At 38.8% G+C, this 461,373-nt stretch carries 425 protein-coding genes, 8 tRNA genes, 2 pseudogenes, 1 CRISPR repeat array and 1 riboswitch (1 of these 437 only partly in view); of the genes and pseudogenes, 192 read left to right on the plus strand and 243 right to left on the minus strand.

The window, feature by feature from the left end; all coding sequences use genetic code 11:
* Positions 1–174 precede the first annotated feature (174 nt).
* The 3 genes from F960_RS17910 to F960_RS17920 are packed head-to-tail and all read right to left on the minus strand — an operon-like array spanning position 175 to position 3,021.
* Positions 175–1,245 carry a DUF6670 family protein gene (locus F960_RS17910; RefSeq protein WP_004869357.1) on the minus strand — a complete coding sequence of 357 codons (1,071 nt, stop codon included), beginning with the start codon at positions 1,243–1,245 and terminating at the stop codon, positions 175–177.
* A gap of 51 nt (positions 1,246–1,296) precedes the next feature.
* Positions 1,297–2,121, minus strand: coding sequence for a CDP-diacylglycerol--serine O-phosphatidyltransferase (gene pssA, locus F960_RS17915; protein ID WP_004869360.1), 825 nt, complete (start codon positions 2,119–2,121; stop codon positions 1,297–1,299).
* 42 nt (positions 2,122–2,163) lie between these two features.
* Entirely contained in the window at positions 2,164–3,021 is an 858-nt protein-coding gene (locus F960_RS17920) for a 23S rRNA (adenine(2030)-N(6))-methyltransferase RlmJ (RefSeq protein WP_004869363.1), read from the minus strand.
* A 171-nt stretch (positions 3,022–3,192) separates the two neighbouring features.
* Here F960_RS17920 and F960_RS17925 point away from each other — a divergent pair, with 171 nt between their 5' ends.
* Together F960_RS17925 and F960_RS17930 are read left to right on the plus strand one after the other, a co-directional pair.
* Entirely contained in the window at positions 3,193–3,795 is a 603-nt protein-coding gene (locus F960_RS17925; RefSeq protein WP_004869366.1) for a 2OG-Fe(II) oxygenase, read from the plus strand.
* A gap of 362 nt (positions 3,796–4,157) precedes the next feature.
* Positions 4,158–4,685: a hypothetical protein gene (locus F960_RS17930; RefSeq protein ID WP_004869368.1), complete on the plus strand. Its 528-nt coding sequence runs from the start codon at positions 4,158–4,160 to the stop codon at positions 4,683–4,685.
* Positions 4,686–4,809: 124 nt separating this feature from the next.
* Here the strand turns inward: F960_RS17930 and F960_RS17935 are convergent, their stop codons facing one another.
* The 5 genes from F960_RS17935 to F960_RS17955 all read right to left on the minus strand — a co-directional run bounded on the left by F960_RS17935 (position 4,810) and on the right by F960_RS17955 (position 9,668).
* Complete coding sequence (locus tag F960_RS17935) at positions 4,810–5,067, minus strand: DUF2789 family protein (RefSeq protein ID WP_004869371.1); 258 nt, start codon at positions 5,065–5,067, stop codon at positions 4,810–4,812.
* A 189-nt stretch (positions 5,068–5,256) separates the two neighbouring features.
* Entirely contained in the window at positions 5,257–5,511 is a 255-nt protein-coding gene (locus F960_RS17940) for a DUF2789 family protein (protein ID WP_004869374.1), read from the minus strand.
* Positions 5,512–5,738: 227 nt separating this feature from the next.
* Positions 5,739–6,725, minus strand: coding sequence for a malate dehydrogenase (locus F960_RS17945; protein ID WP_004869377.1), 987 nt, complete (start codon positions 6,723–6,725; stop codon positions 5,739–5,741).
* Positions 6,726–6,994: 269 nt separating this feature from the next.
* Positions 6,995–7,654 (minus strand): ribonuclease T2 family protein, encoded by a 660-nt coding sequence (locus F960_RS17950; RefSeq protein WP_004869380.1) that lies wholly within the window; start codon positions 7,652–7,654, stop codon positions 6,995–6,997.
* A 34-nt stretch (positions 7,655–7,688) separates the two neighbouring features.
* The gene (locus tag F960_RS17955; protein ID WP_004869383.1) at positions 7,689–9,668 is read right to left on the minus strand and encodes a lytic transglycosylase domain-containing protein; all 1,980 of its coding nucleotides are present in this window, start codon (positions 9,666–9,668) and stop codon (positions 7,689–7,691) included.
* A gap of 254 nt (positions 9,669–9,922) precedes the next feature.
* Here F960_RS17955 and miaB point away from each other — a divergent pair, with 254 nt between their 5' ends.
* The 4 genes from miaB (at position 9,923) to F960_RS17975 (ending at position 13,423) form a co-directional block, all read left to right on the plus strand.
* The gene (gene miaB / locus F960_RS17960; RefSeq protein WP_004869385.1) at positions 9,923–11,377 is read left to right on the plus strand and encodes a tRNA (N6-isopentenyl adenosine(37)-C2)-methylthiotransferase MiaB; all 1,455 of its coding nucleotides are present in this window, start codon (positions 9,923–9,925) and stop codon (positions 11,375–11,377) included.
* Positions 11,378–11,450: 73 nt separating this feature from the next.
* Entirely contained in the window at positions 11,451–12,548 is a 1,098-nt protein-coding gene (locus F960_RS17965) for a PhoH family protein (protein ID WP_004869388.1), read from the plus strand.
* Between the two features lie 9 nt (positions 12,549–12,557).
* The gene (ybeY, locus tag F960_RS17970) at positions 12,558–13,043 is read left to right on the plus strand and encodes an rRNA maturation RNase YbeY (RefSeq protein WP_004869391.1); all 486 of its coding nucleotides are present in this window, start codon (positions 12,558–12,560) and stop codon (positions 13,041–13,043) included.
* Between the two features lie 80 nt (positions 13,044–13,123).
* Positions 13,124–13,423, plus strand: coding sequence for an antibiotic biosynthesis monooxygenase family protein (locus tag F960_RS17975; RefSeq protein WP_004869394.1), 300 nt, complete (start codon positions 13,124–13,126; stop codon positions 13,421–13,423).
* A 26-nt stretch (positions 13,424–13,449) separates the two neighbouring features.
* Here F960_RS17975 and F960_RS17980 read toward each other — a convergent pair whose 3' ends face one another.
* Complete coding sequence (locus F960_RS17980; protein ID WP_004869396.1) at positions 13,450–14,331, minus strand: energy transducer TonB; 882 nt, start codon at positions 14,329–14,331, stop codon at positions 13,450–13,452.
* Between the two features lie 227 nt (positions 14,332–14,558).
* Between F960_RS17980 and F960_RS17985 the strand changes: the two genes are divergently transcribed.
* The 3 genes from F960_RS17985 (at position 14,559) to F960_RS17995 (ending at position 16,778) form a co-directional block, all read left to right on the plus strand.
* Positions 14,559–15,233, plus strand: coding sequence for a hypothetical protein (locus tag F960_RS17985; RefSeq protein WP_004869401.1), 675 nt, complete (start codon positions 14,559–14,561; stop codon positions 15,231–15,233).
* Positions 15,234–15,374: 141 nt separating this feature from the next.
* Positions 15,375–16,082, plus strand: coding sequence for a DUF3108 domain-containing protein (locus F960_RS17990; RefSeq protein WP_004869404.1), 708 nt, complete (start codon positions 15,375–15,377; stop codon positions 16,080–16,082).
* 120 nt (positions 16,083–16,202) lie between these two features.
* Positions 16,203–16,778, plus strand: a complete 576-nt coding sequence (locus F960_RS17995; protein ID WP_004869408.1) for a xanthine phosphoribosyltransferase — start codon at positions 16,203–16,205, stop codon at positions 16,776–16,778.
* A gap of 125 nt (positions 16,779–16,903) precedes the next feature.
* Here the strand turns inward: F960_RS17995 and F960_RS18000 are convergent, their stop codons facing one another.
* Complete coding sequence (locus F960_RS18000) at positions 16,904–17,866, minus strand: aliphatic sulfonate ABC transporter substrate-binding protein (RefSeq protein ID WP_004869412.1); 963 nt, start codon at positions 17,864–17,866, stop codon at positions 16,904–16,906.
* A 174-nt stretch (positions 17,867–18,040) separates the two neighbouring features.
* On the opposite strand from F960_RS18000, the gene F960_RS18005 reads away from it, so the two are divergent.
* On the plus strand, positions 18,041–18,451 hold the full coding sequence (locus tag F960_RS18005) for an NUDIX hydrolase (protein WP_020846970.1): 411 nt from the start codon (positions 18,041–18,043) through the stop codon (positions 18,449–18,451).
* A gap of 197 nt (positions 18,452–18,648) precedes the next feature.
* Positions 18,649–18,999, plus strand: coding sequence for a hypothetical protein (locus F960_RS18010; protein ID WP_004869417.1), 351 nt, complete (start codon positions 18,649–18,651; stop codon positions 18,997–18,999).
* A 112-nt stretch (positions 19,000–19,111) separates the two neighbouring features.
* Here F960_RS18010 and wrbA read toward each other — a convergent pair whose 3' ends face one another.
* Positions 19,112–19,705, minus strand: a complete 594-nt coding sequence (gene wrbA / locus F960_RS18015) for an NAD(P)H:quinone oxidoreductase (RefSeq protein ID WP_004869420.1) — start codon at positions 19,703–19,705, stop codon at positions 19,112–19,114.
* Positions 19,706–19,818: 113 nt separating this feature from the next.
* On the opposite strand from wrbA, the gene F960_RS18020 reads away from it, so the two are divergent.
* Positions 19,819–21,066, plus strand: a complete 1,248-nt coding sequence (locus tag F960_RS18020; RefSeq protein ID WP_004869423.1) for a YihY family inner membrane protein — start codon at positions 19,819–19,821, stop codon at positions 21,064–21,066.
* 537 nt (positions 21,067–21,603) lie between these two features.
* Here the strand turns inward: F960_RS18020 and yddG are convergent.
* Together yddG and F960_RS18030 are read right to left on the minus strand one after the other, a co-directional pair.
* A complete protein-coding gene (gene yddG, locus F960_RS18025; protein ID WP_004869424.1) occupies positions 21,604–22,491 on the minus strand; it encodes an aromatic amino acid DMT transporter YddG in 888 nt (295 codons plus the stop codon).
* A complete protein-coding gene (locus tag F960_RS18030; RefSeq protein ID WP_004869427.1) occupies positions 22,472–23,404 on the minus strand; it encodes a DMT family transporter in 933 nt (310 codons plus the stop codon). The genes yddG and F960_RS18030 overlap by 20 nt, the downstream gene beginning before the upstream one ends.
* 124 nt (positions 23,405–23,528) lie before the next feature.
* Between F960_RS18030 and F960_RS18035 the strand changes: the two genes are divergently transcribed.
* The gene (locus F960_RS18035; RefSeq protein WP_004869428.1) at positions 23,529–24,326 is read left to right on the plus strand and encodes an AraC family transcriptional regulator; all 798 of its coding nucleotides are present in this window, start codon (positions 23,529–23,531) and stop codon (positions 24,324–24,326) included.
* A gap of 55 nt (positions 24,327–24,381) precedes the next feature.
* Here the strand turns inward: F960_RS18035 and F960_RS18040 are convergent, their stop codons facing one another.
* The 3 genes from F960_RS18040 to F960_RS18050 form a co-directional block, all read right to left on the minus strand.
* Positions 24,382–25,743 carry a trimethylamine monooxygenase gene (locus tag F960_RS18040; RefSeq protein WP_004869431.1) on the minus strand — a complete coding sequence of 454 codons (1,362 nt, stop codon included), beginning with the start codon at positions 25,741–25,743 and terminating at the stop codon, positions 24,382–24,384.
* Between the two features lie 430 nt (positions 25,744–26,173).
* On the minus strand, positions 26,174–26,836 hold the full coding sequence (locus F960_RS18045) for a fumarylacetoacetate hydrolase family protein (protein ID WP_154650782.1): 663 nt from the start codon (positions 26,834–26,836) through the stop codon (positions 26,174–26,176).
* A 69-nt stretch (positions 26,837–26,905) separates the two neighbouring features.
* The gene (locus F960_RS18050; protein ID WP_004869441.1) at positions 26,906–27,406 is read right to left on the minus strand and encodes a YcxB family protein; all 501 of its coding nucleotides are present in this window, start codon (positions 27,404–27,406) and stop codon (positions 26,906–26,908) included.
* 178 nt (positions 27,407–27,584) lie between these two features.
* Between F960_RS18050 and F960_RS18055 the strand changes: the two genes are divergently transcribed.
* The gene (locus tag F960_RS18055) at positions 27,585–28,886 is read left to right on the plus strand and encodes a hypothetical protein (protein WP_004869443.1); all 1,302 of its coding nucleotides are present in this window, start codon (positions 27,585–27,587) and stop codon (positions 28,884–28,886) included.
* A gap of 23 nt (positions 28,887–28,909) precedes the next feature.
* On the opposite strand, the gene F960_RS18060 is transcribed toward F960_RS18055, so the two are convergent.
* Positions 28,910–29,680, minus strand: a complete 771-nt coding sequence (locus tag F960_RS18060) for a YidX family protein (protein ID WP_004869445.1) — start codon at positions 29,678–29,680, stop codon at positions 28,910–28,912.
* Positions 29,681–29,817: 137 nt separating this feature from the next.
* Positions 29,818–29,894 (minus strand) — tRNA-Arg (locus F960_RS18065).
* Between the two features lie 366 nt (positions 29,895–30,260).
* Between F960_RS18065 and F960_RS18070 the strand changes: the two genes are divergently transcribed.
* On the plus strand, positions 30,261–31,193 hold the full coding sequence (locus tag F960_RS18070) for an IS5-like element ISAha3 family transposase (protein WP_004812228.1): 933 nt from the start codon (positions 30,261–30,263) through the stop codon (positions 31,191–31,193).
* Between the two features lie 262 nt (positions 31,194–31,455).
* Here F960_RS18070 and F960_RS18075 read toward each other — a convergent pair whose 3' ends face one another.
* From F960_RS18075 to F960_RS18095, 5 genes are all read right to left on the minus strand, one after another.
* Positions 31,456–32,112, minus strand: coding sequence for a hypothetical protein (locus tag F960_RS18075; protein ID WP_004869446.1), 657 nt, complete (start codon positions 32,110–32,112; stop codon positions 31,456–31,458).
* Positions 32,109–33,149, minus strand: coding sequence for a PAAR domain-containing protein (locus F960_RS22770; protein ID WP_004869448.1), 1,041 nt, complete (start codon positions 33,147–33,149; stop codon positions 32,109–32,111). Before F960_RS22770 ends, F960_RS18075 begins: the two co-directional genes overlap by 4 nt.
* A 260-nt stretch (positions 33,150–33,409) precedes the next feature.
* Positions 33,410–33,486 (minus strand) — tRNA-Arg (locus tag F960_RS18085).
* A 52-nt stretch (positions 33,487–33,538) separates the two neighbouring features.
* Positions 33,539–33,615, minus strand: a tRNA-Arg gene (locus F960_RS18090).
* 15 nt (positions 33,616–33,630) lie between these two features.
* Positions 33,631–33,720, minus strand: a tRNA-Ser gene (locus F960_RS18095).
* A 267-nt stretch (positions 33,721–33,987) separates the two neighbouring features.
* On the opposite strand from F960_RS18095, the gene rnr reads away from it, so the two are divergent.
* From rnr to F960_RS18120, 5 genes are all read left to right on the plus strand, one after another.
* Positions 33,988–36,411 carry a ribonuclease R gene (gene rnr / locus F960_RS18100; protein WP_004869449.1) on the plus strand — a complete coding sequence of 808 codons (2,424 nt, stop codon included), beginning with the start codon at positions 33,988–33,990 and terminating at the stop codon, positions 36,409–36,411.
* Positions 36,412–36,732: 321 nt separating this feature from the next.
* A complete protein-coding gene (locus F960_RS18105) occupies positions 36,733–38,772 on the plus strand; it encodes a M3 family metallopeptidase (protein ID WP_004869451.1) in 2,040 nt (679 codons plus the stop codon).
* A gap of 43 nt (positions 38,773–38,815) precedes the next feature.
* Positions 38,816–39,022, plus strand: coding sequence for a YheV family putative zinc ribbon protein (locus F960_RS18110; protein ID WP_171066278.1), 207 nt, complete (start codon positions 38,816–38,818; stop codon positions 39,020–39,022).
* 13 nt (positions 39,023–39,035) lie between these two features.
* Positions 39,036–39,491 (plus strand): hypothetical protein, encoded by a 456-nt coding sequence (locus F960_RS18115; RefSeq protein WP_004869460.1) that lies wholly within the window; start codon positions 39,036–39,038, stop codon positions 39,489–39,491.
* A 96-nt stretch (positions 39,492–39,587) separates the two neighbouring features.
* Complete coding sequence (locus F960_RS18120) at positions 39,588–40,463, plus strand: DMT family transporter (RefSeq protein ID WP_004869463.1); 876 nt, start codon at positions 39,588–39,590, stop codon at positions 40,461–40,463.
* A 106-nt stretch (positions 40,464–40,569) separates the two neighbouring features.
* On the opposite strand, the gene F960_RS18125 is transcribed toward F960_RS18120, so the two are convergent.
* The 5 genes from F960_RS18125 to F960_RS18145 all read right to left on the minus strand — a co-directional run bounded on the left by F960_RS18125 (position 40,570) and on the right by F960_RS18145 (position 45,937).
* Positions 40,570–42,765, minus strand: coding sequence for a TRAP transporter large permease subunit (locus tag F960_RS18125; RefSeq protein WP_004869467.1), 2,196 nt, complete (start codon positions 42,763–42,765; stop codon positions 40,570–40,572).
* Between the two features lie 174 nt (positions 42,766–42,939).
* Complete coding sequence (gene rrtA / locus F960_RS18130) at positions 42,940–43,521, minus strand: rhombosortase (protein WP_004869470.1); 582 nt, start codon at positions 43,519–43,521, stop codon at positions 42,940–42,942.
* Positions 43,522–43,594: 73 nt separating this feature from the next.
* Entirely contained in the window at positions 43,595–44,716 is a 1,122-nt protein-coding gene (locus F960_RS18135; RefSeq protein ID WP_004869472.1) for a hypothetical protein, read from the minus strand.
* 563 nt (positions 44,717–45,279) lie between these two features.
* Positions 45,280–45,687: a hypothetical protein gene (locus F960_RS18140; RefSeq protein WP_004869478.1), complete on the minus strand. Its 408-nt coding sequence runs from the start codon at positions 45,685–45,687 to the stop codon at positions 45,280–45,282.
* Positions 45,680–45,937 carry an FAD assembly factor SdhE gene (locus tag F960_RS18145; protein ID WP_004869482.1) on the minus strand — a complete coding sequence of 86 codons (258 nt, stop codon included), beginning with the start codon at positions 45,935–45,937 and terminating at the stop codon, positions 45,680–45,682. The genes F960_RS18140 and F960_RS18145 overlap by 8 nt, the downstream gene beginning before the upstream one ends.
* Positions 45,938–46,116: 179 nt before the next feature.
* Between F960_RS18145 and F960_RS18150 the strand changes: the two genes are divergently transcribed.
* Positions 46,117–47,289: an acyl-CoA dehydrogenase family protein gene (locus F960_RS18150; RefSeq protein ID WP_004869484.1), complete on the plus strand. Its 1,173-nt coding sequence runs from the start codon at positions 46,117–46,119 to the stop codon at positions 47,287–47,289.
* Positions 47,290–47,386: 97 nt separating this feature from the next.
* Here F960_RS18150 and F960_RS18155 read toward each other — a convergent pair whose 3' ends face one another.
* The 32 genes and pseudogenes from F960_RS18155 to F960_RS18310 all read right to left on the minus strand — a co-directional run bounded on the left by F960_RS18155 (position 47,387) and on the right by F960_RS18310 (position 65,557).
* Positions 47,387–48,133: an IS5 family transposase gene (locus F960_RS18155; RefSeq protein ID WP_004855273.1), complete on the minus strand. Its 747-nt coding sequence runs from the start codon at positions 48,131–48,133 to the stop codon at positions 47,387–47,389.
* A gap of 181 nt (positions 48,134–48,314) precedes the next feature.
* Positions 48,315–49,115: an alpha/beta fold hydrolase gene (locus F960_RS18160; protein ID WP_004869488.1), complete on the minus strand. Its 801-nt coding sequence runs from the start codon at positions 49,113–49,115 to the stop codon at positions 48,315–48,317.
* Between the two features lie 158 nt (positions 49,116–49,273).
* Positions 49,274–50,764 (minus strand): flavin-containing monooxygenase, encoded by a 1,491-nt coding sequence (locus tag F960_RS18165; protein ID WP_004869491.1) that lies wholly within the window; start codon positions 50,762–50,764, stop codon positions 49,274–49,276.
* A 217-nt stretch (positions 50,765–50,981) separates the two neighbouring features.
* A complete protein-coding gene (rplQ, locus tag F960_RS18170) occupies positions 50,982–51,359 on the minus strand; it encodes a 50S ribosomal protein L17 (protein ID WP_004869494.1) in 378 nt (125 codons plus the stop codon).
* An 18-nt stretch (positions 51,360–51,377) separates the two neighbouring features.
* Complete coding sequence (locus F960_RS18175; RefSeq protein WP_004869497.1) at positions 51,378–52,385, minus strand: DNA-directed RNA polymerase subunit alpha; 1,008 nt, start codon at positions 52,383–52,385, stop codon at positions 51,378–51,380.
* A 17-nt stretch (positions 52,386–52,402) separates the two neighbouring features.
* A complete protein-coding gene (rpsD, locus tag F960_RS18180) occupies positions 52,403–53,026 on the minus strand; it encodes a 30S ribosomal protein S4 (protein ID WP_004869499.1) in 624 nt (207 codons plus the stop codon).
* Positions 53,027–53,038: 12 nt separating this feature from the next.
* A complete protein-coding gene (gene rpsK / locus F960_RS18185; protein WP_004281491.1) occupies positions 53,039–53,425 on the minus strand; it encodes a 30S ribosomal protein S11 in 387 nt (128 codons plus the stop codon).
* Between the two features lie 19 nt (positions 53,426–53,444).
* Positions 53,445–53,801, minus strand: a complete 357-nt coding sequence (rpsM, locus tag F960_RS18190; protein ID WP_004869505.1) for a 30S ribosomal protein S13 — start codon at positions 53,799–53,801, stop codon at positions 53,445–53,447.
* Between the two features lie 107 nt (positions 53,802–53,908).
* The gene (gene rpmJ / locus F960_RS18195) at positions 53,909–54,025 is read right to left on the minus strand and encodes a 50S ribosomal protein L36 (protein WP_000867907.1); all 117 of its coding nucleotides are present in this window, start codon (positions 54,023–54,025) and stop codon (positions 53,909–53,911) included.
* Positions 54,026–54,045: 20 nt separating this feature from the next.
* Positions 54,046–55,365: a preprotein translocase subunit SecY gene (gene secY / locus F960_RS18200; protein ID WP_171066280.1), complete on the minus strand. Its 1,320-nt coding sequence runs from the start codon at positions 55,363–55,365 to the stop codon at positions 54,046–54,048.
* Between the two features lie 45 nt (positions 55,366–55,410).
* Positions 55,411–55,851, minus strand: coding sequence for a 50S ribosomal protein L15 (gene rplO / locus F960_RS18205; protein WP_004869511.1), 441 nt, complete (start codon positions 55,849–55,851; stop codon positions 55,411–55,413).
* Between the two features lie 3 nt (positions 55,852–55,854).
* Positions 55,855–56,031: a 50S ribosomal protein L30 gene (rpmD, locus tag F960_RS18210; RefSeq protein ID WP_004869514.1), complete on the minus strand. Its 177-nt coding sequence runs from the start codon at positions 56,029–56,031 to the stop codon at positions 55,855–55,857.
* A gap of 6 nt (positions 56,032–56,037) precedes the next feature.
* A complete protein-coding gene (gene rpsE, locus F960_RS18215) occupies positions 56,038–56,535 on the minus strand; it encodes a 30S ribosomal protein S5 (protein ID WP_004869517.1) in 498 nt (165 codons plus the stop codon).
* 2 nt (positions 56,536–56,537) lie between these two features.
* Positions 56,538–56,888 carry a 50S ribosomal protein L18 gene (rplR, locus tag F960_RS18220; RefSeq protein ID WP_004869518.1) on the minus strand — a complete coding sequence of 117 codons (351 nt, stop codon included), beginning with the start codon at positions 56,886–56,888 and terminating at the stop codon, positions 56,538–56,540.
* 14 nt (positions 56,889–56,902) lie between these two features.
* Positions 56,903–57,436, minus strand: a complete 534-nt coding sequence (rplF, locus tag F960_RS18225; RefSeq protein ID WP_004869521.1) for a 50S ribosomal protein L6 — start codon at positions 57,434–57,436, stop codon at positions 56,903–56,905.
* 13 nt (positions 57,437–57,449) lie between these two features.
* Positions 57,450–57,845 carry a 30S ribosomal protein S8 gene (gene rpsH / locus F960_RS18230; protein ID WP_004869524.1) on the minus strand — a complete coding sequence of 132 codons (396 nt, stop codon included), beginning with the start codon at positions 57,843–57,845 and terminating at the stop codon, positions 57,450–57,452.
* Positions 57,846–57,856: 11 nt separating this feature from the next.
* Positions 57,857–58,162 (minus strand): 30S ribosomal protein S14, encoded by a 306-nt coding sequence (gene rpsN, locus F960_RS18235; RefSeq protein ID WP_004641050.1) that lies wholly within the window; start codon positions 58,160–58,162, stop codon positions 57,857–57,859.
* A 9-nt stretch (positions 58,163–58,171) separates the two neighbouring features.
* A complete protein-coding gene (gene rplE / locus F960_RS18240; protein WP_004869527.1) occupies positions 58,172–58,708 on the minus strand; it encodes a 50S ribosomal protein L5 in 537 nt (178 codons plus the stop codon).
* A gap of 15 nt (positions 58,709–58,723) precedes the next feature.
* Positions 58,724–59,041 (minus strand): 50S ribosomal protein L24, encoded by a 318-nt coding sequence (rplX, locus tag F960_RS18245; protein ID WP_004869530.1) that lies wholly within the window; start codon positions 59,039–59,041, stop codon positions 58,724–58,726.
* Positions 59,042–59,052: 11 nt separating this feature from the next.
* Positions 59,053–59,421, minus strand: a complete 369-nt coding sequence (gene rplN / locus F960_RS18250) for a 50S ribosomal protein L14 (protein WP_004869532.1) — start codon at positions 59,419–59,421, stop codon at positions 59,053–59,055.
* 92 nt (positions 59,422–59,513) lie between these two features.
* Positions 59,514–59,771: a 30S ribosomal protein S17 gene (gene rpsQ, locus F960_RS18255; protein ID WP_004869534.1), complete on the minus strand. Its 258-nt coding sequence runs from the start codon at positions 59,769–59,771 to the stop codon at positions 59,514–59,516.
* Positions 59,768–59,965 carry a 50S ribosomal protein L29 gene (gene rpmC, locus F960_RS18260; protein ID WP_004869536.1) on the minus strand — a complete coding sequence of 66 codons (198 nt, stop codon included), beginning with the start codon at positions 59,963–59,965 and terminating at the stop codon, positions 59,768–59,770. Before rpmC ends, rpsQ begins: the two co-directional genes overlap by 4 nt.
* Positions 59,965–60,378 carry a 50S ribosomal protein L16 gene (rplP, locus tag F960_RS18265; protein WP_004869539.1) on the minus strand — a complete coding sequence of 138 codons (414 nt, stop codon included), beginning with the start codon at positions 60,376–60,378 and terminating at the stop codon, positions 59,965–59,967. The genes rpmC and rplP overlap by 1 nt, the downstream gene beginning before the upstream one ends.
* Positions 60,318–61,134, minus strand: a pseudogene (rpsC, locus tag F960_RS18270) (30S ribosomal protein S3). The gene rplP and the pseudogene rpsC overlap by 61 nt, the downstream one beginning before the upstream one ends.
* A 1-nt stretch (position 61,135) precedes the next feature.
* A complete protein-coding gene (gene rplV, locus F960_RS18275) occupies positions 61,136–61,465 on the minus strand; it encodes a 50S ribosomal protein L22 (RefSeq protein WP_004869545.1) in 330 nt (109 codons plus the stop codon).
* An 11-nt stretch (positions 61,466–61,476) separates the two neighbouring features.
* Positions 61,477–61,752, minus strand: coding sequence for a 30S ribosomal protein S19 (gene rpsS, locus F960_RS18280; protein ID WP_004869548.1), 276 nt, complete (start codon positions 61,750–61,752; stop codon positions 61,477–61,479).
* 19 nt (positions 61,753–61,771) lie between these two features.
* Positions 61,772–62,596 carry a 50S ribosomal protein L2 gene (gene rplB / locus F960_RS18285; RefSeq protein ID WP_004869551.1) on the minus strand — a complete coding sequence of 275 codons (825 nt, stop codon included), beginning with the start codon at positions 62,594–62,596 and terminating at the stop codon, positions 61,772–61,774.
* Between the two features lie 11 nt (positions 62,597–62,607).
* On the minus strand, positions 62,608–62,928 hold the full coding sequence (rplW, locus tag F960_RS18290; RefSeq protein WP_004869554.1) for a 50S ribosomal protein L23: 321 nt from the start codon (positions 62,926–62,928) through the stop codon (positions 62,608–62,610).
* The gene (gene rplD / locus F960_RS18295) at positions 62,925–63,527 is read right to left on the minus strand and encodes a 50S ribosomal protein L4 (protein WP_004869558.1); all 603 of its coding nucleotides are present in this window, start codon (positions 63,525–63,527) and stop codon (positions 62,925–62,927) included. Before rplD ends, rplW begins: the two co-directional genes overlap by 4 nt.
* 11 nt (positions 63,528–63,538) lie before the next feature.
* Entirely contained in the window at positions 63,539–64,177 is a 639-nt protein-coding gene (gene rplC / locus F960_RS18300) for a 50S ribosomal protein L3 (RefSeq protein WP_004869561.1), read from the minus strand.
* Between the two features lie 59 nt (positions 64,178–64,236).
* Positions 64,237–64,548 carry a 30S ribosomal protein S10 gene (gene rpsJ / locus F960_RS18305; RefSeq protein ID WP_004725677.1) on the minus strand — a complete coding sequence of 104 codons (312 nt, stop codon included), beginning with the start codon at positions 64,546–64,548 and terminating at the stop codon, positions 64,237–64,239.
* Positions 64,549–64,828: 280 nt separating this feature from the next.
* Entirely contained in the window at positions 64,829–65,557 is a 729-nt protein-coding gene (locus F960_RS18310; protein ID WP_085945834.1) for a type 1 glutamine amidotransferase, read from the minus strand.
* Positions 65,558–65,717: 160 nt separating this feature from the next.
* Between F960_RS18310 and F960_RS18315 the strand changes: the two genes are divergently transcribed.
* The 5 genes from F960_RS18315 (at position 65,718) to F960_RS18335 (ending at position 71,018) form a co-directional block, all read left to right on the plus strand.
* On the plus strand, positions 65,718–66,905 hold the full coding sequence (locus F960_RS18315) for a PLP-dependent transferase (RefSeq protein WP_004869566.1): 1,188 nt from the start codon (positions 65,718–65,720) through the stop codon (positions 66,903–66,905).
* 21 nt (positions 66,906–66,926) lie between these two features.
* The gene (locus tag F960_RS18320; protein WP_004869569.1) at positions 66,927–68,465 is read left to right on the plus strand and encodes a helicase HerA-like domain-containing protein; all 1,539 of its coding nucleotides are present in this window, start codon (positions 66,927–66,929) and stop codon (positions 68,463–68,465) included.
* A 151-nt stretch (positions 68,466–68,616) separates the two neighbouring features.
* Positions 68,617–69,375, plus strand: coding sequence for a globin domain-containing protein (locus tag F960_RS18325; RefSeq protein WP_154650788.1), 759 nt, complete (start codon positions 68,617–68,619; stop codon positions 69,373–69,375).
* Positions 69,376–69,585: 210 nt separating this feature from the next.
* Positions 69,586–70,350, plus strand: coding sequence for a globin domain-containing protein (locus F960_RS18330; protein ID WP_004869574.1), 765 nt, complete (start codon positions 69,586–69,588; stop codon positions 70,348–70,350).
* Between the two features lie 218 nt (positions 70,351–70,568).
* Positions 70,569–71,018 (plus strand): RrF2 family transcriptional regulator, encoded by a 450-nt coding sequence (locus tag F960_RS18335; RefSeq protein WP_004869578.1) that lies wholly within the window; start codon positions 70,569–70,571, stop codon positions 71,016–71,018.
* A 44-nt stretch (positions 71,019–71,062) separates the two neighbouring features.
* Here F960_RS18335 and F960_RS18340 read toward each other — a convergent pair whose 3' ends face one another.
* The gene (locus F960_RS18340; protein ID WP_004869583.1) at positions 71,063–73,471 is read right to left on the minus strand and encodes a membrane-bound PQQ-dependent dehydrogenase, glucose/quinate/shikimate family; all 2,409 of its coding nucleotides are present in this window, start codon (positions 73,469–73,471) and stop codon (positions 71,063–71,065) included.
* 338 nt (positions 73,472–73,809) lie between these two features.
* Here F960_RS18340 and yihA point away from each other — a divergent pair, with 338 nt between their 5' ends.
* Positions 73,810–74,652 (plus strand): ribosome biogenesis GTP-binding protein YihA/YsxC, encoded by an 843-nt coding sequence (gene yihA / locus F960_RS18345; protein WP_004869584.1) that lies wholly within the window; start codon positions 73,810–73,812, stop codon positions 74,650–74,652.
* A 117-nt stretch (positions 74,653–74,769) separates the two neighbouring features.
* A complete protein-coding gene (locus tag F960_RS18350) occupies positions 74,770–75,714 on the plus strand; it encodes a metal-dependent hydrolase (protein ID WP_004869587.1) in 945 nt (314 codons plus the stop codon).
* A 122-nt stretch (positions 75,715–75,836) separates the two neighbouring features.
* On the opposite strand, the gene F960_RS18355 is transcribed toward F960_RS18350, so the two are convergent.
* Both F960_RS18355 and F960_RS18360 read right to left on the minus strand, forming a co-directional pair.
* Positions 75,837–77,093: a dicarboxylate/amino acid:cation symporter gene (locus F960_RS18355; protein ID WP_004869590.1), complete on the minus strand. Its 1,257-nt coding sequence runs from the start codon at positions 77,091–77,093 to the stop codon at positions 75,837–75,839.
* Positions 77,094–77,261: 168 nt separating this feature from the next.
* The gene (locus F960_RS18360; protein WP_004869592.1) at positions 77,262–78,131 is read right to left on the minus strand and encodes an acyl-CoA thioesterase; all 870 of its coding nucleotides are present in this window, start codon (positions 78,129–78,131) and stop codon (positions 77,262–77,264) included.
* Between the two features lie 277 nt (positions 78,132–78,408).
* On the opposite strand from F960_RS18360, the gene plsB reads away from it, so the two are divergent.
* Positions 78,409–80,985, plus strand: a complete 2,577-nt coding sequence (gene plsB / locus F960_RS18365) for a glycerol-3-phosphate 1-O-acyltransferase PlsB (protein ID WP_004869594.1) — start codon at positions 78,409–78,411, stop codon at positions 80,983–80,985.
* Positions 80,986–81,256: 271 nt separating this feature from the next.
* Here plsB and F960_RS18370 read toward each other — a convergent pair whose 3' ends face one another.
* Entirely contained in the window at positions 81,257–81,739 is a 483-nt protein-coding gene (locus F960_RS18370; RefSeq protein ID WP_004869597.1) for an AmiS/UreI family transporter, read from the minus strand.
* A 550-nt stretch (positions 81,740–82,289) separates the two neighbouring features.
* Here F960_RS18370 and F960_RS18375 point away from each other — a divergent pair.
* Complete coding sequence (locus tag F960_RS18375) at positions 82,290–82,784, plus strand: GNAT family N-acetyltransferase (RefSeq protein ID WP_004869600.1); 495 nt, start codon at positions 82,290–82,292, stop codon at positions 82,782–82,784.
* A 78-nt stretch (positions 82,785–82,862) separates the two neighbouring features.
* On the opposite strand, the gene F960_RS18380 is transcribed toward F960_RS18375, so the two are convergent.
* Positions 82,863–83,669 (minus strand): NAD-dependent epimerase/dehydratase family protein, encoded by an 807-nt coding sequence (locus tag F960_RS18380; RefSeq protein WP_004869602.1) that lies wholly within the window; start codon positions 83,667–83,669, stop codon positions 82,863–82,865.
* A 33-nt stretch (positions 83,670–83,702) separates the two neighbouring features.
* On the opposite strand from F960_RS18380, the gene recG reads away from it, so the two are divergent.
* Together recG and F960_RS18390 are read left to right on the plus strand one after the other, a co-directional pair.
* The gene (gene recG / locus F960_RS18385; protein ID WP_004869605.1) at positions 83,703–85,748 is read left to right on the plus strand and encodes an ATP-dependent DNA helicase RecG; all 2,046 of its coding nucleotides are present in this window, start codon (positions 83,703–83,705) and stop codon (positions 85,746–85,748) included.
* A gap of 143 nt (positions 85,749–85,891) precedes the next feature.
* Positions 85,892–86,542, plus strand: coding sequence for a ComF family protein (locus F960_RS18390; RefSeq protein ID WP_004869608.1), 651 nt, complete (start codon positions 85,892–85,894; stop codon positions 86,540–86,542).
* A gap of 9 nt (positions 86,543–86,551) precedes the next feature.
* Here F960_RS18390 and F960_RS18395 read toward each other — a convergent pair whose 3' ends face one another.
* Positions 86,552–86,947, minus strand: a complete 396-nt coding sequence (locus F960_RS18395; RefSeq protein ID WP_020846831.1) for an NUDIX hydrolase — start codon at positions 86,945–86,947, stop codon at positions 86,552–86,554.
* Positions 86,944–87,537, minus strand: coding sequence for an LOG family protein (locus tag F960_RS18400; protein ID WP_020846830.1), 594 nt, complete (start codon positions 87,535–87,537; stop codon positions 86,944–86,946). Before F960_RS18400 ends, F960_RS18395 begins: the two co-directional genes overlap by 4 nt.
* A gap of 157 nt (positions 87,538–87,694) precedes the next feature.
* On the opposite strand from F960_RS18400, the gene F960_RS18405 reads away from it, so the two are divergent.
* Positions 87,695–88,708 (plus strand): magnesium and cobalt transport protein CorA, encoded by a 1,014-nt coding sequence (locus F960_RS18405; RefSeq protein ID WP_004869618.1) that lies wholly within the window; start codon positions 87,695–87,697, stop codon positions 88,706–88,708.
* A 163-nt stretch (positions 88,709–88,871) separates the two neighbouring features.
* Positions 88,872–89,259: a CRISPR direct-repeat array (repeat unit 28 nt; unit sequence GTTCACCATCGTATAGATGGTTTAGAAG).
* A gap of 18 nt (positions 89,260–89,277) precedes the next feature.
* Positions 89,278–89,997: a DNA alkylation repair protein gene (locus F960_RS18410; RefSeq protein ID WP_004869622.1), complete on the plus strand. Its 720-nt coding sequence runs from the start codon at positions 89,278–89,280 to the stop codon at positions 89,995–89,997.
* An 86-nt stretch (positions 89,998–90,083) separates the two neighbouring features.
* Here F960_RS18410 and F960_RS18415 read toward each other — a convergent pair whose 3' ends face one another.
* The 9 genes from F960_RS18415 to dxs form a co-directional block, all read right to left on the minus strand.
* On the minus strand, positions 90,084–90,371 hold the full coding sequence (locus tag F960_RS18415) for an STAS domain-containing protein (protein WP_004869625.1): 288 nt from the start codon (positions 90,369–90,371) through the stop codon (positions 90,084–90,086).
* Between the two features lie 14 nt (positions 90,372–90,385).
* On the minus strand, positions 90,386–91,009 hold the full coding sequence (locus tag F960_RS18420; RefSeq protein ID WP_004869628.1) for an MlaC/ttg2D family ABC transporter substrate-binding protein: 624 nt from the start codon (positions 91,007–91,009) through the stop codon (positions 90,386–90,388).
* A gap of 20 nt (positions 91,010–91,029) precedes the next feature.
* Complete coding sequence (mlaD, locus tag F960_RS18425; RefSeq protein ID WP_004869629.1) at positions 91,030–91,713, minus strand: outer membrane lipid asymmetry maintenance protein MlaD; 684 nt, start codon at positions 91,711–91,713, stop codon at positions 91,030–91,032.
* Positions 91,713–92,492, minus strand: coding sequence for a lipid asymmetry maintenance ABC transporter permease subunit MlaE (mlaE, locus tag F960_RS18430; RefSeq protein WP_004869631.1), 780 nt, complete (start codon positions 92,490–92,492; stop codon positions 91,713–91,715). The genes mlaD and mlaE overlap by 1 nt, the downstream gene beginning before the upstream one ends.
* On the minus strand, positions 92,489–93,307 hold the full coding sequence (locus tag F960_RS18435; RefSeq protein WP_004869633.1) for an ABC transporter ATP-binding protein: 819 nt from the start codon (positions 93,305–93,307) through the stop codon (positions 92,489–92,491). Before F960_RS18435 ends, mlaE begins: the two co-directional genes overlap by 4 nt.
* A 426-nt stretch (positions 93,308–93,733) precedes the next feature.
* On the minus strand, positions 93,734–95,605 hold the full coding sequence (locus F960_RS18440; RefSeq protein WP_004869636.1) for a DEAD/DEAH box helicase: 1,872 nt from the start codon (positions 95,603–95,605) through the stop codon (positions 93,734–93,736).
* 610 nt (positions 95,606–96,215) lie between these two features.
* Positions 96,216–96,437 (minus strand): hypothetical protein, encoded by a 222-nt coding sequence (locus F960_RS22460; protein ID WP_020846829.1) that lies wholly within the window; start codon positions 96,435–96,437, stop codon positions 96,216–96,218.
* Between the two features lie 239 nt (positions 96,438–96,676).
* Positions 96,677–97,507 carry an inositol monophosphatase family protein gene (locus F960_RS18450; protein WP_020846828.1) on the minus strand — a complete coding sequence of 277 codons (831 nt, stop codon included), beginning with the start codon at positions 97,505–97,507 and terminating at the stop codon, positions 96,677–96,679.
* A 153-nt stretch (positions 97,508–97,660) separates the two neighbouring features.
* On the minus strand, positions 97,661–99,577 hold the full coding sequence (dxs, locus tag F960_RS18455) for a 1-deoxy-D-xylulose-5-phosphate synthase (RefSeq protein ID WP_004869645.1): 1,917 nt from the start codon (positions 99,575–99,577) through the stop codon (positions 97,661–97,663).
* Positions 99,578–99,880: 303 nt separating this feature from the next.
* Here dxs and ribA point away from each other — a divergent pair, with 303 nt between their 5' ends.
* The 3 genes from ribA (at position 99,881) to aroE (ending at position 103,134) form a co-directional block, all read left to right on the plus strand.
* Positions 99,881–100,483 carry a GTP cyclohydrolase II gene (gene ribA / locus F960_RS18460; RefSeq protein ID WP_004869648.1) on the plus strand — a complete coding sequence of 201 codons (603 nt, stop codon included), beginning with the start codon at positions 99,881–99,883 and terminating at the stop codon, positions 100,481–100,483.
* 131 nt (positions 100,484–100,614) lie between these two features.
* Complete coding sequence (gene hemF, locus F960_RS18465; protein WP_004869650.1) at positions 100,615–101,556, plus strand: oxygen-dependent coproporphyrinogen oxidase; 942 nt, start codon at positions 100,615–100,617, stop codon at positions 101,554–101,556.
* A gap of 786 nt (positions 101,557–102,342) precedes the next feature.
* A complete protein-coding gene (gene aroE / locus F960_RS18475; RefSeq protein ID WP_004869656.1) occupies positions 102,343–103,134 on the plus strand; it encodes a shikimate dehydrogenase in 792 nt (263 codons plus the stop codon).
* Positions 103,135–103,403: 269 nt separating this feature from the next.
* Here the strand turns inward: aroE and F960_RS18480 are convergent, their stop codons facing one another.
* Positions 103,404–105,776, minus strand: a complete 2,373-nt coding sequence (locus F960_RS18480) for a hypothetical protein (RefSeq protein ID WP_004869658.1) — start codon at positions 105,774–105,776, stop codon at positions 103,404–103,406.
* 238 nt (positions 105,777–106,014) lie between these two features.
* On the opposite strand from F960_RS18480, the gene F960_RS18485 reads away from it, so the two are divergent.
* The 3 genes from F960_RS18485 to F960_RS18495 all read left to right on the plus strand — a co-directional run bounded on the left by F960_RS18485 (position 106,015) and on the right by F960_RS18495 (position 109,443).
* Positions 106,015–107,838 (plus strand): acyl-CoA dehydrogenase C-terminal domain-containing protein, encoded by a 1,824-nt coding sequence (locus tag F960_RS18485; protein ID WP_004869661.1) that lies wholly within the window; start codon positions 106,015–106,017, stop codon positions 107,836–107,838.
* A gap of 285 nt (positions 107,839–108,123) precedes the next feature.
* The gene (locus F960_RS18490; protein WP_004869664.1) at positions 108,124–108,474 is read left to right on the plus strand and encodes a hypothetical protein; all 351 of its coding nucleotides are present in this window, start codon (positions 108,124–108,126) and stop codon (positions 108,472–108,474) included.
* 117 nt (positions 108,475–108,591) lie between these two features.
* Positions 108,592–109,443, plus strand: a complete 852-nt coding sequence (locus F960_RS18495; RefSeq protein WP_004869666.1) for a LysR family transcriptional regulator — start codon at positions 108,592–108,594, stop codon at positions 109,441–109,443.
* Positions 109,444–109,526: 83 nt separating this feature from the next.
* Here F960_RS18495 and F960_RS18500 read toward each other — a convergent pair whose 3' ends face one another.
* Positions 109,527–110,000 carry a hypothetical protein gene (locus tag F960_RS18500; RefSeq protein ID WP_035373531.1) on the minus strand — a complete coding sequence of 158 codons (474 nt, stop codon included), beginning with the start codon at positions 109,998–110,000 and terminating at the stop codon, positions 109,527–109,529.
* 33 nt (positions 110,001–110,033) lie between these two features.
* On the minus strand, positions 110,034–111,191 hold the full coding sequence (gene hemW / locus F960_RS18505; RefSeq protein WP_004869673.1) for a radical SAM family heme chaperone HemW: 1,158 nt from the start codon (positions 111,189–111,191) through the stop codon (positions 110,034–110,036).
* Between the two features lie 111 nt (positions 111,192–111,302).
* On the opposite strand from hemW, the gene F960_RS18510 reads away from it, so the two are divergent.
* Positions 111,303–111,764 (plus strand): DMT family transporter, encoded by a 462-nt coding sequence (locus tag F960_RS18510; protein WP_020846824.1) that lies wholly within the window; start codon positions 111,303–111,305, stop codon positions 111,762–111,764.
* Between the two features lie 390 nt (positions 111,765–112,154).
* On the plus strand, positions 112,155–113,459 hold the full coding sequence (locus tag F960_RS18515; protein WP_042072686.1) for an MATE family efflux transporter: 1,305 nt from the start codon (positions 112,155–112,157) through the stop codon (positions 113,457–113,459).
* A 120-nt stretch (positions 113,460–113,579) separates the two neighbouring features.
* Here the strand turns inward: F960_RS18515 and F960_RS18520 are convergent, their stop codons facing one another.
* Together F960_RS18520 and F960_RS18525 are read right to left on the minus strand one after the other, a co-directional pair.
* A complete protein-coding gene (locus F960_RS18520) occupies positions 113,580–114,839 on the minus strand; it encodes an acyl-CoA dehydrogenase family protein (protein ID WP_004869688.1) in 1,260 nt (419 codons plus the stop codon).
* 12 nt (positions 114,840–114,851) lie between these two features.
* A complete protein-coding gene (locus tag F960_RS18525; RefSeq protein ID WP_004869693.1) occupies positions 114,852–116,108 on the minus strand; it encodes an SfnB family sulfur acquisition oxidoreductase in 1,257 nt (418 codons plus the stop codon).
* A 239-nt stretch (positions 116,109–116,347) separates the two neighbouring features.
* On the opposite strand from F960_RS18525, the gene F960_RS18530 reads away from it, so the two are divergent.
* From F960_RS18530 to F960_RS18545, 4 genes are all read left to right on the plus strand, one after another.
* Positions 116,348–117,649 (plus strand): ABC1 kinase family protein, encoded by a 1,302-nt coding sequence (locus F960_RS18530; RefSeq protein WP_004869696.1) that lies wholly within the window; start codon positions 116,348–116,350, stop codon positions 117,647–117,649.
* 92 nt (positions 117,650–117,741) lie between these two features.
* Entirely contained in the window at positions 117,742–117,990 is a 249-nt protein-coding gene (locus F960_RS18535) for a type B 50S ribosomal protein L31 (protein ID WP_004869698.1), read from the plus strand.
* Positions 117,991–118,287: 297 nt separating this feature from the next.
* The gene (locus tag F960_RS18540) at positions 118,288–118,536 is read left to right on the plus strand and encodes a type B 50S ribosomal protein L31 (protein WP_004869702.1); all 249 of its coding nucleotides are present in this window, start codon (positions 118,288–118,290) and stop codon (positions 118,534–118,536) included.
* 290 nt (positions 118,537–118,826) lie between these two features.
* Positions 118,827–119,159 carry a HopJ type III effector protein gene (locus F960_RS18545; RefSeq protein WP_004869705.1) on the plus strand — a complete coding sequence of 111 codons (333 nt, stop codon included), beginning with the start codon at positions 118,827–118,829 and terminating at the stop codon, positions 119,157–119,159.
* A 404-nt stretch (positions 119,160–119,563) separates the two neighbouring features.
* Here F960_RS18545 and F960_RS18550 read toward each other — a convergent pair whose 3' ends face one another.
* The 3 genes from F960_RS18550 to F960_RS18560 are packed head-to-tail and all read right to left on the minus strand — an operon-like array spanning position 119,564 to position 121,897.
* Positions 119,564–119,974, minus strand: coding sequence for a GFA family protein (locus F960_RS18550; RefSeq protein ID WP_004869708.1), 411 nt, complete (start codon positions 119,972–119,974; stop codon positions 119,564–119,566).
* A 53-nt stretch (positions 119,975–120,027) separates the two neighbouring features.
* Positions 120,028–121,248 (minus strand): TIGR03862 family flavoprotein, encoded by a 1,221-nt coding sequence (locus F960_RS18555; RefSeq protein ID WP_004869710.1) that lies wholly within the window; start codon positions 121,246–121,248, stop codon positions 120,028–120,030.
* Positions 121,238–121,897, minus strand: a complete 660-nt coding sequence (locus tag F960_RS18560; RefSeq protein ID WP_004869713.1) for a class I SAM-dependent methyltransferase — start codon at positions 121,895–121,897, stop codon at positions 121,238–121,240. Before F960_RS18560 ends, F960_RS18555 begins: the two co-directional genes overlap by 11 nt.
* Before the next feature lie 80 nt (positions 121,898–121,977).
* On the opposite strand from F960_RS18560, the gene F960_RS18565 reads away from it, so the two are divergent.
* On the plus strand, positions 121,978–122,151 hold the full coding sequence (locus F960_RS18565; RefSeq protein ID WP_004869715.1) for a DNA gyrase inhibitor YacG: 174 nt from the start codon (positions 121,978–121,980) through the stop codon (positions 122,149–122,151).
* Positions 122,152–122,828: 677 nt separating this feature from the next.
* Here the strand turns inward: F960_RS18565 and F960_RS18580 are convergent.
* The 5 genes from F960_RS18580 to F960_RS18600 all read right to left on the minus strand — a co-directional run bounded on the left by F960_RS18580 (position 122,829) and on the right by F960_RS18600 (position 127,369).
* Positions 122,829–123,473: an MBL fold metallo-hydrolase gene (locus F960_RS18580; protein WP_004869721.1), complete on the minus strand. Its 645-nt coding sequence runs from the start codon at positions 123,471–123,473 to the stop codon at positions 122,829–122,831.
* Entirely contained in the window at positions 123,460–124,518 is a 1,059-nt protein-coding gene (gene hemH / locus F960_RS18585; RefSeq protein ID WP_004869722.1) for a ferrochelatase, read from the minus strand. The genes F960_RS18580 and hemH overlap by 14 nt, the downstream gene beginning before the upstream one ends.
* Positions 124,519–124,593: 75 nt before the next feature.
* Complete coding sequence (locus F960_RS18590; protein WP_228134718.1) at positions 124,594–125,643, minus strand: DUF4062 domain-containing protein; 1,050 nt, start codon at positions 125,641–125,643, stop codon at positions 124,594–124,596.
* Between the two features lie 171 nt (positions 125,644–125,814).
* The gene (gene murI, locus F960_RS18595) at positions 125,815–126,687 is read right to left on the minus strand and encodes a glutamate racemase (protein ID WP_004869728.1); all 873 of its coding nucleotides are present in this window, start codon (positions 126,685–126,687) and stop codon (positions 125,815–125,817) included.
* A gap of 70 nt (positions 126,688–126,757) precedes the next feature.
* The gene (locus tag F960_RS18600; protein WP_004869731.1) at positions 126,758–127,369 is read right to left on the minus strand and encodes a DUF1285 domain-containing protein; all 612 of its coding nucleotides are present in this window, start codon (positions 127,367–127,369) and stop codon (positions 126,758–126,760) included.
* Positions 127,370–127,570: 201 nt separating this feature from the next.
* Between F960_RS18600 and F960_RS18605 the strand changes: the two genes are divergently transcribed.
* Complete coding sequence (locus tag F960_RS18605) at positions 127,571–129,283, plus strand: electron transfer flavoprotein-ubiquinone oxidoreductase (RefSeq protein ID WP_004869734.1); 1,713 nt, start codon at positions 127,571–127,573, stop codon at positions 129,281–129,283.
* Positions 129,284–129,392: 109 nt separating this feature from the next.
* On the opposite strand, the gene F960_RS18610 is transcribed toward F960_RS18605, so the two are convergent.
* Positions 129,393–129,761 carry a hypothetical protein gene (locus tag F960_RS18610; RefSeq protein ID WP_004869735.1) on the minus strand — a complete coding sequence of 123 codons (369 nt, stop codon included), beginning with the start codon at positions 129,759–129,761 and terminating at the stop codon, positions 129,393–129,395.
* 153 nt (positions 129,762–129,914) lie between these two features.
* Complete coding sequence (gene tusA, locus F960_RS18615; protein ID WP_004869743.1) at positions 129,915–130,172, minus strand: sulfurtransferase TusA; 258 nt, start codon at positions 130,170–130,172, stop codon at positions 129,915–129,917.
* 184 nt (positions 130,173–130,356) lie between these two features.
* On the opposite strand from tusA, the gene F960_RS18620 reads away from it, so the two are divergent.
* Both F960_RS18620 and lnt read left to right on the plus strand, forming a co-directional pair.
* Positions 130,357–131,196, plus strand: coding sequence for a CorC family transporter (locus tag F960_RS18620; protein ID WP_004869744.1), 840 nt, complete (start codon positions 130,357–130,359; stop codon positions 131,194–131,196).
* Complete coding sequence (lnt, locus tag F960_RS18625; protein WP_004869746.1) at positions 131,193–132,752, plus strand: apolipoprotein N-acyltransferase; 1,560 nt, start codon at positions 131,193–131,195, stop codon at positions 132,750–132,752. Before F960_RS18620 ends, lnt begins: the two co-directional genes overlap by 4 nt.
* A gap of 96 nt (positions 132,753–132,848) precedes the next feature.
* On the opposite strand, the gene F960_RS18630 is transcribed toward lnt, so the two are convergent.
* The gene (locus F960_RS18630) at positions 132,849–133,187 is read right to left on the minus strand and encodes a tRNA-binding protein (RefSeq protein WP_004869752.1); all 339 of its coding nucleotides are present in this window, start codon (positions 133,185–133,187) and stop codon (positions 132,849–132,851) included.
* A gap of 81 nt (positions 133,188–133,268) precedes the next feature.
* Here F960_RS18630 and F960_RS18635 point away from each other — a divergent pair, with 81 nt between their 5' ends.
* Positions 133,269–133,691 carry a GFA family protein gene (locus tag F960_RS18635; RefSeq protein WP_004869753.1) on the plus strand — a complete coding sequence of 141 codons (423 nt, stop codon included), beginning with the start codon at positions 133,269–133,271 and terminating at the stop codon, positions 133,689–133,691.
* 61 nt (positions 133,692–133,752) lie between these two features.
* Here F960_RS18635 and F960_RS18640 read toward each other — a convergent pair whose 3' ends face one another.
* The 3 genes from F960_RS18640 to gspF form a co-directional block, all read right to left on the minus strand.
* Positions 133,753–134,088 carry a hypothetical protein gene (locus tag F960_RS18640; protein ID WP_004869754.1) on the minus strand — a complete coding sequence of 112 codons (336 nt, stop codon included), beginning with the start codon at positions 134,086–134,088 and terminating at the stop codon, positions 133,753–133,755.
* A gap of 273 nt (positions 134,089–134,361) precedes the next feature.
* Positions 134,362–134,796, minus strand: coding sequence for a type II secretion system major pseudopilin GspG (gene gspG / locus F960_RS18645; protein WP_004869757.1), 435 nt, complete (start codon positions 134,794–134,796; stop codon positions 134,362–134,364).
* 38 nt (positions 134,797–134,834) lie between these two features.
* On the minus strand, positions 134,835–136,040 hold the full coding sequence (gene gspF / locus F960_RS18650; protein ID WP_004869760.1) for a type II secretion system inner membrane protein GspF: 1,206 nt from the start codon (positions 136,038–136,040) through the stop codon (positions 134,835–134,837).
* A gap of 169 nt (positions 136,041–136,209) precedes the next feature.
* Here gspF and F960_RS18655 point away from each other — a divergent pair, with 169 nt between their 5' ends.
* From F960_RS18655 to F960_RS18680, 6 genes are all read left to right on the plus strand, one after another.
* Positions 136,210–138,435 carry a primosomal protein N' gene (locus F960_RS18655; protein WP_004869762.1) on the plus strand — a complete coding sequence of 742 codons (2,226 nt, stop codon included), beginning with the start codon at positions 136,210–136,212 and terminating at the stop codon, positions 138,433–138,435.
* Positions 138,436–138,560: 125 nt separating this feature from the next.
* Positions 138,561–140,438: a monovalent cation:proton antiporter-2 (CPA2) family protein gene (locus F960_RS18660; RefSeq protein WP_004869771.1), complete on the plus strand. Its 1,878-nt coding sequence runs from the start codon at positions 138,561–138,563 to the stop codon at positions 140,436–140,438.
* A gap of 67 nt (positions 140,439–140,505) precedes the next feature.
* Complete coding sequence (gene hslO, locus F960_RS18665; RefSeq protein WP_004869772.1) at positions 140,506–141,381, plus strand: Hsp33 family molecular chaperone HslO; 876 nt, start codon at positions 140,506–140,508, stop codon at positions 141,379–141,381.
* 196 nt (positions 141,382–141,577) lie between these two features.
* The gene (locus tag F960_RS18670) at positions 141,578–142,549 is read left to right on the plus strand and encodes a DnaJ C-terminal domain-containing protein (protein WP_004869773.1); all 972 of its coding nucleotides are present in this window, start codon (positions 141,578–141,580) and stop codon (positions 142,547–142,549) included.
* A 14-nt stretch (positions 142,550–142,563) separates the two neighbouring features.
* Entirely contained in the window at positions 142,564–142,902 is a 339-nt protein-coding gene (locus tag F960_RS18675; protein WP_004869774.1) for a chaperone modulator CbpM, read from the plus strand.
* A gap of 100 nt (positions 142,903–143,002) precedes the next feature.
* Positions 143,003–143,254 carry an HP1242/YdcH family protein gene (locus F960_RS18680; RefSeq protein WP_004869775.1) on the plus strand — a complete coding sequence of 84 codons (252 nt, stop codon included), beginning with the start codon at positions 143,003–143,005 and terminating at the stop codon, positions 143,252–143,254.
* A gap of 36 nt (positions 143,255–143,290) precedes the next feature.
* On the opposite strand, the gene F960_RS18685 is transcribed toward F960_RS18680, so the two are convergent.
* A complete protein-coding gene (locus F960_RS18685) occupies positions 143,291–144,508 on the minus strand; it encodes a magnesium transporter CorA family protein (RefSeq protein ID WP_004869776.1) in 1,218 nt (405 codons plus the stop codon).
* Between the two features lie 292 nt (positions 144,509–144,800).
* Between F960_RS18685 and F960_RS18690 the strand changes: the two genes are divergently transcribed.
* Entirely contained in the window at positions 144,801–145,022 is a 222-nt protein-coding gene (locus F960_RS18690) for an HP1242/YdcH family protein (protein WP_004869777.1), read from the plus strand.
* 75 nt (positions 145,023–145,097) lie between these two features.
* Here F960_RS18690 and pnp read toward each other — a convergent pair whose 3' ends face one another.
* Together pnp and rpsO are read right to left on the minus strand one after the other, a co-directional pair.
* Complete coding sequence (gene pnp / locus F960_RS18695) at positions 145,098–147,185, minus strand: polyribonucleotide nucleotidyltransferase (RefSeq protein WP_171066283.1); 2,088 nt, start codon at positions 147,183–147,185, stop codon at positions 145,098–145,100.
* Between the two features lie 268 nt (positions 147,186–147,453).
* Entirely contained in the window at positions 147,454–147,723 is a 270-nt protein-coding gene (gene rpsO / locus F960_RS18700) for a 30S ribosomal protein S15 (protein WP_004869779.1), read from the minus strand.
* A gap of 283 nt (positions 147,724–148,006) precedes the next feature.
* Between rpsO and F960_RS18705 the strand changes: the two genes are divergently transcribed.
* Complete coding sequence (locus tag F960_RS18705; protein WP_004869780.1) at positions 148,007–149,305, plus strand: serine hydrolase domain-containing protein; 1,299 nt, start codon at positions 148,007–148,009, stop codon at positions 149,303–149,305.
* Between the two features lie 644 nt (positions 149,306–149,949).
* Here F960_RS18705 and recD read toward each other — a convergent pair.
* The 3 genes from recD to F960_RS18720 form a co-directional block, all read right to left on the minus strand.
* Positions 149,950–151,707 (minus strand): exodeoxyribonuclease V subunit alpha, encoded by a 1,758-nt coding sequence (gene recD, locus F960_RS18710; RefSeq protein WP_004869781.1) that lies wholly within the window; start codon positions 151,705–151,707, stop codon positions 149,950–149,952.
* Positions 151,708–151,794: 87 nt separating this feature from the next.
* The gene (locus F960_RS18715) at positions 151,795–155,514 is read right to left on the minus strand and encodes a UvrD-helicase domain-containing protein (RefSeq protein WP_004869783.1); all 3,720 of its coding nucleotides are present in this window, start codon (positions 155,512–155,514) and stop codon (positions 151,795–151,797) included.
* A gap of 3 nt (positions 155,515–155,517) precedes the next feature.
* Positions 155,518–159,222 (minus strand): exodeoxyribonuclease V subunit gamma, encoded by a 3,705-nt coding sequence (locus F960_RS18720; RefSeq protein ID WP_004869786.1) that lies wholly within the window; start codon positions 159,220–159,222, stop codon positions 155,518–155,520.
* 176 nt (positions 159,223–159,398) lie between these two features.
* On the opposite strand from F960_RS18720, the gene F960_RS18725 reads away from it, so the two are divergent.
* Positions 159,399–159,905: a hypothetical protein gene (locus F960_RS18725; RefSeq protein WP_004869787.1), complete on the plus strand. Its 507-nt coding sequence runs from the start codon at positions 159,399–159,401 to the stop codon at positions 159,903–159,905.
* Between the two features lie 190 nt (positions 159,906–160,095).
* Here F960_RS18725 and pap read toward each other — a convergent pair whose 3' ends face one another.
* On the minus strand, positions 160,096–161,517 hold the full coding sequence (pap, locus tag F960_RS18730; protein WP_004869788.1) for a polyphosphate:AMP phosphotransferase: 1,422 nt from the start codon (positions 161,515–161,517) through the stop codon (positions 160,096–160,098).
* A gap of 194 nt (positions 161,518–161,711) precedes the next feature.
* Here pap and F960_RS18735 point away from each other — a divergent pair, with 194 nt between their 5' ends.
* The 9 genes from F960_RS18735 (at position 161,712) to hisIE (ending at position 170,909) form a co-directional block, all read left to right on the plus strand.
* Positions 161,712–162,419, plus strand: a complete 708-nt coding sequence (locus tag F960_RS18735) for a DUF8198 family protein (RefSeq protein WP_004869789.1) — start codon at positions 161,712–161,714, stop codon at positions 162,417–162,419.
* A gap of 149 nt (positions 162,420–162,568) precedes the next feature.
* Entirely contained in the window at positions 162,569–163,525 is a 957-nt protein-coding gene (gene ubiE / locus F960_RS18740; RefSeq protein WP_004869792.1) for a bifunctional demethylmenaquinone methyltransferase/2-methoxy-6-polyprenyl-1,4-benzoquinol methylase UbiE, read from the plus strand.
* Between the two features lie 11 nt (positions 163,526–163,536).
* On the plus strand, positions 163,537–164,202 hold the full coding sequence (locus tag F960_RS18745; RefSeq protein WP_004869794.1) for a ubiquinone biosynthesis accessory factor UbiJ: 666 nt from the start codon (positions 163,537–163,539) through the stop codon (positions 164,200–164,202).
* Between the two features lie 12 nt (positions 164,203–164,214).
* A complete protein-coding gene (locus F960_RS18750; RefSeq protein WP_004869796.1) occupies positions 164,215–165,834 on the plus strand; it encodes an ABC1 kinase family protein in 1,620 nt (539 codons plus the stop codon).
* A 432-nt stretch (positions 165,835–166,266) separates the two neighbouring features.
* Positions 166,267–167,349: a hypothetical protein gene (locus tag F960_RS18755; RefSeq protein ID WP_020846742.1), complete on the plus strand. Its 1,083-nt coding sequence runs from the start codon at positions 166,267–166,269 to the stop codon at positions 167,347–167,349.
* A gap of 211 nt (positions 167,350–167,560) precedes the next feature.
* Positions 167,561–168,193 carry a LysE family translocator gene (locus F960_RS18760; protein WP_004869801.1) on the plus strand — a complete coding sequence of 211 codons (633 nt, stop codon included), beginning with the start codon at positions 167,561–167,563 and terminating at the stop codon, positions 168,191–168,193.
* A 14-nt stretch (positions 168,194–168,207) separates the two neighbouring features.
* Positions 168,208–168,633, plus strand: coding sequence for a GNAT family N-acetyltransferase (locus F960_RS18765; RefSeq protein WP_004869803.1), 426 nt, complete (start codon positions 168,208–168,210; stop codon positions 168,631–168,633).
* 87 nt (positions 168,634–168,720) lie between these two features.
* Complete coding sequence (locus tag F960_RS18770; protein ID WP_004869804.1) at positions 168,721–170,013, plus strand: FAD-dependent oxidoreductase; 1,293 nt, start codon at positions 168,721–168,723, stop codon at positions 170,011–170,013.
* A gap of 113 nt (positions 170,014–170,126) precedes the next feature.
* Positions 170,127–170,909: a bifunctional phosphoribosyl-AMP cyclohydrolase/phosphoribosyl-ATP diphosphatase HisIE gene (gene hisIE, locus F960_RS18775; protein WP_004869806.1), complete on the plus strand. Its 783-nt coding sequence runs from the start codon at positions 170,127–170,129 to the stop codon at positions 170,907–170,909.
* Positions 170,910–170,969: 60 nt separating this feature from the next.
* Here hisIE and F960_RS18780 read toward each other — a convergent pair whose 3' ends face one another.
* The gene (locus tag F960_RS18780; protein ID WP_004869809.1) at positions 170,970–172,994 is read right to left on the minus strand and encodes a PhoX family protein; all 2,025 of its coding nucleotides are present in this window, start codon (positions 172,992–172,994) and stop codon (positions 170,970–170,972) included.
* Positions 172,995–173,298: 304 nt separating this feature from the next.
* Between F960_RS18780 and F960_RS18785 the strand changes: the two genes are divergently transcribed.
* The 11 genes from F960_RS18785 (at position 173,299) to F960_RS18835 (ending at position 185,502) form a co-directional block, all read left to right on the plus strand.
* Positions 173,299–174,792, plus strand: a complete 1,494-nt coding sequence (locus tag F960_RS18785; protein WP_004869812.1) for a UvrD-helicase domain-containing protein — start codon at positions 173,299–173,301, stop codon at positions 174,790–174,792.
* A 23-nt stretch (positions 174,793–174,815) separates the two neighbouring features.
* Positions 174,816–176,216 (plus strand): AAA family ATPase, encoded by a 1,401-nt coding sequence (locus F960_RS18790; RefSeq protein WP_004869813.1) that lies wholly within the window; start codon positions 174,816–174,818, stop codon positions 176,214–176,216.
* Between the two features lie 96 nt (positions 176,217–176,312).
* A complete protein-coding gene (locus tag F960_RS18795; protein ID WP_004869815.1) occupies positions 176,313–177,329 on the plus strand; it encodes an AraC family transcriptional regulator in 1,017 nt (338 codons plus the stop codon).
* A 92-nt stretch (positions 177,330–177,421) separates the two neighbouring features.
* On the plus strand, positions 177,422–178,045 hold the full coding sequence (locus tag F960_RS18800; RefSeq protein WP_004869817.1) for a sterol desaturase family protein: 624 nt from the start codon (positions 177,422–177,424) through the stop codon (positions 178,043–178,045).
* Between the two features lie 469 nt (positions 178,046–178,514).
* Positions 178,515–181,352: a monovalent cation/H+ antiporter subunit A gene (locus tag F960_RS18805; protein WP_035373322.1), complete on the plus strand. Its 2,838-nt coding sequence runs from the start codon at positions 178,515–178,517 to the stop codon at positions 181,350–181,352.
* Between the two features lie 3 nt (positions 181,353–181,355).
* Positions 181,356–181,721: a Na+/H+ antiporter subunit C gene (locus tag F960_RS18810; RefSeq protein WP_004869821.1), complete on the plus strand. Its 366-nt coding sequence runs from the start codon at positions 181,356–181,358 to the stop codon at positions 181,719–181,721.
* On the plus strand, positions 181,721–183,526 hold the full coding sequence (locus F960_RS18815) for a monovalent cation/H+ antiporter subunit D (protein ID WP_004869823.1): 1,806 nt from the start codon (positions 181,721–181,723) through the stop codon (positions 183,524–183,526). The genes F960_RS18810 and F960_RS18815 overlap by 1 nt, the downstream gene beginning before the upstream one ends.
* Positions 183,527–184,051 (plus strand): Na+/H+ antiporter subunit E, encoded by a 525-nt coding sequence (locus F960_RS18820; RefSeq protein WP_004869824.1) that lies wholly within the window; start codon positions 183,527–183,529, stop codon positions 184,049–184,051.
* Entirely contained in the window at positions 184,048–184,323 is a 276-nt protein-coding gene (locus F960_RS18825; RefSeq protein WP_004869827.1) for a monovalent cation/H+ antiporter subunit F, read from the plus strand. Before F960_RS18820 ends, F960_RS18825 begins: the two co-directional genes overlap by 4 nt.
* 9 nt (positions 184,324–184,332) lie before the next feature.
* Positions 184,333–184,713, plus strand: coding sequence for a Na+/H+ antiporter subunit G (locus F960_RS18830; protein WP_004869828.1), 381 nt, complete (start codon positions 184,333–184,335; stop codon positions 184,711–184,713).
* A 162-nt stretch (positions 184,714–184,875) separates the two neighbouring features.
* Positions 184,876–185,502, plus strand: coding sequence for a riboflavin synthase (locus tag F960_RS18835; protein ID WP_004869830.1), 627 nt, complete (start codon positions 184,876–184,878; stop codon positions 185,500–185,502).
* Between the two features lie 78 nt (positions 185,503–185,580).
* On the opposite strand, the gene F960_RS18840 is transcribed toward F960_RS18835, so the two are convergent.
* From F960_RS18840 to F960_RS18890, 11 genes are all read right to left on the minus strand, one after another.
* Positions 185,581–186,474 carry a metal-dependent hydrolase gene (locus tag F960_RS18840; RefSeq protein WP_004869832.1) on the minus strand — a complete coding sequence of 298 codons (894 nt, stop codon included), beginning with the start codon at positions 186,472–186,474 and terminating at the stop codon, positions 185,581–185,583.
* Positions 186,475–187,079: 605 nt separating this feature from the next.
* Positions 187,080–188,501 carry a glutamate synthase small subunit GltD family protein gene (locus F960_RS18845; RefSeq protein WP_004869834.1) on the minus strand — a complete coding sequence of 474 codons (1,422 nt, stop codon included), beginning with the start codon at positions 188,499–188,501 and terminating at the stop codon, positions 187,080–187,082.
* Between the two features lie 92 nt (positions 188,502–188,593).
* Positions 188,594–193,069 carry a glutamate synthase large subunit gene (gene gltB / locus F960_RS18850; protein ID WP_020846738.1) on the minus strand — a complete coding sequence of 1,492 codons (4,476 nt, stop codon included), beginning with the start codon at positions 193,067–193,069 and terminating at the stop codon, positions 188,594–188,596.
* Between the two features lie 458 nt (positions 193,070–193,527).
* Positions 193,528–194,400, minus strand: a complete 873-nt coding sequence (locus F960_RS18855; protein WP_004869838.1) for a hypothetical protein — start codon at positions 194,398–194,400, stop codon at positions 193,528–193,530.
* An 8-nt stretch (positions 194,401–194,408) separates the two neighbouring features.
* Entirely contained in the window at positions 194,409–195,494 is a 1,086-nt protein-coding gene (gene aroB, locus F960_RS18860; RefSeq protein WP_020846736.1) for a 3-dehydroquinate synthase, read from the minus strand.
* Positions 195,495–195,520: 26 nt separating this feature from the next.
* Entirely contained in the window at positions 195,521–196,063 is a 543-nt protein-coding gene (gene aroK, locus F960_RS18865; RefSeq protein WP_004869840.1) for a shikimate kinase AroK, read from the minus strand.
* A 51-nt stretch (positions 196,064–196,114) separates the two neighbouring features.
* Positions 196,115–198,232, minus strand: a complete 2,118-nt coding sequence (locus F960_RS18870) for a type IV pilus secretin PilQ (RefSeq protein WP_004869842.1) — start codon at positions 198,230–198,232, stop codon at positions 196,115–196,117.
* A 126-nt stretch (positions 198,233–198,358) separates the two neighbouring features.
* On the minus strand, positions 198,359–198,883 hold the full coding sequence (locus F960_RS18875; RefSeq protein ID WP_004869843.1) for a pilus assembly protein PilP: 525 nt from the start codon (positions 198,881–198,883) through the stop codon (positions 198,359–198,361).
* Entirely contained in the window at positions 198,880–199,590 is a 711-nt protein-coding gene (locus F960_RS18880) for a type IV pilus inner membrane component PilO (protein ID WP_004869846.1), read from the minus strand. The genes F960_RS18875 and F960_RS18880 overlap by 4 nt, the downstream gene beginning before the upstream one ends.
* Entirely contained in the window at positions 199,587–200,222 is a 636-nt protein-coding gene (locus F960_RS18885; protein WP_004869847.1) for a PilN domain-containing protein, read from the minus strand. Before F960_RS18885 ends, F960_RS18880 begins: the two co-directional genes overlap by 4 nt.
* Positions 200,222–201,280: a pilus assembly protein PilM gene (locus tag F960_RS18890; RefSeq protein WP_004869849.1), complete on the minus strand. Its 1,059-nt coding sequence runs from the start codon at positions 201,278–201,280 to the stop codon at positions 200,222–200,224. Before F960_RS18890 ends, F960_RS18885 begins: the two co-directional genes overlap by 1 nt.
* A 164-nt stretch (positions 201,281–201,444) precedes the next feature.
* Here F960_RS18890 and F960_RS18895 point away from each other — a divergent pair.
* Positions 201,445–203,869, plus strand: a pseudogene (locus F960_RS18895) (penicillin-binding protein 1A); the annotation flags it as partial.
* Between the two features lie 222 nt (positions 203,870–204,091).
* On the opposite strand, the gene F960_RS18900 reads toward F960_RS18895, so the two are convergent.
* The 7 genes from F960_RS18900 to rsmH all read right to left on the minus strand — a co-directional run bounded on the left by F960_RS18900 (position 204,092) and on the right by rsmH (position 212,117).
* Positions 204,092–204,898: a putative RNA methyltransferase gene (locus F960_RS18900; RefSeq protein ID WP_004869852.1), complete on the minus strand. Its 807-nt coding sequence runs from the start codon at positions 204,896–204,898 to the stop codon at positions 204,092–204,094.
* Positions 204,899–204,969: 71 nt separating this feature from the next.
* Positions 204,970–206,088, minus strand: a complete 1,119-nt coding sequence (mraY, locus tag F960_RS18905; RefSeq protein WP_004869853.1) for a phospho-N-acetylmuramoyl-pentapeptide-transferase — start codon at positions 206,086–206,088, stop codon at positions 204,970–204,972.
* The gene (locus F960_RS18910) at positions 206,089–207,483 is read right to left on the minus strand and encodes a UDP-N-acetylmuramoyl-tripeptide--D-alanyl-D-alanine ligase (RefSeq protein ID WP_004869855.1); all 1,395 of its coding nucleotides are present in this window, start codon (positions 207,481–207,483) and stop codon (positions 206,089–206,091) included. It abuts the gene before it with no gap.
* Between the two features lie 9 nt (positions 207,484–207,492).
* A complete protein-coding gene (locus F960_RS18915) occupies positions 207,493–208,986 on the minus strand; it encodes a UDP-N-acetylmuramoyl-L-alanyl-D-glutamate--2,6-diaminopimelate ligase (protein ID WP_004869857.1) in 1,494 nt (497 codons plus the stop codon).
* Between the two features lie 17 nt (positions 208,987–209,003).
* Positions 209,004–210,821, minus strand: coding sequence for a penicillin-binding protein PBP3 (ftsI, locus tag F960_RS18920; protein WP_004869859.1), 1,818 nt, complete (start codon positions 210,819–210,821; stop codon positions 209,004–209,006).
* Between the two features lie 13 nt (positions 210,822–210,834).
* Positions 210,835–211,194: a cell division protein FtsL gene (gene ftsL / locus F960_RS18925; protein ID WP_004869860.1), complete on the minus strand. Its 360-nt coding sequence runs from the start codon at positions 211,192–211,194 to the stop codon at positions 210,835–210,837.
* A complete protein-coding gene (rsmH, locus tag F960_RS18930) occupies positions 211,194–212,117 on the minus strand; it encodes a 16S rRNA (cytosine(1402)-N(4))-methyltransferase RsmH (protein WP_004869862.1) in 924 nt (307 codons plus the stop codon). The genes ftsL and rsmH overlap by 1 nt, the downstream gene beginning before the upstream one ends.
* 258 nt (positions 212,118–212,375) lie before the next feature.
* Here rsmH and F960_RS18935 point away from each other — a divergent pair, with 258 nt between their 5' ends.
* On the plus strand, positions 212,376–212,717 hold the full coding sequence (locus tag F960_RS18935) for a hypothetical protein (RefSeq protein WP_004869864.1): 342 nt from the start codon (positions 212,376–212,378) through the stop codon (positions 212,715–212,717).
* Positions 212,718–212,911: 194 nt separating this feature from the next.
* Here the strand turns inward: F960_RS18935 and F960_RS18940 are convergent, their stop codons facing one another.
* Complete coding sequence (locus F960_RS18940; RefSeq protein ID WP_004869866.1) at positions 212,912–213,925, minus strand: sulfate ABC transporter substrate-binding protein; 1,014 nt, start codon at positions 213,923–213,925, stop codon at positions 212,912–212,914.
* A 264-nt stretch (positions 213,926–214,189) separates the two neighbouring features.
* Positions 214,190–215,191 carry a sulfate ABC transporter substrate-binding protein gene (locus F960_RS18945; RefSeq protein ID WP_004869869.1) on the minus strand — a complete coding sequence of 334 codons (1,002 nt, stop codon included), beginning with the start codon at positions 215,189–215,191 and terminating at the stop codon, positions 214,190–214,192.
* Between the two features lie 396 nt (positions 215,192–215,587).
* Between F960_RS18945 and F960_RS18950 the strand changes: the two genes are divergently transcribed.
* The 5 genes from F960_RS18950 to F960_RS18970 all read left to right on the plus strand — a co-directional run bounded on the left by F960_RS18950 (position 215,588) and on the right by F960_RS18970 (position 218,221).
* A complete protein-coding gene (locus F960_RS18950; RefSeq protein ID WP_004869871.1) occupies positions 215,588–215,890 on the plus strand; it encodes a hypothetical protein in 303 nt (100 codons plus the stop codon).
* Positions 215,891–216,028: 138 nt separating this feature from the next.
* On the plus strand, positions 216,029–217,537 hold the full coding sequence (gene gltX, locus F960_RS18955) for a glutamate--tRNA ligase (RefSeq protein ID WP_004869873.1): 1,509 nt from the start codon (positions 216,029–216,031) through the stop codon (positions 217,535–217,537).
* A 57-nt stretch (positions 217,538–217,594) separates the two neighbouring features.
* Positions 217,595–217,670: transfer RNA gene (locus tag F960_RS18960), tRNA-Ala, on the plus strand.
* A 34-nt stretch (positions 217,671–217,704) separates the two neighbouring features.
* Positions 217,705–217,780 (plus strand) — tRNA-Glu (locus tag F960_RS18965).
* A gap of 99 nt (positions 217,781–217,879) precedes the next feature.
* Complete coding sequence (locus F960_RS18970; protein ID WP_004869875.1) at positions 217,880–218,221, plus strand: hypothetical protein; 342 nt, start codon at positions 217,880–217,882, stop codon at positions 218,219–218,221.
* 141 nt (positions 218,222–218,362) lie between these two features.
* Here the strand turns inward: F960_RS18970 and F960_RS18975 are convergent, their stop codons facing one another.
* From F960_RS18975 to F960_RS18995, 5 genes are all read right to left on the minus strand, one after another.
* Positions 218,363–219,373: a cation diffusion facilitator family transporter gene (locus F960_RS18975; protein ID WP_004869877.1), complete on the minus strand. Its 1,011-nt coding sequence runs from the start codon at positions 219,371–219,373 to the stop codon at positions 218,363–218,365.
* Between the two features lie 152 nt (positions 219,374–219,525).
* Positions 219,526–222,717, minus strand: coding sequence for an efflux RND transporter permease subunit (locus tag F960_RS18980; RefSeq protein WP_004869879.1), 3,192 nt, complete (start codon positions 222,715–222,717; stop codon positions 219,526–219,528).
* A complete protein-coding gene (locus tag F960_RS18985; RefSeq protein ID WP_004869880.1) occupies positions 222,707–223,969 on the minus strand; it encodes an efflux RND transporter periplasmic adaptor subunit in 1,263 nt (420 codons plus the stop codon). The genes F960_RS18980 and F960_RS18985 overlap by 11 nt, the downstream gene beginning before the upstream one ends.
* On the minus strand, positions 223,970–225,340 hold the full coding sequence (locus F960_RS18990; RefSeq protein ID WP_373855091.1) for a TolC family protein: 1,371 nt from the start codon (positions 225,338–225,340) through the stop codon (positions 223,970–223,972).
* Positions 225,341–225,421: 81 nt separating this feature from the next.
* Entirely contained in the window at positions 225,422–225,871 is a 450-nt protein-coding gene (locus tag F960_RS18995; RefSeq protein WP_035373320.1) for a cation efflux protein, CzcI-like, read from the minus strand.
* Between the two features lie 259 nt (positions 225,872–226,130).
* Between F960_RS18995 and F960_RS19000 the strand changes: the two genes are divergently transcribed.
* Together F960_RS19000 and F960_RS19005 are read left to right on the plus strand one after the other, a co-directional pair.
* Positions 226,131–226,505 carry an SEL1-like repeat protein gene (locus tag F960_RS19000; protein WP_004869885.1) on the plus strand — a complete coding sequence of 125 codons (375 nt, stop codon included), beginning with the start codon at positions 226,131–226,133 and terminating at the stop codon, positions 226,503–226,505.
* Positions 226,506–226,771: 266 nt separating this feature from the next.
* Complete coding sequence (locus F960_RS19005; protein ID WP_004869888.1) at positions 226,772–227,185, plus strand: tetratricopeptide repeat protein; 414 nt, start codon at positions 226,772–226,774, stop codon at positions 227,183–227,185.
* 42 nt (positions 227,186–227,227) lie between these two features.
* Here the strand turns inward: F960_RS19005 and ettA are convergent, their stop codons facing one another.
* Complete coding sequence (gene ettA / locus F960_RS19010; RefSeq protein ID WP_004869890.1) at positions 227,228–228,883, minus strand: energy-dependent translational throttle protein EttA; 1,656 nt, start codon at positions 228,881–228,883, stop codon at positions 227,228–227,230.
* 307 nt (positions 228,884–229,190) lie between these two features.
* Here ettA and F960_RS19015 point away from each other — a divergent pair, with 307 nt between their 5' ends.
* The 6 genes from F960_RS19015 to F960_RS19040 all read left to right on the plus strand — a co-directional run bounded on the left by F960_RS19015 (position 229,191) and on the right by F960_RS19040 (position 234,922).
* Entirely contained in the window at positions 229,191–230,468 is a 1,278-nt protein-coding gene (locus tag F960_RS19015; RefSeq protein WP_004869892.1) for an O-acetylhomoserine aminocarboxypropyltransferase/cysteine synthase family protein, read from the plus strand.
* 272 nt (positions 230,469–230,740) lie between these two features.
* The gene (locus tag F960_RS19020) at positions 230,741–231,673 is read left to right on the plus strand and encodes a DUF2167 domain-containing protein (RefSeq protein ID WP_004869894.1); all 933 of its coding nucleotides are present in this window, start codon (positions 230,741–230,743) and stop codon (positions 231,671–231,673) included.
* A gap of 122 nt (positions 231,674–231,795) precedes the next feature.
* Positions 231,796–232,449 (plus strand): hypothetical protein, encoded by a 654-nt coding sequence (locus F960_RS19025; protein ID WP_154650783.1) that lies wholly within the window; start codon positions 231,796–231,798, stop codon positions 232,447–232,449.
* Positions 232,450–232,718: 269 nt separating this feature from the next.
* A complete protein-coding gene (locus tag F960_RS19030) occupies positions 232,719–233,465 on the plus strand; it encodes an IS5 family transposase (RefSeq protein ID WP_004855273.1) in 747 nt (248 codons plus the stop codon).
* Between the two features lie 163 nt (positions 233,466–233,628).
* Entirely contained in the window at positions 233,629–234,516 is an 888-nt protein-coding gene (locus tag F960_RS19035) for an SDR family NAD(P)-dependent oxidoreductase (RefSeq protein ID WP_004869897.1), read from the plus strand.
* A gap of 91 nt (positions 234,517–234,607) precedes the next feature.
* A complete protein-coding gene (locus F960_RS19040; RefSeq protein ID WP_004869899.1) occupies positions 234,608–234,922 on the plus strand; it encodes a hypothetical protein in 315 nt (104 codons plus the stop codon).
* Here F960_RS19040 and F960_RS19045 read toward each other — a convergent pair.
* Positions 234,919–235,821, minus strand: a complete 903-nt coding sequence (locus F960_RS19045; RefSeq protein ID WP_020846641.1) for a LysR substrate-binding domain-containing protein — start codon at positions 235,819–235,821, stop codon at positions 234,919–234,921. The genes F960_RS19040 and F960_RS19045 overlap by 4 nt on opposite strands.
* A 114-nt stretch (positions 235,822–235,935) precedes the next feature.
* Here F960_RS19045 and F960_RS19050 point away from each other — a divergent pair, with 114 nt between their 5' ends.
* Positions 235,936–236,691, plus strand: coding sequence for an SDR family oxidoreductase (locus tag F960_RS19050; protein WP_004869904.1), 756 nt, complete (start codon positions 235,936–235,938; stop codon positions 236,689–236,691).
* A gap of 44 nt (positions 236,692–236,735) precedes the next feature.
* Here F960_RS19050 and F960_RS19055 read toward each other — a convergent pair whose 3' ends face one another.
* Entirely contained in the window at positions 236,736–239,108 is a 2,373-nt protein-coding gene (locus tag F960_RS19055) for a Tex family protein (RefSeq protein WP_004869906.1), read from the minus strand.
* Positions 239,109–239,775: 667 nt separating this feature from the next.
* Here F960_RS19055 and ompR point away from each other — a divergent pair.
* From ompR to scpC, 4 genes are all read left to right on the plus strand, one after another.
* A complete protein-coding gene (ompR, locus tag F960_RS19060) occupies positions 239,776–240,540 on the plus strand; it encodes an osmolarity response regulator transcription factor OmpR (protein ID WP_004869908.1) in 765 nt (254 codons plus the stop codon).
* A 42-nt stretch (positions 240,541–240,582) separates the two neighbouring features.
* Positions 240,583–242,052, plus strand: a complete 1,470-nt coding sequence (locus F960_RS19065) for an ATP-binding protein (protein ID WP_004869910.1) — start codon at positions 240,583–240,585, stop codon at positions 242,050–242,052.
* 429 nt (positions 242,053–242,481) lie between these two features.
* A complete protein-coding gene (locus tag F960_RS19070; protein ID WP_004869911.1) occupies positions 242,482–243,078 on the plus strand; it encodes an SMI1/KNR4 family protein in 597 nt (198 codons plus the stop codon).
* 531 nt (positions 243,079–243,609) lie between these two features.
* The gene (scpC, locus tag F960_RS19075) at positions 243,610–245,130 is read left to right on the plus strand and encodes a succinyl-CoA:acetate CoA-transferase ScpC (protein ID WP_004869913.1); all 1,521 of its coding nucleotides are present in this window, start codon (positions 243,610–243,612) and stop codon (positions 245,128–245,130) included.
* A 148-nt stretch (positions 245,131–245,278) separates the two neighbouring features.
* On the opposite strand, the gene F960_RS19080 is transcribed toward scpC, so the two are convergent.
* Positions 245,279–246,937 (minus strand): GMC family oxidoreductase, encoded by a 1,659-nt coding sequence (locus tag F960_RS19080; RefSeq protein ID WP_004869914.1) that lies wholly within the window; start codon positions 246,935–246,937, stop codon positions 245,279–245,281.
* Between the two features lie 293 nt (positions 246,938–247,230).
* Here F960_RS19080 and F960_RS19085 point away from each other — a divergent pair, with 293 nt between their 5' ends.
* Entirely contained in the window at positions 247,231–247,653 is a 423-nt protein-coding gene (locus tag F960_RS19085) for a GNAT family acetyltransferase (protein ID WP_004869917.1), read from the plus strand.
* An 86-nt stretch (positions 247,654–247,739) separates the two neighbouring features.
* Here the strand turns inward: F960_RS19085 and F960_RS19090 are convergent, their stop codons facing one another.
* The 5 genes from F960_RS19090 to F960_RS19110 form a co-directional block, all read right to left on the minus strand.
* On the minus strand, positions 247,740–249,002 hold the full coding sequence (locus F960_RS19090; RefSeq protein ID WP_004869920.1) for an OmpP1/FadL family transporter: 1,263 nt from the start codon (positions 249,000–249,002) through the stop codon (positions 247,740–247,742).
* An 81-nt stretch (positions 249,003–249,083) separates the two neighbouring features.
* Positions 249,084–249,851: a class I SAM-dependent methyltransferase gene (locus F960_RS19095; protein WP_004869922.1), complete on the minus strand. Its 768-nt coding sequence runs from the start codon at positions 249,849–249,851 to the stop codon at positions 249,084–249,086.
* A gap of 181 nt (positions 249,852–250,032) precedes the next feature.
* A tRNA-Phe gene (locus F960_RS19100) sits at positions 250,033–250,108 on the minus strand.
* 122 nt (positions 250,109–250,230) lie between these two features.
* Positions 250,231–250,306 (minus strand) — tRNA-Phe (locus F960_RS19105).
* A 194-nt stretch (positions 250,307–250,500) separates the two neighbouring features.
* A complete protein-coding gene (locus tag F960_RS19110) occupies positions 250,501–250,878 on the minus strand; it encodes an acetyl-CoA sensor PanZ family protein (protein WP_004869924.1) in 378 nt (125 codons plus the stop codon).
* A 91-nt stretch (positions 250,879–250,969) separates the two neighbouring features.
* Between F960_RS19110 and hisB the strand changes: the two genes are divergently transcribed.
* From hisB to hisA, 5 genes are all read left to right on the plus strand, one after another.
* Entirely contained in the window at positions 250,970–251,563 is a 594-nt protein-coding gene (gene hisB / locus F960_RS19115; RefSeq protein WP_004869925.1) for an imidazoleglycerol-phosphate dehydratase HisB, read from the plus strand.
* On the plus strand, positions 251,563–252,180 hold the full coding sequence (hisH, locus tag F960_RS19120) for an imidazole glycerol phosphate synthase subunit HisH (RefSeq protein WP_004869927.1): 618 nt from the start codon (positions 251,563–251,565) through the stop codon (positions 252,178–252,180). Before hisB ends, hisH begins: the two co-directional genes overlap by 1 nt.
* Positions 252,181–252,430: 250 nt before the next feature.
* Positions 252,431–253,021, plus strand: coding sequence for a DUF805 domain-containing protein (locus tag F960_RS19125; protein WP_042073276.1), 591 nt, complete (start codon positions 252,431–252,433; stop codon positions 253,019–253,021).
* Between the two features lie 31 nt (positions 253,022–253,052).
* Positions 253,053–253,661, plus strand: coding sequence for a 3'-5' exonuclease (locus F960_RS19130; protein WP_004869931.1), 609 nt, complete (start codon positions 253,053–253,055; stop codon positions 253,659–253,661).
* A 114-nt stretch (positions 253,662–253,775) separates the two neighbouring features.
* On the plus strand, positions 253,776–254,507 hold the full coding sequence (gene hisA / locus F960_RS19135) for a 1-(5-phosphoribosyl)-5-[(5-phosphoribosylamino)methylideneamino]imidazole-4-carboxamide isomerase (RefSeq protein ID WP_004869933.1): 732 nt from the start codon (positions 253,776–253,778) through the stop codon (positions 254,505–254,507).
* A 28-nt stretch (positions 254,508–254,535) separates the two neighbouring features.
* Here hisA and F960_RS19140 read toward each other — a convergent pair whose 3' ends face one another.
* The gene (locus tag F960_RS19140) at positions 254,536–255,321 is read right to left on the minus strand and encodes a hypothetical protein (protein WP_004869935.1); all 786 of its coding nucleotides are present in this window, start codon (positions 255,319–255,321) and stop codon (positions 254,536–254,538) included.
* 176 nt (positions 255,322–255,497) lie between these two features.
* Entirely contained in the window at positions 255,498–255,785 is a 288-nt protein-coding gene (locus F960_RS19145) for an antibiotic biosynthesis monooxygenase family protein (RefSeq protein ID WP_004869936.1), read from the minus strand.
* A gap of 148 nt (positions 255,786–255,933) precedes the next feature.
* On the opposite strand from F960_RS19145, the gene F960_RS19150 reads away from it, so the two are divergent.
* Positions 255,934–256,851 carry a DMT family transporter gene (locus F960_RS19150; RefSeq protein WP_004869940.1) on the plus strand — a complete coding sequence of 306 codons (918 nt, stop codon included), beginning with the start codon at positions 255,934–255,936 and terminating at the stop codon, positions 256,849–256,851.
* 2 nt (positions 256,852–256,853) lie between these two features.
* On the opposite strand, the gene F960_RS19155 is transcribed toward F960_RS19150, so the two are convergent.
* The 4 genes from F960_RS19155 to F960_RS19170 are packed head-to-tail and all read right to left on the minus strand — an operon-like array spanning position 256,854 to position 259,229.
* Positions 256,854–257,177, minus strand: a complete 324-nt coding sequence (locus F960_RS19155) for an antibiotic biosynthesis monooxygenase family protein (protein ID WP_004869943.1) — start codon at positions 257,175–257,177, stop codon at positions 256,854–256,856.
* A gap of 47 nt (positions 257,178–257,224) precedes the next feature.
* Positions 257,225–257,608, minus strand: coding sequence for a DUF4870 family protein (locus tag F960_RS19160; protein ID WP_004869945.1), 384 nt, complete (start codon positions 257,606–257,608; stop codon positions 257,225–257,227).
* Between the two features lie 28 nt (positions 257,609–257,636).
* Positions 257,637–258,272: a DUF1294 domain-containing protein gene (locus F960_RS19165; RefSeq protein ID WP_004869947.1), complete on the minus strand. Its 636-nt coding sequence runs from the start codon at positions 258,270–258,272 to the stop codon at positions 257,637–257,639.
* 9 nt (positions 258,273–258,281) lie between these two features.
* A complete protein-coding gene (locus F960_RS19170; protein ID WP_004869949.1) occupies positions 258,282–259,229 on the minus strand; it encodes a homoserine kinase in 948 nt (315 codons plus the stop codon).
* A 114-nt stretch (positions 259,230–259,343) separates the two neighbouring features.
* On the opposite strand from F960_RS19170, the gene hisF reads away from it, so the two are divergent.
* Positions 259,344–260,102 (plus strand): imidazole glycerol phosphate synthase subunit HisF, encoded by a 759-nt coding sequence (gene hisF / locus F960_RS19175; protein ID WP_004869951.1) that lies wholly within the window; start codon positions 259,344–259,346, stop codon positions 260,100–260,102.
* Positions 260,103–260,215: 113 nt separating this feature from the next.
* Here hisF and F960_RS19180 read toward each other — a convergent pair whose 3' ends face one another.
* Both F960_RS19180 and F960_RS19185 read right to left on the minus strand, forming a co-directional pair.
* Positions 260,216–260,713, minus strand: a complete 498-nt coding sequence (locus tag F960_RS19180) for a GNAT family N-acetyltransferase (RefSeq protein WP_004869953.1) — start codon at positions 260,711–260,713, stop codon at positions 260,216–260,218.
* Positions 260,714–260,858: 145 nt separating this feature from the next.
* Complete coding sequence (locus F960_RS19185; RefSeq protein ID WP_004869955.1) at positions 260,859–261,497, minus strand: sterol desaturase family protein; 639 nt, start codon at positions 261,495–261,497, stop codon at positions 260,859–260,861.
* Between the two features lie 104 nt (positions 261,498–261,601).
* Between F960_RS19185 and F960_RS19190 the strand changes: the two genes are divergently transcribed.
* Entirely contained in the window at positions 261,602–262,615 is a 1,014-nt protein-coding gene (locus tag F960_RS19190) for an AraC family transcriptional regulator (protein WP_004869956.1), read from the plus strand.
* A gap of 156 nt (positions 262,616–262,771) precedes the next feature.
* Positions 262,772–263,458, plus strand: coding sequence for an aquaporin Z (aqpZ, locus tag F960_RS19195; RefSeq protein ID WP_004869958.1), 687 nt, complete (start codon positions 262,772–262,774; stop codon positions 263,456–263,458).
* 91 nt (positions 263,459–263,549) lie between these two features.
* Here the strand turns inward: aqpZ and F960_RS19200 are convergent, their stop codons facing one another.
* The 5 genes from F960_RS19200 to F960_RS19220 all read right to left on the minus strand — a co-directional run bounded on the left by F960_RS19200 (position 263,550) and on the right by F960_RS19220 (position 268,595).
* Complete coding sequence (locus tag F960_RS19200; RefSeq protein ID WP_004869959.1) at positions 263,550–263,795, minus strand: hypothetical protein; 246 nt, start codon at positions 263,793–263,795, stop codon at positions 263,550–263,552.
* A 70-nt stretch (positions 263,796–263,865) separates the two neighbouring features.
* Positions 263,866–264,930, minus strand: a complete 1,065-nt coding sequence (locus F960_RS19205) for a DNA/RNA non-specific endonuclease (RefSeq protein ID WP_004869961.1) — start codon at positions 264,928–264,930, stop codon at positions 263,866–263,868.
* Between the two features lie 298 nt (positions 264,931–265,228).
* Positions 265,229–266,239: an HlyD family secretion protein gene (locus F960_RS19210; RefSeq protein ID WP_004869963.1), complete on the minus strand. Its 1,011-nt coding sequence runs from the start codon at positions 266,237–266,239 to the stop codon at positions 265,229–265,231.
* A gap of 62 nt (positions 266,240–266,301) precedes the next feature.
* The gene (locus F960_RS19215) at positions 266,302–266,508 is read right to left on the minus strand and encodes a DUF1656 domain-containing protein (RefSeq protein ID WP_004869965.1); all 207 of its coding nucleotides are present in this window, start codon (positions 266,506–266,508) and stop codon (positions 266,302–266,304) included.
* A 2-nt stretch (positions 266,509–266,510) separates the two neighbouring features.
* Entirely contained in the window at positions 266,511–268,595 is a 2,085-nt protein-coding gene (locus F960_RS19220) for an FUSC family protein (protein ID WP_004869967.1), read from the minus strand.
* 551 nt (positions 268,596–269,146) lie between these two features.
* Here F960_RS19220 and F960_RS19225 point away from each other — a divergent pair.
* Positions 269,147–269,950 (plus strand): IclR family transcriptional regulator, encoded by an 804-nt coding sequence (locus F960_RS19225; RefSeq protein WP_004869969.1) that lies wholly within the window; start codon positions 269,147–269,149, stop codon positions 269,948–269,950.
* 304 nt (positions 269,951–270,254) lie between these two features.
* Positions 270,255–271,388 carry a winged helix-turn-helix domain-containing protein gene (locus tag F960_RS19230; protein WP_004869970.1) on the plus strand — a complete coding sequence of 378 codons (1,134 nt, stop codon included), beginning with the start codon at positions 270,255–270,257 and terminating at the stop codon, positions 271,386–271,388.
* 62 nt (positions 271,389–271,450) lie between these two features.
* Here the strand turns inward: F960_RS19230 and F960_RS19235 are convergent, their stop codons facing one another.
* A complete protein-coding gene (locus tag F960_RS19235) occupies positions 271,451–272,065 on the minus strand; it encodes an alpha-ketoglutarate-dependent dioxygenase AlkB family protein (RefSeq protein ID WP_004869973.1) in 615 nt (204 codons plus the stop codon).
* A gap of 147 nt (positions 272,066–272,212) precedes the next feature.
* Here F960_RS19235 and F960_RS19240 point away from each other — a divergent pair, with 147 nt between their 5' ends.
* Complete coding sequence (locus F960_RS19240) at positions 272,213–274,006, plus strand: ABC transporter ATP-binding protein (RefSeq protein ID WP_004869974.1); 1,794 nt, start codon at positions 272,213–272,215, stop codon at positions 274,004–274,006.
* A gap of 289 nt (positions 274,007–274,295) precedes the next feature.
* The gene (locus tag F960_RS19245) at positions 274,296–275,258 is read left to right on the plus strand and encodes an IS30 family transposase (RefSeq protein WP_004854881.1); all 963 of its coding nucleotides are present in this window, start codon (positions 274,296–274,298) and stop codon (positions 275,256–275,258) included.
* On the opposite strand, the gene F960_RS19250 is transcribed toward F960_RS19245, so the two are convergent.
* From F960_RS19250 to F960_RS19270, 5 genes are all read right to left on the minus strand, one after another.
* Positions 275,234–275,815 (minus strand): hypothetical protein, encoded by a 582-nt coding sequence (locus F960_RS19250; RefSeq protein ID WP_004869980.1) that lies wholly within the window; start codon positions 275,813–275,815, stop codon positions 275,234–275,236. The two genes, F960_RS19245 and F960_RS19250, sit on opposite strands and share 25 nt — an antisense overlap.
* On the minus strand, positions 275,812–276,006 hold the full coding sequence (locus tag F960_RS19255; protein WP_004869981.1) for a hypothetical protein: 195 nt from the start codon (positions 276,004–276,006) through the stop codon (positions 275,812–275,814). Before F960_RS19255 ends, F960_RS19250 begins: the two co-directional genes overlap by 4 nt.
* Positions 276,007–276,231: 225 nt before the next feature.
* Positions 276,232–276,603 (minus strand): hypothetical protein, encoded by a 372-nt coding sequence (locus tag F960_RS19260; RefSeq protein WP_004869983.1) that lies wholly within the window; start codon positions 276,601–276,603, stop codon positions 276,232–276,234.
* 128 nt (positions 276,604–276,731) lie between these two features.
* On the minus strand, positions 276,732–278,450 hold the full coding sequence (locus F960_RS19265; RefSeq protein WP_035373289.1) for a cation acetate symporter: 1,719 nt from the start codon (positions 278,448–278,450) through the stop codon (positions 276,732–276,734).
* On the minus strand, positions 278,450–278,815 hold the full coding sequence (locus tag F960_RS19270) for a DUF485 domain-containing protein (protein WP_004869987.1): 366 nt from the start codon (positions 278,813–278,815) through the stop codon (positions 278,450–278,452). Before F960_RS19270 ends, F960_RS19265 begins: the two co-directional genes overlap by 1 nt.
* A gap of 182 nt (positions 278,816–278,997) precedes the next feature.
* Between F960_RS19270 and F960_RS19275 the strand changes: the two genes are divergently transcribed.
* A complete protein-coding gene (locus F960_RS19275) occupies positions 278,998–282,489 on the plus strand; it encodes a hybrid sensor histidine kinase/response regulator (RefSeq protein ID WP_004869990.1) in 3,492 nt (1,163 codons plus the stop codon).
* Positions 282,490–282,924: 435 nt separating this feature from the next.
* A complete protein-coding gene (locus F960_RS19280; RefSeq protein ID WP_004869992.1) occupies positions 282,925–283,692 on the plus strand; it encodes a hypothetical protein in 768 nt (255 codons plus the stop codon).
* A gap of 68 nt (positions 283,693–283,760) precedes the next feature.
* Here F960_RS19280 and F960_RS19285 read toward each other — a convergent pair whose 3' ends face one another.
* On the minus strand, positions 283,761–284,411 hold the full coding sequence (locus F960_RS19285) for a response regulator (protein ID WP_004869993.1): 651 nt from the start codon (positions 284,409–284,411) through the stop codon (positions 283,761–283,763).
* Positions 284,412–284,784: 373 nt separating this feature from the next.
* Here F960_RS19285 and msuE point away from each other — a divergent pair, with 373 nt between their 5' ends.
* Together msuE and sfnG are read left to right on the plus strand one after the other, a co-directional pair.
* Positions 284,785–285,516 (plus strand): FMN reductase, encoded by a 732-nt coding sequence (gene msuE / locus F960_RS19290; protein WP_004869994.1) that lies wholly within the window; start codon positions 284,785–284,787, stop codon positions 285,514–285,516.
* Positions 285,517–285,563: 47 nt separating this feature from the next.
* Entirely contained in the window at positions 285,564–286,694 is a 1,131-nt protein-coding gene (gene sfnG, locus F960_RS19295; RefSeq protein WP_004869995.1) for a dimethylsulfone monooxygenase SfnG, read from the plus strand.
* A 372-nt stretch (positions 286,695–287,066) separates the two neighbouring features.
* Here sfnG and F960_RS19300 read toward each other — a convergent pair whose 3' ends face one another.
* Positions 287,067–287,684 (minus strand): TetR/AcrR family transcriptional regulator, encoded by a 618-nt coding sequence (locus F960_RS19300; RefSeq protein ID WP_004869996.1) that lies wholly within the window; start codon positions 287,682–287,684, stop codon positions 287,067–287,069.
* A gap of 474 nt (positions 287,685–288,158) precedes the next feature.
* Entirely contained in the window at positions 288,159–290,105 is a 1,947-nt protein-coding gene (gene acs, locus F960_RS19305; RefSeq protein ID WP_004869997.1) for an acetate--CoA ligase, read from the minus strand.
* A gap of 287 nt (positions 290,106–290,392) precedes the next feature.
* Here acs and F960_RS19310 point away from each other — a divergent pair, with 287 nt between their 5' ends.
* Positions 290,393–290,974 carry a DUF805 domain-containing protein gene (locus F960_RS19310; RefSeq protein WP_004869998.1) on the plus strand — a complete coding sequence of 194 codons (582 nt, stop codon included), beginning with the start codon at positions 290,393–290,395 and terminating at the stop codon, positions 290,972–290,974.
* Positions 290,975–291,183: 209 nt separating this feature from the next.
* Entirely contained in the window at positions 291,184–292,161 is a 978-nt protein-coding gene (locus F960_RS19315; protein ID WP_004869999.1) for a mechanosensitive ion channel family protein, read from the plus strand.
* Positions 292,162–292,177: 16 nt separating this feature from the next.
* Here the strand turns inward: F960_RS19315 and F960_RS19320 are convergent, their stop codons facing one another.
* The 5 genes from F960_RS19320 to prfB all read right to left on the minus strand — a co-directional run bounded on the left by F960_RS19320 (position 292,178) and on the right by prfB (position 296,960).
* The gene (locus F960_RS19320) at positions 292,178–292,885 is read right to left on the minus strand and encodes a 16S rRNA (uracil(1498)-N(3))-methyltransferase (RefSeq protein WP_004870000.1); all 708 of its coding nucleotides are present in this window, start codon (positions 292,883–292,885) and stop codon (positions 292,178–292,180) included.
* A gap of 46 nt (positions 292,886–292,931) precedes the next feature.
* Positions 292,932–294,215 carry a 3-deoxy-D-manno-octulosonic acid transferase gene (locus F960_RS19325; RefSeq protein WP_035373283.1) on the minus strand — a complete coding sequence of 428 codons (1,284 nt, stop codon included), beginning with the start codon at positions 294,213–294,215 and terminating at the stop codon, positions 292,932–292,934.
* A gap of 94 nt (positions 294,216–294,309) precedes the next feature.
* Positions 294,310–295,389, minus strand: a complete 1,080-nt coding sequence (locus F960_RS19330; protein ID WP_004870002.1) for an alkene reductase — start codon at positions 295,387–295,389, stop codon at positions 294,310–294,312.
* A 44-nt stretch (positions 295,390–295,433) separates the two neighbouring features.
* Positions 295,434–295,733: an ArsR/SmtB family transcription factor gene (locus F960_RS19335; RefSeq protein WP_004870003.1), complete on the minus strand. Its 300-nt coding sequence runs from the start codon at positions 295,731–295,733 to the stop codon at positions 295,434–295,436.
* A gap of 131 nt (positions 295,734–295,864) precedes the next feature.
* Positions 295,865–296,960, minus strand: a protein-coding gene (prfB, locus tag F960_RS19340; RefSeq protein ID WP_154650784.1) for a peptide chain release factor 2 whose coding sequence is annotated in 2 segments (ribosomal slippage) — positions 295,865–296,887 and positions 296,889–296,960 — 1,095 coding nt in all. Because the reading frame shifts where the segments join, the coding sequence is not laid out codon by codon here.
* A 525-nt stretch (positions 296,961–297,485) separates the two neighbouring features.
* On the opposite strand from prfB, the gene F960_RS19345 reads away from it, so the two are divergent.
* Entirely contained in the window at positions 297,486–298,253 is a 768-nt protein-coding gene (locus F960_RS19345; protein WP_004870007.1) for a putative porin, read from the plus strand.
* Positions 298,254–298,363: 110 nt separating this feature from the next.
* Here F960_RS19345 and recJ read toward each other — a convergent pair whose 3' ends face one another.
* The 6 genes from recJ to F960_RS19375 form a co-directional block, all read right to left on the minus strand.
* A complete protein-coding gene (recJ, locus tag F960_RS19350; protein WP_004870009.1) occupies positions 298,364–300,067 on the minus strand; it encodes a single-stranded-DNA-specific exonuclease RecJ in 1,704 nt (567 codons plus the stop codon).
* A complete protein-coding gene (pdxH, locus tag F960_RS19355) occupies positions 300,068–300,724 on the minus strand; it encodes a pyridoxamine 5'-phosphate oxidase (RefSeq protein ID WP_004870011.1) in 657 nt (218 codons plus the stop codon).
* Positions 300,725–300,748: 24 nt separating this feature from the next.
* Positions 300,749–302,077: a phosphoglucosamine mutase gene (glmM, locus tag F960_RS19360; RefSeq protein WP_004870012.1), complete on the minus strand. Its 1,329-nt coding sequence runs from the start codon at positions 302,075–302,077 to the stop codon at positions 300,749–300,751.
* A 123-nt stretch (positions 302,078–302,200) separates the two neighbouring features.
* Positions 302,201–303,667, minus strand: coding sequence for an IMP dehydrogenase (gene guaB / locus F960_RS19365; protein WP_004870014.1), 1,467 nt, complete (start codon positions 303,665–303,667; stop codon positions 302,201–302,203).
* A 509-nt stretch (positions 303,668–304,176) separates the two neighbouring features.
* On the minus strand, positions 304,177–304,974 hold the full coding sequence (locus F960_RS19370) for an oxygen-binding di-iron domain-containing protein (protein WP_004870016.1): 798 nt from the start codon (positions 304,972–304,974) through the stop codon (positions 304,177–304,179).
* A gap of 367 nt (positions 304,975–305,341) precedes the next feature.
* Positions 305,342–305,917, minus strand: a complete 576-nt coding sequence (locus F960_RS19375; protein WP_004870018.1) for a TMEM165/GDT1 family protein — start codon at positions 305,915–305,917, stop codon at positions 305,342–305,344.
* A gap of 84 nt (positions 305,918–306,001) precedes the next feature.
* Positions 306,002–306,144: riboswitch (yybP-ykoY riboswitch) on the minus strand.
* Positions 306,145–306,195: 51 nt separating this feature from the next.
* Here F960_RS19375 and F960_RS19380 point away from each other — a divergent pair.
* Positions 306,196–306,870, plus strand: coding sequence for a motility associated factor glycosyltransferase family protein (locus F960_RS19380; RefSeq protein WP_004870020.1), 675 nt, complete (start codon positions 306,196–306,198; stop codon positions 306,868–306,870).
* A 57-nt stretch (positions 306,871–306,927) separates the two neighbouring features.
* Here F960_RS19380 and F960_RS19385 read toward each other — a convergent pair whose 3' ends face one another.
* From F960_RS19385 to F960_RS19395, 3 genes are all read right to left on the minus strand, one after another.
* Positions 306,928–308,901: a 2-oxo acid dehydrogenase subunit E2 gene (locus F960_RS19385; RefSeq protein ID WP_004870022.1), complete on the minus strand. Its 1,974-nt coding sequence runs from the start codon at positions 308,899–308,901 to the stop codon at positions 306,928–306,930.
* Positions 308,902–308,903: 2 nt separating this feature from the next.
* Complete coding sequence (gene aceE / locus F960_RS19390) at positions 308,904–311,615, minus strand: pyruvate dehydrogenase (acetyl-transferring), homodimeric type (protein WP_004870024.1); 2,712 nt, start codon at positions 311,613–311,615, stop codon at positions 308,904–308,906.
* Positions 311,616–311,864: 249 nt separating this feature from the next.
* Entirely contained in the window at positions 311,865–312,548 is a 684-nt protein-coding gene (locus F960_RS19395; protein WP_004870025.1) for a M23 family metallopeptidase, read from the minus strand.
* A 107-nt stretch (positions 312,549–312,655) separates the two neighbouring features.
* Between F960_RS19395 and F960_RS19400 the strand changes: the two genes are divergently transcribed.
* A complete protein-coding gene (locus tag F960_RS19400) occupies positions 312,656–313,096 on the plus strand; it encodes a DciA family protein (protein WP_004870027.1) in 441 nt (146 codons plus the stop codon).
* Between the two features lie 98 nt (positions 313,097–313,194).
* Here the strand turns inward: F960_RS19400 and lpxC are convergent, their stop codons facing one another.
* The 7 genes from lpxC to murG all read right to left on the minus strand — a co-directional run bounded on the left by lpxC (position 313,195) and on the right by murG (position 321,301).
* Positions 313,195–314,097 (minus strand): UDP-3-O-acyl-N-acetylglucosamine deacetylase, encoded by a 903-nt coding sequence (lpxC, locus tag F960_RS19405; protein ID WP_004870030.1) that lies wholly within the window; start codon positions 314,095–314,097, stop codon positions 313,195–313,197.
* 124 nt (positions 314,098–314,221) lie between these two features.
* A complete protein-coding gene (gene ftsZ / locus F960_RS19410) occupies positions 314,222–315,403 on the minus strand; it encodes a cell division protein FtsZ (RefSeq protein WP_004870031.1) in 1,182 nt (393 codons plus the stop codon).
* A gap of 166 nt (positions 315,404–315,569) precedes the next feature.
* Positions 315,570–316,835 (minus strand): cell division protein FtsA, encoded by a 1,266-nt coding sequence (gene ftsA / locus F960_RS19415; protein WP_004870033.1) that lies wholly within the window; start codon positions 316,833–316,835, stop codon positions 315,570–315,572.
* Between the two features lie 62 nt (positions 316,836–316,897).
* On the minus strand, positions 316,898–317,752 hold the full coding sequence (locus F960_RS19420) for a cell division protein FtsQ/DivIB (protein WP_004870035.1): 855 nt from the start codon (positions 317,750–317,752) through the stop codon (positions 316,898–316,900).
* A gap of 3 nt (positions 317,753–317,755) precedes the next feature.
* A complete protein-coding gene (locus F960_RS19425; protein ID WP_004870036.1) occupies positions 317,756–318,682 on the minus strand; it encodes a D-alanine--D-alanine ligase in 927 nt (308 codons plus the stop codon).
* A 59-nt stretch (positions 318,683–318,741) separates the two neighbouring features.
* On the minus strand, positions 318,742–320,190 hold the full coding sequence (gene murC, locus F960_RS19430) for a UDP-N-acetylmuramate--L-alanine ligase (RefSeq protein ID WP_004870037.1): 1,449 nt from the start codon (positions 320,188–320,190) through the stop codon (positions 318,742–318,744).
* A 13-nt stretch (positions 320,191–320,203) separates the two neighbouring features.
* Complete coding sequence (murG, locus tag F960_RS19435) at positions 320,204–321,301, minus strand: undecaprenyldiphospho-muramoylpentapeptide beta-N-acetylglucosaminyltransferase (protein WP_020846716.1); 1,098 nt, start codon at positions 321,299–321,301, stop codon at positions 320,204–320,206.
* 350 nt (positions 321,302–321,651) lie between these two features.
* On the opposite strand from murG, the gene F960_RS19440 reads away from it, so the two are divergent.
* Entirely contained in the window at positions 321,652–322,845 is a 1,194-nt protein-coding gene (locus F960_RS19440; RefSeq protein WP_004870039.1) for an MFS transporter, read from the plus strand.
* Between the two features lie 85 nt (positions 322,846–322,930).
* On the opposite strand, the gene gshB is transcribed toward F960_RS19440, so the two are convergent.
* Positions 322,931–323,875, minus strand: a complete 945-nt coding sequence (gshB, locus tag F960_RS19445) for a glutathione synthase (RefSeq protein WP_004870040.1) — start codon at positions 323,873–323,875, stop codon at positions 322,931–322,933.
* Positions 323,876–324,096: 221 nt separating this feature from the next.
* Here gshB and F960_RS19450 point away from each other — a divergent pair, with 221 nt between their 5' ends.
* On the plus strand, positions 324,097–324,828 hold the full coding sequence (locus F960_RS19450) for a hypothetical protein (protein ID WP_004870042.1): 732 nt from the start codon (positions 324,097–324,099) through the stop codon (positions 324,826–324,828).
* Positions 324,829–324,939: 111 nt separating this feature from the next.
* On the plus strand, positions 324,940–325,686 hold the full coding sequence (locus tag F960_RS19455; RefSeq protein ID WP_004855273.1) for an IS5 family transposase: 747 nt from the start codon (positions 324,940–324,942) through the stop codon (positions 325,684–325,686).
* Positions 325,687–325,754: 68 nt separating this feature from the next.
* Here the strand turns inward: F960_RS19455 and F960_RS19460 are convergent, their stop codons facing one another.
* On the minus strand, positions 325,755–326,138 hold the full coding sequence (locus F960_RS19460; protein ID WP_042073556.1) for a hypothetical protein: 384 nt from the start codon (positions 326,136–326,138) through the stop codon (positions 325,755–325,757).
* Between the two features lie 327 nt (positions 326,139–326,465).
* Positions 326,466–327,116 (minus strand): orotate phosphoribosyltransferase, encoded by a 651-nt coding sequence (pyrE, locus tag F960_RS19465; protein WP_004870046.1) that lies wholly within the window; start codon positions 327,114–327,116, stop codon positions 326,466–326,468.
* A gap of 40 nt (positions 327,117–327,156) precedes the next feature.
* Here pyrE and F960_RS19470 point away from each other — a divergent pair, with 40 nt between their 5' ends.
* Both F960_RS19470 and F960_RS19475 read left to right on the plus strand, forming a co-directional pair.
* Positions 327,157–327,975 (plus strand): exodeoxyribonuclease III, encoded by an 819-nt coding sequence (locus tag F960_RS19470; protein ID WP_004870049.1) that lies wholly within the window; start codon positions 327,157–327,159, stop codon positions 327,973–327,975.
* Between the two features lie 565 nt (positions 327,976–328,540).
* Positions 328,541–328,888 (plus strand): Spx/MgsR family RNA polymerase-binding regulatory protein, encoded by a 348-nt coding sequence (locus F960_RS19475; protein ID WP_004870051.1) that lies wholly within the window; start codon positions 328,541–328,543, stop codon positions 328,886–328,888.
* A gap of 426 nt (positions 328,889–329,314) precedes the next feature.
* On the opposite strand, the gene F960_RS19480 is transcribed toward F960_RS19475, so the two are convergent.
* Positions 329,315–329,746: a DUF2147 domain-containing protein gene (locus tag F960_RS19480; RefSeq protein WP_004870055.1), complete on the minus strand. Its 432-nt coding sequence runs from the start codon at positions 329,744–329,746 to the stop codon at positions 329,315–329,317.
* Positions 329,747–329,902: 156 nt separating this feature from the next.
* Here F960_RS19480 and F960_RS19485 point away from each other — a divergent pair, with 156 nt between their 5' ends.
* Entirely contained in the window at positions 329,903–330,814 is a 912-nt protein-coding gene (locus tag F960_RS19485; RefSeq protein WP_004870058.1) for an alpha/beta hydrolase, read from the plus strand.
* Positions 330,815–331,039: 225 nt separating this feature from the next.
* On the opposite strand, the gene F960_RS19490 is transcribed toward F960_RS19485, so the two are convergent.
* From F960_RS19490 to F960_RS19510, 5 genes are all read right to left on the minus strand, one after another.
* Complete coding sequence (locus tag F960_RS19490; RefSeq protein WP_004870063.1) at positions 331,040–331,609, minus strand: FMN-dependent NADH-azoreductase; 570 nt, start codon at positions 331,607–331,609, stop codon at positions 331,040–331,042.
* A 105-nt stretch (positions 331,610–331,714) separates the two neighbouring features.
* The gene (locus F960_RS19495; RefSeq protein ID WP_004870065.1) at positions 331,715–332,392 is read right to left on the minus strand and encodes a glutathione S-transferase family protein; all 678 of its coding nucleotides are present in this window, start codon (positions 332,390–332,392) and stop codon (positions 331,715–331,717) included.
* 76 nt (positions 332,393–332,468) lie between these two features.
* Positions 332,469–333,236: a transporter gene (locus tag F960_RS19500; RefSeq protein WP_004870067.1), complete on the minus strand. Its 768-nt coding sequence runs from the start codon at positions 333,234–333,236 to the stop codon at positions 332,469–332,471.
* Between the two features lie 20 nt (positions 333,237–333,256).
* Positions 333,257–333,793 carry an ankyrin repeat domain-containing protein gene (locus F960_RS19505; protein WP_004870071.1) on the minus strand — a complete coding sequence of 179 codons (537 nt, stop codon included), beginning with the start codon at positions 333,791–333,793 and terminating at the stop codon, positions 333,257–333,259.
* 158 nt (positions 333,794–333,951) lie between these two features.
* On the minus strand, positions 333,952–334,311 hold the full coding sequence (locus F960_RS19510; protein ID WP_004870072.1) for an HPF/RaiA family ribosome-associated protein: 360 nt from the start codon (positions 334,309–334,311) through the stop codon (positions 333,952–333,954).
* Between the two features lie 528 nt (positions 334,312–334,839).
* Here F960_RS19510 and F960_RS19515 point away from each other — a divergent pair.
* Both F960_RS19515 and F960_RS19520 read left to right on the plus strand, forming a co-directional pair.
* A complete protein-coding gene (locus F960_RS19515) occupies positions 334,840–335,565 on the plus strand; it encodes an outer membrane protein OmpK (RefSeq protein WP_004870075.1) in 726 nt (241 codons plus the stop codon).
* A gap of 139 nt (positions 335,566–335,704) precedes the next feature.
* Positions 335,705–336,226: a GNAT family N-acetyltransferase gene (locus tag F960_RS19520; RefSeq protein WP_004870078.1), complete on the plus strand. Its 522-nt coding sequence runs from the start codon at positions 335,705–335,707 to the stop codon at positions 336,224–336,226.
* Here F960_RS19520 and F960_RS19525 read toward each other — a convergent pair.
* Positions 336,208–336,702: a DUF1877 family protein gene (locus tag F960_RS19525; RefSeq protein ID WP_004870082.1), complete on the minus strand. Its 495-nt coding sequence runs from the start codon at positions 336,700–336,702 to the stop codon at positions 336,208–336,210. The two genes, F960_RS19520 and F960_RS19525, sit on opposite strands and share 19 nt — an antisense overlap.
* 181 nt (positions 336,703–336,883) lie before the next feature.
* Between F960_RS19525 and fos the strand changes: the two genes are divergently transcribed.
* Positions 336,884–337,285 (plus strand): fosfomycin resistance glutathione transferase, encoded by a 402-nt coding sequence (gene fos / locus F960_RS19530; RefSeq protein WP_004870084.1) that lies wholly within the window; start codon positions 336,884–336,886, stop codon positions 337,283–337,285.
* Positions 337,286–337,307: 22 nt separating this feature from the next.
* Here the strand turns inward: fos and parE are convergent, their stop codons facing one another.
* A complete protein-coding gene (gene parE / locus F960_RS19535) occupies positions 337,308–339,188 on the minus strand; it encodes a DNA topoisomerase IV subunit B (protein ID WP_004870086.1) in 1,881 nt (626 codons plus the stop codon).
* Between the two features lie 16 nt (positions 339,189–339,204).
* Positions 339,205–339,789: a YqiA/YcfP family alpha/beta fold hydrolase gene (locus F960_RS19540; protein ID WP_004870088.1), complete on the minus strand. Its 585-nt coding sequence runs from the start codon at positions 339,787–339,789 to the stop codon at positions 339,205–339,207.
* Between the two features lie 247 nt (positions 339,790–340,036).
* Between F960_RS19540 and F960_RS19545 the strand changes: the two genes are divergently transcribed.
* A complete protein-coding gene (locus F960_RS19545; protein ID WP_004870090.1) occupies positions 340,037–341,368 on the plus strand; it encodes a PGAP1-like alpha/beta domain-containing protein in 1,332 nt (443 codons plus the stop codon).
* Positions 341,369–341,420: 52 nt separating this feature from the next.
* On the opposite strand, the gene F960_RS19550 is transcribed toward F960_RS19545, so the two are convergent.
* The 3 genes from F960_RS19550 to gshA form a co-directional block, all read right to left on the minus strand.
* Positions 341,421–342,146, minus strand: coding sequence for an SH3 domain-containing protein (locus F960_RS19550; protein ID WP_004870093.1), 726 nt, complete (start codon positions 342,144–342,146; stop codon positions 341,421–341,423).
* Between the two features lie 77 nt (positions 342,147–342,223).
* Positions 342,224–342,730, minus strand: coding sequence for a disulfide bond formation protein B (locus F960_RS19555; protein WP_004870095.1), 507 nt, complete (start codon positions 342,728–342,730; stop codon positions 342,224–342,226).
* A 30-nt stretch (positions 342,731–342,760) separates the two neighbouring features.
* Complete coding sequence (gshA, locus tag F960_RS19560) at positions 342,761–344,338, minus strand: glutamate--cysteine ligase (RefSeq protein WP_004870097.1); 1,578 nt, start codon at positions 344,336–344,338, stop codon at positions 342,761–342,763.
* A gap of 203 nt (positions 344,339–344,541) precedes the next feature.
* Between gshA and F960_RS19565 the strand changes: the two genes are divergently transcribed.
* From F960_RS19565 to F960_RS19585, 5 genes are all read left to right on the plus strand, one after another.
* Positions 344,542–345,081 carry a DUF924 family protein gene (locus F960_RS19565; RefSeq protein ID WP_004870099.1) on the plus strand — a complete coding sequence of 180 codons (540 nt, stop codon included), beginning with the start codon at positions 344,542–344,544 and terminating at the stop codon, positions 345,079–345,081.
* A gap of 58 nt (positions 345,082–345,139) precedes the next feature.
* Positions 345,140–345,727 carry a CC0125/CC1285 family lipoprotein gene (locus F960_RS19570; RefSeq protein ID WP_004870100.1) on the plus strand — a complete coding sequence of 196 codons (588 nt, stop codon included), beginning with the start codon at positions 345,140–345,142 and terminating at the stop codon, positions 345,725–345,727.
* A 14-nt stretch (positions 345,728–345,741) separates the two neighbouring features.
* Positions 345,742–347,052 (plus strand): DUF445 domain-containing protein, encoded by a 1,311-nt coding sequence (locus tag F960_RS19575; RefSeq protein ID WP_004870102.1) that lies wholly within the window; start codon positions 345,742–345,744, stop codon positions 347,050–347,052.
* Between the two features lie 21 nt (positions 347,053–347,073).
* Complete coding sequence (locus F960_RS19580; protein ID WP_004870105.1) at positions 347,074–348,228, plus strand: methionine aminotransferase; 1,155 nt, start codon at positions 347,074–347,076, stop codon at positions 348,226–348,228.
* A 136-nt stretch (positions 348,229–348,364) separates the two neighbouring features.
* Positions 348,365–349,732, plus strand: coding sequence for an MATE family efflux transporter (locus F960_RS19585; RefSeq protein ID WP_004870106.1), 1,368 nt, complete (start codon positions 348,365–348,367; stop codon positions 349,730–349,732).
* 71 nt (positions 349,733–349,803) lie between these two features.
* On the opposite strand, the gene F960_RS19590 is transcribed toward F960_RS19585, so the two are convergent.
* On the minus strand, positions 349,804–350,649 hold the full coding sequence (locus F960_RS19590; RefSeq protein ID WP_004870108.1) for an SDR family NAD(P)-dependent oxidoreductase: 846 nt from the start codon (positions 350,647–350,649) through the stop codon (positions 349,804–349,806).
* A gap of 307 nt (positions 350,650–350,956) precedes the next feature.
* Here F960_RS19590 and F960_RS19595 point away from each other — a divergent pair, with 307 nt between their 5' ends.
* From F960_RS19595 to phoR, 3 genes are all read left to right on the plus strand, one after another.
* A complete protein-coding gene (locus F960_RS19595) occupies positions 350,957–351,562 on the plus strand; it encodes a TetR/AcrR family transcriptional regulator (protein ID WP_373429864.1) in 606 nt (201 codons plus the stop codon).
* A 244-nt stretch (positions 351,563–351,806) separates the two neighbouring features.
* Positions 351,807–352,517 (plus strand): phosphate regulon transcriptional regulator PhoB, encoded by a 711-nt coding sequence (gene phoB / locus F960_RS19600; protein ID WP_004870111.1) that lies wholly within the window; start codon positions 351,807–351,809, stop codon positions 352,515–352,517.
* Between the two features lie 38 nt (positions 352,518–352,555).
* Positions 352,556–353,911 (plus strand): phosphate regulon sensor histidine kinase PhoR, encoded by a 1,356-nt coding sequence (gene phoR, locus F960_RS19605; RefSeq protein WP_004870113.1) that lies wholly within the window; start codon positions 352,556–352,558, stop codon positions 353,909–353,911.
* Between the two features lie 107 nt (positions 353,912–354,018).
* On the opposite strand, the gene F960_RS19610 is transcribed toward phoR, so the two are convergent.
* The 6 genes from F960_RS19610 to F960_RS19635 all read right to left on the minus strand — a co-directional run bounded on the left by F960_RS19610 (position 354,019) and on the right by F960_RS19635 (position 360,213).
* Positions 354,019–354,354 carry a hypothetical protein gene (locus tag F960_RS19610; protein ID WP_004870114.1) on the minus strand — a complete coding sequence of 112 codons (336 nt, stop codon included), beginning with the start codon at positions 354,352–354,354 and terminating at the stop codon, positions 354,019–354,021.
* Positions 354,355–354,659: 305 nt separating this feature from the next.
* A complete protein-coding gene (gene asd / locus F960_RS19615) occupies positions 354,660–355,511 on the minus strand; it encodes an archaetidylserine decarboxylase (RefSeq protein ID WP_004870116.1) in 852 nt (283 codons plus the stop codon).
* The gene (locus tag F960_RS19620) at positions 355,508–356,353 is read right to left on the minus strand and encodes a sulfurtransferase (RefSeq protein WP_004870118.1); all 846 of its coding nucleotides are present in this window, start codon (positions 356,351–356,353) and stop codon (positions 355,508–355,510) included. Before F960_RS19620 ends, asd begins: the two co-directional genes overlap by 4 nt.
* 339 nt (positions 356,354–356,692) lie before the next feature.
* A complete protein-coding gene (gene pncB / locus F960_RS19625; protein ID WP_004870119.1) occupies positions 356,693–357,901 on the minus strand; it encodes a nicotinate phosphoribosyltransferase in 1,209 nt (402 codons plus the stop codon).
* A 149-nt stretch (positions 357,902–358,050) separates the two neighbouring features.
* The gene (locus F960_RS19630; RefSeq protein WP_004870121.1) at positions 358,051–358,557 is read right to left on the minus strand and encodes an ankyrin repeat domain-containing protein; all 507 of its coding nucleotides are present in this window, start codon (positions 358,555–358,557) and stop codon (positions 358,051–358,053) included.
* 132 nt (positions 358,558–358,689) lie between these two features.
* Positions 358,690–360,213, minus strand: a complete 1,524-nt coding sequence (locus F960_RS19635; RefSeq protein WP_004870124.1) for a catalase — start codon at positions 360,211–360,213, stop codon at positions 358,690–358,692.
* Between the two features lie 205 nt (positions 360,214–360,418).
* Between F960_RS19635 and dtd the strand changes: the two genes are divergently transcribed.
* Complete coding sequence (gene dtd, locus F960_RS19640; protein WP_004870125.1) at positions 360,419–360,859, plus strand: D-aminoacyl-tRNA deacylase; 441 nt, start codon at positions 360,419–360,421, stop codon at positions 360,857–360,859.
* Positions 360,860–360,980: 121 nt separating this feature from the next.
* Here dtd and F960_RS19645 read toward each other — a convergent pair whose 3' ends face one another.
* The 3 genes from F960_RS19645 to serB form a co-directional block, all read right to left on the minus strand.
* The gene (locus tag F960_RS19645; protein ID WP_004870127.1) at positions 360,981–361,460 is read right to left on the minus strand and encodes a hypothetical protein; all 480 of its coding nucleotides are present in this window, start codon (positions 361,458–361,460) and stop codon (positions 360,981–360,983) included.
* 165 nt (positions 361,461–361,625) lie between these two features.
* Positions 361,626–361,940: an AciT family ciprofloxacin tolerance protein gene (gene aciT / locus F960_RS19650; RefSeq protein ID WP_004870129.1), complete on the minus strand. Its 315-nt coding sequence runs from the start codon at positions 361,938–361,940 to the stop codon at positions 361,626–361,628.
* A 426-nt stretch (positions 361,941–362,366) separates the two neighbouring features.
* The gene (gene serB, locus F960_RS19655; protein WP_004870131.1) at positions 362,367–363,587 is read right to left on the minus strand and encodes a phosphoserine phosphatase SerB; all 1,221 of its coding nucleotides are present in this window, start codon (positions 363,585–363,587) and stop codon (positions 362,367–362,369) included.
* Positions 363,588–363,688: 101 nt separating this feature from the next.
* Between serB and F960_RS19660 the strand changes: the two genes are divergently transcribed.
* The 8 genes from F960_RS19660 to glmS all read left to right on the plus strand — a co-directional run bounded on the left by F960_RS19660 (position 363,689) and on the right by glmS (position 372,041).
* The gene (locus F960_RS19660; RefSeq protein WP_394373942.1) at positions 363,689–364,987 is read left to right on the plus strand and encodes a hypothetical protein; all 1,299 of its coding nucleotides are present in this window, start codon (positions 363,689–363,691) and stop codon (positions 364,985–364,987) included.
* A gap of 307 nt (positions 364,988–365,294) precedes the next feature.
* Positions 365,295–366,416, plus strand: a complete 1,122-nt coding sequence (ribBA, locus tag F960_RS19665; protein ID WP_004870135.1) for a bifunctional 3,4-dihydroxy-2-butanone-4-phosphate synthase/GTP cyclohydrolase II — start codon at positions 365,295–365,297, stop codon at positions 366,414–366,416.
* Between the two features lie 36 nt (positions 366,417–366,452).
* A complete protein-coding gene (ribH, locus tag F960_RS19670; protein ID WP_004870136.1) occupies positions 366,453–366,923 on the plus strand; it encodes a 6,7-dimethyl-8-ribityllumazine synthase in 471 nt (156 codons plus the stop codon).
* Between the two features lie 3 nt (positions 366,924–366,926).
* The gene (gene nusB, locus F960_RS19675; protein ID WP_004870138.1) at positions 366,927–367,376 is read left to right on the plus strand and encodes a transcription antitermination factor NusB; all 450 of its coding nucleotides are present in this window, start codon (positions 366,927–366,929) and stop codon (positions 367,374–367,376) included.
* Positions 367,377–367,385: 9 nt separating this feature from the next.
* Positions 367,386–368,303, plus strand: coding sequence for a thiamine-phosphate kinase (gene thiL / locus F960_RS19680; protein WP_004870140.1), 918 nt, complete (start codon positions 367,386–367,388; stop codon positions 368,301–368,303).
* 22 nt (positions 368,304–368,325) lie between these two features.
* Positions 368,326–368,802: a phosphatidylglycerophosphatase A family protein gene (locus tag F960_RS19685; RefSeq protein WP_042073328.1), complete on the plus strand. Its 477-nt coding sequence runs from the start codon at positions 368,326–368,328 to the stop codon at positions 368,800–368,802.
* Between the two features lie 23 nt (positions 368,803–368,825).
* Positions 368,826–370,190 (plus strand): bifunctional UDP-N-acetylglucosamine diphosphorylase/glucosamine-1-phosphate N-acetyltransferase GlmU, encoded by a 1,365-nt coding sequence (gene glmU / locus F960_RS19690; protein WP_004870144.1) that lies wholly within the window; start codon positions 368,826–368,828, stop codon positions 370,188–370,190.
* A 12-nt stretch (positions 370,191–370,202) separates the two neighbouring features.
* Entirely contained in the window at positions 370,203–372,041 is a 1,839-nt protein-coding gene (gene glmS / locus F960_RS19695; RefSeq protein WP_004870146.1) for a glutamine--fructose-6-phosphate transaminase (isomerizing), read from the plus strand.
* A gap of 415 nt (positions 372,042–372,456) precedes the next feature.
* Here glmS and F960_RS19700 read toward each other — a convergent pair whose 3' ends face one another.
* A complete protein-coding gene (locus F960_RS19700) occupies positions 372,457–373,050 on the minus strand; it encodes a recombinase family protein (protein ID WP_004870150.1) in 594 nt (197 codons plus the stop codon).
* 356 nt (positions 373,051–373,406) lie between these two features.
* Between F960_RS19700 and F960_RS19705 the strand changes: the two genes are divergently transcribed.
* The 7 genes from F960_RS19705 to F960_RS19740 all read left to right on the plus strand — a co-directional run bounded on the left by F960_RS19705 (position 373,407) and on the right by F960_RS19740 (position 381,425).
* Positions 373,407–373,679 carry a hypothetical protein gene (locus F960_RS19705; RefSeq protein WP_004870152.1) on the plus strand — a complete coding sequence of 91 codons (273 nt, stop codon included), beginning with the start codon at positions 373,407–373,409 and terminating at the stop codon, positions 373,677–373,679.
* Positions 373,680–373,685: 6 nt separating this feature from the next.
* Entirely contained in the window at positions 373,686–375,893 is a 2,208-nt protein-coding gene (locus F960_RS19710) for a hypothetical protein (RefSeq protein WP_004870154.1), read from the plus strand.
* Positions 375,883–376,776 carry a hypothetical protein gene (locus F960_RS19715; protein ID WP_004870157.1) on the plus strand — a complete coding sequence of 298 codons (894 nt, stop codon included), beginning with the start codon at positions 375,883–375,885 and terminating at the stop codon, positions 376,774–376,776. Before F960_RS19710 ends, F960_RS19715 begins: the two co-directional genes overlap by 11 nt.
* A 7-nt stretch (positions 376,777–376,783) precedes the next feature.
* A complete protein-coding gene (locus F960_RS19720; RefSeq protein ID WP_004870159.1) occupies positions 376,784–377,662 on the plus strand; it encodes an SIR2 family protein in 879 nt (292 codons plus the stop codon).
* Between the two features lie 338 nt (positions 377,663–378,000).
* A protein-coding gene (locus tag F960_RS19730; protein WP_085945819.1) for an IS3 family transposase occupies positions 378,001–379,076 on the plus strand; the annotation gives its coding sequence in 2 pieces (ribosomal slippage) (positions 378,001–378,253 and positions 378,253–379,076; 1,077 coding nt in all).
* 333 nt (positions 379,077–379,409) lie between these two features.
* A complete protein-coding gene (locus F960_RS19735; RefSeq protein WP_004870161.1) occupies positions 379,410–380,312 on the plus strand; it encodes a helix-turn-helix domain-containing protein in 903 nt (300 codons plus the stop codon).
* Between the two features lie 111 nt (positions 380,313–380,423).
* Positions 380,424–381,425 (plus strand): aldo/keto reductase, encoded by a 1,002-nt coding sequence (locus F960_RS19740; protein ID WP_004870163.1) that lies wholly within the window; start codon positions 380,424–380,426, stop codon positions 381,423–381,425.
* A gap of 241 nt (positions 381,426–381,666) precedes the next feature.
* Here F960_RS19740 and F960_RS19745 read toward each other — a convergent pair whose 3' ends face one another.
* Complete coding sequence (locus F960_RS19745; RefSeq protein WP_004870165.1) at positions 381,667–381,939, minus strand: DUF4031 domain-containing protein; 273 nt, start codon at positions 381,937–381,939, stop codon at positions 381,667–381,669.
* Positions 381,940–382,027: 88 nt separating this feature from the next.
* Here F960_RS19745 and F960_RS19750 point away from each other — a divergent pair, with 88 nt between their 5' ends.
* The gene (locus F960_RS19750; protein WP_004870167.1) at positions 382,028–382,537 is read left to right on the plus strand and encodes a GNAT family N-acetyltransferase; all 510 of its coding nucleotides are present in this window, start codon (positions 382,028–382,030) and stop codon (positions 382,535–382,537) included.
* A 73-nt stretch (positions 382,538–382,610) separates the two neighbouring features.
* On the opposite strand, the gene F960_RS19755 is transcribed toward F960_RS19750, so the two are convergent.
* Both F960_RS19755 and F960_RS19760 read right to left on the minus strand, forming a co-directional pair.
* Positions 382,611–383,597 carry an SUMF1/EgtB/PvdO family nonheme iron enzyme gene (locus F960_RS19755; RefSeq protein ID WP_004870169.1) on the minus strand — a complete coding sequence of 329 codons (987 nt, stop codon included), beginning with the start codon at positions 383,595–383,597 and terminating at the stop codon, positions 382,611–382,613.
* A 35-nt stretch (positions 383,598–383,632) separates the two neighbouring features.
* On the minus strand, positions 383,633–385,336 hold the full coding sequence (locus F960_RS19760) for an arylsulfatase (RefSeq protein WP_004870170.1): 1,704 nt from the start codon (positions 385,334–385,336) through the stop codon (positions 383,633–383,635).
* Between the two features lie 176 nt (positions 385,337–385,512).
* Between F960_RS19760 and F960_RS19765 the strand changes: the two genes are divergently transcribed.
* Positions 385,513–385,980, plus strand: coding sequence for a 2-thiouracil desulfurase family protein (locus F960_RS19765; protein WP_004870172.1), 468 nt, complete (start codon positions 385,513–385,515; stop codon positions 385,978–385,980).
* Between the two features lie 44 nt (positions 385,981–386,024).
* Here the strand turns inward: F960_RS19765 and F960_RS19770 are convergent, their stop codons facing one another.
* The 3 genes from F960_RS19770 to mhpT all read right to left on the minus strand — a co-directional run bounded on the left by F960_RS19770 (position 386,025) and on the right by mhpT (position 389,098).
* Positions 386,025–386,987 (minus strand): bile acid:sodium symporter family protein, encoded by a 963-nt coding sequence (locus F960_RS19770; RefSeq protein WP_004870173.1) that lies wholly within the window; start codon positions 386,985–386,987, stop codon positions 386,025–386,027.
* A 78-nt stretch (positions 386,988–387,065) separates the two neighbouring features.
* A complete protein-coding gene (gene pncA / locus F960_RS19775) occupies positions 387,066–387,698 on the minus strand; it encodes a bifunctional nicotinamidase/pyrazinamidase (RefSeq protein ID WP_004870175.1) in 633 nt (210 codons plus the stop codon).
* A gap of 185 nt (positions 387,699–387,883) precedes the next feature.
* Positions 387,884–389,098, minus strand: coding sequence for a 3-(3-hydroxy-phenyl)propionate transporter MhpT (gene mhpT, locus F960_RS19780; protein ID WP_004870180.1), 1,215 nt, complete (start codon positions 389,096–389,098; stop codon positions 387,884–387,886).
* Between the two features lie 650 nt (positions 389,099–389,748).
* Here mhpT and dapA point away from each other — a divergent pair.
* Genes dapA through purC form a run of 3 tightly spaced genes read left to right on the plus strand, consistent with a single transcriptional unit; the run spans position 389,749 to position 392,036 of the window.
* Entirely contained in the window at positions 389,749–390,645 is an 897-nt protein-coding gene (gene dapA / locus F960_RS19785) for a 4-hydroxy-tetrahydrodipicolinate synthase (protein ID WP_004870183.1), read from the plus strand.
* 15 nt (positions 390,646–390,660) lie between these two features.
* Positions 390,661–391,278, plus strand: coding sequence for a hypothetical protein (locus F960_RS19790; RefSeq protein ID WP_004870184.1), 618 nt, complete (start codon positions 390,661–390,663; stop codon positions 391,276–391,278).
* Between the two features lie 38 nt (positions 391,279–391,316).
* Positions 391,317–392,036, plus strand: a complete 720-nt coding sequence (gene purC, locus F960_RS19795; RefSeq protein WP_004870186.1) for a phosphoribosylaminoimidazolesuccinocarboxamide synthase — start codon at positions 391,317–391,319, stop codon at positions 392,034–392,036.
* 57 nt (positions 392,037–392,093) lie between these two features.
* Here purC and F960_RS19800 read toward each other — a convergent pair whose 3' ends face one another.
* Complete coding sequence (locus F960_RS19800; RefSeq protein WP_004870188.1) at positions 392,094–392,501, minus strand: tautomerase family protein; 408 nt, start codon at positions 392,499–392,501, stop codon at positions 392,094–392,096.
* A gap of 2 nt (positions 392,502–392,503) precedes the next feature.
* Positions 392,504–392,809 carry a carboxymuconolactone decarboxylase family protein gene (locus F960_RS19805; RefSeq protein WP_004870190.1) on the minus strand — a complete coding sequence of 102 codons (306 nt, stop codon included), beginning with the start codon at positions 392,807–392,809 and terminating at the stop codon, positions 392,504–392,506.
* A 95-nt stretch (positions 392,810–392,904) separates the two neighbouring features.
* Between F960_RS19805 and F960_RS19810 the strand changes: the two genes are divergently transcribed.
* The 3 genes from F960_RS19810 (at position 392,905) to F960_RS19820 (ending at position 396,161) form a co-directional block, all read left to right on the plus strand.
* The gene (locus tag F960_RS19810) at positions 392,905–393,798 is read left to right on the plus strand and encodes a LysR substrate-binding domain-containing protein (RefSeq protein ID WP_004870192.1); all 894 of its coding nucleotides are present in this window, start codon (positions 392,905–392,907) and stop codon (positions 393,796–393,798) included.
* Between the two features lie 235 nt (positions 393,799–394,033).
* Positions 394,034–395,074: an aliphatic amidase gene (locus F960_RS19815; protein WP_004870194.1), complete on the plus strand. Its 1,041-nt coding sequence runs from the start codon at positions 394,034–394,036 to the stop codon at positions 395,072–395,074.
* 22 nt (positions 395,075–395,096) lie between these two features.
* Positions 395,097–396,161: an AAA family ATPase gene (locus F960_RS19820; protein ID WP_004870195.1), complete on the plus strand. Its 1,065-nt coding sequence runs from the start codon at positions 395,097–395,099 to the stop codon at positions 396,159–396,161.
* Positions 396,162–396,183: 22 nt separating this feature from the next.
* Here F960_RS19820 and F960_RS19825 read toward each other — a convergent pair whose 3' ends face one another.
* The 4 genes from F960_RS19825 to F960_RS19840 form a co-directional block, all read right to left on the minus strand.
* The gene (locus F960_RS19825) at positions 396,184–397,941 is read right to left on the minus strand and encodes a glycerophosphodiester phosphodiesterase (RefSeq protein WP_004870198.1); all 1,758 of its coding nucleotides are present in this window, start codon (positions 397,939–397,941) and stop codon (positions 396,184–396,186) included.
* A gap of 247 nt (positions 397,942–398,188) precedes the next feature.
* On the minus strand, positions 398,189–399,457 hold the full coding sequence (locus F960_RS19830; RefSeq protein ID WP_004870200.1) for a replication-associated recombination protein A: 1,269 nt from the start codon (positions 399,455–399,457) through the stop codon (positions 398,189–398,191).
* A 121-nt stretch (positions 399,458–399,578) separates the two neighbouring features.
* A complete protein-coding gene (locus F960_RS19835; protein WP_004870202.1) occupies positions 399,579–400,493 on the minus strand; it encodes an alpha/beta hydrolase in 915 nt (304 codons plus the stop codon).
* Between the two features lie 259 nt (positions 400,494–400,752).
* Positions 400,753–401,205, minus strand: a complete 453-nt coding sequence (locus F960_RS19840) for a YcgN family cysteine cluster protein (protein WP_035373899.1) — start codon at positions 401,203–401,205, stop codon at positions 400,753–400,755.
* Between the two features lie 193 nt (positions 401,206–401,398).
* Here F960_RS19840 and F960_RS21970 point away from each other — a divergent pair, with 193 nt between their 5' ends.
* From F960_RS21970 to ahr, 8 genes are all read left to right on the plus strand, one after another.
* Entirely contained in the window at positions 401,399–401,557 is a 159-nt protein-coding gene (locus F960_RS21970; RefSeq protein ID WP_004870207.1) for a DUF1328 domain-containing protein, read from the plus strand.
* A gap of 257 nt (positions 401,558–401,814) precedes the next feature.
* Complete coding sequence (locus F960_RS19850; RefSeq protein ID WP_004870210.1) at positions 401,815–402,552, plus strand: dienelactone hydrolase family protein; 738 nt, start codon at positions 401,815–401,817, stop codon at positions 402,550–402,552.
* 74 nt (positions 402,553–402,626) lie between these two features.
* The gene (locus tag F960_RS19855) at positions 402,627–402,998 is read left to right on the plus strand and encodes an HIT family protein (protein WP_004870214.1); all 372 of its coding nucleotides are present in this window, start codon (positions 402,627–402,629) and stop codon (positions 402,996–402,998) included.
* Positions 402,999–403,131: 133 nt separating this feature from the next.
* Entirely contained in the window at positions 403,132–404,175 is a 1,044-nt protein-coding gene (mutY, locus tag F960_RS19860; protein WP_004870217.1) for an A/G-specific adenine glycosylase, read from the plus strand.
* 270 nt (positions 404,176–404,445) lie between these two features.
* A complete protein-coding gene (locus F960_RS19865) occupies positions 404,446–405,000 on the plus strand; it encodes a M23 family metallopeptidase (RefSeq protein ID WP_035373884.1) in 555 nt (184 codons plus the stop codon).
* 17 nt (positions 405,001–405,017) lie between these two features.
* Positions 405,018–405,263, plus strand: a complete 246-nt coding sequence (locus F960_RS19870; RefSeq protein WP_004870222.1) for a hypothetical protein — start codon at positions 405,018–405,020, stop codon at positions 405,261–405,263.
* A 44-nt stretch (positions 405,264–405,307) separates the two neighbouring features.
* Positions 405,308–405,862, plus strand: a complete 555-nt coding sequence (locus F960_RS19875) for a DNA-3-methyladenine glycosylase I (RefSeq protein ID WP_004870225.1) — start codon at positions 405,308–405,310, stop codon at positions 405,860–405,862.
* Positions 405,863–405,896: 34 nt separating this feature from the next.
* Entirely contained in the window at positions 405,897–406,919 is a 1,023-nt protein-coding gene (gene ahr / locus F960_RS19880; RefSeq protein WP_004870228.1) for an NADPH-dependent aldehyde reductase Ahr, read from the plus strand.
* 74 nt (positions 406,920–406,993) lie between these two features.
* Here the strand turns inward: ahr and F960_RS19885 are convergent, their stop codons facing one another.
* Positions 406,994–408,427, minus strand: a complete 1,434-nt coding sequence (locus F960_RS19885; RefSeq protein WP_035373882.1) for an aminotransferase-like domain-containing protein — start codon at positions 408,425–408,427, stop codon at positions 406,994–406,996.
* Between the two features lie 100 nt (positions 408,428–408,527).
* On the opposite strand from F960_RS19885, the gene F960_RS19890 reads away from it, so the two are divergent.
* Positions 408,528–408,947: a hypothetical protein gene (locus F960_RS19890; RefSeq protein WP_004870235.1), complete on the plus strand. Its 420-nt coding sequence runs from the start codon at positions 408,528–408,530 to the stop codon at positions 408,945–408,947.
* On the opposite strand, the gene F960_RS19895 is transcribed toward F960_RS19890, so the two are convergent.
* Complete coding sequence (locus tag F960_RS19895; protein ID WP_004870238.1) at positions 408,904–409,797, minus strand: LysR substrate-binding domain-containing protein; 894 nt, start codon at positions 409,795–409,797, stop codon at positions 408,904–408,906. The genes F960_RS19890 and F960_RS19895 overlap by 44 nt on opposite strands.
* A 157-nt stretch (positions 409,798–409,954) precedes the next feature.
* Here F960_RS19895 and dkgB point away from each other — a divergent pair, with 157 nt between their 5' ends.
* Together dkgB and F960_RS19905 are read left to right on the plus strand one after the other, a co-directional pair.
* Positions 409,955–410,758: a 2,5-didehydrogluconate reductase DkgB gene (dkgB, locus tag F960_RS19900; RefSeq protein ID WP_004870242.1), complete on the plus strand. Its 804-nt coding sequence runs from the start codon at positions 409,955–409,957 to the stop codon at positions 410,756–410,758.
* A gap of 9 nt (positions 410,759–410,767) precedes the next feature.
* Positions 410,768–411,940: an MFS transporter gene (locus F960_RS19905; protein ID WP_004870245.1), complete on the plus strand. Its 1,173-nt coding sequence runs from the start codon at positions 410,768–410,770 to the stop codon at positions 411,938–411,940.
* Between the two features lie 127 nt (positions 411,941–412,067).
* Here F960_RS19905 and F960_RS19910 read toward each other — a convergent pair whose 3' ends face one another.
* The 3 genes from F960_RS19910 to F960_RS19920 form a co-directional block, all read right to left on the minus strand.
* Complete coding sequence (locus F960_RS19910; protein WP_004870246.1) at positions 412,068–412,718, minus strand: START domain-containing protein; 651 nt, start codon at positions 412,716–412,718, stop codon at positions 412,068–412,070.
* Positions 412,719–412,772: 54 nt separating this feature from the next.
* Positions 412,773–413,588, minus strand: a complete 816-nt coding sequence (gene dapB / locus F960_RS19915) for a 4-hydroxy-tetrahydrodipicolinate reductase (RefSeq protein ID WP_004870247.1) — start codon at positions 413,586–413,588, stop codon at positions 412,773–412,775.
* A gap of 396 nt (positions 413,589–413,984) precedes the next feature.
* Positions 413,985–414,473 carry a hypothetical protein gene (locus tag F960_RS19920; RefSeq protein ID WP_154650785.1) on the minus strand — a complete coding sequence of 163 codons (489 nt, stop codon included), beginning with the start codon at positions 414,471–414,473 and terminating at the stop codon, positions 413,985–413,987.
* Between the two features lie 274 nt (positions 414,474–414,747).
* On the opposite strand from F960_RS19920, the gene F960_RS19925 reads away from it, so the two are divergent.
* A complete protein-coding gene (locus tag F960_RS19925) occupies positions 414,748–415,299 on the plus strand; it encodes a hypothetical protein (RefSeq protein WP_004870253.1) in 552 nt (183 codons plus the stop codon).
* Between the two features lie 182 nt (positions 415,300–415,481).
* On the opposite strand, the gene F960_RS19930 is transcribed toward F960_RS19925, so the two are convergent.
* Complete coding sequence (locus tag F960_RS19930) at positions 415,482–416,672, minus strand: YcjF family protein (RefSeq protein ID WP_004870256.1); 1,191 nt, start codon at positions 416,670–416,672, stop codon at positions 415,482–415,484.
* Positions 416,673–417,009: 337 nt separating this feature from the next.
* Here F960_RS19930 and F960_RS19935 point away from each other — a divergent pair, with 337 nt between their 5' ends.
* Positions 417,010–417,768: an SIMPL domain-containing protein gene (locus tag F960_RS19935; protein WP_004870259.1), complete on the plus strand. Its 759-nt coding sequence runs from the start codon at positions 417,010–417,012 to the stop codon at positions 417,766–417,768.
* Between the two features lie 95 nt (positions 417,769–417,863).
* Here the strand turns inward: F960_RS19935 and dnaJ are convergent, their stop codons facing one another.
* The 4 genes from dnaJ to F960_RS19955 all read right to left on the minus strand — a co-directional run bounded on the left by dnaJ (position 417,864) and on the right by F960_RS19955 (position 423,890).
* On the minus strand, positions 417,864–418,985 hold the full coding sequence (gene dnaJ, locus F960_RS19940) for a molecular chaperone DnaJ (RefSeq protein ID WP_004870263.1): 1,122 nt from the start codon (positions 418,983–418,985) through the stop codon (positions 417,864–417,866).
* 106 nt (positions 418,986–419,091) lie between these two features.
* The gene (locus F960_RS19945; RefSeq protein WP_004870265.1) at positions 419,092–419,469 is read right to left on the minus strand and encodes a hypothetical protein; all 378 of its coding nucleotides are present in this window, start codon (positions 419,467–419,469) and stop codon (positions 419,092–419,094) included.
* Between the two features lie 135 nt (positions 419,470–419,604).
* Positions 419,605–422,751 (minus strand): efflux RND transporter permease subunit, encoded by a 3,147-nt coding sequence (locus tag F960_RS19950; protein WP_004870268.1) that lies wholly within the window; start codon positions 422,749–422,751, stop codon positions 419,605–419,607.
* On the minus strand, positions 422,748–423,890 hold the full coding sequence (locus F960_RS19955; protein ID WP_228134735.1) for an efflux RND transporter periplasmic adaptor subunit: 1,143 nt from the start codon (positions 423,888–423,890) through the stop codon (positions 422,748–422,750). Before F960_RS19955 ends, F960_RS19950 begins: the two co-directional genes overlap by 4 nt.
* Positions 423,891–424,048: 158 nt before the next feature.
* Between F960_RS19955 and F960_RS19960 the strand changes: the two genes are divergently transcribed.
* The 8 genes from F960_RS19960 (at position 424,049) to F960_RS19990 (ending at position 434,377) form a co-directional block, all read left to right on the plus strand.
* Positions 424,049–424,669: a TetR/AcrR family transcriptional regulator gene (locus F960_RS19960; RefSeq protein WP_004870272.1), complete on the plus strand. Its 621-nt coding sequence runs from the start codon at positions 424,049–424,051 to the stop codon at positions 424,667–424,669.
* Positions 424,670–424,922: 253 nt separating this feature from the next.
* Positions 424,923–427,613 carry a phosphoenolpyruvate carboxylase gene (ppc, locus tag F960_RS19965; RefSeq protein WP_004870274.1) on the plus strand — a complete coding sequence of 897 codons (2,691 nt, stop codon included), beginning with the start codon at positions 424,923–424,925 and terminating at the stop codon, positions 427,611–427,613.
* Positions 427,614–427,968: 355 nt separating this feature from the next.
* Positions 427,969–429,270 carry a solute carrier family 23 protein gene (locus F960_RS19970; protein ID WP_004870275.1) on the plus strand — a complete coding sequence of 434 codons (1,302 nt, stop codon included), beginning with the start codon at positions 427,969–427,971 and terminating at the stop codon, positions 429,268–429,270.
* 126 nt (positions 429,271–429,396) lie between these two features.
* Complete coding sequence (locus F960_RS19975) at positions 429,397–430,305, plus strand: LysR family transcriptional regulator (protein ID WP_004870277.1); 909 nt, start codon at positions 429,397–429,399, stop codon at positions 430,303–430,305.
* 286 nt (positions 430,306–430,591) lie between these two features.
* Positions 430,592–431,278 (plus strand): hydrolase, encoded by a 687-nt coding sequence (locus tag F960_RS19980; protein WP_004870279.1) that lies wholly within the window; start codon positions 430,592–430,594, stop codon positions 431,276–431,278.
* A gap of 114 nt (positions 431,279–431,392) precedes the next feature.
* The gene (locus F960_RS19985) at positions 431,393–433,267 is read left to right on the plus strand and encodes an amidohydrolase (RefSeq protein WP_004870281.1); all 1,875 of its coding nucleotides are present in this window, start codon (positions 431,393–431,395) and stop codon (positions 433,265–433,267) included.
* Between the two features lie 70 nt (positions 433,268–433,337).
* The gene (locus tag F960_RS21975) at positions 433,338–433,502 is read left to right on the plus strand and encodes a DUF1427 family protein (RefSeq protein WP_004870282.1); all 165 of its coding nucleotides are present in this window, start codon (positions 433,338–433,340) and stop codon (positions 433,500–433,502) included.
* A 146-nt stretch (positions 433,503–433,648) separates the two neighbouring features.
* Positions 433,649–434,377 carry a YoaK family protein gene (locus F960_RS19990; RefSeq protein WP_004870284.1) on the plus strand — a complete coding sequence of 243 codons (729 nt, stop codon included), beginning with the start codon at positions 433,649–433,651 and terminating at the stop codon, positions 434,375–434,377.
* 121 nt (positions 434,378–434,498) lie between these two features.
* On the opposite strand, the gene F960_RS19995 is transcribed toward F960_RS19990, so the two are convergent.
* The gene (locus F960_RS19995) at positions 434,499–435,227 is read right to left on the minus strand and encodes a sulfite exporter TauE/SafE family protein (RefSeq protein WP_004870286.1); all 729 of its coding nucleotides are present in this window, start codon (positions 435,225–435,227) and stop codon (positions 434,499–434,501) included.
* Between the two features lie 254 nt (positions 435,228–435,481).
* Between F960_RS19995 and F960_RS20000 the strand changes: the two genes are divergently transcribed.
* Both F960_RS20000 and F960_RS20005 read left to right on the plus strand, forming a co-directional pair.
* Positions 435,482–436,045 (plus strand): hypothetical protein, encoded by a 564-nt coding sequence (locus F960_RS20000; protein WP_004870288.1) that lies wholly within the window; start codon positions 435,482–435,484, stop codon positions 436,043–436,045.
* Positions 436,046–436,338: 293 nt separating this feature from the next.
* Positions 436,339–436,992, plus strand: a complete 654-nt coding sequence (locus tag F960_RS20005) for a hypothetical protein (RefSeq protein WP_004870290.1) — start codon at positions 436,339–436,341, stop codon at positions 436,990–436,992.
* A gap of 90 nt (positions 436,993–437,082) precedes the next feature.
* On the opposite strand, the gene F960_RS20010 is transcribed toward F960_RS20005, so the two are convergent.
* Complete coding sequence (locus F960_RS20010; RefSeq protein WP_373855092.1) at positions 437,083–438,234, minus strand: MFS transporter; 1,152 nt, start codon at positions 438,232–438,234, stop codon at positions 437,083–437,085.
* Positions 438,235–438,410: 176 nt separating this feature from the next.
* Between F960_RS20010 and F960_RS20015 the strand changes: the two genes are divergently transcribed.
* The gene (locus tag F960_RS20015) at positions 438,411–439,181 is read left to right on the plus strand and encodes an AraC family transcriptional regulator (protein ID WP_004870292.1); all 771 of its coding nucleotides are present in this window, start codon (positions 438,411–438,413) and stop codon (positions 439,179–439,181) included.
* A 50-nt stretch (positions 439,182–439,231) separates the two neighbouring features.
* Here the strand turns inward: F960_RS20015 and F960_RS20020 are convergent, their stop codons facing one another.
* The 8 genes from F960_RS20020 to F960_RS23310 form a co-directional block, all read right to left on the minus strand.
* On the minus strand, positions 439,232–439,897 hold the full coding sequence (locus tag F960_RS20020; protein ID WP_004870293.1) for a hypothetical protein: 666 nt from the start codon (positions 439,895–439,897) through the stop codon (positions 439,232–439,234).
* A gap of 24 nt (positions 439,898–439,921) precedes the next feature.
* Complete coding sequence (locus F960_RS22465) at positions 439,922–440,221, minus strand: chorismate mutase (protein WP_004870294.1); 300 nt, start codon at positions 440,219–440,221, stop codon at positions 439,922–439,924.
* On the minus strand, positions 440,196–441,515 hold the full coding sequence (locus F960_RS20030; RefSeq protein ID WP_004870295.1) for a hypothetical protein: 1,320 nt from the start codon (positions 441,513–441,515) through the stop codon (positions 440,196–440,198). The genes F960_RS22465 and F960_RS20030 overlap by 26 nt, the downstream gene beginning before the upstream one ends.
* Positions 441,516–442,061: 546 nt before the next feature.
* Positions 442,062–443,891 (minus strand): dihydroxy-acid dehydratase, encoded by a 1,830-nt coding sequence (gene ilvD / locus F960_RS20035; protein ID WP_004870296.1) that lies wholly within the window; start codon positions 443,889–443,891, stop codon positions 442,062–442,064.
* A 353-nt stretch (positions 443,892–444,244) separates the two neighbouring features.
* Positions 444,245–444,670: a hypothetical protein gene (locus F960_RS20040; protein ID WP_004870297.1), complete on the minus strand. Its 426-nt coding sequence runs from the start codon at positions 444,668–444,670 to the stop codon at positions 444,245–444,247.
* Positions 444,671–444,688: 18 nt separating this feature from the next.
* Positions 444,689–445,132, minus strand: a complete 444-nt coding sequence (locus F960_RS20045) for a hypothetical protein (protein ID WP_004870298.1) — start codon at positions 445,130–445,132, stop codon at positions 444,689–444,691.
* 48 nt (positions 445,133–445,180) lie between these two features.
* The gene (gene tpgA / locus F960_RS20050) at positions 445,181–445,978 is read right to left on the minus strand and encodes a trimeric autotransporter adhesin/peptidogylcan-associated protein TpgA (RefSeq protein ID WP_004870299.1); all 798 of its coding nucleotides are present in this window, start codon (positions 445,976–445,978) and stop codon (positions 445,181–445,183) included.
* Between the two features lie 63 nt (positions 445,979–446,041).
* Positions 446,042–450,919: an ESPR-type extended signal peptide-containing protein gene (locus tag F960_RS23310; RefSeq protein ID WP_004870300.1), complete on the minus strand. Its 4,878-nt coding sequence runs from the start codon at positions 450,917–450,919 to the stop codon at positions 446,042–446,044.
* Between the two features lie 449 nt (positions 450,920–451,368).
* On the opposite strand from F960_RS23310, the gene fmt reads away from it, so the two are divergent.
* The 3 genes from fmt to F960_RS20070 all read left to right on the plus strand — a co-directional run bounded on the left by fmt (position 451,369) and on the right by F960_RS20070 (position 454,502).
* Entirely contained in the window at positions 451,369–452,328 is a 960-nt protein-coding gene (fmt, locus tag F960_RS20060; RefSeq protein WP_004870301.1) for a methionyl-tRNA formyltransferase, read from the plus strand.
* A complete protein-coding gene (gene rsmB / locus F960_RS20065; protein WP_004870302.1) occupies positions 452,325–453,644 on the plus strand; it encodes a 16S rRNA (cytosine(967)-C(5))-methyltransferase RsmB in 1,320 nt (439 codons plus the stop codon). Before fmt ends, rsmB begins: the two co-directional genes overlap by 4 nt.
* Before the next feature lie 312 nt (positions 453,645–453,956).
* Positions 453,957–454,502, plus strand: a complete 546-nt coding sequence (locus F960_RS20070) for an NADPH-dependent FMN reductase (RefSeq protein ID WP_004870303.1) — start codon at positions 453,957–453,959, stop codon at positions 454,500–454,502.
* Positions 454,503–454,790: 288 nt separating this feature from the next.
* Here F960_RS20070 and F960_RS23145 read toward each other — a convergent pair whose 3' ends face one another.
* The 5 genes from F960_RS23145 to F960_RS20090 all read right to left on the minus strand — a co-directional run.
* Positions 454,791–454,913 carry a hypothetical protein gene (locus F960_RS23145; RefSeq protein ID WP_004870304.1) on the minus strand — a complete coding sequence of 41 codons (123 nt, stop codon included), beginning with the start codon at positions 454,911–454,913 and terminating at the stop codon, positions 454,791–454,793.
* Positions 454,914–455,022: 109 nt separating this feature from the next.
* Positions 455,023–455,790, minus strand: coding sequence for an OmpA family protein (locus F960_RS20075; protein ID WP_004870306.1), 768 nt, complete (start codon positions 455,788–455,790; stop codon positions 455,023–455,025).
* Positions 455,791–455,793: 3 nt separating this feature from the next.
* Positions 455,794–456,753 (minus strand): type VI secretion system-associated protein TagF, encoded by a 960-nt coding sequence (gene tagF / locus F960_RS20080; RefSeq protein ID WP_004870309.1) that lies wholly within the window; start codon positions 456,751–456,753, stop codon positions 455,794–455,796.
* Between the two features lie 34 nt (positions 456,754–456,787).
* Entirely contained in the window at positions 456,788–460,714 is a 3,927-nt protein-coding gene (tssM, locus tag F960_RS20085) for a type VI secretion system membrane subunit TssM (protein ID WP_004870311.1), read from the minus strand.
* A 57-nt stretch (positions 460,715–460,771) separates the two neighbouring features.
* Positions 460,772–461,373 carry the end of a hypothetical protein gene (locus F960_RS20090; RefSeq protein ID WP_004870313.1) on the minus strand. Its footprint extends 760 nt past the window's final position, so 602 of the gene's 1,362 nt are visible here — the last part of the coding sequence; its start codon lies off the right edge, out of view — the gene reads right to left on this strand; its stop codon occupies positions 460,772–460,774.

Raw genomic sequence — 461,373 nt, forward strand, 5'->3', positions numbered from 1 at the left:
TATTCTAAACATCTTAAACTCAATCAATCTATTCAACTAACTGATTTCTAAGAAGTTTTAATCTTCATCACCGCCGATGGATGTGCATTCTACAGCATTCACAACCTAACACAACCCCTTTTTTTAATTTATTTATTCAGGTGTGTATTTTTTAGGCTTTTTCTGCTTTTTTGTTTATTTTTTAAGTAAAAATGGCTCTGGATGAGCTAATCCATCCAATATTTTCTCTTTAAAATTTTTTTCTTGCCATTTTAAAGGGCGACAATCGATATATTCACAGTACCCTGAACTGCCTTCTTCTATTTCTTCATTTATTTTTATTTGATAGTTAAAGCTTCCAACATAGCCCGCTGCCAATCCAAATTTAAAATCCCCTCGACTTTGCCCATATAGATGAATAGTTGACTTTTCATTTTGATAAGACCATTCAAACTCTCGGGCTAGATACATATCCTGATGGTTTGGAGTGGTTACTTTAGGATAAACACGATGGATTTTGAATTGCACATTGTCTTCAAATAGCTGTGAACTTTGTTGCTCTATATCGCGTAAATAGATTTTGGATTGGACAATTTGGTTAAAATGATTGCGAATGTGTAGGAATACGATTTGTCGATCTTTTTGTAAATTGATCACTTGATAACTATAAAAGCACCAAGGCAAATATGGCATATTGACGATACGTGCAAAATCAAAACACCCCAATTGATCAATCGTGAAATGCTGCCCTTTGTATATGATGTTGCCTGTGCAGTGGCAAGGCATCGACCAGTGATCAAAAAGACCAAATCTAATTTTCGTGAAATGCGAAACAATCGGCAGTGTTTTTATTTTTATTTCTGCACTTAATTCGGGATCATTACGAACAAAATAGAAATCTGGCAGATCTCCGATCAAACTTTCACGATCGGAAAATTGAAATTCACCTTGTTCAAATTTACAGTCATTTTCAATTGAATAAGAATGAAAATGTCCAACCATATGCGGGCTAGAACTACTAATGATAGAAACGGTATCGAGTGCAGTGGTTTGAATTGCATATTCATTACGTAGCATGGGAATACGCGGTTGCCCAATGATGCTAACAAAATTAAAGTAATGTAATGGTGCAGGAAGGTTGGGAATTTTCAATCCCTGATGGATGATTCTAAATCGCCCTTTTGGTGCATGATAGTCGAGCGAAAGCGGAAATCGGGCTTGATTGCGAGGTTGTGTCTGACGTTCTGTACTCATTAACAACTGCATCTCAAGCCCTCCATTTTTTATGATAAAGCTACTTTATAATTCAGCTTATCATCACGCTGTTTGTTTCCTAGCTAAGAATGTCGTCACAAATCCAGACAATGCATAAATGATTGAAACAACAAGTATTCCCACAGGAATGTTATAGGTAATAGCTGCAAAAATAAGCACTACGGGTAACATTACCACAAAGGGAACACGTTTTCTGTCCATTTGTTTGAATGAATAGTATTTGATGTTAGAAACCATCAACAATCCAACACCAACCATAAATAATGCATAGATTGCCAAGATTCCTTTTTCTTTGAGATCAAAGACATCTGCATTGTCCAAGCTTACCCAAATCAATGTAATCACAATCACTGCAGCCAAAGGACTCGCGACCCCGATAAAGTAACGTTTGTCGACGACCCCGATCTGCACATTAAATCGTGCCAATCGAAAAGCAGCACATGCGGTATAAACAAAACAGCATGCCAATCCGATTCGACCCAAATCATGTAATGACCAGCTATACATCAAAATCGCTGGCGCAACACCAAATGCCAATAGATCGGATAATGAGTCGTATTGTTCACCAAAAGCACTTTGGGCACCGATTGCTCGCGCCACTCGACCGTCTAAACCATCAAAAAGTGCCGCGAGAAATATTGCGTAGATTGCTTGGTGATATTCACCATTCATACTCGCAATAATTGAATAGAATCCGGATAATAATGCCGCAGTCGTAATTAAATTCGGCCACAGATAGATACCACGACGCTTAATTTTATGCCCTTCATGAGTATGCTCTTCTTCTTCAACTTCAAAAGTGATGCCATCGTAAGATAGATCTTTGGGTTGAGAGTAATCGCCCTCTGGTTTATTTGTATTTGTCATTTTAGATCCTAACTGTGACCTATGCTCTACTCTAATTTAAGCTTATTCGCCAACTAACCAACGAACTGCTGCATGCCCACTGTTTTCTTGCATACGCAAATGTGGGAATAACCATTGTAATGCTTCATCCGCATCTTGTGAGAACTGCCAAGGTGGATTGATCACCAATAAACCACAACCATTCAATCCCACTGGGGTATCGTCAGGCCATACACAAACTTCACAGACCAACTGACGGCGGATACCTGTTTTGATCATTTTTTTCTCAAAACGGTCAATCATGGCACGATCTTTAATCGGATACCAGATTGCAAATACGCCTGTTGCCCATTTTTTGTGAGCATTTTGAATCAATTCAACCAATTGAGGGAAATCTTTACGTTCAACCTCATACGGTGGATCGATCATGACCAAACCACGTTTTTCTTTAGGTGGAATAACAGCCAACAATCCTTCATAAGCATCACGTTCATGCAAACCTGCACGTCGATCACGAACATTCATATAAAGTTGTTGAAATACATCTCGTTGCATTTCAAAAATTGTTGCTTTATCAATATCACGCATGCCTTCTAAAGCAAACCATGGCGAACCTGGATAAGCACCTTTGCCTGAACCATTACGCATTTCTTCAACAATTTTTAAATACTGTTGAACTGCTGCTGGCGCTTGACGAGTAATCGAATCATCGAGTTTAACTAAACGGTGAATACCATTTAAAAATTCGCCAGATTTTTGTGCAGCAGCTGAAGATAAATCATATTTACCTGCACCACCATGCGTATCGATATAACGATATGGTTTATCTTTGGCATTTAGCCTATTTAAGAGTTGTAACAACAACACATGTTTCATGACATCGGCAAAGTTGCCAGCATGGAAATGGTGACGGTAATTCATCGTTCAATTTTTTCCTAAGTTCAATCATCATTTTAACACGAAAAAAAAATTCTTCACTGCCCTTGATTTGATCTAAAATATTTCTGGCTGTAGCGGGGACAAACTGAGTTTTTTCTCATTTTAAAATTATTTTATTTTTCATATATTTATTTTCAATTATTAAGAGGTTCTATGGAAACAGCGTTTCTCCCTACAACTTGGAATATCGATCAAGTTGTAGAAGATTTAAATGAACATGGTTTTGCACTGATTGACGATGCTTACCCTTTATCTTATGTACATGAACTTGCTCAAGAATGCACTTCAAACTTAAACTCTTTTAGAGATGCTGCCATACAAAATGGCGTAGTCAGTAAAATTAGAAGTGATCATATTTTATGGATCGATGAAGATCTAAAAATAGCATCACAACATATTGAATTATTGGATCAATTTTCCAAAATTTTAAATCAAAACTTTTATTTGGGAATCAAACAAGTCGAAGCACATTTTGCCTGTTATAACGCAGGTGAGTTTTATGCCCTGCATCGTGACAATCCACAACAAAAAAATGATCGGGTGATTTCTGCGGTTTATTATCTACATGAAGAATGGCAAGATGACTGGGGTGGACAACTACATTTACAAGATAAAAATGATCTTTGGCACATCATTCAACCCAAACCCAATCGTATTGCAATGTTTAGAAGTGATCTGATGCATGAGGTTTTAGCCGCAAAACATCAACGTTTATCTATTACCGCTTGGCTACGCAGCAATGCAGATCTATTGTAATAAAATAAATAAGTAATTTGATGTTGTATAGGCTTTGCAAATACCCACTAAAGTCATCTGCAATTCGTTGATTTAGGTTACTTTCGATCTGAAATGTGTCTACGAAGGATTGAATAATTCAACGCAAATGACCTGTTTTGCGGATAACCATGGTTTTACCTACTTTTCCCATAAGAAAAGTAGGTTTAACGTAAAACTCATCTTCAAATATAAAATTTATTTTTAAATATCAATAAACTAAAAAAATATTATTTTAAAAATCGCTGTGTTTTTTTGACAATATGATCCAATTCACACAAATAAGCTTTAAATTTTACATATCATCCTCATATAGTAGTCTGTATAAAATGAGGAGAAGGCAAATGTTTGAAGATACAAAACAAATTATCTCGCGTATTGGCGAAACAGATCAATTGTATTTGACAAGCAATACGCCTGAACTCGCACTTGAGCGTGCTGACTTGCGCTTACAATTGGTGGCACGTAGTCATGCTCGCCAAGAACAAATTCATTTCTTACAAGAAGCAATCGTGCTACTTGAGCAAGCGCGCCTTGAATATGAAGAAATGCCATTATCTTTGTATTTGGACTTGTCTTTGCATTTGGCCAAAGCCTATATGATGTATTTTGAAATTAGCAAAGAACATCGTTTTGCATTGATTTGTCAGCAAATTTTAAAACCGCTGACCAGTTATGATCATGCTGACATATTTTTCTTCTTGGCTTATGCATCGGTATCCAAAGATGAGTTAGCTTTAACACGTCATTGGTTAGGTAAATATGCTAAACATGCTGATTTTGATTTAGCCTTATTGCAAGAGCATCCTGCTTTTGATCAAGTCCGTAAAACAGACTGGTTTATAAAATTGATTCAAAGCAAATTGCATTAATCAAATATTAAAAGCCCCTATTCTGATCTGAATAGGGGCTTTTATTTTGTCTGCAATCCCGAAAAAGGCTTATTCATAAAATAAACTTAATAAAATTAAACTGATGTTAAATTAATGATTTAGCTTAGGCTGTTTGTAGTTTATACGCATCCAAATGTAATTGTTGGTTTAATTCATCAATCCAAATCGCCCAGTCATCATCTTGAACCAAATGGCTAATCAAAAAATCTCGCTGAGATCTGTTCCAAAATGGCGCGTCATGCAAAGGAACACCCGCAGGCAATTGGTGAGTACGTACATAGAGTTCAATCGCAGCCGCACTGTTGGCTAACCCCAATTGAGAAAATAATAATTCGAGCGAAGGTTTGTAATTTTTACTCATCTGATACTCCTTATCAGTCAAGCTGTAATTCTTTATACAATTAACTTATAAGAAAGAGCAAAAAAAAGAAAGCGGAATACGATCGATGTTGTTTCAATTTGTATTCCGCTGTACTGGATTAGGCTTTAAATGGAATTTTAAAATTGAGCTTTATTGATTTGAAATGTTGCTTATAAAAATCAATACAATCTAATCATTGTCATGTTTCATGATGTTTTGACTCAATAATTCGCTTAACTCATCAATTACCAGTGACCAGTTATCATCACTTTGCCAATGACTCGTTAAAAAATCACGTTGGCTGTCTGTCCAAAAATCTGCTTGATGCAGCATGACATTTTTCGCTAATTGATGCTGAGCAATAAAAGTGGTGATTTGTACATCTTCCGAAGGCAAACCTAGTTGTTCAAATAATAATTTTAATGTCGGTTTTTCATCAAACATTTTATTTTTCCTAATATTAAGTTAATGGAGTTTAGATACATTAGCTTGAGCTTATTTCTTTTTCTGCAAATTCTATTTTCAATCTTGTTATTTTTTGTAGAAATGCGGCAAATGACTTCTGCACACATATTACATGGCTTGAGCATTTTAGAATCTAAGAAATAAAAAAGCACCCCAAATGGAGTGCTTTTCGAAGTCAATTAAATTCGGCTAAAACCGAAATTTAATTAGTTAAGCAAGTCAGCAACTGCTGCGCGCTCTTCTTCAAGTTCGTTCAACGTATGGTTGATACGTTCACGGCTGAATTCGTCGATTTCTAAACCTTGAACGATTTTGTATTCACCGTTTTCAGTAGTAACAGGGAAACCGAACATTACGCCTTCAGGGATACCATAAGAACCGTCAGAAGGAATACCCATAGTTACCCATTTGCCGTTTGTGCCAAGAGCCCAATCACGCATATGGTCGATTGCAGCGTTAGCAGCAGAAGCAGCAGAAGACAAACCACGTGCTTCGATGATTGCAGCACCACGTTTACCAACTGTTGGAAGGAATACGTCTTTGTTCCAAGCAGCATCGTTGATTTTGTCTTTTAAGCTTTCGCCATTTACAGTTGCAAAACGGTAGTCAGCATACATAGTTGGAGAGTGGTTACCCCAAACAGTCATGTGCTCGATGTCAGAAACTGCAACGCCAGCTTTTTGAGCAAGTTGAGTTAACGCACGGTTGTGGTCAAGACGTAACATTGCTGTGAAGTTTTTCGCAGGAAGATCAGCAGCAGATTTCATAGCGATATAAGCGTTAGTGTTAGCAGGGTTACCTACAACAAGAACTTTAACGTCACGGCTAGCAACTTCGTTAAGTGCTTTACCTTGACCGATGAAGATTTCACCGTTTACTTTAAGCAAGTCAGCACGTTCCATACCAGGACCACGTGGACGTGAACCAACTAACAATGCATAGTCAGCATCTTTAAATGCAACTTTAGGATCGTCAGTACCAACCATACCTGCCAATAATGGGAAAGCACAGTCGTCAAGTTCCATCATCACGCCTTTAAGCGCTTGTTGAGCTTTTTCAACAGGAATTTCTAATAATTGAAGAATAACTGGTTGGTCTTTACCTAACATTTCACCGCTTGCGATACGGAATAACAAGCTATAACCAATTTGACCTGCAGCGCCAGTAACGGCAACACGAACGGGTTGCTTCATGTAATTATCTCCAATTGAGGATCGTTAATGTGATTAATGGGTTTATTTCCATTTAATCGAATTATCATAAACGCCAAACATTCTACTCCAATCCCCCAAAAGATGCATATAAAAGAGATGGAATTTCAACAAAAGTCTGATAAAAAATATTTCTGATAGGATTTTATCGCGCTTTATTTTGGCGGATCATAAAGCTTTAGTATTTTAAAATAGCCAATAGATTCAAATATAAGCTTTGAACTTTAAAATATCATGCGTTGTCATGCGACTCAGTAAGAGCCTTTGATCATAAAGCTTGATGGGCAATTTGAAACAATATGTTTTGAGCACTCTTTATACCGACCATTGACGCTATAACAAATTTGCAGTTCAGTCAGCATCGGCTTGGTATGCAAAGATTGGCAATCAAAACGGATACCATTTGCAGGTAAGCTCGGATTTAAACGCATAAATTGCGATCGTAATGATGTTTGAGTTACCTGCTTACTTTCACCGCCCGATAAATCCGACGGTATTTTCAGATTTTCAGCTAAATTGATCACCAAACGGAAGTATTGGCTGGCATTCATCGGTACACAACCACCAATATTTTGCCAAAGTTGCACACGTGCATTTTCTTCTGGCATCACCCGAGCCACGACTTTTGCTTGTAATGGTGACAAAGTTGCAGAAGATGAAGTTGAACAGTTATTGGTGTTAGTTTCTGGAAGTAAACCTGAAATGGTCAGTGAATATCCTTCAAGACATTTGCGTTGCTTTTGACGATTGGAGTCCAAAGCACATACCGCAGGCGTCATTTGCACGCGCATTACATAGCCTTGTAAATTGCTAGCCGCATGAACCTGTACACAAAACAATCCTACGCCAGCATAAACAAAAAACCATGCTAACCAATTTATTTTGCGTTTTAGACAATATGTAAATTTCATTTATTTTTAGACTTCCACACCAAACCGAGTGATCTTATTGACTCAATCGCATTGGAATAACAGGCATTCGACTTTCGATTTGTTGTGGTCCTTGACCCAATAAAAGCCCATAATGCACTGCATTCGTCATCACATTTTTGACATAATCCCGCGTTTCATTTAACGGAATAGACTCTGTATATTGATCGGCTGCCATAGACTGACTGTCTGGTTGCCAACGTTTTGCTCGATTCGGACCAGCATTATAGCCCGCTGTTGCCAGCACTGGGTTATTGCTCAGTTGCCCCTGAATCATCGATAAATAATAAGTACCATAACGGATATTGGTATTTGGATCACTAAGCGCTGCTGGATTGTAGGTTTCCCCCATCTGTCTTGCAACATGTTTTGCTGTGTCAGGCATAATTTGCATCAAACCACCTGCTCCAACATGAGAACGTGCGGCTGTTACAAATCGACTTTCCTGACGCATCAAACCATAAGCCCAAGCAGGATCAACACCTGCATTTCGACTATGATTCACCACCATCGCCTGATGTGGAGTAGCATAGCGATAAGCATAATTGTGCTTTTTCTCAGTACGATCTGCTGCATAAATGGCACGATCATACCAACCCATATCCGTTGCACGTTTCGCTGCTGCCAATAACAAGCCATCATCATGTTTTAAGTATGCTTGACGTACCGCCCAATTCCATTCTCGATTTGTATAATTTGCTGGTGCATTGATATTACGTAATGTAAATGCACGGCGGAAATGGATATCTTGATCGAGTCTTTGTAGATCGCTTGATGAGGGTTGTTCATTATTTGGTAAATTGTTGAGACGCTGTCCCAAATGATCACGTGCCAACAAGTTATGGTAATCATTGCCTGACATGGCTAACTTCTTATAAATCTCTTGTGCTGTTTTTTTCGAGCTATTATCGCCACGTTTTTCACTGGCACGAGCTAACCAATATTGCCAGCGGTCTTCATTTTGTTGCGTTACGCTCATGCTATTGATGGCACGAATTAAACTTTCCCAAGCTCCAAAACGTACGGCTTGACGAGCATAGACCTCTGTTTCTTCTGAACTAAATGGAACACCATAACTCGCATCAAAATACTGGAGGACTTGGCGATTGAAATTATTTTTCATCACCGTTGTACCACCGATATAACCGACAGTACGGTATAAATATTTTTGTACATTTTCAGGGGTGCCTTGAGCTGCATTAGCCACAGACTGCATCGCAGTATTTAAATCTGAATCTGCCAAGCGTCCCATGGCATATACCAGATAAGCATAATCTGAAACATTATTTTTTGGCGCAGACCAGATATAACTCACTGGATTGGCTTGAATTTGGTTGAGCTGTGACAGTGCCAAATTGACACCCATGGTTTGCGCAGTCGCAATCGCCTGCCCTGATTGTCCTGCTCGTAATTGTGAATACAATCGTTGCTCGCGATCTTGTGACGTCATCAACGGACTCGACAACATCAAACGCCCCAAGCCATTACATGATTCAGGCTGAGCATTCGTGGTGAGCCAAACATCTTTGTACTCGGCATAAACTAAAGGGTCGCCCGTTTTGGCGCGCACTTGAGCGACCGCACAACTTTCAGCTTTATCTGGGTTAGTCACATAAGGAAGTACAGGTTGAGCATTGCTAAAATCTGCTTGCTTTACTTTTTCTTCCACAAAATCTGCAGCAAGTTTTTCCGCCATCGCTGATGAAGGATAACGCTGCGCAAAACTCGTAATAGCTGTTGGCGATTGGAATGCAAGTCTGCTGTTGAGTTTCCAGTATTCTGGATAATATCCTAGTGCATCATTTTGCATTGAGGCTTGATACTGGTCGAGCATAGCGCTATTTCCAGAGTTGGCTGCACGAAGCGCATCATTAAATTGTTCTTCTTGCGCATAGCACGCCTGCACGCTGGCTAAAAGGGCAATACTCCCCAAAATTCGTACCGTTTTATTATTTGAAATTGTATATTTTAACACTTGATGTCTTCCAACCCACATGACTCGCCTATGATTTGCTTCAGCACTCAATGCTGCACAGTTTAGTTATTCTAACGCATTTCTACTGTTCTGTTATGTAACCTCATGATTCATCAAAATTAATTAATGTCTTATTTTTTATTTAAAATCAATATCACCAAGTTGATAATTTTTTATAAATTTAACTTCATTTTAAGTTAAAATAGCGGGCTTTTATTGAACACGGCATAAATTTGCCGATTCATTTATTTTGATACTACCTCCTAGGAGCCTACATGACGGTTCAAACCTTCATTCCAAATAGTGCCCAAGCTGCCTCAGAAAACACTGTACACCAGCCACAGCACACCCCAGCAGAAGGTACAGTTAAAAAACTGTACATCGAAACGCAAGGGTGTCAGATGAATGAGTATGACAGTCACCGTATGGCAGACCTTTTGGGTGATTCGCACGGTTATGTCTTGACGACTGATCCTAGCGATGCAGATATTTTATTGATGAATACTTGCTCAATTCGTGAAAAAGCACAAGAAAAAGTGTTTTCTGAATTGGGTCGCTGGCGCAAACTCAAAGAAAAAAATCCTGAGCTTGTGATTGGTGTAGGTGGTTGTGTTGCCTCTCAAGAGGGTGACAATATCCAAAAACGTGCGCCTTATGTTGATATGGTGTTCGGTCCGCAAACGTTACACCGTCTGCCACAAATGCTTGATCAACATAATGATCAAGTTGAAAAACCGAAAAAAGAAAAAATCAAACTGGTTGATATTTCATTTCCAGATATTGAAAAATTTGACTTTTTACCTGAGCCACGTGTTGAGGGTTATAAAGCGTTTGTTTCAATCATGGAAGGTTGTTCAAAATACTGTTCTTTCTGCGTAGTGCCTTATACACGCGGTGAAGAAGTGTCTCGTCCACTTGATGATGTATTGGCTGAAATCGCTGGTTTAGCTGAGAAAGGTGTTCGTGAAATTTCTTTGCTTGGTCAAAACGTCAATGGTTATCGTGGTGAAACTTTTGAAGGTGGGATCTGCACATTTGCTGAACTTTTGCGTTTAGTTGCAGAAATTCCGGGGATTGGTCGTTTACGTTATACCACTTCACATCCACTAGAATTTTCTGACGAGTTGATTCAGTGCTACCGTGATTTACCACAAATGGTTTCGCATTTACATTTACCTGTTCAAAGCGGTTCAAATGATGTGTTACAAGCCATGAAACGTAATCACACCATTGATGTATATATCGAAAAAATTGAAAAACTTCGTAAAGTTCGTCCTGATATGCATTTATCGAGCGATTTCATCATCGGTTTCCCAGGTGAAACAGATGCTCATTTCGAAGAAACTTACCAATTTATCCAAGATTTGGACTTTGACCATTCTTATAGTTTTGTTTATTCAAAACGTCCCGGCACTCCTGCTTCGGAACTTCCAGATGACACTCCTGAAAGTGTCAAAAAAGAACGTTTAGCCAAAGTTCAACAGTGGATCAAACAATCAAGTATTCGTAAAACTGATGCAATGCTCGGTACGATTCAACGTGTACTTGTAGAAAGTGTTTCTAAGCATGATCCAAATGTTTTGGTTGGAACTGCCGACAATACACGTTTAGTAACATTTATTGGTGATGCGAATTGGGTCGGACGCTTTGCAGAGATTGAGATTACAGAGATTAAGACATTAAATTTAGTTTACGGTGAACTCTTGAATCTTGAGCCTGACGTGGCGTAATCTAAGGGTAGAAGATCGTCGTTTTTAAAGCGCTCTTCTACCCCATAACAAAACGACTCAAAAGGATAATTCTTTGACAGCAGCGATTCGACGTACAGTAGCATTCCCTGGTATTTCAATGGAACGTTTAAAAAGTATGCTCGGTGCATATAACGGTCACTTGAAACAAATCGAACAACGTTTAGATGTCAACATTTCCCATCGTGGAGATTCATTTTTTATAGATGGCGACATTGATGCGGTTGAAAGAGCCGAAAGCTTATTACAACGATTATTTGATGAAGCTGAAACATCAAGTCAAATTAGTGCAGATACCTTGCATCTCATGATTCAAGGTAGTCAAACTGATCGAGAACTGCAAATCGATCCTGACCAAGAACATACGGGGCTAGATGATGTTTATCTACAAACCCGAAAAGGTCGTATCAATCCTCGCGGTGCAAATCAAAAACGTTATGTACAACGTATTCTACAAAGTGATATTTCATTTGGTATCGGTCCTGCGGGTACAGGTAAAACCTACCTTGCTGTTGCTGCCGCTGTAGATATGCTTGAGCGTAATGAAATCCAACGTATTTTACTGGTTCGTCCAGCAGTTGAAGCAGGTGAAAAACTTGGCTTCTTGCCGGGCGACTTGAGTCAAAAAATCGATCCATATTTACGCCCACTTTATGATGCCTTGTATGAAATGCTTGGTTTTGAAAAAGTAGCAAAATTGATCGAAAGACAAGTGATTGAAGTGGCTCCCCTCGCTTATATGCGTGGTCGTACCCTCAACCATTCCTTTGTTATTTTAGATGAAGCACAAAATACCACACCTGAACAAATGAAAATGTTCTTAACTCGTTTAGGTTTTGGTTCTCGTGCAGTGATCACAGGTGACATCACGCAAGTCGATTTACCACGTGGTCAGCAATCGGGGCTTGCGCATTCTCTACGTGTTTTAGAACATGTAAAAGAAATTCACATCACACGATTCCATTCTCGTGATGTTGTTCGTCACCAACTTGTTCAAAAAATTGTTGAAGCTTATGAAGGCTGGGACAGTGAACAAAATCGTTTAAGTGCGGAAGCGCGTGCTGAACGTAAAGCTCGTCAAGAAGCGCTGATTGCTGAAAATGACAGTGCTGCAGATGAGCAACATCAACCTCAATCTCAAGAAAATGTTTAAGGACAAGTTTTGAAACTTAGCCTATCTTTACAGCAATCGTTTGAAGCACCTGAATTGGTGCTCAAACGTAGCTATATTAAAAAAGTTGTTGAAAGTACTTTACGCCATATTGATGTCGATCAAGACTGTGAAATCGGGATTGCTTGTGTCGATTTGGATGAAAGCCACAAACTCAATTTGGAATATCGCCAAAAAGACAAACCGACCAATGTATTGTCATTTCCAAGTGATATTCCCGAAGAAGTTTTGCCCATGCTTGATGCATTGCCTATCGGTGATTTGGTGATTTGTATCCCCGTGGTTTTGCAAGAAGCGATTGAACAGCAAAAAACACCGATTGAACATTTCACACATATGTTGGTGCATGGCACATTACATTTGATGGGCTATGACCATGAAACTTCAGATGAAGATGCTGAAGAAATGGAAGCACTCGAAATCGAAATTTTAAAAAAATTAGGTTTTGATAATCCTTATACTGTTAAAGAAGATTAAATTTACCCAACTTTTATCATGAAAGTCCCCTCACCTTTTTAAGGCGAGGGTTTGGGTGAGGATAATAAAAAGAGAAAAAAATGAAATACGTTGTAATTTTTAAAGCACATATCAACATTTTAGATGATGAATATTTTCAAACAGCCAAAATTTTACGTGAAAAAGCACTTAATCATTTTAATTGCCAAAAATTTGAAGCGATCTCTGAACAAGCATTTGAAATCGCCCTTTCCTATTGGAATTCTCTAGACGATATTCAAGCATGGAAAAAAGATGCTGAGCATATCGTCGCTCAGCAGCAAGGAAATACCCGTTGGTATGAGGGTTATAGTGTTGAGATCTGTGAAATACACCATCAATACAGTAAAAATCTTCTATAAGCTTTCAAGACTCTGATCTCTTCAGGCTAGCGCACTTCAAACTCAGCCTCAGCAGGATCAAAACGCCAAGTACGAATAATGCGTAACTCGGAAATTTCTTTCATTTTTTCATCAAAATGTCCGAAAGGTGCGCCTTTACGTACCGACGCTTTTGCCGCCTCATCCAAAATAGCGTGCCCAGAGCTATCCAATAAACGGATCGCTCTGATGCCACCTTCACGATTTAAAATCACCATCAAACGAACTTCACCATTTAAACGCTGTTGTTTGGCAAGTTCTGGATAATCTCGATTACCATAAAGCTCGACTTTTTCACGAAATTTATCCAGATATGCCGCTGAAGCATCCTGTTTGGCTTGGATCCCATCCACGGTTTTGATTTGTTGTTGACGACTAAAATTTTGCTGGCGACTGAGAAATTGTGCCTCAAGACTTGCCACCATAGCCGCTTTGGCTTGGAACTGACTTTTTAACTCATCCATCGCTTTTTTTCTTTGATTTTGTTCAGCTTGTTTTTGCCAACTCAATACTGTCATCAAAAATTTTTCTTGGAAATACAATTCACGTTGTTGTTGGATTTTCTCAAGGCTTTCGAGTTGCTGATCACCTGCACTAAGATCTTCTTCTTGTGCAGGCATTTCACTGCTCATACGATGCTTTTCACGGAATTTCCCAGAACCCAACTGATTGTCTTGTGCTAAAAAATCAGCATCTTTTACCTCTTCTAAATGAGCTCTTTGCACCAAAGCAATCTCACGACTATTGATTACAGGCTCATCTGGCAGAGTAAATTGGACCAATAAAAATAGAAAATGTAGACTCAGTGCAAAAAATACAGCCCCTAAAAAAATATGATCATTCCACCAATGTTGAGTGAGTTTAGCACTCAATAACTTCTGACTCATCATGACATTAAACCGACAAAGTATTTATCCAAAGATTTTTATTTCAATTAAAATGTTCTATAGCACAACAATTTTTATATAAGCATGATGCATATCAAACATTCCCCAAAGCATCATGAGAAATACAAAAATGGTGCATTGAAATTTGCTAAACTGCAATCACTTTACTAAAAAATTTATTTTTGACCACGATTGATCTCCCAGTTTTGGGACATGTTTGAGATAAACTTATGCCATCGCTTATTTCTAAAATTGCCAATAAAATCAGCCGACTGTATCAGCGGGCTGAGGATTTTATCGAGGAAGAGCGCGATTTTTCGGTTTCTCAGATTTTTTTGAATGCGACTTTTAAACGCTATGTCACTGATAATGTAGGTTTGCTTGAAGATCTACATGCAGATTTGCATGATGACTGGTTGCGCCTGTATGCCACGATCAATGTCAAAGGTCTACATGCGACTTTATCTGTTGACCTCAAACTCATCCAAATGGAAATGAATAAAGACATGCAACTCATTGTCTTTGAACAAATTAGTGACACCCAAGTCGTAGAAGCGACATTTAAAAATATATGGCAGAAAATGGCAGCCAAAGGCTTTTTATTTTTCTATCAAAAAATCTTGCGTCGTGATCCGCTCGGTATGATTTTAGAAAAATTTGAGGTTATCACGGTCAAAGATGAATTACTCTATCTTGATCTCAATCGCTGGTTAGGCAAATTAAAATCAGTGATGGATACTTTAACCAAAGTCCATGTAAATCATGCTGTTTTACGCGAAGCTGAACTCATCGTTTCTGGTAATGTCAATCTCATGGCTTTATTTAATAAAGTCGATGAAGAAGACTTTGACGATGATCTCGAAGATGATGTAGTTACACCGATTGAACAAAAGAATGAAAAATAAGATTATTTTTCAAGGGCTGTTAAAATAAAGGCTACATTTGGATTACAGATTTAGAAAAGATTACAATTTTTTCTACACGATTCAAGTGCATAATATCTTTATCGTTTCATTACATATCACATGTATATAGGACACAAATCAATGGCAATGCAACTTTTTAAAAATATAAGTATCGTAGCTGGAGCAGCAGGTGCACTTTTGCTCACTGGTATCTCGAGCAATGCACTTGCCATGAGTCCATTCCAAGCCAATTATCAATTTGCCTATAATGGTAAAAACTTGGGTACAGCAACTCGTACTCTCAGTAAAAATGGTAATAATTGGAGCTATGTTTTTTCAGCAAAAGCTGGCGTGATGGCATCTGCAAGTGAAACTAGCCGTTTTACTTTAAATGGCAATACTATCAACTCAAATAGTTTTAGCCGTACCAGTAAGATCTTGGTCCATAGCAATACTTTAAATATTAACTTCAATCCTAGCAGCAAAGTGATTAACACCAAGAAAGATGATAAAGCACGTTCATTTGCTTGGAAAGCGGGCGCTTTAGATGAGTTAAATGCTGAATTGCAAGTTCGTGAAGATTTAAAAAATGGTGGTCTAAAATCGAGTTATTTGATTGCTGATGCTAAGTCATTGGATACACGTCATTTTGTAAAACAAGGTACTGAACGTGTCACTACCCCTTATGGTACATTTGATACCGTAAAAGTGGTTTTAAAACATGACAAAGCGGATAAAAACTCTGTATTTTGGTTAGCACCAAAATTGGACTATGCACCAATCAAAATGACTCATCAAGATGGTAAAACTTCTTATAGCTTAATGATGACTGGTTATAAAGCTGGTTAAAATTAATACAAATTGAGCAGAAAAAGTAGGATTTGGTCAATTTAGACTTGCATTTTTTTGGGTGCTTTTTAAAATACGCTTTTGCTTTAAAAAGCACCTGCCCCCCAGAGGATTCTCCCCGTGCACGCTCTAGAACAGAAAATCTTGGCTGAAGGCATCGTTCTATCTGATCAAGTTCTCAAAGTCGATTCTTTCTTAAACCACCAAATTGATCCTGTAATGATGCAGCAAATTGGTCAAGAATTTGCTCGTCTATTCAAAGATGCAGGGATCACAAAAATCATCACGATTGAAGCTTCAGGCATTGCACCTGCTGTTATGGCTGGTTTAGAGCTTGGAGTACCCGTTATTTTTGCACGTAAATATCAATCTTTAACTTTAAAAGATGATTTATATCGTTCAAAAGTATTTTCATTTACCAAACAAGTTGAAAGCACAATCGCGATCTCTAGAAAGCACATCAGTGAAGGTGATAAAGCGCTTGTGATCGATGATTTCTTGGCAAATGGTCAAGCGGCTCTTGGTCTTGCTGATTTGATTCACCAAGCCAATGCAGAAGTTGTTGGTATCGGGATTGTGATTGAAAAATCATTCCAACCTGGTCGTCAGTTATTACTCGATAAAGGCTACCGTGTAGAATCTTTGGCACGTGTAGAATCTTTGGCAAATGGCACAGTGACCTTTGTTCAAGAGTAAAACCTAAGATATTAAAAAAAGCGCCATTGGGCGCTTTTTTATTTTGTAAATCAATGTTATTTATTCATCGAATTTCTATAAAACTTTCATCAACAACTCATTTTCACAGATTAAAATCAAATCAATTATTTACCATTCCAAACATGATCTTTGATCTGTACAGCATTTGGTATCAATTTCAAATTTGCAAATAAATCGGCAATTTTCTGCTGAGCTTGTACAGTCTCATCATCCAAAATTTGTACTGGAGATGGTGATTTGCGATGCTCCATCACACGTGCTGCCACGTTGCTGTCTAAACCTGTGCTCTCAGCTAAAATCTGAGTCGCTTCTTGAGGATGCGCATTAATCCATTGATCTGCTTGATTTAAAGTTGCAACAAACTGATTAGCTTCGGCTGCATGTGCCTTTAAAAATGTCGGATTGGATAAATAAAAACTATATGCTGGCGGGAATGAAGAAGCATCAATCAACACTTTGGTATTGCCAGCCAACGCCGCAGCACTTGAGTATGGATCCCAAATCACCCAAGCATCAACCGACTTTTTATCCACTGCTGCACGCGCATCTGCAGGTGTCAGCCAAATCGGTTGAATATCCTGCCAAGTTAAATGTGCTTTATCCAAGACTTGTGCCAAGAAGAAATGTGCACTTGAGCCTTGGGTGAGTGCAATCCGTTTTCCTTTCAAATCTTGCAATGTCTGAATTGGGCTATCTTTAGGCAATAACACACTGTGCGCATTTTTGGAGTTAATTTCATAAGCCACATAATTGATAGGTTTTGAAGCCGATAAAGCAAAAATAACAGGTGTATCCCCTGTATAACCGACATCGATCGAACCTGCATTCAGCGCTTCTAAAGTTTGTGGTCCAGCAGGAAATTCTTTCCATTCAATTTTCGTGTTTGGAAATGCCTGCTCAAAAAGTTTATTTTTCTTGGCTACAATCAATTTTAATGATGCTTTTTGATAGCCAATATTTAAAACTTTTAAAGCTTGTTGTGGTTGATCCTTTTCCTTATCTTTACTACATGCAACCAAACTCAATCCCAAAAATAGGGATAGAATGGTCGTGATCACTTTTTTCATCGTATTCTCAAATCTTCTAGCTGTTCTAAAATTTGATCTAAGATATCGAAAATATTAAAATTTATTAAATAAGAAATTTGCACAATAAAATCATAACTTTTGCTTTAATGATTTATGTAGCCCTTAAAAATAGACTATATTCAAATTTAAAATCAGCTAGCAATGACATTTAAAATGGAAAAAGTTGTTCCTGTTCTTCTGCGCCAAACCCATCATGAAAAGCAAATTCTTGTTTTTCGTCATCCTCTTGCTGGCGTACAAATCGTAAAAGGTACGGTTGAAGAACATGAAACTTTAGAAAACGCGGCTTTACGTGAATTAGCTGAAGAATCTGGTATCAAAGATGCGCACATCCAAACTCATTTAGGCATATTTATTCCAAGTGAAATAGGCCCACATTGGCATGTATTTTTATGTGAAACGGAAAGCGAATTAGCGGATCATTGGAATCACTTTTGTCAGGATGACGGAGGGTTAAATTTTGATTTTTTTTGGTATCCACTCAATCAACAACCAACATCCGAATGGCACCAGCTTTTTGTTGAATTATTCCAATATATCCAAAAGCAATTGCAAATCAAATGACAAGCTTCTTCATCAATCCTTCACAATTAAGCTAAACTGCATTAAATATTTACAAGTCAAAGCTATATTTATAATGAGACTCAGCTAGAATCAAGCCAAATTGTCACAACTTTGTCATGTAAATGACTAGAAAAAGACGAGGTCGAATCTGGTCTTATTCTAGGTAAATTGAAGAACAAAATAGAATGGAAATCATTATGCAATGTCCAAAATGTGGATCAACTGATGTGATTAAACGTGATCATGCAGATCAAACTTTAAATAAAGTAGGTGGGGTTTTACTCAGCTCGGCAGGTGCAACGGCAGGTACGGTTGGTGGAGCAGCATCTGGTGCATCTATCGGTGCAGCAATTGGTACTGTAGCAGGTCCATTGGGCGTGATTGTCGGTGGGACGATTGGTACATTTGTCGGCGCAATCGGTGTCGGGATTACGGGCGGTGTCCTCGGTCATAGATTTGGTAAAAAAGCGGGTGGTGTGGTAGATAAAAATGTCTTTTACGACTACCAATGTCAAAACTGCAAACATCGTTTTAATGAAACAAAATAAGCGTTTTTAGCGTATTCAACATTTCACCAATGTGATATTTCAAAGACCAAAAAGTTAGCCTATTGAGCTAACTTTTTGTTTAGATCTGTACCATAAAATCCGTCAACGGATCTTAAGCTTGCAGTTTTTTTACTACTTCACCTAGATGCTTACCTTGTTCCGCACACAAGGCTTTTTCATCTTGCGAAAGGTTTTGGTCATGGCGTGGACCACTGACATGACTTGCACCATACGGCGTTCCACCTGTTTTAGTATTGGATAATGCTGGATGAGCATTGTTCAAGCCCATGATCATCATGCCATGATGAAATAATGGTGGAAGCATCGTCAACAAAGTACTTTCCTGCCCACCATGCATCGAACCAGAAGTGGTAAATACGCAAGCAGGTTTACCATGCAAAGCACCATTTAGCCAAAGACTGGTGGTCTGATCCCAAAAATATTTCATTTCTGAAGCCATATTGCCGAAACGTGTCGGTGAACCAAGCGCTAAACCCGCACAATTTGCCAAATCATCCAAACTACAATAAATATCCCCTTCTTCTGGAATACTTGCTTCAGCTTCTTTCACGACTGTCGATATATTGGGCACAGTACGAATTTTTGCTGTCACACCTGCCGCCTCAATACCATCGGCAATTAGGTGCGCCATCTCTTTGGTTGCGCCATTTTTACTATAATAAAGAACAAGAATATAAGGTTGCATCGTGCTTAGATTCAAATTAAAAAGAAAACTATACGGTATTTTGCCCAGTTTTTGGTTAAGCTAAGTGTTGAAAATGTAGAAAGATGATTAAAAATAACTGAGTTTGCCTCTATATGATGATGGAATTACTAAAAAAATTGCCCTTCTTCGATAAAACATGGTTCCAGTTTATCTTGTTTGTGCTTAAACGCTTCGAAGCAGATCGTTGTCGAGATCAAGCGGCTTCCTTAACCTATACCACACTGTTTGCAGTCGTTCCGATGCTGACGGTTTTTTTGGTGATTATCTCATCCATTAAAGCCCTAGAGCCTGCTCGGCAACAATTGCAGCAAATGATCTATAGCAATTTTTTACCAAAAACCAGTATCGCCTTTGATAAAGCTTTCAGTGCTTTTACTGAAAATTCGAGTAACCTAACCATTATCGGGGTGCTGTTTCTATTCATTACTACGGTCATGATGCTAACCAGTATCGAAACCGTTTTTAATCGCATCTGGCGAATCGAAGAAACCCGTAATGGCATCATTGGCTTTATGCGTTATTGGACCATTATTTCATTAGGTCCGATCCTACTCGGTAGTGCTTTTGCCATTTCTTCTACGATGGCATCCATGACCTTACTCAGCAAAAATTTTGCCGGTTATGAACTCGATGGTGCTTTTGTACTGTCATTAATTTCCTTTGCACTCACGGCTTTGGGCTTTTTTATTCTGTATTGGACCATTCCAAATCGCTCCATCCCAGTCAAATCAGCAGCAATTGCAGGTGTTTTCGGTGCGATCACCTTTACATTACTGAAAAATTTATTTGGTTTTGTCATGACCAATTTCACCAGTTATACCCTGATCTATGGTGCTTTTGCCGCTGTGCCAATTTTCCTACTCTGGATCTTTTTGTCATGGAATATCGTTCTGCTTGGTGTAGAAATTAGTTTTGCACTGACTGCATTTCACACAGGTAAAATTCAGACACGCCATCCTGTCTTGATGATTTTAGATATTTTAGAGTTATTTTATAAAAAACAAAAAGTTGGTGGAACAGTTACAGATAGTGAAGCACTTGATATTTTAGGTCGAGGAGAAATCGGACGCTGGCCTGCTTATGTATTGATGCTTGAAAAACAAAACCTGATTACACGTACTGAAAATAACGAATATGTTTTAGTTCGCAATCTGGATACTGTTGATTTTTGGTCATTTTATAAAAAACTACCTTATCCGTTGCCACGTCGTGATGATGTAAACAATATTCATCCTGATGATCTATGGATGGAAAAAATTGGTCCTATGCTCAATGATGCCGATGACTTTCTAGCGGCTAAATTATCCGTTCCGCTATCTACGGTTTTTGAAGAAAAATAAAATTATGTGATTCTTTAAATTCTCCCCCAACCCTCCTTTAAAAAGGAGGGAGCTTTATTCACTAGAAATATTTTTTTTACAGGCAATTCCCCCTCTTTCTCAAAGATGAGCTAAAGGAGATTCTTTAAATCTTCCCCAACCCTCATTTAAAAAGGAGGGAGCTTCATTCACTAAAATATTTTTTTTACAGTCCATTCCCTCTCTTTTTCAAAAAAGAGCTAGAGGAGATTTTTTTATCCTCCCTGACCCTCCTTAAAAAGGAGGGAATTTTATGGACTAAGATTTTTTTATTTACAGTCAATTCCCCTCTTTCTCAAAGAGGAGCTAGAGGAGATTCTTTCAATCCTCCCTGACCCTCCTTAAAAAGGAGGGAACTTCATTCACTAGAAATATTTTTATTTACAGGCAATTCCCCTCTTTCTCAAAGAGGGGTTAGGGGAGATTTCTTCAATCCTCCCCAGCCCTCCTTTAAAAAGGAGGGAGCTTTCTGACTAAGAGATTTTTAGATATGAAGAATCATTTTGCTTAGCGCAAAATTCACCCCTTCGGTGAAGTACTTTTCCAGCAAATCAATGCCCCGATACTTACCAATATCGTACCTATCCAAAATGCCAAATCAGGTCGAGTCCCCAAGATCACCATCGACATAAATGAAGACAAAATCGGCATAAAATAAGTCGCCAATATCAATAACTGAATATTGCCAAATTGCAAACTTTGATTCCATTGACTATAAGCAATTCCCACCAAACTGCCCGTAATCGCAATCAAAATCCAAAGATTAAAACTTGGCAATATAAAAACTTCATCGGAAATAAAGTGGATACACCACAAACTCAAAGCGGTCACCACAAAAAATACTGGAACTGCATTATGACCTTCAGCATATTTTTTAGTGAAAACGCTATAGCAAGGCCAAAGTAAGGCACCGATAAAGGCAAAAGCATAAGCCAAGGGATTTTCTTGTAAAATGAGCAATAACCGATACAGGTCAAATAGTTGTGGATTGACAACCATCATTAGTCCGAACAGCGCAATAATAAAACCCAAAATCACAGGAAGTTTATAATTTAATTGACCTGCAAAGATAGAAAATACAATCGTCAACGGCGGCCACAAATAATTGATCATGGCAATAATCAACACTTGTTCACGATTTTGCGATAACGCCACAGAACTTAAAAATAAGATCTCATATAAAACAAAAAGTGCCCCACATCCCCACAAATACGTTTTTGGCATCAGTTTTAATTTGGGCAAGCCATTGAGCACTAAGATACAGATTGCACTAAAACTATAAATTAATGCCACACCCAAAATTGGACTGAGGGATTCGGTGATCAGTTTGACCACGGCGACCAAACTCGCCCAAATAAAAATAGATGAAAAACCAAGTAATGTTGCTTTATTTAATGGGTGCAGCATGAGAAATCTTTTTTCTAATCCACTGGTGTAAGCTCACAATCATAACCCCAAGCATCACCATCAATGTACCAAAGATAAAATTTTGTTCGATTTTTTCATTGAGCAAAATCACACTAAATACGATACCGAAAATAGGCGTTAGAAATGAAAATACTCCTAACTGTGAAGCTAAATAATTGCGTAACAACCAGAACCAAATCATCAAACTTGCAAACGACATGAGCAAACTATGAAATACTAAACTTCCGATTGCGATTGGAGTCCAGTGAATAGTGGCTTGACCTGAGGCAAAAGCAATAATCAAAAGGAAAATAAAACCACCTAGCAACTGATAAAACAAAGTTTGTGTCGCAGGTACATCACTCAAGCGTGTTAAACGTAAGGTAATCGTGGTCAATGCCCACGAAATCCCAGCCAATAATGCAAAAAAATCACCGAGCAACATATTGGAAGACATACTTTCAGTGGCATTGTCTTTACCCAAAAATGTAAAAACTATGCCTAAAAATGCGGTAAAAATCCCAATCCATTGGATCGAATTTAAACGCTCAGCAGGCAATTTCCAATGCAAGCCTAGTGCTACAAAAATTGGCGCAGTGTAAAGCAATACCACTGTATGAGATGCGCTAGTCAAGCGAAGTGCTTCTGCTACCAGTACAAATTCAAGTGAAAATAATAAAGCGACCAAGAAACCAGGGACTAGAAATTGTTTTGAAAACAACTTTGTTCCCGGTAAAACTTTAACCAAAGGATAAACCAACAAAAGCGAAATGCCTGAACGCAATGCAATTTGCATCACAGGAGAAATATCGGCTGCCGCCATCTTGAGAACAATCTGTTGCAAGCCCCAGATCATACAGATGCCGACCATCAAAAGAGATGCTTTATTGTCCAGCGCTTTACGTTCGCCCATGGTACTTGCCTTATCCACCACAATCAGTGCAATATAATCCTGTCAAATATAAAAGATATACTTTAAAACGGACAATGTATCGCATTTTTCAGGCAAGTTTTACTTGAAAAGGAATTTAAACCAAGTGAAAAAAAATCAAAGATCGAGTTTGGATTACCAACATATTGCCACTTATGATGAAATTCCCGAACCGCTTTGGTTTCGTGTATCTGATGCACCTGCAGAATCTATTTATCCTCAACATGCGCATGCTTGGGGCGAATTTATCTTTGCATTTAATGGCGTGCTCGAAGTCAACATCGAACAGATCAACTATCTAACCCCGCCACCTTATGGCTTGTGGCTTCCACCCAATATCAAACATAGTGGATTGAACCGTACTCAAGTCACACATTGCACCTTATATGTGCATGAGGATTTATGTCAAAACTTACCTCAGCATGTTGGTATTTTAATGACAACGCCATTGGTTCCTGCCATTTTGGAACATTTACGACAGCATCCGATGCAAGATAGTGATCCAGAATTTAAAAGATTAATACAAGTTCTTTTGGATTTATTGCATCATTCTGAGGTTTTGGGAAGCTATCTGCCTTCAAGTAAGCATCCGAGACTCACCAAAATTTTAGATTATTTATATTTATATCCTGCCGACAACACGCCACTTAAAGATTTGGCTGTGCAAATGAATATGACAGAGCGAACATTGGCACGTTATAGTCAAAAAGAGCTTGGAATGTCACTCAATGAATGGCGGCAGCGTTTAAAAGTCATGAATGCGATGTCGATGCTAAGTACTGAAAAAACCGTTGAAAATATCGCTTTAGATCTGGGCTATGCCAATTCATCTGCTTTTATCAGTATGTTTAAGCGCTGGATGAATATGACCCCTGAACAATTTAGAAAAATGTATCGGACATAAAAAAGATCTGATGACTCAGATCTTTTTTATGTGCTTCTATTAGAAAATCAAAAAATCACATCGCCTCTTGTTCGTGATTTTCATTTTCCAGATAGCTTTCAATAGAATCATCAAGGGCATATAGCCACGGCGTATGGTGTTGTTTTGACATTTTACCGGTCATCACTGAACGATAAACTTTGTCTCTAAAGCCCATAATGTTTTCTTTTTTATGCTTTTTCCATTGCATAAATACTTCATTTACAGCATCAATATTGAAGCTTGGATAGTCGGTCTGAGCAATCAATTGTTTGACGTATTCGCCTTGGAATTTCACCATTTGTTCAGAATTTTTCAAGCTTTGTTCTCGCTTGATCCATTGTGCTGTATGTGAAGTCATTTCATCTTGCTGAGGCAGTGCGATTTTCCCCATGACGATGTCACGGACATACCATGCTTGGGCATCAAACATATTGAAGGTATACCACTGATCCTGCATTCCCAAATAAAAGAGTTGAGGATTTTTCTGCCACACCACACCTTGATATAAACCATCTGGATATAGGCAATTGTGCGTTTCTAAACGCAAATCTTCTGCCATATATGGGAAATGGTGCAAATAACCTGTACATAAAATAATGGCATCTACTTTTGCGGAAGTACCATCGGCAAAATAAGCGCTATTTTCATCTACATGCAGTAATTGCTTTTTTTCCGTCCAGTTTTTAGGCCATTTATAACCCATTGGCTGACTGCGATAACAGCTATAAATCTGTTTTGCACCATATTTATAGCATTGAGATCCGACATCTTCTGCCGAATAACTACTGCCTACAATGAGAATCGTTTTATTTTTAAATTCAACGGCATCACGAAAATCATGAGCATGCAGGATTCGACCATTGAAAATATTGAATCCTTCATATTCTGGTACTCTAGGCGTAGAAAAATGCCCTGAGGCAACGATGACGTAATCAAATTGTTCAGCATAGGTTTCATTTTTTTGATGATCATCTACTGTGACAGTAAACATTCTATCTTGCTGATCAAATTCGACATTTTTGACTGCGCTGTTAAATCGTACTTGATGCTTAACTCCTGCTTTGTCAGCACGACCTTTAATATAATCCCAGAGCACTGCACGTGGTGGATAAGAAGCGATAGGCTTTTTAAAATGTTCATCAAAAGTATAATCAGCGAACTCGAGCGCTTCTTTTGGGCCATTTGACCAGAGGTAGCGATACATGCTGCCGTGAACTGGTTCTCCATTTTGATCCATACCTGTACGCCAAGTATAGTTCCATAGTCCGCCCCAATCGTTTTGTTTTTCAAAACATACAATTTCTGGAACTGATTGACCTTTGGCCTTTGCCGATTGAAATGCTCTTAATTGAGCCATGCCACTTGGACCAGCTCCGATAATTGCAATTCGAGTCATTGCTATCTCCATTAGTTTTTGAGTTCTGTGAAAAGCTCCTAATAACGACGAGTCCGCTAGAATGAAAATTCTAAAAAGAATCATCTTTGATATGAAAAATACGATAAAAAATAGAACTAATCCTTGGACAAACATCATCTTTCAAATTAGGAAACTTATAAAATACTGTGAGCAATAAGAGAACAAAGAATGTTGCTGACACAACAATAAATCTCTAAAAATGAGAAAACTCACAGCGAAGAAACCACACAATATCACAAAAATTCATAAATAATACACAATTCAATCACTTTTACTTATAATATTTGGTTACAATTTTAATTGATATTGAAATAATCATGAAAATTATCATATTGTTATTTATATCACCTAATAAAAAACGGATTGAACCATGCAATTCAATCCGTTTCTCAGCTGTAAAATAGGCAGCCTATTTCACAAAAGTTTTCCATTCAAAATCTTGGCTTTGACCATGCAAAGTCAGTGTCAATTGATCACCTGCCAACAATGGACCAACACCTGCAGGTGTACCTGTCATCACTACATCACCTGGCTCTAAAGTGAAGACTTTGCTGATATCAGTCAAAAGATAAGCAATGCTAAATAACAACAGCGCTGTATCACCTTTCTGACGAAGCTGATCATTTACCTTAAATTCAAAGCAAAGATTTTCCCAATCTTTTACTTCATCAGTCGAAACCCAATCACCAAGTACACAAGCACCATCAAATGCTTTAGAACGTTCCCAAGGTTGACCTTTTTTCTTCAGCTCGTCTTGTAGATTACGTAAAGTTAAATCTAAGCCTAATGTCACAGCACCAATCGCTTGTAATGCTTTAACAGGATCAGTTTCTGCTTTTAATGTTTGGTCAATACGTAAAGTCACTTCACATTCATGATGCAAACTGCCCAAGTCTTTATTCCAATCAATACCGTCTTGCATCAAACTCAAACTGCTTGGTGGCTTAATAAAGAGGACTGGACGATCTGGAATCGCATTACCTAATTCTTTTGCATGCTCTGCATAACTACGACCGACGCAGACAATTTTTGATGGACGTGTGCTCATTATCTTCCCTTTTTGATTGACCATGTTTGGCTGTGCTAGATTTGACGATCTTAATTTGATGATCTTAGTTAGATCATCTTAGTTCAGCAAACGTTACTTTTTAAATGTATTTTCAAACAAACTTTGTTCAGTTGTAGATTGAAATGCACGTTTAGGCACGATAATCACAGTACGATTATTCAATTCGATCATATAAGTCAATTTGCCTACAGCAAAGTTTTTGACGTCATGATATTGAAAGCCTTTTTTTGGGCGACCACTGCTAAAGAGTTCAGCATGATCTTGGTACAATTCTATACCTTGTTCACTCTGACCAAATTGATATTTTACAAATTGACGCTTAAACATCATCGGAAGAAACCAATAGCGCATCAAGGCTTGTAAAATCAGAAAAAATAGTCCTAGAGCAACATAATATTTACCCATTCCAGCAAAACCGAGATAAAAACCCCAAATCACGATTCCGATACTGACCAAAGGGGTCAAAAAACGACTGAGCTGTTTTTTGCCAAATGTCGCAAGTGCAAAACCATCTTGCGACTCCTCCAAATTCATATAATAACGTAGAGATAATGCAGGCTTATTGTCTGACATAACGCGATCAACACATTTATTTTAAGATGCCAAGATATTACACCAGTTTGCTATCTCGCGACGTATTCTTTGATGTTTTATCGCTTTTTACAGAATCATCATGGTTTTCCCAAAGCAAGCCGTTTAGAAATATCAACATCGCTTCATCAATCACAAATAAAAATCAAAAGGAATTGTGATGAAACAAACTAGTGTAAATCTTTCTCTCACCTTGATATTTCTATTTCTGCCAAAGCTCAGTCATGCACAAATGATTGCTTGGACAGATGATATTCCAAGTGCGTTAAAGCCCTTTCAAAATAATGCTCAAGCACTGGCAAATATCGCCCAAGACAACATCGTCGTATATGGACACGCTGCACAAAAAACATTTATTCCAACCCTAAAAACCAATCCAAATCCTGTAGTTCATTTTAACTCAGCCGCGATCGTCGTCCCTGTAAGCACCCAAGAGGTTGCCAAAACGTTAGCTGATTACTCACATTATGTGGGCTTATTTCCAACCTTAAAATCTGCCAAAATCCAAGCACAGGCAGGCAGTATTAGCCAAGTCAAATATAAAGTTTCCATCCCAACCCCGATTCCTGTGCTCAATTTTAATGAAGATGTCACCATTCAACATCAGCTCGGTCAAAATAGTCTGTCCAGTTTGGTTATTGATTCACCTATTCCCTATGCAGTTGGAAAATTCGAATGGTTTAGCTTAGGCGAGAAAAAAACCTTGATCACGCTGACACAATGGGGAGATTTAGATCAACCACAAGGCTTCCTCATCAGTCGGATTTTAAAAGCCATTCCAGAGGCAAAACTTGGGATACCGAGTGGGAGCAATGCTTTTGTTTTAGAGTCATTAAAAAGACGTTTTGTACCCAATAAATTGATTAATCTTGCACCGGGTCAATTTCCAAGTACAAATTTAAATAATGCCCAATTACAACAAGTGGTCAATATAACCAAAACCTCAGGTCAACCCTTTAGTCTTATACTCACTCAAACCACAGTTCCCTATACGCATGGTCGTGAAGCCATGCGTTTTAGTACCACTTATCAATACTATCCAGTCGCTGCAGCACAACTACAAAAATGGCTAAAACCAAATGCATATCAAAGTTTATTTCCAAGGCAAATCAAAAAAACCACGCTTGGTCCTTTGAGTAATGCAGGGCAAGACAGTGCTTTTAAAGTCAGTGTCGGCTTGGGTGTGATCAGTATTCCTTTTGATTTTAATATGCATTTCAATTATCCAAATCCCAACGAAAATAATTTTGCCGCAAATGGTGGCGATCTAAGATATGTCAAAGGTCAAACCACTCTGCAAAGTATGTCTTCTGGAACACTCATGAAAATGACCACTGCCATGAAAATAGATGAAACAGCCCCATTCCTTTTACGGGCGATGCGTAGCCTGCCTTATCACGACATGCTACCTGCGATTGGAGCGAATACTGTTTTTATGCAAAAAATTAGAATGCTAAAATAAAAGTTCATGTAATGCATTTAAAATTAATGAGTCGCTAGATGAGCAACCCCAAATTTAATCAAAATAATAGGAATAAGAACAACATCAGTGACGAGCGCAAAAGGTGTTAATGCGACTTTTTTTAACAGTACTTTATAATTGACTCCGTCTACACGTTGAGCAGGTTGATATATTTCTATCCAATATTGACGGCCGAAATTCTGATAATCGAGAGACTTCATTTGTTGATTTAAACCAACAACTTCACCTTCTAAATCTATGGATTTAGAATACAAATCGATTGTTTCTCCTGTAGCTAACTTCACTTTTGTTAGGCTTGCCCCTAGACGCTTCAACTCTGCTACGACATCGGCATCAGGATGTTCATTTTGGTAGAAAAATTCAATTGTGCCCCTAAAATTTAAATTCTGTTTTTGTTTATTTTCTGGTTCTATCAAAAATAATTTTAAGGACTCATACATGTTTTGATTTGATACAAGTCCCCATCCCTTCATATCTAGTTTTGAATGAATAATGTTTTGTACTTCATCACTACCTTTATCAATCTGATATGCATAGTGCTTCCCCATGATCATAAGCTTAGATGGAGTAGCTGTGGCTTGCTCTTGAAGCAAAGCAAAACCTAAAAGTTGATCTTTCTGAACCAATTTTTCTTTTTTATATTTAGGAATGGTCACACTTTCTCTATGCGAATCCCTTCTTCCGATTGGAGCATCCCAAACCATTAAAGTACAAGCATTTAAAAAAGCACAAATACAAATCACACAAACTTTTTTAAAAAAGTGATTAAACATAGACTAGCCATATATTTTTATTTATTAACTACAATTCTTTATTCTTTTCAATTTATATCAATGATTTTTGACGTTTTTTCACTTATCTTTAGGCACAAAAAAACCGCTAAAAAGCGGTAATTTTCATACTTTCAAGTTGGTGCGCTCAGAGAGATTCGAACTCCCGACCCCTTAGTTCGTAGCCAAGTGCTCTATCCAGCTGAGCTATGAGCGCGTACTTGATGGGGACGCATTATACGCCTTTTTCACTCTTTGATAAGTCCTTTTTCTTCTTTTCCGAATCAACCGCATAGATATTGGACAATTCACGTATTATATTACTAAAAAATAGGCAATTTTTTTTTAATCTTCAGATTTTTATTTATTGACTGAAATCTCAGTCAAAGTACGCATACATTGTCCACAAAAACAAAGCTTCTCCTGTGTGGTTTGTATTTTCACTTCATAAGCAAATCCAACCAATAAGCGATTACAGCCATCACAGCTTTTTAAAGTTTGATAACAAGTAAAATCGACATGCTCATATGGCTTTGTTGCACAAAGCTATTCTTGAAGGCTTCTTCAGTAATATAATTTCCAGATGAAGAAGCCTACACCTAAAATCTATCGTACAACCAATTGGTCCTCGTATAACCAAGCTTTAATCAAGCGAGGAAATATTTCAATCTGGTTTGATCCTAAGACGCAATGGTATGCACAACCACAAGGCAAGCAAGGACGAAATCAAACTTATTCCGATACAGCGATTCAATGCTGTTTAATGATCAAATCTCTATTCCGTCTTTCTTTACGTATGGTTACTGGCTTTGTTCAAAGCCTGATTAAACTCTGTGGCTTGAATTGGACAGCACCAGATTACTCCACCCTTTGTAGACGACAAAAGCATATTGATATTGCGATAAGCTATCAGAAAAGTCATGATGGGTTACACCTACTTGTCGACTCTACGGGTTTAAAGTTTTTAGGTGAAGGCGAATGGAAGCGTAAAAAACATCAGCCTGAATACCGTCGGCAATGGCGTAAACTGCATATTGGTATAGATGCTGAAACACTGCAAATACGTGCCGTTCAGCTTACTACAAATAATGTCAGTGATTCACAAGTACTAGGTGATTTACTGGATCAAATTCCACTAGATGAGCGAATAGATTCTGTCTATACCGATGGCGCGTACGACACGAAGTGCTGCAGAAAAGTGATTTCAGATCGTCAAGCACATGCAGTAATTCCACCCAGAAAGAATGCCAAGCCCTGGAAAGATTCTAAAATAAGTTCAATAGAACGAAATGAGTTACTTCAAACGGTTAAACATTTAGGCAGAACCCTATGGAAAAAATGGTCGGGTTATCACCGTCGTAGTTTGGTGGAAACCAAGATGCATTGCATCAAATTATTAGGTGATAGGCTGACGGCAAGACATTTTCAAAGTCAGGTCAATGAAATTCATGCGCGTGTGGCAGTTCTGAATAGATTTACGGAATTAGGTAGACCTCGCACCCAAGTTGTGTCTTAAATTTGAATGGATTGGGGAGAACTCAGCTTTTGAATGTTTATGCAACAAAGCCTGCTCATATATATAGTATCCATCGGTATATTTTTTCATTGTTATCAATAATATTGCCCTTTAAACCACTATTTTAGTCGATTTCCAACGATGAGGTATGTGGGTAAAATTGACAAAACGACAATATATGACGTACTGCTTACCTTCCATAAGAGAAAAATATTCATCATAGAAAAGGAATTTAGTATAAGAATTTGTTTTAAAAATAAAATTATTTATATACATAAGCATGTTTAGAGGAATAAATTATCTTTGAGTTTGCATCTTTTTTGATTTCAATAATTTGACTGATATTATGGTTATGATAAACATATTGTCGTATAAATTTGCTTGAATCCTGCATTTCATACTCTTCACTTAAAACATAATTTTCATCATCCAAGCATATGTTAATCTTTTCAATTACATCGTTTATATCATATGGAATATAAATGTTATTAGGACTTAGACCAACATCAAGGTTTAAGTTATCAAACAATCTTTGATTTTTTTCAACTTTATTTTCATTTGTAAAAATTTTACTTAAATTAAATGTATAGTCTGTAAATGCTGGATCTGTAGATAAAAATATGTTGTATTTTTCTAATTGTTTTATAGATTCATACCGTGGACATTCCCACCGAATTCGAACTTGAATATCATCTTTATCTTTTAGTTTCAAAATATTATTACAATATTTTTTATTTTTATTAAAAAGATCTTCGCAATCATTTTTTTGATCACATCGCTTAAATACATCACCTTTGTAAAAATAGTTATACGTGTTTAACTTATGTCCATCATCTGAATAGGTTGATGAGATAACGCCACAAAAAGTGGAAGTTGATAATGGCAACAGTATTGATAATAAACCGATATATTTTATCATTTTGAATTCCAGAAAATGGTGCGATTGTAAACCGCCGTAGACTTTAATCTCATTTTCCCCTTATTTTTATATCCTCCATAATTATCTGGTGCAGGTCGATGTTGAGGAGCAACAAAGCTACTGCCAACATTATTTTTCCACTTAGCGTAATGCTCATCTGAAATTGTCCACCCCATCGTATTCATATGTAATTCAAATCTCCCCGTAGATCTTCGCTTATCTGTAGCTGGAAACATAGCTTGTTCTGCTCCATCCCACATATCAGCACCATTACTATAGTCCTTGCCTTTATTTAAAACATTGATTTGTGCAGCAATCGCAAATTGCATTTTTGTATTATTTCTCGCTTCTGGTGATGTGCTTCTAAAGTTTTTAGCTTGGTCACTAGTACCGCCATATGCTTCTTTATTCTTTTGAAATACTGATGCGATCGAAAACATTTCGAATTTTAATTCATCATTTTTTGCTGATCTAAATGCTGAACTTTCGCCATAAATTATCGAAGCCTCAAATATAAATTTATTATGATTACTAATAGGTACTTTTTTTATACCTTCAAATTTTTCAGCTGATTTTTTTGAAGTACAAGTATATACATCTTGAATACTTCCTTTTCCTTTTGTGATTTCACCCTCAAAGAAACCTGTATCAACATTGTAATAAAAGCCATTTAAAAGATCCTCTTTTTCAGCAACGAGACTATTTATATTCGGATCATTAAAATAAAATACCGTCTCATCAGTACTTCCTGCGGCAATGTTAAATCCACCACCATTATCTCCAACAACTAAATTTTGATTTGGTATACAGTGGCATCCACAATCTAGTAGGGCATTGGCAAGAGCAGCAGCTTTATTATTTATGATCATATGTGGATCACATCCACTAACGATCCGCGCAATTCTTTTATGTGTTGGACATGTTGCTTGGTCACCCAAACATGCAATCGCACGACCATCAATAAGGAAAGTGTTCTGGCCAGTAACAACCTTCCCACCACCTGTAGTCGCGCAGCCTACGGTAATATATGCATGCATTTATAATTTCCCCAAAAATAAAAAAGTCTGCAATGCAGAAAAATTCTTGTAATGATGAAATAATATGCTGATTTTTAATAAAATAAAGCACAAGAACAAAAGCCATACAATCTTTATGGGTTTTATTTGAGATATTTAAAATAATTTATCTAATCTTTGTTTTAGTTGGCTATTTTTTTATATTGATCAAAATTCAAAAATTACAGACACAAAAAAACCGCTCTATAAGCGGTTGATTTACCATCCGAAGATGTTTAAGTTGGTGCGCTCAGAGAGATTCGAACTCCCGACCCCTTAGTTCGTAGCCAAGTGCTCTATCCAGCTGAGCTATGAGCGCAATACTTATGTGCCTATAAAAGGCTTCGTTACTTTTCAAATACTTATTTAGTTGGTGCGCTCAGAGAGATTCGAACTCCCGACCCCTTAGTTCGTAGCCAAGTGCTCTATCCAGCTGAGCTATGAGCGCATCATAAGTATTCGTTGGCGGTGAGAGAGGGATTCGAACCCTCGATACAGTTGCCCGTATGCATCCTTAGCAGGGATGTGGTTTCAGCCACTCACCCATCTCACCGTAACGAGCCGCCATAATACAAATTAATCCTCGGTTCGGCAAGTCAAACATTCAAAAAAATCTCAGTTTTTTGCTCAATTAAATATTTTTTAAGCGATTTTCATATATTTGTAGATTTTTTATGCGATAAAATGGCCTTTTTTTATATTGAAAAGAAAATTTATAAAAAAACGCAGTAAAAAACACATTATTGCAATCAATTACGTGCAGTCTTTGTCGGCATGACTTATGCTAATAGCATATCTTTTACATGCGTCCAAAGGCACTATGAAAAATTGGGTAGATCCTGAAGCAAAAGCAGAAGCTGAGCGTTACGACAATCCTATTCCCAGCCGTACTCTTATTTTAGAGACGATAGAACAATTAAAAGCACCTCAGTCACATGCGGACTTAGTTGAAAAGTTTGAAATTGCTGATCAAAAAAGTATAGATGCTCTCAGCCATCGTTTAAGTGCGATGGTTCGTGATGGTCAGCTGATGAAAGATGGTTTTAAATTTGATTTGATGGCAGCGCAGCCGACCCATGATGCGACTGTTTATATCAATTCAAAAGGTTTAGGCGTAGCCAGTCTAGATGGCTCGCGCGATGAGATGCTCCTACCTGAACGTGAACTGCGTTTGGTCTTTCATGGCGATCGCATTAAAGTTCAACAGACTTCTGTGGATCGTAAAGGAAAAGCTTGGGGCTATATCACTGAAGTTGTGCAGCGTCGTGTCAAACAGTTGATTGGTAAATTGGAGATCTATGATGGTGAATATTTTATTCAACCTTCAAATCCAAATGCGCATCAACCGATTACCTTAGAAAAAGAACTCATCGAACATGCCAAAGCAAATGTTGGTGAGGCTTTACGTGTAGAAATTGATGATTATCCAACACGTGAAGAGCTGGCAACCGGTCATATTATCCAGTCTATGGCGGATAAAGCGGATACTGAAATTATCATTCCGCAAACCATTTTAGAATATGGCTTGCCTTATGAGTTTCCTGAAGAAGTCATCAAAGAAGCTGAAAGCTTTAAAGAGCCAAGTGCAGCAGATCGTAAAGGTCGTATAGATTTACGTGATTTACCATTGGTCACTATTGATGGTGAAGATGCTCGTGACTTTGATGATGCTGTCTATGCAGAAAAACGTCCGGGTGGTGGTTATCGTGTCGTAGTTGCGATTGCAGATGTCAGCCATTATGTGCGTCTTGGTAAGCCTCTTGATGATGAAGCGCAAGAGCGTGGTACTTCTGTATATTTCCCACATTTTGTTTTACCAATGTTGCCAGAAGCATTGTCTAACGGCTTGTGTTCACTCAATCCAAATGTAGATCGTCTATGTATGGTTTGTGATCTCAATCTCTCTCGTGCGGGTCGTGTCACAGGTTTTGAGTTCTACCCTTCTGTGATGCATTCAAAAGCACGTTTGACTTATACTCAAGTTGCGCAATATTTTGACGGCGATAGCCAAGCCGTTCCAGAAGATCGTGAAGTTCGTAAGTCGCTCAATACTTTATTTCAAATGTATCAAGTGCTCAAAGGTCTACGCGCACAGCGTCATGCGATGGAATTTGAAACCATCGAGACTTATATGACATTTGATGAACTCGGTGGTATTGATCAAATCCTACCTCGTTCACGTAATGAAGCACATAAACTCATTGAAGAATGTATGCTTCTCGCCAACGTTGCAGCAGCAGAATATTCTCTTAAAAATGAAATTCCGATGTTGTATCGTGTGCATGAACCACCTGAGTTTTCACGTATTCAAAAAGTTCGTGATTTTGTTAAATTGCTCGGATTGAAATTCCCAGAACAACCAACTCAAGCGGACTATCAAGCTGTTATTGAAGCAACTAAAGACCGTATTGATGCGCCAAGTATTCATGCTGTATTGCTTCGTTCCATGATGCAAGCGTTTTATGGTGCAAAAAATGCAGGGCACTTTGGTTTGGCTTATGATGCTTATACGCACTTTACTTCGCCAATTCGTCGTTATCCTGATTTGCTTTTACACCGTGCAATCAAAGCCCATTTAGCTCAAAAACCTTATCCGCTTTCTGGCGCAGCGCTTGATGATGCTGGTGAACATTTCTCACAAACCGAACGTCGTGCCGATGAAGCGTCTCGCTCAGTCACCTCTTGGTTGAAATGTCATTATATGCAGCAGCATTTGGGTGAAGAGTTTGTCGGGGTCATCAGTGCCGTAACCGAATTTGGTTTATTTGTCACATTAAAAGACTTGTATGTCGATGGCATGATCCATGTTAGCCAACTTGGCGATGACTTCTTTGTTTATGATCAAGCCAGCCAGAGTTTGGTTGGTCAAAATCGTGGACAAATTTTCGGCTTGGGTGATGAAGTTAAAATCAAAGTTGCAGGGGTTAACCTCGAAGAACGTAAAATTGATTTTGAACTTTTACAACAACTTAGCCACGCTGGTCGAGTAATTCGCAGTCGAGCTCCTCGTGTTGCCAAAGCAACGACCAAAGAAGAAGTGTTTGGTAAAGCCAAGGCTCCCGAGTCCAATCTAAGTACCGATGGTGAAAAGCCTGTTCGTAAGAAAAAATCAAAGAACAAGGCAAGTTCTTATGGCAAAAAACCAGCTAAAAACGCTGCTGTAAAAGCAGAGAGCAAAGCTAAAGATAAGCCTAAGAAAAAAGTGAAAAAGAAAAAATCCAATGCTAAAACTCGTACCGAGTAATGGATCTTTCACTAAAACAGTTTGATTAAATAAAAAGCTTCTTTCGAGAAGCTTTTTATTTGGCTGTAATCTTATACCCTTCCATCACAAAGCATGATGTAACACACAGTTTTTAGGACAAGCAGTCGTTATTCGAACCAACCAATCTAAAATACAAATATAGTTGTCCTTTTATTGCTCAATATGCAAACCAATAATTTATTTGAGTAATAGATTTGTTATGAATAGATAATTAATTGCTAATTTAAAATAAATTCTCTTGATTTTTAACATAAATGTCCACACATTGATCTTAATCTTAGAATTTTTGGCAGAATAGATATGACATTAGAAAAGGCAACTTTGCCAGTTCCTGCATTTGATCAAATCACCTTGCAGGATTTAAAAAAACAGATTGAAAATTGTATTTCTCAGGGGCAGTCTTTTTTAGATCAATTAACGCATGTTGCCGTTGAAGCAAAAGAACAATTACAAGTTTTAGAACAAGTGGATCATTTAGAAAATGATTTAAATGAAGCATGGGGTGTGCTTTCTCATTTAAATGCAGTGATGAACAATCCTGAAACACGTGAGCTTTATCAGTCTTTATTACCTGGGCTAAGTGAATACTACACCCAGCTCGGTCAGCACAAAGTTTTATTTGAAACTTATCAAAATATTGCTGATAGCCAAACTATGCAATCTTTGTCTGAAGCTCAGCAAAGTGCGATTCGTTTAGCATTACGTGATTTTAAACTTTCAGGTGTGGCACTTGAGGGTGAAGCTCAAAAACGTTATGCAGAAATTTCAGCTCGTTTATCTGAACTTTCATCTAACTTTTCCAATAATGTTTTAGATGCAACTCAAGCATTCAGCAAAAACTTAGATCAAGATCAATTGAAAGGTTTACCTGAAAGTGCTGTTGCATTATTAAAGCAACTGGGTGAGCAAAAAGGTTCTGATCAAGCTGTGGCAACCTTAGACATTCCATCTTATCTTGCCATTATGACCTATGCAGATGACCGTCAATTACGCGAAGATTTGCATAAAGCTTATACGACTCGCGCCTCAGATCAATCCGATCATCCAGAATTTGACAATACACCGATCATGGAAGAAATCCTTGCGCTGCGCCAAGAAATGGCAAATCTGCTCGGGTTCAGCAACTTCGCAGAATATTCTCTAGCAAGTAAAATGGCACCAGATGTTGCAACAGTCCACCAATTTTTAGTGGATTTGGCTGAACATGCACGCCAACCTGCTTTAAAGGAAATTGAAGATCTTAAAGCGATTGCAGCCAAAGATGAAATACAAGAAATCCGTCCATGGGACACCGCTTATTATTCAGAAAAATTGAAACAGCAACAATTCAATTTATCTCAAGAAAGCTTAAAACCTTACTTCCCTGCTCCTAAAATCATTCAAGGTTTGTTTGCCATTGTTAAGCGTTTATATGGCATTCAAGTGATCGAACGTCAGGCACCTGTATGGCATCCTGATGCACATTATTATGAAATCGAAGATCATGGTCAGGTGATTGGTGGTTTTTATTTTGATCTCTATGCAAGAAGTGGAAAACGTGGTGGTGCATGGATGAGCGGTTTCCGTTCGCGCATGCAAACCACATCTGGCTTGCAAAAACCCATCTGTTATATGGTCTGCAACTTCACACCACCTGTAGGTGATCAGCCTGCACTATTAACTCATGATGAATTGGTCACCATTTTCCATGAATTTGGTCATGGCCTACATCATATGTTAACTGAGGTAGATAATATTGCGGTGGCTGGAACGCACGGCGTTGCTTGGGATGCAGTAGAGTTACCAAGTCAGTTTATGGAATTTTGGACTTGGGACAAAGAAAGCTTAGATTGTTTGAGTGAGCATATCGAAACTCAAGCTGTTTTGCCAAATGAATTGCTAAAAGCATTACTTGATGCTCGTTTTTTCCAATCTGGGATGCATACCTTACGTCAAATTGAATTTGCTATGTTTGATTTAAATATTCATAAACAAACACCTGCATTGACGGCGACTCAAATTCAAGAGACTTTAAATGACATTCGCAGTCATTACTCAGTCTCTCCAACGACACCGAGCAACCGTTTCCAAAATAGTTTTAGCCATATTTTTGCAGGTGGTTATGCTGCTGGATATTATTCATATAAATGGGCAGAAGTTTTAGCAAGCGATGCTTTTGACCGTTTTGAAAATGAAGGTATCTTTAACAAAGAAACAGGACAAGCATTCCGTGATGCTATTCTTGCCGTTGGCGGAAAAGATACTGCTCTCGAAGCTTTTGTGCATTTCCGTGGTCGTGAACCAAAAATAGATGCTCTACTACGTCATCAAGGTTGGACGAACAATACTAAAAGTGCTTAAAATAGTGCTTGAATTTAATTAATCAGTGGTCAATCGAATGAATATCAAAAAGCGTTTCATCGCGGGTGTAAAATGTCCAAAATGTGAGGCGCTTGATCGGATCGTGATGTTGACCACTGGAGATGCGGAATGGATTGAATGCATCGAGTGTGGCTATTCTGAAAATCGTCCTACGCATGTCGAAGTACAACAAGAACCTGCAACACCTGATGAAATTGGGGTCATTCAATTTAAACCGCGTCCAAAATAAAACAGGATAAAAAATGACGCAGAGCAAGCCAAACCAATCTTATTTAATTTGGTGGATTCTTGGGGTTTTAAGTATTTTTACATTGGGGATAACTACATATTTTTACTGGACTGAGCCTGCTCAACAAAATGAGCAAGCCCAGCAAAGTCGTGCCCAAAAAACAACGCAAAAAAATCTCACGCATGAGCAAGCAACTATTGGAGCATCAAACGTAACAACTCAAGGTATGGATGCTTCATCCAATACAGCTCTAGTCGATGAGAAAATCATTGAACAAACTATTCCACAAAATGAAAGCTTAGCAAAAGATGAGCTTGCCAAACTCAAAGACATCCAAACTCAGCTCGATCAGCAAACGATGAGTTTAAATGCTCAGCACCAAGATGCAGACCAACTGATCAAGCTTAAACAAGAACAAATTAAATTACTCGAAGCCCAATTGGCTCAATCACAAAAACCCATATCCTAAGGATAAAGTTTTTCATAAGGATGAAGATTTTCATATTGTGAGATTTAAGTAATATTTTTTGTTAGTATAAAAATACTGAACTTAGATCTCACGATCATGCAATTATCTACTGGCAATCGTCCACTCATTCAAGCCATTTGTTGTCTGACCCTATCCGCTTTTTTATTTTCAATCATGGGGGTCTGCATCCGCTTTGCATCACAAAGTGTAGACAACTATAGCATTGTATTTTTTCGCAATTTTGTCGGTATTTTCATTTTTCTACCTTTGATTTTCAATAAAGGAACTGCTTTTTTTAAAACCGAAAAATTGTGGATGCATACTTGGCGTTCTGTGATCGGTTTAGCTGCAATGTATGGTTTTTTCTATGCAATCGCGCATTTAAAACTTTCCAATGCCGTGGTATTTACCTATTCATCGCCTATTTTTATTCCATTGATAGCGTGGTTATTTTTAAAAGAAAAAATTACAAAGTCCATGCTACTTGCCGCAGCTTTAGGTTTGCTCGGTGTGGTTTTTGTCGCTAAACCTGATGATGGTTTATTTAATATCATTTCACTGATTGGAATGAGTGCTAGCTTTTTGGCAGCGATGGCTTTTGTGACTGTCCGAGCATTGACCAATACTGAACCGCCTGAACGTATCGTATTTTATTTTTGTATGATCGGTAGTCTGATTTCTGCCATTCCTATGTTTTGGATGTGGCGACCTTATACATGGCATGAACTTGCCCTGTTGATTGGTGCAGGTTTATTGGCAAATATCAGCCAGATTTTTATGTCTTATGCATACAAGCTCGCACCCGCGGGACAAATCGGACCAATCAATTATATCGCTATCATTTTTGCAGGAACTTGGGGCTTTTTGTTTTGGGGTGAATTGCCTGATCACTATAGTCTGTTTGGTTTTGGATTTATTATCTTGGCAATCATTATCTGTAGCCCATGGATACAAAATAAATTGCGAAATTGATTTAGCTTTATTTTATAAGGCAAAATTTTTAAAGAACTGGATTATTTCAAAACTTAAAAAAAAACATCAAAAAAGCGCCCTAAGGCGCTTTCTTTGTACTTAAATTTTATTGATACCAACCAAACAATTTCAAGAAATATGGTGCGTAAGTCACGATCAATAATGATGGGAATAACACCATGATTGGAAGTAGCCAACGTTCATAACGATAATAGAACTTGGTATATTTGGCTTTTGCTTCTGCATCAGCGGCGGCGACTTCTTCATCCCCGACCGAGAGCCTCGTTAAGAGATGGTTCAATGCCACAGGTGGTGTTACATAACCAAATTCAAATGCAACCAACACAATCATCCAGAAATGGATCGGATGGATACCATTGTCAAATGCCACAGGTGCAATCGTACCAGCAACCAAAATTACCGCACCAAATGGATCGGTACACATTCCAATAATCGCAAGCAATAACGCCATAAATCCTAAGGTAATCAAAATACTACCAAGATGTGTCGGGATCATGGTCACAAGCTCTGAACGCTCAATCAGACCTGCCATACTTGCAGACAATGCCATCAAGATAATCAATGCACCGATATGTCCAACTGTTTCAGCAGTTGCAAAACGAATTGCCCCACCAAAACCACGACGGTTACTTTCATCATTTGCACTATGCTCACGCATAAATGCAGATTGTTTGGCATGTTCTTCTGCCAAAGCGCTCACTGGCTGTGGTTGAGTATTGATTTTATGTGCAAAGATCTTATCAAATAAAACATAAGCTAAAAGAATAAACGGCAACATCACAGGTGCTGTAAATTCATCCATTTTCGTATCAAGACCATAGCGATAAATTGCAATCACCGCAATTGTGATCAAGACATAAGGAATAACCGGAATCAAAGCTTTGATCATGCCTGGAACAGCAACTTTAGGCGAGTTGATACGGAATTTTTGATCCGCAAACATCAAAGACACACCCAAGAACACAAATGCTGTCAACCAGAATACATAGATACCGTGGTTGAATAATTCATCCGAAGTGACATGGCGGCTATCTAACATCGAAATCAAGATCACCAATAGACACGGACGAATCACTACACCAAGCGAACCAGACATAGCCGATACAGCTAAGGCATATTGACGACGTGCACCAGAGTTCCACACTTCTTTATAGATAATTGCACCCGCCGCGATAACGAAGATCCCTGAAGCCCCTGTATATGCTGTAGGAATCGCAGCTGCAATCAAAATCAACCAAGTTAATGTTTCAGGCGCAAGATTCCAAGGACGTAAAATGCCTAAGAATAAATCCATCACACGCGTTTGCGTTAACAACATACCTGCCCAGATAAACAGTGCCAATTTCAAGAAAATATCAGCAAATTCAGTCAACTGACCAAGATAGATCCCTTGACCCATTGGATAGTCCATCGCAAAGATAAACATCAAACCAGTCAAGATCGCCATATAGGCATAAAGTGGAACAGAGAGTAAGGCTAATCCTAAACTTCCACCCTCTTTTTTCGGTGCAGGTGGCTTGACCAAATGAGTCAAACTAATCAGGGTCAGTACTGCAAATAGAATCATCCATAGCCAGTACACTGCCAAAGTTTCAAAGGTTGAAGTTACCCCTGAATTGATTACCGATTCATATTGTTTATAAACAGAAAAGGTCAATAAAGCATTACCAAACACCATAAATCCGGAGTAAACCGAATAGTCTATTTTGGTGGTTGGAGGACGTAATCCGATATGATGCATTTTCACTGATGCTGTAATGGCTGAGAACACCACCATTAAAATCAGAATCAATACTTTATTATCTACACCAAATTTAAATACACCGAAGAATGTCGTTTCAAATGTTCGATAAGGTCGAATGGATGGATGATCATCCATATATTTGACCGCTTTATCATAGAAAACATATTTTTCTTCACACTGCTGCTGAGCCGCGAGTACAGATTGGCGTACATCAGATTCAGAAGCTTTACCAAAAATATCAGCAAACTCATCACCCGAATTTTGCTTCATCTGCTCTTGTACAAGCGCATCAATATTTGGATGACGGTCACATGTTGGCTTTGTGGGTTCAGCACGCAAGAATGAATACTGTATCCCACTCGGTGGATCACCGTATAAACGCTCACCAATACGCAATAATTGCCCATGGATCATTTCGCCCGTACCGATGACCAAAGTTAAAAGTAAGAGAATAAGAATGACGAATGTGGAAATCCACTCATTCCATATATAACTGATGAGACCCGATCCTGATCTCTTTTCTTCATTAACTTGCATGTCTGTTCCACTTTTTTTTATTCGCCATCACAAAATTAATGTATTTGTTTGTGCGATGTTATCCTTGATTATGAGAATTACTTCTCACAAGCATCCTTTTTATCCATGCTTAAATTTGCACCAATTCATGGGCAAATTTAATGACAAATTTCACATTTTTTAAGGTTTTTTATGTCAACCGTTCATCTTTAACTGCTTGTGTTTATAAAATAAATAGGAGACAGCAATGATACTTGCCCAAATCACACCCCATAAATGCGCCTGAACCAGCACAGGGCTACCAATCAATTTCGCAGTACCAAGTTGTCCGAATTTTTGTTCCCAAGCGATTTTAATCACTACCAGTACAATCACTAAAAGCGCAAACTTTCTTTCATTTTTTTGATCGAAATATATGATCGCTGCAAAAATATATAAACCGTGTAATACCCCTGAAAGTCCTGCATAGGCCTGTATTTCAGGATAAATAAAATAAAACGTTAAACTTAAAAGCGGCGCAATGATCATCAGCAGGCAAAAATAAGTTTTGTTTTTAATTTGCGGAAAAATATAAGGTAAACAAGCAAATGCCAGCATATTTAAAAGATAGTGTATCCACCCAACATGCACCCAATGACCTGTCCACAAACGCCAAGCTTCGAACCATATTTTTGATTTTAGATAAATAAAATCTGGCTGAAAAATCTGTAAAACTGCTGAAATAAAGGCACATACCACAATCAAAAAAAACTTAGACTGTATGATTGATTGTGGCATGCAATGTTTCTCATCTTTTTCGTGATGCCCTATTTAAAAATAAGGCACTTAGAAATAGTTTGGATTTTATAAATTATGGACTTGGTTCTTCAGTTGAAGCTTCTGGAGCAGCTTGTTCTGGGCTTGCGTCCGAAGGTACAGATGTATCAGATTTACCTTCATCGCCTGAGAATAGGTCAGCAATTTCACTGTTATCTTCTTTTGAATCCCAGAAATTGGTATATCCATCATCTGGCGCACGTTGCCCTGTATTTTCAGTCCAGTAACGATCCGCAATTTCTTGCATGATCTGCCCTGCCATACCATCAATCAATCTGAATTCTGGATTGACAGGTTTATCATCTGCACGCGATGCGCCGTAAGCTTGCAAGGCAGCTCGAATTTTATCATTATCACCACTTGCTTGAGCCGTCATAGCATTGAGGGCATAAGCTAAGCGCACACCTTTTTGATCAGCAATCTGCATAGATTGATTCAAAGTTTGATATGGATCTGGTTTACCGTCACCCGAACCAGGAAGCAAAGTCCAAATGGTTGCACGTGTTGCATTTGGTGCGCCCCAGAACTTGGTATTATCCAAACAAGCCATACCACGTTCTACAATCCCTGCAATATCTTTAGGAACGTTAACTTGACCACCCGAATTGATGTCATTGGTCATGGCTTGCAAACCACTCATCATGCCCAGTAAATACACCATTTGATCAAGATCTTTATGCATTTTTGGGCAAGAATCGCCCAGTTTAAATTTATATTTTGCCTGCCAACGCTCAGCAAATAATTGATATGCCGTATATTGACGTTCTGAAGCTAAAGCAGCCCAACGTTTTTGCTCTACACGTGCATCTTGCGCTTCAGAAATTTGATTATTTTTGGAAGCACGTAAATAACGTAATTCAGCGTCTACAGACTGACGCTCTGCACACATTCCAGAAGCTGAATAGAGCAATACCGCCATTTTAGTAGGATCAGCCCCCATATCTTTGGTTGCCATAATTGCTGGAGTCAAAGCAGTACCTGCATGGCACGCCATATCGACATCACCCATTTTTAAAATTGGCGGTACGATGTGTTTGTTACTAAATCCGATTGCAACATTTGCACCAGATTTAACGACATAAGAACAACCAGATAAAATTGAAGAAGCAACGAAAGCAGTCAAGGCGAGACGGCTTAACTTTTGGACTTTAGACATTATTCCTGTCCTCTAATAATTTTGTTTATATCCTTTTGACTTAAAATATCAGAAGCAATCACGCAATAAAAGAGTAATTGCTCTAATTTTATGATGTAAATGTGCCATATTTATTATTTTATTTAATTGACCATAGGAACTTTGTTCACTAATTTTAGGCAAAAAAAAGTAGCATTGCGACGGTTCGGCACATGCTACTTATCAAACGGAAAACTCTCAGGAGAGTTTATTGGTTTTAAGCTTACGCTGTTCAATGTTACGTTGTTCAAATCGTTCCCTCAGCACAGTTCCTAGTCTTCCTACACTAATCGCTAAAAAGATAGCGATGACCAAGAACCACCACGTATGAATTTCACCCATTTGGAAATCCCTCATTCGCTGTTGGTAAACCTAATTTAACTGGAGTTTAAAATTTGTACGGTATAAATTGTCTAACAATGCTGATATTTCAGTTTATTTAGTCCATTTGGTCTGACAAAAATAATAATTTGATTTTTTTAAAACCTATATGTTTGTTTTATAATATTTTTATAATTTTAAGATAATATACAGCTGTCTAACAATCACTGCAATTTAGCCCAAGTTTTTAAACTTTTCCACTGTAATGCGGACACTTGATCCTGCCAAACCAACAAAGGTCGCTGCTTTTTTTCACTAAAATAAATCAAAATATACAATTGATGATCGAGTATTTTTTCTATTTGAACACGAGCGGGTTGCTCTTGCTCTGCATATTTTAAAGTCCAATCTTGCTGATCCAGATGTTCAAAATGTTGAGCAAAAGGTAATTTCAAAAAAATAATATAAGCAATACTGGCGAATAACAGCGCACTTAAAAATAGCCAAATATTTAAAGTTTGATAACAACAGTAGCTGATCAATAGACCTAAAAAAAGCTGCAACGCAATCGACATTCGACTGCGTTTAAAATCAAAACTCAAATATTGAATTTGCTCAAATGACTTAGCCATGAACGTAATTTTTAAGTTTTAAAATAAAAGTTTTGATCTCAGGACGTGGTGGTTCTGTCACTTCCATAAACCAATCTAAAAGATCAGGATCTTCTTGGTCAACCAACTCTTTAAACAGTGCTTTTTCTGCAGCATCTGCTTGCAAATAATGTTGTTTTACATAGGGATCAAAATAAACATCAATTTCTTTTAAACCGCGACGTGCACGATAAACCACTTTACGTTCTTCTAGTGTCATTTCTTCAGACATGCTTTACCCCTTCGGCTGTGACGGACTTCGTTTAACTGATCCAAATGTATTTTCTAAAAATAGGCAAATTGACCAAACTGATCATTTAAATAAAATAAATGAGCATTCATCTCATTGTACCAAAATCGTGCATCTTTTAATTTTTAAAAAGCAATAATATTTTTTGGGAAACAATAAAAATGCAATCAGGTGCAATTCGTCCTTTAGCCAATATGCTACCACGTAATTTATACAATGAAGAACATGAAGCATTTCGTGACACAGTACGTAAATTTTATGAAAAGGAAGTCGTTCCTAATATTGAAAAATATGAAAAACAACAACATGTAGACCGTGACTTGTGGAATAAAGCAGGTGAAATGGGCTTACTTTGCACCACCATGCCTGAAGAATATGGTGGTTACGGTGTTGATCGTCGTTACAGTGCAATTTTAATCGAAGAACAAGCTTATGCTATGGACTCTTCAACAGGGTTTTCACTGCATTCTGACATTGTAGCCAACTATATCAATAACTTCGGCAATGAAGAACAAAAGAAAAAATGGCTTCCAAAGATGGCATCTGGTGAGGCTGTGACTGCAATTGCAATGACTGAACCCGGTACTGGATCTGATTTGCAAGGTGTACGTACCTCTGCTGTATTAGATGGTGATGAATACGTTATCAATGGCTCAAAAATCTTTATTACTAATGGTTATCTGTGCGATATGGCCATCGTGGTATGTAAAACAGGCAATAGTGATAAAGGCTCTGCCAATCTATCTTTGCTGATCGTAGAAGCTGATCGTGCTGGATTTACCAAAGGTAAGCCACTCAATAAAATTGGGATGAAAGGACAAGATACTTGCGAATTATTTTTTGATAATGTCCGTGTCCCTAAAGAAAATCTACTGGGTATGGAAGGTATGGGCTTTATCATGCTCATGAAAGAATTGGCGTGGGAGCGTATGCTGGTTGCGATCATCTGCCAAGCAGGTGCAGAAGCCGCTTTTGCACATACAGTCCAATACACCAAAGATCGTAAAGCTTTCGGCAAGCCAATTGGTGCATTCCAAAACTCACGTTTTAAACTTGCTGAATTGCGTACTGAAATTGATTTCTGCCGTGCTTATCTTGATCGCTGTATGGAACTACAACTTGAAGAGAAATTAGGCATCGATGCTGCTGCAGCCGCAAAATACAAAATTTCTGATATGTTCTCAAAAGTGGTAGATGACTGCTTACAATTGCATGGCGGTTATGGCTATATGCTCGAATATCCGATCGCACGTGCCTATATCGACAACCGCGCAAATCGTATTTATGCAGGAACCAATGAGATTATGAAAGAATTGATTTCACGTTCTCTATAATTTCTTAAAGAAAATACATTTATCTCAAGCCCCTCTCCGACTAGGAAAGGGGCTTTTTATTATAGGGTGTGTTGACATTTGCAGTATGGAACTTAACCTACAATGGTAACCAAATAAATATACAAGCAAGAGCGACAGCACTTTGATAATTACGCTTTAGCTTGTCATATCGAGTTGAAATTCCTCTAAATTGTTTTAACCTACAGAATGAATTCTCAACTAAGTGCCTGATTTTATAGATATGCCAATCCATATGATCATTGTTAGACTTAGTGTTTGATTTTCTAGGAATATTTGACTTAGTTTTTGTTTGCTCAATTTGAGTCCTGAAGTTGTCTGAGTCATAACCTTTATCAGCACATAATATTTCTGATTCAGTTAAATCTAATTTTGATACCAGATCAGGGGCTATCTTAATATCATGGGAAGTTCCATCTGAAATAATAAACTCAATGGGATTACCATTAGAATCAACTGCTAAATGTATTTTTGAACTATTACCACCGATACTTTTGGAAATATCTTGATTATTAATACCTGAAGAATGCTGGTGTGCCCGTACGTGGCTACCATCAATAAATATCCATTCTTTATCAGCATGTTTACTAAATAATTTAAAAATATTCATAAACTTATCATTTTTAGACCAACGATTGTATTTCTTAAAGATAGAGTTTGGCTTACCAAATTCTTGAGGTAAATCTCTCCAAGGACAACCTGTTCTGATACGAAATAGAATAGCTTCGATAAAATTTCTTAAATTTAGTTTGAGATAAATATTAAAGTGACGGAAAATAGAAAGTAACTTAGACCAGTGTTGATCATTCAGCATTGTACGAGGCATAGCGGGGGTAAAATTGGGTTTGGCGATTTAATTTTACTATCTCGCTATTTTTTTAGGCAACAAATGTCAACAGACCCTAATTTAAAAATATTTAATCACACAGAATGTCTCATTTCCATTTGGCGAAAATCGGTGAGCAGAAAGTTAGAATGAAATATCTTATTCCTCTTCTATAAAACCATCAGCCAATATCACTCAGAAATTCTTTCACGACTTCCAAAACTTCTGCCTGTTTTTCAATATGAGGAAAATGCCCACAGTCTTTTAAAATATACAATTCATTTTCACCCTGACTCAGATCGACAAAACGTCGAGGCTGTTCAAGCGTTGCATATTCATCATTTTCACCATGAATCGCCAAAACTGGGCAAGTGATCTGCACCAGATACTCATCCAAATTCCAATTTGCAAAAGCATCAGATAACCATGTCTCAGTCCATGCATCTAGCACCCATTGCGTTTTGTCAGCATGATATTTGGCTAAACGACTCAATAATTTTTCATTTTTAAAGTTTTCTTTGGCGACCCGAATTCCGTCTAAAGTTACTTGCTCTACTTTGGATTGTGCGGATTCACTAATCAATGCTTGGCATTGTTCTGGATAAAGTACTGCACAGATACTGGCCATTCCGCCACCAACACTATGCCCCATCACCACAAATTGATTGATCGCATATTTTTTTAAAATATCAGGCAATATCGACCTAGCTTCATCCTCAACAAAGCTATATTGCAAAGGATGCTCAAGCCGACTGGACTGACCGAAACCCAAACGATCATAAGCAATAACATCACGCCCTGTGAGTAGTGCTAGTTTTTCTGGAAAATCACGCCAAAGTGCCACACTGCCTAAAGATTCATGAAATAAAATAATCGGGGCAAGAGCTACAGAAGATCTATTTTCAGATACTTTCCAAATTTTGATAAAAATTTCGCCCTGAGCCACACCGATCTTATCTTCTATGATTTCAAGCTTATCCAAAGCAAATACTCCTTTATTTTATTTATTATTAACATATTTTTGCAGCAAAAAAGTTGAACCTATAAGTTCTAAAAACAAAAAAGGAGCCGAAGCTCCTTTATTTCATTTTATCTTAGACTGCTATTTTCTGTGCTTTAAGCTAAAACAGAGCTTGCAACTTAAGATACTAATTTAGGCTTTTGTTGAGATTGGCTTGAGCGTTTATGGAATTTGAGTACGCTGTCTTCAAATTTCGCTTGTTTAAGTTCTTTACGATCAGCCAAATAGTTGTTGGTGACTTTCCAAGGTGCATGTTTACCTTGTTTAGGCATCACATCCGCAGCACGAGCGATATATCCTGAACTTAGACTACCCATTACGGTATCTTCCATCAATTCAGTTTGATCGCCAACTGCAATCACTTCGTCATAGCCTTTTTTGTCCATATAAGTCAGCAGGCGACAAATATAATCAGCAGCAATATCAACTTTCAATGTCCAAGAGGCATTGATATAACCAATGATCATTGCCATATTAGGAACATCACTCACCATCACACCCTTATAAAGCATGTGCTGAGAAGTATTCATTGGCTGATTGTCTATCGTCGCTTTGATACCACCTAAAATTTGGATTTCAAGACCTGTTGCAGAGACAATAATGTCTGCATCTAAGTGTTTACCTGATTTTAACTGAATACCAGTTTCAGTAATTTTTTCGATCTGATCAGTTTCAACGCTCGCTTTACCTGAACGCAAAATTTTAAATAAATCACCATCTGGCACAACGCACAAACGCTGATCCCAAGGATTATATGATGGAGTAAAGTGTTTCATATCCACTTTGCCCTTCAATTGCATTTCGATTGATTTCAATAAAAACTTACGTAATAACTTGGGTTGTTTCTGTGCAATCGCATAAATACCACGCTGCATCCCGATGTTACGGGCACGAGTCAGTTTATAAGCAACATCTTCAGGTAAAACCTTACGCATCTTGTCATAGACAAAATCAATCGAAGGAATAGATGCGATATACGTTGGCGAGCGTTGCAACATTGTCACATGTTCAGCACCACCTTTTGCCATTGCTGGAACTAAGGTAATTGCTGTTGCACCACTACCGATAATAACGACTTTTTTACCTTTATAATCTAGATTTTCAGGCCAGAATTGTGGATTAACAAATTCACCTTTAAATGCTTCTTTATTTGGAAAATCAGGCTGATAGCCTTGATCGTAATTATAATAACCTGTGCAACCTACAACAAAATTTGCAGTCCAAGTCGATTTTTTCTGCTGTGCATCTTCAACCACAACTGACCAAAGTTTGCTATTTGAATCATAATTGGCAGTAAGAACACGATGTCCGAAGTTGATTTTGTCTTTAATTTTGTATTCATCAACCACTTCTGCAAGGTAGCCCTTAATTGCTGGACCAGCTGCAAGGACATTTGATTGTTGCCATGGTTTAAAATTGAAACCAAAAGTAGACATGTCTGAATCTGAACGAATACCTGGATATTTAAATAAATCCCAAGTACCACCAAAGCTTTCACGACGCTCTAAAATTTGATATTTGCGGTTTGGGCAGTTACGTGTAAGGTGAGCTGCAACACCGATGCCTGAGATACCAGCACCAACAATTAATACATCAACATGCTTGTCCATTTTCTTTTTATTACCTTTAACGAGTACATTTTTATTTAATCACAAATTTGACAATACACAATGTCAAGTTTAAATATTTTTCGTATTTTTTATGTCAATTCGGGACATCATCACAAAATTGTCAAACAATCATTCTCCCAATGACAAATTTTAGACAATAAAAAAGGTCGGTATAAAACCGACCTTTTCATAATTTAAAAAGCGTGAGCTTTAGAAATTATTCAGCTGAAGATTTAACTTCACGATCTACTAGCTCTACATAAGCCATCGGTGCAGCATCACCTGCACGGAAACCAGCTTTAAGAACACGTAGATAGCCGCCGTTACGTTCTTTATAACGAGGGCCAAGAACTGTAAATAATTTACCTACAGTTGCTGCTGAACGAGTACGAGCAAACGCCAAACGACGGTTTGCTACAGTATCGTTTTTAGCTAAAGTGATTAAAGGCTCAGCAACACGACGTAATTCTTTAGCTTTAGGAACAGTAGTTTTAATTAACTCATGTTCGAACAAAGAATTAGCCAAGTTTTGGAACATCGCTTTACGATGGCTGCTTGTACGGCCTAATTTCACACCACTATTACGATGACGCATGGTGATAGTCCTACTTAATTAACGGCTACGATAGGCGAAACGGTCATCCATACGGAGACTAGCTGGTGGCCAGTTCTCTAAACGCATGCCGAGTTGTAAGCCTTTCGAAGCTAGAACATCTTTGATCTCTGTCAACGATTTTTTACCTAAGTTAGGAGTTTTTAACAACTCAACTTCAGTACGTTGAACGAGATCACCAATGTAGTAAATATTTTCTGCTTTCAAACAGTTAGCAGAACGAACAGTAAGCTCTAGATCATCTACTGGACGAAGCAAGATTGGGTCAACTTCTTCACGAGGTTCTTGAGCAACTGGAGCTTGATCTTTCTGAAGATCTACAAAAATTGCAATTTGTTGTTGCAAAATTGTAGCCGCTTTGCGGATCGCTTCTTCTGGATCTACAGTACCATTTGTTTCAAGATCAATGATCAGCTTATCAAGGTCAGTACGTTGTTCTACACGAGCATTTTCAACTGTGTAAGACACGCGCTTAATTGGGCTATAAGAAGCATCTAATTGCAAACGACCTACAGGACGTGTTTCGCCTTCAGGGAAACGAGAATCAGATGTTTCATAACCACGACCTTGAGAAACTTTCAGGCGCATTTTTAAATTGCCTGATGCACTCAAAGTGCCGATCAAGTGTTCAGGGTTAACCACTTCAACATTATGAGGTAAACGAAGGTCAGCGGCAGTTACATCGCCAGGACCTTGTTTTTCTAATGTTAAATATGCTTCATTTTGATCGAACAGCTTAATAGACAATCCTTTTAGGTTCAGCAAGAGCTCGACGATGTCCTGCTGCAAGCCTTCTAAAGTACTGTACTCGTGCTCGACACCTTCTATTTCAACTTCTACCACAGCTGCGCCAGGTAAAGAAGACAATAGGATGCGACGTAAAGCATTACCTAGAGTATGGCCAAAACCACGTTCTAAAGGTTCCAGAATCACTTTTGCCGAGGTCCCGCTTGCCGCTTCGACCTTGATCGCTTGCGGAGTTAGAAACTCGTTTGCAGTACGCGTCATTATTGCTACCTCAAGGATTATTTAGAATACAATTCTACAATCAAGCTTTCGTTGATTTCAGCAGGTAAATCAGAACGATCAGGTGCAGCTTTGAAGGTACCTTCTAATTTTGAATGATCAACTTCCATCCAAGCAGGGATACCACGTTGCGCAGCTAATTCAATTGCGTTTTTAATACGTAATTGTTGTTTAGCACCTTCGTGAACTGCAATTACATCACCAGATTTAACTTGAATAGACGCGATGTTTACACGACGGCCATTCAAAGTAATGCTACGGTGACTTACAAGCTGACGAGCTTCTGCACGTGTAGAACCAAAACCCATGCGATAAACGACGTTATCTAGGCGGCTTTCAAGCAATTTCAACAAGTTTTCACCTGTTGCACCTTTAACACGAGCTGCTTCTTTATAGTAATTACTAAATTGACGCTCTAACACACCGTACATACGACGTACTTTTTGTTTTTCACGTAATTGTAGTGAATACTCAGATTGCTTACCGCGAGCTTGGCCATGTTGACCAGGCGCTTTAGCATGTTTTTTAGTTTTGACGTCAAACGGTTTAACGCCAGATTTTAACTGCAGGTCTGTCCCTTCGCGGCGAGAGAGTTTGCATTTTGGACCAATATAACGAGCCATGAATGTTTCTCCTTACACGCGACGTTTTTTAGGTGGACGGCAACCGTTGTGAGGAATTGGTGTCACATCGGTAATGCTGTTAATCTTATAACCCACTGCACCTAATGCACGTACCGCAGATTCACGACCAGGACCAGGACCTTTTACAAGGACGTCCAAGTTTTTCAAACCGTAATCCAAAGCTGCTTTACCAGCAACTTCAGCAGCTACCTGAGCAGCAAACGGAGTTGATTTACGTGATCCACGGAAGCCTTGTCCACCTGAAGTGGCCCAAGCCAATGCATTACCTTGACGATCGGTAATAGTGACAATGGTGTTATTAAAAGACGCGTGAATGTGTGCAACACCTTCAGAGACGGTACGAGTGACCTTCTTGCGTGCGCGAGTATCTTTTGCCATCTTTTAGCTTCCAGAAATCTTACTTTTTAATCGGTTTGCGCGGACCTTTACGGGTACGTGCGTTAGTTTTTGTGCGTTGTCCGCGGACAGGCAAGCTACGACGATGACGAAGACCGCGGTAGCAGCCCAAATCCATTAAACGTTTAATGTTCATGGAAATTTCGCGACGTAAGTCACCTTCGGTCGGAACCTTAGCAACTTCTGCACGAATCGCATCAAGCTGAGCATCATCCAATTCACGGATCTTAGTAGTGGTTTGAATACCAGCAGCAGCTAAGATGTTCTTAGCAGTGTGGCGACCAATACCAAAGATGTACGTGAGGGAGATAACAGCATGCTTGTTATCCGGAATGTTTACACCGGCAATACGAGCCATTCACTTTTCTCCAAAAAGGCAGTAGAGATAATCAACCGCCCCACAAAAATCTTGAGGGGCGGATATTAACCTAATTTGCCTACTGAAATCAACAGGTCTTAATTAAATTAACCTTGACGCTGCTTATGACGAGGTTCTGCGCTGCAAATTACGCGAATAACCCCATTACGACGGATAACTTTACAGCTACCACAAATTTTCTTTACAGAAGCTTGTACTTTCATGATGAAACCTCTAAGTGCGCTTATCCCTTCGGATGAGCAGACGATTTTCTCATTAACGATTGATTGTCATATTGGTGAGATGTGAGATGAGCTTGAAGCTGAGCCATAAAGTCCATCACAACAACAACTACGATCAGTAATGAAGTACCACCCAAATGGAATGGAATACCGAAAGAGCTTTGCAAAATCATTGGCATTAAACAAATGACAGTGATATAGATTGCACCAATAAACGTCAAACGATTAAGGATATGATCTAAATAACGAGCAGTTTGCTCACCTGGGCGAATACCAGGTACATATGCTCCACTACGCTTAAGATTCTCTGAAACCTCTTTAGGGCTAAATACAAGCGCCGTATAGAAGTAACAGAAGAATATGATCAAGGCAGCAAACAGCACTAAATACAAAGGTTGTCCAGGCGATAAAACTAAAGCCAAATCTTGTAGCGTACGTTTCACAATTCCTGCATTAGGATCAGCACTACCTAACCATTGACCTAAACTTGCAGGGAACAACAATAACGAACTAGCGAAAATTGCTGGGATAACCCCTGCCATGTTAATTTTCAATGGCAAATGTGTTTGCTGTGCAGTAAAAATGCGACGACCTTGCTGCTTTTGAGCATAGTTTACAGGAATGCGTCGCTGAGCTTTCTCAATGAACACAATCGCTGCAAGCACTGCAAGTGACAACAAACCAAACACAGCCAAGCCAATAAGACTTGTTTGACCTTGCTCAACGGATGAGAAAGATTGAATGACTGTATTCGGTAAAGCGGCAACAATACCCGCGAAAATGATCATGGAGATACCATTACCAACACCACGTTCGGTAATTTGTTCACCTAACCACATCAAGAACATTGTTCCTGCAACCAAAGAGGTTACAGCTGGAATGTAAAAAGCAAGTCCTGAAGACAAGGTAATACCTTGACTAATGAGACCCGCACACATACCAACGCCCTGCACAAGAGCGAGACCTAAGGTCCCGTATCGAGTGTATTGATTGATCTTGCGCTTGCCCTGCTCGCCTTCTTTCTTTAATGCTTCTAACGAAGGAACCACCGTAGTTAATAACTGCACGATAATCGAAGCAGAAATGTACGGCATGATCCCTAACGCAAGAATTGACATACGTTGTAATGCTCCGCCAGAGAACATATTAAATAAGCCTAAGAAAGTACCTTCATTAGCCTTAAAAAATCGCTCTAGCGCAACATTATCAATACCTGGCAGAGGAATATGCGATCCTAGTCGAAAGACCACCAACGCACCGATTAAGAATAATAAGCGGTTGATAATTTCACGATATTTCACATGAAACGGTTGCCCTTTCATCATGTTGACATGACCTGAAGAACTAGGAGACATAGACACTCGCGATTACTCCTCGACTTTACCGCCAGCAGCTTCAACAGCAGCTTTAGCGCCTTTAGTCAATGCAACACCTTGAACAGTGAATGCACGAGTGATTTCACCAGAAAGCACGATACGAGCACGTAACATATCTTTACGTACAACATTCGCAGCTTTTAAAGTTTCTAGGCTAACGATATCGCCTTCAACTTTAGCAAGTTCTGACAAACGTACTTCAGCAGTTTTCAAAGCCAATTGGCTAGTGAAACCGAATTTAGGCAAACGACGGTAAAGCGCAGTTTGACCACCTTCAAAGCCTGGACGAACGCCACCACTTTTACGTGATTTTTGACCCTTGACACCACGGCCACCGGTTTTACCAACGCCAGAACCGATACCACGGCCTAGACGACGGTTTTCACGTTTTGCACCTTCAGCAGGTGCAAGCTCATTTAAACGCAGAGTCATGGCTTATTCCTCTACACTAACCATATAGTAGACTTTGTTGATCATACCACGGTTAGAAGGCGTATCTTGCACTTCTACAGTATGACCAATACGACGCAGACCTAAACCTTGTAGGCAAAGTTTGTGATTTTTCAAACGATGCGCTGCAGATTTAGTCTGGGTAACTTTAATCGTTTTCATGATTGATTACCCTAAAATTTGTTCTACTGAAAGACCACGTTTCGCAGCAACTTTCTCTGGAGAAGTCATATCACGCAAACCGTTAAAAGTCGCGTTTACAACGTTAGCAGCGTTTGTAGAACCATAACATTTAGTCAATACGTTACGAACACCAGCAGCTTCAAGAACCGCACGCATAGAACCACCAGCGATTACGCCAGTACCTTCAGATGCAGGTTGCATGTAAACGCGGCTAGCGCCATGACGAGCATTGATTGGGTGCTGTAAAGTACCGTCAACAAGATCAACAGTGATCATGTTACGACGTGCAGCTTCAAGTGCTTTAGAAATAGCAGCTGGAACTTCACGAGCTTTACCGCGACCAAAACCTACGCGACCATTACCATCACCAACAACAGTCAATGCTGTGAAAGAGAAGATACGACCACCCTTAACAACTTTGGCTACACGATCAACGGCAACCAGCTTTTCTACAAGACCTTCGTTTTGTTCAACTTTAGCCATGATTAGAACTCCAAGCCGTTTTCACGAGCAGCATCAGCCAAGGCTTTGATACGACCATGATATTTAAAACCAGAACGGTCAAATGCAACTTTAGTTACGCCAGCTGCTTTCGCACGTTCTGCGATTAAAGCACCTACTTTAGTAGCAGCATCAACGTTACCAGTTGAACCACTACGCAAAGATGCATCCAAAGTAGAAGCTTGCGCTAATACTTTGCCACCATCTGCTGAGATAACTTGAGCATAGATGTGACGCGGAGTGCGGTTTACACACAAGCGAGTCGCACCCAATGCACGGATGTGCAAGCGTGTGCTTTTCGCACGACGCAAACGGGATTGTTTCTTTTCGTTCATAAGAACCTCGCGCCTTATTTCTTCTTAGCTTCTTTACGAAGAACAACTTCATCCGAATAACGAACACCTTTACCTTTATATGGTTCTGGAGCACGATATCCACGGATTTCTGCAGCAACCTGACCTAACATTTGTTTGTTAGCTGACTTGAGAATAATCTCAGTCGCAGTCGGAGTTTCAGCAGTTACGCCTTCTGGAAGTGAGTAATCGATTGGGTGAGAATAACCAAGGTTAAGGTTAATAACATTACCTTTAACCGCAGCTTTATAACCTACACCGATAAGTTGCAACTTACGTTCGAAGCCTTCGTTAACACCTTTAACAAGGTTATTAATAACAGCGCGAGCAGTACCAGCTTGCATCCAAGAATCTTTAGATTCTTTTACAGGAGCAATATGAAGTTTACCTTCTTCCTGTTTTAGCTCGACCAGCGCATGCAGGTTGAAAGACAACGTACCTTTGCTGCCTTTCACTTCGACCTGCCGGCCGTTCTGAGTAACTGTTACACCGTTAGGTACAGTTACTGGGGCTTTAGCCACACGAGACATGAGGAATCACCTATTAAGAAACAAAAGCAATAACTTCACCACCAACGCCTGCAGCACGTGCAGCGCGATCAGTCATGATGCCTTTGCTTGTAGAAACAATTGCAATACCCAAACCTTGCTTAACGCTAGGAATACTATCTTTACCGCGATACTGACGTAGACCAGGACGGCTTACGCGTTTCACAGTTTCGATAACTGGTTTGCCTTCAAAATATTTTAAAGTAATAGTCAAAGTAGCTTTGCCTTCAAGATCAGCAACTTCTACATTTGAAATATAACCTTCTTGTTGAAGTACGTTTGCAATCGCAACTTTCAACTTAGAATTTGGCATAGAAACAGTTTGTTTTTTTGCCATTTGTGCGTTACGAACACGTGTTAGCATGTCGGCAACGGTATCTTGCATACTCATTTAGTCGCTCCTTACCAGCTTGCCTTAACAACGCCAGGTACATCACCTTGCATTACTGTGTCACGTAATTTGTTACGGCTTAAACCGAACTTACGGAAGTAACCATGAGGACGTCCAGTTAAACCACAACGGTTACGTAGACGAACTGGTGATGCATTACGAGGCAACGCTTGTAATTTTAAAGTCGCTTCAAAACGCTCTTCATCACTTGCATTTACGTTTGCAATAGTTGCTTTTAATTCAGCACGTTTTGCAGCGTATTTTGCAACTGTTTTTTCGCGTTTTAATTCGCGATTAATCATACCTTTCTTAGCCATATCGACCTCTTATTTGAACGGGAAGCCGAATGCACGCATAAGCGCACGGCCTTCGTCATCGGTGCGAGCAGTCGTAGTAATGGTAATATCCATACCACGAATACGATCAATCTTATCAAAATCGATTTCAGGGAAAACGATTTGTTCTTTAAGACCCATAGAGTAGTTACCGCGACCGTCAAATGATTTCGCTGAGAAACCACGGAAGTCACGGATACGAGGGATCGCGATTGAGATCAAACGGTCTAAGAATTCGTACATACGTTCGCCACGTAAAGTAACTTTACAACCGATTGGCCAACCATCACGGATTTTGAAGCCCGCGATTGATTTACGTGCAAGAGTAAGCACTGGTTTTTGACCAGCGATTGCTTGCATGTCAGAAAGTGCGCCATCTAATAATTTCTTATCAGCTGAAGCTGCACCAACACCCATGTTAAGAGTGATTTTAGTAATGCGAGGAATTTCCATCACATTCGCTACGCCAAGTTCTTCTTTTAACTTAGCTTTAAGTTCGTCGTTGTAACGCGCTTTAAGTCTGGCCATTGCCTTGTCAACCTATTACTTCGCTGCCGCCACTGATTCACCATTTGATTTGAAAACGCGAGTTTTCGCGCCATCAATCACTTGGTAACCAACACGGTCAGCCTTTTGGGTTGTAGCATTAAAAATTGCCACGTTTGAAATATGAAGCGAAGCTTCTTGAGTTACGATACCGCCTTCAGCGCCAGTAACACGATTCGGCTTTTGATGCTTCTTCACTAAGTTAAGACCTTCAACCTTAACTTGATCATGAGAAACAGACAAAACAGTACCCTGTTTGCCTTTTTCTTTTCCTGCGATCACAATTACTTGATCGCCTTTTTGAATCTTAGCCATGATTGCCTCTATTATAGAACTTCAGGAGCCAATGAAATAATTTTCATGAACTGTTCTGTACGAAGTTCACGAGTCACTGGTCCGAAAATACGAGTGGCAATCGGAGCTTTGTTATTGTTCAAAATAACAGCTGCATTATCATCAAAACGGATCACAGAACCGTCTGGACGACGAATACCAAATTTAGTACGAACAACAACCGCATTCATAACGTCGCCTTTTTTAACACGGCCACGTGGGATTGCTTCTTTTACAGTAACTTTAATAATGTCGCCAACAGTAGCATAACGACGATGTGAACCACCAAGTACTTTAATACATTGTACGCGGCGAGCACCACTGTTGTCTGCTACGTCGAGCATACTTTCGGTTTGAATCATTGCCCTACTCCAAAACCGAGCATCACCGGTCACAATTTCGAAAGGCTCAAAGAGTACTCGAAATTGACCGATGATGCAACTAGAACGTCTAATTACTCAGCAGCAGCTTCAACAACTTCAACTAAAGTCCAAGCTTTAGTTTTAGAGATTGGGCGGCTTTCTTTAATGGTTACAACATCGCCTAATTTAGCTGTGTTGTTCTCATCATGAGCGTGTAATTTAGTTGAACGGCGGATTGATTTGCCATACAACGGGTGTTGAACTCGGCGTTCAATAAGCACAACAATAGACTTGTCCATTTTGTCGCTTACTACTTTGCCAGTTAACGTGCGGACTGTTTTTTCACTCATTGTCCGTTCCCCTGTTTTTCGGTAAGGAGGGTCTTGATACGAGCAATAGTCTTACGAGCAACTTGCACTTCGTGCGATTTACCCAATTGACCAGTTGCCTTAGCCATACGAAGACGGAATTGGTTAAGCTGTTGCTCTTCAAGCAAAGCTTGCAACTCTTCTACCGATTTTTCACGTAGATCTTTAGTTTTCATTACATTACCGTCCGAGTCACGATAGCGGTTTTAAACGGAAGTTTAGCAGCCGCAAGCGCAAACGCTTCGCGTGCCAATTCTTCGCTTACACCGTCCATTTCGTACAAGATCTTACCTGGTTTGATTTGGCAAACCCAGTATTCCACAGAACCTTTACCTTTACCCATACGAACTTCTAATGGTTTTTCAGTAATTGGCTTATCTGGGAAAACACGGATAAAGATCTTACCACCACGCTTAACACGACGGCTGATTGTACGACGCGCTGCTTCAATTTGACGAGCTGTCATTTGACCACGCTCAACAGATTTAAGAGCAATAGTACCAAAAGATACTGTGCTACCACGATGCGCTAGACCAGTGTTACGGCCTTTCTGTACTTTACGGAATTTAGTACGTTTAGGTTGCAACATGGATTATTCTCCTTTATCAGCAGAACGATCATTGCGACGACCACGACGCTCTTGACCTTCACCACGACCGCGACCACGTTTAGCTGGACGTTCTTCAGCAGGAGCAGGGTTCATGACTTGTTTCATGCCACCTAAGATCTCACCACGGAAAATCCAAACTTTAACGCCAATCGTACCGTAAGTAGTTTCAGCACGCATTGTTGCATAATCGATGTCAGCACGAAGAGTATGCAAAGGTACACGACCTTCACGATACCATTCAGTACGTGCGATTTCTGCACCACCTAAACGGCCTGAAACTTCAACTTTGATACCTTTAGCACCAGCACGCATAGTGTTTTGTACCGCACGCTTCATAGCACGACGGAACATTACACGTTTTTCTAATTGAGAAGCGATAGCTTCAGCAACTAAACGAGCGTCTAAGTCTGGGCGATCGATTTCGTTGATGCTTACTTGCGCAGGAACACCCATGATGTTGGTAAGTTCGCGCTGTAATTTTTCAATGTCTTCGCCTTTTTTACCGATAACGATACCTGGACGAGCAGTGCTAATCGTAATTTTAGCAGCACCTGTAGGACGTTCGATAAGAATGTTGCTTACCATTGCGTTCTTAAGTTTTTTGATCAAAAACTCACGAACTTGCAAATCTTTAAGCAAATATTCAGCGTATTGTTTCGGATTCGCATACCAGTTAGCGTTATGACGTTTCACAACACCTAGGCGGATACCGATTGGATGAACCTTCTGACCCATATCAAACCCCTACCTTAACGGTGATGTGACAAGTACGCTTAGTGATACGATCTGCACGGCCTTTAGCACGTGGCATAATACGTTTAAGGCTCATGCCTTCATCAACGTAGATCGTAGCAACTTTAAGATCGTCAACATCTAAACTGTTATTATGTTCAGCGTTTGCGATAGCAGATTCCAAAGCTTTTTTAACTAAAACTGCAGCTTTTTTGTTGCTGAAGTTTAAGATATTAAGCGCGTGAGCAACTGATTTGCCACGGATTAAATCTGCAACCAAACGTGCCTTTTGTGCCGAGATAGCGGCACCGCGTAATTTTGCAGTTACTTCCATCATAGCACCTATTAACGTTTAGATTTCTTGTCAACACCGTGACCACGATAGGTACGAGTTGGCGCGAATTCACCGAGTTTATGACCAACCATATGTTCAGATACGATTACTGGAACATGGTTACGACCATTATGAACAGAAATTGTTAGACCAACAAAATCTGGGAGTATCATCGAACGACGCGACCAAGTTTTGATCGGCTTGCGAGAGTTACTTGCAACAGCCGCTTCAACCTTAGCGAACAAGTGCGCATCGACGAATGGGCCTTTTTTCAGAGAACGAGGCATTGTCAGATTCCTTTACTTGTTACTTAACGCGACGGTCGCGAATAATCATCTTAGTCGTACGCTTGTTGGTACGTGTCTTGTACCCTTTAGCTTTTTGACCCCATGGGCTCACAGGTTGAATACCCTTGTTACGCCCTTCACCACCACCATGTGGGTGATCAACCGGGTTCATCGCCATACCACGAACGGTAGGACGAACACCACGCCAGCGTGAAGCACCAGCTTTACCTAGTGAACGAAGGTTGCTTTCTTGGTTAGAAACTTCACCAATAACAGCACGGCATTCAACGTGAATCTTACGCATTTCACCAGAACGTAAACGAACGATAGCGTAAGAACCGTCACGACCTAGCAACTGAACTGAAGTACCAGCAGAACGTGCTAATTGAGCACCTTTACCGATTTTAAGTTCGATGTTATGAAGTGTAGAACCGATTGGCATGTTGCGAAGTGGCAAGCAGTTACCTGGACGAATTGGAGCATCGTTACCAGATTGTACTTTATCACCAGCGCGAAGGCCTTTAGGTGCAATAATATAACGACGTTCACCGTCAGCATATTTCAATAAAGCAATATGTGCAGTACGGTTAGGATCGTATTCAATACGCTCAACTACAGCTGGAATGCCATCTTTGTTACGTTTGAAGTCAACAATACGGTACTGTTGTTTATGACCACCACCAACGTGACGAGTCGTGATGTGACCGTTGTTGTTACGACCACCAGTACGTTTTTTAGCTTCTGTCAACGGAGCGTAAGGTGCGCCTTTGTGAAGGTGATTATGAACCACTTTCTCTACAAAGCGACGCCCTGGAGACGTTGGCTTACATTTTTGAATCGGCATAATTTTCGTCCTTATTCCGCTGCGCTTTCAGCGGTATCGCCCAAGTCAGCCATTTCGACATCTTGGCCAGCTTTCAGGGTGACGTATGCTTTTTTAACATCAGAACGACGTCCTAATGTACGACCAAAGCGCTTAGTCTTACCTTTAGTGATAGTAGTGTTAACTTTAACAACTTCCACACCAAATAATTGTTCAACTGCTTTTTTGATTTCAAGTTTGTTTGCATCAAGTGCAACTTTAAAAACTTGAACACCAGCAGTTTCACCTAAAACTTGTGCTTTTTCTGAAAATACAGGTCCTCTTAGGACTTGATATAAACGTTCGTTGTTCATCCGAGTTCTACCTCAATTTTCTTAGCAGCAGCAACAGACATTACAACTTTATCGAACGCGATCAAGCCAACAGGATCGATTGCAGTAGCATCAACCACATCAACGTGTGGAAGATTACGAGCTGCAAGATACAGATTCTCATCAACAGCTTCTGTAACGATCAAAGCGCGAGTAGCGTTCAAGTCGTTAAGTTTTGCAAGCAATTCTTTAGTTTTTGGAGCAGCAACAGCAAACTCTTCAACCAATACAAGACGATCTTGGCGAACAAGTTCAGCTAAGATACATTGCATTGCACCGCGGTACATTTTACGGTTAACTTTTTGAGACCAATCTTGTGGACGAGCAGCAAAAGTTTTACCACCACCAACCCAGATTGGGCTACGAATAGAACCAGCACGAGCGCGGCCAGTACCTTTTTGACGGAATGGTTTTTTACCACCGCCAGAAACGTCTGCACGTGATTTTTGCGCACGAGAACCTTGACGACCACCAGCTAAATAAGCTGTAACAACTTGGTGTACAAGAGCTTCGTTAAATTCGCGTCCGAAAGCAACTTCAGACAATTCAACAGCAGAGCCGGAAACAGTTTTTAAATTCACGTTATTTCCCCTCAAGCCTTGATCGTAGGGCGAACAGTAACGTTGCCACCAGTTGAACCAGGAATCGCACCTTTAACAACTAGAACTGAACGTTCAGCGTCAATAGATACAATCTCAAGACCTTGTACTGTTACGCGTTCATCACCTAAGTGACCAGCCATTTTTTTGCCTTTGAACACGCGACCAGGAGTTTGGTTTTGACCTGTAGAACCTAATACACGGTGAGAAACAGAGTTACCGTGAGTAGCGTCTTGGGTACGGAAGTTCCAACGTTTAACACCACCTTGGAAACCTTTACCTTTAGACTGACCAGTTACATCAACAATTTGACCTACAGTAAATAGATCAACGCCGATAGTACCGCCAACTTCACGACCTTCAAGATCAGCTTCTGCAACGCGAAATTCTTTAACCAAACGACCAGCAGCAACACCAGCTTTCGCAAAGTGACCTTTCTGAGCGTTAGTTACGCGAGATTCGCGACGTTCACCAGTAGTGATTTGAATTGCTTGATAACCATCAGTTTCAAGCGTTTTGATTTGAGTGATACGGTTAGGATCAACCTCAATCACTGTAACAGGTACAGAAACACCAGCATCTGTAAAGATACGTGTCATACCGCACTTGCGACCGACTAAACCAATAGCCATGTGCATAAACCTCTAAAAAAGCGGCTTAATTAACTCAGAGTGTTAATTAACCGAAAGCCTTAACCCAATGCGATCTGAACATCAACACCAGCTGCAAGATCTAATTTCATCAATGCATCTACAGTTTTGTCTGTAGGTTGAACGATGTCGATCAAACGTTTGTATGTGCGGATTTCATATTGGTCACGCGCATCTTTGTTTACGTGTGGTGATGTTAAAACGTTGAAACGTTCGATGCGTGTAGGCATCGGAATAGGACCACAAACTTGTGCGCCAGTACGTTTTGCTGTTTCTACGATCTCTTGAGAAGATTGATCAATTAAACGATGATCAAAAGACTTAAGACGGATACGAATTCTCTGGTTAGACATACCAGTTAACTCCAAGCCAAATATATAAAGAATCACCCTTGACGCATCTCATCCCACTTTAAAAATGGACAAGTGTCAAGAGCAGTGAATTATCACTAAGGTCGTGATCGATGCCACGACTGTAACGATCTAAACGACTTTATTCGCCATTTAGCCCTTCCTATCGAAGGGTCGCTCATTATAACTATTGTTTATCCATTAAGCAAATGAAATTGGGCTTTTTTACATATTTTTAAATAATTTATTAATTTCAATGAGTTTAAAAAATAATCAATATTTTTTATTGTCCAAGCACATAAGCAATCGCCTGTTTTAGGATTTGGTTCCCTTGTATAAACTCATGTGCTTGACTATTTTTTAGTTCTTGTAGTGACTGAACATAAGGACCATGAAAGACCTGATGCTGTTCTTCATTTTCTATAAATAGGTCTAGTACCTTCTGCGTCATTTCTGGGTGAAATTGAAACCCTAAAACATTTTTCCCAATCTGATAAAGTTGATTTGCACATGCTAAATTTTCCGCTAAACGCACTGCACCTTTAGGTATCTCAAAGGTTTCACCATGCCACTGCATAACACGTAACTGATTGGGAATTCTGAAGTATTCACCATTTAGCTGCTGACTTGCATAGACCTCACTCCAACCCATTTCCTGTTCCCGGTTTTGCGTCACGGGTGCACCTAATGCATTGGCAATCAACTGCCCTCCCAAACACAACCCTATCGCAGGTTTTTGCATGGCTAAATAACGTCGAATCCAGCGTTTTTCTATCTTAAGCCACGGATAATTCGCTTCGTCATTTACACTCATTGCTCCACCCATAACGATCAATAAGTCTACATCTGCCACATCAGGTAACGCTTCTATATCGAAATTTAGATCTTTAGGAAGTGCAAAAAATTCGGTTGCAGTGATTTTAGCACCCATCTCTTTTAGGTCTGTATAACAGCTCCCAAAACCTTCGCCTGCAATATGCTGAAAATAATGTACACGTAAATTTTTCATCAGCGTCATCCTTCTTATTCATCTTGGTATTTTCATCAATAATCTTCTGCAAAATTGAAGCCAACTCCTGATCTATTTTTATGTTTCTACACAATTCTTTGCTTTGTCTTTTATCCTGAATGTGTTTTGCTTTTATTCAATTGTATTTTCTTTAGGATTTGCTGTGAAATTAGATCCGCAAACTGCACTAGTACATGCTGAACGTAAAGCACCTCAATATATTGAAACGGTTCAAGCGCCCATTTACCGTGCATCGACCATTATATTTAAAAATACTTCTGCGCTTTTTGATCGTCATTGGACTGATGACTATGACTATAGTTACGGGACACATGGTACGCCAACAACGTATACACTTGCCGATAATATTGCCCAAATAGAAGGTGGTCACTATTGTTTACTTGCACCTAGCGGTTTATCAGCGATTAATCTTGTAAATAGCTGTTTTCTCAGCCAAGGCGATGAGGTGTGGGTTGCGGATAATATTTATGGTCCAAATATGGAACATTTACAGGACCTAGCCAAACGTTATGGCGTGATTGTCAAAGTTTATAATGCACTTGACGTCGACAGCTTTCAACCGAGCGATAAATGTAAATTACTCTGGTTAGAAGCAGCAGGCTCAGTCAGCTTAGAATTCCCTGATTTGGTGCAATTGGTAAAAAAAGCTCAAGCTCTCAATATCTTAACGGCGCTGGATAATACTTGGGGTGCAGGTCTTGCATTTAGCCCATTTGATTTTTCAAGTGAACATTTAAAAGTTGATATTAGCGTACATGCATTGACCAAATATCCAAGCGGTGGTGGCGATATTTTAATGGGCTCAGTCGTGAGTCAAGATAAAGCCTTGCATCATAAATTATTTCAAACACATGCTATACAAGGTATTTCCGTTTCAGGTGATGATGTCGCTCAAGTACAGCGTAGCCTTGCATCTATGCAGATTCGTTATGAGCAACAAGCTAAAAGTGCTCTAACTTTATTGGCTTGGTTAAAACAACAAAAACAATTTGCGCAAGTGCTACATCCTGCCGATCCAGATGCAGCAGGTCATCAATTTTGGCAAGAAGTCTGCCAAACGCAAAAAAGTGCGGGTTTAGTCAGTGTGATATTTAATGATCACTATGATTTAACAGATATTCGCAAATTTTGTGATAATTTAAACCTGTTCAAACTTGGATTTAGTTGGGGTGGTCCAGTCAGCCTTGCCATGCTATATGATCTAAAAAAAATGCGTGCTTTAGATTATCCTCATTTAAAACAAGGTTTTTTGGTACGCTTCTGCATTGGTCTTGAAGAACCAAATGATTTGATTCAAGATATTGAAAATGCTTTAAATAAAATGAAATAAATTAAAATTCAAGGAAATAATATGGGTACACCAATCCTAATCGCCAAAAAAAGTTCAGACCACTCACAAGACATCATTCTGCATAGTGAGTTTGCCAATCGTCACGGACTCATTGCAGGTGCAACTGGTACAGGTAAGACTGTGACCTTAAAAGTATTGGCGGAAAATTTTTCACGTATTGGTGTCCCTGTATTTTTAGCAGATGCAAAGGGTGACGTTTCCAGTATCGCTAAAGCAGGCTCATCAAATCCTAAATTTGATGAACGTATCCAGAGCTTAGGGATTGATAGCATTCCATTTGAAGCTTCACCTACGATTTTTTGGGATTTATTTGGAGAACAAGGTCACCCGATCAGAACAACGGTTTCAGAAATTGGTCCCTTACTGCTCGCCCAAATGCTCAACCTCAATGATACGCAAGAAGGCGTATTGGCTGCAGTTTTCCGTGTAGCCGATGACCAAGGGATGCTGCTCCTAGATTTCAAAGATTTAAAAGCCATGCTGAAATATGTCAGCGAAAATTCTGAATCTTTAAAAGCTGAATATGGCAATCTTTCTCCTGCTAGTCTAGGTGCGATCCAGCGCAATCTTTTAGCTTTAGGAGATCAAGGTGGAGATCAATTCTTTGGTGAGCCAAGTTTAAATATTTTAGATTTCATTCAAAATGATGAAAAAGGCAGAGGTTATATCAACCTACTTGCTGCTGATAAGCTAATGAATACCCCTAAGCTTTATGCAACTTTTTTATTGTGGATGTTGTCAGAACTATTTGAAAAACTGCCTGAAGTCGGTGACTTAGACAAACCTAAATTGGTATTTTTCTTTGATGAAGCACATTTATTATTTGACAATGCCAGCCCTGCCCTCCAAGAAAAAATCAAACAAGTGATTCGCCTTATCCGCTCTAAAGGTGTTGGGATTTACTTTATTACACAAAGTCCTTTAGATGTTCCTGAAGATGTACTCGGACAACTCGGTAATCGCGTACAACATGCATTGCGCGCCTTTACACCAAAAGATCAAAAAGCAGTAAAGACCGCCGCCGATACCTTTAGAGCAAACCCTGATTTTAAGGTCGATGAAGCGATTACACAGCTTGCTGTCGGTGAAGCACTGATTAGTTGCTTAGATGAACAAGGTACACCACAGATTGTGGAACGTGGCATGATCATGCCTCCCTATTCTTCATTTAATCCAATTACACCAGAAGAACGCCAAGCCCTCATGGCAAATAGTATCGTTGCAGGTGTTTACGAAAATGTCATAGATCGTGATAGTGCTTATGAAATCTTGCAGCGTAAAGTCGCAGAAAGTGAACAGCAGGTTCAAGCTCAAGCCGAAGCAGTTGAACAAGCAAAGCAGCAAGCGATCTTAGATAAAGAGCAAGAAAAACAAGCCAAACTTCAAGCCAAGGAAGAGGAAAAAGCAGCCGCAGCTCGTGCAAAAATGACACAAGATGTGATTGGCACATTTGCCAAAAGTGCGGCCAGAACACTAGGAGGACCTACAGGTCAAAAATTGGTTCGTGGTCTACTCGGCTCACTTTTTGGTAAACGCTAAACCGCGTTTCTAATCACGGTTTTATAGATAATTATGGGGTTACTCACAATCCCATAATTATTTTATGTCTTTATTGTTTCAGGCTCTTGTATTTATTTCTTTATAAGATATATTTTAAATACATCTTAAAACCAGAAGGATAAATACGATGATTAATCAACAGCACATTGAGCTGATTAAGGGGACTATTCCAGTATTACGTGAAAATGGGGTGGCTTTAACCAGCTATTTTTATAAGCGTATGCTAGGCAATCATCCAGAGCTAAGAAATGTCTTCAATCTAGATCATCAAAGCACTGGACGCCAATCAAGAGCGCAAGCCGCGACTCTACTCGCTTATGCCGAAAATATCGAAAATCCTGATGCACTCGTAAAAGCATTTGAACGCATTGCAAAAAAACACGTCAGCCTCGATATCCAACCTGAGCAATATTCTATTGTGGGTGAAAACTTATTACATTCGATAAGTGAAGTTCTCAATGTCCCAATGGAATCTGAATTGATTCAGGCGTGGAAAGAAGCTTATGTTCAGCTTGCAGATATTTTGATTAAAACTGAAAAAGATAAATATGATGCATTAACAGCTCAACATGGTGGCTGGGCTGGATGGCGTGAATTTGAAATTGAAAATATTCAAGCTTCAGAAGGTGCATCACGCTTAACACTTAAAGCATCAGATCAACAAGCCATTTTACCTGCAACTTCTGGTCAATATATCTCGATCAAAATCCAAGTACCGGGACAAGACGTAGAACAACCGCAACAGTTTAGCTTTAGCACCGATCAGAACGGTGAAGCATACTCAGTTGAGGTCAAAGCAGAAGCCAATCCGACTATTTTTTCAGTCGCAAATATCCTACTCGATCATTATAAAGTGGGTGATAAAGTTCTCGTTTCAGCACCATTATAATTTTTGTGAAAAGTCAAAATCTGACTTTTAATATTAAATTCTTGAGCTAAAACATTAAATTATGTTTAGCTCAAGTAATTTTCATTTTCCGTTCTTATCGTCACAAACCCCTTTCACACAAAAAATCACATAATTTTTATCAAAGTATATTTACAAGAAGAATTATAAGATGTATTTTAAATATATCTTCTAGCCAATTGTTGTTTAGCCATGACTCCAGAACACATCAAACTTGTTACAGATACCGTCCCTGTCCTTCGTGAAAATGGTGTTGCACTCACAAGCTATTTTTATAAACGTATGTTGAATAACAACCCTGAGCTTAAAAATGTCTTTAACTTAGACCACCAAAGTACAGGTCGTCAGCCACGTGCATTGGCAGCAGCTGTTTTAGCTTATGCAGAACACATTGAAAATCCAAGTGTTTTAGCGAAAGCTATTGAACACATTACCACTAAACATGTCAGCTTAAATATTCAAGCAGATCAATACGCTATCGTGGGTGAAAACCTATTGCATTCAATCAGTGAAGTCCTTGATGTACCGATGGAATCTGACTTGATCGCGGCATGGAAAGAAGCTTATTTACAGCTTGCAGATATTTTGATTAATGTTGAAAAATCTAAGTATCAAGGTTTAACTGAACAAAATGGCGGTTGGGCTGGCTGGCGTGAATTTGAAATCACTGCGATTGATGCATCTGAAAATGCTAAAAAATTCACATTAAAAGCAACTGATAAACAAGAGATTTTGGCAGCTAAAGCAGGTCAATTCATCTCAGTTAAAGTCAAAGTTCCAAATCATGACTTGGAACAACCGCAACAATTTACTTTTGCTGAAGCACAAAACGATGCTTATCAAATTGAAGTCAAACCTGAGGTTGATCATACAGAATATTCTGTTGCAAATATTTTGCTTGATACTTATAAAGTCGGTGACAAAGTTCTAGTGAGCGCACCGATCGCAAAATCATAATATTGCTCTAATTTTATCGTGATCAAAACGTTATACAGATGGTTTATGCCATCTGTATTTTTTTCTGGTATTGCTTTGCTATGGTTTAAAATCCTAAGCTTGTTATTTTCATAAATAATTGTTTAAACTCAAGGTTCATGCTTGAAAGTGCTGTATCAAGTATCAATATTTGTCATTTCAAGTTAACATAGAGTTTGATCTCATCCAAAATCTGTATCATGCAACTCAATAAATTTACCGATTACGCCTTACGTATATTAATGTATATCTCTCGACCTAGAGATGTACCGTATACGATTGCTGAAATTGCGGAAGACTTACATGTTTCGCAAAATCATTTGGTCAAAATTGTGCATTTTATGGCAAAGCAAGAATGGATTATCACCACACGTGGTAAAGGTGGCGGACTCAGACTAAATCCTGAAGCTTTAACACTACGATTAGGTGATCTTGTGAGAATTTTACAAGGCAATCAACAAATTGTTGAATGCAATGAGCCTCCTTGTGTTTTGCGTAGCCAATGTGGCTTAAAAGGTATTTTAGATCATGCGCTAGAACAGTTTTATCAAAGCTTAGATCAATACACTTTAAAAGATGTACTTACTCCGCGCTCATCCAAATCAAGCAAAGTAGCTGAACATTCTCCGATTCAGCTTCTCAATATTTAAAAAAATACCCTGCACTGAGTCAGGGTATTTTTTAGTTCAATGCTTTATTTTGGCAATTTATAAGCCACTAAATAATCACCTACTGGGGTTTTCATAAAGTGATGACCACCCGCCATAATCACGAGATATTGCTCACCATTTTGTGAATAGGTCATTGGTGTTGCTTGACCACCCGCTGGAAGTGTATCACTCCAAAGTTCTTTACCTGTTTTTAGGTCAATCGCACGAATCTTGTCATCAGTTGTTGCTGCAACAAATGCGACACCACCTGCAGTAATGATTGGACCACCATTGTTTGGTGTACCAATATTGATCGGCATGTGTGTAGGCAAGCCAAATGGACCATTGCGCTCAGCACTACCGAGTGGATGTTGCCACAAGATTTTTTTAGTGTGTAAATCAATTGCACTAATCATACCGTACGGCGGTTCACTACATAGCATTTGTGTTGGACTATAGAATGGACCAATCGTTACGCCATATGGTGTTTCATCCATTGGACGTTTAGGACTAACAAGATTTGGATTGAATTTAGGATTATCCAAAGAATATACGCCATCTTTAACCACATCTTTACGATGTAAAAGCTGTGCATACATTGGGGTATTGTTCCAGTTTGCGATAATTACCCCATGATTTGCATCATAAGCATAACTACCCCAGTCACTACCACCGTTGTTCCCCGGATACATGATCCACGGTTTAGACAAGCTTGGTGCGGTAAACATACCATCATAATTCGCTTGTTTAAATTTGATACGACACATCATTTGGTCGATTGGTGAAATTCCCCACATTTGTTTTTCAGTTAAATCAGGGAAACCTAGTCGTGGAATACCTACAGAGAAAGGTTGTGTCTTAGAAAGAGATTCTTCTTTCAACTCACCTTTAGGTACCGGGCGTTCTTCAACCGCAGAAAGTGGTTGACCATTTACACGATTGATCAAGAATGTTTGACCCAATTTTGTTGGAATCAACATCGCTGGAACAGCTTTACCAGATGCATCAGGATAGTCAATCAATGTTGGCTGTGAACCTAAGTCCATATCCCAAACATCTTTATGTACAGTTTGATAAACCCAACGTACATCACCTGTTTGCGCATCCAATGCAACCACAGCAGAAGATACTTTATTTTCTTCAGGGGTACGCATTGCACTGTAATGGTCGGCAGCAGAGTTACCCATTGGAATATAAACTAAACCAAGTTTCTCATCGCCAACAGATGCTGTCCAAGAGTTTGGTGTACCACGGCTATATTCTTGACCTGGACCTGGCTCAGCTTTTTGACCCGGACGATTGACATCCCAAGCCCATTTAAATTGACCTGTTTCAGCATCATAACCACGAACTACACCAGATGGTGCCCAACGTCTTTGGTTGTCTTTAACTTCCTGACTGGTCACGATAGTATCTTTTACGATCGTTACAGGAGCTGTAATTGCTAAGAAACTTGGAACTGTTTCGCCCATACCTTTAAGCAAGTTCGCTTGACCGTGCTCACCAAAGCCTTCACAAGCTTTACCTGTTTCAGTATCTACAGCAAGTAAGCGCATATCCAAAGTACCCACGATAATACGGCTATGACACGCTTGACCTGCAGGAATAACTTTAGACTCATAATAAGTCAAACCACGACATGCGGCAGTGTAAGGAACACTTTTATACTGAACGCCTGATTTGAACTGCCAAATTTCTTTACCTGTCGATGGATCGACACGACTGATATTATTGGTCGCACTACATACATACAGTCCATTACCGACTTTAATCGGTGTATGTTCAGCTGCCCATTTATTGATTTTACCTGCAGGTGGAAGATCGCCTGTACGATAAACCCATGCACGTTCAAGTTTCCCCACATTTTCTGCATTGATTTGTTTCAATGGAGAATAACGAGTGGCATCGGCATCACGACCATAATATTTCCAATCAGAATCGGCTTGAGTTGGATCATTACTTTCGCCAACCAGCGGCTTATCTGGAAATGGCAGGCCTGAGTCATAAACAAATTTAGGTGTAAATGCCAAAATACCTGCAATCACAAAACAAAGCACAATAATTCCACTGAGAATCAGAGATACTTTTTTGCTTGCGCCACGTTCTATTTTAGGCAAGAGTAATGCGAGGAAAAGTGCAAAGACCGCAAAAACTGCTACTCGGGGCACCCATCCCCAAAATCTTGAACCACTTTCCCAAATTGTCCAAAGCAATGTAAGGACAAAGAAAACACCAAATACCCAAGCACCTGACATTTTATTTTTAAAGAGCAGAATCCCTGAAACGATGAGTGCAACCCCTGCAATCAAATAGTACCAAGAACCACCTAAAGTAACGAGATAACCTCCACCAAAGATCAGAGGAAGCGAAAAAAGAATAAAAACAATAGCTAAGATTTTGACAAGAATAGAATGTTGTATTGTTCTTCCTGCCGTATCGTATTCTGACGTCATTTAAACACTCCATAGTAGAGCTGCCCCCTTTCTGCATAGGCAAAAAGAGGCCAATAATTTGATAAATTACTTATTTTGAAGCGAAAATAGATGACATTTATTTATAAAAAATATCACTATGTGACAATCAATATGATTGATTTGAACATTTATATTTTAATATTTAGTTTATAGTTTCTTCACACTTTACACAAAAAATAATAATTCAGTTACATTTTTTATATATTTCTTGATATTCATCACATCATCGTTAAAAGCAATCTTTTCAATACAAATTCGCTTGAATCTATGACTTCCTTTATAATGTTCAAGTGAAAGCAAAGAATTGAAGTTGAAATATGCATCGTAGTAGTGGAAAGTCGAGAAACAGCAAAACATCAAGTGCGCCTAAGCAAAAGATTAGCTACGAAAAGAAAGTCGATTCAGCAATTACGGAATATGCTGTTCAATCTTTAAATTGGCTTCGCAGAGCTGAATTTTTAATGAGTGCGCCCAAACTCAATCTGTGTGTAGAAGACACAGGTTATGAGATTGCATTTGCAGGTCGCTCAAATGCAGGTAAGTCCAGTGCAATCAATGCTCTAACCAACCAAAAACAGCTTGCACGAGCATCAAAAAAGCCTGGTCGTACTCAGATGATCAACTTTTTTAGCTTGGGCAATCCAAATCAGCGTTTAGTCGATTTGCCGGGTTATGGCTATGCTGCCGTTCCTGAAGCCATGAAAATTGTATGGCAAAAAGAACTTGAAAATTACCTTATTCATCGTCAAAGCCTACAAGGTCTGGTCTTGTTAATGGATATTCGTCATCCGCTACAACATTTTGACGTCATGATGCTCGAATGGGCCTATTCACGTAAATTGTTTGTCCATGTGTTGTTGACCAAGTCAGACAAGCTCAATCGCGGACCTGCCAATAAAGCCCTTCTTGAAGTCAAAAACGCGTTGAAAAAGATGAAACTGGATTTCTCGATCCAATTATTCTCATCGCTAAACAAACAAGGTTTAGAGGAATTGGCAAGTATTATGGGGGGACGTCTCAATTTCACGCTTGATCAAAATGTACAATTTGACCTTGATGCAATTCCTGAAATGTCTTTAGAAGATGATGCCGAAGAAGTGGATTTTGAAGATTCAGAAATTGAAAATATCCAAGATGAAACGCCGAATGAGGCACAATAATTGGCTTTTTGACTGATACGTTCACAAAATGATAATGGAATGTCCCCTATTGCTAAGTACGATTCGGGACATTTTTTTATACTAAAAATATTAGAAAACTAAAAATTAGGCGACACAATGGGTATTTTATCTCGTTTTAAAAATAGTAAGATTGGCTCTTCCATTTCTTATCACATCAAACCACGTAAAGTGAAATTTGAATGGAAAGATACGCCAACGGATTGGATTCCAAATCAGGCATTTGCAAGTTACTTTGTAAATGAAATAAACACGATTCTTCCAGCAGGTGAGTTTTGGTTTTGTCGTTTATATAACAAAGTCTTACCTAAGATTACTGATGAAAAACTAGCAGAAGATGTTCGAGCATTTATTCGTCAAGAAGCCATGCATGCTCAAGCGCATAACTCTGCAAATAAAGAATATCTCACAGCTAGAAATATCGAGATTGAACGTAATTTAAAAATTATGGACTTCTTGTTTAACAAAATGTTAGCTGATGCACCATTGGGTTTGACCGTTCCTAAAGTCCTTGATCATCAATGGGATTTGTTCCGTCTCGGGATCATTGCCACAGTCGAACATATGACCTGTGTTTTGGGTAAATATGCGCTATATAACAAACAATGGGAACGTCTAGGCGCTGATCCAAATATGTTAGATTTGATCAAATGGCATGGCGCTGAAGAAATAGAACATCGTACCGTAGCTTTTGATTTATATCGCCATTTAGGTGGTGGTTATATCTCAAGATATTATCAAAGTCTGATTGCGATTGTGGCTATTTTGGGCTTATGGGTAGATGGCGCAGCACATATTATGGGACAAGATCCACGTTTTGCAGATAAAAAACCTGCATTTTATAAACCGTGGATTTGGCGTGAATGGGCTGATATTGCTCAAAAAGATAATCGTATTTTACCGCATCCATTCTGGTTAATATCTCAACAATTGGGTTATTTAACGCCATGGTATGATCCTGTCCATGAAGCTAAAACTGAAGATGCGATTGCTTATCTAGATCAGTCGCCTGCAGCAAAACGTGCTTTATTGAAAGTCGCATAACTCACATAAAATCACTTAGCTTGATCAAACTTAAGTGATCTAAACAAAAAAGCAGGATTTATTTCCTGCTTTTTTTATGACTTGATCAATGATGAAGAATCAAAATATTGTGCTTAAAAAACTTAACTTTTTACATCAAGCAGCTCATCCGACTCTTTGGTATATCGATCGACCACCACACTGATCATCATATCTCCTTGCACATTGACCACCGTCCTAACCGTATCCAAGATTCGATCAATCGGAAGTAAAATCGCTATCGCCTCAGCAGGTAGACCCACAGATTGTAAAACCATAATCATCGTCACCATACCCGCACTCGGTATGCCTGGTGCGCCAAGCGAAGCAATCATTGCTGTTAAACACACAATAATTTGCTGACCCACACTCAGATCCAAACCGATCAAATTTGCGATAAATAAAGCTGCTGCCGCCTCATACAACGCAGTTCCATCCATATTCATCTGTGACCCAATTGGAATCACAAAGCCAGCCGTTTGTGGACGTACACCCAAATTGTCTTTGGCGCACTGCATGGAAAGTGGCAAAGTTGCAGAGCTTGAACTAGTAGCAAATGCTGTGATCAAGGCTGAGCGTGTTCCTTTAAAAAAGGTGATCGGATCCATTTTTCCAAATATCCAAAGCAAGAGTGGCAACACCACAGCGCCATGAAAAATAGTTGTTCCAGTCACCACCAATGAGAACTCAAGCAAACTATTTAAAATAGAAAGATTTTCGGTTGCGATCAATTTAGCCAATAAAGCAAAAATCCCAATCGGTGCAAGCTTCATCACCCAACCCACAAGCATCATCATCATATTAAAAAATTGCTGTAACAACTTTCGAATTGATTGAAAATGCTCACCACCTTTGACCAAAGCAGCACCAACAAAAAATGCAAAGACCACGACAGCCAAAACATTTCCATCGCTAAATGCTTTAAATGGATTGATCAGCGTATTTTGAATAAAGTTAGTTAAAAATGAGCCAGGGGTAAGCGTATCAGGCGTTTGATGTTGGCTCATTGCATCTTTAAACAATGAAATATCCATCCCCTTGCCCACTCCAAAAATATGGGTGCAGGCGATGCCGAGGATCAATGCCAAGGTCGTTGTGGTGAAACAACAAATCAGGGTGATTTTCCATACCCGTCCAAACTGCCCGCCCGCTTGTAGATTTGAAACACCGACCACAATCGAGCTAAAAATCAAAGGCACCAACAGCATTTTAAGCAAACCAATAAATATGCCACTGGCAATGCTCAGCGCATAAATACTGCCATCAAAAAAACTGGTTTTCGGATATAGGGTTAACAAAAATCCATAAGCCACACCAAGTACGGCTGCGATAAAAATCTGGGTATTGAGGCTGATCTTCATATATTTGTTTTATGGTCCATTTTCTTCATGATGCCATTTCAAGGCATAACAATCGAGATTTTTTTCAGATAAGCAACGCAGGATAATAAAAAAGCGACCTATTTGATCGCTTTTTTAAATTTCTATTTCGCTTGTTTGTCTTATACAAAACAAAGATTCAAATACAACTTAGGTTTCAATCTCACGTAAACGCATCAAGCCTTCTTGAGTCGTACTACAAACCAATTGACCATTTTGCCACATACGTCCAAAGTTCAGACCACGAGCATTTGAGCTTACCGTTGCGTCCATGTCATACAACATCCAGTCATCTACTCTAAAAGGTTTATGGAAATAAATGGCATGATCAATACTGGCAATCTGTAAACTTGGTGTTAAATAATTCAAACCATGAGGACGCAGTGCAGTCGTCATCAAAGTGAAATCCGAATAAAACGCTGCAATAGATTGATGCAAAGCGATTTCATCCAGTTCCGTCGGTATTTTTTCATGCGTACGCAAATAATGTGAATACGATGGTGCTTCAGGCTGCGGATGAAAAGGATTTGAAACATTGATCGGGCGAATCTCGATCAAACGTGGGCGCATAAAACTTGCACGCACATTTTCAGGAATAAAATTGATCAAACTTTCTTTCAACTCTTGCTCTGATTTCAAACTTTCAGGCGCAGGATATTGTGGCTCATCAATTTGATATTCAAGACCTTGTTCTTCTTTGGCAAATGACACCATCGCCATAAAAATAGTACGGCCATGTTGAATCGCACGAACTTGGCGACTTAAAAAACTTTGCCCATCTCGAATACGATCGACTTCATAAATGATCGGCGCATTGACATCACCGCCATATAGAAAATAGGCATGCAATGAATTTGCTGGACGATCTGCTGTATAAGATGCTGCACGTAAAGCCTGCCCTAGGACTTGACCACCAAATACTCTTTTGCCAACGAGATTGCGACTTTGTCCGCGAAAAATATGTTCTTCAAGCTTTTCAAGGCTCAAAAGTTCTACAAGTTCTTGAGTTAAGGCATTCATAAAAACATTCCTGTCTACAGCCAACTTATATGGTGGTTTTGAGGGGTCGTGATTGAAGTAAGTTATTTTGCCACAAATGTCGATTAATTCACTATGGTTTAATTGACCTCAATAGTTCCTTAATGCTTCAATTATTCTGCTAAAATTGCTTTTTTAACAATAAAATCTAGCACTCACCGTGAAAATTATCAGATAATGTCAGATTGTTTTATCTTTATTTTTAGAAAAATTTCACTGTTTTAAAATGTGCGATTTCTATCATCGGCTAGGAGTTTCTATGTCCAAGAATAGCTTTGGTCAAATGTATCGACGACTATCAAGCAAGCTACTTGACCTTGTGGTTACCCCACACGTTCTTGGAGAAGTACCCACTTCAGAGGCTCCAACAGACGAGCAAACACAGACTGAAGTACCTGTCAGCCAAAAAATTGTCTGCTATGTTTTACAAAATTATTCGCGTAGTAATGCCTTGGTTGTCGATGGTGAAACACGCCGTTTAAAGTTGACACCTGCTTTAGAAGCGATGCCTGTTGGTGATCAAACAGAAAAAGCTGCGATTTTATTTTTACAACATCAAGATGAAACCAATTTACTCAATCCACCGCCGCATGCGTTTCCACCACGTTTATTGCGTTTGATTGAACAACTCGAAAAACATCCTGAAATTGATATTGAATTGATTCCTGTGACCGTACTTTGGGGACGTTCACCAGATAAAGAAGATTCCTTATTTAAATTGTTATTTACCGATACTTGGGCAACGCCAAGCAAAGTAAAACAATTGATGAATATAGGCTTACATGGTCGCCAATCATTTTTAGAATTTCATAAAGCGCAATCTCTACGTAGCCTCGTCGATTTTGCCAAAGAAAATTATCCAAATCTTTCTCCTGCGACCTATATCATCAGTTCATTAAATGATTATTTGGATCGTCAGCGTGAAGTTGTTCTCGGTCCTGACCTTTCAGATCGTCGTAATGTTATGCATTCTTTAATCAAATCAGAAGATGTGCAAGACGCGATTCGTAAAGAGTCTATCCGCTCTAAAGTCAGCATGATCGAAGCTGAACGACGTGCAATCGGTTATGTAAATGAAATTGCATCAGATTATTCTTATTCAGCTGTTCGTTTTGCAGAAAGCTCTCTAACACGTTTATGGACGCAGCTTTATGACGGCGTCGAAGTGCACAATTTCAGTACAGTCCGTGAATTGGCAAATGATTATGAAATCATTTATACCCCATGTCATCGTAGCCATATTGACTATTTACTCTTGTCTTTCGTGATCTTTAAACGTGGTTTGATGGTGCCTTATATTGCCGCTGGTGACAACCTCAATCTTCCATTTGTGGGACAATTGCTTCGTGGTGGCGGTGCATTCTTTATTCGTCGGTCATTCCGTGGCAATGCACTTTATACTTCTGTATTTAAAGAATATTTGTATAGCATTTTGGCACGTAACACACCACTTGAATACTTTATCGAGGGCGGTCGCTCACGTACAGGTCGTTTGTTACCACCTAAAACAGGTATGTTGGCGATGACTGTACATGGTTATTTACGCGGCACATCAAAACCAATTGCTTTCGTACCCACTTACATCGGCTATGAGCGCTTGATGGAGGGCTCGACTTATGTTGGCGAAATGCAAGGTAAACCTAAAGAAAGTGAATCTATTTTAGGGATCGTCAAAACTCTTCGAAAAATCGAGAAAATCTTCGGTAAAGTTCACTTGAATTTTGGTGAACCTGTTTTCCTTGATGATATGTTGAAACAACACGGCGCTGATCAAATCAAAATTGAACACAATGATGATCCTATTCCCGATCAAGTCTCTGCCGCAGTTAATAGCTCAGCCAATGTGATCTTGGAAAATATCAACCGAGCTGTGGTGATTAACCCAGTTTCATTGCTCTCCCTCATCTTATTGGCGACACCAAAACATACGCTCGATGAAGAAATCTGTATTAAACAACTGGATACTTATCGTGATTTGTTGGCAAACCAACCTTATGATGAGCGTACGCAAGTCACACCATTGTCAGGCAAAGAAATCATTGCTTATGGTTTGAAATTAAAACTCATCAAACGTGTTAAACATGTGCTCGGCGATATTATTGCGATCGCAGACAATCAAGGCGTATTGCTGACCTATTTTAGAAATAACATCATTCATACTTTTGTGTTGCCATCGCTTATCGCATCCTTAGTTGAACATAACGGTAAAATCAGCAAAGGTGATTTGATTAATGTTATTCGCACACTTTATCCATTCTTAAAAGCAGAACTATTCCTAAAATGGGATGTGACTGATCTCAAAGAACCGATTTGCAAATATGTCGATGCTTTACTCGAAGCGAAACTGATTGCGATGGATGAAGATCAAAATTTGGTTAGCCCTGCGCCAAATTCAGAAGATCATAATCAGCTTGTCGTTTTGGCTGCACCTGTCAAACAAAGTCTTGAACGTTACTATATGACTTTGGCGCTGATCACTCAGCGTGGTTCAGGCAATATCTCGACTCGCCAAGTTGAAGAATTAAGCCATTTACTTGGACAGCGTTTATCTGTGTTGTATGAGTTCAATTCTCCAGAATTTTTTGATAAGGCTTTATTTCAAAGCTTTATGAAAGTACTGACTCAACAAGGCTATATCAGCACCAATGAAGACAATGCGATTGTCTTTGATGAGAGTTTCCAAAATGTCGCACAGTATGCCAATTTGGTTTTGGATGATGTGACTTTGCAAATGTTGCAACACATCACCACCTTTACTGATGAGGAGTTAAAGGAAGTGCTGGATGCCGTTGCTGCGGAACAAGCCAAGAAAAGAGCAAAACGCAAGAAAGCTTAAGGCTTCAGCATTTTATAAAAGTATTGTATTGATCGTCCCTTCTCCTTTGGGAGAAGATTAGGATGAGGGTTAATTTATAATAGAATCCTCAAGCCTTTAAAAAGGGACTCCATTAAGAAATATAAGTTTTCATCTAAATGCTATTTATGCAAGTGATCTGTATAGATAAATAAGCCCCACAAATCTAAAAAGCCAAGTTCAATAACTTGGCTTTTTCCTTTGATTGATTGATTTATTTTAGAAAATAAATATATACAAGCTTCTCAGATTTTCACCATTTTCCAAATAACATTAAAAATCCGGGTATCCAGCATGTGCCAATACCAATCAAAATCGTATAAATAGGTAAAAAAGCGAGATTCTTTTTTAAGGCAAGCGCTATAAAAAAGAATAACCACAAACTTGCCCAAAGCACCCATAACCCAGAAAAGATCAGATCTGGAGTAAATGCAGCATTGACTACAGCACTGATCGCAACAAATAAGCAGTACCACCCCAACCCCGTTCCATTCAATCCATACCACTGCACAACACTAAGATACAAGTAAGTAAAGCTAAACAGTAATCCTCCAGCTATGCTGAGAAAATCGAGATTTGTTTGTGCTTTGGTTAAAAGAAAAAAATTGATAAATAAAGTGAGGAAACCGACGATAAAATTAAAAGGCGCAGATTCTTTTGCTTCAATCCGACCTGTCAATCCAACCCCATTTACTACAAGTACAGCGCCGATAAAAAAAAGTGCAACACCTAACATAAGCTATTATCCTTAATAAAACTTAAGTAGCAAACCTTGAAAAAGTCAAAGTTCATCCTGATGTTCAGACAGTCTATTTCAAATATTTTTTATAAATCCCCTTTATTTTCATCATCCTGTCTATAAACAACCCCATTATTTTCCTGACTCAGTCAGGCTTATTTCCCCATTGAATATAAAAGTGTTTTTTTGGGCAAGCACCGACACCAAATCCCCTTAAATGACGTCGTTCAAACCTGTATAAGCATGATGAATCAGCTCTAATAAATGGCTTTTAAATCCATAAAAACCAACCTAAAAGATATGGCACGAATGTTTTTTTCAGGCAAGCATTATTTGACCAATGAATAACCAGTATCACAAAATAAAAAAGCAAATATTTAAATATGAAAAATTCGGTTATGGCCGATTTATGCAGTTAAATTTAATAAAAAAATTAAGCTTTGTTGATTTAAATCATGGCAAATGGTGAGCACAATCTATATTTTTAAAACTTTAACTTATGCTAAGTTGTATCGTAATATTTTAAATCATGATCCAAAAATAAAAGATGTTAGATATTGAGATTAAAATTTTAAGTGTTGATGAACTTGATGATTTCAGAACAATTCGACTTTCTGCCTTGAAACAGTCACCAAAAATGTTTGGCTCGACTTATGCGGTAGAAATAGAAAAACCTTTGAACTTTTTTGAAAATTGTCTATCCAACTCAACCGTATTTGGTGCATACCATCAAAATAAAATTGTCGGCATAGCCACATTGACACAAGAGATTGGAGCAAAATTTTCTCATAAAGCGCAACTCTCAAGTGTCTTTATAAAGCCTGCATTTCAACAAAAAGGCATCGCAAGTGTATTACTGCGCACAGTGATTCAATACAGCCAACAACATGTAGAACAAATTTTACTGACCGTTGCCAATGACAACAAACCCGCCCTTATTCTTTATGAAAAGCTGGGGTTCCAAAGCTATGGTGTAGAACTCAAAGCATTAAAAGATAAAGACGGATATATCGATGAAATTTTGATGAAGCTTTTTGTATAGTCAAATTTTCATCTTTTATTTGTACTCAGTTAAATGTAGTCACTAACATTAGTGAGATGACGAACTACTGAAATGCACTCATATCTGCCCTAACAACTCTGCATAATCTTGCCAACAATTTTCGTGCTGTAAACGAAAACCACTTTCGACCATACGCGGTGCATAAATTCTTTTGCCTGTTTCATTTTGACTTTGCAAAGCCAATTCAGGTAGATGCAGACGATGCTGAAACCATAAAATCGTTTCATGTAAAGCGATAGGTTGATTATTGCTACAAATATATGATTTTTCAGGCTGTTCCACGTGAAGCATAAAAGCTAAAAACCGAGCAAGATCATCGATATGAATACGATTTGACCAATGAATATTTGGATAATCTTGAGTATGTTCAGCAAGCTTAATCATACGTGCCACAGACGTCCCATAAATACCTGTTGGACGTACGATGATGCATTGCTCAGGATAAGCCTCCTGCCAAAGTTGCTCCATTTTCAACAACAACTCACCCTGCACATCGCTTGCAATCGCCGCAGAATGATCATCAATGCTCTGCCCTGCATTTTCACCATAAACACGTGTAGATGACACCACGATGATTTTTTTGATCGGATGTGATCGTAGCGCATGGCAAATTGGGGCGACGCTATCGACATAAGTATGCTGATAAGCTTCTTTAGTTGATTCATGAGGACTCAGCAAAACATAAGCAATATCGATCGGTGCAACATGACTTAAATCAAGCGCATGTACATCTTGTGTTAAATGTTGAGCAAAATCATCACTTTTCAAAGTTTTGCTAATTGTGGTAATTTGGTGCTTATGCATAAATAATTGTTTTGCAACACGCTTTGATGTTTTACCATAGCCAATAAATAAAATATGCATTACACCACCCACTGAGCCGAAAAGTTGAGGGAAATGGCAGATATTCATCAGTTAAAAGGCGTCGGATCTGCATCCGCTGCTTTACTTGAAAAACTAAATATTTTTAATACCGATGATTTATTGTTCCATTTACCTCGGGACTATGAAGATCGTAGCACGATCATTCCTATGAACCAATTGGTCGTAGGGAGAAGCTATTTGATCGAAGGTGTCGTCAGCTCCATCGACTTTCCTCCTGGTAAACGTAAATCTATGGCGATTTTGCTCCAAGATGATTTTGGCAAAGTCACTATGCGCTTTTATCATATTTATAAAGCACTGACGGATCGAGCAAAAGCAGGCAATCGTTTACGTATCTTTGGTGAAGTACGTGTTGGTGCTCGTGGCTTGGAAATGTACCATCCTGAAATTCAATTGATTTCAGAGCATACGGCTTTACCCAAAACTCAATTGACCGCAATTTATCCAAGCACTGATGGCTTAACACAGCCCAAATTACGTGAATACGTCAAACAAGCTTTAAATCAATACAGCGATCAACTTCCAGAGTATTTACCAACAAAATTTAGCAATGGTTTTGCGCTCAATGAAGCGCTGCACTATATCCATGAACCTCCTGTCGATGCCAATATGTTGCAATTGGCACAAGGTTCACATCCCGCACAGCAACGCTTAATTTTTGAAGAATTAGTCACGCATCAAATCAGCTTATTGACACGCCGAGAATACATTCGCCAAATTAGTGCGCCCGCATTTAAACCCAGTAAAACATTTGCCAAACAATTACTGGATAGCCTGCCTTTTAAAATGACGGGTGCGCAAAAACGAGTATCTAAAGAAATTGCCGATGATTTAAAACAAAATAAACCGATGTTACGTCTGGTTCAAGGCGATGTAGGCGCAGGTAAAACATTGGTTGCTGGCGTTGCTGCCTGTCATGCGCTAGAAGAAGGTTGGCAAGTGGCGTTAATGGCACCGACTGAAATCTTGGCAGAACAGCATTTTATCAATTTTAAAAAATGGTTTGAGCCAATGGGTCTGACCGTGTCTTGGCTATCGGGTAAACAAAAAGGCAAAGCGCGAGAAAAACAAGAACAAAGTATCAAAGATGGTTCAGCCAATTTGATTGTCGGGACACATGCTTTATTTCAGGACAATGTAGAATTTTCCAAACTTGGCTTGGTGATCATTGATGAGCAACATCGTTTTGGTGTCGATCAACGCCTTGCCTTACGCAATAAGGGCATCGACAACACTACACCGCATCAGTTGGTGATGACTGCTACACCAATCCCTCGTACTTTGGCTATGAGTGCTTATGGCGATCTGGATACTTCTGTGATTGATGAGCTTCCACCGGGTCGAACTCCGATTCAAACCGTGACTATTCCACTGGATCGTCGAGAAGAAGTGCTCAATCGTATTGCGACAAACTGCGCTGAGGGCAAACAAGCCTATTGGGTGTGTACTTTGGTTGAACAATCGGAAACCTTAGACGCACAGGCAGCCGAAGCGACTTATCAAGAAATCAAAGAACGATTTCCACACCTCAATATCGGCTTGGTTCACGGCAAAATGAAAGCCGATGAAAAACAGTCCATCATGCAGCAGTTTAAAGACAATGAACTACAACTTTTGATTGCAACAACGGTGATTGAGGTGGGTGTCGATGTACCCAATGCTTCAATTATGGTGATTGAAAATGCTGAACGTTTAGGACTTTCACAGCTACACCAATTACGTGGTCGTGTCGGTCGTGGAGCCAAAGCCAGTTTCTGCGCCCTGCTCTACAAAGCACCGCTTTCACAAAATGGACAAGAACGTCTACGCATTATGCGAGAAACCAACGACGGTTTTATCATTGCAGAAAAGGATCTAGAGATTCGTGGTCCAGGTGAACTGCTCGGAACCAAACAAACAGGTGATATGGGTTTTAGAGTGGCTAAACTGGAACGTGATGACCATCTACTCAGTCAGGCACATCATGTGGCACAGCAGATATTAAAAGATTATCCAGAAAATGTAGAACCACTTTTAAATCGTTGGCTACCAGAAGCACCAAGATATGCTTTTGTATAAATAAAATATAGACTGTTTTACTCAATCAAAAGAATAAAACAAGTTAGATATAATGGCTCTGTAAATATTAAAAATAAATAAAACGCAGAGCGCTTTAAAAAACCATTGCTTCATTAAACAATGCATTAAGCACTGAGAAATATATGTTTAAAATACTTGGGGAATTCCTACATACAGGAATGACAAAAATCAGCCGCTGCCAACTGTGTAGCATGGACCTACAACACAGCCACACACTCTGCGATGATTGCTGGCACAGCTTGCCATGGTATAAAAACAAAATCATAAAAAATGATCGTGAGATCAATATTGCCTGTTATTACCAATTTCCGATAGATCGCATTATCCAAAAATACAAATACGAAAACCAATTGCAGTATCAAACCTTACTGGCACATTGTTTGATGAATCTACACCTGCCCAAAGTGCATGCCATTGTTCCCATGCCTATTTCCAAGGAACGACTGATTGAACGTGGTTACAACCAAATGCTCATCATTGCCAAGATCATGTCCAGACAACTCAAAATCCCTGTATGGCAACCTGTGATCCGTTCAGCACAACATTCACAAAAAGGCTTAAATCGCCTAGAGCGAATCGAAAATATCGAGGAACAATTTCAGATGATTCACAATCAAAATAAGCCTTATAAAAAAGTCTTGATTATCGATGATGTGATAACAACAGGTGCTTCAATTGGAGCGCTTGCCCAAGCACTAGAAGGCTTGGGCTGTTCACAGATTTATACGGCGTGTATTGCCTCTGGGGCAATCACAAAATCCAATGAGATCTAGCTTAAAAACTTACAATGCCAAATGTTGCTTACACCAAGGAATCACAATCTCCTTGGTTAAGGGCGCAAGCTTGGTCTGCTGATCATCTAGATCAATCCATTTCATTTCAGCGATTTCTGCATCAATTTTAGGTGCTTGAGCCAAATCAACTTGATAAAGAAAGCTAACCAAACGGTGATTGGCTTCATTTGCCGCAGATGTTTCAAAACACCCGATAAACTGCTCAATCTTGGCATTTGCACCAATTTCCTCATGAATCTCTCTCAACATAGTGTCTTCAGGAGATTCATGAGCTTCAAGCTTACCGCCCACTTGCATAAAAAATTCAGTATGACGTTTGCGTACAAGTAACAATTGATTTTCTGCATTTAAAATTACGGCAGCAGAAACCGTTATGGTATTCATTGACTCAAAAATTCCTGACGATCCACCATGCCCCATTTAGGCTCTGGCGCTTGATAATTTTCAAAAATATTTAAAATTTCTTCAATAGACTCTGATTCGATTAACATGTCCGTAAATCTTGATTTGGTAAATCCTTTGTCTGTAGTCAATTGGATAAACTTAAACAGATCATTGTAAAAGCCTTCAATATTGAGAAATGCACAAGGTTTAAGATGTATGCCAAGCTGTGCCCAAGTCCATTGTTCAAAAATTTCTTCTAAAGTACCAGCACCACCAGGTAAGGCAATAAAACCATCTGACAAATCTGCCATTTTCGTCTTGCGCTCGTGCATATCTTTAACCACATACAACTCAGTCAAATGCGGATGAGCAAGCTCACGATCGACCAATCCCTGTGGAATAACACCAATCACTTGACCACCTGCAGCCAAAGCACTGTCTGCAACAATTCCCATTAGGCCCGAACGACCACCGCCGTAAACCAAGGTTTTGCCCTTTTTGGCGATAGTTTCGCCAGTCAATCGTGCAACTTTTTCAAATATTGCATCTGTTCCTAAAGCTGAACCACAGAAAATTGCTATAGAATTCATACAAATCAAACCTTGTTGTGATGTTGTCATATAGTGTGACTAGACTATGAAAAGTTTTTTTTTGCAAAAGAACTAACTAATCAGTGTTTTTAATTGAAAACCTTGTCTAAAATACACGCATCAAATTAACCCGACTGCGCTAGGGAGAAAAGACAATATGCTTGAAGCCTTTTACGCAACAGAGCGCGGTAGTCTAGAAGATGCCACCATTAATGGCGGTTTTGATCTTCACCCCGAATTGGTCTGGATCGATCTCATTGCACCATCACAAGAAGAACAGCAATGGGTTTTAGATGCGTATGAGCAAAACTTACCAACACTCAAGTCGCTTGAAGACATTTCATCTTCTGCACGATTCTATCGCGATGATGATGGTATTTTACATATCAGTACTTATTTTTTAACGAAAAATAAAAATTATCAACTCGACGGTGACACAGAAGATACGGCGAATATGTTGGCGACTGTGCAAACGGTTGCATTTATTTTGCATAAAGATCGTTTGTTTACGCTTCGTGGTGAAAAACTGGTTGCTTTTCGTGCCTTTCGTGCACGTGCTCGCCGTAATGACTATGACATAGACTACAAAGATCCTACTTGGATTTTATTGGGTTTACTCGAAGCAAAACTGGATGAGCTTGCGGATATCTTAGAAGATATCCACAAGGATCTAGAAAAATACTCTACAGAAGTGCTTAATAATCGCCACCGTGAGCAAATTTTAGACCTAGATGACATGATTACCCGTCTAGCTCAACAAGAAGATATGCTCGGAAAAGCACAGCTTTGTCTGATTGATTTACGTCGAGTGCTCACATTCCTTGCTCGTCCACGTGCGCTAGGCAGTCATATTTTTGATGCGGATATTCGAGAGCTTAGTGAAGATGTTCGCTCACTGGTCGAACATGATGCCTTCCTGTTCCAAAAAGTACGATTCTTACTTGATACAACATCTGGGTTCATTAACACTGAACAGAACGATACGATTCGTCGATTCTCGATTTTACCAAGTATGCTTGCACCTCCAATGCTGATCGCCAGTATTTACGGGATGAACACTGAAATCCTGCCTTTTGCACATGGGCATTGGAGCTTTTATGTGGTTATTTCAATTTTAATCGCGACCTTTTTTGGACCACTCATATACTTCCGTTGGAAAAAATGGATTTAATTTCCACCCTATTTTCACAAAGCCAAGCGATCTCGCTTGGTTTTTTGTTTTTATAAAATAGAATGTAAAATCAAATACTTATAAGACACTTAAAATATGATCTTTTTCTCTTTTTAACACACTATCTTATTGATAATAGACGTGTTAATTTGTAATAGTTCTCGTTCACCATCGTATAGATGGTTTAGAAGATTGGGGTGAGAATGTTATTCAGCTTAAAACGGTTCACCATCGTATAGATGGTTTAGAAGTGCACAGATTTTAAATAGTTTACGGTTATCAAGTTCACCATCGTATAGATGGTTTAGAAGAGTACCACCCGAACTCTGATAGCAATTGGATAGTTCACCATCGTATAGATGGTTTAGAAGACTACCTGCTGAATAGTGATACATAGTGTTTTGTTCACCATCGTATAGATGGTTTAGAAGCGAAAAAGGCATATCAATCCACATCGATCCACGTTCACCATCGTATAGATGGTTTAGAAGTTAAAGGATGTTATCTAATTGGCTTAAATAGGGTTCACCATCGTATAGATGGTTTAAGAAATTAATCAGGACAATAAAATGGAAATACACAAAATCATTGATAATATTCGTCTTGATCTCAACCAGCTTGGCGATGAAACAGTACGTCAATCTTCTCAACGTTTTTTTAAATCTGATCAAATGACCTATTTCTACGGCGTAAAAAGTCCAGATGTTAAAACCCTCATTAAAAAATATAAAAAACAGGTTTTAGCTTTATCTAAAAAAGAAATCTTTGAGTTATGTGAAGAACTGCTAAAAACAAATTATCTAGAAGAAGCGAGTATCGCCTGTGCTTTTACAGCATCCATTAGCAAACAATTTATACCGACTGATTTTAAAATTTTAGAAAAATGGATCAATCTATATATTACAAATTGGGCGGCTTGTGACACGCTTTGTAATCACACCGTTGGTGATTTCATCATGATGTACCCTGAATTTATCCCTGAACTGAAAAAGTGGACAAACTCCCCAAATCGTTGGATGAAACGTGCAGCTGCGGTCACTCTGATCATTCCTGCTCGAAAAGGATTATTCTTAGATGATATTTTTGAAATAGCTAATTCGCTTATAACAGATGCAGATGATATGGTACAAAAGGGCTATGGCTGGATGTTAAAAGCTGCAAGTCAGGCTTATCCAAATGAAGTATTTCAATATGTACTATCCCAAAAAGAGATTATGCCCCGAACGGCTTATCGCTACGCTATTGAAAAACTGTCTAAAGAACAAAAAGTAGTCGCTATGCAAAAATAAAAGAAATTTGATATAAAAAACCGAGTTAATGAATTAACTCGGTCTAATAAAATGATCTGTATACTTCGATACAGATTCAAATGACATTAAATCAGCTTTAAGTCATGTTCAAGATGCGTTGCTTGAATGATTTTCATCATTTTTTCAGGGACTGCTTTGAACTGCAAACCTTGACGATTCGGCGTTTGACGCAACCATTGCACCATCACAGCCAAAGTCAAAGTACTACCGTGCTCAAGATTGGACAAATTTACGGTCACAGGAAAGTCATTTTGACTCTTTATAAGCTTCAAACCATTTAAATAATAGTTTTCAGCATTATCAAAATCGATCTTTCCTGAAACATAAAGTTCCTGATTTTTAAATTCAATCACCCTACACCTTCATCTTATTTTTTATTTACTGCTGCATCAGCATCTGGTTTAAATGTCGCAATCGCTTTATCCAAGTTACCACCATTACGTTTTACGTTTGCAGCAAACTGGTTACGGAATTGCAAGCCAAGATCAATACCTGATACGTTGATATTACGTACTTTCCATTGGCTTCCTGCATCAGACAATTGGAATGCTACAGGGATTTTTTCACCATTGTTATTAAAATCAATAGTCACAACAGGATACTTCGCATTGGTATCTTTATACGGACGCATTGAATAAGTTTGATTTGAATATTTGGCAAATGCTGAACCATAGTTTTCAATCAAAGTTGCACGGAAGTTTTTCTCAAACTGTGCACGTTGTGCAGGTGTACTAGAATTTGCATAAGTACCCATCACGATACGAGTAAACGCTTGAGCATCAACATTCGGATCAAGGTTTTTACGTACAATAGCATTTACCGCAGCACGATTATTGAGTTGAGCATGATTTGCTTTAAGATTTGAAATCAAGCTATCTGCTACACGTTTTACAAATGCAGGTGGTGCTTCAGATGGTGCTGCAAAGACTGTACCAGCAATCATTGTAGACAATACAGTTGCCGCAAAAGTTTGTTTAACCAATAAATTCATTTCAATAACTCCTCTAATGCCTATTCGGTAAACGAAGGTTGTGCATCAGTAGATTCTTTCGCTGCGTCTGCACCTTTTGAATCTGCTGAGCTATCTGATGTTGTTGATTTCCCTGCACCACCAGTAATAAATTTGGTAATTAAGTCTTCTAGATCCATAGTGCCTTGAGTATTTCCTATACTCTCACCACGTTTCAAATAACTTAATCCACCGCCTGGAACGATTTTAAGGTATTTTTCACCCAATAAACCGTTTGTAGCAACCATTATGTAAGCATCCTCATCGATATTGGTGATGTCTTTCATGTTGCTGTTTAGTTTCTGTTCCATTTCTTTTTGTTGCTCGGGAGTCGCAGCCTGATAATCAGCACTGTAATGCAAATCTCCTAAAGCATTTTCTTTCACTTTTTTCAATTGTTCGGCATTGAATGTGGTCAATCCACCGTCCAATTCAAAATCTACTTTAGCCTGACGTGTTACAGGGTCTAAAGTGATTGTATCTACACGACCAATCGTTACACCACTCATGGTCACTTTGGCACGTGGTTTTAAACCGTTAACATTGTCAAAAGTGGCTTCCATTTCATAGCTGTCTTTGAGGTTAGTCCCCATCAAGCCACTGACTTTCATCGCCAAGAAAAATAAAGCCAAACCAAAGATAATGACAAAGATACCTACGGCCAGCTCACTCGTACGTGATTTCATTAAACTCCTCCGAACATGACCGCAGTCAATACGAAATCAAAACCTAAGACACAAAGTGATGAATACACGACTGTGCGTGTCGTAGATGTTGCGATTCCTTCTGATGTTGGTTCACAGGCATAGCCTTGATAAACCGCAATCCAAGTACAAATAATTGCAAATACAAAACTTTTTATGATCGTGCCGTTGATAATGTCATGTCCAAATTGAACCGTATTTTGCATACCGCTCCAAAAAGAACCACCATCAGCACCCAGAAAATCAACACCGACCATTTTGCCACCAAAGATCCCGATGGCTGCAAAAATAACAGCTAACATCGGCAAGCTAAAAATACCAGCCCATAAACGTGGTGAAACAACACGTTTCAGTGGATCTACACCGATCATTTCCATACTGGATAATTGTTCTGTGGCTTTCATTAGACCAATTTCTGCGGTCAAGGCAGAACCAGCACGACCCGCAAAAAGTAATGCTGCAACGACAGGCGCAAGTTCACGAAGTAAAGTCAATGAAATTGCTGTACCTAACATTGAATCACTACCTAAAGTGACCAAAATATTAAATAACTGCAGACCTAAAACAGCACCGATAAATAAACCCGACACTGCAATGATCAATAATGACAGCACGCCAACTCGATACATCTGGTAAATGAAAAGCTTAAAACCTGTAATCGTCGGCATCGAGAAAATGATCTGTAACAACATAATCGTTGCTACACCAATTCCCTTAACACGTTCAATGACGCGTCTACCTAATAAGGCAATTGCATTCATGAACGCACCTCATTATCTAAATAGGCTAGATGGCTAAACTGATATTCAACTGGACCATCTGCTGCCCCTGTCAGGAACTGTTTTACATATGCGGATGGGTGGTTTCTCAGTTCTTCTGGTGTACCTTCACCCTGAATTTTTCCTTCAGCAACCACATAGATATAGTCAGCGATAGTTAAGGTTTCTTCTACATCATGTGACACGATGATGGTCGTCAACTCTAGCGCTTCTCTAAGCGATCGAATCAAACGAGTTAATACCCCTTTGACGATAGGATCTTGTCCAGCAAATGGTTCATCATACATGATCAGTTCAGGATCAAGCGCAATCGCGCGAGCCAAAGCCACACGGCGATTCATACCGCCCGATAGCTCTGCTGGCATGAGATTTTCAGTACCACGAAGCCCGACAGATTCAAGTTTTAACGCAACCAACTCAGCAATCAGATTTTCCGAAAGCTTGGTATGCGCTCGTATAGGGAATGCGACATTCTCAAATACAGACATATCAGTAAATAAAGCACCGCTTTGGAACAGCATTCCCATACGTGCACGCGCTGCAAAAAGTTCTGCACGCGACATGTCGGCAATATTTTTACCATCCAATAAGACCTCACCCTGATCAGGTGTCAACTGTCCGCCAATAAGGCGAAGCAATGTTGTTTTACCTGTACCAGAAGGTCCCATGATTGCTGTTATTTGTCCGCGACGAATTTTCAAACTGACATTATCATAAATGACGCGTTCCCCTCGATTAAAGCTCAAGTTCTTAACTTCAATAAGCTCATGAGCATTTTGAGGAGAGTGATTATTCATAGCTGAACATTTTCCTGAGTTTTATCAGCATGCATACTATACCCATTTTCGATCAATTTTTGTTGTTGATTAAGGTACGATACATAGGACATAGCGTTCTATATTATCATTTTTATATAGTTACGCCTGAATCTTAGTACGCTTTTTTAGTTATTTTCTTAAACAAAATCTACTTTTTAAGATTTTATATTTAATAAAAATATTTATACATAAAATAGAAAATATTGACCATGAGTAACACACAAGCAAAAACAGGCAATAAACCGATGTTTTCCCTAGTATTATTCCTCTTGGCTATCATTTTCTTATTCATCAATTTCAGCAAATATGTATTTGTGATCCATTATACATTTACAAAATGAATTACCAAATATCTAGCATAAAAAAAGCCAGTATAAATACTGGCTTTTTGATTCACAAAATAACTTAGTCGTTAAACTTACGACGGCGATCACCACCTTCGCGTTGTGGACGATCTGAGTTAAATTCACGACGTGGACGATCTTCACCACCAAATGAACGTTTTGGACGGTCATCACCGAAAGAACGTTTTGGACGATCACCAAAACCACCTTCACGACGTGGACGATCTTCGCCACCGAAAGAGCGTTTTGGACGATCACCGAAACCGCCTTCACGACGTGGTTTGTAATCTACGCGATTACCACGGTTGTCATCATTTGAGTCAAAACGTGGTTTATCGTTGAAACCGCCTTCGCGACGTGGACGATCAGAGTTGAACTCACGACGTGGACGATCTTCACCACCGAATGAACGTTTTGGACGGTCTTCAAAACCACCTTCACGGCGTGGACGGTCAGAGTTGAACTCACGACGTGGACGATCTTCACCACCGAATGAACGTTTTGGACGATCGCCAAAACCACCTTCGCGACGTGGACGATCAGAGTTAAACTCGCGACGTGGACGATCTTCGCCACCGAACGCTGGACGATCACCGCGAGGTTTATCATCAAAGCTACGACGTGGACGGTCATCACGACCACCTTCACGGCGTTTAAAGTTGCCTTCGCCTTCAAAACGACGACCGCCACCAAAACCACCACGACCACGGCCGCCATCACGTTTACCATTACCGCGACCACCGTCACGACCACCACGAGCAGGAGGTGGAGATGGCTCAAGACCTTCGATTTCAGTTACGCTTAAACGTGCATCTAAATAGTCTTCTAGGGCACGAATTTTACCGCGTTCACGATAAGTCGCTAAAGTAATCGCTTTACCTGTACGACCCGCACGACCTGTACGACCAATACGGTGTACATAGTCTTCGTGTTTCATAGGTAAACCGAAGTTGATTACGTGTGAAATTGTTGGTACGTCTAAACCACGTGCCGCAACATCAGTTGCAACTAAGATTTTTGCACGGCCTTCACGGATACTACGTAAACGACGGTTACGTACTGTTTGTGGCATAGCACCATGAAGCGCAACAACTGAATGCCCAGCTTCTGCAAGCTCTTCAGCAAGCATATCTGTATCTTCTTGAGTGCTTGCAAATACTACAGCTTGATCTACGTCTTCTTCACTTAACCAGTGGTTAAGCAATTTTTTCTTATGCTCAAAACCATCAGTCCAATGTAAAGTTTGGGTAATGTCAGTATTTGTAGAATGACCAGTTTCAATCGCAATACGCTCTGGATCATTCATCATGCGTTCAGCAAGACGGATAATACGATCTGCAAAAGTTGCAGAGAACATCAATGTTTGTTTACGGTTTGCAGCTAAGTCGCTGATTGCTTCTAAGTCTTCAGAGAAACCTAGGTCAAGCATACGGTCAGCTTCATCAACGATTAAAGCATCAACTTTATCAAGTTTGATTTGACGACGATTTACAAGGTCAAGTAAACGACCTGGAGTTGCAACAACAACTTGCGCGCCTTTTAATTGTTGGATTTGTTTACCAAAAGGCATACCACCCATGATCGCAGCAACACGAACGCCTTTCATTTGGCGAACAAGTGCAATTGCGTCTTGGCAAACCTGTTGAGCAAGTTCACGTGTAGGAGAAATCACGAGAATGCTTGGTTGTGTTACCGCTTTCATACGCTCTTTAAATGGAACAAAAGTTTCTTGTCCAGCTAAAGCGTTTAATGTAGGAAGTAAAAATGCAGCAGTTTTACCCGAACCTGTTTGGCTCGAAACTAAAAGGTCTTTACCTTCTAGAGCAGCAGGAATAGCTAATTCTTGTACTGGTGTTGGGTTAGTAAAACCTAAACCTTGTAGAGCCAGTTGAAGCGATTCGTGCAAAGGAAATTCAGCAAAAGTTTTGCTCATAGAGTTTTTCACCCGAAATCTGGGTGCTCCATTAAATATATAGTCAGATGGACATCGGCAAAAAGCGGTACAGCAATATACGCTGAAAATTGGAAGATTCAGCGGCGATCCGAGTAACGACGATGTGATATAACGCACGCTTGATTACGGGCTTAACCTGAATGAATCGCTTAAGCGATTGGGGCGCGAGATATCGTCCTCTCTTTTGGACCGCACGCGCATACACAATGATAAGATAAGAATGTTCAGGTAATGAACGGAAAATAAGTGCGTGCGCGGATTATAGCAGAAATTTTAATAATGTCATCAGCTTTTATTGTTTTTTTCTTTTAATTACTTTTTTGTATATTAAGTATTCAAAATTGTTTGGTTTTTTAATAGGCTGGATTTGATCTAGAAATAAATTTAATGAAAATGCTCCCCTTTCCCGCTTTTTCTACTCTCTAAATCCAATGCAAATAGATCGACATTTTATGGTATCCCAATCACCACAGATATGATTTTAAACTCGATACAGCATTTTCAAATCATACTGACGATACAAACCATTGCCTTCTCTCAAATGAAATCAATTTTTTGATTTAAATTGGATAAATTTAGCGCGATCAACTTATTCATCTTTTAGCTCAACAATATACGGCTTTGGCGCTTGCTCTGGAAATTTATAAATTTTCAATTCAATTTCACCTTGTTTTTTCTCACCTTCAACTTTGATGTGGTAAATATAAGATATGGGATCATTTACACCACCATTATAAAGAATCGTTTTTCCAAAATATTTATAATGTTTGACTTTGCCATACTCAGCCTGAATCTGAGGATCAGTTTGCAAAATAGAATCTACCTGATGTACTACCTTATCTGGAAACGTGCATCTCTTATATAAAAAAACCAAACATATATAAAAGCATATCGCGAGTACTTTCTTCAGTGGTGTATCAAGCTCAAATTTCATCTTTGTATTTTTTGTTTTATCTTAGATCAATATAATATACGTTATTTATCCCAATAAAAAAGCTCCCAACCAGTGAGAGCTTTTTAAACTTTAATCTACAAATTTAAAGCAAAAACTTATTTCGCAGCTTCGCCCCAAGCAGGAACAACCGCTTGCATCAATGGTTTTAACATTTTCATAGAACATGCGATCACTTGACCATTGTCCATAGAATCGTTACCACCACGAGCATCAACCACTGTACCGCCTGCTTCTTTCACGATCAATTCGCCAGCAGCGATATCCCAAGGTTTCAAACCAAGTTCAAAATAACCATCAAAACGACCTGCAGCAACATAAGCCAAATCAAGTGCAGCAGAACCACCACGGCGGTATTGAGCACCAGCTTCTGTTACGTTGAGCAATGATTCAAAATGATTTTTTGCATAAGAAATCACTTCACCATTACGTTTTGCACGATAAGCATGACCAACAGCCAAGAATGTATTTTCCAAGCTATCTTTAACATTTACACGAATACGACGTTGATTCAACATAGCACCGCGACCACGGCTTGCAGAGAATAACTCATCTTTCACAGGATCATAGATCACACCGTGTTGAGTTACACCTTTATGTTGAACTGCAATAGAAACACAGAAATGAGGGAAGCCATTGACAAAGTTTAAAGTACCATCAAGCGGATCAATCACCCAACACCAATCGGCATCGTGACCTTTACCTTCTTGCATACCAAACTCTTCGCCAAGGAAGCTATGATTTTTATAGCTTTTGCGAAGTGTATCAATCGTCAACTGTTCGATATAGCGATCAACACGCGTAACAGGACCATCAATACCTTTTTCTTCAACTTGTAGATCAAGTTTATGACGATTTTGATGCGCTTTTAAAATCTCAAGACCAACTAACTGAGCCGCACGCGCAGCCATCACCACCATAGGTTCCATTGAACACCCACTACAAATTTGAAGATACTGATAAAGAATAATGCATAAAAGCACCCATATTCTATCAAATATAAGTGCTTTTAGGGAGGAAATGTTTCTAATATTTTAGAATGTCAAATAGATCATTTTTTAAATCAATAAATTAACAACAACCTAAGCATGCTGTACAAGCTTTAACCAAGCTTTTTCAACTGCGTTTTGAATACCTTTTTCATCCAAACCACAAGCTTCAAGCATTTGAGCATGCGTTGCTTGATGCATAAATGTATCTGGCAATCCCAAATTTAGCATTGGTTTCACGATCTGTGCCTGTGCCAAAAACTCATTGACTGCACTACCCGCACCTGCCATCACAGCATGCTCTTCAACCGTCACAAATAAACTGGTTTTATCCGCATATTCTCTGATGATTTGCTCATCCAATGGTTTAACAAAACGCATATTGATGACACGTACAGCAAGATCATGACTATTTGCCAAGTTTTTTGCAGCCACAATCGCGGGTGCAACACGGCTACCAAAAGCTAAAATAGTAATCTGCTCTTCATGTTCAAGATTGAACTCAGCAACAACTTCCGCCTGACCGATTTCAATTGTGCTTAATACTTGCTGCATTTCTACACCAAGCCCCGCACCACGTGGATAGCGTACAGCTGCTGGACCATTGTATAAATAAGCGGTATGCAACATTTGACGACATTCGTTTTCGTCTTTTGGAGCCATGATCACGATATTGGGTACTGTACGCATATAAGCGTAGTCATAAGCACCTGCATGTGTCGGACCATCTTCACCCACAAGACCAGCGCGATCGATACCGAAAGTCACATCTAAATTTTGCAAAGCAACATCATGAATCATTTGGTCATAACCACGTTGTAAAAATGTCGAATAAATCGCAACCACAGGTTTTAGACCTTCACAAGCCATACCTGCAGCCAAAGTCACAGCATGTTGTTCAGCAATAGCAACATCGAAGAATCGTGTCGGATACTGTTTGGCAAAAGCAACCATACCTGAACCTTCACACATCGCAGGTGTAATCGCTAACAAACGCTCATCTTGTGCAGCTTCATCACATAACCATTGTCCAAATACATCTGAATATTTGGGTGCTGATTTGACTGCTTTATCTGTTGTTTTTGTCGCATTTATTTTTGCAATAGCGTGATACTTAATTGGATCTGCTTCTGCTGGAGCAAAACCCTTGCCTTTTTTAGTATAGACATGGATTAAGCGTGGACCTTTACGTTTTTTGAGTGCATTGAAGACTTGAACCAATTGATTGACATCATGCCCGTCAAATGGACCAAAATAATCAAAACCAATGGCTTTAAATAAATTATCTGCCGCATCTGTTGCAGATTCATGCAAACGTGAGTTGTAGCACCAGTCAGGATGATCTTCTAAAAATGCTTCACCTTCGGCATTGATATTGACGGATTGCCCTTTTTCCCAAATCGCAGCAAGATGCTTAGCAAAACCACCTGTACTGCATGAGATCGACATATCATTGTCATTGAGGACGACGATCAGGTCGGCATCATGAGCAACAGCATCATTCATCGCTTCAAAAGCCATACCCGCAGTCATTGCACCATCACCGACGATACAGACAACTTCATTTGGATCTTTTTGATAACGACGTGCCAAAGACATGCCTAAACCTGCAGAAATTGCAGTTGAAGAATGCCCTACCCCAAAAGTATCAAACTCAGATTCATCACGTGCAGGGAACGCTGCCAAACCATCTTTGGCACGAATCGTCGTCAATTGTTCACGGCGACCCGTCAAAGCTTTATGTGGATAAGCTTGATGACCTACATCCCAAACCAAGCGATCATTTGGGGTATTAAAACAATAATGTAAAGCAACAGTCAGTTCGATGACACCTAGATTTGCACCAAAATGTCCACCACTTTGACCTGCTGCATACAAAATAAATTGACGCAGTTCATCCGCAACCGTTGCCAATTGGCTTTGCTCTAGTTGACGTAATTGCTCTGGATGATCAATCTTGTCCAACACGGGTGTAACAGGGCGTTGACTGGGTATTTCGGTATACAACATATGTGGCAAAGCCTTCTAAAGCCTGGCAAATCCGAGCTAGGTAAACAGGTTAACGATGGTAAGATTGAATCATATCACATTCAATCAGCCACATTTATAATGATGCATTTTCAGGTAAATAGCCAAAAATGCAATAGTTAGATGCTTAGATTATCCTGAAAAATATCACCCATTATCAACTATTATTGTGTGCTTTATGAAAAAAAGAAAAACTTCTTCATAAAATCGTACTTTTCAATTCTACCAATGTCCAAGCATTACGCTATACTTTAATCAATTTCTAAACGATAAATGGATGAACCTGTGCCTATAGAATTTGTTGCAACTTCCAAACTTCCAACCGCTTATGGCGATTTTAAAATTACTGTTTTTCAAGATCCAAAAACAGGCGAAGAACATGTTGCACTTTCTAAAGGTTTAGACACCCCACCGACGACTCCTGTCTTGGTTCGCATCCATTCAGAATGTTTGACTGGTGATGCTTTTGGCTCACTCAAATGTGACTGTGGACCTCAGCTACATTCTACGATGAAATTGATTAATGATGCTGGACAAGGCGTGATTTTATACCTGCGCCAAGAGGGTCGTGGCATTGGCTTGACCAACAAAATCAGAGCCTATGCCTTGCAAGATCAAGGGCATGACACGGTTGATGCCAACTTATTGTTAAATTTGCCTGCAGATGCGCGTCGTTATGATATGTGTAGCATTATGCTTGATCAATTACAGGTCAAACAGGTCAAATTGATTACCAATAATCCTTTAAAATTAAAAGCATTAACTGATCTTGGTATTGATGTAGTTGATCGTGTTGCGCTCACTGTTGGTTTGAACCCATACAATGAAGATTATTTAAAAACAAAACATGATCGTATGTCGCACATGTATTCAAAAGATGACTTCTAAGTCATCTTTTTATCGATTTCAATCCTTCATCTTAGAAAAAATTTTTATAAAACCATAAAAAAACCCTTATTTTTTTATGGTTTTGTGCTTTGATATAGAAAGTCTTTCATCATTTCCCTATGAGGGTCGTCATGCAGAATAAAATTTCAGCTGATATTCAACGCGTTCGCGAATTTCTCCTCGATTTACAATCCCGAATTTGTCATGCACTCGAACAACAAGAAGTTGCAGGTGGTGGTGATGCAAAATTTATTGTTGACGAATGGGAACGTGCCGAAGGTGGCGGTGGTCGCTCGCGTGTTTTGCAAAATGGTACGGTGATTGAAAAAGGTGGTGTGATGTTTTCGCATATTCACATCAATAAATTACCTGCTTCAGCAACTGCACGTCATCCTGAAATTGCCAACTGTACTGCTCAAGCTTTGGGTGTTTCGTTGGTAATTCACCCTAAAAACCCAAATGTTCCAACCTCACATGCCAATGTGCGTTTATTTGTCGCACAGCCAGAAGGTAAAGATCCTGTTTGGTGGTTTGGTGGTGGTTTTGATCTCACTCCTTATTATCCAAATGATGAAGATGTCATCGCTTGGCATCAAACGGCACATGATCTTTGTGAACCTTTCGGTGCTGATGTTTATCCAGAAATGAAACAATGGTGTGATGATTATTTTTATCTCAAGCATCGTGATGAACAGCGTGGCGTTGGCGGATTATTTTTTGATGATTTAAACCGTTGGGATTTTGAGACCTGTTTTCAGTTTATTCAAGCTGTAGGGAATGGCTATCTAGACGCTATTATTCCGATTTTCAAAAAGAATCAAGACCTACCTTATACAGAAGAACAGCGTGAGTTCCAGCTTTATCGTCGTGGTCGCTATGTAGAGTTCAATATTATCTACGATCGTGGCACCTTGTTTGGCTTACAGTCTGGCGGCAGGATCGAATCCATTTTGGTGAGTTTACCTAACCTCGTCTCTTGGGCTTATCGTGCAGAATGGGAAGTCGGTACACCTGAACGTCGTCTGACTGATTATTATCTCAAACCGCAAGATTGGTTAAACAAAACGTCATAATATTCAATTACTCTGAGGATCTGTTGACATTTCAAATTGGTTGCGACAATGAGTGTTTTTTAGATGAAATGAGGCGTAGGTTGAGAAATTTAGTCATCTAAATGAGCAAGCTACAACGAAATAGCATCAAAAAACACTCTTGTCCCGAAGGGTTGTGGCTAAAATTATCACAGACTTCGTTACGAAATTTGAAAATGGTCTCGCCATTCTCTGCATTTCGTGCCTTGCCTGCTCAATTTTAGCCGACAACGCAACTCAGTTATGAAATATCAACAGATCCTAAACTATCTCATGAGAGATAGCTTTTTTTCGTTATACTTTCTCACAAATTGACAAAGTTTTTGACGTATTAAAACGTACTTTTAAATGAGAAACGATTACACTAAGCTCGGAATCATTATTTATAGTGGTGTCTTGAGTACATGACACAAATAAAAAATTAAATAATGCCCAATTTACGCAAAACGAGATATTGGTCATGATTAGCTTATTAAACAGATATAAAATCTTATGGTTCTTAGCAATTTCTACAACATTGCTATGCTCAATTACAGTCACGCTTGCTTTTGATAATACGTATTCTGATGGTGTTTCGATTACCTTGTCTGTCATTTTAAGCATTGCTCTTTTTATCGTATCGTCTACAAGTATCGTAGAAATCATCGAAGCTATTTGTAATCCTTAGTTTTTCTAGACTAGATCAAAATCCAATTTTTTGTTTTAGTTTTTGCAGTATTTCAAAATTGACGTATATTGATTGCCATTTCAATACAAAGGTTTTTTGATATGAGCAAACAATTTGCCGTCATCGGCAATCCAATTGAACACTCTCGCTCCCCTGAGTTACATCTCGCTTTCTCTCAAAAAACTGGTATTGACCTCAACTACGTAAAACGCTTTGCTGAAATCGAAGATTTTGAACAAAGTGTTGAAACTTTTTTTAAAAATGAAAATGGCGTTGGTATGAATGTCACTGTTCCTTTTAAAGAACGTGCATTTGCAATGTGTGCAGAACTTTCTGAACGCGCCAAAATTGCCAAAGCAGTCAACACGCTTTCCTATAAAAATGGCCAATATTTTGGTGACAATACCGATGGACAAGGATTAGTTGAAGCCATTCAAGCACTCGATTGGAACCTTGAAAATAGTACGATGCTGATCATCGGTGCTGGTGGTGCAACACGTGGTGTCATCTACCCATTGGTCAAAGCTGGTGTAAAGAAAATTGTGATTGCCAATCGAACCTTAGCACGTGCTGAACAACTTATAGATGATCTAAAAGCGTCGGTTAGTGAAGCTGAACTGAGCTGTATCACACTAGATCAACTGGATGGTCATTTTGATTTTGTGATCAATGCGACCTCAGCAAGCCTTGCAGGTGACGCACTCGTTTTACCTGAAAATCTTCAATTCAAATATGCCTATGAAATGGCATATGGCAAAGCTTCAAGCTTTTTAGATCAAGCCAAAGCACGTGGCTGTGAAACTTCAGAAGGTTTTGGAATGTTGGTTGGGCAAGCCGTTGAATCTTTCTATATCTGGAATGGCGTAAAGCCAAATATCAAAGATTTTCTATAAATAGCAGATGTTGTGAGCCTCGATTTAAATATTGATAAATACTCTGGGATTTGCAATCGAGCTTAGATAAATGACTGTATTCAAGCTTTTTATTTTAACGTTTCAAAATAAAATTGCCTGCATGGATCAATTAAAATTTTATTGAAAATAATGGGTTGTATGGCAATTTTATTTAGGTCTTTTATAACAAGAACTTTTTAACATCTGCATAACCCCCTTAAATAAAAAAGAACCTCAATCGAGGTTCTTTTTTTAAAGCGAATTAAAAATTATTTTAAACCCGCATCTTGGACTGCTTTATACGTCTCTTTGAATAGATCATAGTCGACATATTCATAAAGATCATCATTTAAACCTTGAATCGTTTTTTGACTCAATTGTTGCTTTTGTGCAGCAGTATAAACTTTGGCTAAAATTGCCGCTGTTTTGCTGAGATCTGCCTTTTCATCAGGTCGAACTTCATTTTCTTGCTGATACTTCTCGATGTAGTACTGTGCAAAAATAGCTTCTGGTTTTTTGTATTGCTTAACCAGCTTTTGCATCACTTGCTTTTTCTGAGCATCTTTAACCAGTGGTGCAACGATCTCATCCACTTCAGCACCTAAAGTTGAATCATATTGCTCATCACTTTCTAAATGATGTTTTTTCTGCAAAGCTTCAATGGTTTTTAACGCATTTCCAGTTGGATTATAAATATCCTGATTTGAATAGTTATAAGCATAAATTGTAGCGATATCTTGTAAATCACGGCTTGAATAACGCTTCACGAGATCAGGATTTTCAGCACCCATTTTCGCGATAAACACAGCTTTATAGGTTTTCTCATAAGAACCCGTTTGTTTATAAACTTTTTCAGCTAAAACTTCGAGTTGCTCATCAAAACTCAGTTCAGACTCAGCACCATCCTCTGCCGCGCTACCGCCCATAATGCGTTCAAAGATTGTTCCTTTGATGGCTTCTTTGAAAGATTTTGCCTGTTTTAAAGTCGTATAGTCGATCTTCGATGCTTTACCATAATTTGAAATTTCAACATCAAACTTAACATTGAGATCACGTGTCATCTTTTTAAAGCGTGTCGAAAGATCATAATCAAGTTTGACAGCACGCCCTGATGCATCCAACCCGACATCCATAATCAATGGACTGCGATCTTTTACAGCAGGTAAAACCGCATCAATATCTTTTTGATTTTCAAACCACAAGTTTTTAAATTCTTGTGCATTTAACAATTTATCTTCTTGCCCATAGCGTGTGAACTTGGCAATAAGTTCTGATTTCTTCTCTGATTTTTCAGCTTTTGAGACTGAGCTATCTTTAAAGACATCTACATCTTGCTCTTGATTACAATAGACAAAGTCTCCATAAGCAACATTTTGTTTTTGCTTCGCTAAATCCAGACAGTTTTGTCTCGATAAATACTCTTCAGATCTGGCATCAGCAGCACGATCTGCAACTGCATCGCTTGCATCTTCATCTTCGTCACTTTCTTCGTCAGCTTCAGCGGCACTTGCATATGCAGTCGTTGCTTCCTCTTCGTCAGCCGCTTCTGCTGCAGCAGCAGTTGCATCACGAGATGTTTCCTCATCATCTTCGTCATCGCCATATTTTTGTGCATAGATGAGTTCTATAAGCTCTGCAACGACATGATCAGCACTCGTTGGAGATGCAGCCGCATCTGCTGCTGCAGTTGCTTCTTCTGCCGCTTGCCTTGCCATTTCTTCTGCTGTTAAGGCTTCAGCATCAATAGCCTCATCCGAATCAGAAGCAAGCGCTTTTTCATCAAAACCGAGTACTGTTTTTGTTATATATTCACGGTTTGCTGTCGCAAATAAAAGATTTTGCTGAAAAACTTCTTCGACTGAACTATGAATACGGATTTTTTCAACAACGCCAGCATTTTTATCTGCCGCACTTAAAGCAATCGACTGTACTTGATCTTTAGGTGTGATGAGATAGGTAATCGCACTGGTTTCTTTTAATAGTTCAGCCAGTTCTTTTACTTTTACACGATTGATTTGATCTTTATATTTGGAAAAATCGAAATAGATATACTGCTCATAAGCATTGGGTGTGCTAGACAAAAATGGCGCTAAAGCAAAGACATTGCTATAAAATTTATAATCTTTAAAATCGACCGCCATTGGGATACGCATATCATAAGATAAATTTGGTTTGTTATATTTCATACCCAAATTCATCGTTGCAGCTTTTTGACGATAGTTGACCGTACCATCATAGCTTAATTGCATATCATTCATCATCGTCTGAAACATACCGAAGCTTTGATCAACGATTTCAGAAAACTCATTCGAACTATTTTTATTTAACGACGTAAATAATTGTTGTTTTTGTTTGGCATCCAATCTGATCTTTTGTTCTTGCAAAAATTGGGAAATTTTTGACTGTAACTCAGGATCTACATTTGATGAATTTCCAAGTTTTTTCTGTTCTGCAGAATCACCAATATTAAATTGCACCTTACCGCGATAGTCATAGCTTGGATAGCTATACATCGCGTTAATGCCCTGAATAGCACGTTCTGGTAGATTTTGTGCTGTATTAGAATTGGATTTTATGACATTGCTTGAACATGCCGTCAAGCTCATCGTCAGTAAACAGAAAGTTAGGTATTTTAAACGCATGATATTTTTAAGCACCTTATTTATTTATACTTTGATTAAGAAAATTTAGAGAATACGTCACAATTTTAAACATTAGTTTATCAAATATAAATAAAAAAAGTGTGCATTATTTCTACCAAATTCGCTTTTCTGACATTTCTTAGTTTCACTAAAATCAATGTATTTTTATCGCCAATATGAATAATCAAATCATTGATTGGAATAATCTAGAACGATATATACTTATTAGGATTGACACATGCCAGCATATAAAGCCCCCCTTCGTGATATTCGCTTTTTGATGAACGAAGTACTTGATTACCCTGCTCACTATAAAACATTGACTATTGGTGAAAATGCCGACGCCGACACTGTAGACATGATTTTAGAAGGTGCTGCAGATTATTGTGAAAATGTTTTGTCTCCTTTATACCAAACCGGTGACGACGAAGGCTGTCATTTTAAAGATGGTATCGTTACTACACCTAAAGGCTATAAAGAAGCGTATGACCAATTTGTTCAAGGTGGATGGCAAGGTCTGTCTTACCCAGAAGAGTTTGGTGGTCAAGGCTTACCAATGTCTTTGAACTTGATCAAATCAGAAATGATGGGTACTGCGAACTGGTCATTTACCATGTATCCAGGTCTCAGCATGGGTTGTATGAATACCATCATGCAATTCGGTACAGAAGAACAAAAAAATCTCTACATGCCACATCTTGTTGCAGGTACTTGGTCTGGTACGATGTGTTTGACTGAACCTCAGTGTGGTACTGACTTAGGTCAAGTTAAGGCTAAAGCAGAACCAAATGCAGATGGTACTTATAAAATTACCGGTACAAAAATCTTCATCTCTGCGGGTGAACATGATTTAACTGAAAATATTATCCATATCGTACTTGCACGCCTTCCAGATGCACCAGCAGGTACTAAAGGGATTTCATTGTTTATCGTGCCTAAATTCTTGCCTACAGCTGACGGCGGTGTAGGTGAACGCAACCCTGTGACTTGTGGTTCAATCGAACACAAAATGGGGATCAAAGCGTCTGCAACTGCAGTATTGAACTTTGATGATGCGATCGGTTATTTGATTGGTGAGCCAAACAGAGGCTTACATGCAATGTTTACCTTTATGAATACTGCGCGTATTGGTACAGCGGTACAAGGTTTGGCACATGCTGAACTTGCATTCCAAGGTGCATTGCCTTATGCCAAAGAACGTATGTCTATGCGCGCACTTTCAGGTAAAAAAGATCCTGAAAAAGTAGCTGATGCGATCATTCACCATGCTGATGTTCGTCGTATGTTATTGACTCAAAAAGCAATTGCAGAAGGTGGTCGTTCAATGATTTATCATGCAGCTCAACTTGCAGATAAAATGACGGATGCACTTGCTCAAGGCGACCAAGCTAAATTTGATGAATATGATGACAAACTTGGCTTCTATACCCCGATTTTAAAAGGTTTCTTGACTGAGCTAGGTCTAGAAGCTGCCAATCACGGTATGCAAGTTTTTGGTGGACATGGTTACATCAAAGAACACGGCATGGAACAAATTGCACGTGATGCACGTATTTCAACACTTTATGAAGGTACTACAGGTGTTCAAGCTCTCGACTTGATCGGACGTAAAGTTTTACTTTCTTCAAAAGGTAAAGTGGTTCGTGAATATACTGCTGAAATCTTAAAATTCTGTGGTGTGCATGCGCGCAACAAATATATGCGTCGTTTTGCATGGGATTTGACAAAAATCTGTGCACAATGGAATGCTTTAACTGTCCGTATCATGCTTGCAGCTCGTAAAGATCGTGACATCGTATCATCAGCTTCTGTTGATTTCTTGATGTTCTCTGGCTATGCGATGATGGCATATTACTGGGCACAACAAGCGGCTGTTGCTTCAGAAAAATTGGCAGCAGGTAACGGTGCTGAAGTTCCAGAATTCTACAAAGCAAAAATCAAAACTGCTGATTTCTTCTTTGAGCGTTTGCTTCCACGTGCACAAGGACATGCAGAATCAATGGTAAACCCATCGAAAACATTGACTTCACTTGCTTCTGAACATTTTAGTTTCGATTACTAATTCGATTCGATGACTAGTTTATTTGTTTAGATCAAATAAAAGAGAGCTTAATCAAGCTCTCTTTTTTTCGTTTGTCTGAAAATTACAAAAACATTGATTTAGATTTACTAAACAATTGACGTTTATCATAAAGCTTAATTAAAATACAATTTGATTAAAAAATAGCACCAAAAACAACAACGAATGATTTACTTTTTTTAAAGAGACTGTTTTTACCGCTTAACTTTAATCAATTTACTATTTTATTTTTATAACAATTTCATAAGCTTAAAAAGAGAAATTCATATGAAGTCTAAATTTTACCAAAACAGCCTCATCTGTTTAAGCCTAATGCTTACGTCTGGCATCTCAGTTCATGCGACAGCAAACGATGCAGGGCAATGCAGTGCAAAACAAGCCTTTGCTTTCAATAGTATGGGTCTCAGACAATATGGTTTTAACTATGATGCATTTTTAAATAATGTTAATTTCTTAAAATCCATTCCAGCTGCACAAAAACCAGAATATGAAAAAATCGGACAGCAAGCCTATCAAGCAGATATCGTGAGCGGAACAACTTATGCACAAAAAGAGTCTGTTCGTCGTGATTTTGCCAATCAGATCTATCAAGACTGCATAAGCCCGAAAAGATCATAGAACATTCATTTGAAATTTAAGTAAAAGAGCGCAAATAGCGCTCTTTTACTTTGTGATGTTGACATTTAAGTACTGAGTTTAATAACGTAGCGCTAAACGTTTGTAATGTAGACCACGATGAATTTACGCCATTTGGAACTGTTTTATGCCTTAATGCACTCTGGCTCATTGACCGAGGCAGCTTCAACTCTGGGCATATCTCAACCTGCGGCAAGTAAATTACTCAAACATACCGAACTCAAACTTGGCTTTAACCTATTTCAGCGTGCTAAAGGTAAATTGGAACCGACCTACGAAGCTCAAATTTTATATGAAGAAATTAAGCCGATTTATCAAAAAATCAATGATCTCAATCAATTTACCCATACACTTGCCCAAAACCCGCATGGAAAAATCAGGCTAGGATGTTCAGCCAACATTGGGCTAGGGTTAATCTCGAAAATCACTGCACGCTTTAGCCAAAAGTACCCTGATGTTGATTTTTCAATCATGATCGAATCAGATGCCCTACTTGAACAAAAAATTTTAGATCGCAAAATTGATTTAGCCCTGAGCTTTGTTGCAAGCTCAGAAATGAAAATTGTATCCGAGTCTATTTTTGAAATTCCCTTGTGTTATATCGATAGCCAAGCCCAGCAAGCCCCGATCGAACTTCACCAAATCCAATATAGCCGTTGGATTCAGCCTGATATTGCAGCTTTAAATGAACATCTGATAATCTCTGAAAATACTGACCACTCTCGCCTTTCAGCACAAAACAATGCACTCGTGGCTCAATTAGTGAAGCAAAATCTCGGTTGTAGCATTATCGATCGTGATAATGCGGAACAAGCTCTATCAAAAGAAATGATTTACCCATTGAAAGAGCCTTTATCGATCAAGGTATATTTACTGCAAAATGCCAACTTAAAACTCAGCCTGCCGATCAAAAATTTGATCCAAATCCTGCAAAAACAACACTATCTTTAAGCCTAGTTATAGACACTCAAATGTATCAACACTCAAGCTGAGCCTGTGTTAAAAAGTGGTGGATACTATTCAAATGTAATCTTTTAAGGCTTTGTTTTCTGTGTTTTGATCAATTTTAACTTGCCATTTTCCAGTACATAGTAGCGTACAGTGATACTCTCAACATTATAATTTTCATCCTTATTTTCCTGCTCTGTCACCAACAAACGACTTTTAGGATTGGTTGCAACCACATCCTCTGCATTGGACTCTCCACCAAAATAGGCATCAAGCAACTTTCCAGTTCGTTTACTAATAAAAGAATAGCTTCGACAATCCGCACCACAGCCCCACATGGTCGAGACATATTCACCAGCAAAATCAGGCTTTTCTTTTAGAGCATCCGATAGACGCGTTCGAAACATTTTCGCGCTAGGGTCAGACAAATCAAGCTTGGCAGTCTTGCCCGTATAGACTGATTTGACTGGATAATCCGTAAATTTAGGGGATTTATTTTCTGCTTGCGCAGCCATCGGACAGCTCGCAAGCAATAGTGTCGTTAAAATTATTTTTTTCATGAGCGCTAAGTTTTGTTTATATTTCACACAAAACTATAGCAAAAACTCTTCCAAAACTGAATTTAAAAATAAATGCCCTTGCTCAGTACAAGCCAAACGATTTGGATCATCTTGCATCAATTTTCGCGTGCGTAATGAGTTTAAACGTTGCTCCATTTGCTCTAAGCTTTGCCCTGTTCGCTCGGTATATAGCGCAGAAGCCACGCCTTGATTTAAGCGTAAGGCATTCATCATAAATTCAAAAGGCATATCTTCAGCTTCAATGGCTTGAAAATGTACATGCTCAGCAGGAACTTTTGCCAAATAATCTTTGGGTAAACGGGTTTTTTGAAAACGATAAACCCCATCTGGACGTGTGACTTTGCCGTGTGCCCCTGCCCCGATCGCCAAATAATCGCCAAACTGCCAATAATTTAAATTATGTGCAGAAGGACGTTCTTTACGCCATGCAGAAACTTCATAATTGATAAACCCATTGTCAATTAAAAATGCCTCACCCTGCAATTGAATCTGTTCTAAAACATCTTCATTGGGCAATATAGGCTGCGTTTTAAAAAAGACTGTGCTCGGCTCAATCGTCAATTGATACCAAGAAATATGTGTTGCACCACTTTGCACAGCGAGTTTCAAATCATATAACGCTTGTTCCAGTGTTTGCTCAGGCAATCCATGCATCAAATCGACATTGATTCGCTCAAATCCTGCTTCTTTGGCATGTAAAATGGCTTGAACAGCATCCTGATTGCTATGAATACGCCCCAAACGCTTTAAATGCTCAGTATTGAAGCTTTGTACCCCGATCGACAAACGATTGATCCCAGCTTGTAAATAACCTGCAAAAGGATCATGTTCAACCGTTCCCGGATTGGCTTCAAGAGTGATTTCACAATCGTCTTCAAAATTTAATAAATTTTTTAATTGTTGAAATAACCAGACATAGCCCTTTGCTGAAATCAGCGATGGTGTGCCTCCACCAATAAAGACACTATGAATGCTACGCCCTTGGGCAAAATCGACTTGGGTTTTAAAATCTTCAACTAAGGCATGTAAATATTCACGTTCCAAATCCAGTGATAATTTTCCATCAGGGACCGCATGAGAGTTGAAATCACAATACGGACATTTGCGTACACACCACGGCATGTGGATATAAAGTGATAATGGAATCAATGCAGGATCTAGATTAGCCAAAGATAAAGCTCAAAATAAAAGTTCGGTGCTAATTTTAACATGGCAAGCCGATCTTGTAGGCATTGTCATGTATTTGTTTTAGACTGATCTCAAACCACAAATATTCCAAGAATGATGAAAATATCTAGTCAGTTGCTCATTTTCCTTCCGCTCGCCTTATGTATCGGTATTGCACTTGCAGTACAAACTGCCATCAACTCACAATTACGTGAATATTTGAATTCGCCTTTACAAGCTGCACTTTTATCCTTTTTTATTGGTACTATAGTGCTGGCAATTTGTGTTTTTTTACAGCCGATCTCAAAACCCAGCCTAAATATGTTCTCCCAAATTCCATGGTATTTATGGTTAGGTGGTTTTTTAGGTGCTTATGCCGTGAGTTGCAGTATTTATGCTGCACCGAAACTTGGTTTTTTAACCTTATTTGGCATTATTATCTTCGGTCAAATCAGCACCTCCATGTTTTTAGATCAATTTGGTTTACTGGGTGTAGATAAAACTCCGATTACATGGCAACGCTTCTTCGGCGGTGTCTTTGTTTTATTTGGTGTTTTACTGACTTTACAACGTTAGGGTCTGTTGACATTTCAAATTGATTGCGACGTTGAGTATTTTTTAGATGATATGAGGCGTAGATTGAGAAATTTAGTGATCTAAATGATCAAGCTACAACGAAATAGCATCAAAAAATACTCTCGTCCTTTCGCTTCGCCTTGCGCTGCGAACAAAGTAGTACTTTGTTCTTGCTCAGGTTGTAGCTAAAATTATCTCAGGCTTCGTTACGAAATTTGAAAATGGTCTCGCCATTCTCTGCATTTCGTGCCTTGCCTGCTCAATTTTAGCTAACAACGCAATTCAGTTGTGAAATATCAACAGACCCTAATTCATTTTGATTATTGATGAGTATTTTTTGTGTCTAATGTCACGACAACCCGTTTCGAATTAAAACAACTGTTCCATTTGATGATTCCCATCTTAGTCACTCAATTTGCCCAAGCTGGTTTTGGTCTGATTGATACGATTATGGCGGGACATATGTCATCCAATGACTTAGCAGCGATTGCGGTCGGTGTCGGACTGTGGATTCCGATTATGTTGTTATTTAGTGGCATCATGATCGCAACAACACCGCTGGTTGCAGAAGCAAATGGCGCTCGTCAATCTGAAAAAATCCCATCCATCGTACGCCAATCACTTTGGGTTGCAGTTATTTTAGGGATTTTGGCAATGCTGATTTTGCAAGCCATGCCTTTGTTACTGCCTGTGTTAGGCGTGCCCGAATCGTTATTGCCTAAAGCCAGTCTATTTTTACATGCGATTGGTTTTGGTATGCCTGCGGTTACGATGTACGCTGCTCTGCGTGGTTATTCAGAAGCCTTGGGCTATCCTCGACCAGTTACAGCCATTAGCCTAATTGCCCTCGTGGTACAAATTCCATTAAACCTGATCTTTATGTATGGTGTCGGTCCTGTGCCTCATTTGGGTAGTGCTGGCTGTGGTTTTGCTACTGCGATTTTACAATGGCTGATGTTTATTACTTTGGCACTGTATATTTTAAAAGCCAAACGTTATCAACGTACGCCTGTCTTTAGCGCTTTTGAAAAAATTGATCTTGGCTTAGTTAAACGTATTTTAAAACTTGGCTTACCGATCGGATTGGCGATCTTTTTTGAAGTCAGTATTTTCAGTACCGCTGCGATTATTTTGAGTCCGTTAGGTGATATCGTGGTTGCCTCTCATCAAATCGCAATCTCTGTAACATCACAATTATTTATGATTCCGATGTCTTTGGCTCTGGCTTTGACCATTCGAGTGGGGACATATTATGGGGCTAAAAATCTGCCTGCCATGCATAAAGTTCAAAAAATTGGGCTGATTTCTGCAACCGTTTTTGCGCTTGCAACAATGTTATTAATGGCGATCTTTAGACCGTTTATTGTCTCGATTTACACCTCTGATTATGATGTATCTATCGCAGCAATGTATTTGATTTTATTTGCTATTGCTTATCAGCTTATGGATGCATGGCAGGTGGCAGCCGCAGGTTGTCTACGGGGCATGCAAGATACCAAAGGTCCAATGTGGATTACGCTGATTGCTTATTGGGTGATAGCATTTCCAGTTGGGATTTATTTGGCACGTTTTACCGATATGGGGGCTGCAGGTGTGTGGACTGGACTCATCGTGGGTCTAAGTGTGGCTTGTGTGTTATTGCTGACTCGATTGTATAAAAACAATCAACGCCTAAAACAAAACTTTCAGCACTGATCCAAGTTAATACTTAAGAAATTAATATTTAAGTGATTAATATTTAAGTGATTGATCTTTCATTTGATTGATCACATAAAAAAAGAGCCAAATAGATTGGCTCTTTTTTTTATTGCTAGATTAAGCAGATTTGGCTTTTGGACTTTGACCAATTTGCCAAACATAAGGTAGCTCAGCTTGGTTGATCTCCCAATCGCCAATCACTTTTTGTTTATAGATAATCGGGTTGTGTGAAGAAACCGTCCGAGCATTTCGCCAGAAACGATCAAGCTGTTTTGCCGTACTGGTTGCCGAAGCACTTAAAGCATTGAACAACTCACTACTTAGACTCAAAACCAACTGACTGACCACGACTTGCGCCTGAGCAGACTCAAGTTCAGCACGATGATTGGCTTTTTGTTCAAGTACTTCTGATTGATCAAAATGGCTCAAATAAGCATCTTGTAAACTGGTCGCTACCTTTTGTGTCAAAGCTTCACTGGCATAACTCTGTGCGGAGGCTTGCCCAATCACTTGTAAAACTTGCGGATCATGGCGAACCAAGTCAGCATTTCCATGACTAAAAATACGTTTACGCTGACGTACTTCTTCACTAAACGTTCGTACTGCTGCACGCGCGATACCAGACAAAGTTGCCAAGTGGAATGCTTGATAAAAGGCGGTTTGATACTTGAAACGTGTTGCAAAATCGATAATATTTTGTTCAAAAACATGAACGTTTTTCAATTGAATTGTGCCACTTCCAGTAGTTTTCTGACCAAATCCATCCCAATCATCTAAAATCGCGACACCATTTTCATGGCGATTGACCGCAACAATCACTGCTCGCTGATTGATTTCATCATAAGCATAAACATCGATCCAATCGGCAAAAATACTTCCTGTAGAATAATATTTTTCACCTGAAACAAACCAACGACCTTCAATATTTCGGCTTAGTCTGGTTGCCACTTCACCAATCTGCACCTCACCAATTTCGGTCCATGCATTACCAACGGTTTCACCTGCAACAAAACGCTCAAACCAATGTTTTTGTGACAAATCTTTATGAGCATTTAAACGATCTTCAACAAAGGCAAAATGCCCGCGCAATGCTTGTACGATATTTGAATCAGCTTCCGCCAATAAGGTCAACAATTCAAACAATTGTGGCAAAGATACACCTGCCCCACCAAATTTTTCAGGGACACGAATAGCCGTAAAACCACTGTCTTTTAACAGTTGAATTTCATCATAAGGTAAAATGCGCTGTTGCTCATGAAATAAAGTTTTTTTGGCAATTTCATCAAAAATAGGCTGAAATTTTGCTTTTAATTTTTCAAGATCAGCACCCAAAGAAAGTGATTCATGCTGTGAGGTTAAACGATTTAAAATGCTCATAATATTTCTCCATTAACTCCAAGCATGTCGTGGTGGTTCCACACCATTCAAATAATAATTACCGATAATGTGATATTTCCAACGCACAGGATCATGCAAAGTATGCGTACGTGCATTACGCCAATGACGGTCTAAATTCAGCTCAGAAAGTGTTGATCGTGTTCCTGAAAGTTCAAACAGCTTATTACTGGCAAGCAAAGCAATTTCAGTAGTCAAAACTTTGGACTCAGCCACCAAAAGCGTTGCATTGGATACATTTTCATCACTACTCAGTTCAATGGCTTGATCAATCGCCTCTCCAGCCAAATCCAAAACAGCTTCAGCTGCATGCAATTTGATTTTCAGCTCACCGATATTGGCAATGGTAAAAGGGTCTTCACTGGCTTTTTCCTGCCCAGAATCAACCCAAGCACGTGCTTTTTGCTGCACATATTGAATCGTTTCGGCAATCGCTCCACGAGCAATACCCGCATCTACCGCAGCTTGGATAAACTGCGAAATGGCCCCTGCTGGTGTAGGTCGCTCAAAGGCTTTATAGATGGGAATAATATATTCCTCACGCACAGCGACATTATTTAACTCGACTGTGCCACTTGCCGTCGTACGCTGCCCAAAACCACTCCAGTCATTGATAATATTTAGGCCTAAAGTATCACGCGGAATGAGTGCCACATGTGGCTGCCCTTCTACGTTTACTGCAACTGCAGGTACCCAATGTGCCAACAATGCTCCAGTTGCAAAAAATTTTGTTCCGTTAATAACATAGCCTTGCTCCGTTTTAGTCAGTGTTGTTTTTAGATCGGCAACCGTTTTTCCTGTCTTTTCTGAAAATGCATTGCCAAAACGAATACCTTTTAAAATTAAATCAAAGAAAAATTTCTTTTGTTCTTCAGTTGCATCCAATCGTATATGCTCGATAAATGCCCAATGATTTTGCGCAATTTGTCCCAATGACGAGTCAACACTCGAAATCGTCTTGACCACCTCCGCCAAGGTTTTATACGACACATCTGCTCCGCCATAGGCACGAGGAATATTGATTGCCCAAAGACCACTTTGCGAATACTGCTTAATTTCGTCTAACGGTAAACGACGCTCCTGATCACGAAGTGACGCTTCTTTTGCAAATTCTTCTGCAAGTTTTTTGGCAATGTCGATCGCTTCCGCATCCGTTTTGATGACATGCGCATTTTGTTCTATTTCAAAAACACTTAAAGGAATCGCTTTATCTTTTGATAAATTTTGATACCCTTGTTCCAGATTACCCATTTTTTGATTTCCAATTTTTATTGTCCTTATTCAAATTAACACCAAAAAATGCGATATTTTATATTTATTAAAGCTTTGTTTATGAAATAGAATTTGAATAGTTTTGCATTTTTTATGCTTTAGGAAAATGTCCGATTTTTCACAAATTTACAAGGACATTAACAATTTCAACTATGCAGTAATCGTTTTGTCACCTATTATCAAATAAGTAAAATTTTTCGATTTAAAGGATTTTTACCATGTCCAAAAATGCGAGTACACCTGGTCGACGTTTTATGAAACTTGCATCGATGACAGCAAGTATTGCCAGCAAAACCGTGTCCAATTCTATTCGCAATTTGACAGCAGACGAAGAGCAAAAAAACCAAGCCAGAAGTCAATTATTTCAAGATATTGGAATCCAAATCGCCAACACCTTAGGCGAAATGAAAGGTGCGGTGATGAAGGTCGGGCAGATTGCTTCGCAATATAAAGACATTTTCCCGCCTGAAGTTGCCAAAGCAATCTCGAAGTTACAGCGTCAAGCACCTGCAATGCCCTTTGCAGATATCAAACAACAAGTCGAAAAAGAACTGGGTAAACCGATAGAGAAAGCGTTCAAACATTTTGATGAAACGCCATTTGCCGCTGCATCTATTGGGCAAGTACATAAAGCAACACTGCCAAATGGCACTGAAGTTGTGGTAAAAGTCCAATATCCGGGCGTAGATGAAGCCTGCGAAAGCGATTTAAAACAAGTCCGTTTAGCGCTGCGTTTGATGGGCGTGATCAAAATAGATAAAAAACTACAAGATCGTTTATTTAAAGAAATACAAGAAAGTTTACATGAAGAATTAAATTACGAAATCGAAGCTCAAAACCTACAAGTCTTTAAAACTTTCCATTCAGCTTTAGATCATAAAATCGTGATTCCGACTGTATATCCAGAATATTCAAGTCGTCGCATATTGACCCTTAGCCTAGAAAAAGGCGAAAGCATCGAAACTGCCAGTACTTGGGATCTCAGCTTACGCAATGAAATCGGACAACGTCTGATCCGAGCTTTAGGACAAGAAATCTTTTTCCTGAAACGATTTCATTGTGATCCGCACCCAGGAAATTTTGCATTTAGACCTGACGGCACAGTGATTATTTATGACTTTGGTGGAGTTAAAACACTCAATAATGAAGTGATTGAAACCTTCAAAGCCTTGGTTCGTGCAGGCCGTCGCTATGACATCGCTGCAATTGAAAAACATTTGGTTGCGCTTGATGCTCTATCAGAAACTGGACAATTTCCAGAAGATTTATATAAACAATGGCTTGAGGTGTTGCTACGTCCACTCACTACAAATTATGATTTTGAAGAAAATTCAGCACATCATGATGGCGTACGTTTAGTGAAAAAATCTTTAAAATATTGGGATGTCTTCAAACCATCTCCAGATACTTTAATGGTCAACCGTACCATCTCAGGACATTATTGGAATCTTATTCACTTAAAAGTTCATGATAATTTAAATGACTTATTTGAAGAACTTGTGCCAACTCTAGATCCATAGATCGAGAAAAATTTAACAGAATTTTCCAATGTGTTTACTTTTTAAATGTAATATTATAACATTACATTTAATAACTGATTGGAACTTTCCCTATGCGTGACAATATTCATCCCGAATATCGTGAAGTGCTTTTCCACGATACCAATGCCAATGCTTATTTTATTATTGGCAGTACCATTCGCACTCAACAAAGCCGTGAATATCAAGGGCTAAAATATCCTTATGTTTCACTTGATATTTCAAGTGCTTCTCATCCGTTTTATACAGGTGAAGCACGTCAAACCAATAACGAAGGTCGAGTGGCTAGCTTCAACAAACGCTTTGCTCGCTTTAAACGTTAATTTTGTAGAAACTTTTCTATTGATTTTAAACATGTGGGCTTTTCCCTCCTCGCCTAAGAAGATTGCCTCAAACTTACTTAGGCTTTTTTTATCTAAATAATAAGAAATATCAAAAATTTATTTTGTTTGTCTATTTTTTGATACGCCACTCTTTTCTAAGAGGCGTAGCATAAGGGGCTTGCGCTAATTTAGGATCTTTTCAATTTTCATCTGAATAATCGTGCTTTTTTCAAAGCCTATTCAGTACTGAAAATAAGCAAAGACCCCCTATTAGGAATCAGGAGTTAGGAGAAAATCATGCGTCCAAATATCCATCCGACTTATCGCGAAGTTTTATTCCACGATACCAATGCCGATGCTTATTTTATTATTGGTAGTACTATCAGTACTAAACAAACTAAACTTTTTGAAGGTAAAGAATATCCATACAAAGTATTAGATATTTCAAGTGCTTCACATCCATTTTACACTGGCGCATTCCGTCAAAAATCAGCAGATGGACGTATTGCAAGCTTCAATAAACGTTTTGCTCGTTTTAAACGTTAATGCATTTTTAAGTTTAAATACTTAAGCTATAAACATATTTTCGAAGTCTAAGTTACCTCCTCCAACTTAGGCTTCTTTTTTATCTAGGCTTTTTTAAAACTCCATTTCAACGCTATTTCAAACATGACTTTTATAATAATTTAAGTTTCTTTATATCTATCAAAGCATGTGAATAAGATCATAGTTATCCACAGCCAGTACAGTTTTTACACTTTTATTTTGATGTTTTGAACATTACAGCTGCTCAATATTTCGGTATGATACTTGCGCTTATATAAGGAATAGACATCATGGCACTCGATATTTTGGCTCAACTTGATTCTGGTCATGCAAAATTTGTAGACGTTATTGCGCGCATTGACTCTGAGTATAACCACACAGCAACAGCATTTAGTAATGGAACTCAACATAATGCTGCAACTGAAAATCAAGGCAGTGCAAAAGTGTTTAGCTTTGCAAAAATCAATCAACTTGATCAAGCTGACACGCTAAAATTATTTGCTGAGCACTATGCTGCTGTTTTAGCAACACCTGAAGCAAATGATCATCAAAATATTCGTCAATTTATGCAAAATGGTTGGGATGGGATCAAGTTCGAAGGAACGGCTTTGATTGCTAAATAAGTCTAATGTTTTAGATTGTCTTAGGGTCTGTTGACATTTCAAATTGGTTGCGACGTGAGGAGTATACTCCGCAAGGTTTTTTAGATGATATGAGACGTAGATTGAGAAATTTAGTGATCTAAATGATCAAGCTACAACGAAATAGCATCAAAAAATACTCTCGTTCCACAGGATTGTGGCTAAAATTATCTCAGGCATCGTTACGAAATTTGAAAATGGTCTCGCCATTCTCTACATTTCGTGCCTTGCCTGCTCAATTTTAGCCGACAACGCAATTCAGTTGTGAAATGTCAACAGACCCTAATCAATTTGCATTTAAAATGCTGATTCAAGAACAAATTAAAAGGCTCTAAATCATCAAATTTAGAGCCTTTTTAAATGAATTTTAAAATTTAAACTAGAACTTATGGACGTTCATCATATTGTGGCAAAGTATCACAAATACTATCCCATTCTGCTTTAGACGCAACGAAAATATGTGATGTTGGTTTTTGATCAAGCTTGGTATCTAAAGTCCCGATTCGCAAACGATAAGTATCAGGTGTCTCGGCTTTAATGCTGATAATCGGTGAACCACATTCACTACAAAAACAACGCGTTGTCGTAGGCGTAGACTCAAATTTTTTGAGTAAATGCTCACCTTTTACAATTTTAAAATCAGCTTTGTTGATCGGTGCATTGGTTGCATAAGCAGTACCATTGGCTTTACGACAACGTTGACAATGACATTCTAAAATATCACCAATTTTACCGTGAATTTCATAATGAATACCGTCACACAAACAACTTCCTGTATATATTTTTTCTTCAGACATATCCTATACTCGTCTAGCTTTGCTCTAAAATTTAAGTAAATAATATAAGAATATTAACTTAATCTTTCATTATGTTTATCGTTTAAAAACGCGTGAACACCCTCTGCTGCCGCACGTCCAGTTGCAAAACAAGCAGTTAACAAATAGCCACCTGTAGGCGCATCCCAGTTCAGCATCTCCCCTGCACAAAACACAACAGGATTTGACTTAAGCTGTAACTGTTCTGATAAGACCTGTTTTTTTATTCCACCAGCGCAGCTAATAGCCTCATCAATTGGGCGGAATTCTTCGATATCAATCACGAGATTTTTTATGTGCTTTGCAATCGCATCTGCTTGTGACCAATACTGCTTATCGACCAGCTCACGCAATAAATTTGCTTTGGCTTGATCTAAACCTGCTTTACGCCAGATATTTGCCAAAGATTGTTTTTTGCTCGTCTGTAGTTTCGCAACCAACTCTTGAGTCGTCATTTCAGGCAATAAATCGAGATGTAATCGCATCGGTTTTTGTTGATTTTTCAACTGACGCAAAGCTCGCCCTTGTTTATAAATCAATCCACTTTCCAAACCATAATGCGTGATCACAATATCACCCGTACTCTTTTTCTCATCCCCGACCCAAGCATCGACACGTTTTAATGGCTGCCCAAAAACGTCTTGCATAAACTTAGACCATGTTTTCACGACACCAGCATTGCTCGGTTGAAAGCTTTCTATTTCATCCTGTTCTAGCCAATTTTGCCATTTACCATCACTGCCCAATTGTGGCCAAGAAACAGCACCACACGCTAAAATAATCGCATCAAATTCAAGTGAATTTTGTTGTTGATTCTCAAGACTTAAAACTTGAATCGTGTTGTGATGAAGCCCTTCAACCTGATGTTTATAATGAAACTGAACTTGATGTTGAGCCAAACGTCTGAGCCAAGCTCGCAATAGTGGTGCAGCTTTCATTTCTAGTGGGAAAATGCGACCCGATGAACCGATATACGACTCAATGCCTAAGTCCTGCATCCATGTTCTAATCCACTGTGAATCCCATTGTTTGATCCATGGCGCTAACCATTCAGACTCATCATAACGTTGGATAAATTGCTCTATTGGTTCTGCATGCGAAATATTTAAGCCTGTTTTGCCAGCCATTAAAAATTTACGGGCCGCTGAAGGCTTTTGTTCAAACACATGAATTTCGTATGAATATTCACTCAAAACTTCCGCTGCCATCAAACCTGCTGGGCCAGCACCAATAATGGCAATTTTTTTATTGCTCATGCGTTGACTCTGAAGTTTTCGACTGACAATTTTCACCATTTAGAGGCATAAAATCATCAAATCTGGTCTGATAATTTTCAGGTTTTTCAATGATTAATTGTTGACACAATTCACCACGTTGTAAATATTTGATCTCAAAATGAGTACGTGCCGAATCAGCAGCAATCACCTGTTTTTGATAAGGCAAATTCCAGACTGTTTGTAATTGTTGTTCTGCTTCTTCTATATATTCTGGGATATTACTCGCCAAAGTAATTTGACCTTTTTCCTGTAAACGTGACAGTAAAAACTCAAAAAAAGGCATATTCAACCAACGCTGTGCACGGTTGTGCGGTTCAGGATTTGGATACAAAATAAAAAATTGTTCAACCTGTTTTGGATAAAGTGCATGCACGACCCAAGGAATCGCATCTGCATTTATCGTGGTTAAATTTGCCTGACCTTCGATTTGATGTTGTTTGTGCATTGCATCAGATTTTTCACGTGTACGCTCAATCGCAAACAACTTTTTATCTGGATTTTCTCCACAAAATAAAAGTGCATGTTTCCCTTTTCCTGCACCAATTTCCACACAAATTGTTTCATTATTAATCACGTGAAAATTGCGTGGAGCGTGCATCCGCGATGCTTGAAATTGACGAATCGACATAAACAGATCAAACTAAACAAATCGCACTAAGTCTAACAATTTCATTTGACTTTGCCTATTCGTCATTGAGGAGTTTCATCATGCCACATACTTTCCCTTGTCCACGTTGTGGAGAATTAACGACTTGGGAAGGCAATGAATACCGTCCTTTTTGCTCAGATCGATGCAAACTGATTGATTTAGGCGCATGGGCGAGTGGCGAATATAAACTACCAACAGAAGATGCCCCACAAGTCGATGATCCTGAGGATTAATATTGATTATCCATATTATCTTACAAATACAGTAAGTTTTATGTGCAAATTCATGTTATAAAGTGGCTAATTAAAAAAATTATATCCTCTTTAGAGCAATCACTATGACAATCAGTTATAAAATCGCCCTAGTAATATTTATTTTATTAGCACTTATTTTTCTAATTCTTGGACTGTATACACTTGATTTCGTGTTACTCGCAGTTTCAATATTATTTATCATTGCAATCATACTCATTATACTTGAACACAAACAAATTATGAGAAACCCTTTCCGTAAATAAACTCATTTTGCGAAGCATTACAAGTTAAATAAGATTTTGTTTGTTATGCCCATTTTTTTTTCGCAACTTCATTAACATATGAAATATTTTCTCGATTAATATCATTTTAATATAATAAAGATTAAATTATTGGGGAATGATTTGTTTTCTTATATCATTGTAAAATTTATACAATTTTCATTTTATTCAGGTTTTATTTTATTTTTAATTTTAGGATTCATAGCGACAGATATCGAACTTTTTTTTGTTTCGCTTTTATTTATTTTAGCTGCTGTTCTTTATCAAAAAGAGATATGTAAATATGTAGTCAATCCATTTGACTAATTGATATATTTAAAAGCAACAACCTCATCTGACCCAACTATACATTTTTAAAACTAAGTAAAAAGCGGGTTAACCCGCTTTTCCGGCAACAAATGGATTGAATTGTTTTTCATAACCAATATTACTGATCGGTCCATGTCCAGATATAAATTGTGTTTCATCTGGAAGACTAAAACATTCACGATGAATCGACTCAATCAATTGTTGATGATTGCCTCTAGGAAAGTCTGTACGTCCGATTGAACCCTTAAAAAGCACATCACCTGTCCACAAAATTTGATGATTTTTATTATAAAAAATCACGTGACCTGGTGTATGTCCCGGCGCGAAGCGTACTTCAAATTCTTCTTCACCAAGTTTTAACTTTTCCCCACCCTCAAGCCACTGATTGACGACCACAGGTTCAGGTATGGGGAAACCATAACGTGCAGAAACTTCTTGGATCATATCCAACCAAAATTGGTCTTCTTTGTGTGGACCAATCACAGGAATTTTCCACTCACGTGCAAGCTGTCCAACTGCTCCTGCATGATCTAAATGACCATGCGTAAGCCAAAGCTCTTTGACATTCAATCCCAAAGCTTCGACCTCTTGCTTTAACACTTCAGCATCACCACCTGCATCAATCAGCACTGCTTCCTTCGTTTCACTGTCCCAAAGAATTGAGCAATTTTGCTGAAATGCGGTCACTGGAACAATTTTAACTTGCAACATGAGATGCATCCTCTGTGTCATGCGTTGAGCTTTTCAATGTATTTTTTAAAGCATGTAAATGTGGTTCAACCAAAGCCTGTAATAACTCGATATGATCAGTTCTGCTATTTAATGCAGGAATATAAGCATACTCTTGCCCACCAGCTTGCTTGAAAAATTCTTCATTTTGGATTGCCAATTCTTCTAAAGTTTCCAAACAATCGGCTGAAAAAGCAGGACTTAAAATTTGCACAGATTTAACACCTTGAGCAGCCCATTCTTTAAGAAGTTGATCCGTATAAGGTTTGACCCACTCTTGTTTACCAAATCTTGATTGGAAACTGATCGCCCATTGATCGTCAGCTAAATTAAGTTTTTCAGCAACTTTCTGTGCAGTCACACGACAACGCTCTGGGTAGGGATCACCTTTATCTGCATAAGGAAGCGGAATACCATGAAATGACATCAATAATTTTTCTGCAACACCATGTTTTTGTTGATATTCAATAATACTGTTTGCCAAAGCCTGTATATATAAAGGATGTTGATAATAGTCTTTAATGATGGTCAATCCCGGCAAGTTACGCTGCTCTAAACTCCATTTCGCAAAAGCATCATATAATGGTGCTGTTGATGTTGCTGAATACTGTGGAAACAAAGGCAGCAGTAGCACATGATCTTGTTGATCAGCTTTTAGATTTTGCAAAACTTGTGCAATACCGGGATTACCATAAGTCATTGCAGGGACAATTTTAAGATCAAAATCATGATATTTTTTAATTAATTGTTGTCTTAAACCATCCACTTGTTCTGCCAAAATCTCACGCATCGGTGAATCAGCTGACCAAATACTGGCATAAGCATGTGCAACACGTTTAGGGCGAAACGGCAAAATAAACAAATTTAAAATAATCTGCCAAAGGAATTTGGGAATCTCAATGACGCGAGTGTCAGATAAAAACTGCTTTAAAAATTTGCGCACTGCTGGAACGGTCGCTTCATCTGGCGTTCCTAAATTGGCAATAATGACAGTCACTTTAGGTTTGGGTTCAGATGATTTATCCATATATTTTCAATAAATAATAAATAGTCAATCTACTTTAACAGCTTTTTAAGCTCGGTACATCGTTTAAATTAGATGCTATTTAGGATAATGCTCTTTAATTTTCACATAATTTTGAGATAGCTTTTGTCCTTTCTCTGTCATTTTCCAGAGTACTCTTTGACGCTCATCACTCTGTACTGGCTCGAACCAGCGCTGATGCTTAAACTGCTGTTTTAGTTGAAATAAAACTTGAGAATTGATTTGAACTTTTGCGACCGCATGTACTCTCGGCATTTGTTTAATGGCATCTTGCAATGCCGTTTCACTCAAGAAATGATTGATAATTTTCACAAAATTTTCTTCAGGTGCTGGAGTTTCAAAAGCTTGAGCAAACAATGCCAAAAGCTCGATCCAACGAATATTTTTGACCGCTGTTATATCTTTAAAATTGCCATCTTGATAAGCCTGCATCGCATATTCGATACTAAATGTTTCATTCATTGAAACTTTGGAAAGATCAATTGTCGCATCCTCTTGAGGTGCATTTTTCCGCTGTTCTAGCTGTTGCCTTGCTTGCAGAAGTTGCAATCGTAAATGTTCAATTTCATCTTTTAATGTCTGCAAAGCATACGGTCGTACCCAACCATCTGCAGGGTACAGCTCCAACATTAACATCATATTTGATCGAACAATTTTTTCTATATCTTTCAATTGACTATAATAAGAAATTTGCTTTTGTTCTTCGCGTAATTGTTGGATAAATTCATGCAATTTTTGTTGATCTTTCACCTGAACATTTTGTTCAATAAAATCCTGTTTCTGCATATTTGATTGCATCAGAATCAACATTGGTTTTTGTTTTGAAACGGCGTAAATATACTCTAAATGCATATAACTAATGCCAACAGTAGAGCGTTCCCCATACTCTGCTCCAAGCATCAAAATCACATAATCTGCTTCATCTATTTGACGGCGCGCAATCGCCATACTCTCAGAGGTTCGTTGCTCAATCTCCCACGGGAAAAAACCATGACTGATCAAAGATTGAGATAAAATAGATCGTTCGGTATATAAATCTAACCCTGAACTCATTATAAAAACTTGGTAACGCTTATCAAGCATCGAAAAACCTTGTTCCTTTTGCATAGCAAACCACGCAAACATTCCCCACAAAAATGTTTATTGCTCTTTAAAATTATCATTAAAAATCAAAATAAAACACTGAATAAAAACTGATCTTATCTTAAATCGTTTGTCTTTTTGAATTAGACTAATTTATAACACTTATAAGGCATTACATTGAACTAAAACAGTTGTTTAATCAATAATATTTTCGATACTCCACGAAATATTTTTGTCTATCCAACGTGATAAAATTGGCTTTAATTCATCAGCATTTTGACCACTGACATAGCATTTTATTTGAATGCTATTTGCTTCTCGTTTTTCATTCACCAAGTTATTTTTGATTAATATTCTTGAAGTTTGCCTAGCAACTGCCAATCCAGAATCGATCAACGTCATTTTTTTGCCAAAAAGTGTTTCGATCGCTGGTTTTAAAAAAGGATAATGCGTACAGCCCAATACCAAATAGTCCGCACCTTGATCGACAGCAGGTTGTAGTGTTTGCTGGATCGCAGATAAACATTCGGGACTCATTTGCTGCCCTGCTTCTACCATCGGCACCAAATCCAGACAAGTTTCAGACAGTACTTTGACCCCTGCTGGCGCTGCAAAACGCTGCATTACATCTTTAATCAGTTGACCTCGAAAAGTTGCAGGTGTGGCAAGTACAGCCACAACTTTTGATTTGCTTTGTAAAACGGCAGGTTTTAGCGCAGGAACAAGACCAATAATCGGGAAATTTTCACCGTAATGATCACGTAAATAATCCAAACTAAATGCGGATGCGGTATTGCACGCTACAACGGCAACTTTACACCCTTTTCGATAGAGCCACTCGATCGCTTTAGCCGTCAACTCACGAATATCTTGATCTTCACGAGGTCCATACGGAACGTGCGCGGTATCTGAAAAATACAAGAAATGTTCATTGGGTAAATAGCGTGCAAGTTCAAGTGCAACGGTTGTTCCGCCAATTCCTGAATCAAAAATACCAATCGGTGCAGTTGCATCCGCTTTTGGCATAGGATCAATTAATGGATAGAGTGGAAGAATGGTTGTTGTCATTGCATCAACTTCAAACAGAACAAGAAATGGGGGTGAGGTGCTGTAGATTTTACGCCGAAATGCACAAAGCTCAAGTGCCTAATTGCAATTCTAAGTCGCCACTTTGTAGCGCTAAAATTGTTTCACCCTGTTCATTTTCAACTAATGTTCCATATTCGATCAAATGGAAAAATGCATTTCTTTGAATCAGTGCATTGATGCCGAAACGCACATGCACATAAGGTCGCATTTCACCTGAATATTCACGCATAAAAACAGGATGTTCCTGATCGACAATGACGACATCTTGATTGCTGGTGGTCAGTTGTAAATAGGTTTTACCCTCTAACTCAATTTGATCTACTTGATTGACCAATAACGGCTCATCTTCAACTTCAATTTCGATTTGCTCAACGGGTGTCTTGAGATAGAATTTTCCATTTTCTTTCCAAAGCACTTTTGTAAAGAGATCTAAAAGGGCCTGCCGACGGATCAATTGACCTTCGTGCCACCATTCTCCATTGGCTTTTACCCGTAGATCCATTTTGCCGCAATGCTTTGGATGCCATTGCTCCAAAGGGGGTATTGACCTTTTGTGACCGGACTGTACATCTTTTAAGTATTGTATAATGCCATTTAAGTTTTTATTATCAGCATCTGGTGAATTAATCACCGCTGACGTTGAATTATTTTGATTTACCATGGTTTATGCCTTGCTGACCAAAAAATAAAACGACTCAGCCAATTGGCTAGATCAAGGTTTATAACTATACTAGCGCAAAATATATTATTGATGCGAGATTGATTTCGTATCTAGAAATTTTTAGAACACTCATGGCAGCGCCGATTTATTTTCTAAAATAAATGATACGGTTGCCACCCTTAGCAATATGAGGAGTCCTACATGGAACACATCGAACGTGAATCGATGGAGTTTGACGTAGTAATCGTAGGTGCAGGCCCTGCTGGTCTTTCTGCTGCGATCAAAATTCGTCAACTAGCAATTGAAAACAACCTTCCAGATTTATCGGTCTGTTTGGTTGAAAAAGGCTCTGAAGTTGGTGCGCATATCTTATCTGGTGCTGTACTTGAACCTCGTGCAATCAATGAGCTTTTCCCAAATTGGAAAGAAGAAGGAGCGCCTTTAAACGTTCCTGTGACTGAAGATCAAACCTTTTTTACCCTCTCTGCAACGACTTCTAAACAAGCACCGCATTGGATGGTTCCTAAAACCATGCACAATGAAGGCAACTATGTTGTTTCTTTGGGTAATGTTGTACGTTGGTTGGGCACTAAAGCTGAAGAATTAGAAGTTTCAATCTTCCCTGGTTTTGCTGCATCTGAAATTCTTTATCATGAAGATGGTACTGTAAAAGGTATCCAAACAGGTGATATGGGTATTGGTAAAGATGGCGAACCGACTGCAAACTTTGCACCAGGTTATGAGCTACATGCCAAATACACTATTTTTGCTGAAGGATGTCGTGGCCATTTAGGTAAACGCCTACTTGCAAAATTTAACTTAGACAAAGATGCTGATCCGCAACATTACGGTATCGGGATCAAAGAACTTTGGGAAATCGATCCTGCAAAACATAAACCAGGTTTGGTGATGCACGGTACAGGTTGGCCTTTAAATGAAACGGGTTCTTCTGGTGGTTGGTGGTTATATCACGCAGAAAACAATCAAGTGACTTTAGGTCTGATTGTTGATTTGTCTTATCAAAATCCACACATGTATCCATTTGCAGAAATGCAACGCTGGAAAACTCATCCATTAATCAAGCAATATCTTGAGGGTGGTAAACGTATTTCTTACGGTGCACGTGCAATTACCAAAGGTGGTATCAACGCATTACCTAAACTGACTTTCCCAGGCGGTTGCTTAGTCGGTGATGACGCAGGTTTCTTAAACTTTGCGAAAATCAAAGGCTCACATACTGCGATGAAATCAGGTATGTTGTGTGGTGAGGCGGTATTTGAAGCGATCAAAGCAGGTGTGGAAAAAGGCGGTGACCTTGGTTATGCCCGCGTTGTTGAAGGCGAAGATTTCTTTATCAAAGAACTCACCTCTTATACTGACAAATTTAACAATAGCTGGTTAAAAGAAGAGTTACATCGTTCACGTAACTTTGGTCCAGCAATGCATAAATTTGGTCAATGGATCGGTGGCGCATTTAACTTTATCGATCAAAACATTTTCCAAGTTCCATTTACCTTACATGACTTAGTTCCTGATTTTAGTGCGCTGAAAACTGTTGATGCAGCGACATTTAAACCGAACTATCCAAAACCAGATGGTAAATTGACATTTGACCGTTTATCTTCAGTGTTTGTATCCAATACAGTTCATGAAGAAAATCAGCCTGCGCATTTGAAACTGACTGATCCGAACATTCCAGTAAACGTAAACTTACCAAAATGGGATGAGCCTGCTCAGCGCTATTGCCCTGCTGGTGTTTATGAAATTATGGAAAATGATGACGGTTCTAAACGTTTCCAAATCAACGCAGCGAACTGTGTTCACTGTAAGACTTGTGATATCAAAGACCCATCACAAAACATTACTTGGGTAACACCTGAGGGTGGTGGCGGTCCTAACTATCCAAATATGTAATTTGGATAGCGCCTTCTGCTTTGCTCACATCTAATTTGAGCAAAGCCTAAAAAACCGCATTTTGATGCGGTTTTTTTATCTTTATCAATGGGTATAGACAAGCTGTTATTTAAGAGCTAGTTTCTGCATCGACTGCTACTTGTACTTGATCACAATCCACTTGTTCTTCGGCATTTTTTAGATTTTTAAACTCATCCGCTCTGGATTTAGCAAATCTATTTTGCATATCTTTATAATCTGCAGCTGATTGGCTATTTTCTTTAAAAGTTCGATCTAAAGTATCAAGCCATTGTTGTGAAAGTGAAATATTGCAAACATCCGCTGCTGCAGCCAATGTTCCATAGAGTTCAACTGCAACGATAGTGATTTCTTCAAATGACTCATCATCTGTATTTTCTGCTGCTTGAGCAGTTGAAAGCATTGCTGCTGGTAGTATCAGACCAATGATTAAAATTAAGTTTTTTATTTGATATAACATTTTTTACTATTCTTTATAAAATGGTTGTTCATACTTGCATTGACTAAAGAAAAATTCAATTTAATTTGTGCGATTTTATCTGAAAGTGTAGTTTTTCTAAAATAGGAAATCAGCTAGCTTCAGCTCAGTTTGAAACTAGCATCTATAAAATGACTAGCCTTTTTTTACTAAGTAATGAAACTCTTTATTGCCCGCTTCATCCAATTTTTCTTCTTGTAACAACAACTCATGCCCCAAATGCATACAAAACTTTGGAATATCCCAAGAAGTTGAATTATCTGTTGCAAAAACCTCAACCACATCACCTGATTTTGATTTTCGAATCGCTTGATGCAACATCATCACAGGCTCAGGACAGCGTAATCCACGTGTATTCAATTGAATGCTCGGTGTAATAAACTGATCAGTCATGCTCAAACTCAAATAGAAATTTTGCATAGTTTAGCATAAAGCAAGCGATTTCAACTTGCGTGAAAATATCCTGTCGGCATTCTCATTTATTCATCTATTTACATCATTTTATAGATAGACATCTGTATTTTCTTCGGTATGATTAAAATCATATTTTCAATATAAAGAGTCTTTAGGAAAGATCATGCAAGAGGAATCCGGCCCGTCGTGGGGCATGCGTGGATTACGAAAATGGTTAGGCACTGCGCCTGAAACTCGTGATGAATTACTTAAATTGGTACAAGATTCACGTCGTTTCTTAGAACCAGATACTGTTGCCATGTTAGAGGGCGTTTTAGACCTTCCTGCAACAAAAGTACGTGAAGTGATGACCCCTCGTACAACCATGGTAAGCTTACAAGAAGACGATCAACTTCTTGATATTTTACATGTGTTAATCGAATCCGCACATTCACGCTTTCCTGTATTTTCAGCTGAGCAACCTGACAATGTTGTCGGTATTTTGCTTGCCAAAGATTTGCTTCCTTTTATGACAGATCGTGAAGCCAAAGTTGATGTGCATAGTTTAATGCGTCAACCGCTTTTCGTTCCTGAAAGTGCGCGTTCAGATCAAGTGTTACGTATGTTGAAAAACACGCAGACACATATCGCCATCGTGATTGATGAATACGGTACAACATCTGGGATCGTCACCTTAGAAGATATTTTGGAAGAAATCGTCGGTGAAATTGAGGATGAACACGACAATGTCGATGAAGAAGCTCAATATATCGTTCCAGATAAAACGCATAGCACGGCGAATGCATGGATTGTTCAAGCACTTACACCAATCGAACATTTTAATAGCGTATTAGATGCAGACTTTTCTGACGATGAAGTAGAAACTGTCGGCGGACTTTTGTTACAAGAAATTGGTTTAGTGAGTGATTTACAAGGTCAAGTGGTTGAGCTTGAAAATTGGACCTTTACCATTATTGAAGCAGATGCCCGCACTATTCATCTGATTCGAGCTGTACGTAAATGAGAGCACACTTTGAAAAGTTGTTAAAACCTTCAGAAAATCAACAACAACTCCCATTTATCTTTCCACTCCTCATCTCTTTATTTTCAGGCGCAATTTTTAGTCTTGCGCTTGCACCTTATTATTGGTGGTGGATTGCTATTTTATCGCCTGCCCTTTTATATGCTTGTCTACGTGGAAGAAATCCTAAACAAGCATGGATGATCGGCTGGGCTTATGGTTTTGGTTTATGGTTTGTCGGAGCTTTTTGGCTCTATACCTCGATCCATGTTTATGGCGATACCAACGCTTTTTTAAGCGTGCTGATGATTGCGTTCATGGCTCTGGTCATGGGGCTATTTAGCGCTATTCAAACTTGGGTTTACCGACGCTTTTTTCCTGAAACCCCGCTGACCTTTGCGCCACTTTGGGTGTTTTTCGAATGGGCAAAAACTTGGGTCTTTACAGGATTTCCGTGGTTATTTGCAGGTTATGCCTTCACTGAAAGATTAATAGATGGCTATGCACCTTTGTTTGGTGTTTTTGCTGTATCTTTTGTCGTGATTTTATTGGCAGCCGCTTTGGTTGAAATCTTAAATCGAAAATTATTTTGGATTGTCCCATCCGTACTGGTTTTACTCGGTGCTTGGGGTGCGTCCAAGATCCAATTTGTCGAAGCGAAAGCAACAAAACCGCTTAGCGTTTCTTTGATTCAAGGCAATATTCCGCAAGACCTAAAATGGTTAACTGAATATCAAGACAAAACCATTGAAATTTATAAAAATCTAAGCAAAACGGAATGGGGACGTGATCTCATTGTTTGGCCAGAATCGTCGATTCCTATGTTTCAAACAGATGTCCCTGATCTCTTAGATGAAATGAATGAAAAAGGGATTGAGCAACACACTGCATGGGTGACTGGGATTCCTTACTGGGATCTTGAAGAGTCAAAAAACCAAGGCAAGCCAATGTTTTACAACAGTTTGGTTGCTTTAGGTGACAACTCGATTGGCTTGTATAAAAAACAACGCTTGGTTCCTTTTGGAGAATATATTCCACTCTCAGGACTATTAAGCTGGGTTTTACCTTCACTGCAAAATGACCCATCAATGAGTGGCTTTTCACGTGGTACAAGTAACCAACAACCTTTAAATGTTAAAGGTCATCCTCTTGCTGCTGCTGTTTGTTATGAAGTTGCTTATCCGAACCTCACTCGACGCAATGCACAAAATAGCGACTTCTTGGTTACTGTTTCAAATGATGCATGGTTTACAGGTACAAATGGACCATGGCAGCATTTGCAAATGGTACAGATGCGCGCCAAAGAAAATGGACGTTGGTTTATCCGTGCGACCAATACTGGGATCACCGCATTTATCAATGAAAAAGGTCATATCGTAGAACAAGCACCTCAAGACAAAGAGTTTGTCCTAAGAGGTAATTTACCTGCGATGCAAGGTGAAACGTGGTATACCCGTTTTAGCGATTATCCAATTTTAGGCTTCTCACTGTTTTTATTGATCTTGGGCTGGATCTATCGACCAAAAAATGTTGATGTCAGCTTTAAATCTAGACGATAAGAGCCTCAAGCTGAATTAAAAAAATCCACCTGTTGTGATCAAGAGGTGGATTTTTTATGCGCTACGCAAAAGCCGAATAGAATCAAACTTTATAGATCAAAGCAGTTTAGTTCCAAGAGGTACATCAAGATCAGGGACACAAAGCGCCACGTCGCCATTTTCATCATGGAAACCCGTCACTAAACATTCAGATTGAATCGGACCAATTTGTTTTTTAGGAAAATTAATCACGGCAACCACCAATTTCCCAATCAGATCTTCTGTTTGATAATGCTTGGTAATCTGCGCACTCGATTTTTTAACCCCAATCTCATCACCAAAATCGACATGTAAGATATATGCAGGTTTTCTCGCTTTTTCAAAAACCTCTGCTTGAATGACTTTTCCGACACGAAGTTCAACTTTTGTAAAATCATTCCATTGTATTTCTTGCATTTTTATATTTCCCCATCGATATTAGATTATGATTTTAGGTTAATCTCATTTATAAACATAATACGATTAGGACAACACATCATGCTATCTGGACAATGTTTATGTGAATCTATCAAATTTCAAGTTTTGAAGGAAATTGATGCCATTTATCAATGCCATTGCAGCCTTTGTCGCAAACAGTCAGGGACTCACGCCAATCATGCAACGATGATTCATCAAGATGATTTTAAATGGTTAAATGATCTCAAATGCATTCATACCTATAAAAAAGCGACGGGTTTTACTTCTTCATTTTGCAAAACATGTGGTTCACCCGTTCCCAATCAAATCGGCAACACATCTTATATCTGGATTCCACTCGGTTTATTGGAACAACCCATTTATCCTACAAAACGACTAAACTTTTGCACATCTTCGCAGGCAAATTGGGAAAACTTAGCAAAATCCAACCCAGAATTTGCATCTCTGCCTGATTGGGATTTTTTAGAAAAAGTCTTTAAATAAAAAAACCGAGTATTTACACTCGGTTCTATTTAGTCGGTCAAGCTTAGTCGATCAATCGTTTTTAAATTTGCATTGCCAAATATGACATCATCAACGCCAAAGACATCATCGGTAAGTATCGATAAATTTTGACGACTGTCTGTTCAAAGCTCGATGCTTCTGCCTGTTTGAGTTTAAGCACTGTGGCGCTGAGTGCGACATAAAAGCTCAAAATTGCCAAAGCACTAAACATACTCAAAGCAAAAAAACCGACCATGATTTGGCTACTGCCATCTGTCTTTTCAAGCAAGTTGAGAAAAAATTGACTCGCTGGCAATAAACTCAAAATCAATAGGACAGATTTGAGCATCGCCCAATGAAATTGATTAATTTCATCCGATAATATTAATGCTTTCATACTGCCCTCCCAGGTTTTTAACTGGCTATGGGAACTATTATGCAAGCTTTTAAATAAATAAAAAGTCTATTTTTATTCACAGTTTAACTTTCTTGTAACTATTATATATGGAAATAATTCTTATTATAAATCTCAAATCCACAATTTGAACTTATCGCTTTAAATATCATTAACTTAAATACATTTAGTTTAATGATATTTATTATCACTTCATTCAGTATTTATTTATACGATTGAATGAAGTGATATTTTCAATGTTTTTAAAATCAAATATCAAGGCTCATAATAAATATCAGCATCATCCCCTTCGCCGCCTTGTTTACCATCTGCACCAAATGAGTAAAGATCAAATGGCTTACCGTTTGCACCTGGCGTTACATATTGCAGATTATTTCCCCAACTGTCTTGAGGGAATTTTTCTAAATAACCATTACTTGGATAATTCTTCGCAGTCGCAGGTTTATGTACTAACGCATCCAACCCACCTTCTTCTGCCGTTGGATAATGGTTATTATCCATTTGGTAAGTTTTCAACTCATTTGCAACTGTACTAAGTGTAACCTTTGTCGTTTTGGCTTTAGATGCACCGACTTTCCCCACGACGTTTGGAACAACGAGAACAGCCAACACCCCTAAAATAACAATAACAACCATAACCTCGATCAGGGTAAAGCCCGATTGTCTTCTTTGATAAATTTTACGTTGCATTCATATTCTCTCTTTCAGTTTTTTCTTGATTTGATCTGTTAAATCATATTGTTCATATTGACGATTGGCAACATTACCGCAATAACAATAACCAAAACAATCAGTGCCATAAACACCAACATCAATGGCTCAAGCAGTGCCAATAATGTTGAAATAAAATTGGATACTTCCCTGTCTTGCATGGTAGAAGCCCGTGCCAACATTCGATCCAACTCACCAGAAGCTTCACCACTTTTGATCATTTGTACCATCATTGGAGGAAAATATCCGCATCTTTCAAGTTGCGTTGCAAGATTGCCACCTTCTGTTACACGTTCAGCAGCAATATTGACCGCATCTCGAATCACCCAATTACTGCTGACTGCCGCACCAATTTTTAAAGCATCAACAAGTGGCACACCAGACTGAGTCAAAATCGATAAAGTACTCGCAAATCGAGCTGAATTTATACCACGAGATAATTTACCAAATAATGGCAATTTGAGTGTTAAGCGATCAAATGCGTAATGCCCTGCGGGTGTCCGCAAAAATCTCGACATAAAGACAATCAAAATAAAAAGCCCAATCAAAATAAATAACCAGCTATGACGGATAAAGTCACTGATATTCATCATTGCCACCGTAATCCACGGCAGCGCCTGCTTCGTTTGATCAAAAGTTTTTACAATTTCAGGCACAATAAATGTCATCAAACCCATCACGATTGCAAAGGACATCAGCATCAAAATCGTGGGGTAAATCATTGCACCTTGAATTTTTTTCTGCATCGCAAAGCGATTTTCAGTGTAATCTGACAATTGATCTAAAATCAGATCCAAATGCCCAGAACGCTCACCCGCTGCAATAGTAGCAATATAGAGATCTGGAAATCGTCCAGATTGTTGCATGCCTTGTGCCAGTGAATGTCCCTCAAGTACTTTTGAGCGCACGGAAATCAGCAAATTTTGCACATGACTTTTTTCACTTTGTTTTGCAACTGCACGTAAGGCTTCTTCAAGGGGAATCGCAGCTGCGACTAAAACTGAAAGTTGACGAGTCAATAAAGCCAAATCATAAGCTGTAATTTTTTTCTGAAATAACCCAGGACTTTTATTTTTTTCTTTATTTTCGACAGGATCAACGGCAACAGGAATCCACTCCTTATCACGAAGTTGCTGTCTAATTTGACGTGCGGAATCTCCCTCAAGCACGCCTTTTTGCTGCTTCCCTGAAGCATCAATGGCAGTAAACTGATATGCAGGCATTGTAATGCTCTAGTTTTCCAAAATTATTTGTCTTTGCAATTCGGTACAAAAGATTATTTAGTGATATAAATAGGATCTGTTGACACTCTAGCACAACCCTTTAGAGATCACGATATATTTTGTTGCTTCAAATAAAGCGCTTTCAAAAGGATCACATTTCACAGAACTTATGCCAAATTTACCTGAAAATAGCCAAATAATTTATCGTGTCCGTGTGGCAGTACCCGTACATTTATACGATTGCTTTGACTACAAAGTCAGTGAAGAACAATATCGTAAGGCAGAAATTGGTGCACGTGTCGCTGTGTCGTTTGGACGACAAAATCTGATTGGTGTGATCATTGAAAAATTACCCGAGGATGCCCCACTCAATCCAAACTTTCAGCTCAAAAATATTACTGAGCTTTTGGATGATCAGGCGATCATAGACCAGAAAGTTTTAAGTTTGTTGACATGGTCTGCGCAATATTACCAATTTCCCATTGGTGAAGTGGTACAAGCAGCATTGCCCACCATGCTTCGTCAGGGTAAACCTTATAATCTGTTAGCTCGTGTTTGGAAAGTCATCGATCTAGCCGCTGAAGATAAATTAAAACGCTCAATCAAACAGCAAGATGCCTATAAAATTTTAAAATTACATCCCAATGGCACATCTGAAAATATCTTAAATCTGAGTGGTGTAGAAACTGCCACGCTAAAGGCACTAGAAAAAAAAGAGATCGTACAGTTCCTACTTGAAGCACAAAATTTTAGCCCTGAACCTGTACAAATGGCGCAAATGCCACTCACGGCCAATGAAGATCAAAAGAAAGCAATTCAACATATTTTAAAAGCACAAAAAAAATATCAAGCATTTTTACTCGATGGTTTAACGGGTAGCGGTAAAACTGAAGTTTATTTGCAAGTCATGCAAGAGGTGCTTAAGCAAGGTAAACAAGTTTTGGTTTTGGTACCTGAAATCGGTTTGACGCCACAAACGATTAGCCGTTTCCAATCTCGTTTTCATTGCAACATTGCGCTGCTGCACTCAGGACTGAATGACTCTAAACGTTTGCAAGCATGGCAACATGCTCAAACAGGTAAAGCATCGATCATTTTAGGAACTCGTTCTGCGATCTATACGCCTTTGCCAAATTTAGGGCTAATTATATTAGATGAAGAACATGATCTTTCATTTAAACAGCAAGAGGGTTTTCGTTATCACGCTCGTGATGTTGCCTTGTACCGTGCTCATTTGGAAAATTGTCCGATCATCTTAGGCTCTGCCACACCAAGCATTGATAGCTACCATTTGGTTGAACAAGGCAAGTTGACCAAATTGGAATTGAATCAACGTGCAGGTGTTGCCATCATGCCTAAAATACATCTGATTGATCTGAAAGTTGCCCGTAAAAATCACGGTATAAGTGAACAATTAATCGAAGAAGTCAAAAAGCGCTTAGCCAAAAAAGAACAAGTCCTGATTTTTTTAAATCGTCGAGGTTACGCACCGGTTCTTATTTGTGAAAGTTGTGGTTGGCAAGCAGATTGTCCGCACTGCGATGCGCATTTTACTTTGCATCTCAAGCCCTATCATCATCTGCACTGCCACCATTGTGGGACGATCCAGCGTGTCCCTGATGCTTGTCCATCTTGCAATCAAGAACAAAGCTTAAAACCGATTGGTATGGGGACAGCCAAAGTTGAAGAAAATTTAAATCTCTTATTTCCAGATCATGAAGTGCTACGGGTTGACCGAGACTCAACCAGTCGAGTGGGTAGTTGGGAAAAAATCTATCATAAAATTCAAAAAGCCGAACCCACGATCTTGCTCGGCACACAAATGCTCGCCAAGGGTCACCATTTTCCTTACGTCACTTTGGTTGCGATATTAGATATTGACTCGGGATTGCTCAGTGTAGATTTTCGAGCACCTGAACGAACGGCACAACTGATCGTACAGGTGGCAGGTCGTGCGGGACGTGGCGAACACAAAGGGGATGTTTACCTACAAACCTTAGTTCCCGATCATCCTCTGCTCAATACTTTAATTCATAAAGACTATCGTGCCTTTGCCAAACAAAGTTTAAAAGACCGACAACTGGCGATGCTACCGCCAAGCCGTTATGCGATATTGCTTCGCGCTGAATCTCGTAATCAAGACGAAAATTTATCATTTCTACAGCAAATGAATGAACAATTACGTGAAGCTGCAGGTGATTTAATTGATATTTGGGGACCAATCCCTGCACCGATGGAACGCAAAGCTGGTCGTTATCAAGCGCATGTGGTGCTCCTCTCCACCGATCGTGCCAAAATGCATTTTTATGTCAGAACATGGTGGCAAAATCTGCTTCATCAAAAAGCCTCAAACATGAAAATTACCATTGATGTCGATCCACAAGAATTAAGCTAGAAAAGCCAAATGCAACAAACACGGTGAATGGCATAGCTCAAAATTTAAGCTTAAAAAATGTTATGCAATTCACAGTTTTGACATTAAAATTTGAAATGAGAAATAGGATCCCATAGGACGCCCGAATGTCACTATTATTACAAATCACCATTTTTCTAGGTGCAGCACTTTTGCTGGTACCGCTAGGAAAAAAATTCGGACTTGCCACAGTATTAGGTTATTTATTTACAGGTATTTTGCTCGGGCCAAGTGTGTTCAACATCGCAAGCGATCCCAAATCCATTATGGAACTCGGTGAGTTTGGTGTCATTTTATTGATGTTTTTAGTTGGTTTGGAACTCCGTCCACAGCGTTTATGGGAAATGCGTCAATCCATTTTCGTGATGGGAACATTACAAGTTGTGGTCACGGGTATTGTTCTAATGGGAACAGTATTTCTACTTTTGAACCAAAATCTAGCCTCAAGCTTTGTGATCGGTTTTGCCTTAGCATTATCCTCTACAGCCTTCGTTTTGCAGATGTTGGCTGAAAAACAACAGCTCAACACCACATTCGGTCAACAATCTTTTTCTATTTTGCTCTTTCAAGATATTGCTGCGATTCCACTGATTGCGGTCATTCCGATGCTTGCAGGTAGTCAATCTACACATCATGGCGTTGCCTATTTCGCGGCAATTATCGCGACATTTACGGGGTTATTTTTATTTAGCCGTTATGTCATGCGTCCATTTTTTCGTTTCGTTGCGAAAAGCGGTGCAACTGAACTGATCACTGCCGTAGGATTATTTATCGTCCTCAGTGTCGTTTTGTTGATGGATACCTTGGGGATCAGCACCACTTTAGGCGCATTTTTGACAGGTGTCTTGCTTGCCGACTCGGAGTTCCGCCATGAACTAGAAGCCAGCATCGCGCCATTTAAAGGCTTATTGCTTGGGTTATTTTTTATGACGGTCGGTATGACCACCCAACTGTCTTTATTGGTAGAAATGCCCATATATATCGTCGGTGGTGCGTTATTATTAATTTTAATCAAATTAATCAGCATAACCATGATTGCCAAACTGAAAAATTTCAGTTGGAGCAATAGTTTACTCATTGCGACCTGTTTAGCTCAAGGCGGTGAATTTGCCTTTGTCGTGCTCAATGTCGCACATAGCGAAAAAGTATTAAGCCAAGCCATTTTAGAACCTGTAACTTTGGTCGTGACACTTTCTATGGCATTCACTCCAATTGTGTATTGGTTGGTGAGCAATTACATAGTGCCATTACTCGATAAAAATACCGAAACAAAATATGATGATATTCCTGATAAAAATCCACCATTAATTATTGCTGGATTTGGTCGATTCGGACAAATTATTGCTCGTTTAGCCCATTTACAACATTTTCCATTTACCGCAATCGACAACAATTTGCAGCGTATTGATTTTGTCAGAAAATATGGCGGGACATTATATTATGGTGATGTCACCCTCCCTGATTTGCTTCGTTCAGCGGGCATTGAACATGCCAAAGTTTTTGTACTCGCGATTGATGATGTCGAAGATTCGATGAATGTGGTGCGACATATTCGCCTTAATTATCCACAGCTTACAATTTTGGCACGTGCACGTGATCGCTATCATATGCATTTATTACGTGATTTAGGTGTAAAACATATTTGGCGAGAAACTTATCTATCTTCTTTAGGAATGGGTTATCGTGCACTTAGAGAACTCGGATTAAACCAAGAACGCGCCTATCAAAGTATCGAACTGTTTCGTGACTATGATGAAAAACTTTTGGTTCAGCAACAACGTATTTATACAGATGAACAAAAAGTATATGAAAGTTATCGTAATTTCTTAGGTGAATTGGAACATTTATTTGAAAGCGATTCACAGGTCGAACAACAAGAAAATCTAAGCGATGTACCTGAAATTGATGAAGATGCTTTGGAACATCCTAAACCAGAACATCCACACAAAGAGCGCATCAATATTATTCGTGAAGATGAAAACTAGCAGATGAACAATTTCTGCTTGTGTTTTACAATATAGCCTCCATAAAGACAGGGATTTGGAGAATTTTATGTCTGATTTACGTCAACGTTTTTATATCGAAGATTTCCCTGTGCGTGGTGAAGTTGTACATCTTGAGGAAGCTTTACAAACCATTTTAGCGCAGCGTGAATATGCGCCCGCAATTCAGATTTTATTGGGTGAAATGCTTAGTGCAACAACGCTTTTAGCCAGTACATTGAAAATACGTGGTCGAATCAGCTTACAGATCCAAGCACAAGGTACTTTTAAATGGGCAATGGCAGAATGCAATCACTTAGGTGAAGTTCGTGCTTTGGCTGATTATGAAGAAGATCCGCATTTTATGCAGGGTCAAGACAGTAGCACTGTACTTGCGACATTGAAAAATCCTGTTTTATTTATCAATATCGAACCAGAATTTGGTGAAAGATATCAAGGGATTGTGCCACTTGACCAACCGAATTTGGCTGCTTGTTTGATGCAGTACTATGATCTTTCAGCACAAATTCCGACCTTAATTGTATTGGCAAGTACGGCTGAGCGTAGCGGTGGTTTGTTGATCCAGTTGTTGCCACGTAACAACGAAGAAGAACAGCAAAAAATAGATGAAGATCTATGGCCACGTCTGACCATGTTGACTCAAACCTTAAAAGCTGAAGAATTGACTGACTTAGAGGCTACAGAAATTCTTTATCGTTTATACAATGAAGAAGAAGTTCGTTTGCCTGAAGTTGAAAAGCTACAATTTGCATGTACTTGTTCTCGTGAAAAGTGTGAAGATGCTTTGAAGCAAATCGGCTTAGAAGCAGTGAAAGAAACACTAGAGGTACAAAATCCAATTGAAATGGATTGCCAGTTTTGTAACAAAAAATACCAGTTTACCGCCAAAGAAGCACTGAGTCTTTTTGGTGAACATTTAAGTTAAGTTTGAACTTGAAGACAAAAAAGCGAATTAAATATTCGCTTTTTTTATTTAAAATAAAATAAAATATAAAAATATATTATCAATAACCTTGAATTTTAATGCTTAGAAACAATATAAACACATATCACGGCTAGGCTAAAAAACCTTTTTAGCAGCATAATGAACCCAAGAACAAATAATTTTAAATCGGAAAGATATGGCAAAGAATTACTACGAAGAACTTGGAGTTACGCGAGATGCAACTGCTGAGCAAATCAAAAAAGCATATCGCAAACTTGCAAGAAAATACCACCCAGATGTCAGCAAAGAAGAAAATGCTGAAGAGAAAATGCAGACCATTAATGTCGCTTACGACACCCTAAGCAACGAGGAAAAGAAAAAAGAGTATGACTTTATGCTCGACAACCCTCAAGGCTTTGCAGGCGGTTTTGGCGGTCAGTCTGCAGGACAAGGCTTTGATGGCGCTCAGTACTATAGTCAAGGTTTTGGATCTGGTGAAGGGCAGGATTTTAGTGGATTTGAAGATCTATTTGGTCGTTTTGGTCGCGGCTTTGGCGGCGGTCAGGCACATGATTTTGGCTCACGTAGCTCACGTCAACAACGTAGTTATAAAGGTGAAGATCAACATGCTAGCATCGAAGTAGATGCTGAAATTGCCTACCAAGGTACCACCCAAAATATTAGCTTACAGATCCCAACTTACAATGCTTATGGGGAACCAGAGGTTCAACGTAAAACATTGCAGGTCAAAATCCCTAAAGGCATGAAAGAAGGTCAACAAATCCGACTTTCAAAACAAGGGCAAGCAGGAATTAATGGTGGCGAAAATGGCGATCTCTACATCGAGATTCGTTATAAAGACACCGATAAAATCCGTGTTGAAGGTGCGGATGTGTATTACACCGTGGATATTAGCCCTTGGGAAGCTGCACTGGGTCAAAGTGTAGAACTCACGACGCCTGCAGGAAAAGTTAAGGTCAATATTCCTAAAAATGCAAAAACAGGTTCACAGCTACGCTTAAAAGACAAAGGTATTCCGAGTAAGACTCCGGGACATTTATATTTAGTCCTCAATATCGTCAGTCCACCAGCGCAGACTGAGCAAGAACAGCAAGCTTATCAGGCATTTGCTGAAGCATTTAGCCACTTTAACCCTCGACAATCTTAAAAGGGAGCACAAAGATGACGACTATACTTTATCGTGAAATTATCTGCGAAGGCTGTCAGGACGGCGAAATTATTGATGAGCGTAACAGTTTTGATCTGATCCATTTTGCTCAGGTGACTGGGCAAAGTACGGATTGGATTTTGCAACTTTTAGAATATGACATTTTGCCTGCACGTCCTGAAAATCGTATTCACCAGTTTTTTGGTGAAGATGTGAGCCGTGCCAGACGTGCTTATCGTCTACAGCGTGACTTCGAAGCGAGTCTTTCTGCTGTTGCCATGATGATGGATTTGATTGATGAGGTTCAACAATTACGCAAACAAGTGAAGCACGTTCACACACATCACGACTAATTCATTTCATTTTGTTAAATCTAATGACAGGTACATGAGCGACCTGTCATGATGGAAAATTAACCATTTCACTTCATGATTTACGAGGTTAATTTGCCCCATGAACAGCAAGGTGATGAATAAGAAAATCAAAAACATGTTTCCAGAGTATCGGGAACGCATGAATACGCTAAAACAAGAAAATCCACATTTTGCCAGACTGCTCGAAGATCACGATGCATTGGATAAACAAATTATCCAATTGGAGCTTGATCCTGTCTGTCAAATCCATGATGACATCGAGTCTTTAAAACGTAAAAAGCTACGTTTAAAAGATGAAATGTATCAAATTTTGAGAGTGAATACCGAATAGTATTCAGCATTCGACTCAGTAGAATTTATGTGATTATTATTTCAATTTAGTGAATTTTTCGACTTCTTTTAAAGTATGTTTAATGGGATCATTCATAAATTTAAATAAATCGAAATGTTGTGCCGAATTTTGTTGCGCCAACATTTCGATCACACTTTTCTCACTCAAGCCCATCAAGTGTCTACGATAAAAATAGTAGATCAAAAAGGCTGTTGTGCCCAACATCACGATCAGCATGATCCAAAAACCTATCGGACTCTTTAGACCCGGAATAAACTCAAAGTTCATTCCATAAATCCCTGTCAACAATGTTAATGGCGCAAAGACAGCTGTGATGATCGCCAAAATTCGCATATTTTCGTTGGTTTGATTGGCTATCGCAGAAAAATGCAGGTCCATAGCCGCTTGTATCGCTGCACGTAGCCGAACCGTATGTTTTTGGATTCGTTCAATATGACTGATTAAATCATCCATACGAACCAGCATAATATCTTGTGGATCAGACAAGCGTTCAGCCGTTAAATGATGGTAGTTTTCTACAATTTCATCATGCAATTCTTGTAAAGATTCAATCTGTTCTTCACTGATATTTTCGATTTGTTGCAATGCCATACTTTCTTGCAAAAGCATATTCCATTCAGTAAATCGTTTACGTCCTTGTAGGAGTTGTTGCTGCCAATATTCCACTCGACGGGTCAACGGCGCACGTAGATCCAAATAGCCATCAATCATTGAGTTCAGTAGACGTAATGCCAAATCTAGTGGTGTATCTGGCAATTTTCGAGGTTTATTTTGCTCAGAAGGTTCACGAGATAAAATAATACTGATTCGTTTTAGATATTCTTCAAAAGATTTATTACCTTTTTCATGTACTGTCACCAAGATCGTTGGCGTCATAATCATGCTGATCGGTGTGGTGGTGATCCCAAAAATACTTTCGTGTTGCTCTACTGCTTCTGTAGTTTGAATCTGATCATCAGGTGTAATCAATTTTCTAAACACCAAAAGATCATAATCATCCATCACATCAAAAGCGCAAGGATGTTCAATATTTAAAATATCTTTTCGATGAAATTCATTGATATACAAGCCAGTAAGCGAGCTGATTTCTTGTTGCCATAGCTCAACTCGATTGACGATATCTTCACGCGTACAATCCACCCAAAAATATGCCAGTGGATAGTGTTCATGTTTTTCAGTATCTATAAAAATATAATTATTTTCAGGATGACGATAGAAATAATAAACCTGCATGGAATCACTCGATTTTCATTTTTAATATTGCAAAACAATTCATGTTTTTTAGACATTGAGTACAAATGGGATTATATGAAAGCCCAAAACAAATAAATATAACAATTATTTTTATTTTCGTTAGAAAGATGACATTCGCCATAAAGTCGAGATATTATATCACAAAACCATATTTTCTTTATGGAAATAAGATGAGCATTGCGTCTATGTTTTTTTCTCGTAGTATTTTTATACAATGCCATAATAAATATTTAGATATCAATACCTAACAATCACTTAATGGGGGAAGCCTATGTTTCCAGAATATCGAAATTTAATCAGTAAACTTAGACAAGAAGACAATCGTTTTGCTAAGGTTTTTGAGGAGCATAATGCTATAGATCATGAAATTTTACGTTTAGAAAAAAACCCTGTCACTAGCGGTTTAGAAGAAATCGAACTTCTAAAACGTAAAAAGTTAAAATTGAAAGATGAACTCTATTCAATGCTGCGTGAAGCAGATCAGCTAGACTAATTTAGGTTCAGAACCTGAATTTTTAAATCACACAAAAAAGTCCGCATTACGCGGACTTTTTATATTCAATCAAGCTTAAGCTTGTTCGATATCTTTCATAGTCAATTTAATACGACCACGATTGTCAACGTCTTGAACTTGTACTTTGATTTCTTGACCTTCTTTCAATACGTCAGTCACATTTGCAACACGTTCGTTTGAAATTTGTGAAATGTGAAGCAAACCATCAGTACCCGGCATAATGTTTACAAACGCACCGAATTCTACGATACGAATCACTTTACCTTGGTAGATTTTACCCGGTTCAACTTCAGCAGTTAAAGCTTGGATTTTTGCAATCGCAGCTTGTGCAGCAGCTTTAGATTCGCCAAATACGCGAACTGTACCATTGTCTTCGATATCAATCGCAGCTTTAGTTTCTTCAGTGATTTGACGAATTGTTGCGCCGCCTTTACCGATCACGTCACGGATTTTGTCCGGATTGATATTGATCACTTGGAATGTTGGAGCATGCATTGAAATTTCAGGACGAGCACGTGAAATTACTTTGTTCATTTCATTTAAGATGTGCATACGACCAGCATAAGCTTGGTTCAATGCAACTTCCATGATTTCTTCAGTGATACCTTCAATTTTGATATCCATTTGAAGTGCAGTGATCCCGTTTGCAGAACCTGCTACTTTAAAGTCCATATCACCAAGATGGTCTTCGTCACCTAAGATGTCAGAAAGTACTGCAAAACGCTCGCCTTCTTTCACTAGACCCATTGCAATACCAGCAACTGGTGCTTTAAGTGGAACACCTGCGTCCATAAGTGACACTGAAGCACCACATACAGAAGCCATAGAAGATGAACCGTTAGATTCAGTAATATCAGATACGATACGAATCACGTATGGGAAGCGGTCAGCAGCTGGAAGTACAGCTTGAACACCACGACGTGCCAAACGACCATGACCGATTTCACGACGTTTAGGACCAGATTCACGACCAGTTTCACCTACAGAGTATGCAGGGAAGTTGTAGTGAAGCATGAAGTTATCAGTTTTTGTACCCGCCAATGTATCAACCATCAACGCGTCACGTGTATTACCCAAAGTAGTAGTAACTAATGCTTGAGTTTCACCACGTGTGAACAATGCTGAACCGTGAGCACGTTCTAATACACCCACTTGTACGTCAAGTGCACGAACTGTTTTAGTATCACGACCATCAATACGAGGTTTGCCAGTCAAGATGTTGTCACGAACTGTGCGATATTTTAAATCTTCAAATAATTCGTTTAAGTCATCTGCAATACCAGTTTCGTCATTTTCTGGAACGAACTGAGCAACTGCTTCTGCTTGAAGTGCATCTAATGCATCATAACGATCGTGTTTTGCAGCAATTGTATAAGCTTCTGAAATTTTAGCTTCATAAGCGTCTTTAAGTTTTGCACGAAGATCTTCATTTTTTGCAGGAGCAGTCCAATCAGACTCTTTTGCACCAGCAGCAGCGGCAAATTCTTTGATCGCTTGGATCGCAATTTGCATTTCGTCATGACCGAAAAGTACTGCGCCTAACATTTGGTCTTCTGAAAGTTCTTTCGCTTCAGATTCAACCATCAATACAGCAGATTCTGTACCTGCAACCACAAGATCAAGATCAGACTGTGCAACTTGTTCGTGATTTGGGTTAAGGATGTATTCGCCATTGATCAAACCAACGCGAGCTGCACCGATTGGACCACGGAAAGGTGTACCTGCAATTGCAAGAGCTGCAGATGTACCAAGCATTGCTGCAATATCAGCTTCCATTGATTTGTCAGAAGACACAACAGTAGCCGTCACTTGGATTTCGTTATAATAACCTTCTGGGAATAACGGACGAATTGGACGGTCAATCAAACGAGAAATCAAAGTTTCCGCTTCTGACGCACGACCTTCACGCTTACCATAACCACCTGGGATACGGCCTGCTGCATATTGTTTTTCTTGGTAGTTAACTGTTAATGGGAAAAAGTCTTGACCCGCTTTTGCAGTCGGTTGAGCAACAACTGCAACCAATACTGATACGCCACCCATTGTAACCAATACGCTGTTCGCTTGACGTGCAACGCGACCAGTTTCGAGTGCAACTTGATATTGACCGTATTGGAATTCTTTACGAATTACATTAAACATTGACATGTATTTTTGTTTCCTAGTTCTTTTGAACAATTATTCTAGTGGAGACCCCTAAGGTTTGGCATTCACATCAAGCTTGAATGGTAAATGACAAAGCTTAGAAGCCGACCTCACTAGAGCATAAATAAAATTCAATATAATTTAAACACGAAGAAGGAGCGAATATTCGCCCCTTCTCTTTACCCAGCGGATGCTAGGTTAACTTTAGTTTTCATCAGTACAGCATTAGGCATGCGATCTTCCGAAAATGAAAGTTTAAATCGAATTAACGACGTAAACCTAAAGCACCGATCAAATCGCTATAACGAGAAACGTCTTTACCTTTAAGGTAGTCAAGAAGTTTACGGCGTTGGTTTACCATACGGATCAAACCACGACGGCTATGATGGTCGTGTTTGTGTTCTTTAAAGTGACCTTGCAAATCATTGATTTGAGCAGTCAATAAAGCAACTTGTACTTCTGGTGAACCAGTGTCGTTTTCTGCGCGAGCAAATTTAGCGATGATCTCTGCGCGATCTGCGTTTGTTAAAGCCATTCGATTTCTCCGAGATGCTTAAATATAACCATTTGATAAAAATCAACTTAATACTAAAAACTAAGTTTGACTGCCGTGCATCACTACAGCAGCCATCTATTTTAAAGGAACTGCCTTGAGATTGCAAAGTATCTATGATGTTCGGCTGGCAAAAAAGCTGAAAGCGCAAGTCATTTAAGACACTGACAATCTATCTTTTGATCTGCAAACTCAGACATGGTTTGCACTGCATAGAAATGCAAACCACAAGCAACGATAAAAACAAAAGCAAATGGATCTTTGAATGAAAATATTTTCAACCAACACCTGTTATGTTCCACATGATTTAAGCCAAATCACCCAAGCAAAAGATGAGCTTTCTCCAGATCAAGGCGGTATGACACAAGCACAAATCGACAAAATTTGGCGCAGTATCGAGGCACTGTATCGGACTGGTAACTCGCCTTTGATTGGTTTCTGTTTGCGACGACAAGGTAAAATCATGCTCAATCGAAGCATTGGTTATACACGTGGCAACTCTGCACAAGGACTAGCCAAAGATGCTGTGATTGCTACTCCAGATACCCCGATTTGTTTATTTTCAGCATCAAAAATCATCACTGCCATGTTGATCCATATGCTCGATGAAGAAGGTGTGATTAACCTACTTGATCCGATCAGTTATTACATTCCTGAATATGCGCAAAATGGCAAACGTCGAGCGACCATTTTCCACCTTTTATCGCATCGTGGTGGGATTCCAAAAGTTGACACTGAGGTTACGCCTGAGCTTTTATTTGATCGACAAGAAGTACTCAAACGTTTATATGCCGCACACCCTGTTTCTTATGCAGGTTCGAGAATGGCTTATCACGCAGTGACTGCAGGCTATATTTTAGGAGAATTGATCGAGAGAGTAACAGGGCAAGATATCCGTGACTTTTTAGATGAACGTATCTCAAAACCGATGAATATGCCCTATTTCAATTTTGGCTTAAAAAATGAGTTACGCGATCAAGTCGCGCTGAACTACCCTACAGGCATGCATCCTAAACTCGGTACTGATGCTTATCTAAACCATGCCATCGGAGGCGGTCTACAACTGGCAGTCGACGTGACCAATGATCATCGCTTTATGGATACCGTTTGCCCTGCTGGAAATATTTACACCAGTGCTGAACAGGCAGGACGTTTTTTTGAAATGCTATTGAGTGGTGGACAATATCAAGGCAAACAAATCATGTCAGCAGAAACCGTCTTTCGCGCCACATTGCCAACCTCCAATGTCAGCATCGACCATACATTACTTCTACCGATGCGCTATGCTCTCGGGCCTATGCTCGGCAATAATCCTGTAGGAATTTATGGCCCCATGACAGGACAAGCTTTTGGACATATGGGGTTTTCCAATATCTTATGTTGGGCTGATCCAGAGCGTGACATCAGCGTCTCATTTTTAACGACAGGAAAATCAGTACTCGGTACACACCTCCCTGCTTTGGCTAAAGTGCTTTATCAAATTTCACAGCAATGCCCTAAAATTCCAAAATCTGCCCGTCGCTCATTGTTTGGTTCGGATAAAACCGAAACAGACTTGGTTTAGAAAGATCATCTTCACTAAATGGTTGGCTTGCATCTTTAAAGCGCTGGCAAAAGTCAAAAACCAACATCATGAATAATAAAATCATGAGCAATAGAACAAAGATGATCAGACCCTGATGTGATTAAGCTTATTTTAATGAAAAGACCCTAGACTTTGACATCTAGGGTCCTTTCTTTGCGCTGTAGTTTCTTTATCGTTATTGTGTTGTTGAATTTTATTGTTATCTCAGTGATTGATCATCACTTTTATTATTGTCCTTTTAGTTTGTTATCATTGCTTCCTTATGAGCCTATTGTGCCATGTTCAGATTTAGACGAAAGTCGCATTTTTCGTATCATTGTGTAAGAAAATGCGCACAAAATGTAATGTCTGGTCAAATTTTGCTTATTTTTTCATATAAAAAAGCCCTGTAGTCTCTCCCAAAACTACAAGGCTTAGCGGCTGTAAGTTCCTCATTATTCCCTACATACTTGTAAGTTCGCAGTCTCACGACTTTATATCATTCTAATTATGCGATTTTACCCAACGTTCCATGCTAGGTTTGTTATATGAATCATCTTCTCAGAAACTTATGCGAAGCTCTATGCGAAAAAGGCAGTAATCCTTGTAAGCATTTTCGTACAAGAGATCATGTTAAATTAAAACTATTCATTTATTTTTAAAATAATTTTTCCAGTTAATCCACTTTTACGCACTGTTTTTACTTGCAAAGATTGTGTAAATGCAGTCGGATTTACAAGAAGTGTCACTACAGATTTTGCTCGTGTTATTGCGGTATAGATCAACTCTTGGCTTAAAAGTTTGCTTGAGTTCGCATCCAAAACAACAGCGGTATGCTTAAACTCAGAGCCTTGCGATTTGTGAATAGTCAATGCAAATGCCGTTTGGATATTTTTGGGCAAGCGATTGACATTGATCCACTGATCTAAACTTGGAAAATACACTTCAAACTGACTTGCATCAGTACGATGTTTCAAACAAATTCCGATGTCACCATTGGATAACCCCAACTGATAATCGTTATAAGTCATCATCACAGGGCGTCCAACGTACCAATCTCCTTGTTGAATATGATTGGGGATCGCCGCCAATAATGCCGCTTGCATCGCTTGATTGAGCCGATCAAGTCCCAAAGTACCATGATGAACCGCACATAAAATTCGGTAACGGTCAAAAGCCTCAACAACCGAAGGATAAAGAGCCAAAGCATCTTCAGCCTGTAAATACTGTTTTAAACTTGAAAAATAATCTGAAAAACCCAAGCTTAACTTTGCATAATATTGATCAATATCATTTAAATTTTCTGGTAAATACTCAAGCTGTACCACATCAGTCATGTCAGCCGTCAAAGCCACAGCTTGAATCGTAGAGGCCTGAACAATGCTATTTTCAAAATCCTTTAAACATTGCTCTTGCGTTCGATCAGTCTCTTGCTGGGCTTGGATAAATTTCGCCATTTTCCCGATCAATGCCCCATCTTTAAAACGACGGCTAGTGATCAAATTGACCTGATTTTGATCCAATTGCTTGACTTGCCCTAGATCTGCAAGAACTGCCCCGACATCTACCGAAGCCAATTGATTAGCGTCACCAAGTAAGATAATCCGACAATGATCAGCAACCGCTTCCAATAGCAATGTCGCTAGATTGAGATCAAGCATCGATGCTTCATCAATCACAATCACATCAAATGGCAAAGGCTGTTTGGCATGAAAACGTGGTTTATGTTGATGTCCCAAGCCTAAAAGACGATGAATAGTCAACGTTTCTTGTTGTTTTAATTGCTCAGAAATAAGCCCCAACTCATTTAACTTTTCATCATTAAATGAGCTCTGCATAGCTTCTTTCATTCGCTGAGCAGCCTTACCTGTCGGTGCTGCCATAGCGATACGGATGTCTGGTATGGATTGGCTTAAAACTGCAATAATTCGCGCCAAAGTATAGGTTTTGCCTGTCCCCGGGCCACCAGTAATGATACTCAAAGCTTGTTCAGCCACCATTTTCATGGCTGCTTTTTGCTGCGGATCTTCCAAAAGGTGTTGGTATTTATCGATCTCAACAGCTGTGATGCTTTGCGACTTTAAACGAGCAATCTCTGTGGAAAGTCTCTGTTCTAAATGCCAATAGCGATATAGATAAATATAATCATGGTCATAAACAAATGGTGCAACACGATGCTCGGCTTCTGTGTCCAAAATCACATGATGACTTAGACCTTTTAACGATCTATCTTCAAGTGAAATGCAACTGTCTCCCGCTTGCATTGCCATTAAAATATCTTGGACCAATTCAAGTGATTGATCATCTGTTTGATCAGTATTATTTTGCTGATTTAGTATGAATCTGCTCCAAGTTTCTATCCATTGAGGGACTTGGTCTTGGGTTTTGAGTGCATTTTCCACACAGTTATCCTCAGAGTTATCTACAAGGTTTTCAACATATTTATCCACAATCTAACTATTTGAGATAAAATAACTTCATATAATTGATCATGCAATATTGTCAATTTTATCCTCAGTAAAATAGCCCAAAATTGCATCCAATCTTAGTATAAATTCTACTGGAGCTTTCCAGTAAAAATAGCCCTGTTCCGCAGCTCCATTCATACCTCTTAAATATAAATAAGTCGCACCACCCAAATCTCGCTCGATTTGATAATCTTTTAACTGAACCTTTAAGTAGCGATGTAAAGCAACCAAATACAGTGCTGCCTGTAACCAATAACTAGCATGTGACATGCTCTGCTGTATCTCTGAACTTTGATAATCCTGCTGATCTACGCCTAAAAAATTACTTTTATAATCAGCAATATGATATTGTTTTCCATCATAAAACAACAAATCAATTGAACCATTTAGGTATCGTGCAGAATTACTTTCTTTAAATTCAGGCATCGCGATATGGTATTCGGCAAAAAGTTGATGAATCCTTTTGATTGCCAAGACTCGATCCGATAAAGCCAGATAAAATGGAAATTCTGCCAAATGCTGTTCAGTATTAAGTTGACCGAGTTTGAAATTTTCTAAAATAGGCGTATTCAACACATCGCTCAGCCAAGCCGCAACCAAGCCAATTAAATTTTCTTCAATTTGTGTTTGTTCAGGAAATGCTATTTTATATTTTTCAATCAATTCATCCCATAAACTTGCATAAGTATTTTTAAAACGGCGATGAATTTCTAGATGCCAAAAAGTTTCGTCTTGAAAATCAATATGTTCAAAGATTTCATGTAAAAAATTACCCGCGATCGTCCCCATCGGGAAATTGGCTTTAATCCAAGCGATAGGCATTTCTGTCGTCTGTTGATTTTCAAGAATATTCTGATTGATTTCATCTTCAGCACTTTCAATGACTGGATTATCAATCACAAGCGCATCTTGGATTTGTTTACGTGTCAGATGTTGTGCCAAATAACTAAAGCTGGTTTTAGCTCTCGGATAAAAGCGTTGCGTTGGGAAATCGGTGGCTTCAAGTATTCGAACTTGTTGGATGTGTTGGCTCACCAATTTCTGAGGCTTCTCTGAAATCATCATTTCATCAATGCTATTGGCATGCTCAAAACCCGCTTGGGTATTTTTCCAAAAAGCCAAAGATGACTGTGACTTGCGCTCTGCATCCGCCATCATGGCATAAACTCGATAGCTGGCACGGGTCAGTGCCACATACCAAAGACGGTGTTGTTCAGCAGCAACTCGTTCATCATGTTGTTGAATATCTTCGACTTGTAAGGCATTTTTATCATTAATCGCAACAACGCGCTGAATCTCATTTTGCCCAGTTTGCGGATTGGTTTGCTGCATAGTCGAAAAGTTCAGTTTTTTATTGATTTCTCGTGGGACTGCATCTGCCCCCAAAAGAAATACAATTTTAAACTCCAAACCTTTGGACTGGTGAATCGTCATCAATTGCACACCAGCTTCATTGGACAATTTGCGCTGCATTTCCCAATCACGTTCACTCGGCGAATGCAGTTGTTTGAGATACCAATGATACAGGTTCTGTGCTCCTTGATAATGCTCACTATGTTGGCTTAACAATTCCGTCAAATGTCTAAGATTGACCACGACTCGTTCATTGTCACGGCTCTGCTTTTCAACCAACTTGGTCCAAACATGAAATTCATTTAAGCAATATTGCCAAGCTGTCAAAAAGCCCTGTTGCAACCACAATTCACGAATTTCATCAAACTTTGTAATATAAAAACTTAAGCCATCTGCCTGACTTTCTAGCTCAAGTAGACGCTTCAAATCAAAACCAATCAAACGACTTAACAAGGCTCGTTTGACCTTAGCTTCATCAAAAGGATTTAAAATAGCGGTTAAAACTGCTGCCGTATCTCTAGCAACTTGGCTATCAAACACACTTTTTTTCGACGGTCGATTGACCCGTATCCCCAAGTGTTCTAAAGCACGCTGTGCGTTGTCCAGCCCTGCATGATTTTTCGATAAAATCGCAATATCATTTTCATCAAGTGCTTTATTGGCATTTTTTTCTGCAAAATATAAGCTGCCATCGATCCCTTGATTGAGCAATTGACGAATTTTCCAAGCCACCTGCTCCGCCTCCTGCCCTTTATCTTCGAGATAAATCCAGCGCAGAGGTGCGGGGTTTGTCTGCCCCTGATCAATCAAATCGGGATGTGGACGTGGACCTGCTTGAACAGGGCTATAAAACACCTGCTCACCAAAATCCATTTGTTTTTGAAACAGTTGATCGACCACTTCAACCAAAGGCCTGATCGAACGATGATTATAAATCAAATTATAAGCATGTCCTGATTTTCCAAATACATCCTGATGTGCCTTTAAAAAGGTCAGCATATCGCCACCACGGAAACCATAAATCGCCTGTTTACGGTCACCCACCATGATCATGCAGCCTTTTTTCACACGATCTGGATGTCGCCAGATTTGCGCCAACATATCATCTTGGTCTTGATTGGTATCTTGAAACTCATCCACCAAAATCAGTGGATAACGCGCATGCACAAAACTTGCAAAGCGTTGACCTTGCTCACTTTTCAAGGCATCAGATAAAGTTTTTATTTGTTCAGAAAATGTCGTTTCACCCTTTTGCTGCAAAACTTTCGGGAGACGTTTTCGAACTTCTGATGCCAAATAAAACTTAAGAAAACTGTCTGTTGCATCAAGTTGCTGTTCAAATTTTGAGAATGTTTCAAAAATAGTTTTGATTTGAGCAATCAGCGGATGCTGATAAAAATGATCCTGCACGTCCGCAGAAGCTGCTTTTTTGAAAATCTGTGTTTCATTGAACACTTTCATAAAAGCCGCCAAATCCTCTTTGGCAGGATTTAGACTCGCTTGTAAATAACTCTTTGCTCCAAATTGTGATAAATGTGAAATAATTTCGGGCAAAGATTTTTCAAAAATTCGGTTGAAACGTCCATTTCTGAACTTGGTGCCATTAATATTTTTATAATATTCACCATCCAATAAATAATAAGCTTCGAGTTCTGGAAATTGCGATAAATCCAAACTTGCTAAATGCTGGGCAGCTTGCTCAAAACTTTGCAAATCAAGGGCTGTTGCAGCCGGATTGACGAAATGCGCACTGCTAAAATTGAGACTTTGTTCTACTGTATCAACATAATAATCTGTATTTTTTAATGTCCCCGCAAATACCAAACTATCTATCACACTTTGCGGTTGTTGTTGAATCCATTCACGTAATACATCATGAATTAACTGACGAGTATAAGCTTTCGCATCATCGGTGATTTCAGCACGTTCAATCTTGCCACTTTCAAATGCAAATTCACGTAATAGTTTTTGACTAAAGCTATCCAGTGTCCCAACAAATAGCTCATCAAGTTGATCAATCACCAACTTTAAACGCTCACAGGCATAGGCGACCTGAGTGGCAAAGCCATGCAAAACTTTGGCAAATAAAGGGTCTGATTCTGCTTGTGCTTTGGCTAGATTTTCTTGCTCAGTCAAATCACGGCATTGATCAAAATAACGATATGTTTCAACCAATCTCGCTCGAATACGACTTTTTAGCTCAGCTGCCGCTGCACGTGTAAAAGTCGTCGCTATCACTTGATTTGGCAAGTATTTTTCCAACAAAATACGAACCATTAAACTTGATAAAGTATAAGTTTTACCTGTTCCTGCCGAAGCTTCAATCCAGTGCAAACCTGAAAAATGTAAGTCTGAAATCGGTTGAATAGACACTTTTTGTTGATTCATGTCTTATTCCTTAGCCACGGTTTGATATTCATAAATCGGTTGATATAAAGCATATGCAAATCTATCGCAGGCAAACTGTAGCAATGCTTTTGCATCTTGCTCTTGTAAAATAAACTGCCAATCACGATGCTGTTTACTCCACTCCATATCCAGCAAAGAATACGTTAAAAATGCGTCACTTTTTTCCCATTCTTTTAACAAATCTTTAAAGTTTGCAAGTCGCATTTGTCCAAAATCATCCTGCTCCCATTCCAGTGATTTATTATTTTCAGCAGGCTGTAAGATCAAGGCAGCAGGTAAAACCAAAGGCTGAGTTTGTGCATAAGAAAAGGCATTAAACCATTGTTTCAAATATTCTTTCGCCTGATTTGAACTCACACCTGAGCTGACGACTGTTACATCATTAAAAACAGCTATACGTTGTAACTCTCTTGATTGTTCATCACTTAAATCTAGAAATGCCAACCACAAAATATACTCAAGCCAGACTTTGGTACGTCGTTTGGCTCGTCCACTCGAAGCATCCAAACTCACCCAATCTTTCACGTGATTTTGATTTGCATCAACATAGGGCACAGTGATATTCAAACTTAAATCTTTGCTATAGCGCCATTGTCTTTGAGTTGTTGCTGTGACTTGATCTGCATAAAGATGCAAGCGAGTCAGCAAAGTTTTTTGTTCAGCCAAACTCAATTGCAAAGCAGCATGTTGCACTTTGCCGATCGGGAGTTGATCTTGAAGCTGACTCATAAATTGACTTTCTAGGTCATTTTCAGACAAAGATTCATCTGAAATCTTAGCTGAATAATCCACTTCTTTTTGCAAGAAATCTCGAATTGAATAACGTCCTAAACCATCCAAAACCAAAGGTTCATCGAGTATCGGCATGTCCTCAGGTTTTAAATTTTCCACACCTAAAGTTTTCAAATAAAGTCTAGCTGGGAAAGTAATATCTGAAATCCATTGTCCTGCATCAAGGCTTTTTATCACCTCCTGTTCAGGTTCAAGTGCAGTATTTAGCCACGCTTCTTTTTGTCCACTTTCCTTAGAAATCTGATTTGCAACTTCAAACCATTGATCTTTGAAACGTATCGACTTATTTTCAGAAAAACCTTCAGGATCAAAAGGCTGTAAAGAATGCAGGTGATAAAGTTTAGCGATTTGAACAGGAACTTCCAAACCTTCTAAACTGATCTGATCATTATTATTTTGCCCTTCTTCAGCTTGGCAAATATAGGCTATATGATTGAGCAGCTCTTGCAAAACACTTGATGGTTCACGTACTTCGCCATCATTGATGTCAAAGCCATTGTAAAACATCCACACATTTTCTTGAGCAAGCAATAGCGCATCTAAAAATGCACCCTGATCATCTTCCAAACGTGAACGATCACCTAATTGTGGTCGTAAAATTTGCATCAGATCAAAAGGAATATTTTGATTTCGATTTGGAAATTTTCCACTATCCAAATTGAGCATCACCACCAATTTATATGGAATCGGTCGAATCTGCCCCATCTGACTAAAAGTCACCTGTCCTGTCGGCACAGCATGTTCAACCTGACTATCCAATGTTGTTTGAATTTCTTGTAATAAATAACTCAAAGGCAATTGGATATGTTTTAGCTCAGCCTGTCCTTTTTGCTCATAGTTATAAGCAAGGGTAAGCATTCGTTCTTGTTTTTTAACGATTTCTCTGAGCTGTCTTAGAGACTCGACACCTGCATTTTCAAACTCAGTCAGATCTGCATTGAGCTGTCTAATCCAATATTCTGCACTGTTCGCATTTTTATTATGTTGAGGGCTAAGCAACCAATCTCGTCTTTTCTCAAAATCATGATAAATTTCAATCAATTTAGCAATCAATTCAAAATCGCCAGACAAGACTTCAGAAAAACTTAAAACACCCTCAAACACCGCATGTTCTGGAACAGCAACACCCAATGCTAAACGATCTAGCGCAAATTTAAAGCTATAGCGGAAATCATCATCATTTTCACTTAATTGTTGTTTTAAATGTTCTACATCTAAACCACGTTTAAAGCCCGCCTGAGAAAGTAATTGAATCATGCGAGCAGCACGATTGACATCGAGTTCATAGCGTAGCTGTGTAGCCGTTAAATTTAACCAATCTGTAAAATCCTCTATGCTAAATCGCCCCTGCACCAACTGGATACGCCCCAATACTGCACGCCAAGCATTGTTTGCATCGAGCTGCGTCACCCCTGCTATTTTGACAGGTAATTGAGCAGTTTTTTGATTGGCACCACTTGGAAAAACACTGCGGATCAGCGGTTCAATTTCTTTTAAATTTGGGGCTAAAACCAAGACGTCACTTGGCTTTCTAGGCTGATCAGGTGTCGATTGAGCAAGCCAATATATCAGTTGTTCTTTGAGAACTTCTAACTGTCTTTGCGAAGAATGGCACACATGAATTTGCATCGATTGATCTTGAGCTTCAATCTGATAGGCATGTGCTTCAGGCTCGACCAAATACAAAATATCTGATTGTAGTTTCTCTAATAAATGCATCGGTTCTTCATCAACAAAAGCATCCACCCACTGCCCTTCCTCTCCTGAGGATAAGTTAGCCAGTATAGAAAAATGATCACGTGCCTGCTTACCAAAGCGCGTTAATAATGGATGACGTGACTCACGTATTTCCGCATTAAAATTGAGGGTAAATTGCTTGAAAAATTGATCAATTTGCTGATCACTGGCTTGAGGATTTTTAGCAATAAATCGCTCTTTTACCCGTAAATCATATTGTTTTTTCCAGTTTGGATCGACACTATCCGCCCAGTATTCTTGGGAAGGGTTATAGTGCAAGATCAATACATCAAGATACTGCCCCAAGCGTCGCAAAAACTGTAATTGGCTAGGAGGAAGATCCAAAACAGTAAAAATAATCAGTTGCTTAGGCAAGTGTCTAAGTGCTTTTTGACGTTTTTCAGGATCATCCAGTATCTGCCAAAAAGTCTGATCGATGCTTAACATTTCAAGATAATCTTCATGAAATGTATGTTGCCATAACCAACGTTGCCATGCTTCTAGTTGCGTAGCGTGCTGCAAGTTAAATGCTGAGATTTCTTGGTTTGTTTTAAAAAATAAATTTTCAATATCAATGGCTTGATCATTTCCCCAAGTATTGAGCCAATTGCTATCACAATGGCACACATTCTCACAGTTCTTAGCACAATATCCTCGATAAATCATATAATTACTAAACAGTTTTGAAACCTGCTCAGCAACCCAATACAGCATACTTTGCTTTTTTTGTTTTCGTGCTTCAACGTCGTCTAACTGATCTGCACTGGCATAAATCCGCTCGACTATCGGAAATAACGGATGTTCAGATGTCAAAGCCAATTGATCGGCTTCAATAAAACTTTTTAAAGTTTGATAAATTCGCCATTTCATAATCAACCGCGGAATATTGGCTCGACGTACTTTATCTTTATCATCAAGGACTTGCTGATATGCATACCATTGAAAACCACGTATTCTTTGATGAAACTGAGTATTGGCACTGATCCCTTGTTGCTCAGCCATTTTTTGCGTCAACCATTCCTGTACCGCAGGGCTGGGCACGATGAAATGCTGTGTTCTTAAAACATCAAAGGGGTGACCAGATGGTGAGGAAATACTATGCATAACCCCTTGCACCAAAACATCTATTTTCTGGCTTTGAATGACATGAATCCCCATATTCCCTCAAACTTTTTTTGAACTAGCGCACAAAATCATAAAGAACTTTTACTATACAACCGGATCAGACTATGTCACTTTTACATAGTTATTCATAGAATAGCCGATATAGATTGAAAGTATCAAAAAATAGCTTTTTAAAAATAGATCAATCCGCCTGAAATAGGGTTTTATTTATGAAAATAGACAAACTTCCAGAATCAATCGACCCAAATTTAAACTTGGAACAAGTCCGCGCTGAATGTTTAAACATGGTAAAAAAACGTGCCTATGTTTCGGCTGGTGCTGCGATCATTCCAATTCCATTTTTTGACGTTGTGATTGATGTCGGTATCTTGTCACTCATTATCCCCGAAATTAGTGCTAAATTTGGTTTAGCTCCAGACCAAATCACCGTTTTTGATACTAAAACCAAAGAAATTCATTGGAATGAACTGCGTAAACGTGGCTTCGAGTTTTCAGGCTTTGTTGTTGCACGTACGGCTGTGAAAAAAACTTTAGATAATGTTGCAACCAAAGTCATCACCAAACAAGTGACCAAATTTATTCCGATCGGTGGGCAAATTATTGCTGCAAGTATGGGATATTTTGTGATGAAGAAAATTACTGAAGCGCATATTGAAGAGTGTTATAAACTGGCTAAACAGATTCAAATTAAACAATCTGCTCAAGTCGTCAGTTAAGTTTACTGCCATTTTAATCAATGAAATTGCGATAACTTTCAATTTATTCTTAGCCAAAAATAGTACCAATCAAGCTTGCTTTTAGATGATTACAAGCTCTGATTTACAAATAAAAAAGGACAGCAAAATGGCTGTCCTTTTTATTATGCTCTACTCTTTAAACAGATAAATTCGGTTATTAAACTGCCTTTCATTCATCCGTTTTAAAATGGGTCAAAATAGCTCTCAACACTTCCAAACGCGCAGTATATTTATCATTGGTTGCAATCACATGCCACGGCGCATGCAAAGTACTGGTACGTTGCAACATATCTGCTGCCGCCTCAAGATATTGATCCCAATTTTCTCGATTGTGCCAATCATCTGGGGTGATCTTATAGTTTTTATATGGCATTTCTTCACGTGATTTAAATCGTTTTTCTTGCTCATCTTTATCAATGGCTAACCAAAACTTGATCACTACAGAATTGCTGTCATATAGGTCTTTTTCAAAGCGATTGATCTCGTCATAGGCTCGTTGCCATTCAACTTCGGTTGCAAAGCCGTCAATACGCTCAACCAACACTCGCCCGTACCAACTTCTGTCAAAGATAGAAAGTGCTTCATCTTCACATACTTTTGTCCAAAATCTCCATTGATAAGGTCGTGCCAATTCGTATTTTTCAGGTGCTGCAATCGGATAGATTTCATATTCTCGTGGATCTAACTTTTTGACGATACGTTTAATCGCACCACCTTTTCCTGCAGCATCCATTCCCTCAAATACAATCACCACACGGCGACCATCGAAACGTAAAGTATCTGCAACTTTTGCAGTGAGTTTTTTCAGCTCCTCTTTATATTCATCCTTATCAATGCTGTCATTGCGAGGCTTTAATAGCTCCTCTGGTACAACTGCTTGCTGCCAGTCCAATACCGCCTTTTTAGGATATTCTGGAATATCTTTAAGATGTTTTAAAATATACTGCGCAAATTGTTGATCGCGTGATTCTTCATCTTCACAATCAATCACATACCAATCATCGGTAAAACGGCTTCTGAGTTTTTGTAGATTGTCATATTGTTTTTTATTACGCCAATCTAAACCATGCAATTTGTGCCAGCGTTGCTCTGATGAATCCATTTTATCAAGACGCTTTTGCAGTGATTTCCAAGATAAATCAAACCAAACCTTGATCACCTCTACATGATTATTTCTTAAATCCCGCTCGAAAGACTGCATATCTTTGATATAGGCATCAAATAATGTGTCATCCATCGGTTCAGAAACATGCATCGCAGTTGCGATTAGATCACTATACCAGTTGCTAAACATGACCAACATCTGCCCTTCTGCAGGGATAAAACGTGCATAAGGTTCCCAAAAAGTGCGATTCACTTTAAATAAATGGGCTGGATCAGCCACTACGCGCAAATATCTCGGATCAACCCATTCACGTAATTGTTTAACTGATTCCCCTTTCCCTGCTAACTCCACGCCACTCATCAAAATCACTAAACTTTTCGCATTATCCTTTGCGCGGGTGTCTTTGAGTGCATACTGTGCCTCAATCAGTTCGAGATTGAGTTGATCTGGATCAAGTAGTTTAAAAGTGTCATTTTTTTCAGACATATAGTTCTCTTTTTCGCGTCAGTTTATTTGAGTATAAACTTTTCAAATCTGTGATGTTGTTAAATTTTTGTCGAGAAATTTGATATTTTTGGCGCAACTGACGTTTTTTTAACAATTAAATCGCATTTTCGTCATAGCGCTTTCGCACAACACTGATTATTCTTTTTATAAATGAAAACTATCTGAGTAATTCGATGTCTAAGCTTGCAGCACTTGACCAACTTTTAGAACAATACAAACAGCTTGAATATCATCAGGATCCTATTCTTAAGCAACGTCTGCATGAAGTTCAAGCTTGGTTAAAAGAGCGCATTTCCTATACACATTATGATTATTTTCACCAGGCTGAAAATAAATTGATGGCGGATTATTTTTTAAATCGTCTCTATGGCGGTCCTGATTTTGATGCTTTAGCCGTACAAATCGAGCGCTTACTCAAATATGCCCACAAGGCTGAAAAAATTATCCCTGAAAATGCCATTCGTACAGGCTTAAAGTCTGTAGGTCTTGCTTTACTTGCGATGCAACTCGATGAAGAAGTGGCTCAACAATTATTAAAAGATTATCCAAAAGATCAAATACTTGATGATGAAATGGTTCGTCTCACCTTAATCAAACTAGACCAAGAACAAGCGCGTTATCAGCAACTTGACTTACTCGACGATTTAGGTGAAAGTCTAGATAAATATATGCGCTCATTCATTATGCATACTGCATTTAAAATGTGCCGTGGTGCTGCGCGTAAGTATAACTTTGATTTGATGTATGAATTTATTGGGGAAGGTTTCGTTGCGATGAAACCATTAAAATCTGCTGCAAAATTTATTCAGGCGTTTACAGCTGAAGAACGTCGTATCGTGACTGATGTTCATGCTGGAAAACCGAATCCTTTTCGGTCGTGAAGCATCTTTTCACAATCAATTGCACCCATTTTTTTAATTTTCTGTATATTATTCATATCAATTGCATGATGATCGCTGAAAAGTAACAAAGAATCTGTCATTATGCAGCAACTGCAAGATTTTTTAATATTTGTGTTCTGGAGTGACTTATGTCTAATGAAAACCAAAAGCCAACTGAATCTGTTCCAGCGGCAAATACGATAGACACAAACAGTACCCGAACTAGCCCTTTTTTAACGGAACCATTACCTGAAGGTGCTCCACAAGGTCAGCAACAATCATTACAACAGGCTGCAACTGATCCTTCTGTGAATGGTGCGATTCCAAAATATAATCTGCCTAAAGGCGCAAATACTGGCAATGTCGGTTCAACAACGCACTTCGGTTATCAAACCGTAAATAGTGAAGATAAAGCGCAAAAAGTAGCAGAAGTATTCCACTCTGTCGCAAGCAAATATGACATTATGAATGACTTGATGTCATTTGGTATTCACCGTATTTGGAAGCGTTTTGCTATCAATATGTCTGGTGTTCGTCGTGGTCAACATGTCTTAGATATTGCTGGTGGTACTGGCGATTTGGCTAAAGTTTTTAGCCGTGAAGTTGGACCACAAGGTCATGTTGTTTTATCTGACATTAATGAATCAATGCTCAATGTTGGGCGTGATCGTCTGATTGATGCAGGCTGTACCAATGTTGATTTTGTTTTGGCCAATGCTGAAACTTTAGAACCATTTGCAGACAATAGTTTTGACCTTTTGACCATCAGTTTTGGTCTGCGTAATGTCACAGACAAAGATGCTGCACTTGCTGCTATGTACCGTGTCCTTAAGCCAGGTGGTCGTTTACTTATTTTAGAATTTTCAAAACCTGTTTTTGAACCATTTTCAAAACTTTATGATTTGTATTCATTCACGGCTTTACCGATTATGGGTAAACTCGTTGCCAATGACTCAGAAAGTTATAAATATTTGGCTGAATCAATTCGTATGCATCCAGACCAACGCACTCTGAAAGGGATGATGGAAAACGCTGGTTTTAACAACTGTGATTACCACAATCTTACAGGCGGGATTGTCGCTGTACACCGTGGTTTTAAACTATAAGGTTTCTCCCTATGTGGTCAATTCTTGCACTTGGCGCAGTTGAACGCATTATTCATCATTTTATCGATCTGGATGCGGTAACGCGTATCCAGCTCAACAAATTGCAAGGCAAATTGTTGCGCGTGGTGATTGACACCCCTCAATTGTCTGTAGATGTTTTTTTTGATGAAAATAAAGTTCGTCTAGAACCAACAGTCACTGGACAAAATGAAAATCGACCGTCTATTTTCGAGCAACGTCCTTTTGATAAAAATAATACGCTCACTGAAGCAAATGCGACCTTACACGTTAAAAATGTAGTCGAATTGCTCAAACTTTTATTGGCAGATGATGTAGGCAATATTCCAGTTGAAGGTGATTATCATCTTTTACAGGATATTCAACAGATTATCGGTCTTGCTGAACCTGATTTGGCAGCGCATTTAAGCCCGTGGATTGGACCTGCTCTGGCACATGAAATTGGCAAAATTCAGATTGTTCCCAAACACATTAAGCGTTCTTTGCAAAGTCATTTCTTTTTTGCAGAAGATTTTCTCAAAGAAGACAGCGGTTTGTTTGCGCCTCGCTGGCAAATGGACGATCTGAACAAAGAAACTCGTAAACTCAACCAAGAAGTTGATCGACTTGAAGCTAAAATTTCTGCACTTCAAGCCAAGCTTCATCCCGTTCAAGACTAGGTGATACATTTTATGATTCCGCATATTACACGTTTACTCGAACTTTGGCGCATCGCCGCGCACTATAGACTCGACACGTTAATTCCTGCGGAAGAATTACCCATCAAAGCACGGCATGCTTTAAGCCTCATCCGTATGCACCCTGCGGCTTGGTCAAGTCGGGAACGAAAAAATCCGCTGAAGCTTAAACAGGCTTTAGAGGATATGGGGCCTTTGGCGATTAAGCTTGGGCAGTTACTTTCGACTCGCCGTGATTTGATTCCACCTGAAATATTGGCTCAATTGGTTTTATTACAAGATCAAGTTAAGCCTTATGATGTTGATGTACTGAAAACACGTATTCAGCAATCGCTTAAAGCAGATGTAAATACACTTTTTGCCCGTTTTGATGAACAACCTTTGGCAGCTGCTTCCATCGCCCAAGTGCATACTGCTGCACTACACGATGGTCGTGAAGTCGTCGTCAAAGTGACTCGTCCCAATATTCGTAGTCAAATTTTACAAGATTTTGAAATTTTGACTTGGCTCGGCAATACGCTTGAAAATCGTATCGAAGCTGCACGTGCCTTACATCTCAACGAAATTATCCAAGATTATCGTCAAATCATTCTAAATGAGTTAGATCTGAGTTTAGAAGCAGATAATACGCGTCGCATGCGCCATTATTTTACAGGCTCAAGCATGATGTATGTGCCTGAAGTATATATGGATAGCACCGATGTCATGGTGGCTGAACGTATTACAGGCGTGCCGATTTCAGATACCGAAACTTTTGATCGTTTAGGCATGAATCGTGCTGATCTGGCTGAAAAAGGTTTAACGATCTTTTTTACCCAAGTATTCCGCGATAACTTTTTCCATGCAGATATGCATCCGGGAAATGTCTTTGTTGAAACCATTAACCCAGCAAATCCACGTTTTATCGCACTTGACTGTGCCATCATGGGCGAGTTATCGAAGCACGACCAGATGACAGTCGCTCGAATGTTGCTGGCTGTGATGAATAGCAACTTTATGCAATTGATCCAAATCGTGCATCAAGCAGGATGGATTCCACCGGGAACGGATCAGGATGCACTTGCTCGTGAAATGCGTCGTACGGTTGGACCAATGGTATCTAAACCAATGGATCAACTTGATTTTGCAGGGATCTTACTGCAAGTCATGGATATTGCCCGTCGTTTCCATTTAGAAATTCCGCCACAACTGATGTTATTACTCAAAACATTGGTGCATGTCGAAGGCTTGGGTACAGATCTTTATCCGCAATTGGATATTTGGAAATTGGCAAAACCTATTTTGACTGAATGGGTTAAAGCCAATATGAATCCTGTGAAAAATCTAAAAGAAATTGGTCAGCAAGTGCCTGATCTACTTTTAGGCGCACATGATTTACCAAGTTTGATGATTGACAGTTTAAATGGTTTAAAAAACCAATCGGCTTGGCATGATAAACAGCTACGTGAACTACAAAGCCTACGCATGCAAATGCAGGCTCAACAACGTAGCAATTGGATTTTTGGTAGTGTTATTGCGATACTACTTGCTATTGCGATTATTGCACCGTGGTATGTTTCAGTTGTGCTGATTGTATTGGCGAGCTTGCTTTCACTTTGGCGTGTAATGAAATAGTTTATTCGGAAATATCATTTTCCTCTCATCGCTAAATGAATAAAATTTAAAGTAAATATGAAAAGGCAGGATGCCGTCCGTCGAACAAGGGCGTTCCGCATTTTTTAAAGCAGTGCTTTAAAAAATTGCTCAGGATGTATGCCCATTTGTTCGACAAAGGGTTTTGATACTTTTGCCCTGTCAAAAGTATGGCAACTTGCCTACACAAATCATTTAGACTCTTAATGAAAAGACTTGGTTATATAATTATCATCTCTTTGTTTTTATTTGACTTTAAAAAATTATAACGCATTAAAAGTTTTGTCCTATATTTTTAATGATTTGACTATATGTATAAAATGACCCCTCAGTCACAGCTCGATATATAGCGCCATTGTCCAACCATCCTATGCCCCTAAAATAACATCATCTTTTATGGATGATAAAAGCAGCATGACACAAATTTTAAAGCGATTTCCTTCTAGCTTAAATATCAAAGTTGGAAAGCAAGCCAAAGCATTGATTCAAAAAGAAGGACTAAGACCTGCTCAGGTCGATGTCATTCCCGGTGCTGCAGGTGGACCAAAAGGAATTGGCATTCAAGGTTTGGATCAAGCGATTTTTGCAGATTTCTTAGAACGTGAAAAACGACCACGCACCGTCATCGGATCATCTATAGGCAGTTGGAGATTTGCAAGCATTTTGGGATGGGGTGCGAAACAAGGGACTGAGCGTTTGGCAGAGCTTTATACCCATTTATATTTTCATAAAAAAATGACAGCACTAGAGGTCAGCCAAATCTGCCGTGAAATGTTACAAGGTCTGGTCAGAGGTAAAGAAGATCAAATCTTGCAGCATCCAGATTATCACCTGACTGTTTTGGCAGTAAAATCACAAAAACTTCTGCAAAGTGACCAAAAACTTGCTCTAGCTACAGCGATTTTGGGTGTAATCGGCGCAAATGCGATATCTCGCCCGAAAAGTGCTGCTTTTATGCAACGTGTCATTGCCCAACCTGAGCAAGGAACACAATTTTCCATGCCTCAGGACGGCTTCAACACTCAGTATTATGCTTTACAGGAAAATAACTTAGAGGACTGGCTTATGGCATCGGCTTCGATTCCCTTTGCCATGACTGGGATTTCAAATATTGTGGGTGCTGAAAATGGGGTTTATCGTGATGGTGGGCTGATTGACTACCATATTGACCTGCCCTATCAAAGCAAAGGCATCGTACTTTACCCACATTTTACCGATCATATTACTGCGGGTTGGTTCGATAAAATGCTTAAATGGCGTAAACCCAATTCTGTTCACCAAGACAGAACTGTGTTGATTTCACCATCCGAAACTTTTTTGCAGTCTTTACCTATGGGACGTTTACCCGATCGAAATGATTTTGTTGTAAAAGGTTTAGATCAAAACAAGCGGATTCAGATTTGGAAACAATGCATTGCTGAAAGTCATCGTATGGGCGATGAGTTTTTAGAATTGGTAGAAAAACAGCATTTTGAAGACGTTATGACTGATTTATAAATCCATCAATTAATCCGCAATTTCAGCCACTTAAAAAATGAATATTAGCAAAGTTTGATCTAACCAATTGAGTCTTAGATTTAAACTCAGTACGGTTCAGTGCCTTGCTTCACGCATAAAGATTACATCATTTAGATAGGCGACTTAAAACGCTATCTAAATGGTTAATTTTTGCTTTATGATCAAAGCATCTCAATAAAACATTTTTCACATGCTCGACATTCAGCAAATTCTTGCATTTTCATTGATTGCCCTCGCACTCGCCCTGACTCCCGGTCCTAATATGATGTATCTGGTTTCACGCTCGATTTGCCAAGGTCGTCAAGCAGGGATGATCTCTTTGGGAGGGGTTGCGCTTGGGTTTGTGTTTTATATGTTGGCGGCTTCCTTTGGTTTGACCACCATTTTACTTGCCGTACCTTATGCCTATGAAACTTTGAAAATTGCAGGTGCTGTTTATCTGCTTTGGATGGCATGGAATGCGCTCAAACCGGGTGGTCAATCACCATTTGAAATCAAAAGCTTGAGTTATGATCGTCCTAAAAAGTTATTTTTCATGGGCTTTCTAACCAATCTACTCAATCCCAAAATCGCCATCATGTATTTGTCTTTGTTGCCACAATTTATCAATCCTGCACATGGACATATTTTTTTGCAGTCGATTTTATTGGGTTCAATTCAAATTTTAATCAGTATTACGATCAATGCGCTGATTGCATTTAGTGCAGGAAGCATTGCTTTATTTTTAAGCAAACGTCCTATGTGGAGTATTTTTCAAAAATGGTTAATGGGTACAGTTTTAGCCGCGATGGCACTCCGAATTTTACTTGAACAACGCAGATAACATGAGCATAGATGATGATTTTGAACGCTAATGAAAATGATCATGCTGAACTGATCGAAATTTGGGAAAGCTCAGTCAGAGCAACACATGACTTCCTACCCTCTTCAGCTATTGACGAGTTAAAACCTTTGATTTTAAATCAGTATTTCCAACATGTTCGCTTAGACAAATACATGATTAATGACAAAATATTGGGCTTTCTGGGTACAAGCTCAGACAATATTGAAATGTTATTTATCCATCCTGAAGCACGTGGCAAAGGGATTGGTCGAGCATTGATTGACTTTGCGACAACGCAATTGCATATCCATAAAGTCGATGTAAATGAACAAAATCCTCAAGCAGTTGGATTTTATCTAAAAATGGGCTTTCAAGTCGTTGCCCGATCTGCCTTAGATGGTCAGGGTCAGCCTTATCCACTTTTACATATGCAAAAATAATCAGGGATCATTTGTCTTTTTTAATACAATGTTATTGATTAAAATTCATTAGAATCATATTTAAAATCATAGCTATAAAACTTATATATGCCAAAAACACTTCATTTTGCCATCGTTGGTGCTGGAACTGCAGGACTTGCCAGCACCATTTTATTGGCTAGACAAAATATTCAGGTCAGTATTTTTGAAAAAGCTGCAAAACTCGATCCAGTTGGAGCAGGTCTATTACTACAACCATCAGGCTTGGCTGTTTTTCAGCATCTCGATGTATTAGAACAAGCCCTTCAGCTTGGTGCAGAAGTCACAGGGCTTGAGGGACAATTGGCTGATGGCAGTCTGTTGGTCAATAGCCATTATCGTGAAGCACATCCCCAATATTTTGGCTTGGGCATCCATCGTGCAACCCTATGTCACGTGCTTGAATCAGGTTTAAAGCCTTATCAAGATTGGGTAAGCTGGTATATGAATCATGATGTTGAACAGATCATTGAACAAAATAATGAAACCATTTTAAAAGGCAAACACGGACAAGATACTTTTGAAATGCACTTCGATGCCGTGTTCATTGCCAATGGTGCTCGTAGCCAACTACGTCCTAAAGCGTGGGTCGAAACCGACCAACCCTATCCTTGGGGTGCAGTATGGAAAATCGTGCCCGAGTGCCAGATCAATAATCCTAAAATTCTGCACCAATTTTATGACCGTTCGCACATTATGATGGGCATCTTGCCTACAGGTGCGATACCCGAGCATCCGAACCAAAGACTTTCCAGTGTTTTCTGGAGTTTACCAACCGAGAAATTGCAATCATTTTCCACTCAAAATGCGCAACCAGAATGGCTAGATGAAATCGCAAAACGTTGGAGCAAAGAATCAGATTGGTTAAAAGACATTTTAAAACAAACAGAAAATCAAAATGTTTGGCTCACCGCCCAATATCGTGATGTAGTGATGAAGCAATTTGGGCAAGGTCGTATCGGTGTCCTTGGTGATGCAGCACATGCCATGAGCCCACAGCTTGGACAGGGTGCAAATATGGCTTTACTTGATGCATGGGCTTTGGGACAAGCTGTAGAATATAGCATGCAAAATCAACAACTTGATTTTGTAAAATTGTGGCAGAAATATCATGAGATTCGATATTCTGCTACGCAGTTTTATCAATTTTTAAGTCGTTTACTAACTCCTTTATACCAATCACATCATATTTGGGCAGGTCCATTGCGTGATTTATGCTTTGGTTTTATGTATAAAATCCCCTACTTCCGTAAGGAAATGGCAATCACGATTTCGGGTTTAAAGACAGGTGCTTTTTCTCAACTGGATTATCAGGATATTGCGCAAAAAACACCTTTAAATATAAGAAATACGTTGAAATAATGGTGATATCTATAAATTATTTTTCCCGAAAACTGCCTGAATACCGTACACTATCCAGAGTCGCAGATCTGCGACATGATATTTTTTAATCTTATTTAATTTGGAATATTCCCATGAACAACGTGCAATGGCTCGATGAAGTAAAATTTAACGAACAAGGTTTAATCCCTGCCATTGCCCAGCATCATCAAACAGGTCGAGTTTTGATGGTGGCGTGGATGAATCGTGAAGCTTTGGCTTTGACTGCTGAAAAAAATCAAGCGGTTTATTATTCACGTTCACGTCAAAAACTTTGGCACAAAGGTGAAGAGTCTGGTCATTTTCAAACAGTTTATGAAATCCGTTTAGACTGTGATGCTGATGTGATTATTTTACAAATTGAACAACATGGTGGCATCGCTTGTCATACAGGTCGTGAGTCTTGTTTTTATCGTAAATTGACCGCAAATGGTTGGGAAATTGTCGATGCACAGCTCAAAGATCCAAACCAAATTTATGGTGAAAAATCACATAACCACCATACTGAAGTCATGTCAGCATCTACTGCCAAATCTGAACAAGTTGATGTTTTAACTTACTTGGGTCAAATGATGGCTGAACGTAAATCTGCCGATCCAGACTCATCTTATGTTGCAAAGCTTTACCACAAAGGTATCAATAAAATACTCGAAAAAATCGGTGAAGAAAGCTTTGAAGCCGTGATTGCAGCCAAAGATTTTGATCGAGAAAAATCTGAAGACAATCGTAATGATTTGATTTATGAAGTTGCTGATGTTTGGTTCCATAGCATCGTGATGCTAGGTTATTTTGATATTGACCCACAAATCGTTTTAAATGAGTTGGCTCGTCGTCAAGGTCTGTCTGGCTTAGTTGAAAAAGCAAACCGTGAACACTGATTTTATAGTTCATAAAAAAATCCCCTGAATCATCAGGGGATTTTTTTATCTAGGTTTAGATTATGATGATTTCTTTTCAATCGACGGCGCGATCGGATCAGCAGTTAAATAACCGACTGCCGCAGCGAAACGATTGTTAAATTCTTTATCAATAAGATCTGCCACTTGACCTTTCACTTTGTCATGTAAAGCATTCCAGTCACCTGCGTGTTGGAAGTTACTCATGATATAAGTCCAACCATGAATCGAATCGACCGCATGTAGACCTGTAGACTCAGCCGCAGCTGGGCATGACAAGATACGATCTAGTTTCTTGGTATCTACGTTATAAGCCCATAGGTAATTGTTAACGTGGTTACCAGAGTCTTCACCAATAAATAAGGTACGTAGTGTTTCTGAGAATTTTAAATTGTCCGCACTCGCAATGTTGTTTGGATCAGATGTATTGCCGATACCTAATGGATCACTCGCTGCATCAATATCTTTACCAATTAATAGCATATGGCTTTGATAAGGAACCCATTCACTATTGATCGCTGAATTGGTTGAGTCGCTTTGACCTTTATCCATATCATGCGCCACGATACCGCCCGCTGAGATTTTCTTCGCAAAAGTCACATTTGCAGTAGCAGTCCAAGCAGCATTATCTTTAATCATAGAATCTTGGATATTTGCCAAGGCAGAATAAGCAACTTTGTCTTTGATATTGACTGTCGTGCCTTCCATTTTGGTAAATGCCATACTTGCGCCTAGATAAGCGGCATAACGATGCGTTTCCAAGAAAGCTGCAGCTTTTTCCATACCTGATTTTAGTTTCAACCACAGTGTTTTTTTACTTAAAATGACTTTGGTATAGCTTGGATCTTTTGGATCAGTAGTCAAGCTTTCAAAAATTTGTTCTGGTTTAATATTTTGTACATTGACCAAATCATCGATTTCTTTGCTTGTTGCATGACCAAGTTTGATCCATTGGATTTTACCAGTCGTCGTTTCAGTCAATGTAGTGGTATATTTTGCTGCATATAAAGTACCTGCTGAAAGGTCTTTTTCTTTATCAGCAACAAACATGAAAAATGCACCATTGGTATAGTCATCACCCATAACCGCAGTACGGTTATCTGGCATCACTTGAATCAACTCATGTGAGATACGACCGAGGCAATAATGTTTAATTGCTTTTGCGGTACCATCAGCATTAACAACAATTTCAGGTAAATGTCCATAGTTATATGGATTTGCCTTAGTTTCATCACCATAAAGGTTTTTACTATAGGCTTTAAGCGTTTTAGAATCTGTACCAGCACCTTGATCAAATGCATCTGGTTCATATTCTTCGCTTGAAAGATGAGTACCCCACGGTGAAAGGCTCGCACCACAAGTGATCCATAAACCATGAACTTTTGACATATCGACATTGTGATATTTTTTAAGTTCTAAATGACCCGTTTTAGGGTCTTGGTCTAAAGAGAGCACCGCGATAGGTGATGGTAATTTACCATACATATCATTGCCGCCTTGGTCACGCGTAGTGTATTCAAATTGCACTACATGGAACACAGGATTGCCTGATACACCTAAAGCTTTTTTATCAGCATCAGTAAAATCTTTACCTGTTGCTTGTTTAAAGCTGATCAATGAGCTGCCATCTGGACAGTCAGAGAAAAATTGACGCTCTTTTCCAGCAACCGAATTATCCATAATTGGCTTGTTATTAATATCATAATAACTCCCCGCAATAATTTTCCCACCGCCTAACTTATCGACAGATTCACCTGTTTTAAAGAAAGTTTTATAGCCCAGTTTATACGTACTCGTCGTATTGTTATCCCAAGTAACATTTAATTGAGAAGCTACAGTAGTCGTTGCAATAGCAGCCCATTCACCTGTTTTTGGTGCATCCATCGGTGTAAATGTTGCAGATTTTAATTTTGCAGGATTAACAGGTGGTGCAACAACTACATCCTTGTCATCATTGCAACCGACTAAAGCAGCTGATGTTGCCATTGCCCCAAGAGGTAAAAAAGGAATGCTGGCTAACCATTTTATAACTTCACGACGCGTGTGTTGGTTGGCTGAATTCGTCATAGCTATGTTCCGTATTTTTAGAAAATGTTAAATATTGATAAAGTTTCCCTATGCGATTCTAAAAACTAGCTATGACAATCGAGTTACACTTTTTGGTCAGTTTAAAGACAATTGAAATACAACTTTTAAGCTCAGTTTCATTTTTATTTAATATTCGAAAAGTTTGAATTTTCATTTTTACTGCCACAAAAAAGTCTGCCGAACACACTGACAAAGTTCTATGTAATAAATAGGCAATCTAGTCCTGAACTTTGCTATACTCTAATTATAAATTTTGATCATTCTCGATAGATTTTTTAATACTGTGCCCCATTCTTTTACACCAACTACAGAACAAAGTTTTGCTATTGCACAAGCACAAAAAGGGCAATCCTTCAAAGTGATTGCCTATGCGGGTACAGGTAAAACCACCACATTACAGTTGATTAGTGATGCTATGCCTAATCGACGTGGGATGTATTTGGCATTCAATAAAGCAATTGCCACAGAAGCTCAAAATAAATTTCATCGTAATGTTGACTGTAGAACTTTCCATTCTTTAGCATTTCGAAGTGTTCCACGTGGAGTCACTGACAAACTTCGTTTACCTCGTTTAAGTCCAAGTTTTATTGCCAAAGAATATCGTCTCGAACCCATCACACTTAGACGGATGATGGGGGGACGTTATGAAAAATATGTATTAATGCCTAGCCGTTTGGCGAGTTTGGTTGCCAATGCTGTGAGTTATTATTGTTCAACCAGTTCAGCCTATCCTGCCCCTCGTCATATCCAAGCACCCAGTTGGTTGCATCCTGATGATGTGACAGCCTTACAAAATCATTTATATAAAGCAGTAGAAAGACGTTGGTTAGAGTCGATTGATCCAAATCACCAAGCTGGGATTGGGCACGATATTTACCTCAAACTTTGGGCACTTTCAGATCCCTTTATTCCTGCGGATTATGTGCTCTTTGATGAAGCACAAGATGCCGACCCATTGATGTTGGGGATTTTATTAAAACAACGTAATACCCAAGTGATTTATGTCGGGGATGCCCATCAGCAGATTTATGCATGGCGTGGCGCTGTCAATGCCATGCAACAAATGCCTTTACCCGAATCACGATTGACCACCTCTTTTCGTTTTGGTGAATCTATTGCCGATGTAGCCAATCGCTTGCTCGGAGCTTTGGATGAAAATGTTCCACTGCTCGGCAACCCAGATATGAAATCGAGTGTGGTCAACAAACCACATACCAAAATGCGTGATGCCATTTTGTGCCGTACCAATGCACGGGCGATGGAACTGTTACTTTCAGGTTTGGTTCAAGGTGACAAAGTCAGCCTGCAAGCAGATCACGCTAGACTCAATCGTTTTGTCGATGCCGCTAGCCTACTCAAACAAGGCAAACGTGTCGTCGATGTTCCTGAACTGGCGTGGTTCAATTCATGGCATGATGTTCATGAATATTGTGAAACAAATGATGGCAGTGATATCAAACCTTTGGTCAAATTGGTTGATGATCACGGTACCGATCCTCTGAAAAAAGCACTTGCTAAAATCACACCGATTGAGCAGGCAGATTATGTGATTTCTACCGCACATAAAGCCAAAGGTTTAGAATGGAATCGAGTTCATTTAGAAGATGATTATCAATTTAAAATAAACGGTTTAGAGCATAAAATCACGGATGAGGAATTACGATTATTATACGTAGCTTGTACTCGTGCTAAAGTAAGCTTAAATATTCATCATATTTATGATTTGATCCAGCAACTCAAGCTTAAAGCCCCTATTCAAAATAAAGTCTCTGCTTAACCCTTCCTGCTTAGCGGTGTTATATGAAAATTCAATCAATAAAACTAAAACATACCTATCATTTTAACGACTTAATGCTCGATTTTGACGCTGACAATAAAGCTGTAACCTTAATTTTAGGAGATCAAGGCACAGGGAAAACTGCCATTTTAAAAAATCTCTATCAAGCTTTGACTTGGTTTCCAGCACGTTTCAAAGACTTGAGAACGGCAGGTGTGGTGATGCTCGACCAAGACATACAGCATGCAACGAGCCAATCAAAAATTGAAGTGCAAGTCCGCTTCCCTGCTGAAATTGGTCGTATGCCCGAAAGCAGTGATGCACAAGAAAAAGATGTCCATGTCAGCACATGGTCTTTATATAAAACCATTAACCCTCAAGGCATTGGGCTGAGTAAAGTTGAAACAGCCGAATTAGAACAACTGGTCGGGCTTTATCAACAAGCTATTAAAGAGGATCCATTGCAAGGCATTCCTATGATTGCCTACTATCCTTCTGACCGCTTTATCAACGAAATCAATTTACTGAGTAAAAATAATCCTGGTGTATTGCAAGTACATGCAGCCTTCGAAATGGCATCTATTCCATTTACCACTTATGCTCGATTTTTCGAATGGTTTAGAGAAATTTCTGATATAGAAAATGCGCAAACTGCACAGCTTTTTCAACATATCATCAATGATGAACAACTTTTTGATCAAGAAGACGATCTCGATTTTCATAGCACTTTATTGCAAGCGCATGCCCAGTTACATGCACCAAGTTTGAGAGCATTAAAATCAGTATTGAATAGTGTATTTCCTGAATTGACTGATATCTATCTCGAATATCATCCAAAATTACAACTGATGGTGAACTATCAGGGACAAGATATTTTATATCAGCAACTTCCGAACACGCTCAAAAGTTGGGTTGCTTTGGTCGGTGACGTGGTGCGCCGTCTATGCTTACTCAATCCTTTGAGCCTATATCCATGTTTGGAAGGTGAAGGGGTTTTGATTATTGATCAAATTGATGCGCAGTTAGATCAAAATACAGCAGAAATCATCCTTGAACGTTTGCATGAAGCATTCCCGCAAGTGCAAATCATTGCATCAGGCAATCAAGAAGCCTTGCTACAATATGCTGAACACTATCATTGTATTCGCTTAGAAAATCAGCACGCTTATCCATTTTCAACGCAAGATCAATACAACCAGTATCAGGCTATTTATTCATCATTTTTACAAGACACCTTGCAACAACACCCTGACGAACAAAAGCTCAATGCTGACTCAGAACAAGCATTATTGGAAAATAAAGCAACGGTCAGTCCTGATGAATTGTTTGAACAATTTCAAAAAATGCAGCCAGAACAGCAAGATAAACTACGTCAGATGTTACAAAGCGGTGATGACGCAACTTCACATCAACATTTGACTTAATAATGCCATTTTTTGTGTGAAATATTATTATCCATTTCCAATAAATTCATTGGAACTAAAAGGATATTTCACCAATAAGCAGCCAATATTTTCAATATGAGCAACCGAAATACAAGTAGTGATGCAGGGGTTTTCTTATGGATGACCTACCAAACCATGCAAAAAATGGGCTTAGATTCGGCTGCCATTTTTGCAAGTGTACATCTGCCTGATCAACTTCCAGATAAAAATGTGCGACGTGCAAACTCAACTCAGCAACGGTTTTGGCAGGCTGCTGAACAGATCAGCCAAGACCATTATATTGGTTTACACGTGGGCGAACACATGCCAACTTTTCGCGGGCAGGTGATTGAATACCTATTTTTGAGTAGCCCCACTTTTGGAGAAGGTTTAGCCCGAACCATAAAATACCAAGCCATACTGAGCAATGCACTATCTCTAGAATTGGTAGAACTAGAAGATGTCGCGATCATTCGTGGGTTAGAACATCCAGTCAGGCATTATTTAGAATGCGCAATCGGACTATTATTAAGTTTTTTCAAACACATGAGCAATCAACAGTTTCAAGCTCAAAAAATAACGCTCAACTCTGCTGGCAATGATGACCGTCTGGAATATCAAAGGGTTTGGGATTGTCCTGTCGAATTCAATGCAGAACACGGCAGTATCTATTTTGACAAAGCCCTATTAGACCTCCCCTCTCCTGCGGCAGAGCCTGAATTGTTGAAAATTCATGAAAATATAGCATCTCATCATTTAGATATTTTAGAGAAACATCAACTGATTATTCAGATTGAAAAAATCCTCAGTCGTGGCGCACTTGAAAAAGGACAAATTGATCAACAGCAGATTGCTCAACTATTGGGTAAACATCCGCGCACCTTGCGTCAAGACTTACAACTTCTCAATACCACTTTCGACAAAATTATTGCCAATTATCGTGAAAAACTGGCACGTAGGCTCCTCTCCCAAACTCATGAAAGTTTGGAGCAAATCGTTTATTTAACAGGATTTTCTGAACCTTCTGCATTTTCCAGAGCCTTTAAGCGTTGGACAGGTGAAACGCCTTCTGCCTATCGTTTAAGAAAACAAAATAAAAATAAATTTGACTGATCTGGCAGAAAAAAAGTTTGCCTAAAGTCAAAAGAAAATAAGACTGAGCACGTAATATTTCTCATAAATATGAAAATGATAAAGAGAATGAAATGTTAGGTTTTCCAGTCGGGATCTTTGTTGCAAATGGTATGGAATGGTATTTTCATAAAGTCTGGTTGCATGAGTTCCCAAGCCAGTACCGTAGTAGCCCCTTTTTTACACATATCGCACACCATAAACGCGCGCGTTTAAATGCATTTCACGATGAAGGTTATGCTGAGTCGATGTTCAAAAATGCTGAAATGTATAATGAAAAAACTGCACTGATCGGTTTAACGATTGCGGCGACTCCGCTGTTACCTATCGCGCCATTTTTTACTGCGGGATTGTATTATGGGATTTGGAATTATTGGAAAGTTCATGCGAAATCTCATCTAGATCCTGAATATGCAAAAAAGCGCATCCCTTGGCATTACGATCATCATATGACCAGCAACCAAAATGCCAATTGGTGCGTTACCAAGCCTTGGTTTGATTACATCATGGGTACGCGAGTGATGACGCAAAGTTCTGTAACTGAAAGCAATGTTTTGGCAGTCAAAATGCCAAAATGGCTCGAAAACAAAGTGAATTTTGCTGCAAGAAAATTGCTAAAACGTTCATTTGCAAAAATCGATCAAAACACCCAGTTTGATCAGCAAAATGTCGCTCGAAATATAGAAGTCGCACTTTGATGAATGTGAGCATGCCAAATAGATTGTAGCGTTAAGAGATTTTTCATGAGATAAGCGTGACCATTGCCCTCTATGGTCACGCTGGGCTAATCAAAAAACTGCTAAACATAGATAGCAGTTAATGAATCACATTTAAATAAAATATCCCGTCAAGATATATAGTCTATTTCACACAAATTTCTACGAAAACAAATCCCCTCAAGCCAGATAAGATGTAAAATAAAGTGTCTGCGCAAAAAAATATTTGATGTTATTTTATTCATGTAATAAGATGAAATCTCGATTAGATCTTTCATTTCGATTCGGATTTCAAATATCTAATTTTCTGCAATATGCATTGCAAGTTGCGCAACACAACTTGGTTTTTTCACATTTTTCAGTTTCCTTAGATTGAGCAGTTTGGATTACATTCTTGTGATCCTTTGATTGAGGAAAATAAGGTTCATCCAGGTTTTGACCTATTCATATATTGGATACGAGTGTGCTACCGATTATTATATTTTTACCGTTAATTTTGGGCACAATACTTGTCTCTTGGCTAAAGCATTTTTCACGCGGGGTGACAGCTTTAGGGGCAATTGGAGTCAGTTTAACGAGTTTTATTCTATTACTGACTCAAGCAAAGCCCGTTTTTAACGGTCAAGTTCTGCTAGAACATTGGCAATGGTTGCCTCAAGTAGGCATCAATTTAAGCTTTCGCCTTGATGCGTTAGGCTTGATATTTGCGTTACTTATCACAGGAATAGGCACACTCATTTATATCTATGCCTATTATTACCTCAGTCCAAAAAACTCCCTAAGTAAACTGTATGCCCTATTGATGCTGTTCATGGCAGCAATGCTCGGCATTTCTCTTTCCAATAATCTTATCATTCTCCTTGTTTTTTGGGAGCTGACCAGTATTTCATCTTTCCTTTTGGTTGGTTACTGGAACAATTATGATGCTGCACAGCGTGGCGCGCGGATGGCACTCACCATAACAGGTATGGGTGGTCTGGCGATGCTGGGGGGCTTTATTTTACTTGGACAAATCACTGGAACCTATCAAATTGATCAAATCCTGAAAATGGGTGATTTGATCCAAAGTAGCCCTCTGTTTGTCCCTGTTTTATTGTTAGTTTTGTTGGGTGCATTTACCAAAAGTGCGCAGTTTCCATTTCATTTTTGGTTACCCAATGCCATGGCTGCTCCAACGCCAGTTTCTGCATATTTACACTCTGCCACGATGGTCAAAGCAGGGATTTTTCTGTTAGCACGTTTATTACCTATCTTTGTCGGTTCAGCTTTATTTCACAATATCGTGACCACAATTGGTCTATTTACCTTGTGTATGGCAGCTTTCTTTGCCATTTTCAAAGAAGATTTAAAAGGGCTTTTAGCTTATTCAACCATCAGTCACCTAGGCTTAATCATTTCTTTATTGGGCATAGGCTCTCCTTTAGCCGTTGCCGCAGCGATTTTCCATATCATCAATCATGCAACATTTAAAGCTGCATTGTTTATGATCGCAGGGATCATCGACCATGAAACCCAAACGCGTGATCTTAGAAAGTTAAGTGGAATCTGGCAGTTATTGCCGTTTACTGGCACTTTAACCATGATCACAGCGGCAAGTATGGCAGGTGTTCCGCTAACCAATGGATTTTTATCCAAAGAAATGTTTTTTACCGAGCTATTAGCCAATCTATCTGGTGCATCTGTGGTGTTTGCCGCAATCGTCGCAACTTTGGCTGGATTGTTTGCTGTTGCTTACTCTGTGCGTCTGGTTCACGGTGTGTTTTTTGATGGCGATATCGGTCGAGATGTTCCAAACAAACAAGCGCATGAACCTGCTTTAGGCATGCGTGCTCCTGCGATTTTACTCGCAACTCTATGTATTTTAGTTGGGCTCATTCCGGGTATTTTGGTTGAGCCAATCGTCAATGCAGGTACTGCTGCAAGTACGCAAATCGCTGATTTTCATGGTGCACATCTCGCGCTTTGGCATGGGTTTAATCTGCCATTATTGATGAGTGCAATCGCTTTATTTGGCGGAGTTATTTTCTATTTTTCTTTGGCGAAAGGCGGAAAAATACGTGAAATTGATCTCGACCCTATTTTAGGGAAATTGCAAGGTAAGATTTTATTTGAAGATTTCTTAAAAAATTTACTGAAATTTTCTAGAAAAATTAAGCAAAAAACGGAGACTGGTTCTCTGCAAGATTATATTGCCATCATTCTTGTTTTTAGTGTGGCAGTCGTTGCGACCCCATTGCTCAATCAAGGCTTGGGAACAGGAACACGTGAGCTCACGCAAGCGCCGATGATTGCGATTGTGTTGTGGTTGTTGTTGTTTAGTTCGTGCTGGATGATGCTTTGGTTTCATCATGAACGGATTAAAGCGGTTTTGATCAGTGGTGCGATTGGTCTCGTCGTTACGATGGTCTTTGTTTGTTTGTCTGCGCCAGATTTGGCATTGACACAAATTACCGTCGATGTTGTAACCACGGTACTTTTGCTGATGAGTTTGTCGTTATTACCACAGCTTACCCCATACGAATCCAAGAAAGGGCAACGTTATCGTGATGCTGTCATCGCAATCCTTGCTGGGGTGGGGATCGGCTGGATTACCTGGTTAATGCTGACACGCGATCACAATTCATTATCATGGTTCTATATACAACAAGCGCTTCCTCTTGGCGGCGGTTCAAATGTGGTCAATGTGATTTTGGTCGACTTCCGTGGTTTTGATACCTTCGGTGAAATCACTGTACTCGGTATTGCTGCAATCGGTGCGCTCTGTCTCATGGATGGGATGCGTATCCATGGTACGACCATGACCCAAGGTCTCACTTACCGTTTCAATCCTTCTCCTTTGATGTTCCGTATGACGGCATCTTGGATTTTGCCGATTGCACTGGTGATTAGCTTGTATATTTTCCTTCGGGGTCACAACTATCCTGGTGGTGGGTTTGTCGCTGGACTGATTACTTCTGTCGCTTTAATTATTCAATATATCGCGCTTGGACAAGATCAGGCTGAACAATTGTTGAGAGCCAAATCTGGACGCTTGTATGAAATTTGGATCGGTCTCGGTTTAGTGATCGCAGGACTAACAGGTATTTTGGCTTGGTTCTGGGGGCGTCCATTCTTAACCAGCGCACATATTTATGTAGAACCGCCTTTGCTTGGCAAAATGCATTTAGCTTCAGCAGCCGCGTTCGATCTAGGTGTTTATGCCACAGTCGTCGGGGCAACCATGTTATTGATTTCTGTACTGGGCGATTCTCGTCACTCTAGTATGTCTGGTCCAATGCCGAAGGAGTAAGTCATGATAAGTTTAGAATTTTTACTTGCTTCAGCCATAGGTTTATTGGTTGCCAGTGGCATCTATTTAATTTTGCGTGCGCGTACCTTTGCCGTTGTTCTTGGCTTGGCGATGATTGGTTATGCGGTCAATTTATTTTTATTTGCTATGGGACGCCTGCAAATCAGCTCCCCTGCTATTTTGACTGAAGCAACCAAAGTGACTGATCCACTCCCTCAAGCATTGGTCTTGACTGCGATTGTGATTGGCTTTGCAACCACTGCATTTATTGTGCAATTGGCTTTGCGTAGTCGCTATGAAACAGGTACAGACCATGTTGATGCCAAAGAAAAACCTGAGGAGATTGACCCACGTGAGGATGCGCCATAATGAATGATTTACTGCATTTTTGGCATATGCATACTCCTATTTTGAGTATACTCATTCCAACATTTACAGCCTTTATCCTGATCTTACTCGGCAATCCTGGTTCAGGTTCGCTTAAACATGATTGGCGACAACCGTGGCGTCGTGGTATCAGCCTGGTTTCTGTAGTGTTGGGTTTAATCACTGCGGTCTGTTATCTAATCCAAGCAAATTCTGGGCAAGTCTTTGTCTATAATTTAAGTGAATGGTCTGCCCCTTTCGGTATCGTCTTGGTTTTAGATCGTCTATCTGCCTTGATGCTGGTCTTAACCTATACGCTTGCCACCCCTGTACTTTGGTTTGCGAGCAATGATTTTGATGAGCGTGGTCGCTATTTCCATGCCATGTTCCATTTCCTTTTGATGGGGTTATGTGGGGCATTTTTAACAGGCGATTTATTTAACTTATTTGTATTTTTTGAAGTGCTACTGATGGCTTCTTATGTCCTGCTTTTACATGGTCAGGGCAAAGCACGTTTTCAGCTTGGCTTTCATTATGTTGCGATTAACCTACTTGCCTCTGCCCTGTTTCTGATTGGGCTGGGTATGATTTACGGCAGCGTCGGCAGTTTAAATATGACTGATGTTGCACGTCTGGTTCCAACTTTACAACCTGCTGAACACAAGCTTGCTGTCGCGGGTGGACTACTCCTATTTGTAGTATTTGGTATCAAAGCCGCAATGTTACCTGTAGGTTTTTGGCTACCAAAAACCTATGCGGTTGCCACTACACCAGTCGCTGCGATCTTTACCATCATGACCAAAGTTGGTATATATGCCATTTTGAGAGTCAACGGTACGATTTTTGACGATGCACTCGGTCAAATGTCGTTGATGATCTGGTTATTGCCAATCGGGTTAATTACTTCACTCTATGGTGTGATCGGTGCAATTGCTGCGGATCGTCTACGTCGTTTTGTCGGTTTTATGGTGCTCTCTTCGGTCGGTACAATCTTAATCGCCATTTCCATGCTCAATACTGAAGCATGGGCAGCGGCATTATTTTACTTAATTCATAGTACCTTGATCGCAGCAGCATTTTATTTACTTTGCGGATGGATTACTTCACAACGTGGTGTATTTAAAGATCATTTTAAAATCGCCCCTAAAATGAAGCAGGACAAGACGATCGCTGCCGTATTTTTTATCATTGCACTAATGATGGCAGGTCTACCACCCTTTAGTGGATTTATCGGTAAAGTTTTGATTTTACAAGCGACCAGTTATTTCCCATATCAAGCATGGGTGATTAGCATCATATTATTGGTGAGTCTACTCAGTATTATTGCGTTTACTCGTGCAGGATATATTTTATTTTGGCGAGCAACTGCACCTGAAACCAATCCTCAAGAAGAACAATATCAGCAATATCAAGCGCTACCTGACCGTGCACCACGACGCAATGATAGTGCAATCTATGTGCTTTTAACTGCTTTGATTGTCTATGTTGTCTGTGCAAATCCAGTGCTGACTTATATGCAAAATACAGCGACACAAATTCAAGACAATGCACTTTATGAAAGCACCATGCTGAAAAAAGATGAACATCAAAATGTCATCAGTGTTTTACCTTTTGATAGTCACTATGTTCCTGAAACCAAATATAGTGAAGCAAAAGATGAAAATGCTCATTATATTCCGTACCTTGTTCCTTCAGATACGATGAATGGTGAGCATATTTCCGAATATAAACGCAAACAAATTGAGCATCAAAAGATCAGTCAGGACAATGTCCCCGATGAATCACTTTTGAAATCTGTGGAGCACTAAATGAAAGAAAAAGTCAGTTTATTTCATCGCCTGCTCCCATTGCCATTTGTATCATTTTTGGTGGCAATCAGTTGGTTAATGCTCGGTCATAGCTTGGATTTATTTGATATTTTAGTGGCAATTATTTTGGGTATTGTAATTCCCAAAATGATCGAACCGTTTCTATTTAGTACACCTAAAATTCGATGGACACTTGCATTCAAATTATTTTTTGTGGTGCTATGGGATATTATTATTTCCAATATTCGTGTGGCAAAACAGGTTTTAGGTCCAAGTAAAAACTTACACCCAAAATGGTTTCGAGTACCCTTAGATAGTGAACATGAACACGTCAATACCTTACTGGCAATGATCATTACCACGACACCAGGAACAGTCAGTGCGGGGATCGACCAAGAACGTGGTGATATTTTGGTTCATGCATTAAGTACTGACGATGTTGATGGTGAAATTGATACGATTAAACAGCGTTATGAACAGCCGCTTCTTGCTATTTTCAACGTAGAACAAGGAGATCAAACATGATGATTTTGCAATATTCACTCGGAATTTGCCTCGTTGCAGTGACGATCTCCATGTTTTTATGTCTGGTTCGTTTGGTCATGGGACCTTCGATCGTGGATCGTCTTTTGGCACTCGATACACTATTTTTAAATGCAACCTGCTTGATGGTGATCTTGGGAATCTACTGGATAACCTCTTCCCTCTTCGAAGGTGCATTATTGGTCGCAATGCTCGGTTTTGTATCCACCGCAGCATTGGCACGTTATTTCACCACTGGCCATGTGATTGATTAGGAGCAAAAAATGCAACTTGCAATTGAAATTATTGTTTCTATCTTTCTGATCATTGGTGCTTTTTTCATCTTGGTCGGGGGGATTGGGATGATCCGTTTACCCGATCTATTCATGCGATTACATGCGCCAACCAAAGCCAGTACTTTAGGTTTGGGAAGCTTTTTGCTTGCTGCCATGATTTATTCGGCGTCTTTGGGGCGATTTGGTTTCGCTGAATTATTGATTACGATTTTATCATTTATCACAGCACCAGTATCCGCAAATCTCATCGCACAAGCCGCGATACATTTACGTTTACGTTCAACCAGTGGCGATGTGCCTGAAGCATTAAATCGACCATTACCTTGGCAAAGACAGCGCCAAATGAAACAGTTTAAAGATGATTTATAAAAATCAAAGCAACACAACAACCGATCTTATCCAAGATCGGTTTTTTATGGCGGAGCTTTTATTCTCTATAAATGCCAAAACACAGCGTTGCATTTCAATACTCATTTATCGTCCAAAATTGGGTAAAATAGCGCGATCAAATCAAAAATATTGAGCAGAACAATGTACACAGGCATCGTCCAAGGTTTAGAGAAAATCGTTGATATTCAACAAGGCAATCATTTCACGACGCTTTTTATCTCAAATCAAAATGGCTTTTTTGATGACATTTTCATCGGTGCAAGTGTCGCTGTAGAAGGGACATGTCTGACAGCAACTGGATTTGATCAAACACAAAATATTGTTTCATTTGATGTTGGTGATGTGAGTAATACGTTGACTACATTGCAATTTTTAAAAATTGGTAATGAAGTCAATATTGAGCGTTCTGTTAAAGCGGGCATGGAAAATGGTGGTCACAATCTTTATGGTCATATCGAAGGAATGGCAAAGGTTATCAACGTCATTCATAGTGGAGAAACCGTGCATATTGACCTTGTGATTCCCGATGACAATATCAAATATTTCTTTAAAAAAGGATTTATTGGCTTGCAAGGTTGTAGTCTTACTGTCAATCGAGTGGATAGAAAATCACATGAAATTTCAGTTGATTTAATCCCTGAAACTTTACGCCTCACGACATTTAAATACATCAAAGTGGGTGATCATCTAAACTATGAAATTGATCAAATGACCCGTACGATGGTGGATACTTTAGAAAGTATTCATGCTCGTCAAAATGATTTATAAGTTATTGTGTATTTTCAAATGCCAATCTAAATATAAAAAAAGCCAATGAATCAATCATTGGCTTTTTGTGTTTAAAGATCAGCTATATAAAGGTGGATGCACTTCTTCTTGGAAACTCTCCATGCCATATTCATCAGCTAGACGCTCTTTCCAATAAGAGACAATTTTTGAGTAATCAATTTCTGAAGGATGGAAATCATCTTTATAATAAGACAAGTATTCTGGAATCAGTGAAATTAACATTTTACTAATCAAGTAAATACCGTGTGCATTACCCATGATTTTTGGCACACTTTTCTTCCAATCCTGCATAAATAAACGCGATGCAGAATAGAACGTCAGACTTGCAAAACCAGTGGTGACATTTCTCATCACTCGACGGCGCACTTTATCATCAGCATAAACCGCTTGATAAACATCAAAAGCTACCGCGCGATGCTCAATTTCCTCAATCGCATGCCATACCCAAAGTTTGATCGCATCATCATCAAGCGTGCTCAAAACTTCAGGATTTCGCAAAATATAACCACCCAATAGCGCTGTAAAATGCTCGAAAGCACAGGTCACAGCCAATTGAAGCTTAGGATGGGTCGACTTGATAAACTTATCCTGACGAGCAAGCCAAGCTTGGAAACGATCTAGATTGTAGTCATCACGGCGCCAAGCATCATTAAAATCAGCATGTGCTTTTGAATGCATCGCCTCTTGACCAATAAATGCAGCTATTTGTGCCTGTAGCTTTTCATCGCTCACTTTATCTCGCACATTGCGCACACTATGTACGAAGAACTGTTCACCAATAGGAAACGTCGAGGACAAAGCTGTCAACAGATGCGACATGATGGGTGAATTGGCAAAAAAATGTCTGCGAATCGCTTTGGGATTGAAACTTGGTTTACGAACTTTGATTCCAATAGCTTTCGGACGATTTAAATATGATTTTTCTGACGTCGTTTGGGCAATTGTAGACATAAGTTTTTCCTGTCTGGGCAATATCAATCTCTATACTGACAGATACAGGACATTTGTATATTGCCAAATCATTCGCAAAATTGACCTAAAACTACATTTCAGACAAATGGAAAGATTTAATCATTTTCAGGTTAAAACAATATTTCACAAAATAAGTTTAATTATTTGAAATATAAACATATTTATTAAAAATCTATGACAAATAAAAATATTTATTTGCAATTCTATTTTAAATAAAAGCATAGCTTTTAAAGTCATTATTTGCTGAATTGACATTTTAAGCCATCATAAATTACTCTGAAACAAGTTGAAAACTAATGAAAATTGGAAAAGTTATATCATTCTATAGTGTGCGCTCGTTGTGCAGCATTTAGATTTAGGGAATAACCACTTTATCTTGCGCTTCAGTTAAAAAATATTTCAACTTTGCTCAAGTTCGCCTCAATGATGTTAAGGCAAAAGTGTATTGGTCAGTAAATTCAGACTGCATAACATCAGTGAAGTAATATGATTCCATCCTTGATATTCTTCTTCAACCATTAAAAAACCCGCATGACTGCGGGCTTCTTGAAATGGGTCTTTGGAATTTAAACGTTATCGTCCGATCAAACGTCAAGGTAATCCAAAATACCTTCTGCTGCTTGACGTCCTTCCCAGATTGCTGTCACAACCAAGTCAGAGCCACGCACCATATCGCCACCCGCAAAGATTTTCGGATTTGATGTTTGGAATTTATATTCTTGCTGTTCAGGTGCAACCACACGACCAGAACCATCAAGATTGATATTTGAAGAAGCAAACCAATCTGCAGGGCTAGTACGGAAACCGAAGGCTAAAAGTACGGCATCAGCTGGTAAAACTTCTTCAGAACCAGGGATTGGCTCAGGGCTACGACGACCACGACTATCTGGATCACCAAGCTGAGTGCTTACGACTTTAACGCCTGTAACCTTGCCATTTTCACCTACGATTTCAATCGGTTGACGATTGAATTGGAAATCAACACCTTCTTCACGTGCATTTTTTACTTCACGACGTGAACCCGGCATGTTTTCTTCATCACGGCGATATGCACAAGTCACTGACTCTGCACCTTGACGAATCGAAGTACGGTTACAGTCCATCGCAGTGTCACCACCACCAAGCACGATCACTTTTTTACCTTCAACACTGATGTATTCAGCAGGATCTTTTTCCCAGCCTTGAGTACGGTTGACATTGGCGATTAGGAAATCAAGTGCATCATACACACCGTCTAAATCTTCACCAGCAAATCCGCCTTTCATATAGGTGTATGTACCCATACCCATAAAGACTGCATCATAATCTGCAAGCAATTGGTCAATCGTTACGTCTGTACCAATTTCAGTATTTAAACGGAATTCAACGCCCATGCCTGTGAAAATTTCACGGCGACGTTTCATCACATCTTTTTCCATTTTAAATTCTGGAATACCAAAAGTTAAAAGGCCACCGATTTCAGGGCGTTTATCAAATACGACTGGCTTAACACCACTTCGTACCAAGATATCTGCACAGCCTAAGCCCGCAGGACCTGCACCGATAATCGCAACTTTTTTGTCAGTCCATTTCACAGATGACATATCTGGACGCCAGCCCAAAGCAAAGGCTGTGTCATTGATATATTTTTCAGCATTACCAATAGTAACCGCACCAAAACCATCATTTAGGGTACATGCACCCTCACACAGACGGTCTTGTGGGCATACACGACCACACACTTCTGGCAATGTGTTGGTTTGATGGCAAAGTTCTGCTGCTTGGAAAATACGACCTTCTGCAATCAGTTTTAACCAGTTTGGAATGTAGTTATGTACTGGACATTTCCATTCACAATATGGGTTACCACAACCTAAACAGCGATGCGTTTGGTTTGCCGCAATTTCTGCTGTAAAAGGCTTATAAATTTCCACAAACTCTGCTTTGCGGACAGTTAGATCTTTTTTCTCTGGGTCTTGGCGTGCTACATCCAGAAATTGAAAGTCATTGTTTAGGCGCTCTGCCATGTCTCTCTCCGTGGGTTGGAAGTGGATAACTTTTCGCGTTTGTGTATAAGTCGAAAGTTATCCACACCTACCTAGTATTTTGAGTAGTGGAATTATTGTGGATCTGCTTGAGTTGCTTTCAAAAGTGTCTGCAAATTAGCTGCTTTTGGTTTCACTAGCCAGAATTTACGGCTATAGAAATCGAACTCGTTGCGGATCTTATACGCCCAAGCACTACCTGTTTCTGCAATATGCTCATCCAAGATGCGAAGCAAGAATTCTTTGTGTTCTTCCATCGCTTCTGTAGAGATACGGTTCAACTCGATCAATTCGTGGTTATAGTAATCGACGAAGTCATTATCCAAGTCAAGTACATAAGCAAAACCACCAGTCATACCTGCACCAAAGTTGTGTCCAACTTTACCCAGTACAGTCACGATACCACCTGTCATATATTCACAGCAGTGGTCGCCTGCACCTTCAATCACGGCAAATGCACCAGAGTTACGAACCGCAAAACGCTCACCCGCAGTACCTGCTGCAAAGAGTTTACCACCAGTCGCACCATATAAACATGTGTTACCAATGATCGCAGTTTCTTGAGTTTGGAATGGTGAACCTTTTGGCGGGAAGATCGAAACTCGACCACCAGCCATGCCTTTACCCACATAATCGTTAGCATCACCTTCAAGTTTGATATGCAAACCGCCCGCATTCCAAACACCGAGTGACTGACCAGCCGTACCTTTTAGGTTCATTTTGACTGGATGCTCTTCCATGCTTAAATTGCCATAACGACGTGCAATTTCACCTGAAATACGCGCACCGATTGAACGGTCACAGTTCACTACATTGAAATGGTATTCACCGCTTGTACCCGCTTCAATGGCAGGAAGCATTTCCTCAACCATTTTCTCTGCAAGCAAGCCTTTATCAAATGGTGCATTTCCTTGAACTTGGCAATATTGCGCCTTACCTTCAGCAGCAGGATGTGATTCAAGCAACGCGCTTAGATCCAAATGTGCATGTTTATCGGTATCACCCGGTAAAACTTCCAGTAAATCTGTACGACCAATCAAATCTTTCAGTGACGCTACACCAAGTGCTGCAAGCCATTCACGAGTTTCTTCTGCGATAAAGTGGAAGAAATTGATCAGCATTTCTGGCTCGCCAATATAATGCTCTTGACGTAAATGATCTTGCTGAGTCGCAACACCAGTCGCACAGTTATTTAAGTGGCAAATACGAAGATATTTACAACCCAATGCGATCATCGGTGTAGAACCGAAACCAAAGCTTTCAGCACCTAAAATCGCTGCTTTAACAACGTCTAAACCAGTTTTCAAACCACCATCTGTTTGTACACGGACTTTACCACGCAAGTCATTTACACGAAGTGCTTGATGCGCTTCAGAAAGACCAAGCTCCCATGGCGAACCTGCATGGTGAATGGATGAAAGTGGTGAAGCTGCTGTACCACCGTCATAACCTGAAATGGTAATAAAGTCAGCATAAGCTTTTGCAACACCCGCAGCGATCGTACCCACGCCCGGCTCAGATACCAATTTCACAGATACCATCGCTTTTGGATTGACTTGTTTTAAGTCAAAGATCAATTGCGATAAATCTTCAATTGAATAAATATCGTGATGCGGAGGAGGTGAAATCAAAGTCACACCCGGTACTGAGTAACGTAAACGTGCGATTAAGCCATTCACTTTACCACCCGGTAACTGACCACCTTCACCTGGTTTTGCACCTTGCGCCACTTTAATCTGCAACACTTCTGCTGAAGTTAGATAAGCAGGCGTTACACCAAAACGACCTGATGCAATTTGTTTGATTTTCGAGTTACGAATCGTGCCATAACGAGCAGGATCTTCACCGCCCTCACCAGAGTTTGAACGACCACCGATCGTATTCATCGCAATCGCAATTGCTTCATGTGCTTCAGGTGATAACGCACCTAAAGACATCCCTGCTGAGTCGAAACGTGGCAAAATTTCTTCAACTGATTCAACCGCTTCCAAAGGAATAGAGTTGTCAGTTTTAAGTTTAAATAAATCACGAATTGTTGCGATTGGACGATGATTGACTAGCTCTGCATATTCTTTGAAATCTGCATAGTTACCAGAACGCACCGATTTGTGAAGCGCATTGATAATGTCTGGGTTAAATGCATGATATTCCTTACCAAATACAAATTTGAGCATACCACCTTGATCAATTGGCTTACGTGATTTCCACGCAATATCTGCCAATTTGATTTGGTCATTTTCAAGATCTGTAAATGTCGCACCTTTGATACGGCTTGGTACACCAGTAAAGCATTTATTGACCACTTCTTCAGATAGACCAACAGCTTCAAATAATTGACCGCCACGATAAGAAGCAACAGTTGAAATACCCATTTTCGAAAGAACTTTCAATAAGCCTTTCTCGATACCCTTACGGAAATTGGCTTGAGCATGGATTGGGTCACCAAGCAACTCACCTTTTGCAATCAAATCATTGATCACATCATAAGCCAAGTATGGGTAGATCGCAGTCGCACCGAAGCCCAAGATCACCGCAAATTGATGAGGATCACGAGCAATCGCAGTTTCTACAATAATGTTTGCATCAGTACGCAGTCCAACATTGATCAGGTAATGGTGAATCGCACCTGTCACCATCGCAGCATTGGCTGGTAAATAACCTTCACGAATTTTCTTATCAGTCAAAACAAGCAAAGTTTTACCCGCGCTTACCGCTTGAGCTGCTTCTTTACAAATACGATCAATCGCAGCTTCTAAACCTTCTGCTGCTGGATAGTTCAAATCCAAATCAATCACATCATAACCATCACGTCCTAAAGTACGTAATTGATGCATTTTAGAATTTGAAAGCACTGGGCTTGAAATGATTAAGCGTTCAGCATGTTCAGGACCTTGTTCAAAGACGTTTTGCTCACGACCTAAACACGTTTCTAATGACATCACGATTGATTCACGTAATGGGTCAATCGGTGGGTTAGTCACCTGTGCAAATTGTTGACGGAAATAATCAGTCACATGACGCACTTGACGAGAAAGAACCGCCATTGGCGTATCATCACCCATCGAACCAACAGCTTCCTGACCGCTTTCAGCGATTGGGCGAAGCAATTGATCACGCTCTTCAAATGTCACCATAAACATTTTTTGTGCAGCTTTTAGGTCGTCGCCTTTTAAGCCTTGATCACATAAATATTCTTCTAATTCTGGGCTACCTTGCAGGCGAATAGAACGTTCACGTAACCATTCACGATAAGGACGCATTTTTTTCAAATGGTTGCTGACATCTTGAGTATCTAGCATTTTGCCAGTATAGGTGTCGATCACTAAGATTTGACCTGGACCTACACGACCTTTAGAAATCACATCTTCTGGTTCATATCCCCAAACACCGATTTCTGATGCAAGTGTGATATAGCCATTTTTAGTGATCACCCAACGTGCAGGACGTAAACCATTTCGGTCAAGCATACAAATCGCGTGACGACCATCTTGGATCACGAGACCCGCAGGACCATCCCAAGCTTCCATATGTTTAGAATTAAACTCGTAGAATGCACGAAGATCTGCATCCAAAGTTTCAACGTTTTGCCAAGCTGGTGGAACAAGCATACGAAGCGCACGGAACAAGTCCATACCACCGCCCACGAGGATTTCAAGCATATTATCCAAGCTTGAAGAATCCGAACCAGTACGGTTTACGATCGGAGTAAGTTCAGTTAAACCCGGAAGCAATGGATTTTCAAATTTTGGAGTACGTGCCACAGCCCAGTTACGGTTAGCTGTAATCGTGTTGATTTCACCATTGTGCGCTAAATAGCGGAATGGCTGAGCCAACGGCCAACGTGGCAATGTGTTGGTAGAGAAACGCTGATGGAAAACTACGATATGTGATTCTAAGCGTGGATCAGCCAAATCTGTATAGAAGTCAGCAATCGCTTCAGGCATCATCAAGCCTTTATAGCTAATCACTGTTGAGCAAAGTGTAGTCACATAAAATAATGGATCATTCACCAATTGTTGCTCTGCACGGCGACGTGCCAAGAACAATTTACGGTTAAACTCGACCTCAGTCACGCCCATCGGGCAGTTCACAATCACTTGTTCAAAAACAGGCAGAGAACGAAGCGCAATTTCACCAAGCGCATCATTATTGGTCGGTACTACACGCCAAGCGATAACACGTAGACCTTCTTCTTCTAATTCTTTAACTAAAATATTTTTGGCATTGGCTGCAAGTGCAGGATCAGTATTTAAAAATACAGTACCGACAGCAAAAATTTCGCTCAGTGTAATGTCACTGAGTTTTTTTGCTTCATCACGGAAAAATTTCTTTGGCATAGCCAAAAGTAATCCGCAACCATCCCCTGTCTTACCATCTGCGGCAATACCACCACGGTGCGTCATACAGCTTAAACTATGAATCGCGGTCTTGACTAAATCATGACTTGCATCACCCTGCATATGGGCGATCAAACCGAAACCACAGTTATCTTTAAACTCGTCAGGTTGATATAAACCTTGAGCGGGAGCTACAGTATTAGGCGATGGCATGTGCATAGCGTACCCTTCTTTCACAATGGCCCATACGGGCATAAAACAAATCTAAATAATCTTTTCGCGACTCGTCGATTTACGCTCAATAAGATTTCATATCAGTAAACCATTATTGCGAATAACCATATTGGCTGAAAAAAACCAAGATTGCATTCACTTTATTGCACTCTTTTTTGCAAAAAATGTTCAACAATCACAATCTTTAAAAGCAGGCAAATTTGACAGTTTCGCACACTAATTGGATCAGTGGCGCTCTAAAATAGTGACAACTCTCTCAACTAGCACAGTTATAAAGCAAAAAATATGCCAAACCTAAAAAGAACTGACAAAATCATCTAATTATCTTTACTGACGATATATGTGAAATATAAAAGATAAATTTTGCACAAATATTACGCACCATTTTTGTGCAAAAAAAAGAGCATTAACCATTTAATGCTCTATTTTGGGTTGTTTTAGTTAAATGGATCACTAATTTCGTGCTCAGCAGGCTTTTTCGTAGCCCCAGTATTTGCACTATTATCTTTCGGCTTGGTCGCTGCTGGACGTTCGACTGAACTATTTGATTTTTGTACATCAGTGACATTGCCCTGTGCATCACGACGGGTCACAACTGTTTTAGTCGTAGGTACAGATTGACTCGTTGCTGCAGATACTGTTGGCTTCACTTGACTCAAAGTCGTTTCATCTACGGTTGGTACTGCAGCATTTCTCAAGCGAACTTCATATTGTTTATTGCTGCCTGAGGACAATTCATCCGCACCAAGATCATTGACCAATCCAGCAAAGTCACCCAATTTTCGGATTTGCGGATGCACTGTCTTAGGTAAACCGACATTTGCTTGAGCGATTTGATTTTTAGCCTCTCCCTCGCCAGCAAACACACCGTAAGCCAAAACATATTGCTCAGTCTGACCTTCACCACTTAAACGAAAATAAATCAAATTCTTATGATCAAATTGTTTTGCCAAATATGCTTTGATTACATCTTCTTTTGTTGTTCTAAATAACTCAATTGTCCATTTATTTTTATTGTCTTCAATAAATTTAGTGCCACGGAACTCAGCTTCGTGATTTCCAGCAGCAACTACACGTGAAGTCATTTCCAGAGGGCGAACCTCATCTAAAAGTGCACCAAGATGGGACGTTGCTGCAACTTTTTCTGGTTGGATCGCCACTTGAGTTTCTTCAATTGGATTTTCTTGGGTCACTAATTTCTTAGTATCGGTTAATGCCCAAAATAACAATGAAGCCAATAGACACAACAACCCACCGATTAACCAAATATAAAGGCGAATATTTTGCCAATTCATACGTGTTGTTGTCATTTTATTACCTATGCACTCAGTTGGTTAGCCAAAATGGCTTGCTTCATGAATTCAACATCAAAGTCTTTAGTAATCACTGCCTGACCCATTTTCTTCATTAAAATCAATCGAAGCTGACCATTTAAAACTTTTTTATCATGTGACATATATGCCAAAAATTCATCCAATGGAATCGCTGGACATGCTACAGGCAAATTGGCACGTTGAATGATTTTTTTTGTACGCTGCAAATCTTCATCACTGATCCATCCCATACGACAAGATAAATCAGCTGCCATGACCATACCTGTTGCTACAGCTTCACCATGTAGCCATACGCCATAGCCAAGATAAGACTCAATCGCATGTCCGAAAGTATGTCCTAAATTGAGCAATGCGCGTTCGCCTTGTTCTTTTTCATCATTTGCAACTATACGAGCTTTATGCGCACATGAACGATAAACCGCTTCAGCAAGTAAAGTCGCATCACCAGCAATCAGACCATCCATGTTTTGTTCTAACCAAACCAGAAAGTCTGCATCGCCAAGTAATGCATATTTTATCACTTCTGCCAGTCCAGCGGACAATTCACGTGGAGGCAGTGTTTTTAACTGGGACATATCCGCCAAAACCACTTGCGGTTGTTTAAATGCCCCAATCATATTTTTACCCAAAGGATGATTGATCCCTGTTTTACCACCTACACTCGAATCCACTTGGGATAACAATGTCGTTGGCACTTGGATAAAATAAACACCTCGTTGGAAACATGCAGATGCAAAGCCTGCCATATCACCAATCACACCACCGCCTAAAGCCAAAACAGTACAGTCACGGTTAAAGCCTGCTTCAAGCAAAGCATCAAAAATCAGATTGAGATGCTCAATGTCTTTATATTTTTCACCATCATCCAACACACAAGTTGCTACTGTTTTACCTAAGGCAGAAACTGCATCTACATAATGCTGTAAATACAACTTTTCAATCGTTGTATTGGTCACAATCATCACTTGTTTACCTTTAATATAAGGTTCAAGCAAAGTTTGCGGATTTAAATCACTACCAATAAAAATAGGATAACGACGATCACCTAGTTCAACATGTAAAGTTTGCATATTTTCCGATGCCATTTTAAATGGGTTTAATTTAACTCTTCAGCGACAATAATATTCAAAATTTTCTGCGCCAAATCTCGTGCTGCACCTTGATTGGTTTCAATAATATAGTGTGCAACTTCACGATAAAGAGGATCACGAACTTTGAGTAAATCACGCAATTTCTTTTCAGGATTTTCGACCTGAAGTAAAGGACGATTTTTATCTCGATACGTTCTTTGTAGCTGAATCTCAACAGGTGTAAATAAATACACCACGATACCGCGATGCTTTAAATATTCACGATTTTTTGCTTGAGTCACAGCCCCACCACCTGTGGCAACCACCAAAGGTTTACGAGAAGTTATATCATCAATGACAATGGTTTCTCTTGCACGAAAACCTTGTTCCCCTTCTTTTTCAAAAATCCAAGGAATGGACGCACCCGTTTTACGCTCAATCTCATGATCACTATCTAGAAATTCACGCCCCAACAGCTCCGCCAAATGTCTTCCTACTGTAGTTTTTCCTGCTCCCATTGGCCCCACCAAATAAATATTTGGTAGGGTTTCAAACTCTTTGCTTTGCAAGGAGTCACCTATCGAATTGCTTTCATTGAAGCTATATTAATGATTTCTCGATTATCTGTCATTAACAATTCTTGGCGTGACAAAAATCAAAAGTTCACTTTTATTTTCAGATTTCACATCTTTTCTAAATAAATGGCCTAAAACTGGAATGTCACCCAACAAAGGCACCTTGGTTTGTTTATTGACAGTGTTCTGTTCAAAAATGCCACCGAGTACTACGGTTTCCCCATCACCAACCAGCACATTGGTATCAATTTGATTCTTATTGAGAACAATTTCTCCATTTGGTGCAGTTCCTGCATTGGAGTCATTGGTGATTTTAAGTTGCATCTGTACTTTGCCATCAGGCGTGATGCTCGGCGTCACATCCAAACTCAATAAAGCATCTTTAAAAGAAGTATTGACTGTTGATCCAGAACCAGAAGTTGTCGTGGTTTGATAAGGTATTTCCTGTCCAGATGCGACTTTGGCATTTTGTTTATCTGCAGTCATGACTTTTGGCGTAGAAATAATCTCAGCAAAGCCATCGGCTTGAAGTGCTGACAACTCTAGATCAAGCATAAAGTCCGACAGGCTAATCAGACCAAATGCAATTTTACTTGCCCCTGCCGAACTCACCCCTAAATCTACATTAAGGTTGTCTGGACGGGTAATTTCATATTTCCAAGCCCCAGTATCAGTATCTTTTTTGGGATTTCTCAGATCCCATAAAGTTGTATCACTACCGCCAACCAACAAGTTGCTATTTTTAGTGATACCCTGCGACAAAATCCCCCATTTCACTCCCATTTCCTTAGTGAAATCAGTTGTAGCCCGTACGATACGTGCCTCTATCATCACCTGCTTAATAGAAACATCAAGTAGATCAACCATTTTGCGAATCTGATCAATTTTCTGCGCTGTGTCATTTAAAATAAGCGTATTGGTTCGTGGATCAATCGATAAAGTACCTCTCGGACTCAGCATGGTTCCATCCATTTCTTGAGTCACATCTGTACTTGTCCGAGTGCTGCTAAGATTTGAGGATCCTTTACTAATCAATTTTTCAATATCGGTAACTTTGGCATATTTGAGCTGAATATATTCAGTCTGAATCGGTGCAAGTTTGACACTCTGTGCGATTGCCTTCGCTTGTTCTTCTTCGGACTTAATCATTTCAGGCAGTGGTGCAATCCAAATCACATTACCATTTCTTCTCTGATCTAAGTTTTTGGTTTTTAGAATAATATCCAGAGCTTGATCCCACGGCACATCCTGCATACGAAGGGTCATATTTCCTTGCACACTATCTGATGCCACCATATTGATGCCCGTAAACTCAGCCAATAATTGCAACACACGTCTTACTTCAATATCCTGAAAATCAAGAGAAATTTTCTTTCCTGTATAAATTGGTGTACGACTTTTGACTTTGCTTTGATCACTAGGTCGCTTAAAGCTGACAGTCATTTTGTTGCCCGTCTGGAAAGCCATATATTCATAACTGCCATTGGTCTGAACAGTAATCACCCCATTTGAGCCTTCATTATATGAGTCGATCGTTGTTACTGGAGTCGCAAAATCATTGACATCCATACGGCGGTTGAGATGTGTTGGCAGTTTCGCACCCAAAACTCGAATGACAATTTTACCGCCTTGTTGTTGGATATCGATGGGTGTTTTACTATCCAACAATTCCAATGAAATCTGTCCTTCATCAGCATTACCACGCTTAAAAGCGATATTGGACACACCTTGTTTTTGCGGTGTTGATGTCAGAGCCCAAGTCGATGTTGCGAGATTTTTGTTATTTGAAATTTTGAGAATAAAGGTATTGCCTTCAACTCGTGTGCTAAAGCTCGAATCTTTATTTTTTAAATTGACTGTCATTCGTGCCCGCTGTGGATCTGAAGCGAGATCAATGGTACTGGCTTCAGGGCTTGAAACTACGATATTATTTTTGGAAATGCTTTGTTTAACCTGTTCAAAGTCCAAAAGTAAACGTGGTGGATTATCCAGTTGATACGCTTTTGGCTCAGGAGGAATGCCATTAAACATCACTCTGATTTCAGTCCCCTGTTCTGGTATTTGCATCGGTGCAATATTGGTCATGCTCACTTCTGCAACTGCAATTTGTGATATTGCAAGCGTTAACGTAGATAATAAAAAATTTCGAATATAAAAATTCATCGTTTTGCAATCCCCAAATAAAACTGTATCAATTGTTTTTTCTAGTTATATAGAGCTTGTAGGTCATGGACCCAAAAAATTAAACGTCAGTCAAAATGACAGACAAACTCATGTTAAACAATAAATTTATGGTGCTACCAATAAAACCAAACTACGTGGTCGCTCGATAAAATGATCATGCCCATCAGGCATAATCTCAAGCAAATCAACACGTTTTGGTTCAATATGAATGACTCTACCTTGATTTAAACCAAGATAGTCCCCGACCTGAATCCGCTCAACTTGCCCAGTTGGCGTTTGAATCAATGCAAAGCTAACACCTGCCCGATTTCTAAATGTACCCTTCATATTTAAATTATCGAGAGAAAACTGTTCTAAATATTGTTTTTGGCGATTTGGATTTGGCGTGACTCGCTTACCCGCCAAGACTTTTAACTCTTGAGCAACTGAAGAAGGTAAAAATGGACTTCTTAATTGCTGAGCTGCATAACTATAACTTGGAGCCGTTTCAAAGACAGGTTCAGGCGGGATGCTTTGTGGAGCATCATGCTGAATTTCATCCATTTTTTTTGCAACATACTCAATTTTTGAAGTACATGCCAAAAGACTCGTTGTTATCAGTAACAGCAATGAGATCTGGATCATTTTCATTTGACTAGCTCCTTCGGCTCTTCACCTTCGACCTTATCAAACGCCCCGTCATAACTATATGTTTTTGCTTTTAAAAGATAATTTACTTTTGGAATATCTGACTTTTTATTTGGATCAGTTTGTGCGGTGATTTCAAAATCATGCAAAGTGACGATACGAGGCAAAACAGCCAAATTGGAAACAAACGTTCCAAATGCATGATAATCCCCCGATGCTTCAATTAAAATTGGTTGTTCAATAAAAAATTCACGCTTAACTTCACTATCCAATTGAATATTTTTAAATTTCAATCCAGATTTCACACCCGTTTGGCTAATATTTTCAACTAAGCTCGGTATTTCAGCTTGGGTAGGCAATTGTTGCAACTGTTTTTGAAACTTCAATTGCATATTTTGATATTGCTGTTCGTATAACTTTAAATTGCGAAGTTTCGAATCTTTTTCACGATATTCTTTTAATAAGGTACTTTCCTCGATTTCCGCCTTGGAAATATCATCTAACTGAAAACGAATTACCAATAAATAGCCCAAAACACAAATAATAAAATAGATAAAAATCCAACAAACAACTTTTACAGCAATCGGCCAACTACCGTAGCCATTCATATCCAAAGTATTAAATTGTTGATAAATCTTTTTTAAATCAACTTTTTTAGTCGCGCTATTTTTACTTTGTTGCTCGGTATTCTTTAAGTCTTTAAAACTCATTTCTTCACCTCCGCAACCGTTTTCGTTGTTTCAACTGAAGTATCTGCCGTTTCAGCCAGTGCCCCTAGATCAGCCGTCACGATAAAACTACCGTAATTTTCTTCCTCTCGTGGAACAAGTGAGCTTTCTGCTTTTACCTTATTTTCATCTGCTGCCAAATAAGATTTCATGAAAGCATTGCGATACCAAGAAGAAGCATTCAATCTACGCAATAACTCAGCCACCACTTCAGGTTTTTCAGCAAAACCTTCTAAAGTAAATGTATTGGCTGTTCGAACAAATTTCGTTAGATACATTTTCTCTGGTGTAATGCGAACTAACTCATCAACCAAATGAACAGTAACAGGTCGTTGCGAATCTAGATTATTGATCAATTTCATTCTATCAATCAATGTATTGCGCTTATTTTGCAAACCATCTAATGATTTTAACTGTTGATCCAAGCCTTGATTTCGACTGCTAATCAGCTTATTGGCTTGCTCCTGATCATTCAGTTTATAGCTCGCAATTAACCACGCCATAACAACGGTAAAAATCCCCAATACGGCAATGCCGATACATATCAAAATAAACTGTTTCTTTCTCTGTTCCCGTAGTTCATCGCGCCACGGGAGTAGATTAATTTTGGTCATTAATCAAATCCCCTTAAAGCTAAACCGCAAGCGACCAACAATGAAGGCGCATCATTTTCTATTTTTTTCAAATTAATTTGCGGGGAAAATCCCATTTGTAAAAATGGATTGGCTATCGTGACGCGATAACCTAGTTTTTGTTGTAATAGTTTGGATAGTCCAAAAATATTGGCATTACCACCTGCCAACAAAATATGATCTATTTCATTGTGCTGTGATGAAGAAAAGAAAAATTGTAATGATCTTGCTGCTTGTTGGACCGCAGCATCCAAAAATGGCATTAATACTTCTTCGTGATAATCATTAGGTAAGGAACGCATTTTTTTTGCCTTACCTGCCTCTTCATAGGTCAGACCATAACGATTTTGAATATCTTCCGTGAGTTGTTTGCCCCCAAACAATTGCTCACGTGTATAGATAATTTTACCGTTTTGCATTACCGATAAAGTCGTCATAGTATGCCCAATATCTAAGATCGCAACCAAACTGACCCCCAAAGGTAAAGTATCGGCAAATGCCCCCAAAGCGCGTTCCAAGGCATAACTTTCCACATCGACAACTTTGGATTTCAAACCTGCAAGTTCAAGGACTTCAACGCGATTGTCGACATTTTCTGTTCGAGTAGCGACCAGTAGTACATTGACTTTATTTGGATTTTTGAGTTGATCAGCCAAAACCTCAAAATCTAGACTGACTTCATCCAATGGATATGGAATATATTGCTCTGCATCCATTTTGATTTGAATTTCACGTTCTTCATCACTTAAATCGGCATCCATTTCGATGACTTTAGTCATCACCATAGAGGTCGGGATCGCAAGTGCAACATTAGATGAATTTGGATTTGCAGTATTTATAACCTTTTCTAAGGCTTCTGCAATAGACTCAAGATTTAAAATATTTTTTTCAACCACACTCCCCTCAGCTAAGGGACACAACCCATAACTTTCAACCCAATATCGCCCGTTTTTAAATGATAACTCGAGCAATTTAACAGAAGTAGAGCTAATATCTATGCCTATTAGCCCCTTATTTTGCTTACGATATAATTTAAGCACAATAAAGTTCCTATTATTTTTTTCCCCAAATAAGAACAAACTAATCTTGTACGGTCTTAATTTATTTTTTACGGATACAATAACTCATCTAACAATCCGTTCGCCAAGAAGCTATACTGACTCGTAATTAGTTTGCCATTAGCTCCTATTAAAACTTACTTGTTATGAAAAAGCTATCTTCTTCAGGCCGTATTCACCCAATTTTTTTGCTAATAATTATAGTATTAGTCGCAATTCCTATGGGTTTTTACGGAATGTATCTCTATATCGCTCCTTCTCTGCCGGAAATGAGCTCCCTAAAAAAAGCACCATTATTAAAACCATTACAAGTTTATTCGGCAGACAATCAACTTATCGCAGAATATGGCGGCAAACTTTCAGTACCAGTTGAGTACAAAGAAATTCCCAAAACTTTTGTGCATGCTTTCTTAGCAGCTGAAGATTCTTCATTTTTTGAGCACAGCGGAATTAGTTTTAAAGGTCTTGGACGTGCAGTCAGTGAAAGTGTTACTGGCTCAGGCGTGCAAACAGGTGGTTCAACCATCACCATGCAGGTTGCCAAAAACTATTATTTGACTCCTGAACGGACTTTAAAACGCAAACTAACTGAAGTGTTCTTGGCACGAAAAATCGAACAAAACTTATCAAAAGAAGAAATTTTTACCTTATATGTGAATAAAATTTTCTTGGGGAAAAATGCTTACGGTATCGCCGCCGCTGCAAAGATTTACTATAACAAAAACCTAAATCAACTTTCGGTCGCTCAAATGGCCATGATTGCAGGTTTACCTAAAGCACCGTCAAAATACAATCCTGTGGTCAATCCAGAACGTGCGCTTGAGCGTCGTAACTGGATTTTAGGACGTATGTTGCAATTGGGCTACATCTCACAAGCTCAATACAACCAAGCGGTCGCTGAGCCTTTAAATTTGAGTATGCCAGATCGTAGTCTCAGCAACCGATTTCCCTATGTAGGGGAAATGGTTCGTTCTGAACTGGTTGAAAAGTTTGGCGATCAAGCTGTGGACTCTGGCTATAAAGTTTACACCACCATCGACAGCAAACGTCAGGAATATGCTGAGCAATCGGTACAGGCTGGACTTGAGGACTATGATCGTCGTCACGGCTGGCGTGGTGCTGAAGCTCATGACAAACCTTTGACTGAGTTTATGGCTTATGGCAATACCTACCCTGCTGAAGTCATCAAAGTGGGTGCTAACACTTTTGAGGCAAAAATGCAGGATGGTTCTACTGTAACCGTTCCATGGTCAGGTATGTCTTGGGCTAGAAAATATATCAATGCCAATGCCGTGGGTGGTGCACCTAGTCGCGCCTCACAAATTGTATCGGTTAAAGATATCGTGCGTTTACGTCCAAACCAAGAAAAAACCTCTTGGTCTTTGGTACAGGTTCCTCGTGTACAAGGTCAATTGATTGCATTAAATCCAAATGATGGTGCGATTGAAGCTGTAGTGGGTGGCTACAACTTTTATCAATCTCGCTTTAACCGTGCATTGCAAGGTTGGCGTCAACCGGGTTCTACCATCAAACCATTTATCTATGCTTTGGCTTTAGAACGTGGAATGACCCCTTATACCATGGTCAATGACAGCCCAATCACAATTGGTCGCTGGACACCGAGAAACTCTGATGGTCGTTATTTGGGGATGATCCCATTACGCCGTGCATTGTATTTATCTCGAAATACAGTTTCGGTACGTTTATTACAAAGCGTCGGGATTGAGCGTGCACGCCAACTTTTGATGGATTTCGGTCTACAAGAAAATCAAATTCCTTCTAACTTCACTATTGCGCTCGGTACACCTCAGGTTCTACCTGTGCAAATGGCAACAGGCTATGCCACATTTGCCAATGGTGGTTACCGTGTCCAACCGCATTTTATTAGCCGTATCGAAGATGCTTATGGCAAAGTGATTTTTGAAGCAAATCCTGATTATGCTTGTATCCCGTGTATTAACCAAAAAGATGATCAAGAAAATCCAGAAGCTGAACTCACTCCAGATGATGAAGCATTCCGTGTATCTAGCAAAACTGTAGATGCCAATAAAAAAGAAGTTGCGATTGTCGATAGTAAATATCGCCAAGCTCAACGTATTTTAAAATCTCAATCCGCATTTGATATGGCCAATATTTTGCATGACGTAATCGTACATGGTACGGGTCGTGCGGCATTGAAAATCGGTCGTGATGATATTGGTGGTAAAACAGGGACAACCAATGATGCCAAAGATGCTTGGTTTGCAGGCTTCAATGGAAAATTAGTTGCAATTGCTTGGGTTGGTTTTGACCAACCAACAACTCTCGGTCGTCGTGAATTTGGTGGTGTTGCTGCATTACCGATTTGGACCAATTTTATGGGCAAATCGTTACAGGGAACTTCTTCGGCTTGGGTACGTTTCGACAAAAATGCCAAAGATCCAATTTCACGTGAACAACGTGGTCAACAGCAACAAGTTGAAAGCCGTCAAGATGACTATCGCTCATCACCTCCGATGGCTCGACCAATCTATCGACCTGCGCCTGTAGAAGCACGTAATCCTGGAAATGACTTTGATGATTTGCCTGATAATGACAATTCACCAGCACCAACGTCATCAAATTCGGCTACAACTTCTCCGCAGAAACGTGAACAACAACCTTCACGTGACTCGATAGAAAAATTAATTAACGAAGTGGAATAGTTTTTATAGAAATAGTTTTATTGAAACATTTTTTATAGAAATAATATTCACGCGAAAAAAAAACCGTCTTAGGACGGTTTTTTTAGTACTACATAGAAGTCAAAATCACTTAACTTTTCTTTTTAAATAAATAAATTTGAAATGCAGCTTTTAGTTTAAATTTCTCATTTTGTTCCAATGCAGCACGTTTCTCTGCTTTTGCTTTATAAGCATAAGGTGTCATCGCGATTAGATTTTTAAGCTGTTCTTGGTCAAGCTCAAAATCAGAGGTCACAATAGGAGCTTCAAGCAACTCAAAGTGTGCCGCAAGTTGCTCTACAAACTTGTGCGGATCATGTGCTTTCACTTCATCAAATAATGCTTCTCGCATCGCATACAAATGTTCAGGCGCTGGTGTAACCACCATGAGATGCCCTTCATCTTTCAATACACGTAAAATTTCTTGTTCTGGAATCGGGCTAAACAAGCTAGTACATAAATCAATTGAATGATCGAGCACAGGCAAAGTAGCACCTGTTCCCACAACCCAAGTGACTTCTTTATTGAGTTTTGCAGCCACTTGCACAGCATTTTTAGCGATATCTACACCTACGCACTGCATGACTTCTTGTTGCATAGCATCGGTATAATAGCCTTCACCACAGCCAATATCGAGTAGATTTTCAATACGCATTTCACGTATTTTTTCAACGACTGCTGAGCGTAGTGGCGCATAAAATCCAGCGCTTAAAAATGCACGACGAGCCTGTACCGAATCCACAGTATCACCCGGATTTTTGCTGTGTTTATGTTGAACTACATGTAAATTAACATATCCTTGTTTGGCTATATCATAACTATGATTTTGCTCACAACGCCAAGTCCGATCCGTTAGGCTTAATGCTTCACGACATACTGGACACATCAAAAGATTCATTATTTACTCCAAATTCAACTTGAACGCATAAAAAAAGCCGGCATATACCGACTTTTTTTGATGGGTTTTGCTTAACGTAATTTTAAAGTCATTAAGCCTAAAACTACTAGCATAATCGTAATAATCCAGAAACGAATCACGACTTGAGTTTCACGCCAGCCTTTTTTCTCGTAATGATGATGCAATGGTGCCATCAAGAATACACGCTTATTACGCATACGCAGTGAGCCGATTTGCAAGAATACAGAGATTGCTTCCACAACAAATACACCGCCCATGATCGCAAATACGATCTCTTGACGTACCATAACAGCGATAGTTCCGAGCATTGCACCAAGTGCAAGTGCGCCAACGTCCCCCATAAAGATTTGCGCTGGATGAGCGTTATACCAAAGGAATGCCAAGCCTGCACCAATCATTGCCGAACAGATAATGACGAGTTCAGAAGTGTATTTTACATATGGAATATGCAAATAACTCGCAAAACGAATATCACCTGCCAAGTATGCAAAGACACCTAGACCCGCTGCAACCAATACGATAGGCATGATTGCCAAGCCGTCTAAGCCATCCGTTAAGTTCACGGCATTTGAAGCACCATTAATCACCAAATAAGTGAAAATGATAAAGCCGATACCCAATGGAATTGCAGATAATGGAATACTCAAATGTTTAAAAAATGGAATCAACAGATCCAACATATTTGAGGTATACACAGGGTTCGGTTGGTGTACTGCAATCACATACAGTGCAATACCTGCGCCCAATGAACCGATAGAAGTCCAGAAAAATTTCTTTTTGGCTGGTAATCCTGCGTTGTCTTTATAACGGATTTTAATCCAGTCATCAGCCCAACCTACAGCACCAAAAATCACCATCACAGCCAGCACAATCCAAACATAAGGATTGGACAAATCTGCCCAGAGCAAGGTACTAATCCCGATTGAGAGCAGAATCAAAATCCCGCCCATGGTTGGCGTACCCATCTTTTTCGCATGGTTTTCAGGAGCATAAGAACTCACTGCCTGTCCATATTTTAAAGCTTGTAGCTTACGAATCATGACTGGACCAAGAACCAAACCTATCGTCAGTGAAGTCAAGACACTGAGTAAAGCACGTAAAGATAAGTATCGAACAACCTGAAACGTGCTGTTATAGCCCGCCAAATGTTCAAATAACCATAACAGCATTTAAAGTTTCTCCATCAAATCAGCCATCAACGTTTCCATATGGGTATAACGAGAACCCTTAAAGAGGAAACTCATAGACTGGGGTTGATGTTGTTGAACTAAATTGAGTAAATAAGATAACGCCTCTGCTTGTGTTGCAAAAGCTTTGAGTTTGTCTGACGATGCACCTTGTGCAGTTGAATCCGCAAATTCACCAACAGCGATCACATAATCTATCGTTAATTTTACCACATCACGTCCTAAATCGTGATGTTCCTGACGACTGCTCTCGCCTAGCTCACCGATGTCACCCATCAACATGACTTTAATGCCTTGTTGCTGTGTTAAAACTTCAGCAGCAGCGCGCATGGAAGCTGGATTGGCGTTATAGGTATCATCAATGAAAAGATATTGATCTTTCTTGATAAAATTCAAACGCCCTTTAGCACCAATCGCATGTTCCAAACCTTGTACGATCTCATCCAAATGCACGCCAATCGCCAGTGCAAATGCAGTCGCAGCTTCAGCATTATGCACATTATGCAAACCCGCAAATGGCAGATTCACATCACGAACACCTTCAGGAGTGTGGATTTTAAATTGGGCAGATTGTGGGTGTAATTGCACATCTGTTGCAAAAACATCACCACCTTCACCAAAACTTAAGACTTTTTCTGTCTCTACCGCTTGGCGAATCTCAGCAGTAAAATCATCATGAGCTGGCACAATCGAGGTGCCTTGTGCATCAATATGACGGTAAATTTCTGATTTGGCGCGGCAAATACCATCACGCCCACCAAACTCACCCAAATGTGCAGTCCCGATATTTAAAATCCCTGCGACATGAGGCTGAACCAGATTTGAAGTGTAGTCAATTTCACCTTTATGACTTGCTCCCAACTCCATCACAGCATATTGATGCTCAGGACGAAGTTCCAACAACATCATCGGCACACCCAAATCATTATTGAGATTACCGCGAGTGATTAAGGTCGGTGCTAAACCAGATAAAATACTGCCTAACATTTCTTTAGTGGTGGTTTTACCGCTACTACCTGTCAATGCCAATACTTTTAGATCTTGACATTGAGCACGGCGATAAGCCCCCAAATGACCCAGTGCCAAACGAGTGTCGGCAACGACTAACTGACAAAGATCTGCTTCTACAGGATGATCTACGATTGCAACCTGACAGCCAGCTTGAGCAACTTGCGCAATAAAATTGTGCGCATCAAAACGTTCGCCCTTGAGTGCCAAAAATGCATCGCCTTTTTCAGCATCACGTGAATCTGTCAAGATTCGTTTAATTTCACCATCGGGCACCCGATCTTGGTACCAATAGCCCTGTGTTGCTTCCATCAACTGTGTCGCTGTCCATGGCTCTAGTGCTACTGTACTGGTGGTAGAGGTATGCATCTTTTTTTCCTATTGAGCAGGATATGCGGAATTTGGTTTATGATGAAGTGTATCGATAGCCGATTGCACTTCAACAACATCATCAAACCAATGGCGTACGCCATCAATTTCTTGATAATTTTCATGTCCCTTGCCTGCGATAACAACGATATCGCCAGACTGGGCATTTTTTACAACATCTTTAATCGCTTCACGACGATCATGAATTTCTTTGACTTTATGATCTTCAAACTTTATGCCTTGTTTCATATCGGCAAAAATTTGTTCAGGGTTTTCAGTTCGTGGATTGTCTGTTGTTAAGACCACGATATCCGCATGATCAAGGGCAGCTTGTGTCATCAAAGGTCGTTTGCCTCGATCACGATCACCACCGCAACCAAATACTGCCCAAAGCTGATTGGAAGTATGACGCTTAAGCGTTTTTAATACTTGAATCAAAGCATCAGGCGTATGTGCATAGTCCACTACAAATAGACGCTCGCCGTCACGGATCACTTGCATTCGACCTGGCGCACCTTTGAGCTGTGGTACGAGGTTGATCAAAAGCTGTAATTCAAAACCAGCTTGTTCAGCAACGATCAAACTTGCTACAAGGTTTTCAATATTGAAATGTCCGAGCAATGGGCTTATCACTTCAAACTCACCTTTAGGTGTTTTAAGTCTAAATGTGGCACCTGAAATGCTATATTTGATAGCAAAGACTTGATAATCAGCAGCTTTTGAAGTCGAATAAGTCAAAATTCGAGGATGAGCAGGATTGCTACTCGCTGCATCCAACATCACTGTGGCATGTTCATCATCGACATTGATGACCGCAACTTTTAAAGTCGGAAATTTAAATAAACGAGATTTTGCTTCAGCATAGGCTTCAAGCGTTCCGTGATAGTCCAAATGATCACGACTCAAATTGCTATAGGCTGCAATTTCGATATCGACACCATTTAAACGACCTTGTTCTAAACCATGTGAACTGGCTTCAATTGAAGCAAATTCAGCACCTTGTTTAGCAAAATCATGCAATAAATTTTGTAAATGTACCGCATCCAATGTGGTATGCGATGAAGCTTGCAAATCAGGTAAAATTCCATTGCCTGTCGTCCCCATGACAGCACAACGTTTGCCTTGTAATGCCAACAATTCGGCAACCAAACGTGAAATAGTGGTTTTACCGTTAGTACCAGTCACAGCCAAAACACGAGCAGGCGTCACAGGATCTGCTTTTGCCAAATAAAGCTTTTGCCACTGCCCCATTTGATGACGAACATCTGTGCAAACCAATGCATTTTCCAGCCCCAAATCAGACTCAGAAATAATAGCAAGCGCACCTTTTTCAATGGCAGACAAAGCAAATTGCAGTGTTTTTTCAGGCTGAGTATAGCTATTTAGGGCAATAAAAATTTGCCCATTTTCAACATAACGACTATCTAAACAAAAACCATTAAATGGTTGATTTGCCCAAGGCAGGTCGTTTGCAATTGGGTCGATGTCTTGGAAATTTAACATTTTATTTTACCTATCGACTATTTTTGTGCAGTTAAAGGTTTATCTAAAGGCACATTCATCAAGCGTAAAGATTCTTGCATGATATGTGCAAATACAGGTGCAGCAACGACACCACCGTAGTAAGAGCCACGAGGATTTTCGACCACCACAATAATCGCAAGACGTGGATTACTGATCGGCGCAATCCCTGCAAATAAAGCACGATATTCAGTACTAGAATAACCACGATGGTCAGGACGCAACTTATGCGCTGTACCTGTTTTACCACCTACACGATATCCCGGAATCGTAGATAAAGTTGCAGTTCCCCCCGGCATCGTTACTTGTTCAAGCATCAATGCAACATCGTCAGCAATTTTTGGCGCGACCACTTGCTCACCTTTTGGTGGAGCATCCAATTTATACAAACTTAAGTCATGCTTGATCCCATGATTGGCGAGCATGGCATAACCTTGAGCCAATTGCAGCATGGTCGTGTTGATACCATAACCATACGCCATCGTACCAATCTGTGACACGTGCCAAAGTGAAGGCGGCAAGATCAATCCCGGACTTTCCCCAGGGAAGCGAACCGCTGAACGTTGACCAAAACCAATACGTTTTAAGAATGTTGGTAAAGTTGAATATGGCATTGAAAGTGCAATTTTAGCAGCACCTACGTTAGATGATTTAATGATTACACCCGTAACCGTCAATGCACCATAATTGTGTGTATCACGAATCAAGTGATTACCAATTACCATCGACCCCGGACTAGTGTTGATAATGGTATTTGGTGTGTATTTACCACTTTCAAGACCAGCAGCAACTGTAAATGGTTTCATGGTTGAGCCTGGCTCAAACATATCAATCGCGCCACGGTTACGCATGGCATCTTTATTTTTTAGACCATCTTTATCATTTGGATTATAAGAAGGCCAACTTGACATGGCTAAAATTTCACCCGTTTTTACATCAACAGCAATCGCTGATGCAGAACGGGCATTATTGGCAACACCTACTGCGGTCAATTCACGGTACATGATGTATTGCAAACGAGAGTCAATACTCAAGGTCACGTTTTGACCAGGTTGCATTTCTTTAATGACTTCAGGAACTTTGATACGGTTCCCGTGTTTATCACGAACAATTTTTTGCTCGCCATCAACGCCCGCAAGCTCTTTGTTCAGCTTCATTTCCAAGCCTTCAATCCCTGTACCATCGTTATTGGTCAAACCAATAATTTGAGCATTCGGTTGAGGCTGCGGATAGTAACGCTTATAACTGGTTTCAGTATAAACCCCAGCGAAATTGCGTTTGATAATTAAATCAGCTTGTGGTGGTGGTACTTCTTTTTTCAAAACCAAATAACGTGAACGAGGACGATCATTCATTTGTTTTTTAAATGCTGCTCGATCCAAGCCGACCATATCTGCAAGTTCATCTAGGCTTAGATTTTTATCTGTCAATTGACGTTTTAATTTTCGGCTATTTGGCTCTTCTTTAAGTTGATTTAAAACATCCTGATTTTCTTGTTTAGTTTCAAAATAATCACGAGGATCAATAATAATGGTCATGACTGGCGTACTAATCGCCAAAGGCACACCATGACGATCACTGATCACGCCACGCATGGCTTTAATTTTTTCAGTTCTTAAAATCTTGGCATTGGCTTTATTTTGCAAAAAGTCTTTATTGATCACTTGCACATAAAATGCCCGTGCAATCAATATCACAAAACATAAAAGGACCACGCCCCACATCAAATAAAAACGCCACATATCCAAAGCTAAAGAAGGTCTTTGGCTAATCGATTGTTGCTTTTTGCGCGGTTGCTTAATTCGCTTTTCTACCATGATACAGCGTGCCTTAATGTTTTTGTTCTGAAGTTTGAGGTAAAGAAATCACTACAGTCTGATTGGCTGGAGGTGAATACATGCGTAACTGAGTCACTGCACGAGTACCGATTTGTGCAGTCGCTCCAAAGGTTTGTTGCTCGATCAGCAAACGCCCCCATTCTGCATTGATATCATTTTTTTCACGCATGAATGAATTCAGCTGTCTAAAATCATTTCGATACTCAAAGACTTGAAATACCACCATCATTGCACTAATAAAAACCATAGCAATCAAAATCGCATAAGCAGCCACTCGCTTATGCCCGATTCTGTTTTTAGGAGACTCTTGGGCAACTTCTTCGGTATTGTCCTGCAATGTTTCTGTTTTCATTATGCGCCTTTATTCTCTAAGCGTTCAGCAACTCTAAGCCACGCACTACGTGAGCGAGGGTTAGCACGTACTTCTTCTTCACTGGCACGAATACGTGAGATTTTTTTAAGTCGACGTGTATCCACTGGCTTTGTTGGCATGCCCCAACCTGTATCTTCAGCCAAGGTCGATTCTTTTTGGATAAATTGTTTAATAATACGATCTTCTAAAGAATGGAAGCTGATCACCGCCAAACGCCCTTCAGGTTTCAATATTTCTACAGCTTGCGGCAAAAATACATCGATATCATCTAGTTCTTTGTTAATGGCAATACGAATCGCTTGGAAAGTTCGTGTTGCAGCATGCTTATTTTTTTCCCATTTAGGATGGGCAACTTTCACGATTTCAGCCAATTGAGCAGTTGTTTCGATATAACCTGCTTGCTTAATCGCTCTGGCAATACGGCGGCTATAACGCTCTTCACCATATTTAAAAATGACATTTGCCAAATCTTCTTCAGCGATATCCACCAACCATTCAGCCGCAGTTTGACCTTGCGAATTATCCATACGCATATCTAAAGGTCCATCGTGCATAAAACTAAATCCACGATCTGCCTGATCAAGTTGCGGAGATGACACGCCCAAATCTGCCATCACCCCATCGACTGTTTCTATCTCTAATTTATGCATTTCATCTAATAAATCAGCAAAACTTGCATGAATAATTTTAAATCGAGAATCTTCTTTCTCTAATTCATAAGCCACTGCTAATGCTTGAGGATCTTTATCAAAGGCGTAAACGCGAGCATTTTCGTCTAATTTCGACAAAAGTAAGCGTGTGTGTCCCCCACGCCCAAATGTCCCATCGACATAAACACCTGTATTGCGATCTGCCAATAACGCATCAACAGTTTCATTGAGTAATACCGAAATATGAGACATAAAAACAAGTTCAATTCATTCAAAAATGTAACTGCACATTATTACCTTGTTTTTAAAAAGCTCCAAACGACTTTTTGTAGGGAAATATTACTTTTCATAGAGAAAACCGTTTTTAACGCATTTAAAACAAAGAAAGATTGCACTTCGGCAAATTTGGAACTTATATTGCGATTGTCAGTCAAGAAAATTGAGCCTGTAAAGCATTCGTTCTGCAACCTCATCAACACATCAAAATCTTCAACTTAAGTCCAAATAACCATGCAAAAACCTGCTTTGATTTTCGGAATATTCAGCCTCATTATTATCGCTGTATTTTTTTACTGGCAAAATACCCCAAACAGTCAAGATCGACGTAAACATCAAGCCATTTTTTGCAATGTCATCCGTCAACCAAATACTGTTTTGCAGTCCGAGGCATTATTTGAATCTTTTGCATTTTATTTTAATAACAGCACGCCAACGTATGCCTACCATAAACCTAAATTTTATCAAAATTACGCACATAAATTGGTTGAACGTTATTTAAATGAATTTCCACAAAATCAATTGAAAGCGCAGCAAAGTTTTGATCAATGTATGCTGATCCTTGAAAAGGATTAAATACTGAATTTCTTAGAAGTTTTAAATTGATTATTTTGAGCAGAGTTTGAAGCGTATAATCTCACTCAAATAGTCAGCATCTATGAAAATTTTACCATCATAAAAAAGCCCTCTTCTTTTTAGAAAAGGGCTAGATAAGCACTTTGATTTAAAATGCCACATAAGTATTTTGCAGCATTCAAAATCATTCGCGATTAACGTTTTGAGTTATAGATCTGATCAAACACACCACCATTTACGAAGTGAGTTTGTTGCGCTTTTGCCCAACCGCCAAAAACTTCATCAATGGTAAATGTTTTAAGTGTTGGAAATTGTGCTTGGTATTTTGCCAAAACTTGTGCATTACGAGGACGATAGAAATGACGAGCAGCCATATCTTGACCTAGTGGTGAATATAAATAGTTGATATAGCCTTTCGCTAACCATTTATTGCCATCTTTTTCGACATTTTTATCAACGATTGCAACAGAAGGCTCAGTCAAAATCGACATAGACGGATAAACAATATCAAACTTATTACCTAAGCTTTTTTTGCTCATCAATGCTTCATTTTCCCAAGTCAAAAGCACATCGCCCATACCACGTTCAGCAAAAGTCGTCATAGAAGCACGCGCTGCTGAGTCCATTACTTTGACATTGCCATACATTTTGCCGACAAAATCACGTGCTTTGGCATCATTACCGCCTGGTTGTTTCAAGGCATAACCCCACGCTGACAAATAGATCCAGCGAGGTAAACCACCTGTTTTTGGGTTTGGCGTTACGATTTGTACGCCCGGTTTAACCAAATCACTCCAGTCTTTGATGTGTTTTGGGTTGCCTTTACGTACCATGAAAACGATGGTTGAAGTATAAGGTGCTGAGTTATGTGGAAATTGCTTTTGCCAATTTGGATTGATTTGACCAGATTTGACGATTTCATTGATATCGTTTGCCAAAGCCAAAGTCACAACATCTGCTTTTAAACCATCCACAACAGCACGGGCTTGTTTACCAGAACCGCCATGTGATTGTTTGAAATCAATCTTATTTCCTGTGCGTTTCAACCAATATGCGCCAAATGATTTGTTGAATTCATCGTAAAATTCACGTGTAGCATCATATGAAACATTGAGGAATTGGCGATCTGCCGCTTGCGCAGAATTTACAGTAAAAGCCAAACCAGTCGCGAGCAAAGTCGCGTTCAAAAACGTTTTGAACTTATTCATTTTCAATCAGTCAAAATATGTAATTAATTGTTGTCACTATATGAAAATTTGTGCAGATACGCAATTGAGTCATGCGTTGAATAGAATATAGTCAAAAATTGAAATTTTTATATTTATCTGTTTTTTATCATTATCTTAAAATTATCATTCTACATTTTTTATATATATCTTTTTATGCAAAACTTATGAATGAAACGAATAAAATTTTACCCGTTTCATGATTTTTCTGATTTAGCTTGAGATTTTTATTTTTAAACTACTTCACTATTTTTTCTCACTAGAAATTTGATCATAAATCGCACCATTCACAAAATGCGTTTGCTGCGCTTTTGCCCATCCTCCAAAAACGGCATCAATGGTAAATAATTTTATCTTTGGAAATTTGTAGGCGTACTTTGCGGCAACTTGTGTATTACGTGGACGGAAATTGTATTTTGCCGCTAGATCTTGTCCAAGTGGTGAATAAAGATAGTTGAGATAACCTTTCGCCAATTGGCGATTTCCGTCTTTATCTACGGTTTTATCCACGATCGCTACCGATGGTTCAGCCAAAATCGAGATAGAAGGATAAATAATTTCATATTTATCTTTGCCTAGACCTTGCGTTGCCAATAAAGCTTCATTTTCCCAAGACAGCAACACATCGCCTATGCCTCGCTCAGCAAAGGTTGTCAATGAACCTCGTGCCCCCGAATCTAAAACTTTGACATTTTGGTATAACTTTTTCACCAATTCACGTGCTTTGGCATCATTTCCACCGGGTTGTTTCAATGCATAACCCCATGCAGATAAATAGATCCAGCGCGGCGCTCCACCTGTTTTTGGATTTGGCGTAATGATTTCTACACCTGGTTTAGTGAGATCATTCCAATCTTTGATCTTTTTCGGATTGCCTTTACGAACGAGAAAAACCACCGTTGATGTATAGGGTGCTGAATGGTTTGGGAATTCTTTTTGCCAATCTTTTTTGATCAATCCCGCTTTGGCAATTTCATCAATATCATTGGCAAGCGCCAAAGTCACCACATCGGCTTTCAAGCCATCAATCACTGAACGAGCCTGTTTTCCCGAACCTCCATGCGATTGTTTGAAATCGACATCCTGACCTGTACTTTTTTTCCAATATTCTGAAAATTTTTGATTATATTCCTGATAAAACTCTCGAGTAGGGTCATAGGAAACATTTAGAAACTCTTTTCCCGCATGTGTTTGAACACTGCTCAACAATGCAATGCTAAATAAACTGCTGAATAATATTGTTTTCATTTTTCACACTTTTTTGTAGAGATTTTGTGTACTATATTTTTATTTTTTAAACATAACAATCAATAGCTTATATTATTAATTCAATTTCAATTCGAGATTTAAGATATCCAAATTTGTGCTTTATATCTATGAAATTTATATTTATTGTTTAATTAATATTTCAAATGATATGTCATCTATTGCAAAATCTTAACTTTATCCTTTCATAATCTCTTCAAACTCTCTCCATATTTTACTGTTAAATATGTATACGTGAATTTAAAGGTTGTTTTTAGATCATTTTTTGTTTATCCTTTGTAAAAAGTGTGACCCAGTTAAATATTTTCATTTTTAAATGTAAATTTCGACGTGGGTGTTAAAACAATAAAGAACCATCATATCGGGGAGTGATAGGACATGAATCATTCATTGTTTAAAGCATTAGGTTTATCACTAAGCTTAATGTTTGTTGCGCAATCAGGACACTCTGCTCTGATTAAAGATACAAATAAGACTGTAAATTCGACTGTGGTGACAAAACAATCACCTATTGAAAAAGCGTTAAGTCAGCAAAAACGTGGCGATAACAATTCAATTAATGACGAATTAAAAGTGTTGACTGCAATTAAATCTGCACCTACACAAAACTTTTTAGCTGAACAAAATCAAAAGTTTTCACGTTTTATCCAAGCTTTGTTCCAACCACATTCTTCTTCATAAACGTGTAGAAAGTTATACAAATTCTTTCCCCCAAGAGAATTTTAGAGAAGCCCAATTGCAATATGCTGAATTAAGCCTTAAGCAATTGGGCTTTTTCGTTATAATAGTTCCCAATTTAGATTCGATTAATATTTGATTATGAAAGTCCGTACTCGTATTGCACCCTCTCCTACCGGTTTTCCACATGTCGGTACAGCATTTATCGCACTCTTCAACCTGTGTTTTGCTAAACAACACGGCGGTGAATTTATTTTACGTATTGAAGATACCGATCAACTCCGTTCAACACCTGAATCTGAAAAAATGATCTTAGATTCGCTTCGTTGGTTGGGTCTAGATTGGTCTGAGGGTCCTGATGTCGGCGGACCACATGCACCTTATCGTCAATCAGAACGTATGGGCATTTATAAAAAATATGCTGAAGACTTGGTTGATCAAGGTCATGCTTTTTACTGTTTTGCAACTGCGCAAGAATTAGATGAAATGCGTGCTGAACAGCAAGCACGTGGCGAAACACCTCGTTATGACGGTCGTGGTCTAAAACTTTCTAAAGAAGAAGTGGCTCGTCGTCTAGCTGCTGATGAACCACATGTCATTCGTATGAAAGTGCCTGAAGAAGGTGTCTGCAAATTTAACGACATGCTCCGTGGTGAAGTTGAGATTCCATGGGCGCAAGTTGATATGCAAATCTTGCTTAAAACAGATGGCTTACCGACTTACCATTTGGCAAACGTAGTTGATGACCACTTGATGGAAATTACCCACGTGATTCGTGGTGAAGAATGGATTCCATCAGCACCAAAACACCAATTGCTTTACAAATACTTTGGTTGGGATATGCCAGAGCTTTGTCATATGCCTTTGCTTCGTAACCCAGATAAATCAAAACTTTCTAAACGTAAAAACCCAACGTCAATCAATTATTACAAAGATATCGGCGTACTTCCTGAAGCATTGCTCAACTATTTAGGTCGTATGGGTTGGTCTATGCCAGATGAAAGTGAAAAATTCACTCTGGCTGAAATGATTGAGAACTTTGACATTAAACGTGTCTCTCTCGGTGGTCCAATTTTTGATGTAGAAAAACTCAATTGGTTAAATGGTCAATGGATCAAAGCACTCAGCCCTGCTGAATTGCTCAATACCATTTTGGCTTGGCAAGGTGATCGTCAAAAACTTGAAGATATCGCTGCGGCAATTCAGCCTCGTATTAACCTACTTTCTGAAGCGGTGAATTGGGCTGGTTTCTATTTCAACCAATTCCCACAAATCAGCAAAGAACAATTTGAAAGCAAAAAATTGACTGAAGAGCAGGTTCGTATGAGTTTGCAATTTGCAATTTGGCGTTTGGAAAGTATGTTTACTTGGAATAATGATACTGTAAGCCAAACCTTGATGGATTTGGCAAGCCAGATGGAAATTAAACTTCGTGACTTCATGCCAACATTCTTTATTGCGATTGCTGGTTCAACCAGTTCAACCCCAGTGATGCAATCAATGGTGACGATTGGTCCAGATTTGACCTTCGCTCGTTTACGCCATGCACTTGAAATCGTGGGTGGTCCGAGCAAAAAAGAAGCAAAAGTTTGGGAAAAACTCAACGAAAGCTTAAAATTGCCGAAAAATGATGCAGTTGATGAAGCATAACTGATTTTTTTGTTGACGTGTGGGCGTAATATCCATAATATTGCGCTCACACAAACTGGGGTCATAGCTCAGTTGGTAGAGCGCTACAATGGCATTGTAGAGGTCAGCAGTTCGATCCTGCTTGGCTCCACCACTTAATCGTTTCACCTTTTGTGTCAGCCTCATAAGTCCCCATCGTCTAGAGGCCTAGGACATCGCCCTTTCACGGCGGTAACCGGGGTTCGAATCCCCGTGGGGACGCCAGATTCAAAAAAGCCACTGATATCAGTGGCTTTTTTATTGCCTGTAATTTCGTTATATAATGTCATGCAATCACAATGTAAAAATACGCGTGGAGTTGAAATGCAATACCGTTGCCCAAAATGCCAAAGCCCTAAAATCATGCCTATTAGCAATGGCAATACTGTTGCAAAACCTGTAGTACCAAAAAGCTTGGTGATTTTAATCCCTGCTCTTTTTGTCCTGCTTTTGCTTGTCGTACTGAGCATTGGTTTGTGGATCTTTTCAGATGGGGCTGGATCAACGATTCAAATCGCAACAGTGGTTGCTTTTGTCGTTTGTGTAGGTGCTGGGATTATGTTTTGGCGTGATCTACCAGATTTTAAAATCTCTATGCAATCATTTATGAATGCCAACAAAGATTGGAAATGCCGTGAATGTCATCACGAATGGCATGTTCAATAATAAATCGTATTTTTAGCTTTGATTATGTTCATGTTTTATCGTGAACTTATATGCTTAAGATTTTAATAAAATAATAACTTAAAAAGTGATTGCTCCACGGAACAATCACTTTTTTTTAAATACATTACATAGATTTTAAATTTAATTCTTTTGACTTTGATTTGAATCGTGATCGTGATCGTGATCGTGATCGTGATCGTGATCGTGATCGTGATCGTGATCGTGATCGTGATCGTGAGAATCATGCATTCCAGTATGTTCAAGTGCCATACATTCATCATCTTCGATCTGCAACGTCACTTCCGTTACCCCATGTTGATGAGTCAACATTTCAACCGCATCATGATAGAGCTGGTTACGATCTGCATGGGGTGCAAAGAGATGCACAGTCAAATGCACATTTTTCGAAGTAATCGCCCAAACTTTGAGTTGATGTATACTTTCCACCCCTTTTAAAGCCAGTAGATCATTTCGTAGATTTTCAATATCAATCTCTTCAGGCACACCCTCAAGCAAGATATTGATACTTTGTTTTAACAAAATCCATGTCCGTGGCAAAACCCAAAATCCGATCAACACAGCAATCAGCGTATCGATCCAAACCCATTGCGTGAAATAAATTACAATCGCCCCAATAATGACACCAATTGAGCCGACAGCATCACTCAAGACCTCAAGATAAGCCCCTTTTACATTTAGGCTTTCTTGTGCACCTGACATGAGGATTTTCATGGAAATGAGGTTGATGATGAGCCCAACTACGGCAACAACCAACATGCCGACACTTTGAATCTCTGGGGGATGACTAAAACGCTGGTATGCTTCATATAAAATATAGATTGCGACCATAAATAACATACAAGCATTGAACAGCGCTGCCAGTATTTCAAAACGCTCATATCCAAAGGTCCGCTTATCATCAGCAGGACGTTTAGCAATCTTGATCGCCACCAAAGCAATTGCAAGTGCAGCTGCATCTGTAAACATATGCGCGGCATCAGAAAGCAATGCCAAACTTTGGGTGACAAACCCAGCGATAACTTCAACAATCAAAAAAGTCGAGGTCAAAGCCAAAGCAAAGGTGAGTTTCTTTGCATTGCCTTCAGTGACCACAGCATGACTATGCTCATGCCCTTGATGCTGTTCCGCCATATCCACTCCTAGACAAGCAGGTAAAATACCGAATAAATTTCACCTGTTTGTGAATTTTTATTGCTCTTTATTTTCATGACAAACGATGCAGCCTTAACATGCACCGTTTGCCATGTCTTGATCAAGACACTTTGTGCAACTTATACAACGAACTATGCTGCACGCTTTTCGTTGATCCAGCGATATAACACAGGTAGCAATACCAAGGTTAGTAAAGTTGAAGAGATAATTCCACCAATCACGACCGTTGCTAATGGTCGCTGTACTTCCGCGCCTGTTCCTGTTGCTAACGCCATTGGAATAAACCCTAAAGATGCAACACATGCGGTCATTAATACAGGACGCAAACGCAATATCGCGCCATACCAAGTGGCATGTTGTAAATTGTATTGTTCACGCAATTCTTTAATGAATGTCAGCATAACCAAACCATTCAACACAGCGACACCAGAAAGCGCGATAAAGCCGATCCCTGCCGACATGGACAATGGAATATCTCTAAGCCAAATCGCCACCAAACCGCCTGACAATGCAAATGGCACACCACTAAAGACCAGTAAACTATCTTTGACACTATGGAAAACAGCCATTAACAATATGAAAATGGTGATCAATGCCAGAGGAATGACCAATTGCATCCGCGACTTCGCAGAAGCAAGATTTTCAAATTGTCCACCGTATTCAAGCCAATAACCCGCAGGTAACGCTTCTTTTGCCAAAGTCGCCTGCAATTCACTAACAAAGGAACCTAGGTCACGACCTTCAACATTTGCTGTGATCACCACACGTCGTTTGGCATTTTCACGGCTGACCTGATTGATCCCTGAAATATTTTCTACTTTTGCAACGTCCTGTAGCTGGATCAAACCACCATTTGGCAATTGAATCGGCAATAAAGCCAAATGCTCTGGTGTGCGTTCTGCCTCACCCAAACGAATCACAAAATCAAAACGGCGGTCACCTTGTAAAATCTGCCCAACATTTTCGCCTCCAACACTTGCAGCAACCAAATCTTGGATCGATTTGACAGAGAGACCATATTGGGAAGCAAGTGCTTTGTTGACCTCAACATTGAGCAAAGGTAAGCCCGTGGTTTGTTCAACATTGACCGCTGTCGCCCCTGAAATTGCCTTGATTTTTTGCGATAAACGCTGTGCTTCACGATCCAGCACATTCATATCATCACCAAAAATTTTCACTCCAACATCACTACGCACACCTGAAATCAATTCATTAAAACGCAATTCAATCGGTTGAGAAAATTCACTATTATTTCCGGGTAATGTCGCCAAGAAAGCTTGCATACGTGTACGCAATTCATCTAGGGATTGTTTCGGATTGCTCCACTCAGACTTCGGTTTAAGCAAAATAATGCCATCAGAAATGTTCGGTGGCATCACATCAGTCGCTACTTCTGCCGTACCTGTCCGCGCAAAAATCGCTTTAATTTCAGAAAACTCTTTGAGTAATAATTTCTCGGTATTTTCCTGCATACGCAATGACTGTTCTAGTCCCGTGCTTGGCGAACGCATTTGCTGAACCGCAAAATCACCCTCACTCAACTGCGGAGCAAATTCACTGCCCATTTTTGTGGCTAAAATAGCGGTGAGAAATAAAATACAGCCTGCAATCGTGAGCACAAATCCTCGAAACTCATAAGCATGATTGAGTATTTTTTCATAACGTGACTTTAGCCACACCATCAAACGAGTTTCTTTTTCCTGAACTTTATTGGTCACAAATAAAGCTACCGCAGCAGGAACAAAAGTGACAGATAAAATCATTGCACCCAACAAAGCCAGTACCACGGTCATTGCCATCGGATGAAATAATTTTGCCTCCACACCTGACAAGGCAAAAATCGGTAAATACACCACCAAAATAATCAATTGCCCAAAAATCAATGGGCGTCTCGCCTGTTTTGCTGCCAGAAAAACTTCTTTAAATCGTTCAGCACGAGTCAGCAAACGACCTTTTAAATGCTGCGCTTCAGCAAGCCGTCTAATACAATTTTCAACAATAACCACGGCACCATCGACAATAATCCCAAAATCGAGCGCGCCCAAACTCATCAAATTGGCACTAATTTTTTGTTCAGCCATGCCTGTCAAAGTAAACAACATCGAAAGTGGAATAACGCAGGCAGTAATCAAGGCAGCTCGAAAATTACTAAGAAAAATAAATAAAATAATAATGACTAAAATCGCGCCTTCGACTAGGTTTTTCTGAACGGTATAAATCGCTCGATCAACCAAATTTGTGCGGTCATATACAGTTTCAATCACCACTCCTTTCGGCAATGATTTTTGAATGGCTTGAATTTTTTCATCGACAGCTTTGGCTACATTGCGACTATTTTCACCCATCATCATCATGGCAATGCCAAGTACGGTTTCCTCGCCATTGTAGGTTGCAGCACCCGTTCTTAAATCATGCCCGATGGAAACTGTAGCAATATCGGCGACACGAACAGGCACACCATTTTTAGTGGCAATACTGATATTTTGAATATCTTCAATGCTATTTAGCGTACCTGGGATACGAACTGTCAGCTGTTGACCATTGTTTTCAATAAACCCAGCACCACGGTTTTCATTATTTTCCTTAAGCGCATTTTGCAAATCTGACAATGGGATTTGCAGTTGTTGCAAACGCTTTAAATCAGGGGAAACCACATAAGTCTTGTTATACCCCCCGATACTGTTGATTTCAGCAACACCTTGTACTCTTTGCAATTGTGGGCGAACGATCCAATCTTGGATTTCCCTAAGATCCATTGCGCTATACGGTGTTCCATCTGGCTTTTTGGCATTTGGCTCAGCTTTGACGACCCACTGATATATCTCACCCAAACCTGTCGAAATAGGAGACATCGTAGGCGTGATCTCATCTGGGAGTTCTCCATTGGCTTCTTGCAAACGCTGATTAATCAACTGCCTAGCCCAGTAAATATCTGTACCATCTTTAAAAATCACCGTTACTTGTGACAAACCATAACGAGAAATCGAACGTGTTTGCTCAAGCTTGGGAATGCCTGACATGGCATTTTCAATGGGGTAAGTAATACGTTGCTCAACTTCTAATGCAGTAAAGCCATTGGCAGCAGTATTGATCTGAACCTGAGTATTGGTGATATCAGGCACAGCATCTATCGGTAATTTTTGATAGCTCCAAATTCCGACACCGATCCAAGCCACAATAAAGAGCATCACCCAAATAGCATTTTGGATCGAAAACTGAATAATACGATCAAATAATCCTTTTACCTGTACCGCATCTTGGCTGGAATTTTCATCCAATGATTCACTTGAATGTGGAGATGAATTTTCATGCTTAATGCTCATGGCTCGCCTCCCCCTTTTCAAGTTCAGATTTCAAAAGGAAGCTGCCTTGAGCCACATATTTCTGACCTTGTTTTAAGCCAGATTTGATTTCGACCCATTGTCCATCCAATGAAAATTGTCCAAGCTCAACAACTTGCGCTTCAAATTCCATTTTCCCATCATGTTCATGTGAAACAAAAACAGCATTTTTTCCTTCTATTTGCTGAATCGCTGTTTTTTGGATACGTAGCGCTTGAGCCGAAGAATTTTGTGTTAACACAACATTGACCATCAAGTTCGGACGCAGTTCAGTCGCATTTGATAAAACCTTGGCACGCACTTGTAAACGACCTGTTTGCGCATCGGCTTCACTATTTAAGCTTTGAATTTGTGCTTTAAATAGATGCCCTGTTTGTAAGGACTTAAACTCAAGCGTCTGATTGGGTTCGATTGAGGCAAATTCAGAACTTGGCACGGTAAACTCAAGCCAAAGTTGGTCGAGCTGATCAATGGTAAACAACTGATCTGCAAGCTGAACATTTTCACCAACCACCAAATCCTTTTTACTGATGACGCCTGAAATTGGTGCTTTTAAAGCATAACGACCATTTGAAACAGTCGTTGCACCAAATGCACTTAAACGAGATTTAGCAGCCTGAACCTGAATTTCCGCCTGTTTATATGCATTAAATGCACGTTGATAGTCCTGTTTTGCAGAAATCCCCTGCGACCACAATTGTTGTTCTCGTTGATAATCTTGGCGCGCTAAAGTGAGGTTGGTCTGTGCTATTTGTAAATTTGCCTGTTGATCTACCAGATCAGGGACCAATAAAGTTGCAAGCAATTGTCCTTTCTGAACTTTTTGTCCCAACTCAACATTTACAGACTCAACATGACCGCTAAAACTTGGCGATACATGCGCTTGGCGATCTGTATTAATGCTTAGTTTTGCTGGATAAGCGTTAGTTTTTATCACTTCACCCATTTCAACACTTGCTAGCTTCACCCCTTGCTCAGTCATTTGCTTCGCAGTTAATACGATAGATTGCTCATGATCATCAGCACCTTTTTCTGCCTCGTCATGACCATGCTCAGCCTCCTCTGCATGTCCTTCATTTGCCTCTTTTTGCTCTTTTTTTCCAGTGAAAAATAAAGCAATTGCAACCAATGCTGTTATCAATAACGCAATGATGATCAACAATTTTTGTGATATTTTTCCAGTTTGACGATGTGCAGATCCAAGTTGAGCCATTTGTTTTTTAAGCTTATTCATTTATTTCCCCCCACCAATCACAGGTAAATTTTGAGTGTCTTGCCACGCATTTTGATTCAATTGATCAAGTGCATCTGCCGCCATAATCTGCTCAGGAGAAACCCCTAAACTTAAACTCTCAGCTGTTATTGCGCGTTGCCAAGCAGTTTTTAACAACTGCACCCGACGCAAACGAACATCCTGCAACTGCATCGTTGCCTGCTGAACGTCTGTGACTGCAAATTTACCGGCTTGAAAACCTTGCAAAGTTTTCTGTTGCACGCGAAGTGCTAGTGGGATTTGAATATTTTGAAGCTGTTGAAACTGTGAACTCAGATCATTTAACTCAGACAAGAGATGACTGACTTTGATCTTATTTTGACTGCGATAAAACTGCTGTTGTCGATCCAAAAGTTGCTGTTTGGCTTGACTGATCTCAACACCATATTGATTGCGATTAAAGATATTCAAAGGAATTTCTACACCGAGTAACACTTGGTTTTCAGTAGAACTTTCTGGTGAAGATGTCCGTTTAATCCCTGCATTGAGCGTAGGATTTGGTCTAGCTTCAGCTTTCAAAACATCAATATTAGTTTTGCTTTCAAGTATCTGTAACTGCAAACTCTTTTCTAATAAATTATCTTTTTGAAAACGTTCCACATTGGAAATACTATCAAAAGGCCATAAATTTTTTGGATTTTGATCGATAGATAATAGCGAACTTGATTCACCCCAAAGTTGACTCAAATTTTGTCGAGCAACTTTTAACTCTAACTCAGCCTGCTTAAATAAACGCTCATTTTCCAAAGTATTTATCCGAATACGATCAACATCAACTTGAGCAATATTTCCCGCCTGATAACGCTTTTCCGTTACTTGTAGATTTTCCTGACTATTTTTAAGCTGCTCCAAAACCACATCACGCTCAAGCTCTAAAATTGCCAGTTGAGACCAAAGATGCTTTACAACCAGCTCCAATTGCGCCTGATAAATCTGCTGTTTTAAAGCCACTTGATTAGATGAAATTTCTGCTAATTTTTGCTGCGCTTTACGCTCACCGAACAAATCCAAACGCTGAGAAATACCGATAGAAAGCTCTTTCTCCTGATCATTTTTAAAGCCAGATTGTTCTATGGATAAGTTTGGATTTATCCACAGCTTGGCTTGTTTTTTGTTCGCATTTGCAATTTGAGCCTGAGTTTGCCACACCCCTTGGGTCGCTTGAAACGTTTTTACCTTTTCAAGCGCATTGGACAAACTCAAATTTTCAGTTGATTTTGAATGACCCACAACAGGCAAAGTAAACATTGCAAGCAATGCCAAACTCGCCCAAGACATCGCCCGTTGAGGGATGACGACACCTGATGAATGATCCAAAGCTTGATCTGCCATAGATTTAAATGTTTTTTTAGACATGATTATGCCCCACAAAATTGAAGATTTGCGGTGGGCTTTAGATTTGGCTACCCCACCTTATAGCGGGGCAAATACGGGCGGTGGATTTAATCCATATAAATGAGGTGATTGGTAAGTATTGTTCCAATCAGAAAAAGAATGCAGTAAATAGGGTCTAAACTTAGGGTCTTGTGCATTATTTTGCACATGCAAAACCATAAAATAGGCAAAAGAAGGTAAATGATCTCGATGATCATCTACTGCTAAATTACTAAAGGCTTTTACTGCATTTTCAGCTTTGCTTAAGCTTAGTTCAGCATTGCTTAAGATAGTTCCCTTACTCTTATCATGTATGTTCATCTCAGAATGGCATGCCGTTGTTAAATGGTGCCCAAAGTGACGAATATTCGTATTTGTTGATGATTTCGAACCGATTTCATGGCCGCAAAAAGCTGCCGCTACATTCCAAAGACTTTGGAATATAAACAAACTCAGCAAGACGGTCATAAAAAGTCCGGATTTTTTCACAAATACATCCTGAAATGTAGTGTGCCTAATATATCAGTGAAGATTAACGTAATAAAATTACAAATGATCGTATTTACTCATTTTTTTTGATTGTTACGTTCAATTATTTATATATATAGAAAAACATACATTTTACTGTTGACATATTACAAAATTTTGTTTGCAAAGTTAAAAAAAACAGCTAAATTAAATAAATCTAATCATTTTTAAGATTAGCCTGATTACTAACTTTGTTAACGGATTAGCAAGGAGGTTTCATATGTTGGTGCATATTTTAAATCGTTTCTTAGGCTCTTCAAATTCTGATCGCTTTAAAGCCGATTCTGAAGCCTCATACGAACGCTCTCGTGCAAATGATTTTGAGCAACGAGCCGCTCAGCATCTCCATGATTCCCATTCTAGCCATTTCGAAGATCATGAAACTCGAAATGCGATGTGGTATTACCTACGTGCAGCTTTACGCGGTGATCAAGAAGCCCAATATAAAATGGGTTTAAGTTATCTCAATGGTCAACTGGGTCTTGATCGCAATTATTCTCAAGCTGAAAAATGGCTAGCACAGGCTGCGCATCAAGGTCATTTACAGGCCAAAGAAGAATTAAACAAAGCTTATAATAACCTCGCTTTTTCATAATCATTATTTAATATCTACAATTTCAAATAATATTCAAATAATCAGATTTATTCTGATTATTTGGATAAATATATGAACTATTAAATATTCTTTTATTAATATAAATCCCAATAAAATAAGAAATAAAAATCAATATTTTATGAAAATATCATTTTAGATCAAAATGATAAAAAAATATTCATGTTTAACCAATTTCAGGGATTTAAATTTGTGCATTTTTATTATAAATTATCATTTCTATTTCATTTAATAGAGTCATGCATAAAATGGATTTTACAAAAATAATTGCTCAAATTATTTCACATTTTATATATAATTCGACAAAAGATAGTACAGAGAATTTATCTCCCTTTTCTGAATCTTTTTTTAGTTATCATCGTGCTAAATATTTTCAATATTTAGCTTTATTTAATTCAGATGCTAAGTTTACTTTAGAAACTACAACACCCTATTCAAATCAACGTAATGCGATTTGGTATTTTTTACATTCAGCTTTAAAAGGTTATAGTGTTTCTCAATACGAACTGGGTATTTGTTATTTAAAAGGTCAGCTTGGTTTACAGCCAAATTTGCAACAAGCCGAAAAATGGCTTGCGCTTGCAGCAAAACAAGGGCATCTCGAAGCAATAGATGAACTTAAAAATATAGATTCCTCTCAATCTTCAAACATGATGCAATAAAAAACCAGCTTTCTAGCTGGTTTTTTATTTGATCTATATCAATTAAATTTTACGGAATTTTTTGCGTTTTGTTGCAAGGTCATCGCCATATTTCTTACGACGATATTCTTCAAACTCAGTATAGTTACCAGCAAAGAACTCAGGTTGTTCATCTTCAAATGACAAGATATGTGTCGCAATACGGTCTAGGAACCAACGGTCATGCGATACAACCATTACAGTACCTGGGAATACCAAAATCGCATCTTCGAGTGCACGTAGTGTTTCTACGTCCAAGTCATTTGATGGCTCATCCAGTAAGATTACGTTTGCACCCATTTGTAAGATTTTAGCCAGTTGTAAACGGTTACGTTCACCACCAGACAATTCACCTACGCGTTTTTGCTGATCTTGACCTTTAAAGTTAAAGCGTCCGATATATGCACGTGATGCAATTTCATAATCGCCAATACGTAAGATATCTAAACCGCCTGAAACTTCTTCCCAAACTGTTTTGTTGTTATCCAAAGTATCTCGAATCTGACCAACATAAGCCACTTTTACAGAATCACCTAAAGTCACAGTACCTGTATCTGGTTTTTGTTCTTCAGTCATCATACGGAATAATGTGGTTTTACCCGCACCGTTTGGACCAACGATACCAACAATCGCTGTAGGTGGAACAGTGAATGTTAAGTTTTCATATAACAGACGACCATCAAATGATTTACTGATATTTTCAACTTCAACCACTTTGTTACCTAGGCGTGGACCAGGTGGAATATAGATTTCAGAAGTTTCATTACGTTGTTGGAATTCTTTAGAGTTAAGCTCTTCAAAACGTTCCATACGTGCTTTGTTTTTCTTTTGCTGACCTTTCGCATTTGAACGAACCCATTCAAGTTCTTTTTTCAATGCTTTAGCAAAAGATTCTTCTTGTTTATTTTCCTGCTCTAAACGCGCATTCTTTTGTTCTAACCAAGCAGAATAGTTACCTTGGTAAGGAATACCATGGCCACGGTCAAGTTCAAGAATCCATTCTGCAACGTTATCCAAGAAATAACGGTCATGGGTAATCGCAACGATCGTACCAGGGAAATCTTTCAAGAAACGTTCCAACCAAGACACAGATTCTGCGTCCAAATGGTTCGTCGGTTCGTCGAGAAGTAGCATATCTGGTTTAGAAAGCAATAAACGGCAAAGCGCAACACGACGGCGTTCACCACCTGAAAGCAAGCTTACATCCGCATCCCAAGCTGGAAGGTTCAATGCTGCAGCAGCTTGATCCATTTGGTTTACGATATTGTGAGCATCCCAAGCATGAATGATTGCTTCAAGCTTTTCTTGCTCTTTTGCAAGGGCATCGAAGTCAGCATCTTCAGCTGCATATTCAGCAAATACTTCATCCAAACGTGCTAAAGCGTCAAGCGGTTCACGTAAACCATCTTCAACGTTACCACGTACATCTTTATTTGGATCTAATGGTGGCTCTTGTTCAAGATAACCGATTTTAGTACCCGGTTGTGCACGAGCTTCACCAGAGAAATCTTTATCTACGCCAGCCATAATACGGAGTAGGGTTGATTTACCTGCACCGTTTAAACCAAGTACACCAATTTTTGCACCTGGGAAAAATGATAAAGAGATGTCTTTTAGGATTTCGCGCTTCGGCGGAACCATTTTAGACACTCGGTTCATCGTATAAATATATTGGGCCACGCAGGACTCCTCAATAGAAAAACCAAAATATCGCAAATTGCGAAAAAATGAATCGGAGCATTATACGATGAAAGTTCCTAAAAAATAAGGCATCCATCTGAGGATATGTAAGCTTTTATCTCAAAATATTGCAGAATCTAAGTCGAATAAATAATAATCATTGCCGATGGGCTTAAAATTGTTTTAAATAAAATCTTAAAATTTATGCTTATGAAAATAAAAGAATAAACATGAAGATTTTATCACTTTACATGCATAACATAAATGCTACACTCGATTGATATTCAATAATTTTGATGGAACATACATGACCTACAAAGACGAAACCTTAGCCATCCATGCAGGCTATAGCCCAGAAGCAACAACCAAAGCCGTTGCAGTTCCAATTTATCAAACAACATCTTATGCATTTGATAATACTCAACACGGGGCAGATTTATTTGATTTAAAAGTACAGGGCAATATTTATACCCGTATTATGAATCCAACCACAGCTGTACTAGAACAGCGTCTTGCTGCACTCGAAGGGGGAATCGGTGCACTTGCGGTGGCGTCTGGTATGTCTGCGATTACCTACGCAATCCAAACCATTGCCGAAGCTGGTGATAATATTGCCTCGGTTTCTACGCTTTATGGTGGTACTTACAACTTATTTGCGCATACTTTGCCAAAACAAGGGATCGAAGTTCGTTTTTTTGATTATCAAAAACCTGAAAGCTTAGCCAATCTGATTGATGAAAAAACCAAATTGGTTTTTGTCGAATCTATTGGTAATCCACTCGGCAATATCATTGATCTTGAAGCGATCAGTAAAATCGCACACGAACATGGCGTTCCTGTGATTGTAGATAATACCGTTGCTTCACCTGCCCTCCTCAAACCATTTCAATATGGGGCTGACATCGTGATTCATTCTTTGACCAAATACATTGGGGGTCATGGAAATAGTATCGGTGGTGCAATTATCGATAGCGGTAAATTCCCATGGGGTAAATATCCAGAACGCTTTAAAGTCCTCAATACACCTGATCCAAGCTATCACGGCGTGAACTATGTCGAAGCTTTAGGTGAAGCCGCATATATCGCGCGTGCACGTGTTGTACCTTTACGTAATACGGGTGCTGCGATCAGCCCACTGAGTGTATTTTTAATTTTACAAGGCTTGGAAACACTCAATCTACGTATGGAACGCCATACTGAAAATGCCCAAAAAGTAGCGGAATATTTAAAAAATCATCCGAAAGTAAAATGGGTCAATTACGCAGGTCTAAAAGATCATCCTCAACATGCGCTGGCGCAAAAATATGTCGGTGGCAAACCTTCTGCAATTTTATCATTCGGTGTCGAAGATGGTCGCGAGGGGGGAACACGTTTTATTGACGCTCTTAAATTATTTACTCGTTTGGTCAATATCGGTGATGCAAAAAGCTTAGCCTGTCATCCTGCGACAACGACCCATCGTCAGCTCAATGATGAAGAATTGAAAGCTGCGGGAGTAAGTTCAGATATGGTTCGTTTATCGATTGGTATTGAACATATTGACGATTTGATTGCAGATCTTGAGCAAGCATTGTCAGAAGTCTAAATCTGCATAATGCATCGAAATGAAAATTTCACTAATGAGAAATCATGCTTGAAATTTTCACTTTTTAATCCGATAAAGCCAACCTTTTATCGGATTTTTTATTTTCATAATTAAAATAAATTTGCATAGCTTTGTTTTTAAAATACAATTTTATTTTTGCTTATTTTCATCGACATTTCAGAAAATCAGTCAAATAAGAATCAATAAGTTAAAGCATTACTCAATTGATTTGAGCCGAGTTTCAAATCTAGAAAATATATAAGAGAATATTTATGCAGAATTTTAAATTAAAACAAATCAGTCTATCTATCGCCCTACTGAGCAGTATCGCCTGTACAAGCTATCTTCCAATGCAAAGCTTTGCCAGTGAAACTAAGCCAGCTCAAAGTAGCAGTAACTCAACAAATACAACTGCTGCGTCAGAGAATTCAGAAGCCAGTCCTTTTGACAAACTCGCTTGGCAAGTGGGTCCAAAAACAGAACCTATTGCCAAAGTCGCAACACTAAAAACCCTTGAGGGCGAAGGATTTTTAGATGAAAAAAATTCAGATCAATTTTTAGAACTCACCGATAACTTAGCTACAGGCTCGACCAACATCTTGGTGGCAAAAGATCAAAACTGGTGGGCAACCTTTGATTTTGATGAATCTGGTTATATCAAAGATGATGAAAAAATAGATGCGGATGCATTATTAAAAACCATCAAAGATTCGGATGAGGCATCCAACGAAGTTCGCGCAGAACATGGCTTTGCCAAAATTCACACGGTTGGTTGGGCTGTACCGCCACATTATGACAACCAAACCAAACGCCTAGAATGGGCACTTAAAATCAGAGATGATCAAGGTGCTGAATCCATCAACTACACCATCCGTCTTTTAGGTCGAACTGGAGTAATGAACGCAACGCTGGTATCTGGAGAAGAAGAGCTTCAAAAAAATATTCAACAGTTTAAACAATCATTAACAGGCTTTGACTTTAATACAGGTCAAAAATACAGTGAATTCCGTGAAGGTGATAAAGTCGCAGAATACGGTTTAGCAGCCTTAATCACCGGTGGTGCTGTAGCCGTTGCGGCCAAAAAAGGCTTGTTTGCAACACTTCTAGTCTTTTTAGCCAAAATCTGGAAAATCGTTGCCATTGCAGTCGTTGCGCTATTGGGCGGTATCCGTTCTATCTTCAAACGTAAGAAAGATCCTCAATGACCAATATTCCTTTTGAATTTTGGGTAATACTCGGTCTGTTTGGATTATATTTATATGATTCAAGCAGGCTCGTACACTATAACCAAGTGTATTTTTTTCGAGGCTTCAAATCTAAGATAAGCGTGACAATTCCCGCAAAAACATTTAGCTTTTTTAAGCAATACCTCTTCCTTGTTCAAGCCTTACATTCGTATCGAATCGTATTTCAATCTCAGTGGAATTTAAACAATTCAAAGCAGCTGCCCCGTATAAATGAAACGAGTACAGATGAAACTGAACAAATCTTTGCTGCTATCCAAATTTTAAAGAAAATACAGATCATCAACTTATTTTCTTTTATTCTGACTTTATTGATTTTCCCTGTACTATTTTTGACAAAACAAAGCTATGTACTCCTGCTGATCACATTATTGTTTATCTATCTAGCCAATATTGTGCAAATTTTATATGTCTTCCGACACCGAAAAGCGCTCAATATTTCCAAAAAGCTTTATCTATCATTATTGGTCGATGCGTTGTTTTGCCCACCTTTTGCTTTAAATGTCATCCAAAAAATAAGTTTAAATATTGCGCTTAAAACAGATGCAATCGTGTTAGCTGAAATACTGTTAAAACAAGATGATTTGTATCATTTTAGCCAAGATCTTTATGAGCAAATTGAGGAACTTAAACAAATTGAGAGCAAAACTGATAGCCCTCAATACCTGCAACTCGAACAGATTCAGCAACGCTTAAAGCATCTAGAAAATCACTCAAAAATTGACCAGTCCGTCTAAACTTTAAAGTTGCGGTTTTTATTTCATTTTTTGACAAAATTGAATATTTATTCACCAAAATTTAAATATTGATATAAATCAAATCAATTAGAGCTTTTTATACTTTTCAAAGCAAACTAGATATGATATTTATAATTTCATCATCTAATTTTTTTAGAGCTTTTACTCTAAAAAAATTTTCATTTTCATATAGGGTCTGTTGACATTTGTTGCCTAAAAAAATAGCGAGATAGTAAAATTAAATCGCCAAACCCAATTTTACCCCCGCTATGCCTCGTACAATGCTGAATGATCAACACTGGTCTAAGTTACTTTCTATTTTCCGTCACTTTAATATTTATCTCAAACTAAATTTAAGAAATTTTATCGAAGCTATTCTATTTCGTATCAGAACAGGTTGTCCTTGGAGAGATTTACCTCAAGAATTTGGTAAGCCAAACTCTATCTTTAAGAAATACAATCGTTGGTCTAAAAATGATAAGTTTATGAATATTTTTAAATTATTTAGTAAACATGCTGATAAAGAATGGATATTTATTGATGGTAGCCACGTACGGGCACACCAGCATTCTTCAGGTATTAATAATCAAGATATTTCCAAAAGTATCGGTGGTAATAGTTCAAAAATACATTTAGCAGTTGATTCTAATGGTAATCCCATTGAGTTTATTATTTCAGATGGAACTTCCCATGATATTAAGATAGCCCCTGATCTGGTATCAAAATTAGATTTAACTGAATCAGAAATATTATGTGCTGATAAAGGTTATGACTCAGACAACTTCAGGACTCAAATTGAGCAAACAAAAACTAAGTCAAATATTCCTAGAAAATCAAACACTAAGTCTAACAATGATCATATGGATTGGCATATCTATAAAATCAGGCACTTAGTTGAGAATTCATTCTGTAGGTTAAAACAATTTAGAGGAATTTCAACTCGATATGACAAGCTAAAGCGTAATTATCAAAGTGCTGTCGCTCTTGCTTGTATATTTATTTGGTTACCATTGTAGGTTAAGTTCCATACTGCAAATGTCAACACACCCTAGTTAACGCTGGCTTTTTTGTGATTTTAGCCTAATAATTCCACCCCGATCACAGTACATATTTTATACATCTTAGACATCCAGATAAATTTCATCTCAATTTGATTTTTCATATGACCAGGGAACTCACATGAATCAAAAATTAGAACAACTTTTCAATCAAAAAGTAAGAGACAAAACTGTCTTAATCACAGGTGCTTCTAGCGGTATCGGTTTAACGGTTGCAAAGAAAATTGCTGAAGCTGGCGCACATGTCCTACTCGTTGCACGTACCGAAGAAACCTTAAAAGAAGTCCAAGCCGAAATCGAAAGCACGGGCGGGAAAGCTTCTATTTTCCCATGTGATCTCAATGACATGGATGCAATTGATGAGGTTTCGAAAAAAATCTTAGCTTCAGTTGATCATATTGATATTTTGATCAATAACGCAGGTCGTTCTATTCGTCGTGCGGTACATGAATCCATTGATCGTTTTCATGATTTTGAACGTACGATGCAACTCAATTATTTCGGTGCAGTACGCCTTGTTTTAAATATTTTGCCGCAAATGATGATGCGTAAAGATGGTCAGATCATCAATATTAGCTCTATCGGTGTGTTGGCAAATGCAACTCGCTTCTCTGCTTATGTTGCCTCAAAAGCTGCGTTAGATGCGTTTAGCCGTTGTTTGGCTGCTGAAGCACATGCGCATAAAATTGCGATTACGTCGATCTATATGCCTTTAGTGCGCACACCAATGATCGCGCCAACCAAAATTTATAAATACGTACCAACTTTGTCACCTGAACAAGCTGCGGATTTGATTGCTTATGCGATCGTTAAACGTCCAAAGAAAATCGCGACAACGCTGGGCCGCCTTGCTTCAATCACCTACTCTATCGCTCCTGATATCAACAATAAACTGATGTCTATTGGCTATAATTTATTCCCTAGCTCATCGGCATCAGTCGGTAAACAGGAAAAATTAAATTGGGTACAACGTGCCTATGCAAGATTGTTCCCTGGCGAACATTGGTAATACAAAAAATAGCCTCCTTCGGGAGGCTATTTATTTACATCAAGTTTAGATTATCCTATGGTAATCACTCGAAATATCATCGAGAACAGCCATGAAACTGATCTCTATTATAAAAATCTTATGCTTTGCTATAGCCGCAATCTATCTGTTTGGATTGATTCAAGATGCTTATCGAAATGTCCTTGAACCTCTCAATGCTCTTGGCAATATCGGGATGATCTTGGTCTTGATTGAAATGGGGACGATCCTCGATCAAGATCACGAAACGCATAAACTGACGTATAAAACGCTATTTTTTTCACAAGTTATTGAGTTATCTTTTATAGATAAAATTGCCTTAGTGTTGGGGCGCTTAGGTATGATGATGATTGTTTTAAGTTGTTTTTATGGGCTAAAAGCACGTTAAAGATTTTCTAAAATCAATAATTTTTGTTTTAGAATATCTTTCAACCAAACTATAAAATCTTGAAAATATTGTGGTCGATATTTTCGGTCTAAAAACAACATTTGAATAGGGACTTCTTGCGGTTCTATATTTTGAAAAATATCAACCAAATGATTATTTTGTAAATATAAATAAGCATCATATTCTGGAATTTGAATTATTCCCAACCCTGCTAATCCCGCTTGCAAATATGCTTCTGAATTTTCAACTACAACTAAATATGGAACTTTCACATTATTTTTTTTAAAATGCAGCGTTGCTAAATCACTTTGTATTTTTCCAACCCTATATTCAACAGCAATATGAGTTTCTAAATCACTTACATCTCGTGGTAAACCATAATGATCTATATAATTTGGAGAAGCATAGGTTTTTATTTTTACATTCCCAATATTTCGACTAATTAAATATTCATCCTGTACATTTCCAACCCGAACAACACAATCCAACTGTTCATTCATCAAATGTGAGTAATGATCTTGGCTATTCAGAGAAATTTGAATATCAGGATAATTCTTATAATATTCATTTAAACAAGGTAATAAAATCTGAGTAGCAATACGTTGTGGCATTCCAATACTAATTTTTCCACCACTCTTTTTACTCATCGTTTTAAATCGATTTAGATCTTTAAGATTTTTAATAAGATATTGCGCTTCCTCATAAAAATCCTGACCAACATGTGTAAGAGAAACGCTTCTTGTTGTTCTATAAAATAGTAATACTTCATATTCTTTTTCTAAAGTCTGAATCGCATAAGTAATTGTTGATCTAGGTAAATTTAATAGTTTAGCAACTTGGCTAAAGGACTTATTTTCTGCGACCAAACAAAATACTTTAAGACGTTCTATTTTATCCATACACACCATTATTCTAATTTTTCAAACAATCTATTCAATTATGCTTGCTATTTAATACAAATCCAACCAAGTAGAATAAATATTGTACAAAATCTCAAAATTAGGGTAACAACAATGTCAAATTATGATTTAAAAAATAAAACAGTCATCATTACTGGTGGGGCTAAAAACCTCGGAGGACTTATTTCAAGAAAGTTTGCTGAACAAGGTGCGAATCTAGTCATTCACTACAATAGTGAATCTTCAAAATCAGATGCAGAAAAAACCCTAGAAGAAGTACGAAAGCTAGGTATAAAAGCCATTATTGTCCAAGCAGATTTATCTGATATTTCTAAAATTGATCAATTATTTACTTTAGCGAAACAAGAATTTGGTGGTATAGATATTGCAATTAATACTGTTGGAAAAGTTTTAAAAAAACCATTTTTAGATACAACTGAAACAGAATTCGATGTTATGAGCGATATCAATTCAAAAATTGCATATTTCTTTATCCAATCTGCAGGGAAACATCTTAATGATCATGGAAAAATTTGCACTATAGTTACTAGCCTTTTAGCAGCTTATACAGGTTTATATTCTACTTATGAAGGTTTAAAAGCACCTGTTGAACATTACACTCGTGCCGCTTCAAAAGAATTCGGTGAACGTGGAATTTCTGTAACAGCTGTTGCTCCGGGCCCAATGGATACTCCATTCTTCTATGGACAAGAATCAAGTGATGCAGTTGCTTATCATAAATCAGCATCCGCGCTTGGTGGTCTGACAAAGATTGAAGATATTGAACCCCTAATCCGTTTTTTAGTGACCGACGGCTGGTGGATTACTGGGCAAACCATTTTTGCCAATGGTGGCTATACGACCAGATAATAAAAAGGGCGATTGTTATCGCCCTTTTTTCAAAATTTTAAAGCTTATTTAGAACCTTTAATCCCAGCTTGTAATAACAATGCGCCGAAACCACCAATTTTATTTTCTTGAGGTTTCTTGTCTTGAGGTTTGTTATGACCTTGACGTGCTGCTTTGTCTTTATTGTCATGATTTGGACGAGCGCCTTGTGGACGTTTAGCTTGTGGCTTACGTTCAGTACGTTGCTCAGCGTTATTTTCACGACGTGGTTTATGCTGTGCTTTAGGTGCTTCTGAACCTTCAGGACGCATAGACAAATTGACACGATTACGTTCTGCATCAACCTGAATCACACGTACTTGTACGATTTGACCCGGTTTAACCACTTTATGTGGATCAGATACAAATTCGTTTGCAAGCTCTGAAATATGTACCAAACCGTCTTGGTGTACACCGATGTCAACGAATGCACCAAAGTTTGTGACATTGGTAATCACGCCTTCAAGTTGCAAGCCTTCTGACAATTGTGAAACTTCAGTAATGTCATCACGGAACTTCGCTGTACGGAACTCTGGACGTGGATCACGCCCTGGTTTTTCAAGTTCGCTCAGTACATCTTGAACAGTCGGTAGACCGAAGTTGTCATCTACAAATTCTTCAGCTTTCACTTGGCGAATAATTTCAGTATTGCCAATGATGTCTTTTACAGTCGTTGCTTTTGCTTCAACGATTTTTTCAACCAAGCCGTAACTTTCTGGGTGAACTGCTGATGCATCAAGCGGTTCAGAACCTTCTTGGATACGTAAGAAACCTGCTGCTTGTTCAAAAGTACGATCACCTAAACGTGGTACTTTTTTCAATGCTTGACGGTTATCAAAACGACCATTTTCCTTACGGAACTCAACGATTTGCTGAGCGATCGATTTGTTCAAGCCTGCGATATAAGCCAAAATTGCAGGAGATGCAGTATTTACATCAACACCAACCGCATTCACACAGTCTTCAACGACCGCATCAAGGGTTTTGGCTAAGCCAGTTTGGTTTACATCATGTTGATATTGACCTACACCAATAGACTTAGGATCAATTTTCACAAGTTCAGCAAGTGGATCTTGTAAACGACGTGCAATCGAAACAGCACCACGAATCGAAACATCAAGTTCAGGTAATTCGTTTGAGGCAAGTTCTGAAGCTGAATAAACTGATGCACCTGCTTCACTTACAGTCACACGAGTCAATTTCAAATCAGTGTTTTGTGCCATCATTTCTGATACCACAGCTTCTGTTTCACGACTTGCAGTACCGTTACCGATAGCAATCAATTCCACATTGTATTCACGGCAAAGACGCGCAAGCTCTGCGATTGAGCCTTCTTTATCTTCTTTTGGTGCAAATGGGTAAATCGTGCTATGTGCAAGTACATCACCTGCATTTGACACCACTGCCAATTTCACACCAGTACGGATGCCAGGATCGACACCTAAAGTAGTACGTGAACCTGCAGGCGCAGAAAGCAATAAATGACGTAAGTTTTCAGCGAAAACTTGCATTGCTTCAGCTTCAGCAGTCAGACGTTTTTCAGTCAACAATGAATGTTCGATTGTTGGGCGTACTTTGCCTAACCAGAACAATTTTGCTGTTTGTTTTAAGAAATCTTGACGAGATTGAGGCTCAATCGTTGCAAGATCATATTCTGTTTCGATACGTGCAAGCGGTGCATCATCTTCACCATCGACTTTTAAGCCGAGTACATTTTCTTGGCGACCACGAAGCATTGCCAATAAACGATGTGAAGGAACTTTATTTAAATTTTCAGAAAAATCGAAGTAATCACGGAATTTTTTACCGACTTCTTTTTTCTCATCACTTGCCACTAAACTTTTTAAAGTCGCAGTTTTAGCAAATGTCGCTTTTAATTCTGTAGTCAAAGCAATATTTTGCGCCCAGTCATCAATAATGATATGACCAATTGCATCTAATTGACTTTCAAGATCAGGATAATCTTCGTGGTTAAATCCTGCCAAAGCTTCAGCTGGATCAACATTTTCAGACAAAATTTTATCGCTGATTGGCCCCAAACCTGCTTCTTTTGCTTTAAATGATTTGCTGGTACGTTTTGGACGATACGGCGCATAAATTTCTTCTAGCGCATTTTTTGTCGCTGCCGAATTTACACGTGCCAATAAATCATCAGACAATTTATTTTGTTCTTTCAGTGATTCAATCACTTTTTCACGACGTTCATATAAATCACGTAAATATGATAAGCGCGTGTCCAATTGGCGTAACTGCGTATCGTCTAAGCCTTCGGTTACTTCTTTACGGTAACGTGCAATAAATGGAACACTGGCACCTTCGTCAATCAGCTTGATGGCAGCTTCTACTTGGTTTGGACGTACGGCAAGCTCACTTGCCAACTGCTGAACTAAGTCAGTCATCGTGTTTAATTCCACAGGATAAGGACTAAAAGTTAGTGATTATAAAGACCAAGACTATAAAATCCACATTTGTTTTACATATTCCCAATGAAAAAATTGATAAAAGTCTAAAAATTTGAAATTTTCATTATCAATATCGAAAATATTTCAGCCCTTTTCGATGTAAAACATAGGAGTAAATGGATACTTCAATCCCTTGCTCTTTAAAATCGCCATTTCTTACAAAAAATAAAACACGCAAATACTACACCAAAGTGTTTAGAAAATGCGCTATTTAATAGAATAATTATAAAACTTTAATGTTGTATGACGATAAATAGGTTTTCGAATCAAAATGCCAATAGCAAAACAAAAAAAATAGCATTAGAGATTTGTAAACTGACGATAAAATACACTATTTCTCATGATTTTTCTCTAAATGGAGAATAAATCTACAAAACAAATGTTTAAGGGGGATTTTAACGTAAACTTAATTTGTCAGCTGATAAATTCTCAGTTATAAACAAAGAGATATTCCAATGACTGAAACATGTTGTGTTTTGGTTTAAAAACAAAGCTAAAATTGTAATTTTGAGCAATTTGATACATAGTCTTAACAAGAACTTAGGCATTATACTCAAGATCATTGAATATTTATAAATTACGACATTAATTAAGGGAGTGCATCATGAGTTTAGTTGTACCTGCTGAAAATACAGATGTAGTACAAAATGAAACTGATCGAGTCGAACGCATTTTAGTCGTCGATGATGATGTGCGTTTACGTACCCTTTTGCAGCGTTTTTTGGAAGATAAAGGCTTTGTGGTGAAAACTGCCCACGATGCAACACAAATGGATCGTTTGTTGCAGCGCGAATTATTTTCACTCATCGTGCTAGATTTCATGCTTCCTGTAGAAGATGGTTTAAGTATCTGCCGACGTTTACGCCAATCGAATATCGATACACCAATCATTATGCTTACAGCACGTGGCAGCGATTCAGATCGTATTGCTGGGCTTGAAGCAGGCGCGGACGACTATTTACCAAAACCATTTAACCCAAATGAGTTGCTTGCACGTATTCGTGCTGTACTTCGTCGCCAAGTGCGTGAAGTTCCGGGCGCACCAAGTCAACAAGTTGAAGTGGTCTCTTTTGGTCCATGGGCGCTCGACTTGTCTACGCGTACTTTGACTCGTGAAGGTCAAGTGGTCACATTGACCACAGGCGAATTTGCCGTACTCAAAGCGTTAGTACAGCATCCTCGTGAACCGCTCACCCGCGACAAACTCATGAATCTTGCTCGTGGCCGTGAATGGGGTGCAATGGAACGTTCGATTGACGTACAAGTTTCACGTTTACGTCGTTTGATTGAGGAAAATCCTGCACGCGCTCGCTACATCCAAACGGTTTGGGGTGTAGGTTATGTATTTGTTCCAGATGGTGCTGAATAATTCAGCCCATCTCTTAAAATCTGAACAAATATAGGGATAAATGTGAAATTAGAGCCCGTAGATCCACAAGAATTTACCGACTATGTCGCATATTCTGAAAAGAAACGTACACCTTGGGAGAGATTTTTAGACAAAATCAAACCTCGGTCAGCGGCAATGCGTACTGCGGTTTTGGTGATTTTCATTGTGTTCATCTGCTGGTTCACTACGCTTTGGTTTTTTTGGCGAACTTTATATTTGCCAGAACTACAGCAACATGCCCGTTATCTCGCGATTGAACTTGAGATCATTCACAATCCAAATTTAAAAGTCATGCATAATGATACTGAGCTGGATGTCGATCAATGGCTTAAAAATCGCATGGGTATCGAATATGTGACCAATCCCAAAGATTTTCCTGATGTAAAAGACAAGTTGATCGCAGACTACATTACTGGCCATATCGAAAAGAGACTGGCACAGGAAATGAATTATAAAGATGTGACGGTTTATTTTAAATTTAAGCCCACACCAATGATCTGGATTCAAACCCCTGAAATGCATGGCAATTGGGTACGTGAGCCTTTAAAAACCTATGCCAATTATAGTGTTGAGTTGGTTTTTGGCTGGTTACTCGGCGTTCCAATTTTAGCATTTGCGATTATTTTAACCTTGGTTCGACAGCTCAACCGTCCACTTCGTCGTCTGCAAAACGCAGCCAATAGCTATACCAAAACAGGCAAAGCACCGTATCTTGAAACAAACCACGGTCCCCAAGAAATCCGTGAAGTTAACCAAGCATTCAATCGCATGGTTTATACACTTGAGCAGACTGAGCGTGACCGTAGAATCATGCTGGCGGGTATTTCTCATGACTTGCGTACCCCGCTGACCCGTATTCGTCTCAGTGCTGAAATGATGCCTGATGATGATTTCCTCAAAGAAGGTGTGATCTATGATGTCGATGATATGGATGCGATTTTAAATCAATTCATTTCATTTATGCGTGATGGCTCTGATGAAGACTTGCAAGACACCAATATCAATAGTTTATTGCAAGAATTAGTTATCCAGTTTAAGCCGCTGGACATTTGTTTTGAGCCTAAAGAATTACCTTTGATCCCTGCTCGTACATTGTCATTAAAACGCTTAATCGGCAATCTAATCAATAATTCAAAACGCTATGGCTCTGAACCCATCGAACTTGATGCTTATGTCAAAGACGACCACCTGATGATTAGTGTTGCTGACAACGGGGAAGGCATCCCTGAGCATCAAATCGAAGAACTTATGCAACCTTTTGTACGCGGCGATGCAGCTCGAACCGTGCAAGGAAGTGGCTTAGGCTTAGCGATCGTAAAACGTATCGTGGACATCCATCAGGGTGAACTACTGATCCACAATCGCCCGCAAGGTGGTTTAGAAGCCATCATTTCGCTTCCTTTGAGCCAAGAAAAACCTGAAGATCCAACACCAAGCAATCCTTTAGAAAAAATTAGACAAACTTTGAGTGAGCGCTTCGATTCCCGATAAAAAATGCTCTTCAAAACTCCCCTTCTATTTGTCTGAGAAAGCATTTATACAGGTGCTGCTTTTATCATGGTTCTAATCATATAAAGTTACCTATTTTTTGGGGATAAGCTTTACATTTTGTGCAATTTTTTTTAAGTTAAATCTATGGCTTAGTATAAATTTAACTCCCAAGTTTACAGCCCTAAATATAAAGACATTTAGGTCTTTAACCGATCAAATTTACTGCTAACCATTTTACTTTTGGATAATTTTTTTGGTGTTTTGATTAATGTTTATTTTATTAATCAGCCATCGCTTTGTGTATCAACTGAATTTGGGGAAATGAGCTTATATTTTATTTTTTTAAATTGTAAATCAAAGTTTTAATATTAATAAAAGCCACTCCATCTACAAATTTAGAAGATCCACTATTTTATATAAGGTGATCTTATGAACCTTGAACATTCAATACAAAAGCTCAATCAAATTTTCGCTGTGCATGAATTAAAAGCATTTCAACAACCACTTGCAACACCTGAAGAAATTGCTGAATTAGAACATTTGTCAAATCGCCCTTTTCCTCAAGAATTTAAACGTTTTTATTTAGAATATGGCGGTGTTGGCTACCTAGATGAAGGTGTAAGAGATACGGGCATGACCATTCGGCTCTTGCCTGCTCGCTTGCTAATTTTGGCTTTACAAGACTCAAGAAAATATTTACGTCTAAACTCACTGGGTATCATCGATTGGTTACGTTACCAATATGATAATGACCTCTCTAAACTCAATGAAAAAAGCTTGGCGTTTAATCAGTTAAATCAAAAATATATCGGACTTGGATTACGCCAATATGATCATGAATCTGCACGACATTTGTATATCGATGAGCAAGGTAAATTTGGCATTATCAACTTCCATCAAGATGCTTATAACACGCTTTGGGAAGATTATTTGACGCCGATGCTCAGCCAAAGTCCAGCAAATATGTCTTTGGAAGAGGCTTTGATTGAGCTTTTGGAAAATTCTGAAGCTCCAACAGCACTCTAATTTTTAAATTTTTCTATATGGGAAAATGAGTAAAAATTGTATTTTTACAATTTTTACTCAACAAAGGATTTTATCATTTATGAAAGCTTCGCCATCATTTGGCTAAAAGCTATCCAATCGAGCAAATTTCAGCGATACGAAATGAGTATAAAAAATACAGCCACAAACTAAAAAATCGAACCCATCACAAAATTTGATAATTTTTCACGCAACTAATAATCAAATTTCATCATTTCATATTGAAATACTTTTCACAAAAAAACAGCAATTATACTTATAGACGAATGGTCGCTAAAAACAGCTATTTTGAAATAGTCTATTTAAACTATTGATTAATAAACAAACAAACGAAATTGATTATTTTACACTCACACTATAATATTCATATAAAAAATAAATATTTAAAAACCATTCACAGAATTTATACCCACATTTAATGAAAAAATTAGACCTTAGCATAACAGGCATGCACAATTTAGTTATTGGGCGGTACAATCCCGTCAAGTTTTGAATAAGAATTGAGCGTAAACCATGTCATTAGATCGTATCCGTTTAGCTTCACTTCATGACAAAGTCATGAGCGCAGATCAAGCAGCTGCATTTATCCAAGATGGTATGACTGTCGGAATGAGTGGCTTTACTCGTGCTGGGGAAGCGAAAGCTGTTCCTTTAGCTTTAGTTGAACGTGCACAAACAAATCCGTTGAAAATTACCCTCATTACTGGTGCAAGCCTTGGTAATGACTTGGACAAAAAATTGACTGAAGCGGGTGTTTTAGCTCGTCGTCTCCCATTCCAAGTGGATAATACTTTGCGTAAAGCAATCAACAAAGGCGAAGTGATGTTCATCGATCAACACTTGTCTGAAACTGTTGAGCAAATGCGTAACTTGCAACTTAAAAAACCTGATGTTGCAGTGATTGAAGCTGTTGCAATTACTGAAGATGGCGGCATCATCCCAACAACTTCTGTTGGTAACTCTGCAAGCTTTGCTATTTTTGCTGAAAAAGTAATTGTTGAAATCAACACAAACTTAAGCCCTGCATTTGAAGGCTTACACGATATCTATATCCCGTCTTATCGTCCAACACGTCAACCGATTCCTTTGACTCATGTTGATCAACGTATTGGTACAACTGCAATCAATATCGATCCAGCAAAAATCGCAGGTATCGTATTTAACAATACATTGCATGACTCTCCATCAACTGTGACTGAACCAGATGATGAAACTCAAGGTATTGCAAACCATTTAATCGCATTCTTTGAAAAAGAAGTTGAAGAAGGTCGTTTACCTTCAAATCTTGGTCCTTTACAAGCTGGTATCGGTTCTATCGCAAATGCGGTATTGACTGGTCTTAAAGAATCAAACTTTGAAGACTTAGTGATGTATTCTGAAGTACTTCAAGACTGTACTTTCGAATTGATCGATGCAGGTAAAATGACTTTCGCTTCAGGTTCTTCAATCACTCTTTCTGCTAAATACGGCGAAAAAGTGTTTGGAAATATCGAAGCGTACAAAGACAAATTGGTTCTTCGTCCTCAAGAAATTTCAAACCATCCTGAAATCGTACGTCGTTTAGGTATTATCGGCATCAACACTGCACTCGAATTTGATATTTACGGTAACGTAAACTCAACTCACGTTTGTGGTACAAAAATGATGAATGGTATCGGTGGTTCAGGTGACTTCGCGCGTAATGCTCACTTGGCAATCTTCGTGACTAAATCAATTGCAAAAGGTGGTGACATTTCATCTGTTGTTCCATTTGCATCTCACGTAGACCATGCTGAACATGACGTAGACATCTTGGTTACTGAACAAGGTCTTGCTGATCTTCGTGGTTTAGCTCCTCGTGAACGTGCTCGTGCAATTATCGACAACTGTGCTCACCCAATGTATCGTGATGCATTGAATGATTACTTTGATCGTGCATGTGCAAAAGGTGGTCAAACTCCACACATCTTGCGTGAAGCGCTTTCTTGGCACAGCAACTTTGAAGAAACTGGTCATATGCTTGCAACTGCTGATCAAGCACAAAAAACTGCTTAATCGAACATTTTCATTCGTAGATCATTAAAAAATTGTTTGCGATATGAAATATAAAAAACGCCCTATCTTGGGCGTTTTTTTATGTCTCATTTTTCTGTCTTATTTTTAGGTCTTAAAGTTTAAGTCGATATGGCAAAGTTCAGCAAAATCATCCTGCCAGTGAAACTTCAGTATCCTCGGTGAGTATTTGCGTTTGCTGAATCTGTTTTGCCCGATCGGCTCGAATCATATCCACTGCTTTTTCAGCAATCATGATCACTGGTGCGTTGGTGTTGCCATTGACTACTTTAGGCATGATTGAGGCATCAACCACCCTCAAATTTTCAATGCCATAAACTTTTAACTCTGGACTCACCACAGCCATCTCATCTATACCCATTTTACAGCTCCCTACAGGGTGATACACCGTATCGGATCGATTCCGTAATATCTCACGAATATCATCATCATTTTTGATCTCCGCTGTAAACAGATCCTTTTTGATAATTTCTTTAAAAGAACTAGATTGCATCAATTTTTCAGTAATCTTATAACCATCGACCATATCTGCCAGATCTTGCTCATCATGGTAAAAATTTGGGTCGATCAACAAAGGATCGTCGATACTCGGACCACTAATTTTAATCGTGCCACGACTACGTGGATTGAGTAGACAAACATGGCAGGAAATCCCATGTCCTACATGCATGGTCCTTGCATGATTATCGACCAAAGCCACCACAAAATGTAATTGTAAATTGGGGATTTCAAGTTCTGTTTTGGTTTTTAAAAATCCACCGCATTCGGCAAAATTTGTCGTCAACAAGCCACGTCGCTCTTCTCGATAACGTTTGATTTGTTTAAGCAGATCCAACGATCCAGCAAATGAAACACCAAATGTTCCCGCAATCTCTTTTACTTTATAGCCAAAGATAAAGTCAGGATGATCATGGAAATTTTTACCTACGCCCGGTAAATGCTTTTTCACTTCAATCTGATGCTCAGCCAGTTCAGCAGTATCGCCAACACCTGAAAGCATCAAAATTTGTGGAGATTGCATTGCACCTGCGGATAACAACACTTCGTGACGTGCTTTGATTTGTTTAAACCCATCTGCTTGTTTGATCTGCACACCTACAGCAACATGATTTTCAATCAAGATCTTTTCAACTAAGGCATGTGTCATCACGGTTAAATTGGGACGCTGTAAGTGCTCAAATAAATACGCTCGTGCCGCACTACACCGTTCACCATTGATATGTGTCACCTGATAGACGCCTAGCCCCTCTTGTTCGGCTCCATTGAAGTCATCAAGGATCTTATGCCCCTGTTCTCTTGCTGCGCTTAAATAGCGCTCCTGTAGCGGATTATCGCTATGTAGGTCGATGACTGATAATGGTCCATTATTCCCGTGATATTGATTTTTAATCCGTTGGTTATTTTCTGATTTTATAAAATAAGGTAAAACTTCCTGATAAGACCAACCCGTATTCCCCATTTCAGACCAATCATCATAGTCTTTGGCATTGCCACGGATATACACCATCGCATTGATTGCTGAGGATCCGCCTAGACATTTACCGCGCGGTTGATAACCCTTCCGACCATTTAAACCCTTTTGCGGAACGGTTTCAAAAGCCCAATTATTGATTTTTGTGGGAATGCTAACCACGGCAGCACAAGGCACATTGACTGTCCAACTGTTGCCATCACCACCTGCCTCAAGCAAACAAACACTCACATCTGGATCTTCGGACAATCGTCCCGCAAGCACACATCCAGCTGAGCCACCACCAATGATGATGTAATCAAATTCATTATTTTCCATTTATACTTTCCTTGTTTGTTGGATCAACAACTTCACATAAAAACCGTGTGGATGTTCACTATGTGGCAGATCCTATTTTTATTTCGCCATGACATATTATGATTTGCAGTCGATTGTGCTATCAGGTCAACTTCAATGTATTTTATGTGGCTGTTGGTATCTTTTTGCTTTATTTTCCGTGCTTATCCAAGCTTTATTACATTAACATTGAATTTGTTCAAAAAACCATCTTATCAAATCAAAATTTTTAGATTAATCTAAGCTCAACAGAACCTAAAAATAGCTAAAATAATATGTTTATTATTCGTCAGTTTTTAGATACAGATTTGGAAGATGTGATCAATTTATGGGAATTATGTGATTTATCCAGACCATGGAATAATCCTGAAGTTGATATTTTCCGTAAAGCCGCCTTAAAAGATCAATTATTCCTTGTTGCCGTCAAAGATGATGCGCTGATTGCCAGTCTCATGGGAGGCTATGATGGGCATCGTGGTTGGGCAAATTATCTCGCAGTCCATCCACATCATCAGCGAAATGGTGTTGCCACAGCATTGTTAAAACAATTGGAAAAGCGCTTGATCGCTATCGGTTGTCCAAAGCTTCAACTTTTGATTTCCAAAGAGCATATCGATGTGCAAAATTTTTATGAACAACTGGGCTATGAAGAAATCGAAGTGGTTTGTTTAGCCAAAGATTTACAACAAAATTCGTAAGTTCTTGTGTGTTTAGAAATAAATGAGGCAGTATTTTCGATTTAAATTACTGCCTCATTCACATGCTATATCTAACAATCTAACAATTAAAACTTATAACCATAAGACAAGCCCAATACATCCTGACTCATTTTCAGATCCGCTTCACCACCACCAAAAGCATTAGGAATAGATTGGCTACCTTTGACTTCTTTTTCTAAAGCATGGGTATAAGCCACTGTTAATTCTTGATGAGGGTCAATATTCCAAGTTGCGCCAACACTAATATGATCCTGAACCACACCAGGCGCAAGGATATTTAAAAATGTCTGATCTTTAGCAATAGGTTGATCATTATGACTATAACCTGCTCGCAAAGTAAGCTTAGAATTTGCCTGATAGCTTGCTCCGACTTTGTAAACATTGATGTCTTTCCAACCAAAACCGGGACCATTTTTTGAGCCAAAAGGATTCCCTTGCATGATTTGATTTACATCAAATGTATGCCCAATAGAGTCCACATCCGAATAATTGATTCTGAGCACATCGGCGGCTAAAGCAAGCTTAGGCGTAACTTTAAATGATGCGCCCACACCATAGCTTTCAGGTACATCAAAACCGCCTTGTTCTGCAAATAAACCTTGATAACGATCAAATTTGTCTGCTTTTATTTTAGAAGAATAATTTGCACCCAGAGTCAAACGGTCATGATAAAACTGTCCAGCCCAACCGATCCGTGCCCCAATCCCAGTAGAAGAGTCGTGTCCACGATTACTCAAACTTGAACCATCTTGGGAAAAACCTGCAAAGCCATTAATCCCTTTTGCCTCAAAACGTTGATATAAAATATTGGATGCAATACCAATCGACTGATGATCTGTATATTTCCATGAAATCGCAGGTGAAATAAAAATCTGTGATAAATCTACGCCCGCAGTGCCTTGATTACCAAATGCCGAAAATGGATTTCTTTTATAACCCGTATTCATGCCACCATTGCCATAAATCGCAAGCCCTAACGCAACCTTATCATTAACTAAATGGTTATACGCGACTTCAGGAATAACGAAATATTCACGCCCATTTCCATCAAAATTACCATTCGCACCTGCGGCATTAGCCGTGATTTTCGCCGAACGATCGGGCTTAAAAATTGAAGCACCAACATCCAAGCGCTCTCCAACCCAACTCAAGCCTGCTGGGTTATTGGCAATGGTTAAAGCATCATTAAAACTCGCAATCGAAGTCCCTGCATTACCCTGAGCCTTTACGCCATAACCATGCATAAAATAGCCTGTTGTTGCAAAAACAGAGGTTGTACTGAGTAAAATCAATGTTGCGAGAGGCAATGTTTTATAATTTAGAATCATTTTTTTAATCTACATATAAATAATCTATGTAAAAGAATAATGATTAAGTTTGTTCTTGTAATCTAATTAAAATCTTATAGCTTATCTTTTTTTTCGCAAAAAGCCCTTTTTAGATTTTGCTTTTAATTTTCCAACTCTAAATAAAATCGGAAATTCCACACAAATAAGCGCTGGTTCATTGTCTAAATATTGTTGAATTTTCACTAAAGCATTATCTTGATTTTTCTCACGATAATGCTTTAAAGCAGACCATGTATTTAGATAATTAATCAATTGATCTTTGGACCATTGATATTGCATTCTCATTTTAGGAACAGAAATTTCATCAAATGGAAATGGGATGGTTTGATACATCTCATCCACATAATGACGCTCGGGATCCCAATATCCTTTTAAAGTTTGAAAATATAATTCGTGAATCAATTCTGATAGCTCGGCTTGTTCCACGTGGATCAATCCATAACCAATAATCGCCAGATAGCCTTCTGGCTTCAGCGTTCGATAGACTTCTTTATAAAAACGATCAAAATCAAACCAATGCACAGCTTGCGCAACACTGATCAAATCAAAACTCTGATCAGCAAAAGTGGTTGATTCTGCTGCTTGTACTTGATAACTAACATTTTCAAAATAAGGCGCTTGTTTGAGTTGCTGCTCGCTCAAATCTGTCGCAACCACTTGATCAAAATAAGGGGCTAAAAGTTGGGTGAATTGACCCGATCCCGCAGCACAATCCCAAGCAAAATGAGGCTCAGGCACAAGATTCAATAACTCTTGCACCACTTCTATTGGGTAGCTGGGTCTTGCGAGTGAATACAGCTCACTATTGCTTGAAAATAAGTCTTTCATATTTATATTATGAGATATAGTTATCATTTCCTTAATCAATATATACCTGACTAAGCCTTAAAAATACATTTTTGTTAGACAAAAAACATAAAAAATATTGCAACTATTTTAGATTATTATTTATACAAAATTGAAGTATAGATACTAAAAAAGCCCTAATACACATTAGAGCTTTTAAAAATGGTGGCGAGACCCAGGATCGAACTGGGGACACACGGATTTTCAATCCGTTGCTCTACCGACTGAGCTATCTCGCCAATGCGGTGTATTAAGCCGTATCTCGACTCAATAGTCAATAAAAAAGATTTCTTTTTTATTTGATCGGGTATTTTTTACCCAAAAAAAATCCATGATGGGATCATGGACTAAATCTTTAATATGGTGGCGAGACCCAGGATCGAACTGGGGACACACGGATTTTCAATCCGTTGCTCTACCGACTGAGCTATCTCGCCAATGGAGCGTATTAAACAATTTAAACTTTTATCCGTCAAGGAAACTTTTGCTGAATTGAATCAATAGTCTATTTTTACAGCAAAAAATGCTATTTTTCATATAAAAATAGAGATTTTGCGGTATTTTTAAACAAATTTAAGCCATAAAAAAAGCAGCCATTGCTGCTTTTTACCCACTTCTTTCAATGGAAAATTTATATCTTTCCGATATGTGCCAGACAGCGATGGATCGCTCCACAACCCGGCTCAAATGTTTTTACGCCCTTTTCTTCTTCCATACGGCAAACTTCACTCACCAATCGTTCTGCAACACCACGTCCTCGATTGGCTGGATGCACCACGATATTTTCCAGAACTCGGCTTTCTCCCTGTCCAGTAGACCAAAGTGCACCAATAATTTTTGTATTAAATTCTGCGGTATAAAGTAAGGTATACTGAGTTAAGTTTTGCTCAAGTTGTTCGATTGCATCTGCCCCATCGCTAAATTCTGGGCTGGTATTGTAAAGGTGCTCAAGTTGTTGGCGAACTTCTTGATTTTCGATAGAAGTTTTGGCATGTACGGTAATAGGCATTGATTAACCCTCCTGAGCAATCTAATATGCTGTTTCTTTTTCGTTACAGCGAAATTTACATCATTTTTAACGTTTTTTGAGGAACGTGTCCATGACAGAGCGTATCAGTGAAGTGGTAAGAAACACCAACGAAACAAAAATTAGAGTTCGTGTGAATCTTGATGGTACTGGTCAAGGCACTCTCAATACGGGTGTACCCTTTTTAGATCATATGATCGATCAAATCAAGCGACATGGCTTATTTGATATTGATATTCATTGTGATGGCGACCTCGAAATTGATGACCATCATACTGTCGAAGACTGTGGTATCACACTTGGTCAAGCTTTTGCTCAAGCTTTGGGTAATAAAAAAGGTTTACGTCGCTACGGTCATTTTTATGCACCGTTAGATGAATCTTTAAGCCGTGTTGTGGTTGATTTATCTGGTCGTCCGGGGCTTTGGATGGATATTCCATTTACTCGCGCACGTATCGGTACATTTGATGTTGATTTATTTTCAGAGTTTTTCCAAGGTTTTGTCAATCATGCATTAATGACACTGCACATTGACAATTTAAAAGGCAAAAATAGCCACCACCAAATTGAAAGTGTATTTAAAGCTTTTGCACGCGCACTTCGTATGGCTTGTGAAGTTGATCCACGTGCAGAAAATACAGTTGCTTCAACCAAGGGAACCCTCTAATGACACGTATTGCCTTACTTGACTATGGCATGGGAAATCTTCATTCAGCTGCAAAAGCACTCGAACATGTCGGCGCAACAGTTGATGTAACCAACGATCCTAAATTGATCGCTAAAGCTGATAAAATCGTATTCCCGGGTGTCGGGGCAATGCGTGACTGTATGATCGGTATGCATGAAGCAGGTATTGATGAAGTTGTAAAAAATGCAGCATTTAACAAACCTGTTCTCGCAATTTGTGTCGGTATGCAGGCTTTATTGCAAAGCTCAGAAGAAAATGGCGGTGTAGATGCACTGGGTATTTTCAAAGGCTCAGTAAAACATTTTCCTGAGATTGACGGTTTAAAAGTACCGCATATGGGTTGGAATCAAGTTCATCAAGCTGATCCAAATCATCCGATGTGGAAAGATATTGAGCAAGATGCACGTTTTTATTTTGTGCATAGCTACTATGTTGAACCACAAGATGCAGCACTTGTGGCAGCGACCTGTGATTATGGTCTAAATTTTTGTACTGCAATCCATCAAGAAAATCTATTTGCAACTCAATTCCATCCAGAAAAGAGTCATACAGCAGGTTTACAGTTGCTGAAAAATTTTGTGGAATGGGATATCTAAATTTTAGACCCTTCTTAAAAAAACCAAGCTGATCTAAATTGGCTTGGTTTTTTATTTGAATAATAAAATATATATTTTTTACCTAAGCCTTGCCTTGTTATTTATTTAATTCATTAGTCAAAAAATACACTTGAAGATCATTCTATTTCAGATTTAAAATAATAATTTAAGTATATGTTTTATATATTTTTATTTTTAAAATCATTTTCACATGAATAATTAATTATTTTTTTGTTTTGGGGCAAAAGCAATGACGAAACTATTTCAATATAGTGCAACCCTTATAGACAGACCTTCAAGTCCAAATGGACGATTCTGTCGGCTTTCGTTCGCTGCATGGTCCTTGTTAAATGGCATCATTTGCTCAGCTTCAATCCTTCTTGTTTTGCTTATTTTTGGACAATTTCACGACACGAATTTCGCTAGTTTTTTTAATTTTTTAAGTTACATTTCAATCTTTATCATCCAAATTTACTTCGTCTATTTTTCTTTTATTTTTACGATTCGCCGACTACATGATCGTAATCAATCTGGATGGTATTCATTATTTTTGCTTATTCCTTTGCTCAATTTTACTTTTTTTATCTATCTGCTGTTTAGCAAAGGTGATGAAGGAATGAATAAATATGGCTTTACACGAAATATTTTTGGTTGGGAAAAGCTTTTGGGTCAAGCCAATATGCTGATTTCACCCTTAGTGATTGTGGTGATTTTATTTTATATGCTCATGCATCCTACCCCTGAGCAAGGTTTTAAACGTCTGATTTTTCCAAGTCTTTATATGCATAGTGCTGAGCATAAAAAAGCTCAAATCAGTGAACTGAATGACAATATCGTTTAAAATTATTCGAATTCATTTTTAATGCCATTTCATGGAAAACTATACAGAAAATAATGTTCCAAGCAGAGAACAGATTGCGCTTTATCCCAAATTTATTAGTTTAGATCCAGAACAGATCCTTGTGATTAAAACCTTAGAACAATGCCAAGCGATTCAGACTGAACTGGAAAATATTGCAATTTTGGGATTTGATACAGAGTCTAAACCGACCTTTCGTAAAGGTGAGATCAATACAGGACCTCATCTGATTCAGCTGGCTAGTGAACACAAAGCTTATTTATTTCAAGTAAATAGTGAAACCCTGACATTTTTAAGCAAGCTCCTCTCCAATCCACAGCAATTAAAAGTTGGTTTTGGTTTAAAAAATGACTTACACCTGTTTCGTAAGAAAAATATTGAATTGCAAGGTATTTTTGATCTAGCCAAATCATTTAAAAGCTTTGGAATCACTAATACAGTTGGGATTAAAAATGCCATCGCTGTTTTATTTCAGCAAAATTTCCAAAAAAATAAACGGATTAGTACTTCAAATTGGTCAAAATCACATTTAAGTCCTGAACAAATCAGTTATGCGGCTGCAGATGCCTATGCTGCGCTCTTGGTTTTTCTTGAATTACAACGTCTAGGATGTATCAAATAGCCATTCAACTCAGATAACTTGCATCTAAATTAGGCACAATGCTTAGAAAATTTACAATACTTTGCTAATATGCTGCTATTCAATTTATTCTGAGATTTGGCAAGGAGCAAAATCATGCTCATCATCCCTGCAATTGACTTAAAAGATGGGAAATGTGTTCGTTTAAAACAAGGTCGTATGGAAGACGATACCGTATTTTCAGATGATCCAGTTGCCACTGCACAGCATTGGGTCAATGAAGGTGCACGTCGTTTGCATTTGGTTGATTTAAATGGTGCTTTTGCAGGTACCCCAATTCATAAACCTGTAGTTGAAGCAATCGCCAAAGCGCAACCAGAATTACCAATTCAAATCGGTGGCGGTATTCGTTCACTTGAAACGATTGAGCATTATCTTCAAGCTGGCGTGTCTTTTGTGATTATTGGCACAAAAGCGGTAAAAGAGCCTGAATTTGTTGAGCAAGCATGTAAGCAATTTGCAGGTCATATCATCGTGGGTATCGATGCAATGAACGGTATGGTTGCAACTGATGGCTGGGCAAATGTCACAGATGTAAAAGCAACTGAGCTGGCTAAACGTTTTGCTGATGCAGGTGTATCAAGCATCGTTTATACAGATATCGCACGTGATGGCATGATGCAAGGTGTTAATATTGAACAAACTGTTCATCTTGCTGACTACTCAGGTCTTCCAGTGATCGCTTCTGGTGGTGTAACCAATCTTGATGACGTTCGTAACCTAAAAGGTAAACACGGCATTTTAGGTGCGATTACAGGTCGTGCAATCTATGAAGGGACTTTAAACCTTCGTGAAGCACAACTTTTATTAGATGAACAAAGTCTCTAATTTTTATCCTGCTTTAAAAAAGCCAGCTTTATGCTGGCTTTTTTAGATCTTTTAATGCTTTATCATATTGCTTAAAAATAGGTTTATACATTTTTCGAGTGTATTTAGACCAGATTTGCCAACTTTTCTGCATTTCCTCACGTATTTTTCGAGCCAATTCAGGTTGATTGGTTTGGATCGCCCAAAAACCGTATTCACTTAAAATATTGATATTTTTACTTCTAGTCGCGATATGAAACTCTTGTCGTGCTTGATCTTCCTGATTGAGCTGATGAAAACTCAATGCGCGTAAAAGCGCCATGTCTTCCTTTTTAAATTCTGGATCAATGTTTTTAATCTTGGTCGTGACTTCAAGCACTTTCTCAGATTGTTGATCTTGCAAATATGCGACAGCCAGCTTTTCTAAAAATGCAGGATCATTTTCACAAAGACTATTCATTTTTTGCTGCAAAATCGAAATCGCCTCAGATGCTTTTCCTGTAGAAGTCAAAGCATCTGCATAATGCACCGCATTTTCGATGCTTGGAACAGTTTCATATTGGCTTTTAAGCTGATTCAAGGCACGATTGGGTTGCAAAACATGCAACATTTTACGTCCAACAGCATTCGCCTGATAAGGCATCCGTGAAGAAGGTAAATATTCTGCAAAGAAATAAACCACGCTGCCTAAAAAGGGGAAAACAAAGAGAATCCATAACCAAAAATAAGGTTTTCCATTACGTATGGCATGTATTGCAAAAAACACAGCAATAATAACGTGGATACCTATGCCAAAAAATGAAAAATAATGAAAATACCAGCCTAATAAATCCATGCAAAAACCTTTTCTTTATCACTGCTTAGCGCAATTATTTTTTTTGAATTTGCTATTTTTTGATTTTAAAATCTAAAAATGAGTTCAATAATTATACTTTATTTTTTTAAAAAATATAAGAATTGCCAAGCAACTCACACATTTTGCTGAGTTGCTTTACTCTAAAACAATGAAACTTATAAAGTTCTCTCAAAATGTTCCATTTTAATTCGTTCAGCTAAAAATGGTTTGATCGCAGTAAACCATTGCTTAAATTCGGCTGTTTGCATAAAAGCTTCGTGGATCTCTTTACTGGTCCATTGGATCACAAGTGCATAATTTTGTGGGTGATCTATACCACGCAATAATCTAAATTTTTGACAACCCTCAGTATTTCTAAAAACTTCAGAGACTTCATAGAATTTTTTTTCGAATGCCTGTTCTTGACCAGCATGAACTGTAATTTGTGCTTGTTCTATCACCATTTTTTATCTCCTTAAACATTTTTAGATGAAACTGAACTCAAGTATAAACTTTCTAGATCAAGTATTTTATTTAAAAACTGTGTTGATTCATTTCGCATATTTGCATGAGATTGTTTAAAATATATGTACAGTCCTTGTTTTAAATTTTATGCTCAGCCATACAACTCCCCAATCATTATCCAGTAAAGCACCACAAATTGCTTTGATCCTCATTACGGTCATTTGGGGTGGTACTTTTCTCACTGTACAGTACGCCTTAAATTTCACAACTCCGATGTTCTTTGTGGGTTGTCGCTTTGCTGCGGCTACACTGGCTGTGCTGTTATTTTCCTACAAAGCCATGAAAGGGTTAAATCTCAAAGAAATTGCTGCAGGCTTTTTGATTGGTATCCTCATTGCTGCAGGCTATGGCACACAAACTGTTGCTTTACAAATGATTTCAAGTAGTGAATCGGCATTTTTAACAGCACTTTATGTACCTTTAGTACCGATTTTATTGTGGATCATTTTCCAGAAAATGCCCAATATCATGACATGGATCGGGGTATTGCTAGCTTTTGCAGGATTGGTTTTATTGACAGGCAATGGTTTGGGAAGTTTGTCCTTCAATTATGGTCAAATTCTCACATTATTAGGTGCGATTGCGATTGCTCTTGAGATCATTTTTATTGGATATTTCGCAGGAAAAGTTGATGTAAAACGAGTCACTGTGGTTCAACTTGCTGTAGCCTCTATACTCTCCTTTGCCATCATGCCTTTGGTTGGCGAACATACTGTCCCTGCTTTTTCTTGGACATTATTGTTTATCGCAATTGGTTTGGGCTTGGCAAGCGCACTGATTCAATCGGTAATGAATTGGGCTCAGCGCTATGTTCCACCGTCACAGGCTGCGATTATTTACGCTGGAGAACCTGTTTGGGCGGGCATATTTGGTCGACTTGCAGGTGAAAGATTGCCAGCGCTAGCAATTGTAGGTGGCATTCTTGTTGTTTTAAGTGTCATTATCAGTGAATTAAAACCTAAATTTCTTGAGAGAAATAAAGCTGATCAGAATGAAGTGAAATAACATCATTTAGCCAGAGGTGGTTCTTTGATTTTCATAAACATACACGGCTCATAGTACTCAACCGTTGGAAATGGGTCATAAAAATGATGCAACAACGCTTTCCATTCTTGGTAGGCTTCGGACTGTCTAAAACCCTGTGTATGATCCTCTAGACGATCCCAAAAAATAAGTAAAATATAGCGATGTTCATCTGTAAGATGCTTAATAAGTTGCACCGCATTTAAACCCTGCATCGGTGCAATAACTTGTTTGGCTTGAGAAAATGCCTGTTGAAAAGACTGACTTTGCTCAGGTTTAATCGTTAAATATACATGTTCAATAATCATTGCAGTCACACCTAAAAATTAAACCTAAAGCATGTTAAATCAGCATCTTAAACCGCCTGATTGTCATTTAAAGCAATCAAGCCTCGAATCGCACGATAAACAATCCAGACCCAAGACAAGCCAACGACAGCAATACAAAAAACTGTCGCACCAAATGCAACACTGGTAAATCTAACTCCATCATCAAGGGTAAAGAACAAAAATATGAATGGAATAAATGCAATCACATTCCAAATCAAGTACCACCAAAAGGTATTGATTTGCCATTTAAAATGGCTTTCATAAATCGTTCCACGAACATCATTCATTTTTACATAGTTGATAATTAAAGCAATAATTGCCAAAATTCCCGCAGAAAAAATCGCTACGATATATAGGATATAGAGTGCAAAAGTCAGTGTTTTATTAGAAGAATCTTGTTGATAATTCATGTGCTATTCCTATTTTCGTCATTTCTCCTTAAAATTTTAAGACATTCAAAGGAGAAATAAGCCATAAAATCAATAAAATATTAAAGACTATTGTACAAAAATAGATTTTACGAAAGGGTTGCTTTTGTGTTTTATGTCGTAAGCGTTGCTGTGCAAGCCAAGCCGCTGGCCATCCGCCTAAAAATGCCAATACATGCAAAGTTTGCTCTGGAACACGGCGTTTTCCGAGTGTTGCACTCTCTTTATCCTGCGCATAAAACCAGTAGGTCATGACATTCATCATAACGATAAACAGCAGTGTCATACCATTGAGCCAGCCCATAGCCGTCAATACACCCAAAGAAATGATGTAAATGACAATCAATATCTGCATTGGTTTCAATGCATGATCACTTGATTTGTGACGTGAATTTTCAGATTTTTTTGCGTCAATCGTAATCGCTGTTTCAGAGGCTTTTAAATAACGAACTTGGCTGGCACGATGTCGCCCCTGCCCGTCGATGCTAACTTGATATTCAAGCGCACATCCTTCGATAGGACGAGGTCCTGGACGGGCAAAATCTTTGATATGTAAAAATACCCGATCTTTTTTTCGATCATTTGGTTGAATAAATCCATAACCCTTTTCATCAAACCATTCAACTAAACGACCTTGATCGCGCATTATATTCTCCTAATTTGTCACGTATTTTAAGCGCTCTTCGAGCATATTACGCATTTCTATAGGATTTTTCTGCAAAATATCATCGCCTGTACGACCCTGCTCACGGTTTTTAATCGCGATCCCTAAACGCATTAACCAAAAACGACACGCAGCAATCGCAAGATAAATATCAACGCATGCCAATTCATCCGAGGTCAATTGACGAATACTTTGGTAAGCATCAAGATAAGCTTTGGCTTTGTCCATATTCAAACTGACATCTGGATAATCCGTACAAAAATCATTGGTCGTAATAGCGATATCAAATAAAAATTCGTCTTTATTCAGTTCGTAAAAATCCAAAATCCCCTGCAATTGATCGCCATTAAACAAGGTATTGTCTCTAAAAAGATCAGAGTGGATAAAACCCGTTGGTCGATCAGGATATTGATTTTTCTTATTTTGAAATAAAGTTAAAACCTGTTCTAAAAGCTCAGCATCATCCTGATCCATTTTCAGTTTTAGATCATGCGCCACTTGTTTCCAATAGCTATGATTGCGGTTGTAATGGCGCTGCAAAGGAAAATCCTGCAATGCCACATGCAACTGTGCTTGCGCTTTCGCAATAGCTTGAACTTGCTCGATACTGGTACTTTCAGGATGCGAACCTAAAACTCGTGGTGCGATTTGTGCTGGTTTGTTGGCAATAAAATGAATCGCCTGCCCAGAATGTTTTAAAGGTACAGCCACAGGCACACCATGTGCGGACAAATGATCCAACACTGGCACCAATTCGCCAGCTTGTTCTTGATTCATTTCTTCAAACACGGTCAAAACATATTGTTGATCTTCACAGACCATAAAATAATTGGTGTTTTGAATCCCCCCTTGAATGGGCACAAGCTCCAAAACCTTTAAACCATAAGGCTTAGCAAATGCTTGAACTTCATCTAAACTCAAAGAGGTATAAACCGACATAGAAAACCTGCGAAAAAAACTGCATAAGTTTGATAGAATACCCCCGAAAACTATCGAGGTGTAGCACCTTGGTTAAGAACTTTCTTAATCGGCTGTTATTTTTGGAAAAAAATTATGCTTGCGAAACGAATTATTCCTTGTTTAGACGTTGATAATGGTCGAGTGGTAAAAGGTGTCAAATTTCTTGATATCCGTGACGCAGGTGATCCCGTAGAAGTTGCCCGTCGTTATAACGAACAAGGTGCTGACGAAATTACCTTTTTAGATATCACTGCGACTTCGAGTGGTCGTGATACGACTTATCGAACTGTTGAACGTATGGCAGAAAGCGTTTTCGTACCGCTCACTGTTGGCGGTGGCGTGCGTAAAGTCGAAGATATTCGTTTATTGCTCAATGCAGGCGCTGACAAAGTCAGTATCAACTCAGCAGCCGTTTTCCAACCAGAATTTGTTCAAGAAGCCTCTAGCCGTTTTGGTGCACAATGTATCGTTGTTGCGATTGATGCCAAAAAAACAGGCGATAATAAATGGGAAATTTTCACTCACGGTGGTCGTAAACCCACAGGGATTGATGCCATTGAATGGGCTGTAAAAATGGCAGACTACGGTGCAGGTGAACTCTTGGTGACCAGTATGGATGCCGATGGGACTAAAGCAGGTTATGATCTTGAGCTCATGCGCAATATCAATGATCGTGTGACGATTCCTACGATTGCTTCAGGTGGTGTAGGTAATTTACAACATTTGGCAGATGGTATTTTAAAAGGCGGTGCTGATGCTGTATTAGCGGCAAGTATTTTCCATTTTGGTCAATACAGTATTCCTGAAGCGAAGCAGTACTTAGCTGATCAAGGTATTGAAATGCGTCTTTAATACGACGCATCATCTAAGGATTGTTATTTTAGCAATATTGGATAATTCATTTGAAATATACGAAATATTTAATGAGTTTAGATATTTCGTATGAAACTATTAGTTAGATAGGATCAAAATATTTTATTTAAATATTGATCATTAGTAATGGAATAAATACTTTGATCTGAATCATAACGTTTGACATTCTTTTCGAAACTCATTCCGATTCGTTTTAATAGTTTTATAGATGCTTTATTACTAGTTTGAGTTTCAGCAATTATTTTTTTGAGATTTAATTTATTGAACGAATAGGATAAAACAAAACTAAGAGCCTGTGTGGCATATCCTTTACCCATACTTTCAGGAAGTAGTTCATATGATACTTCTATATCAAGACCATCGTGGTGAAAATCTAGAGAAATAGTTCCTAAAAAACGGTGATCCGTAGTTGATCTAATTGACCAGATTGGTAAAATTCGTGGAGTTTGAATACATGAAAATGCGCGGGTTATAGCTTTAGAGTTTTCTAGTGCACCCCCTAAATATTTCCTAGTAATTGGATCTGTATATAATCTGACTAAGCTAGGAACATCATTGGATGTCAAATGTGCTAAATAACATATTTGCATAAAATTCTATAGTTTAGTTTCACTAAAATTAACTTAATCTAACATAAACAAAATACTCGACTCTACATTCATATAGTCAAACCTCGTATGTTTAGACGAGGTTTTTGGTATCCTTTACTATATTAACTTTCAAGGTTTCAACCCATCAAGCCGCTTCCTCAGGGTTCATATTGGTTTCTTTTTCAACCAATTTCGGCGTATGTTCAACCCATTTCGCTGGAAAATGCTTTTCTACTGTACGCGATAACCATGCAGCAACAGGTTTTGGCAAGGTCACACCCAAAGGATTTTGCTCTTGCAAATCATTGGATGAAATCACACGCGTCCCTAAAATATAGTCAAACCACGGCTTGGTTACACACCAGTTCGCATCTTGATTGCTATTCATATGATGATCATAGTGCCAAGGAATTTTCTTCTTTGCCCAATCAGGTTCAAGATGTGCACGGCGATGGATATAATAATAATTACAAGCACTATAAAGTGAAGCTGCCACCATTCCCTTAGAAATTGGATAGAAAATTAAACTGGCCGCTCCAGCTACCACAGCCAAAGAAATCACTTCATTTCGGGTGCGCCAATTTGAAAATCCCTCAACATAACCATGATCATGAAATGCTGTTTTACGCACTTCACGATGATGTTCCCAATGCGATTTCATACTATCAGGCACAGGACTATAACGTGGTTTACCAGTGCGATGTGTACCATGCAATATATATTTATGTGCGACCCATTCAAATCCATTGGCAAAGACGAGCCCGACAAGAAAACCTTTTAGCATCATTTTTCTCCTTTCTTATTTTCAAATATAGGCTTTCATTTTTTTTTAGGATTGACCATAATGATTTATATCATTGACAATTCACGACAACAAAAATATTCAGGATGATCTCACTTAAAGACTATACAGGATCGGTCTACGGCGGCTTAGGACATTTATTATTTGCCTTTTGTCAGGCGAAAGGGCTGGTTATTTCAAAAAAATTACAACAAGTACAAAACCTTGAGCGTTTTGATTATTCAACTTGGCGTGAAATTTTGACGGATATTGATCAACAATATCAACGCCCTGCGCTTGGTCTTGAAATTGCAGAATATGTTGAGCCAAAACATTTAGGCATCATCGCTTATATCGCCATGTCTTGTGATTCGATTGGTGAAGCACTCAATCGTTATTATGATTTTCATCGTTTAATCTACGATGGTTCTCCATTAAAAGTTGAAAATAATCAGCAATATCTATCGATTCGTTGGGAAGATCTACCTGTAGAATTGACCACTCAAGTGACCAATGAAATTGCCATCGCCTTGATGGTTCAGTTTTTAAAACGTTTCTTGGGCTTTTTAGATATTCAGCTCCACGAAGTTCACTTTTCACATGCAGCACCCAAAGATGTCATGATCTATGAACGTTACTTCAAGTGTAAAGTCCGTTTTTCACAAGCGCGTACTGAACTTTTCTTTCCAAGTTCAGAGTTAAATAAACCGATTCAACAAGGCGATCAAACACTACAGCTTTTACTCAAACAGCAAGCTCAAGCCTTGTTAGAAAAGCTACCCAATACCACTCAATTGGATGAGCGCCTTCAGCAAGCGATCTTAAAAGGTCTGCAAACCAATCATTATCAAATTGAGGCGATTGCTGATGTACTGAATATGTCTGTTCGACGTCTACAAAAGCATTTACAAAGCCAAAATAGTACCTATCAACAACGTACCCAAGAAGTTCGATTGTTGCTGGCAAAACAATACCTAGACGATCCACATCTCAGCTTAAAAGAAATTGCGCTATTACTTTGTTACTCTGAACAAAGCGCATTCCAACGTGCCTTTAAACTTTGGACAGGCATGACACCTCAACAATGGCGTCAAGACCACAGTCACTACATCAAAAATTAAACTATAGTGAAATATATTATATTTTAAGTAATTGTTTTTAATAAATTTGTCATACATTTTTTATTTTTTTTGATTAAAATCTATATGTGCTTTTAAAAGTAGGCACGCATTTTTAATTTCTCTCTTTTTTAGAAAAACAATACGGAATTTTTGAAGATGAACAAATACATCGCAGAATTACTCGGAACTTTTTGGCTTGTGTTCGGTGGGTGTGGAAGTGCTGTTCTCGCAGCGGCATTTCCAGAATTGGGAATAGGTTTTGCAGGTGTGGCGCTTGCATTTGGTTTAACTGTATTAACAGGTGCCTATGCTTTTGGTCACATTTCTGGTGGGCATTTCAACCCTGCTGTCAGCGTTGGACTTTGGGTCGGTGGTCGGTTCAACAGCAAAGATCTTGTTCCTTATATTATTGCTCAAGTGATCGGTGCAATCATTGCAGCTTTCGCACTCTATCTCATCGTACAAGGTCAAGACGGTTTTAGCGGTACGCATGCTTTTGCCAGCAACGGTTATGGCGATTTATCTCCTGGCAAATACAATTTAATGTCAGCTTTGCTGATCGAAATCATTTTAACAGCGGTCTTTTTGATTGTGATCATGGGTTCAACTGACCGGCGTGCGCCTGCAGGCTTTGCGCCTATCGCCATTGGTTTAGCCTTAACACTGATTCACTTGATTAGTATTCCAGTGACCAATACCTCGGTTAACCCAGCGCGTAGTACAGGCGTGGCTTTATTTGCTGAAACGGCGGCATTGGGACAACTTTGGTTATTTTGGGTGGCACCTATAGTTGGAGCGATTATTGGTGCACTGATTTATAAGGGAATTGCTGAGGAAACATAAGCACTAATCGGATCTAAATCAGACCGATCTAATGGTTTTATATGCTATGCCCCTAATTTTAGTATTGGGGGCATATACGCTGGCTTTAGATTTATAAAAATGGATTTTCGATTTCTTTAGTATTTCGAACTTGGATTTTTTCTGGCAAATTTTGCGCTTCTTCCAACGCTTTTACCGCATCATTGAGAATCGCTTGTAAAGCTTTTGCTGCCTGCAATCCAACTTGATCATGACTAATTTGTAAATTGCCATAAATATTGATGCAATCCGTTTGATTTTCTATGGTCAGATCATAGATTTGCGTCGATTGTTCATCATTCTCAAATGCTTTAAACATATTGTTATCCTCTACTTTTTTGTGTTTCAGCGTTATTCTGGGCATGATTAAAACACAATTACGAGATAGGTTATTTCACGAATTGTAAAATATATTGTAGCAAAGCCTGAACCAACTGCTTAACCAAGGCATCTTGGGTATTGCTATCAATTTTAGGTAAAGTCTCTTGACTCGCTGAAGTCATTTTTTGAGATTTGAACTGTTTTTGTGTTGCCAAAATCTGCTCTGAACTCACATCCACAGCACACTGACTTTTTCCATCCCACTGTAAATAATCAATTTTCTTATTGGCTTTAACCTGTGCTGCAGTCAGTGGCAGACGATAGACATTGCGTTTTTGCTCATCAGTTAACTCTGGAAATATGTTCATTCCCACCAAGTCTTCAAGCTCACAAACGCTGATCAGATTGACATGCAAAGAGCTATCATTGGGTGCCAGATAAGCCCCCACCACACCTTCTTTGGGGATATAGACTGCTTTAAAAACCGCAGTCGGCACGATCACGCCATTACCAATGGTTTTTAATTTTTTACCTGAAAATACTGGACCTGTCACCACATACACGTCGTGTTTATGTTTATTGACGATAGCACGTGTCGCCTCTTCTAACTCACGCCAAACTTGCTGATTATTTTTAGGGGCTTGTGGCACCATATTTGCCAATGAAAAGCTGTCATGTTGTGATTTTTTATCTGGCATATCTCCATTTGGTGACATGTGCCCACGATCATAACCAGAACCGCGATAATCGCTCAATTCTGCCCGATGACCTGCTGCTATACGCTCCTCTGGATGGAAGCTATCTTCACGTTTAATTTTCTGGCTCAAGCGCTCAGGGTTTAAATATTCTGCTGACCAAAGTGGGGTTTTAGATACCCCTGAATACATCACTGTAAAGCCGTTATAGCAAAGCGGATAATTATTTTTACTTAAGCTTTCTTTGGCTAAAAATGGTGGTGCTGATTTGTAAAACTGTTTTAAGCAACTTGGGTTTGAAGCAGTCAATTGTAAACTTGGAATATATTGCGCCAGTTTTTCTTGGGCGAATGCAAAGGCAAAACTTCCAATAGCTGTCAGGGCCAATCCCAATTTTACAAAATTACTTTTCAATGCGAAATCCCAAGCGAAAATCACCCACAATGGTGTTTTCTAAAATGCAAACTTTTCGAGCAAATCAGCATATCAATTCCAAATAAAAATGATATATGCAGATATTTCAGATGATTAAAGCCTAGGCAATATTGGTTTAAATTGAAAGCATATAACGACACAGTCTGTCGTTTAGTTTTAAAAGACAAAGGTTTCATTTCTAAAATGTCAAAAGCTTGGGGTTGTTGACATTTCACAACCGAATTGCGTTGTCAGATAAAATTGAGTAGGCAAAAAAAAGCCCATTTTAAAAATGGGCTTTTTTGATGAGATAGTTTAAATCTTATTTTTTATCACGTTCCAAAATATGAACTGTAGCAGTACGACCTGCAACAAATGCCAATTCATTATGTGGAACTTCATCTAACATAATTTTCACAGGAACACGCTGCGCCAAACGTACCCAACTAAATGTAGGATTGACGTTGGCAAGTAAGCCTGAAGATGTTGTACGTTCACGATCTTCGATCCCTGATGCGATACCTTGCACATGACCTTTGATTTTTTGTGAATCACCCATCAACTGAACTGTAGCAGGATCGCCTAACTGGATTTTATTGAGTTTGGTTTCTTCAAAATAACCCACAACATAAAGCTGTCTACGGTCAACCAAAGCTGCGACTGGGTCACCTATTTTCACATAATTACCCACACGTAGATCAAAGTTTGAAAGCGAACCATCCGCAGGTGCAAGCACTTCAGAACGATTCATATTCAATTCAGCAAGATGTAAATTGCTTTGGGCAACTTTGATCAAAGCTTTTTGCTGGATAATCGTTGCTTCAGCTTGTTCTATCGCAGCACCCAATTGTTTTTCTTCTGCATGAGACTGATCACGTGTCGCAAACACTTGATCTTGCTCTTGTTTTGAAATCGCACCATCCATCAAATCTCGATAACGTGTTGCTGTTCGATCTGCAAGTTTAGTATTTGCTTCTGATTTGATTTTGTTGGCTTTGGCTTGAGAAAGTGCAGCTTGTGCTTCAGCTAAACCTGATTCAGCTTTTGCCAAATCTGATTTTGCTTGTTCAACATCAAGTGTCTGACGTGCCACGTCTATTTTAAATAAAGGCTGACCTTTTTTCACATTTTGGTTATCTTGCACCAAAACTTCAGTGACCAAACCAGCCACATCTGAAGAGACTTGAATCACATCACCACGGACACGTCCATCACGAGTCCACGGCTCAGAATTGTAATAATTCCATAAATGCACAACGCAAACGATCGCAAGAACTGCTGCAACCGTCAATACCACGGGTCTAATGGCTTTACGCGCATCAAAATTTTTCATTTTTCAACCTATCTCATCATCAAAAAATTAGGCTTTGCAGAATGATCCACAAATACCAAACATTAACTAAATATCAAAACAAACAACCAATGCATGAACCACAATAAAATAATGTAAAGGCATAAATTGAAAATGCTAGGTAATGCAATCCAGCCCTTTTCGATTATTTTATCTGTTCCGATTGAAACGATTTTCAGCAAGACATAAGCCAAAATCGCCTGTATCAAAAATACAGGAACATAAACGCCATAAATATTAAATTCGCCCACGTCTATGCTCCTACCAATAATGCTGAATCATTTAAAATGTCTTTTCCGTCATGGCAAATACTGTTACGAATATTGTTGACCGAGATCTGAATTCGATGGCGAATATCTTCATCACCGATCGTCAAAGCTGACGCTGCAATTCGATCAAGCGCATTCAATACTTGTTCATAATCTTCTTTATCAATATTGCCTTTGGCACGTTCTTTAAACCAAGAGTCCAATGAAAGCTGTAATTCTGCAATTTGCACAACCAATGGCGATTCATTTGACAATTTATCTGAAAGTTCCTGTAAACGTGTGAAATCAATCACTGCACTAGATTCTATAAGTGCATTATTAATTTCGGCTTTCAAAGCAACAGATTGCACTTCTTTTGTATTTAAAACACCAATTCGATCCAACATACTGCGTAAATGAGTTCGGTAAGCTGTGCCATAAATCATCCAAATCGATTCACGCATCGCTTTATAATGTGAGGACAGCATGCGTTGTGCTGTCATATCTGGCGACATTGCCCGTACCATATGCACCACACAAACTGAGATAATCGGTCCAATAATCGTACCAATCGACATATCAAAAAAGGCGATTTGATCCAATGAAAAGCGATTTTGAATATTCAATCCCATAGTCGCCCCCATAATCAAAGGCAAGCCTAAACCTGTCAAAGGTGGATGTGGGTAAAGCAATAAACAGAAGATCAAAAATGGAGCCAAAACCAATGCCATTTCCCAAAATGAAGTCACATGAGGGAAAATGCCATAAGCATAAATAAACACGATAAATGCCGCATAAATATTGGCACGAATAAACATTTTTAGCGCAGGAACAGGATTATCCAGCGCTGTCATAATACAAGCACTGATCGCCGCCATTTCTGCAAGCATAAATCCAGATTTCCAACCACTTAAGATCCAGATCGCACTACTGATAAAAATGGTAATAAATGCAGAAATCCCACCACGAACAGCAACACCATAATCACGATGCAAACTTGGATAATTGGTGGTCAAAGGCGAAATCGACTCAGGCAAGCTCATATCACCATTGAGCATACGTTGCCAAATCAGTTTCACTGCCCGTACATTGAGTATGAAATGGCGAATATCCATTTTCAGACTACCCAACATCACTTGCTGTTCAGGTTTGGCATGTCGCATGATCACTGCAAATTTTTGCTCAAACTGTGCTGGTAACAGTTTCAGTTCATCTTCACGAATATCATGTTCATCTGAAATAAATTCAGCGACTTCATCATGAAATTGAGAAAGATAAGCACGATACCCCAAATCAATTTCATCTAACTGTTTCATCCTTTCAGACATCGCGACCAAATTGGCAACCAACATCGTGACTTGATGCAACAATTCTTGCAAAGGTTTGGTCATGCCTTTGAATTTTGATTTCTCATAACTCAAATGCACCGCCATGGTATGAATATCTGAAGTATCACGTGCAATATGTGCTAATAATTGCGTGTAATTATCTTGATGTTTTTGATCCGATAAAATCAGATCAAAAACTTTTTTGGTGTCTTGCATGGTTTTGCCGACACGGGTTTGTACCACAGGTCCCAAATGCAATGGAAAAATCGTTGTTGTGACGATCGCACTACACACCACCCCAATCGAGATTTCCAAAAAACGACCCAGAGCCATGTCAAAAATAGAAACCGTATCGACATAATAGACTTGGTTAAAACAAATAATGACCGCGGTATAGCCTGCCAACATGGTGACATAACTGCGCGGCGTCCGATCTAGCAAAGACACATATAAACAAAATGCTACCCAAGTCGCCAAGATCAAAACAAAAAGCCACGGCGTATTGATAAAATGTGGCGTAACCGCAACAGCAAAAATTGCACCAAACAAAGTACCAAGCAAACGATAAATACTTTTTGAAGCCGTCATACCCGAATAAGGGTTTGCGATCACAAAAACTGTGCCGACCGCCCAAATCGGATAACTCATATTCAATTCAAAAGAAACAAAAATCGCCAGCATACCTGCGATAAAAGTTTTAATCGCAAAAATCCAATCCATTTTATTGGGTCTAAAAGCCAATAGCTGTTTTGTTAATAACATGGATGATTCTCGATAGTACTCATTTCAGATTGCCTGGGTCTTTTTTGAAAAGACTAAAACTACGCCATTTACAAAATGCAAATAGCGTCACATAAATCATATATTGAAGCTGACAAAGTTTTCATCGAAAATTTAAAAAATTCGATCCAATAAAAAAACTTTGTTTAAGGAAATGTTGTGAAAACAACAAAAATGGTTAAATTTTAGCTAATTTTAATCAACCAAACATTCACCATTGGATATTTAATCTGTTAATTTTTTCAAAAAATGCACAATTAGTCAACAAAAATATCTTTATTTGATAATTTATTTAGATTTAAATGAGTATTGTTATCCTTTTTATATAATTTTCGATTAAAAGCAGTACTTTTTATTAAATATGAGACTTATTGCTAGTTTCATAAAATTTTCTCTGCAAAGCCTCAAACAATTTGTTATAAAAGAGGTTGTTGACATTTCATGTTATTTGCTAGCAACTTATTTGTTGAAATAACAACAATCCTTTATATAAAGTTTATTTTTTTAGTTCCCAATGGTTGAGTAGGTAAATCATGGCTCTTTCTAGTTTCGGCAAAATCCTCACCGTTTTAGATTTATTTTCGGTGTCACGGCCAGTCATCAATGTCGACGTGATCTGTGATGAGCTCGGTCTATCGAAACCAACTAGCTATCGTTATCTCAAAGAATTGGTTTCAGCCGATATTTTACAACGTTTAAGCGGTACATCAGGTGACTATACTTTAGGTCCCAAAATTGCGGTATTGGATTATATTTCACGTACGACAGATCCTTTGGTTCGTATCAGCAAACCATTTATGCAGGAAATTTCTGAACGTACAGAACTTTGCTGTTTATTGACACACTTAAACCGTGATTATTGTATTGATATTCACCACGAAGTTTATCGTGATGAAACTTTGCTTTCTTATGGTCGTGGTTGTCCTCGTCCTGTTTTTATGGGGTCATCACCTAAAGTCATCATGGCACATTTGCCTAAACAGCGAATCCATGATTATTACTCACGCTTCCACAATCAATTGATTGAAGTGGGTTTTGCGACAGATGAAGAAAGCTTTATTACTCGTATGAAAAAAATCAAAAAACAAGGGTTCTATTTCTCACAAGGCGAGTTAGATCCAAATGTTTCAGGTCTTTCTGTGCCTATTAAATTTTCAAGCAAAGAAGCACCTTTGGCGCTGACAGTATTGGCATCGAAAAATCGCTTTGAATTTGTCAATTTGGATAAATTGATCGAAACGCTACAAGAAAATGCTAGCCAAATCGAAAAGCGTTTCCTTGCACTTTCTGAAAGTGATCAACTTGCTGAATTCAATAATATTAGCTTATTTAAATGATAATTCTAATAATGAGTTACATTTTTAAATATTGAAATTTAAATCATATTCTCATAATATGATTCTCGTTCTTCGGCAATACATACCATAGGAATTGTTTTTACGAAGGCAATCCCCCTCAGAGTAGAAAAGCTCATGCGTGACCATGAGCTTTTTTATTGCCTAGCAGAAAGTCTTTTGCTTGCAACAAATATTTTTTCAGTCCAATTCCATCTCATTTTTGCAAATAAACAGCATATCCAACACAAAATCAGCGCAGATTCTATTAAGATAAAAGCATAAAAATGATGATCAGCGACGATTTATGACCGATTATTTAAGAAGAATTACCCTAAAAAACCAAGGCTTAAATCAAAATAGCTTATTTTCAGCAGGCTTGACGGGTACTCAACAAGCAATTGAGCAGTTGGGATATGTGCAGATTGATACCATTTCTGTCATTGAACGCGCGCACCATCATATTTTATGGAATAGAGTGCCCGACTATCAATTGGAGCATTTAAATACACTGGTCGCTAAACAGCAGATTTTTGAGTATTGGTTTCATGCAGCAGCGTATTTGCCAATGCGAGATTATCGATTTGCCCTGCCACAAATGCATGCCGTTAGAGATCAAGAATTTCGTTATTTTAAAAATGGCGATACAAAATTGATGCAGGAAATTGTGGCGCGAATGCGTTCTGATGGAAAACTGCGTTTAAGGGATATTGATCCAGAACATAAGATTAGCAAAGGTCAATGGTGGAATTCTGGTGCTGGTCGACGCTCATTGCAGCAACTTTTCATGCAAGGTGAGATCATGATTTGTGAACGCAATGGCATGGAAAAAACCTATGATTTGACAGAAAACTGTTTGCCAAATCAGATCAATTTATCTATTCCAAATTTACAAGAATATGCCGAATATTTATTTGAAACGACACGTAGAGCGCACGGCGTGTTTACTTGGAAACAGTTGATTCATTTAAAAACAGGCAAAAAAATCCGTGATGCCATGCAAGCAACCTTAAACGCAAATCTCGATGCGAAAAACATTGAAGTCATCAAACTTGAAAATGGACAAATTCTCTATGTGGATCCTGAACTTTTCAACGAGCAAAGTACTGCGCAACCTGCACTTAAACTACTTTCCCCTTTTGATAATCTGGTCATCCATCGCGAAAGATTAAGTCATTTATTTGATTTTGATTATCGTATCGAATGTTATGTCCCTAAAGATAAACGCATTTTTGGTTATTTTTGTTTGCCTATTTTATATAAAGAACAGATTGTTGGGTTGATTGATTGTAAAGCACATCGAGCACAACAAACCTTAGAGGTTGTCAGTCTACACATACAAAATACTGAAATTGATCGAGAACAGTTTCTATTGGAATTAAAAAATGAGCTGCTGAATTTTGCCAAATTTAATGCCTGTCTACATGTCGAAGGACTTTGAATTTAAAATTTTGAGAGGAAAATCATTTTAAAACTTAGAAAATATTTTTGAATTCAAACTTTTTACTCAGGCGCATAAAAATATCGAAAAGTTAAATTGATCCGTGGCTCTATAATCTTGGTTGATTTGGCAATCATATGTTTCCAATAAAGTTGCGTCGTACCTTTCATCACGATCAATTGACCACTCTGCAACAGCAGATCAACTTTTTCCGATTTGAATTTATGCTTAAAACTAAACTTTCGGGTTGCGCCAAAACTCAAAGACGCTATGACTGCTTGTTGTCCCAAACTTGGCTCATCATCACTATGCCAGCCTACGCCTTGCATGCCATTTTCATACAGATTGGCGAGACACGAATTGAAAACCTGCCCCGTCAGTTGTTCTATATGAGTTTTCAATCTAAATAATGCTGGATTCCAGATCTGCGCCTGTTTTTCTACACCGGAATAATGGTATTGATAATCGGCATCGCCATACCACACCACTTTGCGCTCGGTAATATAATGCTGACCATGCAAAAAAACTTCATCATTTTGCCATGCCAGATTGTGCAAAAAATAACGTAAATATTTCTGTGAATCTTGTTGATTTAAAATCAAACCAAAATCTTGAACAACACCATCACATGGCAAAAGATTGTCATGCGCTTCTGGTTCAAAAAGTTCAAGGTTCATCGAAAATCATTATCCATGGTATTTTCTCAACTACATTTTAAATGATTTATGCAAAGTGACAATTCACTACATTGTATATGCTTGTGACAAAGCACTTTCGGATTTAGACTAAAATTCAAACTGGAAATTGATAATAAAAAATAGCTTATGAATTTATGGCATTTGTTTCTAAAATTGCGACCTTTTGTTCGTCCTTATCGCCTCTTGGTCATCGCCACTTTGGTTCTGACACTGATCGGTTCTTTGACAGCACAGGTCAATGCACTCACGCTAAAATATGCGGTCGATAGCATCAACAAGCTAGTCGAAGCAGGCTCAGGTCTGGCACAAGGTTGGCATATCCTAATTACGATTACCGCGATTTTATTGGGAAAAGAAGTACTCAATGCCATCGTACAGTTTGGTCAAAAATTTTATGGGGAAAAACTGCGAATCTTAGTTTCTGAAGATTTGGCACAAAGCATTATCGAAAAATTTCTCACCTATCGTCTGGCTTTTTTCAATCAAGACAATAACCAAGCAGGCAAATTGCAAACACGAATTGACCGAGGAATTGGCTCACTCACCCGATTGGTTCAGATCTTTTTTATCGATATTTTACCGTTATTTACCAGTGCAATTATTGCCTTAGCCTTGATGTTCTATGCCAATTTTTGGGTGGGTTTGGTCGCTTTGTGTATCGTGCCGATCTACTTTTGGATCACCTATAAACAAGCACAAAAACTCGGTGGATGGCGACGTAAATTGCGTGACGGGCGTGAGAAAAAGAGTCAGGGAATTTTAGGTATTATCAATTCGATCACGGTGATCAAATCCTTTAACCGTGAACATATCGAAGCAGAAAAGCAGCTCAAACTGCAAACTGAATTGACTGAAAATCAGATGCGCACACGTCAAACCAGCTTTGTTTTTGATGGGCTTAAAACGTTTTTGGAACAAATCGGTGTAGTGCTGATCATTATCCTGACCTCATATTTTGTTTTGGCAGGACAAATGAGTATCGGCATGATCATGTTCCATGTTTTGCTATTCAATAATGTTTCTGCACCGATTCGATCATTGCACCGCATTTATGATGAGGTCAATGATGCCATGATTTATTCAGAGAGCTTTTTTACGATCTTAGAAGCGGATGATGAAATCGAAACATCAGGCAATTTAAAACCCAATATCCAAGGTAAATTTGAACTTAAAAATGTAGATTTTAGCTACCCAAATGGTCATCGTGCCCTGCAACATATCAACATGACCATTCAACCCAATAAAATCACGGCTTTGGTTGGTTTGTCTGGTGCTGGCAAGTCGACATTAATTAGTTTATTGGATAAATTTTATCAGCCAGAAGCAGGTCAAATCCTACTAGATGGGATTGATCTTGAAGATATTGATACGCATTTTTTACGTGAACATATCGGTTTGGTTTTACAAAAAAATCATATTTTCCAAGGTTCAATTTTTGAAAATATTCGTTATGGAAAAACCGACGCTAGCCTTGAAGATGTCATGAATGCAGCTAAAAAAGCCTCTATCCATGAACAAATTTTAAAAGTACCGCATGCCTATGATGCAGATGCTTTGATGCTTTCAGGTGGGCAACAACAACGTATTGCTTTGGCGCGGATGTTCTTAAAAAATCCACCGATTATTTTTCTTGATGAGCCAACTGCAAGTTTGGATGCGATCGCAACTGAACAAATTAAAAAGAGTTTGGATGAGATCAAACAAGGTCGCACAGTGATTATTATTTCACATAGCTTATCGCAAATTATTGATGCAGATTATACCTATGTCATGAAAGAGGGACAGATCGTAGAACACGGCGAACATGATGATCTATATCATCAGGATGGGACCTATAAAGAAATTTTTGATGCGATGGCAAAAAGCCTAAATATCGACAAAATTGCCAAAACATTTGAGGATGAGGAAACGCATAGTTAGACTGAATGTATTAATTTTTTCAATCAGCTTCGTCTTTCAATCGACTGGAATTTTAAATTGTTTATGTTGATGAATCTCAGCTAACGCTTTTTTTTGTTCTAAAGTTAACTGATTAAGTTTAAAAATATCTTTAGCTAAAATTTTGTCGACATTTTTTAACTCATCGAAGGTCATTTTTTTCAATGCGCAGATTCAAATCCCAAGTGCAACACACTTGTAGTTAGTTGAAAAAGTTAGGTGTATTCATAGAATCATTAGACTTTTTCAACTCGCAATTGGAAAGCACACAATGAAGAAATACACCCAACTTTCTCAAGATGAAAGATACGAAATTTATGCTACTTTGAAAAGTAAAAGTTCAATCGCTAGCCTTGCTCGGGAGTTAGGGCGTTCACGATCAACCATCTACCGTGAGTTAAAAAGAAATACTGGGCAACGTGGATATAGAGCTCAACAGGCAGCGAAATTTGCAAGTCAAAGACGGTACCATCCTTCATCATCCATGACAGCATTTGCCTTCGCTTATATTGATTACTTAATTGGCTTAGACTGGTCACCAGAACAAATTTCAGGTGCTTTAACACAACGCGGTTGGCTGGATGTACCTTCACATGAGTGGATTTACCAGCACATTTATCAAGATAAATCACAAGGAGGTAACCTCCATCTACACTTAAGGCATCAGAAGAAATATCGAAAACGAGGTTACAAAAACACGGATCGTAGAGGGCAAATCATTGATAAAACAAGTATTCATTGCCGAGACCAGGTCATTGATCAGCGACAACGTTTAGGAGATTTCGAAGGTGATACGGTGATTGGTAAACATCATAAAGGAGCTTTATTAACCCTCGTTGATCGAAAGAGCCTGTACGTACATATTGTTCATTTAGGGTCAACGAGAGCATCCTCTAAAACGATTACTTGTGCATTAGATCGTTTACGAATGAGCCATGCTTATAGTGTAACATTTGATAATGGAAAGGAATTTGCCGAACACAAAAGAATTACTGATGTCGGCATAGATACTTATTTTGCTGATCCTTACAAGTCTATTCAGCGAGCTAGAAATGAAAATACGAATGGTTTAATCCGGCAATATCTGCCAAAATCATCATCGTTTGATGACGTGTCAAACGATGAAATAGAGCAGATAGAATTTTCACTCAACCATCGTCCTAGAAAAACACTAGGCTGGTATACGCCAAGTGAAGTTATGGCTGGTTTTTATACTGTTGCACTTGCTGCTTGAATCCGCCATGTATTTAAATTATCTGGTTGAATATCATTGATCTCATACCGTGCGTCTATAGGATTATAATAATTAAATCCTTTTTGTTCGGCATCTTCAAGTTCTTTGTATTTCATAAAAAATTCATCATCCCCTCCATGCTCTGAACGTTTAATTCTTGATTGGGTAAGTAAGCCATCTATTTTGAAAATATAAGTGAGATGATAAATTGCTCCTCTAAAAATATGATCGTCATACATAAATTTTGATGAGTCGCCATTATAAATATATAAAGCATGCCAGTCGGAATTTATACTTTTTAATTCCTGTTCCAAATATTGTCCTTTTTTTATAACAGTCTGCTTCTTAACCAAACCATACCACTTTGAGCCTGATTCTGAGTCGTATGTATATAAATTAACATTTAAATTTGGAAGCTTAGTATTCTCTTCTACTCGAAAATTAAAATATAAATTTTGTTCTTCTTCAAACATTTTCGTACACCCACCTAAGATTAAAAAAAAACCAAGATAAATAATCTTTAAAAAATTCATTTTATATAACCATTTCGTTTTCATATTTCTAATTCCTTATGTTCATCAGACTGAATATTTGAACGCTCTGATCTATGATCATTGAATATAGATTGATAATTTTTATATAAAAGATCCCCATTTTTATAAAAATTCATTTCCTTTGCAGTACCCTGACCTTTTAGTGCGTTATTACCATCATTTTTGATCCCTGCTACCATATAAGTTGGTCCCATATCCCATCCCAAATTATTTGAGACTTATAAAGAAATTTTTGATGCTATGACAAAAGCCTAAATATCGACAAAATTGCCAAAATATTTGAGGATGAGGAAACGCATAGTTAGGCTATATGGTGATATTTTTTCGCAGTATAAGTACAAAGTATCTTGCTCATCCAATAGGTGAAACTAAAGTTTTAATTATGGAGAAAGAAATAGTATTTAAGTCAGATTTATCTATTACGGCCCCATATTTAGATGAGTTAAAAAATAAAATGCGAAGAAAATAAGAGGGGAAAGAAACATCACTGGCTGTAATATTAAAAGCAGAACGAGCACTCTAATTTTCTTTTTTAAATCTGGAATCAATGTTACATTGATAAAAAATTCAAGTATTAAAAATAATACTGTCGCTATTGCCGTAATCAACAACCCAAATTCATCAACAAAACAAATAGTTATCAAAATGATCAAAACAACGTAGAAAAGCATAAGCATCCAGCTTACTTTTTTATTTAAAACCTCATCAAAATTTAGCTTAGTAATAATTATGCTAACTGCCCCAAAGTAAAAAAATACCATAACCAAACTATAAGCAATAAAGAGATCCATGTTACTTCCCCAAACAAATTTATGAATAATAAAATTTATAATTTAATAAATAATGTCTAATTTTCTCAATAATATACCACAAAAAATAAAGGCTCCACGTGGAGCCTTTATCAGTATCAAACTAGAGATTAGTGATCAGATGCACCTGAGATACCAATACCTGTTTGTGAACGTACATACTGTGCATCAAATGCTTTACGTTCTGCTTGAGCACGTGCTGATTTATCAGTCACAGAGAAGAACCAACAGCAGAAGAATGCAAGTGGCATAGCAAATAATGCTGGACCGTTATATGGGTTGATTGGAGTATCAGAGATTTTTAATGTATCTACCCAAACTGCTTTAGACAGGATGATCAATACCACTGCTGTAACCAAACCAACCACACCACCAATCACTGCACCACGAGTTGTTAAACCTTTCCAGAACATTGAAAGAACAAGTACTGGGAAGTTTGCACACGCTGCTACAGAGAATGCCAAGCCAACCATGAATGCTACGTTTTGTTTTTCGAACAAAATACCCAAGATCATCGCAAAGATAGCCAATCCTAAAGTTGCAATCTTAGACATACGAAGTTCAGATTCTGGAGTCGTTTGACCTTTTTTCAATACGTTTGCATACAAGTCATGAGAAATCGCTGACGCACCTGAAAGTGTAAGACCCGCTACAACCGCAAGGATTGTCGCAAATGCTACAGCAGAGATGAAGCCCATGAACAAGTCGCCGCCAACAGCATCTGCAAGATGAACTGCAGCCATGTTGTTACCACCAACAAGTTCTAACTTGCCAGTAACCGCCATTTTTGCAACGTCGATGAATTGAGGGTTGTTTGATACAAAAAGGATCGCACCAAAACCAATGATGAATGTCAATAAGTAGAAGTAACCAATGAAACCTGTTGCTACTACAACTGATTTACGTGCTTCTTTCGCATCTTTTACAGTAAAGAAACGCATCAAGATATGTGGCAAACCTGCTGTACCGAACATCAATGCTAGACCAAGAGATAAAGCATCAAGTGGGTTTTTCGCTAAGCTACCAGGACCCATGATTTTAGAAGCATCAGCAACGCTCACATCATGAACTTTTGCAAATACATTAATCGATTGTCTAAACATTTCAGAGAAGCTATAGCCTACAGAATGCATTACCATGAATGCCATGAAGGTTGCACCTGAAAGTAACATCACCGCTTTAATGATCTGTACCCAAGTCGTTGCAAGCATACCGCCGAAGATTACGTAAGCCATCATCAATAGACCTACGATCACAACTGCAATGTTGTAGTTCAAACCAAATAGAAGTTTGATCAACTGACCTGCACCCACCATTTGTGCGATCAAGTAGAACGCAACAACAACGAGTGAGCTAATCGCAGCAAGTGTACGAACTGGTTTTTCTTCTAAGCGGAAAGAAACAACGTCAGATAGGTTATATTTACCTAAGTTACGAAGACGTTCAGCAACCAAGAAGAGTACGATTGGCCAACCAACCATGAAACCAAGTGAATAAAGCAAGCCATCGAAGCCTGAGCTAAACACCATCGCAGAAATACCAAGGAACGATGCTGCTGACATATAGTCACCCGCAATCGCCAAACCATTTTGGAAACCTGAGATACCACCACCAGCAGTATAGAAGTCCGCAGTATTAGTCGTTTGTTTAGCAGCCCATTTGGTAATGAACAATGTTAGACCCACGAAAATAGCAAACATGATAATTGCATGCCAGTTCGTTGCCTGTTGTTGAGCTTCACCTAGGTCAGGACCAGCCATTGCTACACCTGACATTGCAAGCGTTGCAGTAGCTAAAGCTGCTTTCGATTTAAATGAATTCCATTTCATCATACTGATTCACCACCAGAAACGTTCGAATTATTGGTATTTGACTTTTCATGTGCGATAGCTTCAACTTCTTTCATCGCTTCTGCAGTCAACTGGTCTAATGTATTGTTGGCGATATATGAATAAACACCACAAAGCACAAATGACAACACAATGATTCCAAGTCCTAAAGGAATCCCCCATGTTGTTACACCACCGCTAAATGAACTCATTAAAAATTCTTTGTTGTAACCAACTAAAAGCATAAATCCCACGTAAACAACTAACATGATGATAGTAAGTGTCCAACTGAGCGTACTTTTTTTGCTGACCATTTGTTTGAATTTAGGATTTTGTAGAATACGTTGTACCTGTACGTCATCCATAGCATTGCTCCTTGATAATGGCCATCTGCGGCCATTTTTTAATCCTTATTTTTACGTGTACAAAAATATCAATCTTGTATGCCTCTCGTAACTTAGACTTTGGTCGCTAAATTTTGAGCGATTTAAACGCCTAACACTTTGAATGCGGTATCATATAGACAGTTTTCAATATTAAAAAACCTATGAATAGTTGGCTGATCATTGGGGTTTTGGCCCTTTATATCTTTGTTTTATTCAGTTGTGCATTCTTCGGTGAGAAGCATGCCAGTCGTTTAAGCACGCGCGGCAGAATGTTACTCTTTAGTCTAACATTGGGTGTTTATTGCTCATCTTGGACATTTTATGGAGCGACTGGTGCGGCTGTTCGTGAAGGGATCATCTTCCTGCCGATTTATCTTGGTCCACTGTTATTTGTCTGGTTAGGTTATGACATTTGGCGTCGATTAGGTCGAGTCAGACAGCATCATGCTATTTCATCGATTGCTGACTTTGTGGCTGCTCGCTATGGTAAAAGTGGCGCATTGGCTTCATTGGTTACGATCTTGGCCGTGATCGCTATTATTCCTTATCTTGCTTTACAGCTTCGAGCCATTGCCCTCAGTGCATCAGTCATGTTGCAACATGATACCCATGTGATTTCAACTACAACCAATGGTGTACTGGGCTTAACCGCAGTTTTAGCCATTTTAGCCATGATGTTTGGTACGCGTCAGATCGCCAATACAGAACAACATGGCGGTTTGATGCTCGCAGTCGCATTTGAATCTTTTGTAAAGCTGTTTGCGTTACTCTGTGTCGCTTTTTTCTTTATTTTAGAAAAACCTGAAAATATCCTACAAATTTCACATGATGTGACTAAAACTTTCCATGAAGTTCAGCTCTTTGGGGTTCCTGAAACTTTTTGGGTGCAGACGCTGTTGGCAGCACTCGCAATTATTTGCCTACCACGCCAATTTCACGTTGCCGTGGTTGAGCTTCGAGATGAAAAACATATACGTGGTGCACGTCGCTGGTTTGCGACCTATTTAATATTAACTATTTTTGCCATTATCCCGATTGCCAGTTGGGCCTTACATGCAGCACCTGAATATCTCACTATTCCCGATGTTGCAGTTTTATCGCTACCCCTGAGTTATAACCAAGAATGGTTGACTTTACTGGCATTTTTGGGCGGTTTTTCAGCATCTACAGGTATGCTTTTGGTATCCTCTGTAGCACTGTCGATCATGTTGAGTAATGACTTAATCATGCCTGCGCTTTGGCGTTTTGGTCTGCTCTCTCGTCATGATAAACGCTTACCTCAAGTCCTCAAGTTTACTCGTCGTATCTGTATCTTGGGGGTCATGTTACTTGGATTTTTATTCTTCCATTTCTTCAACGATATCGACCAACTTTCGGTGTTTGGTTTACTTGCCTTTAGTGCGGTTGCCCAATTTTCACCAGCATTGATTGGTGGTCTATATTGGCGTGGAGGAAGTCGCCAAGGGGTTTATGCAGGGCTGATCGTTGGTTTTATTATGTGGATTTACACACTACTTCTACCAACGATTTTGCGCAGTTTGCCTGTTGAATATAGTGAATTTGTCCATCAATTTTTAATGCAAGGTCCATTTGGCATAGAATGGTTACGCCCTGAAGCCTTACTTGGTTTTGAATCTTTTGCACCATTAACACATGGTGTTATTTGGGCATTGGGCTTAAACATTACACTATATATTTGGGTCTCGCGGATTTATCGCCCAAGCATTGCCGAACAGATTCAGGCAGAAAGTTTCTTCTATTATGAAACCAAGCCTTTACCTACTCACAACACTTCAACCGACATCAATTATTTACATCATGATGTTGCACGCTTAAAAGTGGGTGATCTGATCACACTAGCTAAACGCATTACAGGTGAAGGTCCAACCATGCATGCGTTTCGTCAGTTCTGCATTATGAATAATGTCGTACTCAACGAAAATGGCAGTGCCAATGGGATGTGGTGGCGTTTCACCGAACAATACCTTGCAGGTACGATTGGTGCTGCTTCAGCACGAACTTTGCTGACCACAGCGATGGTGAACAATGGCTTGGCACTTGGGCAAGTCGCGAACATTCTCGACCAAGCTTCACAATGGCAACGCTTTAATCAAAACTTGATCATGACCATGATTGACCACATGACGCAAGGGGTGAGTGTGGTCGATGAAAATATGTGTTTGGTCGCGTGGAATAATCAATACCTTAAACTGTTCGATTATCCAAAAGATTTAGTATATGTCGGTTGCCCTATCGCAGATCTAATTCGTTATAACGCTGAACGTGGTGAATGTGGACCGGGTTCAGTTGAAGAACATGTCCGCAAACGCATTCATTGGATGAAAGTCGGTAGCGCCCATGAGTTTGAACGCATCCGTAAAGATGGTCGTGTCATTCAAATGCGGGGTAATCCGATTGAAGGTGGCGGTTTTGTAACGACCTTTGCCGACATTACCGCATTCCGTGAAAATGAAGCACTACTCGAAGGACGTGTGCAAGATCGCACTCAACAGTTGGCAAATGCACTAGCAGAACAACAACTCGCACGTGAACAAGCCGATAAAGCCAATATGTCGAAGAGTCGATTTATTGCGGCTGCAAGTCATGACTTACTCCAACCAATGCATGCAGCACGTTTATTTAGTACCGCGCTAGAACAAAGTATCCAGTCAGACGAAGATCGTAAAACGTTACAGCAACTTGATCGTGCCTTACATGGTGCGGAAAGTATGTTGTCCGCATTATTAGATATTGCACGTTTAGAAGGCGGGAGTATCCAACCTAAACGCCAATCTTATCCATTGCATGATCTGCTCAGCGACCTTGAGCTACAATTTAAATCGATTGCAGCACAACGTGGCATCAAACTTCATGTGCATGATGCACAATTTTGGATTGATACTGATCCACAATGGATTCGTCGAATTATCCAAAACTTTGTCAGCAATGCACTACGTTATACAGCTAAAGGTCGTGTTGTTGTGGGTGTACTGCGCTCATCTACCCGTCCACAACATATTCGTATCGGCGTGTGGGATACGGGTCCGGGGATCGCTGAAGAACAACGCATCAAACTATTCCAAGAATTTGAACGCTGTGGACATACCTCTCCGTGGGGAGAACAAGGTTTGGGCTTAGGTCTGGCCATCGTGCAACGTATGACCAGCGTGTTGGACTATCCTGTGCATGTTTATTCAAATCTTGGCAAAGGCTCATGCTTTATGATCGAAGTGCCTGTGGTTGAAGCACCGAAAGTCATTGCAGCACCTGTACAAGCTGTACCGCTCAAAACCAAAGCATATAAGATTTTGTGTTTGGACAATGATGAAACCATTTTGGAAGGTATGAGTACCTTGCTGACCAAATGGGGTTATCAAGTTTACAAGGCAACAGAACCAGAACAAGCACTTGAAATTATCCAACAGGAAAATATCCAAGTGTGGTTAGTCGATCAACATCTCAACAATAACAAAATTGGTTTGGACTTTATCTTAGAACAACGTCAGGAAAATGTACCTGTGGCATTGATCACTGCCGATTCTGATCCAGAACTTCCGCAAAGACTTAAAGAGGTCAATGTGGTTTTACTGAAAAAACCACTCAAACCGGCTTCATTGAGGGCTTGGTTATCTGGACTGAAAATCTCCAAATAACAGTAATAAATCTAAAAGTCATTGCAAATACAAAACCATGTGGAGATACATCCACATGGTTTTTTTTACCGAATAAATAAGCAAAAAACACAATTAATTACCTAGACTTGCATAATATTTTTCAACTTAGGCAAAAGATTTCAAAATCGTGCTAAAAAATTCAGTTTGGATTTGCCAAAAATGCTATTGCGTACTTTTCATTGGCAAAGAACATCAAAAAAGTAAGTGAACACACGCACACTTATTTACAATTACATAAGAGCCTGATTTTAATAACCTTATAACCTGCTATTTCACTATATACAACTTTAGTCGTATTCCTATTGCATCTTTGATAAATCATAAATAGATCATCATTTATCCTTTTATACATCTGTATTGAAATAGTAAAAAACAAAAAGGATCCAATATCCGTCTCAATCTGGGAGTCTCCTCATGGATATTCAAAAAGCAATACCTCAAGGGCATCATCAAACTCAACAACTCCACCGCCAATATGCAGCTAATGCAATCCTTCCTGAAATCAATTGGCAAGATATTTTCCAATACAGCAAATTAAATAACACCCATCTACAAGCGTTGGATGCAATCTATCGTAGTGCTGTACCTTTGGCGCTCAATATTTTTGATGAATTAAAATTTGACGTATTTGCACCTGCCGCTTTTCATCCGCAAGGTCTGGGACTTTTTGACAAATTGGCAAAGCAAGAACAAAAGCTGATTGATGGTCTAGAGTCTGAATGTGATTGTTTGAGTAATGAAACTCGCCATCAAATTTGGAGTATGTTGCTTCGTGGTGGTGCAGTTCTGGTCTTTAAAGCATGGCTAGGTAAAGTTAAAACTGGCGAAAATCAATTGGATATAAGCCAATTTGATGAGCTTTCTGATCTACTGTTTATCAAAACTCAACCTACAGAATTAGCCAATCGTTTACACGTCAATCCACAAGCCAATTATGAACATATTTTCTTGATGCATGGTACTGACATTTTCTTAGATCGTTTTAATAGTTTAGAAACGGCAGCTTTATTTGTCGATTTGGGTGTCTATGATGCTGCGTTCTTAAGTCTGCGTGATGATCGTGTTGCGTCGCACTTAAAAGCCAAAGGTTATGTAACCCAAGAACAGATTGATGATTTGCAATGTGCTTTAAATCCACTTAATTGCGATGAATTAAGTCCTAATCAAGATTGTTTGGTTTAACCTATTGGTTTAATACCTATCTAAGATATAAAAAAGACCTCATGCGAGGTCTTTTTTTGGACACTGTATTATATTTTCTTTTCATCAATATTTAAGGCATTGATTGCAAGCACCGCTTGAGTACGATTTTGCACGCCTAATTTTCTAAAAATTGCGGTTACATGCGCTTTGATCGTTGCTTCTGAAACATCAAGCTCATAAGCGATTTGCTTATTGAGTAAGCCTTCTGCAACCATCATTAATACACGGAACTGTTGTGGTGTAAGAGATTGGATACGTTCTGCCAAAGCGGTTTCATCTGCCGCACGTGGGTCAAAGCTCACATTGGCTGGTAAATTTGGTGGTAACCAGATTTCACCTTCTAAAACTTGACGAATCGCTTCACCAATATGGCTTGGATGCGCAGATTTTGGAATATAGCCCATCGCACCATGCGCAATTGCACGCTGGATAATAGATGTTTCTTCATGTGCTGAAACGACGATAATCGGCAAAGAAGGATACTGGGCACGAACATGTACCAAAGCCGAAAAACCAGAGGCACCTGGTAAATTTAAGTCCAATAACACCAAGTCTGGCTCAGGACCATTTTCTAAACGTTCATAAAATTCGTTTACAGCTGCCGTCTCATGAATTTGGGCTTGCGGTAGACTGTATCGAACTGCTTGAATCAAAGCATGACGAAATAGCGGATGATCATCAACGATTAAAATATTCATAAGCGACGTCAGAAGTCTCTAGCACAGTCTTTTATTTTAACCATACTATAACAATTAAGGATACGTAAATCTTACCAGTTTTTTGCATAAAACGTCGGCTAATTAAAAAAATTGATGTTTTTTTAAATGAAATTCAAAGAAAGCTGAAAACTAAATCACTTTTTCATATAAATTTAATCTGCATATCTGCAAAGCTATCCAATACAAAATATAAATTTCAACATCATAGATTTAGCGTTGGGAAATATTCGGTCCTGCCATTTTATATTGATATATCTAAAATAATGATAACTTTTCTGTTTTTGCTTATTTTACAGTATAAGCCTTGCTGGGGATAAATGATGACATTCCGAATCAAAACGAGATCATCATCATGTCTAATTTTGCACAGCAAAAACCGCTCAACATTGTTGCTGTTTCAGGCGGGCTAAACAATCCTTCTAAAACTGAAAGTTTAGTACAGGCTATTATTGATGAATTGGGTGAAGCGACTCCGATTCATGTGCATTTTATTAAATTTAGCGAAATTGGACATCTGCTTGGTGGTGCAATCTATCGCAATCAGCTTCCTGAGCAAATCCAAGCTGATCTCGCAAAACTAGAAGCTGCCGATGCACTCATCGTCGGTACACCTGTTTATCGTGCTTCATTTACTGGTTTATTTAAGCACTTTTTTGACTTTGTAGAACAAACTGCCTTGGTTGATGTTCCTGTTTTATTGGCGGCTTCTGGCGGTTCAGATCGTCATGCTTTAGTCCTTGAACACCAACTTCGTCCATTGTTTAGCTTTTTCCAAGCGCAAACTTTACCGATCGGTGTTTATGCAACAGACAAAGATTTTTCTGCAGAATATACCGTCAAAAGTGAGCAACTTCTTGATCGAATCAAACTTGCCGTTGCCCGCGCTTTACCTGTCTTAGAATGGGCGCCAGCCAAAGGTGAACGTGCAGCAGCCGTTAAAGATAAAACTGAGCAAGCCAAGCAAAATCTTGGGATTAACAAATTGATCGAACAAGAAGAAGTGCTTCCGTCTGCAGCTGTGCCAAGCCTAGATGCAGCAGAAACTCGTTTACACCATAAAAAGCCCAAGCAACAAGTCGCTTAATAATCAACTAACTCATTATAAATAATCAAAACATCGGAGTATCAGCAATGACACAATTAAAACAACATCCAAAACAACAAGAGCTGATAAAGTTTGCTTATTGGGTACCCAATGTCAGTGGCGGTTTGGTGGTGAGCAACATTGAGCAGCGTACTGATTGGAGTTATGACTACAATGTTAAGCTAGCCCAAACTGCAGAAAAAAATGGCTTTGAATATGCACTGACTCAAATCCGATTTACCGCAGGATATGGCGCTGAAAATCAACATGAATCGGTTAGCTTTAGTCATGCCCTACTCGCCAAAACGGATAAACTCAAAGTCATTGCCGCAATTCTTCCAGGTCCGTGGAAGCCTGCACTGGCTGCAAAACAATTGGCGACCATTGACTATTTAACCGAAGGTCGAATCGCCATCAATGTGGTTAGCGGATGGTTTAAAGGTGAGTTCGATGCAATTGGTGAAGTCTGGCCTGAACATGACGAACGTTATGTCCGCTCAGAAGAGTTCATTCGCACACTCAAAGGGATCTGGACCACTGATAACTATAGTTTTGATGGAAAATATTACACATTTAAAGAATATACCCTCAAACCTAAGCCACTACAAAAACCACATATTGAAGTTTTCCAAGGCGGAAGCTCAAGAGCTGCACGAGATATGGCATCACGTGTATCAGATTGGTATTTTACCAACGGCAATACACCTGAAGAAATCAAAAAACAAGTGGATGACATTCGCGAAAAAGCCAAACAAAACAATCATCAAGTCAAAATTGGAGTAAATGCTTTTATCATCGCACGTGATACCGAAGAAGAAGCCAAAGCCGTACTTCAAGAAATCATCGATAAAGCCAATGTGGAAGCTGTAAACGCTTTTGGTGATGCAACACGGGAAGCGGGTGCTGCATCGAAAGAAGGAGAAGGAAACTGGGCTAAATCAACTTTTGAAGACTTGGTTCAATATAATGATGGCTTTAAAACCAATTTGATCGGCACACCAGAACAAATCGCTAAGCGAATCGTTGAACTTAAAAGTATCGGCGTTGATCTTATCCTTTCAGCCTTTTTGCACTTCATAGAAGAAGTTGAATACTTTGGAGAAAAAGTGCTTCCTCTTGTTCGTGAACTTGAAAGAAAATCAGAAAATCAACAGCAAATTACGGCGAAATCAGCGTAAAACCACTCATAATCACCAATAATCAGAATCACCCACACAAAAAAATATTAATTTCGTCCCTCAAGACTCGGTTTGAGGGATTTTTTTATTGATTTCAAACCGATACGTTTTTGCTTTATAAATCTAGTTCCATATAATAAAGCTAGATCTTGGAAAAGATTTAATAATTTTTTTTGAAATACTTTTTTATTTTAATTTAACAAGATAAAGTCTATATATAATAACTCAACATATCATGTTATTAATCACGTAATATTTTTATTTATACCTCTGCCTTCTACTCATTAATATCTCTTTTTTATTTATCAATAAACTTAAAATTATAATTAAAAAATAAATAATGAATATTTCCAATAAAAGATTAATTTAATTTTAAAAATACAATTCGACTGCTTTCCAAGCAGATAGAGCTAGCTCTCTTCTAAAATATTTAGGTCGATTATCCACACGTCCTAGAACCCAATTTTTGCAATAATGTTCTGTTATACCAAATATTAGGGATAGAATTAAATCTAGAGGAATGCTATTAAGCCGACTTTTATACTCAGGTGTTGAAAACCAGTTAATAATAAGTTTCTTCGTATTTAATTTCTTTTGTTCTAACTCTTGCTTATATTGACTGTGAAATACATAAAACTTCCCGGAAAATAACACTTCTGCAAATAATGGATGTTCATCTACCCAGTCCACATAACTTAAAACAATTGCAGCAATACTTCTTTCAAAATTGGTCGCCTGAAGTAAGTAATGTTCCATATAACGATTTAAATCGTCCAAAGCGATAAAGATCAATGAAGCAATAATACCCTCCTTATTTTTGAAATGATGATAAATCGAACCGACACTAATTTCTGATTTTTTCTTTATAATTTCTATAGTTGTAGACTCTATACCATGTTCGGAAAAGCATATTAGCGCGTCTTTCAATATTATGCTTTTGATATCAGCCTTATTCAAATAAGCCCTATGTATAACATCAAAATCCTTCATTACATACTCCTAGAAATTGCCACGCCATTCTACATGCAAATTAAAGCACAAAGCTTAAACGCGTTTATTTTGAATATTAATTTACTGAAGTAAATATTTTTTATTATTTTAAATAAACTTGTTTTTTCATAAATAATTTCCATATAAATAACAATTAATTAAAAAATAATATTTCAAATATAGCGAATAAAAAGCTAGAATTAAATTCTAAAGTTTTGATTATTTTGTTGAATATTCAATTTTAACAAATATACAACTATAGTCTAATCATGCATTATTTTATGCTCGCATGTACTTTTTTAAACAAATTAAATTAAGAATAATTTTCATTTAAATCCATAATTAAAATAAGACAATTTATTTTATTAACATAATAAATATTAGAAATACTATTATAAAAAACAAAAATACCACTTCATATTTAAAGTGGCATTTTATAATTTTCAAATCTATATTTCATTATCCATGGACTATTCAATCTAATATTGAACGGACCTCTTTGATGAGTTGATCTACGACTTGCGGTTCAGCTAAGGTTGAAGTATCACCTAAAGAATCAAGTTCATTGGCGACAATTTTCCTTAAGATTCGACGCATAATTTTCCCTGATCTGGTTTTTGGCAAAGAAGGTGCCCAAAAAATAGCATCAGGTGTCGCAACAGGTCCCATGACTTTTCGAACCCAGACATAAAGCTCTTTTCGTAGCTCTTCAGACTCTGCAACATCCGCTTGTAGCGTGACATAGGCAGCAATGCCTTGCCCTTTGATATCGTGCGGCATACCCACCACGGCTGCTTCTGCGACACTATCATGTGCAACTAGCGCACTTTCAATTTCGGCTGTACCCAAACGATGACCCGAAACATTAAGCACATCATCGACACGACCCGTAATCCAGTAGTAACCATCCTTATCGCGTCTCGCTCCATCTCCAGTAAAATAATTGCCGGGATAAGTCGAGAAATATGCTTCTATAAAGCGTTGTGGATCACCCCAAATTGTGCGCATTTGTCCTGGCCACGAATCTTTGATGATGAGATTACCTTCAGCCACACCTTCAATTTCATGTCCATCCGCATCAACAAGTGCAGGTTGCACACCAAAAAATGGACGTGTTGCTGAACCGGGTTTCAGAGGAGTTGCGCCAGGTAACGGTGAAATCAAGATTCCGCCTGTTTCTGTTTGCCACCACGTATCAACGATCGGACAACGACTTTCTCCAACCACGGTATAGTACCAATTCCAAGCTTCGGGATTGATTGGCTCACCCACTGAACCCAATAAACGCAAACTACTCCGATCACTTTCACGAACAAAGGCATCACCCTCACGCATCATGGCGCGGATCGCAGTTGGTGCAGTATATAAAATGGTCACATTATGCTTATCAACGATATGCCCTGTTCGTGCCCATGTTGGATATTGCGGTACACCTTCAAACATGACCGTGGTTGTACCATTAGAAAGTGGTCCATAAATCACATAAGAATGCCCCGTAATCCATCCCACATCCGCAGTACACCAAAACACATCATCTTGTTTTAAATCAAAAATTTCTCTAAATGTGCAATTAACATAAGTAATATAACCACCCGTCGTATGTAAAACACCCTTGGGCTTACCAGTCGAACCAGAGGTATATAAAATAAATAGTGGATCTTCAGCATTCATCGGTTCAGGCGGGCAAATATCATTTACTTCCATGATCGCCATGTGATACCAAATATCACGCCCATTTTTCATTTCAATCGGATTGCCTGTGCGATGCACCACGATGACATGTTCGACCGAACCCGTACCGTCAAGCTGTAAGGCTGCATCCACATTTTCTTTTAATGGAATCGGCTTACCGCCACGCATGCCTGAGTCAGCAGTGATGATCAATTTTGCCTGACTATCATCAATTCGACTTGCCAAAGAATCTGGAGAAAAGCCACCAAAAACCACACAATGCACAGCACCGATTCGAGCACAGGCCAACATCGCAATCGCAGCTTCAGAGACCATCGGCATATACATGATCACTCGATCGCCTTTTTGTATGCCATGTTTCTTTAAAACATTGGCAAAACGACAAACTTCATCATGTAATTCTTCAAATGAAATAATCTTATGTCTTGAGGGATGATCCCCTTCCCAAATAATGGCTGGTTTATGTGGATGTTCTTTTAAATGTCGGTCTAAACAATTGGCACTTACATTAATCTGACCATCCGAAAACCATTCGATTTTGAAATATTCAGGGTCATAATTGCTGTCTTTTACTTTGGTGAATGGCTTTATCCAATCCAGTTTTTTTGCCATTTCACCCCAAAATTCGTCTGGGTTTTCAACAGATTGCTTATATTTAGCAAAATATTGTTCCTCTGTTGTTCGAGCTGTTTTTACAAATTCTTCTGGTACAGGATAGATTTCATTCATAGTATTCTTCCTTGATTTTTCTCTCATCTCGAGAGCCATGCCAACTTATAGAGATTTTTATTTCATTGCATTTGAGCAGTATGACCATATCTGGAAAACTCAAACAATCATGCTTTGGTCTAAGTTTAAATTAACTGTTATTTATCGGAATAACCACTGTTTTTTAGATGATTATTCAAATTTTCCGTATCCGTTTATTTCTTTTAATCTTATAATTCCTCGGGTAAAAAGCGAACAATTGCTTCATAAAGCCAACATTTTTTAACAGACCCAATAGGGTAACGATCATGCAAGCGCAAGAATCAGCTCCATTCTTCTCAAAAAATCAACCCGCTCCTACTGATAATCCGCTATCACCTAGTGGTCGTTTCAATCGTTTGAGCTTTATTGCGTGGTATGGATTCTTATATATCATCGTCCTTGGGGCGATGTTTAGCCTGAGTTTGACGATGGGGATTTTCAATCTCAATACCCTGCAATTTAATGACCATTTTTTAAATGCATTGAATGGCGTTGCAGGCATCGCGTTCGGCATAATTTCTATTTTTTATGTGTATTTTAATTTTGTCATCATGATCCGACGCCTGCATGACCGCAACAAATCTGGCTGGTTTTGTTTGTTGATGTTCTTGCCTGTGATCAATATTTTCTTTGTGCTTTATCTTATTTTTGCCCGTGGATGCCAGCGTTTTAATCGCTTTGGACATCCCCGCCCTGCCTCAGTTTTAGAAAAAATCATGGCATGGCTCATGATCCTATTAACGATCACAAGCCTATTTGCCTCTGCAAGCTTAGTTTCATATATGGTCGGTAGCGGAGAGCTGGAAAATCCAGCAGAAATCATTCAAAAAAATACGCGATACGTTTAAAAAACGCATACAATCCTCCCACATTTATTTTATAACAGAGTGATATTTTTGAAATGATATTACTCTGTGCACTATTCATTTATTTTGTGTGATTTTTCCATTTAAATCCTACAAAAAAAATGAATAAAAAAATCTCTATTTTTTTAATAAAATGGTGATTTTTTAAATCAATTTGTTTTATCGAAGTATTCAATTTTTTGGAAAATACCGTGGCCCAAGAACAAGGCAAGTTAAGTGATGTTGCTCAAGACACCACTCAACTTTTACATGATGCAGGCGAAAAAACTGCGCAAACTGTCATTGCCCATACAGCAAAATATCACGATGCCTACTCGACGATTGATAAAATCATTGATGCATTTTGGCAGCGTGTGCCTTATTTTTGTATCGCGATCGTCGTTATTATTATTTTTTGGTTGTTGTCTAAAGTCTTCAAATTTTTTGTGCGTAAAACTTTAGAAAACAGATCTTATACTCGCCAAAATTTGGTTTTGGTGCTGAACCGAATTGGTAGCACATTTATTGTATTCTTTGGTTTTCTTATTGCGATGGTGATTGCCATTCCAGGCTTTACCCCAGGACAACTGATGAGTGCACTTGGGATTGGTTCTGTTGCAATCGGTTTTGCATTTAAAGATATTTTCCAAAATATGCTGTCAGGTATCCTGATTTTACTCAGTGAATCTTTCAAAATTGGCGATACTATTATCGTGAATAATATGGAAGGAACGGTTGAAGATATCCAAATCCGTGCTACTTTTTTACGTTCTCCAGATGGACGTCGTATCGTAATTCCCAATGCGACTGTTTATACCAGTGCTGTAACGGTCAATACCGCATATCAACGTCGTCGCTGTGACTTTAAAGTCGGCATTGGCTATGAAGATGACGTACAAAAAGCCAAGAAAATTGTTCTCGATCTTCTTGATAGAGATCAAAATATCTTGAGCCAACCTGCTTTTAGCGTAAATGTAAGCTCACTGGCTGATTTCTCGATTCAACTTTCTGTGACTTGGTGGGTAGATACCACCGAAACTACAACTTCAGCCTCTATCAGTAAAGTACAGGAAGAAGTAATCGAAGCCTTCAATGCCCAAGGCATCTCGATTCCTTACCCTGTTCAAGAAGTTAAAGTTTATCGCGGCGAACTTGCAAGCAAAGAAATTGATCAAGCTCCAAAGGCTTAGTCTAAAAAATAATAACTTAACAAAACAATCTCCCTAGTAAATAAGGGATGACGGTTTCGGTTCTGATAATACGGTTGCCTAAGTGAAATGCTTGGCAGCCGTTTTTTATCAGTAAATCAATCTCATAAGGAATAAATCCACCTTCTGGCCCAATCACAATATTACAAGAATGTTCAATTGAACTTGGCATAGGGTTTTCCACATAAGGATGCGCCACAAAAGCAGGACAATTCTCATGAATTAGCGTGGGTAAAACATCCTCAACAAAGGGTTTAAATCGTTTATATATTTCAATTTTTGGGGCAATCGTATCCCCTGCTTGTTCCAAACCTAAAGTAATATATTGGTCTAATTGTTGTAAGAATGGGCTTTGCCAATAACTTTTATCCACGCGGTAACTGTGGATAAGTATAATCTTATCCACACCTAGCGTTACACTATCCACAATCAAGCGCCTTAATACCTTAGGGCGAGGCATAGCAACGATCAAAGTCACAGGAAGTTTGTCAGGCACAGCCTGTTCTTGTAGTCGTTTTAACACGATTTTTTGATCTGAAATTTCTAATATTTCAGTGATATAGCGTTTTCCTTCACGAATACCTACTTTTAAGGTATCCCCAACTTGAATATCTACGTGTTGTTTTAAGTGCTCAATTTGACGCTTGGAGCTGATCGTCCAAAGCGCTTGTTCAGTTTGTCGTGGATCAAGTAAGACAATATTCATGTGAATAATTCAAATTTTTCTCAAAGATATATCATGTGAAAAATGCTTAAACTATATATTGATTGATCGCATAGATATGTTTTTGCAATGAACCACGATTCTTTTCTAAAACATGTTCTGCATTTTTCACCAATGCTTGAGCATATTGAGTGTCATTTATGCATTGTAAAAGTAAGGCTGCCACTTGTGCTGCATCATTTCCAATTTTAAGCGCATTTTCACTTAAAAATTCATCTACTATAGTTTGAAAATTAAAATAATTTGGTCCGATAATCGTCGCAACATCGAGAACCAGAGGCTCTAAAATATTGTGTCCACCACCAGGTTCATTGAGTGATCCCCCAACAAAACACGCTTGACTTAAAGCATACCAAAGCCACAACTCACCCATGCTATCTGCCAGATAAACTTGTGTATCTTTTTGAATTAGTTGATTTAAACTACGGCGTTGTGTGACGAGATTTAAGCTTTTAGCCACATCAAACACTTCATCAAAACGTTCAGGATGACGTGGCACTACAATACATAACAAGCTCGGATCTTGGTCCAAATGTGGCTTTAAAGCTGTTAAAAGCTTCTGCTCTTCAGGTGCATGGGTACTTGCGATACACATGATTTTACGTTCAGAAAGCTGCCATTCTTGTTTCAATTTAACTGACTTTTCAATAAATTCTTGCGGTGCATGTATATCAAATTTGATATTTCCAAGCACTTGAGCTTTGCTTTTTGGCATCCCCAAAGCAACAAAGCGATTGAGTGTCGCCTGATCTTGCGCCAACAACATTTCCATTTCTTTGAGCATTTGCGCAGTAAGCGTTTTCACTTTGCCGTAGCCATTGGCTGATTTTTCAGAAAGTCGGGCATTGATCAACATGCATGGAACTTTAAACTGTTTGGCTTGATCAATCAGGTTGGGCCATAACTCCGTTTCAACCAGCGCCAATAGTTTAGGTTGATATTTTAGAAAAAAAGCTTTGATGAGTTTTTTTTGGTCGGCAGGCAAATAAACTGCCTGAAATAATTTGCTATATGGTTCTTTTAAAAACAATGACTTTGCTCGTGCCTGCCCTGTTTTAGTGGTATTGGTGACCAATACGGCATGGCCTTGTTTTAGATAATGTTCAATCAAAGGTTGCGCGGCGTTGGTTTCTCCAACAGAAACGGCATGAAACCAAATGGCATGTTTATTTTTAACTTCTTGGAATGGACCAAAGCGTTCTATACATTCTTGTTGGTAGGCTTGAAAATTTTCCGCACGAGTTTTTATTCGCCATTTATACAAAGGCTTAATCAAGGTTAATGCTGCGTTATACCAAAAAGGAGTGGTCAAACAATTGCCCCAAATCAATGTGAATTGGGGCAATATAACAGAGCATTATCCACTTGTTAATGAATTATGCCCTGTTGTTTTGTTTTATTTTATTTTAATCCGCAATCACTCGGCTTTCTGCCAATGTTGGATAATCAATATAACCTTCAGCAACTTGTGCTCCGATCATATTTTCCAGCTTCAATTCATTTAATGGCGCATCCTGCAATAAACGCTCGTATAGATCAGGATTGGCAATATAAGCCTTGCCCCATGAAATCGCTTCTGCTTTGCCAGTGGTTAGCAATTCTTTGGCTGTTGGCAAATCAATTTTCATATTTGCAATATACGGCACGCCACCTGAGCGTTCTTTCATATACAGACTAATGCTGTCATCTGCCAAATATTCACGGGTAAAAAAGAATGCAATCTGACGTTTACCCAGCTCTTGCATCACATAACCGAATGTTTCTTTTGGATTTGCATCGCCCATATCATGCTCATCACCACGTGGTGCAAGATGAATCCCGACTCGGCCTGCGCCCCAAACTTCGATCAAAACATCCATCACTTCAAGCAATAAACGTGCACGATTTTCAGCAGAACCGCCATATTCATCCGTACGTAAATTGGTTGAACTTTGCAAAAATTGGTCGATTAGATAACCATTGGCAGCATGCAATTCCACACCATCAAATCCTGCCTCTTTGGCACGAATGGCAGCTTGTTTATACTGTTCTACGATGTGTTTAATTTCACTGATTTCAAGTGGGCGAGGTACAACATAATCACGTTTTGGGCGGAGTAAACTCACATGACCTTTTTGCTGTACAGCACTTGAAGATACTGGTGTTGTACCATTTAATAAATCAGGATGTGATACACGCCCCACATGCCATAGCTGTGCAACGATTAAGCCATCTTTGTCATGTACTGCTTGAGTGACTTTTTTCCAAGCATCGACTTGCGCATCACTAAATAGCCCGGGAGTATTCAGATAACCATTGGCTTCTTCGGCAATCACTGTTGCTTCGGAAATGATCAGCCCAGCACTCGCACGCTGTGCATAATATTCAACCATGATATCCGTAGGAACACGATCTGCTGTAGCACGACTACGTGTTAAGGGCGCCATGATGACACGATTTTTTAAATGTAAATCGCCGAGAACGAGAGGAGAATTGAGTTCAGCCATATTTGCCTCAATATTCACATTAAATCAAATCATTGAATGATGACTTAAAGTGAATTTTTAAGAAATTCAATATATTGCTGAATAAGTTGTTCGTTTCGTGAAAAATAGGACCATTGACCATATTTTTCAACTTGGATCAAACCTGCTTGTTGTAGCACAGAAAGATGATTGGACATGGTTGATTGTGAAACCTTGCCCAGCTGTTCAATATTTCCAGCACAAACGCCACGTGTAAATCCTCCGCACTGTTCTACGGACAAATAATCCTCTGGCCTCTTCAACCATTCTAAAATCTGTCTGCGCGTTGGATTTGCCAATGCTTTAAATATTAAATCTATATCCATGTTCAAGACACATTCAATCTAAAAAACACTATTCAGCACCTTTAGTTTAATATATCGTATTTTTGCGATATTAATATCGATTTTTTTAGATATATTGTAAAGATGCTGAATAAACGATTCTACAATAAGCTTTATAAGCCTTGTTTTAGACTTGCTTCGATAAATTTGTCCAAATCACCGTCCAATACCGCACCAGTATTTGAGTTTTCTACACCAGTACGTAAGTCTTTGATACGTGAGTCATCAAGTACATAAGAACGAATTTGGCTGCCCCAACCGATATCAGATTTTGAATCTTCAAGTGCTTGGTGTGCTTCATTACGTTTTTGCATTTCAAGCTCATAGAGCTTGGCACGTAATTGTTTCCAAGCATGGTCACGGTTAGCATGTTGTGAACGTTGGTTCTGACATGCCACCACGATACCTGTTGGCGCGTGTGTTAAACGTACAGCAGAGTCAGTTTTGTTAATATGCTGACCACCTGCACCTGATGCGCGATACGTATCCGTACGAACGTCAGCTGGATTGATATCAATCTCGATATTGTCATCCACTTCTGGCGATACGAACACCGCAGAGAATGAAGTATGGCGACGGTTACCTGAGTCAAATGGTGATTTACGCACTAAACGGTGTACGCCACTTTCGGTACGTAACCAACCATAAGCGTACTCGCCTTCAACACGGATCGTTGCAGATTTAATCCCTGCGACATCACCGTCTGATTCTTCCATCAATTCAGCTTTAAAGCCATGACGTTCAATCCAACGCATATACATACGCAGTAACATAGATGCCCAATCTTGAGCCTCTGTACCACCTGAACCTGCTTGAATTTCCAAGAAACATGGGTTTGGGTCCATCGGATTGCTAAACATACGACGGAACTCAAGTTTAGCCAGTTCAGCTTCAGCGCCATCTAACTCTGCTTGAACATCAGCAAGCATACTTTCTTCATCAGCTTCAACTGCCAAATCAAGCATTGCTTGCGCATCTTCTAATTGTGTAGACAAACCATCCAAGACATTGATGACATTTTCAAGTTCACCTTTTTCTTTTGCCATGGCTTGGGCACGACTTTGGTCATTCCAAATCGCTGGATCTTCTAATTCGCGGAGAACCTCTTCTAAACGCTCTTTTTTCAGATCGTAGTCAAAGATACCCCCGAAGTGTTTGACCACGGTCGCTTAAGTCTTTTAATTGGTTTAGGTAAGGATTAATTTCCACGCGTTTTACTCTCTATCTAAGAAAGGGATAAAAATTGGTGAAAGATTATATCACAAGCAAGCTTTGAAAATATTTGCTCGCAAAATTTTGGGGCGCAATTTTTTATTGAGTATCTAGAAATTAAATAAATGTTGTCATTGAATCAATTTCAACATTTAGATTTTTCTAAAAATACGATTTTTAAAATTTAAATATTCAATACGCTAAAGCTGTTCTTTTTAAAAATCTTGAAATCTCAGATATGATATTTTTATTAAAAATCATGCTAATTTTTACCAAATTGTTACATTTTTTTCATAATAACAAGAAAAGTTCACAAATCCTCCATGATTTTAAAAAAATAAAACATTTAAATAAATCAATAAAAATCATTATTTTAATATCACTTTTTATTAAATCCATACTTTTTCTAGGCTTTTAATGCACTTTTAAGATTGACCTTATTTTTTTTTTACATAGACTGAAACTTGTAACAAAAGATGTATTGGTTTTTTAGTTGCATCACATTTTCTGAGGGGAAAATAGATGAAAAAATTAGTTATAAGCACAGCATTATTATCAGCCCTAGCGTTAACAGGAACTGCGCATGCATACCAAGCAGAAGTTGGCGGCTCATATACCTATACGGATTGGGATGATTTCGATGGTACTCACAATTTTGGTGTAGATGGTACTTATTATTTCAATCCAGTCCAAACACGTAACTCACCATTAAATGAAGCAGCATTTTTAGACCGTGCAAGCAACGTGAAAGCTCATGTTGATTATGCAGACAATAACGGTATTAAAAATACTGAATATGGCGCTGGCGCAGAAGTCTTTATTCCAAACAGTGATTTCTACGTAAGCGGTAATGTTTCACGTGATGAAACTAAAGTTAAAAAGACTGACATCGACAACAAAGTAACTTATTACGGTGCTGAAGTTGGTTACCTACCAGCACCTGGTTTATTACTTGCATTAGGTCTTAAAGGCTATGATGCTAAAAATGGTGATGACGGCGTAGATCCAACAGTTCGCGCAAAATATGTGACTCAAGTTGGTCAACATGATGTTAACTTAGAAGCATTCGGTGCATTTGGTGATCTTGACGAGTTTAAAGTTCGTGGTGATTACTACATCGACAAAACTTTAAGCGTAGGTGTGGATTACTACAACAACGACTTAACAGATTATGATGAATGGGGTGTTTCTGCGAAGAAATTCTTCAATCAAAATGTAAGTCTTGAAGGTCGTGTAGGTTTTGGTGATGACGCAAACTCTTACGGTGTACGTGCTGCATATCGCTTCTAATCTAAATCGTTTTTCTGAGTTAGATCATGATCTAGCCTAGAAATGAAAACCGCTCAATATTGAGCGGTTTTTTATTCTTAGATTTTAAAATAAATCGAAATAATGAATATCTACTGACTCAAATGGATCACACGAAGCTGCAAACTGGTGTTGCCATTAAATTGGTTTTTATCCAATTCATATACCAAATGTACCTGGTCTTGCATCGGATCATAATCGAATTGAGTACGGGCATTGAACGCAATTGCATCCACGCTACGACCACCTTGTAGTGCCAAACGCAGTTTCAAATGTGCTTCCTTCAGCCAACGATAGTCGATCACTTTGAAATTGCCCTCAAAGACAGGATGTGGGAATTTTTGTCCCCAAGGTCCCATATCATCAATTTGCTGAACAGTGCTTAGCTGTAAAGCATCGTCGGGCAATTCCCCATCTGTCCAAAGTGTTGCCAAAAATAATTCTTCATTCATTTCGGCAATCAGATTGGTAAATACCATTTTAAATTCTTCAAAATGCTCTTTACGAATGGTGAGCCCTGCTGCTGCCGCATGTCCACCAAAAAACTTGACCAAATGCGGATACTGTTCAGCCACTTTTTCTATGCTATCTCGAATATGAATCCCATCGATAGAACGTGCTGAGCCTTTGATATGAACCCCATCTTGGTCTTGAGCAAAGACGATACTTGGGCGATGAAATTGTTCTTTTAAACGTCCAGCAACGATCCCGATCACACCTTGATGCCAATGCGCTTCAAACATGACCAAAGCCGCAGGTAAAGCATCTGCATCCAGATCCAGTTTTGCAAGTTCAGTCAATGCCTCTTGCTTCATCTGGGTTTCAACTTGGCGACGATCCAGATTGAGCTGATTGAGCTGCTTTGCATAAAAATAAGCTTGCTCTGTATTTTCAGCGAGTAAACATTCAATCCCGATATCCATGGTTTCCATACGACCGGCAGCATTGATCCGTGGACCCAGTACAAAACCTAGATCTTGTGCTTTTAAAGACTGACTTTCCCGACCCGCGATGTCCAATAAAGCTGAAATACCGATACGACATTGATTTTGCTGGATTCGTTTTAATCCAGCATCAACTAAAATACGATTATTCAAATCCAGACTTGCCACATCTGCATAAGTCCCAAGCGCAACCAAATCCAGATATTGAGCAATTTTTGCAGTCGATTTTCCTATTTTGGCACGATAACTTGATAGATTTGCCAACAAATAAAATGCGACTCCGACACCTGCTAAGGCTTTACTCGGGAAATCACAGCCAAGTTGGTTTGGATTCACCACAGCCTCAGCTTGAGGTGTTGCTTTAGTGGTGAGATGGTGATCGGTAATAATCACCTTCATACCATGCTGCTGAGCCTGTGCCACACCTTCATGGCTAGAAATGCCATTGTCCACGGTAATCAGCAAATCAGGTTGATGGCTTGTAAATGCCAAATCAGCAATTGCAGCAGTCAGACCATAACCATATTTAAAACGGTCTGGCACTAAATACTCAATATTGGCACCCATTTCCCTGAGCACCAATATCATCAATGCAGTACTGGTCGCACCATCTGCATCATAATCACCGACAACAACAATTTTCTGCTGTTGATCTAAAGCTTGATCAAGCAGATCTATCGCTGTCTCAAGCCCCTTTAGATTTGGCGCAAGTAGATATTTAAGTTTGAGATCGAGTTCTTGTGCTGAAGCGACACCACGACGTGCCAAAATCTCAGCAATAAAGTTTGACACACCCTGAATATTTTCAGGGCGTGTGATTAAAGGTCTTTGTTTAATTTGAATTTTTGACATTTAAGGCATCAAACGCTGAATCGTCCAAGCGCCATCCACTTTTTCATAACTTAAACGATCATGTAAGCGATTTGGACGTCCTTGCCAAAACTCATAATAGTCTGGTTCGATACGATAACCGCCCCAAAATTCTGGTTTTGCCAATTCAGCCTTTTGTTCAACGGCATCATGTAATGCTTGGAATTTTTCTACCAATAACTCACGATTGGCAATAACACCACTTTGCGGCGTACTGATATGTGCAGCAATTTGGCTATCTCGAGGACGTTTATGATAATAAGCTGTTGATTCTTCTTCAGAGATTTTGCTCACTTTTCCTGAGATTCGAATCTGACGCTCCATCGCAGGCCAATAAAATAGAATTTCCGCATAAGGATTATGCGCCAAATCCAAACCTTTTTGGCTGTCATAATTGGTATAAAAATCATACCCTGCCTCAGTCGCACCACGTAATAACACAGTACGAACATGAGGACGGCCTTGTTGATCAGCCGTTGCCAAAGACATGGCATAGGGTTCATGCAATTTTTCTTTCAGAGTTTCATTAAACCAATTTAAAAATTGTTCATGCGGATTGGTATCGACTTGCGCTTCATGAAGTTCATCTTTTTCATAACTCAGACGAAGTTCACTCAAATCTTTAATCACGTCATTCATTTAAATCACCCCTATTCAAAAAAATTAAGCATGTTGACGGACAGCATCTGCCAAATGATTTGCGAGATCTGTCACTTCTTGTAAGTTATCGCCTTCAACCATGACACGGATTACAGGTTCTGTTCCTGATTTACGGATCAAGATTCGACCACGACCTTTGAGTTGTGTTTCCGCTTTATCAAACTCTGCAACCAATGCAGGAATGCTGAACGGATCAATCATTTGTTCTAAACGAACATTCACCAAAATTTGTGGGAAAAGTTTGAAATCTGCAACCAATTCATCCAAAGATTGATCTTGCTCAACCATGACAGTTAACACTTGCAATGCCGCAATGATGGCATCACCTGTTGTACTTTTATCTAGAGTGAGAATGTGTCCAGAGGGTTCGCCACCGATCACCCAGTTATTTTCTTCCAAAGCTTGCAAGACATAACGGTCGCCGACATTCGCACGAGTAAACGGTACACCTGCTTTTTCAAGTGCCAACTCTAAAGCCATGTTGCTCATCACTGTGCCCGCAATACCTGCAGGTTTTTGATTGGCTTTGGTCGCGAGAATATACAAAATATGATCGCCATCAATGAGCTGACCATTTTTATCGACTAAGACAACACGATCGGCATCACCATCAAATGCAATCCCAAGATCAGCCTGATGTTCAAGCACTGCTTTCTGTAAGTTCTCAGGATGAGTCGAACCACAATGATCATTGATATTTAAACCATTTGGATCATTGTAAATTGCGATAACTTTCGCACCTAACTCACGAAAAACGGCAGGTCCAACGCTATAGCCTGCACCATTGGCACAGTCCACCACGATTTTGAGTTTTCTTAAATCAAAATGGTATGGGAATGTCGATTTACAAAATTCGATATAACGCCCATTGGCATCTTTAACACGAACACTTTTACCCAAATTCGCAGTGTCATCAATAATGATGTCTTTTTCTAATTCTGCATTAATCGCATTTTGTAGCGCATCTGGTAATTTTTTACCTTCGCCAGAGAAAAATTTAATCCCATTATCAAAATAAGGATTGTGCGATGCAGAAATCACAATACCCGCATCCGCATGTAGCGCACGTGTTAAATGCGCGATCGCTGGAGTTGGCAATGGACCAAGCAAATGCACATAAACACCCGCAGCATTTAAGCCTGCTTGCAATGCTGCTTCTAAAATATAGCCTGATAAACGCGTATCTTTGCCCAGAACAACAATAGGTTTTTTGGTCGGACTTAATTGTTTTAATACCTTCCCTGCTGCAAAGCCTAATTTTAACGCAAACTCTGGTGTAATGGGCAAAACACCAAATTTTCCACGAATCCCGTCAGTACCAAAATAACTCATTTTTTTCCCACTTATTATCTGCATTAAAACAGTTCGATTTTATGTTACTACACCTTACTTTACACCAAAATAAAAAAGCCGTCATAAGTTGACGGCTTTTTTATGTTGGAAATATTATAAATATTAGCCAACTCGATAATTCGGAGCTTCTTTGGTAATCGTTACATCATGAACGTGAGATTCTTGCATACCAGCAGCAGTAATTTTTACAAATTTCGCTGTTTGACGTAAATCTTCAACGGTTGCAGAACCTGTATAACCCATAGAAGAACGTAAACCGCCCATCATTTGATGTACGATTGCACTCATTGGACCTTTATACGGTACGCGACCTTCAATACCTTCTGGTACTAATTTTTCAGCGCCTGCTTTAGAGTCTTGGAAATAACGGTCAGCAGAGCCAGTTGCACCTGCCATCGCACCCAATGAACCCATACCACGGTATGATTTGTAGTAACGACCTTGGAAAAATTCAACTTCGCCAGGTGCTTCTTCAGTACCTGCCATCAAAGAACCTACCATTACTGTACTCGCACCAGCACCGATTGCTTTTGCCATATCACCAGAGAAACGAATACCACCATCAGCGATCAATGGAATTTGTTCTTTCAATGCATTTGCAACGCTATCAATCGCTGAAATCTGTGGCATACCAATACCAGCAACAATACGAGTTGTACAGATTGAACCAGGACCAATACCGACTTTAACAGCATCAGCACCAGCATCTAACAATGCCAAAGCAGCATCACCAGTCGCGATATTACCGCCGATCACTTGAACTTGTGGGAAGTTTTGTTTTACCCAACGAACACGTTCAATTACACCCGCTGAATGACCATGTGCGGTATCAACCACAATGGCATCAACACCCGCTTCGATCAAAGCTTCTACACGTGCAGGAGTTTCAAGCCCAGTACCGACAGCAGCGCCGACACGTAAACGACCTAATTCGTCTTTACAGCTATTTGGATAAAGTTCTGCTTTACGGAAATCCGTAACGGTAATCAAACCTTTAAGCGCGTTATTGTCATCAACAACCAATACTTTTTCGATACGGTGTTTTTGCAATAATGCTTGAATATTTTCTTTAGATTCGCCTTCTTTAACAGTCACAAGACGATCTTGACCAGTCATGATGTTACTTACAGGTTGCTCAAGATTCGTTTCAAAACGAGTATCACGACCTGTAACGATACCAACCACTTTTCCGTCTTTTACAACTGGAACACCACTAATGTTGTTCTGAGTTGTGATCTCAATCAGTTCACGCACCGTTGTTTCTGGGGTCACTGCGATTGGATCTTTCACCATGCCTGCTTCAAATTTTTTCACACGACGAACTTCGGCAGCTTGCGCAGAGATATCCATGTTTTTATGCAAAATACCGATACCACCATTTTGAGCCATGGCGATTGCCATACGAGACTCAGTAACAGTATCCATTGCTGCAGAAACGAGAGGAATATTTAAATTGATGCCGCGAGTCAGGCGTGTTCTTAGAGAAACATCTTTTGGGAGGACAGTAGAATAGGCAGGGAGTAATAAGACATCATCGAAGGTTAACGCTTCTTGAACGATGGTCAGCATAACAGTCTCACTGGTAATTTCCGTGAGCTATTATAAACAAATTTACGTGCAAATTTCATTTTTATTATATAAATTAATTTTAAGGCTTATTCCTATTTTAATAGATTTCTTTCATAAATTAAAAAATGATCAGGTATTTTAGTGAAAAGTATCATACGGTCACATTTGCCGTGAGTCATTTAATTTACTTTGCGTAGACAATCTTTCTTACTTTGTTTTTGGACAAATGAGAAATATATTTCGCAAGGAAACCATTTGTCGAACAAATGGGCATACATCCTGAGCAATTTTTAAAGCACTGCTTTAAAAAATGCGGAACTCCCTTGTTCGACGAACGGCATCCTGCCTTAATTGCAAATTTTATTACTTTTGAAGCAAAATGATGGGAGTATAAATTTGAGCAATAAATGACTTATGTAAAAACTCTAATAAATATAAGTTAATAAAAAGAAATACCTTGAGAGATTCCACATCAACAGATTATAAAATCTCTCCTTTATCTAAGAATATTACTTAGGACAACTAAATATCGTTTCATCCATCAAATCAATACCGCATTGCAGATTTTCAATCCAATCTAAAAACTGATTGACCATCGGTTTTCCAATAAAGGCATTGCCATGTTGAGGAACGATCATTTCCACATCCATTTCACGAACCATACGTACCCAAAGTTTAATAACACGATTGGAACACATATAACGCTGGTGAAACGCCTTCATTTTGACAATATGATCAGTAAAATTTTCCAAAGGCAACGAGGCATCATCTACGATCGAAGCCCCCATATCACCTGAAAATAAAATCTTAGAAATGGGGTCATAAAACTGAAAGTTACCCACAGAATGCAGAAAATGTGCAGGCACAGCGATAATTCTCGATTCACCTAAAGGGATACTTTGACCATGATCAGGGATTTCAATTAAACGATCTTCCCAACTGCCCTGCATACGATCATTCATAAAGGTTGAACTTAAATGTGGCAAAAATCTCGCCCACAATTTTGAAGAAGCAACTTTAGCTTTGGTATACACCAACCAACGTGGCATAGAAGTAATAATGTCTGGATCTTGATGTGATGCAATCACATAATCTAAATTTTGCAAACGGGTATATTTATTGAGTTCCATGGTCAAAGGAATATAGGTCAGATCACCACCTGGATCTAAAACCGCCGCACGCTCATGATCTAAAATTAAAAACTGATTCGCTTGTACCCCTTCACCTTTTACCAAACTGGTAAAACTTATACATTTATGTGTTCCGTTATCAAATAATACTTGCGACGTCGTACGATCTGTAGCCATGCTCAAATAACCCCAATAAAACTCTAAAAATAGATAAAAAATTTATAAATATTTATTCCATATAAAATATAAGGTATTGCTTAAATATACAATGACTTTATCTAGTTTCTAGCGTAGATTTATCGAGAGAAAAGAGTGACTTAAGACCGATTTTTTACTATAAAATTCGAGCACATTGATATTTTAAATAAATCAATGAACTAGATTAATGAAAAAAATAATTTTGATGATCTATTTTTCTTTTGTAAAAACTGGATTTATGTTCGTAAAAGCAGATCTTTAAAATGATGCTTTGCTAAACTGCTTTAAAGAGCATTTACACCCAAAATCCAGCACTCTATTAGAATTTAGATTTTGGGTGTTATGATTAGAAGAAATAATGTTGAACTAGAGCACCCACACCCATGACGAAGAAAACGGCTGCACCTATTTTATGAATAAGGGAAATAGGTAATTTTTCTGCCATTTTATTACCAATAAAGACAGCAGGCGCATTGACCAACATAATCCCAATCGTCGTGCCCAAAGTCACCCACATCACGCTATCAAAGCGGGCTGCCAAAGCAATCGTTGCAACCTGTGTTTTATCGCCAATTTCTGCCAAAAAGAATAAAACAAATGTTGCACCAAAAACGCCATATTTTTGCCAACGGTTAATACTTCCAGATTCATCATCCAATTTGTCAGGAATCAGCATCCAAATTGACATACCAATAAAGCCAAGCGCAACGATCCAAAGCAAGACATCAGGACTTAAAACTGTCGTAATCCACTGTCCTAAAATCGCAGAAACACCGTGGTTGACCACAGTTGCCAAGAAAATAGCAATTAAAATCGGAACAGGTTTACGAAAACGTGCGGCAAGCAATAATGTTAATAATTGAGTTTTGTCGCCCATTTCAGACAAGGCAACAATGAGAAGAGATACAAGAAAAGCATTCATGTGATGGATTTCTCTGGCTAGCAAACATACCGATGACTTATCCCTCCTGCTAGCCAAAATGGGTCGCCCCAATGCAGAGTGATAAATCAAAGGTCTTGCCAACAAAAGAAAGCTTTTTGAAAAGCTGAATTGGTTCTTTGCTATGATGACCATGTTCTGTTGAACAATTATGTTGACCATCACCTATTTGCATCAGCAAATAGCGGCTACTCCCCAATGAAGTAATGTTATTCTACAATGCTTCCATTATTCATTCAATTTTAAATTTTATAAATCTAATGCAGACCAATATCAAAACTGTGATCGAACGTCACCTTTATCCCGACAATATCTTTATCATCGGGGGTGGTCCTTCTTTAAAGGATCTAGATTTAAGTCCACTACACAATCAATCTTATTTTACGATTGTCTGCAACCAGGCTTATCAACTAATTCCAAGTGCAACGATTGCACATCATAGTGATTATCAATGGTGGGATTCTCATAAAGATTCACTTGAAAGAGGATATAAAGGTGAGTTGATTACAGGGTGCGGTTTGGGAACAAATTTGACCTATCCCGCAGATGCTGTGCATAAACTACAAACGATTAACTTTGAAAATAAACAAGACTTTCTAATCGACACAAATTTGGTTTATGGCAATAACTGTGGCTTACAAGCGGTGTCTTTGGCACATTTTTTTATGCCTAAAAATATCATACTCATTGGTTTTGATTTTAAAGCTCGAAATGAGCAAACGCATGGCTATACCCCACATAACGCTTTAGATATGCAGCATTTTGAAAAGTTTTGGCTACAATTTTTAAAAAACTTTAGCCAATTCGAAACTTTAAGACAGAATATTTGGGGCAGTATCCATCCAGATCAGGCTTTGCCTCATATTTATAATCTCAATCCTGATTCGGCTTTAACGCTGTATGACCAGAGCAAAACACTGGCAGATTTTTTATAAGCCAAATATGAGCCAATAAAAAACCCCGCATAATGCGAGGTTTTTTTTAAACTGAACTTAGAGCAAGATATTGCGGATATCCGCTAAAAGTTTCGTCAATTTATTGGTAAATCGAGCAGCGTCAGCACCATTGATCACACGGTGGTCATAAGACAATGACAATGGCAACATCAATCGAGGATCGAAGTCTTTACCATTCCAAACAGGTTGCATAGTCGCTGGTGAAATACCCAAAATTGCAACTTGTGGCCAGTTCACCAATGGTGTAAATGCCGTACCACCAATACTACCCAAGCTGGTAATCGTAAAGTTTGCACCTTGAAGATCTTTCGGTGAAAGTTTCTTATCACGTGCTTTTTTGCTTAGCTCGCCCAGTTCAACCGCAATTTGTTTAATTGATTTTTGATCTGGATTACGCAGTACAGGTACAGTCAAACCATCTGGCGTTGCCACTGCAATGCCCATATGGATTTCATTACGCAGTAAAACACCTTTTTGATCATCAGCCAAATGTCCTGCAAAGTACGGCTCTTCTTTCAACAAGAATGCCACAGCTTTTGCAATAAATGCCAAGATCGTCAAACTGATACCTTGTTGCTTAAAGCCAGCTTTCAATTCGCCACGCCAAGCTTCGAGTTCAGTAATATCAGCCAAATCAAACTGTGTTACCTGTGGAATGAAGTTATTTAACGATAACTGCGGTACAGAAACTTGCTGTAAACGCGTCATTGTTGCAATTTCACCACCACCAAATGCACTAAAGTCCGGAAGTGCTGGTAATCCAGAAGCCACTTGTGCAACAGCTTGCTGCGGTGCTGCTTGTGGAGCAGTTAAGCGTTGTTTGACATAAGCATAGACATCTTCTTTGATCACACGTGCATGCGGACCAGAAGACTCAACTTGAGCCAAAAGTACACCAAGTTCACGTGCCAATTTTCGTACTGCAGGACCTGCATATACTTTGGCATTTTCAGCTTGTTGTTCTTTGCTTAATTTGTCTGAACTATTTGCAACATGTGCAGTTGGTTCTACCGCTTTGCTTGGACTCGGCGCAGGTTTTGTTTCTGCAGGCGCAGGCTTAGCAGCAGCTTGTTCTTTTGCTTGCTCAGAAGGTTGTACATCCGCAACACCATCAATGGTCATCAATGGCATACCTTGTTTCACTTCTTGATTTTGGCTGATATGAATCGCCTTAATCGTTCCTGAAACAGTACTCGGTACTTCCACAGATGCTTTATCTGACTCGACCACAACTAAACTTTGATCTTTTTCAACACGGTCGCCCACGCTCACCAAGATCTCTGAAACAGATGCTTTATCTACACCCAAATCAGGCACATTGATTTCAACTGGACCAGATTGGCCTGGTTGTGCTTGTGCTTTTTCCACAGGTGTAGGTGCCGCTTCTGTTTTTGCAGGCGCTGTTTCGGCTGCTGCCGATGCAGTAGGCGCACTAGAAGTCGTTTTCACAGTAATGAGAACTACACCTTCTTTTACGCTATCGCCCTCTTTAACCACAACAGATTCAACTGTACCCGCAACTGTACTTGGCACTTCAACCGTTGCTTTGTCTGATTCGACCACAACGATGCTGTCATCAACAGCGATTTCATCACCCGCTTTTACTAAAATCTCGCCAACAAGTGCTTTTTCTACACCAATGTCAGGAACTTTTACTTCTACGCTTTGTGAAGTTGTCGCAGCTGCTGGAGCTGCTACTTTTTCTTCTACAGCAGGAGCAGCTTCAGTTTTTACTGTTTCTGCTACAGGTTCTGCTTTTGCTTCTGGTGCAGTTGCCTCTGAAGCTTCAGTTTCGATCTCGACCAAAGCCGCACCTTCTGAAACTTCATCACCTTCTTTGACTAAAATGCTTTTCACCACACCCGCTGAAGTGCTAGGCACTTCAACAGATGCTTTGTCTGATTCAAGCAAAACAATACTGTCATCGACAGCAATCGTATCACCGACTTTGACCAAGATTTCAGCCACAGTGGCTTTTTCTACACCAATATCAGGAGTCGTAATTTGCATTATTATTTCTCCTCGCTTGATTCTGCATAAGGTGCAACATCTTGAACTTCAGGATGAGCCTGAGGTAACCAAGCCACTGGACGATCAACATCTAGTTCAAAAGTAGAAATCGCATCTTTAACTAAACGCGCATCAACTTCGCCTTCGTCAGCCAGTTTTTTCAATGTTGCAACCACGATATGAGCAGCATCTACACCAAAGTAACTACGTAAATTGCCACGTGTATCTGAGCGACCATAACCATCAGTACCCAAAGTCACAAATGGACGACCATCTGGTAAATAAGCACGGATCTGTTCGCTATAAGCACGGATATGGTCAGTTGCAGAAACAACGATACCGTCAGTACCACGTAATTGTTCAGATACCCAAGATTCTTTCGCTTGTTCAGCCAATGGATGTAAACGGTTGTATTCTTCTACAGCCATACCATCACGAGCCAATTCGTTGAAGCTTGTTACGCTCCAAACATTTGAATGTACTTGATATTCATCACGTAAAATTTGTGCAGCTTTGATCACTTCACGTAAAATGACACCAGAACCCATCAATTGAACTGTAGCTTTCTCATCTTTTTCAAGCAGATACATACCACGTTTGATGCCTTCTTCTACGCCTTGAGGCATTGAAGCATGTTCATAGTTTTCATTCATCAATGTCAAATAATAGAACACACGTTCTTGGTTGACATACATGCGTTGTAAACCGTCATGAATGATCACAGCCAATTCATAACCGAAACATGGATCATACGATACACAGTTTGGAATCGTAGAAGCCAATACATGCGAATGACCATCTTGGTGCTGTAAACCTTCACCATTTAGTGTGGTACGGCCCGCAGTTGCGCCAAACAAGAAACCTTGTGCCTGAGCATCACCTGCGGCCCATGCAATATCTCCAATACGTTGGAAACCAAACATTGAGTAATACATATACATCGGAATCATAGGCAAGTTATTGGTTGAATAACTTGTACCCAATGCAGCCCATGCACTCATCGCACCAGCTTCGTTGATCCCTTCGTTCAGCATGTGACCATCTTTTGCTTCACGATAGTTCATCAACTGTTCTTGGTCTTCAGGCGTATAGTTTTGACCGTGAGCGGCATAAATACCAAGCTGACGGAACATCCCTTCCAAACCGAAAGTACGTGCTTCATCTGGAACGATTGGAACAACACGATCTTTAATCGCTTTTTCTTTCAACAATGCTGCAATCAAACGCACCATAATCATGGTTGTTGATTGTTCTTTACCACCACTGCCTTTAAGCACGCTATCAAATACAGAAAGCTCAGGTATTTCCAAAGGAACACTGTCTTTACGACGAGCTGGTAAATAACCACCTAAAGCTTCACGACGTGCTTTTAAGTATTTTAATTCTGGAGAATTTTCACCCGGACGATAGAACGGCAATTCTTCAAGCTGTTCATCTGTAAATGGCAAGTTAAAACGATTACGGAAGTATTTTAGCGATTCCAAATGCATTTTTTTGATTTGGTGAGTTTTGTTTACGCCTTCAACTTCGTCAGATAAACCATAACCTTTTACAGTTTTCGCTAAGATAACCGTTGGTTGACCATTACTAGTCATTGCTGCTGCATAAGCAGCATAGACTTTGTACGGGTCATGACCACCACGATTGAGATTATCAATATCTTCATCGCTTAAGCCTTTCACCAACTCTTCAGCTTCTGGATATTTACCAAAGAAATGTTCACGTGTATACGCGCCACCTTTCACTTGATAACGCTGATAATCGCCATCAAGTGCTTCATCCATACGTGCTTTAAGTGCACCAGAAGTGTCTTTGTCCAATAAAGGATCCCAATGACGACCCCAAACAACTTTAATCACACGCCAACCCGCACCGCGGAATAACGACTCAAGTTCTTGAATAATTTTACCATTACCACGAACAGGTCCATCAAGACGCTGTAAGTTACAGTTGATCACCCAGATTAAGTTGTCCAATTTCTCACGACCTGCAAGAGAAATTGCACCTAAACTTTCTGGCTCATCCATCTCACCATCGCCAAGATAAGCCCAAACTTTACGATCTTCTTCTTTAATCAAACCACGATTCATCAAATATTTTTGAATGTGCGCTTGATAAATCGACATAATCGGGCCTAGACCCATAGATACCGTTGGGAACTGCCAATAATCTGGCATTAAATATGGGTGCGGATAGCTCGATAAACCATTACCGTTTACTTCACGGCGGAAATTATTGAGCTGATCTTCTGTTAAACGACCTTCAAGATAAGAACGAGCATAAATACCAGGGGCACAGTGACCTTGGTAATAAATCATATCACCGCCATAGTTATCACTATTTGCGCGGAAAAAATGGTTAAAACCTACATCATATAAAGTCGCCGAAGATGCAAAACTTGCAAGGTGACCACCTAAATCATCCCCAGTCTTATTTGCGCGAAGTACCATCGCCAAAGCATTCCAGCGGATTAATGCACGGATACGGCGTTCCATATCTTGGTCGCCCGGCATCGCTGGTTGTTCTTCTGTTGAAATCGTATTTAAGTAAGGAGTATTTAATCTCTGAATAGGTACATGCTTTGAGATTGCTTGTTGGTAGAGTTTTTCAAGCAAGAAAGCTGCTCGCTCTGTCCCCATATGTTGCAATACTGAATCGAAAGCATCTTGCCATTCTTGAGTTTCTTGAGCGTCTGAATCACCATAATACGCCATAACACACCTACTCCTTATATCCTATTTTCTACACTATATATGTATCATGATTTAGGGGTGTTAAGTTATCGTTACAGATGAATGTGGAATGGTAGTATTATTTAGTATCTAAATAGTCATTGGCTTTTCTGCCTATTAATACACAAAAACCGCCATCTTTGGCGGTTTTCTATACGATCATTATTCAAGCTGGTGATATTGTCACAAAATAACGATATTGACCATTCATCGAATAAGTCTAAATTTGGCTTATGGCAACATCGCTAAATAAGTCGATGGATTTTTACGTTGACCATCTTTTACAACTTCATAATGTAAATGCGGACCAGTACAACGACCAGTACATCCTACATTGGCAATGTGATCACCCGCAGAAACACGAGAACCCACCTGAGCAATCAAACGAGAAGCGTGTGCATAACGCGTCAATACACCATTACCATGGTCGATTTCGACATAGTTACCATAACCACGTCCCCAACCTGATTTTGTGATAATGCCAGGACCCGTTGCATAAATTGGTGTACCACTTGGTGCAGAAAGATCAACACCACCATGATTTTCAGCACGCCCACCCATTTCACGACCACCAAAATTTGAGCTGGTACGGACCATATCTGGTAAAGGATGAGTAACTAACCAAGGATTTGCACTATTGGCAGCTGAGTAGCGAGTTTTAGTATTTGAATTATATTTTTGAGCAAGTGTTTCGTTATTAATTACAGTTGATGAATTGCGTAATTTAACATTCACTTGAGTATTTGCTTTTGCATCTGCTGGAGAAATGTAAGAGCCTTGAGAAAGAGTTTGAGACAGTTGTTCGAGACGATCTGGAGCAGAAGTATTGCCATCTCTTTGAACTAAATCTGCAAATGCCGCTGGTGCAGTACATGCAGCCAAAGAAAATGCTAATAAAATACGTCGCTTAATCATAAAATAACCTCTTCAACTGTTCTTAATTTTGTTCATTGTGTGATCTCATCCTTGATATCTCGCAGAATCAGTGCTTATGATAGTCACAGCCACCTAGAGGTAACGCTATGCCTGAACCTAAAAACTTCTTCCAGCAAACAAGAGAACACATAAAAACAGGAAACTTATCGTTTCTCAAAACGCAAGTTCAACATTGGCAGAAACTTACGAAATTAATTCAACCTATTTTGCCCCAACCAGAGCAGTGGCAGGTTGTGTGTTATCAATACGGTATTTTGATTTTGACCGGAGAAAATCAAGCCATGATTAGTCAGCTCGGTTATCTTCAAAAACAGTATATTTCTCAATTATCTAAATTTGATGAATTTAAAGATTTGCAAAAAATCCAAGTAAGACTCAGAAACAAGTCTGAAAAAGTGCAAAAAGTTACAACCCAAACAAATCCGCTTTCAGAGCAAACACAAGAGATGTTATCCAGTGCTGCTACTTTTGTAAGCGACCCTAAGCTTAGCCAAGCTATGTTACGTTTGGCAAGCAAAAAAAAGTAACAAGTATATGGAAAATTACGCAAAATCGCGCTAATAAGCATGACGACCATCACACTTATTAAATGTTATATTATAACGTATATTTAAAAGACAATGACTTAGCTAACACTTACATAAGAAATCGGACATTGAGTTTCGTCATCAAATGTTACAATTTCATAGTTACTTGGATCACTTTTAACATTGCGTAACAACTGATTGTTAAGGGCGTGTCCAGATTTGTAACCGTCAAATCGGCCAATAATCTGGTGACCTAATAAATATAAATCCCCAACAGCATCCAATATTTTATGGCGTACAAACTCGTCAGCAAAGCGAAGTCCTTCTTCGTTGACTACACCTGTTTCATCTAAGCCGACTGCATTTTCAAGGCTAGCCCCGAGTGCTAAATTGTTCGCTTTGAGGTAGTCCAAATCTTTCATAAAACCAAAAGTTCGGGCTTCACTGACTTCATAAACGAATGTTTCTGTAGAAAAATCGATGCTTGCGGATTGATATTCTTTTGCAAAGGCAGGATGATCAAAATCAATTGTGAAATCAATTTTAAAACCATCTAAAGGTGAAAATGCAGCGCGTTTATCGTCGATTAATGCTTCAACTGGTTTTAATATTTTTATGAATTTTTTTGGTGCATCTAACTCAGCAAAACCGCCTTGAGTCAGTAAATAAATAAATGGACCTGCACTACCATCCATAATCGGCACTTCAGAAGCCGATACTTCAATAATCAGATTATCAATCCCTAAACCAGCGATTGCACTCATCACATGCTCAATCGTGCCAACTTTGGCATTATCTTGAACCAGATTTGAGCACATAAACGCTTCTTGGATCAACAAAGCATCAGCGGGGATATCCACGGGTGGATTTAGATCAATCCGACGAAAAACAATTCCCCCATCTGCGACATGTGGAATAAAGTTAATCATGACTTTTTGACCACTATGCAAGCCTATACCACTGGCTTTAACTACTCGCTTCAAGGTACGTTGTTTTAACATACAGATCTGTCTTTTATGCAAAATTCTGTTATACGTTAGCACATTTAATCATTGATAATAAACAAAAAAGGTAGTGTGAAACACTACCTTTTAAGAATTGTAAGCAAATATTTTGATTAATCAATTATTTGCGTTGTTGATTTTTTAAATAATCTTGAATGCTCATTGGCGACGAACGAGGAGTTGCACTCGGTGCTGCCGCAACATTTTCAGCATTTTGACGTTTTGCAATCGCTGGAACATCATCATCTTCTACTGAGCTTTGTGCAGCATGTTGAGCATGAGCTTGAATTGAAGTTTGTGGCTTGCGTTTTGCATCAGCACTTTCTGCATTTCTAGTCAAACCAGTCGCGATAACAGTCACACGGATTTCATCACGTGCATCTGGATCAAATACTGTACCAAAGAATACTTCACCTTCATCAAGGTCAACAATTTGGTTGACTACATCAGTAATCACTTCTGTTTCACGAAGTGTAACGTCTGCACCACCAGTGATGTTAATCAACACACCTTTAGCATTGATAATATTAACATTATCAAGCAATGGGCTACGGATCGCCAAGCGTGCCGCATCTTCCGCACGATCTGGACCACTACTCTTACCTTCACCCATCATGGCATAACCACGTGTGCTCATTGCAGTTTTCAAATCGGCAAAGTCAAGGTTGATATGACCAGGACGTACAACAAGATCAAAAATACTACGAACCGCATTTAACAACACGTCATCTGCTTTACGATAAGCATCTTGCATTGAAATATCGCCATACACGCTCAATAAGCGTTGGTTTGGAATAATAATCAATGAATCAACATGTTGTTCTAATGCTTCAATGCCTTTTTCAGCAGAGCGTTGACGACGACGACCTTCGAAATTGAATGGAGTTGTTACAACACCAACAGTCAAAATACCCATTTCTTGAGCAATTTCAGCCACTACTGGTGCAGCACCCGTACCTGTACCTCCGCCCATACCGGCAGTGACAAACACCATGTCCGCACCTTCTAGGTGTTGACGGATTTGTTCACGGCTTTCTTCAGCCGCAATCTGTCCCACTTCTGGGTTTGCACCTGCACCTAGACCACGTGTACTTTGCTCACCAAGTTGCATTTTAAATGGCGCATTCATACGATCAAGGGCTTGTTTATCTGTATTTGCGCAAACAAATTTTACGCCTTTAATGTCAGATTGCACCATATGCTGTACGGCATTACCACCGCCACCACCAACACCAAATACAGTAAAACGGGCTTGACCGTTACCATCGTTTTGTTCATCTTCTAAAAATTCAAATGAGGCCATGACCTTTAGGGTTCCTAATATTTGTGGCAGTCAACCTGAGCCCGTATACTGCCTTGATCTTCAAAATAAAAAGTTTGTTTTAGGATGCTGTTCATTATTGTGCTTGTCAAGTCTAGGACAGTAACCGTACAACTTGCAAACAATACTCCCAATAAAAAACTACACCTTAAAATATCGATTTCAATTTGTTGTTCAACGTCGTCCAACCATTGGCTATTCGCTCCAAAACAGGTCGATTGGCTTTTGGCGCATCTGTTTCTACAACTGCTTCTTGCATTTCACTTTGGCTAAAAAGCAATAATCCCGCAGCGGTCGCATACATTGAACGACGCAATGATGGTAAATATTGATCATCTGCTACGACTTGCAAAGGAGGATTGCCTAAATGTGCAGACACTCCTAACATTTTACGAGCAAAATTGATCATACCTTCAATTTGACATGCATCACCTGTCAAAACCACCCCATGATATAAACCATGAATCAATCCACGTTTGTCCAATTCATCACGTATTTGGATGAAAATTTCTTCATAACGCGCAATGATAATTTCTGCAAGTTCGATTCGACTAATGGTTTGTGGTCCATCAATTCCTTCAAACTGAATCATATGCTCTGGTTTTACCTGATGTAAATCAACACAACCATACAAAAGTTTAATTCTTTCAGCTTCTTCTGTCGTGGTTTGTAGCACAGCAGCGATATCACGGGTGACATTTTCACCACCACGTTGCACTGTATGTACAAATGCTAAACGACCATCTAAATACACTGCAATATTGCTTGTACCCGCACCGATATCAAGCAAGCATACGCCATATTCTTTTTCATCTTTGAGCAAGCTGGCTTCTGCTGTTGCGAGTGACGATACCACCATTTTTTCAACAAAAATGTTTGCACCTTTCATCGCTCGATCAAGGTTTTGCATCGTGCTGATCGGCAACATCATCAACTGATAGTGCCCTGTCATGCTATGTGCTGACATATTGACAGGATTTTGCACCCATTCTGGCGAGTCATCAAGCTCAAAGCCTAAAGGCACAGCACTCACTAAATAATGATCAGGTGCCATATGGCTTGCCTTAGCCAAATCCAAAGCTCGTACCACTTCTGTTGTGGTAATCGTTTGATCATGATTGGCAATCGGTGTTCTGCCTGAAGCATAGAAGCTCTGTAACTCGGTACTCGGAATGGAAACCCATGCAGAGTGCACACGACATTCTGCCATTTTTTCAGCTTCACCCACGGCATTTTTTATCGCAGCAATCACTTTATCAAGGCTAACAATTTTCCCCTTGTTCATGCCTCGGTTACGTGCAGTTGCCATCCCAATAACTTGAATATTATCAGGAGAATGTACTTTGCCTATTAGAACTGAAACTTTATGTGTCCCAATGTCTATCGTTACAACTGAGGGAACAGCTTCACTCATTACACACTACCATTTTGTTCATTGTTTATGTTATTGGCCAAATGCCTTTTTAAAGCCAAGTATTATGGCTTTACATTTACCTTCGCCGCAACGTTTGTGTCATTATTGGTTACAACAAATTGACCATTTACAATCGGAGGAGGCGTTCCACTTTTCCATTGAATTGAAAGCCCATTTCGATATCTCAAATCAACAGCTGCGATTTTATCCCACGTTGGTTTTAAATCAGTTTGTGCCAAATGGCTTAAACGCTGAAGTTTACTCATGGTTTGATCTTGATCTACGATGACACGTAAACCTGAATCAAATTGCATGAACCATGTCATTCGTTCAGTGAGATACAACTCTTTTAAGTGAATATTGACTGGATGAAATAATTGATTGATTTCATTATAACGTCTCATCATCACTTGAGATTGGCTGAGTGGACCATGTAACAATGGCAAGTTTGGATGTTGCTGCATTACCGCTTCGGTATACACATCCCCGCTATCACTCAATAAACGCCCAGTTCCCCAACGTGCAATTGCATGTCGTGGCATCACTCGAACACGAATTCCATTTGGCCACGCCCGAGAAACAACAACGCGATCGATCCAAGAAATATCTAGGGCACGATCACGAATTTGTTCTAAATCCGAGGTGAAATAATTATCTTTAATGACAGGTGCCAAATATTTTGAAACTTGCTGATTTTCAGCCGCAGAATCAGTCCCGACAACCTCTAATGTCACCACGCGCGCATCGGTCATCACTCGGTATAACCCAAATATACCAAGGACTAAGACCAAACACGCAACGATCATCAATATCCAACCACCCAGATTTGCCAGCTTTTCTTTACGGCTTGGTGGCTTATCATGTATGGATGTGATCGCAGCGCGTTTGCGTCGCATTGAAGCAGGAAGTTGAGCCATAAATTAGTGAGTATCGCTAAGAGTTTGTTCTAAAATGGCTACACATAAGTCATCAAAACTTGTTCCAACAGCTTTAGCTGCTTTAGGTACAAGTGAATGACTGGTCATACCCGGTACAGTATTGACTTCCAACAACCAAAAATTGCCTTGCTCATCTTGCATGGCATCGATACGTCCCCAACCTGAAGCACCAACGGCTTGGAAGGCACGTAAACAAAGTTCTTGTAAACGTTTTTCTTCAGCTTCTGATAATCCACATGGAATACCATACTCGACGTCATCACGATTATATTTTGCTTCATAATCATAAAATGCAACGTCTTTTGGTGGTTGCAAACGAATCACAGGAAGTGCCTGACCATTTAAAATTGAAATGGTATATTCAAGTCCAGTGATCCATTTTTCAGCCATCACAATTGCATCATGTTCAGTTGCTTTTTCAATCGCAGCTTTTAGATCTTCAGCTTTTTCAACCTTGCTCATGCCGACACTTGAGCCTTCATGCACAGGTTTGATAATCAATGGCAGACCTAAAGCCTGAACCACTTCATCCGCATCAGTTTCAGCAGTCACGATACGATAAGGTGCGGTTGGAAGTTCAGAACCTTGCCAAATTTGTTTAGTTTTGACTTTGTCCATACCAATAGCAGAACCTTGAACACCTGTTCCAGTATATGGAATTTTAAGCCATTCAAGTGCACCTTGGATTTGACCGTCTTCACCACCACGACCATGCAATACAATAAATGCTCGATCATAACCGATCAATTCAGCAATAGAACGTTCTTGTGGATCAAAACCTTCAGCATTTACGCCCGAACGAATCAATGCTTCAAGTACAGCTTTACCACTATCTAAAGAAACCTGACGTTCTGCAGATTTACCACCGAGCAACACGACAACTTTGCCGAATTTTGAAGCATTTGACACGTTTATATCCTTAAACTTATAGATTTTGGTCAATAAAATTTTTGATCACTGTGAGGTGATTATTTTAAGTACAAGTTATTTTGAGCTAATTCTACAGAGATAGCACCAACGTTACCTGCACCTTGTGTTAATAACAAGTCATTTGGTTGTAACACTTTTTGTATCGCATTTTGCAAATTGCCTTCGACTGGGTCAACCAAAATCGGTTCAACATCACCACGTAGACGAATACTGCGCGCTAAAGCTCGGCTATCAGCACCAACAATTGGCTTTTCACCAGCAGGATAAACCTCTAATAGCAACAACTGATCAACTTGTGACAACACGTCAACAAAATCATCAAAACAATCACGTGTACGTGAAAAACGATGTGGCTGGAACATCATGACCAAACGACGGTCTGGATGGCTTTGACGAGCAGCTTTAATGGTTGCTTCGACTTCTTTAGGATGGTGACCATAGTCATCAACCAATTTCACATCGCCATCGCCCAACGCATATTGACCTTGAACTTGGAAACGACGACCTACACCACTGAAGCTTTCCAATGCACGTGCAATTGCTTCATCAGAAACCCCTTCATCTGTTGCAATACCAATCGCTGCCAAGGCATTTAAGATATTGTGCATTCCTGGCAAGTTGATAGTTAAACGTAATGGTTCACGACCTTTACGCAGTACCGTAAAGTGCGAACGCATACCATCTTGCTCAACGTCAGTCGCACGAATGTCATTATCTTCGTTAAAACCATAAGTCAATAATGGACGACCGATACGCGGCATGATTTCGCGGATATTGGCATCATCACCACACACCACAGCCAAACCATAGAATGGAAGTTTTTGCAGGAAACGAACAAAAGTATCTTTTAGATTGTCAAAACTACCGCCATAAGTATCCATGTGATCCGCATCGATATTGGTCACAATCGCAGCCATTGGCTCTAGATACAAAAATGATGCATCCGATTCATCAGCTTCTGCAACGATGTAACGGCTAGCACCAAGCGCAGCATTTACCCCAGTACGGTTGAGCAAACCACCGATCACATACGTTGGGTCCATGTTTTCTTCGGCAAGCATACATGTCACTAAACTTGTCGTAGTGGTTTTACCATGTGTACCCGCTACAGCAATACCATGACGGTAACGCATCAATTCACCTAACATTTCTGCACGGCGAACTACAGGAATACGATTTTCAATCGCAGCTTTAACTTCCAAATTTTCAGGATCAATCGCAGTTGATACAACCAGCACATTTGCGCCTTTAATATTGTCTGCTGTATGCCCGATAAAAACTTTAATACCATTTTCTTCAAGCTGCGCAGTTGTTTTAGACGCTTTGATATCAGAACCAGAAACTTTATAACCTTGGTTTTTCAAAACTTCGGCAATACCACACATCCCTGCTCCACCGATACCCACAAAATGGATATGTTTGATACGGCGCATTTCAGGAACTTTAATTAAGTTTTTTGCTTTATCAGCAGGGCTAGTTGGCGACATAATGAGCTCTAAATTATAAATCTTGAATTAAACTTACGACACGTTTTGTCGCATCTGGTTGTGCTTGCTGACGGGCTTTCACTGCCATTTCTTTCAGAACTTGACGGTTCATCAGCGGTACCAATAAATCTTTTAACGATTCTGGCGATAGAATGGCTTGCGGACAAATTTTCGCAGCACCCGTATTTGCCAAAAATTTTGCATTGGCAGTTTGATGATCATCAACAGCGCTTGGTAAGGGTACAAAAACAGCAGCAACACCAGCGGTTGCAACCTCTGTTACAGTTAGCGCCCCAGCACGACAAATAATCAAATCGGCATTACTATAAGCATCTGCCATATCATCAATAAACTGCTTAACTTCGACTTGTAAACTTTCAGGTTTATTTTCATAACGCGCTGAAGTTGCATCTAAATGGTTTTGACCACATTGATGGAACACTTTAACAGGCACATCAAGCTGTTTTAATGCCTCAGGAACGCGCTCATTTAAAGCTTGCGCACCAAGCGATCCACCCACGATTAGGACGTGGATAGGTTCAGCTGCTTTATCACGTTCATCATAGCGCCAAGCAGGACTTAAAATATCGGTAATTTCTTTACGAACAGGATTGCCTGTAGTGACCACTTTGGCACTTTGTGGAAATGTATTTGGAAATGCTTCACAAACCGTTTTGGCAATACGAGAAAGCTGCGTATTGGTAAAACCTGCAATCGCATTTTGCTCATGAATAATGACAGGAATCCCCAAAATACGTGCTGCCAAACCACCTGGACCACACACATATCCCCCAAAGCCTGCAACTGCATCGACTTTGAGTTCTTTCATATAACGCATTGCACTCAATGTTGCTTTTAAAATTTTAAATGGTGCAACAAGTTTACGTACAACACCGTTCCCACGGACGCCTTGAATATCAATTTGATAAAGCGGAATATCATGTTGTTTGAGAAGTCTATTTTCCATACCTGATGGTGTAGCGAGCCATGAAACCTGACAGCCTTGTTGCTGTAATTGTTTCGCAACAGCCAATGCAGGAAATACATGCCCACCTGTACCAGCAGCCATCATCATGACGTGTTTCGGTGTACTTTGCAGAGAATTGGTCACAGTCTAATTCTTCAAATCTAAAATGAAAGGCTATTTTTAAAAGCCAATTGTAATCACAAACACTGATGGGTAAAAGTTTATTTACTTTTTTTCACCAACTGTTTCATTGTTTTTTTCTACCAAATTGAAAGTTTAAACTAGTTTTATTATTAATCCATCCTAAACTGCTTAATTTTGTACGATTTATATGTTTATTTATCATGTAAATAATCATTGAAGTCATAAGCGATTATCATTTCTCTAAATACGAAAAAATATTCTGAAATCAGTGTGTTTTCTGTCTATAAATCACTTGTAATTCTCCATATACTCTAAATAAGTTTAAATTTAATCATGGACGATTATAAAACGTGACAAATAAGATAACGCGACATGACATCTGGATTATTTTAGGGGGCTATTTAGCTGCCATGCATGTTGGCAAATTATCCCCGATCATTCCGATTTTAGAAAAAGAACTACATCTCAGTTTGACCCAAGCCGGTCTAGCCTTATCTTTGGTACAAGGCGCAGGCATGCTTTTTGCGTTGTTGTTGGGAGTTTTTAGTGAACGATTTGGGCTAAAAAAATGCTTTTTACTGGGACTAAGCACCTTGGGGATTGCCAGTATTTTAGGTGTGCTGATCCAAAATATTTACAGCCTATTTGCTTTACGTTTTTTTGAAGGCATCGGTTTTTTGTTGGTAACACTGACCGCACCTGCGATTTTAAAACGTATTTGTGATCCGCAAAAAATCAATATGAAAATGGGATTTTGGGGATCTTATATGGGGCTTGGCGTAGGCTTAGCCATGATCAGCATTCCACTTTTACTACAATTTATGTCTTGGCAAAGCATCTGGGTCATTTTAGGGATCATCTGTTTAGCGGTCGCTGGTATCGTGGCAAAACTCGTGCAAGTCCCACATAACCACAATACAGTTTCAAATGGTCATTCTTTTTCTGGCACCTTAAAGCTGATCTTAACCCACCCTCCTGTTGTTGCACTGGCGATTATTTTTACCTGTTATACCAGTCAATGGCTCACTGTCGTAGGGTTCCTGCCGAGTATTTATACCAGCCATCACATTGAGCTTAAAACAGCGAGTTTGCTCACAGCATTTGTTTCTATTTCCAATATTTTAGGGACATTGGCTTCAGGTTGGTTGTTGCATCACGGCATTACTCCAAAACGGCTTTTGCGCATTGGTTTTTGTACCATGATGCTGATGAGTTGGGTGATGTTCTTTCTCTCAGATCACTTGGCATTTCCAATTCAATACCTAAGCGTTGTGCTCTTTTCTGCAGTTGGTGGCTTGATTCCGACCACAGTATTTGCCATTAGTCTGCATTATGCACCAAAACCTTATGCAGTGGCAGCGAGCGTCGGGCTGGTTTTACAGATTTCGGCATTTGGTCAATTTGTACTTCCTCCACTCAGTGCCATGTTGGTATCGCATACACACAATTGGAGCAATATCGCGTGGGCAACCACAGCCTTGTCTATCTTGGGTCTATTTATCGTCTGGAAACTCTTTCAACGCCACCCGATTCAAGCAGCTTAAAATAATCTAAAAAAGACATTTTCGTAGCCCAAAAAATAAAGCCTCGATCATTCGAGGCTTTATCCTTAAAAGATTTGAATCCGTTTTAAGCTTTCAATCCTGCTTCCAACACATCAAATAAATCATCCGCAATTGAAGTACCAAATTGCGCATCGATCTCACGCAAACATGTTGGGCTTGTCACATTAATTTCTGTCACATAATCCCCAATCACATCCAAGCCCACAAAAACCAAACCTTTTTCTTTTAAAAATGGTCCTACTTTTGCTGCAATTTCACGGTCATTTTCCGTTAATGGTCGAGCTTCACCTAAACCACCAGCAGCCAAATTGCCTCGCACTTCACCATTTTGCGGGATACGTGCCAAACAATATGGTACAGGTTCACCATTAATCATCAAGATGCGTTTATCACCATCAACAATTTCAGGAATATAACGTTGCGCCATAATCGGTTGCGTACCGTTATTGGTCAAAATCTCAATAGTAGAACCAATATTAACGCCATCTTTGTACAAACGGAAAATACCCATTCCGCCCATACCATCCAGCGGTTTTACGATCACATCACCATGTTGTTTGAGAAAATCACGAATCAAACTTTGCTGTGAGGTCACCAAAGTCGGTACCTGGAGTTCTGGGAATTGTGTTGCGAACAGCTTTTCGTTGCAGTCACGTAGGCTTTGTGGCTTATTGATAATCCATGAACCTTCACGTTCTGCTTGCTCTAAAATATAAGTGGTATAAACAAAATTCATATCAAAAGGCGGATCTTTACGCATCAAAACGACGTCATAGCTTGCCAATGATTCTTTTTTCTTTTCGCCTAACTCATAATAATGATTGTAATCTTCAAATACTTTTAACGGCGAAATCAAACCAAATGCTTTACCTTGATCGATATATAAATCTTGTTGTAATGCATAACCTAATTCATGACCACGACGACTCGCAGCCCATAACATTGCAATAGTTGAATCTTTTTTTAAGTTAATATTTTCGATGGGATCCATCACAACAAGTACGCGCATTTTTAAACTCTTATCAGACTTTTAAATTACCCAACAGTATAACGGAGATTATGCCGTTCCTTTTCTAAATTTTGCTATGCTTGCTTAGTATTATGTAAGTATGCTTCTATCCAAATATCCAAAGCTTTTTCTCTCAGACCTATTAAGCAATAAAATATTTACCAAAGCCCCTAAACGACTTTAAAATTCAACCCACGAATATAAAAATACCAATGAAGAATATGCATCATCAAAATTTACCGCAGCTGATTATTGAAAAATCAGGGATGCTGACTTTCCCTGAAATCAAGCTCAAGCTTAACCCCAAAACCCTCACGCCCAAACAATGCAGAATTGCTTTACAAGCATATAAAAATGATGATGAGAGTGATGTAGGTACAGGTTATTATTGGCAATATTATAAAATTCTATTTGAAAGTTATCCGACCTATCTATCCTTTTGTTTTTATGGAACGCAGTGCGAGCAAATCAGCTTGGCGGTTTCATTACCTACAGATCAATATCAGGATAATTGGTTAACTGAAGAAAGCATGAACAATGCAATAAAATTCTTTAACAATGCTTTTAAAAAACAGTTTGATGGGAAACTAGGATACGGCTCTGTTTATAATGTATTTGATCCACGTAGTTATTCTGCAAGTACAGGGATTAGTTATAGTGTTAAAAAATTAGATTATGCTGTCAGCATGCGCCGAAAAAGAAATGAATTTGTTGATTTTGCAGACATCAATGCACAAGGAATAAAGGTCTATACCATTTTTGGTATGACCAAACAAAATGTCCTAGTCGATAATAACAGCTATGGGCATATAGATAAAAAATGTCTCTCAGAACAAGAATGTTTGGCAGAAGCCCTAAAAATGATTCAAGAATATAAAAATAAGGGTTATAAAATCACAAAAGAAACGGGCAAAGCGATTGCATACAATGCGATTGATGAAAAAGAATTATGAAAATAATCTTTTGAAAAATCCCTTTAAATATCTAGGGTCTGTTGACATTTGTTGCCTAAAAAAATAGCGAGATAGTAAAATTAAATCGCCAAACCCAATTTTACCCCCGCTATGCCTCGTACAATGCTGAATGATCAACACTGGTCTAAGTTACTTTCTATTTTCCGTCACTTTAATATTTATCTCAAACTAAATTTAAGAAATTTTATCGAAGCTATTCTATTTCGTATCAGAACAGGTTGTCCTTGGAGAGATTTACCTCAAGAATTTGGTAAGCCAAACTCTATCTTTAAGAAATACAATCGTTGGTCTAAAAATGATAAGTTTATGAATATTTTTAAATTATTTAGTAAACATGCTGATAAAGAATGGATATTTATTGATGGTAGCCACGTACGGGCACACCAGCATTCTTCAGGTATTAATAATCAAGATATTTCCAAAAGTATCGGTGGTAATAGTTCAAAAATACATTTAGCAGTTGATTCTAATGGTAATCCCATTGAGTTTATTATTTCAGATGGAACTTCCCATGATATTAAGATAGCCCCTGATCTGGTATCAAAATTAGATTTAACTGAATCAGAAATATTATGTGCTGATAAAGGTTATGACTCAGACAACTTCAGGACTCAAATTGAGCAAACAAAAACTAAGTCAAATATTCCTAGAAAATCAAACACTAAGTCTAACAATGATCATATGGATTGGCATATCTATAAAATCAGGCACTTAGTTGAGAATTCATTCTGTAGGTTAAAACAATTTAGAGGAATTTCAACTCGATATGACAAGCTAAAGCGTAATTATCAAAGTGCTGTCGCTCTTGCTTGTATATTTATTTGGTTACCATTGTAGGTTAAGTTCCATACTGCAAATGTCAACACACCCTAGACAGATTGATCACTTAGAGCATTTTTAATTCTTCATTTTTCAAAGTCAGGATCATCGGCAATGACTGGCTTTATTTTAGCGCGATATTTCTTTTCAGCATCGGATCTTGATTGATCAGACAAAATCGACTGAGTCACTTCGGGCGATATCGGCAAATCCAAACAAGCTGAGCACCTAGATGAAATATCCGTGCGATTTGTGACGTTTAATAAAATCAATACTTCGATAGGTCTTCCTGTATCAAAATCGGTATTTTTTAAACTTTCACACAACTTTGTAGCATAGTTTTTTTCCAATAAACCCAACGTGACATTTTGAACTTTAACCGCCACATCCCGAGACTGCTCTCCAACTTTTTGTAATAAAGCTTCAGTCTGATAATTAAGATCAGTATCAGTCAGCATGAGCGTATTCATCAAACGATCATAGTTATATCTGGGCACGATGAGGCTAACTGCAAACGTTTGATTGCAAGATACAAAATAGGGATTTTTATGAAAATACATTTCCCTGTAAATTTTGTATTTGCGCCAACGCGCTTGGTCATAATGAAACAAACCAATCGTTAAAATGATGACGAGAATAACCGCTAATATGAGAAATATCATGTTCTCTACTGTGTGCGTATGACTTTTTACAGAACCAAAAATAAGGAGCTATTGCTCCTTATCTCGGCGTTATTTCAGTTTAAAAATATTTGTAATATCAAAACATATTCAATTTACAAACATTTTCACCCTATTTTATACACCATATTTTTTACGATATGCTTGCATTTTTGCAAGTGCTTCTGTTTCGCCTTTACCATCTAAATAATCCATCAAATCACTCATGGTAATCAAAGCGTGTACAGGAATTTCCAATTCTTTTTGCACTTCTTGGATGGCAGAAAGTGTGCCCTGTCCTTTTTCTTGACGATCCAATGCAACTAAAACACCAGCAATCGTTGCACCAGCATTTTTTAGGATTGTTACAACTTCACGGATTGCAGTACCTGCAGTGATGACATCATCAATAATCCAGACTTTTTTGCCTTCAACAGATGCACCAACCAATACACCACCTTCACCGTGATCTTTGGCTTCTTTTCGGTTAAAACCCCATGGTACACTGACGCTGTGATTTTGAGACAATGCAACTGCTGTTGCTGCTACAAATGGGATACCTTTATACGCTGGGCCAAAAATAACTTCAACATTTTTACATTCTGTTAATTTATCAGCATAGCCTTGCGCCAATAACGATAAAGCTTCACCATCATTGAGCAAGCCAGCATTAAAAAAATAAGGACTCACGCGTCCTGATTTTAAAGTAAACTCACCAAATTTAAGCACGCCACGTGATAATGCGAGTTCGATAAAAGCTTGAGGGTTAAATTGAGCTGGCGCTGACATGAAGTGCTCCGAAATACTTAAAATGAGGTTAGACCCGAATATGATACCAAAGAGTAGCTATCCAAGTGATCAAAAAATTTTAAGAGTCGTATCGATTAACGTAAATGGTTTGCGTTCTTCAGTAACTAAAGGCTTACTTGAATGGTTAGAAAAGTCTGACGCTGACGTTGTATGCATGCAAGAAAGCCGTATTACGCATGAGCAATGGACTGATAAATTTAAACCTGAAGGGTGGTTTACTCATCTTTTCCCAGCAGAACGTGCAGGTTATGCAGGGACTGCGATCTATAGTCGCCATCCATTTGTATCAGTAAATAATGGTTTAGGTTTTGAACTGGCTGACTCACAAGGTCGTTTTATTACGGCTGAATTTGATCTTGGTTTGGAACAACCTGCTCATATTTGCTCATTATATTTACCGTCAGGTTCATCGGGCGACGAAGCTCAAGCTCGTAAAGATCACTTTTTAGAAGAATATACAAAAATTTTAAAACAATGGCGTGATGAAAATAAATCCATCATTGTCTGCGGTGACTACAACATCGTGCATAAACGCATTGATATTAAAAACTGGTCTGGTAACCAAAAATCTTCAGGTTGTTTACCACATGAACGTGCATGGTTAGATCATATTTATGACGATTTAGGTTATGTCGATACTTTCCGTGAAGTTCGTAAAGAGGCAGAATTGTATTCATGGTGGTCCAATCGCGGACAAGCCCGTGCCAAGAACGTGGGTTGGCGTATCGATTACCAAGCATGCTCACCTGATTGGAAAGACCGAACTGTCAATGCATGGGTATATAAAGAAGAATGGTACAGTGACCATGCTCCAGTGATTATTGATTATAAATTGTGACATTCATCACAAAAATGCTATTTAATTTGATGAAATTTTGATTTATTCTGGTTGAAAACATAAAAAATATTTCAATCAGAATAATCAGTTTACAACTGTTCACTCAACACACGCCAATCACCTACAGTTCTTGTCGAATTTGAGTATGTTTATTCCTACTAAAAAGGTGCATTATTACTTCACGGCGCAGGGACATGTCAGGATGACAGCAAAAGGATAGGAAGCCGTAGGATGAAAAGGAAATAAAAACAGGAGTTTTTATTTTTCAAGGATGTGACATTGGACGTTGTTATGAGACCCGCATGATCAGGATGATTAAATGCGGGTTTTCTCTATTGTTACACCCTTTTTTATTTTTATCATTATTATTAGATTATTTATTGTTCTTCTATCTTTTTCCTATCGCCTTTCATGTGATTTATTTTGCATTTCTTATATTGCAATAATATGACATACATCACATTTTTCAAAATAAGTTTTTTTTATTTATATATTCAAGACTAGAGCTTTGAGTGTTTATTGATTACCCTTAGAGACATAATTTAGAAATGTTCAGGAAATATTCATGCTTAAAGTTTATGGTATAAAAAATTGTAATTCGATGAAAAAAGCCTTTGATCTACTCAATGAACTCGGCTTGCAATATGAATTTCATGACTATAAAAAACAAGGGATTGATGCCGAGTCAGTTAAAAAGTGGCTTGATGAAAAAGGTGCTGATCTGATTTTAAACAAAAAAGGCACAACATGGAAAAAGCTTTCAGAGCAAGAACAGCAACATGCCCTCGCTTCTGAGGAAAACTTGATTGAAACACTGGTCAATCATACCAGCATGATTAAACGTCCTGTCATCACAGATGGTACAGTCAAAGTTGTCGGTTTTGATGAAGCACAAATTCGTGCTTTAAAATAAGTAAATGGTATTTAAATTTCTCATACAAATCACAATGAGATGAGCGATCATGACAAGGCAGGATGCCGTCCGTTGGTCTGGAGAGTTCCGCATTTTTTAAAGCAGTGCTTTAAAAAAATTACTCAGGACGTATACCCATCAGACCAACAAAGGGTTTTGATACTTTTGCCCCGTCAAAAGTATGGCAACTTGCCTACACAAATCATTTAGAATCTTAATGAAAAGACTTGGCATATAATTATCATATCTTTGTTTTTATTTGACTTAAAAATTTTCTTTAGTGCATTAAAAGTATTGCTCTATATTTTTAATGATTTGACTATACAGTCTGTTGAACGGCAACACTTTCAAATAAAAACCCAGCTTAAGCTGGGTTTTTACATTGCAATTTAGTCAATCTCGTTGATCAACATTTAGATCACTTGATTAGTTGGCACGAATCCAAGTTTGGTTACGACCAAGCGCTGAAATCCCGATATATCCACGGAGGTTCAACTTATTACCCGCTAAAGTACCTTTTAGCTTGTAAGTTTTACCATTTTTTGGATCAAGGATTGTACCGTTGTCATAGTCATTACCACTTACACGTTTTAAGTTGTGAACGATGGTTACGCCACGAAGTGATTTATTATGATAAGGACCTTCACATTTACCACATGAATTTTCTTCACCTGGTGTCAATACTTGAACAATTGATGCAGACAAAGTGCCATTTTTTTGCTCGGTAAATTTCACCATGGCTTTAGGCTGTTTTGTTTCATCATCAATCGTTTTCCAAACAGTTCCATTGAGCGGATCAGCAGCATTAGCCAACGCCGATAAACCCAACAAGCCTAGAGCAAATACAATTTTTTTCATTTTTTTAATTCCCTGATTTAAGTATGTGGCATACCTAGTATTAAAAAGTCACAACAATTTAGCAATTTCTGAATGTGACTATTTAGTGTAACCTTGTTAAGACTGTTGGTAAATACTCAAAAAAGAACACGAATTACTGTACATCATGGAATAAATATGAAGATTGATCCCGCAATAAAGCAATTTCTTACTGAAAAAATTTTGAAAGTTTCGTTCAAAGCACCAAGCCGAATGAATCTTTCACCCACGTTTATGCGTGCCGCACTTGAGCAAATGAGCAAAGTTTTTCCTCAATCTAAAAATGTGCAACTGCGTCCAGTTCGTATAGCGGGAATTCATGCAGAAGAAATCAAGCCACAAAGTAAATCCACCCAAATGATTTTCCATATACATGGTGGTGCTTTTTTTGTTGGTTCAATCAAAACCCATCGTGCATTTTTAAGTGAAGTAGCTGAACGCACGCAAATGCAAGTATTGCATCTCAACTACCCTCTTTCACCAGAGGCTCGTTATCCTGATGCTTTAGATGCGATTTATGATGTTTATAGTACTTTGCTAGATCAAGGTGTCTTGGCTAAGGATATTATTGTCTCAGGAGATTCGTGTGGGGCAAATTTAGCCCTTGCTTTATGTCTTAGACTGAAACAAGAAGATCTGGAAATGCCAAGTGGTCTGATGCTACTTTCGCCATTTTTAGATCTCACTTTGACCAGTGAGTCACTACGTTATAATGAAAAATTAGATGCCCTGCTTTCGGTAGAAGCGCTCGAAACAGGTATTTCATTTTATTTACCTAAAAATATCGACAAATCCGATCCTTTTGTATCACCTATTTTTGGAGACTTTGCAGGTTTGCCGCCAACTTTGGTACAAGTTGGCTCTAAAGAAATCCTACTTGATGATGCAAAACGCTTTGAAGATAAAGCCAAAGAAGCAGGTGTCGATGTTCGCTACAAGCTCTACACAGGCATGTGGCATAACTTCCAAATGTTCAGCCCTTGGTTTGAAGAAGCAAAAAAAGCGATCGCAGATATTGCAGATTTTGCACATAAATTAGATAAAGATTAAGCTCCTAAAAGCCACTGAGGATGAGATAAGTCTTATATCAAGCCTCGTCCTAAGCGATCAAAATGAATAAGCATGATTAATGCCTAGAACGCTTCTAACACTATACCTAATTAATTTTATTTATTACTTTCCCAAATAAAAAAACCAGCACTACTGGATCGTGCTGGTATCAAGAGGGAACAAGTAAAATTAAAATGCCATTAATTCAAAACATCACCGGATAAATCAAAGTTTATGAATAGCATCCAAAGTTTCAGCGACTGCTTTCGCACGATTTTCAGGTGAAAGATTGACGCCTTCGGCACGAATGACATCAATATTGGTCACACCAGTAAAATTGAAAATCTGTTTTAAAAATGCTTCTTGGAAATCTATTGGTGATTTTTCACCATAAATACCACCACGACTACTCGCGATATACACTTTTTGGATTTTGTCTGCCAAACCGACTGCACCATCAGCAGTGTATTTAAATGTTTTACCCGCGATCGCGATACGGTCAACCCAAGCTTTTAAATTTGATGAAATGCTAAAGTTATACATTGCCGCACCGAGTACGATCAGATCAGCCGACAAATATTGATCAACCAGATCTTCGCCCAATTTGCTTTGTTCAATGTCTTGCCCAAGTAAAATTTCTTGAGTTAAATGCGGAATATCTGTAGTACCAAGATCCAAATACTCAACTTCTAAGTTGGCATGTTTTTTTTGCAACTGTGCAACAATCTCAGCGCTGAGTTGGCGTGATACAGAATTTTCACCTAAAATGCTTGAATCAATATGTAAAAGTTTCATGTTTTTTAATCTACTATTCATTGGATAAAGGTAGATTAATAGAAAAATTAAAACAGGATAATCCCTCAAAACAAGACAGACTATCCTATTTTTAGAACTTTCGTTTCAGCGTGATGTGCGATATGGCTCATCGATCGCCACAAATTGCTGTTCTTGTTTGGCTTCTACGATCCATGTTTGAATGGCAGGCACAGACAACATCAAATCCATATACTGCTGTGTTTTTTTAGAAATAGGCAATTTAAAACTGATAAAACGCATCACGACTGGTGCATAAAATGCATCGGCAATAGAAAATTGGCCACACAAAAAGCCGTTATCATCTGGACGCTCTGACCAAATTTGCTCGATCCGCGCAACATCTGCACGAAGTGCAGCATGTTCTTGCCAAAGTTTTTGACCGACTTCGGAAAGATCCGCTTCGATATTCATCCCACATAGATTACGCAAGGTCGTAAATCCACTATGCATTTCGGCACTAATCGAACGTGCACGAGCTCGCAACACCCGATCACTTGGCCATAAATGCTTTTCAGGGAAACTTTCTGCTAGATATTCACAAATTGCTAAAGAATCCCAAATCAACAAGCCATCATCTACCAGTGCAGGAACCTTACCTGTTGGATTAACTTTTAAAATCCTTTGTTTAAAAGCTTGATCTGGATGAAAATCATCAAAAGGAATGAGCTGTTCTTTAAATTCAATTTGAAAAAACTTCAAGACCAACCATGGACGCATCGACCAAGTCGAATAATTTTTATTTCCTATAAAAAGTTCGCGCATTTTATTGTCCTATTCTTGTCCTATATATAAAAAAAGAGTGGACTAAGCCACTCTTTTTATCTTCAAAATTATCGACTTAGAATAAAAAGGCCACACCTAAACCGGCACGATAGTTTTTATCGTCGCCATTCAAATCAACACCAATGCTACCATCAAGTTGAGTACGGCTATTCAATGCGTACATCAAACCTTGATTCACACCGTATTCATTACGCTGACTTTCTTCTTTATGATAAACAAATTCAGAAAAACCAGATAATTTTCCAGCAATTTTATAGCTGATATTCGGTACAGCAGTAATTGCAAAATTGCTGTTTTGCATTGAATAATACATGCTCATACCAGTATTAAGGCCGTCGCTATATTTATAATTTAACGATGTACCCAAAGTATAAATGTCGTCATGCGCAGTAAATGGTTCATTTCCTGTCGCTATCTGAGCACGTGCCAAAACAGCCATTGAAAGTTTATCATCTTTCAAATCAATCGCTTGTTTCAAGCCAATATTGACATCACCCAAACCATTCGAACGAGTCGTTTTACCGCGATATGTAGAATCAGTCCATTGTGGTCCATCAAAACCCAATTGCAATTCTAATGAATCCGTCAAACCTGTACGGAATAACATATCTGCCGCATAGTTAATGGTTCGTTCTTTTGATCCATCAATCTTAGTTTCGTTATAGCTCACGCTTGGAAGTGACTGTTCCCAAGCAACATGACCGACTGGGGTAATCGATGTACCAAATGCATCACCTGGACGATCAAATGAAAAATCTGCAGCCATGCCTTGAACGCTAACCATTGAGGCAAAAACTAAGGTCAATTTTTGTATTGCTTTCATATGAATACTCAAACTTAAATTCATTCTTTTGACATTTTCGCACCGTGCTTACGGAGCAACTCTAATGTTTCTTTCTCTTCAGGTAAAGCTTGTGACCAATCTATTTCATCAAATTCACAATCGAAAAAGAGTTGGCTAATCGAAGACAAAATGGTTAAACCTTCTTCATCTTTGGTATTTGGATCTACTTTTTCATCCAACAAACGTTGCACAGCAGGAACACAAGCTGAACTTGCTGCATCCCAAAGTGGTCCATAACATTCCTCAGAATCCCAAAGATGCAAATTGGCTTTTGCTTGAATTAATTCTTCTAAAATATCAAGATGAATCGATAAAGCTTGCTGTTTTTGCTGAGCTGTCAAAGGTTGATTTGCTTCATAAGCTTCACAAACATTTTCCCACCATTTAAATAATCCATCAGACCAAACCGATACAGCAGGTCCAAGCTCAGGATCAATAAAATTTGGGTCAAGACCTTCAGCTAACAATGTTTTGACTTTAATCAAATCCAATTCTTCAATCGCGAGAAGGAAGTTTTTTTGTTGTTCGCTTAGCATGCAGCTCTCTCAAAATGTCTTATGCTACTTATTATGCCTAAATTTGCGCAAAATTTATTAAAAATTCACAATTATTCTTTGTCATATTCATCTAAAAACAGTTAACACTTTCTTCTTAGTAGATTTATTGCACAAGAAAAAAGCCCCGAAGGGCTTTTTTATTCTGTTTCAAGTTCATCTGCGAGTTCGAGCTTACCACCACGTGGATTTTCTCTTTTCTCAAACGCATGTTCTAAACTACGTTTTGCTCGATCAATCGCACCATGGAGTGCTGTATCGATATTTTTGCCATTATGTGTCACCACAACTGGACTAAGACCCGCAGGTTTCACTTCAACCATACAACGAATATCATCATCACCGCCTTTTGCACGGCTATTTTCATCACTTAAATGCACTGAAAACTGGGTGATACGCTCACTATAGCGTTGAAATTCTTGAGCTAATTCTGTACGTACATATTCAATTAAACGATCACTATTTTGAATGTTTTTATCAGTACGGATTTCAATGTTCATAAAATTCAACCCTCTTTTACTAAATCTTCTAGTGCAAAACGCCAAATAATCAATACTTTCAAAGTTTGCTACAGGAGCAACCGAAAGCGTTAACTGTGTTAATTTTGGGGTAACTCTCCTCGGTTATCAGGACATTTCTACAAGCTATTTGCGATGTCCCTATAACCCAAATATCGGTCTTACTCTGGAAATATGCAAGCTTATTTTTGAAATATTTATGAAAAGAATAGATAAAAATACAAGAATTTACGTATTTTATGATACTAGCTTTAAATTGTTGTTTTTATATAATTTTTAAGGTAATATCTTGCCACATTAAAAAATATATCATCCCTAAACAACGACTTTTTAATATTTTCTATTTCGCTTCTTTTTTATTTCCAAATTCACACAAATATTTATTCAACACATTCCTGACAAAATAAGACTTGATTTATTTTAAAAAAACTGCGCAATTCGTCTATTTTGGCTTTATTTTTGCTTTTTTCTCTGTATCCTTATCACGCTCTCTTTGGGGAATATCCTTTCATGAAATTTTCTTACCTTCTTCCTGCTTGTCTTTTTGCATCTGCTGCAACATTTTCACATGCTGAACCGATTTGGCAGGATTTTAGTATCACTGGACTTTATGGCGAAAACTACAAATTGACGCCTAAAGAAGAACAAACCACAGTTACTTTTGAATATGCTGCAAAAGTAAAATACGGTGATTTGTTTGCATTTGCTGACCGTACCAATAGCGGTGGCAAATCTGATACTTATTTCGAAGTTTCACCACGTTTAAGCCTTGGTGCTGTATCAGGTAAGAAATTAGAAGCAGGTCCAATCAAAGATGTCCTTATTGCGACAACTTGGGAAGGCGGCGAAGACATGAACAACTACCTTTATGGTGTTGGTGTTGATCTAGATATTCCTCATTTCCAGTATGCACAGTTAAACTTCTACCGTGCAGCAAATGACATCCAAAAAGATGACTGGCAAATGACCTTCTCTTATGGCGTGCCATTTAAGATCTCAAATGAAGACTTCTTATTTGATGGTTTCGTCGATTGGTCAACTAAAGTTAAAAATGACAAAGTTGCACATGACAGCGAATTAAACTGGACAAGCCAATTGAAATGGAATGCAGGTAAACACATTTCACCAAGTACTCGTTTGTATTTGGGTGTTGAATATTCTCATTGGATCAGCAAATACGGCGTGCCTGGTAAAGACGAAAACAACGTCAGCGCGTTGGTTAAATACCATTTCTAAGTCATTTTTAATGACGCTGTAATTCAGTTGTAAAATATCAATAAACCCGATTAAAGCAAGATTTCGGTCTTGCTTTTTTTATTGCCTAAATCAACAAAAAGAATATGATAATAAACTCGCTTAAAACCCTGTTAATCACATGAATTTTAATATTCGCTTAGCGCAAATTAATGACCTTGAAGCTGTCTTGGCTATTTTCAATCGGGAAATAGAAACTGGAACAGCCAACTGGAGAAATACCCAACTTTCATTGGCAGAATATCAACAATGGTATGCGGATTTGCTTCAAGACAACTTTCCTTTATATGTTGCAGTTGAAACAACTAGGCAACGTATCGCAGGTTTTGCTGACTATAGTGCATTTCGATCTTTGGTTGGCTACAAGCAAACTGTTGAACATTCAGTATTTATCCACCCTGATTTTGCTCGTCAGGGTTTGGGCAAAAAGTTAATGCAACAATTGATTTCACACGCCAAACAGCAGCAAATCCACGTCATGGTCGCTGCAATTGATGCAGAAAATATTGCATCCATTCAATTGCATGAACGCTTGGGCTTTAAACAATGTGGTTATATGCCACAAGTGGGTCAAAAATTTGCACAGTGGCGTGATCTTGTTTTATTGCAATTGATCCTTGACGATCACGCGCCTTTAAATTGATTGACATGTAAACAAATAACCGCCTGATTTTTATCTGCCGCATGACGGTAGAAATTTTTCAACTGAAAGAAACTTTGCTCCAATTGTTCTTGTAAGGCAGCAGCCTTTAAACTCAAATGATGATAAAGCTGAGATTGTTGAAATTCTTCTTGTTGAAAACGGCGGTCAATTTCTACACTGGAAATATCATGTAATGCATCTGCGATTTCTATTGTCAAAATAGATGAATTATAAAATGCTGATTCAACCCCATTTTTAATATGTGGAAATGGGTATTCTCCAGAAATAGCAAAACTTAATGGTGCTTCACCACCTTCGGCTTTCCCCGTCAAGATAAAATGTAAAGCTTGTGCTATTTCTCGAATATTCACACTGGCTTGCACATCAGGATCATAAGAAATTTCCTGAATACTTTCTGCGTCTACCAATATTTTCTCTAAATCATTGGGTGCGATACTGAGTAATAATGAGTTCATTGTTGTCCTCTAATTTTTCTTCATGATTTTTTTCATAATTTATCTTAATGTTTTTCGGAAAAATCAGGCGCAATTTATTGTGTGAAGATTTAGATAATTTGTAAAAAGAAATGTAGATTAAATAAACATCTTGATTCCATGATGAATAATGAGATCAAACTGGCATTTAACTGGAACATTTATGTTAAAGGAATTGAACCATTTGACATTAGCTGTATCAAGTGTCGATCAAAGCTTTAATTTTTATCGTCATATTTTAGGCTTTAAGCCCGTTGCTAAATGGGATACTGGCGCATATTTGACACTGAATACACTATGGCTATGTTTATCCCAAGATCAAGTTTGTAGATACAATGATTATACTCATTATGCTTTTAGCATAGACCACGAGCTTATAGATGAATTTATAAATAAAATCAGAAATGAAAAAATTCCTGAATGGAAAGACAATACAAGCGAAGGTAAATCAATTTATTTTTTAGATCCTAATGGACACAAACTTGAAGCCCATGTTGGCAATTTAGCAACACGTATACGTGAATGTAAAAAAAGACCATATTCAAATATGGTCTTTTTCGACTAAAAGGGCTGTATTTACGTCACTTTTATGCGCCTAAATCTGCCAAATTACCTTTTTGTTCTAACCAATGCTTACGATCGCTCGAACGTTTTTTGGCAAGCAATTTATCCAATAAACCAGCAGTAAACTGGATATCATCCAAATCTAGCTGCACCAGACGACGAGTATTTGGATCCATCGTAGTTTCACGAAGTTGGCTCGCATTCATTTCACCCAATCCTTTAAATCGAGTAATCTGCGGATTTTTAGTCTTAGCTTTCTTTAAGATAGTTTCTAACTCATCATCATCAAGTGCATAGTGTACGTCTTTTCCGTCATCTATACGGAACAAAGGCGGCATTGCCACATATAAATGCCCTTCTTCAACGAGGGTATGGAAATGTTTAACAAACAACGCACACAACAAAGTCGCGATATGCAAACCATCCGAATCGGCATCGGCTAAAATACAAATTTTACCGTAACGTAGTTCAGATAAATCATCACTGCCAGGATCGACACCAATCGCAATGGCAATGTCATGAACCTCTTGCGATGCCAACACCTCATCAGATGAGACTTCCCATGTATTTAAAATTTTCCCACGTATCGGCATGATCGCTTGGAAATTTTTATCACGTGCTTGTTTCGCTGAACCGCCTGCAGAATCCCCTTCCACGATAAAAAGTTCAGATTCTTCAAGGGTATGTCCTACGCAATCCGCCAATTTACCCGGTAACGCAGGTCCCGCTACAATTTTTTTACGTTCAACTTTTTTAGCGGCTTTTAAACGACGACCCGCTTTAGAAATCGCCATTTCAGCCAATTGCATCGCAACTTCTGAGTTTTGGTTTAGCCATAATGCAAAAGCATCTTTGGCAATATTCAATACGATATTGGAAGCTTCACGGCTCGACAAACGCTCTTTGGTTTGTCCTGAAAATTGTGGTTCTTGGAATTTGAGTGACAGGATATAGTTGACACCATCCCAAACATCTTCTGCTGAAAGTTTCAAGTTACGTGGCAATAAATTACGTAACTCACAAAACTCGCGCATCGCATCGGTCACGCCTGAACGCAGACCATTGACATGTGTACCGCCTTGCGCTGTTGGAATCAAGTTGACATAGCTTTCTTGGATTTGCTCACCACCCTCAGCATTCCAACAAATAGCAAACTCTGCACTGGCACGTTCAGCTTCACCTGTTGCGACAAAAGCAAGTTCTGGGACGATTTCTCGGTCTTGCAATTCATCCATCAAATAATCAACCAAACCATTTTCAAACTGCCATTCCACAGTTTCATTGTTGATTTGATCATTGAAAGTAATGTGCAAGCCTGCTGCAAGTACCGCTTTGGCTTTTAAATTGTGCTTCAGTGCTTTGATGGCAAATTTTGGACTATCAAAATATTTTTCTTCAGGCCAGAAACGTACTGTTGTTCCTGTAGCACGTTTCGGTGCTTTACCTTCTAAAACTTCAAGCGGTCCAACAGGTTCGCCACGCTCAAATGCCATTTTATACAGGTTACCCTGACGCTGTACTTCGACCTCAACACGTGTCGATAAGGCATTGACGACAGAAATCCCGACACCATGCAAACCACCCGAAAATTGGTAGTTATCAGTGCTAAATTTACCGCCAGCATGTAATTTAGTGAGGATAATTTCGATCCCGCTTTGTCCGTATTCTGGGTGAATATCGACAGGCATACCACGACCATTATCTTCTACAGCCAAAGACCCATCTTTATAAACCGTGACAACGATTTTATCTGCATGCCCAGCAAGTGCCTCATCGACAGCATTATCAATTACCTCTTGCGCCAAATGGTTTGGGCGTGTGGTATCGGTATACATGCCCGGGCGACGACGCACAGGATCTAAACCAGATAAAACTTCGAGTGATTGAGCCGTATATTGAGACACGTTCTTCGATTTCCTTTTATTTTATGGAATAGGATAAAAATTCGAGTAGCAAAGGTATTTTTTTGGAAAAATCATCCATCGCATGATTGCCGTGCATGTCTACAATAGTCATGGACATGTTTGGTGCTGCACTATAATACCGCTCTGCTTCACGATAATCCAAAACTTCATCACCTTGTTGCAATAAAAGTAATATTTTGTCTGCATCTTGCACAAAAGGGACTGCTATTTTGGCCAAGTGATCAAGTTGTGAATCATCGAGTTGCCAATTATCCGTCACATTGAACGGCAATTGCTGCTCTGTAAAGAGAGATCTAAACAATGCCCATGGTCGCATAGCTGGATTGATCAAAACAGCGGGGACGCCATGCTTAGCGACCAGTTGTGTCGCATAAAACCCACCTAAACTACTTCCGACAAGCGCAACATCTTGCAAACTTTCAATTAAATTTGAAACTTTGTCCAATGCTTGTTCAGGATGCATATTGAGATCAGGCAAATAAACCTGATGTCCTGTATTTTCCTGACAATACTGTTTGAGTTGCTGCCCCTTAATCGAAAGAGCACTGCTTAAAAAGCCATGTAAATAAATAATATTCATTCAGAATGGATTGCAAATTTCTGTTAAGTGTTTTAATTTTTAATGTGATCAATTTCACGAAATTGTTTCAATTTGTACTAGATTTCTGATTGTCAGACAAAAAATACAAAACTTGAGCAAAATCATCGCTATCTTAATCTTCTATGCAGAAATAGAAAAGTCAGAGATGATTTAGTGCAATTTATACATTGATCGGCATCAAAAATAAATAGCAAACGATCATCAAATGGAATTTAGGATAAAAATAATGCCAAGCTTAACTCCCCTACACGAAACCTATTGTAAATGGGACCGCTCCCCACCGAGTCAAGCGGATGTGCTAGAAGGTTTGGCACAGTTGATGAGTACCCGTTTAGGCAGTGTTGTGCATGAATTGGTACAAGCGATTCAACGTGAAATGTTGTTAAGTATTTTTGGTGTAAATAAGCAAGCCTCTAAGAAATTCCAAAAAATTCCTTATGTTGAAAAGCTTTATCAGTTTGCATTTAGCTCAATGGAAAATTATGGCTATTATTTTCTAGCACCGATGTTTCGTAAAATCATTGAACGCTTTCCAAAATTGCATGATAAACCGTTGACGCCTGCTATGACATTTTGGGTCAGTGCCTTAAATGGTGTGCTTGGTGATTATTTGCTTGCTCATCAAAATCCTTTGGCGCTCTCGCCTGTACTCTATGACCATTATGGTGCATTGCAACAAGGTGATTTGGCAGGGCGTGTGGTGATTTTCAGTCATGGTTTATGCATGAACCATTTAGATTGGTCCAATAGCAAACATCCCGGTATTCCTGAAAAATTATTGGCGCAACGTGATCACAACACCATGCTGTATTTCCACTACAACACGGGTCGTCGTATTTCTGCCAATGGTCGTAGCCTGTCCAATATTTTAGATGATTTGGTCAAACGCAATCCGCGTATTACCAGTATTGATCTGATTGGACATAGTATGGGCGGACTGGTTTCTCGTAGTGCCTTATTTTATGGCAAACAAAATATGACACAGTGGTTCCATATGGTTGAGAACTTGGTGTGCATTGGCTCGCCACATCATGGTGCGGTTTTAGAGCGTTTTGGCTACGCATTACAAGACCAAATTGGACGTTTCCCTTTGGTCAAAGTCTTTAGTCACGTGGTCAATATTCGTAGTAATGGTATTTTAGACCTGCGTTTTGGTAGTGTCCGTGACGATGACTGGGAGCACAATCCAGCTCGAATTGGTTTTATGGATGACAACCGAAAACCTGCCCCTCTCCCATCGCATATCAACACCTTTTTTATTGCTGGGACGCTTGAGCTAGAAAATAAAAAGAATAAAACCCTAAAAGTGATTGGGGATTATTTGGTGAGTTTAAAAAGTGCTTTAGGTGATCATCCAAATCCACGTTTTAAATTGAAAATTCCAGAATCTCATAAAGCCATTTTCTACGGCTTAAATCATTTTGAAATCCAGTATCACTTAAGCGTTGCAGAACAAGTCGCAAAATGGTTCTATCCACGCCATGATGAACTTGCTGAAGAACAGATTCGTAAATATTTGATTAAATTAGAAACCATGCAAGGCATCGTAGAAACTTAAAGATAATTGCGTGTCGCTCTTTAAGTTTTAATCGCGTTGATCATTGGATAGATTAAATCTGATCTGACCATGCTTGGATGGTTTTCACTTGCCCATTGTCTATGTGAATCATCAAATTGTATTGTGCTGCTCCACCGATAGAAAGTGTATTTAAAATATAAAGCTCATTATTTTTGCTATAAATTTCACTTTGTTCAAAATCATATTTTGCGCCCAACCGATCTTTTGGGAAAAAATATTGCTGTAATTTTTCTGCAGGAATCACGATCGTTTTGCCATTCCAAACGATATCAATCTGTTTGAACTGCAAGGCATGATTTGGGATTTCTCCATCCGTGCCCCAAAAAATTTGATTTTTATAATGGGTATAGCCAGTTTCAGCTGAATCTGCTTTTTTACTTTTTTTGAAATCTTGAAGCTTAAATTCGGCAGGTTTGACTTTTAAGGTCACCGTATTTTGAGCTAAGCGGTACACAGCCTGATCAGCAGAATGCCCTGTCAATTTCCATCGTTGAAAATCTTTAAAAGGATTGATTCGGCTTTGGTGAACATAGCCACCATCTTTGAGCTGAGAAGCAATGACCCAAACAAAGTTGGACTGCCCATCATGTACGGATACGACAGTTCCATTGTTCAGTCGTCCAATCACACCCGATTGTAATGATGCTTCATCTCGAACATTTACGTAGCCATCTTTATCTGAGATGAGCGCAAACTCGGCCAAACATAGGCTGGGTATCATGCCCAATCCAAGCAAAAACAATGTTATTTTTCTCATACTATTTCCACTCAATTTTCTTTTTAGTTTATAAAAAAAACCAGCTCAAATGAACTGGTTTTATATAGATACTGAGATTATGCAGTTGCAGGATATTTACGGAAAAGTTGCCACAAACAAATAATTGCAAGGAAACTAAAAAAGACCAAAGACCAAACTGCAAGAGACTGCCCTAAGAATGTCCAATCAACCACAGCACATTCACCAGAACCTGATAAGACTTCTTTGAGTACTGTTTGCATAGGCAAAGCATCTACCAAATAATCGAGTCCTGGACCACAGCTTGGCACTTGATCTTTTGGCAAATGCTGTAACCAAACCTGACGCGCAGCTACACCAACCGACCAGCCTATACCCGCAGTGGCAAGCAAAGTATAAATACGTTTTAAGGCATTTGATTTTGGATTGTGCAAAAATGCAATGAGTGCAAATAAGCCCATTGCCATCAATCCAACCCGCTGAAAAATACATAGAGGGCACGGTTCTAGACCATTGTTATGCTCTAAAAACAAAGCAAATGCCATACCCACGACACAAGCTAAAAATAAAAAACCACTGACGACGCGATAACTACCCCAATTCATGGATCCAGCCTCAAATATTTTTTAAATACGTTATCTAAAACGAGCAAGGTACTCATCAAAACCGATATCACTATCATTTTCGAGTGTTTGTTGCTCTTGCAAAGAACTATCTGTTAATCCATCAAAATACGCTAAAGTTTCTGCACTTAAAACATGTTGTTCGTAACTGCTTGCATGTTGATGTGCCATCACACTACCAAAACTCCAAGTACCATTTTGACGCAGCGTATCTTGGATCACTTGAGCAGAAAGCGTTTCATCAACTTCATCAATTCGTTCAAGCATCACTTTCATCGCTTGACGATAAATATCAGTAGCATAGGTTTGATCTAGTAAATCAGCCAAAGGTTGCATCGCTGTGACATGTTGCAGTGCCCAAGCTTCAATCGGTTGTGCTTCATGCAAACCTTGAATGGTGGCATTTGGCGCACGACCACGATTGACGACTTCGTTTTGATTTTTCTCGATAATTTCTTGTTCATGTTCCAATAAATCTGGGCTTTCAGTAAACAAGCAATACAAGGCTAATACTTCTAAAAATGCAGCAGTATTTTCATTGATCCCGATCGGGCTATATGGATTGACGTCAACAGCACGAAGCTCGACGTAACCAACACCTCGTTTTGCCAAAGCTTCCGAAGGTGTTTCGCCATCTTTTGGCACCTGTTTTGGACGAACAAGGCTGTAATACTCATTTTCAATCTGTAAAACATGATCATTGATTTGGATCGGCTGACCATTTTCATCATTTAAACCTAAACGACTAAATGGCGTATAAGGTGTATGCACAGCTTTTTGCAGTCCATCAAGATAACCACATAGGTTGTTATAATGGATACCTAGCTGTTTTTGTGCAGAGTTTTGGTAGCCAAAACGTCCCATACGTAGCGCAGTCGCATAAGGTAAAAATAATGTTCCTTTGACCAATGGCAACAACTGATGCTCACGTCCAGTCATAAAACATTTACAAACCGAAGGACTTGCCCCGACTAAAAACATCACCAATGGAGTCAAACGGATAAAATTACGAATCAAACCGAAATAGCGGTGGCTACGATAATCTTGCAAAGAAAGTGCTTTAAGCGCTTCATCTGTTTCGTGTTGTTGTAAGGCTTCAAAGACTTGATCTGGGAATGAAACATTATAATGAACCCCAGAAATCGTCTGCATACGGCGACCATAACGGACACCTAAACCACGACGATACAAGGTCTTAAATTGACCGATATTTGAACGGCCATACTGCGCTAGACGAATATTTTCTTCTTTATCATCGAGCATACATGGCATCGACAAAGGCCACAATTTTTCATCATTTTCTAAATGACGGTGCACATAAGCATGAATATCAGCAAGATAGCTTAACGCTTCAGGAATAGTTTCTTTAGGCGGAGTAATAAACTCCATCAATGCTTCAGAATAGTCCGTCGTGATATGCGGATGCGTTAATGCAGAACCTAAGCTTTTAGGATGGTCTGCTTGCGATAGAAAACCATTACTTTGCATACGCAGGCTTTCACGTTCAATACCACGTAACATTCCTTTGAACAACGCAGAATCAACCCAAGTCGGTAAAATTGATTGAGATTTCGATTCAGGTAGACTCATTCACTTGCTCACTTATTCTAAAGTTCTAACATCAACAATGTACTGCTCAGTATACCGTGATTTTTTCTTATCAATCCAATCTCACAGCGCATTTGCCATAAACAATGTTTGTCGCTCGGCATTTTTTATCACAAAGTTACTGTATAAGACACTGAAAATTTGTGATTTGATGGTATTAGACCCATAAAAGAATTGTTATATTTATGAATTATCAAACTGTTTTAGACTTTTGGTTCAATCCTGAAAATAAAGCATTCTGGTTTGCTAAAAGTGAAGAATTTGATCAAAAGATTGCTGAGCAATTTCTAAAAACTTTAGAACAGGCAGCACAATGCGAACTGTTTACTTGGCGTGATACAGCTCAAGGTCGTCTTGCAGAGGTTATTGTTTTAGATCAATTTTCACGAAATTTATACCGTGAAAATGCAAAGTCTTTTGCACAAGATCCATTGGCTTTGGCTCTTGCTCAAGAAGCGATTCAACTCGGCTTAGACAACCAACTTGAAGCACAAGAACGCTCATTTTTATATATGCCATTTATGCATAGTGAATCAAAAATTATTCACGCTGAAGCATTACAACTCTTTGAAAAACTGGGAAATCCGATTAACCTAGATTTTGAGAAAAAACACAAAGTGATTATTGATCGCTTTGGGCGTTATCCGCATCGCAATCATATATTAGGTCGAGATTCGACAGAAGAAGAACTTGAGTTTCTCAAACAGCCGAACAGCAGTTTTTAAGCTAAAATATAATGAAATAATGCGCGATAAAATGATGAACATCATCGGGGGGTACATGATGAAGAATATATTTTTGGGACTGACTTTGGTCACAGCATTTGCCATGACTGGATGTGTGACCACGCCATCCAAACCACGGACATTTGACCAACTGGGTCAATTTTCGACTTATCCATTAAACTCACAAACATATCGTGTCAGCTTTCAAGGCAATCCCAATATGAGCTTTGGAATGGCTGAAGAAATTGCTCTGCTCAAATCAGCGCAAACAACGGTACTCAATGGCTTTCGCTATTTTAAAGTCATGGATGATCCGAGTAATCGCAGTCAGCAGCCACCTCGTCAAGCGGTGATCTACCCGACACCAAGCTATTATCCTTATGGACCTTATGGCTACAGACGTTTTGGTGGTCCAATGATGTGGAATGATCCATTTTATGACATGCCAGAAGTGGTCAACATCGACCCTGTTCAGGTTTCCTATACCATTGAATGTTATCGTGACAATCAGAAAAAACCTGATGATGCATTTGATGCCAACATGATTTTACGATCTTTGGGACAAAAATATGGGCTTAGTCCGACAGGACAAGTGCTTTTACCTGAGCCTGCTGTTGTACCATCACAGGCACCTGCCACAAAATAAAAATAGGATTGTGAATGGAAAATACCGAAACGACCAGCTCTCCGAACTTAAATCGCAGTAAACGCTACGCCACTATTGCACTCGTTGTCGCAGTTGTGGCTTGGTTAGCCCTGATGATTTCAGCCAAACTTTTGCCTGAATATACTTGGTTTATCCAAATTTTAATGCTTGGCGCAGAAGCTGGCGTAGTGGGCGGGCTAGCCGATTGGTATGCAATCACGGTTTTATTTAGAAATCCGTTTGGCAAAATTCCTATTCCAAAATTTTTAAAAGACCATACCGAAATCATTCCTCGCAACAAAGCTCGCATTGCTGAATCCATGGGACGCTTTGTGCAGGAAAATTTTCTATCTCCAACAGTCGTTGAAAAAAGCCTTAAAAATACCGATCTCAGTCTTGCGATTGGTCAATGGTTAGCAAATCCAAAAAACAATGGACAAGTTGTTGAGGTTATCCAACAAACAGTGCCTAAGATTTTCGATTTCGTGGGTCAGGAACAAATTGGAAAATTCATCCAAAACAACTCTGTAGAATGGGTGAAAAATACCAAAATTAATACGCTTGCCAGCGAAATGATTCGCGCTGTTTTAGAAAATGATTTCCATCAAGATGTCTTGCAACGCGGATTGGACGTTGCTCATCATTGGATGGTGGATCATCCCGAAGAAACCCAAGAACTTACCCGCAAAATGTTTAAAGAATTGGGGGTCTGGAAACTTGCCAAAGGCGCAAGCTGGATCGGGATCGACGTACAACAACGCACCATTGATTCATTATTAGAAAAAGTCGACTCAATGCTCGCTGATCCAGAGCACCCTTGGCGACAAAAAATCGAAGATGCAGCAAACCAATTGATGCTGCAACTGGCAGATAGTGAAAGCGTTGCCAGCCAAAGATTAAATGACACTAAAAATGCGCTTTTAGATAGTCCACACGTGCTCAATTTTATCACTGGGGCTGTGGTGATCTTATGTGATGCAATCAAAAATGATTTATTAAAATCAAACTCAGGCATTGCCAATAACTTACGTATTGCCATTCAACAAGTCGGGCAAAGCATCATACAAAACGAAGCAGTACGTGAATTGTTAAATGAAAAAATGAGCGGAATTGCGATAAATTTAAGTGATCAATACAGTGAAAAAGTGATCACATTTATCAGTGAACGTATCCATGAATGGGACTCGCGTGAGATGATCGACAAGATCGAAAATGAAGTCGGTGGCGACTTACATATGATTCGAGTCAATGGTGTCGTTGTCGGTGCATTTATTGGACTAACACTGGGTGTGATTCGTGCCATAATTGATTTTGCTCTCACATAATCCTTTTTTTTAGGCTTGTTCATGATTGACATACATTCCAAACTTCCTGCCCAAGGTGTCACGATTTTTAGTGTCATGACTGCGCTCGCTCAACGCTTAAATGCACTTAATTTATCGCAAGGTTTTCCTGATTTCCCTGCTCCTGAAGCACTGTTACAAGCACTCGCCAAAGCAACTTTAGACGGCAACAATCAATATTCTCCGGGCGATGGTGTATTGGCACTCAGACAAGAATTAGCCAAAGTGTTTTTGCAGCGTGATGGGCTAAATATTGATATTTCAAGTGAAATGACCATAACTCCAGGCGGAACTATCGGTATATTTTGCGCCATCCAAGCGATGATTCATGCTGGTGATGAAGTGATTATTTTTGATCCTAGCTATGATAGTTATGCGCCAAGTGTGCAACTGGTCGGTGGTAAACCCGTACATATCAACCTGTCTAGCCATGATTTTTCTGTCGATTGGAATCAAGTCAAAGATGCAATCAATGATCGAACACGAATGGTCATCGTCAATACACCGCACAATCCTTCTGGCACGATTTGGTCACGTGAAGATTGGCGCAATTTAATTGATCTTATTGCCGATAAAAATATCGTGGTCATTTCTGATGAAGTGTATGAACATCTTATTTATGATGAGCAAAAACACATCTCAGCACTGAGTTTTCCAGAGCTACGTGAACGCAGTTTTGTGATTGGTTCTTTTGGTAAAACCTTTCATGTGACTGGCTGGAAAACAGGCTACTGTATCGCTGCGCCTAGTCTGATGAAGCTGTTCCGTCAGGTCTATCAATTTGCCAATTTCTGCGGTGTTACCCCAGTACAAATGGCTCTTGCAAGCTATATGCAACAACATCCAGAACATATCGAAAATCTTGCTCAATTTTATCAAAATAAACGAGATTTATTTTTATCAGGACTTTCCCAATCACGGTTTAGCTTTACACCTGCGCAAGGCACATTTTTTCAAACGCTGGATTATGCTCAAATCCGCCCTGATTTAAACGATGTAGACATGTGTAAATATCTTGCCGAAGAACATAAAATTGTGGCTATCCCTGTGTCCGTTTTTTATGAAAATTCACCTGAAAATTTACGTTTAATTCGTTTTTGTTTTGCTAAAAAAGAACAGACTTTACTACAAGCTTGCGACATTTTAAGTGCTTGCTAGCGTCAAAGTAAAAATCAAACTCTCCATTATTTCTTCATATAAAACAGCGTTAGATATAAAAACCTAACGCTTTTTCATTTTCAATTATGCTAATGTGAATGGATTCAATAATATTCGGATTAGACCTTAAAATAATATGACCACTCGGCAAAATCTCATTCATCAACCGCATTTTTGGAAAACTTTTTTAGTTTTCCTTTTGCCCTTGATCGCGACCAATATTCTGCAAAATCTCTCAGGCACGATCAACACTATTTTTGTCGGGCAAATGATGGGAGTGGATGCGATTGCAGCGATTTCAGTATTTTTCCCGATTATCTTTTTCTTGATGGCTTTTATTATTGGTCTCTCGGCGGGTTCAACGATCTTGGTTGGGCAAGCGTGGGGGGCTAAAAATATTGAAAAAGTGCAAAGTGTCGTCGGTTCGACACTGTTTATGACGCTGGTTGGTGGAGTTATTATCGCAGTCCTTGGTGTGATTTTTGCTAAGGAAATCCTGATCTTACTTGGGATAGATCCTAAGGTCATGCATTTATCCTTGCCTTATGTCCGCTGGATGCTGGCAGGTAGCCCGTTATTATTTGTTTATATTATTTATACCTCGATCTTACGTGGCGTTGGCGACAGTGTTACCCCACTGATTGCGCTTGGTATGACCAGCGTTATTGGTTTTATGATCACACCAGTACTGATCGCAGGTTATTTTGGTTTTCCAAAGCTGGGGATCATTGCACCTGCCATCGCCTCATCTATCGGCTATCTTGCTGTCTTGGTTTTTCTTTTTGTATTTTTAAATAAAAAAAACCATCCACTGAAACCTGACCGCCAGTTTTTTAAACATATTCGGCATGACCCTGCTTTAAGCAAAATCATTTTACGTTTAGGTATCCCGACTGCAATCCAGATGGTGACAAACTCCGTTGCAGGCTTGGTCATTATCGGCTTGATCAACCAATACGGCTCGCACGCGACAGCCGCCTATGGTGCGGTGAATCAAGTGCTTAACTATATCCAGTTTCCTGCGCTTTCTATCGCAATCGCCGCTTCAATTTTTGCAGCTCAAGCCATTGGCGCAGGTAAAGCTGAATTGCTGTCTAAAGTCACCAAAACTGCTTTGAGTATGAACATTATCATTACTGGGATTTTGGTGATCTTGGGCTATTTATTTTCAAAATATTTGATGGCTTTATTTATCACCGATGCTAGCGTTATCGCACTCGGTCAAGAGTTGTTATTTATCATGCTCTGGTCGATTTTGTTTTTTGGTGCAAGTGCTATTTTTGCCTCTATCATGCGAGCAAGTGGTACGGTCAATATCCCGATGATTATTAATATTGGCGCGATTATTTTGATCGAAGTGCCTTGTGCTTATTATTTTAGTCATCTTTGGGGATTGAAAGGCATTTGGTATGCCTATGCGCTTGCCTTTGCCTCACTCTGCATCATGCAGGCCATTTACTTCCAGTTTGTTTGGAAGAAAAAGAAAGTAAAAGCGTTGATTTAAGATATCAAAAAGCCACTGATTTACAGTGGCTTTTTATTGATTTTGAAATAGCGTTTTAATGATTTTCAAACTTACTTCGGTTCTAAACGTTTGCTCAATTTAGTCGCGAAAGCAGTTACTTTTTGATAGCCTGTCGGCAAAATACGTTGCATGATATCAATGGTTTTTGCATCATTTCCAATCAATAAACGGCGTTTATTTTTCAAAACAGCATCCAAAATTTCTTGTGATGCTTCGACTGCGGGCTTACGCAATAATTTGTTAAATGCTTTTGCAGATTTTTCAGGATTCATTCCCAAAGAACGTAAACTATCGTTCATACGTGCATCATTGGCGATGTTGGTACGAATACCCCCCGGATGTACACAAAGCGCGCTCACGCCACAATTTTCAATATCTAACTCTTGGCGTAAAGATTCAGTAAAACCACGAACAGCAAACTTCGTTGCGTTATAACCTGACTGAGTTGGTTGTGCTGTCAAACCAAACAAACTCGAAGTATTGATGATATGACCATCACCTGTCTTTTTAATATAAGGTAAAAATTCTTTAGTACCGTAAACCACGCCCCAGAAGTTGATTCCCATGATCCATTCGAGTTCTTCGTATGTCTCACCCTCAACTGTCGCACCCAATGCTACACCTGCATTGTTGAAAATCATGTTTACAGAACCATGATTTTGCACAGTATCTTCAGCCCATGTTTTAACTTCTTCACGATTGGCAACATTGACTTTTTTCGTGGTCACACGAACATTGAATGGCTTAACCAATTCTAAAGTTTCAGCCAATCCTTTTTCATTGACATCACTCAAGGATAAATGACAACCCTCTTTCGCGAGTAAGTAAGCCAGTTGTTGTCCCATACCTGAGCCTGCGCCTGTGATCGCAGCGACTTTATTTTTAAAATTCTTCATTGTGTATCCTTATTTGAATTTTGCGCACACATGCAGTTTTGTGCGGCTCACTGGATCACTATAATTTTGACAATATGTGTTGTCAATATGCTTTAAACATGATTTATTATGTCTAAATGTCCATATTTGCATGTCATTTCTGGACGAATACCTATGCTTTCATACAGATATTGTTACACTACAACCCCTTTTAACCATTTGGCGGCGGCTTATGAAATCTGAAAATACCCATACAGAAACCATCAAAGACCTTGCTGAGCCAAAAAAAACAACTACAAAGAAAAATAAAGAACGCCAATTTAAAGGCATGTCACTGAGCGAACGTAAAGAAGCTCGCCGAGAAAAATTAATCGAGGCTGGCATTGAAACCTATGGTACACATGGATTTTTTTCAGTCACCGTCAAAGATGTTTGTAATGAAGCCAAACTGACTGAACGCTATTTTTATGAATCATTTAAGAAAAGTGAAGAATTATTTCAAACGATTTTTATACAATTGATTGAATCTATGCAACAAAATGTCATGCAATCTGTCATGAAAGCATCACCCGATCCCAAAGAAATGATTCATAGCGGGCTGACCGCGCTGTTTACCATGCTCAAAAATGATCCTCGTATGGCGCGCATTATTTATATCGATGCCATGCTGGTTCAAGAGTTACATAATCGCGCCACAATCCACGAAACCATGGGGCGTTTTGACCGCATGATTCATGCTTTTGTGATGCTCATGTTGCCGCATATCGACCGTAGCGAAAAAGAGATTTCATTGGTTGCGACGGGTCTAAATGGCTATGTTACGCAAATTGCTATTCGTTGGGTAATGAGCGGATTTAAGCAATCTCTCGAAGAAATATTAAACGCTTGTGAAACTGTTTTCGTGGCTTTGGTTGAAAATTTCTCCAAAAAATAAAATTTGTCATGAAAATGTCAAAAAAATTATTTTTAATGCTCATATTCGATCAAGATCTTGAATATGCTTAATTTAAAATATTATTTTTTCATAAGATATTCATTTTTCTGACTAAAAATTGTCACATTTTATTGCATTTAGTCTGCATTTTTACTCTTTTGCAATGATACTGTCATAATTAATCTTTGTAATAAGCCTGTCATAAATAAAAACGGTTCACCGTTCATTACTAGGATATTGCGTTGTGAAAGATGACTATATATTAATCGTCGATGACGAACTTCCAATCCGAGAAATGATTCACACTTCTCTGGATATGGCTGGCTTCCAATGTCTGCAAGCCGAAGACGCAAAACAAGCACATCAAATGATCGTCGATCAACGTCCAGCGCTTATTCTTTTAGACTGGATGCTCCCAGGTGGGGTGAGTGGTGTTGATCTTTGTCGTCGTTTAAAAAGAGATGAAAATCTCTCTGAAATTCCTGTGATCATGTTGACTGCCCGTGGTGAAGAAGACCACAAAGTACAAGGGCTAGACGCAGGTGCAGACGACTACATGACGAAACCATTTTCAACTCGTGAATTGGTTTCTCGAATCAAAGCTGTGTTGCGACGTGCCAATGCATTAAGTGGTGAAAAAACCATTGATGCCAATGGCTTGATCCTGGATCCTGTGAGCCAACGTGTAAGCTTTGGCAACAGCATTTTAGATATGGGACCGACTGAATACCGTTTATTGGCATTCTTTATGACCCATCCAGAACGTGCTTATACACGTGCGCAGCTTTTGGACCAAGTCTGGGGCGGTAATGTCTATATCGAAGACCGTACCATTGATGTGCATATCCGTCGCTTAAGAAAAGTCCTTGAACCTTACGGTGCTGATCGTTATGTTCAAACTGTGCGTGGTACTGGTTACCGTTTCTCTACACGAGCTGATGTGGCTTTAGGTTAGGGTGTAACCCAATCATTTATCTAGGTTAATAATCCTTTATGTATGAACCTTACCCCGTCCCTGATCTTGCCCGCGAACATAAAAAATTTCGCTACAGCAGTTTATGGACTTTTGCAAAACAAGATTTACGTCTGCTTGCTTTTCTGTTGGTTGTCGGCGGATTTATCGGTTTCGGGACTGGGTATTTTTGGATTTGCATTTTTTTAGCATTTGCAGTGTTTTTTGCTCTGCAATTGCGTTCCTTATATTTGGTCAATGAATGGATTTCCAATCGTCCATACGATGCACCACCCAATCTTGATGGAATTTGGGGTGCATTATTATTTAATGTATATCGTGCCCAGCGCCAAGAACGTATCGTTCAAGCGGAAATGGTTGGTTTAATCGATCGTGCACAATCTTCATTGGTGGCGCTTGCCGAAGCCGTGGTTTTAACGGATGAATTACATCAGATCGAATGGTGGAACCCAGCCGCAGAAAAACTATTAGGGATTCAACCCCTCGATCGTGGACGCAATATTCTCACCATTCTCAGACAACCAAGCTTTATCGAATACTTTAATAGTAATGATCAATCGCCAGACGGCATCAAGATTAAATCCTCAATTTATGATGAACATTATGTGCAAATTAAATTGACTCGATTTGGTAGTGAAAGTCGTTTATTGGTTGCTTACGATATCACCCGCATGCACAACCTTGAACAAATGCGTAAAGATTTCGTTGACAATATTTCCCATGAATTGCGTACACCACTAACCGTGTTAAGTGGTTATATCGAAACATTTACCGACCAAGAAGATCTCAATCCACGTTGGAAAAGAGCTTTCGATCAAATGCAATCACAAACCAAACGTATGAATGCTTTGGTCAATGATTTACTGCTACTTTCACGTTTAGAAGGCAATAAACAAATTGCTAAAAATCAGATCATTGAAATGCCAAGTCTGATGAATCAACTGTTTGATGATGCCCAAGCCTATAATGTCGATTATGGGCATACGCTCAATTTAGATATTGATAGTCACTGTGATTTAATTGGTTCTGACATGGAACTTGCGAGCGCATTTAGCAACCTGATTACCAATGCCATCAAATACACCCCTAAAGGTGGAACCATTACCATTGGTTGGCACGATGATGGTGAGCACGGCTATTTTACAGTTCAAGATACCGGGATCGGCATAGATCCGAAACATCTACCTCGTTTGACTGAGCGTTTTTATCGCGTAGACAGTGCACGTAGCCGTCAAACCGGCGGAACAGGACTGGGCTTAGCCATCGTAAAACATGTGTTGATGCAACATAGTGCTTATTTGGAAGTTGAATCTACCGAAGGTCAAGGTTCGATATTTAAAGCGGTATTTCCAAAAGAAAGATTATATTTTTTATAAAATAATCTGATTATTTTAAAGCTTAAATTTTTAAATAAAATCTGCACATCTAAACTACCCTTCTTTTTATAAAGAAAGGCAGTCCATATAATCATCGTTTTAAAAAATTAAAATATACGATCGCTTTGCATATAATGCTCTGATATCTGATTTAAAGTTTTTAAAACCACTTCACTTTCATTGAGCAATAATGCTTGATTGATCTGCTGCATATAATCCAGCAATTGTGTTTTTGCCTTTTCTGCAAATGCTGAGCTTACCGCTTGATCTTCATATAAAAGTACATACGTTTTGGCAAAACCATAGATTAGGTAATAGGCTATATTTTCAGATGGATTTTGATTTTCAATAATATTTTGCTCACAAGCGATTTTGAGTTGCTTAAAAGCATCTGTACCAGAAGAAAGATTTTTAAATTGATCAAATAGTGTTTGGAAAGTCATTGCAACATTCTCACTTAAAAAGAAAATCTACAGAAAATGTTTTAAGCTGGCAATGAAAACTTCATGTTAATTATTTCAAAATATTATTATTCTCTAGTTTATAAATTTAAAATAAAAAAGCTCAATATAAAATATCGAGCTTTTTTAAAACTATATGTTTAAAACCACATATTTAAAATCATATGATTTGGATATTAGAGAACTTGCCCCTCATCCGAACCTTCTCCCATCGGAAGAAGGGACTTCCCATATTAACTTTCAAAATAATGAATCATTGTATATTTACGATTTATGAAAGAGATCTATTATTTAGTTTTACCCAAACATTCACCCATGATCACAGTTGAATTTGCTTTAAACATTTCATCCCACGCCATTTTGTCTTTTTCAAATAAAACAATCGCAGTCGAACCGAGATAAAAACGTCCCAACTCAGCACCTTTTTCAAGCGGTAAATCATGATGATTTAGCTCTAAACGACCTGTCGGTTTTACTTTACCTGTCGCGACAGTTTCAATCCCTGCAACAATCATTGCACCAACCAAAACAACTGCCATACGCCCGATTTCTGTATCAAACAAACAGACCATACGCTCATTACGTGCAAATAATCCCGGAATATTTTCTGCAGTGGTTTGGTTCACTGAAAATAGCTCACCCGGAATATATAGAGTTTCAGTCAAAGTTCCCGCATACGGCATGTGCACACGGTGATAATCTTTTGGAGATAAATATACTGTAGCAAATTCACCATTTTTAAATGGTTCTGCGAGCTGAGGATCACCGATCAATTTTTCAACCGAAAAACTTTGTCCTTTCGCTTGAAACACATCACCATCACGTACTGTACCAATCTGTGAAATCGCACCATCCGCAGGACATACCACGCTCAAAGGATCTTGATCAATATCACGAATCCCCTCTTTTAGAGCACGAGTAAAAAATTCGTTAAATGATTTATATTTCAATGCATTTGTTTGTTCAGCGATAGATAAATCAATACCATACTGCGCTTTAAAAGCTTGAATTGCGACATTTTTGACAACAGGGTTTTCACTTGCCGCTATTTTACCAACTACACGGCTAAGTTGTTGTTGCGGCACGATACGTTGAGCTTGAATAAATGCTTGTTTTTTTAATTGAGAAATAAAACTCACGAAGGTGATTCTCCAGTAATGATCGGACTGTCAAGGCGATTGCCCCATTCGCTCCACGCACCATCATAAGCTTTGATATCCCAATTGAGTAGTCGACCAATGATATATGCCAAGCCTGAACGGTGATGTGATTGACAATACACCACCACAGGTTGACCTAAATCAAAGCCCAATTGTTCTAAACGCTGCTTTGTGCGTTCTAGGGGATGCAATTTTAAATGATTTTGTCGATCAATTGCAGTACTCCATTCAAATTGTCGTGCATTTGGAATGTGACCACCGCGTCTAGCTGCTAAACGCTGCCCTGTATATTCATCAACAGTTCGACAATCCCATACCTGTACTGAAGCCTGCTCTACTTGTTCTAATAGCTCTGGATATAAAATTCGATATTGTGAGTTTATTTGTTCAATTTCAAATAAATTTTCAACTTTTGCTGACTTTTCTTGATTGGAAGAAGTCGGCAATCCTGCACCTAACCATGCATGGATTCCGCCATTCAGCAAACTGGTTTGGGTAAATCCTAAGCAATGTAAATCCCAGATTAAACGCCCAGCCCAAGCACCACCTTCATCATCATAAACAACAACATGATGATCTTTGGAAATATTTAATGCTTGGATCAGATCTTTGAGCCCTTGTTCATCTGGCAATAAACCTGTTGCATGTTCTTGTTGACGTAGCAAAACATTTGGCTTGAGGTGTATCGCATGCGGAATATGCAATTGTTCATAAACTGAACTACGGCTCAAATCAACGATACGGATCAAATCATGCCCCAAATAAGGCACAAGTTCTTCTGCTTCTATCAATAATCCAAAATTAAAGTTTGCTGTTGTCATAAGATTTTCGAGTTTTTAAATGCATCGACTGACTTCATATTAGCATAGTGTTTTTTATCAATACGTCTAAATTTGATGAATCTTTAGCAATAAAATAGATATGAACACTTCAGTTTTTTATTTTACTTATAACTTAAAATGGGAAATAAAAAATCAGTATCCTCACTTTGGGATACTGATTTGATTTATATCTTAGAAACTTAAATAGCAAGATATTGCGTTCGACTAGCGAGACACACCTAGAGCGATCCTTGTGCTTTGGTTATAGCTCTAACCATCAGCCCAACAATGTCTAGCGTCATGCTCTGTTCATGTTGCCAAAACAAAGCGAGCTTCTATTTATTCAGCGACTTCCTGAATGTCAAAAACCTGACGCATATAGGCCAAGAAAGTATCGTTATCTGTCATGGTTTTTCCTGGACTATCTGAAATTTTAGCCACAGATTGACCATTACATTCCACCAATTTCAACACGATATTTAACGGTTTTTGTCCCATATCGTTGGTCAAATTGGTTCCGATTCCAAAACTCACTTTGAAGCGGTCTTTGAAATATTGATGTAAATCCCAAGCTGCTTGCAGATTTAGACCATCACTAAAAGTTAACATCTTGGTTTTGGTATCAATTTTAAGCTTGCGATAATGCTCATAAGCTTTATCACCCCATTCATAGGGATCGCCACTGTCATGACGTAAACCATCAAACAACTTCGCAAAATAAAGGTCAAAATCACGTAAAAATGCATCCATACCGACCACATCTGTTAACGCGATACCGAGATCACCACGATACTCTTGAACCCAAGTTTCGAGAGCCGCTTTTTGGAAATCACGTAAACGTACATCCAAAGCTTGGAAGGCCTGCAAAAACTCGTGCGCCATCGTACCAATCGGGAAAATTCCCATTTCTTTCGCAATTAAAACATTACTCGTACCACGGAAAACATTTGGTACAGCTTTGTGGAATGTTTGAATTACATGACGTTGCCAATCAAGGCTATAACGACGACGCGTACCGAAATCAGAGACTAAAAACGGAGGATCATTTGGATTTTGTTCTGTTTCAAATTTTTGTAGCAATGCGACTTTGGCTTGTAAACGGCGTTCACCTTCAAGCAAAACTTCATCACTACGAATACGTTTAAAATACAGCTCATTGACGATTGCGAGCACAAAGATTTCAAACATCATCGCTTGAACCATCGGACCTTCGACCCAGATATCTAAACGACCTTGCTCATCAATCCCTGCTTTGATAAAGCGGCGTTTCAATTGAAATAATTCGAGATAATCAACAAAATCACTTTTGATAAATCTAAATTTTCTTAAATAGGTTAATTCATCATCTCTAAATTTTAATTCACATAAATAATCAAGTTGTTCATTCAGTTCATCCAAAATATCCGTCAGGGGATAAACCGTGTCATCTAAATTACGACAACGAAAATGATAGACGCTATGTGTTTGTGGGAATTTGTGTAATACCACTTGCAACATTGTAAATTTATACAAGTCGGTATCTAATAATGAGTGAATGATTTGTGACATATGCTTGATTATTCCATTATGCTTCTTGCATTAAAGCATATTTTTTTTAACATGATCCTATAGATTTACTTTAAAACATATTTTTAATGAAATTTTAGTTTTCCATAATTAAGGTCTGTTTAGGTTTCATCTTCGATTCTAAAATAACACTACTTTGAAAGTTCACGCAATTTTTCTTCTTGTCCAAAAACTCTAGCAAACTCTTCAACAGTCAACTCATGGCTTTGATCTGCATTTTTATCACAGTCTTCTTTACGTAACTGCTTTGCAATCGTCCATTCTGCTTTGACAATCGCACCCATCAACGCAGTGTGTCCTCTATTGTCTCTTAAACAACGATTCGCACCATGTTTAAGTAAACTTGAGACAACAGGCTGTTGCCCATAATAGCTTGCCATCATCAAAGCGGTATAGTTGGCATCATTACGTATATCAACTGGAAAACCATGATTCAAAAATTCATCAACAACGTCAACTTGACCTGTTTTTGCTGCGGCAAAAAATAGATCGATCAATTCTTTTTGTTGCCCACTCAATGCCGTATTTTGTGGCATTACAACATCTTTAGCATGTAATTTGCCAATTCCTAAACTGAGTACTGTGATAATCAAAATACTCGCTAAACTCATCATTAAACCATTCAATAATTCTTTCATCGCTATATCTCAATTTGGAATTTAAATAAAATGCCTGTAAAACTCCCCTAGGGTGCAGGAAAGGTTAGAGCTTTACAGGACTTCTCTTAGGTGACTCCGTACGCCCCCATCACCAATTCAATCAAACCAATTTTATTCGTCTGAAAGTTTTGCAGCTTTTGCTTTAACCGTAGCAAGATTGCCTTTGGTCGCTGCTGTTAAACGTGTTCCATAATCAGCATCTGCTTTGTAGAAATAGGACAACATGATGTGTTTAGTTTCAGCATCTTTGACTTGACCTAGATCGGCTGCCAAATTACGGATCAAATCAGTTTTTTCTACAGCAGAATATGAGCGGTACAAATCACCAGCCTGCTTAAAGTTTTGCTGTTTTTTGATCGCGTTTTGCATCACAGTGCCCATCAGCGGCGTTTGAACTGCACGTGCTTTTTCAGTCGCAGGCTTTGGCTCTTTGATGCTCGGTTCATAATTTACATTTGAATCGCGTTCATCAATATTCATTGCACCTTCTTGGTTATTGTTATTCACTTTAACCAATGGACGGTTGACTGGAATTTGTTGATGATTCGCACCTAAGCGATACATTTGAGTATCTGAATAAGAGAAAATTCGACCTTGTAATAAACGATCTTCAGATGGCTCAATACCTGGAACTAAATTGCCTGGTGCAAAAGCTGCTTGCTCAGTTTCATTGAAGAAATTCTTCGGCATACGATTCAGCGTCAATGTCCCGACTTTAGTTTCTGGAATCAGATGGGTAGGCCAAATTTTGGTTGCATCTAATGGATTGAAATCAAAGCGATCTAAATCTTTTGGATCTAAGACTTGGATATAAAGATCCCATTTTGGGAAATGACCCGCATTGATATTGTTATATAAATCATTGGTTAAATGATTGAAATCTTTGGCTTGCATCTTGCTGGTTTCTTCAAGATTCATGCCCTTTAAGCCTTGTTGAGTACGGAAATTAAATTTCACATACTTATACTCACCTTGGGCATTGTAAAGTTTGAAAGCATGAACACTAAAACCATCGAGATTACGGTAACTGACAGGTGTTCCCAAATTAGAATACACATAAGTCAACATGTTAATCGACCATGGCTGACTTTGTAAAAAGTCAAAAATACGGTTTGGATCTTGCACATTGTTTACAGGAGACGGTTTCATCGCGTGGATAAAGTCAGGGAATTTGATCGCATCACGAATAAAGAACACTGGTAAATTATTGCCGACTAAGTCCCAGTTACCCTCTTGAGTATAAAATTTCAAACCAAAACCATGCGGATCACGTAAAGTTTCAGGTGAACCTTTAGGATGAATAACTGTTGAGAAACGCAGGAATACTGGCGTCTTTGTACCCGCTTTAAACAATGAAGCAATGGTTAAATCAGACAAATCTTTCGTTGCAACAAATTCACCATAGGCACCTGTACCACGGGCATGTACTACACGTTCAGGAATACGCTCACGACCAAAACGTTGTAATTTTTGAACCAATTGCACATCTTGTAAAAGTGTTGATCCATATTCACCCGCTGTGATCGAGTTTTGATTATCGCCTACTGGCGCCCCATTATCTTTAGTTAAAGGAGCTGCATAGCTTGCTGCTGTTGTAGCTGTCAGCATTGCAACTAGTAAAGAACGCTTAAACATAATTAATCTCTTAAATTCATACCCTTTCCTGCGGGTTTGATACTACTAAGCGAATTAATATAGGTAAAACCATTATTTTTTATAAATTCAATCGAATTATTAGATTGAAAATTTAGCTTTATTTTATCCGTTTAAAATACAAATACTTTCATAAAGTCTGATTTGCTACACTAGATTCGTCTCAATCATTTTATTTAGTTTAAAAATGCGCGCATTATTACAACGAGTTTTACAAGCCAAAGTTGTCGTTGACGGCGAAACAACAGGTGAAATAGATAAAGGAATTTTAGTATTTTTGGGCTTAGGCAAAGAAGATAATCTCGAAAAAGGTAAAAAACTGATTGATAAGATTTTAAAATATCGCTTTTTCGATGATGAACAAGGCAAGATGGGCTGGAATGTCAGCCAAGCCAATGGTGGGATTTTGTTGGTTTCTCAATTTACTTTGATGGCACAAACTCAAAAAGGGTTGCGCCCAGACTTTGGACCTGCCATGCCACCCGATCAAGCGAAAGCATTGTATGAAGACTTGGTTGCATATGCGAAAACTCAGTTTACTCACGTTGAAACCGGTATATTTGCAGCCGATATGAAAGTGCATTTGGTCAATGATGGACCAGTGACATTTAATTTAGAAGTAGAATAATTTTTGTAGAAAAGAAATCAAATGCCAAAAATATTTTGTTAAGCCAAATTGCATAGTATCAATTTAAAAGCATAAAGCCAGTCGATCTGACTGGCTTTATTTTTGTACATCATGCGATAACTTAGCGACCCAATTTCTCTTTTAAAAATTGGCGTGCAAATTTGATTTTTTCTTTTACTGGTTTTGGCACTTTTGGTGGAATCAATTTAGCAACTTGGTTAAACCAAACCAGCAAACCAAAATCACCTTCCATTTTGATAGAACCGTTTTGCATACCTGTCATAAATGCAGTTGGGTCACCTTTCATCAATGTTTTTACACCGTGCTCACTATCAGCAAACTGTAAAATGAAATCCGCTTTTTCTGGTGCGCCAGAAACGGTATCAATTTGACCATTATCTACAATGATTTGACGCGCAACACCAAGATCGGTCCCGATTTGAATGCGAAAAGCACGATCATGGGTCAATTCAATAAATTTTGGACTGGTTCTTGCGAGTTGCTTCATACGATAAGCAAGTCCTAAAACCAATAAATCAAGCGGATCTGTACTAGCATCGACAATTGGTAGTTTAACGACGGGTATTGAAGATAATTTCATGACAATTAAGCCTGTTGTTTTATTTTAAATCATATCCGCTCATCCTAGCATAACTTGTTATTTTCCAATCAAGACTTTGTATAACAAAATTATCTAAGTGAAACATTCGAGCTAAAAAAGGTGTACCGAAGTACACCTTTTTTTATTTATTCTATATTGAGCAATCTAATCATCTTCATAGACGGGCGTATGTTCGATGTATTGGCGATTTGCCAAAGTTTTTTGAGCAAGACTGTCCAGTTTCAATAAAATAAATGTCATGCTCACCATTGCAACCATGACCGCTGATAAATAACTATACGTCATTGGTAGTTCAAATAATCTTTGTACGCTGAATCTTACTGTCTCTAATAAGCCCCAGAAGACCATACCTGCTAGCATAAAGCCTAACCAACGACGGTAAGGGGAAAAGAAAACAGCAGTCAGTGCAGCCAAAATAAGGCTAAATCCGACCAAACTCGCTAAAGTCGCTGTTACCATGTTTAACCTCCGTCAGAGATAATATCTTTCAATTGACTCAACCTTTCCAATGTTGTTTCTCAACAAAGTAATGTTTCCTAGCTTTAACTACTTTTCAATTTTATAAAAGCTTCTGAAAAGCATTATGGAGAGTTTTGAACAGAAAAAAAGCCTTGTTTATTTACTAAACGACATACCTTGTCGCAACATTCATTTGTCATTACATTTTTATTTGTGGTACTTTTTCTCAAAGTCCAATCAGAATCAATCTTGGCTTGTCATTACAAAAAAATACCCATAAAAAATATACATAAAAAAATATTTTTTGCTTTTTTAAAATTGCATTTTTCCATTGTCATTTTATATAGAATTTTTCTTACATATGACTAATTTACATACAAAAAAGCACGATTAAAAATCGTGCTTTTTGTCATAATTTTGCAAGAATTAGGCGCGATTAAGATCTTTATCGTGCACACCTAATAAGTACAAAACGCCATCCAAACCTACACTTGAAATGGCTTGATTTGCATTCTGACGAACCAGTGGTTTTGCTCTAAATGCCACACCTAAACCTGCAATCGAAAGCATTGGTAGATCGTTTGCACCATCCCCTACTGCGATGGCTTGTTCTAAGGAAATACCCATTTTTTCTGCCAAGCCACGAAGCAATTCTGCTTTACGTGCACCATCGACAATTGCGCCTTGAACTTCACCTGTCACGATGCCGTCTTGCACATCCAAAATATTGGCATGAACTTCATCAATGCCTAACTTGGCTTGTAGATATTCAGCAAAATACTGGAAGCCACCTGATAAAATCGCAGTTTTATAACCCAAAGATTTTAAGGTTGAAATCAGGCGTTCAGCACCTTCTGTCACAGTCAATCGTTCAGCAATTTTTGGCAGAACAGAGGCATCTAAACCTTTCAACAAAGCCACACGCGCACGGAAGCTTTGTTGGAAATCAAGTTCACCTTGCATTGCACGTTCAGTAATTTCTGCGACTTGATCGCCAACACCAGCTTCAATAGCCAATTCATCAATCACTTCTTGTTCAATCAGCGTTGAATCCATATCGAAGCAAACTAAACGACGATTGCGACGATAAGCATTGTCCTCTTGAACCGCCACATCAATACTAGATTCGGCAGAAAGGCGTAAACATGCCTCACGCATTGCGCCAGCATCTAACATTTGCGCGCTTAAACCAAACTGTACACATGAACGTTTTGGTCCTGAAGATTGACCATCACGCTCTGGACGTCCTGAAAGACGAGTCACTGTTTCGATGTTAAAACCATGACTTGAGACAATATTGGTAACAGCTTGTAAATGCGCTGCGGTCAATTCTGGGGCTAAAGCCGTTACGATATAACGTGTTCTGCCACCTTCACTAACCCATTGATCATATTCTTGACTAGAAAGCGGTTTAAAGCGAACAGTTAAACCAATATCATGTGCTAAAATCAAGATATCTTTCATCGCTAGAGCCGTTGCGGTTTGGTCGTCTGACGCAACTACAATGCCCAAAGTCAATTGGTTATGAATTACTGCTTGCCCAACATCTAGAATTTGCAAAGAATGTACGGACAGCACCTGCATTAATCGGGTAAACTGATTAGGTCGATCAGGTCCTAAAAATGATATAAGAATGATTTCTCGCATGAATTGACTCGGGTCTGAGCTACAACTATTGTAAGAATCATAATCGAAATTGATATGTTGCTGTTAACAATTCATTGATGAAATGTTAGAAGCCACGAATAATTGCTTGGAAGTTTAAGTTGAATGCGCCTAGACAAGGGCTATTTGCTAGCCTACTGACCATAAGTTTTGCACTGCACACCATATTATTGGTCATTGCAACTACACATCAGCTCAATGAAAATCGTGCCAACCAAGGTCAGCTCATGACCAGCCAATTGGTCACAGATAGTATCGCTGAACTTGACCCTGCCAATACGGTTTCGCTGGCATTGCTTGCAAATCGTTACGCAACCAATCCAAGCGTGGCATCGATCCGTATTTTAGATGCCAATAAACAAGTATTAGCCACAGGCGGCATGTCAAAAACACGTGAAGGCGATGTTTTCTCTCGTGAAGCTGTGCAAAATGAAAAGAAAGTCGGCAGTGTTGAAATTACATTGATTAAACCAAGTATTGGTGAAATCTTGCGTAATCAATGGTTGGCTATTTTTGTTTCACTCATTATTCACGTTTTACTTTGGTTAGCCTATCGTGCGATAGCTCGCCCAAGTCGTAGTGAATATTTGGCACGTATCAATAAAGAAGCACGTTTAAAACATGAAATTCAGGCATTAACCAAAGCACTTGAAGATGAAAAACATGCAACAGCAATTGCTATGGCGCCAAAACCACAAGCACCTAAAGAAAAAGTCTTCCCTAAAATTCCTACAGAATTGTTGAAAGACGAAGAAACTTTGGCGCTCAGTATTCAGTTTTATGATCCAAAGCAATTGCTCAATACGGTCAATCAATCTGTATCAGCACCCTATTTCAATTTGTGTCAGATTTTTCTAAACAAAAGTATCGAGCTTTGCGCAGCGCATTTTAATCTGCAAAGTAAAGACATCAATGTTTCACAAAATTTTGAATATCAAGGTGCGGTAATTCAAATTGCCTCTCGTTTGCCTCAGGCTACCGAATGCATTTTGATGGTTGGAACAGTTTTTCAATTGTTGTCAGAAGTACTTTACAAGCGTTACCGCGAAGACAAACGTTTTGTATTGCAAACACGTTGTGCTGTTTCAACAGCTGTAGAAGCAATGCAACTTAACTCTGTTCAGGCTGCAGAACGTTTGGCACAGCATTTGATTGCAAAAGAAATGGCATTGCATTTGGACAATGAGCATTTAAAACAAATTTCGGAAAACTTCCAGCTGGTCGCTATGCCAAACCCAACCAATGTATTGACTCGTCATGCATTTATGATCAATGGTATGGACAACGATTCTGCTGAAACTGCGCAAAATATCCGCACCGAGATTTTAAAAGGTAAAAAAGCTCAAGTGGAAAATCCATCTGCTTCTGAACGAGCATCTTAACCCGCTTTTTCAAATAGAAATTTTCAAAATCAAACCAGTTTTATTGTGCATAAAACTGGTTTTTTATTTATCTACTGCATAATATTTTATAAATACTGCACAATAAAATGGAATTGACTGACTAAACATTAAACAAAAAACATTACTTTTAAAATAATTCTCTCTTTTCATCCGCTTATAAGCTTGTGTATAACTATGTCCGAAAATGGAATGTGATAAGCATAAGCAAAATTCGTGAAAACACGGTAGACTATGCCACAATGAAAAATGAAAATGTCGTTTCGACTCGATAAGAAGGTGAAGCTAGATGTCGCTCAATACTGTTGAAGAACTTGTAGCAGATATTCGCGCAGGGAAAATGGTCATCTTAATGGATGACGAAGATCGTGAAAATGAAGGTGATTTAGTGATCGCTGCGACACACGTACGCCCTGAAGACATCAACTTTATGATTACTCATGCACGTGGTCTTGTTTGCCTCACTTTAAGCCGTGATCGCTGTAAACAATTGGATCTACCTTTGATGGTTGATCAAAATGGCGCTCAGCATGGTACAAACTTCACTTTGTCGATTGAGGCAGCTGAAGGTATTACTACAGGTATTTCTGCGGCTGAACGTGCGCATACGATCCGAACAGCTGTTGCAGCACATGCAAAACCTGCTGATATCGTACAACCTGGTCATATTTTCCCATTGATGGCACAACCAGGTGGTGTACTACACCGTGCAGGTCATACCGAAGCAGGTTGTGATCTTTCTCGTTTAGCAGGTCTTGAACCCGCATCTGTGATTTGTGAAATCATTAACGAAGACGGTACGATGGCTCGTCGTCCTGATCTCGAAGTTTTTGCTGAAAAGCATGGCATCAAAATCGGAACAATTGCTGATTTGATTCATTATCGTATGACCAATGAACAAACAGTTGATCGCTTAGATCAACAAAATATCGAAACCGAATATGGTACTTTCGAATTGCATCGTTATCGCGAAATTGGTAATCCAGATATCCATTTGGCTTTGGTTAAAGGCGAACCGAAAGACGGCGTGACCACAGTACGTGTACATGGCTTCAACCCTGCTCGTGACTTATTGAAAATCAATAAACAAGACGGTGAAGCAGCTTGGAATCTCGACAAAGCCTTAAAAGAAATTGCGGCAAGTGATCGTGGTGTCTTGGTTTGGATTGGTCAAAAACAATTACAGGACTTAGGTCCAGCGCTTGAAGCATTGACTGCTCCAAAGCCAACAAAATCAAATGCGGCACTTTCTCACCAATATCAAACTATTGGGGTTGGTGCACAAATTTTACGTGATTTAGGTGTAGAGAAAATGCGTTTACTCAGCTCACCATTACGTTTCAATGCATTATCTGGATTTAATTTAGAAGTAGTGGAATATGTCACTGCTGATCAAACTCCAGTTAAATAACTTTTGTTAAAACTTTTTTAGAAAATCGAGGTTGCTATGGCGATTCGCCGAATTGAAGGTTTATTACATCTCGCGAGCGAAGACCGTTACGCGATTTTAGTTGGTCGTTTTAACAGCTTTGTTGTTGAACATTTATTAGAAGGTGCAATTGATACGTTGCATCGTCATGGCGTATCCGACGATAATATCACTGTCGTACACGCACCAGGTGCGTGGGAACTTCCAGTTGTTGCAAAAAAACTTGCAGCTTCAGGTAAATTTGATGCAGTCATCACACTTGGCGCAGTGATTCGTGGTAGTACACCACATTTCGACTTCGTTGCAGGTGAATGTGCCAAAGGTTTAGGTGTAGTTGGTTTAGATACTGGCTTACCTGTAATCAATGGTGTATTAACTACGGATAGTATTGAACAAGCGATTGAACGCTCTGGTACAAAAGCAGGTAATAAAGGTGGCGAAGCTGCTCTTACTGCGATTGAAATGGTTAATTTGTTAAAGGCTATCTAAAGCATGTCTCAGACACTCCAAGCAGCTTATGCGGCAAAACGTAAAGCACGTCGTTTTGCAGTACAAGGCATTTATGAATGGCAAATGAGCCACAACCCTGTGCATGAAATCGAAGCGCGTACTCGTGCAGAAAATGCAATGCATAAAGTGGACTTAGGCTATTATCATGAATTGCTAACGCAAGTAATTGCCAATCATGAAGCATTGGATGCTTTACTTATTCCTGTGCTTGATCGTGAGATTGAAGCATTGGATGGTGTTGAACTTGCGACTCTTCGTTTAGGCGCATACGAATTGCAAGATCATCTTGAGATCCCATATCGTGTGGTTTTAGATGAAGCAATCGAACTTGCTAAACACTTTGGCGGTGCAGACAGCCACAAATACATCAATGGTGTATTAGACCGTCTTGCAAACAGCCTACGTGCAGCAGAAAAAGAGCAAAGCAAGTAATTTATTGTTATGGCTGAGTTTTCTATCATTGAACGTTACTTCAATCGCAAGCAAAATGCTGCGGTCGATCTCGGGGTCGGTGATGACTCAGCCCTGCTCACTCCTCCGCCAAATCAGCAATTGGTGATCTGTGTAGACACCCTCATTGCTGGGCGACATTTTCCTCTGGATACCCCACCCCATGCTGTTGGCTGGAAATCTGTTGCTGTCAATCTCTCAGATATTGCTGCAATGGCTGCCAAACCACATAGTATTTTACTTGCTTTAAGTCTCCCAAACATTGATGAAGAATGGCTCGCAGAATTTAGCTCAGGTCTTTATGAATGTTGTGAGAAATACGGCGTAAACCTAATCGGCGGTGATACCACACAAAGCCCGCATCTCACTATTAGTGTGACAGCTTTAGGTTTTATTGAGCAAGGCAAAGCCGTAACACGCTCTGGAGCGAAGGTTGGCGATCTTGTCGTTGTCAGCGGCTCTGTTGGTGATGCTGCTTTTGCCCTTGAACATTTAGGTCATCCATTACAACAAAGACTTGACTATCCGACACCGCGCTGCGAACTTGGTCTGTTGCTCAAAGGTCTAGCTTCGAGCATGATCGATGTGTCGGATGGTTTGGCTCAAGATTTAGGGCACATCTTAGAAGCATCTCAAGTAGGTGCAAAAATTGATCTGGAAAAATTACCAATTAAGCCAGAATTAAGTCATCTCCCTGAAAATCAGCAATGGAAATATGCTTTGGCTGGTGGAGATGATTATGAGTTATGCTTTACAATAAACATGCAAAACTACGAAAAACTTTTGCAACTGCAACCCAATGTAACAACTACAATCATCGGGCAAATTACACAAGCACAGCATCTAGTATTTGAAAAAGATGGCTTAGATCATCCTCTTCAATTTCAAGGGTATCAGCATTTTGCATAAACCAGCGATTAATTTCAAAGAAATGACTTGGTTCGAACGCTTCATCGTATTTTGTGGCGTTGGTTTTGGTTCAGGTCTAGCACCCAAAGCACCAGGCACCTTTGGTTCTGCATTTGCTCTATTATTTGTACCCATTTGGCTTGCAATCGGCTTTTCAGGCACCATCTTAGCCGTTATCGTTATGTCACTCATCGGAATTTATATTTGTGGTCAAACTGCAAAAATCATGGGTGTGCATGATGATGGACGTATTGTTTGGGATGAATTTGCAGGACAATCCATCACCTTCCTTCCTCTTATTTATCTAGGGCAAATGAACTGGATTTGGGTCTTGGTTGGTTTTGGACTTTTTCGTTTATTTGATGTTTGGAAGCCTTGGCCAATTCGCGTTATAGATCGTCAAGTGGGTGGTGGTTTTGGCATTATGTTTGATGACATTATTGCTGGAATCTGGGCAGCCATCTGTATCATCCTTTATCTATACTTTGTACCGGCTTAAGCCAAAAAATCTGTAGGTGCGTTATGACAACGACTGTGATCATTCTAGCTGCGGGTAAGGGTACGCGCATGCGCTCCAACTTACCCAAGGTTTTGCAACCTTTAGCAGGTCGTCCATTACTTGGACATGTGATTGAAACAGCAAAAAAATTACAAGCGGCAAATATTATTACGATTTATGGTCACGGTGGTGATTTGGTCCGTAATGCATTTAACCAAGAAAAAATTGAATGGGTCGAACAAACTGAACAATTAGGTACAGGTCATGCAGTCAAAGTGACTTTACCTGTTTTGGCTAAAGAAGGTGTATCTCTGATTTTATCAGGTGACGTGCCTTGCGTTCAGCAAAGTACATTACAAAAACTTGTAGAAGCTTCGACCGAAACAGGCATCGGGCTGGTCACATTAACTTTAGAAGACTCTACTGGTTATGGGCGTATTGTTCGTAAAAATGGCAAAATCCAAGCCATTGTTGAACATAAAGATGCGACAGAAGAACAACGCCAAATCAAAGAGATCAACACAGGCATTTACTGTGTGAGCAATGCAAAATTGCATGAATGGTTACCAAAACTCAGTAATGAAAATGCGCAAGGCGAATATTATTTAACTGACATCGTTGCAATGGCAATCGCAGATGGTATGGAAATCGCATCCATCCAACCTGAATTTGCCTTTGAGGTTGAAGGTGTCAATGATCGTATACAACTTGCAGCTTTAGAACGTGAATTTCAACAACACCAAGCCAAAACATTGATGCAGCAAGGTGTACATCTCATTGATCCTTCACGTTTTGATTTACGTGGTCAATTGACGGTTGGTAAAGATGTGCGTATTGATATCAACGTCATTATCGAAGGTGAATGTAGTTTTGGTGATAACGTAGAAATTGGCGCAGGCTGTATTATTAAAAATACTCAAATCGCTGCAAATACCAAAGTTCAACCGTATAGCGTATTTGATAGCGCAGTTGTCGGTGGCAATGTCCAAATTGGACCATTTGCTCGTCTTCGTCCGGGCGCACAACTCAGTGATGATGTCCATATCGGCAACTTTGTGGAAGTTAAAAATTCAAGCATTGGTTTAGGTTCTAAAGCTAATCATTTTGCCTATCTTGGCGATGCCGAAATCGGTTCAGGCTCAAATATCGGTGCAGGCACGATCACATGTAATTATGATGGTGCAAATAAGCATAAAACAATTATTGGCGACGAAGTATTTATAGGCACCAACAATTCACTTGTGGCACCTGTAAAAATTGGAAATGGTGCAACAACCGGTGCAGGTTCAACCATCACTCGTGATGTTGCAGAGCATGCACTTGCTGTAGAACGTTCTCAGCAATTCACTAAAGAAAATTATCAACGTCCCCAAAAGGTCAAAAAATAAGAGGGTAAAAATATGTGTGGTATTGTAGGTGGCGTTGCTGAACGTAGTATTACCAATATTTTAATTGAAGGCTTAAAACGCCTTGAGTATCGTGGTTACGATTCAGCTGGTTTAGCATTGGTTGATCATGGGCAAATTTTACGTGAACGTCGTGTTGGTAAAGTTGCTAATCTCGAACAGGCAGTTGAAGAAAGTGCTATTGTCGGTTCATTAGGTATTGCTCATACACGCTGGGCAACGCATGGTAAACCAACTGAAAATAATGCTCACCCGCATATTTCAGGTCGTGTTGCTGTGGTACATAACGGGATCATTGAAAATTATCAAGAACTTAAAGATGATCTTGAAGCTTTAGGCTATAACTTTACTTCACAAACAGATACTGAAGTTGTAGCACATCTCGTTCATGAAGCGCTCAAATCTACGCCTGACCTTTTAAAAGCCGTTGAACAAGTTGTTCCACAGCTCAAAGGTGCATATGCGCTCGGGATCGTCGATACAGAATATCCTGATGAATTAATCGCTGTACGTGAAGGTTCACCACTCGTAATTGGTGTCGGGATTGGTGAAAACTTTATTAGCTCTGACCAACTCGCACTTTTACCTGTAACAAACCGTTTTATCTACCTTGAAGAAGGTGATATTGCACGTTTAACTCGTGAAACAATTGAAGTTTTTGTCAATGGACAGCCTGTTGAACGTCCAATCAAAGAATTGGACGCAACCATCAGCAATGCAACTAAAGGTGAATTTAAGCACTACATGCTTAAAGAAATCTATGAGCAACCAGAAGCGATTCAACAAACCATTTCACAAGCGTTGAATGGCAATGCTCTTCGTACAGATTTTCTAGAAAATGCTGAAGTTGATTTTAAAAATATCAAACAAGTACAAATCATTGCCTGTGGTACAAGCTACCATGCAGGGATGATTGGTAAATATTGGTTTGAACAACTCAGTGGTTTACCTTGCCAAGTTGAAATTGCCAGTGAATATCGCTATCGCTCACCTGTGATTGTTGCTGATACATTGTATGTGTGTATTTCTCAATCTGGCGAAACAGCAGATACGCTTGCAGCACTTCGTGATACTAAAAAACGCGCTGCTGAAAAAGGCTTAAATATTTCAACAATGACCATTTGTAATGTCGCGACTTCTTCTATGGTTCGTGAAACAAATCATCATTTATTGACTTTAGCTGGCCCTGAAATTGGCGTTGCGTCAACCAAAGCATTTACAACTCAGCTTGCTGTCTTGATGTTGTTAATCTTGAAAATTGGTCAAGTAAAACAAGCCATTAGTCCTGAAAAGATTGAAGAAATTACCACTGAAATGTGGCATACACCAAAAGTCATTTTAGATACATTGCAAAATGATAAAGAAATTTTGCGTTTATCTGAATTGTTTGTGGAAAAACAGCATTGCTTATTCTTAGGTCGTGGAACTGAGTTCCCAATCGCCTTGGAAGGTGCTTTGAAATTAAAAGAAATTTCATATATCCACGCTGAAGGTTATGCAGCAGGTGAACTCAAACATGGTCCATTAGCATTGGTTGACAATGACATGCCTGTCGTTATTTTAGCGCCGAAAGATGACATGTTAGACAAACTCAAGTCAAACATGGAAGAAGTTCAAGCACGTGGTGGTGAACTCTTTGTTTTTGCTGATGAAAACAGTGGTATCAAAAATAAAGATCGTCAACATGTTGTAAATGTTCCATCTGTAAGTACTTGGTTAGCGCCAATTATTTATAGTGTTCCAGTACAACTGCTTTCTTATCATGTTGCTGTTCTTCGTGGTACAGATGTAGACCAACCTCGTAACTTGGCAAAATCTGTAACCGTTGAATAAAATCTGATGATCTAAGAATCTTTATTATGCGAGAATGGTAAAGATATACCTAGTGAAATCACAAAAAGATCTGTTCTTAATAAAACAGATCTTTTTGTTTTCAAAAAAAGTATATTTTAAGTAAAAATATAATCAACTAATCTAAAGCCAATACAATCGACTTTGTTAAATTGAATGCAAAAGTCTGAAGTAAAATAAAGGGGTAGACTGAAATTTCGTATTTTTAACAAAATATGAGAACATTTTTCTTGATCACAACCACATACGTTGTAGAAGTGAAATTGAAAAAAAATAACAGTTATAAAAATTATTTTTAAAGTTTTAGAAGTTAACTTTCAAGATCTTAACAACCAGAAAAAATTTTGATGCCTTTTTTGTTTCAGCTATCAAAAAAGTCCTAGATTCGGATCATTAATCATTGTTTGATAACTCTGTAAACTGTAGCAACACCGCAACCAACGGCTTTTGCTATTTCGTCTTTTGTTAGACCTTTATTATTAAGTTCTTTAATTCGTATATGTTTGGCTATATCTGCTTTTTTGCCTGTAGGCTTATATCCACTTCTTTCTAACCCTTGCTTAATTCTCTCTCTACGCTTGTCATTATCTAATCGAGCCATTGTCGCTAACAAATCAATCAGCATATTATTTACAAGGCTGAGAATTGAGCTAGTGATGTTATCGGCTGAATTGACAAGCATATGTGTAGTCGGTAGATCAGCAACTACTAGTTTTAAGCCCTTATCCTTAATACGCCCTTTCAACACTTCAAAGTCATTTTGTGAAAGTCGAGATAGACGATCTACACTCTCAACTAATAAAGTATCACCATTAGATGAGTCCTCAAGGAGTTGATTTAGAACTGGTCTATCAAGCATTGTGCCCGATTCATTTTCTACATACTCATTAACATCATCTTTAATGGATAAGGCGAAGTTTTTTAGATCAGCTAATGCTCTTTCTGCATCCTGATTTTTAGTGCTCGCTCGAACATAAATTCTTGTCGTCATTTATCATTTAACTATTAATTTCAAACATTAGTGATAATATTATCATTAAATTCAAATAAATAGTTTTATGATAACTAGATTATCACTTAATCAGATTCTCTTTAGGGTATAGTCTAAATGATTTACAAAAGAAATCTAAACAAGCCAAAACACACCATCATTAAGATTTTTAATAAAATTTTATTATCGGAATTTAGATTACATATCAAATTTTTAGACGGATGAATTTGTATATTATTTGATAGAAGTGTATATTTGATTGCCCAAATTGCACTAGGTCGATCTTTTTGATCAGCTTATTGGAATCATTATTTGATGGATCAAATAGATTAGAGTTTCAAATACAAGGTTATCACATGATAGATATAGAATCTTTGTTAGATATGGCAAATGTTCATGCCGCAGACTTTGATGGTATTCAAGAATTACCAGGAGTTCGTGTAGGCGTATCTCCACGCTATTTCGATAATAAACCAGAAAATAGACATCTAGGTACATCATTACCAACAAATTTGGATCACTCTACTTTAGAAGAAGTATTTTTTTCGGCTTTTGCTTTTGATCTAAAGATTGTTAATAATGAAGAAGACGTAATTTTTGAATTTTCAAACAATGATTTAGAGGGCTAAAATAGGATGGATGTTGACCAATATGATTCTTATCATACCTATTGGCTAGCTGTAGATAATTTTGATGAAGATAATAAAAAGAAAATTCAAATATTTGAATGTTTAAATACTTTAAATACAAATGGATCTACGCATTACAGTCCTATTTTTTCTGCATATGTTGATTCACCTCCTGAACTAGCTTTAAATATTACTAATATTAATTCCATCCTATTTATTTATAGTAATGATCCATATACATTTCTAGGACATCTTCGTTCTAATCATATTGTTAATTTAAGTAATGTTTATTTCAGTAATGGTTTAGCATCTATCTTAATTATTAATGAGCCAAGAGAAATAGTTGAGAAAATTTTAGAAATAGAAAATATTAATATTATTGAATTTTGGGAGCTTGATGATAATCAATTTCTCTTGAATCAAGAAACCATAAAAGTTACGAAACCTAACCTAGAAAAAATACCACAAGTACAATTTGATCTTAATCAAATGAATACTTTAGCTTCCTATGTTGAGCAAATAAATTCAAGTTTACAAACGCTTTACAGGAATTATAGTCAATATATTCCTAGTGAAATTAATGGTTTATATGTTATTGAAAACTATGTTGGTCTTGTTTGTGATCAAATTTTAAAATGTAAAGACTTACTTAAATCAGTTCAATTAATAGATACAGATGGTACTAGTGATCAGGATGAAAGAGCTTTATCAATCAGTGAGAAAATTAGCTTAATAAAAAAGAAAAATAGCTACGAATCTCATATTATTGAAATTAGTGCATCATTGTCATATGCAATCACTCAAGGAACGAGTGGTATATCGCCAATTATACAAAATAAGTCACCATTTCCTCACCATTCATTATTAGGAGTAGGTGGAGCTGTTAGAGCCCTTATAGCTTATGTTCGTCATATCGAAAGAGCTATGTGTTCTGCTGATCCTAAAATGGTTATTAATGAATCTTATTCACAAACATTATTTCCTGATTTAGAAATATTACCTTATAAACCAGATACCTTAGTATTTCCCAATATCACTAATGCGCAACAGTCAAATAGATCAACAAAATTTGATAGCTGCAATCCAAGGCCAATAAAGAAGCCTTTTCCTTTAATTACACATTTTAGTTTAAGGCATGGATTTAAAGAGTCTATATTTACAGTAACAGCTGCTTCAGAATCGCTGAATTTAGAAGTCAAACCTCAATGGACTATTTCAACATTATCGCATGAAGTAATGCATAGCCGAGTTAGACATATCTTTAATACTTTAATGACTATTGATTTTTCTAGTTATGAAGAAAATAAAAGGGTTGAGGCGGAAGCAAGAGAACTCGCATCTCACTATGAAGTATATATTCAGTGGATAAGAAGCCAAAAAACAAATAATGATTCAACTAAGTTGAGATTGCGTAATGTGATTTATAATTATTGTTTAATGTGTGAAATGTCTGAGCAAACAGGTAAAGCTGGAGCACTGAAATTGGGAGCTTCTCGTGATATTTCGAAAATTTTTGGTAACAATAATATTGAAAATGGAAAAACTTTAAGAAATTTCTATATCAAACACCAAATGAAGGCAATTGAACTTTTAGTTCATTTCCATGATTATTATTTTATTTACCAAAATAATAGTGAGTTGTATTTTAGATCAATCATAATTTCTTGGAGTAAAGTGGCTGCACCTTATAGCAATCCTAGCTACTATTTAATTCGATGCCTCGCAACAGCTGCTTTAGGTACTAGTGAAGATCCTCAGGTGGCTTTTCAAATAGCAGTAGATAAAATTTATGAAGCAATTAAAGCGATTAAGGAAGCAGATTACCAATTACCATTGGTTGAAGTCTTTGAATCGTATTTAGATATGTTTTTAAGTCAAATTGATAGTGATAAAAATAAAAGTATTGATCATACAAAATCAAAAAGAATTTTTATTAATGAATTTGAGTGTGCATATTGGTTCATTGATATTTTTTCCAATTATTTTTCATCAATTAAAACCTTAAATCATTTACAAAATTCTGATGTAGATAATGATAGTCTGACAAGAACTGATATTTATGGGAATGGGGAGTTTATTAATCCTATTACGCTTTGCCTAAGTTCATTAAATCGGTCACTTAATGATACCAGTGAATTAATAAACCAACGTTGGCTATCTGCCTGGAATTTTTTAGTGATTTCCGGGCAGTTGGAGAAAATTAATGGATCCTAAGTTTCTAAAATGCATATATACTGCTGAAGCAATTTACTTAAAAAATGATGAAGCAGAGACTCTCTTTAAGATTTTGGAGGAAATGCCCAATATCATCTCCTCTAACTCTCATGAAGCAAAAGAATTATTTCAAAATACAAGCTTAGAAAAATTTATTAATAAAAATGATAGATTAGTCAATGGAACCACTCTTGTTCATTATCTTTTTAAATCATCTATAGATTATAGATCAGCTAACAGTAAAAGCCCTCATCCAACTCTAATCGGAGGCTTTTATTACTATGACTTATTGATTTCTAGAGTAAATAATATTGTAATATTTGCTGTTCCTTATATTCAATTTGCCAAAGATTTTTATAAACTTTTAGATATTTTTCTTCGGGCAAAATCAATTTCAACTAATTATAGTACTATCGATATAACAAAATTAATAATAAATGCTGGTTTAGATGCAACGTTAGATGTTGAAAATGAAAGCGAAAAAATTGAAATTAAAATAAGTGAAGCAGATCTAAGTATTAAATATCAAATTATGGCTGGTCTTTTTAATGAAAAACTGTCAATAACTGGTCAAGATTTATCAAACTCTTTTGAATACAAATATATAATTAAACCTCTTATTGATCTAAAAGAAAAAGAATATAGAGGCATCGTTAAAATTGATGTCAATGCCATTTCTTTTGAATTAGTAATTGATTCAGTATCTAAAGTAAATAGCTATACTGATCGCCATGGAAATTTTAGATTTAGGCTTAAAAGGAATAGTGATAGATTTTATTTTTTAACTAAAGCAATTTCAAATTTAGTTTCCAAGAATTATGAAAAAAATTCCGTAAATTTACCTATTACTTTTTTCAACAAAAATTCAGAAGAGACGCAGTAATTACATTATGAACTACAAACATTACGCAACTGATTTCAATTTAGCAAAAGAACCTATTGCTGAATGCTTAAAAGAAGGTACTTTAAAATTAATTTTAGGAGCTGGCATTTCAATGGATTTTGGTCTACCCAATTGGCCTGATCTTATCTTCAAATGTCTTAATGCTTTACTCTCAGAAAAAGGTGAAAACCAAATTGAACGTAAAGATTTTGATGAAAATTTCTCTAAAAATGAAAAAAAATTAAATCAATATGATAATGAACCTACTTATAGTCAAACAGTTAGAGATTCTTTATATAGTGAAGTGCCTCCTAATTTAGAAGATTTACTTTTACAAGGTGCCCCAGGTCTTTTAGCTATTGCTGCACTATGTACTGGTACAACAAGAGGGCGTGTTAGACATATTTTTACTCTCAACTTTGATGATATTCTCGAACAATATCTTGCACTCCTAGGTTTAAAAGTTAACTCTGGAAGTTCATTTAAACGTGAAAACTACAATGCAGATATCCGTATAGATCATTTGCATGGTTATTTACCAAGAAATGAAGATAATTTATCAGATATTGTATTCAGTCCACGTTCGTATACGGCAAGATATGCACAAACACACGGTTTTGATGATTGGTTTGTTAATCAATGGATTGGAAGTAAACTACTTCTTATAGGACTATCTGGAAGTGATCAACTGTTACAAACAAATGCAATCAAACACAAAAATCTTTTAGGTAACGATGATATTCATGGCTATGCTTTATTGACTCCTAATGCTTATGAAGACAATCATCTAGATCTTGTAAATAATGGTATATGCCCAATTAAAATACCCCGTGAAGAGATTCCTAAATTTTTATTATCATGTTGCCAGATAGCTAGTGATTTATAGTTTTTTGCTGCTATATAACTTATACAAATTTAAAAAGGCTTAACTTAGATGTCTAAATTAAGCCTTTAATATAAAAATCAAACTAAGACTGGTTTCACGTATCATGATATATAATCATAAAATAATTATTTAGATTCAAACTCTTACCATTCTTGATTATACATTCACTAAGTACTTACAAAGTACTCTCATACATTTATTCTATCCCCAAACGATATAGATAAAGTTTCATATCAGATGACTTAAAAAATCCACACCAGTGATGCTGGTAATCCCCCCTAAAAATAATAGGATCTAAAAGTAGAATTTTCTCTTAAGATACAAGCAGGAGATTCTGCATGAAAACATCTAAATTTACAGACAGCCAGATCATGTCCATCTTAAAGCAAGCGGAGTCTGGTACACCTGTTGCTGCCCTATGTCGTGAACACGGTATGAGTAATGCAACCTTCTATAAATGGCGTGCTAAATATGGCGGCATGGATACATCTTTGATGGCACGGCTGAAAGAGTTGGAAACAGAAAATACCAGACTGAAAAAAATGTATGCTGAAGAGCGGTTAAAGGCAGAAATTATTCAGGAAGCGATGTCAAAAAAGTGGTGAAGCCATCTTGTCGACGTCAGATGGCTCAACATGCAGTGGCCCGACATGCTGTTAGTATCCGTTTGGCTTGCACTGCATTTGGCATAAGTGAAACCTGCTACCGTTATCAGGCTAAACTCAGTGATGACAATGTGCTCATTGCAGAACAGCTCATAGACCTCACTGAGGAAAATTCCGATTGGGGCTTTGGTCTATGCTTCTCATATTTACGGCATGTTAAGAGTCACTGTTGGAATCACAAGCGGGTTTACCGCATTTACTGTGAGTTAGCACTGAATCTGCGTATTAAGCCAAGAAGAAGACTAAAACGACATGCGCCTGAACCATTGAAAGAACCCATCCGTGAAAATCAGGTCTGGTCACTGGATTTTATGCACGATCAGCTTTCCGATGGTCGCAAATTTCGATTATTGAATGTGATTGATGATTACCGCCGCGAAGGTTTAGTTATTGAAGCAGGGTTCTCACTACCTGCAATACGAGTTATTCGAGCACTCAATCAGTTGTTGGAATATCGGGAAAAACCTTTGGTGATTAGATGCGACAATGGACCTGAGTTTATCAGTCATGAATTCGTACGCTGGGCAACTGAACACGGTATTTGTATTGAACATATTCAACCAGGTAACCCACAACAGAATGCGTATATTGAACGCTATAATCGAACCATACGTTATAGTTGGCTAAGCAAACATTTATTTGATACTTTGGATGAAGTACAAGATTATGCAACGAATTGGCTATGGCATTACAATCATGAAAGACCACACCAAGCCAACAAAGGAAGGCCTCCTCTAATGGCTGCTTAACCTCTACTTTTAACTTCAGTTAGTTATGGGAGGATTACCGCTCTAAACAGCCTGGCAGTGTGGATTTTTTATATCAGATTCAAAGAATTTATATAAAAATTTGAAAAAAGATCATCAAGGGTCGAGATCAAGACTTGAGTAAAATGATAAGACTTAGATTACAGTTCATTGTATAAGCCAAGCTTCTCAAATATATTCACGATCAATTCAATCCTGAATAGATAAGTTTTAGCAATAAATAGGGTCTGTTGATCAAATTTTAAATAAAAGCTACAGTAAATTAGGTTTGAATTTTATAAATTTAAATAAATTGATGACTCACCTAGGTGAAGTATGGAAACCATACATGATTTTTATCAACGCTTTTCTTTAACTAGAGATAGCGATTACTTGGTCCCATTGACCTCGTTTGGACATTTTAATGTGTTCCAGCGGGATGCTTGTTCATTTCTGACGCCTTATAGCCGTCGTGATTATTATAAAATTTCACTTATCCTTGGACTAGGTGAACTTCACTATGCCAACCGTTGGATTACAGTTGACCGCCCAGCTTTACTGTTCTCAAACCCGATTATTCCTTATGCATGGGAAATCAATTCGCAAGAACAAGCAGGATGGTTTTGTCTATTTACCGAAGAGTTTGTAAATCAAGAATCAAAACAAAATTTTTTAAAGGACTCGCCACTTTTTAAAGTCGATGGCAATCCACTTTATTTTTTAAATGATCAACAAGTTGATGAAATTTCATTTATTTTCAAAAAGATGATGAGTGAAATAAATTCAAACTATATCCATAAATACAATGTATTAAGGAACTATTTACATCTCATCGTACATGAGTCTATGAAAATGCAACCCACGAAACAGTTTGAAAAACATAGCAATGCTTCGGTGCGGATTTGTCATTTATTTTTTGAATTATTAGAGCGTCAGTTTCCAATCGACTCACCACATTTTCAACTCAAACTCAAAACTGCAAATGACTATGCCTATGCTTTATCGGTGCATGTAAACCATTTAAATAGAGCCGTGAAAGAAACCACGGGCAAAACCACTTCGGAGCATATTAGCTCACGGATTACACAAGAAGCCAAAGCGCTATTACAGCATACCAATTGGAATATTTCCGAGATTGCATATAGCTTAGGGTTTGAATATCCAGCTTATTTCACCAATTTCTTTAAGAAAAATACACATTTTTCTCCGAAAATGTTCCGTAAAGATTGTGTAATCTAAAAGCATATTGTTTGAATTTTATAATTATTGGTTTGAATGTTATAGGCGGATTTGACTTAAAGCGTTTTATAGTTTTTTTACTCACATAACTTTGCAAAAAGAGTGTTAAAAATGAAATATAGAACTTTAGGGCAAACAGGCGAACAATTGTCATCATTGGGTTTGGGCTGCATGGGAATGAGCTTTGCCTATGGCAACTCAGACAATACACAAAATATTGCAACATTAGAAAAAGCTTTAGATCTCGGTATTAACTTTTGGGACACTGCCGACATGTACGGCAACGGTGCGAACGAGGTTTTACTTTCAAAAGTTTTAGCGAAACATCGAAATAAAGTGTTCTTAGCCACCAAATTTGGCTTTCGATATAAAGAAGACAATAGCAATCCGCAAAACTCGCTAGAATCTTATATTGATGGTTCTCCGAAGTGGATTAAAGTTGCTGTCGAAAATAGTCTAAAACGCTTAAATACAGATGTGATTGATTTGTATTATGCGCACCGCATTGATCCCAATATCCCAGTTGAAGACACGATTGGTGCGATGGCAGACTTAGTCAAACAAGGTAAAGTCCGCTATTTAGGACTTAGTGAAGCTTCAGCCGAAACGATTCGTAAAGCCCATGCCATTCACCCAATTGCTGCAGTTCAACATGAATATTCATTATTAACTCGTGAGCTGGAAAATACTCATTTTCAAACGATTCGCGAATTAGGCATTAGCCTTGTTCCCTATTCACCATTATCGAGAGGTTTAATAACCAATAAACTCGATGTTGGCAACTTAGAGGAAAGTGATTTCCGTCGCCAATTACCTCGTTATCAAGGGGATAATTGGAAAAATAACCAAAATTTAGCACAAGCCTTCAGCGAATTTGCCCAAAGTAAAAATGCCACGGCAGCTCAACTGGCTTTGGCTTGGATTTTGGCGCAAGGTGAAAATATTATTCCTATTCCTGGTACTCGTAAAATCGAGCGACTTGTGGAAAATGCTGAAGCTGTAAACATTGATTTGAGTACAGCTGATTTGGCAGAAATCGACATGATTATTGCAAAATATCCGAACGTCGGTGCACGTTATAATGCCCAACAATTTGCTGCAGTAAATCATTAATCATTTAGGGTTATTTATTTTCAAAAAAAGGATGAGTGAAGTAATAAGTACGGTGCGAACATTTTGCGCTAACTTATGATTGAGCCACTTCTAAGTCTTGAAAATCAGATATTGAGATTGTTTTCATAGCCAATCCAAATATCGCTATATAAAGTTTCTCAGATGACTTAAAGAATCCACACAAGCTTTGTTCTAAACAGCATGGCAGTGTGGTTTTTTTATATCTGATTCAAAAAATAAATTATTTACATTCAAGTGCCAATTCTATTTTCAGCTTTTTACCGCAAGCAATAATCGTCCTACGATCGGCAATGATTGCACCATGAGAAATCATCGTTTCACGCATTTGAATGGTTATATCATAATGAGGATAAGATGCACTTCGATGAAATAAACGTGGATCAACACCCATTTTTGCAGCAAAATAATGCAGTTCTTGTAAGGTATCCGCCATCATGTGACACCATTCACGACCTTTAAAAGCGACTTTAGAGTTGTCCACATAAATACTCATACATGACTCCATATGCATGTGAAGGCAGAATTTTACAGATTTACATTTAAAAAAAATTGATTAATCACATGATAAATGAGGGGAAATAATGAAAATCATCCATGCTTCTATAGAACATTTATCAGCATTACATCAAATCAGTAGCGAAACTTATCGTCAGCATTTTTCTGAAATTTGGACTAAACAAGGCATACAACAATTTATACAACAACAGTATAGCCTAGAAAATATTCAAAAATCACTTGAGCATCCTGATCATATTTGGTTATTGCTTCAAAACGATCAACAGAAAATACTAGGTTATGCCAAATTAGTTTTAAATACATTTCAGCCAAACTTAGGTATCCATGCGACCGAATTGGAGAAAATTTATGTTTTAGAACAAGCCTTAGGACAAAATATTGCTGCAAAGCTCATGCAATCTGTGCTTGAATTTGCTCAAAATAATGCGCAACAATTCATTTACTTAGAAGTATTAAAAAATAATTTACGTGCGCAAAAATTTTACCAAAAGTTTGGTTTCGAAGAAAAATTGGAGATTCCATTTTCAACGGATTTATATGAGATTGGTATGCTCATCATGCTAAAAGAACTTTAATACGCTTAAAAGTATGAAATGATCACCCAATAACAATAAATATTAAGTGATCATTCAATCTTAAACTGAGGTTTTAAGGCGTAGCATTTTTCACAGTTCTAAAGCCAACATGACTGATCGCCAAATTGTATTCTTGTGGTTGACGAGATGTTGCGCGATAGCGAGCACAATAATTGGAAGCACAAAGATAAGAACCGCCTTTGATCGTATAACTACTATGTTCAGCTAAATGTTTAGGATCAAGTTGCTCCTGCACACCTAGATGATCATCATGCGTACCACTAAATGGGGTCTGGGTAAGCTCCCAAACATTACCAATCATATCATGCAAACCAAAACCATTGGCTTTGAAACAACCCACTGGTGCAACATCTTCAAAGCCATCTGTGGTTTGATTATTATAAGGGAACTCCCCTTGCCACACATTGGCATCAGGATGATGTCCATCGTGCACAGCCTCAACATCACGTTCATGGCTAAATGCTTTGGCAGCATATTCCCATTGCTCTTCAGTCGGTATCTCACGTCCTAACCAAGCAGCATAAGCCATCGCATCTTTGATCGTTACATATCGCACAGGCTCATTTTCCAAGACTTTACGCGTCGAATTTGCTCCCCATGGATGTTTCCAATCATAGCCTTTTTCAAGTTTCCACCATTTTAAATCAGCAACTTGCTGTTCAGGCTTTACGAAAACTGCTGCCTCACCTTGTTGTTCTGCTTCAGTCTTATACCCTGTCGCATCCACAAAACTACGAAATTCGGCATTGGTCACTTCTGTTTGATCTATCCAAAAATCTTCAATATGTTTTTTACTGCCAACCAGTGATTTTTCTTCTGGGTACTTCTCATTATTTCCAATCAGAAAATCGCCGCCCTGAATCTTCACCATCCCGGCATGTGGATTTTTGAGCCAATCTTTGGGCAAGCCACTGTAACTTTTACAAAGCTCCAAATTGCCAAGTTTTGCCAAATCGGGAGCTTGTTCAGATGATTTCGTGCTACATGCACCAAGCATGAATAGTGTTGTAACGAGGCCAGCGATAATCAGTTTAGACATTAAACAACCTTGTTTTATCTAAATAAAATTGAAAATTATTGTGGAATTGAATCAGGTTGAATACATGTATCATACAAGCATGTCATTTGACCATATCTAAAACGATAAGGTGCGGAAATAACGCCAACATTTTTTGCATATTTTTGCCATTCTTCAACCAGTGCCTCAGTTCGTTTAGGATCTTTCGTTGCCAAATCATGTAATAAACTTGGATCTTTTTTACGATTATAGAGTTCCCAGTTTCTAGTTCCATACGGTGATGTTTGATTTTGTACGACCCAATCGCCACGGTATAGCGCTTTTTTGTTGTTAAATTCCCAACCTAAACTACGCTCTGGTAAGGTCTTTCCTTGTAGCACAGGGACAAATGAGCGACCTTGTAAGGGTAAAATTGGCTTGCCATTGAAATGATCTGGACGCTGAATATTTGCGATCTGCATAACTGTAGGAACAAAATCTGAGACATGCACCATATCTTTTTCAATGTCTCCAGCTTTAGTCAGCGCTGGATAGCGCACGATCGCAGGTACATGAATACCGCCATTTGACACCAAACCTTTAAAATATGGCAATGGTGTTGAGGCAACCTGTGCCCACTGCGGCCCAAGTGTCACATAAGAACCTTTTTTACCCATATTATTATAAGAGTTGTCAAAATTCGCATCGACCCAGTCTCGAATGCCGTGCTCATGTAAGGCTTCAGGCGTTGAAGACTCAGCACCATTATCTGACATAAACAACACAACCGTATTATCTAGCTCACCACTTTCACGTAAATAATCCAGTACTCGACCAATGTTATGATCCAAGTTATCGATCATTGCAGCATAAATCTGCATGGTTTTGACTTGATCGAGTCTTTGCTCAGGCGTCAGCTTTTCCCAAGATGGAAAATCTTTAGCCAAAGGATCATTGATTTTAGTTCCTTTTGGAATAATACCGAGTGCCAACATACGTTTAAAACGATCTTGGCGAATTTTCTCATAGCCTTCTTTGTAGCTATTTTCATATTTTTTTAGATATTCTTCAGGTGCTTGTAAAGGCCAGTGTGGAGAGGTGTAAGCTAAATAAGCAAAAAATGGCTGATTTTTATGTGAATTATCTTTTAAATAAGACAGCATTTTATCGGTATAAAAATCGGTTGAATAAAATCCTTTTGGTAGTTCATTTATATCATGCTCATTTTCCACATAACGCGCTGCATAACCTTCAAATAATGATGATTTATCCATATGAGCCGCACCCCCTTGCATCAATGCAAAGGATTGCTCAAAACCTCGCGCATAGGGTGTCGCATTTGCCGCCCCGCCCAGATGCCATTTCCCAGCCATATATGTGCCATAACCATTTTGTTTCAATAGTTCGGCAATGGTCATCACCTGATCATTGAGTTGTCCTAAATATTCTTTATGACCTTTTTGCTCTGGCTGTAAAAGTTCAGCCATATTTCCCATGCCTGCTTGATGGTTGTCATTCCCTGTCAAAAGCATCGAACGCGTTACAGAACATGTAGGGCCAGCATAAAAATTGGTGAGTGTTGTGCCTTCTTTTGCTAAGCGCGCAATATTTGGGGTTTTAATTTCACTACCAAAAGGTTCCGTATCTGAAAAGCCCAAATCATCAGCCACAATTAACAAAATATTGGGCTTTTTGGCTTGCGTTTTAGTCTCAGCATGCACTGTTGTCGCCGATAAAAATGCAGGAATACACACAGCTAAAAGCAGTTTTTTAAATCGCATCTTGCTCCCCATCCTTAGGGTTTATTAAAATCAAAAAGATAAATTAATTAAAAATTTAACTTTGAAAAACCGCCTTTTATTGAATTGGTTGTTCAATAATTTTGAACAATCGCTGTTTTAGCTGTTTAAAATACGAATCGTGCTAAAATTTAAAGCTGAAAAATTTGAGAATGAAAATGCCTAAATATCTGATCAGTGCATGTCTCGTTGGTGAAAATGTCCGCTATGATGGCAAAAATTGCTTAGAAGAAAAACTCAAAAAATTACTGCAAAATCATCAAGCAATCACACTTTGCCCTGAAGTCATGGGTGGTTTAGATACACCTAGACTCCCTGCTGAAATCGTAGGAGGGACGGCTTCAGATGTGCTCGACAAAAAAGCAAAAGTACTCGATTCTGATGGCAATAATGTCACAGAGGCTTTTTTAAAAGGTGCATTTTTAGCTTTAGAAATCGCACAAAAAAATATGATAACGCACGTGATTTTGAAAGAGAAAAGTCCATCATGTGGTAGTCATTTTATTTATGATGGAACATTTCAAGGGCGAAAAATACAAGGAATGGGTATCACTGCGACCTTATTGAAACGTCATGGGATTGAAGTGATGTCAGAAGATGAGTTTTTAGCAAATTTAAACCCATAATCTGACCAAAATAAGATCGGTTTAGCGATCAATAGAGGCAAAAATCATGGAGATTCTTGCTTTGCTTGTTGTTCTTTATTTGCTTTTGCTGCCCAATATGTCGCCAAAGTTGGACCTGAAATATTGTGCCAAAGACTAAATATCGCACTCGGTACAGCCGTAATCGGTGAGGCCGCAAAGTGAATAGCTGCCAAAGTTACTCCCAAACCAGAGTTTTGCATACCCACTTCGATTGACACCGCTTTACTATCAAAATACGACAATTTAAATAAACGGCTTGCCCAAAATCCAAGTAAAAAACCCAAGGCATTATGCAGCATGACAACGCCTAAAATTAATAAACCCGACTGCATGATCGAAGCCTTACTCGCAGCAATAATCGCAGCCACAATCACAACGATACCCACAACAGAAATTAGAGGCATCACTTGGATATATTGTTCGGTTTTTTCCTTGAAAAGTGTTCTTAAAAATACCCCAATAATAATCGGGAAAATCACCACTTTGAGAATATCAACAAACATAGAACCTGCATCAATCGGGAGCCATTGACTTGCCAAAAGATAAAAAATTGCAGGCGTTAAAACGGGTGCAAGAAAAGTTGAGACTGAGGTACATGCTACGGATAAAGCAGTATTGCCTTTAGCCATATATGTGATCACATTGGAAGCCGTGCCTCCGGGACAACATCCCACTAAAATGACACCGACCGCGATTTCAGGCGGAAGCTGAAACACTTTGCATAACAATAATGCCACGCTTGGCATCACGATAAATTGTGCAAGTACACCAATCACCACGGCTTTAGGCTGAGACAAAACACTTTTGAAGTCATCTACAGTCATCGTCATGCCCATTCCCAGCATAATAATGCCCAGCACCCACGGTATATAAGCCTTCATCCACACAAAAGCACTTGGATAAATCAAAGCAATCACTGCAAAAACCACCACCCAAATCGCAAAAGTTTTCTGGATAAAAAGATTAAAACGTAAAAAAGCTGACATAGGCGAGATCCTACTTAGACGTAAAGCGACCATCCATTTTGGTCAAATTCCTTTAGATGTTCCGTCGATGACACCGAGTCATGTGTCCAAAACTTCCCGACTATAAACGCGTTTTACACCACACGCCAACATTTCTTGCCATGCATGTTGTAGCGTGCCTTTAAGGTCAATCGCTTTGGTCGCATCAGAAATCACATAGGTTTTAAAACCAAGTTTAGCTGCATCCATTGCGGTCCATGCCACACAAAAATCAGTCGCAATACCCACTATAAATACTTGAGAAATTCCTCTTTCTTTCAAGTAACCTGCTAAACCTGTAGATGTCACATGGTCCGCTTCCATAAATGCAGAATAACTATCAATATGACTATGAAAACCTTTACGAATAATCATTTGCGCTTTTGAAGTATGTAAATTGGGATGAAAATCAGCATCCTGTGTTCCTTGCACGCAATGCTTAGGCCAAAGTACCTGCTGACCATAATCTAAGCGAATCGTATCAAAGGGCTGTTTATTTTCATGATTTTCAGCAAAAGAAATATGATCATCAGGATGCCAATCTTGGGTTAAGACCACGTTGTCAAAATGTTGAATGAGTTGATTTACCAGAGGAATAATTTGATCAGCATTTGCTACAGCGAGATGCCCACCAGGCGTAAATCCATTTTGCACATCAACCACGATCAAAGCGCTTTGTTCAAGTCGTAACATCCTTCTTCTCTCTATTCTTTGAATGAGCCTATCTTAAACAGGAAAATGTTTTGGGTGCAAATCTAAAGCGTCAACTGAATAGGGCAAATGAAGCTCAATCAATGCCACAATACGATCTCTATCCAGCTCATTTTGCATAAAAAAAAGATGCCTAAAAGGCATCTTTGATCGAAACTTGATGGAAATTAGGCATTTTCTAAACGACGAGCCAATAACACCATAATCACCGCAGAAATCACGATACATGGGATCGCAGCAGAAATAACACCTGTTGCCCCACTTCCCATTGCCAAGAGTTGCCCTGCGATTGCAGGTCCCATCATTGCGCCAATTCGCCCAACCGCTGAAGCCGCCCCGACACCCTGACCACGGAGATGCGTCGGATAAACAAAGCTACCAAAAGCATAAAGTACGCCTTGCCCACCGATCGTAAATGTTCCCATGATCGCAGCAGCAACAAACATTAGGTTTAAAGTCGATGCACTATTCAAGCTAAATAAGCCAAACAAAATCCCCAAATACATCAGAATAATCACATAAGCTTTCTTATAACGATCGATCAACATTCCCAAGACAACAGTACCAATTGCAGCACCAATTTGGAAAAATACCATCGCCATACTGCCATCTTTACGGCTAAATCCAAGCTCCATAAATAAAGACGGCAACCAACTCAACATGATGTAAACCACCATGAGGGTAAAGAAATAACTCACCCAAAGTAAAATCGTCCGTGGTGCATATTCACGGCTAAACAGATCTTTATACGAAAGTTTCTTTTGATCACTAGATTTTACAGCATCTTGAGCTTTTAAAAATTCACGTGATTCAGGTAAAAATTTAATCATCAAAGGCACAACGATTAAAGGAACGATACCACCGACATAAAAAATGGTTTTCCAATTTCCACTCATGTCATAGGCAGCCAATAAAGAAACCAAAATCGCGCCAATCGGCATACCACAGTACATCAAACCAACGGCACGACCTCGTTTTTCAGGTGTTGTAGACTCAGAAGCCAAGGCAATCAAATTCGGCATCGCTGCGCCCAATCCTGCACCCGCCAAAAACCGTACCAACAATAAAGAATAAAAACTACTGACCCATGAAGTACATAATGTAAAAACAGCAAAAATTGTCACAGACCAAATCAGTACTTTTTTTCGCCCAATCTGATCCGCATAACGACCACCAACCAATGCGCCTGGCAATAAGCCTAAAATCCCTGCGCTAAAAAATAGACCAAGCTCCGAAGCACTCAAAGCAAAATGTGCTTTCACTCCAGAAGCAGCAACGCCTGCAGCTTGAATATCAATGCCCTCAATCACTGCGATTAAAAAGCAAATCAGGATCGTAATCATTGAATGCTTTTGATCAATTTCTGTGAAAGATCTATCCATTTTGGCAAATCCTTGTCTTAAATGTTGTCGATAAGTGACACATCATCTAGGACAAGAACTGCTTAAATAACTATCAATAGGTGTTAGAAAGTTCACTTGAATATTTTTGAAATGAGAAGTTTCAACTTTTCATAAATTTTATGATCTAGGCAAAAAAACAATTAATCATGCACAATTCCTAGCAGATTGATCGGCTTTAACTTGTTTTCAGAAAGATTATTCTCATTTTATAAGAAAATTCATTTGAAATTTATATATAAAAAAACAATCAATAGATTCATTTTTTTTCATACTTCACAACTATTCTCAGGCTATATTTAATCGTTAATGTGTATCATGCGATCAATATAAGGTCTTATTCTCAGTACATTCGGTATAATATTTAATCTTTTTCATGTTCTTATTCACTTTTATACATGAAGTACTATTTTTCGAATAGAAATAAAATAAATATGTGTTCTATTTGTTGCTTTTCATAAAGTTTTTCACTGCGATGACTAAAGTATATTGTTCTAAACGCCTTAATCAGTCATAATTTGCATAAGCAATATTCAATTTTAATTCTTCGAATTTTGCTTAAAATCAAAAATTTCAACCATCCATACTTACGTTTTTACGATTCGGATGGACAAATAGGATATTTTTTCAAAATGACTCAGCAAGCACAGATCATTCAAGGCTCAATTGTCGCACTCGTCACCCCAATGTTTGAAGATGGCAGCGTAGATTGGAAGAGTCTTGAGAAGCTCGTTGAGTGGCACATAGAACAAGGCACTGATAGTATTGTTGCCGTCGGCACCACTGGCGAAGCATCTACTCTTAGCATGGCAGAACACGCAGAAGTGATTAAAGAAATCATCCGTGTGGCCAATAAACGTATCCCAATTATTGCCGGTACTGGTGCAAACTCAACACACGAAGCGATTGAGCTCACCAAGGAAGCAAAAGAACTCGGTGCAGACGCCGCTCTTTTAGTGACCCCATATTACAACAAACCTACACAAGAAGGCTTATTTCAACATTATAAAGCGATTGCTGAAGCTGTTGATCTACCTTTAGTTCTTTACAATGTACCAGGTCGTACTGGCGTTGATATGCACAACAAAACTGTGATTCGTTTGGCTGATATTCCACAAATCGTGGGTATCAAAGACGCAACAGGCGATGTGCCTCGTGGTAAAGAGTTACTTGAAGGTCTTCAAGGCAAGGCAATGACTGTTTATTCTGGTGATGATGCGACAGCACGTGAACTTATGGCTTTAGGCGCACAAGGTAATATCTCTGTTACCGCAAATGTTGCACCAAAAATCATGAGCGAACTTTGTGCTGCTGCGATTGCTGGAAATGCAAGCGAAGCTAAAGCTTTAGACGACAAAGTTGCAAAATTAAACAATATTCTATTTTGTGAATCGAACCCAATTCCAGTGAAATGGGCATTATATGAAATGGAATTAATTGGTGCAGGTATTCGTCTACCACTAACTCCACTTGCTGAACAATATCGTGCGCCGCTTCGCGAAGAACTCAAAGCTGCGGGCATCATTTAATAAGAGCTTTATATTATGCAATTACGTTTTGGTTTTTCATTCGCCCTTTTGACTTTAAGTTTAGCGGGTTGTAGTCATATAGCCATTAATAATGGTTCTTTAGATTACAAAGATGCAAGTTCTCTTGAACCTCTAAAATATCCTGAAGGGGTCGTATCTAGACCAGCAACGCCTTTGTATCCAGCTCCAGTGGTTGATCCACTTGCGATTCAACATGCACCGACATTTGAAAACCAACGTGGCAACCGCTTTGCAATGCCAAGACCAGATGTAAAAGTTGAAAACGCGCCATCTTCTGATGAGACGAATGCTGCTCAAACAAGTACATCTATTGGTCAACCTCAACTAATTACTGACGGAAGTGGTAATCCGTTGATCAAAGTTGATGGAAATTCTGCTACAATATGGCAATACACACTTGCCACACTTACGAGTTTAAATCATACGATTGTTGGCAAAAGCAAAAATGCCAATGAGGCGACTGTGAAAATCAACAATCAAATCTATGTTGTAAAACTCACTTCAGTAGGTGCGAGCAATACCCTTGCTGTATTCAATGCCGATAACAGTTTTGCAGACAAATCCAAAGCTACAGAATTGTTAACTCAGATTTACCAAAATTGGCCAGCCTAGTCATGATCTAGGCATTTTTTTTTGAAAAAGGTTCCCCCATGTTAAAACAAACCTTGCTCTATACTGGTAAAGCTAAATCCGTTTATGAAACAGATAGCGCTGACCACTTGATTTTAGTCTTTCGTGATGATGCCTCTGCGTTCAATGGCGAAAAAATCGAACAACTAGATCGAAAAGGCAAGGTGAATAACCGTTTTAACGCCTTTATCATGGAAAAACTGGCTGAAGCGGGTATCGAAACTCACTTTGAAAAACTTCTTTCTCCAACTGAAGTTTTAGTTAAAAAATTGCAAATGATCCCTGTAGAATGCGTAATGCGTAACTATGCAGCGGGTTCATTATGCCGTCGTTTAGGCATCGAAGAAGGTAAAGAACTTGTTCCACCTACTTTCGAATTGTTCTTCAAAGATGACGCGCTTGGCGATCCAATGGTGAACGAATCTCAAGCGATTTCTTTAGGTTGGGCAACTGAAGAACAACTTGCTCAAATGAAAGATTTAACTCAAAAAGTAAATGTCGTACTTAAAGACTTGTTCGCTAAAGGTGGCATGCTTCTTGTAGACTTTAAACTTGAGTTTGGTGTATTCCACGATCGTATCGTTCTTGGTGATGAATTCTCTCCAGATGGTTGCCGTCTATGGGATAAAGAAACTAAGAAAAAACTCGACAAAGACCGTTTCCGTCAAGGTTTAGGTGGTGTTGTTGAAGCTTATGAAGAAGTTGCTGCACGTATTGGTGTAGATTTATCTGATATCTAATATCCGATAAAACTTCAAAAACCGAGCTGAGAGGCTCGGTTTTTTATTTAAAATGTTTTATTTTGCGAGCATACGCTGAATTCTCTGATCTGCACGTTCTGCATGTCCAAAGCACCATTCTGTAAATGTATTTTGCACTATAACAAACATGACATCTTGTTCAGGAATTGCATATGTTTCACCGAGTTGCTCCGTAACCGATTTCATCAATGCTGATTTTTGATCTAAAGTTCGGATTTTTCCAGAAGTGATATAAAGCATAATAAATTTATCACTCCTTGCCTGCTCCACCCAATAATTTGGATCAACTATGAGTTCTGAGCCTTTCAATTGTTCAAAAATATGGAAACGATCATTTTTGGGCGTATCAAAATGTTCTTCCATACATGATTGTATTAAATCAGAAATTTCTTTCTTTTCTGTATCAGAATAGGGAAATGCTGTAGAAATTCGAATCATAGGCATGCCTATATCTCCTCTGAAATATTTTCTAATGCTGAAATAACGTTGGGTAAACCGACATAAAAAACCAAATGAATCAATAATTCTTGGATTTGCTCTTTTTGAATACCCTCCTTCAAAGCATTTTTGATATGCCATTCAAGCTGTGAATAACGTCCTTGAGCAATCAATACACTCATCGTTGAAAAACAACGCGTTTTTATGTCTAGACCTTCTCTTTGCCAAATATCATCAAAAAGTACACTTTTACTTAATTCATAAATTTTAGGTGAAATGTGTTGTAGATTATCGATATCAATTTGTTTGTACATTTGAGTTTTCCATCTGATCTAAAGGCTGGCTTTCAATATCTCATCTTGCTATTATTAAAAAAATCAAAACATTTCTAAGTAATCATTCAAAAAATATGAACAATTATAAAATTCCAACCAATCTTGATTTAGATGCGCTCAGAGCATTTGTAAAAGGAATCGAGTTAGGCAGCTTTCATTTAGCTGCAGAACAGTTGTGTCGTTCACCTGCTGCTATTAGTGCTCAATTAAAAAAGTTAGAACAGCAAACACAGTGTCAATTATTACGGAAAAAGGGGCGATTACTCGAACTCACTCCAAATGGAGAGTTGTTACTACGAGTGGCCAAAGAGCTATTGGCAAAAAATGATCATGTTTTATTACAACTACAACAAAATCAGCAAGATGGATATATTCGTTTTGGTTTACAAGAGGATTTTGCTGAAGGCTTACTACAAGAAGTTATCGCCCAATTTATGCAGCAATATCCCAATGTACAATTTCATGTACAAGTTGATCGTAATTTAAAACTAATTGAAAAAATCCACAGACAAGAATTAGACTTGGCTTTAATTTGGCAACAAAAAAACCTATTTGAAGATCAATTTAAAATACTGAAAAATATTAACTTACACTGGCTGTATTGTGCACATCCACATATTGAAGCGTTATTTGAAAATAAAAAGTCCATCCCATTGGTCGTACTACAACAACCTTGTATTTTGAGGCAAATCGCGATTGAGCTATTAGATCAACATCAAATTGCTTGGCATATTGCTTATGAATGCAATTCAGTTTTCGCACTTTGGGCTGCGATCCGTGCTGGCATGGGGGTTAGTCTCAGATCACCCATTAATACTCCTCAAGATATCCAGACTTTAGCTTCACATTATTTGCCTTCTTTACCTAGCATAAATTATGGGATGTATTTAAATATACAGCCAACTTCTTCAATCATTGAAAATTTTCAGCGCCACCTGCACGAAAACCTACTGATTTTTAAAAAATAGAATTTATTTAGTGCAGTATTAAAAATACCTAAGCTACAAAATTTAACAAAACATGATCTATGATTGCATAGATTAAATCTCATTAATTTATCATTGCGCCTTTTAGTTAGCAGAAAAAAAGATAACGATTACAAAAGAGAACTATTTCGATTTTTATTTCTCATCCAGTATTTGTAACTGGAACGCTTGTTGCTTAGTAAAGGAATCTATTTCTAACTCAATAAAGGAAATTAAAATGAGACATGGCGATATTTCTAGTAGTCCAAATACAGTCGGTGTAGCTGTTGTAAATTATCCAATTCCAAGATTGCATAGCAAAGCTGAAGTTTTAGAAAATGCCCGAAAAATAGGCGAAATGATTAAGGGGATTAAACAAGGTATTCCGGGTTTAGATTTAATTATTTTTCCAGAATACAGCACTATGGGGATCATGTACGATCATGATGAAATGATGGAAACAGCAGCGGTTATTCCTGGGGATGAAACGGCTATTTTTTCAAAAGCATGTATCGAAGCCAATGTGTGGGGCGTGTTTTCGATCACAGGAGAACGGCACGAACAACATCCACATAAAGTGCCTTATAACACACTTGTTTTGATCAATAATCAGGGGGAAATTGTTCAAAAATATAGAAAAATTATTCCATGGTGTCCGATTGAAGGCTGGTGTCCGGGCGATACAACATACGTTAGCGAGGGACCAAAAGGTATAAAATTATCGCTTATTATTTGTGATGATGGTAATTATCCAGAAATTTGGCGTGACTGTGCCATGAAAGGTGCCGAGCTTGTAGTACGTTGTCAGGGCTACATGTACCCTGCCTGCGAACAAGAAATTTTGATGTCAAAAACCATGGCTTGGGCCAACAATGTCTATGTTGCTGTAGCCAATGGAACGGGGTTTGACGGGGTTTATACCTACTTTGGTCATTCTGCAATTGTTGGATTTGATGGTCGTACATTGGGTGAATGTGGCACTGAAGAAAATGGCATTCAATATGCTCAATTATCATTGACCGAAATCAGAGATGCTCGTAAACATGACCAATCTCAAAATCACCTCTTCAAACTTTTACACCGTGGATATACGGGATTACACAATAATGGGGATGGTGACAAAGGCATCGCAGACTGCCCATTTGATTTTTATCGGACATGGGTACTCGATGCACAAAAAGCACAGGAAAATGTAGAGAAATTCACAAGGACGACTGTTGGTGTAGCTGAATGTCCAGTCTATGATTTGCCACATGAAGGCCTAGAACGAGAAAAATAAGCTAAAATACGGAGAAATAACGATGACTTTTGCCAGTGACCGCATGCAACAAAACCAAGAAACACTTCAGAAGCAAAAATATGAAACCCAAGAAAATCATATGCTTGCTCGGACATCACGTTTCCAATTTGACCCTCAAAATGTGATGCAAAAACTGAGGGCAAGTATTATTGGGCAAGATGCGTCACTGGTCGAAATCGAAAAAATGCTAAAAGTGATCAAAGCTGATTTTAATCACCCAGATAAACCACTTGCCGTCACTTTGCTTTTAGGACCCACAGGTGTCGGCAAAACAGAAACTGTCAGAATTATTAGTGAAGCGATCTACAACAGACCGAATGCATTCTGCCAAATCGACATGAATACTTTGGCTCAAGAACATTATGCTGCAGCACTTACGGGTGCCCCGCCAGGTTATGCTGGGAGTAAAGAAGGACATACCTTGTTTGATATCGAAGCGATTCAAGGCAGTTTTTCTAAACCGGGCATTGTACTTTTTGATGAAATCGAAAAAGCCAGTGATGAGGTGATTCGCACGTTATTAAATGTCTTGGAAACAGGAACTTTAAAGCTTACTTCTGGAACGAAATCGATAGATTTTAAAAATAGCATCATTTTTATGACCAGTAATATTGGAGCAAAACAAAGCCAAGCTCGATTAGAAAAAATCTCGAAATTACCTAAATTTTTACAACCTTTAGCAACTAAATTTAAGCTAGATGAAGCGGAAGTCACACGACAGTTTTTATTAAAAAAATTCGATCCAGAGTTTTTAAACCGTATTGATCGTATTTTACATTACAACAAAATTGAGTCGGATGTGCTCAATCAACTGATCGATTTAGAATTATCCAAGCTCAATCTTCGATTAAAAAAACAAGGACGTAACCTCAGCCTCACGCCTCTTGCAAAAGCACAACTTATCCAAGATGTTGAGTTGAATTATGGTGCACGTGGCTTATCAAGAAAATTTAGAACCTTGATAGAACCTGTTATTGCTGATTTTTTTATGGAAATGCCAGATGCTGATCAAGTACAAATTGATTTCCAAAATCAACAATGGCAAGCCAGCCACAGATCAGAATAATGGCTGGATTATGCTGTGAAAATTATTGGATGTTTACCATGATTGGTGAAGTAAAAATCGTATAAGAATTTTGCTGATCAATATGGTATTGATAACCTGCAAGCACATAAGCCTGACCTTTTGATTTAAAAGTCAGTGTGTCTTTTTGAGGGCTTTGGACATAATTTGGCGAAGCCCCTAACACGATATATTGATTGGCTTTACTTTTTATACTGTGACCATCTTGAGTTTGTAGTTCAGCATTGATATAGAATTTTTGTCCAACTTTGACGTTGACTGCTGGAGCCGTTTTTATCCCCACAATATATTTAGCATAAAGCTGTGCTGAATTGGTCGTGATCCCATAAGTCCCAGCAATATAAAGCTTTTTGAAAGTTTGATCGTCCAATGCCCAAGGCCAATAACTGATGCCCCGATGTTTTGTTGTTTGCATCAAACTGACTAAATCGCTGCGATAAGCTGGATTATAAGTCGATGCATATTTTTGTGTATCTTGCATGATTTGATAAGCATTTTGGTCTGCTTTGCCTGTATTTGGCATAGCACCAACCAAAATTCCAGTTGAAACACCTGCGAGATTGCTCTTCACTCGATTGGTCTGCTCACGACGAAAAGATGTAACCACCAAGTGATCTGCAAAATTATATTTTTCAACTTCAGCTTTAAGGGCTGGAACAAGGTTAGGATTTGCGCTTTTCAATTCCACCATTAATACAACATTTTTCACAGGTTTTATTAATGAAAAATACTCTGCCAATGTCGGAATTTTACGATTTTTATTTTGAGTTGTTAGCTGTTTAATTTGCGCCAAACTCATTTCTTCAATTTTGCCATGCCCATGAGTTGTACGATCAACAGTTTCATCATGCATCACAACTAAATGATTGTCTTTACTCAGATAAATATCATTTTCGATAATGTCTGCACCAACCCCAAGTGCATATGCGGCACTCTCCAAAGTATTTTCATCTTGCAAAGTGGGTACGCCACGATGTGCGATTACCAAAGGCTTTCTCAGTAAAGTATTTTTTGGAAATTGCTTCAAGGTTGTAATGAAAATATCCGAATGAGCCGTCAAAATCCCATTCACACCAGTCGTTAAAACACTGGCTGCATCTTTAGCAGGATGTGTAGAAGTGTTGCTTGCATCAGCCCAAACCGTAATCAATAATTTTTGTAGAAAACTCACATGATTTTTATTGAGGAGTTGATTTGGAATGACTGCGATTCGAGCAAAAGATTGATTGGTTTTCTGGACTATTTTTTGTAAATCTTGTGGTGTATTGCCCCATGAAGTTTCAGCTCGTAGATCCAATGCTGTTCTCGTAATAGGGATCAATTGATGTGAAGTTTGTAGTATTTCTTCGTTATTCGATAATAACGTTATATCTGATATATCACGTGATTTACTCAGCTTTGCCAAAGCTTCAATAGTCGCAATATCATCTACTTTTACTACTGGAATCGTTCTACGCTGCTTTTGATCTAAATATTCTTCTAATTTTTGGAAAACTTCATTATTTTTTGCAATCAAATTCAAGTTTTTATCTAAGTGAAAATACACTTGATTGGCAGACGTTTGAGCGTTTGAAGGTGTCGCTATTTTTTGAATAATCGTAGGTGGCATAGAGACTTGTGTTGCAATTTCTTGAACTGCCACTATTTTGCTTGCGGAAGCAGGCAACTGAGTTTTCTCTACACTTTGTGTCGTATTTTGTGCAAAACTTGGAACTGTATAAATCGTCAATAATGTACTAATTAAAAATGTCGTTTTGTTCATCTTTTTTAAATCAGGATAAAAATCCTGATGACTTCTTCATAAAATTTGCCATAAGTGTAAACCTTTTAACTTAAAAAGGAGCGTCAAAAACCACTATATTTTTAAGAGTGGACGATTTTTTATATGCGATAAACCACTTCAAAAGCGATTATCACTCTACAAAATATGGGCTACTCATCATTTCCAGATCTTTGCTTGCATCATTTGTACTTTTCCAAACTCTGCGCAGATCTAGAAATGACTCAGGCTATTGTTGGTTTTGCTGCCAACGTCTTTGTTGAAGTTTTTCACCTTCAACTTCACGTTTATTCCGTGCAGATTCATATAATTTTGTACCTTTTAACTCAGGTGGTAGATAGTCTTGAAGTACAAAATGTTCAGGATAATTGTGCGGATATAAATAGTCGACACCATAGCCCTGCTGTTTCATCAATTTTGTCGGCGCATTACGTAAATGCAAAGGCACTGCTAAATTTGAAGTTTTTTCTGCCAGTTCTAATGCTTTATTAATCGCGAGATAAGTACTGTTACTTTTCGCACTAGTTGCCAAGTAAACAGCACATTGCCCTAAAATAATTCGGCATTCTGGCATGCCCACAGCTTGAACAGAACGGAAACATTCTCCAGCCAAAAGTAAAGCATTGGGATTTGAATTTCCGATATCCTCAGACGCCGCAATCAGCATACGACGTGCAATAAAGACTGGATCTTCGCCACCTTTTAACATCCGCGCCATCCAATAAAGCGTAGCATCGGGATCACTTCCGCGAATCGATTTGATAAATGCAGAGACCAAATCATAATGTTGCTCGCCCGATTTGTCATAGCGTGCAATATTTTGTTGAGCCACTTTGACCACAACAGCATTGGTTACGATATTTTCAACATCACTTTCAAATGTGCTAGCAATAAGATCAATTAAATTCAATGCCTTACGAGCATCACCTGCAGCAAATTGAATCAATGCATCAAATTCTTCAATCTGGATATAGCGGTCTTTTAAAAATTGATCTTGTGCAATCGCATTTAAAATCAGTGTCTGAATCGCTTCATTTGAAAGCGCATTTAAACTATAGACCTGACAACGAGACAATAGCGCACTATTGACTTCAAAAGACGGATTTTCAGTGGTCGCACCAATGAGCGTTATTTTTCCTTTTTCAACCGCGCCGAGTAGAGCATCTTGCTGAGATTTATTAAACCTATGAATTTCATCAATAAATACTACTGGTGTAAGCAAATCACCACTTTCAGCGATGACCTCACGCAGTTCCTTCACCCCTGTATTCAGCGCAGACAAACTGACAAAAGGACGATCCACAGCTTGTGCTAACAACAACGCAATCGTGGTTTTCCCTACACCCGGCGGTCCCCAAAAAATAATCGATGGCAAATGCCCCTGATCAATCATTTGACGCAGTGGTGCATTTTCACCAAGTAAATGATCTTGCCCGATAATTTCAGACAAATCACGAGGACGAAGGCGTTCAGGTAAAGGAATGTGTGTGTCTGACATATTCTTTTTAAATAATAAAACTCTTTCCTTAGTCTACTATGGAATTCGAATAAACTCGTATATTTGTACAAGAAACTTTTTTGTGATGCGAAAGTTGCCACTATAACTTATTTGATCATTGCTAAAACCATCGATGATTTAAAACATCCAACAAAGAAGCTTGAAATACTTGCCCATGACTTAGGTTTGGATAAATTAACAATCGAGTATTTGCACCTTTTTCTTGTAAAATTAAGCTGAGTTTTCGATTATTTTCAATCATTTTTAGGTCTAGATTTGGACTAATCTTCTCATGATTTTTCAAATTTAAATCGCCTTCAAAAAGCATTAAATTTTGACCATTGACTTGAGTAGGACTGACCTTTTCAGCATTGTTTAAAATACGCTGATCCGCCCATGTCAAAGAAGGACTTGCAGCAAAATAATGGCTAAATGCATGACTATTCAAAAAGCTATCGATCACAAATAAGCCACCATAAGAGTGTCCCCACAATGCTTTTCGATTTTTATCAATCTGTACTTGTGATGCGATCCAAGGATCAAGAGTATTTAAAATAAACTGACGAAAGATCTGACTTCCGCCACTCATTCGATCAGGATTACGTGGATCAATACTTGGTTTACCTGTTTCATCCGCAGGCGTATAGTCCAATGAACGCAATTTCGACTCAAATGGAAGTTTAGAGTCATAGCCTATTGCGACTAAAATTGGTGCATCTTGTTCACTTAATTGTTTAAGTAAATCGTCCTTTAAACGATCCATGACCGCATTGCCATCTAATAGATATATCGCAGCTTGTGGCTTTGTTCGGTCAGCATTTTTTGCGATGCCTAACCAGACTTTATAACGATGATGCTGTCCGTCAGACTCAAAGACTTTGCTTTGAAATGTATAATATTTTGATCCCTGATCAGCAATATTTTGACCTAAAGGACTCAAATCTGGTTTGGCATAAATCGTTGTACTTTCCGCAATAACACTCAGAGAAAGCACAAAAATAGTCAGTATTCTAAAATTTGAAAACACGTTAAGCATGGATATGACACAAAAATAGGTTAGCCTTGCATATTAACATTTGATAATGATTATCAGTTATTATTTTTACAAAACTATTTTCATGCTTTTAAAAATGATGAATGGGATATAAAGGGATTTATTGAAAAATAATATCCATCACAAAGTCGACGTACATGACTACAATTTAAACAATAGATTCGTTTGAATATTTTAAATATTCACTTTATTTCTAAAGCATTCTTTAACGTATTTTTAAAAAGAAAATAGTTGAAATCGCTTAACGAACCCAACGCACGATATAGTCTTCTATTTCTTCTTCATCGACATCAGTTTCTGATATACAACGCCCAGCTGCTGATTTTCGGGCACTGATGACATTTTCTCTAGAGCCCGTCAGCAGATAGTGCCATGTCGGTAAATTTTTGCCTTCATTAAGCCGACGGTAAGCACAACTACTCGGTAACCATGTGATATTTTGCAGTTTTTCTGGACTAAGTTGAATACAATCAGGAACATAGTCAAGGCGATTTGGATAGTCAGAACACTGTGCTGTTTTGCAATCTAAAAGCTTACACGCAACTTTGGTATAGGCAACTTCAGCCGTTTCCTCATCTTCAAGTTTAATTAAACAACATAAACCACAACCATCGCACAGTGCTTCCCATTCGGCCTGATTCAGTTCATCCAAAGTATATTTTTTCCAAAATTGGGCACGAATTTCCACACAGATCTCATTTGATACATCAAATACGTAATCTAAGGTTAGCATATTTCTATTTAAATATTTTTTGATTTTTTTAAATTACAAATCATTAACTTATTTTAATAAATTGATTAATTTTGATACAGAAATATGCTATTTCTAGAAAATAACCATGCATATAATTTAATCAAGATTTATAAAAAGTACGGAGAAAATAATTATGTTTCGTTGGGCTATTATCTTTGCTGTTATTGCACTAGTCGCAAGTCTATTTGGTTTTGGCGGTGTTGCGGGTATGTCCAAAGACTTCGCTGTCATCTTACTTGTGATTGCCGTAATTTTGGCAATTGTCGGATTTATTTCTAGAGGTAAGGTTTGATCTTAGATCAAATCACTGATGTTTCTTATTCCCAAGAATAGAAAAAGAAGGATTATTCCTTCTTTTTTTATTGCAAAATTCATCATTAAAACTATTTCATTTTTGATCATTTAAGGTCTTTTAGATCTCAATATTTTAGTTAAAACTCTAAAATATTTGCTCACATTTCTATTGTTATTATTCGCAACAAAGTAAATTTTATCGCTGTTTTTATGATTTAATCTTTTTATTCTCGCCTATATACAAGGATTTATATCATGACTGCCGCAATTAAAACTCGTGAAATTCATTATCAAGCTAAAGATGGTTCAACGCTGATTGGCTTTTTTGCCGCACCAGAATCATCCAAGCCTGTTGCGGGTGTGATTGTTGGGCCAGAATGGTGGGGCCGCACTGACTATACAGTGCAACGTGCTCGTGAACTTGCCGAACATGGATATGCAGCTCTTGCGATTGATATGTATGGTGATAAAAAAGTTACAGACGATGCCAAAGTCGCTTATGAATGGATGACGCAAACTTTCCAAGACCCAAATACGATCGTTGACCGTGCTCAAGTAGGCCTAAATACTTTGGCGGCACAGCCTGAAGTAAATGCAAATGAGCTTGCAGCCATTGGTTTTTGCTATGGTGGTAAAGTTGTGTTAGATCTAGCTCGTTCTGCAGCCCCAGTTAAAGCTGTTGCTTCTTTTCATGGTACGCTCAGTCCGAAAGCACCTGCTGAAAAAGGTCAAATCCAAGCTGAAGTGCTTGTTTTACACGGTGAATTGGACAGCATGGTGACCCTTGATGATGTTGAAAGCTTTAAAAATGAAATGAATAATGCAGATGTCAATTATGAAGTCATCATTTTAAAAGATGCCAAACATGGCTTTTCAAACCCACTTGCAGATGAAAAAGCCAAAGCCAATGGTATTGATTTAGGTTATAACCAAGCCGCAGAACAACAAGGACTTGCTGCGATGTATGCTTTATTTGACCGTACATTGAAATAAAATAGACTACTAAATTATTGATTTTTTACATTTATATTTTTGATATAAAATATAGAGAAATTGAGGAAAAGAAAATGACTGATAAAAAATGCCCATATTGTGAATTTGATGAATTCGACATCATTGATAAAAATGACTTTGGTGCAATTTTGCCTGAACAAAATCCTTTATCTAAAGGTCACTCAGTCATTATCCCTCTGCGCCATATTTCATCTTTTTTTGATGTCACAGAAAAAGAGCGTAAAAGTCTATCTACGTTGCTTGAACTTGCACGTAATGAATTGAAACTACGCCATCATCCTGAAGGTTTTCATATCGCATTTAATGATGGCCATGTTTTTGATGGTGAAGAAAATAGTCATTTTCACATTCATATCATCCCACGTTATAAAGACCAACCACTCAAATTAGATAAGCGTTGGGGTATCGTGACTGACAATGAATAATCATTGAAAGTTCAATGAAAATAAAAGGTACTTCGGTACCTTTTTTTATGGAATCTTCATTTTAAATTTTGAGAACATTCTTTCTCTGATCCGCATTGGTTATACTAAGGCGCTAAATATTTTTTGGGTTTGTATGTCAGATTTTTCATTTTCAGATGCGCTTTTAACTTGGTTTGATCAACATGGACGACACGATTTACCGTGGCAAGTTGCCGATGATCCATACAAAGTTTGGGTGTCTGAAATCATGTTACAACAGACCCAAGTCAAAACAGTCCTACAATATTTTGATCGATTTATACAACGATTTCCGACGGTAAATGATCTTGGTCAAGCCTCTTGGGATGATGTTGCACCCTACTGGGCTGGACTGGGCTATTATGCTCGGGCACGAAATTTACATAAAGCAGCAACGATCGTCAGCCAAAAAGGGACATTCCCAAAGACTTTAGAGCAATGGATTGAATTGCCGGGGATCGGTCCTTCTACAGGTGGAGCATTGATGTCGCTTGGTTTACGTCAATATGGCGTGATCATGGATGGCAATGTAAAGCGTGTTCTTTCACGTTTTTTTGCTATTGACGATGACTTATCTAAACCAATTCATGAAAAGAAAATGTGGGCGCTCGCGGATCAGCTTTGTCCAACTGAACGTAATCACGACTATACACAAGCAATCATGGATTTGGGTGCGACCATTTGCACACCCAAAAAACCGCTATGTTTATATTGTCCAATGCAACAACATTGTCTTGCTCATCAACAAGGTTTAGAAACAGAACTACCGTTTAAAAAACCCAAAAAAGCAGTTCCAGTAAAATCAGCAAAAGTTTTATTGATTAAAAATAATCAAGACTGGTTATGGGAACAACGCCCAAATACAGGATTGTGGGGTGGTTTGTGGAGTCTAATCATTGTGGAAAATGAACATGATTTTACCCAAATTTGTCAAAATTTAAAGCTCATTTCCAAGCAAAAAACAGTTCAAATTTCACATAGTTTCACACATTTTACATGGCTTTTAGAGGCCCATATTTTTGAAGTTGAGCATGATCAACAAGAGTTCATCCAAACCGAGCTTGGTGGTGAATGGCTCAGTCCTCAAAAAGCTACACAAATGGGTATTCCTACAGCCATGAAAAAATTGATAGAAGTCGTTGAATCAGCCCTAGCCTGACTACGCTTTTATACAAAAACACGCAAAGTCTGCACCTGCTTGAGATTGTCAAATCAAAGTCCGTATGACATAGTCAGACATGAGTTGTTTTTATTTAACCTGAGTTCGTCGTTAAAATTTTGCTTTAACGAAGTGCATGATGTCGTGGTGCATCTTTAACATAAATAAACTGCATAAGACTCTTTCATAATTTATGTTTATCTAATTGAAATTTAGAAAATTTATCGAAAATCAGGTTATTTAAAACTTGTTATTTTAATCATTGATAAAATGAGATTTTTCGTGTCCAAATTTATTGGTTATTTGATTGTTTGTTGTAGTGTTATTTTTATTTCTGCCTGTACTACAGCACCGAAAAAAACAACGTCAACTGTGCTTCCTCAAGCACAAATTGCCAAACTCAAAGCAATGCCGATGCCCAATCATCTGCCTATTCCTGTCCAAGGCGTTCGTGCTGATCGACTCACAGATACATGGGGTGCTGCCCGTAGTCAAGGTCGCAATCACGAGGGCATCGACATTATGGCTCCACGTGGAACAAAAGTGTTTAGTACCACTGATGGCGTGATCGCAAGCCTGAAAGGCAACAATTTGGGTGGCACAGTGATTTGGCTAGTAGGGCCATCTGGAGCGTGGCATTACTATGCACACTTGAGTGGACATCGTCACGGCTTGAAAGAAGGCGATTTTGTCAAAAAAGGCACACTCATCGGCTATGTCGGCAATACAGGAAATGCACGATACACTGCCCCTCACTTGCACTATGGATTATACTTGCTTGGGAAAGGTCGCGGTGCTGTAAATCCTTATCCATATTTACGTTAAATTTTTAGGAAATTTCCATGTCAGAAGCTTTGATTGATCGTTTAGTTGAATTTGCAGAATCAGGCAATCAACAAAAAATCACGTTAAATGGTCAAACTTATCAAGGTTGGATTATGGAAATATCCGACGAAGCTTTACTGATTAGCACGGGTTTTTCAGATAAAGCTGGCAAAGATTTTTGGCTCAAATTTGAAGATTTAAGCCAAGCCGAACTTTATTATTGGGACAATAAAACAGATCAATGGACCATTTTTAAAATATAGCCCATTAAAAATACATTGATTCAATTCAAAAAGAGGAAATGAAAATGGCAATAAAGCGTTGTGGTTGGTGCTCTGATGATCCTCTTTATATTGAATACCATGATCATGAATGGGGCAAAGCCAATCGAGATGAAGCCCATTTATTTGAAATGCTTTGCCTAGAAGGTCAACAGGCTGGGCTTTCTTGGATTACTGTATTAAAAAAACGAGAATGTTATCGTGAACATTTCTTTAAACATTCTATAGAAAAAGTGGCATCTTTGAGCGATCAACAACTCGCTGAAAAATGTACAGATGCTGGTCTGATTCGCCATATCGGAAAACTCACTGCCATTCGTGACAATGCCATTGCTTGGCAAAATATGAAACAACAAAATATTGATGTCAGCCAATGGCTTTGGAGTTTTGTCGATAACCAAGTACAAATTAATGATGTCCCAAACTATAAACTTGCCCCAGCGCAGACTGAAATCAGTTTAAAACTATCCAAAGCTCTGAAAAAAAATGGTTTTAAATTTGTTGGACCGACAACGATTTATGCTTTTATGCAAGCTGTCGGGATGGTCAATGACCATGAAAATGATTGTTGTGCACGCTAAAATTAAGCAAAAATGAAAATAGGATTGAAATAAAATGGCTGAAAATACGATCCAAGCCTATGCTGCAATGCAAGCAGGCGAAAAACTAGTTCCTTATCAATTTGATGCTGGCTCACTATTGGCACATCAGGTTGAAATCAAAGTTGAATATTGTGGCCTATGCCATTCTGATTTATCTGTGATCAATAACGACTGGGGAAATGCAGTATTTCCTGCTGTTGGCGGTCATGAAATTATTGGAACAATCACACAATTGGGCAGTGAAGCCAAAGGGCTTAAAATCGGTCAACGTGTCGGCTTAGGCTGGACATCTGAAAGCTGCCAATTTTGTGATCCGTGTGTGAGCGGTCAACAAGTGCTATGTACTGGCGAAAAAACACCAACCATTATCGGACATGCGGGTGGTTTTGCTGACAAAGTTCGTGCAGGTTGGCAATGGGTGATTCCATTTCCAGATGATTTAGATCCGAGCAGCGCAGGTCCCCTATTGTGTGGTGGTATCACCGTTTTTGATCCATTATTAAAACATCAAATCCAAGCTGTCCACCATGTTGCTGTGATCGGAATCGGTGGTTTGGGACATATGGCGATCAAACTCCTCAAAGCTTGGGGCTGTGAAATTACCGCATTTACCTCAAACTTGGACAAGACAGATGAGTTAAAAGCCATGGGTGCAGATCACGTGATCAATAGCCGTGACAATGCTGAAATCAAAGCTCAATATGGAAAATTTGACCTGATTTTAAGTACAGTCAATGTCACACTAAACTGGAAAGCATTCCTCAATACCCTTGCTCCAAACGGTACAATTCACATGCTTGGTATGGTTCTTGAGCCGATGCAAATTCCTGCTGGAGCATTGATCGGCGGTGCAAAATCGGTGACAGGCTCACCTACAGGTTCACCTTTTGCCTTGCGTCAATTACTGCAATTTGCTGCACGAAAAAATATCGCGCCACAAATTGAGCTTTATCCGATGTCAAAAATTAATGATGCCATTGAGCGTTTAGAATCTGGTAAGGCTCGTTATCGTATCGTTTTACAAGCTGATTTCTAAATCCTATTTTCTAAAATAGCCAGTTTCACATGAACTGGCTTTTTTTGGCTAAAAGGTCTATCCCTAAAATAAATTTAGGCTACTTTAGACTGCTGTAATTCGGCTCTGACCCAGTCCGCCAATAACTCAATTGCTCTCTGGATTTCCTCTGACAATTCATGTCCTGCATTGAGACGAATACAGTTTTTATAACGCTGTTCTTCACCAAAAACTTCACCTGGAACAATATTGATACTTTTGGACTGAGCAAAATAATACATTTTCAAACCATCAATTTTTTCTGGAAATTGCAACCAAAATGAATAGCCTCCTTGAGGTTGATTAATCCGTAAATCCACATCATAAAATGCTTGAATAATAAACTGTCGATATTGCTCAACTTGTGCCATTAATTTAGGTCTTAACTGCACTAAATGTTGTCGATAAGCACGACTATAAATCAGATCCGCCAAGCCCAACTGTAAAGGGGTATTGACCGTGACATTTTGGGAAATAATCTTGCTACGTAAGTGTTTTAGGTTTGAACCTATACAAAACCAGCCTACCCGATAGGAAGATGACACTGACTTGGAAACCGAACCGCACAAGATCACATAGCCTGCTTTATCCCAATATTTGATCGGTAAAGGTCGGGTTGAACCGAAGGTACATTCTGAATAAATATCATCCTCAATCACGTAACATTTATACTTTTCTGCAAGTTTCGCAATCTGTTCTTTTTCTGCATTAGTCAAACAAAAACCCAGTGGATTTTGGTAGTTCACTGTGAGTAAACACACCTTTGCAGTAGAGCTTTTCATCGCCTCCTCTAGGCGTTTTAGGTCAAAGCCTTGAGTGTGTGCAGGTAACTCAATAATCTTGCGCTTTAACACCGCTAAAAGCTGTAATTGTCCATTAAAATTTGGGGTTGGGATAATCACACTATCGCCTTGCTGAGTCAGATTTTGCAATACGACTGACAAGGCTGGCATACAGCCATTACAAATATAAATATCCTCTTTGGCGATAAAAAAACCATCCTCAGCCCAATGTTCAGACAAAGCTTCACGCAAGTGAATATGTCCTTGACGTTCACTATATAAAAAATCTTCGGGTTTGCTGTGCTTCAAAGCACGCTGAATCGAACGGCGTAATGCTTCAACAGGAACATGATTGGGTGAAAGTTGGATCGAACCCAAATGAATAAGATCATTTGAAATCGCAGATTCGAGGATCTCTATTTGCAAATCCAAATTTGAAACTTCACGTGCTTTAGCAATAAAATCAAGATGCTTAGGTTCATCTACAAAAGGCTGTTTTTTTGCTTTGACAAAATAGCCTGATTTATTTTTTACATAGACATAACCTTGGGCTTCAAGCAATTCATAACAACTTTTTGCAGTATTTAAACTGATCTGATGATGTTCAGAAAACTGTCGTAATGACAATAATCGCTGCCCGATCGCCAGCTCACCCTGATAGATTTTATGCGCAATTTGTTGAGCGAGTTGCTGATATTGAAAGGACATCATCTGTACCCATTATTTAAAAATTATTGTATCTGTATCTAAAAAATTAACAGATTTATGCTCCTCTTGTCACCTCATTTGATTGCAAAAGGAGTAAAACATGAAAAAAATTCTATTGATCTTATTGGCTCTTAATCTCGCTGCCTGCCAAGCAAAACAGGAAAATTCACTTGCTCAGCAGCAACATTTTATTTGTAAATCACTGATTGATGGATTTTTAAAAATGAATCATTTGGGTCAATATCAACTCGAACAAATAACACCGACTTTGCACGCCACAAGTGAGCACAGAAATTATATTTATCGTGAAAGTTCCGATACTGCGATGCGTTTAAATATGCCAGCTCAGCAGAAAATTGCGTTCCAATGCACACAATCCAAGCAACATTTTACGCTGGATTTACTCAATCTAGAAAATCAAAGCACCACAGCCTTGATGAGTTTAGATCTTCCGCCTAAGGACAGTCCTTTGGATCTCAAGTCAAAGTCCATGCTAGCTTCTGTGCCAAATATTCAATAAATAATCGCACTCGTTTGGGTAGATGTTCTTGTTGATAATAGACGGCGTGAATATGTTGATAATATTGTTCGATCTGATCTTCAAATAATGCAATCAAATTGCCATTTTCAAGATCTTGATGAATCATAAAATTGGATAAACAGGTGATTCCCAAACCTTGCAAAGCAAGTAAACGAACCGTTTCGCCATTTGAAGATTTAATTTGAGGATGTACTGTTAAATGTTCACCATTCACATGAATAGGCCATGTATTTAAATGACTGACCTTACTGAAGCCTAAAGTGGAATGTTCAAGGATATCCTGCGGTGTTTTGGGGTATCCATTTTTCTCAAGATAAGCAGGACTTGCCACGATATATAGACGACTTTTACACAATAATTTGGCATGTAAACTTGAGTCATTTAACTCACCAAATCGGATGGCGACATCAGTTTTATGCTCAAGTAAATCAATAATCTGATCATTGCTATTCAGCTCAATTTCAATATTTGGATAGAGTTGACGGAACTCAGTCATTAATGGTGCAATCACATGCAATACAAAAGGCGTAGCCGAATCCACCCGGATAACGCCCGATGACTCGCTATCTGATTTAAGCAGTGCATCTTCGGCTTCATTTAAATCATGAATAATTTTACGGGCTTTTTCTAGAAATATTTGACCTTCCTGAGTGAGTTTTATTTTGCGGGTGGTGCGCTCCAATAATGTAACATTCAACTTACTTTCTAGACGTTGTAAAGCACGGCTCACGCCTGAGGTTGTTTGTGAAAGATGCTCTGCGGCACGTGCAATCGTTCCAACATCCACGATTGTGACGAATGCTTGTAATTCTTCTAAACTTGATTTCATCTCAATTCTGCTGTGTTGATTATTGACTTTTATTCAACAATATTTTGCTTATTTCTCTATTTTTTTGCAATTTAAAAAGCCGCAAAATATATGCAATTTCAAGCAATATGCGAGCGGTTGCAAGTTCAAAACAACTGCCTCGCCAAAGGTAAATCTTATGATCGTTCCTCAAATCGGTGTAGGCACATTTCGCTTAAGCGGGCAAACCGTGATTGATTCTGTAAAAAATGCCTTAAATGTAGGTTATCGCGCTGTTGATACAGCACAAATTTACGGCAATGAAGCAGAAGTCGGTCTAGCTATCGCTGAATCAGCTCTCCCTCGCCAAGACCTATTTATCACGACAAAAATTTGGACAGATAACTATTCACGTGAAAAGTTAATTCCAAGTTTAAAAGAAAGCTTAGAAAAGTTAGGCACTGATGCCGTAGATTTGACCCTCATTCATTGGCCAGCACCCAAGCTCGGTATCTCTGTTGCAGAAATGATGAACAATCTACTTGAGGCTAAACAACAAGGTTTGACCGAGCATATTGGTATTTCAAACTTCAACATTGAGCTAACTCAGCAAGCCATTGATGCAGTGGGTCTTGAAAATATTGCCACAAATCAAATAGAACTAAGCCCCTATTTGCAAAATCAAGAACTTGTGGATTATTTACAATCTCAACAAATCGATGTGACTTCTTATATGACTTTGGCTTATGGCAAAGTGCTCAATGATCCTATTTTGACTGAAATCGCACAGCGTCATCAAGCCAGTACAGCGCAAGTTGCTTTGGCGTGGGCACATCAAAAAGGTTATACGGTGATTCCATCTTCAACCAAAATTGAACATTTAAAAGCCAATTTGGATGCACTCAATCTGCATCTTGAGCCTGAAGAAATGCATCTCATCACAACTCTTGAACGTCAAGGCAGAGAAGTTAATCCTGAAAATCTCGCTGCAGATTGGGATTAAGGAAGAACCATGAAAATTAACTTTCCTTTACTTGCCTTGGCAATCGGTGCTTTTGCAATTGGGACAACTGAATTTTCTCCGATGGGTTTTTTACCGCAAATCGCTGAAAGTCTAAATATTTCCATTCCTAGTGCGGGTATGTTGATTACTGCCTACGCATTGGGCGTGATGATTGGCGCACCGATCATGACGCTGTGGTTTGGACATTTCTCACGTCGCAAGGCATTGATATTATTAATGAGTATTTTCACCATTGGTAATATTTTAGCGGCGATTGCACCAAGTTATCTTGGATTGATGGGTGCACGGATCATTACCAGTTTAAATCATGGTGCATTTTTCGGGATTGGTTCGATAGTGGCAACCAGTGTCGTTCCCAAAGATAAGCAAGCCAGTGCTGTTGCGATGATGTTTATGGGGCTGACCATTGCCAATATTGGTGGCGTTCCCTTAGCGACATGGGTTGGACAAAATATTGGTTGGCGCATGTCCTTTGCAGCAATTGCAGTACTGGGTCTTGTGACCATGTTGGCACTCTATAAGGCTCTACCAGAAGGCACTGTCGGTCAACGCCCTGATGTTAAAACTGAACTAAAAGTTTTGACCCGATTGCCTGTCGTACTTGCTTTACTCACCACCGTGATGAGTGCGGGGGCAATGTTTACGCTTTATACCTATATTGCTCCAAGCCTGATGACTATCACACATGCTTCACCAAGTTATATCACTTTGATGTTGGTCTTGATCGGTATTGGTTTTTCGATCGGGAATCATTTCGGTGGTAAATTTGCCGATCTATCTTTAATTAAAACATTGACAGGATTTTTGCTTTTGTTGATGAACATGATGTTGCTCTTCCCTATTTTAGCTCAAACACATCTCGGTGCTGCAATCGCATTGATCATCTGGGGTGCAGCCGCATTTGCTGTCGTTCCACCACTGCAAATGCGTGTGATGTCTGTTGCACACGATGCACCAGGACTTGCATCTTCAGTCAATATCGGTGCTTTTAACCTTGGAAATGCCTTAGGTGCTGCTGCAGGTGGAGCTGTTTTAAGTCTTGGAATGGGTTATGCGGCTGTCTCAATCATGGGGGCGATCCTCACAGCATTGGGCCTAGTTTTGGTTTTTATTCAAATGAAAATCATGCGTGCCCCTGCTCAGCAAGCTGAGTGCCTCTAAGCATTTGACCTAAAATAGTATTTATTTAAAATGTTGGTTTAAAATATTAATTTTTAAATATTTAACTCCACAAAAAATCCCCGACTATTCAAATAGACGGGGATTTTTTTCAGCATTTAAAATTGATCTATTTTAAAAATTCAGGTAATGCAGGAAGTTTCGGATTTTTCGCCAAAGTGGCTTTCATTTTTTGCAACATTTGATAAGGCATTTGCTCAACAAACATATTGGCAACGCTCGCAGGAATCGAGCCTTCAGGATTTGCAAAGCCCGAATTGGATACCTTCACTTTATTTGCTGCCAATTTTTGAAATGTCCAATCGCCTTCATATTGCGTCATACGGACATAATCTGAATTGATAGGCATACCTTGTGCAATGGCTTTATTTTTGATTACGATATTTCCATTGGCATCTTTCATGACTTTGCCTCGAACTACCATATCTCGATCTTTCAGTGGGAATGGAAAATGCAAAATCATATAAATGGTAAATTCACCTTTTTTATCATCACGATTGAGCAGTTGTACTTTTTTAATATTGGGTGCCCAGTTTGGCGCATGTTCGACATCCAAAACCAAAGCGACCGCTTTTTCAACCGGTACATCAAAAGTCGTTTCGCTTTTATAAGATAATACGGAGTTGTTCGAATCTTTATAGGTCCAAACTTTCACGTTATTTTTATCTAAGCTTAGCTTCGCACCATTTGGCAAAGCAGCTTGTGTTGCCAAGCTTAAACTTGCAACAACACAAGCGATCAACATCACTGTCTTTTTCATTTTATATTTTAAATAATTTTTCGATTTTTTATTCTAACGATACTTTAAATCAACTTAAATATCATTTAAGCCTAAAACATCTTTCATATCGTACTTTTTGGCATCTTTTCCAACGACCCATGCTGCTGCACGTACTGCACCTGCAGCAAAATTCATACGATTGGTTGCTTTGTGAGTGATCTCTACACGCTCACCTTCACCGATAAACATCACTGTATGTTCACCCACGATGTCACCACCACGAATGGTTTCAAAGCCAATAGTTTGGCGATCACGTGGTCCTGTATGACCTTCACGACCATAAACAGCTACTTCTTTGAGGTTACGACCCAAAGTATCCGCAACAGCTTCACCCATCATCAACGCGGTACCTGATGGTGCATCTACTTTATGACGGTGGTGTGCTTCAATGATTTCGATATCCACTGTATCGCCAAAAACTTTAGCAGCAAGCTCTAAAAGTTTGATCGAAACATTGACACCAACTGAGTAATTGGCTGCATAAACGACTGGTGATTTAGTTGCAGATTCATTTAAAAGTTCTTTTTGTTCATCGTTCATACCTGTGGTACCGATGACCATTGCCACGCCCGCTGCACTGCAAAGTTTTAAGTTTGCTTCAGTTGCAACAGGTGCTGTGAAATCAATAATCACGTCACAGTCTTTAAGTACTTCAGATAAATCGCCTACAACCTTCACGCCTACTGAACCAATACCTGCGAGTTCACCTGCATCTGTACCAACAAGTGAGCTTTCTGGGCGCTCTACTGCGGCTGCAAGTTGATAGCCTGCATCATGAACAGCTTGGATCAATGTACGGCCCATACGACCGCCAGCACCTAATACACCAATGCGTGGAGCTTGTGACATAAGATCTTCCTAAATCTAAACGTTTAAATTGTGTCTACTATAACAAAAGTTAAGGTTTTGGAATAAAGTTCATCATGAATATTTGTGTTTCAGTAACATCCTCAAATATTTATAAAATCCAAACATGCGATGAAGTAAGTATGAAAACTCATTTAGAAAAATATATTTTCCCAACTGTGTAAGCCAAGGCGTACAAAGATTTAGGGAATTTACCCATATACGAGCCATAAGAAATTTATTAATATAAACACATAGAGAGCAGGAAGCTCCAGAGAATAATAAAAAAGTAGCAATGGAAAGTGCACAGATACGACAGGAGTTATATCTGAGTTGCAAATACGAAAAAGCCCGACAGGATGTCGGGCTTTTTTATTTAGCTCTCATTTGAGCGAATAGTTATTTTTTATTTTCTAGACTTTCAATTGTTCTTTGAATAATGATGAGCTGTTGATCCGTTACATTTTGAAAAAATATATGTGCGAATTGAGGTTCTCCATGTTTATTATTTAAATAAATAAGAATTTCTCCACAGTTTCCAACTCCACAAGTTTTAATTTTCTTTATGCCATTAAAATCTTTTGTTTTGAAATTATTAAATAAATATCGATTATGTTTTGAAAGTGAAGTATTCGGTACATTACCTAAATATAGGTTTGCAAAAATCTTTCCATCTTTATCCCTGAGCTCATATATATCAAAGTCCATCATTTGATCTAAATTTGAAGGTTGAGTTAATTTAAAACTTTTAGGTAAATCTAAAGTATATTGATTAATAATAGTATTGCTTAGTTCTATATTTATATCAGTGTTATGTAGCTTTGTATGTGTGCATGAAAGCAATAAAGGGCATAATAATAACACTACGATATTTTTTCTCATTTTCATCATGAATACCATTTTTTACGCAATGCTGACTTGTTAGCATCAATATTTTTTTAATGAAAACTTTAATTTTTACTAATTTCTCTAAAATATTGATCTTTACTTTATCTAATATTTCATGATTCGCCATTGATATCTACTTAAATTATTTTATTATGAAGTCCAATTTCCGTCTGTGCTATGTAATTTTAAGAATTTGATTTTTTTTAAATATTCAAAACTTAGCTATTAAATTCTGAGCCTTTATTTAAAAATTACCTAAAAGGATAAAAAACCTATGAGCACAAAATATTGTTATGAATGTGGCGCTGAAAAAGTTTTGGGACATAAGTTTTGTGGCTCATGCGGAAAATCATTTCAGGTGCAATCCAAAGTTAATTTTGTTCAAAATAAAAAAGAGATCGACACATATAATCAACACCAAACTTATTTAAATAAAGTTTCTAATTTTCAACACAAGTTTTTTACTTATATGTTTTTCATCATATTTTTATCAATCATCTTGATGGTTCTATCAGGCTTTTCGATAGGATTTCGGTTTTTTTCTGCCAGTTTCGGAAGTATCTTTTTTTTATTTATTATCTTTTTTGTATTCAAATTTATGAACTTAGATTTTGCTTTAGCGAAAGCCATTTATGGTCAAAACTATGAACATAAAGGAAAAGACTTAGAGACAATTTACCACTCACTAGATTCTTCAAAAAACCCTAAAGGCGAAACCATTTGTATTTTCTGTGGAAATTCTCGTTTCTATAGAAAAGGGATTTATGCCACTTCTAACTGCACTGTGAATTGTACAAAATGCAAAGCATATCTTTATACGGAATGAAAATTTAAACGCTGAGTGCAGAGAATCACTTATGGGGTGTTTTAAAAAAATCTCAATTAAGCTATTTATCAAAGATCCTTCTGCAGATCTTTGATAATTTAAAAAAGATAATAAAAACGGAAGCTTTAAGCTTCCATTTTTGATTTTATACAAATTGTATTATGAGAAATAAAAACTAAAATTTATGAACTCTTTTTCAAAGGATTAAATATCGCTGCAAATGTATCAATAATTTTTTTCGTATTCTCTGGTAAAATAACCTTCAACTCTTTTCTATCATAATAAGAAGACAGCGTTTTGACATAAGCATGCCCTACTGCTTCTGTTAAAGCTATTGCTGTAGTGGCTGATATAGCTCCTCCAACTAAAGTTCCCGCTCCAGGAATAAATTTTAATAAATTAGATACTACAGCTTTACCAACCTGTGCTAATGCAGTTACCCCTAAAATACCTGCAGCAATAGCTGCACTATTTTTTAGATCTTCATCTAATTCAAATTCAGAATTAATTGTATAAATCAATGTTGATTGAATAGCCGCAATAATTGGAGCATCAGATCCTGGTATTGGACTAGCACCAGCAGTACCTGCTGCTGCTGAAGCTATATGAATTTTCGTACTACATGAGTCTAAGATCGCAGCTAGCTTTTTTTCAGCATTCACTGCTTGGGCTTTATCAAATGCATTTTTTGCATTTCTACTACCTTCAGGAAAAGCCATTTCAGTAAGTTCAAATAAAATATCCAATCCTGATACAGGGAATGTGGCTGGCCCCATTTCATAAGATACTGAATTTACCCTTGCGTAACGATTTTTAATTGCAGTGCTACATCCATTCGAATCAAAAATATTCTTTGCTTCTTCGACAAAAACATCACCACTTTGATACTGTGTTTGCGTAAAAACAACAATTACTGGAATATTGTATTCAGAAACAAGTTGAACTAACTCTATTTCTCTTTCTTCAATTCTTTTAGAAGTTTCCTTAATACATAACCATGCTATATGTGGTAGTCCATCTACAGATTTAGTTGAAATGGCCTCTGCTTTTGCATTATCTAAAGCATTTCTTAAATCAGCCAATGTACTTTGGTAATCGGCGGCTTCTATCCCTTTTGTGTCCCAAAGAATTAAACCTTTATCCTCATAAACAAATTTTTCTAAATGTTGTGTTTGAGGAACTCCATCACCTGTTTTTGCAATATCAATTCCAAAAAAACTATTAACGAGAGAACTTTTACCAACACCTGATGCTCCCATCAATAAAATATTGATTTTTTCCTTTCTATCAAAAATATTTTTCTTTGCTTTTTCAGTATCAAACTCACCTGTTTTCGCATCAAAAGACCCGTCTAAATATTCTAAATATTTCATTTATTTTCCCAAACGTTAGCAATTATAAATAAGTATCTTATTTATATAACATTATATTTGTTTTTTAAATACTCTATTCCCATTTCTCTGTTTCTCTAATTATTCAGTCCATATCGTATTTCAGATAAACAAGCCACAAGATTTTCACGTCTTGCTCCTTGTTCGTGTCCACGATATCATAAAGTAAATTGGTGCTTATTTAAGCGATTCTTAAACAACTGTTATAGATCGTGCGTGAGTCGCCAATCTCATTTATTATATTTTAAATCATGTGGTTACTTTTAAAAAACACTGCAATATTTTATACAAAATCAATAATTTATTTTGAGAATTAACAATGGAAAATAAAGCCATCACCTCTAAATCCCTATGGGTCTTTGCCCTCATTCTCAGCTTAGGATTTATTCTTTCTGCCGTAGTCATGGGCTATGCACTAAAACAGTTTAACCAATCAAATAATGCTGTAACAGTAAAAGGTTTGGCTGAGAAACCCATTCAAGCGGATTCTGCACGTTGGGAAATCAGTTTACAAACCAGCCGATACTCAAATAGTGTCACTGAGGCTTATCAACTACTCGATCAAGAAATGAAAAGCATGCAAAACTTTTTTGTGCAGCATGGCTTTAAAGCTTCAGATTTGCAAATGGGCAATAAAAAATCAGATCCTTATTATGAAGAAGTACAAAATACTGAAGGGAAGACAACACGTGAATTTAGAGGTTATGTCGCAAAACAATCTTTTGTCGTGAGCAGCCGTGATATTAAGAAAATAGAAAAAACTGCAAAAGATGCATATTTGATGGATGAAAAAGGTCTTTCGATTGATGAAAAACCAGAATATCTCGTTTCGAACTTAGAAGAAATCAAAATGTCTTTGATCGCCAATGCCACCCAAAATGCGCATAGCCGTGCCAATGAGTTTGCCAAAGTTGGTGGTGTTAAAGTTGGAAGCATGCGTTCGGCAAGTCAGGGTGCATTTTATATCCTGCCTGAAAGCGGTTCGGATGATGACAGTGACTATGGCGGTGCTTATGACAAATCAACGATCAATAAAATTGCTAGAGTCGTGGTCACCATCAATTATGCGATTGACTAAGCGCTGTTACTTTTGACTCTACATATAAGCAGCCAACAAAAAGCCCACCTCAATTTTGAGGTGGGCTTTCTTTGATTTATTCTTTGATCTTTATTTTAGTCAAATAAGCGATCAAAGAACGATTTTTTCTTCGGAGATGATTTATTGTCATCGCCTTCCATAGTCGCTTGGAGTTCTTTTAGAAGTTCACGTTGACGACTGGTTAAATTCACTGGTGTTTCAATCACAATACGGCAGAGCAAATCACCTTGCATGCTGCTACGTACTGGTTTTACCCCTTTTCCGCGTAAACGGAATAATTTACCTGTTTGAGTTCCTTCTGGAACTTTCAAACTCACTCGACCATCTAAAGTCGGGATTTCCAATTCTTTACCCAATGCTGCATCAGCAATGCTTACAGGGACATCCATATAGAGGTCTGCACCATCACGTTGGAAGATTTCGTGTTCACGAACCACCACTTCAACGTACAAGTCGCCAGACTGACCACCACGGATCGCTTCACCTTTACCAGTTAAACGAACGCGATCGCCATTGTCCACACCAGCAGGAATCGTCACTTCTAAAGTTTGCTGACGATCAGCTACACCAGAGCCATGACAGGTATGACATGGATTCTTGATGATTTTGCCTTGTCCACGACAAGTGCTACAGGTTTGCTGAACTGAGAAGAAACCTTGTTGCATACGTACTTGACCAGCACCATTACACGTTTTACAGGTTTCAACATCATTTGGATTTTTTGAGCCCTTACCATCACATGTTTCACATGGGGCAGGTGCTGTAAATGTAATGGTTTTCTTGATGCCTTTAACAGCTTCTTCAAGTGTCAATTCCATTACATAGCGTAAATCTGAGCCACGGCGTTGACGTTGTTGACCACCACGACCGCCGCCACCAAAAGCACCACCGAAAATATCACCGAACTGGCTAAAAATGTCTTCAGCGCTAAAGCCGCCGAAACCACCGCCTGCTCCACCACCAAAACCACCTTCAAACGCATTGTGTCCCATACGGTCATACATGCTACGTTTTTCGGCATCAGAAAGTACTTCATAAGCTTCGGCAGCTTCTTTGAACTTATCCTCAGCTTCGGCATTATCTGGGTTACGGTCTGGATGATATTTCATCGCCAATTTACGGTAGGCTTTTTTGATTTCATCATCGTTTGCAGTTTTAGATACACCTAAAACTTCATAATAATCTCGTTTAGCCATAACTGGCGCTACTCCACACGGAATTCGATAAAACTTCTTAGTACGGGAGTAAATTGGGGATGTTCCCTCGTTTTACAAGGGAAGAAATGAAAAAAATATGAAATAATTAAAATACAGCTTTCTTTTTCATATATTTAGAGAAGCCTTGTAACCATGTATTGAGTAAAAATAACCAAGCAACACATGAAAATATAACGCCAGCAACCGTACATGCTTTGACCCAAAGTGCGCTATCCCAATAAAAGAAAATTAAAGGAATGAACCACAATGCAGCAAAGGCAGCCAAAATCAGGAAAATAATTACGTTACGCATCACCCATAATGCTTGGGCGTGTATCCACACTTCCGCATTATCTACATGAGCAACTTTACGTGCGAACCAGTACGCTATAATTGCACTTATGACTGTAAATAATGCAAGAAACATAAAAACATAAGAGCATGTCATATAGCGACGATGCTTTTCAATATTGTCTTGCCCCATGGGTGCTGTAACCTCAATTTGTTGCACATTCACTTAATTATTTATGCAACAAAATTTGCTGTGTTATTTTCTGTAAAACATTAGGTGCTACTATATTGAATTTTTCAATATTTCGCACCTAGTATTCACAAAAAATTATCGATAATTTGATGTTTTTTGTACTTTAAACCATGTTGCATAGAGCGCAGGAAGAAAAAATAACGTTAACATCGTCGCAAAAATTAGGCCTCCCATGATCGCAACAGCCATTGGACCAAAAAATATACTGCGTGAAAGTGGGATCATTGCCAGAACTGCAGCAAGTGCAGTCAGTATAATCGGTCTAAATCTTCGCACTGTAGCATCTAAAATTGCAGTCCACGGATCATGTCCTGCTTGGATGTCTTGTTCGATTTGATCAATCAAAATAAGTGAGTTACGCATGATCATGCCCGAAAGTGCAATTGTGCCGAGCATCGCCACAAAGCCAAAGGGTTTATTGAAAATAAGCAAAAAGAATACAACACCAATCAATCCAAGTGGCGCAGTCAAAAAGACGATAAATGTCCGTGACATACTTTTGAGCTGAATCATCAGTAAGGTCAGTACCACTGCTAAGAACAATGGCATGCCAGCATTGACAGACGTCTGCCCTTTGGCTGATTCCTCAACCGCACCGCCCACTTCGATCAAATAGCCATTCGGCAATTCAGCACGAAGTTGTTCTATCGTATCTGACATTTCATTGACCACTGTCGCAGGTTGCAATGATGTTTTGATATCTGCACGAACCGTAATCGTTGGTAAGCGATTGCGATCCCAGATCACTCCATCTTCAAACTTATATTGAATCTTGGCAATTTGAGCCAGTGGCACGCTTGTACCATGACTGGTCGGCACAGCCAAACTCGCCAAAGATTCAACATTGAGTCGCTCGGCTTTTTCACCACGCAATCGTATATCAATCAATTCACGTTTTTCTCGATATTGATCTATTGCAACACCGCTGATTGAACTATTTAAAAAGTTTGATAAATCTGTACTGGTCACGCCCATTTGTCGGGCACGATCTTGATCGATTTGCAATGAAATAATTTTACTCGGCTCTCCCCAATCCAAATGAACATTGGTGGTGTTTGGATTTTCACTCAAAGATTTTTCAAGACGCATCGCCCATTGGCGCACTGTATTTAAATCTTCGCCAGATACTCGGTACTGCAATGGATAACCTACAGGTGGACCATTTTCTAGCAAAGCCACTCGAGTTCGAACATTTGGCAATAATTTACGGATTTCTTGATCCAGAGATTTTCGGATCTCATCACGATCATCTAGTGAAGAAGCCAATACCACAAACTGTGCAAAACTGGCTTGTGGCAATTGTTGATCAAGTGGTAAATAAAAACGTGGTGAACCTGTACCAACATAGGCAACGTAGTTATCAATGCCTTTTTGTTTTGCCAAAAACTGTTCTACTTTTTTTACCGCTTGCTCAGTTGCGGTCAATGACGCTCCTTCTTCAAGCTTGAGATCAACCAAGATTTCCGCACGATTTGAAGGTGGGAAAAATTGTTGTGGAACAAATTTGAACATTGCCACAGAAATCAGAAAAATGACGACTGTAAAAGCAATCACCGATTTTCGATAGGTCACACAAAAATTTACTACTCGACGAAAGCTTTGGTAAAACTTAGTCTGATAAGGATCAAAATGTTCACCTTCGTGATGTACCACAGCTTCAGGTTCAGGCTGTTTTCTTAGTTTTGCCCAAAGACGGGCATACCACGGCGCGCGCGCCACCATTTTCGTAAAATCTGGCAATAATTTATCGCCCAGATAGGGCACAAAAAGTACTGCAGCAAACCACGATACAACCAATGCCAATGTGACGACTTCAAAAATTGAACGGGTATATTCACCTGTACTCGATGCTGCTGTCGCAATCGGTAAAAAGCCTGCTGCAGTAATCAATGTTCCCGTGAGCATGGGAAATGCCGTCGTTTTCCAAGCAAAGCCCGCTGCTTCTAGCCTGCTATAGCCCTGCTCCATTTTGATTGCCATCATTTCTATGGCAATAATGGCATCATCGACCAATAGCCCAAGTGCCAGAATCAGCGCACCTAAGGAAATTTTGTGCAGTCCAACATCGAACAGATTCATCCCTGCAAAAGTCATGGCTAAAACCAATGGGATCGAAAATGCGACCACCAAACCCGTTCTAAAACCGAGCGAGAAAAAGCTCACCAAAAGCACAATAATTACCGCTTCTGCCAGTACTTTGACGAATTCATGAATACTGCGTTGCACCGCCACAGGTTGATCAGAAACTTTTTCTAGCTTCATTCCAAGCGGAAGGCTTTTTTGTAATTGGGTAAATGTCGTCTCTAGATTTTTACCGAGTGCAATAATATCGCCACCTTTACGCATCGCGACTGCGATACCAATACCATTTTCGCCCTTAAAGCGCATACGAGGCTGTGCAGGTTCACTAAAGCCACGATAGATCTCTGCAACATCACCGAGTTGTATGGTTTTATTTCCAACCAATAACGGCATTTTTTTAAGATCATCAATGTTATTTAACTCGCCACTGACTCGCACTTGTATACGATCAGTATGCGTTTCAAAAAAGCCTGCACTATTGACGGCATTTTGATTTTTCAAAGCTTGTTGAATATCGGTGATTGGAATGCCTAGCTGGGCTGCTTTGGTATTGGATAACTCTATCCAAATCTTTTGATCTTGTAGTCCAATCAATTCAACTTTGGCGACATCAGGTACACGTTGCAGTTGTAACTGCAAACGGTCAGCATATTCTTTCATGACGCCATAATCGAAATCCTGCCCCGTGAGCACATAGATATTGCCAAAGGTATCGCCAAATTCATCATTAAAAAATGGCCCCTGTACTCCAGCAGGCAAGGTTTGCTGAATATCGGCAACCTTTTTCCTGACCTGATACCACGCATCAGGGATCTGACTGGATTTGAGCGAATCTCTGGCAACAAACATCACCATAGACTCACCCGGACGAGAATAGGCCATAATTCGGTCATACAAACCCGTCGTCATCAATTGCTTTTCGATTTTATCGGTGACCTGCAACGAGACTTCTTCTGCGGTTGCCCCTGGCCAATAGGTCTGTACCACCATCACTTTAAACGTAAACGGCGGATCTTCACTTTGGGAAAGTTTTGAATAAGAATAGATCCCGACGATGCCGAGCAAAATCATAAAATAAAGGATTAAACCCTTATTTCTGAGTGCCCATTCAGATAAGTTAAAACTCTTCCATTGATTCATGATGTTGCTCCTGTTTGAACAACAGGGTTGGAATGAGCTGTATTTACGACATTTTTAGGGATGCTCACCGCTCGATTTTCTCGATCTACAGGCTGAATTTTTTGTTTTTCCCGAAGTAAATGTACACCACCAACGACCACCCAATCAGATGCATTTAGACCACTTAAAATCGTCGCTTGATCACGTCCATAGCTTGCGACATTGACCTGTACTTTGCGGATCGTATGATCTGGATTGACCACCCAAACAAAAGCTTGTTGATGATTTGCCGATAAACTTGCTAAAGGCACGCTCAAGGTATTGTTGATATTTTGATTGAAAAATACCCGGGCACTTTGTCCCAATTGGATCAAAGACTGCCCTTCTTTTAAAGCAACTTTGACGCTAAAAGTACGTGATTGATCAGCTGATGGAGAGATTTCACGGACAAAAGCGGCAAATTTATCCTGCGGTTTGGACCACAAGGTTACCCATGCATTTTGCCCAACTTTGATCTCCGAAATCGCCTGCTCAGGTACACCAATCACCACTTCACGATCACCATCAATCGCCAGTTTATAAGCCGCCTGTCCTGCCGAAATCACCTGCCCGATCTCAATGTCTCGCTCAGTAATCACGCCATTTTTATTGGCAATCAGTTGGTTATACGTCGTTTGATTGGCACTCACACGATAATTGGCTTGCGCTTGTTTTAAACTCGCCTGTGCAGCTTCATATTGATTTTTAACAGAATCATATTGTGATCGGCTAACGGCATTGATCGGTAATAATTGCTGAAAACGTTTTAACTCATCCCCTGCTAGCTTTGCAGCAGATTGCGCACTTTCCAGTTGAGCCTGAGCCGAGTTGCGCTGTAACTCAGCATCTTTAACATCGAGTTTGGCGAGCACCTGCCCAACTTTGACCCGATCTCCAACATCGACAAAACGTTCGGTAATCTGCCCTGCCACACGAAATGCCAAAGCGGTTTGTTGTCTTGCTTGCACATCACCAGCATAACTTTTTTGCTCATTATGTGAGGATGTAGGCTCAGTCACCATCACAAAAGGAATGTCCTCGACTTCAGCTTTTTTTTGACTACATCCGATGAGGCTTAAGCTGCAGATGACCATCATAATCAGGGGCAAATTTACGTTTATCATGCAAATACTCTTATTCGTAAGTGTTTTTTCAGGCACAATGATGGAACTGAATCGTGATCAAATTTTAATTAATATACCGCAGGGTACATTAATTAAGAAAGATAACAGAAGTAAATGGCTTTAAAAACATTTTTGGAAAATTTTTGGATAGTTTTGTGCAAAATACAGCAGGTCGTCCGAAGGACTTAGAAAAACGCAAAGATATTTTAGAAGCTGCCAAAAGCTTATTTTTAAAATATGGCTATCATGGTTCGAGCATGAATCAGATTGCCAAAGAAGCAGGCGTCACCAAACTTACCGTATATAACCATTTTCAAGACAAAGAAAATTTATTTAGTTGTGCGATCGAAGATACCTGTGAAAATACCATTTCTGCCGATGGCTTGCAGTTGTCTGCTGACAGTGATTTTGAACAAGAATTATATCGCGCCTCAGAATTGGCGCTCAATGTCATCAACCTCCCTGAAGCGATCAAACTCGAATATTTATTATTGGAATTGGCTGCGGAAAATAATCCTTTGGCGATCAAGTTTTACAATGCTTCACACCAAAGAATGTGCCTAATCTGGTCTGATTTTTTTCAAAAAGCAGCGCAGTTTGGTTTTATTCGTGCTGATGATCCTGAAAAGCAGACCCAACTTTTGTTGTCGCTCCTCTTGGGTGCTAGACATCATGAAATCTTGTTGGGCATTGGTCAGATACCCACAAAAAGCGAGCAAAAACAGATTATCCTTGAAAGTATTGAACTATTTCTTTTGAAATATAGTGTCAAATAACAGTATTGAAATTCTAAATAATACTCACATCCCTATCGGCTATAGTGAGATAAATTGTGTATTTTCAGTACTCTAATTTAAATATTTAAAATTTACTTGAGTGCGAAATCGCACAAAGGCTAAGCAAAGCGTTACATACTATTGTCGTAGTGGTCTTGGCACGAGCATAAATCAGGTTATAGTCAAGAAATCTGTGAATAGCTCTTTACCCAGAGAATACAACAGCTCCCAAATAAAAATGGAGAATGAAAAAATGGTTCAACAAATTGATGCTCCTTTACGAGAGGATGTCCGCTTACTTGGTAATCTTTTAGGTGAAACCTTAAAAGAACATGCAGGACAAGATTTGTTTAATCAGATCGAACAAATTCGTGCTTTGGCAAAAGGCGCGCGTGACGGTCAGGCAGAAGCTGAAAAACAACTCGAACAATTATTTCTCAGCTTAGAAGATGATGAAATTCTTCCATTGACCCGTGCATTTTCACACTTTCTAAACTTCGCCAATATCGCTGAGCAATACCATGTAGTGCGTAGCCGTCGTATGAGCGAATTTGACGAAAATGCTCCATCACCAAATGTTTTAGAACATTTATTTGAAAAATTTAAAAATAAAGAAATCTCAGCAGAAAAACTTTATAAGCAAATCTGTGAACTGAAAATTGAATTGGTACTCACCGCTCACCCAACCGAAGTCAGCCGTCGTACCTTGATCCAAAAATATGATGGCATTAATAACTGCCTATCCCAATTTGATCAACAAAAACTAACACCAAAACAACGCCAAGAAGTTCTTGCTGATTTGAAACAGTTGATTTCTTCTGCTTGGCAAACGGATGAGATTCGCCAGCATCGTCCAACCCCGATTGATGAAGCAAAATGGGGTTTTACCACGATTGAGCAAACCTTGTGGAATGCAGTACCCAAATTTATCCGTGAATTGGATGAACTGGTACAAAGCAACTGCGATAAAACTTTGCCACTAGATATCTCTCCGATTCGCTTTGCATCTTGGATGGGTGGCGACCGTGACGGCAACCCAAATGTGACACACAGCATTACTCAAGAAGTTTTGTGGTTATCACGTTGGAAAGCGGCTGATTTATATTTACGTGACATTGAAGATTTGCGTTGGGAACTTTCAATCGAAGCGTGTTCTGGGGAACTTACTCAAGCTTTAGGTTATAGTCATCCTGAACCGTATCGTGAATATTTACGAGCAACACGCGAGCGTTTAAAAATCACTCGTCAATGGCTTGCAAGCAAATTACAAGGTCAACATTCTGACGTAGACCGTAGTTTAATCATCCGTCATAAAGATGAACTGCTTCAGCCTTTATTGCTCTGCTATCGTTCATTGATGGCATGCAATCTACCTGAAATTGCCAATGGTAAATTGCTCGACTTTATCTATCGTGTAAATAGTTTTGGTATCGAATTACTCAAACTGGATATTCGTCAAGAATCAACTCGTCATCGCCAAGCCATTTCTGCGATTACTGAATATTTAGGTCTTGGCAATTTTGAAACATGGACTGAACAAGCTCGTCAGAACTTCTTATTGCAAGAACTACAAAGCAAACGTCCGTTATTGCCAAAACATCTCAAAGAACCTGCAGGCAGCCTAATTGAAAATCCTGATGTTCAAGAAGTCTTTGCGACCATGCGTACTTTGGCAGAACAGCCAAAAGAGTCTTTGGGTGCGTACATCATTTCTATGGCTGAATATGCCAGTGATGTATTGGCAGTACTGCTTTTACAAAAAGAAGCAGGTATCGAGCATCCTTTACGTGTCGTGCCACTTTTTGAAACGCTGAAAGATTTGGATAGTGCAGCGAGCACCATGGAAACCTTGTTCAATATGCATTGGTACAAACAGCATATCCAAGGCAAACATGAGGTGATGATCGGTTATTCTGACTCAGCCAAAGATGCAGGCTTTATGTCAGCAAACTGGGCGCAATACCGTGCCCAAGAAGAGTTAACTGCGATTGCACAAAAACACGCTGTTCAATTGACACTGTTCCACGGTCGTGGTGGGTCAATCAGCCGTGGCGGTGCACCGACACAACAAGCACTTTTCTCACAGCCACCGGGTTCTATTTCGGGTGCGATCCGTGTCACTGAACAAGGTGAAATGATCCGCTTCAAATTCGGTTTAGAAGAAATTGCCCTGCAAAATCTAGAGATCTATACCGCAGCAACATTAGAAGCGACATTATTACCACCGCCTGTACCCAAACAAGAATGGCGTGATTTGATGCATAAAATGACGGATTTATCTGTCAAAGTGTATCGTGAAACTGTCCGTGAAAATCCGCATTTTGTAAAATACTTGCGTACTGTAACACCTGAACTTGAATTGCAAATGTTGCCACTCGGTTCTCGTCCTGCAAAACGTAAAGTCAGTGGCGGGATCGAATCATTACGTGCTATTCCGTGGGTATTTGCATGGACACAAATCCGTCTCATGCTACCTGCTTGGCTCGGTACAGGTGCTGCGATTAATGCTGTGATTGGCGAAGGTCAAAAAGCATTATTGGATGAAATGTTAACTGAATGGCCATATTTCCAAACTTTGATTGATATGTTGGAAATGGTTCTTTCTAAAGCAGATCAAAATATCGCCCTGTACTACGAATCTCATTTGACCAATGATGAAGATTTAAAAGTCCTCGGTGCTGAGTTACGTGTTCGTTTGCATGATGCCGTACAAACTTTACTGGCTATGAAAGGCGAATCAAAACTCCTAAGCAGCAATGATGTACTTGATCAAGCGATGCGTGTCCGTAAACCTTATCTATTGCCATTGCATTTATTGCAAGCTGAACTGATGAAACGTCGTCGTTCTTATTTAGCAGAAAAACATGCGGAACATACGCCTGTTGACCATGCATTGATGGTGAGTATTGCAGGGATCGCAGCAGGTCTACGCAATACAGGCTAATAAGATTTTGTATGAAAATGGAAGCTTCGCGCTTCCATTTTTTTGGCAAGACAACAATAGACTCGGCAAAATCGACATATTTCTAAAATCATAAAAATACTGATCTTTTCTAAATAAAATCAGACATGCCATTTTATAGCTTAAAAAAATTTCATTTCCCCAGAGATCCAAAAACAATTTCGAATCAAAAAATTCTGTTTAAAATTCTTTACATTTACACAATTTTACATTTTACCAAATGGTATATTTTTGAATTAAATTGAATGAGAGCAACTCCTTAGTTTTACTAAAAAAGTGAAAATTACATCAAACTAAGAGTATCATTGGCGCAATTTAAGAATTATGAGCTCATTTTATGTCCAATTGGTTTCCAAAATGGCGTCCTTATCAAGGCAATATTGATGAACGCCCTGTCGGTACGAATGAGTATTTACCAGCCGCTCAAAGTGCAGTTCTCGGTGTACAACATGCATTTGCAATGTTTGGGGCAACTGTTCTTGCGCCATTTCTCATGGGCTTTGATCCAAATCTTGCCATTTTAATGTCAGGAATTTGTACCATCTTGTTCTTCTGTATCACAGGTGGTCGTGTTCCAAGTTATTTGGGATCAAGCTTTGCTTTTATTGGTGTCGTGATTGCTGCCACTGGCTATGCTGCGTCTGGTACAGGTGCACCAAATATCAACTTGCCACTCGCTGCGGGCGGGATCATGGCATGCGGTATTTTATATGCCATTTTTGGTTTTATCGTGATGGCAACGGGTACACGCTGGATCGAAAAACTGATGCCACCTGTGGTGACAGGTGCAGTGGTGATGATCATTGGTTTAAACCTGGCTCCAGTGACAGTGAAAGGTGTTGCAGGCAATAACTTCAATATGTGGATGTCTTTGGTCACTGTACTTTGCATGGGATCAATCGCTGTTTTTACCAAAGGTTTATTGCAAAGACTGCTGTTATTGGTCGGTTTGTTGTTGGCTTATTTGATTTATTTCATTGTTTCAAATGTACTCGGACACGGTACGCCAATCAACTTTGCCCCGATTCAACAAGCGGATTGGTTTGGTATTCCAAGTTTCCATTCACCAAAATTTGATGTGAATGCGATTTTAATCATTGCACCGATTGCTTTAATTTTAGTGGCTGAAAATCTTGGACATATCAAAGCAGTCAGTGCTATGACAGGTGAAAACCTCGATCCACATATTGGTAAAGCCTTTGTCGCTGACGGGATCGCAACCACAATCTCTGGTGGTGTCGGTGCGCCGGGCATGACAACTTATGGTGAAAATATCGGTGTAATGGCTGTTACACGCGTCTATTCTACGATTGTTTTTGTGATCGCAGGTGTATTTGCAATTTTCCTCGGATTTTCACCAAAATTTGGTGCGGTCATTCATACCATTCCGTCTGCAATTTTGACAGGTGCATCAATCGTGGTCTTTGGTTTAATCACCATTGCAGGTGCTAAAATCTGGATCGAAAACAAAGTCGATTTTTCTAAAAATAAAAACCTAATGGTTGCAGCAGTGACCATCATTTTAGGTACAGGTGATTTTGCCTTACAATTTGGCGACTTCAATTTGGGTGGTATTGGTACTGCAACTTTTGCAGCACTGATTTTAAACTGGTTCTTTAGTTTAAAAGACAAATCTTAAGTTGAGTTTTTTTAAAGGCAGCTGAATAAGCTGCTTTTTTTTTCGCTGAAAATGACAGTGATCGATATTTAAGACCTTTTTCGATGAATAGTTTAAAATAAAATAAACTTTCACGCCTTGCCCACTATGCGCCTAGACTTTTTTGACTTACAGCTTTTTTTAAATATTGTGGACACAGGTAGCCTGACCAAAGGTGCAGATCGTTCAAATATTTCTTTGCAAGCAGCAAGTGAAAGAATCAAAAAAATTGAACAACAATTTGCCAGTCAATTATTTATACGCCATGCAACAGGCGTCAAACTCACGGTTGCAGGTCAGACGTTTACTGAACAAGCACAGCAGCTCATTCAACAAAGTAAACAGCTCGAACAAGCCATGTTGCCTTTTTCTCAGGGCTTAACGACAAAGATGTGTCTATGGTGCAATTCATCTGCACAAAGTGAATACTTACCACAACTTTTACCGCAATATTTAGTGGAAAATCCACATATGGAGATTGATTTAAAAGAGGCTGAAAGTTCCAACATTATCGCTTCCATTGAAAAAGGTAGTGCGCGTTTAGGCATTATTTCTGGATTTTTTAATTCAGATCATTTGCAAACTTTAGAATTTTCGGATGATCCTTTAGTACTGATCTGCCCCAAAAATCATGAACTCACCGCTCAAAAAGAATTAAAACTTGCAGATACGCTCAACTACCCTTTTGTCGGTTTGATGCAATATCATTCTCTGCAACAGTCTATTGAAGCCCAAGCCAAAATTTTAAACATCAATATCCAATATCGACTGCGTTTACCAAACTTTGCCGCAATCGCTCAAGTGGTTGCCACGGGTGTTGGCATTGCCATTATGCCGAAACGTGCTGCACGGCGTTTTAATGAATTGTATGACTTTCAACAAATCGAGTTGATTGGGGATTGGGCAAACCGTAAGTTATTGTTAGCAGCACAAAATTTTTCTGAACTCCCTGTTTCCTATCAACATTTTGTGCAGTATTTATTGTCGCAGAAAAACAAATTGAACATGTCTGAATAAAATAGAATTAAAAAATTGAAACGCTTTTTTGGCAATTTTTAAACATTTGTTAAATTAAATTATTTTTAACAATTTACTCAAATATGACATCTAAACCTTATTAATTACACAAATTTTAAAGTATAAATAAACATTAGCAGAAAAAATAATCAAACCCTTTAGATTTCATCCTGTTATTTTTTCGTCGCTAAAATAAGAAGTATCGTTCTATTTATGATGCTGATCATGTTTTTTTATTTTATTAATCTTATAAACAGAACATACAAACTGTCTAGGAATAGCAAAAATGAACAAGTCAATGTTAGAACAACTTTCACCAGAAAACTGTCAAGTGATCTTTATTGATCATCAACCTCAAATGGCTTTTGGCGTGCAATCAATTGATCGCCAAACTTTAAAAAACAACACTGTAGGCTTGGCAAAAGCAGCTAAAGTTTTCGGTATCCCAACCACCATTACCACTGTAGAAACTGAAAGTTTTTCTGGTCATACTTATCCTGAATTATTGGATGTATTCCCAGATGCCCCACTCCTTGAACGAACTTCAATGAACTCTTGGGACGATCAAAAAGTCCGTGATGCTCTAGCAAAAAATAACCGTAAAAAAATCATTGTTTCAGGCCTCTGGACTGAAGTTTGTAATATCACATTCTCTTTTGGCGCAATGCTTGAAGGCGATTATGAAATCTATATGGTTGCTGATGCTTCAGGTGGTACTTCAAAAGAAGCACATGACTATGCAATGCAACGCATGATTCAAGCAGGTGTTATTCCTGTAACTTGGCAGCAAGTTTTACTTGAATGGCAACGTGATTGGGCAAAACGCGATACTTATGATGCAGTCATGGATATCGTACGTGAACACTCAGGTGCGTATGGTATGGGCGTAGATTATGCATATACCATGGTTCACAAAGCACCAGAACGTACTCAATCTAAACATCCTGTGCTTGAACCAGTACCAGCAAAATAATGACTTATCCGCTTGTGTTTAGAAAATTATTTTTAATCTAAATATGAAATTTGAAGGTATGTCAGTCCATACCTTCAAAAAATTAAAAATAAATTCCAGCTTATGGAGATTGAAATGTCGGACATACAACTGATTTTAAAAAATGGCAAAATAACAACACTCAATCCACAGCAACCAGAAGTTCAAGCAATCGCCATCAGCGATGGGAAGATCGCTAAAGCAGGCAAAATTGATGACATCATGAAGCTCGCGACCAGTCAAACCAAAGTGGTCGATCTTAATGGCCGACGTGTGATACCAGGCTTAAATGACAGCCATTTGCATATCATTCGTGGTGGTTTGAATTACAACATGGAGCTGCGCTGGGAAGGTGTCCCATCCGTCGCAGATGCATTAAGACTCCTCAAAGAACAAGCAGATAATACTCCTGCTCCGCAATGGGTGCGTGTCGTTGGTGGTTGGACTGAATTCCAATTTGCAGAACGACGTATGCCAACCATTGAAGAGATTAATAAAGCTGCACCTGATACCCCTGTTTTTGTCCTGCATTTATATGCCAGTGCCATCCTAAACAAAGCAGCGATTCGTGCTCTTGGCTTCAATAAAGACACCCCTGATGTACCGGGTGGTCGTTTTGAACGTGATGCCAACGGTGAACTCACAGGTTTGGTTTTGGCAACGCCAGCAGCCACCATTCTCTATTCCACACTCGGTAAAGCGCCAAAACTAGAGCTGAAAGATCAAATCAACTCCACTCGCCACTTTATGCGTGAATTAAATCGTTTAGGACTCACCTCAGCAATTGATGCGGGTGGCGGTGGTCAAAACTATCCTGATGATTATGAAGTCATTCAAGAACTGCATAAAAACGATCAAATGACCGTGCGTATCGCCTATAACTTATTTGCCCAAAATGCAGGTACAGAATTAGACGATTATAAAAAATGGACTGAAATGACCTTCCCAGGTGACGGTGATGCACTATTTAAAATGAATGGTGCTGGTGAAAACCTGACATGGTCGGCTGGTGATTTTGAAAATTTCTATGAGCCTCGTCCAGACCTTCCTGAAAAAATGGAAGCTGAACTAGAAAAAATCGTTGAACTTTTGGCTGAAAAAAAATGGCCATTTCGAATCCATGCGACCTACGATGAAAGCATCGGCCGTCTGCTCAATGTATTTGAACGAGTCAATGCCAAACAACCGTTTGCCACACGATTTATTATCGACCATGCCGAAACTGTTTCAGAGCGCAACATTGACCGAATCGGTGCATTAGGCGGTGGTATTGCAATCCAACATCGTATGGCATACCAAGGTGAAATCTTTGTCAAACGCTACGGCGCAGAAGCAGCGAAAGACACGCCACCTGTGAAAAAAATGTTGGAAATGGGCGTACCTGTCGGTGCAGGAACGGATGCAACTCGCGTTGCTTCATATAACCCGTGGGTATGTTTGGGCTGGCTTGCAACAGGTAAAACAGTAGGCGGTCTGCCTTTATATGACGAAAAAGACGTTTTAGATCGTCAAACTGCACTAAAACTTTGGACCAAAGGTTCAGCTTGGTTCTCAGGTGAGCAAGCCGATAAAGGTGCTTTGGTCGAAGGTGAACTTGCAGATTTGGCTGTGCTATCAGATGACTATTTCCAAGTGGAAGGTGAAGATATCCAATGGATCGAATCAGTCCTCACCGTTATGGGCGGAAAAGTGGTCTATGCGGGCGCTGAATTTAAACAAGATGATCCACCAATTCCGCCTGCTTCTCCAGATTGGTCACCAGTGAAAAAATTTGGTGGTTACTGGCGTAAATCTGAAAACCGCAACGCACCATCCAATACTCCACTGCAATCTGCATCCGCAGCCTGCGCATGTTCAAGCAGTTGTGGCATGCATGGACACAGTCATGCTTGGTTGCTCGATGTACCAGTCAATGAAAAAGATAAACGTTCATTTTGGGGTGCATTAGGCTGTTCTTGCTTTGCATTCTAAACACTCTCCATTTACTCAAGATTCCATCATTGCCATTTAAACAATGGTGGAATCATTCAAGGTCCAGATTATGAAAATGTATTTAATCTCACTCGCAGTCGGTGTCTTAGTTGGTGTGATCTATTATGTGCTCAATGTAAAATCACCCGCTCCACCATTGGTTGCATTGGCAGGGTTATTGGGCATCGTTGTAGGCGAACAGCTCATTCCGTTCTTTAAAAACTTCATGCAATAAAGCGTTTAAATCATGGCTTAGAACACAATAAAAATGATCTAGCCCAATGATTTAGAAAAATCCACTGACAACAATAACTGCAAAACAAATTTGAAACAATATTGAAATAACGTCGAAATAATCGAGAAAAATCAGCAGGAAAGACTATGCAAAATCATGTTTCTATCCAAGAAGAATCTTCAGCAGAAGCGCCAAAAGGTTTTTGGAATGATTGCCGTGATTCAATTTTTTTAACCATTGTTGGTGGTGCGATTGATACCATTGGTTATATTGCATTATTTGGTTTTTTCACTGCACACGTGACAGGCAACTTAGTTTTAGCAGGTGCAGCATGGGTCAAAGGTGGCGCTGGCATATGGATCAAACTGGCAGCGATTCCGTTATTTATCTTGACGGTTGTGATCACCAAATTTTTTATCGATCTCCATCCACATAAACACCGTATATTGGGTTATTTATTTTTGGGTGAGGCGATTTTTTTAACGGCATTTATGTTCGCAGGCATATTTTTTGAGCCATTTAACGACCCTAGTGCAATGTCCGTTGCGATTACTGGTGGGCTAGGTCTGATTGCTTTGGCAATCCGCAATACTTCAAGTAAAACACTGATCAAACATATTAGCCCAAGCACCATGATGACAGGCAATACCCCCCAACTGGCGATCGATCTATCCAACTTTATCCGTAACCGCTCTGAAGAGCATCAACGTGCCTTATTTAAAAGTTTTAGTATCGTAATGGGCTTTGTTATTGGGGCATTTTTAGGTGCATATCTATATGTAAAATTGGATTTTTGGAGCGTTGGATTTTTTATTTTGCCCATTTTATATCTCTCAATTTTAGCATTTGCACAAAAAATGAAAATTTCAAAATAATCAGTCTTTTATAAATCTTAGATTGTCATACGAAGTTCAGCAAAAATTCTGTTAAATTGCTGACTGAATTAAGACATAAAACAATCCCTCTCCTCATCAAAGGAGAGGTTTTTTTCAAGTATCAAAGCTGATGCAACACAGCATAAGCACCAAAAATAACTAAGCCACAGAAAAATACTTTACGAAATTTTTGTTCAGGAATGCGATAACGAATTTTTGTACCTGCCCACATACCGATCAACGAAGGAATCAATGCAATAAACGATAATTTCCAATCAAGCGGAATATTTTCCACAGGATTTTGATGTAAAAACACAGCCAAACAAATCGTAGAAACCGTAAATGCCAAGCCTAACGACTGGACGAGATCATCTCGTTTTTGCCCTAAGCCTTGCAAATAAGGCACAACTGGAATCACCACAACCCCTGTTGCAACGGTCAACGCACCGCCGAGGTAACCCACGACAGGTCCTAACCATTTTTCATGCGGTGCCAAATTTGGCATGCTTTTGGCAAATAAACCATACAGTCCGTACAACGCCAACATCGCACCTAAAAGTGCTTCACTGTGAAATTGGCTATGACCCAAAGTCGGAAAAACACTCCAGATCGAACCGACAATGATCCCTGCTAGCATCGGCCAAAAACGGCGGATCAAACGCAGTACATTACCTTCTGCAAATAACTGCCAAAAATTGGTGACCATCGATGGGATAATCAACAATGTTGCTGCCTGAAAAGGACTGATTACCAAGGTCAATAAGCCCATAGATACAGCAGGTAATCCAAGTCCGATGGTGCCTTTAATCATGCCTGCTATGGCAAACACCACAATAACGATCCACACCATAACTTGATACCCAAAACTAAATTAGTCTCATGCTATAAAAATTTATAAAATTAAAAAATCAGTGTTTTTTGAAGTAAGCCTCAACTTTTCATTGAGGGTCTAATCAAAAAAGAATATTGTTTTAATTCATTAGGATAGTAGGACAAAAAACGATCAATAATTTCATTATATTTCAACCAATTGAATCACAAATATTGGTGATATAAGCCTGCTTTTTTTGATGCTAAATTCGCTCTTTTTAATGGAACTAAAAAATGTTCAAATCCATTTTGACAATGTCTAGCATCTTCTATGCACTAAGCGCAGCAACCCTCTCCTTTGCCACACCAGTCATCGTCAAAGATGATCAAATTTCCGATCTAATAAAAAAAGTTGAATACCGCAGTCAGCAAGACGAAAAACAAATCACCAAAATAGAAAATCAAATGTTGGATCGTGCGAGTTGGAATATCAAATGTAAATATAAAGTGTTTGACGATACCAAAGTGTGTCTTATGCAAAAAGGCGACCTCAGCGTTCTACATCTAAATAACCAATTCATCGTCAATATCGGAGAAAAAGTCCTTAAAAACTCAATGGTTTCAGTGAAAATTGATAACCATAAAATTTTCCAAGATCGTGAGGGTTTATTTCGCAATGCAAATACCATGATTGAGCAATTTAAACGTGGAAATTTTGTTTTTGCGCGCTATGTGACGAGCTCAAAAAATCAAGAAATTGAACGGAAAATTTCACTTGCTGGGTTTACCGAAGCATTTAATGATATGGAAAGTCAATTTTTGAGCTTAAATAATGAAAACAAAATGAAAAACCTTTAAACCAATCCCTTCTCCCGATGATTGAGGCTGATACGGTATTACTGCTTAAAATAAAGATGAAATATCAATTTCTAGTCGATTGAAGAAGATCTATACATCAGTGATTTTCTGATTTCATCATAAAATCTGAAATCATCTTAACCAAGACCTTGAGCAAGAACAAAGCACTGCTTTGTTCAAAGCCCATGAAGACCCGTCAAGAAAATGAATAAATGTTATATTTAAACTATTATTTTTAAAAAATTTAAATACAATAACCAATACTTTACTTACAACAATATGAGACAAATCAAGTGAATAATATTTCAAAACATCTGAGCCTATCCATCCTCATACTCAGCTTATTTGCCTGTTCTAAAGAAAATGCTCCACAAAACACAAATGAAGCAAAATCACAAAAGCAATCTGCACAACCCGTAGAACAGCCTGCTATAGCGCCTGAAGATGATCCTAAATTGACTGGAACACCCGTGCTTGGTTTTAAATTGCGTGATTCAACTTATGACTCTGTCAAAAAACGCCTGCAAAATTATCAAGTAAGTGATGACAAATCTTACGCAGGTGGTCCAATTTTAGAAAATGATGGCTCAGGTTTTGATATTGATGGTCTACAAGCCACTCAGTTTGGTTTTGATCAAAATAATAAATTGGTTTATGTCTGGATGTCCGTCAAAGAAGCCGATCACATGGGCAAGGCGACTTATAAAAAACTCGTGTCTTATATTAAACAACGTGATTATAAAGTCGTGCGTTCTGTTGAGCCTTTTGTAGGCAACCGATCAACCGAATTTAGCACGCCAAATCATGAGATTATTAATGTGAATTCACCACATATGGACTTCAATATCTATGTCGAATATCTCACTCAAGAATTTGCTCAAGAACGTAATAAGATTCAACAACAAAGCAAAGAAGAGAAAGTAAATAAAGAATCGAACAATTTCTAATTTTAAGATCGTTTATTTTCAAAAAAGGATGCAGAAAATAATCTTGCATCCCTTTTTTTTAGATGTATCAATCAAATGGATAACATTTTATTAACCATTGGTTTTGGGTAAAAATGCAGTGAGTAAGCCTAAAAGTGGGATAAACGAACACAATTTAAAGACCCATTCTATGCCATGATGATCTGCAAGTACGCCCAAGGCTGCCGCAGCAATCCCGCTAATTCCAAACATCAAACCGAACATCATGCCTGCAACCATACCCACGCGACCAGGAACAGCTTCTTGTGCATAGACCACCATCGCAGCAAAAGCTGAAGATAAAATCATACCTGCCAACATCGCAAAGACGACAGTCCAAAATAAGTTTGCATAAGGCATCATGAGGGCAAAAGGCAGCATGCCGAGAAATGAAAGCCAAATCACGGCTTTACGCCCGATGCGATCTCCGATCGGTCCACCTGCAAATGTTCCGATAGCCACAGCAGCCAAAAATGCGAATAGATATAATTGTGCATGTTGCAAAGAAACATGAAATTTATCAATTAGATAAAATGTATAATAATTACTCAAACTGGCGATATAAGTAAATTTTGCCAAAATCAACAGTGCCATGATGCCTAAAGCACGCCATAAGGTTTTGCCATGCAATTTATATACTGTAGATGCAGAAGCAGCATTCACCATTTTTTGTGCATGGTGAATGGTCCATTGGCTGACTTTAAACAAGATACATACGGCAGCAAAAGCAAATAACATAAACCATGCCGCAGCGATTTGACCATTGGGTACAATAATCGCCGCTGCCAATAATGGTCCAATTGCAGAACCAGAATTGCCGCCAACTTGAAATGCTGATTGTGCCGTACCAAAACGCCCGCCCGATGCCACACGAGCAACCCTTGATGCTTCAGGATGAAAGGTCGATGAGCCTATCCCAATCAATGCTGCTGCAATCAATAACACAAAAAAGCTTGGGGCAATCGCCAATAGACCAATACCCAACAAAGTCACCACCATACCTAGAGGCAATAAATAAGGCATCGGATGTTTATCGGTATAGAGCCCAATCCAAGGTTGCAGCAAAGATGCTGTGATTTGATAGACCAGTGAGATCAGCCCCACTTGAGCAAAACTTAAAGCAAAATTGTCCTTGAGCAATGGATAAATTGCTGGAAGTGAAGCTTGAATTAAATCATTCAACAAATGTGCAACTGCCACTGCACAGATCATTGAAACCACCATGCTTTGGGCTTTATTCGGACTATTTTCAAACTTTTCTTGTGTTTCTGCGGATGATTGCATCTGCTTAGCCTTTTCTTTCCTTCTGAACATGCTATTTTAAATTGTCATCTATACATCTATGTTCCAATATTCATCGCCTAAGTGACAAATTCAACATTTAAAATGAAGTCATAAAAATGGTCAAAGATTTCCAAGAATCAGACAAACTTATCATCGCAATGGGTTCAAAACATGCCTACCGTAGCATCATTGAGCCACATCAACATAGTCGTGCACAGCTTTTGTATGCATCAGAAGGTGCAATACGTGTTTATACCAAAGACAACGTCTGGATTGTTCCACCCTTATGCGCTTTGTGGATTCCTGCTTTTGTAGAGCATAGTGTGGTGTCATTGAGCGATGTGCGTTTAAGTACTGCATTGGTTGAGGAGCAAGCATCTTTAACACTGGGGACTCAATGCTTTTTGGTTCGAATTTCCAATTTATTACGTGAATTGGTGCTACGCCTCAACCAACAAGAACAGTGGCAAAAACCGCATGATCATTATCAAGAAGAAATTGAAAAATCTTTACAGCTTTTAATTTTTAATGAAATCAAACAGGCTGCCAGCTTCCCTATCGTGATTCCTTGGCCTAAAGATCCACGTGTGGTGGCTATTTGTGAGAAACTTTTAGAATATCCAGACCATCGAAAAGATTTAAATACTTGGGCAGATCAAATCGGTACGAGCTCTCGTACCTTGATTCGACTTTTTCAAAAAGAAACAGGTCTGGCTTATCGTGCATGGATTCAACAAATGCATATTGCTTTGGCACTGGGCAAATTATCTCGTGGGGAATCCATTGCCAAAATTTCGCAAGCACTCGGTTATCAAAGTCCCAGTGCTTTTAGTGCCATGTTTAAAAAACATTTGGGAGAAGCACCGCAAAAGTTTCGGAAGGAATAATATTATTTTGCTTAAATGTTGAAAAATTCAGTAGGCTTAGATCCAGCAGTTTATTGGAAATACTGTTGTGCCCAATTAAAAAACTCATCTTGAGAATGTTCATCATCCATCCCTGTTGGATGAGGTACTATCTGTAAAGCATGATCAGGGATGTCAACTTGAAATGTTGTTTTTACCCATTGCTGAAATGCGACATTTGCTTCAACTGTAAAATCATCATTCAGTTCATTGGGTGCGTAAGCGAAATTTTCATCCCAACAAATTTCATCATAGCCAATCGCCAATAATCTTAAAAAATCGATGGCATTATCCGCAAGTACACAAAATAATAATGAACCTGAACCCGATCCTAAATGGACAATTTTCAATTCATTTTGATCAGAAAGCCAAAAAGCACATTTGGAACCATCTGCACCACTTCTAGCAAATACACACATTCGTTGTTGTAACTCAGCAGGATCAGCCTTACTCAGCCAAGCTTCTAAATTTCTTGATCCTTCGGCTTTAAACTGAATCAGTGTGCCACCTTTTCGCCCTGATTCACTCCAACTTTCATGTAAATCTTTTTCAGGAAATAAAAAACCAATTCGATTGTCATCTGTATCAACATAGAGTTGATGCTGTTCTATCCATTGATAAAGAAGCTTTATTTCTTCAGGCAATAGCATACTTTTAGGAAGTAGCTTTTCAAGCTCTGCAATCAGACGATTTTTCATTATTTTCCTAAATAATAAAATATATCAAGGTCTTATTTCTTTTAATTCTCTTTGTATAAAGTGCTGAATCATTTGTCGATAAATCTGTTCAATCATGTCAGGATCACAACCGAGTTCAGTGGCTTTGGCACGAACTTTCTCAATCACGTGCGTCACGCGTTCTGGTGACTGCACTTCATGTTCACTGCGTTTAAAACGAACGGCTTGATCTACATAAAACTGGCGTATAGCAATCAATTCAATGAGGGCTTGATCAAGCGCATCAATCTGCTCACGCGCTTGATCTAGTGATTCACATTTATTCTTTTGAAATTTCGAGTTCATTTAGTTCTGCATCATTTTCACTTTTATAAAGTTGTTCTAACACATTACTAAAGATACTTTCAATCATCCAAACACGATATAAGCTATTAAATACATAGCTTTGACCATTGATTCTAAGTTCTAAGACTGGAAAATCTGGCTGATGCTTTTGATCACACAATGCATCATTTTCCTCTAACAGCCCTGCAACATTAACTTCTTGCAGTTGCTCAATCCCGAGCTGTTGTTGCATCGCTTGGAAATGTGCTTTAAAGCTTAAATCTTTGCCCTCAGTCCAAGCGGCTTTTAAGATCTCATACATGGCATTGACGCGATCTTCTTCGGCTACGCTATAAAAAAGCTTTGCCATTTCCAGTGTGCTTTGCTCAGTTGGGCGACAAAATGGTGTAAATGCAACTTCAGCACGTTTTGATAATCGGGTTGCCAAACTCCAATCAAAGAAATCTCGCCCTTGATAACTCAGCGGAAAAACGCGCATTTGAATATTGTAATAGTTCGCAAGTTCTTCTTTGATATAAGCCAATAATAACCAGCTAATCGGATCTTCTAGCGCAATATAGAGATCAAGCTCAGGATGTAAGGCTTGGATCTCCGCAAGCTCCTCAGCATCACTCATCAAATGTTCGCGCCATTCGATATGATTGATCAAAAAGATCGGGTTGCCTGTCAAAAGTTTTTGCTGTTTTAGACGGCGTGTCAAACGTAGTAAATCATCTACAGCATGGTATTTACGACCACCAAACTCAAAATAACTCGCAAGTACAGGCGTATGATCAAAAACGCGTTCTGGCATTTGCTGTGGCTGTTGATGTTGGCTTGCCATCACAAATAGTGTGCGCAATTTTCCATATTGTTGCTGCCACAACATATGAAAAACATCTTCGAGTAAATAGAGGAAATTTTGTCCAGTAAGAGGTGTATTTTTTAAAATAAGTTCTGCTTGTTTTAATGCTTCTGCACTTGGTTGTTCTGGTTTTTCTTCGTCATAACTAAATCGGTGCTGCGTCGCCAAGATCTTGGCATCATTGAGGCAATAGCTATGCCATTCTGCCTTAGTCATACCATTGGGGGGTTCTGCTGCAGTATCAGAAATCACCACTTTTAAAGGTTTGATTTCATCACTTAAAATTTCATCTAACTGGGTCAACTGCTGTACAGCAAGATAGCTATAAACATCGTCTAAACGTAGATAAACACTTAACCCTTGTTCCGTGGGTAACACCTCTTGGCGAGTTGGTTTTTGATAAAACCATCTCGATCGGATTGGATCGAACCAACGGCGTAACAGTGACATGAGCCAGCCTCGAAATTTAAACTCTAAAAAATAGAAAAAGGATTTTAGCACCGATGTGATGCCGATGCTTAAAAAATGACTATAAGCATCCTGCAAAAGTTATAGCAATTCAAGGGAAAATGTTCAATATCTTCAATTCCGATAATCTGTGTCACTTTAAGTCAATTTTAACGATGCAAGACAGGAGAACTGTGAAGACATAGGGTTTTGGCATAAAAAAATACTTACACAAAAAAGCACCCATTTTCATGGATGCTTTTGAATAGGGTCTGTTGACATTTCACAACTGAATTGCGTTGTTGGCTAAAATTGAGCAGGCAAGGCACGAAATGAAGAGAATGGCGAGACCATTTTCAAATTTCGTAACGAAGTCTGAGATAATTTTAGTTACAACCCTTCGGGACGAGAGTGTTTTTTGATGCTATTTCGTTGTAGCTTGATTATTTAGATGACTAAATTTCTCAATCTACGTCTCATATCATCTAAAAAAACACTCATCGTCGCAACCAATTTGAAATATCAACAGACCCTAGGATAAATACCCGATTAAATTTCGCGTACAGCACCTTTTGCAGCACTTGTTGTATGCATCGCATACGCTTTAAGTGCTTTAGAAATTTTACGTGGACGTTCTTCAACTGGATGCCAGCCTTTCGCATCTTGTGCTTTACGGCGTTCAGCCATCACTTCATCACTAACTTTCAAGTGAATAGTACGGTTTGGAATATCGATTTCGATGATATCGCCATCTTCAACCAAACCAATTGCACCACCCTCAGCCGCCTCTGGAGAAACGTGACCGATTGAAAGACCAGATGAACCGCCAGAGAAACGACCATCCGTAATCAAGGCACATTCTTTACCTAAACCTTTAGATTTGAGGTAACTGGTTGGGTAAAGCATTTCTTGCATACCCGGACCACCACGTGGACCTTCGTAACGAATCACAACCACATCACCCGCTTTGATTTCGCCACCTAAGATCGCATCCACTGATGAATCTTGGCTTTCAAAGACACGTGCAGTACCGTTAAATTTGAGAATAGATTCATCTACACCCGCAGTTTTTACGATACAGCCATCAATTGCGATGTTGCCATAAAGTACAGCCAAGCCACCATCTTTAGAGAAAGCATGTTCTAAATTGCGGATAACACCTGTCTCACGGTTACCATCTAAAGAGCTGTAGTAACGGTCTTGTGAGAACGCAGTTTGCGTTGGAACACCGCCCGGTGCAGATTTGAAGAATTTATATACATCTTGATCTTCAGTACGGATAATGTCCCATTTATCAAGTGCATCTTTAAGTGATTTTTCATGTACTGTTGGAACAGAAGTATCCAACAATCCTGCACGATCAAGCTCACCCAAGATCGACATGATACCGCCAGCACGGTGCACATCTTCCATATGCACATCATTTTTTGCAGGTGCAACTTTACAAAGTACAGGCACTTTACGTGATAAACGATCAATATCGTCCATAGTAAAATCAACGCCTGCTTCATTTGCAGCAGCAAGTAAGTGCAATACAGTATTGGTTGAACCGCCCATCGCAATATCCAAAGTCATCGCATTTTCATAAGATGCTTTTTGTGCGATATTGCGTGGTAAAACGTTTTCGTCATTTTGTTCATAATAACGTTTTGCAAGTTCTACGATGAGTGAACCTGCACGTTCAAATAATTTTTTACGATTGGCGTGAGTTGCAAGTGTTGAACCATTGCCCGGCAATGACAAGCCCAAAGCTTCTGTTAAACAGTTCATTGAGTTTGCAGTAAACATACCCGAACAAGAACCACAGGTTGGACAAGCTGAACGCTCATATTCAGCAACTTCTTCATCAGTAAAATGTTCATCTGCTGCAACAATCATGGCATCGATCAAATCAATAGCTTTTTCATTGCCACGGATTTTGACTTTACCCGCTTCCATCGGACCGCCTGATACAAAGACCACTGGAATGTTCAAGCGCATCGCAGCCATGAGCATTCCCGGTGTGATTTTGTCACAGTTAGAAATACAGACCATTGCATCAGCACAGTGCGCATTGACCATATATTCTACTGAGTCAGCGATCAAATCACGTGATGGCAATGAATAAAGCATGCCATCGTGACCCATTGCAATCCCATCATCGACTGCAATGGTATTAAATTCTTTTGCTACACCGCCAGCAGCTTGAATTTGCTCAGCGACCAGCTGTCCTAAATCTTTAAGATGAACATGACCTGGTACAAATTGGGTAAATGAGTTGACCACCGCAATAATCGGTTTACCAAAATCTTCATCTTTCATTCCTGTCGCACGCCATAAACCGCGCGCGCCAGCCATATTTCTTCCATGTGTCGATGTTTTTGAACGATAGTCAGGCATTATAGTTTCCAACATTGTTTGAGCTTGAAAATGGATCCTAAGATCCACTCTGGCTAAATTGACTGATGTATATCTAAAGATCAGCTAAGAATAGCGACATCATACTACAAGTGTTTAACAGGCGATCATGTTTATGATCTTTTTTTATACAATATAAAAACTATTAAAGATGATGTGATCTATATAAAAATAAACGGTTACTGAAATCTAATATAAACCTTAAAGGCAAGATTAAACATCATTGTTACATGAATAATTTTTCATTTTTTCATAAAATATTATTATCAATAATTCATTTTATAAAAATATTCATTTATAAGAAAGGCTTCCGAAGAAGCCTTATTGACAATAAATTATTGCTTAATCAGATAGAGGCTGGTGCATTGTTTTCCAGCGGTATCTTGGCAAATTTGAGCAGTCTTTGCAGATACCCATTTCAAAGTAAAATTGAGCTGTGAATTGTTAAAATCATGTGCAGCACTGCCACATGAAGCTTGTTTGTTATCTGCTGTAACTTTCAAGGTCAAAATATCCAATGCTTTTGGATCATTGTTGTTACGCATCACTGCAAAACTACCACTCATACGTTTTTGCAAGCTGTTGTATTGAAATTGACCTGGCTTTTTAAATTGGTAAGTTTCTGAACATTTTTTTTGCGCATTGAAAATCGTCCAAGTACCCCAGAAATCTTTGTCTAGATTGACTTGCGATTTTTCAAATGCTTGAGCTTGCATTGCCATACCTAAGCTCAATGTAACGAAAGCTAATTTTTTTAACATTTTTGACTCTTCCAATAATTAAAGTTCTGGGCGTAAATATACGGGACAATTTTTTCCAAACTCATCTAAACAAAAGAGAATCTTTTGATTTGATTCTTTTTTAATATAATTAGATGAGGTTTGACCTACTAGATTTTGAGCGTTGCCTACACAATCTGCTTTTTGATTATCTGCAGTAAAACGAAACACCACCATCGGCAATTTTTCACTATCATCCGATGGAATAAATTCATAATTAGCCTTGACCTTCTGGCTAGCACTTGTAATTGTCAGCTCTTGTGCATTTAAAAATTGGTATTGCTCAACACAACTGCTATTTGGAAGAACAAGACCCCATTTGGCACTTTTTTTCATCAACTCAATTGCTGAATTATCAGCGGCATGAGTCATAGATGGAATTGCTGCGCTGCAGAATGTCGCCATGGTTAATAATGCAGTACAGGCAAATATCGTCTTTTTCATATCAATAAAATGCTCTCATCTTGTGTCGTATTATATTTTTCCAATGTATTACCATGTAATCGTGACACGACGGTTTGGCGCTAAGCATTCAACCATGTGTATTTTGCTATTTTCACCCGTACAGTGTTGAAAAGCATCCGTTTTACTTTGTGCAGTATATGCAATTCGATCAGCATTGATCCCTTGCGCTGTCAGCATGTTAACGACCGTTTTAGCACGTTGATTAGATAATGTTTGGTTATATCCATCTGTACCTAAAGGATCAGTATAAGCAGCAATTTTCACCTGCTGTGGATCTTGAGATTGCTTGATTTGCGTTGCAATTTCAGCGATTTTTTCAGGATTTTTTACGCCTGCTTGATCACCTCGATCAAAGTAAAATAATACATTTGCCGTCTGTTGTTCTAAGGAAACCGTTGTTTGTTCTGTAGCAGATTGGTTATTGCTGCCCCATTTCATCAATCCCTGACATTCTTCACCTTTCCAATAATATTGTTGTACTAGGTAGTTTTTATCAAAATCAATGCGGAGTTGGCAACGTTTATATGTATTATTTTCAGGTTGGCGAATGTCTAATACATAATTCCAAGTTCGTACACGAAATAATCCTGTAGAAAATTGTGGATCATCCAATATAAAACGGATTTGATCTTTATTTAAACCTTTGTCCAATCTAGCAACTTGATCATATTCATAACGATTCGGTTGTTTCTGTTTGCTGTCTTCGAGCTTTGGAAATTGGATTTGTGTATTTTGAGTTGCTTCATCGCTATTTGCTGCATATGAAACGGTACTTAGCATGGCACTGAATAGTGCACATAATAGGCTATTTTTATATGTCATCATGATCAGGCTCTGTTCATTCTTGGAAAATTGTAGGAAGACTCCGAAGAGCCTTCCTTTTTTGTCTTAGTCTATTACACCACTTACCCCAATACGGAAGCTTGGAGAGCCTTGTGAATCAGTTGCCGCACCTCCTGTAAGTGACCATTTTCCACTATCAGCTGTTTTACGAAGGGTCACACCTACTGCACTTTCACCGCCATGGTAAGCCGCACCTGCTGCATAGGTATATTTACCTGGTACATACGGTGCCGATTCTAGAGATAATGCTGCTGCAATACCTGCATTGGCTTTTTTCTCTACACTGTCAATACGGCTATTGGTTGAACGGAAGGCATCTTCTAAACGACTGCTCACGTTGTCAATTTTGCTGTTCAAGGCTTTATCGGCATTATCAAGTGCAGTTACCGCATCACCCACATTGTTGTATGACTTATCACTGACATTGTATGTCGGTGCTGTGAAGCTACCTGTGATATTGTCATAACCTGCACCACCACCCAGATATTGAACCACTGCTTGGTTGGTCGCATTCAACTGTGAACCATTTACTGCATCTTTTGATCCACTTGTCACAGCGCCATTTGCTACACCAGTAATAACACGATCACCCGCTGTACCACTGACATCGACTTTATTACCACCTGTGCCTTTTGCAACGGTCACAGTAGCATCTTTGTCTGCCTGTTGAACGAGACCTACAGAGCCATTATTCAATTCATTTTTGATATTGGTAATATCATTACTGTTTTGAGTAATTTGACCTTGTAAGTCGTCGCGTACACCAGCCAATTGGCTACCATTCACTGCATCTTTTGATCCAGCTTCCACTTTACCGTCAGCGACATTATGGATACCTGTTCCATCTGTTCCGCCAGCAAGTGTAATGTTGTTTTTGTCTGTCGAGCCATCTGCATTTTTGTCATATTGAACTGCTGTCTCATTTAGATTACCAAGGTCTTTTGTCACCCCTGCAATCGCATTATCAAGCTGTCCTTTATTAATTGCATCTGTCGCATTGACTGCATTTCCAACATTACTAATGGTTTGTCCACCAGCATTAATACCTGATTTAGTCACACTTGGCCCACCAGCAATGGTTAGACCATTGTTGTTAAGCATGACAGCACCATTGTTAATGTTGACTCCATTTGCACCATAATTAGTACTATTGGTGCCATCAGTAACTTGAGTACCACTTGCAGTCAGTGTTGACACTTTATTCGGATCATTCTTATCTACAGTTTGTACACTGGTCAAACCTTTCAGATCACTGTTCAAGCTCGCTTGTAACTGTCCTTGAGTCGCTGTTGTACTAATGTTTTGATCACCGATAATCGCTAGGTTTGTTCCAAGTTTATTACTTGAACCTGTACCCTTATCACCTGTAAATGTCAGTGGTGTTGTTACCGCAGCATTTAAGCTACTGATCGCATCACCGACACTACTCGCTGTAGTCTGGCTACCATCAAGATTGGTCAGGTTATAACTTGGTGCAGTAATCGAACCCGTTGCTGAATCGTATTTTGAACCGCCACCCAAAGCTGTTGCTGTACTTTCACCCAAGGTAGCCGATTTGCCATCTTGTGCTTTTGAAGCTGCATCTAACTGTGCTTTATTGACTGCATCGTTAGCATTTACTGCATCCGCAACATTGCTAATGGTTTTATTGCCCGCATTGATACCAGCTGAAGTTACGCTTGGTCCGCCTGCTATGGTTAAGCCATCTTTATTTACAGTGACTGCACCGTTATTTAGGTTAATACCATCTGCACCATATAGCGCAGTGTTATTGCCATTTTTAACAGTTAAACCACTATTATCCAGTTTGCTATTGCCAGCAGTGATGCTATCGATAGTTAAATCTTTGTTCAAAGTCACCGCGATTTGGTCTTGCGTTGCTGTGGTGGTGATGTTGCTATCGCCAACAACTGCTAAGGTTGAACCAAGCTTGTTACTTGAGCCTGTTCCTTTGTCACCACTAAAGTTCAGTGGTGTAGTCACCGCTGTATTTAAGCTGCTGATCGCATCGCCAACTGTTGCTGCTGTACTGTTACTGCCGTCAAGATTGGTGATTTGGTAGTTCGGTGCTGTAACAACGCCATCTTTGTATGTTGATGAACCACCCAAGTTTTGTGCAAGGCTGTTACCCAAGGCATCTGTCGCAGCTTGGCCACCCGCATTTGCCGCATCCAATTGGCCTTTATTGACCGCATCTGAAGCCGCCGCACCGTCTTTAACACCCGTGATGGTTTGTCCATTGGCATTGATGCCTTTGTTATCAACCGTCACACCGCCTGCATTGATGCTATCTACTGTAATTGCTTTGTTTAGGCTGACTGCAACTTTGCCTTGGCTGGCTGCGGTCGTTATATTGCTATCACCAGTAATGGCTAATGTTGAGCCGAGTTGATTCGTTGATGAACCGCTATCACCCGTGAATGTAAGTGGATTAAATGCCTGATTTTTTACATATTGTACAGCATCATTGATATTGTCTTTGCCAGTTCCACCAATATCAGAAGTTGTTACAGTTCCATCACTATTGCTAATTTGAGATTTGCCACCAAGAAGTGTCGCAAGATTGCTTTGTGCTTCCCAAAGCTGGCTACCATTGATGCCATCTTTACTTGTAGCTGATACGACACCATTAGCTAAGTTGGTAATCCCATTTGGTGCATCTGCCAAATCCAAACCATTTGCATTTAAACTTGGGCCATTTGCTATTGAAATGCCATCTGCAGAAACTGTAGTAGAACCCTCTGCATTGCTTACAACCAATCCAGTACTATTTAACACCGAGCTATTACCAGCACCGTCAGTCGTGGTTACGCTTTTTAATGTAATGTCTGGATTAAGTTTAATTTGGGCTTGGTTAGCCGTCACAGCAGTGGTGATATTGGTATCACCCACGATCGCAAAAGTAGAACCTAGTTTGTTGCTTGATGTGCCTGAAGCAGCATCTTTGAAATATAACGGCGTGGTTACTGCTGTATTTAAACTATTTAATGCCGCTGCAACACCTGTAACATTGCTAGCAACGCCATTTGGATTGCTCACAACACTATATGTTGGTGCTGTAAGTGCACCTGTCGCTGAATTATAACTTGCACCACCACCCAAAGCTGTAGCTGTAGTAGTCCCCAAATTATCTGCATTGGCTTTCACCGCATTTAACTGTGAAACATTGACTGCATCTGTAAGCGCGCTGCCTGCCAATACATTACTAATCACTTTATTTCCAGCATTGACACCTGAAGTCGTCATGCTTGGACCATTGGTAATGCTGACACCCGACGCGTTCAATGTTGTAGTGTTAGTTCCATTAGTAACGGTTGTTCCTGTTGCCGATGTTGTCAGCGTATTCGTGCCCTGTTTCAGCACATTAGTAGTTGAAGTAGAGGTATTTGTATTGCCACTTGCATCGGTAATTTTTGTACCCGTAGCATTCATCACAGTGCTATTTCCAGCACCGTCAGTTGTTGTTACGCTCGTTAAGCTTATATTTGGTTTTAATTGAACTTTTACCTGCCCCGCTGTTACTGCAGTGGCTATGTTTGTGTCACCCACGATCGCAAAACTAGAGTTTAATTTATTGCTCGTCGTGCCTGTATCACCTGTAAATGTAATTGGCTTTTGAATCGCTGCATTTAAACTTGTGATTGCAGCCCCAACATTATTTACATTAGTCGTGGCACCTGTGTTTGGATCAGTCAGTACCGCATAAGTAGGTGCTGTAATCCCTCCTGCCGCTGTGTTCGCAGTTGCGCCCCCGCCTAAAGCTGCTGCAGTATTTGCTGCAACATTGGCAAGCTCTTGATTGGTGTTATATAACTGTGAACCATTGATTGCATCCGTACTAGTTGCTGTAATTTGACCTGCCGCTACATTTTGAATTTGGCGCTTTAATGACGATGTTCCAACACTGATAACACTGGCATCGGCAGCTCCTGTTGCAGTATAACTCTTGCCATTAATGACTTGGTTCGTACCATCTACTGATGCAGATGTAATCGATGTTGCCCCTAATGCTACGCTATTTGCAATCGTAGATTGTGCACCAGCACCAAGCGCAACCGCCCCAATAGCCGTTGCTGAGGTTCTTCCAGCAAGACCACCATAAGAACTATTCCCCCCAATTGCAATAGAACTCTGTGCTTGTGCCTGAGCACCTGAACCCAATGCAACACTATATAGTTCACTGGCATTTGTATCAGAACCAATACTAATTGCCTTATCTTTTGTCGCACGCGATTGTGTACCGATAGCAACAGTATTTATCCCTAAAGAATTTGAACTTACGCCAACTGCAATTGCGCCACCTGTACTATTTGCTGTAGCAGATGAGCCAATCGCTAGAGCCGCCTGATTTGATGCTCCTTGACTATTTGCAACTGACCCATAGCCTATAGCAGTCGAATAACCTGATTGAGCGGCTGTACCTGAACCTAAAGAAAGAGAATTTACGCCCGATGCTTTTGAGTTATAACCAAACGCACTCGCTCCAGTCGCTGTTGCTGATGCATAATTGACACCATCATTATTTCCAGCACCTACAGCAGTCGCATTTGCTGCCGTTGCTCTACTATCATTACCTAACGCTAAAGCACCTGTACCACTTGCATTCGCTCCCGATCCCATAGCAACTGCACTATTGCCTGATGCAACGACGGCATTACCAATACCAATTGCATAAGTTCCACTTACATTTGCTGCATAAGCATCTGAAGATGACAGACCTATAGCGCCTGAACCACTAGCTACTGCATTCCCTGATGTCCAAGCAGCATCTACCGTCGGACTAAAAGTTACCATTAATGTCAGTGCTACAGACCCTACCGCCAAAGTAGTGTTTGATGATTTTGTTTTGCCTTTCGCAATCTCTGAAACTGCAACCCAAGTACCGAGAGTTGCATTCCAAATCACTTTATAAATCTTGTTCATTTTTTACCTCAAGGTACCCCAATTGGGTCTGTTTTTTGTGCTGTTTTTTTGTGCACCACTTGACACATATTTAACAATAACGATACATGCAAGTAAATAGATTTTTGCAAACTATTTAACATTTTTTGTATTTTAACTAGATGGATTCACAGTTAAGTTTCAATATATGATTATTATCAACTTATAACCAATAATGTTAAAATATATCAATAAAAAACAATATTATATGAATTATTTTTATTGTTTTAATTATTTTTAATATTAATTTAATCTTCACAATAAAGATTAATTTTTAGACATTTTGTTTATTAATCACCCTAAAAGAGAATTATTATCAACTTTTACATAAACAATACGCATAATTTTTTTATTTCTGTACTAAATTTCCCACAAATGGAGAGCAGCATAATTTGCTATAATAAGAACAATCTTTATTTTGAGTTTTGCTCTTGAAAATTATTTTTGCAGGCACCCCAGAATTTGCAGCAGTCGCCCTAAAAGCACTCATTCAGACTGATCATGAAATCGTCGCAGTCTATACCCAACCTGATCGAAAAGCAGGACGTGGTCAAAAACTTAGCCCTTCAGCAGTGAAACAATTGGCTTTAGATCACGATTTAAAGGTTTATCAACCATTACATTTCAAAGCCTCAACAGAAGAAGGTTTGGCAGCACAACAAGAACTTGCTGCTTTAAATGCCGATATTATGGTGGTGGCGGCTTATGGTTTGATTTTGCCTCAAGCCATTTTGGATATGCCTAAATATGGTTGTCTCAATATCCACGGATCACTGCTTCCTCGCTGGCGTGGCGCGGCTCCGATCCAAAGAGCAATTGCAACTGGTGATGCTCAAACAGGTGTGACCATCATGAAAATGGCGGCAGGCTTAGATACTGGTGATATGATGCTCAAAACGCTTTGCCCGATCGAAGCACACGATACCAGTGCAAGCTTGCATGATAAATTGGCAGATCAAGGTGCCGAAGCCATCTGTGAAGTATTAAAAACAGAGCAATCATTACAACAATATTTAGATGCTCGTGAAGTTCAAGATGATGCACTTGCAGTTTACGCACACAAATTATCAAAAGCCGAAGCTCAAGTTGATTGGAGCAAATCAGCCCTAGAAATTGATCGCAATATTCGCGCCTTCAATCCTTGGCCTGTCGCATTTACCCCACTCGATGAAAATCAAAATTTGCGTATTTGGAACTGTGAGCTTTCAAGTGAAAATGCTCAAAATGCCACAGCAGGTACGATTTTATTGATCAATAAACACGGCGTACATGTCGCTTGTGGAGATCAACACGCCATTTGTTTAACCAGCTTACAATGGCCAGGCGGTAAGGCATTAAATGCCGTTCAAGTCATGCAAGCACAAAAACTCGAAATTGGGCAGGTATTATGAGTCAGTCTACACAACCCAATTTAGCTAACAAAAAGCTAAACTTACGCGCACAAATCGTTAAAACCTTATTAATCGTACAACAAGGTCAATCACTCGCTAGCGTTTTAGGGCACCAAATTGATCAAGTCAATGAACGTGATCGTGCATTGTTCCATGAAATATTGATGGGCACTTTGCGTCAATGGTATGCACTCAAATCTATCGCGTTACCATTGCTCACCAAGCCTTTAAACAATGAAACTGTTGAAAGCTGTTTATACGTCGGTTTATATCAATTGCTTTGCACTCGTGTACCTGCACATGCTGTAATTTCAGAAACAGTAGATGCAACCAAGCAATTGGGCTATGAAGCTTTGGCTGGTGTCGTCAATGCGATTTTACGTAATGTTTCACGTGGAACAGAACAATACAAAGCCCAACTCAAAGCAGCACATGGTTTACCAAGTTGGTTATACAAACGTTTGAAACGTGATTGGCCTGAACAACTTGAACAATTATGTGAAAATCTCAAACAAATTGCGCCACTGACTTTACGTGTAAATACCCGAAAAATCAGCCGTGAAGCTTATTTAAATAAACTCAAAGCCCAAGAGATTGCATGTCAGCAATGTGCGATTTCAGATGTGGGTATCATCTTGGAACAAGCAGTGCAAATCACTGCCTTACCTGGTTTTGAGCAAGGCTGGTTCTCTGTCCAAGATGAACATGCACAGCTTTGTGCTAGTCTCGTTCCAGATTTAAATGATCAAGTTGTGCTTGATGCCTGCGCTGCTCCGGGTGGCAAAACTGCACATTTACTTGAAAAATATAATGTGAAAAAAATGATCGCGCTCGATCAAGATCCAAAGCGTTTGCTACGTGTTTCAGAAAATTTGGAGCGATTGGATCTGACAGAAAGATCCCCTGTCGAAATTATTGCAGCCGATGCAACAACTTGGCAAAGCAAAGATGCACTGGATTGTATCGTGCTTGATGCGCCATGTTCTGCGATTGGTGTAATGCGTCGTCATCCAGATATTCGCCTGCTTCGTCTATCTTCAGATATTGCTCAGACTGTTGCCTTGCAGAAGCAAATTTTGGATCATTTATGGCAAGAGCTTAAAGTGGGTGGAACATTGCTTTACATCACATGCTCTATTTTAAAAGCTGAAAATGAAAGCCAAATGCAGGAATTTTTCCAAACGCACAGCAATGCCAAAGAAATTAAAATTGAAGCTGATTGGGGAATAGAACAAACCCATGGTCGTCAACTTTTGCCTCAAACAGCACAAGGCGATGGTTTCTATTATTGTAAAATCCAAAAAATTGCGGACTAATCCCGTGATTTAGACATTATATTTAAGCCTGTTTTGATCTTTCACAGCAGGCTTAAATATCCAAAACACCCCAAATAAAATAAACTTCAAAAAAAATTATCTTGCTCTTTATAAATTTAAAACTGCACAAAACTCACTGCTTCAAAACAAATTACAAATTCATACTATTCAAATACATCAGAATCCGTTTAATTAAAAACAAATGAAATTTCTCATGATTTTCAAAACATAAATGTGCTTCATTCAAAATCAACTGATGAACACAGGCGAATAGCTTTAACACTTTTTTAAACTATCCGAGTCAAAAAAATAATGAATATTCAAATTATTGTTGGAAGTATCCGTGAAGGTCGCGTGGCGATTAAAGTTGCAAAATGGATGCTCAGTGCCATCCAAAGTTTTGAGCTCAAAGATGTCCAAGTCGAAATTGTTGATTTGAAAGAATGGGATTTACCCATTTTTGCAGGTGCTCATTCCCCTGCCAGCGGGATCTACGATCAACCCAAACAACAACAATGGGCGGAGCAAATTGCCAAAGCAGATGCCTTTATTTTAATTAGTCCAGAGTATAATCATGGCTATAGTCCAGCTTTAAAAAATGCCTTAGATTTTGTCTATCAAGAATGGAAAGCCAAACCTGTTGCTATTGCAAGCTACGGCGGAACCAACGGCTCACGTTCGATTGATCAAATTAAACAAATTTGTACTTTTTTGGGCATGATTGATTCCAATGCCATTATTGAAATTCGTGACATGGGGCAACGTGGCAAAGCAGAAAATTTTGAAGGAAATGAGTTTGATCAAAAAGCATTGAAAGCTGCTTTAGATAAATTGCAACGCTATGCTGTAAAAATATAAATTTGAGCAAAAGCATGTTGTAAGCTCTAGCTTACAAATACTGTCGTGCAATGCCACTATGAGCAAAGCGGATAAATTTTTATATTAGCTTCATCAGGAAATAGGATGTTTCCAGAAATAAAAAACAAAAATAATAGGATATAAATGCAGGACGCATGGTACGACAGGAGTCATACCACGACATAAATACAAAAAAGCTCAGGTATGGATGCCTGAGCTTTTTTAATGTCTAGCGTTTATTGATGTCTAAAGTTTATCGATGTCTAAATCTATTGCTCTTTCATCAAATTATTCATCATCGATAAAATCATCATCTAGATCATCATCATTGCTCACTTCAAATTGATCTTCTTCGTTTTCATCATGTGTTGGATTGTATTTCACAGCGCTCAACATGATATTTCTATACATAAATACAACTCCCCAATTAGACCAACACTTTCATTATATAGCGCATGATCAGCGTGGCTATTGCAAAGCATGCATCATTATTTAGCAAAATAAGCATTTTCGGATTGAACTAAAGCACCTCAAATTCTATGCGACGATTTTTCTTGCGCCCTTCTGCTGTTGCATTGTCAGCAACTGCTTTACTCGCACCTAAGCCCTGCGTTGAAAGACGATTTTTATCTATATTTTTTGCGATTAGATATTGTTTGACCGTTTCAGCACGTTGCAAACTCAACTGCATATTTTTATCTGCCTGACCTTGATTATCCGTATGTCCAATGATTTTGACATTTTTAGCTTGAACTCGATTTAGCGCACTCGCCATTTCATTTAAAATCTGCATACCTGTAGCTGTGAGTACTGCACTACCTGATTCAAATTCAATGATTCGATTTTTTAAAGTGTCATCGAGTAGTTGTTGCTCTGCCTGATTTGCACTGAACTGGCTATTAAAACGATATGGCGCAGCAACCAAACTTTGATATAAATTTTGCATTGCTTGAATTTCTGTAGGATTAGCAAGCTTTCCGGTTAGATCAACTTGAGTACCACGAACGGTCAATTTACCTTGAGATATTTTCTTAAGATCATTTTGGATCAACTGTGTAACCGAATCACTCCAACCATTTGGTGCGGACACTGGGCGAATTTGTATCTTATCGACCACTTGATCAGCGCCATATACCAAACGCATTTTCATCAAAATTGCCTGTTTACTGGCATCATTTGGAACCACGCCTTCAATGACTATAGGTGCAGCAAAGACCCCACTACCACCCGCTAAAGTTAAAATCAAAGTGATATATTTCAAGTAATTTATATATTGTTTCTTTTTCATTTTCTAATCATCTATAAATGTTTGACGGAACAATTTCATCGCCTGATTGAGGCTCAATTGCCGCTCACATAAGCCTTGTTCTAAAGCAGCAAGCCCCGCATTTTGTTCTAAATAACGGTCAATCCACTGTGCCTCTAGCAAAGAAACCCAACGCTCAGAATCCATTTTTTGGATGAAAATGTCGCTTAATGCCAAAATATCAGCACCCTGAAAGCCAAAAAGCAGCACAGGTTCATCAAAATGCAATATACCAATCAGCACTTCTGTATCATGTTTTGATATAAATCGACCGATTAAACTGACCCAAAATGCAGCGATTTCATAACAATAATTTGCATTATTAATCGGCAAAATCAGCACTTTATTTAGCTTTGAGGTGCCATGTTGTAATACAGGCTGAAGCAATAGCCCTAGACCAATCATGCTTTGCGCCAATTCATAAGCCGTTAAATTCATCAGTTTTGCAAAGGAAAATAACGTGTAACTTTCATAAAAATCCTGACATTCTTCATCTGTCAAAATTTGAATTTCATGACCAATTTTCCCCAATTTTTCCATCAAAATATCTGAATCACGGATGCTCCGAATCACGCGATTTTTTAAAAATAATTCTAATAAAGCGGCCTTATGTCGATACGGCGCATACAGCAGATTTTTTAATGGCGCATCAACTTCCAGTAAATGCCCCAAAACCATTGGGAAATGTCGACCTGAACTATCCTCACTGGTGATCAAATTCGCCACCAAAAATAAATGCTCAACAGGGTTTGCAATAAAAAAATCTAAAGAAGGCAAAGACTGATACGTGCGATCAAAGTCTGGAGATTTCATCGCCTGTTCTAAAGCTTCAGTGATCCATTGGTCAATCACTTGGATCAAGCTGTGCTGCCCTTTTATTTTCAAAAAATCACCGCGTGCAGGGCTTTTGCCATAGTACAGAGGTGTGGTTTGGATCTGCTTCATGGATAAGCCTCCAATGCAAAAAGGAATTGGATCATCATGGCGTACCTCGTGGCATGGCAGAAAGTACTGCAATTGTTGGAGTTGTCACGCCCCGATTGCTACTGGCTGGGTTTGCTTGTGTTGGATTCGGATTTGTTGCTGGATTCACTTGGGAAGCTTGAGCCACCTGAGCCGTATTTGGATGTGCTGCATCTTGTGCATTTGCTGGAACTTGCCCAGCAGGCACGACTTGTGAAGGCTTACTGCTCAACACACTGTCCACCAGTTGTAAGCCTGAATAACCACGACCCGCCCCCATCGTGGTCGAGGTATTGCCACTGATCAATCTAAAATTGACCCGTACAAATAACGTCGGTTTTTGTGGATTGACCCATGTCAGCTCAAAGTTGCCATTCAATGGTTTTCGTTTAGCAGAATCAATCAAACGGTTAATGCCATATTCACCTGGCTCATCAAAGATGGTATGCGTTTGCCCTTCCAAATCCACCACCGTAATCCTAGCCCCCGGTATCGCTGAAGGATTTGGCCATACAAAATTGACCCATTGCTGTAAGCCATTTTCATAAGCCATTTTTTGCCCATCAATCTCGATGCTATAGGACAATAACTGCGGATTTTGTACGGGGAAAAATTGGAAATTCGATTGATTTGCCACAGTGGCAGTTGGTGCTTGATTGATCTCACCTGTTGCAACACCATTGGCTGGAGCAACATAATTTTGGAAATTTACAACAAACTGCGGATTTAAACTTAGCCCCTGATCTTTCCAAGTTTTCGAGCTTAGCGTATATCCACGACGGATAATAAATGGGTCCAACGTTTCTTTGACAAAGCGTGCAATACTGCCATTTTCACCAAAAATTTGGCTAATTTCGTTGCTGGTTGCTTGTACCGATGCCGAAGTATTAAATGGGAATTTTTGGCTTAGGGTTTGTTGATAAGGTTGAAAAGCCTGAATATTCCAAAGTTTATTAATTTCATTTTGAGCAGGAGCAAGTAAACTTTCAAAAGATTGAATTAATGGACTAATCAATAATTTTTGCATTGAAATTCGATCGGCTTCATTTAAACCTATAGTCAATTTTTCATCGACGATTTTTTGCGTATTATTAAAAACAGACGTTTGTTCATTTAGAGTCAGTTTGACCAAAGCCACAGCATTTGGACCAATATCACCTGCATTTTTTAAATCATTAAATTTACTGCGAACCTGAGATAAATCATTCAAATACTCATCTAGTAGTGATTTATTTTGCTGATCATCACGTTTGCGAACCAATTGATAAAATGCCTGAAACTCTTGAGCGATCGGACCTTGAGCCTGTGTCATCGCACGTTCAGTTGCATCTTTGGTACCTTGCCTTAAAATCACGCGTTTAAACCAAGCCACGATACCTTTTTTCGGAGTTGCCAATTCGGCTTGAACCACAGGATTGTCCCAACTGGTTTCTTGAGCGATGCGCTCTAGCAAGGTTCGAATGGGTGAATTTTGCGGTTCGCCTAAAATATCAATCACTTTTGCCTGTTGGGCGAAGTCCTCGCCTTTGGCATAGTGAACAGCATTGATAAATTTTTTCCATTCAGCAATATATTCTTGCTTATACAATTGCACCAATTGTTTGCGGATCTGATCTGGACTACCACTAAAAGTCAAATCATCAGATTGCGCACTATTTAAAACCCAATCTTTAGAATCAGTTGGCTTATTAGTCACTTCATCAATGGCTTGAGAAATATATTCATCCCACGCTTTTTGAGTAAAGATACCGGGCAATGCATAGCCACCCAGAACAACGGTTTTATTTTTATCCCCGACAATCTGTGCCACTGTTAACGCAGGATAACGTACTGTCGCGCGCATTTTAATTTCATTATAAACACGATCCCGCGCAGGCATTCCTCGGACCACAGAAAGCAGTACTTGACGTACCTGATCCACCAATTGTGCATCCGATTCTAAAATCGGAAATTTTGGATCATTTGCCAGAGTCATCGCATAAGAAAGTACTTCTTCTGCTTTTCTAATCATTTGATCGCGAGGCATTTGCCCCCGATTGGCATCCAACCAAGATCGCCAAAAACGTGTAACCTGATCACTCAAATGACTCGCATCCATATACTGAGGATTACTCATCATCAGATATGCCTTGAGTGCATTGTAAGCATCTTGCGGATTGGTATCTGAGGCTTCTAAATATTGCTGTGTCTTATTTTGTGCCGTTTGCTGGATCTCAACATTGACATGATTTGCCTTCAATATTTCTTGATTATTTTTAACACGCTGTAAATATTGCGCGATATTTTGCTGGGTCGGTGACAAAATAATCTGGCGAATTCCTTTTAAATACTCAGCCTTTAACTGCTCACGTATCGCCTTACCCTCATACAATCCAAACATAAACGGTAAAGGACGATGACGATCATACTCATCCAACTGAACTAGGCGTTGCTGCAAAATCAATAAAGCATCCAATTGAGTAGACAGTTCTTGCCCTGATGTTTTTTGCATTTGCACAACTTTTTGTAGATCTTTTTGAACATCCGCGATTAACTGTTGATTATTACGATACGACCAAAGCCACAAGCCCAAAACCATAGAAACTGTCAGCAAAGAAACAATAAATACGAGATAACGCTGTCTTTTACGCTTTGGGTTGATATGTTGTTTGACCAAGTTTTTATCTTTTAAAATAACCTCGGAAAATAATCCTTTTAAGAAATAGCCATGATTTTGCGCAATCGAATTTTTGGGAATACCAAATTCACTATTTGGAATTTTTGCAAGACGGAATTCTTCTGCAATTTGCTCCGTCATCGGGCTTTCAATCGTGCCTTCTTGTAGAGCACTGGTAAAATAAAATCCACGAAATACGGGCTTAAACTGAAATGGATTTTCCTCAAATAAACTACCAATAAATGTTTTTAAAATCGGCTTTAAGGTTTTAAATTCAAGAGGAAATGTCATCACACTAGGAGAAATATTTTGCGCATGACGGCGACTTAAATGCGTAGTACTAACACCTTTTAAACCGTCATATAAAATATTGTAATGTTGCTCGAATAAGTCCAAAGCACTGATATTTTCTTCAGGCTTATATGCCAATGTAGCTCCCCAAACTTGGTCAAACTCTTGATCTTCATAGCATTCAAAAAACTCAGTAAACCCTGCGATAAGATCCATTTTTGAGAAAATCAAATATACAGGTGCAAAGACTTCTAATCGTTCTGTCAAATCTTGAATACGTGCTCGCAAATTTTTCGCCAATTTCAAAGTCTTTTCAGGGCTTTGGCTGACCAATTCAGCAATACTCACGATTAAAATCAGACCATTAATCGGTGCTTTACTGCGATTTTTCTTTAATATATTTAAAAAACCAATCCATTCATCATGGTCCTCGGCATAGACTGAATAACGCCCAGCGGTATCCAGTAAAATCCCTTCCGTAGAGAAAAACCAATCACAATTACGCGTACCACTTAGGCCTGAGGACACCACTTTTTGATGTGATTCTTCAAAAGGAAACTTGAGTCCTGAATTATAAATGGCTGAACTTTTCCCCGCTGCTGGGTTGCCAATCACCATATACCAAGGCAATTCATATAAGGCAGCATTGCCCTTTTTATCGCCAAGTTTTGACTTGCGAATCATTTGAATCGATTCTTTGATTTGTTGATTGATCAGTTGTAATTCTTCTTTATCTTTATGATCAGTCGTTTCAGCTTCGGTATCTTTACTAATCGCATCAACCAACTCTTCACCTTGTTTGGCGTGCTTTCTTCTTTTAATCAGACTATAAATAATATAACTCAGCAAACCCACAAAATAACTGACTGCCAAAGCAAAAAATAATGGACGTGGAATAGAATTATAAGACGACAACAAAGCCACAAATAATGATAATGCAATAATTGCCTTAGGATTGGTGATATATTGCCAGAGGTAACCTATAATCGTATACATTATATTCTCTTATATAAATTTTATAAAAATCAAACAAATTAATAATTACAAATATGTTCAAGCACTAAATGGGCGCAGTAAAAGCTGTGCTGAAGGATTTTTAGTGTTATAAACCGAGGTGAAATTTTCCCCAGAAAGATGTGTCCCCAACATAAATCCAAATATTTCTGCCAAATCTTGGGAATGCCCTAAAAATAAAGAGCCATAGATAAAATGCTGTGACGCAATCGCAGTATCTGCAAAATTTTGAGCTAATATCTTTTGATTTTTAATATTAAAAACATCATTAGAAACAACAATAAACGGCGAATCATGCTCATATAACTCATCATCATCGAGCTGCAATTCTTTTAAAACCTGAGCAAATTGCGATTCATTTAAAGCCAACTGTAAAGTTTGAATCGGTTCTAATTCATCTAAAGTGACAGACTCATGGCTTAGACAACAACTACTTGAAAACTCGGATGGAATATAGTGCTCAATCTCAAATTTAGTCGTTAAAATCTGTTCATCAATTTCAGAATCCGCAACGACCAACAAACTGACTTCATGATTTTGGTGAGCAATATGCATAAATAAATCAAGCAAAGCCAAATAGCTATTTTGGCTATCAAAATAATGAAAATGAATTCTAAGCTGTTGTGAAATAATGCCAAGAT

The organism is Acinetobacter gerneri DSM 14967 = CIP 107464 = MTCC 9824, from assembly GCF_000368565.1.
Taxonomy (GTDB): domain Bacteria; phylum Pseudomonadota; class Gammaproteobacteria; order Pseudomonadales; family Moraxellaceae; genus Acinetobacter; species Acinetobacter gerneri.

Coding starts and splice junctions, on each gene's coding strand:
- F960_RS19255 (WP_004869981.1), bottom strand. CDS start 276,006: ATGGGACCAACTTATATGGTAGCAGGGATCAAAAATGATGGTAATAAC.
- F960_RS18375 (WP_004869600.1), top strand. CDS start 82,290: ATGTTAGATATTGAGATTAAAATTTTAAGTGTTGATGAACTTGATGAT.
- F960_RS19320 (WP_004870000.1), bottom strand. CDS start 292,885: ATGAATATTGTCTTACTTGATCCACGACAAACTGAACAAGCGCTTTGG.
- F960_RS18050 (WP_004869441.1), bottom strand. CDS start 27,406: ATGTCAGACAATAAGCCTGCATTATCTCTACGTTATTATATGAATTTG.
- F960_RS18985 (WP_004869880.1), bottom strand. CDS start 223,969: ATGAATAAGCTTAAAAAACAAATGGCTCAACTTGGATCTGCACATCGT.
- fos (WP_004870084.1), top strand. CDS start 336,884: ATGTTAAAGGAATTGAACCATTTGACATTAGCTGTATCAAGTGTCGAT.
- F960_RS20010 (WP_373855092.1), bottom strand. CDS start 438,234: ATGGTGGTTTCAATGATCTGTGCAGTGGCAGTTGCACATTTGTTGAAT.
- pyrE (WP_004870046.1), bottom strand. CDS start 327,116: ATGTCAGCGCCAGCTCAATTTAACCCTCAAGCTTTTATCGAACTCGCA.
- dapB (WP_004870247.1), bottom strand. CDS start 413,588: ATGTCACAAGCTCCACGCATTGGTGTATTAGGTGCTGGCGGTCGTATG.
- F960_RS19330 (WP_004870002.1), bottom strand. CDS start 295,389: ATGGCTGAACTCAATTCTCCTCTCGTTCTCGGCGATTTACATTTAAAA.
- F960_RS23145 (WP_004870304.1), bottom strand. CDS start 454,913: ATGTATAGAAATATCATGTTGAGCGCTGTGAAATACAATCCAACACAT.
- F960_RS19220 (WP_004869967.1), bottom strand. CDS start 268,595: ATGTTATTAACAAAACAGCTATTGGCTTTTAGACCCAATAAAATGGAT.
- F960_RS18735 (WP_004869789.1), top strand. CDS start 161,712: ATGTCTAAGCTTGCAGCACTTGACCAACTTTTAGAACAATACAAACAG.
- F960_RS19715 (WP_004870157.1), top strand. CDS start 375,883: ATGGATCCTAAGTTTCTAAAATGCATATATACTGCTGAAGCAATTTAC.
- F960_RS18755 (WP_020846742.1), top strand. CDS start 166,267: ATGACACAAATTTTAAAGCGATTTCCTTCTAGCTTAAATATCAAAGTT.
- F960_RS19080 (WP_004869914.1), bottom strand. CDS start 246,937: ATGGAAAATAATGAATTTGATTACATCATCATTGGTGGTGGCTCAGCT.
- F960_RS19235 (WP_004869973.1), bottom strand. CDS start 272,065: ATGAACCTTGAACTTTTTGAACCAGAAGCGCATGACAATCTTTTGCCA.
- F960_RS19700 (WP_004870150.1), bottom strand. CDS start 373,050: ATGACGACAAGAATTTATGTTCGAGCGAGCACTAAAAATCAGGATGCA.
- pdxH (WP_004870011.1), bottom strand. CDS start 300,724: ATGAATGACGTGATTAAAGATTTGAGTGAACTTCGTCTGAGTTATGAA.
- dtd (WP_004870125.1), top strand. CDS start 360,419: ATGCGCGCATTATTACAACGAGTTTTACAAGCCAAAGTTGTCGTTGAC.
- F960_RS18340 (WP_004869583.1), bottom strand. CDS start 73,471: ATGACGTCAGAATACGATACGGCAGGAAGAACAATACAACATTCTATT.
- F960_RS18845 (WP_004869834.1), bottom strand. CDS start 188,501: ATGGCAGAGCGCCTAAACAATGACTTTCAATTTCTGGATGTAGCACGC.
- F960_RS20040 (WP_004870297.1), bottom strand. CDS start 444,670: ATGTTAAAAAAATTAGCTTTCGTTACATTGAGCTTAGGTATGGCAATG.
- F960_RS19310 (WP_004869998.1), top strand. CDS start 290,393: ATGCAAGCGCAAGAATCAGCTCCATTCTTCTCAAAAAATCAACCCGCT.
- F960_RS18915 (WP_004869857.1), bottom strand. CDS start 208,986: ATGTTAAATTTCCAAGACATCGACCCAATTGCAAACGACCTGCCTTGG.
- F960_RS18525 (WP_004869693.1), bottom strand. CDS start 116,108: ATGGGTAATCTGGAACAAGGGTATCAAAATTTATCAAAAGATAAAGCG.
- F960_RS18020 (WP_004869423.1), top strand. CDS start 19,819: ATGATGATGGAATTACTAAAAAAATTGCCCTTCTTCGATAAAACATGG.
- F960_RS19040 (WP_004869899.1), top strand. CDS start 234,608: ATGAAACTGATCTCTATTATAAAAATCTTATGCTTTGCTATAGCCGCA.
- F960_RS19805 (WP_004870190.1), bottom strand. CDS start 392,809: ATGTACAAACAAATTGATATCGATAATCTACAACACATTTCACCTAAA.
- F960_RS18800 (WP_004869817.1), top strand. CDS start 177,422: ATGTTAGGTTTTCCAGTCGGGATCTTTGTTGCAAATGGTATGGAATGG.
- F960_RS19565 (WP_004870099.1), top strand. CDS start 344,542: ATGAATTATCAAACTGTTTTAGACTTTTGGTTCAATCCTGAAAATAAA.
- rrtA (WP_004869470.1), bottom strand. CDS start 43,521: ATGCCACAATCAATCATACAGTCTAAGTTTTTTTTGATTGTGGTATGT.
- F960_RS19150 (WP_004869940.1), top strand. CDS start 255,934: ATGCTCAGCCATACAACTCCCCAATCATTATCCAGTAAAGCACCACAA.
- rsmB (WP_004870302.1), top strand. CDS start 452,325: ATGAGTCAGTCTACACAACCCAATTTAGCTAACAAAAAGCTAAACTTA.
- F960_RS18320 (WP_004869569.1), top strand. CDS start 66,927: ATGGGTACACCAATCCTAATCGCCAAAAAAAGTTCAGACCACTCACAA.
- F960_RS18005 (WP_020846970.1), top strand. CDS start 18,041: ATGGAAAAAGTTGTTCCTGTTCTTCTGCGCCAAACCCATCATGAAAAG.
- rplB (WP_004869551.1), bottom strand. CDS start 62,596: ATGCCGATTCAAAAATGTAAGCCAACGTCTCCAGGGCGTCGCTTTGTA.
- F960_RS18830 (WP_004869828.1), top strand. CDS start 184,333: ATGCAACTTGCAATTGAAATTATTGTTTCTATCTTTCTGATCATTGGT.
- F960_RS18910 (WP_004869855.1), bottom strand. CDS start 207,483: ATGCATACCTCTACCACCAGTACAGTAGCACTAGAGCCATGGACAGCG.
- F960_RS19905 (WP_004870245.1), top strand. CDS start 410,768: ATGAAAATTAACTTTCCTTTACTTGCCTTGGCAATCGGTGCTTTTGCA.
- F960_RS18660 (WP_004869771.1), top strand. CDS start 138,561: ATGTCACTATTATTACAAATCACCATTTTTCTAGGTGCAGCACTTTTG.
- F960_RS18060 (WP_004869445.1), bottom strand. CDS start 29,680: ATGTTTAATCACTTTTTTAAAAAAGTTTGTGTGATTTGTATTTGTGCT.
- F960_RS19515 (WP_004870075.1), top strand. CDS start 334,840: ATGAAATTTTCTTACCTTCTTCCTGCTTGTCTTTTTGCATCTGCTGCA.
- serB (WP_004870131.1), bottom strand. CDS start 363,587: ATGCGAGAAATCATTCTTATATCATTTTTAGGACCTGATCGACCTAAT.
- F960_RS18165 (WP_004869491.1), bottom strand. CDS start 50,764: ATGGACAAGCATGTTGATGTATTAATTGTTGGTGCTGGTATCTCAGGC.
- rplP (WP_004869539.1), bottom strand. CDS start 60,378: ATGTTGCAACCTAAACGTACTAAATTCCGTAAAGTACAGAAAGGCCGT.
- F960_RS19590 (WP_004870108.1), bottom strand. CDS start 350,649: ATGAAGAATTTTAAAAATAAAGTCGCTGCGATCACAGGCGCAGGCTCA.
- F960_RS18550 (WP_004869708.1), bottom strand. CDS start 119,974: ATGTCTGAAGAAAAAATATATACAGGAAGTTGTTTGTGTGACGGTATT.
- F960_RS19740 (WP_004870163.1), top strand. CDS start 380,424: ATGAAATATAGAACTTTAGGGCAAACAGGCGAACAATTGTCATCATTG.
- F960_RS18825 (WP_004869827.1), top strand. CDS start 184,048: ATGATGATTTTGCAATATTCACTCGGAATTTGCCTCGTTGCAGTGACG.
- secY (WP_171066280.1), bottom strand. CDS start 55,365: ATGAAAGGGCAACCGTTTCATGTGAAATATCGTGAAATTATCAACCGC.
- F960_RS18145 (WP_004869482.1), bottom strand. CDS start 45,937: ATGTCTGAAGAAATGACACTAGAAGAACGTAAAGTGGTTTATCGTGCA.
- F960_RS18120 (WP_004869463.1), top strand. CDS start 39,588: ATGCAATTATCTACTGGCAATCGTCCACTCATTCAAGCCATTTGTTGT.
- F960_RS19930 (WP_004870256.1), bottom strand. CDS start 416,672: ATGAAATATTTAGAATATTTAGACGGGTCTTTTGATGCGAAAACAGGT.
- F960_RS18420 (WP_004869628.1), bottom strand. CDS start 91,009: ATGAATTTATTGGTTAAACAAACTTTTGCGGCAACTGTATTGTCTACA.
- F960_RS19820 (WP_004870195.1), top strand. CDS start 395,097: ATGACTTTTGCCAGTGACCGCATGCAACAAAACCAAGAAACACTTCAG.
- rplQ (WP_004869494.1), bottom strand. CDS start 51,359: ATGCGTCATCGTAATAGTGGTGTGAAATTAGGCCGTACAAGCAGCCAT.
- rplW (WP_004869554.1), bottom strand. CDS start 62,928: ATGAACAACGAACGTTTATATCAAGTCCTAAGAGGACCTGTATTTTCA.
- rplR (WP_004869518.1), bottom strand. CDS start 56,888: ATGAACGAAAAGAAACAATCCCGTTTGCGTCGTGCGAAAAGCACACGC.
- F960_RS19485 (WP_004870058.1), top strand. CDS start 329,903: ATGAAGATTGATCCCGCAATAAAGCAATTTCTTACTGAAAAAATTTTG.
- F960_RS19985 (WP_004870281.1), top strand. CDS start 431,393: ATGTCGGACATACAACTGATTTTAAAAAATGGCAAAATAACAACACTC.
- scpC (WP_004869913.1), top strand. CDS start 243,610: ATGTCATTAGATCGTATCCGTTTAGCTTCACTTCATGACAAAGTCATG.
- F960_RS18880 (WP_004869846.1), bottom strand. CDS start 199,590: ATGAGTTTTAAAGACTTAAAGAATACCGAGCAACAAAGTAAAAATAGC.
- F960_RS18855 (WP_004869838.1), bottom strand. CDS start 194,400: ATGACAACAACACGTATGAATTGGCAAAATATTCGCCTTTATATTTGG.
- pnp (WP_171066283.1), bottom strand. CDS start 147,185: ATGTTTAATGTAATTCGTAAAGAATTCCAATACGGTCAATATCAAGTT.
- F960_RS18750 (WP_004869796.1), top strand. CDS start 164,215: ATGATTCCGCATATTACACGTTTACTCGAACTTTGGCGCATCGCCGCG.
- F960_RS18725 (WP_004869787.1), top strand. CDS start 159,399: ATGAAAATAGACAAACTTCCAGAATCAATCGACCCAAATTTAAACTTG.
- F960_RS18940 (WP_004869866.1), bottom strand. CDS start 213,925: ATGAATAAGTTCAAAACGTTTTTGAACGCGACTTTGCTCGCGACTGGT.
- F960_RS19475 (WP_004870051.1), top strand. CDS start 328,541: ATGCTTAAAGTTTATGGTATAAAAAATTGTAATTCGATGAAAAAAGCC.
- F960_RS19015 (WP_004869892.1), top strand. CDS start 229,191: ATGACCTACAAAGACGAAACCTTAGCCATCCATGCAGGCTATAGCCCA.
- F960_RS19000 (WP_004869885.1), top strand. CDS start 226,131: ATGTTGGTGCATATTTTAAATCGTTTCTTAGGCTCTTCAAATTCTGAT.
- ftsI (WP_004869859.1), bottom strand. CDS start 210,821: ATGGTAGAAAAGCGAATTAAGCAACCGCGCAAAAAGCAACAATCGATT.
- F960_RS19510 (WP_004870072.1), bottom strand. CDS start 334,311: ATGAACATTGAAATCCGTACTGATAAAAACATTCAAAATAGTGATCGT.
- F960_RS18390 (WP_004869608.1), top strand. CDS start 85,892: ATGTTTAAAATACTTGGGGAATTCCTACATACAGGAATGACAAAAATC.
- rpsH (WP_004869524.1), bottom strand. CDS start 57,845: ATGAGTATGCAAGATACCGTTGCCGACATGCTAACACGTGTTCGTAAC.
- F960_RS18980 (WP_004869879.1), bottom strand. CDS start 222,717: ATGAGCATTAAGCATGAAAATTCATCTCCACATTCAAGTGAATCATTG.
- pncB (WP_004870119.1), bottom strand. CDS start 357,901: ATGTCACAAATCATTCACTCATTATTAGATACCGACTTGTATAAATTT.
- F960_RS20045 (WP_004870298.1), bottom strand. CDS start 445,132: ATGAAAAAGACGATATTTGCCTGTACTGCATTATTAACCATGGCGACA.
- dapA (WP_004870183.1), top strand. CDS start 389,749: ATGACTCAGCAAGCACAGATCATTCAAGGCTCAATTGTCGCACTCGTC.
- F960_RS18975 (WP_004869877.1), bottom strand. CDS start 219,373: ATGGCGGAACAGCATCAAGGGCATGAGCATAGTCATGCTGTGGTCACT.
- F960_RS18670 (WP_004869773.1), top strand. CDS start 141,578: ATGGCAAAGAATTACTACGAAGAACTTGGAGTTACGCGAGATGCAACT.
- F960_RS18610 (WP_004869735.1), bottom strand. CDS start 129,761: ATGTTATATCAAATAAAAAACTTAATTTTAATCATTGGTCTGATACTA.
- F960_RS19335 (WP_004870003.1), bottom strand. CDS start 295,733: ATGGATATAGATTTAATATTTAAAGCATTGGCAAATCCAACGCGCAGA.
- F960_RS18630 (WP_004869752.1), bottom strand. CDS start 133,187: ATGCAAGAAATACAATGGAATGATTTTACAAAAGTTGAACTTCGTGTC.
- wrbA (WP_004869420.1), bottom strand. CDS start 19,705: ATGCAACCTTATATTCTTGTTCTTTATTATAGTAAAAATGGCGCAACC.
- F960_RS18870 (WP_004869842.1), bottom strand. CDS start 198,232: ATGAATTTTTATATTCGAAATTTTTTATTATCTACGTTAACGCTTGCA.
- F960_RS19495 (WP_004870065.1), bottom strand. CDS start 332,392: ATGCGCGAACTTTTTATAGGAAATAAAAATTATTCGACTTGGTCGATG.
- murI (WP_004869728.1), bottom strand. CDS start 126,687: ATGACAACAACCATTCTTCCACTCTATCCATTAATTGATCCTATGCCA.
- F960_RS19895 (WP_004870238.1), bottom strand. CDS start 409,797: ATGAAATCAAGTTTAGAAGAATTACAAGCATTCGTCACAATCGTGGAT.
- F960_RS19920 (WP_154650785.1), bottom strand. CDS start 414,473: ATGAAAATGAGAAAAAATATCGTAGTGTTATTATTATGCCCTTTATTG.
- F960_RS19815 (WP_004870194.1), top strand. CDS start 394,034: ATGAGACATGGCGATATTTCTAGTAGTCCAAATACAGTCGGTGTAGCT.
- F960_RS19720 (WP_004870159.1), top strand. CDS start 376,784: ATGAACTACAAACATTACGCAACTGATTTCAATTTAGCAAAAGAACCT.
- F960_RS18530 (WP_004869696.1), top strand. CDS start 116,348: ATGTCCAAAAATGCGAGTACACCTGGTCGACGTTTTATGAAACTTGCA.
- F960_RS18790 (WP_004869813.1), top strand. CDS start 174,816: ATGAAAATTCAATCAATAAAACTAAAACATACCTATCATTTTAACGAC.
- rpsJ (WP_004725677.1), bottom strand. CDS start 64,548: ATGTCTAACCAGAGAATTCGTATCCGTCTTAAGTCTTTTGATCATCGT.
- F960_RS19975 (WP_004870277.1), top strand. CDS start 429,397: ATGCGCCTAGACTTTTTTGACTTACAGCTTTTTTTAAATATTGTGGAC.
- gspG (WP_004869757.1), bottom strand. CDS start 134,796: ATGCAACGTAAAATTTATCAAAGAAGACAATCGGGCTTTACCCTGATC.
- F960_RS18685 (WP_004869776.1), bottom strand. CDS start 144,508: ATGCAGGTTTATTATTTCTATCGTCATCCTGAAAATAATTATATTTTT.
- F960_RS19045 (WP_020846641.1), bottom strand. CDS start 235,821: ATGGATAAAATAGAACGTCTTAAAGTATTTTGTTTGGTCGCAGAAAAT.
- F960_RS17920 (WP_004869363.1), bottom strand. CDS start 3,021: ATGAATTACCGTCACCATTTCCATGCTGGCAACTTTGCCGATGTCATG.
- F960_RS19050 (WP_004869904.1), top strand. CDS start 235,936: ATGTCAAATTATGATTTAAAAAATAAAACAGTCATCATTACTGGTGGG.
- pap (WP_004869788.1), bottom strand. CDS start 161,517: ATGTCTGAAAAAAATGACACTTTTAAACTACTTGATCCAGATCAACTC.
- F960_RS19300 (WP_004869996.1), bottom strand. CDS start 287,684: ATGAAGGATTTTGATGTTATACATAGGGCTTATTTGAATAAGGCTGAT.
- F960_RS18555 (WP_004869710.1), bottom strand. CDS start 121,248: ATGAGCAATAAAAAAATTGCCATTATTGGTGCTGGCCCAGCAGGTTTG.
- F960_RS19005 (WP_004869888.1), top strand. CDS start 226,772: ATGGATTTTACAAAAATAATTGCTCAAATTATTTCACATTTTATATAT.
- F960_RS19260 (WP_004869983.1), bottom strand. CDS start 276,603: ATGGATCTCTTTATTGCTTATAGTTTGGTTATGGTATTTTTTTACTTT.
- F960_RS19630 (WP_004870121.1), bottom strand. CDS start 358,557: ATGAAAGAATTATTGAATGGTTTAATGATGAGTTTAGCGAGTATTTTG.
- F960_RS19935 (WP_004870259.1), top strand. CDS start 417,010: ATGGAAAATAAAGCCATCACCTCTAAATCCCTATGGGTCTTTGCCCTC.
- F960_RS19035 (WP_004869897.1), top strand. CDS start 233,629: ATGAATCAAAAATTAGAACAACTTTTCAATCAAAAAGTAAGAGACAAA.
- lnt (WP_004869746.1), top strand. CDS start 131,193: ATGAGAGCACACTTTGAAAAGTTGTTAAAACCTTCAGAAAATCAACAA.
- F960_RS19085 (WP_004869917.1), top strand. CDS start 247,231: ATGTTTATTATTCGTCAGTTTTTAGATACAGATTTGGAAGATGTGATC.
- F960_RS18435 (WP_004869633.1), bottom strand. CDS start 93,307: ATGAATAATCACTCTCCTCAAAATGCTCATGAGCTTATTGAAGTTAAG.
- F960_RS19580 (WP_004870105.1), top strand. CDS start 347,074: ATGATTGACATACATTCCAAACTTCCTGCCCAAGGTGTCACGATTTTT.
- F960_RS19705 (WP_004870152.1), top strand. CDS start 373,407: ATGATAGATATAGAATCTTTGTTAGATATGGCAAATGTTCATGCCGCA.
- F960_RS19200 (WP_004869959.1), bottom strand. CDS start 263,795: ATGTTTAAAGCATTTGAGAATGATGAACAATCGACGCAAATCTATGAT.
- thiL (WP_004870140.1), top strand. CDS start 367,386: ATGGCTGAGTTTTCTATCATTGAACGTTACTTCAATCGCAAGCAAAAT.
- ftsA (WP_004870033.1), bottom strand. CDS start 316,835: ATGAGTGAAGCTGTTCCCTCAGTTGTAACGATAGACATTGGGACACAT.
- F960_RS18125 (WP_004869467.1), bottom strand. CDS start 42,765: ATGCAAGTTAATGAAGAAAAGAGATCAGGATCGGGTCTCATCAGTTAT.
- F960_RS18820 (WP_004869824.1), top strand. CDS start 183,527: ATGAAAGAAAAAGTCAGTTTATTTCATCGCCTGCTCCCATTGCCATTT.
- F960_RS18900 (WP_004869852.1), bottom strand. CDS start 204,898: ATGAATCTTTTGATGTGTCCAGTATGTCGTGAAGCATTAAGCCTAACG.
- F960_RS19585 (WP_004870106.1), top strand. CDS start 348,365: ATGACCACTCGGCAAAATCTCATTCATCAACCGCATTTTTGGAAAACT.
- F960_RS18175 (WP_004869497.1), bottom strand. CDS start 52,385: ATGACGCGTACTGCAAACGAGTTTCTAACTCCGCAAGCGATCAAGGTC.
- F960_RS18765 (WP_004869803.1), top strand. CDS start 168,208: ATGATTTTGAACGCTAATGAAAATGATCATGCTGAACTGATCGAAATT.
- F960_RS18635 (WP_004869753.1), top strand. CDS start 133,269: ATGCTATCTGGACAATGTTTATGTGAATCTATCAAATTTCAAGTTTTG.
- F960_RS18360 (WP_004869592.1), bottom strand. CDS start 78,131: ATGAATGCCTTAACTCAAGAACTTGTAGAACTTTTGAGCCTTGAAAAG.
- F960_RS20030 (WP_004870295.1), bottom strand. CDS start 441,515: ATGTCACTGTTACGCCGTTGGTTCGATCCAATCCGATCGAGATGGTTT.
- purC (WP_004870186.1), top strand. CDS start 391,317: ATGTTAAAACAAACCTTGCTCTATACTGGTAAAGCTAAATCCGTTTAT.
- F960_RS19270 (WP_004869987.1), bottom strand. CDS start 278,815: ATGGATGACGTACAGGTACAACGTATTCTACAAAATCCTAAATTCAAA.
- F960_RS19765 (WP_004870172.1), top strand. CDS start 385,513: ATGCCTAAATATCTGATCAGTGCATGTCTCGTTGGTGAAAATGTCCGC.
- recJ (WP_004870009.1), bottom strand. CDS start 300,067: ATGTCAAAAATTCAAATTAAACAAAGACCTTTAATCACACGCCCTGAA.
- F960_RS18690 (WP_004869777.1), top strand. CDS start 144,801: ATGTTTCCAGAATATCGAAATTTAATCAGTAAACTTAGACAAGAAGAC.
- F960_RS19555 (WP_004870095.1), bottom strand. CDS start 342,730: ATGAATTGGGGTAGTTATCGCGTCGTCAGTGGTTTTTTATTTTTAGCT.
- F960_RS19735 (WP_004870161.1), top strand. CDS start 379,410: ATGGAAACCATACATGATTTTTATCAACGCTTTTCTTTAACTAGAGAT.
- F960_RS19995 (WP_004870286.1), bottom strand. CDS start 435,227: ATGGTGTGGATCGTTATTGTGGTGTTTGCCATAGCAGGCATGATTAAA.
- F960_RS18770 (WP_004869804.1), top strand. CDS start 168,721: ATGCCAAAAACACTTCATTTTGCCATCGTTGGTGCTGGAACTGCAGGA.
- ubiE (WP_004869792.1), top strand. CDS start 162,569: ATGTCTAATGAAAACCAAAAGCCAACTGAATCTGTTCCAGCGGCAAAT.
- ompR (WP_004869908.1), top strand. CDS start 239,776: ATGAGTTTAGTTGTACCTGCTGAAAATACAGATGTAGTACAAAATGAA.
- F960_RS19685 (WP_042073328.1), top strand. CDS start 368,326: ATGACTTGGTTCGAACGCTTCATCGTATTTTGTGGCGTTGGTTTTGGT.
- F960_RS19225 (WP_004869969.1), top strand. CDS start 269,147: ATGGCTCTTTCTAGTTTCGGCAAAATCCTCACCGTTTTAGATTTATTT.
- F960_RS18075 (WP_004869446.1), bottom strand. CDS start 32,112: ATGATAAAATATATCGGTTTATTATCAATACTGTTGCCATTATCAACT.
- F960_RS17940 (WP_004869374.1), bottom strand. CDS start 5,511: ATGTTTGATGAAAAACCGACATTAAAATTATTATTTGAACAACTAGGT.
- dkgB (WP_004870242.1), top strand. CDS start 409,955: ATGATCGTTCCTCAAATCGGTGTAGGCACATTTCGCTTAAGCGGGCAA.
- F960_RS18875 (WP_004869843.1), bottom strand. CDS start 198,883: ATGAAAATGATCCAGATCTCATTGCTGTTACTGATAACAACGAGTCTT.
- F960_RS19970 (WP_004870275.1), top strand. CDS start 427,969: ATGTCCAATTGGTTTCCAAAATGGCGTCCTTATCAAGGCAATATTGAT.
- F960_RS18440 (WP_004869636.1), bottom strand. CDS start 95,605: ATGAGCAAAACTTTTGCTGAATTTCCTTTGCACGAATCGCTTCAACTG.
- dnaJ (WP_004870263.1), bottom strand. CDS start 418,985: ATGGCTAAACGAGATTATTATGAAGTTTTAGGTGTATCTAAAACTGCA.
- F960_RS18780 (WP_004869809.1), bottom strand. CDS start 172,994: ATGACGAATTCAGCCAACCAACACACGCGTCGTGAAGTTATAAAATGG.
- F960_RS19925 (WP_004870253.1), top strand. CDS start 414,748: ATGAGCACAAAATATTGTTATGAATGTGGCGCTGAAAAAGTTTTGGGA.
- F960_RS19950 (WP_004870268.1), bottom strand. CDS start 422,751: ATGAATCAATGGAAGAGTTTTAACTTATCTGAATGGGCACTCAGAAAT.
- gltB (WP_020846738.1), bottom strand. CDS start 193,069: ATGCCATCGCCTAATACTGTAGCTCCCGCTCAAGGTTTATATCAACCT.
- F960_RS19395 (WP_004870025.1), bottom strand. CDS start 312,548: ATGATTAAGCGACGTATTTTATTAGCATTTTCTTTGGCTGCATGTACT.
- F960_RS17975 (WP_004869394.1), top strand. CDS start 13,124: ATGAAATACGTTGTAATTTTTAAAGCACATATCAACATTTTAGATGAT.
- rpsD (WP_004869499.1), bottom strand. CDS start 53,026: ATGGCTCGTTATATTGGTCCAAAATGCAAACTCTCTCGCCGCGAAGGG.
- mlaD (WP_004869629.1), bottom strand. CDS start 91,713: ATGAAATCACGTACGAGTGAGCTGGCCGTAGGTATCTTTGTCATTATC.
- F960_RS19575 (WP_004870102.1), top strand. CDS start 345,742: ATGGAAAATACCGAAACGACCAGCTCTCCGAACTTAAATCGCAGTAAA.
- F960_RS18815 (WP_004869823.1), top strand. CDS start 181,721: ATGAATGATTTACTGCATTTTTGGCATATGCATACTCCTATTTTGAGT.
- F960_RS18760 (WP_004869801.1), top strand. CDS start 167,561: ATGCTCGACATTCAGCAAATTCTTGCATTTTCATTGATTGCCCTCGCA.
- F960_RS18395 (WP_020846831.1), bottom strand. CDS start 86,947: ATGAATACCATAACGGTTTCTGCTGCCGTAATTTTAAATGCAGAAAAT.
- ppc (WP_004870274.1), top strand. CDS start 424,923: ATGGTTCAACAAATTGATGCTCCTTTACGAGAGGATGTCCGCTTACTT.
- rpsQ (WP_004869534.1), bottom strand. CDS start 59,771: ATGAGTGAAAAAACAGTCCGCACGTTAACTGGCAAAGTAGTAAGCGAC.
- F960_RS18600 (WP_004869731.1), bottom strand. CDS start 127,369: ATGGTAAATCAAAATAATTCAACGTCAGCGGTGATTAATTCACCAGAT.
- F960_RS18355 (WP_004869590.1), bottom strand. CDS start 77,093: ATGAAGATCAGCCTCAATACCCAGATTTTTATCGCAGCCGTACTTGGT.
- rpmJ (WP_000867907.1), bottom strand. CDS start 54,025: ATGAAAGTACAAGCTTCTGTAAAGAAAATTTGTGGTAGCTGTAAAGTT.
- F960_RS18405 (WP_004869618.1), top strand. CDS start 87,695: ATGCTTGAAGCCTTTTACGCAACAGAGCGCGGTAGTCTAGAAGATGCC.
- F960_RS19285 (WP_004869993.1), bottom strand. CDS start 284,411: ATGAATATTTTAATCGTTGATGATCATCCGCTATTTCGTCATGCTTTG.
- F960_RS18135 (WP_004869472.1), bottom strand. CDS start 44,716: ATGTCTAAAGTCCAAAAGTTAAGCCGTCTCGCCTTGACTGCTTTCGTT.
- recG (WP_004869605.1), top strand. CDS start 83,703: ATGGCAGATATTCATCAGTTAAAAGGCGTCGGATCTGCATCCGCTGCT.
- F960_RS22465 (WP_004870294.1), bottom strand. CDS start 440,221: ATGAACTCGAAATTTCAAAAGAATAAATGTGAATCACTAGATCAAGCG.
- F960_RS18795 (WP_004869815.1), top strand. CDS start 176,313: ATGAGCAACCGAAATACAAGTAGTGATGCAGGGGTTTTCTTATGGATG.
- F960_RS19745 (WP_004870165.1), bottom strand. CDS start 381,939: ATGAGTATTTATGTGGACAACTCTAAAGTCGCTTTTAAAGGTCGTGAA.
- F960_RS17910 (WP_004869357.1), bottom strand. CDS start 1,245: ATGCAGTTGTTAATGAGTACAGAACGTCAGACACAACCTCGCAATCAA.
- rpsO (WP_004869779.1), bottom strand. CDS start 147,723: ATGGCTTTAACAAACGCAGATCGCGCAGAGATCATCGCTAAATTTGCT.
- rpmD (WP_004869514.1), bottom strand. CDS start 56,031: ATGAAAACGATTAAAGTTACCCAGACTAAATCTGCAGCGCATCGTTTG.
- rpmC (WP_004869536.1), bottom strand. CDS start 59,965: ATGAAAACTAAAGATCTACGTGAAAAATCGGTAGAAGAGTTGCAAGCT.
- ribBA (WP_004870135.1), top strand. CDS start 365,295: ATGTCGCTCAATACTGTTGAAGAACTTGTAGCAGATATTCGCGCAGGG.
- F960_RS19455 (WP_004855273.1), top strand. CDS start 324,940: ATGCCTCGTACAATGCTGAATGATCAACACTGGTCTAAGTTACTTTCT.
- hisB (WP_004869925.1), top strand. CDS start 250,970: ATGACAGAGCGTATCAGTGAAGTGGTAAGAAACACCAACGAAACAAAA.
- F960_RS19210 (WP_004869963.1), bottom strand. CDS start 266,239: ATGAAAAATTTTGATGCGCGTAAAGCCATTAGACCCGTGGTATTGACG.
- F960_RS19500 (WP_004870067.1), bottom strand. CDS start 333,236: ATGAAAGCAATACAAAAATTGACCTTAGTTTTTGCCTCAATGGTTAGC.
- rpsE (WP_004869517.1), bottom strand. CDS start 56,535: ATGGCTAAAGTTGAACAAAACGAAGGTCTTGTAGAAAAGCTGGTTGCC.
- ilvD (WP_004870296.1), bottom strand. CDS start 443,891: ATGCCTGACTATCGTTCAAAAACATCGACACATGGAAGAAATATGGCT.
- F960_RS20020 (WP_004870293.1), bottom strand. CDS start 439,897: ATGAAAAATCGTCTGATTGCAGAGCTTGAAAAGCTACTTCCTAAAAGT.
- F960_RS19790 (WP_004870184.1), top strand. CDS start 390,661: ATGCAATTACGTTTTGGTTTTTCATTCGCCCTTTTGACTTTAAGTTTA.
- rpsK (WP_004281491.1), bottom strand. CDS start 53,425: ATGGCAAAAGATACTCGCGCACGCAAGAAGGTCACTCGTACCGTCTCT.
- F960_RS18450 (WP_020846828.1), bottom strand. CDS start 97,507: ATGGAACCTATGGTGGTGATGGCTGCGCGTGCGGCTCAGTTAGTTGGT.
- F960_RS19180 (WP_004869953.1), bottom strand. CDS start 260,713: ATGCAAATATGTTATTTAGCACATTTGACATCCAATGATGTTCCTAGC.
- tagF (WP_004870309.1), bottom strand. CDS start 456,753: ATGAAGCAGATCCAAACCACACCTCTGTACTATGGCAAAAGCCCTGCA.
- F960_RS19770 (WP_004870173.1), bottom strand. CDS start 386,987: ATGTCAGCTTTTTTACGTTTTAATCTTTTTATCCAGAAAACTTTTGCG.
- F960_RS18520 (WP_004869688.1), bottom strand. CDS start 114,839: ATGAGCATTTTAAATCGTTTAACCTCACAGCATGAATCACTTTCTTTG.
- tpgA (WP_004870299.1), bottom strand. CDS start 445,978: ATGATGACATATAAAAATAGCCTATTATGTGCACTATTCAGTGCCATG.
- F960_RS18400 (WP_020846830.1), bottom strand. CDS start 87,537: ATGAATTCTATAGCAATTTTCTGTGGTTCAGCTTTAGGAACAGATGCA.
- F960_RS18380 (WP_004869602.1), bottom strand. CDS start 83,669: ATGCATATTTTATTTATTGGCTATGGTAAAACATCAAAGCGTGTTGCA.
- F960_RS19610 (WP_004870114.1), bottom strand. CDS start 354,354: ATGACTTTCCAAACACTATTTGATCAATTTAAAAATCTTTCTTCTGGT.
- hslO (WP_004869772.1), top strand. CDS start 140,506: ATGTCTGATTTACGTCAACGTTTTTATATCGAAGATTTCCCTGTGCGT.
- glmU (WP_004870144.1), top strand. CDS start 368,826: ATGACAACGACTGTGATCATTCTAGCTGCGGGTAAGGGTACGCGCATG.
- F960_RS18720 (WP_004869786.1), bottom strand. CDS start 159,222: ATGGGGATTCATGTCATTCAAAGCCAGAAAATAGATGTTTTGGTGCAA.
- F960_RS19250 (WP_004869980.1), bottom strand. CDS start 275,815: ATGAAAACGAAATGGTTATATAAAATGAATTTTTTAAAGATTATTTAT.
- F960_RS18515 (WP_042072686.1), top strand. CDS start 112,155: ATGATTCCCATCTTAGTCACTCAATTTGCCCAAGCTGGTTTTGGTCTG.
- F960_RS19750 (WP_004870167.1), top strand. CDS start 382,028: ATGAAAATCATCCATGCTTCTATAGAACATTTATCAGCATTACATCAA.
- rplC (WP_004869561.1), bottom strand. CDS start 64,177: ATGGCTATTGGTTTAGTCGGTCGCAAGTGCGGTATGACACGTATCTTT.
- F960_RS19470 (WP_004870049.1), top strand. CDS start 327,157: ATGATACCAAAGAGTAGCTATCCAAGTGATCAAAAAATTTTAAGAGTC.
- F960_RS18330 (WP_004869574.1), top strand. CDS start 69,586: ATGACTCCAGAACACATCAAACTTGTTACAGATACCGTCCCTGTCCTT.
- pssA (WP_004869360.1), bottom strand. CDS start 2,121: ATGACAAATACAAATAAACCAGAGGGCGATTACTCTCAACCCAAAGAT.
- acs (WP_004869997.1), bottom strand. CDS start 290,105: ATGAATGAAATCTATCCTGTACCAGAAGAATTTGTAAAAACAGCTCGA.
- F960_RS19170 (WP_004869949.1), bottom strand. CDS start 259,229: ATGTCGGTTTATACCTCTTTGAGTTTAGATGAAGTTCAAGCATTTGCT.
- rpsS (WP_004869548.1), bottom strand. CDS start 61,752: ATGCCTCGTTCTCTGAAAAAAGGCCCATTCGTCGATGCGCACTTGTTC.
- F960_RS17990 (WP_004869404.1), top strand. CDS start 15,375: ATGGCAATGCAACTTTTTAAAAATATAAGTATCGTAGCTGGAGCAGCA.
- F960_RS18540 (WP_004869702.1), top strand. CDS start 118,288: ATGCGTCCAAATATCCATCCGACTTATCGCGAAGTTTTATTCCACGAT.
- F960_RS18010 (WP_004869417.1), top strand. CDS start 18,649: ATGCAATGTCCAAAATGTGGATCAACTGATGTGATTAAACGTGATCAT.
- F960_RS18510 (WP_020846824.1), top strand. CDS start 111,303: ATGATGAAAATATCTAGTCAGTTGCTCATTTTCCTTCCGCTCGCCTTA.
- F960_RS19280 (WP_004869992.1), top strand. CDS start 282,925: ATGGATATTCAAAAAGCAATACCTCAAGGGCATCATCAAACTCAACAA.
- yddG (WP_004869424.1), bottom strand. CDS start 22,491: ATGCTGCACCCATTAAATAAAGCAACATTACTTGGTTTTTCATCTATT.
- plsB (WP_004869594.1), top strand. CDS start 78,409: ATGTCCAAGAATAGCTTTGGTCAAATGTATCGACGACTATCAAGCAAG.
- F960_RS18605 (WP_004869734.1), top strand. CDS start 127,571: ATGGAACACATCGAACGTGAATCGATGGAGTTTGACGTAGTAATCGTA.
- ribH (WP_004870136.1), top strand. CDS start 366,453: ATGGCGATTCGCCGAATTGAAGGTTTATTACATCTCGCGAGCGAAGAC.
- F960_RS19800 (WP_004870188.1), bottom strand. CDS start 392,501: ATGCCTATGATTCGAATTTCTACAGCATTTCCCTATTCTGATACAGAA.
- mutY (WP_004870217.1), top strand. CDS start 403,132: ATGTCAGATTTTTCATTTTCAGATGCGCTTTTAACTTGGTTTGATCAA.
- F960_RS19155 (WP_004869943.1), bottom strand. CDS start 257,177: ATGATTATTGAACATGTATATTTAACGATTAAACCTGAGCAAAGTCAG.
- F960_RS19140 (WP_004869935.1), bottom strand. CDS start 255,321: ATGGATTTATTAGGCTGGTATTTTCATTATTTTTCATTTTTTGGCATA.
- F960_RS17980 (WP_004869396.1), bottom strand. CDS start 14,331: ATGATGAGTCAGAAGTTATTGAGTGCTAAACTCACTCAACATTGGTGG.
- F960_RS19875 (WP_004870225.1), top strand. CDS start 405,308: ATGGCAATAAAGCGTTGTGGTTGGTGCTCTGATGATCCTCTTTATATT.
- F960_RS19490 (WP_004870063.1), bottom strand. CDS start 331,609: ATGAAACTTTTACATATTGATTCAAGCATTTTAGGTGAAAATTCTGTA.
- F960_RS19020 (WP_004869894.1), top strand. CDS start 230,741: ATGCAGAATTTTAAATTAAAACAAATCAGTCTATCTATCGCCCTACTG.
- F960_RS19810 (WP_004870192.1), top strand. CDS start 392,905: ATGAACAATTATAAAATTCCAACCAATCTTGATTTAGATGCGCTCAGA.
- lpxC (WP_004870030.1), bottom strand. CDS start 314,097: ATGTTAAAACAACGTACCTTGAAGCGAGTAGTTAAAGCCAGTGGTATA.
- rpsM (WP_004869505.1), bottom strand. CDS start 53,801: ATGGCTCGTATTGCCGGTGTAAACATTCCGGATAACAAGCATGCTGTT.
- F960_RS18580 (WP_004869721.1), bottom strand. CDS start 123,473: ATGTTGCAAGTTAAAATTGTTCCAGTGACCGCATTTCAGCAAAATTGC.
- F960_RS18840 (WP_004869832.1), bottom strand. CDS start 186,474: ATGTCTACAATTGCCCAAACGACGTCAGAAAAATCATATTTAAATCGT.
- F960_RS18945 (WP_004869869.1), bottom strand. CDS start 215,191: ATGAAAACAATATTATTCAGCAGTTTATTTAGCATTGCATTGTTGAGC.
- F960_RS18560 (WP_004869713.1), bottom strand. CDS start 121,897: ATGTCGATTCGTCAATTTCAAGCATCGCGGATGCACGCTCCACGCAAT.
- F960_RS20070 (WP_004870303.1), top strand. CDS start 453,957: ATGAATATTCAAATTATTGTTGGAAGTATCCGTGAAGGTCGCGTGGCG.
- F960_RS19855 (WP_004870214.1), top strand. CDS start 402,627: ATGACTGATAAAAAATGCCCATATTGTGAATTTGATGAATTCGACATC.
- F960_RS19420 (WP_004870035.1), bottom strand. CDS start 317,752: ATGGCTCAACTTCCTGCTTCAATGCGACGCAAACGCGCTGCGATCACA.
- F960_RS17945 (WP_004869377.1), bottom strand. CDS start 6,725: ATGAAGCAACCCGTTCGTGTTGCCGTTACTGGCGCTGCAGGTCAAATT.
- F960_RS18335 (WP_004869578.1), top strand. CDS start 70,569: ATGCAACTCAATAAATTTACCGATTACGCCTTACGTATATTAATGTAT.
- F960_RS19185 (WP_004869955.1), bottom strand. CDS start 261,497: ATGCTAAAAGGTTTTCTTGTCGGGCTCGTCTTTGCCAATGGATTTGAA.
- tusA (WP_004869743.1), bottom strand. CDS start 130,172: ATGACTGATCAGTTTATTACACCGAGCATTCAATTGAATACACGTGGA.
- F960_RS19525 (WP_004870082.1), bottom strand. CDS start 336,702: ATGAACTCATTATTACTCAGTATCGCACCCAATGATTTAGAGAAAATA.
- F960_RS19570 (WP_004870100.1), top strand. CDS start 345,140: ATGAAGAATATATTTTTGGGACTGACTTTGGTCACAGCATTTGCCATG.
- F960_RS18620 (WP_004869744.1), top strand. CDS start 130,357: ATGCAAGAGGAATCCGGCCCGTCGTGGGGCATGCGTGGATTACGAAAA.
- mhpT (WP_004870180.1), bottom strand. CDS start 389,098: ATGGATAGATCTTTCACAGAAATTGATCAAAAGCATTCAATGATTACG.
- F960_RS19830 (WP_004870200.1), bottom strand. CDS start 399,457: ATGTCAGACACACACATTCCTTTACCTGAACGCCTTCGTCCTCGTGAT.
- F960_RS19090 (WP_004869920.1), bottom strand. CDS start 249,002: ATGATTCTAAATTATAAAACATTGCCTCTCGCAACATTGATTTTACTC.
- F960_RS19450 (WP_004870042.1), top strand. CDS start 324,097: ATGCATCATCAAAATTTACCGCAGCTGATTATTGAAAAATCAGGGATG.
- F960_RS18070 (WP_004812228.1), top strand. CDS start 30,261: ATGAAGAAGCCTACACCTAAAATCTATCGTACAACCAATTGGTCCTCG.
- phoR (WP_004870113.1), top strand. CDS start 352,556: ATGTATGAACCTTACCCCGTCCCTGATCTTGCCCGCGAACATAAAAAA.
- F960_RS19540 (WP_004870088.1), bottom strand. CDS start 339,789: ATGAATATTATTTATTTACATGGCTTTTTAAGCAGTGCTCTTTCGATT.
- F960_RS19635 (WP_004870124.1), bottom strand. CDS start 360,213: ATGTTTAAGCGTTCTTTACTAGTTGCAATGCTGACAGCTACAACAGCA.
- F960_RS21970 (WP_004870207.1), top strand. CDS start 401,399: ATGTTTCGTTGGGCTATTATCTTTGCTGTTATTGCACTAGTCGCAAGT.
- F960_RS19825 (WP_004870198.1), bottom strand. CDS start 397,941: ATGAACAAAACGACATTTTTAATTAGTACATTATTGACGATTTATACA.
- F960_RS19480 (WP_004870055.1), bottom strand. CDS start 329,746: ATGAAAAAAATTGTATTTGCTCTAGGCTTGTTGGGTTTATCGGCGTTG.
- F960_RS19345 (WP_004870007.1), top strand. CDS start 297,486: ATGAAAAAATTAGTTATAAGCACAGCATTATTATCAGCCCTAGCGTTA.
- F960_RS19980 (WP_004870279.1), top strand. CDS start 430,592: ATGAACAAGTCAATGTTAGAACAACTTTCACCAGAAAACTGTCAAGTG.
- glmS (WP_004870146.1), top strand. CDS start 370,203: ATGTGTGGTATTGTAGGTGGCGTTGCTGAACGTAGTATTACCAATATT.
- F960_RS18105 (WP_004869451.1), top strand. CDS start 36,733: ATGACATTAGAAAAGGCAACTTTGCCAGTTCCTGCATTTGATCAAATC.
- nusB (WP_004870138.1), top strand. CDS start 366,927: ATGTCTCAGACACTCCAAGCAGCTTATGCGGCAAAACGTAAAGCACGT.
- aciT (WP_004870129.1), bottom strand. CDS start 361,940: ATGGTAACAGCGACTTTAGCGAGTTTGGTCGGATTTAGCCTTATTTTG.
- F960_RS21975 (WP_004870282.1), top strand. CDS start 433,338: ATGAAAATGTATTTAATCTCACTCGCAGTCGGTGTCTTAGTTGGTGTG.
- F960_RS18140 (WP_004869478.1), bottom strand. CDS start 45,687: ATGGCTAAGTCATTTGAGCAAATTCAATATTTGAGTTTTGATTTTAAA.
- rplE (WP_004869527.1), bottom strand. CDS start 58,708: ATGGCCAGACTTAAAGCGCGTTACAACGACGAACTTAAAGCTAAGTTA.
- F960_RS19070 (WP_004869911.1), top strand. CDS start 242,482: ATGAACCTTGAACATTCAATACAAAAGCTCAATCAAATTTTCGCTGTG.
- F960_RS19130 (WP_004869931.1), top strand. CDS start 253,053: ATGGAAAACTATACAGAAAATAATGTTCCAAGCAGAGAACAGATTGCG.
- gspF (WP_004869760.1), bottom strand. CDS start 136,040: ATGCCTGCATATCAGTTTACTGCCATTGATGCTTCAGGGAAGCAGCAA.
- F960_RS19230 (WP_004869970.1), top strand. CDS start 270,255: ATGACCGATTATTTAAGAAGAATTACCCTAAAAAACCAAGGCTTAAAT.
- F960_RS20000 (WP_004870288.1), top strand. CDS start 435,482: ATGTTCAAATCCATTTTGACAATGTCTAGCATCTTCTATGCACTAAGC.
- F960_RS17925 (WP_004869366.1), top strand. CDS start 3,193: ATGGAAACAGCGTTTCTCCCTACAACTTGGAATATCGATCAAGTTGTA.
- F960_RS19755 (WP_004870169.1), bottom strand. CDS start 383,597: ATGTCTAAACTGATTATCGCTGGCCTCGTTACAACACTATTCATGCTT.
- gshB (WP_004870040.1), bottom strand. CDS start 323,875: ATGCGCGTACTTGTTGTGATGGATCCCATCGAAAATATTAACTTAAAA.
- F960_RS18655 (WP_004869762.1), top strand. CDS start 136,210: ATGCCAAATTTACCTGAAAATAGCCAAATAATTTATCGTGTCCGTGTG.
- F960_RS19710 (WP_004870154.1), top strand. CDS start 373,686: ATGGATGTTGACCAATATGATTCTTATCATACCTATTGGCTAGCTGTA.
- F960_RS18480 (WP_004869658.1), bottom strand. CDS start 105,776: ATGCGTTTAAAATACCTAACTTTCTGTTTACTGACGATGAGCTTGACG.
- rnr (WP_004869449.1), top strand. CDS start 33,988: ATGAAAAATTGGGTAGATCCTGAAGCAAAAGCAGAAGCTGAGCGTTAC.
- F960_RS18680 (WP_004869775.1), top strand. CDS start 143,003: ATGAACAGCAAGGTGATGAATAAGAAAATCAAAAACATGTTTCCAGAG.
- F960_RS18565 (WP_004869715.1), top strand. CDS start 121,978: ATGCCACATACTTTCCCTTGTCCACGTTGTGGAGAATTAACGACTTGG.
- F960_RS19400 (WP_004870027.1), top strand. CDS start 312,656: ATGCCTGAACCTAAAAACTTCTTCCAGCAAACAAGAGAACACATAAAA.
- F960_RS19505 (WP_004870071.1), bottom strand. CDS start 333,793: ATGCTAAGCGAACAACAAAAAAACTTCCTTCTCGCGATTGAAGAATTG.
- F960_RS19030 (WP_004855273.1), top strand. CDS start 232,719: ATGCCTCGTACAATGCTGAATGATCAACACTGGTCTAAGTTACTTTCT.
- F960_RS18675 (WP_004869774.1), top strand. CDS start 142,564: ATGACGACTATACTTTATCGTGAAATTATCTGCGAAGGCTGTCAGGAC.
- F960_RS19910 (WP_004870246.1), bottom strand. CDS start 412,718: ATGAAAAAGACAGTGATGTTGATCGCTTGTGTTGTTGCAAGTTTAAGC.
- F960_RS18810 (WP_004869821.1), top strand. CDS start 181,356: ATGATAAGTTTAGAATTTTTACTTGCTTCAGCCATAGGTTTATTGGTT.
- miaB (WP_004869385.1), top strand. CDS start 9,923: ATGACGGTTCAAACCTTCATTCCAAATAGTGCCCAAGCTGCCTCAGAA.
- F960_RS18490 (WP_004869664.1), top strand. CDS start 108,124: ATGAAGTCTAAATTTTACCAAAACAGCCTCATCTGTTTAAGCCTAATG.
- F960_RS19890 (WP_004870235.1), top strand. CDS start 408,528: ATGAAAAAAATTCTATTGATCTTATTGGCTCTTAATCTCGCTGCCTGC.
- hemF (WP_004869650.1), top strand. CDS start 100,615: ATGCAGAATAAAATTTCAGCTGATATTCAACGCGTTCGCGAATTTCTC.
- F960_RS18715 (WP_004869783.1), bottom strand. CDS start 155,514: ATGAATCAACAAAAAGTGTCTATTCAACCGATTTCAGACTTACATTTT.
- F960_RS20075 (WP_004870306.1), bottom strand. CDS start 455,790: ATGAAAAAGAAACAATATATAAATTACTTGAAATATATCACTTTGATT.
- aroB (WP_020846736.1), bottom strand. CDS start 195,494: ATGCAAACTTTACATGTTGAACTAGGTGATCGTCGTTATCCTATTTTT.
- F960_RS18370 (WP_004869597.1), bottom strand. CDS start 81,739: ATGTTAGGTGTTGCACTTTTTTTTATCGGCGCTGTACTTGTAGTAAAT.
- F960_RS19375 (WP_004870018.1), bottom strand. CDS start 305,917: ATGAATGCTTTTCTTGTATCTCTTCTCATTGTTGCCTTGTCTGAAATG.
- dxs (WP_004869645.1), bottom strand. CDS start 99,577: ATGTTGTATACCGAAATACCCAGTCAACGCCCTGTTACACCCGTGTTG.
- F960_RS18045 (WP_154650782.1), bottom strand. CDS start 26,836: ATGGTCAATCAAAAAGGGAAGATAATGAGCACACGTCCATCAAAAATT.
- guaB (WP_004870014.1), bottom strand. CDS start 303,667: ATGCTGACCATCGTTCAAGAAGCGTTAACCTTCGATGATGTCTTATTA.
- F960_RS23310 (WP_004870300.1), bottom strand. CDS start 450,919: ATGAACAAGATTTATAAAGTGATTTGGAATGCAACTCTCGGTACTTGG.
- F960_RS19125 (WP_042073276.1), top strand. CDS start 252,431: ATGACGAAACTATTTCAATATAGTGCAACCCTTATAGACAGACCTTCA.
- F960_RS18030 (WP_004869427.1), bottom strand. CDS start 23,404: ATGGGCGAACGTAAAGCGCTGGACAATAAAGCATCTCTTTTGATGGTC.
- F960_RS17955 (WP_004869383.1), bottom strand. CDS start 9,668: ATGTGGGTTGGAAGACATCAAGTGTTAAAATATACAATTTCAAATAAT.
- F960_RS18970 (WP_004869875.1), top strand. CDS start 217,880: ATGCAATACCGTTGCCCAAAATGCCAAAGCCCTAAAATCATGCCTATT.
- rplF (WP_004869521.1), bottom strand. CDS start 57,436: ATGTCTCGTGTGGCTAAAGCCCCAGTAACTGTACCTAACGGTGTAACA.
- F960_RS18640 (WP_004869754.1), bottom strand. CDS start 134,088: ATGAAAGCATTAATATTATCGGATGAAATTAATCAATTTCATTGGGCG.
- msuE (WP_004869994.1), top strand. CDS start 284,785: ATGTCTAATTTTGCACAGCAAAAACCGCTCAACATTGTTGCTGTTTCA.
- mlaE (WP_004869631.1), bottom strand. CDS start 92,492: ATGAATGCAATTGCCTTATTAGGTAGACGCGTCATTGAACGTGTTAAG.
- F960_RS18410 (WP_004869622.1), top strand. CDS start 89,278: ATGGAAATACACAAAATCATTGATAATATTCGTCTTGATCTCAACCAG.
- F960_RS18535 (WP_004869698.1), top strand. CDS start 117,742: ATGCGTGACAATATTCATCCCGAATATCGTGAAGTGCTTTTCCACGAT.
- hisH (WP_004869927.1), top strand. CDS start 251,563: ATGACACGTATTGCCTTACTTGACTATGGCATGGGAAATCTTCATTCA.
- F960_RS19145 (WP_004869936.1), bottom strand. CDS start 255,785: ATGGTGATAGAACAAGCACAAATTACAGTTCATGCTGGTCAAGAACAG.
- F960_RS19645 (WP_004870127.1), bottom strand. CDS start 361,460: ATGAAATTATCTTCAATACCCGTCGTTAAACTACCAATTGTCGATGCT.
- F960_RS18745 (WP_004869794.1), top strand. CDS start 163,537: ATGTGGTCAATTCTTGCACTTGGCGCAGTTGAACGCATTATTCATCAT.
- F960_RS18150 (WP_004869484.1), top strand. CDS start 46,117: ATGCAATCAGGTGCAATTCGTCCTTTAGCCAATATGCTACCACGTAAT.
- pncA (WP_004870175.1), bottom strand. CDS start 387,698: ATGTTACGACTTGAACAAAGCGCTTTGATCGTGGTTGATGTGCAAAAT.
- F960_RS17985 (WP_004869401.1), top strand. CDS start 14,559: ATGCCATCGCTTATTTCTAAAATTGCCAATAAAATCAGCCGACTGTAT.
- F960_RS18350 (WP_004869587.1), top strand. CDS start 74,770: ATGGGTATTTTATCTCGTTTTAAAAATAGTAAGATTGGCTCTTCCATT.
- rplO (WP_004869511.1), bottom strand. CDS start 55,851: ATGACTCTGCGTTTAAATGAGCTTGCACCTGCTGAAGGTGCAAAACGT.
- F960_RS19385 (WP_004870022.1), bottom strand. CDS start 308,901: ATGCAAATTACGACTCCTGATATTGGTGTAGAAAAAGCCACTGTGGCT.
- murC (WP_004870037.1), bottom strand. CDS start 320,190: ATGTCGCCAACTAGCCCTGCTGATAAAGCAAAAAACTTAATTAAAGTT.
- F960_RS19835 (WP_004870202.1), bottom strand. CDS start 400,493: ATGCTTAACGTGTTTTCAAATTTTAGAATACTGACTATTTTTGTGCTT.
- F960_RS18155 (WP_004855273.1), bottom strand. CDS start 48,133: ATGCCTCGTACAATGCTGAATGATCAACACTGGTCTAAGTTACTTTCT.
- F960_RS18000 (WP_004869412.1), bottom strand. CDS start 17,866: ATGAAAAAAGTGATCACGACCATTCTATCCCTATTTTTGGGATTGAGT.
- aroE (WP_004869656.1), top strand. CDS start 102,343: ATGAGCAAACAATTTGCCGTCATCGGCAATCCAATTGAACACTCTCGC.
- mraY (WP_004869853.1), bottom strand. CDS start 206,088: ATGCTGTTATGGTTATTTGAACATTTGGCGGGCTATAACAGCACGTTT.
- F960_RS19460 (WP_042073556.1), bottom strand. CDS start 326,138: ATGAATACGCTCATGCTGACTGATACTGATCTTAATTATCAGACTGAA.
- F960_RS19190 (WP_004869956.1), top strand. CDS start 261,602: ATGATCTCACTTAAAGACTATACAGGATCGGTCTACGGCGGCTTAGGA.
- F960_RS19545 (WP_004870090.1), top strand. CDS start 340,037: ATGCCAAGCTTAACTCCCCTACACGAAACCTATTGTAAATGGGACCGC.
- gshA (WP_004870097.1), bottom strand. CDS start 344,338: ATGAGTCTACCTGAATCGAAATCTCAATCAATTTTACCGACTTGGGTT.
- sfnG (WP_004869995.1), top strand. CDS start 285,564: ATGACACAATTAAAACAACATCCAAAACAACAAGAGCTGATAAAGTTT.
- F960_RS17930 (WP_004869368.1), top strand. CDS start 4,158: ATGTTTGAAGATACAAAACAAATTATCTCGCGTATTGGCGAAACAGAT.
- F960_RS19095 (WP_004869922.1), bottom strand. CDS start 249,851: ATGAAAGACTTATTTTCAAGCAATAGTGAGCTGTATTCACTCGCAAGA.
- F960_RS19620 (WP_004870118.1), bottom strand. CDS start 356,353: ATGACAACAGCAAACTTTAATTTTGGATTATTGATAGAAGCAGAAGAA.
- F960_RS18495 (WP_004869666.1), top strand. CDS start 108,592: ATGAATTTACGCCATTTGGAACTGTTTTATGCCTTAATGCACTCTGGC.
- F960_RS19110 (WP_004869924.1), bottom strand. CDS start 250,878: ATGCCTATTACCGTACATGCCAAAACTTCTATCGAAAATCAAGAAGTT.
- F960_RS18950 (WP_004869871.1), top strand. CDS start 215,588: ATGAATCATTCATTGTTTAAAGCATTAGGTTTATCACTAAGCTTAATG.
- F960_RS19865 (WP_035373884.1), top strand. CDS start 404,446: ATGAGATTTTTCGTGTCCAAATTTATTGGTTATTTGATTGTTTGTTGT.
- F960_RS18990 (WP_373855091.1), bottom strand. CDS start 225,340: ATGGCAGATCAAGCTTTGGATCATTCATCAGGTGTCGTCATCCCTCAA.
- rplN (WP_004869532.1), bottom strand. CDS start 59,421: ATGATTCAAACCGAAAGTATGCTCGACGTAGCAGACAACAGTGGTGCT.
- F960_RS19165 (WP_004869947.1), bottom strand. CDS start 258,272: ATGCGCGATCAAGGTCGTTTAGTTGAATGGTTTGATGAAAAGGGTTAT.
- F960_RS20015 (WP_004870292.1), top strand. CDS start 438,411: ATGGTCAAAGATTTCCAAGAATCAGACAAACTTATCATCGCAATGGGT.
- aqpZ (WP_004869958.1), top strand. CDS start 262,772: ATGAACAAATACATCGCAGAATTACTCGGAACTTTTTGGCTTGTGTTC.
- F960_RS19160 (WP_004869945.1), bottom strand. CDS start 257,608: ATGAATTATCAACAAGATTCTTCTAATAAAACACTGACTTTTGCACTC.
- F960_RS18935 (WP_004869864.1), top strand. CDS start 212,376: ATGCAAAAACCTGCTTTGATTTTCGGAATATTCAGCCTCATTATTATC.
- F960_RS18705 (WP_004869780.1), top strand. CDS start 148,007: ATGAAAATATTTTCAACCAACACCTGTTATGTTCCACATGATTTAAGC.
- hemH (WP_004869722.1), bottom strand. CDS start 124,518: ATGGATAAATCATCTGAACCCAAACCTAAAGTGACTGTCATTATTGCC.
- rsmH (WP_004869862.1), bottom strand. CDS start 212,117: ATGTCTCATATTTCGGTATTACTCAATGAAACTGTTGATGCGTTATTG.
- F960_RS22770 (WP_004869448.1), bottom strand. CDS start 33,149: ATGCATGCATATATTACCGTAGGCTGCGCGACTACAGGTGGTGGGAAG.
- hisF (WP_004869951.1), top strand. CDS start 259,344: ATGCTTGCGAAACGAATTATTCCTTGTTTAGACGTTGATAATGGTCGA.
- F960_RS19380 (WP_004870020.1), top strand. CDS start 306,196: ATGCAGACCAATATCAAAACTGTGATCGAACGTCACCTTTATCCCGAC.
- F960_RS18485 (WP_004869661.1), top strand. CDS start 106,015: ATGCCAGCATATAAAGCCCCCCTTCGTGATATTCGCTTTTTGATGAAC.
- F960_RS19850 (WP_004870210.1), top strand. CDS start 401,815: ATGACTGCCGCAATTAAAACTCGTGAAATTCATTATCAAGCTAAAGAT.
- tssM (WP_004870311.1), bottom strand. CDS start 460,714: ATGTATACGATTATAGGTTACCTCTGGCAATATATCACCAATCCTAAG.
- aceE (WP_004870024.1), bottom strand. CDS start 311,615: ATGGCGTATTATGGTGATTCAGACGCTCAAGAAACTCAAGAATGGCAA.
- F960_RS17950 (WP_004869380.1), bottom strand. CDS start 7,654: ATGAAATTTACATATTGTCTAAAACGCAAAATAAATTGGTTAGCATGG.
- F960_RS19760 (WP_004870170.1), bottom strand. CDS start 385,336: ATGCGATTTAAAAAACTGCTTTTAGCTGTGTGTATTCCTGCATTTTTA.
- F960_RS18590 (WP_228134718.1), bottom strand. CDS start 125,643: ATGCAAAAGGAACAAGGTTTTTCGATGCTTGATAAGCGTTACCAAGTT.
- F960_RS19945 (WP_004870265.1), bottom strand. CDS start 419,469: ATGGGGCAAGACAATATTGAAAAGCATCGTCGCTATATGACATGCTCT.
- yihA (WP_004869584.1), top strand. CDS start 73,810: ATGCATCGTAGTAGTGGAAAGTCGAGAAACAGCAAAACATCAAGTGCG.
- ftsZ (WP_004870031.1), bottom strand. CDS start 315,403: ATGGCCTCATTTGAATTTTTAGAAGATGAACAAAACGATGGTAACGGT.
- F960_RS18545 (WP_004869705.1), top strand. CDS start 118,827: ATGGCACTCGATATTTTGGCTCAACTTGATTCTGGTCATGCAAAATTT.
- F960_RS19370 (WP_004870016.1), bottom strand. CDS start 304,974: ATGGCTACAGATCGTACGACGTCGCAAGTATTATTTGATAACGGAACA.
- F960_RS19245 (WP_004854881.1), top strand. CDS start 274,296: ATGAAGAAATACACCCAACTTTCTCAAGATGAAAGATACGAAATTTAT.
- gltX (WP_004869873.1), top strand. CDS start 216,029: ATGAAAGTCCGTACTCGTATTGCACCCTCTCCTACCGGTTTTCCACAT.
- F960_RS19595 (WP_373429864.1), top strand. CDS start 350,957: ATGTCACTGAGCGAACGTAAAGAAGCTCGCCGAGAAAAATTAATCGAG.
- F960_RS19990 (WP_004870284.1), top strand. CDS start 433,649: ATGCAAAATCATGTTTCTATCCAAGAAGAATCTTCAGCAGAAGCGCCA.
- F960_RS18500 (WP_035373531.1), bottom strand. CDS start 110,000: ATGAAAAAAATAATTTTAACGACACTATTGCTTGCGAGCTGTCCGATG.
- F960_RS19055 (WP_004869906.1), bottom strand. CDS start 239,108: ATGACTGACTTAGTTCAGCAGTTGGCAAGTGAGCTTGCCGTACGTCCA.
- F960_RS18885 (WP_004869847.1), bottom strand. CDS start 200,222: ATGACCAAAATTAATCTACTCCCGTGGCGCGATGAACTACGGGAACAG.
- F960_RS18835 (WP_004869830.1), top strand. CDS start 184,876: ATGTACACAGGCATCGTCCAAGGTTTAGAGAAAATCGTTGATATTCAA.
- F960_RS19275 (WP_004869990.1), top strand. CDS start 278,998: ATGAATAGTTGGCTGATCATTGGGGTTTTGGCCCTTTATATCTTTGTT.
- F960_RS19870 (WP_004870222.1), top strand. CDS start 405,018: ATGTCAGAAGCTTTGATTGATCGTTTAGTTGAATTTGCAGAATCAGGC.
- hisA (WP_004869933.1), top strand. CDS start 253,776: ATGCTCATCATCCCTGCAATTGACTTAAAAGATGGGAAATGTGTTCGT.
- F960_RS19550 (WP_004870093.1), bottom strand. CDS start 342,146: ATGAGAAAAATAACATTGTTTTTGCTTGGATTGGGCATGATACCCAGC.
- F960_RS19265 (WP_035373289.1), bottom strand. CDS start 278,450: ATGAAATGGAATTCATTTAAATCGAAAGCAGCTTTAGCTACTGCAACG.
- F960_RS19240 (WP_004869974.1), top strand. CDS start 272,213: ATGAATTTATGGCATTTGTTTCTAAAATTGCGACCTTTTGTTCGTCCT.
- rplV (WP_004869545.1), bottom strand. CDS start 61,465: ATGGAAGTAACTGCAAAATTACGCGGTGCCGCTATCTCGGCACAAAAG.
- F960_RS17935 (WP_004869371.1), bottom strand. CDS start 5,067: ATGAGTAAAAATTACAAACCTTCGCTCGAATTATTATTTTCTCAATTG.
- rpsN (WP_004641050.1), bottom strand. CDS start 58,162: ATGGCTAAGAAAGGTATGATTAATCGCGAATTAAAACGCGAAAAAACA.
- ahr (WP_004870228.1), top strand. CDS start 405,897: ATGGCTGAAAATACGATCCAAGCCTATGCTGCAATGCAAGCAGGCGAA.
- F960_RS19885 (WP_035373882.1), bottom strand. CDS start 408,427: ATGTCCTTTCAATATCAGCAACTCGCTCAACAAATTGCGCATAAAATC.
- ftsL (WP_004869860.1), bottom strand. CDS start 211,194: ATGAAAACAGAAACATTGCAGGACAATACCGAAGAAGTTGCCCAAGAG.
- rplX (WP_004869530.1), bottom strand. CDS start 59,041: ATGGCTAAGATTCAAAAAGGCGATCAAGTAATTGTGATCGCAGGAAAA.
- hisIE (WP_004869806.1), top strand. CDS start 170,127: ATGAACAACGTGCAATGGCTCGATGAAGTAAAATTTAACGAACAAGGT.
- F960_RS19520 (WP_004870078.1), top strand. CDS start 335,705: ATGAATTTTAATATTCGCTTAGCGCAAATTAATGACCTTGAAGCTGTC.
- glmM (WP_004870012.1), bottom strand. CDS start 302,077: ATGAGTTATTTTGGTACTGACGGGATTCGTGGAAAATTTGGTGTTTTG.
- F960_RS18040 (WP_004869431.1), bottom strand. CDS start 25,743: ATGACTCGAATTGCAATTATCGGAGCTGGTCCAAGTGGCATGGCTCAA.
- F960_RS18115 (WP_004869460.1), top strand. CDS start 39,036: ATGACGCAGAGCAAGCCAAACCAATCTTATTTAATTTGGTGGATTCTT.
- F960_RS18055 (WP_004869443.1), top strand. CDS start 27,585: ATGAAACAAACTAGTGTAAATCTTTCTCTCACCTTGATATTTCTATTT.